This is a genomic window from Pseudomonas sp. NFR09 (assembly GCF_900111535.1).
In the GTDB taxonomy this organism is placed as follows: domain Bacteria; phylum Pseudomonadota; class Gammaproteobacteria; order Pseudomonadales; family Pseudomonadaceae; genus Aquipseudomonas; species Aquipseudomonas extremorientalis.
On the sequence record NZ_FOIH01000005.1, the window covers coordinates 1 to 401,531 of the forward strand.

At 61.3% G+C, this 401,531-nt stretch carries 330 protein-coding genes, 1 tRNA gene, 1 other RNA gene, 6 pseudogenes and 1 riboswitch; of the genes and pseudogenes, 205 read left to right on the forward strand and 133 right to left on the reverse strand.

What is annotated here, in order from left to right; translation table 11 throughout:
• Positions 1 to 354, forward strand: a pseudogene (locus BMX59_RS12810) (IS4 family transposase); the annotation flags it as partial.
• A 46-nt stretch (positions 355 to 400) separates the two neighbouring features.
• On the opposite strand, the gene cobA reads toward BMX59_RS12810, so the two are convergent.
• The 5 genes from cobA to BMX59_RS12835 all read right to left on the reverse strand — a co-directional run bounded on the left by cobA (position 401) and on the right by BMX59_RS12835 (position 6,025).
• Entirely contained in the window at positions 401 to 1,144 is a 744-nt protein-coding gene (cobA, locus tag BMX59_RS12815; protein WP_092242721.1) for a uroporphyrinogen-III C-methyltransferase, read from the reverse strand.
• Positions 1,145 to 1,170: 26 nt separating this feature from the next.
• Positions 1,171 to 2,841: a bifunctional protein-serine/threonine kinase/phosphatase gene (locus BMX59_RS12820; protein ID WP_093121982.1), complete on the reverse strand. Its 1,671-nt coding sequence runs from the start codon at positions 2,839 to 2,841 to the stop codon at positions 1,171 to 1,173.
• The gene (locus BMX59_RS12825) at positions 2,841 to 4,052 is read right to left on the reverse strand and encodes a nitrate/nitrite transporter (protein WP_071491402.1); all 1,212 of its coding nucleotides are present in this window, start codon (positions 4,050 to 4,052) and stop codon (positions 2,841 to 2,843) included. The genes BMX59_RS12820 and BMX59_RS12825 overlap by 1 nt, the downstream gene beginning before the upstream one ends.
• 157 nt (positions 4,053 to 4,209) lie before the next feature.
• Positions 4,210 to 4,785, reverse strand: a complete 576-nt coding sequence (locus BMX59_RS12830; RefSeq protein ID WP_071491401.1) for an ANTAR domain-containing response regulator — start codon at positions 4,783 to 4,785, stop codon at positions 4,210 to 4,212.
• 13 nt (positions 4,786 to 4,798) lie between these two features.
• Positions 4,799 to 6,025, reverse strand: a complete 1,227-nt coding sequence (locus tag BMX59_RS12835) for a CmpA/NrtA family ABC transporter substrate-binding protein (protein WP_092242727.1) — start codon at positions 6,023 to 6,025, stop codon at positions 4,799 to 4,801.
• 273 nt (positions 6,026 to 6,298) lie between these two features.
• Here BMX59_RS12835 and sctC point away from each other — a divergent pair, with 273 nt between their 5' ends.
• The 5 genes from sctC to BMX59_RS12860 all read left to right on the forward strand — a co-directional run bounded on the left by sctC (position 6,299) and on the right by BMX59_RS12860 (position 10,094).
• Positions 6,299 to 7,726 (forward strand): type III secretion system outer membrane ring subunit SctC, encoded by a 1,428-nt coding sequence (gene sctC, locus BMX59_RS12840; RefSeq protein ID WP_093121988.1) that lies wholly within the window; start codon positions 6,299 to 6,301, stop codon positions 7,724 to 7,726.
• A gap of 16 nt (positions 7,727 to 7,742) precedes the next feature.
• A complete protein-coding gene (locus BMX59_RS12845; RefSeq protein WP_092242733.1) occupies positions 7,743 to 7,967 on the forward strand; it encodes a FliM/FliN family flagellar motor switch protein in 225 nt (74 codons plus the stop codon).
• A 156-nt stretch (positions 7,968 to 8,123) separates the two neighbouring features.
• On the forward strand, positions 8,124 to 8,528 hold the full coding sequence (locus BMX59_RS12850) for a winged helix-turn-helix domain-containing protein (protein WP_092242736.1): 405 nt from the start codon (positions 8,124 to 8,126) through the stop codon (positions 8,526 to 8,528).
• On the forward strand, positions 8,521 to 8,982 hold the full coding sequence (locus BMX59_RS12855) for a transglycosylase SLT domain-containing protein (RefSeq protein WP_092243316.1): 462 nt from the start codon (positions 8,521 to 8,523) through the stop codon (positions 8,980 to 8,982). Before BMX59_RS12850 ends, BMX59_RS12855 begins: the two co-directional genes overlap by 8 nt.
• Positions 8,983 to 9,068: 86 nt before the next feature.
• On the forward strand, positions 9,069 to 10,094 hold the full coding sequence (locus tag BMX59_RS12860) for a quinone-dependent dihydroorotate dehydrogenase (protein ID WP_071491396.1): 1,026 nt from the start codon (positions 9,069 to 9,071) through the stop codon (positions 10,092 to 10,094).
• A 123-nt stretch (positions 10,095 to 10,217) separates the two neighbouring features.
• On the opposite strand, the gene rmf is transcribed toward BMX59_RS12860, so the two are convergent.
• A complete protein-coding gene (rmf, locus tag BMX59_RS12865) occupies positions 10,218 to 10,433 on the reverse strand; it encodes a ribosome modulation factor (RefSeq protein WP_002553055.1) in 216 nt (71 codons plus the stop codon).
• A gap of 532 nt (positions 10,434 to 10,965) precedes the next feature.
• Here rmf and rlmKL point away from each other — a divergent pair.
• Together rlmKL and BMX59_RS12875 are read left to right on the forward strand one after the other, a co-directional pair.
• Positions 10,966 to 13,230, forward strand: coding sequence for a bifunctional 23S rRNA (guanine(2069)-N(7))-methyltransferase RlmK/23S rRNA (guanine(2445)-N(2))-methyltransferase RlmL (gene rlmKL, locus BMX59_RS12870; protein ID WP_093121995.1), 2,265 nt, complete (start codon positions 10,966 to 10,968; stop codon positions 13,228 to 13,230).
• A gap of 142 nt (positions 13,231 to 13,372) precedes the next feature.
• Complete coding sequence (locus BMX59_RS12875) at positions 13,373 to 15,769, forward strand: sensor domain-containing diguanylate cyclase (protein WP_093122000.1); 2,397 nt, start codon at positions 13,373 to 13,375, stop codon at positions 15,767 to 15,769.
• Positions 15,770 to 15,833: 64 nt separating this feature from the next.
• Here the strand turns inward: BMX59_RS12875 and dacB are convergent, their stop codons facing one another.
• A complete protein-coding gene (gene dacB, locus BMX59_RS12880) occupies positions 15,834 to 17,294 on the reverse strand; it encodes a D-alanyl-D-alanine carboxypeptidase/D-alanyl-D-alanine endopeptidase (RefSeq protein WP_093122003.1) in 1,461 nt (486 codons plus the stop codon).
• Positions 17,295 to 17,532: 238 nt separating this feature from the next.
• Here dacB and BMX59_RS12885 point away from each other — a divergent pair, with 238 nt between their 5' ends.
• A complete protein-coding gene (locus tag BMX59_RS12885) occupies positions 17,533 to 17,877 on the forward strand; it encodes a YggL family protein (protein WP_010208515.1) in 345 nt (114 codons plus the stop codon).
• Positions 17,878 to 17,913: 36 nt separating this feature from the next.
• On the opposite strand, the gene BMX59_RS12890 is transcribed toward BMX59_RS12885, so the two are convergent.
• Entirely contained in the window at positions 17,914 to 19,104 is a 1,191-nt protein-coding gene (locus tag BMX59_RS12890) for a benzoate/H(+) symporter BenE family transporter (RefSeq protein ID WP_058427362.1), read from the reverse strand.
• A gap of 214 nt (positions 19,105 to 19,318) precedes the next feature.
• Between BMX59_RS12890 and BMX59_RS12895 the strand changes: the two genes are divergently transcribed.
• Positions 19,319 to 20,083 (forward strand): GntR family transcriptional regulator, encoded by a 765-nt coding sequence (locus BMX59_RS12895; RefSeq protein WP_015885332.1) that lies wholly within the window; start codon positions 19,319 to 19,321, stop codon positions 20,081 to 20,083.
• Positions 20,084 to 20,147: 64 nt separating this feature from the next.
• Here the strand turns inward: BMX59_RS12895 and guaD are convergent, their stop codons facing one another.
• The 4 genes from guaD to xdhA all read right to left on the reverse strand — a co-directional run bounded on the left by guaD (position 20,148) and on the right by xdhA (position 26,254).
• Positions 20,148 to 21,452, reverse strand: a complete 1,305-nt coding sequence (gene guaD / locus BMX59_RS12900; RefSeq protein ID WP_093122008.1) for a guanine deaminase — start codon at positions 21,450 to 21,452, stop codon at positions 20,148 to 20,150.
• A 12-nt stretch (positions 21,453 to 21,464) separates the two neighbouring features.
• The gene (gene xdhC / locus BMX59_RS12905) at positions 21,465 to 22,304 is read right to left on the reverse strand and encodes a xanthine dehydrogenase accessory protein XdhC (RefSeq protein ID WP_093122011.1); all 840 of its coding nucleotides are present in this window, start codon (positions 22,302 to 22,304) and stop codon (positions 21,465 to 21,467) included.
• Between the two features lie 109 nt (positions 22,305 to 22,413).
• Positions 22,414 to 24,813 (reverse strand): xanthine dehydrogenase molybdopterin binding subunit, encoded by a 2,400-nt coding sequence (gene xdhB / locus BMX59_RS12910; RefSeq protein ID WP_093122016.1) that lies wholly within the window; start codon positions 24,811 to 24,813, stop codon positions 22,414 to 22,416.
• A complete protein-coding gene (gene xdhA, locus BMX59_RS12915; protein WP_093122020.1) occupies positions 24,806 to 26,254 on the reverse strand; it encodes a xanthine dehydrogenase small subunit in 1,449 nt (482 codons plus the stop codon). Before xdhA ends, xdhB begins: the two co-directional genes overlap by 8 nt.
• A gap of 280 nt (positions 26,255 to 26,534) precedes the next feature.
• Here xdhA and BMX59_RS12920 point away from each other — a divergent pair, with 280 nt between their 5' ends.
• The 8 genes from BMX59_RS12920 to BMX59_RS12955 all read left to right on the forward strand — a co-directional run bounded on the left by BMX59_RS12920 (position 26,535) and on the right by BMX59_RS12955 (position 38,426).
• On the forward strand, positions 26,535 to 27,194 hold the full coding sequence (locus tag BMX59_RS12920; protein WP_093122023.1) for a GntR family transcriptional regulator: 660 nt from the start codon (positions 26,535 to 26,537) through the stop codon (positions 27,192 to 27,194).
• A 2-nt stretch (positions 27,195 to 27,196) separates the two neighbouring features.
• A complete protein-coding gene (smc, locus tag BMX59_RS12925; RefSeq protein WP_093122028.1) occupies positions 27,197 to 30,685 on the forward strand; it encodes a chromosome segregation protein SMC in 3,489 nt (1,162 codons plus the stop codon).
• 259 nt (positions 30,686 to 30,944) lie between these two features.
• Positions 30,945 to 31,808 carry a cell division protein ZipA gene (gene zipA / locus BMX59_RS12930; RefSeq protein ID WP_071491386.1) on the forward strand — a complete coding sequence of 288 codons (864 nt, stop codon included), beginning with the start codon at positions 30,945 to 30,947 and terminating at the stop codon, positions 31,806 to 31,808.
• Between the two features lie 87 nt (positions 31,809 to 31,895).
• A complete protein-coding gene (gene ligA / locus BMX59_RS12935) occupies positions 31,896 to 34,253 on the forward strand; it encodes an NAD-dependent DNA ligase LigA (protein ID WP_092242776.1) in 2,358 nt (785 codons plus the stop codon).
• 164 nt (positions 34,254 to 34,417) lie between these two features.
• Positions 34,418 to 35,584, forward strand: coding sequence for a zinc-binding metallopeptidase family protein (locus tag BMX59_RS12940; protein WP_092242782.1), 1,167 nt, complete (start codon positions 34,418 to 34,420; stop codon positions 35,582 to 35,584).
• A gap of 224 nt (positions 35,585 to 35,808) precedes the next feature.
• Positions 35,809 to 35,905, forward strand: an RNA gene (gene ffs, locus BMX59_RS12945) — signal recognition particle sRNA small type.
• 125 nt (positions 35,906 to 36,030) lie between these two features.
• Entirely contained in the window at positions 36,031 to 36,444 is a 414-nt protein-coding gene (locus BMX59_RS12950; RefSeq protein ID WP_093122035.1) for a hypothetical protein, read from the forward strand.
• 20 nt (positions 36,445 to 36,464) lie between these two features.
• Positions 36,465 to 38,426 carry a hypothetical protein gene (locus BMX59_RS12955; RefSeq protein WP_093122039.1) on the forward strand — a complete coding sequence of 654 codons (1,962 nt, stop codon included), beginning with the start codon at positions 36,465 to 36,467 and terminating at the stop codon, positions 38,424 to 38,426.
• Positions 38,427 to 38,444: 18 nt separating this feature from the next.
• Here BMX59_RS12955 and BMX59_RS12960 read toward each other — a convergent pair whose 3' ends face one another.
• Positions 38,445 to 39,170 carry a retron system putative HNH endonuclease gene (locus tag BMX59_RS12960; RefSeq protein ID WP_093122043.1) on the reverse strand — a complete coding sequence of 242 codons (726 nt, stop codon included), beginning with the start codon at positions 39,168 to 39,170 and terminating at the stop codon, positions 38,445 to 38,447.
• A complete protein-coding gene (locus BMX59_RS12965; protein WP_305883230.1) occupies positions 39,167 to 40,543 on the reverse strand; it encodes an AAA family ATPase in 1,377 nt (458 codons plus the stop codon). The genes BMX59_RS12960 and BMX59_RS12965 overlap by 4 nt, the downstream gene beginning before the upstream one ends.
• A 339-nt stretch (positions 40,544 to 40,882) precedes the next feature.
• Between BMX59_RS12965 and BMX59_RS12970 the strand changes: the two genes are divergently transcribed.
• Positions 40,883 to 41,929, forward strand: a complete 1,047-nt coding sequence (locus tag BMX59_RS12970) for an N-acetylmuramidase family protein (protein ID WP_058427350.1) — start codon at positions 40,883 to 40,885, stop codon at positions 41,927 to 41,929.
• Position 41,930: 1 nt separating this feature from the next.
• Positions 41,931 to 42,521 carry a hypothetical protein gene (locus tag BMX59_RS12975; RefSeq protein ID WP_093122047.1) on the forward strand — a complete coding sequence of 197 codons (591 nt, stop codon included), beginning with the start codon at positions 41,931 to 41,933 and terminating at the stop codon, positions 42,519 to 42,521.
• Here BMX59_RS12975 and BMX59_RS12980 read toward each other — a convergent pair whose 3' ends face one another.
• On the reverse strand, positions 42,522 to 43,385 hold the full coding sequence (locus tag BMX59_RS12980) for a LysR family transcriptional regulator (protein ID WP_071491380.1): 864 nt from the start codon (positions 43,383 to 43,385) through the stop codon (positions 42,522 to 42,524).
• A 102-nt stretch (positions 43,386 to 43,487) separates the two neighbouring features.
• Between BMX59_RS12980 and BMX59_RS12985 the strand changes: the two genes are divergently transcribed.
• Entirely contained in the window at positions 43,488 to 44,447 is a 960-nt protein-coding gene (locus tag BMX59_RS12985) for a DMT family transporter (RefSeq protein ID WP_093122050.1), read from the forward strand.
• On the opposite strand, the gene BMX59_RS12990 is transcribed toward BMX59_RS12985, so the two are convergent.
• Both BMX59_RS12990 and BMX59_RS12995 read right to left on the reverse strand, forming a co-directional pair.
• Complete coding sequence (locus BMX59_RS12990) at positions 44,361 to 44,732, reverse strand: VOC family protein (RefSeq protein ID WP_092242803.1); 372 nt, start codon at positions 44,730 to 44,732, stop codon at positions 44,361 to 44,363. The two genes, BMX59_RS12985 and BMX59_RS12990, sit on opposite strands and share 87 nt — an antisense overlap.
• Before the next feature lie 59 nt (positions 44,733 to 44,791).
• Positions 44,792 to 45,541 (reverse strand): substrate-binding periplasmic protein, encoded by a 750-nt coding sequence (locus BMX59_RS12995; RefSeq protein WP_093122057.1) that lies wholly within the window; start codon positions 45,539 to 45,541, stop codon positions 44,792 to 44,794.
• 133 nt (positions 45,542 to 45,674) lie between these two features.
• Here BMX59_RS12995 and dnaX point away from each other — a divergent pair, with 133 nt between their 5' ends.
• The 5 genes from dnaX to BMX59_RS13020 all read left to right on the forward strand — a co-directional run bounded on the left by dnaX (position 45,675) and on the right by BMX59_RS13020 (position 51,158).
• Positions 45,675 to 47,726, forward strand: a complete 2,052-nt coding sequence (gene dnaX, locus BMX59_RS13000; RefSeq protein ID WP_093122062.1) for a DNA polymerase III subunit gamma/tau — start codon at positions 45,675 to 45,677, stop codon at positions 47,724 to 47,726.
• 43 nt (positions 47,727 to 47,769) lie between these two features.
• Positions 47,770 to 48,108 carry a YbaB/EbfC family nucleoid-associated protein gene (locus BMX59_RS13005; RefSeq protein ID WP_017527493.1) on the forward strand — a complete coding sequence of 113 codons (339 nt, stop codon included), beginning with the start codon at positions 47,770 to 47,772 and terminating at the stop codon, positions 48,106 to 48,108.
• A gap of 133 nt (positions 48,109 to 48,241) precedes the next feature.
• Positions 48,242 to 49,276 (forward strand): NADP-dependent oxidoreductase, encoded by a 1,035-nt coding sequence (locus BMX59_RS13010; protein ID WP_093122066.1) that lies wholly within the window; start codon positions 48,242 to 48,244, stop codon positions 49,274 to 49,276.
• Between the two features lie 65 nt (positions 49,277 to 49,341).
• Entirely contained in the window at positions 49,342 to 49,944 is a 603-nt protein-coding gene (recR, locus tag BMX59_RS13015) for a recombination mediator RecR (protein ID WP_015885312.1), read from the forward strand.
• Positions 49,945 to 50,009: 65 nt separating this feature from the next.
• A complete protein-coding gene (locus tag BMX59_RS13020) occupies positions 50,010 to 51,158 on the forward strand; it encodes an acyl-CoA dehydrogenase family protein (RefSeq protein WP_093122070.1) in 1,149 nt (382 codons plus the stop codon).
• A gap of 114 nt (positions 51,159 to 51,272) precedes the next feature.
• On the opposite strand, the gene BMX59_RS13025 is transcribed toward BMX59_RS13020, so the two are convergent.
• Positions 51,273 to 51,821: an adenine phosphoribosyltransferase gene (locus BMX59_RS13025; protein WP_071491373.1), complete on the reverse strand. Its 549-nt coding sequence runs from the start codon at positions 51,819 to 51,821 to the stop codon at positions 51,273 to 51,275.
• Between the two features lie 80 nt (positions 51,822 to 51,901).
• Positions 51,902 to 52,636, reverse strand: a complete 735-nt coding sequence (gene fnr, locus BMX59_RS13030) for a fumarate/nitrate reduction transcriptional regulator Fnr (RefSeq protein ID WP_071491372.1) — start codon at positions 52,634 to 52,636, stop codon at positions 51,902 to 51,904.
• A 156-nt stretch (positions 52,637 to 52,792) separates the two neighbouring features.
• On the opposite strand from fnr, the gene BMX59_RS13035 reads away from it, so the two are divergent.
• Complete coding sequence (locus tag BMX59_RS13035) at positions 52,793 to 53,290, forward strand: hypothetical protein (protein WP_092242817.1); 498 nt, start codon at positions 52,793 to 52,795, stop codon at positions 53,288 to 53,290.
• Positions 53,291 to 53,296: 6 nt separating this feature from the next.
• On the opposite strand, the gene hemN is transcribed toward BMX59_RS13035, so the two are convergent.
• From hemN to ccoN (BMX59_RS13105), 14 genes are all read right to left on the reverse strand, one after another.
• Positions 53,297 to 54,679 (reverse strand): oxygen-independent coproporphyrinogen III oxidase, encoded by a 1,383-nt coding sequence (gene hemN, locus BMX59_RS13040; protein WP_093122076.1) that lies wholly within the window; start codon positions 54,677 to 54,679, stop codon positions 53,297 to 53,299.
• Between the two features lie 103 nt (positions 54,680 to 54,782).
• Positions 54,783 to 55,466 (reverse strand): sulfite exporter TauE/SafE family protein, encoded by a 684-nt coding sequence (locus tag BMX59_RS13045; protein ID WP_093122081.1) that lies wholly within the window; start codon positions 55,464 to 55,466, stop codon positions 54,783 to 54,785.
• Positions 55,459 to 55,671, reverse strand: coding sequence for a cbb3-type cytochrome oxidase assembly protein CcoS (gene ccoS, locus BMX59_RS13050; RefSeq protein ID WP_092242829.1), 213 nt, complete (start codon positions 55,669 to 55,671; stop codon positions 55,459 to 55,461). The genes BMX59_RS13045 and ccoS overlap by 8 nt, the downstream gene beginning before the upstream one ends.
• A 22-nt stretch (positions 55,672 to 55,693) precedes the next feature.
• Positions 55,694 to 58,138, reverse strand: coding sequence for a heavy metal translocating P-type ATPase (locus tag BMX59_RS13055; protein ID WP_093122086.1), 2,445 nt, complete (start codon positions 58,136 to 58,138; stop codon positions 55,694 to 55,696).
• 141 nt (positions 58,139 to 58,279) lie between these two features.
• Positions 58,280 to 58,819: a FixH family protein gene (locus BMX59_RS13060; RefSeq protein ID WP_071491367.1), complete on the reverse strand. Its 540-nt coding sequence runs from the start codon at positions 58,817 to 58,819 to the stop codon at positions 58,280 to 58,282.
• 14 nt (positions 58,820 to 58,833) lie between these two features.
• A complete protein-coding gene (gene ccoG / locus BMX59_RS13065) occupies positions 58,834 to 60,237 on the reverse strand; it encodes a cytochrome c oxidase accessory protein CcoG (protein ID WP_071491543.1) in 1,404 nt (467 codons plus the stop codon).
• Between the two features lie 301 nt (positions 60,238 to 60,538).
• Entirely contained in the window at positions 60,539 to 61,516 is a 978-nt protein-coding gene (gene ccoP / locus BMX59_RS13070; RefSeq protein ID WP_071491366.1) for a cytochrome-c oxidase, cbb3-type subunit III, read from the reverse strand.
• Entirely contained in the window at positions 61,513 to 61,698 is a 186-nt protein-coding gene (locus BMX59_RS13075; protein ID WP_003175465.1) for a CcoQ/FixQ family Cbb3-type cytochrome c oxidase assembly chaperone, read from the reverse strand. The genes ccoP (BMX59_RS13070) and BMX59_RS13075 overlap by 4 nt, the downstream gene beginning before the upstream one ends.
• A 3-nt stretch (positions 61,699 to 61,701) precedes the next feature.
• A complete protein-coding gene (gene ccoO / locus BMX59_RS13080) occupies positions 61,702 to 62,310 on the reverse strand; it encodes a cytochrome-c oxidase, cbb3-type subunit II (protein ID WP_003193167.1) in 609 nt (202 codons plus the stop codon).
• Positions 62,310 to 63,752, reverse strand: coding sequence for a cytochrome-c oxidase, cbb3-type subunit I (gene ccoN / locus BMX59_RS13085; protein ID WP_071491365.1), 1,443 nt, complete (start codon positions 63,750 to 63,752; stop codon positions 62,310 to 62,312). The genes ccoO (BMX59_RS13080) and ccoN (BMX59_RS13085) overlap by 1 nt, the downstream gene beginning before the upstream one ends.
• Positions 63,753 to 64,102: 350 nt before the next feature.
• The gene (ccoP, locus tag BMX59_RS13090; RefSeq protein WP_058427331.1) at positions 64,103 to 65,050 is read right to left on the reverse strand and encodes a cytochrome-c oxidase, cbb3-type subunit III; all 948 of its coding nucleotides are present in this window, start codon (positions 65,048 to 65,050) and stop codon (positions 64,103 to 64,105) included.
• Positions 65,047 to 65,247, reverse strand: coding sequence for a cbb3-type cytochrome oxidase subunit 3 (locus BMX59_RS13095; protein ID WP_010208563.1), 201 nt, complete (start codon positions 65,245 to 65,247; stop codon positions 65,047 to 65,049). The genes ccoP (BMX59_RS13090) and BMX59_RS13095 overlap by 4 nt, the downstream gene beginning before the upstream one ends.
• Positions 65,248 to 65,250: 3 nt before the next feature.
• The gene (gene ccoO / locus BMX59_RS13100) at positions 65,251 to 65,859 is read right to left on the reverse strand and encodes a cytochrome-c oxidase, cbb3-type subunit II (RefSeq protein ID WP_017735321.1); all 609 of its coding nucleotides are present in this window, start codon (positions 65,857 to 65,859) and stop codon (positions 65,251 to 65,253) included.
• 10 nt (positions 65,860 to 65,869) lie between these two features.
• Positions 65,870 to 67,294, reverse strand: coding sequence for a cytochrome-c oxidase, cbb3-type subunit I (gene ccoN, locus BMX59_RS13105; RefSeq protein ID WP_058427329.1), 1,425 nt, complete (start codon positions 67,292 to 67,294; stop codon positions 65,870 to 65,872).
• A 79-nt stretch (positions 67,295 to 67,373) separates the two neighbouring features.
• On the opposite strand from ccoN (BMX59_RS13105), the gene BMX59_RS13110 reads away from it, so the two are divergent.
• The gene (locus BMX59_RS13110; protein ID WP_092242834.1) at positions 67,374 to 68,066 is read left to right on the forward strand and encodes an alpha/beta family hydrolase; all 693 of its coding nucleotides are present in this window, start codon (positions 67,374 to 67,376) and stop codon (positions 68,064 to 68,066) included.
• Positions 68,067 to 68,181: 115 nt separating this feature from the next.
• Here BMX59_RS13110 and BMX59_RS13115 read toward each other — a convergent pair whose 3' ends face one another.
• On the reverse strand, positions 68,182 to 69,747 hold the full coding sequence (locus BMX59_RS13115) for a methyl-accepting chemotaxis protein (protein ID WP_058427327.1): 1,566 nt from the start codon (positions 69,745 to 69,747) through the stop codon (positions 68,182 to 68,184).
• A 103-nt stretch (positions 69,748 to 69,850) separates the two neighbouring features.
• Positions 69,851 to 70,642 (reverse strand): CPBP family intramembrane glutamic endopeptidase, encoded by a 792-nt coding sequence (locus tag BMX59_RS13120; protein ID WP_093122092.1) that lies wholly within the window; start codon positions 70,640 to 70,642, stop codon positions 69,851 to 69,853.
• A gap of 409 nt (positions 70,643 to 71,051) precedes the next feature.
• Between BMX59_RS13120 and BMX59_RS13125 the strand changes: the two genes are divergently transcribed.
• Complete coding sequence (locus BMX59_RS13125; protein WP_093122095.1) at positions 71,052 to 71,912, forward strand: DMT family transporter; 861 nt, start codon at positions 71,052 to 71,054, stop codon at positions 71,910 to 71,912.
• A gap of 33 nt (positions 71,913 to 71,945) precedes the next feature.
• On the opposite strand, the gene BMX59_RS13130 is transcribed toward BMX59_RS13125, so the two are convergent.
• Both BMX59_RS13130 and BMX59_RS13135 read right to left on the reverse strand, forming a co-directional pair.
• Positions 71,946 to 72,830: a DMT family transporter gene (locus tag BMX59_RS13130; RefSeq protein WP_092242843.1), complete on the reverse strand. Its 885-nt coding sequence runs from the start codon at positions 72,828 to 72,830 to the stop codon at positions 71,946 to 71,948.
• Between the two features lie 52 nt (positions 72,831 to 72,882).
• Positions 72,883 to 74,508, reverse strand: a complete 1,626-nt coding sequence (locus BMX59_RS13135) for a methyl-accepting chemotaxis protein (protein WP_093122100.1) — start codon at positions 74,506 to 74,508, stop codon at positions 72,883 to 72,885.
• Between the two features lie 391 nt (positions 74,509 to 74,899).
• On the opposite strand from BMX59_RS13135, the gene aceK reads away from it, so the two are divergent.
• A complete protein-coding gene (gene aceK, locus BMX59_RS13140; protein ID WP_093122104.1) occupies positions 74,900 to 76,615 on the forward strand; it encodes a bifunctional isocitrate dehydrogenase kinase/phosphatase in 1,716 nt (571 codons plus the stop codon).
• A gap of 491 nt (positions 76,616 to 77,106) precedes the next feature.
• On the opposite strand, the gene BMX59_RS13145 is transcribed toward aceK, so the two are convergent.
• The gene (locus tag BMX59_RS13145; protein ID WP_093122108.1) at positions 77,107 to 77,673 is read right to left on the reverse strand and encodes a hypothetical protein; all 567 of its coding nucleotides are present in this window, start codon (positions 77,671 to 77,673) and stop codon (positions 77,107 to 77,109) included.
• A gap of 606 nt (positions 77,674 to 78,279) precedes the next feature.
• On the opposite strand from BMX59_RS13145, the gene hrpA reads away from it, so the two are divergent.
• The 4 genes from hrpA (at position 78,280) to BMX59_RS13165 (ending at position 84,491) form a co-directional block, all read left to right on the forward strand.
• Positions 78,280 to 82,191: an ATP-dependent RNA helicase HrpA gene (hrpA, locus tag BMX59_RS13150; RefSeq protein WP_093122113.1), complete on the forward strand. Its 3,912-nt coding sequence runs from the start codon at positions 78,280 to 78,282 to the stop codon at positions 82,189 to 82,191.
• A 307-nt stretch (positions 82,192 to 82,498) separates the two neighbouring features.
• The gene (locus BMX59_RS13155) at positions 82,499 to 83,620 is read left to right on the forward strand and encodes a beta-ketoacyl-ACP synthase III (RefSeq protein WP_071491358.1); all 1,122 of its coding nucleotides are present in this window, start codon (positions 82,499 to 82,501) and stop codon (positions 83,618 to 83,620) included.
• A 17-nt stretch (positions 83,621 to 83,637) separates the two neighbouring features.
• Complete coding sequence (locus BMX59_RS13160) at positions 83,638 to 84,252, forward strand: RNA polymerase sigma factor (RefSeq protein ID WP_092242857.1); 615 nt, start codon at positions 83,638 to 83,640, stop codon at positions 84,250 to 84,252.
• Positions 84,246 to 84,491 carry an anti-sigma factor family protein gene (locus tag BMX59_RS13165; RefSeq protein ID WP_071491356.1) on the forward strand — a complete coding sequence of 82 codons (246 nt, stop codon included), beginning with the start codon at positions 84,246 to 84,248 and terminating at the stop codon, positions 84,489 to 84,491. Before BMX59_RS13160 ends, BMX59_RS13165 begins: the two co-directional genes overlap by 7 nt.
• A gap of 107 nt (positions 84,492 to 84,598) precedes the next feature.
• Here BMX59_RS13165 and BMX59_RS13170 read toward each other — a convergent pair whose 3' ends face one another.
• Positions 84,599 to 85,921 carry a putative porin gene (locus BMX59_RS13170; RefSeq protein ID WP_028617432.1) on the reverse strand — a complete coding sequence of 441 codons (1,323 nt, stop codon included), beginning with the start codon at positions 85,919 to 85,921 and terminating at the stop codon, positions 84,599 to 84,601.
• Positions 85,922 to 86,203: 282 nt separating this feature from the next.
• Between BMX59_RS13170 and BMX59_RS13175 the strand changes: the two genes are divergently transcribed.
• Positions 86,204 to 87,328: a GNAT family N-acetyltransferase gene (locus BMX59_RS13175; protein ID WP_092242859.1), complete on the forward strand. Its 1,125-nt coding sequence runs from the start codon at positions 86,204 to 86,206 to the stop codon at positions 87,326 to 87,328.
• Positions 87,329 to 87,339: 11 nt separating this feature from the next.
• Here BMX59_RS13175 and aqpZ read toward each other — a convergent pair whose 3' ends face one another.
• The 5 genes from aqpZ to BMX59_RS13200 all read right to left on the reverse strand — a co-directional run bounded on the left by aqpZ (position 87,340) and on the right by BMX59_RS13200 (position 92,449).
• A complete protein-coding gene (gene aqpZ, locus BMX59_RS13180; RefSeq protein WP_093122121.1) occupies positions 87,340 to 88,041 on the reverse strand; it encodes an aquaporin Z in 702 nt (233 codons plus the stop codon).
• 184 nt (positions 88,042 to 88,225) lie between these two features.
• A complete protein-coding gene (locus tag BMX59_RS13185) occupies positions 88,226 to 90,058 on the reverse strand; it encodes an ABC transporter ATP-binding protein (protein WP_092242864.1) in 1,833 nt (610 codons plus the stop codon).
• Positions 90,059 to 90,140: 82 nt separating this feature from the next.
• Positions 90,141 to 90,704, reverse strand: a complete 564-nt coding sequence (locus tag BMX59_RS13190) for a peptidylprolyl isomerase (RefSeq protein ID WP_071491351.1) — start codon at positions 90,702 to 90,704, stop codon at positions 90,141 to 90,143.
• A gap of 3 nt (positions 90,705 to 90,707) precedes the next feature.
• Positions 90,708 to 91,511 (reverse strand): alpha/beta fold hydrolase, encoded by an 804-nt coding sequence (locus BMX59_RS13195; protein ID WP_093122127.1) that lies wholly within the window; start codon positions 91,509 to 91,511, stop codon positions 90,708 to 90,710.
• Positions 91,512 to 91,525: 14 nt separating this feature from the next.
• Positions 91,526 to 92,449, reverse strand: coding sequence for a PA3225 family LysR-type transcriptional regulator (locus tag BMX59_RS13200; RefSeq protein WP_071491349.1), 924 nt, complete (start codon positions 92,447 to 92,449; stop codon positions 91,526 to 91,528).
• A 49-nt stretch (positions 92,450 to 92,498) separates the two neighbouring features.
• Between BMX59_RS13200 and BMX59_RS13205 the strand changes: the two genes are divergently transcribed.
• The 3 genes from BMX59_RS13205 to BMX59_RS13215 all read left to right on the forward strand — a co-directional run bounded on the left by BMX59_RS13205 (position 92,499) and on the right by BMX59_RS13215 (position 94,624).
• On the forward strand, positions 92,499 to 92,813 hold the full coding sequence (locus tag BMX59_RS13205) for a hypothetical protein (protein ID WP_058425359.1): 315 nt from the start codon (positions 92,499 to 92,501) through the stop codon (positions 92,811 to 92,813).
• A gap of 139 nt (positions 92,814 to 92,952) precedes the next feature.
• Positions 92,953 to 93,552 (forward strand): FMN-dependent NADH-azoreductase, encoded by a 600-nt coding sequence (locus BMX59_RS13210; RefSeq protein WP_071491348.1) that lies wholly within the window; start codon positions 92,953 to 92,955, stop codon positions 93,550 to 93,552.
• A gap of 202 nt (positions 93,553 to 93,754) precedes the next feature.
• Positions 93,755 to 94,624 carry a carboxylate/amino acid/amine transporter gene (locus BMX59_RS13215; protein WP_093122131.1) on the forward strand — a complete coding sequence of 290 codons (870 nt, stop codon included), beginning with the start codon at positions 93,755 to 93,757 and terminating at the stop codon, positions 94,622 to 94,624.
• On the opposite strand, the gene BMX59_RS13220 is transcribed toward BMX59_RS13215, so the two are convergent.
• On the reverse strand, positions 94,621 to 95,919 hold the full coding sequence (locus BMX59_RS13220; protein WP_092242872.1) for a mechanosensitive ion channel family protein: 1,299 nt from the start codon (positions 95,917 to 95,919) through the stop codon (positions 94,621 to 94,623). The genes BMX59_RS13215 and BMX59_RS13220 overlap by 4 nt on opposite strands.
• Before the next feature lie 193 nt (positions 95,920 to 96,112).
• On the opposite strand from BMX59_RS13220, the gene BMX59_RS13225 reads away from it, so the two are divergent.
• A complete protein-coding gene (locus BMX59_RS13225; RefSeq protein WP_093122552.1) occupies positions 96,113 to 97,459 on the forward strand; it encodes a DEAD/DEAH box helicase in 1,347 nt (448 codons plus the stop codon).
• Positions 97,460 to 97,509: 50 nt separating this feature from the next.
• Here BMX59_RS13225 and BMX59_RS13230 read toward each other — a convergent pair whose 3' ends face one another.
• The gene (locus BMX59_RS13230) at positions 97,510 to 97,785 is read right to left on the reverse strand and encodes a hypothetical protein (protein ID WP_092242875.1); all 276 of its coding nucleotides are present in this window, start codon (positions 97,783 to 97,785) and stop codon (positions 97,510 to 97,512) included.
• Positions 97,786 to 97,939: 154 nt separating this feature from the next.
• Here BMX59_RS13230 and BMX59_RS13235 point away from each other — a divergent pair, with 154 nt between their 5' ends.
• From BMX59_RS13235 to copD, 5 genes are all read left to right on the forward strand, one after another.
• The gene (locus BMX59_RS13235; RefSeq protein ID WP_093122138.1) at positions 97,940 to 98,329 is read left to right on the forward strand and encodes a transcriptional regulator; all 390 of its coding nucleotides are present in this window, start codon (positions 97,940 to 97,942) and stop codon (positions 98,327 to 98,329) included.
• Between the two features lie 125 nt (positions 98,330 to 98,454).
• On the forward strand, positions 98,455 to 100,161 hold the full coding sequence (locus BMX59_RS13240; RefSeq protein ID WP_093122142.1) for a copper resistance system multicopper oxidase: 1,707 nt from the start codon (positions 98,455 to 98,457) through the stop codon (positions 100,159 to 100,161).
• A 10-nt stretch (positions 100,162 to 100,171) separates the two neighbouring features.
• Positions 100,172 to 100,987, forward strand: coding sequence for a copper resistance protein B (locus BMX59_RS13245; protein ID WP_093122147.1), 816 nt, complete (start codon positions 100,172 to 100,174; stop codon positions 100,985 to 100,987).
• Positions 100,988 to 101,041: 54 nt separating this feature from the next.
• The gene (gene copC / locus BMX59_RS13250) at positions 101,042 to 101,416 is read left to right on the forward strand and encodes a copper homeostasis periplasmic binding protein CopC (protein WP_093122152.1); all 375 of its coding nucleotides are present in this window, start codon (positions 101,042 to 101,044) and stop codon (positions 101,414 to 101,416) included.
• Positions 101,413 to 102,267 carry a copper homeostasis membrane protein CopD gene (gene copD, locus BMX59_RS13255; RefSeq protein ID WP_092242889.1) on the forward strand — a complete coding sequence of 285 codons (855 nt, stop codon included), beginning with the start codon at positions 101,413 to 101,415 and terminating at the stop codon, positions 102,265 to 102,267. The genes copC and copD overlap by 4 nt, the downstream gene beginning before the upstream one ends.
• On the opposite strand, the gene BMX59_RS13260 is transcribed toward copD, so the two are convergent.
• The 3 genes from BMX59_RS13260 to BMX59_RS13270 all read right to left on the reverse strand — a co-directional run bounded on the left by BMX59_RS13260 (position 102,264) and on the right by BMX59_RS13270 (position 104,295).
• Positions 102,264 to 103,130, reverse strand: coding sequence for a DUF6279 family lipoprotein (locus BMX59_RS13260; protein WP_092242891.1), 867 nt, complete (start codon positions 103,128 to 103,130; stop codon positions 102,264 to 102,266). The genes copD and BMX59_RS13260 overlap by 4 nt on opposite strands.
• A gap of 65 nt (positions 103,131 to 103,195) precedes the next feature.
• Positions 103,196 to 103,918 carry a TorF family putative porin gene (locus BMX59_RS13265; protein WP_092242894.1) on the reverse strand — a complete coding sequence of 241 codons (723 nt, stop codon included), beginning with the start codon at positions 103,916 to 103,918 and terminating at the stop codon, positions 103,196 to 103,198.
• Positions 103,919 to 104,115: 197 nt separating this feature from the next.
• Positions 104,116 to 104,295: a hypothetical protein gene (locus tag BMX59_RS13270; RefSeq protein WP_003193095.1), complete on the reverse strand. Its 180-nt coding sequence runs from the start codon at positions 104,293 to 104,295 to the stop codon at positions 104,116 to 104,118.
• A 323-nt stretch (positions 104,296 to 104,618) separates the two neighbouring features.
• Here BMX59_RS13270 and BMX59_RS13275 point away from each other — a divergent pair, with 323 nt between their 5' ends.
• From BMX59_RS13275 to BMX59_RS13285, 3 genes are all read left to right on the forward strand, one after another.
• A complete protein-coding gene (locus BMX59_RS13275) occupies positions 104,619 to 105,455 on the forward strand; it encodes a CvfB family protein (RefSeq protein ID WP_017134857.1) in 837 nt (278 codons plus the stop codon).
• Positions 105,456 to 105,507: 52 nt separating this feature from the next.
• The gene (locus tag BMX59_RS13280) at positions 105,508 to 105,906 is read left to right on the forward strand and encodes a DUF2177 family protein (protein ID WP_093122162.1); all 399 of its coding nucleotides are present in this window, start codon (positions 105,508 to 105,510) and stop codon (positions 105,904 to 105,906) included.
• Positions 105,907 to 106,104: 198 nt separating this feature from the next.
• A complete protein-coding gene (locus BMX59_RS13285; protein WP_092242900.1) occupies positions 106,105 to 107,547 on the forward strand; it encodes an NCS1 family nucleobase:cation symporter-1 in 1,443 nt (480 codons plus the stop codon).
• Here the strand turns inward: BMX59_RS13285 and BMX59_RS13290 are convergent.
• On the reverse strand, positions 107,459 to 108,664 hold the full coding sequence (locus BMX59_RS13290) for an MFS transporter (RefSeq protein WP_093122169.1): 1,206 nt from the start codon (positions 108,662 to 108,664) through the stop codon (positions 107,459 to 107,461). The genes BMX59_RS13285 and BMX59_RS13290 overlap by 89 nt on opposite strands.
• Positions 108,665 to 108,767: 103 nt before the next feature.
• Between BMX59_RS13290 and BMX59_RS13295 the strand changes: the two genes are divergently transcribed.
• From BMX59_RS13295 to BMX59_RS13300, 3 genes are all read left to right on the forward strand, one after another.
• Positions 108,768 to 109,661 carry a putrescine utilization regulator PtrR gene (locus BMX59_RS13295; RefSeq protein WP_092242904.1) on the forward strand — a complete coding sequence of 298 codons (894 nt, stop codon included), beginning with the start codon at positions 108,768 to 108,770 and terminating at the stop codon, positions 109,659 to 109,661.
• 142 nt (positions 109,662 to 109,803) lie between these two features.
• Positions 109,804 to 109,926 (forward strand): PA1414 family protein, encoded by a 123-nt coding sequence (locus BMX59_RS30745; protein WP_003193089.1) that lies wholly within the window; start codon positions 109,804 to 109,806, stop codon positions 109,924 to 109,926.
• 366 nt (positions 109,927 to 110,292) lie between these two features.
• Positions 110,293 to 111,834, forward strand: coding sequence for a Rossmann-fold NAD(P)-binding domain-containing protein (locus BMX59_RS13300; protein WP_093122174.1), 1,542 nt, complete (start codon positions 110,293 to 110,295; stop codon positions 111,832 to 111,834).
• 64 nt (positions 111,835 to 111,898) lie between these two features.
• Here the strand turns inward: BMX59_RS13300 and BMX59_RS13305 are convergent, their stop codons facing one another.
• Genes BMX59_RS13305 through speB form a run of 4 tightly spaced genes read right to left on the reverse strand, consistent with a single transcriptional unit; the run spans position 111,899 to position 116,222 of the window.
• A complete protein-coding gene (locus BMX59_RS13305; RefSeq protein ID WP_092242910.1) occupies positions 111,899 to 113,281 on the reverse strand; it encodes a sodium:solute symporter family protein in 1,383 nt (460 codons plus the stop codon).
• Between the two features lie 35 nt (positions 113,282 to 113,316).
• A complete protein-coding gene (locus BMX59_RS13310) occupies positions 113,317 to 114,828 on the reverse strand; it encodes a purine-cytosine permease family protein (protein WP_093122178.1) in 1,512 nt (503 codons plus the stop codon).
• 21 nt (positions 114,829 to 114,849) lie between these two features.
• Positions 114,850 to 115,272 (reverse strand): YybH family protein, encoded by a 423-nt coding sequence (locus BMX59_RS13315; protein ID WP_092242915.1) that lies wholly within the window; start codon positions 115,270 to 115,272, stop codon positions 114,850 to 114,852.
• Entirely contained in the window at positions 115,272 to 116,222 is a 951-nt protein-coding gene (gene speB / locus BMX59_RS13320; protein WP_033900672.1) for an agmatinase, read from the reverse strand. Before speB ends, BMX59_RS13315 begins: the two co-directional genes overlap by 1 nt.
• Positions 116,223 to 116,410: 188 nt before the next feature.
• Here speB and BMX59_RS13325 point away from each other — a divergent pair, with 188 nt between their 5' ends.
• From BMX59_RS13325 to BMX59_RS13360, 8 genes are all read left to right on the forward strand, one after another.
• Positions 116,411 to 117,304 carry a LysR family transcriptional regulator gene (locus tag BMX59_RS13325; RefSeq protein ID WP_017134867.1) on the forward strand — a complete coding sequence of 298 codons (894 nt, stop codon included), beginning with the start codon at positions 116,411 to 116,413 and terminating at the stop codon, positions 117,302 to 117,304.
• 5 nt (positions 117,305 to 117,309) lie between these two features.
• Complete coding sequence (locus BMX59_RS13330; protein WP_092242918.1) at positions 117,310 to 117,900, forward strand: tRNA-uridine aminocarboxypropyltransferase; 591 nt, start codon at positions 117,310 to 117,312, stop codon at positions 117,898 to 117,900.
• A gap of 71 nt (positions 117,901 to 117,971) precedes the next feature.
• Positions 117,972 to 123,857 carry an NEL-type E3 ubiquitin ligase domain-containing protein gene (locus BMX59_RS13335; RefSeq protein WP_093122188.1) on the forward strand — a complete coding sequence of 1,962 codons (5,886 nt, stop codon included), beginning with the start codon at positions 117,972 to 117,974 and terminating at the stop codon, positions 123,855 to 123,857.
• Positions 123,858 to 123,965: 108 nt separating this feature from the next.
• Positions 123,966 to 124,868: a cysteine synthase CysM gene (gene cysM, locus BMX59_RS13340; RefSeq protein WP_058425337.1), complete on the forward strand. Its 903-nt coding sequence runs from the start codon at positions 123,966 to 123,968 to the stop codon at positions 124,866 to 124,868.
• Positions 124,868 to 126,220: a 23S rRNA (uracil(1939)-C(5))-methyltransferase RlmD gene (gene rlmD / locus BMX59_RS13345; RefSeq protein ID WP_071491327.1), complete on the forward strand. Its 1,353-nt coding sequence runs from the start codon at positions 124,868 to 124,870 to the stop codon at positions 126,218 to 126,220. The genes cysM and rlmD overlap by 1 nt, the downstream gene beginning before the upstream one ends.
• Positions 126,221 to 126,341: 121 nt before the next feature.
• On the forward strand, positions 126,342 to 128,585 hold the full coding sequence (gene relA / locus BMX59_RS13350; RefSeq protein ID WP_071491326.1) for a GTP diphosphokinase: 2,244 nt from the start codon (positions 126,342 to 126,344) through the stop codon (positions 128,583 to 128,585).
• Positions 128,585 to 129,418 carry a nucleoside triphosphate pyrophosphohydrolase gene (mazG, locus tag BMX59_RS13355; RefSeq protein WP_093122193.1) on the forward strand — a complete coding sequence of 278 codons (834 nt, stop codon included), beginning with the start codon at positions 128,585 to 128,587 and terminating at the stop codon, positions 129,416 to 129,418. The genes relA and mazG overlap by 1 nt, the downstream gene beginning before the upstream one ends.
• 25 nt (positions 129,419 to 129,443) lie before the next feature.
• Positions 129,444 to 129,989, forward strand: a complete 546-nt coding sequence (locus BMX59_RS13360) for a DUF2058 domain-containing protein (protein ID WP_028617375.1) — start codon at positions 129,444 to 129,446, stop codon at positions 129,987 to 129,989.
• Between the two features lie 121 nt (positions 129,990 to 130,110).
• Here BMX59_RS13360 and BMX59_RS13365 read toward each other — a convergent pair whose 3' ends face one another.
• The 7 genes from BMX59_RS13365 to purM form a co-directional block, all read right to left on the reverse strand.
• Positions 130,111 to 132,222 carry a TonB-dependent receptor gene (locus tag BMX59_RS13365; protein WP_093122197.1) on the reverse strand — a complete coding sequence of 704 codons (2,112 nt, stop codon included), beginning with the start codon at positions 132,220 to 132,222 and terminating at the stop codon, positions 130,111 to 130,113.
• A gap of 11 nt (positions 132,223 to 132,233) precedes the next feature.
• The gene (locus BMX59_RS13370) at positions 132,234 to 133,445 is read right to left on the reverse strand and encodes an MFS transporter (protein WP_093122202.1); all 1,212 of its coding nucleotides are present in this window, start codon (positions 133,443 to 133,445) and stop codon (positions 132,234 to 132,236) included.
• Positions 133,435 to 135,363, reverse strand: a complete 1,929-nt coding sequence (locus BMX59_RS13375) for an IucA/IucC family protein (RefSeq protein ID WP_093122557.1) — start codon at positions 135,361 to 135,363, stop codon at positions 133,435 to 133,437. Before BMX59_RS13375 ends, BMX59_RS13370 begins: the two co-directional genes overlap by 11 nt.
• 205 nt (positions 135,364 to 135,568) lie before the next feature.
• A complete protein-coding gene (locus BMX59_RS13380; protein WP_071491322.1) occupies positions 135,569 to 135,757 on the reverse strand; it encodes a hypothetical protein in 189 nt (62 codons plus the stop codon).
• A gap of 381 nt (positions 135,758 to 136,138) precedes the next feature.
• A complete protein-coding gene (locus tag BMX59_RS13385; protein ID WP_058424959.1) occupies positions 136,139 to 136,852 on the reverse strand; it encodes a DUF3108 domain-containing protein in 714 nt (237 codons plus the stop codon).
• An 8-nt stretch (positions 136,853 to 136,860) separates the two neighbouring features.
• Positions 136,861 to 137,511: a phosphoribosylglycinamide formyltransferase gene (gene purN / locus BMX59_RS13390; RefSeq protein WP_093122205.1), complete on the reverse strand. Its 651-nt coding sequence runs from the start codon at positions 137,509 to 137,511 to the stop codon at positions 136,861 to 136,863.
• A complete protein-coding gene (gene purM / locus BMX59_RS13395; protein ID WP_016976515.1) occupies positions 137,511 to 138,569 on the reverse strand; it encodes a phosphoribosylformylglycinamidine cyclo-ligase in 1,059 nt (352 codons plus the stop codon). The genes purN and purM overlap by 1 nt, the downstream gene beginning before the upstream one ends.
• A gap of 342 nt (positions 138,570 to 138,911) precedes the next feature.
• Here purM and BMX59_RS13400 point away from each other — a divergent pair, with 342 nt between their 5' ends.
• The 18 genes from BMX59_RS13400 to BMX59_RS13485 all read left to right on the forward strand — a co-directional run bounded on the left by BMX59_RS13400 (position 138,912) and on the right by BMX59_RS13485 (position 155,353).
• Positions 138,912 to 139,952 (forward strand): DUF2066 domain-containing protein, encoded by a 1,041-nt coding sequence (locus tag BMX59_RS13400; RefSeq protein WP_093122209.1) that lies wholly within the window; start codon positions 138,912 to 138,914, stop codon positions 139,950 to 139,952.
• 32 nt (positions 139,953 to 139,984) lie between these two features.
• Positions 139,985 to 141,058, forward strand: a complete 1,074-nt coding sequence (locus BMX59_RS13405) for an AI-2E family transporter (protein WP_058424955.1) — start codon at positions 139,985 to 139,987, stop codon at positions 141,056 to 141,058.
• Between the two features lie 203 nt (positions 141,059 to 141,261).
• Positions 141,262 to 141,966 (forward strand): DnaA regulatory inactivator Hda, encoded by a 705-nt coding sequence (gene hda / locus BMX59_RS13410; protein ID WP_058424954.1) that lies wholly within the window; start codon positions 141,262 to 141,264, stop codon positions 141,964 to 141,966.
• Between the two features lie 209 nt (positions 141,967 to 142,175).
• Positions 142,176 to 142,805 carry a C40 family peptidase gene (locus BMX59_RS13415; protein ID WP_092242943.1) on the forward strand — a complete coding sequence of 210 codons (630 nt, stop codon included), beginning with the start codon at positions 142,176 to 142,178 and terminating at the stop codon, positions 142,803 to 142,805.
• 144 nt (positions 142,806 to 142,949) lie between these two features.
• Positions 142,950 to 143,489 (forward strand): C40 family peptidase, encoded by a 540-nt coding sequence (locus tag BMX59_RS13420; RefSeq protein WP_071491318.1) that lies wholly within the window; start codon positions 142,950 to 142,952, stop codon positions 143,487 to 143,489.
• Positions 143,490 to 143,653: 164 nt separating this feature from the next.
• Positions 143,654 to 143,901: riboswitch (cobalamin riboswitch) on the forward strand.
• A gap of 78 nt (positions 143,902 to 143,979) precedes the next feature.
• The gene (gene cobO, locus BMX59_RS13425) at positions 143,980 to 144,591 is read left to right on the forward strand and encodes a cob(I)yrinic acid a,c-diamide adenosyltransferase (RefSeq protein WP_010208674.1); all 612 of its coding nucleotides are present in this window, start codon (positions 143,980 to 143,982) and stop codon (positions 144,589 to 144,591) included.
• Entirely contained in the window at positions 144,588 to 145,895 is a 1,308-nt protein-coding gene (locus BMX59_RS13430) for a cobyrinic acid a,c-diamide synthase CobB (protein WP_093122215.1), read from the forward strand. Before cobO ends, BMX59_RS13430 begins: the two co-directional genes overlap by 4 nt.
• Positions 145,892 to 146,542 carry a 5,6-dimethylbenzimidazole synthase gene (bluB, locus tag BMX59_RS13435; protein ID WP_071491316.1) on the forward strand — a complete coding sequence of 217 codons (651 nt, stop codon included), beginning with the start codon at positions 145,892 to 145,894 and terminating at the stop codon, positions 146,540 to 146,542. Before BMX59_RS13430 ends, bluB begins: the two co-directional genes overlap by 4 nt.
• Positions 146,539 to 147,447, forward strand: coding sequence for an adenosylcobinamide-phosphate synthase CbiB (gene cbiB, locus BMX59_RS13440; RefSeq protein ID WP_093122220.1), 909 nt, complete (start codon positions 146,539 to 146,541; stop codon positions 147,445 to 147,447). The genes bluB and cbiB overlap by 4 nt, the downstream gene beginning before the upstream one ends.
• Positions 147,440 to 148,429: a threonine-phosphate decarboxylase CobD gene (gene cobD / locus BMX59_RS13445; RefSeq protein ID WP_092242956.1), complete on the forward strand. Its 990-nt coding sequence runs from the start codon at positions 147,440 to 147,442 to the stop codon at positions 148,427 to 148,429. Before cbiB ends, cobD begins: the two co-directional genes overlap by 8 nt.
• A complete protein-coding gene (locus tag BMX59_RS13450; RefSeq protein WP_093122226.1) occupies positions 148,426 to 149,877 on the forward strand; it encodes a cobyric acid synthase in 1,452 nt (483 codons plus the stop codon). Before cobD ends, BMX59_RS13450 begins: the two co-directional genes overlap by 4 nt.
• A gap of 187 nt (positions 149,878 to 150,064) precedes the next feature.
• Positions 150,065 to 150,586 (forward strand): bifunctional adenosylcobinamide kinase/adenosylcobinamide-phosphate guanylyltransferase, encoded by a 522-nt coding sequence (cobU, locus tag BMX59_RS13455; RefSeq protein ID WP_093122231.1) that lies wholly within the window; start codon positions 150,065 to 150,067, stop codon positions 150,584 to 150,586.
• Positions 150,583 to 151,638, forward strand: a complete 1,056-nt coding sequence (gene cobT / locus BMX59_RS13460; RefSeq protein WP_093122235.1) for a nicotinate-nucleotide--dimethylbenzimidazole phosphoribosyltransferase — start codon at positions 150,583 to 150,585, stop codon at positions 151,636 to 151,638. The genes cobU and cobT overlap by 4 nt, the downstream gene beginning before the upstream one ends.
• Positions 151,635 to 152,210, forward strand: a complete 576-nt coding sequence (gene cobC / locus BMX59_RS13465) for an alpha-ribazole phosphatase family protein (protein ID WP_093122239.1) — start codon at positions 151,635 to 151,637, stop codon at positions 152,208 to 152,210. Before cobT ends, cobC begins: the two co-directional genes overlap by 4 nt.
• Before the next feature lie 2 nt (positions 152,211 to 152,212).
• A complete protein-coding gene (locus BMX59_RS13470; RefSeq protein WP_093122244.1) occupies positions 152,213 to 152,941 on the forward strand; it encodes an adenosylcobinamide-GDP ribazoletransferase in 729 nt (242 codons plus the stop codon).
• Positions 152,942 to 152,983: 42 nt separating this feature from the next.
• Positions 152,984 to 153,388 carry a MarR family winged helix-turn-helix transcriptional regulator gene (locus BMX59_RS13475; protein ID WP_058424943.1) on the forward strand — a complete coding sequence of 135 codons (405 nt, stop codon included), beginning with the start codon at positions 152,984 to 152,986 and terminating at the stop codon, positions 153,386 to 153,388.
• Positions 153,389 to 153,451: 63 nt separating this feature from the next.
• Entirely contained in the window at positions 153,452 to 154,651 is a 1,200-nt protein-coding gene (locus tag BMX59_RS13480; RefSeq protein WP_170856058.1) for an MFS transporter, read from the forward strand.
• Positions 154,652 to 154,801: 150 nt separating this feature from the next.
• Positions 154,802 to 155,353 carry a glutathione peroxidase gene (locus BMX59_RS13485; RefSeq protein WP_093122251.1) on the forward strand — a complete coding sequence of 184 codons (552 nt, stop codon included), beginning with the start codon at positions 154,802 to 154,804 and terminating at the stop codon, positions 155,351 to 155,353.
• A 65-nt stretch (positions 155,354 to 155,418) separates the two neighbouring features.
• Here BMX59_RS13485 and BMX59_RS13490 read toward each other — a convergent pair whose 3' ends face one another.
• From BMX59_RS13490 to BMX59_RS13510, 4 genes are all read right to left on the reverse strand, one after another.
• A complete protein-coding gene (locus BMX59_RS13490) occupies positions 155,419 to 156,708 on the reverse strand; it encodes an OmpP1/FadL family transporter (RefSeq protein WP_093122255.1) in 1,290 nt (429 codons plus the stop codon).
• Between the two features lie 146 nt (positions 156,709 to 156,854).
• Positions 156,855 to 157,337 carry a hypothetical protein gene (locus tag BMX59_RS13495; protein WP_092242982.1) on the reverse strand — a complete coding sequence of 161 codons (483 nt, stop codon included), beginning with the start codon at positions 157,335 to 157,337 and terminating at the stop codon, positions 156,855 to 156,857.
• 280 nt (positions 157,338 to 157,617) lie between these two features.
• The gene (locus BMX59_RS13500; protein WP_005790139.1) at positions 157,618 to 157,842 is read right to left on the reverse strand and encodes a hypothetical protein; all 225 of its coding nucleotides are present in this window, start codon (positions 157,840 to 157,842) and stop codon (positions 157,618 to 157,620) included.
• A gap of 444 nt (positions 157,843 to 158,286) precedes the next feature.
• Positions 158,287 to 158,592, reverse strand: a complete 306-nt coding sequence (locus BMX59_RS13510) for a hypothetical protein (protein ID WP_093122261.1) — start codon at positions 158,590 to 158,592, stop codon at positions 158,287 to 158,289.
• Positions 158,593 to 159,049: 457 nt separating this feature from the next.
• Between BMX59_RS13510 and BMX59_RS13515 the strand changes: the two genes are divergently transcribed.
• The gene (locus BMX59_RS13515) at positions 159,050 to 159,373 is read left to right on the forward strand and encodes an SEL1-like repeat protein (protein WP_025855837.1); all 324 of its coding nucleotides are present in this window, start codon (positions 159,050 to 159,052) and stop codon (positions 159,371 to 159,373) included.
• A 175-nt stretch (positions 159,374 to 159,548) separates the two neighbouring features.
• Entirely contained in the window at positions 159,549 to 160,913 is a 1,365-nt protein-coding gene (gene rmuC, locus BMX59_RS13520; protein ID WP_170856059.1) for a DNA recombination protein RmuC, read from the forward strand.
• A 24-nt stretch (positions 160,914 to 160,937) separates the two neighbouring features.
• Here the strand turns inward: rmuC and BMX59_RS13525 are convergent, their stop codons facing one another.
• From BMX59_RS13525 to BMX59_RS13535, 3 genes are all read right to left on the reverse strand, one after another.
• The gene (locus tag BMX59_RS13525; RefSeq protein ID WP_093122266.1) at positions 160,938 to 164,408 is read right to left on the reverse strand and encodes a hybrid sensor histidine kinase/response regulator; all 3,471 of its coding nucleotides are present in this window, start codon (positions 164,406 to 164,408) and stop codon (positions 160,938 to 160,940) included.
• Between the two features lie 117 nt (positions 164,409 to 164,525).
• A complete protein-coding gene (locus BMX59_RS13530; protein ID WP_071491302.1) occupies positions 164,526 to 164,909 on the reverse strand; it encodes a YbaN family protein in 384 nt (127 codons plus the stop codon).
• Positions 164,910 to 164,929: 20 nt separating this feature from the next.
• Positions 164,930 to 165,517 (reverse strand): UPF0149 family protein, encoded by a 588-nt coding sequence (locus tag BMX59_RS13535; protein ID WP_058424934.1) that lies wholly within the window; start codon positions 165,515 to 165,517, stop codon positions 164,930 to 164,932.
• 265 nt (positions 165,518 to 165,782) lie between these two features.
• On the opposite strand from BMX59_RS13535, the gene recQ reads away from it, so the two are divergent.
• Both recQ and BMX59_RS13545 read left to right on the forward strand, forming a co-directional pair.
• Complete coding sequence (gene recQ, locus BMX59_RS13540; RefSeq protein ID WP_092242990.1) at positions 165,783 to 167,909, forward strand: DNA helicase RecQ; 2,127 nt, start codon at positions 165,783 to 165,785, stop codon at positions 167,907 to 167,909.
• A gap of 121 nt (positions 167,910 to 168,030) precedes the next feature.
• Positions 168,031 to 168,465, forward strand: coding sequence for a MarR family transcriptional regulator (locus tag BMX59_RS13545; protein WP_058424932.1), 435 nt, complete (start codon positions 168,031 to 168,033; stop codon positions 168,463 to 168,465).
• 228 nt (positions 168,466 to 168,693) lie between these two features.
• On the opposite strand, the gene BMX59_RS13550 is transcribed toward BMX59_RS13545, so the two are convergent.
• Entirely contained in the window at positions 168,694 to 170,883 is a 2,190-nt protein-coding gene (locus BMX59_RS13550) for a patatin-like phospholipase family protein (RefSeq protein WP_093122273.1), read from the reverse strand.
• Between the two features lie 84 nt (positions 170,884 to 170,967).
• Here BMX59_RS13550 and BMX59_RS13555 point away from each other — a divergent pair, with 84 nt between their 5' ends.
• A complete protein-coding gene (locus BMX59_RS13555; RefSeq protein WP_093122276.1) occupies positions 170,968 to 171,255 on the forward strand; it encodes an Rdx family protein in 288 nt (95 codons plus the stop codon).
• A gap of 42 nt (positions 171,256 to 171,297) precedes the next feature.
• Here BMX59_RS13555 and BMX59_RS13560 read toward each other — a convergent pair whose 3' ends face one another.
• The 3 genes from BMX59_RS13560 to BMX59_RS13570 form a co-directional block, all read right to left on the reverse strand.
• On the reverse strand, positions 171,298 to 171,579 hold the full coding sequence (locus BMX59_RS13560; protein WP_093122281.1) for a hypothetical protein: 282 nt from the start codon (positions 171,577 to 171,579) through the stop codon (positions 171,298 to 171,300).
• Between the two features lie 132 nt (positions 171,580 to 171,711).
• A complete protein-coding gene (locus tag BMX59_RS13565; RefSeq protein WP_092242999.1) occupies positions 171,712 to 172,596 on the reverse strand; it encodes a DMT family transporter in 885 nt (294 codons plus the stop codon).
• A gap of 99 nt (positions 172,597 to 172,695) precedes the next feature.
• Positions 172,696 to 173,445, reverse strand: coding sequence for a helix-turn-helix transcriptional regulator (locus tag BMX59_RS13570; protein ID WP_093122287.1), 750 nt, complete (start codon positions 173,443 to 173,445; stop codon positions 172,696 to 172,698).
• A gap of 137 nt (positions 173,446 to 173,582) precedes the next feature.
• Between BMX59_RS13570 and BMX59_RS13575 the strand changes: the two genes are divergently transcribed.
• Positions 173,583 to 174,392: a UDP-2,3-diacylglucosamine diphosphatase gene (locus tag BMX59_RS13575; RefSeq protein WP_071491296.1), complete on the forward strand. Its 810-nt coding sequence runs from the start codon at positions 173,583 to 173,585 to the stop codon at positions 174,390 to 174,392.
• A 61-nt stretch (positions 174,393 to 174,453) separates the two neighbouring features.
• Here the strand turns inward: BMX59_RS13575 and BMX59_RS13580 are convergent, their stop codons facing one another.
• From BMX59_RS13580 to phhA, 3 genes are all read right to left on the reverse strand, one after another.
• A complete protein-coding gene (locus BMX59_RS13580; RefSeq protein ID WP_093122292.1) occupies positions 174,454 to 175,647 on the reverse strand; it encodes an amino acid aminotransferase in 1,194 nt (397 codons plus the stop codon).
• Complete coding sequence (locus tag BMX59_RS13585; RefSeq protein ID WP_010208721.1) at positions 175,647 to 176,003, reverse strand: 4a-hydroxytetrahydrobiopterin dehydratase; 357 nt, start codon at positions 176,001 to 176,003, stop codon at positions 175,647 to 175,649. Before BMX59_RS13585 ends, BMX59_RS13580 begins: the two co-directional genes overlap by 1 nt.
• A 97-nt stretch (positions 176,004 to 176,100) precedes the next feature.
• Positions 176,101 to 176,892, reverse strand: a complete 792-nt coding sequence (phhA, locus tag BMX59_RS13590; RefSeq protein WP_092243009.1) for a phenylalanine 4-monooxygenase — start codon at positions 176,890 to 176,892, stop codon at positions 176,101 to 176,103.
• Positions 176,893 to 177,149: 257 nt separating this feature from the next.
• Between phhA and BMX59_RS13595 the strand changes: the two genes are divergently transcribed.
• From BMX59_RS13595 to BMX59_RS13775, 36 genes are all read left to right on the forward strand, one after another.
• On the forward strand, positions 177,150 to 178,712 hold the full coding sequence (locus BMX59_RS13595; protein WP_093122298.1) for a sigma-54-dependent transcriptional regulator: 1,563 nt from the start codon (positions 177,150 to 177,152) through the stop codon (positions 178,710 to 178,712).
• A gap of 247 nt (positions 178,713 to 178,959) precedes the next feature.
• Positions 178,960 to 179,700, forward strand: coding sequence for a flagellar basal body rod protein FlgF (locus tag BMX59_RS13600; RefSeq protein ID WP_058424922.1), 741 nt, complete (start codon positions 178,960 to 178,962; stop codon positions 179,698 to 179,700).
• Positions 179,701 to 179,758: 58 nt separating this feature from the next.
• Complete coding sequence (gene flgG, locus BMX59_RS13605; RefSeq protein ID WP_025855853.1) at positions 179,759 to 180,544, forward strand: flagellar basal-body rod protein FlgG; 786 nt, start codon at positions 179,759 to 179,761, stop codon at positions 180,542 to 180,544.
• Between the two features lie 53 nt (positions 180,545 to 180,597).
• Positions 180,598 to 181,293 (forward strand): flagellar basal body L-ring protein FlgH, encoded by a 696-nt coding sequence (flgH, locus tag BMX59_RS13610; protein ID WP_015885208.1) that lies wholly within the window; start codon positions 180,598 to 180,600, stop codon positions 181,291 to 181,293.
• Between the two features lie 27 nt (positions 181,294 to 181,320).
• Positions 181,321 to 182,409, forward strand: coding sequence for a flagellar basal body P-ring protein FlgI (locus BMX59_RS13615; RefSeq protein WP_033901075.1), 1,089 nt, complete (start codon positions 181,321 to 181,323; stop codon positions 182,407 to 182,409).
• A gap of 4 nt (positions 182,410 to 182,413) precedes the next feature.
• Positions 182,414 to 183,685 carry a flagellar assembly peptidoglycan hydrolase FlgJ gene (gene flgJ, locus BMX59_RS13620; RefSeq protein WP_093122301.1) on the forward strand — a complete coding sequence of 424 codons (1,272 nt, stop codon included), beginning with the start codon at positions 182,414 to 182,416 and terminating at the stop codon, positions 183,683 to 183,685.
• Between the two features lie 10 nt (positions 183,686 to 183,695).
• Positions 183,696 to 185,750: a flagellar hook-associated protein FlgK gene (gene flgK, locus BMX59_RS13625; protein WP_092243015.1), complete on the forward strand. Its 2,055-nt coding sequence runs from the start codon at positions 183,696 to 183,698 to the stop codon at positions 185,748 to 185,750.
• A gap of 14 nt (positions 185,751 to 185,764) precedes the next feature.
• On the forward strand, positions 185,765 to 187,366 hold the full coding sequence (locus BMX59_RS13630) for a flagellar hook-associated protein 3 (protein ID WP_092243017.1): 1,602 nt from the start codon (positions 185,765 to 185,767) through the stop codon (positions 187,364 to 187,366).
• Positions 187,367 to 187,642: 276 nt separating this feature from the next.
• On the forward strand, positions 187,643 to 188,572 hold the full coding sequence (locus BMX59_RS13635) for a ketoacyl-ACP synthase III (RefSeq protein ID WP_058424918.1): 930 nt from the start codon (positions 187,643 to 187,645) through the stop codon (positions 188,570 to 188,572).
• Positions 188,573 to 188,839: 267 nt separating this feature from the next.
• Complete coding sequence (locus tag BMX59_RS13640; RefSeq protein WP_092243322.1) at positions 188,840 to 190,255, forward strand: flagellin N-terminal helical domain-containing protein; 1,416 nt, start codon at positions 188,840 to 188,842, stop codon at positions 190,253 to 190,255.
• A 74-nt stretch (positions 190,256 to 190,329) separates the two neighbouring features.
• Complete coding sequence (locus BMX59_RS13645; RefSeq protein WP_092243020.1) at positions 190,330 to 190,680, forward strand: flagellar protein FlaG; 351 nt, start codon at positions 190,330 to 190,332, stop codon at positions 190,678 to 190,680.
• A gap of 81 nt (positions 190,681 to 190,761) precedes the next feature.
• On the forward strand, positions 190,762 to 192,165 hold the full coding sequence (gene fliD, locus BMX59_RS13650) for a flagellar filament capping protein FliD (RefSeq protein WP_093122305.1): 1,404 nt from the start codon (positions 190,762 to 190,764) through the stop codon (positions 192,163 to 192,165).
• A 141-nt stretch (positions 192,166 to 192,306) separates the two neighbouring features.
• Positions 192,307 to 192,711 (forward strand): flagellar export chaperone FliS, encoded by a 405-nt coding sequence (fliS, locus tag BMX59_RS13655; RefSeq protein ID WP_058424915.1) that lies wholly within the window; start codon positions 192,307 to 192,309, stop codon positions 192,709 to 192,711.
• A gap of 26 nt (positions 192,712 to 192,737) precedes the next feature.
• A complete protein-coding gene (locus BMX59_RS13660) occupies positions 192,738 to 193,034 on the forward strand; it encodes a flagellar protein FliT (protein ID WP_071491286.1) in 297 nt (98 codons plus the stop codon).
• 170 nt (positions 193,035 to 193,204) lie between these two features.
• Entirely contained in the window at positions 193,205 to 194,680 is a 1,476-nt protein-coding gene (locus BMX59_RS13665) for a sigma-54 dependent transcriptional regulator (protein ID WP_093122308.1), read from the forward strand.
• Between the two features lie 110 nt (positions 194,681 to 194,790).
• On the forward strand, positions 194,791 to 196,002 hold the full coding sequence (locus tag BMX59_RS13670) for a sensor histidine kinase (protein ID WP_093122564.1): 1,212 nt from the start codon (positions 194,791 to 194,793) through the stop codon (positions 196,000 to 196,002).
• A gap of 6 nt (positions 196,003 to 196,008) precedes the next feature.
• Positions 196,009 to 197,385, forward strand: a complete 1,377-nt coding sequence (locus BMX59_RS13675; protein WP_092243024.1) for a sigma-54-dependent transcriptional regulator — start codon at positions 196,009 to 196,011, stop codon at positions 197,383 to 197,385.
• Positions 197,386 to 197,517: 132 nt separating this feature from the next.
• Complete coding sequence (gene fliE, locus BMX59_RS13680) at positions 197,518 to 197,847, forward strand: flagellar hook-basal body complex protein FliE (protein WP_015885194.1); 330 nt, start codon at positions 197,518 to 197,520, stop codon at positions 197,845 to 197,847.
• Between the two features lie 16 nt (positions 197,848 to 197,863).
• Complete coding sequence (fliF, locus tag BMX59_RS13685; RefSeq protein ID WP_092243027.1) at positions 197,864 to 199,645, forward strand: flagellar basal-body MS-ring/collar protein FliF; 1,782 nt, start codon at positions 197,864 to 197,866, stop codon at positions 199,643 to 199,645.
• Positions 199,638 to 200,657, forward strand: a complete 1,020-nt coding sequence (fliG, locus tag BMX59_RS13690) for a flagellar motor switch protein FliG (RefSeq protein ID WP_010208743.1) — start codon at positions 199,638 to 199,640, stop codon at positions 200,655 to 200,657. The genes fliF and fliG overlap by 8 nt, the downstream gene beginning before the upstream one ends.
• Positions 200,658 to 200,667: 10 nt before the next feature.
• On the forward strand, positions 200,668 to 201,432 hold the full coding sequence (gene fliH, locus BMX59_RS13695) for a flagellar assembly protein FliH (protein ID WP_071491282.1): 765 nt from the start codon (positions 200,668 to 200,670) through the stop codon (positions 201,430 to 201,432).
• Positions 201,422 to 202,780, forward strand: a complete 1,359-nt coding sequence (fliI, locus tag BMX59_RS13700) for a flagellar protein export ATPase FliI (RefSeq protein WP_071493758.1) — start codon at positions 201,422 to 201,424, stop codon at positions 202,778 to 202,780. The genes fliH and fliI overlap by 11 nt, the downstream gene beginning before the upstream one ends.
• A gap of 3 nt (positions 202,781 to 202,783) precedes the next feature.
• Positions 202,784 to 203,233, forward strand: a complete 450-nt coding sequence (gene fliJ / locus BMX59_RS13705) for a flagellar export protein FliJ (protein ID WP_071491280.1) — start codon at positions 202,784 to 202,786, stop codon at positions 203,231 to 203,233.
• Positions 203,234 to 203,298: 65 nt separating this feature from the next.
• Positions 203,299 to 203,601, forward strand: coding sequence for an STAS domain-containing protein (locus BMX59_RS13710; protein ID WP_058424909.1), 303 nt, complete (start codon positions 203,299 to 203,301; stop codon positions 203,599 to 203,601).
• The gene (locus BMX59_RS13715; RefSeq protein ID WP_093122317.1) at positions 203,598 to 205,316 is read left to right on the forward strand and encodes an ATP-binding SpoIIE family protein phosphatase; all 1,719 of its coding nucleotides are present in this window, start codon (positions 203,598 to 203,600) and stop codon (positions 205,314 to 205,316) included. The genes BMX59_RS13710 and BMX59_RS13715 overlap by 4 nt, the downstream gene beginning before the upstream one ends.
• A 30-nt stretch (positions 205,317 to 205,346) precedes the next feature.
• A complete protein-coding gene (locus BMX59_RS13720) occupies positions 205,347 to 205,694 on the forward strand; it encodes an Hpt domain-containing protein (RefSeq protein WP_092243033.1) in 348 nt (115 codons plus the stop codon).
• A gap of 913 nt (positions 205,695 to 206,607) precedes the next feature.
• Entirely contained in the window at positions 206,608 to 207,948 is a 1,341-nt protein-coding gene (locus tag BMX59_RS13725; protein ID WP_092243036.1) for a flagellar hook-length control protein FliK, read from the forward strand.
• 210 nt (positions 207,949 to 208,158) lie between these two features.
• The gene (gene fliL, locus BMX59_RS13730) at positions 208,159 to 208,659 is read left to right on the forward strand and encodes a flagellar basal body-associated protein FliL (protein ID WP_092243038.1); all 501 of its coding nucleotides are present in this window, start codon (positions 208,159 to 208,161) and stop codon (positions 208,657 to 208,659) included.
• Between the two features lie 9 nt (positions 208,660 to 208,668).
• Positions 208,669 to 209,637: a flagellar motor switch protein FliM gene (fliM, locus tag BMX59_RS13735; RefSeq protein ID WP_071489822.1), complete on the forward strand. Its 969-nt coding sequence runs from the start codon at positions 208,669 to 208,671 to the stop codon at positions 209,635 to 209,637.
• A gap of 42 nt (positions 209,638 to 209,679) precedes the next feature.
• On the forward strand, positions 209,680 to 210,147 hold the full coding sequence (gene fliN, locus BMX59_RS13740; protein WP_058427232.1) for a flagellar motor switch protein FliN: 468 nt from the start codon (positions 209,680 to 209,682) through the stop codon (positions 210,145 to 210,147).
• 1 nt (position 210,148) lies between these two features.
• Positions 210,149 to 210,592, forward strand: coding sequence for a flagellar biosynthetic protein FliO (fliO, locus tag BMX59_RS13745; RefSeq protein WP_071489821.1), 444 nt, complete (start codon positions 210,149 to 210,151; stop codon positions 210,590 to 210,592).
• Positions 210,592 to 211,335 (forward strand): flagellar type III secretion system pore protein FliP, encoded by a 744-nt coding sequence (fliP, locus tag BMX59_RS13750; protein ID WP_016976565.1) that lies wholly within the window; start codon positions 210,592 to 210,594, stop codon positions 211,333 to 211,335. Before fliO ends, fliP begins: the two co-directional genes overlap by 1 nt.
• A 4-nt stretch (positions 211,336 to 211,339) precedes the next feature.
• Complete coding sequence (fliQ, locus tag BMX59_RS13755; RefSeq protein ID WP_010208761.1) at positions 211,340 to 211,609, forward strand: flagellar biosynthesis protein FliQ; 270 nt, start codon at positions 211,340 to 211,342, stop codon at positions 211,607 to 211,609.
• Between the two features lie 4 nt (positions 211,610 to 211,613).
• A complete protein-coding gene (gene fliR, locus BMX59_RS13760) occupies positions 211,614 to 212,399 on the forward strand; it encodes a flagellar biosynthetic protein FliR (protein ID WP_071489820.1) in 786 nt (261 codons plus the stop codon).
• A gap of 3 nt (positions 212,400 to 212,402) precedes the next feature.
• A complete protein-coding gene (gene flhB / locus BMX59_RS13765) occupies positions 212,403 to 213,539 on the forward strand; it encodes a flagellar biosynthesis protein FlhB (RefSeq protein WP_071489819.1) in 1,137 nt (378 codons plus the stop codon).
• A gap of 370 nt (positions 213,540 to 213,909) precedes the next feature.
• On the forward strand, positions 213,910 to 214,113 hold the full coding sequence (locus BMX59_RS13775) for a cold-shock protein (RefSeq protein WP_093122328.1): 204 nt from the start codon (positions 213,910 to 213,912) through the stop codon (positions 214,111 to 214,113).
• A gap of 44 nt (positions 214,114 to 214,157) precedes the next feature.
• On the opposite strand, the gene BMX59_RS30750 is transcribed toward BMX59_RS13775, so the two are convergent.
• Positions 214,158 to 214,343, reverse strand: coding sequence for a DUF6124 family protein (locus BMX59_RS30750; RefSeq protein ID WP_371914373.1), 186 nt, complete (start codon positions 214,341 to 214,343; stop codon positions 214,158 to 214,160).
• A gap of 498 nt (positions 214,344 to 214,841) precedes the next feature.
• Here BMX59_RS30750 and flhA point away from each other — a divergent pair, with 498 nt between their 5' ends.
• From flhA to yegS, 21 genes are all read left to right on the forward strand, one after another.
• The gene (gene flhA / locus BMX59_RS13780) at positions 214,842 to 216,956 is read left to right on the forward strand and encodes a flagellar biosynthesis protein FlhA (protein WP_219731804.1); all 2,115 of its coding nucleotides are present in this window, start codon (positions 214,842 to 214,844) and stop codon (positions 216,954 to 216,956) included.
• A gap of 12 nt (positions 216,957 to 216,968) precedes the next feature.
• Positions 216,969 to 218,285 (forward strand): flagellar biosynthesis GTPase FlhF, encoded by a 1,317-nt coding sequence (gene flhF / locus BMX59_RS13785; RefSeq protein ID WP_071489815.1) that lies wholly within the window; start codon positions 216,969 to 216,971, stop codon positions 218,283 to 218,285.
• 106 nt (positions 218,286 to 218,391) lie between these two features.
• Positions 218,392 to 219,225, forward strand: coding sequence for a flagellar synthesis regulator FleN (gene fleN, locus BMX59_RS13790; RefSeq protein WP_003192912.1), 834 nt, complete (start codon positions 218,392 to 218,394; stop codon positions 219,223 to 219,225).
• Positions 219,222 to 219,962, forward strand: a complete 741-nt coding sequence (gene fliA, locus BMX59_RS13795; RefSeq protein ID WP_016976604.1) for an RNA polymerase sigma factor FliA — start codon at positions 219,222 to 219,224, stop codon at positions 219,960 to 219,962. Before fleN ends, fliA begins: the two co-directional genes overlap by 4 nt.
• A 169-nt stretch (positions 219,963 to 220,131) precedes the next feature.
• Entirely contained in the window at positions 220,132 to 220,506 is a 375-nt protein-coding gene (locus BMX59_RS13800) for a chemotaxis response regulator CheY (protein WP_015885173.1), read from the forward strand.
• 18 nt (positions 220,507 to 220,524) lie between these two features.
• Positions 220,525 to 221,313, forward strand: a complete 789-nt coding sequence (locus tag BMX59_RS13805; RefSeq protein ID WP_058427225.1) for a protein phosphatase CheZ — start codon at positions 220,525 to 220,527, stop codon at positions 221,311 to 221,313.
• Between the two features lie 11 nt (positions 221,314 to 221,324).
• Positions 221,325 to 223,526, forward strand: a complete 2,202-nt coding sequence (locus BMX59_RS13810) for a chemotaxis protein CheA (protein WP_071489814.1) — start codon at positions 221,325 to 221,327, stop codon at positions 223,524 to 223,526.
• Between the two features lie 48 nt (positions 223,527 to 223,574).
• Positions 223,575 to 224,705, forward strand: coding sequence for a protein-glutamate methylesterase/protein-glutamine glutaminase (locus tag BMX59_RS13815; protein ID WP_071489813.1), 1,131 nt, complete (start codon positions 223,575 to 223,577; stop codon positions 224,703 to 224,705).
• A complete protein-coding gene (locus BMX59_RS13820; protein ID WP_033900785.1) occupies positions 224,705 to 225,445 on the forward strand; it encodes a flagellar motor protein in 741 nt (246 codons plus the stop codon). The genes BMX59_RS13815 and BMX59_RS13820 overlap by 1 nt, the downstream gene beginning before the upstream one ends.
• A gap of 196 nt (positions 225,446 to 225,641) precedes the next feature.
• Complete coding sequence (gene motD / locus BMX59_RS13830; protein ID WP_092243055.1) at positions 225,642 to 226,529, forward strand: flagellar motor protein MotD; 888 nt, start codon at positions 225,642 to 225,644, stop codon at positions 226,527 to 226,529.
• Between the two features lie 51 nt (positions 226,530 to 226,580).
• Positions 226,581 to 227,369: a ParA family protein gene (locus BMX59_RS13835; protein ID WP_016976611.1), complete on the forward strand. Its 789-nt coding sequence runs from the start codon at positions 226,581 to 226,583 to the stop codon at positions 227,367 to 227,369.
• Complete coding sequence (locus tag BMX59_RS13840) at positions 227,369 to 228,145, forward strand: CheW domain-containing protein (protein WP_093122334.1); 777 nt, start codon at positions 227,369 to 227,371, stop codon at positions 228,143 to 228,145. The genes BMX59_RS13835 and BMX59_RS13840 overlap by 1 nt, the downstream gene beginning before the upstream one ends.
• A gap of 53 nt (positions 228,146 to 228,198) precedes the next feature.
• Complete coding sequence (locus BMX59_RS13845) at positions 228,199 to 228,681, forward strand: chemotaxis protein CheW (RefSeq protein WP_010564003.1); 483 nt, start codon at positions 228,199 to 228,201, stop codon at positions 228,679 to 228,681.
• Complete coding sequence (locus tag BMX59_RS13850) at positions 228,682 to 229,074, forward strand: DUF2802 domain-containing protein (protein ID WP_071489809.1); 393 nt, start codon at positions 228,682 to 228,684, stop codon at positions 229,072 to 229,074.
• 293 nt (positions 229,075 to 229,367) lie between these two features.
• Positions 229,368 to 231,074 (forward strand): ShlB/FhaC/HecB family hemolysin secretion/activation protein, encoded by a 1,707-nt coding sequence (locus BMX59_RS13855; RefSeq protein ID WP_071489808.1) that lies wholly within the window; start codon positions 229,368 to 229,370, stop codon positions 231,072 to 231,074.
• 11 nt (positions 231,075 to 231,085) lie between these two features.
• On the forward strand, positions 231,086 to 231,607 hold the full coding sequence (locus tag BMX59_RS13860; protein ID WP_092243060.1) for a toxin-activating lysine-acyltransferase: 522 nt from the start codon (positions 231,086 to 231,088) through the stop codon (positions 231,605 to 231,607).
• 24 nt (positions 231,608 to 231,631) lie between these two features.
• On the forward strand, positions 231,632 to 239,407 hold the full coding sequence (locus BMX59_RS13865; RefSeq protein ID WP_093122338.1) for a hemagglutinin repeat-containing protein: 7,776 nt from the start codon (positions 231,632 to 231,634) through the stop codon (positions 239,405 to 239,407).
• Positions 239,408 to 239,418: 11 nt separating this feature from the next.
• On the forward strand, positions 239,419 to 239,730 hold the full coding sequence (locus BMX59_RS13870) for a hypothetical protein (protein WP_092243070.1): 312 nt from the start codon (positions 239,419 to 239,421) through the stop codon (positions 239,728 to 239,730).
• Between the two features lie 24 nt (positions 239,731 to 239,754).
• Positions 239,755 to 240,081, forward strand: coding sequence for a hypothetical protein (locus BMX59_RS13875; RefSeq protein WP_092243073.1), 327 nt, complete (start codon positions 239,755 to 239,757; stop codon positions 240,079 to 240,081).
• 26 nt (positions 240,082 to 240,107) lie between these two features.
• The gene (locus tag BMX59_RS13880; RefSeq protein ID WP_092243076.1) at positions 240,108 to 240,650 is read left to right on the forward strand and encodes a hypothetical protein; all 543 of its coding nucleotides are present in this window, start codon (positions 240,108 to 240,110) and stop codon (positions 240,648 to 240,650) included.
• Positions 240,651 to 240,743: 93 nt separating this feature from the next.
• On the forward strand, positions 240,744 to 241,664 hold the full coding sequence (yegS, locus tag BMX59_RS13885; RefSeq protein ID WP_071489802.1) for a lipid kinase YegS: 921 nt from the start codon (positions 240,744 to 240,746) through the stop codon (positions 241,662 to 241,664).
• Here yegS and BMX59_RS13890 read toward each other — a convergent pair.
• The 3 genes from BMX59_RS13890 to BMX59_RS13900 all read right to left on the reverse strand — a co-directional run bounded on the left by BMX59_RS13890 (position 241,623) and on the right by BMX59_RS13900 (position 243,990).
• Complete coding sequence (locus BMX59_RS13890) at positions 241,623 to 242,282, reverse strand: response regulator transcription factor (RefSeq protein WP_071489801.1); 660 nt, start codon at positions 242,280 to 242,282, stop codon at positions 241,623 to 241,625. The genes yegS and BMX59_RS13890 overlap by 42 nt on opposite strands.
• Positions 242,279 to 243,172, reverse strand: coding sequence for a sensor histidine kinase (locus BMX59_RS13895; RefSeq protein WP_092243079.1), 894 nt, complete (start codon positions 243,170 to 243,172; stop codon positions 242,279 to 242,281). The genes BMX59_RS13890 and BMX59_RS13895 overlap by 4 nt, the downstream gene beginning before the upstream one ends.
• Before the next feature lie 368 nt (positions 243,173 to 243,540).
• Positions 243,541 to 243,990 (reverse strand): hypothetical protein, encoded by a 450-nt coding sequence (locus BMX59_RS13900; RefSeq protein WP_173668591.1) that lies wholly within the window; start codon positions 243,988 to 243,990, stop codon positions 243,541 to 243,543.
• A 541-nt stretch (positions 243,991 to 244,531) separates the two neighbouring features.
• On the opposite strand from BMX59_RS13900, the gene BMX59_RS13905 reads away from it, so the two are divergent.
• Both BMX59_RS13905 and BMX59_RS13910 read left to right on the forward strand, forming a co-directional pair.
• Entirely contained in the window at positions 244,532 to 245,467 is a 936-nt protein-coding gene (locus BMX59_RS13905; RefSeq protein WP_092243082.1) for a chemotaxis protein CheV, read from the forward strand.
• A gap of 39 nt (positions 245,468 to 245,506) precedes the next feature.
• Positions 245,507 to 246,313, forward strand: coding sequence for an MOSC domain-containing protein (locus BMX59_RS13910; protein WP_092243085.1), 807 nt, complete (start codon positions 245,507 to 245,509; stop codon positions 246,311 to 246,313).
• 64 nt (positions 246,314 to 246,377) lie between these two features.
• Here the strand turns inward: BMX59_RS13910 and BMX59_RS13915 are convergent, their stop codons facing one another.
• From BMX59_RS13915 to BMX59_RS13950, 8 genes are all read right to left on the reverse strand, one after another.
• Positions 246,378 to 246,662: a pyrimidine/purine nucleoside phosphorylase gene (locus BMX59_RS13915; RefSeq protein WP_058424671.1), complete on the reverse strand. Its 285-nt coding sequence runs from the start codon at positions 246,660 to 246,662 to the stop codon at positions 246,378 to 246,380.
• A gap of 63 nt (positions 246,663 to 246,725) precedes the next feature.
• The gene (locus BMX59_RS13920; protein ID WP_071492722.1) at positions 246,726 to 247,268 is read right to left on the reverse strand and encodes a 3'-5' exonuclease; all 543 of its coding nucleotides are present in this window, start codon (positions 247,266 to 247,268) and stop codon (positions 246,726 to 246,728) included.
• Positions 247,269 to 247,341: 73 nt separating this feature from the next.
• Complete coding sequence (locus tag BMX59_RS13925) at positions 247,342 to 249,225, reverse strand: acetyl-CoA carboxylase biotin carboxylase subunit (RefSeq protein WP_093122349.1); 1,884 nt, start codon at positions 249,223 to 249,225, stop codon at positions 247,342 to 247,344.
• A gap of 93 nt (positions 249,226 to 249,318) precedes the next feature.
• Complete coding sequence (locus BMX59_RS13930; protein WP_093122352.1) at positions 249,319 to 250,080, reverse strand: enoyl-CoA hydratase/isomerase family protein; 762 nt, start codon at positions 250,078 to 250,080, stop codon at positions 249,319 to 249,321.
• Entirely contained in the window at positions 250,077 to 251,234 is a 1,158-nt protein-coding gene (atuD, locus tag BMX59_RS13935; protein ID WP_092243094.1) for a citronellyl-CoA dehydrogenase, read from the reverse strand. The genes BMX59_RS13930 and atuD overlap by 4 nt, the downstream gene beginning before the upstream one ends.
• A gap of 17 nt (positions 251,235 to 251,251) precedes the next feature.
• Complete coding sequence (gene atuC / locus BMX59_RS13940) at positions 251,252 to 252,868, reverse strand: geranyl-CoA carboxylase subunit beta (protein WP_093122356.1); 1,617 nt, start codon at positions 252,866 to 252,868, stop codon at positions 251,252 to 251,254.
• A 3-nt stretch (positions 252,869 to 252,871) separates the two neighbouring features.
• A complete protein-coding gene (locus BMX59_RS13945; RefSeq protein WP_071489792.1) occupies positions 252,872 to 253,744 on the reverse strand; it encodes an SDR family oxidoreductase in 873 nt (290 codons plus the stop codon).
• 13 nt (positions 253,745 to 253,757) lie between these two features.
• Positions 253,758 to 255,536 carry an acyclic terpene utilization AtuA family protein gene (locus BMX59_RS13950; protein ID WP_093122360.1) on the reverse strand — a complete coding sequence of 593 codons (1,779 nt, stop codon included), beginning with the start codon at positions 255,534 to 255,536 and terminating at the stop codon, positions 253,758 to 253,760.
• Positions 255,537 to 255,689: 153 nt separating this feature from the next.
• Here BMX59_RS13950 and BMX59_RS13955 point away from each other — a divergent pair, with 153 nt between their 5' ends.
• Both BMX59_RS13955 and BMX59_RS13960 read left to right on the forward strand, forming a co-directional pair.
• The gene (locus tag BMX59_RS13955; RefSeq protein WP_071489790.1) at positions 255,690 to 256,313 is read left to right on the forward strand and encodes a TetR/AcrR family transcriptional regulator; all 624 of its coding nucleotides are present in this window, start codon (positions 255,690 to 255,692) and stop codon (positions 256,311 to 256,313) included.
• Between the two features lie 94 nt (positions 256,314 to 256,407).
• A complete protein-coding gene (locus BMX59_RS13960; RefSeq protein WP_071489789.1) occupies positions 256,408 to 257,196 on the forward strand; it encodes a substrate-binding periplasmic protein in 789 nt (262 codons plus the stop codon).
• Positions 257,197 to 257,214: 18 nt separating this feature from the next.
• Here BMX59_RS13960 and BMX59_RS13965 read toward each other — a convergent pair whose 3' ends face one another.
• Positions 257,215 to 257,766, reverse strand: coding sequence for an RNA polymerase factor sigma-70 (locus BMX59_RS13965; RefSeq protein ID WP_005789991.1), 552 nt, complete (start codon positions 257,764 to 257,766; stop codon positions 257,215 to 257,217).
• 289 nt (positions 257,767 to 258,055) lie between these two features.
• On the opposite strand from BMX59_RS13965, the gene BMX59_RS13970 reads away from it, so the two are divergent.
• The gene (locus BMX59_RS13970; RefSeq protein ID WP_092243108.1) at positions 258,056 to 258,808 is read left to right on the forward strand and encodes a thioesterase II family protein; all 753 of its coding nucleotides are present in this window, start codon (positions 258,056 to 258,058) and stop codon (positions 258,806 to 258,808) included.
• Positions 258,809 to 258,861: 53 nt separating this feature from the next.
• Positions 258,862 to 271,740 (forward strand): non-ribosomal peptide synthetase, encoded by a 12,879-nt coding sequence (locus BMX59_RS13975; RefSeq protein WP_093122365.1) that lies wholly within the window; start codon positions 258,862 to 258,864, stop codon positions 271,738 to 271,740.
• 109 nt (positions 271,741 to 271,849) lie between these two features.
• On the opposite strand, the gene dsbG is transcribed toward BMX59_RS13975, so the two are convergent.
• Genes dsbG through dsbD form a run of 3 tightly spaced genes read right to left on the reverse strand, consistent with a single transcriptional unit; the run spans position 271,850 to position 275,159 of the window.
• The gene (gene dsbG / locus BMX59_RS13980) at positions 271,850 to 272,611 is read right to left on the reverse strand and encodes a thiol:disulfide interchange protein DsbG (RefSeq protein ID WP_093122368.1); all 762 of its coding nucleotides are present in this window, start codon (positions 272,609 to 272,611) and stop codon (positions 271,850 to 271,852) included.
• Positions 272,587 to 273,432 carry a TlpA disulfide reductase family protein gene (locus tag BMX59_RS13985; protein WP_093122371.1) on the reverse strand — a complete coding sequence of 282 codons (846 nt, stop codon included), beginning with the start codon at positions 273,430 to 273,432 and terminating at the stop codon, positions 272,587 to 272,589. Before BMX59_RS13985 ends, dsbG begins: the two co-directional genes overlap by 25 nt.
• Positions 273,432 to 275,159 carry a protein-disulfide reductase DsbD gene (dsbD, locus tag BMX59_RS13990; protein ID WP_093122374.1) on the reverse strand — a complete coding sequence of 576 codons (1,728 nt, stop codon included), beginning with the start codon at positions 275,157 to 275,159 and terminating at the stop codon, positions 273,432 to 273,434. The genes BMX59_RS13985 and dsbD overlap by 1 nt, the downstream gene beginning before the upstream one ends.
• Positions 275,160 to 275,320: 161 nt before the next feature.
• On the opposite strand from dsbD, the gene BMX59_RS13995 reads away from it, so the two are divergent.
• From BMX59_RS13995 to BMX59_RS14015, 5 genes are all read left to right on the forward strand, one after another.
• Entirely contained in the window at positions 275,321 to 276,001 is a 681-nt protein-coding gene (locus BMX59_RS13995) for a response regulator (RefSeq protein WP_028617287.1), read from the forward strand.
• Positions 275,998 to 277,320 (forward strand): ATP-binding protein, encoded by a 1,323-nt coding sequence (locus BMX59_RS14000; RefSeq protein WP_093122377.1) that lies wholly within the window; start codon positions 275,998 to 276,000, stop codon positions 277,318 to 277,320. The genes BMX59_RS13995 and BMX59_RS14000 overlap by 4 nt, the downstream gene beginning before the upstream one ends.
• Positions 277,321 to 277,444: 124 nt before the next feature.
• The gene (locus BMX59_RS14005; RefSeq protein WP_093122380.1) at positions 277,445 to 278,212 is read left to right on the forward strand and encodes an N-acetylmuramoyl-L-alanine amidase; all 768 of its coding nucleotides are present in this window, start codon (positions 277,445 to 277,447) and stop codon (positions 278,210 to 278,212) included.
• A 264-nt stretch (positions 278,213 to 278,476) separates the two neighbouring features.
• Complete coding sequence (locus BMX59_RS14010; RefSeq protein WP_093122383.1) at positions 278,477 to 279,871, forward strand: aspartate aminotransferase family protein; 1,395 nt, start codon at positions 278,477 to 278,479, stop codon at positions 279,869 to 279,871.
• 82 nt (positions 279,872 to 279,953) lie between these two features.
• On the forward strand, positions 279,954 to 280,175 hold the full coding sequence (locus tag BMX59_RS14015) for an MbtH family protein (protein ID WP_058424653.1): 222 nt from the start codon (positions 279,954 to 279,956) through the stop codon (positions 280,173 to 280,175).
• A gap of 124 nt (positions 280,176 to 280,299) precedes the next feature.
• Here the strand turns inward: BMX59_RS14015 and BMX59_RS14020 are convergent, their stop codons facing one another.
• From BMX59_RS14020 to minC, 7 genes are all read right to left on the reverse strand, one after another.
• Positions 280,300 to 282,468, reverse strand: coding sequence for a mechanosensitive ion channel family protein (locus BMX59_RS14020; RefSeq protein ID WP_093122389.1), 2,169 nt, complete (start codon positions 282,466 to 282,468; stop codon positions 280,300 to 280,302).
• A gap of 52 nt (positions 282,469 to 282,520) precedes the next feature.
• On the reverse strand, positions 282,521 to 282,697 hold the full coding sequence (locus BMX59_RS30460; RefSeq protein ID WP_163034621.1) for a hypothetical protein: 177 nt from the start codon (positions 282,695 to 282,697) through the stop codon (positions 282,521 to 282,523).
• A gap of 126 nt (positions 282,698 to 282,823) precedes the next feature.
• Positions 282,824 to 284,113 carry a M18 family aminopeptidase gene (locus BMX59_RS14025; protein ID WP_092243143.1) on the reverse strand — a complete coding sequence of 430 codons (1,290 nt, stop codon included), beginning with the start codon at positions 284,111 to 284,113 and terminating at the stop codon, positions 282,824 to 282,826.
• Positions 284,114 to 284,274: 161 nt separating this feature from the next.
• A complete protein-coding gene (locus BMX59_RS14030; protein ID WP_015885133.1) occupies positions 284,275 to 284,910 on the reverse strand; it encodes an RluA family pseudouridine synthase in 636 nt (211 codons plus the stop codon).
• Between the two features lie 96 nt (positions 284,911 to 285,006).
• Complete coding sequence (minE, locus tag BMX59_RS14035; protein WP_010208824.1) at positions 285,007 to 285,261, reverse strand: cell division topological specificity factor MinE; 255 nt, start codon at positions 285,259 to 285,261, stop codon at positions 285,007 to 285,009.
• 3 nt (positions 285,262 to 285,264) lie between these two features.
• Positions 285,265 to 286,077 carry a septum site-determining protein MinD gene (gene minD, locus BMX59_RS14040; protein WP_071490790.1) on the reverse strand — a complete coding sequence of 271 codons (813 nt, stop codon included), beginning with the start codon at positions 286,075 to 286,077 and terminating at the stop codon, positions 285,265 to 285,267.
• Positions 286,078 to 286,243: 166 nt separating this feature from the next.
• Complete coding sequence (gene minC, locus BMX59_RS14045) at positions 286,244 to 286,981, reverse strand: septum site-determining protein MinC (protein WP_071490789.1); 738 nt, start codon at positions 286,979 to 286,981, stop codon at positions 286,244 to 286,246.
• 119 nt (positions 286,982 to 287,100) lie between these two features.
• On the opposite strand from minC, the gene BMX59_RS14050 reads away from it, so the two are divergent.
• Together BMX59_RS14050 and BMX59_RS14055 are read left to right on the forward strand one after the other, a co-directional pair.
• Positions 287,101 to 288,036, forward strand: a complete 936-nt coding sequence (locus BMX59_RS14050) for a lipid A biosynthesis lauroyl acyltransferase (RefSeq protein WP_071490788.1) — start codon at positions 287,101 to 287,103, stop codon at positions 288,034 to 288,036.
• Between the two features lie 30 nt (positions 288,037 to 288,066).
• The gene (locus BMX59_RS14055; protein WP_092243148.1) at positions 288,067 to 289,191 is read left to right on the forward strand and encodes a patatin-like phospholipase family protein; all 1,125 of its coding nucleotides are present in this window, start codon (positions 288,067 to 288,069) and stop codon (positions 289,189 to 289,191) included.
• A 3-nt stretch (positions 289,192 to 289,194) separates the two neighbouring features.
• Here BMX59_RS14055 and BMX59_RS14060 read toward each other — a convergent pair whose 3' ends face one another.
• The 7 genes from BMX59_RS14060 to puuE form a co-directional block, all read right to left on the reverse strand.
• Positions 289,195 to 289,980 carry an outer membrane protein OmpK gene (locus BMX59_RS14060; protein ID WP_093122394.1) on the reverse strand — a complete coding sequence of 262 codons (786 nt, stop codon included), beginning with the start codon at positions 289,978 to 289,980 and terminating at the stop codon, positions 289,195 to 289,197.
• Positions 289,981 to 290,417: 437 nt separating this feature from the next.
• Complete coding sequence (locus BMX59_RS14065) at positions 290,418 to 291,764, reverse strand: nucleobase:cation symporter-2 family protein (RefSeq protein ID WP_071490786.1); 1,347 nt, start codon at positions 291,762 to 291,764, stop codon at positions 290,418 to 290,420.
• A gap of 132 nt (positions 291,765 to 291,896) precedes the next feature.
• Positions 291,897 to 293,180, reverse strand: a complete 1,284-nt coding sequence (locus BMX59_RS14070) for a urate hydroxylase PuuD (protein WP_093122397.1) — start codon at positions 293,178 to 293,180, stop codon at positions 291,897 to 291,899.
• Positions 293,181 to 293,231: 51 nt separating this feature from the next.
• Positions 293,232 to 293,735: an ureidoglycolate lyase gene (locus BMX59_RS14075; RefSeq protein ID WP_028617272.1), complete on the reverse strand. Its 504-nt coding sequence runs from the start codon at positions 293,733 to 293,735 to the stop codon at positions 293,232 to 293,234.
• Positions 293,736 to 293,854: 119 nt separating this feature from the next.
• Positions 293,855 to 294,850 carry an allantoicase gene (gene alc, locus BMX59_RS14080; protein ID WP_071490783.1) on the reverse strand — a complete coding sequence of 332 codons (996 nt, stop codon included), beginning with the start codon at positions 294,848 to 294,850 and terminating at the stop codon, positions 293,855 to 293,857.
• Positions 294,851 to 294,891: 41 nt separating this feature from the next.
• Positions 294,892 to 295,407: a 2-oxo-4-hydroxy-4-carboxy-5-ureidoimidazoline decarboxylase gene (uraD, locus tag BMX59_RS14085; protein WP_092243154.1), complete on the reverse strand. Its 516-nt coding sequence runs from the start codon at positions 295,405 to 295,407 to the stop codon at positions 294,892 to 294,894.
• Positions 295,404 to 296,330 carry an allantoinase PuuE gene (gene puuE / locus BMX59_RS14090; RefSeq protein ID WP_092243157.1) on the reverse strand — a complete coding sequence of 309 codons (927 nt, stop codon included), beginning with the start codon at positions 296,328 to 296,330 and terminating at the stop codon, positions 295,404 to 295,406. Before puuE ends, uraD begins: the two co-directional genes overlap by 4 nt.
• Positions 296,331 to 296,675: 345 nt before the next feature.
• Here puuE and uraH point away from each other — a divergent pair, with 345 nt between their 5' ends.
• Positions 296,676 to 297,029 (forward strand): hydroxyisourate hydrolase, encoded by a 354-nt coding sequence (gene uraH / locus BMX59_RS14095; RefSeq protein WP_071490780.1) that lies wholly within the window; start codon positions 296,676 to 296,678, stop codon positions 297,027 to 297,029.
• Positions 297,030 to 297,194: 165 nt separating this feature from the next.
• Positions 297,195 to 302,402 (forward strand): dermonecrotic toxin domain-containing protein, encoded by a 5,208-nt coding sequence (locus tag BMX59_RS14100; RefSeq protein WP_139212875.1) that lies wholly within the window; start codon positions 297,195 to 297,197, stop codon positions 302,400 to 302,402.
• On the opposite strand, the gene BMX59_RS14105 is transcribed toward BMX59_RS14100, so the two are convergent.
• The 3 genes from BMX59_RS14105 to BMX59_RS14115 form a co-directional block, all read right to left on the reverse strand.
• Positions 302,392 to 303,018 carry a LysE family translocator gene (locus BMX59_RS14105; protein WP_092243163.1) on the reverse strand — a complete coding sequence of 209 codons (627 nt, stop codon included), beginning with the start codon at positions 303,016 to 303,018 and terminating at the stop codon, positions 302,392 to 302,394. The two genes, BMX59_RS14100 and BMX59_RS14105, sit on opposite strands and share 11 nt — an antisense overlap.
• Before the next feature lie 13 nt (positions 303,019 to 303,031).
• Positions 303,032 to 304,378 (reverse strand): NCS2 family permease, encoded by a 1,347-nt coding sequence (locus tag BMX59_RS14110; RefSeq protein WP_071490777.1) that lies wholly within the window; start codon positions 304,376 to 304,378, stop codon positions 303,032 to 303,034.
• Positions 304,379 to 304,557: 179 nt separating this feature from the next.
• On the reverse strand, positions 304,558 to 304,992 hold the full coding sequence (locus tag BMX59_RS14115; RefSeq protein ID WP_071492751.1) for a MarR family winged helix-turn-helix transcriptional regulator: 435 nt from the start codon (positions 304,990 to 304,992) through the stop codon (positions 304,558 to 304,560).
• A gap of 81 nt (positions 304,993 to 305,073) precedes the next feature.
• Between BMX59_RS14115 and BMX59_RS14120 the strand changes: the two genes are divergently transcribed.
• On the forward strand, positions 305,074 to 306,240 hold the full coding sequence (locus BMX59_RS14120) for an aminotransferase-like domain-containing protein (protein WP_093122410.1): 1,167 nt from the start codon (positions 305,074 to 305,076) through the stop codon (positions 306,238 to 306,240).
• Between the two features lie 10 nt (positions 306,241 to 306,250).
• A complete protein-coding gene (locus BMX59_RS14125) occupies positions 306,251 to 306,853 on the forward strand; it encodes a glutathione S-transferase family protein (protein ID WP_092243169.1) in 603 nt (200 codons plus the stop codon).
• Here the strand turns inward: BMX59_RS14125 and BMX59_RS14130 are convergent.
• Positions 306,850 to 307,761, reverse strand: a complete 912-nt coding sequence (locus BMX59_RS14130; protein ID WP_093122417.1) for a LysR family transcriptional regulator — start codon at positions 307,759 to 307,761, stop codon at positions 306,850 to 306,852. The two genes, BMX59_RS14125 and BMX59_RS14130, sit on opposite strands and share 4 nt — an antisense overlap.
• Positions 307,762 to 307,872: 111 nt before the next feature.
• Here BMX59_RS14130 and BMX59_RS14135 point away from each other — a divergent pair, with 111 nt between their 5' ends.
• Genes BMX59_RS14135 through BMX59_RS14145 form a run of 3 tightly spaced genes read left to right on the forward strand, consistent with a single transcriptional unit; the run spans position 307,873 to position 310,809 of the window.
• Positions 307,873 to 309,165, forward strand: coding sequence for a CitMHS family transporter (locus tag BMX59_RS14135; RefSeq protein WP_093122421.1), 1,293 nt, complete (start codon positions 307,873 to 307,875; stop codon positions 309,163 to 309,165).
• A 1-nt stretch (position 309,166) separates the two neighbouring features.
• The gene (locus BMX59_RS14140; RefSeq protein ID WP_093122424.1) at positions 309,167 to 310,492 is read left to right on the forward strand and encodes an acyclic terpene utilization AtuA family protein; all 1,326 of its coding nucleotides are present in this window, start codon (positions 309,167 to 309,169) and stop codon (positions 310,490 to 310,492) included.
• Positions 310,489 to 310,809: an AtuA-related protein gene (locus BMX59_RS14145; RefSeq protein ID WP_071490770.1), complete on the forward strand. Its 321-nt coding sequence runs from the start codon at positions 310,489 to 310,491 to the stop codon at positions 310,807 to 310,809. Before BMX59_RS14140 ends, BMX59_RS14145 begins: the two co-directional genes overlap by 4 nt.
• A gap of 109 nt (positions 310,810 to 310,918) precedes the next feature.
• Here the strand turns inward: BMX59_RS14145 and BMX59_RS14150 are convergent, their stop codons facing one another.
• The 5 genes from BMX59_RS14150 to BMX59_RS14170 form a co-directional block, all read right to left on the reverse strand.
• Positions 310,919 to 311,290, reverse strand: coding sequence for a glutathione S-transferase N-terminal domain-containing protein (locus BMX59_RS14150; RefSeq protein WP_093122427.1), 372 nt, complete (start codon positions 311,288 to 311,290; stop codon positions 310,919 to 310,921).
• Positions 311,291 to 311,391: 101 nt separating this feature from the next.
• A complete protein-coding gene (gene folE, locus BMX59_RS14155) occupies positions 311,392 to 311,937 on the reverse strand; it encodes a GTP cyclohydrolase I FolE (protein WP_003236739.1) in 546 nt (181 codons plus the stop codon).
• 78 nt (positions 311,938 to 312,015) lie between these two features.
• A complete protein-coding gene (locus BMX59_RS14160; RefSeq protein WP_058424628.1) occupies positions 312,016 to 312,573 on the reverse strand; it encodes a Smr/MutS family protein in 558 nt (185 codons plus the stop codon).
• Positions 312,574 to 312,648: 75 nt separating this feature from the next.
• Positions 312,649 to 312,969 carry a hypothetical protein gene (locus tag BMX59_RS14165; protein ID WP_058424627.1) on the reverse strand — a complete coding sequence of 107 codons (321 nt, stop codon included), beginning with the start codon at positions 312,967 to 312,969 and terminating at the stop codon, positions 312,649 to 312,651.
• Between the two features lie 142 nt (positions 312,970 to 313,111).
• Positions 313,112 to 313,702: a cysteine hydrolase family protein gene (locus BMX59_RS14170; RefSeq protein WP_092243189.1), complete on the reverse strand. Its 591-nt coding sequence runs from the start codon at positions 313,700 to 313,702 to the stop codon at positions 313,112 to 313,114.
• Positions 313,703 to 313,941: 239 nt separating this feature from the next.
• Between BMX59_RS14170 and prmB the strand changes: the two genes are divergently transcribed.
• Positions 313,942 to 314,850 (forward strand): 50S ribosomal protein L3 N(5)-glutamine methyltransferase, encoded by a 909-nt coding sequence (prmB, locus tag BMX59_RS14175; RefSeq protein WP_071490767.1) that lies wholly within the window; start codon positions 313,942 to 313,944, stop codon positions 314,848 to 314,850.
• A gap of 148 nt (positions 314,851 to 314,998) precedes the next feature.
• On the opposite strand, the gene BMX59_RS14180 is transcribed toward prmB, so the two are convergent.
• Both BMX59_RS14180 and BMX59_RS14185 read right to left on the reverse strand, forming a co-directional pair.
• A complete protein-coding gene (locus BMX59_RS14180; RefSeq protein ID WP_058424625.1) occupies positions 314,999 to 315,805 on the reverse strand; it encodes a hypothetical protein in 807 nt (268 codons plus the stop codon).
• A 99-nt stretch (positions 315,806 to 315,904) separates the two neighbouring features.
• The gene (locus BMX59_RS14185) at positions 315,905 to 316,867 is read right to left on the reverse strand and encodes an alpha/beta hydrolase (RefSeq protein WP_093122432.1); all 963 of its coding nucleotides are present in this window, start codon (positions 316,865 to 316,867) and stop codon (positions 315,905 to 315,907) included.
• A 143-nt stretch (positions 316,868 to 317,010) separates the two neighbouring features.
• Between BMX59_RS14185 and aroC the strand changes: the two genes are divergently transcribed.
• From aroC to BMX59_RS14205, 4 genes are all read left to right on the forward strand, one after another.
• A complete protein-coding gene (gene aroC / locus BMX59_RS14190) occupies positions 317,011 to 318,102 on the forward strand; it encodes a chorismate synthase (RefSeq protein WP_071490765.1) in 1,092 nt (363 codons plus the stop codon).
• Between the two features lie 10 nt (positions 318,103 to 318,112).
• Complete coding sequence (locus tag BMX59_RS14195; protein ID WP_092243196.1) at positions 318,113 to 319,273, forward strand: MFS transporter; 1,161 nt, start codon at positions 318,113 to 318,115, stop codon at positions 319,271 to 319,273.
• Positions 319,270 to 319,800 (forward strand): acireductone dioxygenase, encoded by a 531-nt coding sequence (locus BMX59_RS14200; RefSeq protein WP_093122438.1) that lies wholly within the window; start codon positions 319,270 to 319,272, stop codon positions 319,798 to 319,800. The genes BMX59_RS14195 and BMX59_RS14200 overlap by 4 nt, the downstream gene beginning before the upstream one ends.
• Positions 319,801 to 320,009: 209 nt before the next feature.
• Complete coding sequence (locus BMX59_RS14205) at positions 320,010 to 320,279, forward strand: response regulator transcription factor (RefSeq protein WP_092243202.1); 270 nt, start codon at positions 320,010 to 320,012, stop codon at positions 320,277 to 320,279.
• Between the two features lie 58 nt (positions 320,280 to 320,337).
• Here BMX59_RS14205 and BMX59_RS14210 read toward each other — a convergent pair whose 3' ends face one another.
• Positions 320,338 to 320,616 (reverse strand): DUF3509 domain-containing protein, encoded by a 279-nt coding sequence (locus BMX59_RS14210; protein ID WP_003172952.1) that lies wholly within the window; start codon positions 320,614 to 320,616, stop codon positions 320,338 to 320,340.
• A gap of 352 nt (positions 320,617 to 320,968) precedes the next feature.
• On the opposite strand from BMX59_RS14210, the gene BMX59_RS14215 reads away from it, so the two are divergent.
• The 5 genes from BMX59_RS14215 to BMX59_RS14235 all read left to right on the forward strand — a co-directional run bounded on the left by BMX59_RS14215 (position 320,969) and on the right by BMX59_RS14235 (position 326,630).
• The gene (locus BMX59_RS14215; protein WP_093122444.1) at positions 320,969 to 322,795 is read left to right on the forward strand and encodes a long-chain-acyl-CoA synthetase; all 1,827 of its coding nucleotides are present in this window, start codon (positions 320,969 to 320,971) and stop codon (positions 322,793 to 322,795) included.
• 110 nt (positions 322,796 to 322,905) lie between these two features.
• Positions 322,906 to 323,421, forward strand: a complete 516-nt coding sequence (locus tag BMX59_RS14220) for an ankyrin repeat domain-containing protein (protein ID WP_092243208.1) — start codon at positions 322,906 to 322,908, stop codon at positions 323,419 to 323,421.
• A 42-nt stretch (positions 323,422 to 323,463) separates the two neighbouring features.
• Positions 323,464 to 323,994 (forward strand): hypothetical protein, encoded by a 531-nt coding sequence (locus BMX59_RS14225; RefSeq protein ID WP_071492765.1) that lies wholly within the window; start codon positions 323,464 to 323,466, stop codon positions 323,992 to 323,994.
• Positions 323,995 to 324,061: 67 nt separating this feature from the next.
• Positions 324,062 to 324,253 (forward strand): PLDc N-terminal domain-containing protein, encoded by a 192-nt coding sequence (locus BMX59_RS14230; RefSeq protein WP_003192770.1) that lies wholly within the window; start codon positions 324,062 to 324,064, stop codon positions 324,251 to 324,253.
• A 289-nt stretch (positions 324,254 to 324,542) separates the two neighbouring features.
• Complete coding sequence (locus tag BMX59_RS14235; protein WP_071490758.1) at positions 324,543 to 326,630, forward strand: LTA synthase family protein; 2,088 nt, start codon at positions 324,543 to 324,545, stop codon at positions 326,628 to 326,630.
• A 54-nt stretch (positions 326,631 to 326,684) separates the two neighbouring features.
• Here the strand turns inward: BMX59_RS14235 and BMX59_RS14240 are convergent, their stop codons facing one another.
• A complete protein-coding gene (locus BMX59_RS14240; RefSeq protein ID WP_015885095.1) occupies positions 326,685 to 326,837 on the reverse strand; it encodes a DUF3309 family protein in 153 nt (50 codons plus the stop codon).
• A 327-nt stretch (positions 326,838 to 327,164) separates the two neighbouring features.
• On the opposite strand from BMX59_RS14240, the gene BMX59_RS14245 reads away from it, so the two are divergent.
• Positions 327,165 to 327,980, forward strand: a complete 816-nt coding sequence (locus tag BMX59_RS14245) for an SDR family oxidoreductase (protein ID WP_092243211.1) — start codon at positions 327,165 to 327,167, stop codon at positions 327,978 to 327,980.
• Positions 327,981 to 328,109: 129 nt separating this feature from the next.
• The gene (gene csrA / locus BMX59_RS14250) at positions 328,110 to 328,313 is read left to right on the forward strand and encodes a carbon storage regulator CsrA (RefSeq protein WP_092243214.1); all 204 of its coding nucleotides are present in this window, start codon (positions 328,110 to 328,112) and stop codon (positions 328,311 to 328,313) included.
• Between the two features lie 2 nt (positions 328,314 to 328,315).
• Here the strand turns inward: csrA and BMX59_RS14255 are convergent, their stop codons facing one another.
• The 4 genes from BMX59_RS14255 to BMX59_RS14270 all read right to left on the reverse strand — a co-directional run bounded on the left by BMX59_RS14255 (position 328,316) and on the right by BMX59_RS14270 (position 333,390).
• Positions 328,316 to 328,543 carry a YheU family protein gene (locus tag BMX59_RS14255; protein WP_003192759.1) on the reverse strand — a complete coding sequence of 76 codons (228 nt, stop codon included), beginning with the start codon at positions 328,541 to 328,543 and terminating at the stop codon, positions 328,316 to 328,318.
• 59 nt (positions 328,544 to 328,602) lie between these two features.
• The gene (locus BMX59_RS14260) at positions 328,603 to 329,787 is read right to left on the reverse strand and encodes an osmoprotectant NAGGN system M42 family peptidase (RefSeq protein ID WP_033900901.1); all 1,185 of its coding nucleotides are present in this window, start codon (positions 329,785 to 329,787) and stop codon (positions 328,603 to 328,605) included.
• Between the two features lie 78 nt (positions 329,788 to 329,865).
• Positions 329,866 to 331,614: an N-acetylglutaminylglutamine synthetase gene (gene ngg, locus BMX59_RS14265; RefSeq protein ID WP_092243217.1), complete on the reverse strand. Its 1,749-nt coding sequence runs from the start codon at positions 331,612 to 331,614 to the stop codon at positions 329,866 to 329,868.
• 3 nt (positions 331,615 to 331,617) lie between these two features.
• Entirely contained in the window at positions 331,618 to 333,390 is a 1,773-nt protein-coding gene (locus tag BMX59_RS14270; RefSeq protein ID WP_093122455.1) for an N-acetylglutaminylglutamine amidotransferase, read from the reverse strand.
• Positions 333,391 to 333,605: 215 nt separating this feature from the next.
• Here BMX59_RS14270 and BMX59_RS14275 point away from each other — a divergent pair, with 215 nt between their 5' ends.
• On the forward strand, positions 333,606 to 338,444 hold the full coding sequence (locus tag BMX59_RS14275) for an NEL-type E3 ubiquitin ligase domain-containing protein (protein WP_093122460.1): 4,839 nt from the start codon (positions 333,606 to 333,608) through the stop codon (positions 338,442 to 338,444).
• On the opposite strand, the gene mnmC is transcribed toward BMX59_RS14275, so the two are convergent.
• Complete coding sequence (mnmC, locus tag BMX59_RS14280) at positions 338,445 to 340,427, reverse strand: bifunctional tRNA (5-methylaminomethyl-2-thiouridine)(34)-methyltransferase MnmC2/FAD-dependent 5-carboxymethylaminomethyl-2-thiouridine(34) oxidoreductase MnmC1 (RefSeq protein WP_093122465.1); 1,983 nt, start codon at positions 340,425 to 340,427, stop codon at positions 338,445 to 338,447.
• A 141-nt stretch (positions 340,428 to 340,568) separates the two neighbouring features.
• Here mnmC and pap point away from each other — a divergent pair, with 141 nt between their 5' ends.
• The 3 genes from pap to BMX59_RS14295 all read left to right on the forward strand — a co-directional run bounded on the left by pap (position 340,569) and on the right by BMX59_RS14295 (position 344,420).
• Complete coding sequence (gene pap / locus BMX59_RS14285) at positions 340,569 to 342,086, forward strand: polyphosphate:AMP phosphotransferase (protein ID WP_092243228.1); 1,518 nt, start codon at positions 340,569 to 340,571, stop codon at positions 342,084 to 342,086.
• 109 nt (positions 342,087 to 342,195) lie between these two features.
• Positions 342,196 to 343,380: a thiolase family protein gene (locus tag BMX59_RS14290; protein WP_092243231.1), complete on the forward strand. Its 1,185-nt coding sequence runs from the start codon at positions 342,196 to 342,198 to the stop codon at positions 343,378 to 343,380.
• A gap of 83 nt (positions 343,381 to 343,463) precedes the next feature.
• Positions 343,464 to 344,420: a DMT family transporter gene (locus BMX59_RS14295; protein WP_092243234.1), complete on the forward strand. Its 957-nt coding sequence runs from the start codon at positions 343,464 to 343,466 to the stop codon at positions 344,418 to 344,420.
• Between the two features lies 1 nt (position 344,421).
• Here BMX59_RS14295 and BMX59_RS14300 read toward each other — a convergent pair whose 3' ends face one another.
• Complete coding sequence (locus BMX59_RS14300; protein ID WP_092243240.1) at positions 344,422 to 345,804, reverse strand: class II fumarate hydratase; 1,383 nt, start codon at positions 345,802 to 345,804, stop codon at positions 344,422 to 344,424.
• A 182-nt stretch (positions 345,805 to 345,986) separates the two neighbouring features.
• Here BMX59_RS14300 and BMX59_RS14305 point away from each other — a divergent pair, with 182 nt between their 5' ends.
• The 7 genes from BMX59_RS14305 (at position 345,987) to BMX59_RS14335 (ending at position 353,682) form a co-directional block, all read left to right on the forward strand.
• Positions 345,987 to 346,505 carry a DUF2059 domain-containing protein gene (locus tag BMX59_RS14305; RefSeq protein WP_058424992.1) on the forward strand — a complete coding sequence of 173 codons (519 nt, stop codon included), beginning with the start codon at positions 345,987 to 345,989 and terminating at the stop codon, positions 346,503 to 346,505.
• A gap of 6 nt (positions 346,506 to 346,511) precedes the next feature.
• On the forward strand, positions 346,512 to 346,808 hold the full coding sequence (locus BMX59_RS14310; protein WP_038847405.1) for a BolA family protein: 297 nt from the start codon (positions 346,512 to 346,514) through the stop codon (positions 346,806 to 346,808).
• A 118-nt stretch (positions 346,809 to 346,926) separates the two neighbouring features.
• Positions 346,927 to 347,868 carry an oxygen-dependent tRNA uridine(34) hydroxylase TrhO gene (locus tag BMX59_RS14315; protein ID WP_071490747.1) on the forward strand — a complete coding sequence of 314 codons (942 nt, stop codon included), beginning with the start codon at positions 346,927 to 346,929 and terminating at the stop codon, positions 347,866 to 347,868.
• Between the two features lie 36 nt (positions 347,869 to 347,904).
• Positions 347,905 to 348,507 (forward strand): DsbA family protein, encoded by a 603-nt coding sequence (locus BMX59_RS14320; RefSeq protein ID WP_172832155.1) that lies wholly within the window; start codon positions 347,905 to 347,907, stop codon positions 348,505 to 348,507.
• Positions 348,500 to 350,302: an ABC transporter ATP-binding protein gene (locus tag BMX59_RS14325; RefSeq protein ID WP_093122477.1), complete on the forward strand. Its 1,803-nt coding sequence runs from the start codon at positions 348,500 to 348,502 to the stop codon at positions 350,300 to 350,302. Before BMX59_RS14320 ends, BMX59_RS14325 begins: the two co-directional genes overlap by 8 nt.
• Positions 350,303 to 350,373: 71 nt before the next feature.
• Positions 350,374 to 352,836, forward strand: a complete 2,463-nt coding sequence (locus tag BMX59_RS14330; protein WP_092243250.1) for an EAL domain-containing protein — start codon at positions 350,374 to 350,376, stop codon at positions 352,834 to 352,836.
• A 78-nt stretch (positions 352,837 to 352,914) separates the two neighbouring features.
• Positions 352,915 to 353,682 (forward strand): iron-containing redox enzyme family protein, encoded by a 768-nt coding sequence (locus tag BMX59_RS14335; protein WP_371914374.1) that lies wholly within the window; start codon positions 352,915 to 352,917, stop codon positions 353,680 to 353,682.
• A 182-nt stretch (positions 353,683 to 353,864) separates the two neighbouring features.
• Here BMX59_RS14335 and BMX59_RS14340 read toward each other — a convergent pair whose 3' ends face one another.
• The 4 genes from BMX59_RS14340 to BMX59_RS14355 all read right to left on the reverse strand — a co-directional run bounded on the left by BMX59_RS14340 (position 353,865) and on the right by BMX59_RS14355 (position 358,513).
• Positions 353,865 to 354,791 carry a GGDEF domain-containing protein gene (locus BMX59_RS14340; RefSeq protein ID WP_093122483.1) on the reverse strand — a complete coding sequence of 309 codons (927 nt, stop codon included), beginning with the start codon at positions 354,789 to 354,791 and terminating at the stop codon, positions 353,865 to 353,867.
• Between the two features lie 307 nt (positions 354,792 to 355,098).
• Positions 355,099 to 356,373, reverse strand: coding sequence for an MFS transporter (locus BMX59_RS14345; protein ID WP_093122489.1), 1,275 nt, complete (start codon positions 356,371 to 356,373; stop codon positions 355,099 to 355,101).
• Positions 356,374 to 356,419: 46 nt separating this feature from the next.
• Positions 356,420 to 357,574, reverse strand: coding sequence for an acyl-CoA dehydrogenase family protein (locus tag BMX59_RS14350; RefSeq protein WP_071490741.1), 1,155 nt, complete (start codon positions 357,572 to 357,574; stop codon positions 356,420 to 356,422).
• A gap of 69 nt (positions 357,575 to 357,643) precedes the next feature.
• A complete protein-coding gene (locus BMX59_RS14355; RefSeq protein ID WP_093122493.1) occupies positions 357,644 to 358,513 on the reverse strand; it encodes an IclR family transcriptional regulator in 870 nt (289 codons plus the stop codon).
• Between the two features lie 207 nt (positions 358,514 to 358,720).
• Between BMX59_RS14355 and BMX59_RS14360 the strand changes: the two genes are divergently transcribed.
• The 3 genes from BMX59_RS14360 to BMX59_RS14370 are packed head-to-tail and all read left to right on the forward strand — an operon-like array spanning position 358,721 to position 362,339.
• Positions 358,721 to 359,548 (forward strand): enoyl-CoA hydratase, encoded by an 828-nt coding sequence (locus BMX59_RS14360; RefSeq protein ID WP_371914372.1) that lies wholly within the window; start codon positions 358,721 to 358,723, stop codon positions 359,546 to 359,548.
• Positions 359,549 to 359,550: 2 nt separating this feature from the next.
• Positions 359,551 to 361,080, forward strand: coding sequence for a 3-hydroxyacyl-CoA dehydrogenase (locus BMX59_RS14365; protein WP_093122501.1), 1,530 nt, complete (start codon positions 359,551 to 359,553; stop codon positions 361,078 to 361,080).
• A gap of 26 nt (positions 361,081 to 361,106) precedes the next feature.
• Positions 361,107 to 362,339, forward strand: a complete 1,233-nt coding sequence (locus BMX59_RS14370) for a CaiB/BaiF CoA transferase family protein (protein ID WP_092243269.1) — start codon at positions 361,107 to 361,109, stop codon at positions 362,337 to 362,339.
• On the opposite strand, the gene lldD is transcribed toward BMX59_RS14370, so the two are convergent.
• Positions 362,336 to 363,466 (reverse strand): FMN-dependent L-lactate dehydrogenase LldD, encoded by a 1,131-nt coding sequence (gene lldD, locus BMX59_RS14375; RefSeq protein ID WP_058424979.1) that lies wholly within the window; start codon positions 363,464 to 363,466, stop codon positions 362,336 to 362,338. The two genes, BMX59_RS14370 and lldD, sit on opposite strands and share 4 nt — an antisense overlap.
• Positions 363,467 to 363,566: 100 nt before the next feature.
• Here lldD and BMX59_RS14380 point away from each other — a divergent pair.
• Positions 363,567 to 364,464: pseudogene (locus tag BMX59_RS14380) on the forward strand (LysR family transcriptional regulator).
• A 60-nt stretch (positions 364,465 to 364,524) separates the two neighbouring features.
• Positions 364,525 to 364,600 (forward strand) — tRNA-Asn (locus tag BMX59_RS14385).
• A 186-nt stretch (positions 364,601 to 364,786) separates the two neighbouring features.
• Here the strand turns inward: BMX59_RS14385 and BMX59_RS14390 are convergent.
• Entirely contained in the window at positions 364,787 to 365,734 is a 948-nt protein-coding gene (locus BMX59_RS14390) for a helix-turn-helix transcriptional regulator (protein ID WP_092243278.1), read from the reverse strand.
• Positions 365,735 to 365,907: 173 nt separating this feature from the next.
• On the opposite strand from BMX59_RS14390, the gene BMX59_RS14395 reads away from it, so the two are divergent.
• The 3 genes from BMX59_RS14395 to BMX59_RS14405 are packed head-to-tail and all read left to right on the forward strand — an operon-like array spanning position 365,908 to position 368,373.
• A complete protein-coding gene (locus tag BMX59_RS14395; protein WP_071492789.1) occupies positions 365,908 to 366,336 on the forward strand; it encodes a hypothetical protein in 429 nt (142 codons plus the stop codon).
• A 3-nt stretch (positions 366,337 to 366,339) separates the two neighbouring features.
• Positions 366,340 to 367,701, forward strand: coding sequence for a M48 family metallopeptidase (locus BMX59_RS14400; RefSeq protein WP_256572960.1), 1,362 nt, complete (start codon positions 366,340 to 366,342; stop codon positions 367,699 to 367,701).
• A 3-nt stretch (positions 367,702 to 367,704) separates the two neighbouring features.
• Positions 367,705 to 368,373, forward strand: a complete 669-nt coding sequence (locus tag BMX59_RS14405) for a hypothetical protein (RefSeq protein WP_256572961.1) — start codon at positions 367,705 to 367,707, stop codon at positions 368,371 to 368,373.
• Between the two features lie 86 nt (positions 368,374 to 368,459).
• Here BMX59_RS14405 and BMX59_RS14410 read toward each other — a convergent pair whose 3' ends face one another.
• Both BMX59_RS14410 and BMX59_RS14415 read right to left on the reverse strand, forming a co-directional pair.
• Complete coding sequence (locus tag BMX59_RS14410) at positions 368,460 to 369,746, reverse strand: CitMHS family transporter (protein WP_093122509.1); 1,287 nt, start codon at positions 369,744 to 369,746, stop codon at positions 368,460 to 368,462.
• Positions 369,747 to 369,854: 108 nt separating this feature from the next.
• Positions 369,855 to 370,781 carry an SMP-30/gluconolactonase/LRE family protein gene (locus tag BMX59_RS14415; RefSeq protein ID WP_093122513.1) on the reverse strand — a complete coding sequence of 309 codons (927 nt, stop codon included), beginning with the start codon at positions 370,779 to 370,781 and terminating at the stop codon, positions 369,855 to 369,857.
• 328 nt (positions 370,782 to 371,109) lie between these two features.
• On the opposite strand from BMX59_RS14415, the gene BMX59_RS14420 reads away from it, so the two are divergent.
• The 15 genes and pseudogenes from BMX59_RS14420 to BMX59_RS14490 all read left to right on the forward strand — a co-directional run bounded on the left by BMX59_RS14420 (position 371,110) and on the right by BMX59_RS14490 (position 400,083).
• Positions 371,110 to 372,051, forward strand: a complete 942-nt coding sequence (locus BMX59_RS14420; protein ID WP_071492792.1) for a hydroxymethylglutaryl-CoA lyase — start codon at positions 371,110 to 371,112, stop codon at positions 372,049 to 372,051.
• A complete protein-coding gene (locus tag BMX59_RS14425) occupies positions 372,048 to 373,247 on the forward strand; it encodes a CaiB/BaiF CoA transferase family protein (RefSeq protein WP_071492793.1) in 1,200 nt (399 codons plus the stop codon). Before BMX59_RS14420 ends, BMX59_RS14425 begins: the two co-directional genes overlap by 4 nt.
• 86 nt (positions 373,248 to 373,333) lie before the next feature.
• A complete protein-coding gene (locus BMX59_RS14430; RefSeq protein WP_058424970.1) occupies positions 373,334 to 374,650 on the forward strand; it encodes an MFS transporter in 1,317 nt (438 codons plus the stop codon).
• A gap of 120 nt (positions 374,651 to 374,770) precedes the next feature.
• Positions 374,771 to 375,550 (forward strand): IclR family transcriptional regulator, encoded by a 780-nt coding sequence (locus BMX59_RS14435; RefSeq protein ID WP_058424969.1) that lies wholly within the window; start codon positions 374,771 to 374,773, stop codon positions 375,548 to 375,550.
• Positions 375,551 to 375,733: 183 nt separating this feature from the next.
• Positions 375,734 to 377,455 (forward strand): ShlB/FhaC/HecB family hemolysin secretion/activation protein, encoded by a 1,722-nt coding sequence (locus BMX59_RS14440; protein ID WP_093122518.1) that lies wholly within the window; start codon positions 375,734 to 375,736, stop codon positions 377,453 to 377,455.
• Between the two features lie 33 nt (positions 377,456 to 377,488).
• Positions 377,489 to 392,284 (forward strand): hemagglutinin repeat-containing protein, encoded by a 14,796-nt coding sequence (locus tag BMX59_RS14445; RefSeq protein ID WP_093122523.1) that lies wholly within the window; start codon positions 377,489 to 377,491, stop codon positions 392,282 to 392,284.
• The gene (locus BMX59_RS14450) at positions 392,284 to 392,769 is read left to right on the forward strand and encodes a hypothetical protein (RefSeq protein WP_092243291.1); all 486 of its coding nucleotides are present in this window, start codon (positions 392,284 to 392,286) and stop codon (positions 392,767 to 392,769) included. Before BMX59_RS14445 ends, BMX59_RS14450 begins: the two co-directional genes overlap by 1 nt.
• A 496-nt stretch (positions 392,770 to 393,265) precedes the next feature.
• Positions 393,266 to 393,802: a ParA family protein gene (locus BMX59_RS30755; RefSeq protein WP_139212877.1), complete on the forward strand. Its 537-nt coding sequence runs from the start codon at positions 393,266 to 393,268 to the stop codon at positions 393,800 to 393,802.
• A 1,195-nt stretch (positions 393,803 to 394,997) separates the two neighbouring features.
• Positions 394,998 to 395,120, forward strand: a pseudogene (locus tag BMX59_RS31080) (HAMP domain-containing protein); the annotation flags it as partial.
• A 327-nt stretch (positions 395,121 to 395,447) separates the two neighbouring features.
• Positions 395,448 to 395,984: pseudogene (locus tag BMX59_RS31085) on the forward strand (methyl-accepting chemotaxis protein); the annotation flags it as partial.
• Between the two features lie 206 nt (positions 395,985 to 396,190).
• Positions 396,191 to 397,576, forward strand: a pseudogene (locus BMX59_RS14470) (IS4 family transposase).
• A 186-nt stretch (positions 397,577 to 397,762) separates the two neighbouring features.
• Positions 397,763 to 398,065: a hypothetical protein gene (locus BMX59_RS14475; protein WP_092243295.1), complete on the forward strand. Its 303-nt coding sequence runs from the start codon at positions 397,763 to 397,765 to the stop codon at positions 398,063 to 398,065.
• Positions 398,066 to 398,529: 464 nt separating this feature from the next.
• On the forward strand, positions 398,530 to 398,757 hold the full coding sequence (locus BMX59_RS31090; RefSeq protein WP_092243298.1) for a deaminase domain-containing protein: 228 nt from the start codon (positions 398,530 to 398,532) through the stop codon (positions 398,755 to 398,757).
• Positions 398,757 to 399,110, forward strand: a complete 354-nt coding sequence (gene imm2, locus BMX59_RS14485) for an Imm2 family immunity protein (RefSeq protein ID WP_093122535.1) — start codon at positions 398,757 to 398,759, stop codon at positions 399,108 to 399,110. The genes BMX59_RS31090 and imm2 overlap by 1 nt, the downstream gene beginning before the upstream one ends.
• A 595-nt stretch (positions 399,111 to 399,705) precedes the next feature.
• A complete protein-coding gene (locus tag BMX59_RS14490; RefSeq protein WP_102630118.1) occupies positions 399,706 to 400,083 on the forward strand; it encodes a hypothetical protein in 378 nt (125 codons plus the stop codon).
• Between the two features lie 644 nt (positions 400,084 to 400,727).
• On the opposite strand, the pseudogene BMX59_RS30465 reads toward BMX59_RS14490, so the two are convergent.
• Positions 400,728 to 401,531, reverse strand: a pseudogene (locus tag BMX59_RS30465) (insecticidal toxin complex protein); the annotation flags it as partial.

A 401,531-nucleotide genomic window follows, 5' to 3' on the forward strand; every position in this document is an offset into this window, starting at 1 on the left:
CAACAGAACGCGGTAACGCTGCGCAGTAAGAAGGTCGAGCTGATTTATCAGGAGGTCTGGGGGCTTTTGCTGGCTTACAACATTATTCGTCGGGAGGCCAGCCAGGCCGCTGTAGCATTCGGCCGCGCACCTTCAGATATACGGTTCAAGCCAGCCTGCCAGTACATAGCGGTACAGTTGATCGTGATGGCAGCAGCGAACCCGGTATCAGCAACAGGAAGGAGGCTAAGCGAGCTGAGGGGAGGAGTAGGAGGAATGTTTCTGGATCACCGCCCAAGGCCAGGAAGGCCAAGGACGGTGAAGATTTCCAAAACCCGGTACCCAGTGGACCGTAAGGCTGCTCCGCTTAAGTGAACAGCATTACGGCTCAGGCCGGGCTTTTTTTCGCCTGGAATTTGCTTCAGGCGCTGGCGGCTTGTGTAAGGCAAGCGACTTGCCCAGGGGCTGCCACATGGCCAATCACCAGGATGGCCGGGCTCTTCAAGGCAAATGCCTGCGCATCTGCATACATCCGTGACAACTCGCTGCGGCATTCCCGTTGTTGTGGTAGTGATGCGTTTTCGATCATCGCCACCGGCATATCCGCTGCCATCCCGCCGTCCAGCAATTGCTGGCGAATCTCCTCAAGCTTCGCCACGCCCATGTACACCACCAAGGTCGTGCCACCCTCTGCCAGGGCTCGCCAATTCAAGCTGCTGTCGTCCTGGGTGTGTGCCGTCACCAGGGTCACGCCACGGCTCACCCCGCGCAGCGTCAGCGGAACCGCGCAATTTGTCGCGCCTGCCAGGCCCGCCGTGATCCCGTTGACCAACTCCACCTCGACGCCCCGTTCACGCAGCCACATGGCTTCCTCACCGCCACGCCCGAAAATGCACGGGTCGCCGCCCTTGAGCCGCACCACGCATTTGCCCTGGCGCGCATAGCGCAGCATCAGGCGATGGATAAAGTCCTGCGGTGTCGAGCGACAGCCACCGCGTTTACCCACGGTGATCACCCGTGCTTCAACGCAGTGTTCCAGTACCGCCGGGTTGACCAGGTCATCGATCAGCACCACATGCGCCTCACGCAGGGCGCGTACGGCCTTGAGGGTCAACAGTTCCGGGTCACCGGGACCCGCGCCCACCAACCAGACTCTTGCGTTCATGGATTTTTCCTCGTCCAGGGATGACGTCAGCGGTGAAAGAGTGAATACAACAGCACTAGATTGATCAACATCGACAGCAGTCCCAGAGTGCGCCAGACCTTCAAGGGTTCACGCTCCAGCAAGGGCTTGGGGCGAATGCTCAGTTCCTGCCGGTCCGCCTGTTCCAGCACACGCAACCATTCTTCGGCGGTTTCGTAACGATGCGCAGGTTGAGCCGCCACTGCCCGGTCCAGGCTGAGGGGTAGCCAATCCGGCAGATCGGGGCGGTAGCGGCTGGCGCTGAAGGGCTGGTTGAACCGGGGCCGTTGGAAGGCTTCGATTTCACCGTAGGGGTAGTGCCCGGTCAGCAGGTAATACAGGCTGACACCGGCACTGTATAAATCCTGTTGGGCCGTAGGCCGGTCGCCATTGAACGCCTCGGGCGCGATAAAGCTTGGTGTGCCGGGCAATGCATGGACGCGGTCTTCCGACAGGCCCGGGCAGTACGCCAGGCCGAAATCCAACACACGCAGTTCGCCGTCATCCCCCAGTAGCAGGTTTTCCGGCTTGATATCGCGGTGCAGGATCTGCCGCCGGTGCAACATGCCCACCGCCCGCAGCAAGCGCTCGGCGATCGACTGCCATTGCGCCAGGGGCAATGGGCCGTGCTGCTGGAACAGTTCGGCCAGGGTCTGGCCGGGGTAGTCCCGCATCACGTAGTACAGATGCTGGCGTCCGCTGGCGGCATGGACTTCAGGAAACGCCCGGCCGGCGACGCGTCGTAGAAACCATTCTTCCGCGAGCAAGGCCTGGCCGGCATCGCTGTCATCATCGCGGCCCAGCGGCAGGGTTTTCAGCAGCCAGGGTTGCTGCTGGGCATCCCGCACCCGGTACAGTAACGACTGTCGGCTTTGCGCCAATACGCCTTGCACCTGCCAGCCTTCAAAGTGTTGCCCGGCTTTCAACGGCGGTGGCAGCGGCCATTGCTGCAATTGCACCAGGGCGTCGCCGAGGGTCGCCGCGCCGAGGGTGTCGATACGCACGAGCAGGGCGCTGGCATTGTCCTGGCTACCCGCCAGGTGCGCGGCGTTCACCAGGGTGTTGACCGCCAGATCCAGGTCGGTTTGCTCGCGCAGAATCGAACGGATGCTGTGATCACCCAGGGTTGCCCACACGCCATCACTGAGCAGCAGGAAACATTCGCCTTCGCGCAACTGGCCGTCGAGAAAATCCACTACCAGGTGTTGATCCAGGCCGAGGGCACGCTTGAGCACATGCTCCATGCCCGGCTGCTCCCATACGTGATCCTCACTGAGGCGCTGCAATTCGCCATCCAGCCAGCGATACGCCCGGCAATCGCCGACATGCGCGAGGGTGAAGCGCTGGCCGCGAAACACCAGGGCGCTCAGGGTGGTCAGCAACGGCTGGCCACCGCCATTGGCCTGCAACCAGCGATTCTGGGCCGACAGCAAGCGTTCCAGGGCCTGGGCCACGCTCCAGGTCTGCGGCGTGGCGTAGTAATCCAGGGCCAGCGCCTGCAAGGTCGAGCGCGCGGCCAGGCCGCCGTCGGCGCACTGACTCACTCCATCGGCGATGGCGCACAAGTAGCCTTTGCTCGCCGCCAGTTCGGCCACGGGTGTCACCACCCGCAGTGCGTCCTGGTTTTGTGCCCGAGGGCCGATGGCACTGGCCTGAGCGATGCTCAGTTGCAGGCTCATCAGACCCGTGCAGCCGTCACGGCGGCCGAGCCCCAGGTGGTTCTCCAGCGACGTTTAACGCCATGCAGGCCGAACCAGGCCAATACACCCAGGCTCGCGAACAGCCACAGCGCCATCTGATAGCTGCCGGTGCTTTGCTTGATCGCGCCCATGCCAGCTGCCAGGGCGAAACCGCCAATGCCGCCGGCCATGCCGATCAGGCCGGTCATCACGCCGATCTCACGGCGGAAACGCTGCGGCACCAGTTGGAACACCGCACCGTTACCGGCGCCCAGGCCAAGCATGGTGCAGACAAACAGCGCCAGCGCCGCATAAGAGCTTGGCAGGTTGAAACCCACCGCCGCGATGCAGATTGCTGCCACGCTGTACATGCCCAGCAACGTACGAATCCCGCCGAAGCGGTCCGCCAGCGCACCGCCCAGTGGGCGCATCAGGCTGCCGCCGAACACGCAGGCGGCGGTGTAGTACCCAGCGGTCACCGGGCTCAGGCCGTACTGGTCGTTGAAGTAACCGGGCAGGGCGCTCGCCAGGCCGATAAAGCCGCCGAAGGTCACGCTGTAGAAAAACATGAACCACCAACTGTCACGGTCGCCCAGGGCCTTTAAGTAGTCGGCCATGGATTTGGCTTTTGGCCGTTCAGGGGCATTGCGCGCCAACCAGGCAAACACGATCAGCGTCAGCACCAGCGGAATCAGAGCGAAGCCGAACACGTTGCTCCAGCCAAACGCGGCCGCCAACACAGGCGCCAGCAACGCGGCGAACACCGTGCCTGAATTGCCCGCACCGGCGATGCCCATGGCCTTGCCCTGGTGTTCGGCCGGGTACCATTGGGAGGCCAGCGGCAACGCGACAGCAAAGGATGCACCGGCCATACCGAGGAACAGTCCCAGCAGCAGCGCTTGTTCGTAGCTATGGATGCCCAGTTTCCAGGCGCCGAACAGGGCACAGATCACAATCACCTGGCCGATCAGCCCGGCGGTCTTGGGCGACAGCTTGTCCGCCAGCATGCCCATCAGGAAGCGCAGCACCGCGCCCGCCAGGATCGGTGTCGCCACCACCAGGCCGCGTTGTTGGGTGGTCAGGTGCAGGTCGGCGGCAATCTGTACCGCCAGTGGGCCTAGCAGGTACCAGACCATGAAGCTCAGGTCGAAATACAGGAACGCGGCAAACAGGGTCGGGGTGTGCCCGGATTTCCAGAAGCTTGATTTCATCACGCACCTCAACGGTTGGGAGTCTTGTAAGAAGGCCAAAACGAAAAAACGCCGCCACCGGGTTCGCGAGGGCAAACCGGGTGTGCGACGTCTTTGTCGTGGAGGGGCAACCGCCGTTGGCTACCTGTGCGGAATACTTAGCAAGAGCTGAGCCAAATCAGCCGAGCAGCTCGCTCATGGCGATAATCTGCTCCGCCACCTGGATCAGTTTCTGCTGGCGGCTCATGGCCTGGCGACGCATCAGGGTGTAGGCCTCTTCTTCGTTGCAGGCCTTCATTTTCATCAGCATGCCCTTGGCCAGCTCGATGCGCTTGCGCTCGGCCAATTGCTGGTCGCGCGCCTGGAGCTGGGCGCGCAAGGCCTGGTCGCTTTCGAAGCGCGCCATGGCCACATCGAGGATCGGCTGCAGGCGCTGGGCCTGGATGCCTTCGACGATGTAGGCGCTGACGCCGGACTTGATCGCCTGGCGCATTACGTTCGGGTCATGTTCGTCGGTAAACATCACGATGGGCCGGGGTTGGTCTCGGCTGACCAATACCACCTGCTCCATCACATCACGGCCCGGTGACTCGGTATCGATCAGGATCACGTCCGGGCGCACCGTTTCGACGCGTGCGGGCAGGTCGATGGTCAGGCCGGACTCATCGATGACATCAAAACCGGCCTCGATCAGCGCCGACCTGAGGCGGCCGACCTTGCGCGGGGTGTCATTGATCAACAGGATTCGCAGCATGGAGATTCTCCTGTCAGCGCCAGGCCTGGCGGTTGGAATCATTGGCCAGGGCATGCAGGCGGAAGCTGCGGGCGTATTCGGTTGGGTTGGAACCGTCCCAGATCTTGCCGTCGATCAGCTGGCTGCTGCGCATGTCCTGGGCCTTTACCGGGATCCCCAGCGCACCTGCCGCCTGACGATACAGCGCCAGTTGCTGCACCTGGCGGGCAACGCCGAGGTAGTCGGGGTCCTCGCGCAACAGGCCCCAACGCCGGAACTGGGTCATGAACCACATGCCATCGGAGAGGTAAGGCAGGTTCACCTCGCCACCGGCGAAAAAACGCAGGGCGTGGGGATCCTGCCACTGGTTGCCCAGGCCATCGTCATAGGCGCCCAGCAGGCGCGGTTCGATGCAGTCGAGCGGGGCGTCGAGGTACTCGCGACCACTGAGCAATTGCGCGGTGGAACGGCGGTTTTCGGTGCTTTCTTCGATAAACCGGCTGGCCTCCAGGATCGCCATCACCAGCACGCGCGCAGTATTGGGGTACTGGTCGACGAACGTCCGGGTGCATCCGAGGACCTTTTCCGGGTGATCCGGCCAGATCGCCTGGCTTGTCGCCAAGGTAAACCCCTGGTTTTGCTTGACTGCGCTGGCGCACCAGGGCTCGCCGACGCAAAACCCGTCAATGCGTCCGGCTTGCAGGTGCGCAACCATTTGCGGTGGCGGGACCACCACACTGTCCACATCCTGCAAGGGGTGAATACCTTGGCTCGCCAGCCAGTAATACAGCCACATGGCGTGAGTACCTGTGGGAAAGGTCTGCGCGAAGGTCAGTTTTGTTCGGCTTTGGTGCACGTGGCGGTCGAGCGCCTCAGGAGTGATCACCCCTTGTCGCTGCAAGCCGTGGGACAGGTTGATGCTCTGGCCGTTCTGGTTGAGCCCCATCAGCACGGCCATGTCGGTGGGCGCGACTCCGCCGATGCCCAGGTGCACGGCATAGATCAGCCCGTACAGGCTGTGGGCGGCGTCCAGTTCGCCGCTGACCAGTTTGTCGCGCAGGTTGGCCCAGGACGATTGGCGCTTGAGGTTCAGGGTCAGGCCGTAGGGTTGAGCGAAGCCCTGGGTGGCCGCTACGACCACCGAGGCGCAGTCGCTCAGGGCCATGAAACCCAGGTCAAGGCTGCTCTTTTCAGGGGCATCACTGCCGTTGACCCAGGCCCGCGGGTCGTTCATCGGGCTGTTGCCGACCGAATCGTTCATCAACACCTACCTTTTCTTTCAAAAAAAAGCGTCGTTCCCTCAGATGGCGATGTAAGCCAATGCGGGTAACGACGCCTTTGTCCGTAGCGCGCTCCGCCGTTGGCGCGTGCTCTCATGCAGAGTTCGTAGCAAGGCACATGCCACGGGTGGTGAGGCCCGGCTGGCCGTCAGCTTTCCATCAAGATTGAAACCGGGCGGGCTTTCAGTATGGCCGCTCTCTTACTGCCAGACTGCCCAGGAACCCTCACGGTGCACGCCGAATCCCTTGTAACGATGCTCCGTCTCCGGTTTCACCGTTGGTTGTGGTTTGCCGGCCTGTGGTTGGGAAGTGCGCTGGCTTGGGCCGAGCTTCACCAGGTTCGGGATGAAAGCCTGTATACCGTGTTCACTGCGCTGTCGGAGCCGCTGGGGGTGCCCATCGTTGTCAGCCAGGCGGTGGCGCGCAAACGTCTGAGCACCGCACTGGATTTCGATGCGCCGCAACAGGCGTTGGAGGCGCTTGCGCAAGAGCAGGGGTTGATCTGGTACAGCGACGGGCAAGCGCTGCATATCTACGATGCTGACGAGGCAAAGAGCTCTGCGGTGACCTTGCGGCATATTACGGTCGACAAGTTGCGTGGCCTTATGCGCCGCTCGGGTATCGATGAGTCACGCCATCCCCTGCGTGAAAGTGGGGCACGCACATTTTATGTGTCCGGCCCACCTAACTACGTCGATCAGGTGATGCGCCTGGCCCAATTGATGGACCGGCAAAGAGCCGATTTGCGTGTGGGCGCGCAGGCCTTTGGTGTGGTTCAGGTGCTTAACACCGATGTGGCGGACCGTCAGTACGGCGCGCGCGACAACCCGGTTACCGTGCCGGGGATGGCGTCGATGATCGAGACCCTGCTGGCCAGCGAGCACAAGGGGTTGCTGTCCGACAAGAGCCTCGGTGTGATCGCCTACCCGGACAGCAACAGCCTGCTGATCAAGGGCAAGCCGGCCCAGGTGACCTTCATCCAGAAACTGGTGGCTGAACTCGACATACCCAAGCGATCGATCGAAGTGTCGTTATGGCTGGTGGATGTTGAGCGTGACGAGCTGGAAAAACTGGGCCTGGGCAGGGATGAAGACGCCCGGATGTCGACCACGCGAATCCTTGCGCCTCAGGATGACAACCGCGTGATGGCCAGGATCGGTGCATTGGAGCGTCGTCGACGGGCGAAGGTGGTGGCACTGCCCGTGATTCTCACTCAGGAGAACGTCCCGGCGGTGTTTCAGGATAGCCATACCTTTTATCTACCGCCCCCCGGAAACGACCGGACTGACTGGAAACCTGTGCGCTATGGCACTCAGGTCAGCGTATTGCCGCGTTTTTCAGAAGCTAACCAGATCGAAATGCGCCTTGAGATTGAGGAGGGGCGCCAGATGAGTGAGAAGGGGCGGCGTGAAAAAAATACCGCGGTGGGGCAGGTGGGGGTCAACAGTGTGGTGCGTGTGCCCCAGGGCAGGCGTCTGTGGCTGGGCGCGTTTCAACGAGAGGCAGAACGGCGGGCGACTACTCGCCCGGATCAAGTGCGTCTGTTTGTGATTCAGGCCAGGGCCGTGGGCAGTGAGACGCTGGGGCCGGGTGGGGGGGCAGGGCCACCGCCTTTGACGGCAGCGCAATACGAGCGTGTTCAACGTGCGTTTGTACGGCCTGAGCGCGATGTCTCACCGTGAACAAGGTGTTAGCCCGATGCATCTGGAAATTCTTCTTCAGGAACAACTGATCAGCCGCCGGCGCCTGGCAAAGTTTGCGCCCGGGAAGGTGTTGCCTTTGATGCCAGAGATAATCCATTGCGTGGAGGTTCGGGTTAACGGGCAATTACTGGCCTTGGGTGAGTTGGTGCAGTTGGAAGACCGGTTGGGGGTTGAGTTGCACGAGGTTTACCACGCCTGGCTACCTGAAGTTGATGGGTAGCGAAACGTCTTACAGCGTGGTTCCAAAAAAACGCGCGATGTCTGCGCTTTTTCCTAACGTGAGCCTTGAGGCAGGTTTTTATAGTCGTGGCAGGGGCACTTGAACCCGTAATGCAAATGAGGACTTCAATGTCAGTAGTCGGATGCCGAGGTAATCATGGCTGTCATGGATGATGGAGGGACGACGACTTCCCTGGTTTTTGCGCGTTGGACCCTGCACGACGATGGTCGCCTGACCGGTGAGGACGCAGATGTTCAGCTGCCGCCCAAGGAAGGGCTGGTGTTGCGGTTGTTGCTGATGTCCGGTGGCGTGTTGATGACCAAGGATCGCTTGCTGGAGCTGGCCTGGCCGCAGGGGGAAGTTGCCGAAGAGTCGCTGACACGCTGCATTTATTCACTGCGCAAGTACCTTGGCACCGACAAGGGGTTTATCAAGACGATTTACGGTCGGGGGTACCGTTTCATTTGCCCGGTGACGATCGAGGGCCCCTCGTCTGGCCGTATGGACCATGTGTGCTCGGCATGCGGCCATACCCGCAATGGAGTGGCAGGCCGTGGCTAGGTTCTGGAGCAAGGGCTTGGTGTTGGGTGTGATGATGACCGGCAATCAGGCGCTGGCCTATTGCTGGGAGGAGGCGGCCAGCCGCTACAACATCGAGCCCGAATTGCTGCAGGCGATCGCTGCGGTGGAGTCGGGCTTTCGTGCGCACGCGATAAACGATACGAACCGTAATGGCACTCGGGACATCGGCCTGATGCAGATCAACAGCAGCCATTTGCCGCGCCTGCTCGAGCGAGGTATTACCGAGGAGCGGTTGCTCAATGAGCCTTGCCTGTCGGTGGAGGTAGGGGCTTCGATTCTCGCCGAGTTCATCCAGCGCTTTGGCTACAACTGGACGGCGGTAGGCTCCTACAACGCAGGCCCGGGTTCCGGGCCCGCGCGTGAGGCGTTGCGCATGCAATATGCCCAGAAAATCTGGGCGTATTACGAGCAGTTGGTAGCGCACCGCTACTGACGATTGAGGTTCGCGCCTCGCGCGCAACCCGTGACCCCGGCTATAATCGCCGCCACCTTTCGCCGCCATCCGAGTCTAGCCCGCCCATGTATACCCTGGCCCGCCAGCTGTTGTTCAAACTCTCCCCGGAAACCTCCCACGATCTGTCCCTGGACCTGATCGGTGCCGGTGGCCGCCTGGGGCTCAATGGCCTGGTATGCAAGGCACCGGCAAAAATGCCGGTCTCGGTGATGGGGCTCGACTTCCCCAACCCGGTCGGCCTGGCGGCTGGCCTGGATAAGAACGGTGCGGCCATCGATGGTTTTGCACAGCTGGGTTTCGGTTTCGTTGAAATCGGCACCGTGACGCCACGCCCACAGCCGGGTAACCCCAAGCCACGTATCTTCCGCCTGCCGGAAGCCGAGGCGATCATCAATCGCATGGGTTTCAACAACCTGGGCGTTGATCACCTGCTGTCGCGGGTTCAGGCGGCGAAGTACAAGGGCATCCTGGGCATCAATATCGGCAAGAACTTCGATACGCCGGTCGAGCGTGCGGTGGATGATTACCTGATCTGCCTGGACAAGGTCTACGCCCACGCCAGCTATGTCACGGTCAACGTCAGCTCGCCCAATACCCCGGGACTGCGCAGCCTGCAGTTCGGCGACTCCCTCAAGCAACTGCTCGAAGCCTTGCGCCAGCGCCAGGAAGACCTGGCCGTGCGTCATGGCAAGCGCGTGCCGCTGGCGATCAAGATCGCGCCGGACATGAGCGACGAAGAAACCGTGCTGGTGGCCCAGGCCCTGGTGGACTCGGGGATGGACGCAGTCATCGCGACCAACACCACCCTCAGCCGCGTAGGCGTCGAAGGCCTGGCCCATGGCGACGAAGCGGGCGGCCTGTCGGGGGCGCCGGTGCGTGACAAGAGCACCCATATCGTCAAGGTGCTGGCTGCGGAGCTGGCCGGGCGCTTGCCGATCATCGCCGTCGGCGGTATTACCGAAGGCAAGCATGCGGCCGAGAAGATTGCCGCGGGTGCAAGCCTGGTGCAGTTGTATTCCGGCTTCATCTACAAAGGCCCGGCGCTGATTCGCCAGTCGGTAGATGCCATCGCGGCATTGCCAAAAGCCTGAAAACCATCCATTAAAAAGGGCTCCTGAAAAGGAGCCCCCTGGGCCGAAGCCCGCCGCCCGGATGGGGCGTGCATGGTAAGTCGTTATAAATCCAGAGGTGGTGTCGGAATTAATTGCCCTTGATTAGCCGACGGCGTGAAGTTCGTTGAGTCTGTGGATTCCCGCAGTGCCAGTCATACCGTCCCAGTTGTCGCCGCGTCCTTCTCGCCAGCCGTTGATCCAGGCTTGGCGTACCGACGGTAGAGTAAATGGGCAAAGCTCACGGGATTTGCCATGAACGCCGTATTGATATCCGCGTAAAAATGCTCTTTCCAACGGATCACGCTTAAGTCTTCTCATAGGGTGTTTCCCTCACTTGTTGACTGTCTTGATATCCTTCGGCCTCGTCCGAGACCGGGCAGAGTTTTTCTGCCGTTGGTGGGCTCGCTGCCGGCGTGGCGAGCCGATGTGTCGGCGTCGTTACGGCGCCAACCTGTATTGAGTTCTAACCAATAGGTCACATGGATTCAATGATCGTTTTGTCATAAGCACGTAACGATAACGATGCTATAGCGATAAGCTGGGATGGTTTTTCGCCCCTTTTATTGGGCAAAGCCAGCTATGATGCACCCTGCATAGAGGATGGGTTTAATCCTTTAGTGAGAATGTCCGCCCGTTGCAGTCAGTTATTATTCGACGAAGGGTCGGAATATTTCTTTTTGTTACAGCCAATTGTTTCTCTGCCCCGTCATTACAGGCCCAAAGGCCCGGCAGCCGGGGTGGGACGGCACATTCGTGCCACGCGAGCACTCTTCAAGAAAAGTGCTTGATTGAAAACCGAACCGGCGATGCGTCGCCCGTTCATTTATTGCTGAAAAGCCTGGAATGCCCCATGTCGGACCGTTTTGAACTCTTCCTCACCTGCCCCAAGGGCCTCGAAGGCCTGCTGATCGAGGAAGCCGTCGGGCTTGGCCTTGAGGACGCCCGCGAGCACACCTCGGCCGTGCGCGGCATGGCCGACATGGAAACCGCCTACCGCCTGTGCCTCTGGTCGCGCCTGGCCAACCGCGTGCTGCTGGTGCTCAAGCGCTTCCCGATGAAGGACGCCGAAGACCTCTACCACGGCGTGCTGGACATCGAGTGGGCCGACCACATGGTGCCGGATGGCAGCCTGGCGGTTGAATTCAGCGGCCACGGTTCGGGCATCGACAACACCCACTTCGGCGCGCTGAAGGTCAAGGATGCGATTGTCGACAAGCTGCGCACCCCGACTGGCGAGCGCCCGTCCATCGACAAGATCAATCCGGACCTGCGCATCCATCTGCGCCTGGACCGTGGCGAAGCGATCCTGTCCCTCGACCTGTCCGGCCACAGCCTGCACCAGCGCGGTTATCGCTTGCAGCAGGGGGCGGCACCGTTGAAGGAAAACCTGGCGGCCGCGATCCTGATTCGTGCCGGCTGGCCGCGCATCGCCGCTGAAGGCGGCGCGCTGAGTGACCCGATGTGCGGCGTGGGCACCTTCCTGGTGGAAGGCGCCATGATCGCTGCCGACATGGCCCCCAACCTGAACCGCGAGCTGTGGGGTTTCACCACCTGGCTCGGTCATGTCCCGGCGCTGTGGAAGAAGCTGCACGCCGAAGCCGCTGAACGCGCCGCCATCGGCATGAACAAGCCGCCGCTGTGGATCCGTGGCTACGAAGCCGATCCGCGCTTGATCCAGCCTGCGCGCAATAACATCGAGCGGGCCGGCCTGAGCCACTGGATCAAGGTGTACCAGGGCGAAGTAGGCACCTTCGAACCGCGCCCGGACCAGAACCAGAAAGGCCTGGTCATCTGCAACCCGCCGTACGGCGAGCGCCTGGGTGACGAAGCCAGCCTGTTGTACCTCTACCAGAACCTCGGCGAGCGTCTGCGCCAGGCGTGCATGGGCTGGGAAGCCGCAGTGTTCACCGGCGCGCCGGACCTGGGCAAGCGCATGGGCATCCGTAGCCACAAGCAGTATTCGTTCTGGAACGGCGCGTTGCCGTGCAAGTTGCTGCTGATCAAGGTCAACCCGGACCAGTTCGTCACCGGCGAACGTCGTACCCCGGAACAGCGCCAGGCCGAGCGTGAGCAAGCTGCCTACGATCAGGCCCCGGCCGAGCCGCAAGAGCGCCAGTACAACAAGAACGGCAACCCGATCAAACCTGCTCCGGCCCCGGTGGTCGAGCAGGCGCGCCTGAGCGAAGGCGGGCAGATGTTTGCCAACCGCCTGCAAAAGAACCTCAAGCTGCTGGGCAAGTGGGCCAAACGCGAAGGCGTGGATTGCTACCGCGTGTACGATGCCGACATGCCGGAATACTCCATGGCCATCGACCTGTATCACGATTGGGTGCATGTACAGGAATACGCGGCGCCCAAGTCCATTGACCCGGAAAAAGCCTCCGCGCGTATGTTCGATGCGCTGGCGGCCATTCCCCAGGCGCTGAACATCGACAAGAGCCGCGTGGTGGTCAAGCGCCGTGAGCGTCAGAGCGGTACCAAGCAGTACGAGCGCCAGAGCGCCCAGGGCAAGTTCACCGAAGTCAGCGAAGGCGGCGTAAAGCTGCTGGTCAACCTCACCGACTACCTGGACACCGGCCTGTTCCTCGACCACCGCCCGATGCGCCTGCGCATCCAGAAAGAGGCAGCCGGCAAGCGTTTCCTCAATCTGTATTGCTACACCGCCACCGCCAGTGTGCATGCGGCCAAGGGCGGCGCGCGCAGCACCACCAGCGTCGACCTGTCCAAGACTTACCTGGACTGGGCACGCCGCAACTTGTCCCTCAACGGCTTCTCCGACAAGAACCGTCTGGAGCAGGGTGACGTGATGGCCTGGCTGGAGGCCTGCCGCGATGAGTTCGACCTGATCTTCATTGACCCGCCGACCTTCTCCAACTCCAAGCGCATGGAAGGTATCTTCGACGTGCAGCGCGACCACGTGCAGTTGCTCGACCTGGCCATGGCGCGCCTGGCGCCGGGCGGCGTGCTGTACTTCTCGAACAACTTCCGCAAGTTCGCACTGGAGGACAACCTGAGCGAACGCTACGCGGTCGAGGAAATCAGCGACAAGACCATCGACCCGGATTTCGCACGCAATGCGAAGATCCACCGGGCATGGAAAATCACCGCGCGCTGAACACGGCTGTCAATCAGGCCGCAAGCCTGGATTATTCCGGGTTTGCGGCTTTTTTACGCTGGTCAAATTCAAGGCCGGTGGCTATAACTTAAGGCCAAGCCAAAGTGACACCCCCCGCACGCTGGCGCTGTGAGTGTTGCCTATGCCGTTGCAAGCCGTACGCCCGAAAATCCTAGGCTTTATCAGTGAGCAGGCGTCGGCTTGGCTGGTGGCATTGGTGGTGTTGCTGGCAGGGTTTGCCTTGACGGCTGTTGTGGCCTGGGCGGCCGCCGACCTCTATCAGCAGCAGGTGCGCCAACGCTTTCAGTTGTTGGTCAACGAACGCTACACCCGCCTGCAGGAACGCTTTGACGACCAGGAACAACGCCTGAACAGCCTGCGGCGTTTCTTCGTCAACTCCGATGACGTGTCCCGCGAAGAGTTTGACGGTTTTGCCCAGCCCTTGTTGCTGCGCGCGCGCGCTTACTCCTGGGCGCCCCGGGTGTATCGCGAACAGCGCGGTCAGTTTGAGCAAGCCGTGTCCGCGCAGCGCGGCACACCTTTCGTGATCTGTGAGTTGAATTCCACGGGTGAGTTGGCCCCTGCGCCCGAGCGCGATGAATACGTACCGGTACTGTACAGCCAGACTCAAAGCCTGTTGGGGGCACCCCTCGGCTTTGACCTGCTGGCCCAGCCCCTGCGGCGTTCGGTGCTTGAGCGTGCGCAAAACACCGGCAAGCTGGCGGTGTCCCAGCCCATGCAACTGGTGGGTGTGGAACCGGACTATGCCACCGGGGTTTTATTGGTCGCGCCGGTCAGTCATTTGCCCAGCTCCGACCAATCCCAGAATGAGCCCTACGGCTATGTCATGGCGGTGATCAGCATGCGCCAACTGGTGGCCGACGGTTTGCCCAAGCCGGACCGCGACAACCTGGTGATGCAGATCGTCGACACCTCCGACGTGCAAAAGCGCGTGCTTTTCGAGTCCGGCAATGCCGTGGCCAGCGGTGATCTGGTCGGGGCGCGCCGCCTCACACTGGGTGACCATGTGTATGCCCTCACACTGCGTCCGAGCCAGGTGTTCGACCAGGCCAACCACTCCTCGTTGAGCACGATCCTGACCATGGGCGGCCTGCTCAGCCTGTTGCTCAGCGCCTTGCTCTATGTGCTGGTCAGCCAACGCCAGCGCGCGCTGAAACTGGTGGAGCAGCGCACGGCGCAGTTGCGCCTGCGCGAGCAGGAATTACGCGGCGCCCACGGCCAATTGCGCAGTGTGCTGAATGCCGCGACGCAGGTCGCGATCATTGCCACCGACCTGCGCGGTGTCATCAATACCTTCAATGCCGGTGCCGAGCAGATGCTGGGGTTCAAGGCCGAGCAGGTGGTGGGCACGCACACCCTGGAAAGCCTGCACCTGGCGTCGGAACTGGAAGCGCGTTCCGCCAGCCTCAGTGTAGCCTTGGGCAAACGCATCCCGGCAAGCCAGGCGATGCTGGTGGAAAGCCCCGACAACCTGCACCAAGCCCGCGAGTGGACCCTGGTTCGTGAGGATCGCAGCCAACTGACGGTGAACATGCTGGCCACCGTGTTGCTGGACGACCATGGTTTGTGGATCGGTCACCTGGCGATTTACCTGGACATTACCGAACAAAAGCGCGCCTACGAGGCATTGGCGGCCAGGGATCGGCTGCTCAAGAAACTCAGCGCCCATGTGCCCGGCGGCATCTTCCAGTTCACCCTGGAGCCTCAAGACAACTGGAAATTCATCTACGCCAGCGACGGCATGCGCGATATCTATGAAATCGAGCCCGGCGTGCTGCAGCAGGATGCGAAGAAGGTCTTCGAGCGCATCCACCCGCTGGATGCGGAGCGGGTACGCGCATCGATCCGCTTGTCTGCGTTGCAGTTGAGCCATTGGCGGGAGGAGTACCGGGTGCTCTTGCCGCAACGCGGACTGCGCTGGATTCGCGGCGAAGCGACGCCGGAAGAGTTACCCGGAGGAGGGACGCTGTGGCATGGCTACGTGTCGGATATTTCCGATCTGAAGCGGGTGGAGGAAGAGCTGCGTGCACTCTCCATCACCGACTCCCTGACCGGGATCCACAACCGCCGCTATTTCCAGGACCGCCTCAAGGCCGAGATGGTCAGGCTCAACCGCACCTCGGGGGCCTTGTCGGTGATCATGCTCGATATCGATCACTTCAAGCGCATCAACGACCAGCATGGGCATGCCGTCGGCGATGGGGTATTGCAGGAGTTGTGCAAACGCATCAGCCAGCGCCTGCGCCGCACCGATGTGTTCTGCCGCCTGGGTGGCGAGGAGTTCATGGTGCTGTGCCCGCACACCGATGGTGCTCAGGCCTACAGCCTGGCGATGGAGTTGTGGGCGTCGTTGCGCAGCGTGCCGATGGAGCCGGTCGGTATTGTCACCGCGAGCTTCGGCGTGGCCAGTTGGCGGGTGGACGAAGGTATCGATGGGCTGCTGCTGCGCGCTGACTCGGCCGTGTACGTGGCCAAGCAGGCGGGCAGGGATCGGGTGGAAGCGCAGTCGGTTTGCTGACTGGCCCTGTCGTGGTGAGCGGGCTTCTGGGGTGAGCGGACAAGCCCGTTCACCCCAGTATGTTTCAGAGGGCCGGTGCTGCCGCAGCCACCTTCGGCTGGCGGTACAGGTCGAGCAACACCTGATCCAACACCGACGAAGCACCCCATGGCTTCGGGTCGTTGAGGATAGCCACCACGGCCCAGGTATTGCCGTTGTTGTCGCGGCTGAACCCGGCGATGGCGCGCACGGTGTTCAGGGTGCCGGTCTTGATGTGGGCTTCGCCGCGCATGGCGGTGGTCTTCAGGCGTTTGCGCATGGTGCCGTCGGTGCCGGCAATCGGCATCGAACTGATGTACTCGGCAGCGTAGGGGCTTTTCCACGCGGCTTGCAGCATGGCCGCCATCTCGCGGGCGCTGACCCGTTCGGCGCGGGACAGGCCTGAGCCGTTCTCCATCACCAGGTGCGGCGCGGTGATGCCTTTCTTCGCCAGCCACTGGCGCACCACGCGTTGCGCAGCCTTGGCATCGTCGCCATCGGCGTCATTGCGGAACTGCGCGCCCAGGCTCAGGAACAACTGCTGGGCCATGGTGTTGTTACTGTATTTGTTGATGTCGCGGATAATTTCCGCCAGGTCCGGCGAAAAGGCCCGAGCCAATACCTTGGCATCCTTGGGCACCGGTGCCTGGATGTCACGGCCCTGGATGGTGCCGCCCAGTTCCTTCCAGATCGCCCGGACGGCGCCGGCGGTGTAGGTGGCGTGGTCCAGCAGCGACAGGTAGGTCTGCGAACTGCAGCCATCGGCCAATTGGCCGCTGACCGTTACCGTCACGCTGCCGTCGGCGGCGGTGACCGGGTTATAGCGTACGTCGCCGGTACACTGCTTGGCGTTGGACACCTTGACCTGGTTGTCGATACGGATGCTGGCAATCGGCGGCTCGACCGATACCAGTACCCGGCCCGAATCATTGCGGGTCACGAAGCGCAGGGCCTTGAGGTTGACCAGCAGCGCGTCCGGCTTGACCAGGAAGGGCTTGTTCTCGTCGTTGCCGTCGTCGTTGAATTCCGGCAACAGCGGCTGGTTGAAGAAGCTGCGGTCTAGCACCAGGTCACCAGTGACTTGCTGCACGCCGTTGGCGCGCAGGTCGCGCATCAGCAGCCAGAGTTTTTCCATGTTCAGCTTGGGGTCGCCGCCACCCTTGAGGTACAGGTTGCCGTGCAACACGCCACCGCTGAGGGTGCCGTCGGTGTAGAACTCGGTTTTCCACTGGTGGTTGGGGCCGAGCATTTCCAGCGCCGCATAGGTGGTGACCAGCTTCATGGTCGAGGCCGGGTTCACTGAGACATCGGCGTTGAAAACGGTCGGTGTACCGGGGCCGTTCAGGGGAATCATCACCAGGGACAGCGCGGTGTTTTGCAGCTTGGCTTTGGCGAGTGCCTGCTGAACATTCGGTGGCAGGGTATTGTTGACGGGGGCTGCGGAGGTGGAAAAGGCCAGCGGAAGGAGAAGACCGGCGAGCAAGAAGGAACGCAAAGATTTGATCATAAGAAGTAAAACCCTACTGCTGAGGAGGGTGAAAAAGGCGAGGGGTAAATAAGAAAAATCCCTCAATAGTCATGAAAGTGTCGGCATTATGCCCCAAGGTTGATCCACTTGTAGCTGAACGATAGCTGGTATTGCGCGTTTTTTTTAGCGCCATTGTGCCGCCTGTCCCAGAGAGTCGGGCAATCGCCGCCTTAAACTGCTAAAGTGCCGCCCGTTATTACTTATGAGGATTGTTCCAATGGCGACTAACCGTTCCCAGCGTCTGCGCAAAAAACTGTGCGTTGATGAATTTCAAGAGCTGGGTTTCGAACTGAACCTGGACTTCAAAGAAGGCCTGAGTGAAGAAGCTATCGACGCTTTCCTCGAAGCATTCATCAAAGAAGCCATGGAAGCCAATGGTCTGGGCTACGTCGGCGGCGACGACTACGGTCTGGTTTGCCTGCAGAAGCGTGGCTCGGTCTCCGAAGAGCAACGTGCTGCCGTTGAAGCCTGGCTGAAAACCCGTTCCGAGCTGACCAAGGCTGAAGTCAGCCCGCTGCTGGACGTGTGGTATCCGGAAAAGCCGATCAACGCGGCTAAGTGATACTGAAAAAACGGCGACCCCAGGGTCGCCGTTTTTTTATGCCTTGCGCCAATTCAGAATCAGCAGCGTCAACACCCCCGCCACAATCCCCCAGAACGCCGACCCGATGGAAAACAGCGTCAGGCCAGACGCCGTGACCATGAAGGTGATCAGCGCCGCTTCACGTTCCTTCGGCTCATTCATGGCGATGCTCAGGCCATTGATGATCGAGCCAAACAGCGCCAGCGCCGCGATCGACAGCACCAGTTCCTTGGGCAAGGCTGCGAACAGCGCCGCCAAGGTCGCGCCGAATACCCCGGCAATCCCGTAGAACACCCCGCACCACACGGCTGCGGTATAGCGCTTGTTGCGGTCTTCATGGGCATGGGGCCCGGTGCAGATCGCTGCGCTGATGGCGGCCAGGTTGATGCCGTGGGAGCCGAACGGCGACAACACCAGAGATGCCAGCCCGGTGGCGGTGATCAGCGGCGAGGCCGGCACGTTGTAGCCGTCGGCCCGCAGCACGGCGATGCCGGGCATGTTCTGCGAGGTCATCGCCACCACGAACAACGGGATGCCGATGCTGATGGTCGCCGCCAGCGAAAAGTGCGGCGTGGTCCATACCGGCGTCGCCACTTCCAGGTGGAAACCGCTGAAGTCCAGCAGCCCCATCAACCCCGACAGCGCGGTGCCGATCAGCAGCGCGGCCAGCACCGCATAACGCGGCGACAGGCGCTTGATCACCAGGTAGGTGAAGAACATTCCCAGCACCAGCCCGGTGCGATGCTGCGCGGCGACGAAGATCTCGCTGCCGATCTTGAACAGGATGCCCGCCAGCAGGGCCGCCGCCAATGACGCCGGGATACGCTTGACCAGTTTTTCAAAGCTGCCGGTCAAGCCGCAGATCGTCACCAACACCGCGCAGGTGATGTACGCGCCGATGGCTTCGCCGTAGCTCACACCGCCCAGGCTGGTGATCAGCAGCGCGGCACCTGGCGTCGACCAGGCAATGGTGATGGGGGTGCGATAGCGCAGGGACAGGCCGATGCTGCACACCGCCATGCCGATGGAGATCGCCCAGATCCATGAGGAAATCTGCGCCGTGGTCAAACCGGCGGCTTGCCCGGCCTGGAACATCAGGACCAGGGAGCTGGTGTAGCCGGTCATCATGGCGATGAAGCCGGCGACGACGGCCGAGGGTGAAGTGTCGGCCAGCGGGCGCAGAGGCGCTTGGGCGGCATCGGTCATGAACAGGTGTTCCTTTTACCAGGGAAGTTGCGGATTCAAGCCTAAACTCAAACGCAGCGACCCATTGCAATACAGCCGACGCCGCAAACAGCCGTACAGTGTGTTGGCGCATTGGGTTGTGTACAATGTGCCCTGTTTTTAGGTGATACTTGCCAGCGACACGCTGTTGCCGTATTACCGTTAATTCGCCGCCGTTCTCCAAACCCGAGTGCCCATGAACGAACAGTTGCAACCTCTCAAGAAACAACCGCGTGCCGGCAAGGCCGGTCGCAGCGGAACCCAGGACGATATCGTCTACGCGCATATCTTCGAGGCGATCCTCGAACAACGCCTGGCACCCGGTACCAAGTTGAGCGAAGAGGCACTGGGCGAAATCTTCGGCGTCAGCCGCACCATCATTCGCCGCGCGTTGTCGCGCCTGGCCCATGAAGGCGTGGTGCTGCTGCGGCCCAATCGCGGTGCGGTAGTGGCCAGCCCAAGCGTCGAGGAGGCACGCCAGGTGTTCCTCGCGCGGCGTCTGGTGGAGCGGGCGATCACTGAATTGGCGGTGCAACACGCGACAGCCGAGCAACTGGCCGAACTGCGCCAGATGGTCAATGACGAACGCGACAGCTTCTCCCGTGGCGATCGCGGTGCCGGTATCCGCCTCTCCGGCGAGTTCCACCTCAAGCTGGCCGAAGCGGCGAAGAACGCGCCGCTGATCAGCTTCCAGCGCAGCCTGGTGTCCCAGACTTCATTGATCATCGCCCAGTACGAAAGCGGCAACCGCTCGCACTGTTCCTACGATGAACACACCCAGCTGATCGACGCAATCGAGGCACGGGATGCGGCGTTGGCAGTGAACTTGATGATGCATCACATGGATCACATCGACAGCAAGCTCAACCTCGATGAAGAGAGCGCGTCGGATGATCTGCATGCGGTATTTTCGCATTTGTTGCAGACCAAGAAACCGGGGCGTTCGTCCATAAAGTTGTAAATACGACCAACAATGTGGGAGGGGGCTTGCCCCCTCCCACATTTGTTTTGGGGTGTTTATGGGATTAGCGCTGGTGCACCAATTGCCCCGCCGCATAAGTCTGCAACACCGTCCGATCATCCCCCAGTGTCATCAATACAAACAACGTCTCGGCAATGTTCTTCGCCTGCTTCAGGCGATAGCTCAGCAGTGGCGTGGCGTTGTAGTCCAGCACCAGGAAGTCCGCATCGGTGCCCGGTTGCAGCGTGCCGATCTTGTCTTCCAGCCGCAGCACCCGCGCACCGCCCAGGGTCGCCAGGTACAGCGACTTGAACGGGCTCAAGCGCGCGCCCTGCAACTGCATGACTTTGTAGGCTTCGTTCAGGGTTTGCAGCAGCGAGAAACTGGTGCCGCCCCCCACATCGGTGCCCAGGCCCACATTCAGCTTGTGCTTCTCGGCCATCGGCAGGTTGAACAAACCGCTGCCGAGGAAGAAGTTCGAGGTCGGGCAAAATGCGACCGCTGAACCGGCCTCTGCCAGACGCGCGCACTCGTCATCACACAGGTGCACGCCATGGGCAAACACCGAGCGCTCGCCCAGCAACTTGTAGTGGTCGTAGACATCCAGATAGCCACTGCGCTCCGGGAACAGCTCCTTCACCCACTCGACTTCCTGCTTGTTCTCGCTGATGTGGGTCTGCATGTACAGGTCCGGGTATTCCCCCAGCAGTTGCCCGGCCAGTGCCAGTTGCTCCGGCGTACTGGTCGGGGCAAAGCGTGGCGTCACCGCATAATGCAGGCGGCCCTTGCCGTGCCAGCGCTCGATCAGCGCCTTGCTTTCCTGGTAGCCGGATTCGGCGGTGTCGGTCAGGTAGTCCGGCGCGTTGCGGTCCATCATCACCTTGCCGGCGATCATGCGCAGGTCGAGTTTTTCTGCCGCTTCAAAGAATGCATTCACCGATTGCGGATGCACACTGCCGAACACCAGCGCGGTGGTGGTGCCGTTGCGCAGCAGTTCCTTGATGAAGATATCCGCGACTTCCTCGGCGTGAGCCTTATCGGCGAACTGGCTTTCACACGGGAAGGTGTAGGTGTTGAGCCAGTCGAGCAACTGCTCGCCATAGGCGCCGACCATGCCGGTCTGCGGCAGGTGGATGTGGGTGTCGATCAGGCCCGGGATGATCAACGCGTCCTGGTAATGGGTGATGTCGATGTCGGCGGGCAAGGTCGGCAGTAAATCGCTGGCATGGCCGATGGCGCTGATTTGACCGTTTTCGATCACCAGCAGGCCGTCTTCGAAGTACGCGTAGGAGGCTTCGATGCCCACTTCAGCGGGGTCGGCGAGGCTGTGCAGCAGGGCGGCACGGTAGGCTTTGCGAGTCAAAGGCATGGTGATCTCATTTCAAATGGCTTGGCTGCGACGCGAGGCCGGCAGCAGTTTGGCAATGGGTTCGGCGCTGGCGGTGCGCTGGCCGAAATTGGCGTTATAGGTGGCGATGATTTCGCCGGCGATGGAGATGGCGATCTCCACCGGCAACTTGCCCTTCACCTCGGTGAGGCCCATGGGGCAGCGCATGCGTTGCAGTTGCGCGGCGTCGAAGCCGCGATCCCGCAGGCGATGTTCGAACTTGACGCGCTTGGTCTTCGAGCCGATCAGGCCGAAGTAGGCAAAGTCATTGCGCTTGAGCAGGGCGGCGGTGAGTTCCAGGTCCAGCGCGTGGTTGTGGGTCATGACGATGCAATAACTGCCCACCGGCAGATCGGCAATTTCGTCGACCGGCTCTTCGCTGACGATTTTACGCACGCCCTGGGGGATATGTGCCGGAAACTCCTGCTCACGGGAATCGATCCAGCGCACCCGACACGGCAGGCTGGCCAGCAACGGCACCAGCGCCCGGCCGACATGGCCGGCGCCAAACACCGCAATCTGCGCCTGCACCTGGCCCATGGGCTCGAACAGCAGTACGGTCACACCACCGCAGCACTGGCCCAGGCTCGCGCCGAGGCTGAAGCGCTCCAGATGGGTGCTCTGCTGGCCGCGCACGAGCATGTCCCGGGCGATCTGCATCGCCTTGAATTCCAGGTGCCCGCCACCGATGGTGTCGAAAGTCTGGGCGGCGCTGATGACCATCTTCGAACCGGCATTGCGCGGCGTGGAGCCGAGCTCTTCGATGATGGTCACCAGCACGCAGGGTTCACCTTGGTTTTGCAGGTCGGCGAGGGCGCTGATCCAGTTGTTCATGGTCACCTCTTGTGGTGTCTGTCAGGCCGCTATCGGGGGCAAGCCCCCTCCCACACTGGAATGCATTCCAATGTGGGAGGGGGCTTGCCCCCGATGGCAGCGCCTCGGTCTAAAGCGAAGCCATCTCGGTATCCGCCTCAACCACCTTCGCCGCAGTCAACTGCCGCATCTGCTCACACCCCCACAACACTCGCTCTGGCGTGGCCGGCGCATCAATCCTGGGCTGATGACGGTAATCACCCAGGCTCGCCACGGCATCCTTGATCGCACACCACGAAGCAATCCCGAGCATAAAGGGCGGTTCGCCCACGGCCTTGGAATGGAACACCGTGTCTTCGGGGTTCTTGCGGTTTTCCACCAGCTTCACCCGCAGGTCCAGCGGCATGTCGGCCACGGCCGGGATCTTGTAGCTGGCCGGGCCATTGGTCATCAGCTTGCCCTTGTCGTTCCACACCAGCTCTTCCATGGTCAGCCAGCCCATGCCCTGGATGAAGCCGCCTTCGACCTGGCCGATGTCGATGGCCGGGTTCAGCGAGGCGCCTACGTCATGGAGGATGTCGGTGCGCAGCATCTTGTATTCGCCGGTCAGGGTGTCGACGATCACTTCGCAGCACGCGGCGCCGAATGCGTAGTAGTAGAACGGCCGACCCCTTGACTGGCTGCGGTCGTAGAATATTTTCGGGGTCTTGTAGAAGCCTGTGCTCGACAGCGACACCTGGGCGAAATACGCCTGCTGGATCAACGCCTCAAACGTCAGGATCTGCTCGCGCACGCGCACATGGCCGTTGTGGAACTCCACGTCCGCTTCGCTCACGTCGTACTTGCGTGCGGCGAATTCCACCAGGCGCTGCTTGATGGTTTCGGCGGCGTTCTGTGCGGCCTTGCCATTCAGGTCGGCACCACTGGAGGCGGCGGTCGGTGAGGTGTTGGGCACCTTGTCGGTGTTGGTGGCGGTGATCTGTACGCGGTCGATGTCCACCTGGAACACCTCGGCCACCACCTGCGCGACCTTGGTGTTCAAGCCCTGGCCCATTTCGGTGCCGCCGTGGTTCAGGTGGATGCTGCCGTCGGTGTAGATATGGATCAGCGCACCGGCCTGGTTGAGGAAACTCGCGGTAAACGAGATACCGAATTTCACCGGGGTCAGCGCCAGGCCTTTTTTCAGGATCGGGCTGTGGGCGTTGTACAGGCGAATCGCTTCGCGGCGCTCGGCGTATTGGCTGCTGGCTTCCAGTTCGGCGGTCATCTCGTCGAGCATGTTGTGCTCGACGGTCTGGTAGTAGTGGGTGACGTTGCGCTCGGTCTTGCCGTAGTAATTGGCTTTGCGCACCGCCAGCGGGTCCAGCGCCAGGTGGCGGGCGATGGCGTCCATCACTTCCTCGATGGCCACCATGCCTTGCGGGCCGCCGAAGCCGCGATACGCGGTGTTGGACGCGGTATTGGTCTTGCAGCGGTGCCCGTTGACGGTGGCGTCGCCCAGGTAATACGCGTTGTCGGCGTGGAACATGGCGCGGTCGACAATCGAGTTGGACAGGTCCGGCGAACAGCCGCAGTTGCCCGCCAGTTCCAGGTTGATCCCGTGCAGGCGACCGCTGTCGTCGAAGCCGACGTCGTATTCGATATAGAAGGGGTGGCGCTTGCCGGTCATCAGCATGTCTTCGACGCGCGGCAGGCGCATCTTGGTCGGCTGGCCGGTCAGGCGTGCGACCACCGCGCACAGGCACGCCGGGCTCGCCGCCTGGGTTTCCTTGCCGCCGAAACCACCGCCCATGCGGCGCATGTCCACCACGATCTTGTTCATCGACACGTCCAGCACTTCGGCCACCAGTTTCTGCACTTCGGTGGGGTTCTGCGTGGAGCAGTAGACGATCATGCCGCCGTCTTCGGTGGGCATCACCGAAGAGATCTGGGTTTCCAGGTAAAAGTGTTCCTGGCCGCCAATGTGCAGGGTGCCCTGGATGCGGTTTTTCGCAGTGGCCAGTGCGCCGGTCGAATCGCCGCGCTGGTGGGTGTGACTGTCGAGTACGAAATGTTTTTTACGGAACGCCTCGACCACATCCAGCACCGGTTCAAGGTCTTCGTACTCGATTACCGCCGCCATGGCGGCCTTGCGTGCGGTTTCCAGGTCACGGGCAGCAACGGCCAGCACCACTTGGCCGACGAACTGCACCGTATCAATCGCCAGCAAGGGGTCGCCGGGCATCAATGGGCCGATGTCTTTAAGGCCCGGCACGTCCTCATGGGTGATGACAATGCGCACGCCGTCAATGGCGTAGCAGGGCTCCGTGTCAATGCTGATGATGCGGGCGTGGGCGCGGTCGGACATGCGCGCATACAGGTGCAACTGGTTGGGGAATTCCAGGCGGTCATCGATGTACTGCGCTTCGCCGGATACGTGCTTGGCGGCGCTGTCATGCTTGACGCTGCGGCCGACCCCGGAAGTAAGGTCCTGGGCAAACAGTTCGGCGAGTTCGGCCTGGGTTTTAACGACGGCGTGATGGTTAGACATAAGCGATCACCCGAGTCTCGATGTGCGGTGTTTGCAACTCGATGAAGTACTTGCGCAGCAGGTTCTGTGCGCTGAGCAGGCGGTATTCCTTGCTGGCGCGGAAGTCCGACAGCGGGGTGAAGTCCTGGGCCAGGGCGGCGCAGGCTTTCTCCACGGTGGCGCTGTTCCAGGTGGCGCCGACCAATACGGCCTCGCAGCTTTTGGCGCGCTTAGGCGTGGCGGCCATGCCGCCGAACGCCACGCGGGCCTCGCGGATCACGCCGTTGTCGAGCTTGAGGTTGAACGCGGCGCAGACGGCGGAAATATCGTCGTCCAGGCGCTTGGAGACCTTGTAGGCGCGGAACAGCGTGTGGCCCTTGGGAACGATGATCTTCTCGATGAACTCGCTGTCCTGGCGGGCAGTGACGCGGTAATCGATGAAGTAGTCTTCGAGTGCCAGGATGCGGCGTGTGTCGCCCTTGCACAGCACAATCTGCGCGCCGAGGGCGATCAGCAGCGGCGGCGAATCACCGATCGGCGACGCATTGCCGATATTGCCGCCGAGGGTGCCCTGGTTGCGGATCTGCAGGGAGGCGAAGCGGTGCAGCAGGTCGCCGAAGTCCGGGTATTCGTGGTGCAGCGCGGTGTAGCAGTCGGAGAGGGCGGTGGCAGCGCCGATTTCCAGACGGTCGTCGAAGTCGTCGATGCGCTTCATTTCTTCAATGTTGCCGACGTAGATCATCACCGGCAAGGTGCGATGAAACTGGGTCACTTCCAGCGCCAGGTCGGTGCCACCGGCCAGCAGGCGGGCCTGCGGGTAGGCGTCGTAGAGGTCGGCCAGGTCGGCGACGGTGAGCGGCACCAGGCAGCGTTTGTCGCCGCTGTTGAGTTCACCGGTCTGGGTCGGCGCAATGGCTTTGAGGCGGGCGATGGTCTGCGCCTCACGGCTGTCGAACTGATCCTGGGGCTTGTTGCAGCAGGCCTGTTCGGCTGCGGCGAGGATCGGGCGGTAGCCGGTGCAGCGGCACAGGTTGCCGGCCAGGGCTTCATGGGCTTTCTGGCTGTCGGGGGCATCACTGTTCTTTTGCAGGGCGAACAGCGACATCACGAAACCGGGGGTGCAAAAGCCGCATTGCGAACCGTGGCACTCGACCATCGCCTGTTGCACGCTGTGCAGTTGGCCCTGGTGCTTGAGGTCTTCGACGCTGATCAGTTGCTTGCCGTGCAGCGACGAGACAAAGGTCAGGCAGGAGTTGAGGCTGCGATAACGGATCCGCTCGGCGCCTTGATCGTCGGTGTGCAACTCGCCGACCACCACCGTGCACGCGCCGCAATCGCCGCTGGCGCAGCCTTCCTTGGTACCGGATTTGCCCAAATGCTCGCGTAAATAGTTGAGCACGGTCAGGTTGGGGTCCAGGGCGTGCTCGCTACGGAGTTCCTGGTTAAGTAAAAACTGGATCACGGAAGGCCTCGCAGACTCATTATTGTTGTTAACCGCTTTGCGCCGAATCTAGTCATCTCTGACTTTTCGGTCAACGATTTTCTGACCAGAAGGTCAAGAAATTGCGATCGCAACACTTTCAATTATTGTTCAGTCTTCTGGAACCGGCGTTTTTGTGGGCTTGTGGCTATTCATCGTTGCTTATTCCGTGCCAAATTCGCCACGGTGGGCGTAGCGCCATCAGCCAGCCAATGCGCTACACTGCCGCGCTTGTACCGATAGAAGATTTTGAAGGGAAAACATGACGTTCAAGGCGCCGGACAGTCTCGCCGAGCAAATTGCTCACCACCTCGCCGAACGCATCATTCGCGGCGATCTCAAGCCTGGGGAGCGGATCCAGGAACAGAAGGTCACGCTGGCGCTCAATGTCAGCCGTGGTTCCGTGCGCGAAGCCTTGCTGATCCTCGAACGCCGCCACCTGATCGCGATCCTGGCGCGCCGTGGCGCCCATGTCACCGAGTTGACGGCGCACAAGGTGCAGAGCCTGTGCACCTTGATGGGCGAGCTGTACATCCTGCTCGGCAATGCGGTCGCCCAGGGCTGGCAGGTGCAGGCCGACATGGCGCCGTTCCTGCAGATCCAGCAGCGCCTGGTGACCAGTTACGAGCGCGAGGACATCCGCGCTTTCGTTGAAGAAAGCTTCAACGTGATGCGCGCCGCGTACCCCTTCGCCAATAACCCGTACTTGCAGGAAACCGTCGAGAACCTGCAGCCGGCGATGAATCGCGCCTATTACCTGGCCCTGGATCAGCGCAAGGCCTCCATGAGCGAATACCTGGCGTTGTTCGAGCAACTGCTCGCCGCCGTACTCGCCCGTGACTTGCCGCAGATCCGCCAAGTGCTCTCGGCCTACGGCGAGCGCAGTTGCTCGCTGGTCATTGCTGCGTTGGCGGACGCCTAAACGTGCGGCTCAAGTGCATCAAACTGGCGGGGTTCAAATCCTTCGTCGACCCGACCACGGTGAACTTCCCCAGTAACATGGCGGCGGTGGTCGGGCCCAATGGTTGCGGCAAGTCGAACATCATCGACGCCGTCCGCTGGGTGATGGGCGAGAGCTCGGCCAAGAATCTGCGCGGCGAGTCGATGACCGACGTCATCTTCAACGGCTCCACCAGCCGCAAGCCGGTGAGCCAGGCCAGCATCGAACTGGTGTTCGACAACTCCGACGGCACCCTGATCGGCGAGTACGCAGCCTACGCGGAGATCTCCATTCGCCGCAAAGTGACCCGCGACAGCCAGAACAGCTACTTCCTCAACGGTACCAAGTGTCGCCGTCGCGACATCACCGATATTTTCCTCGGCACCGGCCTGGGCCCACGCAGCTACTCGATCATCGAGCAGGGCATGATCTCCAAGCTGATCGAAGCCAAGCCCGAAGACCTGCGTAACTTCATCGAAGAAGCGGCTGGCATCTCCAAGTACAAGGAGCGCCGCCGCGAGACCGAAAACCGCATTCGCCGCACCCACGAGAACCTCGCCCGCCTGACCGACCTGCGCGAAGAGCTGGAGCGCCAGTTGGAGCGCCTGCACCGCCAGGCCCAGGCCGCCGAGAAGTATCAGGAATACAAGGGCGAGGAGCGCCAGCTCAAGGCACAACTGTCGGCCCTGCGCTGGCAGGCGCTGAACGACCAGGTGGGCCAGCGCGAAGCGATCATCGGCACCCAGGAAATCAGCTTTGAAGCCCTGGTGGCCGAGCAGCGCAATGCCGACGCCAGTATCGAACGCCTGCGTGACGGTCACCATGACCTGTCCGAGCGCTTCAATCTGGTGCAGGGCCGCTTCTATTCGGTGGGTGGCGATATCGCCCGCGTCGAGCAGAGCATCCAGCACGGCCAGCAGCGCCTGCGCCAGTTGCAGGATGACCTCAAGGAAGCCGAGCGCGCGCGCCTGGAGACCGAATCCCACCTGGGCCACGACCGCACCTTGCTGCTGACCCTGGGCGAAGAGCTGGATATGCTCACCCCCGAGCAGGAAGTCACCAGCGCCGCCGCCGAAGAAGCCGCCGCCGCCCTGGAAGAAGCCGAAGCCACCATGCACGGCTGGCAGGAGCAGTGGGACACCTTCAACCTGAAGTCTGCCGAACCCCGGCGTCAGGCCGAAGTGCAGCAGTCACGCATCCAGCAACTGGAAACCAGCATGGAGCGCCTGGCCGAGCGCCAACGCCGCATGCAGGAAGAGCGCGCGTTGCTGTCCGCCGACCCGGAAGACGCGGCGATCATGGAGCTGAGCGAGCAACTGGCCGAAAGCGAAATGACGCTGGAAGAGCTGGAAGCCAGCGAAGAACAACAAGTGGAGCGCCTGGAGCAATTGCGTCAGCAGTTGCAACAGGCGACCCAGGCACAGCAACAGGCCCAGGGTGATTTGCAGCGACTCAATGGCCGGCTCGCCTCCCTTGAAGCGTTGCAGCAGGCTGCATTGGACCCGGGCACCGGCACCGCCGAGTGGCTGCGTGATCAACATCTGGCCGAACGCCCGCGCTTGGCCGAAGGTTTGAAGGTAGAAGCCGGTTGGGAGCTGGCGGTGGAAACCGTCCTGGGTGCCGACCTGCAAGCGGTGTTGGTGGATGACTTTGGCGGCTTCGACCTGGCCGGTTTTGCCCAGGGCGACCTGCGTTTGCTCAGCCCTGCCGCCGATGGCACGCGGGTGCCGGGCAGTTTGCTGGATAAAGTTGAAGCGGCGATTGATCTGTCGCCGTGGCTGGGCCAGGTCAAGCCGGTGGATTCCCTGGAGCAGGCCCTGGCCCAGCGCGGTCAGTTGGGCGCCGGCGAAAGCCTGATCAGCCGTGACGGCTATTGGGTCGGCCGCTACTTCCTGCGCGTGCGCCGCGCCAGTGAAGCGGAAAGCGGCGTGTTGGCCCGTGGTCAGGAAATCGTCAACCTGATCGCCGAGCGCGAAGAGCGCGAAGCCACCCTGGAAAGCCTGGAAACCGAACTGCAAACCCTGCGTGCCACCCAGCGCCAGCAGGAGACCGGCCGCGAGCACCTGCGCCGCCTGTTGCAGGACGAAGCGCGCCAGCAAGGCGAACTCAAGGCCCAGCTCTCCGCGAGCAAAGCCAAGGTCGAGCAACTGACCCTGCGCCGCACCCGTCTCGACGAAGAAGTCGCGGAAATGGGCGAGCAGCGCGCCCTGGAACACGAACAGATCGGCGAAGCGCGCCTGCAGTTGCAGGAAGCCCTCGACAGCATGGCCCTCGACACCGAGCAGCGCGAACTGTTGCTGGCCCAGCGCGACAGCCTGCGCGAACGCCTCGACCGTGTGCGCCAGGAGGCGCGCCAGCACAAGGACCACGCCCACCAGTTGGCCGTGCGCCTGGGGTCGCTCAAGGCCCAGCACGCGTCCACCGCCCAGGCCCTTGAGCGCCTGGAGATGCAGTCCGAACGCCTGACGGAAAAGCGCGAGCAACTGAGCCTCAACCTGGAGGAGGGCGAAGCGCCACTGGAAGAGCTGCGCCTGAAGCTCGAAGAGTTGCTCGACAAGCGCATGACCGTCGACGAAGAGCTCAAGACCGCGCAGATCGCCCTCGAAGACGCCGACCGCGAACTGCGCGACGCCGAAAAACGCCGGACCCAGGCCGAGCAGCAATCCCAATTGATCCGTGGCCAGCTCGAACAGCAGCGCATGGAGTGGCAAGCCCTGACCGTGCGCCGCAAGACCCTGCAAGACCAATTGCTGGAGGACGGCTACGACCTGCACGGCGTACTCAACACCCTGACCGCCCAGGCCAACGAGAAAGAAGCCGAAGAAGAGCTGGAGCGCATTGCCGCACGTATCCAGCGCCTGGGCGCGATCAACCTGGCGGCCATCGACGAGTACCAGCAGCAATCCGAACGTAAACGTTATCTGGATGCCCAGGACGCCGATCTGGTGGAAGCCCTGGACACCCTGGAAAACGTGATTCGCAAGATCGACAAGGAAACCCGTAACCGTTTCAAGGATACCTTTGATCAGATTAATGGCGGTTTACAGGCGTTATTCCCAAAAGTTTTCGGCGGTGGCAGCGCTTACTTGGAACTGACGGGCGAAGATCTACTCGATACAGGGGTGACGATCATGGCGCGGCCTCCGGGCAAGAAGAACAGCACCATCCATTTGTTGTCCGGCGGCGAGAAAGCCCTGACCGCATTGGCCCTGGTATTTGCCATCTTCAAGTTGAACCCGGCGCCGTTCTGCATGCTCGACGAAGTTGACGCGCCGCTCGATGACGCTAACGTTGGACGCTACGCGCGGTTGGTGAAAGAGATGTCCCAGACCGTGCAGTTCATCTATATCACCCACAACAAGATCGCCATGGAAATGGCGGATCAGTTGATGGGGGTCACGATGCACGAACCGGGCTGTTCGCGTTTGGTGGCGGTGGATGTCGAAGAAGCGATGGCAATGGTGGAGTCTTGACCCATGCCGATAAAGAATTTTTGTAGCGTGCGGTAAGAGACTTTACCGGCCTGGCGAAAGTGGCAAATGGACATATTTGTTCAAGGCATTTTGACAGACGGTGTAAAGTTATCTTTGGTCGTGCTAGTTTAATGTCAAATTTTCGTATGCGTGGGCAAAACGTCAGTCAGAACATAGAGTTGGCGCCACGTTTTAAAGCGGTTTGCACGTTGCTAAACCCCTTATTTTTCAGCATTTTTTATTAGAGGCACGGGATTACATGGAAATCGGTCTGCGCGAGTGGCTGATCGTCATCGGCATTATTGTCATTGCCGGTATTCTTTTTGATGGCTGGCGCCGGATGCGCGGTGGCAAGGGCAAGCTCAAATTCCGTCTGGACCGCAACCTGTCCAACTTGCCTGACGACGACGGCAGCGCCGAGCTGCTGGGGCCGCCCCGTGTGCTGGACACCCATAAAGAACCGCAATTGGACGAGCACGACTTGCCGTCGATGAGCGCGCCGGTGCGTGAAGCCCGCGAGCCGTCGCCCAAGCGTGGCAAACGCACCGCTCCGGTGGTCGCGGAACCGCGCCAGGCCGACCTGGACCTGGACGTCAATGACGGCCCGAGCTTCAGCAGCCGCGATGATGATTTCCCGGACGAGAACGCCGGCAAGAACGCGCCGCGCCAATCCGTGAACGACCAGCCGGCCGCCGAAGAAGTGCTGGTGATCAGCGTGATCTGCCGCGACGCTGCTGGCTTCAAAGGCCCGGCCCTGTTGCAGAACATCCTCGAAAGCGGCCTGCGGTTTGGCGAGATGGATATCTTCCACCGTCACGAAAGCATGGCCGGCAACGGCGAAGTGCTGTTCTCCATGGCCAATGCGGTCAAGCCGGGCACCTTCGACCTGGACGATATCGATCTGTTCAGCACCCCGGCCGTGAGCTTCTTCCTCGGCCTGCCAGGCCCGCGTCACCCGAAACAGGCATTCGACGTGATGGTGGCCGCGGCCCGCAAGCTGTCCCAGGAACTCAATGGCGAGCTCAAGGACGACCAGCGCAGCGTGCTGACCGCCCAGACCATCGAGCACTACCGTCAGCGCATCGTCGAGTTCGAGCGTCGCGCCCTGACACAGAAGCGCTGAGGTCCGATCTTAAGCGTTGCCTGTAGAATCCGTGCACTAACATATTGAGCAGCTTCGGCTGCTCTTTTGCTTTATGAGAGAACACCCATGACCGCCGCCCACACCCGCATCCTCGAACTGCGCGCTGAACTGGATCAGCACAACTACCGCTACCATGTCCTCGACGAGCCGAGCATTCCGGACGCCGAGTACGACCGCTTGTTCCACGAGCTCAAGGCCCTGGAGGCCGAGCACCCGGAACTGGTCACGCGGGATTCACCGACGCAGCGAGTCGGCAGTGCGGCGCTGTCGGCGTTCACCCAGGTCAAGCATGAGATCCCGATGCTCAGCCTGGGCAACGCGTTCGATGAAACCACCATGCTCGAGTTTGATCGCCGGGTCACCGAAGGCCTCGACCTGCCGGTGGGCGACCTGTTCGGCGGTGGCGCAGCGGTGGAATACAGCTGCGAACCGAAGCTGGACGGCCTGGCGGTCAGCCTGCTGTACCAGGATGGCGAGCTGGTTCGCGGCGCCACCCGGGGCGACGGCACCACCGGCGAGGACATCAGCGTCAACGTGCGCACCGTGCGCAATATCCCGCTGAAACTGCACGGCAGCGGCTGGCCGGCAACCCTGGAAGTGCGCGGCGAAGTGTTCATGTCCAAGGCCGGTTTCGAGCGACTCAACGCCGCGCAACTGGAAGTCGGCGGCAAGACCTTCGCCAACCCGCGCAACGCCGCCGCCGGCAGCCTGCGTCAGTTGGACTCGAAGATCACCGCCAGCCGCCCGCTGGAGTTCTGCTGCTACGGCGTGACCACCGACATCAGTGATACCCACATCGGCAACCTGCAACAGTTGAAGAAGTGGGGCATGCCCATCAGTCATGAGCTGAAGCTGGCCAAAGGCATTCAGGATTGCCTGGAGTACTACCGCGACATCGGTGAGCGGCGTAACAGCCTGCCCTATGAAATCGACGGCGTGGTGTTCAAGGTCAATAGCATCGCCTCCCAGCGTGAACTGGGCTTCCGCGCCCGCGAACCGCGCTGGGCCATCGCGCATAAATTCCCGGCCATGGAAGAGTTGACCGAACTGCTCGACGTGGAATTCCAGGTTGGCCGCACCGGCGCCGTGACGCCTGTGGCGCGCTTGAAGCCGGTCAAGGTTGCGGGCGTGACCGTGTCCAACGCCACCCTGCACAACATGGATGAAGTCGCGCGCCTGGGCCTGATGATCGGCGATACCGTGATCATTCGCCGCGCCGGGGATGTGATCCCGCAAGTGGTTTCGGTGGTCACCGAGCGTCGCCCGGAAAATGCCCGCGCCGTGCAGATTCCCGAAAGCTGCCCGGTGTGCGGCTCCCATGTGGAGCGCACGCAACTGGTCAAGCGCAGCAAGGGCAAGGAAACCGTCAGCGAAGGCGCGGTGTACCGCTGCGTCGGGCGCCTGGCCTGTGGCGCGCAGCTCAAGCAGGCGATCATTCATTTCGTCTCGCGCCGCGCTATGGACATCGATGGCCTGGGTGACAAGACCATCGAGCAACTGGTGGATGAAAAACTGATTGGCTCACCGGCCGACCTCTACAAGCTCAAGTACGAGCAGATCATCGACCTGGAAGGCTTTGCCGATATTTCCAGCAAGAAGCTGATCACTGCTATCGAAAACAGCAAGACCCCGACCCTGGCGCGGTTTATCTATGCCCTGGGCATTCCCGACGTGGGCGAGGAGACCGCCAAGGTGTTGGCGCGTTCGCTGGCATCCCTGGAGCGCGTACAGAAGGCCTTGCCGGCAGTGCTGACGTACCTGCCGGACGTGGGCCTGGAAGTGGCGCACGAGATCCACAGCTTCTTTGAAGACAGCCATAACCAGGACGTGATCGGTGCGCTGCTGTCGCCAGACGAATGCGGCCTGCAATTGCAGGACCAGGGCGACCTGAGTGCCGAATTCGCCGCCAGTACCACGCTGGGCGGCTTGCTCGACAAGTTGCATGTGCCAAGCGTCGGCCCCGGCGCCGCGCAGAAACTTGCGGACAAATTCGGCACCTTGGAAGGCGTGATCAAGGCCGACTGGCTGGATATGCGCCAGGCGCTGCCCGAAAAGCAGGCCAAGGCTGTGCGTGAGTTCTTCGATAACGCGGACAACGCCAACCATGCCCTGGCCATCGAGCAGCAGCTCAAGGACTTCGGCATGCACTGGCTGAGCGAGAAGAAGGTCGTCGAAGGCTTGCCCGAAGCGGGGCACACCTGGGTGCTCACCGGTTCCCTGGAGCTGATGAGCCGCGACGTGGCCAAGGAAAAACTCGAAAGCCTCGGCGCCAAGGTAGCGGGTTCCGTCTCGGCGAAAACCCACTGCGTGGTGGCGGGGCCGGGCGCCGGCTCCAAGCTGGCGAAGGCGAGCGAGTTGGGCCTGAAGGTACTGGATGAAGAAGCCTTCGTCGCCTTCCTGGCCAAGCACAACATCACGGTCTGATCCGGGCTTTGTGGCGAGCGGGTTCGCTGTGGAGAGCGGGCTTGCTGTGGCGAGCGGGCTTGCCCCGCGTCGGGCTGCGCAGCAGCCCCCTCCCAACCATCACCAAAGTGGAACGATCCTGAACAGAAAGTGATCTAGTCTCAGTCACCCAGGGAGAGATCGCCATGTTCCGCTACTTCGAGCAACTCAGTTCTCGCATCGCTGCCCCCTTCGTAGCCGGCACATCCCGCGACAGCAAGGTGTGGCAGTGCCGCTGCGGCCAATCCCTGTTCTTTCGCAACAGCCAGTGCCTGGCCTGCCAGGCGCTGCTGGGCTACCAACCCCAGCAAGCCCGGCTGGACTCCCTGCAGCCCGGCCCGGTCGAAGGCACCTGGCTGCAGGACGGCAACCTCGACGCCGGCGCCTTCCGTCGCTGCGCCAACCTCGACACTCCGGCCGCCTGCAACTGGCTGATCCCGGCCCACAGCACCGCGCCGCTGTGCGTGGCCTGTAGCCTGAACCGCACCATTCCTGACCTGTCGATCCCGGAAAACCATGAACGCTGGCGAAAAGTCGAAACCGCCAAGCGCCGGTTGGTCGCGCAATTGATCAGCCTGGGGTTGCAAGTGGTGCCCAAAAGCGTCGACGAAGACACCGGCCTGGCCTTCGATTTTGTCGGTATCGACCTGGAAGGCAACGCGCCCATGACCGGCCACGCAAACGGCCTGATCACCCTCGACATCAAGGAGGCCGACGACGCCCACCGTGAAAAGGTCCGCGTCCAGATGCGCGAACCCTACCGCACGCTGCTCGGTCACTTTCGCCATGAGGTCGGCCATTACTACTGGGATCGCCTGATCGCCAATACCCACTGGCTAGAACCGTTTCGCAACCTGTTCGGCGACGAACGTGCCAGTTATGCCGAAGCCCTCGACCAGCACTACCAGCACGGCCCACGTGCCGACTGGCAGCAAACCTGCGTCAGCGCCTACGCCACCATGCACCCCTGGGAAGACTGGGCAGAAACCTGGGCGCACTACCTGCATATGATGGACGCCGTCGACACCGCCCTCGGCTTTGGCATGAGCGCCCGCGAGATGGACCTGGACTACCAGCCATTTCCCCTCAGCACGCTCTATGATCCCGAACACCCTGGCGGCGCGGCATTCCTGTCATTCGTCAACGCCTGGATCGAACTGGCCGGCATGCTCAACGAACTGTCGCGCAGCATGGGCCAGCCGGATTTCTACCCCTTCGTGCTGCCACCGGCGGTGATCGCCAAGCTGCATTTCATTCACCTGGTGATCCAGGAAGAGGGCGGCCGAGCGGATGAGGTGGTACTGGCACAATGATGAGCACTGTGGGAGGGGGCTTGCCCCCGATGGCGCTGGGTCAGTCACCTGTTTATTGGCTGATGTACCGTCATCGGGGGCAAGCCCCCTCCCACAGATGCTGTTGGCGGTGACAAGTACTTGAACCCCTTCATATTTTTAATCCGTCCCCAACGGTTGTAACTTCCGATGAGATCGGTACAATGGCCCCGCTTGCCGAGAGGCAGGCGTCGTTATGGTGACCCCATCGGTCCCCCCGCAACGATTACCCGTGAACCTGGTCAGAGCCGGAAGGCAGCAGCCACAGCGGGAACATTGTGTGCCGGGGTGTGGCTGGTGGGGTTGCCTCCATAACGCTCCTCCTTGCAGTACCTGTTCAAATTCAAATCAAAAATGCTTTCACGCCATCTGCCATCGGGCAGTCCATGGCGGCATACTCCAGTGCCTGGCATCCGGAGACAGCACACGTGGAAAAAGTCGACGACCTCACTCGCGAAAAACTGCGGGAATGGCAGATGCGCCGCCTGGAGATCAAGGACCGCATTCAATCCCACCCTGAGCAGACCCTGGAATTGTCGAGGGTGCTGGACCTCATGGACGACGAACATGCGGAAATCCTCAGCCAGGCGGAAATGATCCGCTCTGCGCAAGTGGCTGATGAGCCCGCGCAGCCACCGCTGGCGGGCGCTTGCACGCTGCAATTGAACGTGGCCGCGCAGAGTGCCGAAGACTTGCGTCGCTTGCTCGATATGGCTGTGTTCGAACTCCAGCAACAGATCAATGCGATGGCGGCTGCGGCTGACGCAGGCCCTCATTGCGGCGGGATGTCGGGCTCGCTGGGCGAGTATCGGTTTGAACTGGGCGGTCAGGGCAATGCCTGACTCCCTGGTGGCGAGGCACTATGCAACCTGAACACTTCGATTTATCCAGCCCGGTCTTCCTGCCTGTCACGGAGCAAACCTGCACGGCCCTGCTCGGCTCGGACGGCGCCCAGGCCCTGGTCGGCCTGACGAATCCGGAGCTGGCCGCCGTACTGGTCATCCAGAACCTGGCCCAGGCCGCGGAAAAAGACCTGACCTGCGCAGGCGCCGAGCGCATCCTGTCCAAATTGCTCGACTGGTCGGTGGACACGCAGGCAGGGGGCGCCGCGACGCTGCTGTCCGAAGCCCAGCGACTGTTCGACCCGCGCAAGCTCTACTTCGGTTTCAACGCGCTGAAAAGTGTCAACCTGCGCCTGTTGTCGGCTGAAGAGGTCGCCGCGCGGGATTACCTGCTGCCTACGGGAAAATGGGATATCGGCTACAAGGTCCGCCACCTGCGCAGCAATGACCCCTTCAGCCAGCAGATGATCACGCCCCGCCAGCGTGAGCGCTGGCTCAGCCCGGCCCAGGACAAACTGGTGCGTACCTTCCGCGCCAACCTCAACGAAGACCTGCACGTCCAAGGCTACGCCGGCATCGGCAAGAGCCACCTGCTCGGCGCCTTGATGGAGTGCCTGCGCCCCGCTCAGACCCTGGTGCTGGCCCGCACGGGGGCAAAACTGGCGACCCTGCGTGAGCGCATGGGGCTGGGGAGGGACAGCAAGGCGGGTTCGACCTTCGCTGCGTTCGCCAAGGCGCTGCTGCAGGGGCCACGCCCTTCCGTGCAGGGCACGCCGGCCAGGTTGCCCGGCAAACATGAGGTGTCTGAGGCCCTGAATATCCACGGCTGGCGGGGGCACGAGGGCGTGGCGACGCTGGATATCTGTCTGAAGGTGCTCGAAAGCTATTGCCACTCCAGCCATCACAGCCTGTCGGCCAGGCACCTGCCGCATTTCAAGCACCCGTTGTCCAGCGTGGATACCCAGGCGTTGCTGGAGTATTCCAGCCGGTTGTGGACGTACCTGGAGGCCAACCCACAGTGGGCCGGCCAGACTGCTTTCGCGGCGCTATGGCTGATCAAGCGTGCGAGTCTCGAAGGCTGTGTGGTGCCGCCTCGCTATACCCATGTGTTGATCGATGAAAGCCAGGACATCCCGCCTTCGTTGCTGCAGATCATCGAGCGTGGCCGCCAAGTCTTGATCACCCTCGGCGATGAATACCAATTGGCCAGCGGTGTGATGGTGCGAAGAAAGCGCGAAGTCCGACACACCGACATCAATTATTCGGTGCGCTCGGGTCGCAACGTCGAGCGCCTGGTCAACCCGTTGATCAGTGTGCACTCACAAAAGTGCAAGACCCCCTTCGAAGGCGCACGGGACGCGGACGTCGGCATCGAACATTACCCCCAGGGCTTCGTACCGCCGGAAGGCTGCGTGGTGTTGACCGCCTCCCATTGGGACACCATGAAATGGGCCATCCAGTTGCAGCAGGCCAACTGCCCGTTCGGGTTCTTCGACACTGCGGCGCAGCAGGATCTGCAGCGTTTCATGATCAGCGTCATTGCCTTGTTCAAGCCGGAGTTCTACAGCAACGAGCACAACGACAACGGCCCTCACGCCTATTTCAGTGACATGCATGACTGGCAGCAGGTGCGCGACGCCAGTCAGTTCGACGAGGCGTTTCTGTGGGTCGAGAGCGAGCTGGAAAAAGGCTTCAATGTCGCCGACATCACGCGCTTGAACCGGCTGGGCGGCGTGCCCGGCAAACGTTGCCTGCTGATGCTGGCGGCAGAGGCGGGCGGAATGGAGTTTGACCGGGTGCTGCTGACGCCCGAGTTGCTGACCAACGTGAAGTTCAAGGACGCCTACGCGTTCGACCAACGGCTGTGCGAGGTGTATATCGCCATTTCCCGCGCGCGGATGCAGCTTTACCTGCCTTACGACGTGGTCGAGTGGATTGATTTCCACACTTATCAGAAAACCCGGGAGTTTCACGGTTACTGATCAAGTCATAGGTCTCAACTACTTCAGATTAGGTGCATTTTGATCCAGCACTTCTTCAGCAATTTGGCCAAAAAAAATTCGGGTTATGCTGAAGAACGGACTTAGTCGCTTTTCTCGAGGAATGAGATCAATACCTGCAAGGCAATGAAGGCTCATATCCTGTTCGATGTGGTCATCGAAAAGCGCTTCCAGTTCGTCCCACCATTGTTGGCGCAAGTCTTGAAGAAATGGGCTATTCAGGTTGAGTAAGGCGATGGTGTATGACGCTCGGTCTTCATCTTCCAGGGATAACCCGTCAGCCGGCACAATGCGACCATCAGAAAGGTACGCAAAAAAGCGGCTGCAATCAGGCTGGTGGCAGGACACAAAACGATGGACATCTACCGCGTCCGACTTTCCCAGGGCGTGACCGCCGAACACTGCTGACGCGAGCCCATTGAAAGTGTGCAGATCGGTTTGGCTATCCAATGCTGAAGCAGCCAGATTGTTGTAATCAAAGGTACGCTGCGGATTCTGCCTTTTATTTTCGACGTGCTCTATGTGTAGGCCTAGACCGACCTGATCAGGTCTGATCTCACTGTAGCAGCACAGCCCATACTGCTCTTCCAACAAATAGGTCAAAACCTGTTGTTTGTAGCCAAACCCTGACCATCGACTGGTAGCTGCCTTGGCTGTAATGGGTGGATTTGCATGTGAGTTGTTCAATTGATGAGGACCAAGGCCGCGCTTCTGAATAGCCCTCATTTTCTAAGTGCTCTCTGCCGCTTGATGCTGCGCTGCAGGCGCAGAAGTTGAGGGTGCTGATCGCTTAATGCGCTTATAAGTCGCTCCATTAATTCAACGGCAGGTTGCTCGTCGTATCGGCCCTTGTCCACCCATTCGGTGAGCAGCAACAAATCTGGTTTTTCAAGTACCGGAGGCTGCGGATCTACTTGCATCACGCTGTGTAAAACGCTATTGCTCGGCTCGCCATAGGTCATTGCCAATGGGGGTGAGGCAACCAGGTTGCCGTGAATATCCTTGCCAATGACTCGGATGTTTTCGCGTCGTACGGTACTCAATACCTGTGGGCTATGTGTAGTGACAATGAATTGCATCGCTGGAAAAGCTGATCGCAAGGATCCGAGTATTACTTGTTGCCAGTGAGGGTGGAGAAACATATCCACCTCGTCGATCAGTGCGATACCGGGCGTTTGTAACGGAGCCTCTTCGCCTAAGTGTGGGTTGAGCTTGCAGGCACGAAACGCTAAATCAGCAACCATGGCAATGGTATTGCGCAGCCCGTCGCTGAGCATTTCTACAGGCAATATGCCCTGTTCGGGATGGTGCATGATCAGTTGCTGTTGATGGCTCTCACTGTACTCCAGGCTGTGCCAGCCTGTCGGAGCCTGTAACAATTGATCAATTGCCGCTTTGACAGACTTGATGATCTGCGCGAACCGAACACCAAGATCAGATAGCTGTGCATTGCGTTCCAGAGCAATCACCTGCGCTTCCCGATAGCTGCGATAGACCCAGCCGTACCATGCGCTAAACGTTTTGAAACTTGACGAGTAGGAGAGGCAGTTCAGATACCCCGATGTTCTGGAGTATTCAGACTTGTCGAGCGTGGTTTGGGCTGCAGCCGAAGTAAAGCGGCCTTCGTACCAAAGCCGGGACGTTCCGAGGTAGCTCACCAACGGTAAGACGACGGTCTCATCACTGCGTACTTTTTCCTGAAGAGACTTGCTGTATCCCGTCAGAGCTTTCGAACCCAAATCACCAAGGGTATTGGTCGATTTTTTCAAGCTCGTGCGCTGCTGTAACCAATGGCTTTCAACCTCGTCTGGCGCCCATACGCCCCTGGCTTCGATAACGCTGGCGATTTGAGGCTCCATGTTGCCACTGGAGAGATTGGCTAGACGTACATCGTCGATTTGTATTGTCGCGGATTTTCCGGTCTGGCTTCCGAGGTCGAAGCCTTTTACAAAAGGCCATAGGGCAACTCGTGCAGCGTCTAGAATGGTGGTTTTACCGCCCCCATTGGAGGCAATCAAGACGGTCAGATGAGGATCGAAGTCGATCTCAAACTCTCCAAAACAGCGGTAATTCTGCACACGCAGTTTGTCGAGCCTCACAGTCGTTTCTCCGATTCGATTATCTGGCCGGGCATTAGAGCGCATCCCTCTGCTTGGTAGGCGGGTATCGCATATTAAAGGGAAATCATGGAAACGCTAAGCAAACCTGACCGAGCAGGCGTCCCTCCACCACGTTTTGTTACGAGAGTCTGACGCGACTCACCAGAAATGCCAGGTGCTGGATGTTATCCGATAGCTATTTCACAACTTTAAAATTGCATGCTTTACAACCCAAAACCACCTTGCTAGTTTCCGCCAGCTACTTGTTTCAGAGTGTGACAAGTACGCGCGGTTGATATTGAAGTGCCATCACTTCTTTAACTAACAAGGATGTCTGTGATGAAAAGCCTGCAAGGGTTGCCCCGTCTTATCAGTGCTTCGGTAGGCGCGCCCGGCAAAGCCCGCAACTTGCCCGCCGATGTGCAGTGCGTCCAGTATTTATTCAATCTGATCATTCCGAAAATGGGTTTCCCGCTGGCCGAAAACGGCAAGTGCGATGGCCAATTGGTGCAATGCATCAGCCAGTATCAATTCCGTCATCTCAAATATGCCCACCCTGATGGCGTGATCGACCCGACTGGTAAAACCTTCAACAGCCTGATCGAAGAAGCGGTGAAAGTGCCGGTGAAGGCGTTCCCGAGCATGCGTATCCCGAGCTTTCTGAATGTGTTCGGCAACAATCAGGGCGACGCAGTGCAGGCCACGGTCAATGTGTACCTGGACCGCATGCGCGCGATGATCGAGGCCGAGAAGCGCAACCGCCAATTGATGCTGCAGGCCACGTGCGACGGGGGCATGACCCTCAGCGAGACGGATTTCCAGAATGCCGCTACGCAGTTGGGTGGCGGTATTTCGGTGAACATCATCAAGGCCTTCGCCACGGTGGAATCCGGCGGCCGTTCGGGTTTCGGCCCGGCCAAGTTGCCGGTAATCGCGTTCGAAGGGCACCTGTTTCGCAAGTACACCAAGCACATCTACGACCAGGCGCATCCGCTGCTGTCCTACCCCTACAAGAAAAAAGCCGGGCCGCAGTGGCAGACCAATAACAAGGACCAGACCAAGGCCTGGGAAACCATGGCCACCGCGTTTGCGCTGGATCAGGAAGCCGCGTTGATGTCGGCGTCCTGGGGCATGTTTCAGATCATGGGCTTCAACTACGCGTCCTGCGGCTACAAGACGGTGTTTGAATTCTCTGCGGCATTAAAAGTGAATGCCGGTAACCAACTAAAGGCCTTCCTCGGTTTTTGCAGCAAGAGCCCGGCGTTGATGAAAGCCATGAAAGCCAAGGATTTTACCGGCATGGCGCGTAACTATAATGGCGAGGACTATGGCAACTATGACGTCCTTATGCAGAAAGCCTACGAGAAACTTGAAGGGAAAAAATAAGATGATCCGTTTTCTAGCGATGGGCGTGTTGTCGTTGTGTGCTGTAGCCCCTGCGTTTGCCGGTTCGCCCGCGTTGCATTCGGGCAAGTACGAAGGGCTGATGCTGGCGGTGACGCCTGAGCATCAGGTGGAAGGTTACTACTCGGAGGAGATGGGCGAAGGCGTGACCCGCAGTTGCGCGTTCTACCTGCAAGGCAAACCCGCGGCGTTGACCACCTGGGCCGACGCCACCTACCCCGGCAGCGTGGCACCCTCGTCCGATGGCGTGACCCTGACCGTGGCAGAAGGCCGCCAGCATCCGGGTTGCTTCAATGTGCTGATGCCGGAGATCGCCACCGGCCTGGACCTGAGCCAGACCGCCAACACGAAATGGATCGGCCTGGTGAAGGTGTCCGTCGACAAGGCTTACCTGCTGAAAAACCCAAGCGCCAAGGCCGCCAAGCGTCCGTACATCGTCAAGAATGACGTAGTGGGGGTCCTGGCCTTCAAGGATGGCTGGGCCCAGGTCGAGTTCATCAATGCCGATGATCGTTCGTTTACCGGGTGGATCAGCCAGGATCAGTACAGCCGTCTGGCGGCACCCAAAAGCTGATCAGCCGAAGGTTTCGCGCAACAACCCGGCAAACGCATCCCGTGCCAGGTGCCGCTGGGTGTCCTTGTGCCAGAACAGCAGGTTGTCCACCGCCTGCAGTTCCTCGAATCGGTACGACGCCAATTGGTTGGCCTGTTCATAGCGGGCCAGGATGCCCTCCGGCGCCAGTGCCACGCCAATTCCCGCACTGACACAACCGATGATCGTGCCCCAGCTGGCATAGCTGGCAATGGCCGGCTTGAACGCGTGGGGCTTGACCCAGTTCTCCAGCGCTGCCCGATAAGGGCAGCCGGGCGGCCATACCAGCAGCGTGCGGCCGGCCAGGTCTTCGGCGCTGTGGATCGGTGCGCTGGAGGCGCTGGCGATCAGCACCAGGCGTTCACTGTAGACCACGCTGTGTTCGAGCTTTGCGCGTTTGTTGCCCGCGGCCACCAGCGCCACGTCCAGGCGGTGGTGTTGCAGGTCATCGAGCAGTTCGCCCCAGGCGCCGGTCACCAGCTCCAGGCTGACATCCGGGTAGCGCCGATGGTATTCGGCCAGCAACGGCGGCAGGCGTCCGCTGGCGCTGGACTCCACAGCACCGATACGCAGGGTGCCACGGGGGATGGCATTGGCATCGACGGCGCGTTTGGATTCGTCCACCAGGGCCAGGATCCGTTCGCAATATTCCAGGAAGATCTCACCGGCCGCACTGATCGCCAGCCCGCGTCCGGCACGGATAAACAGCGGTGTGCCCAACTCGCTTTCCAGCTGCTTGATGCGCGTGGTGATGTTGGACGGCACACAATGCAATTGCACGGCGGCCTGGGCCACGCTGCCGGTTTGTGCCACGGCGCGCACCATTTTCAGTTGGGCCAGTTCCATTGCTCAGTTCCAGTGATTTCAGAAGTCAGAAACGGTTAATTGTCCTGCGCGTTGCTCGGGCGAAGACTGACGGCATTCCTTCCCCGTTTTCGGATGCCGTCGATGAACACCCCGTCACCCCTGAAGCTTACGCTAATCATCGCCAGCGTCATCCTCTGTTGGGCCTATTCGCCGATTGGCGTGCACACGGGCCTGCACAGCTACAGCCCTGGCCAGCTTGCGCTGTTGCGGTTTCTGATCGCCTCGCTGTTCATGGCCGGCGTGGCGCTGGTGCTCGGCATCGGTCGGCCACGCCTGCGGGATCTGCCGTGGCTGTTGGTGTTGAGTTTTTTCGGCGTGTTCCTGCACCACACCAGCCTCAATTATGGGCAGCAATTCGTGACGGCGGCGGCGTCCAGTGTGCTGGCACAATCGGCGCCGCTGTTCAGCGTGTTGATCGCGTTCTTCTGCTTGAAGGAGCGGGTCAGCCTCTGGCGCTGGAGCTGCGTGCTGCTGGGGTTGCTCGGCGTGCTGGTGGTGATCTGGGGCGATCACGGCGTGGGTGATATTGACCCGCGCGGCTTGCTGATTCTGCTGGCGGCAGTCTCATGGAGCCTGTACTTCGCCATCCAGAAACACTACGCCCATCGCTACAGCCCGCTGACGATGGCGTGCTACATGGTCTGGGCCGGCACCTTGATGCTCTGCGTGAACCTGCCGGGCCTGCCGGCTGCGGTGGTACAGGCGCCGTTGCCCGAGAACCTCGCGGTGCTGGTGCTCGGGGTTTTCCCCAGCGCCCTGGCGTACCTGGCCTGGGGCTATGTGTTGAAACATGTCGAGGTCAGCCGCGCCTCGGTAGCGATGTACCTGATCCCCCCGGTGGCGATGACGATGGCGGCCACGCTGCTCGGTGAGCACATCGCCCTGCAACTGGTGCTGGGCGGCGTGATCGTGCTGGCCAGCGTGGCCGCCATCAGCCTGGAGGAGCGCTGGCGGTCAGCCGCTCAGGCAAAACGCGCGCAGCCGGTGGCCATCGAGGTCCTGGGCGACGAAGGTGTAGCCGAAATCCAGGGTGGTCGGTGACTGGATGATGGTTGCGCCGCGCTCTACCCATTGATCATGCAGCGCGTCCACCGCGGCCTGGTCAGCCAGGGACAGGCCCACTTCGCCGCCACCCCCGGTGAGCCGGGCCGCCGGTTCCACGGTATGACGCGACCACAGCCCCAGCTTTACGCCATTGTCGAGAATGAACAGCGCGAAGGTCGGGTTGAGTTCCACGGGCGGCTTGTCCAGCAGGCGGCTATAGAAGTTGGCGCTGGTGGCCGGGCTGTCGACGTACAGCAGGAAGTAATGGGCGAGGGTGTTCATGCAGGCTCCTTGGGAATGCGTGTTCGATTCGATGGAGCCAAGTCTATAAGGCGGCATTGTCAGTTTCTGTCAGGAGTCTCACCGGTGTAGAGCCGGATGATCTGCTCGATCTCGCCCGACTGCTGCATGCGCAGCAAGGTGCGCAGGATCAGCTGCACCGGCACATTCGGGTCGTTGCGCACGATGCAGCCCAGGCGCTGCTCATCAATCACCGCAACCTTGTGCAGCCGCTTGCCGACCGGCATGCGTTGGTTGAACCGCTCGAGTATCCATTCGTTGCTCACCGCAAACTTGAAGCGCCCGGCCACCAGTTTGTGCAGCACCTGTTCTTCGCTGCGGGCGTCGTCGCGGCTGAGCTGGCCTTTGGCGAACAGAGGGTCGAGGGACGCGTAGCGGTAATTGAGCACAGTGCCGATGGCCTGCGGTGCGAGTGTGTCCAGCTGTATCGGCTTCGGGGGGATGTGGATGCTCACCAACAGGTTGCGCTGCACCATCAGCGGCACGCTCCAGACGTAATCGCCGGACGCGTCGTCGACCCAGGCCTGGGTGACATAACAGCGTACATCGATATCGCCATGCTCCATGGCGCTTGAGATACGCGCCCGTGCCAACACATGGAATTCGGCCGGCCGTCCGACCTGGGTAGCCAGGCTCAACATCAGGTCATACAAAATGCCCTGGGTGGGCCGGCCGCTGTCCAGTTGCACCATGGGCATCGCCCAGCTGTCGGAAACCGAGAAACGCAACGGTGCGGGCGCTGCCAGGCAAGCCGTGGTGATCATCCATAAAGCGCCCAGGACTACGCGCATACACACTCCGGGTTCAGGCCTTTTTGGGGCCAGCCAGGCAAGCTTAGTCAGATTAGGCGAGCGTGCCGGATGCAATTTCCCCCTTGCTCCGCTAGCATTACGGGCTTCCGCTTCCCAGTTGCGACGGTTTTCGATGAGTTATCAGGTTCTTGCACGTAAATGGCGTCCGCGCTCGTTCCGCGAAATGGTCGGCCAGACCCATGTGCTCAAGGCTCTGATCAATGCCTTGGACAGCCAACGGCTGCACCACGCCTACCTGTTCACCGGTACCCGTGGGGTGGGCAAGACCACCATTGCGCGCATCATCGCCAAATGCCTGAACTGTGAAACCGGTATCACTTCGACGCCCTGCGGCACCTGCTCGGTGTGCAAGGAAATCGACGAAGGGCGTTTCGTCGACCTGATCGAGATCGACGCCGCGAGCCGCACCAAGGTCGAAGACACCCGCGAGTTGCTCGACAACGTGCAGTACGCGCCCAGCCGTGGCCGCTTCAAGGTCTACCTGATCGACGAAGTGCACATGCTGTCCAGCCATTCCTTCAACGCCCTGTTGAAAACCCTGGAAGAGCCGCCGCCCTACGTCAAATTCATCCTGGCCACCACCGATCCGCAGAAACTTCCTGCAACGATTCTGTCGCGGTGCCTGCAGTTCTCCCTGAAAAACATGACCCCCGAGCGGGTGGTCGAGCATTTGACCCATGTGCTGGGCGTCGAGAACGTACCGTTCGAAGACGACGCGCTGTGGTTGCTCGGTCGCGCCGCCGATGGTTCGATGCGCGATGCCATGAGCCTCACCGACCAGGCCATCGCCTTTGGTGAAGGCAAGGTCATGGCCGCCGACGTGCGCGCCATGCTCGGCACCCTCGATCACGGCCAGGTCTTTGACGTGCTGCACGCGCTGATCGAAGGCGACGCCAAAGCGCTGCTCGAAGCCGTGCGCCACCTGTCGGAGCAAGGCCCGGACTGGAACGGCGTGCTCTCGGAAATTCTCAATGTGCTGCACCGTGTCGCCATCGCCCAGGCGCTGCCTGAAGGCGTCGACAACGGCCATGGCGATCGCGACCGTGTGCTGGCCCTGGCCCAGGCGCTGCCGGCTGAAGATGTGCAGTTCTACTACCAGATGGGCCTGATCGGCCGCCGCGACTTGCCCCTGGCGCCCGACCCGCGCGGCGGCTTTGAAATGGTGTTGCTGCGAATGCTGGCGTTCCGGCCCGCTGATTCGGCAGACGCGCCGAGACAGCCGCTAAAGCCAGTGGGGATCAGCCAGGCCACAGTTGATTCCGCCAAACCAGTGGCTGGCGCGGCGCAGGTCGCACCAGTGGTTGCTGCACCTGCACCTGCACCTGCACCGGTGCCTGAACCTGTGGCTGCTGCGCCAGTGGTCGAGCCGGCACCCGTTGTCGAGCCCGAGCCGGTCGTCGACCTGCCCTGGAATGATCCGGTCGAAGCAGACGCCGAGCCCGAGCAAGCGCCCGCCGTGGAGCCCGTGCTGGAAACCAGCGGCGAGCAGCCCGAACTGACACCGATGCCCACGCCGACTCCGGATAGCGTGGTGCCGGACGCCCCCGAATGGGTGGCTGCCCCCGTCCCCGAGCCGACCGTGGCCCAGGTGGAAGCCGCCACGCCGGGCATCGACCTCGACGACGAACCGCCGCTGGACGAAGACTACATCGAGCCGGACATGGATTCGGCCTACAGCTACCTGGACGACCTGGCCAGCGAGCACACCGCCGAACCGGCCCCCGAGCCCGAAGCGGAACCCGCTGCGGCCCCCGCCACCGGCCTGGCCCTGCAATGGCTGGAGCTGTTCCCGAAACTGCCGATCTCCGGCATGACCGGCAGCATCGCCGCCAACTGCACATTGATCTCCATCGAAGGCGACCACTGGCTGTTGCATCTGGACCCGGCCCACAGCGCCCTGTTCAACGCGACCCAGCAGCGCCGTCTCAACGATGCGCTGAACCAGTACCATGGGCGCACGCTGACCATCGCCATAGAGCTGATCAAACCCGAGCAGGAAACCCCGGCCCAGGCCGCGACTCGTCGGCGCATCAACCGCCAGCGTGAGGCCGAGGATTCGATCCATGCCGATCCGCTCATCCAGCAAATGATGCAACAGTTCGGTGCGGTCGTCCGTCACGATACTATTGAACCTGTCGAAGCCCCGGTGCCCCAAGCGTCATAAAACCGGGCTACTTATTGATCCACGTACTTTTGAGGTGATTCCCATGATGAAAGGTGGCATGGCCGGCCTGATGAAGCAGGCGCAGCAGATGCAGGAAAAAATGGCCAAGATGCAGGAAGAACTGGCCAACGCCGAAGTCACCGGTAAAGCCGGTGGCGATATGGTCAGCGTGGTGATGACTGGTCGTCACGACATCAAGCGCGTGAGCATCGACCCGAGCCTGCTCGAAGGCGTCAGCGATGATGACCGCGAAGTGCTGGAAGACTTGTTCGCCGCGGCCGTCAACGACGCTGTGCGCAAGATCGAAGCCAACAGCCAGGACAAAATGTCCGGCGTGACCGCGGGCATGCAACTGCCTCCGGGCATGAAGCTGCCGTTCTGATCGGCGTGCTTTAGCTAGACTCCAATGCCAGGCCTTGTGCCTGGCATTTTTGTTTGTGCCAATTGGATCGAACCCGGGCACGCCACGCATGGTCTGCACCCTATACCGATGGATTCGATAAAGGAGCCCCTTCATGCCTCAAGAACCGACCCTGAACCAGCGCATCGTCCTGGTCTCGCGCCCCCAGGGCGCACCCACCCCGGAAAATTTCCGCCTGGAACGGGTGAACCTGCCGGAGCTGGCAGACGGCCAGGTCCTGCTGAAAACCCTGTACCTGTCCCTCGACCCCTACATGCGCGGCCGCATGAGCGATGCACCGTCCTACGCGGCGCCGGTAGAAATCGACGAAGTGATGACCGGTGGCGCTGTCAGTCGTATCGAGCAGTCGCGTAATCCGAAATTCGAAGTGGGCGACCTGGTGGTGGGTGCTACCGGTTGGCAGAGTCACAGCATTTCCGATGGTCGCAACCTGATGCCGGTGCCCAAGGGCCTGGCCAGCCCGTCGATGGCACTGGGCGTGCTGGGTATGCCGGGCATGACGGCCTACATGGGCCTGATGGACATCGGTCAGCCCAAGGCCGGGGAAACTCTGGTGGTGGCGGCCGCGTCCGGCGCGGTGGGCTCGGTGGTCGGGCAGGTAGCCAAGCTCAAGGGCTTGCGTGTGGTCGGGATCGCGGGGGGCGCAGAAAAGTGCCGCTATGTAGTGGACGAGCTGGGCTTTGATGCCTGCGTCGATCACAAGAGCGCGACCTTTGCCGATGACCTGGCGCAGACGTGCTTCAAGGGCGTCGACATCTATTTTGAAAACGTCGGCGGCAAGGTGTTCGATGCGGTGGTGCCGTTGTTGAATCCGAAGGCTCGCATCCCGCTGTGCGGGCTGATCGCCGGCTACAACGCCCATGAAGCCCCCAGCGGGCCTGATCGTTTGCCGGCACTGCAACGTACCTTGTTGACCAAGCGTGTGCGCATCCAGGGCTTTATCGTGTTCGATGACTACGGTGACCGCCAGCCTGAATTCCTCAGCGCCATGTCGCCGTGGGTGCGCGACGGCAAGATCAAGTTCCGCGAGGATGTGGTCGACGGTCTGGAGCAGGCGCCCGAAGCCTTTATCGGTTTGCTGGAAGGGCGAAATTTCGGCAAGTTGGTGGTACGCGTCGCGCAGGATTGAGTATTTGACGCTAATCCGGGGCGCGGGTATAAACCGCGTCTCGTTGTTTTGTCGGACCCATGCCCATGAGCTTCAGCCCCCTGATTCGCCAACTGATCGACGCCCTGCGCACATTGCCGGGTGTCGGCCAGAAAACCGCCCAGCGTATGGCGCTGCAACTGCTGGAGCGTGATCGCAGCGGCGGCACCCGATTGGCCCAGGCCTTGAGCCAGGCCATGACCGGCGTGGGTCACTGTCGCCAGTGTCGCACCCTCACCGAAGAAGAACTCTGCCCGCAATGCGCCGACCCGCGCCGCGACGACACGCTGCTGTGCGTGGTGGAAGGGCCGATGGATGTATACGCGGTGGAGCAGACCGGCTATCGCGGGCGCTACTTCGTGCTCAAGGGCCACCTGTCGCCCCTGGACGGCCTTGGCCCGGAAGCCATCGGCATTCCGCAACTGGTGGCGCGCATCGAAGAGCAGGGCACCTTTACCGAAGTGATCCTGGCCACCAACCCGACGGTGGAAGGCGAGGCAACCGCGCATTACATTGCCCAACTGCTCACCAACAAAGGTCTGATCACCTCGCGCATTGCCCATGGCGTGCCGCTGGGTGGCGAGTTGGAATTGGTCGATGGCGGCACGCTGGCGCATTCATTCGCCGGCCGCAAACCTATCGCGCTCTGACTCCATGACTTGATAACCAAGCAAGCGCTTGGTAATTTCGCTCCACCTCACCGTGGAGCTTGCCGATGTCTGCCTATCAGGACTACTTCGACCCCAGCCACCAATTGGTCCGCGACAGCGTGCGTCGCTTTGTCGAGCGCGAGATGCTGCCGGGTATCGAGCAATGGGAGGAGGCCGAAAGCTTTCCCCGGGAGTTGTACCTCAAGGCCGGAGCGGCGGGCATCCTCGGTATCGGTTATCCCGAAGCTTTCGGCGGCAGCCACGAAGGTGATCTGTTTGCCAAGGTCGCGGCCAGCGAGGAACTGATGCGCTGTGGCTCCGGTGGCGTGGTGGCAGGCTTGGGGTCGCTCGATATCGGTTTGCCGCCGGTGGTCAAATGGGCCAGGCCCGAGGTCCGCGAACGGGTGGTGCCCCAGGTGCTGGCCGGCGAAAAGATCATCGCCCTGGCAGTCACCGAACCGGGTGGCGGTTCTGATGTGGCCAGCCTGCAAACCCGGGCCATTCGTGACGGCGACCATTACCGCGTCAGCGGCAGCAAGACTTTCATTACCAGCGGCATCCGCGCCGATTTCTACACCGTCGCCGTCCGCACTGGCGGGCCGGGCTTTGCCGGGATCAGCCTGCTGCTGATCGAAAAAGACACTCCCGGTTTTACCGTCGGCCAGCCCCTGAAGAAAATGGGCTGGTGGGCGTCGGACACGGCTGAATTGTTCTTCGACGATTGTCGGGTGCCCGTAGGCAACCTGATCGGCGCCGAAAACATGGGCTTTGCCTGCATCATGGGCAACTTCCAGAGCGAGCGCCTGGCCCTGGCGCTCATGGCCAACATGACCGCGCAACTGGCCCTGGAGGAAAGCCTCAAATGGGCCGCCGAGCGCGAAGCCTTCGGCAAACCCATCGGCAAATTCCAGGTGATCAAGCATCGCCTGGCGGAAATGGCCACCGCCGTGGAGGTCTCTCGGGAGTTCACTTATCGGCAGGCAGCAAAGATGGCCGCCGGTATCAGCGTGATCAAGGAGATATCCATGGCCAAGAACCTTGCCACCGACACCGCCGACCGCGTCACCTACGACGCGGTGCAGATCCTCGGGGGCCAGGGTTATATGCGTGGCAGCCTGGTGGAGCGGTTGTATCGCGACAACCGTATCCTCTCCATCGGTGGCGGCACCCGTGAGGTAATGAATGAAATCATCAGCAAGCAGATGGGCTTCTGATCTTTAGTGCCTTTCAGTGCCTCATCGGGGGCAAGCCCCCTCCCACACTTGACCGGTTCACAGATCAAAATGTGGGAGGGGGCTTGCCCCCGATGGCGTCAGCCCAGGCAAGCGTTATTGTTCAGTCAGCGCAAACTGCGTCAGGCAGAATGTCGCAATCCCCATGTCCTCCAAACGTTGCGACCCCCCCAGCTCCGGCAAATCAATGATCGCCGCGGCCTCGAAGATCTTCGCGCCCATGCGGCGTACCAGGTTCGCCGCCGCGATCAGGGTGCCGCCGGTGGCGATCAGGTCATCGAACATCAACACCGAGTCGCCTTCGCACAGGCTGTCGGCGTGCACTTCGAGGAAGGCCTCGCCGTACTCGGTCTGGTAACCCTCGGCCAGCACGTCAGCGGGCAGCTTGCCCTGCTTGCGGAACAGGATCAGCGGCTTGTTCAGTTGGTAGGCGATGATCGAACCGATCAGGAAACCCCGCGCATCCATGGCGCCGATATGGGTGAAATCGGTCTCGACGTAGCGGTGGGCAAAGGTGTCGGCCACCAGGCGCAGGGCTCGGGGCGATTGGAACAGCGGCGTGATGTCACGAAAGATCACCCCGGGCTTGGGGAAGTCGATGACGGGACGGATCAGGGATTTGATGTCGAACGAATCGAAGGTCATCGTCGAAGAGTCCTGGGGCTGGAAACGGACTCGAAGTATACCTGCGGCCTCGCCGGTTGGCGCGGCCGCAAGTGTCTGCGTCAACCGTCTAACGAACCACCGGCCAGCGCGCACAACTGGATAGGGTCGAGGATATGCACTTCCTTGCCTTCGGCGGCGATCAGCTCGTTCTGCTGGAAACGGGTAAATACGCGGGACACGGTTTCCACCGCCAGGCCCAGGTAGTTGCCGATTTCGTTGCGTGACATGCTCAGGCGGAACTGGTTGGCCGAGAAACCCCGGGCACGGAACCGCGCCGACAGGTTGACCAGGAAAGTCGCGATGCGCTCGTCGGCGGTTTTCTTCGACAACAGCAGCATCATTTGCTGGTCGTCACGAATCTCGCGGCTCATTACGCGCATCAACTGGCGGCGCAGTTGCGGCAATTGCAGGGCCAGCTCGTCAAGGCGCTCGAAGGGGATTTCGCACACCGAGGTTGTCTCCAGCGCCTGGGCCGACACCGGGTGGATCTCGGTGTCCATGCCCGACAAGCCCACCAGTTCGCTGGGCAGGTGGAAACCGGTGAGCTGTTCTTCGCCGCTGTCGCTCAGGCTGAATGTCTTCAACGCACCCGAGCGTACTGCATAAACGGAATCGAACTTATCGCCCTGGCGAAACAGGAACTCGCCTTTTTTCAGCGGGCGACCGCGTTTAACGATCTCGTCCAGCGCATCCATGTCTTCCAGATTCAACGAAAGTGGCAAGCAGAGGGGCGCCAGGCTGCAATCCTTGCAATGAGCCTGGCTGTGAGCGCGCAGTTTAACTGGCTCGGACATTTCTTAAATCCTTGTGGGAAAACACACATAAGACGTAAGGGTAACGCACTGTGGGCTGGTGAGGCCAGCGTGTACAAAAAACCAGCAACGGTATAAAGAGTTTTGTGTCGCCGCCGATACAAAGTCACGAACCCTTGAGCTTGGAGGCTCGATATCATGATTTCCATCGGTGCAACGAACGCTGCACGCACTCAGGTGCAGTCCTTTGCGGAGCCGAAAGACTTGGTGGCAGAGGCCAGGCTCGCCAAGGCTGCCAAAGCGCTCAAGGACGCTACTGAGGCGCCGCTACGGGAAAAAAAGGACGAGGAGGGGGTGAAGGTGACCTTTTCCGGAGCTGCCTTGAAAGCCCTGACGGAGGCCAAGAAACCCAGCAACGACATCGAAGACAGCGGTCTGCCGGATAACGTCCAGCAGGTTCTCAAGATGATCCGCAAGCTCAAGGAGCAGATCGCCGAGAAGCAGGCCGAACTGCAAGCCGTGATGGCGGACAAGAGCCTCAGCCCCGACGAGGCACGGATCAAGGTCAGCAATCTGCAAGGGGCGCTTGCCCAGTTGCAAGCGAGCCTGATGACTGCACAAACCTCCCTGGCCAAGGCCATGAAAGGCCTCAGCGGGGAAGACGCGTTGAAGGCCGGCTCCCTCGCTATGGCGTAGGGTGTTTCAGATCACCCGCGAAAACCGCTGTCTGTTCTGGTGCTCCAGGTAGGCATCGAACACCATGCACACCGAACGCACCAGCAGGCGCCCGGCTGGCAAAACGCGAATGCCTTGGGCGTCGAGTTCGATCAGGCCATCCTCGGCCATCGCCGTCAGTTGCGGCCAGATGTCGTCGAAATACCCGCGAAAATCCATGTTGAAGGCTTGCTCGATCGTCTCGAATGCCAGGCTGAAATTGCAGATCAACTGCTGAATCACCTCCCGCCGCAAGCGATCGTCCGTGGTACAGACCAGGCCGCGACTGGTGGCCAGTTGCGCGCCGGCCAGGGTGTTCTGGTAGGCGTTGAGGTCACTGCTGTTCTGGCAGTACAGGTCGCCGATCTGGCTGATCGCTGACACCCCGAGCCCGATCAAGTCGCAATGACCGTGGGTGGTATAGCCCTGGAAATTGCGCTGCAGGGTGCCTTCTTCCTGGGCGATGGCCAACTCGTCGTCGGGCAGGGCGAAGTGGTCCATGCCGATGTAACGGTAGCCGGCCTGGGTCAGTTGCTCGATGGTGGTTTGCAGCATCAGCAGCTTTGACGCCGGGGACGGCAGTTCATCGGTGTTGATGCGCCGCTGGGGCATGAAACGTTCGGGCAGGTGAGCGTAGTTGAACACCGACAAGCGGTCGGGTTGCAGCCTGATCACCTCCTCCACGGTGCGCGCAAAATTGATCGGCGTTTGCTTGGGCAGGCCGTAGATCAGGTCGACATTGATCGAGCGAAATTGCAGGGTGCGTGCGGCATCGATCACCGCGCGGGTTTCTTCCAGGCTTTGCAGGCGGTTGACTGCCCGTTGTACCTCGGGGTCGAGGTCTTGCAGGCCGATACTCACACGGTTGAAACCCAGTTCGCGCAGCAGGCCCATGGTGGCCCAATCCGCTTCGCGTGGGTCGATCTCGATGCCGTAGTCGCCCGAATCGTCATCCAGCAAATTGAAGTGCTGGCGCAGGCAGCTCATCACCTGGCGCAATTCGTCGTGGCTGAGAAAGGTCGGGGTGCCGCCGCCGAAGTGCAGCTGTTCCACCGGCTGTCTGGGGTCGAGGTGGCACGCCACCAGCTGGATTTCCTGCTCCAGGCGTTGCAGGTAGGCCTGGGCGCGGCCACGGTCCTTGGTGATGACCTTGTTGCAGGCGCAGTAGTAGCAGATGTTCGCGCAGAACGGCACATGCACATACAACGACAGCGGCCGCACCGCCTTGCGGCTGTCGCGCAGGGCGTGGAGCAGGTCGAAGGTGCCGACCTGGCTGTCGAATTGTACGGCGGTAGGGTAGGACGTGTAGCGCGGTCCCGCCAGGTCGTAGCGGTGAATCAGATCGGTATCCCAACGAATGGCGTCGAGCATGCGGGCGTTCCCCCGGATAGGCTAGTGGGCCGAGTCTAGGGGCGTGGCGGGGATGGCATCTTGATTTGCATCAACGGGGAGCGGCGCTATGCCACATGGCGATTTAGTGGCCCATCAACCAGTGCTGGTGCGGGCCGGGCAACGTCCAGATACCGAAGAGTATGACCAGCACGCCACCGGTCATCCGCACGCTGCGTTTGCGCAATAATGCAGTGACCCGTTCTGCGGCCAGGCCGGTAGCCAACAGCACCGGCCAGGTCCCCAGCCCGAACGCCAGCATCAGCAACCCGCTGTCCAGCGCATTGCCCTGGCTCGCCGCCCATAGCAGCGTGCTGTAGACCAATCCGCACGGCAACCATCCCCACAACGCGCCCAGCAGCAATGCACGCGGTACGTTGGACACGGGCAGCAAACGGTTGGCGACCGGCTGTATATAGCGCCATAGGCCGCGTCCGAGGCTTTCGATACGGGTGAGACCGCTCCACCAGCCCGCCAGGTACAGGCCCATGCTGATCAACAGCAGGCCGGCGAGCACGCGCATGAACATCGCCGCCGGGCTGTTCGCCACCGCCCAGCCGGCGAGGCCGATCAACACGCCGGCCGCGGCATAGCTGAGGATGCGTCCCAGGTTGTAGGCCAGCAGCAGTTGAAACCGGCGGCCGCGTTGCTCCTTGGGGATCGCCAGGGTCAGCGCGCCCATCAACCCGCCGCACATGCCCAGGCAATGGCCTCCACCGAGCAGGCCGAGGATCAGTGCAGAGACCAGCAGCGGCGCCAGCTCAAGCATGAGGCGGGTCTTTTGGTGGTTGTTCGGAGTGGTTGGCCTCTTCGACGCCGGCCAGGTGGTTCGGGTCCTGGTCGTCGAACAGCACGCTATGGGCCGGGCCGTCGAGGTCGTCGTACTGGCCGCTGTCCACCGCCCAGAAGAAGATGTAGATGGCCACGCCCACTAACAGCAGCGCCGCCGGGATCATTACGTATAAAGCTGGCATCTGCACTCCATGTCCGCACGGCTCACACTGGCAGCGGGCGGGTTACTGAGGGGGCTCGGGCGGCCGGCGCGCTCGGCAGGCGAGTCAGGCGCAGGGCATTGAGCACCACGGTCAACGAACTGAGGGACATGCCGATCGCGGCCCAGATGGGAGTGATCCAGCCCAGGGCGGCAAACGGCAGCATAAGGCCATTGTACAACCCGGCCCACAGCAGGTTTTCAATGATTACCCGGCGAGTGCGCCGCGCCAGAGTAAAGGCTTGCACCAGGGCGTCCAGGCGGTTTGACAGCAACACCGCATCGGCGCTGGTCTTGGCCAGGTCGGTGGCCGTGCCCATCGCCACGCTGATGTCCGCGGCGGCGAGTACCGGCACATCGTTGACACCGTCGCCAAGCATCAGCACTTTGCGGCCTTGCTTGTGCAGTTGCTGAAGGACCTGCAGTTTGTCATCCGGACGCAGGCCGCCGTGGGCCTCGTCGATACCCAGCTCGGCGGCGACGCTGGCGACCATCGGCGAACTGTCCCCGGACAGCAATAGCGTGCGCCAACCCCGCGCCTTGCACGCGGCCAGCAATGCAGGCGCATCACCGCGCAGGCGGTCGTCGAGCACGAACCAGGCCAGGGCGCCGTCGCGGTCGCCGAGCAATAGCCATTGGCCGCAAACCTCCGGCGCTGCCGGGATCGGGCAACCACTGAGTTCGCAGACAAAGCCCGGCTGGCCAATGCGCAATACGCGCTCGCCGACGCGACCTTCAAGGCCCAGTCCTGGCGAACTGACGACCTCATCGGCGGCCACTGGCGCACGCCCAAAGGCGCGGGCAATCGGGTGTTCGGAGCGGTTTTCCAGGGCGGCGGCGAGGCTCAGGCACAGGTCGGTACTCAAGGTGCCCAGCGGGCGTATGGCTCTCAACGCCAGGCGCCCTTCGGTGAGGGTGCCGGTCTTGTCGAAGATCACCGTGTCGATCTGGTTGAGCCCTTCCAGCACATGGCCGCGCGTCAACAGCAGCCCGAGTTTGTGCAAGGTGCCGGTGGCGGCGGTGAGGGCGGTAGGTGTCGCAAGGGACAACGCGCAGGGGCAGGTCGCCACCAGCATCGCCAGCACAATCCAGAACGCCCGCGACGTATCCAGCTCCCACCACAGCAAGCCGATCAGCGCGGCGGCGATCAGCGAGCACAACAGGAACCACTGTGCGGCGCGGTCGGCGATCTGCGCAAGGCGTGGTTTATCGGCCTGGGCGCGCTCCAGCAGGCGCACGATGGCGGACAGGCGCGTGTCATGGCCCAGGGCACGTACTTCGACGGTCAATGCCCCCTCGACATTCAGCGTGCCCGCCGTGACCGCATCGCCGCTTTGGCGCGGTTGCGGCAGGTACTCACCGGTGAGCAGGGATTCATCGATGCTCGATTGCCCGTCGAGGATCACGCCATCCGCCGGCAGCACGGCGCCGGGGTGCACCAGCACGCGGTCGCCCAGGGTCAGTTCGGGGAGCAGGATGCGCTCGCTCTGGCCGTCGGCCTTGAGTCGCAGGCACGAGGCGGGCAGCAGGTTCACCAGTTGCGCCGTCGCGGCGGCCGTGCGCTCCCTGGCGCGGCGCTCCAGGTAACGGCCGGCCAGCAGGAACAACGCAAACATGCCCACCGCATCGAAGTACAACTCGCCCACGCCGGTGATTGCCGTCCAGATGCCCGCCAGGTAAGCCCCGCCGATGGCCAGGGACACTGAGACATCCATGGTCAGGTGGCGCGTGCGCAAGTCGCGCAAGGCGCCCTTGAAAAACGGTGCGCAGCTGTAGAACACGATGGGTGTTGTAAGAAACATCGCCACCCAGCGCAGGATCACGTGCAGCTCCGGGCTCAGGTCGATATTGAATTCCGGCCAGGTAGCCATGGTTGCCATCATTGCCTGGAACCACAGCAAGCCGGCCACGCCCAATTGGCGCAGGGCCAGGCGATTTTCGCCGGCCAGCTGCTCGGCAGCGCGATCGGCCTGATAGGGGTGAGCGGCGTAGCCGATATGGCGCAGTTCACTGAGCAGTTGGCTCAATGGCAGTTGCCCATCAACCCAACGAACGTGCAGGCGGTGGTTGGACAGGTTCAACCGCGCCTCGGCCACGGCGGGCAGGCTGCGCAGGTGTTTCTCGATCAGCCAGCCGCAGGCGGCGCAGCTGATGCCCTCCATCAGCAGGGTGGTTTCGGCCAGCTCGCCCTCGTGGCGCACGAAGGGTTTCTGCACGTCGGCGCGGTCATACAGCGCCAATTCGTCCACTAGTTGCACCGGCAACGCCTCAGGGTTGGCCGAGGCTTCGCTGCGGTGCTGGTAATAACTTTCCAGGCCACCGGCCACGATGGCTTCGGCCACGGCCTGGCAGCCGGGGCAGCAGAGTTCGCGGCGCTCACCGAGGATGACCGTGGTGAAACGGCTACCGGAGGGGACGGGGAGGGCGCAGTGGTAGCAGGGGGTGGTCATGGCTTGGGAATCTATGGTGGCTGGTAGGGCCTCATCGGGGGCAAGCCCCCTCCCACATTTGACTGATTTCACCAATAGATATGTGTAAACCCAATCCAGTGTGGGAGGGGGCTTGCCCCCGATGCGCGAAGCGCAGGCTTTTTACTTTTTCAGGTCTTCGGCACCCTGCAACGGTTCATCACCCAGCAGCAAGTCCTTGTCGTGGCTGACTTGTTCTTCCTCGAACATGCGCCAGGTCCGGTCGCCTTCCACGCCGAGCAACTCGACGAACCGCCGGCCTTCGACCTTGTCGGTGACCTGGCCGATGTAGCGGCCGGGCTCGCTGTCGCTGCGGGCCAGGTTGATCTTGCGGTCTTTCTCCGGCTGGGTCGGGGAAATCAGGTTCAATTCCAGGGTTTTCGGGTTGCTGTAGCCGGTGAGGTTGACCTCGACTTCACCGGTCAGCTCATCCAGGTGCACCTTGGCGCGCAGTTGCAAGGTCTGGGCCAGCAGCTCGCGGTCCAGGGAGCGGTTGATGCCTTTGCCGGCCTCGTAGTAGTTGTCGTTGACTAGGTTGTCCGGGTTGTTCACCGCGATGGTCACCATGGACAGGGTCAAGGTCACCGAACAGGCCAGGATGCCGATGATGATCCACGGCCAGAGGTGCTTGTACCAAGGGCTTGCGGCGGTTGCTACGGACATTGTTCGGTTCCCTGTTAGCGGACTTGAGGGCCGATGAATCGGCTCTTGGCTTCAATATGGACGCTGGCGTCATCGGCATCGGTGAGGATGAATTTCACCTCGTTGGTGCTCGACGGCAATTGTTCCGGCGCACTCGACAGCTCCACCGGCATGCTGACGATATCGCCGGCCGCCACCTTGATCTCCCGGCGGCCTTGCAGCTTGAGGTCGGGCAGGCCGGCGGCATCGAGCACGTAGGTGTGGTCGCGTTGGTCCTTGTTCATGATCTTCAGGCTGTAGACGTTTTCGATGCGGCCTTCAGCGTTCTCGCGGTAAAGCACGCGGTCCTTGCTCACGTCGAAACCCACCAGCGAGCGCATGAAGAACGCCGCCACCAGCAGGCTGATCATCGCCAGCAACACCAGGGCGTAGCCGATCAGGCGCGGGCGCAGCTTGTGGGTTTTCTGCCCGGACAGGTTGTGCTCGGTGGTGTAGCTGATCAGGCCGCGCGGGTACTCCATCTTGTCCATGATGTTGTCGCAGGCATCGATACAGGCGGCGCAGCCGATGCACTCGATCTGCAGGCCGTCGCGGATGTCGATACCGGTGGGGCACACCTGCACGCACATCGTGCAATCGATGCAATCGCCCAGGCCCTGTGCCTTGTAGTCGGTACCTTTTTTACGCGGGCCACGCAGTTCGCCGCGGCGTGGGTCGTAGGAAACGATCAGGGTGTCCTTGTCGAACATCACGCTCTGGAAGCGCGCGTACGGGCACATGTAGATGCACACCTGTTCGCGCAGCCAGCCGGCGTTGCCGTAGGTGGCAAGGGTGAAGAAACCCACCCAGAAATACGACCAGCCATCGGCCTGGCCGGTGAAAAAGTCGAACACCAGTTCGCGGATCGGCGAGAAGTAGCCGACAAAGGTCATGCCGGTGACAAAGCCGATCAACAGCCACAGGGTGTGCTTGCTGAATTTGCGCAGGAATTTGTTGGCGCCCATCGGTGCCTTGTCGAGCTTGATGCGCTGGTTGCGGTCGCCTTCGGTGACCTTCTCACACCACATGAAGATCCACGTCCACACGCTCTGCGGGCAGGTGTAGCCGCACCACACGCGACCGGCGTACACCGTGATGAAGAACAGGCCAAACGCGGCAACGATGAGAATGCCCGAGAGCAGGATGAAGTCCTGGGGCCAGAAAGTTGCCCCGAAAATGAAGAACTTGCGCTCGGGCAGGTTCCACCACACGGCCTGGTGGCCACCCCAGTTCAGCCACACCGTGCCGAAGTACAGCAGGAACAGACCGGCCCCGCCGAGCATGCGCAAGTTGCGGAACAGGCCGGTGAAGGCGCGCGTGTAGATTTTCTCTCGCGAGGCGTAGAGGTCGACGGTTTTGGCGGGCGGGGTAACGTCATGTACCGGTATCTGGTTACTCATCATTGCATCCCACGGCGGTGGAGATTTGCCTTGGCCAGTACGTGCCAGCCGGGGTCAAATTAGGGGTGTTGCAGTGGTGTAATGATACGCCCCCGGTGGTGCTGAAAGGGGGCGACCTAAGTGATCTGGATCAATTGATCTGGCAAGTATGGCCGGTTTTGGCTGGCCCGGTTCTCTGAAACACTGCGGATCCAATGTAGGGGGGGCTTGCCCCCGATTGCAGTGTGTCAATCAGTGCATCTGTCACTGATCCACCGCTATCGGGGGCAAGCCCCCTCCCACATTGGTATTGCAGCGGCTTTTATTGCTCTTCAGCCTTCTTATCCCCATGGGACAAGCTGTACACATACGCCGCCAGCAAGTGCACCTTGTCATTGCCTTGCAGCTGTTCCTGCGCCGGCATCTGGCCCTGGCGGCCCCAACGGATGGTCTGTTGCAGTTGGGCGAAGCTCGAGCCGTAGATGAAGGCGCCCGGGTGGGTCAGGTCGGGCGCGCCCATGGCAGGAGTGCCTTTACCGGCCGGGCCATGGCAGGCCACGCAGTTGGCGGCGAAGAGTTTCTCGCCGTTGGCCACATCGGCTTTCACGCCTTCGGGCAGTTTGCGCCCGTCGAGGTTGGTGAGCACGAACGCAGCCACATCGCTGACGCCTTGCTCCTTGAGGATATCCAACCAGGCCGGCATCACCGCATGACGGCCTTTCATGATGGTTTCCTTGATAGTGGCCGGCTCGCCGCCCCAGCGCCAGTCGGCGTCGGTCAGGTTGGGGAAGCCATAGGCGCCCTTGGCATCGGAACCGTGGCACACCGAGCAGTTGGAGGCGAACAGGCGACCCCCCATCTTCAACGCTTGCGGGTCCTTGGCCACTTCTTCAATCGGCATCGACGCGAATTTGGCGAAGATCGGCCCGAACTTGGCGTCCGACCTGGCCATTTCCTTTTCCCATTCGTGCACGCCGGTCCAGCCGGTCTGGCCATTGGCGAAGGGGGTTTGCTTGTCGGTGTCGAGGTAGTTGTAGCCCGGCAGCAGGCCTTTCCAGTTGCCCAGGCCGGGGTACAGCGCCAGGTAGCCGAGGGCGAAGACGATGGTGCCGACGAACAGCATGAACCACCACTTGGGCAGCGGGTTGTCGTATTCCTCGATGCCGTCGAACGAATGGCCGACGGTCTCGTCGGTTTGCTCGGCGCGCTGGCCCTTGCGGGTCGACAGCAGCAGCCAGGTCAGGGCGAAGATGGTACCCAGACTGAGGACTGTGACGTACAGACTCCAGAACGTAGTCATTCTTTGTTACTCCTAGAAGCTTGCTCGACGTGCTTGATGGCTTCGGGATCATCCGCAAAGGGCAGCAAGGTCGCGTCTTCAAACTCCGACTTGCGCTTGGGGCTGAACACCCACAACGCCAGGCCGATAAAGGCCACCATCACCACAACGGTGCCCAGGCCACGAATCATCCCGATATCCATAGATCACCGTTTGCTTTTGATGATGGTGCCCAGGCCCTGCAGGTAGGCCACCAGTGCGTCCATTTCGGTCTTGCCCTTCACGGCGGCCGCTGCACCGGCGATGTCTTCGTCGGTGTAGGGCACGCCCAGGGTGCGCAAGACCTCCATCTTCTTCGCGGTGTCCTTGCCGTCGAGCTTGTTTTCCACGAGGAACGGGTACGCCGGCATTTTCGACTCAGGCACCACATTGCGCGGGTTGTACAGGTGCGCACGCTGCCAGTCATCGGAGTAACGCCCGCCGACACGGGCCAGGTCCGGGCCGGTACGCTTGGAACCCCACAGGAACGGGTGGTCCCACACGCTTTCACCGGCGACCGAGTAGTGGCCGTAGCGTTCGGTTTCGGCACGGAACGGGCGGATCATCTGCGAGTGGCAGCCGACACAACCGTTGGCGATGTAGACGTCGCGGCCTTCCAGTTCAAGGGCGGTGCGCGGCTTCATGCCTTCCACCGGCTTGTTGGTCACGTCCTGGAAAAACAGCGGAACGATCTGGGTCAGGCCGCCGATACTCACGGCGATGACCATGAAGAAGGCCAGCAGGCCGATATTCTTCTCGACTACTTCATGCTTCATCAGTGAGCTCCCACAACGGCGATCTTGGCGGCGGCTTCGGCTTCTGCCGGGTCGGCGGCACGCACGGTGCGCCAGACGTTGTAGGCCATCAGGAACATGCCGGAGGCAAAGAATGCACCGCCCAGGGCGCGCACGATGTAACCCGGATGGCTGGCTTGCAGCGCTTCGACGAAGGAGTAGGTGAGGGTGCCGTCATCGTTGATGGCTCGCCACATCAGGCCCTGGGTGATGCCGTTGACCCACATCGAGGCGATGTAGAGCACGGTGCCGATGGTGGCCAGCCAGAAGTGCGCGTTGATCAGGCCAACGCTGTGCATCTGCGGACGGCCGAACAGTTTGGGGATCATGTGGTACAGCGCGCCGATGGAGATCATCGCCACCCAACCGAGGGCGCCGGCGTGTACGTGGCCGATGGTCCAGTCGGTGTAGTGGGACAGCGAGTTGACGGTCTTGATCGCCATCATCGGCCCTTCGAAGGTCGACATGCCGTAGAACGCCAGCGACACCACCAGGAAGCGCAGGATCGGGTCGGTGCGCAATTTATGCCAGGCGCCGGACAGGGTCATCATGCCGTTGATCATGCCGCCCCAGCTCGGGGCCAGCAGGATGATCGACATCGCCATGCCCAGGGACTGTGCCCAGTCCGGCAACGCGGTGTAGTGCAAGTGGTGCGGGCCGGCCCAGATGTACAGGGTGATCAGCGCCCAGAAATGCACGATGGACAGGCGGTACGAGTAAATGGGACGTTCGGCCTGTTTCGGCACGAAGTAGTACATCATCCCCAGGAAACCGGTGGTCAGGAAGAAACCCACGGCGTTGTGGCCGTACCACCACTGGATCATCGCGTCCGTGGCCCCGGCGTAGGCCGAGTAGGACTTGAACAGGCTTACCGGCAACGAGGCGTGGTTGACGATGTGCAGCATCGCCGTTACCAGGATGAACGCGCCGTAGAACCAGTTGCCCACGTAGATGTGCTTGGTCTTGCGCTTGACGATGGTGCCGAAGAACACCACGGCGTAGGTCACCCACACGATGGCGAGCAAAATGGCGATGGGCCATTCCAGCTCGGCGTATTCCTTGGTGGTGGTGTAGCCCAGTGGCAGGGTGACGATGGCGCCAACGATGACTGCTTGCCAACCCCAGAAGGTGAAGGCCGCAAGGCTGTCGGAGATCAGTCGCGTCTGGCAGGTTCGCTGCACGACATAGTAGGAGGTGGCAAACAATGCACATCCGCCGAAGGCGAAGATCACCAGGTTGGTGTGCAGCGGGCGCAGGCGGCCAAAGGTCGTCCATGGCAAACCGAAATTCAATTCCGGCCAGACCAGTTGCGAGGCGATGAACACCCCGAGCCCCATGCCAAGGATCCCCCAGACCACCGTCATGATGGCGAACTGGCGGACTACCTTATAGTTATAAGCAGTCGGACTGATTGCTGTGCTCATTCTAAGGTTCCACGGTTTAGGTTTTTTTATAGGTAAAATCGGCCGCAAGTATGTAGAAAGCGAGGGGTCATTGCAACGCAATGACTGACCTGTATCAATGCGTTCCACGCCAGATTCTGCGCCCTTTCCATGTTTGGTGTAAGGACAAAATCGGAAATCGAAAGCTGATCGAGTGGACAGGAAAATTCGAGGGTCGCAACGAATGTCGTTGCGTACGCCAGGATCGGTCCGCTTTGGTAACAAGCGTAGACCCGAAAGTGAGGAGGGGAAAGTTGTGCTTTGGAGGGGTGTGACACTTGGTCGCGTACAGCGCCAGGGTTGCCGCCCCAAAATGGGGCGGCGATCAGTGGTTATTGCGCCTGGCTTTCTGGCGTTGCGCCATCAGCGTTGTGGGACAGGCTGTAAACGTAGGCGGCCAGCAGATGCACCTTGTCATTGCCTTGCAGCACTTCCTGCGCCGGCATCTGGCCCTGGCGGCCGTGGCGGATGGTCTGCTGCAACTGCGCGAGGCTGGTGCCGTAGATGTAGCCGGCCGGTTTGGTCAGGTCGGGCGCGCCCATGGCTTCCATGCCGTGGCCTTCCGGCCCGTGGCAGGCGACACAGGTGGTGTTGAAGGCTGCCTGGCCGGCAGCCACATCGGCGCTGCTGTCGGCGGGCAGGGGCAACTTGGCCAGGTCGTGGCGAACAAAGGCTGCAACGTTTTTCACACCCTCATCGCCGAGCATGTCACCCCAGGCCGGCATCGCCGCGTGGCGACCGTTGAGGATGGTGGTCTTGATCGCCTCGGCCGAACCGCCCCAGCGCCAGATGTTGTCCGCCAGGTTCGGGAAGCCAAACGCGCCCTTGGCGTCCGAGCCGTGGCACACCGCGCAGTTGGAGGCGAACAGGCGACCGCCCATTTTCAGCGCTTGCGGGTCTTTGGCCACTTCTTCCACGGGCATGGCCGAGAATTTGGCGAAGATCGGCCCGAACTTGGCGTCGGCCTTGGCCATTTCCTTGTCCCATTCCTTGGCCTGGGTCCAGCCGTCTTCATAGCCCGGCAACACGCCTTTCCAGTTGCCCAGGCCCGGGTAGAGGATCAGGTAGCCGACCGCGAACACCAGGGTGCCGGCGAACAGCATGAACCACCACTGGGGCAGCGGGTTGTCGTATTCCTCGATACCGTCGAAGGCGTGGCCCATGGTCTGGTCGACGCTGCCCTTGGTCTCGCCCTTGCGGGTGCCGACCAGCAGCCAGGTCAAGCCGATCAGGCTGCCGAGGGTCAGTACGCAGATCCATGTACTCCAGAATAGGGTCATGGCCGGGTGCTCCTTATTGCAGGCTCTTCTTGAGCGTCGGATGGAGAGGGTTCATCGGCGAAGGGCAGCAGGCGCGCCTGCTCGAATTCCGCATTGCGCCGGTTGTTGAACACCCACAGCGACAGGCCGATAAAGGCGATGGCAACCACCAGCGTGCCGAGGCCGCGGATGGTGCCTGCATCGAATTCAAATCCCATGGCTCACCTCTTGCTCTTGATGGCGGTGCCGAGCACTTGCAGGTACGAGACCAGCGCGTCCATCTCGGTCTTGCCCTTGAGGCTGGCCACGGCGCCACTGATGTCGTCGTCGGTGTACGGCACGCCGAGGGTGCGCATCACTTTCAACTTGGTCTCGGTGTGGCTGCTGTCGACGGCGGCGGTGACCAGCCATGGATAGGCCGGCATTTTCGACTCGGGCACCACGTTGCGCGGGTTATACAGGTGCGCGCGGTGCCAGTCGTCCGAGTAGCGTGCGCCGACGCGCGCCAGGTCCGGACCGGTGCGCTTGGAGCCCCACAGGAACGGGTGGTCCCACACACTTTCACCGGCGACCGAGTAATGGCCGTAGCGTTCGGTTTCGGCGCGGAAGGGGCGGATCATCTGCGAGTGGCACTGTACGCAGCCTTCGCGGATGTAGATGTCGCGGCCTTCCAGTTGCAGCGCGGTGTAGGGTTTCATGCCCTCCACCGGCTTGTTGGTCACGTCCTGGAAGAACAGCGGGACGATCTGGGTCAGGCCACCGATGCTCACGGCAAGCACCATGAGCAGCATCAGCAGGCCGACGTTCTTTTCAATCGTTTCGTGTTTCATCACAGACTCCTCAGGCCAACTGCGCAGTGGTGGCGGCTTCGACAGGCTGCGCCGAACGCACGGTGCGCCAGGTGTTGTAAGCCATCAGGAACATGCCGCTGAGGAAGATCGCACCGCCCACCAGCCGCACGATGAAGCCAGGGTGGCTGGCCACCAGGGTTTCGACGAAGGAGTAGGTCAAGGTGCCGTCTTCGTTGACCGCCCGCCACATCAGGCCCTGGGCGATACCGTTGACCCACATCGAGGCGATGTAGAGCACGGTGCCGATGGTGGCCAGCCAGAAGTGCGCGTTGATCAGACCGAGGCTGTACATCTGCTCGCGGCCGAAGACTTTCGGGATCATGTGGTACAACGCGCCGATGGAGATCATCGCCACCCAACCGAGAGCGCCGGCGTGTACGTGGCCGATGGTCCAGTCGGTGTAGTGGGAGAGGGCGTTGACGGTCTTGATTGCCATCATCGGGCCTTCGAACGTCGACATGCCGTAGAACGCCAGGGAAACCACGAGGAAGCGCAGGATCGGGTCGCTGCGCAACTTATGCCAGGCGCCCGACAGGGTCATCATGCCGTTGATCATGCCGCCCCAGCTCGGTGCCAGCAGCACCAGGGACATCACCATGCCCAGGGACTGTGCCCAGTCCGGCAGCGCGGTGTAGTGCAAGTGGTGCGGGCCGGCCCAGATGTACAGGGTGATCAGCGCCCAGAAGTGCACGATGGACAAGCGATAGGAATACACCGGACGCTCGGCCTGCTTGGGCACGAAGTAATACATCATGCCGAGGAAACCGGCGGTGAGGAAAAAGCCTACCGCGTTATGCCCATACCACCACTGCACCATGGCATCCGTCGCACCGCCATAGAGGGAGTAGGACTTGGTCAGGCTGACCGGGATTTCCAGGTTGTTGACGATATGCAGGATGGCCACGGTGATGATGAACGCACCGAAGAACCAGTTGCCGACGTAGATGTGCTTGGTGTTGCGCTTGGCCACGGTGCCAAAGAACACGATGGCATAGGCCACCCAGACAATGGTGATCAGGATGTCGATCGGCCATTCCAGCTCGGCGTATTCCTTGGAGCTGGTGTAGCCCAGCGGCAGGGAGATCGCTGCCAGCAGGATGACCAGCTGCCAGCCCCAGAAGCAGAACGCGGCGATTTTCGGCGCGAACAGCTGCGTCTGGCAGGTACGCTGCACCGAGTAGAAGGAGCTGGCGAACAACGCGCAGCCACCGAAGGCGAAGATCACCGCGTTGGTGTGCAGCGGGCGCAGGCGGCCGAAGCTGGTCCAGGGCAAGTCGAAGTTGAGTGCAGGCCACACCAATTGGGCCGCGAGAAAAACCCCGAGCCCCATGCCGACGATGCCCCACACCACCGTCATAATGGCGAATTGGCGGACCACCTTGTAGTTATAGGCGGTACTTAAAGTAGTGTTCATGGTTCCCCATCCACGGTTCAACCCAAGCAGATGCGGCACTTGGGCTGGAGTTATAGGCAGACTAAAAAGCGAGGCAAGCATGGGCAAAGAGCACAAGGCCAGTATTGACGGGGATCAATGGGCGCAGTGTGTGCGGGAACATGGGTGGTTGTGGGATGTCGCGGCGGGGGCGGCTGAGGCTGCACCCGTGACGCTGATCCTGGCCCACGGCGCCGGTGCACCGATGGACTCATCCTTCATGAACGATATGGCTGCACGCCTTGCCGGGCATGGCGTCAACGTGTTGCGCTTCGAGTTTCCCTACATGGCCCAGCGCCGGGTTGACGGCGGTAAACGCCCGCCCAACCCGGCCCCGAAGCTACTCGAATGCTGGCGTGAGGTGTATGCCGAGGTGCGACGTCATGTCGCTGGGAAACTGGCCATTGGCGGCAAGTCCATGGGCGGGCGCATGGCCAGTTTGCTGGCTGATGAATTGGGTGCCAATGGGTTGGTGTGCCTGGGCTATCCGTTCTATGCGGTGGGCAAGCCGGAAAAGCCACGGGTCGAACATCTGGTCGGGCTGAAGACGCCAACGTTGATTGTGCAGGGCGAGCGCGATGCACTGGGCAATCGGGCGGCGGTGGAAGGGTATGAGCTGTCGCCGAGCATCGAGGTGATGTGGCTGGTGGCGGGGGATCATGACTTGAAGCCGTTGAAGGCGTCGGGATTCAGTCATGAGCAGCATCTGGAAGCCGCGGCAGTGGGGGTGGCTGGGTTTTTGGCTGGCCTATAGGGCCTCATCGGGGCGGTGCGACGCTTCGACAAGCCCCTCCCACACTTGACCGTGTTCTCACATTCCAAATTGTGAACACAGTCAAAGGTGGAGGGGGCTTGCCCCCGATAGCGACCTACCGGTTAAACCGCTCCACCAGCGAGTACTGAGTATTGGCGGTATGCGTCAGCTCTTCACTCAACTGCGCCGAGTTCAGCGCCTGCTCCGAGGTCTGGTCCGCCAACAGCGCAATGGTGCTGATGTTGCGGCTGATCTCTTCGGCCACCGAGCTTTGCTCTTCGGTGGCAGCCGCGATCTGGGTAGTCATATCGGTGATATGCGCCACCGCTTCACTGATGCCCACCAACGCCTGGTCCGCTTCCATCACCCGCGCTACACCTTCTTCGGCCTGGCGATGCCCGGCGTCCATGGTTTGCACGGCGGCAGCGGCGGTCTGCTGCAGCTTGGCGATCAATGCATGGATCTGCCCGGTTGACTCGGCGGTACGCTGGGCCAGTTGGCGGACTTCATCAGCCACCACCGCAAAACCACGGCCCATCTCCCCGGCACGCGCCGCTTCGATGGCGGCGTTGAGCGCCAGCAGGTTGGTCTGGTCGGCAATGCCCTTGATCACGTCGACCACACCGCCGATTTCATCGCTGTCCTTGGCCAACTGGGTCACGGTCACACCGGTCTCACCCACAGCCACGGACAGACGCTGGATCGCCTCTCGGGTTTCCCCGGCGATATCGCGGCCGCGACCGGTCAGGCGGTTGGCCTCTTGGGTCGCATCTGCCGTGCGCTGCACATGGCTGGCGACTTCCTGGGTAGTCGCCGCCATCTGGTTGACCGCCGTGGCCACCTGCTCGGTCTCGACGCGCTGGCGTTCCAGGCCGCTGGAGCTGTTATGGGCCAGGGTGTTGGACTGCGCGGCCTGGTCGTTGAGGTGCTCGGCAGTGTCCTGCAAACGCGTAAGGCAGGTCTTCAGACGCGCCTCCTGGCTGAGGATCGACATTTCCAGGCGCGCCTGGGCGCCACGGCTGTCGGTGTACATCTGCGCGATCAGCGGGTCGGAGGTAGTCTGCTCGGCCAGGCGCAGCAAACGCTTGAGGCCGCGCTGTTGCCAACTCAAGCCGAGCAGGCCCAACGGCACCGACAACCCCGCCGCCAGGGCAAAGCCCCAGTGGGAGTTGAGCGAAGCGCCAATCATGAAGCTCAACTGACTCACCAGGATAAACGGCAGCCAGTCCTGCAACACCGGCAACCACTTGTCCCGCTGAGGGATCGCCGACTTGCCCTGGTTGATGCGTTGGTAGAGCGCTTCGGCCCGGCGGATCTGCTCGGCGGTGGGCTTGATGCGCACCGATTCGTAGCCGACCACCTGGTTGCCTTCGAAAACCGGCGTCACATAGGCGTTAACCCAGTAGTGGTCACCGGTCTTGCAGCGATTCTTGACAATGCCCATCCATGGCAAGCCTTGTTTGAGCGTTGACCACATGTGCGCGAACACCGCCGCCGGAACGTCCGGGTGACGCACCAGGTTGTGCGGGGCACGCACCAGTTCGTCACGGGAGAACCCACTGATTTCGACGAAGGCGTCGTTGCAGTAGGTGATCACGCCTTTGGCATCTGTGGTGGAGATCAACCGTTGCTGAGCGGGGAAGGTACGTTCGCGCTGGGTAACGGGTTGGTTATTACGCATGATTGTTCAATCCGCAAGGCTTTCAGGGGGTATCGGCAAGAACGGCGGTTTATTTAACTTATTTTTGCAACAATCGACGGGATGCACGTTCCCCAGCAGGAGATCAACCGGCCAGCATCGGGTAGGTAAACAACCCGAAGTGAAGCAGATTCAAGCCAAAGTGCGTGGCCACCGCTGCGCCCAGGCCGCCAAACCGATAGGCCAGGCCGTAACCCACCCCGGCGATGCTCGCCAGCAATACCCAATGCCAGCCTGCGCCGATGTGCACCAGGCCGAACAGCAGCGAGGCCAGAAGCAGCGCCAGGTTCTCGCCGTAAGGGAGGTGTTTGAAACGTCGGCTCAAACCGCCCTGTACGTAACCCCGGAACAGGGCTTCTTCCACCAGCGTCACCAGCAGCAGGTTATTAAGTACCCAGAGCCAGGCCTGTTCCGGCCATTTCGGTGCCCAACTGATCACGCCCAGCAACGCCGCTCCGCCGAGGGCGGCGATGGCGGTGAGGGTCAACGCCAGGGCGGCCACGCAGATCGACAAACGCAACGAACGCCGCGCCACAATCCACGGGCAGGCCAGCAACAGCCAGAAGCCGATCAGCGGTTTGTCCTGGTTCAGGTACATCGAGAAGGGTACTGCATCTTCGGTGAAGCGCTGCGGGGCAATGCCACGCCCGTTATAGAAGCCGGGCAACCAGTGCATCGCCAGGCTCAGGGCCAGTACGATAAACAACCCGTGGCCCAGGTAGCGTGCCCACGGCGTGCGTTGCTGGCGTACGGCGTAGCCGGCAATCAGCAGCAGGGCGACGGACACGCCCGCCAGCACGCCCAATTGCCCGTAGATCAAGGCCAGTAGATAGCCAATGGAAAGAAGCGCCAGGTACAGCCAGGGCAATGCGATCATGGGAAATCCTTGGGAAAAACTGGGCGGCATTATAGCGATCTGTCCTACGGGGCTTACATGAAACTCCTCCATTCAGAGTGATTGCAAAACCTATCACCGGCTGGTTATAGTCCGAGCCTCTCCATCCCTTCACACAAGATCAGCCCATGCCTGCTTCCCAGCGCACAGCGGTAGTCGATTCAGCGGTCAACGCTGCGGTCCTGCCGTGCGGGGACAAGCAGCCTGCGCAGATCAGTCACTACCCTCCACCTGTCAGCAGCACGTCGGTGTACGCAGTCGTATCACCGCCGGGTGTTGGTATTGCGGGCTGATCAGCTGATCGCTGTTCCCGTCTGCCCGCCTGAAAAAAACCTAATGCATTTCAGCGTCTGCTGAGTCGGCTTTTTTTGCCTGATGACAGGTGGTAACCATGTCTGTTTTTTCCAAACAATCCGTGGCCGCGGCGGCCTCGACGAGCCTGTTTGTTCTGCTGTGGAGCAGTGGGGCGATCTTCTCCAAATGGGGCCTGGCCCACGCGTCACCCTTTGCGTTTCTGCTGATCCGCTTTGCCATTGCCCTCGGGGGCCTGGTGGTGCTGATACCGATCCTCAAGTTGAAACTGCCGCGCCCCGGCAAGCCACTGTTATACGCAGCGGCGACGGGGTTGGTGTTGTTGGGCGCCTATCAGATTTTCTATCTGTTGGCCCTGGACCTCAACGTCACCCCCGGCGTGATGGCAACCATCATGGGCGTACAGCCGATCCTCACCGTGGTGCTGATGGAGCGCCAGCGTTCTTTCAGCCGTGTGTTCGGCCTGGGCCTCGGGTTGGCGGGGCTGATCATGGTGGTGTATCAAGGCATCGGCCTCTCTGGCATGTCCCTGGCGGGCATGCTGTTCGGGTTGCTGGCCCTGGCCAGCATGACCTTTGGCTCGATCATGCAGAAACGCATCACCGACGAGCCCTTGGGCACGCTGCCGGTGCAGTACCTGGCGGGGTTGCTGCTGTGTTCGGTGTTTGTGCCGTTCCAGCCGTTCCATTTTGAACACAGCAGCAGCTTTTACCTGCCGGTGCTGTGGATGGGCTTGGTGGTGTCGTTGCTGGCCACGCTGTTGCTGTACCGCCTGATCGCCCGGGGCAACCTGGTGAATGTCACCAGTCTGTTCTATCTGGTGCCAGCGGTGACGGCGGTGATGGACTACCTGATCTTTGGCAATAGGCTTGGGATGTTGAGCCTGTTGGGGATGGGGTTGATCGTCATCGGTTTGGTGTTTGTCTTCCGTAAGCGTTGACACTGTACTGTAGGAGCCCGGCAAGCCGGGCTCCTACAATTTTCGCGGCCGCAACACCAACCACAACGCCCCCGCAATCAACACCCCGCCATACAGATGCGCCATGGACAATGGCTCATCCAGCAACAACGCGCCCCACAACACCCCAAACGGCGGAATCATGAAGGTAACGGTCATCGACTTAACCGGCCCGATGGACGTCAGCAACCGGAAGTAAAGAATGTAGGCAAACGCCGTACACACCAGCCCCAACCCCAGCAACGATCCCCACACCTGCCATCCACCCCAACTCGCCGGCGGTTGGCTGATGGCGCTGTAGGCAAAGAACGGCAACAGGAACAACGTCGCGCCGAGCATGCTCCCCAGGGCCGACAGGCGGCTGTCCAAGCCACCGCGCTGATCCAGCCAGCGCCTTGCCAGGAACCCGGCAAAGCCATAACAGGTGGTCGCCAGCAAACAGGCCAGCGCCCCCATCAGTAATTCCAGGTCAAACGCCACCGGCCCGGCGCGGGTCAGCACTCCCACGCCAAACAGGCCCAGGCACACCCCGGCGACTTTTGACGGGGTCAGGCGTTCGCTGAAGAACAGCCCGCCAATCAACACGCCCATCAACGGCGTGGTGGCGTTGAAGATCGCCGAGTAACCCGCCGGAAGCACCTGGGCGGCGACTGAATACATGGTCGCGGGAATGCCGGAGTTGATCACGCCGAGCAGCAATACAGTCTTGAACTTGCCCTGGAAATCCCAGCTCACCCGCATCATCGCCAAAATCACCAGCAACCCGGCGGCGGCGATCGACACGCGGAAAAACGCCGTCGGCAGCGTGCCGATCTCCGGCGCGATAATGCGCATGAACAGGAAGCTCGCGCCCCAGATGGCGGCGAGCCCCAGCAGGTACAAGGTGTCGACAGGTCTCACGGAACACTCCTACCTCAATAAGGCCGCGAGTGTTGCATGACATGTCTAATGATTACAGGACAAACCGCGTCACCAGCCCATTCAGGTCCACCGCCAGGCGTGACAGTTCCTGGCTGGCGGCCGAGGTCTGGGTGGCCCCGGCGGCGGTCTGGGTGGACAGGTCGCGGATGTTCACCAGGCTAAGGTCCACGTCACGTGCCACCAGCGCCTGCTGCTCGGCGGCGCTGGCGATCACCAGGTTGCGCTGGCTGATCTGCGAGATGGCCGCGGTGATTTTCTCCAGGGCGCTACCGGCGCTGTTGGCCCGTTGCAGCGTCTGGCCGGCGTGCTCGGCGCTGCTGTTCAGCGCTTCGACCGTATCCTGGGTGCCGCGCTGGATGCCGGTGATCATCTGCTCGATTTCTTCGGTGGAGTCCTGGGTGCGTTGCGCCAGGGAGCGCACTTCATCGGCTACCACCGCAAAACCACGCCCGGCCTCGCCTGCGCGGGCTGCTTCGATGGCGGCGTTGAGCGCCAGCAGGTTGGTTTGCCCGGCGATGCCGCGGATCACTTCCAGCACCTTGCTGATGTCCTGGGCTTGCACGGCCAGACCTTCGGCCTTGTTCGAGGCGCCGAGCACCTCGTCGACCAGGTTCTGGATCGAGCTGATGGTTTCGCTGATCTGGTAGTGGCCGTGCTTGCTGTCCTCGTCGGAGGCCTGGGACGCCTCGGCGCTGGACACCGCATTGCCTGCCACTTCGTCCACGGCCGCGCTCATTTCGGTGACGGCGGTGGCCGCCTGTTCGATCTCATCGTTCTGCGCCTGCAGGCCACGGGTGCTTTGTTCCATCACCGAGCTCATCTCCTCGGCGGCGGAGGCCAGCTGTTGCGCCGATTCGCTGATGCCCCGGATGGTGCCTCGCAATTGCGCCTGCATGGTCGCCAGGGCGTTGAGCAATTGGGCCGGTTCGTCCTTGCCGCTGACGGCGATGGGCTGGCTCAGGTCGCCGTCGGCAATGGTGCGGGCCACGCTCAGCGCCTGGCCGAGCGGGGCGGTGATGCTGCGGGTCAGCAGCCAGGCGAGCAACAAGGTGGCGATCAAGGCGAATACGATGATCAGGCCGACGATCCACTGTGCACTGGAATAGGTCTGCGCGGCGGAATCCACGGCGGTTTCCACGCCGTTCTGGTTGAAGACGATCAGGTCCTCCAGGCTCTTGCTGAGGATCACGCCCTGGGGAGCGAGGCGGGTGTTGAGCAGGTCAATGGCGTCTTGCTGCTGATCCTTGTCCACCAGGGTGACGATCTGTTCGACGAGGGCCAGGTAAGCGTTCACGTTACCTTCGAGCTGTTTGAGCATCTGGCGTTCTTCGTCGCTGCTGAGCAGGCTTTTGTGATGCTCGAGCAGGGTTTGCAGTTCGCTGCGCTGGCGGGTGATCAGGGCTTTGCTGTTGTCACGGATCCGCGATTCGTCGGTGGTCGCCAGACGCAAGGCTTCCAGGCGGATGCTGGCGACAAAGGCTGCGCTGTCGTGGATGTTCTCGATGCTCGGCATCCACGATTGCTCGATGACCAGCGCGCTTTGGCGCAGCTTGGCCATCTGGCCCAGGCCGAACATGCCCACAATCACCAGCAAGCTGGCCAAAACCCCAAAACTCAGACTGGCACGCAGACCGATCCTCATGTTCCTCAATGACATCTCTATGCTCCTTGGGCGATTAGAACCTTTTCCCGGATCGGTCTTCGGACCTTGTTAGGGTGGGAGAGGGCGCGCTATATATCAAAGTGCCATCAAGGTGGTAATCAGGGTTTCCCTTAGTTGGATCCAACGGTGTATTTGGAGCAGAGCTCCGAGGGAAGTACGCGGGATTCCGGCGCTAAGCGGCAAGGCCGCGTCGTTGTGGGCGTATGGGGAAAACAATGTGCGACTTTTCAGTGTGTTTATTGACCAATTGGTCGAATTAAATAAATTGAAAATAAATGTACAAAATGAACGGAGTTGTACAAGGCTGCACAAAAAATGACTCTTCTCCTGTGTTCGTACACTGGCTAAGCTCAGGGCTTCCCGATGCCCGCTCGAGGTTTCCCGCATGTCGCAATCCGCCCTCGCCATTGCCCAGATGATCCTCGATGGCTTCGACGATTACCGCGAACACTTCCGCCAGATCACCGACGGCGCCCGCGAGCGTTTCGAAAAGGCCCAGTGGCAACAGGGCCAGGCGGCGTCGGCGGCGCGCATCAACCTCTATGAGGAAAAGGTCTCCGAGGTGACCCAGCGGTTGCGTGAGCACTTCAATGACGCCGCGCTGCTCGACATCGATGTGTGGCCCGTGGTCAAAAGTGCCTACATCGGCCTGATCGACCTGCGCTTCGACGATGAACTCTCCGAGACCTGGTACAACTCGATCTTCTGCGGCCTGTTCAGCCACGACCTGATCAGCGACGGCTGCATGTTCATCCACACCACCCGGCCCAGCCTGCGCCGGGCACGGGCCGCGCAGACGCGCACCTACACGCCCGCCGGGCAAATCCCGCAAATGCTCGCGCAGATCTTTGCCGACTACCGCTTCAGCGAACCCTACGCCGACCTCGCAGCCGACCTTCATCGCCTCGAAACCCAACTGCGGGAAAACCTGCCGGACTGGGTGTGCAAGGACCCGGACCTCAAGGTCGAGCTGTTTTCCTCGGTGCTCTACCGTAATAAAGGCGCCTACCTCGTCGGGCGCATCTACACCCGCGACGAACAATGGCCGCTGGTGATCCCGCTGCTGCACCGTGAAGGGCAGGGCATCCAGATCGATGCGCTGATCACCGATGAAGCCGATGTGTCGATCATCTTCTCGTTCACCCGCTCTTACTTCATGGTCGATGTACCGGTGCCGGCGGAATTCATCGGCTTTCTCAAGCGCATCCTGCCGGGCAAGCACATCGCCGAGTTGTACACCTCCATCGGCTTCTACAAGCACGGCAAGTCGGAGTTCTACCGCGCCCTGATCAACCACCTGGCGACCACCGACGATCAGTTCATCATGGCCCCCGGCGTGCGCGGCATGGTCATGAGCGTGTTCACCCTGCCGGGCTTCAACACCGTGTTCAAGATCATCAAGGACCGTTTTTCACCGTCGAAAAACGTCAACCGCGCCACGGTGATCGAGAAGTACCGCCTGGTCAAAAGCGTCGATCGGGTCGGACGCATGGCTGACACCCAGGAGTTCGCCGATTTCCGTTTTCCCCTGAGCAAATTCGAACCCGAATGCCTCGTCGAATTGCTGGAAGTCGCCGCTGGCACCGTCGAAGTCGAAGGCGACACGGTGCTGATCCGTCACTGCTGGACCGAACGGCGCATGACCCCGCTCAACCTCTACCTCGACAACGCCAACCCCGCCCAGGTGCGCGAAGCTTTGGAAGACTACGGCCTGGCGATCAAACAGCTGGCGGCCGCCAATATCTTCCCTGGCGATATGCTGCTGAAGAACTTCGGCGTTACCCGCCACGGTCGCGTGGTGTTCTACGACTACGACGAAATCTGTTTTCTCACCGAAGCCAACTTCCGTCACATCCCCGCACCGCGCACCCCGGAAGATGAGATGGCCTCAGAACCCTGGTACTCCATCGGCCCGCTGGATGTGTTCCCCGAGGAATTCCCGCCGTTCCTGTTTGCGGATGCTGGTCAGCGCAAGTTGTTCGATGAGCTGCACGGGGAGCTGTACAACGCGGATTACTGGACGGGACTGCAGGAGGCGATTCGGGCCGGGAAGGTGATCGATGTATTTCCGTATCGGCGCAAGGAGCGCGATCAACTGTAGCAGCGACTGAGTTGGGCGGCGGAACAGCTGGAATCAATTGACATGGAAACGCCCGTATTGGGTCATACCGATACGGGCTGGGTAAGCACACGATTTGTTGAGTGGGCGCCGATCAGCGAGGCGTTCCGATCATTGCCAGGCTGTTTTCTTCGGGTTGGTATCCCAGTCTCAGCGCCGTAAGGTTGATTGTCGGCTGCCATGTGGCTTGGCTGTTTGAAGTGGACGCTGGTTTTTCTGTATAGGCTGGGGGCGGCTTCGTGGCTTCGTAATAGGTTGGCGGCTCGGTAGCCTCGGCATAGCTGGGCGGATTGAAGGGGGGGTTATGGGCACTCTTGAAGTTTATGGACATAGAACCTCCTGGTTTCAAAATGCAGTGTTCTGGGTTGCAGGAGCATTAAGCCCCCAGTCGATCTCAACCGGTATGCTCCAGCGTTGCGTCATAGCGGTCGTTGACTGAGGAGCGCACCGGTGATGGCGCTCCTCTCGGCGCATCAGCTGTTTCCTTTACGGTTTTCCTTGCGAACATCCTCCAGCCAGGGTTGGTTTAGGCCCATCGCAGTCAGTTCATCCGTAACGTTGGACGCTCGGGCCTTGTCGGTAGGGTTGGTGCCATGGGTTTGCACGTCGCGAGCTTGTTTGTATAGGGATACCATTTCTTTATTAAGCTCGTTATCGGTTTTCTTGACTTCACGGGTGTTATTGAGCTTTGTGATCGGGTTTCTGGTTTTTGGCGGATTAGAAAGTTGATCGATCCGTTTTTGAGTCAGATTGATAGCAGGTTGAAAACTTGACACAGGTAGCGCGGGTGTCGGGAACGTGACGGGAAGGTTTTCCAACTTGTCTTTATTTTTTTTGAGCGTTTCGAGTTCCTTTTGCTTGGTCGGGCTCAGCTTTGAATGAGGTTGTTGGTCCAGCAGTGGCGCGGATGATTGGCTCCCGGACGGTCTAAGCCACGAGCCTTGGGATGGAGTGCTTTCAGGCGCGATAGACTGATATTTGTCGGCATAACTGTGGTTACTGCCGCTGCTGTACGTGTGGTTGTTGGAGTTGATGGGCATATATACCTCGTGCGATGAGCGTGGAAGGAATTTGTCGCTTCTAGTAGCTCGAGTGGATCCAGGACCGTTGCGTCACAGGCCGCTCATGAAACGCATTCCTCGTACTGCCTGACTGGTCGTGTGAAAGCTCGAGATTCGATTTGCCGTCAAATTAGTGGGCGGTGTCGAGTAGGTCCGGGAGGACGCGTTGTGCGATGGCTTCTCGGTGTACGCGGGCGGGAACTCATAGGGGGGTGGTGGTCCCTGCGGTGCCGAGCGCGGTTGGGCTCGCATGGCTTGATCGTAGCTGGGTAGATGAGATTGGCTGTTTGTCGATTCGATAGGCATAAAAGCTCCGGTTTCATAAGCGATGCAGTGACCTGCCAGAGATTTCTGGCGGGTTGATTTGATCCTGCGTACTTCACTTAAACCATCGGATTTTTACTGTGAAAGGGTCGGATGAGCGACTTGCTCGTGTATGAAATATGTTCATTTGGAGGCGCTACGCGGCCAGTCACTGACTGAGCGTCTCCAGAAATGCCGAAATCTGCGACAATCGCCCCTCGTTTTTCCGTCCGTAGCTATGCAGGCGTGCCCTGCCTCACTCAGAAGACCTTTGCCGCCCTGATGACCGACCAAGCGCCCACCATCGACCAACTGCTCAAAACCCTTGATCACGCCATGCTCGCCGACCGCCACCGTTTGCGTCGGCAGTTGCTTGAGTTGCGCAAAAAGCCCGACGAGGACAAGTTGGTGCAGTGGGTCGCGCGCATGCAGGCGTCCTGCGCACAGGTCACGGCGCGGCGCGCCAGCCTGCCGGTGATTCGTTATGACGACAGCCTGCCGATTGCGGCCAAGCGCGATGAAATCAAAGAAGCGCTGAACAAGCACCAGGTGCTGATCATTGCCGGCGAAACCGGCTCGGGCAAGACCACCCAGTTGCCGAAGATCTGCCTGGAAATCGGTCGCGGCCAGTTCGGTCTCATTGGTCATACCCAGCCCCGCCGGATCGCCGCACGCAGCGTGGCCAGCCGGGTCGCCGAAGAGTTGGCCACGCCATTGGGCGCGCTGGTCGGCTATCAGGTGCGCTTTGAAGACCAGAGCGATTCCAACACCCTGATCAAGCTGATGACCGACGGCATCCTGCTGGCAGAAACCCAGAACGACCGCTACCTGGAACGCTACGACACCATCATCGTCGACGAAGCCCACGAACGCAGCCTGAACATCGACTTCCTGCTGGGCTACCTGAAAACCCTGTTGCCACGTCGCCCGGACCTGAAAGTCATCATCACCTCGGCGACCATCGACCTGGAGCGTTTCTCCAAGCATTTCGACGATGCGCCGATTGTCGAGGTGTCGGGCCGCACCTTCCCGGTGGACACCTGGTATCGCCCACTGACCCTGGAGCAGGACGAGGAGGGCAACCGCGTCGAGGACGACCTCACCGTCGACCAGGCGATCCTCGCCACCCTGGATGAAATAGCCGCCTATGAGCGCAGCGAGCGGCGCAGCCCGGGCGACGTGCTGGTGTTCCTGCCGGGCGAGCGCGAGATTCGTGACGCTGCCGACATGCTGCGCAAGGCCCAGCTCAAGCACACCGAGATCCTGCCGTTGTACGCGCGCCTGTCGCCAGCCGAGCAGCAGCGCATCTTCCAGTCCCATCCGGGCCGACGTGTGGTGTTGGCAACCAACGTCGCGGAAACCTCGCTGACTGTGCCGGGCATTCGTTATGTGATCGACAGCGGCACCGCGCGCATCAGCCGCTACAGCTACCGCGCCAAGGTGCAGCGCCTGCCGATCGAGGCGATTTCCCAGGCCAGCGCCAACCAGCGTAAAGGCCGTTGCGGCCGGGTCGAGCCGGGCATCTGCATTCGTTTGTACAGCGAAGAAGACTTTATCGGCCGCCCGGAATTTACCGACCCGGAAATTCTGCGCACCAACCTCGCCGCCGTGATCCTGCAGATGCTGCATTTGCGTCTCGGCGAAATCACCGACTTCCCGTTTATCGAACCGCCGGACGGCAAGGCGATCAGCGACGGTTTCAACCTGCTGCAAGAGCTGTCGGCGGTCGACCGCAACAGTCAGCTCACCCCGCTGGGCCGCCAGTTGGCGCGCCTGCCGGTGGACCCGCGCATGGGCCGCATGTTGCTGGAAGCCGCCAAGCTTGGCAGCTTGCAGGAAGTGCTGATCGTCGCCAGCGCCATGTCGATCCAGGACCCGCGTGAGCGCCCGCCGGAGCGTCAGCAGGCCGCCGACCAGGCCCACGCACAGTGGAAGGACCCGGATTCGGACTTCGCCGGCCTGGTCAATTTGTGGCGCGGTTTTGAAGAGCAGCGCCAGGAGCTCACTGCCAGCCCGCTGCGTAACTGGTGCCGCAAGAACTTCCTCAATTACCTGCGCCTGCGCGAGTGGCGTGATTCCCATCGCCAGTTGAGCCTGATCTGCCGCGACATGCAGTTGAGCGTCAATAAAGAGCCGGCGGATTTCCCGAAACTGCACAAGGCGGTGCTGTCCGGTTTGCTCAGCCAGATCGGCCAGAAAACCGAGGACGGCGATTACCTGGGCGCGCGTCAGCGGCGTTTCTGGATTCACCCCTCGTCGGGCATCGGCAAGAAGCGCCCGCAATGGCTGATGACCGCCGAACTGGTGGAAACCACCAAGCTGTATGCGCGCATGGTGGCCAAGATTGACGCCGACTGGATCGAACCGCTGGCCGGGCACCTGATCAAGAAAAACCACTTCGAGCCGCACTGGGAGAAAAAACGCGGCCAGGTCGTGGCCTTCGAGCAGATCACCCTGTTCGGGCTGATTGTGGTCGGGCGCCGTCCGGTGCATTACGGGCCGGTCGACCCGGTGGTGTCTCGCGAACTGTTTATCCGTGAAGGCCTGGTGCGTGGCGAGATCCAGTCGCGGGCCAAGTGCCTGGCGGCCAACCAGCAATTGCTGGAGCAGCTCGACGAGCTGGAGGCCAAGGCGCGCCGGCGCGACATCCTGGCCGACGAGGAAACGCTGTTCGCCTTCTACGATGCGCGCCTGCCGGCAGAGATCCACCAGACCGCGACCTTCGACAGTTGGTACAAGGTCAACAGCCAGAAAGACCCGCAACTGCTGATCATGCGCGAAGAAGACGTACTGGCCCGCGAGGCCAGCGAAGTCACCGCTGCGCATTACCCGGACACCCTGCAGTTGGGTGACCTGGAACTGGCCTTGAGTTACCACTTCGAACCCAACCACCCGCGTGACGGTGTGACCTTGCGCGTGCCGGCGCCGCTGTTGCCCGCCTTGCCGGCGGAGCGCCTGGAGTGGTTGGTGCCGGGGGTGATCGAGGCCAAGTGCATCGCCCTGGTGCGCAACTTGCCCAAGGCGCTGCGCAAGAACTTCGTGCCGGTGCCGGACTTCGTCAAGGCGGCCCTGCAACGCATCGAATTCGGCCAGGGCTCGTTGCCCCAGGCCCTTGGCCGCGAATTGTTGCGCATGACCGGGGTGCGGGTCAGCGATGAAGCCTGGGCCGAAGCCGCGCAGCAGGTGGAAAGCCACCTGAAGATGAACCTGGAAGTGGTCGACGGCCAGGGCAAGTTCCTCGGTGAAGGCCGGGATCTCGCCGAACTGACGGCGCGCTTTGCCGAGGCCAGCCAGGCCGCGCTGGCCGTACCGCAAACTGCAAAAAGCCAGCAGCCGGTGGAGGCCAAGGTGTTCACGGCGGTAGCCGAGAAGACGCAACAGAAGATCGCCGGGTTGTCGATGACGGTGTATCCGGCGCTGGTGGAGGAAAACGGCACGGTCAAGGAAGGGCGTTTCTCCACGGCGGCCGAGGCTGAGTTCCAGCATCGCCGTGCCTTGCAACGCCTGCTGATGCAACAACTGGCGGAACCGGCGAAATTCCTGCGCGGCAAACTGCCGGGCCTGACCGAACTGGGCCTGATGTACCGCGAATTGGGCCGGATCGATGCGCTGGTGGAAGACATCCTGCTGGCCAGCCTCGACACCTGCGTGCTCGAAGGCGAAGCCAGCCTGCCGCGGGATGGCGCAGGTTTGGCGGCCCTGGCCGAGCGCAAGCGCGGCAGTTGGACCGAACACGCCGAGCGCCTGGCGCGCCTGACCCTGGAGGTGCTGAAACTCTGGCACGGTCTGCAAAAGCGCTTCAAAGGCAAGATCGACCTGGCCCAGGCCGTGGCCTTGAACGACATCAAGCAGCAACTGAGCCACCTGGTGTACCCCGGTTTTGTAAGGGAAACCCCGGCGCAGTGGTTCAAGGAATTGCCGCGTTACCTCAAGGCCATCGAGTTGCGCCTGGAGAAATTGCCGAGCCAGGTGCAGAAGGATCGGGTGTGGAGCGGCGAGCCGGGCGGCCTGTGGACGCAGTACGAAACCCGCCTGAAAAAACATGCCCAGGAAGGCAAGCGCGATCCCCAGCTGGAGCTGTATCGCTGGTGGCTGGAGGAATACCGGGTGTCGTTGTTTGCCCAGCAACTGGGTACCAAAGTGCCGATTTCCGACAAGCGCCTGAGCAAGCAGTGGAGCCTGGTAGAAGCCTGATATTTGCACGGTTTCCAGGGCAATACAGGTCCAGTGTGGGAGGGGGCTTGCCCCCGATTGCGGTCTGTCATTAAAGGATGTGTTGACTGGCCCACCGCTATCGGGGCAAGCCCCCTCCCACAGATAGCGCCAAATTCCGAGGGTTGTGGCAAACTTCGCGGTTATAAATGCCGGGATCGTCGCGAAAGGCTGCGGCGCGATGGAATAAAGCGATGCCAGTTTGGTGTCCGCGGAGCGGAATCGGACTACTTACAGTTTGGTACGACGGTACCAATATCTTCTGCCTGACAGATTTAGAGGAACGACCGTGCATAACGTCGTCATCAGCGGCACTGGCCTGTATACCCCGGCCAACAGCATCTCCAACGAAGAGCTGGTGCAGTCTTTCAATGCTTACGTGCAACAGTTCAACAGCGACAACGCCGCCGCCATCGAGCGCGGTGACGTGCAGCCGCTGACCGAATCCAGCGCCGCCTTCATCGAAAAGGCCTCCGGCATCAAGAGCCGCTTCGTGATGGACAAGGACGGCATTCTCGATCCGCAGCGCATGGCCCCGCGCCTGCCCGAGCGCAGCAACGACGAATGGTCGGTGCTCTGCCAGATGGCCGTCGGCGCCGCTGAACAAGCTCTACAGCGCGCGGGCAAAACCGCTGCCGACATCGACGGCGTGATCGTCGCCTGTTCCAACCTGCAGCGTGCCTACCCGGCCATCGCCATCGAAGTCCAGGAAGCCTTGGGCATCGAAGGGTTTGGTTTTGACATGAACGTGGCCTGTTCCTCGGCCACCTTCGGCATCCAGAACGCCGCCAACAGCATCCAGCTGGGCCAGGCGCGGGCGATCCTGATGGTCAACCCGGAGGTCTGCACCGGCCACCTGAACTTCCGCGACCGCGACAGCCACTTCATCTTTGGCGATGCGGCCACCGCCGTGGTCCTGGAGCGTGCCGACCTGGCAACCTCCGAACACCAGTTCGACGTGGTGAGCACCAAGCTGCTGACCAAGTTCTCCAATAACATCCGCAACAACTTCGGCTTCCTCAACCGCACCGCGGAAGAGGGCATCGGCGCGCCGGACAAACTGTTCGTACAGGAAGGCCGCAAGGTGTTCCGCGACGTATGTCCGATGGTCGCCGAGCTGATCGGCGTGCACCTGGAAGAGAACCAGTTGAACGTGACCGACGTGAAGCGCTTCTGGTTGCACCAGGCCAACCTGAGCATGAACCACCTGATCGTCAAGAAACTGCTGGGCCGCGAAGCCACGGTGGAAGAAGCGCCGGTGATCCTCGATACCTACGCCAATACCAGTTCGGCGGGTTCGGTGATTGCGTTCCACAAGAATCAGGATGACCTGCCCAAGGGCTCCGTGGCGGTGCTCAGCTCGTTTGGCGCGGGCTATTCGATCGGCAGCGTGATCCTGCGCAAACGCTAAGACAGTCGAGGTCTTGAATGGCAGCAGCGGACGACGCGCACCTGCTTGAACGCCTGCTCAAGGGTGAGCAGCGGGCCTACAAGGAATTGGTCACCACCTACCAGAGCGCCATGCGGGCGGTGGCCTATGCCATCGTCGGCCAGCGTCACGCCGACGAAGTCGTGCAGGACGCCTGGCTGTCAGTGGTGCGCAACCTGGCCAGGTTCGAAGGCCGTTCCAGCCTCAAGACCTGGCTGCTGACCATTACCGCCAACGCTGCCAAGGGGCGCTACAAGCAGAACCGTCGCGAAGTGTTGCTCGACGATCTGCCCTCGCCCCACGGCACTATCGGTGACGATCGCTTCACCCCCGACGATGGTCACTGGGCCGTCGCCCCGTATGCCTGGCACCAGGACACCCCGGAAGCCTTGCTCACCGAGGATGAACTGCGCAAATGCCTGGAGCATACGATCCTGAGCCTGTCGGAGTTGCAGAGCAGTGTGCTGGTACTGCGTGAGCGCCAGGGCCTGGAGTTGGAAGAGATCTGTAATCTTCTGACGTTGTCGCTCTCCAATGTCCGTGTGCTGTTGCATCGGGCACGGCTTAAAGTCTTCGCCACGGTGGAGCATTTTGAGGAAACGGGCGAATGTTGACCTGTAAAGAACAAGTGGCACGTTCCAGTGACTATCTCGATGGGCAGTTGACCTTTCGCGAACGTCTGCTGGTGCGTCATCACTTGATGTTCTGCCCGAACTGCCGCCGGTTTATCCGCCAGATGCGCCTGATGCAGGCGACGCTGAGGATAATGCCGGACGAACCGGTAGACGGTGTGGAGGCCTTGGCGCAGCGTCTGGCTGACGAGCGGCTCAAGGATCATAAAGGCGGGGAATAAACAGGCTCGCGTGGGTGGAGCGAACGGATGATGGGGACCGATCCACCTACGCAAGACTGGTACAGCCACCTCGGGCCGTCCTGGCCCAAGGCTTTCAACACTTACTGTTAGAACTTGGCTTCTGCATCCAGCTGCAGGGTGTTGGTGTTGGCATCACGCTGGGTGCGGCTGGCGTAGTCGGCCTTGGTCAGGAAGTACGTGGCACCGAGGGCGAAGTTCTTGTCGATGTCGTAGCTGACCTTCATCTTGTGACCGCGCGAACCGGTGGTGCCGTTGGCGAAGTCCGAGTCGGTGAAGGCACCCACCACGGCATTACGCTGAATGTCGCGGTAGTTGTAGTCCAGGTTGAAGCCGAACACTTTCGACTTGGCGCCGATCAGCCAGGCGGTGTCCTGGTCGGTCACGGCGTCATTGTTTTTCACGTACTGGCCGTAGAACGCCAGCGGTACAGCCAGGCCGCCAATGTCGGCTTGGGCAAAGCCTTCATACAGGCGGAACTGGTTGTCGGCCGAGTTACCGTTGACCGCCAGTGCGCAAGGCGTGGTGGTGGTTGTGCAACGGCTGTCCTTGTCATTCTGGTAGGCGTAGACGCTGCCGCCCAGGGTCATTTTCAGGTTGTCGGTGACCGAGAAGCGTGTGCCCAATTGGCCAGAGGTCAGGCGCAGGTCGTGACGGAACTGCACGCCGTCGCCGTCGACGTTGTCCTTGAGGTTGTAGTTGCCGAGGCTGCCGAACAGTTCGGCGCTGCTGCCCAGTGGGTATTTGTAGGTCAGGGCCAGGCCTTCAGGGTTGATGTCGCTATCCCAGATGACGTCGCCCATGTTCACCCACGGTTGCAGCATCTTGCCGCCGATCACGTGCAGGTTCTTGATCTGGTCCGGGTGGTAGTCGATGTAGCCGAGGTCCAGCCAGATCGACTTCTTGTCGAAGTAGTTGTCCTGGTCCTGGTTGGTCGAGCGCGCATCGTCGCTGCTGCCGGTGGCAATACGGATACCGGTGTCGACCTGCGAGTTGATCTCGGTGTAGGCGCCCAGGCGGGCACGGATGCGCTGACGGTCCTTGTCACGGCCGCCGTTGTTGGATTCGCCCTGGATTTTCACGGTTTCCTGACGGAAACGTACGTCACCCTTGAACTGAGTCTTGGCAGCCCAGGCCAGCTTCTGGTCAAAGCTGCTCAGCTCATTGGTTTTCTTCGCGGTGGCCGCGATCTGTTCGTTGGTCTCTTGTTGAGCTTGCCGTGCGATCTGCTGTTCTTTCTGGTCTTTGGCCAATTCGCTTTGCAGTTCGGTGTACTGCGCTGCGGTGATCTGGCCGTTGGCCTTGAGCATGTCGAGCAATTTAGCGTCGACTGCAGCGCTGGCCGGAACGCTCAGGGCCAGTAACAGGCCGCCGCACAGGACCGCCGCAGTTTTAGTGGAAGCAAGACGCATATCAATCTCCGAAAGTGAGGAGGGATGGCAAACCATCCAGGACACAACCGACCGATGACGGACGGAAAATAGCCGCCGGGTAGAACCAGGCGCTCTAAAAACAGGCGTCAGTATCGCGACCGTTTATGACGGCGCAGTGGCGAAGTGATGTCATCTAGATGACAAATTATTTATGTTCGGAACTATTGGTTTAGAGCCTTGTCGTGCGAATCGGGGATGTGCCAGGGCAGGCAATCGGCGATACTCGCCAGGCTTTCACGCCCCGAACCAGTGAGGATGCCGATGCCGCTGCAACGCCTGGACAGCCTGTCCGAAATTGCCCCGCAAGCCTGGGATGCGCTGGTGCCGCAGGGGCAGCCGTTCGTGCGGCATGCGTTCCTGAGTGCCTTGGAAGACAGCGCCAGCCTGGGCCCGCAATCGGGCTGGCAGCCGGAGCATTTGCTGCACTGGGAGGGTGAGCGGCTGGTGGCGGCGTTGCCCAGCTATCGCAAATGGCATTCCTATGGCGAGTACGTGTTCGATCACGGCTGGGCTGATGCCTGCGAGCGCGCCGGTATCGACTATTACCCCAAGTTGCTCACGGCGGTGCCCTTCAGCCCGGTCAGCGGTCCGCGCTTATTGGCCGCGAGTGCCGATGACGGTTTTGAGCTGCTCAAGAGCCTGCCGGGTTACCTCGAGATCGAGGAGCTTTCCAGCGCCCATATCAACTTCACGGATGACCTGGCCGATGCTGCACTGGCCCGGCAAGCGGGCTGGTTGCAACGCCTGGGCTGTCAGTATCACTGGCAGAACCGGGGCTACCGCGACTTCCAGGACTTCCTCGACGCCTTGAGCTCGCGCAAGCGCAAACAGATGCGCAAGGAGCGCGAGCAAGTGGCGGGGCAGGGGATCGATTTCGAGTGGCTGCAAGGCCATGAACTGAGCGAGGCGCAGTGGGATTTTGTCTACGCCTGCTACGCCAACACCTATGCCGTGCGCCGCCAATCTCCCTACCTGACCCGCGCTTTCTTCAGCCTGCTGGCCGAGCGCATGCCCGAAGCGATCCGCGTGGTACTGGCCAAGCAAGGCTCGCGCCCGGTAGCCATGGCCTTCAGCCTGCTCGGCGGCGACAGTTTCTACGGCCGCTACTGGGGTTGCCTGGCAGAGTTTGATCGCCTGCACTTCGAAACCTGCTTCTACCAGGGCATGGACTACGCCATCGCCCACGGCCTGCAACGCTTCGATGCGGGGGCGCAGGGCGAGCACAAGTTGATCCGTGGGTTCGAGCCGGTGATCACGCGGTCGTGGCACTACCTGCGCCATCCGGGACTGAAGAATGCCGTGGAGGATTTTCTCGAGCGTGAACGGGTGGGGATCGTGGCGTATGCACAGGAGGCAAGGGCAGCCCTGCCTTATCGGCAGGGCTGAACCCGTTTGCCTCAGCCCGGCGCCTCCTTGCCCAGCCATCGATAAGTGAACCCACCGATCACCGCACCCAGGATCGGCGCGAGCCAGAACATCCACAATTGCTGGATCGCCCACCCGCCGACGATCAGTGCCGGGCCGGTACTGCGGGCCGGGTTGACCGAGGTATTGGTCACGGGAATGGAGATCAAGTGGATCAGGGTCAGGGCCAGGCCGATGGCGCAGGGTGCCACGCCCTTGGGGACGCGGCGGTCGGTGGCGCCCAGAATGATCACCACAAACATGGCCGTCATCACCAGCTCACACACAAACCCCGCCGCCAGTGAATACCCGCCTGGCGAATGTTCGCCATAGCCGTTGGACGCCAGGCCCGATGCCAGTTCGAACCCCGGCTTGCCGCTGGCAATGAAGTACAGCAACGCAGCGGCGACCGTGCCACCGACCACCTGCGCGACGATGTACGCCGGTACCTCCCTGGCCGGAAACCTTCCGCCCACTACCAGCCCCACCGATACTGCCGGGTTGAGGTGACAACCGCTGATATGCCCGATGGCCACCGCCATGGTCAGCACCGTGAGCCCGAAGGCCAGGGACACGCCCAACAACCCGATCCCGACTGCGGGAAACGCCGCGGCCAGCACCGCACTCCCGCACCCGCCCAACACCAGCCAAAACGTACCCAACCCCTCTGTGACTGAACGCTTGAACAAAGACATGCAACCCGTCCTTGATAGATCGCTCTACCCAATCAGTAAATCAGTGATGCTCCCTGCAGATTTACTTCAGCGCCCGTCTGGGCACTGCACTGAGTACAGCACGGCTATGGCACAAATCCAGGGCTCTAATGTGGGAGGGGGCAAGCCCCCTCCCACAGGTTGGATCGGAAAGGGGTTGTAAGGGTCAGTCGATGCCGACGAAGCCGCCGGTCTGGTGCTGCCACAACCGTGCATACAACCCACCATGGGCCAGCAGTTCGGCATGGCTGCCGCTTTCGGCAATCTGGCCTTTCTCCAGCACCACCAGGCGGTCCATCCGCGCAATGGTCGACAAGCGGTGGGCAATCGCGATCACGGTCTTGCCCTGCATCAGGGTTTCCAGGCTTTCCTGGATCGCGGCTTCCACTTCCGAGTCCAGCGCTGAGGTGGCTTCGTCCATGATCAGGATCGGTGCGTCCTTGAGCAGTACGCGGGCGATGGCGATACGTTGACGCTGCCCGCCGGAGAGTTTCACGCCGCGCTCACCGACATGCGCATCCAGCCCGGTGCGGCCTTCGGAGTCCGACAGCAATGGGATGAACTCATCCGCGCGCGCCTTGTGCACGGCGGCCCAGAGTTCTTCGTCGGTGGCATCGGGCTTGCCGTACAGCAGGTTGTCGCGGATCGAGCGGTGCAGCAGCGACGTGTCCTGGGTGATCATGCCGATCTGTTCGCGCAAGCTTTCCTGCGCGACGTCGGCGATGTTCTGGCCGTCGATCAGGATACGCCCGCCTTGCAGGTCGTACAGGCGCAGCAGCAGGTTGACCAGGGTCGACTTGCCCGCACCGGACGGGCCGATCAGGCCGATCTTTTCACCGGCCTTGATCTCAAGGTCGAGGCCGCCAATGATCCCGCTCTTCTTGCCATAGTGGAAATCCACCTGCTCGAAACGCACTTCGCCATGGGGCACGCTCAGGCGCGGGGCATTGTCGCGGTCGATCACCGCCAGCGGCTGGGCGATGGTCTTCAGGCCATCCTGCACCTGGCCGATGTTTTCGAAAATGCCGTTGACCACCCACATGATCCAGCCGGACATGTTGACGATTCGGATCACCAGGCCGGTGGCCAGGGCGATCGCGCCAACCGAAATCAGCGACTGCGTCCACAGCCACAGCGCCAGGCCAGTGGTGGTCACGATCAGCAGGCCGTTCATGGTGGTGATCACGATGTCCATGCTGGTGACCACGCGGCTGGCCAGCTGGGTTTTTTCGGTCTGCTCGATGATCGCTTCCTTGGCATACTCCTGCTCATAGCGGGTATGGGCGAACAGCTTCAAGGTGGTAATGTTGGTGTAGCCATCGACGATGCGGCCCATCAATTTGGAGCGCGCCTCGGAGGAAATCACCGAGCGCTCCTTCACCCTTGGCACAAAGTAGCGCAGCGCCAGGCTGTAGCAGAGGATCCAGGTCACCAGCGGGATCATCAGGCGCCAGTCGGCCTCGGCAAACAGCACCAGGGAGCTGATGGCGTAGATCGCCACGTGCCAGATCGCATCCACCGCCGCCACGGCGGAGTCGCGCAGGGAGTTGCCGGTTTGCATGATGCGCTGGGCAATACGCCCGGCGAAGTCGTTCTGGAAGAAATTCAGGCTCTGCTTGAGCACGTAGCTGTGGTTCTGCCAGCGGATCAGGCTGGTCATGCCGGGGCTGATGGTCTGGTGCACCAGCAGGTCATGCAGGGCGCCGAAGATCGGGCGCAGCAACAGGGCGACCACGGCCATCCAGATCAGCTCGGTGCTGTGCACCTGAAAGAAGTCGGCGGGCGGCGTGCCCTGGGCGAGGTCGATGATGCGGCTCAGGTAGCTGAACAGCGCCACTTCGATCAGCGCGCCGATCAGGCCCACCACCAGCAAGGCGGCGAAATGCGGCCACACCTGGCGCAGGTAGTAGAGGTAGAAGGGCAGGACTTTATCAGGCGGGGCGGCGCTGGGGGCGTCGCGGAAGATGTCGATCAGTTGTTCAAAGCGACGATAGAGCATTAGGTATGACGCCCGCCGTGCGGGCTCTCCTTTCAAATGCGCACGCAGCCTTGTGGGCTGCGCGCGGAACTGCCTGCCAGGCTCAGTCGAGGCGCTTGGCCGACTTGATCACGACAGGATCGATTGGCACGTTCTGCATGCCTTGCTTGGTGGTGGTCTGGGAGTTGACGATGATGTCGACCACGTCCATGCCCTTGACCACTTTGGCGAACACGGCGTAACCGGCATCGCGGCCTGGGTCGAGGAACGCATTGTCGGCGACGTTGATGAAGAATTGGCTGGTGGCCGAATTCGGGTCATTGGTGCGCGCCATCGACAAGGTGCCACGTACGTTATGCAGGCCGTTGCTGGCTTCGTTCTTGATTGGCGCGTCGGTCGGCTTCTGCGCCATCTGCGCGGTGAACCCGCCGCCCTGGACCATGAAACCCGGGATCACACGGTGGAAAATCGTGTTGGTGTAGAAGCCCTTGTCGACATAGGCCAGGAAGTTCTTGGTGCTGATTGGCGCCTTGACCGGGTCCAGTTCGATCTCGATATCGCCGTTGGTGGTGGTGATCAATACGTGGGGCGCCTTGGCGGGCTCGGCGGCCATCAGGTTGGCGGCGAACAGAACAGAACCGGCAAAGAAGGCGATTTTTTTCAGCATGGGTCAGTGATCCTGGGTAGTGGTTTCGACTGTCTTTAGAAATTCGAGCAAGGTTGCGTTAAAGACTTCGGGTTGATCCAAGGGCGTGGCATGGCGGGAATCTTCTATCACCACCAGTCGCGCATCGGGCAGCAGTTTTACATAGTTTTGTTTCTGCGCCACAGGGGTGTAGTCGTGGTCGGCGCTGATGACCAGCGTAGGACAGGTAATGCGCGAAAGATGTTCCTGCACCCCCCATCCCACAATCGCATCGAAGCTGGCGAGATAAGCACGTTTGTCGTTCTTTGCCCAGCGTTCGGCCATTTTGCGGCGCAGGTCGGCCTGGTGCGGTTTTGGGAAGAGCCGTTCGCCCAACGCCTTGCCGATTGTGGAGAGGCTCAGCAAGCGTGCCAGGCTCCAGCGCTTGGCCCACTGCCAGTAATCATCGGCACTGCGCACCTTGACCTCGGGGGCGCTGTTGACGATGCAGAGGCTCTTGACCCGCGCCGGTTCGTCCACGGCCAGTTGGAAAGCGATCATGCCACCCATGGACAAGCCCACCACGTGGGCCGGTGGCAGGTCCAGGTGTTCGAACAAGGCGATCAGGTCGTAGGTGAAACCCGGGATGCTGTAGCGTTCGCGCGGTTTGTCCGAGCGGCCGTGGCCGCGCACGTCCACCACGATCAGGCGGTAATGCCGGGCCAGCACTGGAATCTGCAGTTCCCAGTCCTGGCTGCTGGAGCCCAGGCCGTGGATCAGCACCAGCGGCGTGCCGTGGCCATATTCCTCGTAGTGCAGGCTGCATCCTTCATGGTCGAACCAGGCCATGGGCGAACTCCGTTTCAGGCTTGCCGGGGGGCGGCGAAGGGCGCGTCCAGCGGTGCAGTGTCAAAGGTGCGCAGCAGTTCCACGAGGATCTGCGTGGCAGGCCCCAGGGGTTTGTCCTTGTTTGAATACAGGTAGAACGTGGGGTGGCGGCTACCGCCCTGTTCCAGCGGCAGTTGCTTGAGAACGCCTTCGGCGAGTTCGCGCTCGATCATGTGCCGGGGCAACCAGGCGAAGCCCAGGCCGCTGCCGACAAAGGCGGCGGCGGTGGCCAGGCTGCCGACGGTCCAGCGCTGTTCGGCGCCGAGCCAACCCACATCGCGCGGTTGCTGGCGGCCGGAGTCGCGGATCACCACCTGCATCTGGCTTTCCAGGTCCTGGAAGCTCAGTTCGCGGTTCATGCGGTGCAGCGTGTGCTCGGGATGGGCCACTGCGACAAACTCCACGTCGCTCATTTCCGTGCCCAGGTAGCCGGGGATACTGAACCCGCAGATCGCCAGGTCGGCGACGCCTTCCATCAGCAACTCTTCAACGCCAGACAACACCTCTTCCCGCAGGCGCACGCGGCAGCCACGGCTCTGGGGCATGAAGGCGGAAAGAGCGCGCACCAGGCGCGCATTCGGATAGGCCGCGTCCACCACCAGGCGCACTTCGGCTTCCCAGCCCTGCTCCATATGGTGGGCAAGGTCCTCCAACTGGCTGGCGTTTTTCACCAGTTGCCTGGAGCGGCGCAACAGCACTTCACCAGCGTCGGTGAGTACCGCCTTGCGCCCGTCAATGCGCAACAGCGGTACGCCAAGCTGGTCCTGCATGCGGGCCACGGTATAGCTCACCGAGGACTGCGAGCGGTGCAGCGCTTCGGCCGCCTGGGCGAAGCCGCCATGGTCGACCACGGCTTGCAGCGTGCGCCATTGATCGAGGGTAACGCGGGGCGCTTTCAAGATGGGCTCCTCTTGTCCTAAGCTGGCTGTCCTTATTGGAGACTGCCGAATGAGAAAATTCTGTTGTGTGTTGCTGGCGCTGCTGCCGATGAGTGCGTTTGCCTACCCCATCGACGTGACCAAGAAGATCGACGGCGTGAGCATCGATTACACCGCCTCTGACGTGGACGGCGACATCAGTTCGATCCAACTCAATAACTACGGCACCCACGATGCCGTGTGCTCGGTAACCTTCACCAACGGCCCGGAATCGCCGCGTCGCCGCACGGTCACGGTGCCGGCGGGCAAAAGTACCAACACCACGGTCAAGTTCAACCGCGCCATTATCAAGATGCGTATCGCCCTGGCCTGCACGCCGAAATAAGCCGAGAGCGGAGCATGCTCCGCCTTTGAACAAATTTATAGATGGGTTATAGCAGTTTTTTGCGCTTTTTAATCGAATTGGCTCTGTTTAATCTTCACTCCATCGACTTACAGCAATTACAGATGGAGCCTACAACGCCATGTCCAACGTTCTGATCATCGAAAGCAGCGCTCGCCAGCAGGATTCGATTTCCCGCCAACTGACCCAGCAATTCATCAGCCAATGGCAGGCCGCTCACCCGACAGATCAGATCACCGTCCGTGACGTGGCGCTCAACCCGGTTCCACACCTGGATGCCAACCTGCTCGGCGGCTGGATGAAGCCGGCCGATCAGCGCAACGCCGACGAACAGGCGTCCCTGGATCGTTCCAACGCATTGACCGACGAATTGCTCGCCGCCGACGTCCTGGTGATGGCTGCGCCGATGTACAACTTCGCGATCCCCAGCACCCTCAAAGCCTGGCTGGACCACGTGTTGCGTGCGGGTGTGACCTTCAAGTACACCGCCACCGGCCCTCAGGGTCTGCTGACTGGCAAGCGCGCCATCGTGCTCACCGCTCGCGGCGGCATCCACACCGGCGCCAGCTCCGATCACCAGGAACCGTACCTGCGTCAGGTCATGGCCTTCATCGGGATTCATGACGTCACCTTCATTCATGCCGAAGGGGTGAACCTGAGCGGTGACTTCCAGGAAAAGGGCATCAACCACGCCAAGGCGCTGCTGGCCCAGGTGGCTTGATCCTTTAATCGTCACATAATCGCGCAGTGTTTATATCGCTCCACGCCAACCCTTCAAGTACGCGTAACGAACCTCCCTTTGCACTTTTGCTCCTGAGTGCTACCGCCCGACTGACGCTTTAGCGAGGTCGGGTTTTTTTTGCCTCGAGTTTCTTCAACCGTCGAAAACCGTTAATGTCCCGCCCATTCGAAACGAGGCGCGCATGGGCTACTTACTGGTTGTTACCCTGATTCAGGCATTTTCCTTCAGCTTGATCGGCGAATACCTTGCCGGTCACGTCGACAGCTACTTCGCCGTGCTGGTGCGTGTGCTGCTGGCCGGGCTGGTGTTCATCCCGCTGACCCGCTGGCGCTCGGTGGAACCGGCCTTCATGCGCGGCATGCTGGTGATCGGCGCGCTGCAGTTCGGCGTGACCTATGTGTGCCTGTACTTGAGCTTTCGTGTGCTCACCGTGCCGGAAGTGCTGCTGTTCACCATTCTCACGCCGTTGCACGTGACCCTCATCGAGGACGCCCTCAACCGTCGCTTCAACCCCTGGGCGCTGGTCGCCGCACTGGTGGCGGTAGCGGGCGCAGCGGTGATTCGCTTCGACCAGATCACCCCGCATTTCCTTGGCGGTTTCCTGCTGCTGCAATTGGCCAACTTCACCTACGCCGCCGGCCAGGTGATGTACAAGCACCTGGTGGCGCGCTACCCCAGTGACCTGCCGCACTACCGGCGCTTTGGTTACTTCTATGTGGGCGCGTTGTTGGTGGTGTTGCCGGCATTCCTGCTGTTCGGCAAGGCTGACTTCCTGCCGGAGGCGCCGCTGCAATGGGGCGTGCTGGTGTTCCTTGGCCTGGTCAGTACGGCGCTGGGCATGTACTGGTGGAACAAGGGTGCCTGCCTGGTGCAGGGCGGTACGCTGGCGGTGATGAATAACCTGCATGTGCCGGTGGGGTTGCTGCTGAATTTGCTGATCTGGAACCAGCATGAGCCGCTGGGGCAGTTGGCGTTGGGTGGGGTGGTGATTCTGGGGGCGGTGTGGATCAGTCGGTTGGGCGCGAAGGCGCCCAACCGCTCCCTGGTTTAGCCCGCGCGACTTTCAGGGGCCGGCAAATGACTGGCCCCCAACACCGCCGGCAACACCCCGGCGCGCAAGTCATTCCCACTCGGCTGCTGATACAGACTCAAGCCAAATTCCGGCAACACCGCCAGCAGATAATCAAAGATATCCCCCTGGATCCGCTCGTAATCGGCCCATGCCGTGGTGCGGGTGAAGCAGTAGATCTCCAGCGGCACGCCCTGGGCGGTGGTCTGCATCTGGCGCACCATGCAGGTCATGTTCGGCTGGATGTCCGGATGGCTTTTCAGGTAGGCCAGGGCATAGGCGCGGAAGGTGCCGAGGTTGGTCATGCGGCGGCGGTTGGCCGACAGTTGCGCGCTGTGGCCCTGGGCTTCGTTCCAGGCCTTGAGTTCGGCCTGTTTTCGCCCGATGTAGTCGGTGAGCAGGTGCACCTGGGTCATGCGCAGTTCTTCGTCGTCGCGCAGGAAGCGCACGCCGCTGGCGTCGATGAACAGGCTGCGCTTGATGCGGCGCCCGCCGGAGGCCTGCATGCCGCGCCAGTTCTTGAACGACTCGGACATCAGGCGCCAGGTGGGGATGGAGACGATGGTCTTGTCGAAGTTCTGCACCTTGACCGTGTGCAACGTGATGTCCACCACATCACCATCAGCGCCGACCTGGGGCATTTCGATCCAGTCGCCGACCCGCAGCATGTCGTTGCTGGTCAACTGCACGCTGGCGACGAACGACAGCAACGTGTCCTTGTACACCAACAGGATCACCGCCGACATCGCACCCAGCCCCGACAGCAGCAACAGCGGAGAGCGGTCGATCAGGGTGGCGACGATGATGATCGCGCCAAACACGAACAGCACCATCTTCGCCAACTGCACATAGCCCTTGATCGAGCGGGTGCGCGCGTGTTCGGTACGGGCGTAGATGTCCAGCAGGGCGTTGAGCAGGGCGCTGATGGCCAGCACCAGGAACAGGATGGTCAGCGCCAGGGCCACGTTGCCGATGAACAGGATGGCGGTCTTGCTCAGGTCCGGCACCAGGTACAGGCCGAACTGGATCACCAGTGACGGCGTCATCTGCGCCAGGCGATGGAAGACCTTGTTGTGCCGCAGGTCGTTGAGCCAGTGCAGGGACGGTTGCCGGCCAAGCAGTTTGACGGCGTGGAGGATGAGGTAGCGCGCCACTCGTCCGAGCACCAGGGCCACCACCAGCAACACCAGCAAGCCGAGGCTGGCGTGCAGCAGCGGGTGTTCATCGAGGGCGCCCCAGAGGTCCTGGGCGTTGAGCCAGAGCTGTTTGATATCCATGGGTGAAACCGATTCTTCTGTGGGACAAGACGGGGCGATTAGAGCATTTAAGTGCAACAAAGTTGACGCCATGGACAAATGTCCTGACAAAAAAGCGGCCGATTCACACCGTTCACGTAAAGAAACTCGGTTTGGGCGCCCGAAACCGGTAACCTATGCAGCTGATTTTTTGTATTTCTTCGAGGTAGCACCCGTGTTTTCCCAATTCGCCCTGCACGAACGCCTGCTCAAAGCCGTGGCCGAGCTTAAATTTGTCGAGCCTACGCCTGTGCAGGCAGCGGCCATCCCGCTCGCGCTCGAAGGGCGTGACCTGCGGGTGACAGCTCAAACCGGGAGTGGCAAGACCGCCGCTTTTGTCCTGCCTGTGCTGAACCGCCTGATCGGTCCGGCCAAAGTGCGCGTCAGCATCAAGACCCTGATCCTGCTGCCGACCCGCGAGCTGGCCCAGCAGACCTTGAAGGAAGTCGAGCGCTTCTCCCAGTTCACCTTCATCAAGTCCGGCATCATCACCGGCGGTGAAGACTTCAAGGTCCAGGCCGCCATGCTGCGCAAGGTGCCGGACATCCTGATCGGCACCCCGGGGCGCATGATCGAGCAGCTCAACGCCGGCAACCTCGACCTCAAGGAAGTCGAAGTGCTGGTGCTGGACGAAGCCGACCGCATGCTCGACATGGGCTTTGCCGACGATGTACAGCGCCTGGTGGGCGAGTGCATCAACCGCCAGCAGACCATGCTGTTCTCCGCCACCACCGGCGGTTCCACCCTGCGCGAGATGGTCGCCAAGGTGCTGAACAATCCTGAGCACCTGCAGGTCAACAACGTCAGCGACCTGAACGCGACCACGCGCCAGCAGATCGTCACCGCCGATCACAACGTGCATAAAGAGCAGATCCTCAATTGGCTGCTGGCCAACGAGACCTATCAGAAAGCCATTGTGTTCACCAACACCCGCGCCGCCGCCGACCGCATCTACGGCCGCCTGGTGGCCCAGGAATACAAGGCGTTCGTGCTGCACGGCGAGAAAGACCAGAAGGACCGCAAGCTGGCCATCGACCGCCTCAAGGCCGGCGGCGTGAAGATCCTGGTGGCCACCGACGTTGCCGCACGCGGCCTGGACGTGGACGGCCTGGACCTGGTGATCAACTTCGACATGCCCCGCAGCGGCGACGAATACGTGCACCGTATCGGCCGTACCGGGCGTGCCGGCAACGATGGCCTGGCCATCTCGCTGATCTGCCATGGCGACTGGAACCTGATGTCGAGCATCGAACGCTACCTCAAGCAGTCGTTCGAGCGCCGTACCATCAAGGAAGTCAAAGGCACCTACACCGGGCCGAAGAAGGTCAAGGCCTCGGGCAAGGCCGTTGGCGTGAAGAAGAAAAAGACCGACGCCAAGGGCGATAAGAAGAAAACCGGCGCCAAGTCGCCCACCAAGCGCAAGATCGCCAACCGGCCGAAGACCGACAACCTGTCGCTCGTCAGCAAGGACGGCATGGCACCGCTCAAGCGCCGCAAGCCGCAAGCCCCGGCTGCCGAATAAGGCGCGGGTGATGTGAAAAAACCGGACGATTGTCCGGTTTTTTTATGCCCTCAGTCTTTGGCTTTGGCGGCGGCTTCCTTGAGTTCCTTGAGCCGGGCGTCGATCAACTGGCATTTGTCGGGGAACTCCGCGCTTTGCGTATCCAGGTCCATCTTCTGCAGTTCGTCGTTGATCTCCTTGGCCTTGGTCGGATTCTGTTCGGTCAGCCTGGTCACTTCCTGAGCCAATTGCTCGCGCTTGCTCGTGGCTTCGTCGGGCGTACAGGCCCAGGCGGGCAGGGCGCTAAACAGCGCGGCCGCGACGGCAAGGTTCATCAGGGTTTTCATGGGTACACCTCCTTGGCGGATATGAGCTGTTGAGGCCGCGAACGTCTGGAAAGTTCAGAGAAATAACGTCCGTCTATTCGGCTGAACGGTGACCGACAGGGCGTGTCACACCTCTAGACAGGCTATTTTCCACCCGCCTGCAGGAGGAATCAGGATGACGACTTACAACTGGGATCTGATCGAACGTCTGCTGCATGAAGTGCAGAACGGCGAGGGCAGCTTCGCCCCACGCAAATACGCCGAGCAGGAAGCGGTCGAGAAGGCCACGGCGGGCGAGTCCACCGGTAACCTGGACGCGCTCAAGAAGACCGCGGCAGATTATGAAGCGCTGTTGTTCAAGCGCGGCTTCATCGAGTCGCGCCCTGAAGAGGAGGGCGGCAATGGTGAGAATTTCATCCTGACTCCGCTCGGCGCGCAGCTGTTGGCGCTGATCGACAGTTCGATCCCGGGCAATGATCACCCGCGCCAGGTGCTGGACGAACAGGCGGATGCACTGGACCCAACGACCTTTGCCGAAGTGGCCTCCAAGGCGCAGATCGCCTGACCCCCTACGCTCCGGCACCGAGTACGGTGCCGGGCGAACCTGTCAGATCGGTAATCTGCCGCTAAGCTGGCTGACAGCCGGCCCTGCCTAATCTGCTGCCATTCAACCCATGGAATTGAATCGGCATGCACTCCACCACTACCCGACGAACCTTCGTCAAAGGCCTGGCCGCCGGCGGCTTGCTCAGCGGACTAGGGCTCTGGCGCAGCCCGGTCTGGGCGCTCACCAGTCCCGGTCAGCCCACCGTGCTGGCGGGTACCGAATTCGATTTGTTCATCGACCAGATGCCAGTCAACCTCACCGGTCGCAACCGTACCGCGCTGACCATCAACGGCAGCCTGCCTGGCCCCTTGCTGCGCTGGCGCGAAGGCGACACGGTCACCGTGCGCGTGAAGAACCGCCTGGCCGAGCCGACGTCGATCCACTGGCACGGCATTCTCCTGCCGTCGTCCATGGACGGTGTGCCGGGCTTGAGCTTCAAGGGCATCGAGCCGGGTGGGGTGTTTGTCTACCAGTTCACGCTCAAGCAGCACGGCACCTACTGGTACCACAGCCACTCGGGGTTTCAGGAGCAGCAGGGTGTGTATGGCCCGTTGGTGATCGATCCCAGGGAGCCCGAGCCCTTCACTTACCAACGTGACTACGTGGTGATGCTGTCGGACTGGACCGATGAAGACCCGGTTGCGCTGATGAAAACCCTCAAGAAACAGTCCGACTACTACAACCTGCACAAACCCACCGTGGGCGATTTCGTGCGGGATGTGGGCAAGCAGGGCTGGTCGGCCACCGCCGCCGATCGCCTGATGTGGGCGCAGATGAAGATGAACCCCACCGACCTCGCCGACGTCAGCGGTGAGACCTACACCTACCTGCTCAATGGCCAGCCACCGGAACGCAATTGGACTGGCCTGTTCCGGGCGGGCGAGACCCTGCGCCTGCGCTTCATCAACGGCTCGGCGATGAGCTATTTCGATGTGCGCATCCCGGGGCTGAAAATGACGGTGATCGCCGCCGATGGCCAGCCGGTGCAGCCAGTGAGTGTCGATGAGTTCCGCATTGCCGTGGCGGAGACCTTTGATGTGCTGGTCGAACCTACCGCGGTCGCCTACACCCTGTTTGCGCAGTCGATGGACCGCAGTGGTTACGCCCGCGGCACGCTGGCCCTTCAAGCGGGAGCAATCGCGTCGGTGCCGGCGCTGGACCCGCGCCCCTGGATCACCATGGACGACATGGGCATGGGCGGCATGGACCACGGCGCCATGGCGGATATGCCGGACATGGCGGGCATGGATCACAGCGCCATGTCGATGCAGGCCCATCCGGCCAGCGAGCAAGGCAACCCGCTGGTGGACATGCAGGCCATGAACCCGGTGCCCAAGCTCGACGACCCCGGCATCGGCCTGCGCAACAACGGCCGGCGTGTCCTGACTTACGCCGACTTGCGCAGCACCTTTGAAGACCCTGACGGCCGCGACCCCAGCCGCACCCTTGAGCTGCACCTCACCGGGCACATGGAGAAGTTCGCCTGGTCGTTCAATGGCGTGAAGTTTTCCGATGCCGAACCCTTGCAGCTCACGTATGGCGAGCGGGTCCGGCTGGTGCTGGTCAACGACACCATGATGAGCCATCCCATTCATCTGCATGGCTTGTGGAGTGATCTGGAGGATGAAAACGGCCAGTTCCAAGTGCGCAAGCACACCATCGACATGCCGCCGGGCTCGCGGCGCAGCTACCGCGTAACCGCTGATGCGCTGGGGCGTTGGGCCTATCACTGCCACCTGCTGTACCACATGGAAATGGGCATGTTCCGAGAGGTGCGCGTGCATGAATAAGGACGCAAGCATGAGCCATCGTGTTTTATTCGCCGTTATCGGGCTGGCGTTCGCTCCGTTGGTGCAGGCCGACGAGTTCCAGGGCATGAGCCCGGCGACACCGGCGCTCACCGAGAGCCGCACACCGATCCCGGCGCTGACCGATGCTGATCGCGCGGCGGTGTACAACGCACCCGGTGGGCACAGGGTTCATGACAGTGGCGTCAATTCGCTGCTGCTGATCAACCAGTTGGAATGGCAGGGCGGTGACGGTGCAGGCGCGCTGAACTGGGATATCAAAGGCTGGGTTGGCGGCGATATCGACCGTCTGTGGCTGCGCAGTGAAGGCGAGCGCAGTGCCGGTCGCACTGAAAGTGCCGAGGTCCAGGCCCTGTGGGGGCACGCCATCAGCCCGTGGTGGGACCTGGTGGGCGGCGTGCGCCATGACTTCAAACCGGGCGACGGCCAGACCTGGGCGGCGTTCGGCGCCCAGGGCATGGCGCTGTACAACTTCGAAGCCGAAGCCACGTTGTTTGTCGGTGAGGCGGGTCGTACCGCTGCTCGCCTGGAGGGCGACTACGACATCCTGCTGACCAACCGGCTGATCCTGCAGCCCACCGCTGAACTCAACTTCTATGGACGCAACGACCCGCCGCGCGGCGTCGGTTCGGGCCTGTCGGACAGTGAGCTGGGTTTGAGGTTGCGTTACGAAGTACGCCGTGAGTTCGCGCCCTACGTGGGCGTCAGCTGGAACCGCAGCTACGGCCAGACCGCGCAATACGCTCGGGATGAAGGCGAAGACATCAGCCAATGGCGCTGGGTGGTCGGTGTGCGTCTGTGGTTCTGACGGTTTTACCCATCCTATAACTCACTCGCCGCCATGAGCGGCCTGGAGCCTTGCATGTCATTGTTGAAAACTACTGTGCTGTGCGCCGGACTGATCACCAGCCTGGCGGTATCAGCTCATCCAAAGCTGCTGTCGTCCGCACCATCGGATGGGGCCAAGGGCGCACCCCCCGCCGTGATTGAACTGCGTTTCTCGGAAAACCTGCTGACGCAGTTTTCTGGCGCCAAACTGACCATGACCGATATGCCCGGCATGTCTCACTCGCCGATGCCGGTGAAAGCCAGCGTCGCCGCCAGTACCGATCCCAAGGTGATGCTGATCAAGCCGGCGTCCGCGCTGACGGCGGGTACTTATCGGGTGGATTGGCGCGCGGTGTCGTCCGATACGCATCCGATCCTGGGGAATGTGATGTTCAGCGTCCAGCCATGAGTGAGGCGGTCTCGATATTCCTGCGTTTTGCGCTTTATCTGGATTTGATGCTGGTGTTCGGCCTGGGGTTGTTTGGCCTCTATGGCGACCGCCGCCTATTGAATCTGCAGCCGCTGTTGCGGCTGGCGGCGTGCCTGGGCGTACTGCTGTCGGTGGCGTCGCTGCTGGTCATGACCCAGGCCATGAGCGGCGCTGAAGATTGGCAAACGCTGTGGCCGCACCTGCAGATGATGCTCTGGCAGACCGAGCTGGGCTGGACCTGGAGCTTGCGAATGGTGGCGCTGGTGCTGGTTGCGCTCAATACCCGACTGGCGCCGCTGTTCGGCGCGATTGCGCTGGTGACGCTGGCGTGGGCTGGACACGGCGTGATGCATGAGGGTACGCAGGGGTTGTGGCACGTCCTCAGCGACAGTGCGCACCTGCTGGCGGCGGCGGGTTGGGTCGGCGCGCTGGCTGCATTCGGGTTGGCGCTGAGGAGTACCTCGTTACCGGCGCTCCACAGGCTGGCCCACGCGCTGGCGGCGTTCGAGCGGATGGGCATGCTGTTCGTAGCGGTGCTGATCGGCACGGGCGTGGCGAATTATCTGTTTGTGGTCGGGCCGAACCTCGATGGCATCACCGGGGGCACCTACGCGCTCCTGTTGTGCGTCAAGTTGGGCGTGTTCGGTGTGATGCTGGGGCTGGCGGCGCTCAATCGCTCGCAATTCACGCCGTTGCTGCAACGCGCCCTGGCGGCGGGCGACACTACCGTGGCAGTCAAAGCACTGCGTCGCAGCATTGCGCTGGAGTCTGCCGCAGTGGTGTTGATCCTGGCGCTGGTGGCCTGGCTGGGGACGTTGGTGCCCGGTTAGGACTGCGCGCTCTTCAAGCATTTAAGTGCCTGGAAATCACTGCGGACCTTGTCGATTTTCTGCGTGAGTTTCTGCCGTTGTGGCAGCGTACTTTCGGCCATCACATCGACAATCAGGCTGCGCGCCGCCGCTTCCGTCCGGGCATAGGCCGCTCTGTACTCCGGGGTCCACAGGCTTTCGCGGTCAACCAGCAACTGCTGGATCTTCTGCGGGAAATCGGCACTGCGGCGTTGTTGCACGGCGTCGATAAATTGCGCCTGCCAGCGGGCGCGATTGCCGATCCATTCCCGGTTCTGCTCGCCCAGGGCGATGGACCACGCGGTTACGCGGTTCTGCTGGCTGGCGCTGAGCGGGCCGATCCAGGCGTCCAGGCGTTTATTCATGCGTTCGGCGCGCTCCTTGATCTGCTGTGCCAGGGGCGGCTTGAGGTATTCGTCCTGGCGTTTGCGCAGGTCCTTGGCCAGCGCGTCGTTCATGTCCTTGACCTGCTGATCATCCAGGCCCTGTAGCAGTTGGATGGCGGAGGGGGTGATCTCGTGGGCGATTTCGTTGATGGCCTGCTTGGCCTCGACGGTACGGGCCTGCAAGGCAGCGTCGGTGACCTGATTGTCATCGGCCATCCGCTGCAGGCGGTCCAGCCAATCCAGGTAACCCGGCAATTGCGTGGTGCAGTGCCAGGCCAGGTGCTGCTTGAGGGTGTCGTTGAACCAGCTCTTCTGCCCGGCGTTCATGTCCAAGTAGTCGTTGAGGGTCCAGGGGATGATCACGTCCAGGTTGCGGTAGGCCAGGCCCACGCGATTGCAGCCGGCGAGCACCAGGCTCAGGCTCAGTAATAGCATCAGTAGTTTGAGCCGACGCAGCATGGGCGGGTCCTTCGCAGAGTGGGTTATCACATGTGAACCCGCAGCGGTTGCAACAGTTCAGCCCATCAATAAAACGACCGCGCAGCCTTCAGCGTCAACAGGCCATCGCATTGCGAATTGTGTCCGGAGTAGGCCGAGCAATCCCCGCCGCTGAGGCTGGAGTCGCTGTAGATCAGATTCAAATCAACGCCCATCCACTCCCGGGAGAATTGCACCGACCAGTCGCTGAAGCTGCGAATGGAGCCGCCGTCCACCGAAACCGGAGTGCCCAACTGATGGGTGGTGTATTTCATACTGACGCCGATGCCAAATGGCTGCGTGCCACCGAGGTCGGCGAACAGGGTGCTGTCCTGGCGGTCCGGGTCGTTGCTGAAGGACGCCCCGAAGCGGTTGCCCAACAGGTTCAGGCCGCCGTAGAACTCCTGGCTGTCGAGGGGGCTGAGCTTGGGGTAGCTGTAGTGGATCAGGCCTACTTCGTAACCCAGGGTCTGGTCGAAGGGGTGTTTGAAACCCATGTAGGAATCGATTTCGAGGTTGCTGGACGAAGACAAGCCCATGTTGGGTGAAAACTGACCGAAATACAGGCCACTGTCGTGGCTCAGGTCCAGCCCGCCATGGAACGAGTCGCTGCCGGGGGAGGTGGGCTTGACCAGGCCCTGGGCCATGCTTCGGCTGGGTGTGGTGCCCAATTTCAGGTCGAAATCGCCCAATTCACGCTGGAAGACCTGCGCTTCGGCGAGGGGGCTGGCAACCAGGGCAAAGACCAGGAAGATGCAGGATTTGAACATGCTTCACTCCATGAAAAGCGAGGAGCAGTGACGGATGAAATCGGGCAGATGCCCGTGCTAGACGTGTGCAAGCATACCGGCGAATGGCAGGCGGTGAGGCCCGTTCGTCGATTAGAGGTATAGCGGGGGGGACTTGAGGCTCTAGTCCTAGCGCCTTGAAAGTCAAGACGCTTAGGGACCAGGGGGATTGCGCGGTATTACTTTTTACCCAGGCTGATCTGCTTGGACGGGCCGAAAGTCTGGCCGCTTACGCCCTTGGCAATTTGCTGGATTTCGCCGCCGGACTTGAGGAACGCCGCAATCTGGCTGTTGATCGACTCGCTGGTTTCAACGGCGGGAGCTGGCTTTGCTTTGCTGTTGGATGCTTTTACGCGCATGGCGGCCACTAACCTGTAGAAAATTAACTTGGCCAGGCATCGTACAGGAATGACTTGACAATTGCTTGGTAAATATCCTCCTGGAATAAGTGTCGGGTGTGGAAATAGCCAAAGTTCATCTTTGAAATAAGCCTCTAACTTACTGTTTTAACTCGAAACCACGGGGATGGAGGGCGTTCGGCAGCGCTGGAAAATTCAGTCCAGTAATCGGACGAGCGGGGCTATGCCATTGGAAGGCCACGCCAGCCCGCGATTTTTCAGGCGCCCGCGCGTGGCGAGCGCAACTCGGGTAGAATGCCGCCGACGTAATGAGGGGTTTGGACATGGCTTTAGTCGGGCGCTACAACAGCTTGCAAGTGGTTAAACATACTAACTTCGGTTTGTACCTGGACGGTGCGCAAGATGGCGAAATCCTCTTGCCCAATCGGTATATCCCCAAAGATATTCCCAGTGAAGATGAAGACTGGCTCAACGTTTTCATTTATCTGGACAGCGATGACAAACTTATCGCCACGACTGAAAAACCCAAAGTTCAAGTCGGTGAATTCGCCAGTTTGAAAGTGGTGGAAGTCAACAGTATTGGCGTGTTCCTCGACTGGGGGTTGCCCAAGGATCTACTGCTGCCGTATTCGGAAGAAAAGCGCCAGTTGACGGCCGGTGAATACTGCGTGGTGCATGTCTATCTCGATAAGCACACCAAGCGCATCACCGCCACTGCACGCCTGGATCGCTACCTGGACAAGACACCGGCCAACTACCAGGTGGGCCAGGAAGTCGATCTGCTGGTGGCCGAAGCCACGGACATGGGTTTCAAGGCGATCATCAACAACAAGCACTGGGGCCTGATCCACAAGAACGAAGTGTTCAAGTTCCTGCGCCCGGGCAAGGAAGAAAAAGGCTTTATCAAAGAGATCCGTGCCGACGGTAACATCAGCCTGAGCCTGCAACCGGTTGGCCAGGAAGCGGCCTCCAGCCTGAACTCGAAGATCCTCGCCAAGTTGCGTGAAAACAACGGCACGTTGCCGGTCAGCGACAAGAGCGACCCGGCGGTGATCAGCAACTTGTTCGGCGTGAGCAAGGGCAACTTCAAGAAGGCCATCGGTGCGCTGTATAAGCAGGGCCAGATTGTGATTCATGCCGATCGCATTGAACTAAGCTGAGTGCGTTCTGCTCTTCTGTAGGCGCCCATTGGCGTCTACAGAGGCCGCCTCAATGAATAAGAAAACGCTGTTCGCCTACCTCGGCACGTTGCTCGCCTTCCTGATACTGGACGGCCTCTGGCTCGGCGTCATCATGGGCCCCACCTATAAGTCCCTGTTGGGTCCACTGATGCTGGATCAACCTCGGCTGTTGCCCGCAACGCTGTTCTATCTCCTTTATGTGCTCGGTTGCGTCGTGTTCGTGGTCTTGCCCAGCGCAAGCTGGCAACGCGTCGCCCGCCTGGGCGCCTTGCTCGGCCTGGTCGCCTACGGCACCTATGACCTGAGCAACTGGGCCACGCTGCAAGGTTGGTCCGCTCGATTGGCGATCATGGACATGGCCTGGGGGACGTTCCTGACCGCCGCATGCTGTACGGTGGGCTACCTGTGTGCACAACGAGTGCAACGCTGATTGTGTACAGGATATCTGTGCACCGTTGCTGAGCGTGGCGCCGCCCTATAGCCCGTTATCAGTCCCTTTGGAGCGCCGTGCCAAAGGGATTGCGTTCAATTGGCACGCATTCTGCTGACTATCTCGTATACAAACCATGCCGCCTCCCGTATGCACCCCGTGACGGAAGCGCAGGCCGGTATTTCGAGGAGCCCAGCGATGACCGAACAATTGCCCAAAGGCTACAGCCCACGCCTGTACAACCAGGACTTGGGCCCGCTGCCGCAAAAGTGGAACTGGTACAACATCTTCGCCTTCTGGATGAGCGACGTGCACAGCGTCGGCGGCTACGTGTTCGCCGCCAGCTTGTTCGCCCTGGGGCTGGCCAGTTGGCAGGTGTTGATCGCCTTGCTCGTGGGGATCTGCATTGTGCAGTTGATCGCCAACCTGGTGGCCAAGCCAAGCCAGCAGGCTGCGGTGCCTTATCCGGTGATCTGCCGGCTGGCGTTTGGTGTGTTTGGCGCGAATATTCCGGCGGTGATTCGCGGCCTGATCGCCGTGGCCTGGTACGGGATTCAGACGTACCTGGCCTCGAGTGCCTTGATCATCGTGGTGCTGCGCTTCTTCCCACAGATGGCGGTGTATGCAGAGCCGCATTTTGCAGGCCTGTCCTACCTTGGATGGTTTGGTTTCCTCAGCCTGTGGGTGTTGCAAGCAGCGGTGTTCTGGGCGGGCATGGAGTCGATCCGCCGTTTCATCGATTGGGCCGGGCCGGTGGTGTACGCGGTGATGTTTGCCTTGGCCGGTTGGATCGTGTGGAAGGCCGGTTGGTCGAACATCAGTTTTACCCTGGCGGAAAAATCCCTGTCGGGCTGGCAGGCGTTTGGCCAGGTCGTTGTGGCGACGGCGCTGGTGGTGTCGTATTTCTCCGGGCCAACATTGAACTTCGGTGACTTCAGCCGTTACTGCCGCAGCATGCAGGACGTACGACGCGGCAACTTCTGGGGGCTGCCGGTGAATTTCCTGGCGTTTTCCCTGGTGACCGTGGTGATTGTCTCGGGCACCTTGCCGGTGTTTGGTGAAATGCTGCATGACCCGATCGCCACCGTGTCGCGCATCGACAACAGCATGGCCGTATTGCTCGGGGCCTTTGCCTTCGTCACCGCGACCATCGGCATCAATATCGTCGCCAACTTCGTGTCCCCGGCGTTTGACTTCGCCAACGTCGCACCGAGCAAGATCAGCTGGCGCGCCGGCGGGATGATCGCTGCCGTGGCGTCGATCTTCATCACCCCGTGGAACCTGTTCAATAACCCGCTGATGATCCACTACACCCTGGACATCCTCGCGGCGTTTATCGGGCCGCTGTTCGGGATCCTGCTGGTGGATTTCTATTTGATCAAAAAACAGCAGATCGACGTGGATGCACTGTTCGATGACAGCCCCAGCGGGCGCTACTACTTCGACGGTGGCGTGAACTGGACGGCGATCAAGGCATTGGTGCCCGCGACGCTGGTGGGCGTCGCGATCACCTTCACCCCGGCCTTGCAGGGCATGGCCAACTTTGCCTGGTTTACCGGGTGCTTCCTGGGTGGGCTGTTTTTCCTGGTACTGGCGCGACGTGAACAGGTGCGTGTGCCTGCGCCGCTGGTTGTCGGCTGATCAACACCGAGCCCGCCACCAACAAGCCTGCCCCGGCGACCACCAACGCCGGTTGCAGGCCACCGCTCAGGTGGCTGCTGACCGACGCCAGCAACGGCCCGCTCAATTGGCCGATGGCAAAGCTGGCGGTCAACAGCCCGGTGCTGCGCTGGTAGCCATGGGGCGCGACGTCCCGCAGCCGGGCCATCACCAACTGCATGCAGGCCAGGAACGGCCCGCCACACAGCAAGACCCCCAGTGCCAGGCCCCAGCCATTGCCCAGCAAGCAGGCAAACACCCCGGCCGCTTGCAGCCATAGCGTGGTCATCAGCCAGCGGCGCGTGGTGTTCGGGTCCTTGCGGCGCAGGGTCGCCACCACCACACCGATCGCGGCGGCCAGGCCGAAGCACGGCCAGAACAGGTCGGCCTGCCAGGCCCCCTTGAACTGCGCGTTGGCCATCTGCGACAGGAACGTCGCCGGGATGATGTAGCCCAGGCCGAACAGTACGTAGATCCAGCACAAATGCGCGATGCTGCCATTAGTGCCCGCGTCGGAGTGGCCGCTAAGGGGGGCGGCGGCAGACGGCTTGGGCAGGAAAGGCAGAATCGCCAGCAACATCACCAGCGCCACTGCGCCATACACCAGCCACAACGTTGCGGAGCTTTGCCCCAGCAGATTGGAGCCCAGCGCCAGCAAGCCCGTCAGCAAAATCCCCAGTCCCGGACCGGCAAACACCAAGGCACCCAGGCGCGGACGTCCGGCGGCAATCGCCAGCGGCTGGCTCAGGCTGGTGATCATCACCAATGCCCAGGCACTGGCGACGCCGGTGCCAAAGCGCAGCAACAGGTGTGGCCAAAAGCCATGAGCCCAGTACGACGCCAGGGTCAGCAGCACGCACAGCCACAACCCGCCAAACAACCGGCCACGGACGTGGTGATGGCTGCGCGCGAAGATCGAATCCACCGCGCCGACGAAGTAGCCCAGGTAATTGGCGGCGGCGATCAGGCCCGCACCGGTCAAGTCGATCTGCCCCTCGCTGAGCAGGTGCGGCATTTGCGGGGTGAGGGCGAAGCGGCCAATCCCCATCGCCATCATCAAGGCGACAAAGCTGGCAGTTAAGCGAATCAAGGGAGACATGGTCAGATTTCCTGCGGCTAAGCGAATACCTTCAGGCTAAGGTGGATTGACTTTCTGTAAAATTGAATAATAGTGAGCAACTTGTTCAGTTTTGGAGAAACTCATGGAGTTCAGTCAATTGCGCATTTTCCAGGCCGTGGCGGAAGAGGGCTCCATTACCCGTGCGGCTGACCGCTTGCACCGGGTGCCGTCGAACCTGTCGACGCGCCTCAAGCAAATGGAGGAGCAGCTCGGTGTAGAGCTGTTCGTGCGTGAACGCCAGCGCTTGCAGCTTTCTCCTGCGGGCAAGGTGCTGCTGGACTACAGCACTCGTCTACTGGCCCTGCATGATGAAGCCCATGGCGCCGTGCAAGGTGGGCAACCGGCTGGCGATTTCGTATTGGGCAGCATGTACAGCACGGCCGCGGTGCATTTGCCGAAGCTGTTGGCGGGCTATCACAAGGCTTATCCGATGGTGAACCTTCAGGTGCAATCGGCGCCCAGCGGGGAGTTGCTCGAAGGGTTGATCACCGGTCGCCTGGATGCGGCCTTTGTGGACGGCCCCATCACCATCGCCTCCCTGGACGGCATCGCCCTGTGCGAAGAACGTCTGGTGCTGATTTGCGAAGCCGATCATCCCCCCGTGCGTGGGCCTCAGGATGTAGCGGGGCGCTCGGTGTTCACCTTCCGTCGCAGTTGCGCCTACCGCACCCGCCTGGAGACCTGGTTCTCCCATGAGCACGTGGCCATGGGCCGGGCGATTGAGATCGAGTCCTACCAAGGCATGCTCGCCTGTGTGATCGCCGGGTCGGGCGTGGCGCTAATGTCCGAATCGATGCTCGACAGCCTGCCTGGCAAGGACAGCGTGTCCGTTCATCCGCTGACAGGGCCTTTTGCCACTGCGACCACCTGGCTGATGTGGCGAAAGGGTATGCTCGGCGCTAACCTCAACGCATGGATCGACCTGCAGCAAGCCGGCAACGCTGCGGTGGTGCAAGACACCCGCGCCATCGCTTGAGCGATCCGTCAGGATTTTGATGAATTCAGTAATAGTTCGTTGTGTTTTCGTTCAAGCAATACGTAGGACTTAGGGCTACTATCACTGTAGGAAAGGGCGACAGAACTTGCGCCTACTCGCATTACCCTCAAAGGGGGCAACCATGAAAGAGAAAATTCAAAACTGGCTCCATGACCTGGGTGTTGCACTGGGCTTGATCGAGCCTCCGCTGCAGCCGGTGCCGATTCGCACAGATGACGAGCAGCGTCGTCCACGTCGGCGATAAAACGCGACCTGTAAATCGCCTCAGAATCCATGTGGGAGCGGGCTTGCTCGCGAAGCCGGTGTGTCAGTCAACATTTTATGTACTGACACACCGCCTTCGCGAGCAAGCCCGCTCCCACAGTCGTTTTGCACCAGGCCAAAGAAATGTGCGACAGCTAACGTCGCCCCGTTTTAGGGTGAGCATCCGCCTCTCTTCAAGCGTTTTGACTAATGGTCAGAATCGGACTACCTGTCAGTCGGAATCAGCTGGCTTATCTAATTCTAGAAATACCCATAGCTTGAAACTCAAGCGCCTATTCATAGCGCCCCAACGTTTTATTGAGTGCCTCTTTTCGAGGTGTCAGTCAGAGTTGTTGGAGACAAAGCTATGTTGCTCTCTTCGGTTCCTCCGGTCGCCGCGTCACTCATCACCACAACCGACTGTGTTTTACACGCTGCGCCTGTGTCGAAAGGCTGGAGGGCCGACGCGCCCAGAAACGTCGTGTTTCTTTCGCCGGCATTGACCAGGCAGGCGCTGCTGATACAGATCGCGCTCCTGCGTCCAACAACCATCATTGTTGGAGACCAACCCATCGATGCAGATGTCCTGGAGCAATGGCGTACCTCCCACCCCTTTGGAAACCTCTGTTTGATCCGCAGGGGCACGAGTTTGGACAAGATACGACTGGACCTGTGTGAATCCCACGCCATTCAAGTACTCAACACCCCAGGGGTGAATGCGCCGCATGTGGCCGCCTATATCCTGCGTTGGCTGAGACTGGCGGATGGTTCCATCCCCCGTGACGTGCGTGTACTGGGATACGGCAATGTGGGGAAAGAACTGGTCAACCTGTTGCTTGATCGAGATCCCAATGTTCGGATCAGAGTGCTGGTCCGGCCAGGTCGAGCGTCGGATACTCTCGGCAATCCCGCCTCCGACAGTCGAGTGTCATTTGTCGTGGACTGGTTCGAGGCCTTGGAGGGCGCCGCCGCTGTCGCAGTATGCGTATCCCTCAATGACGAGTCCGTTCATCGCCTCGATCGAGCCCTCATTCAGTGCCTGCACCGCCAAGCCCGCCTGATCTGTGTCGCCAAGCCGGACGTCTTCAGCGACGGTGCGTTGTACGCCCTGGCCGAGGCTGAACATATCCAGCTGGTATTGGACTATGGGCCTGCGACACTGGATGAGTTCCGACAACGCACACAGAGGCTCGGCTGTGAGGTCTCCACTTGGTACCGGCCTGCGACGCTGACTACCCAGGCGTCAACTACCGAGGCCTGCCACCGCGACCTTGACTATGCCGTTTCAATACAGCTGAGTTTGATGGCCTTGCGCGGTCTGGTGAGGCGTAAACTTGCACAGTCATTGACGCTCCCTTCTCTGCCCGCAGCGGCCAGTGCGCCGCGTGTTTCAATCATCGGCAGAGGCATTAATGGCCTGTTCCAGGCCGTGATGCTCCGGTTGGCGAATTATCAGGTCACGGTGTATGGGGGAGATCAGAAGAGCGATGGTGTCAGTTATGCCGATCCGTACTTGGCCGTTGAGTGCAATCGTGCAGGTATCGAGCTGTTTGACAAGTTTCTGGCTGACAACCCAACGCTGGCGAAATTCGCGCAGGCTCGGGATGTTGAGGTTTCGAGCTACGGCCTGGAACTTATCCATCTGAAGAAGGAGATCAAAGCGCTTTTGGGAAGCTCCGGGGTTCGGTTTCCATCACAGCCTTTAAGTCCGGTCCAGATCGCCGCGCAGAGCAGGGAGCACTTCATCGTTATAGCCTGTGAGGAGGAAGGCGTGTCGATAGTTTACTGTTGCGCCCACCACCACATCGCAGCCGGAGGAACCTACGCCGCCGGCACAACGCAAGGACTGTTATGGGCCTCCCTGGTCCAGGAGATCATCCAGGCAAACCAGAACCTGGCGGTTGAATGAAAAAAACGGGCGCGACATCCGACGTCGCGCCCGCTGAAGAAACCCCTCTAAACCCCGCTGTCTCTCAAACCGCGCTGGCCGCCACGCCCTCTGGCCGACGCGACAACACACTCACCACCACAAAGCTCACCAGCCCCACCGCCAGGCTGTAATAGATCGGCGTGTTCGCATCCAGCCCATCCTTGATCATGAATACCAGCGCGGTCACAAAGCCCAGCGTCATGGAAGTAATTGCCCCGGAGGTGGTGGCGCGCTTCCAGAAGATCGCGCCGATCAGCGGGATCAACATGCCGCCCACCAGCAGGTTATAGGCCAGGGTCAGGGCGCTGATCACATCGCTGACTACCAGTGCGATGCCCAGCACGGCAACACCTGTCAGCATCGTGAACAGGCGGTTGACGGCCAGGCTCGACTGTTTGCCGCCACGCAGGCGCGGCAGCAGGTCTTCGGTCAGTACGGTGGAGGCAGCGAGCAGGCCGGCGCTGGCGGTGGACATCATCGCCGCCAGTGCCGCGGCAATCACCAGGCCACGGATGCCATCTGGCAGCGAGGCTTTCACGATAGCGGCAAACGCATTGTTGACGTTGTCCAGGTCCGGGATCAGCACGTGCGCGGCCATACCGATCAGCGCACAGGCCAGGCCGTAGAGGATGCAGTAGAAACCGGCGAAGGTGCCGGCGTACTGGGCGACCTTTTCATCACGGGCGGTGAACACCCGCTGCCAGATGTCCTGGCCGATCAGGATGCCGAAGAAGTAGATCATGAAGTAGGTGATGATCGTGTCCCAGCCGATGGCGGTGAAGCTGAAGCTCGACGCCGGCAGCTTCGCGACCAACTCATCCCAGCCGCCGACGCGGTACAGGCAGATCGGCAGCAGGATAAACATCAGGCCGACGGTCTTGATCACGAACTGCACGATGTCGGTCAGGGTCAGCGACCACATGCCGCCGATGGTCGAGTACACCACCACCACGCCACCGCCGAGCAGCACCGAGATCCAGAACGGCAAGCCGAACAACACCTGCAACACAGTGCCGATGGCCAGGATCGACGTCACGCCGATCATCAGTGCATAAGCCAGCATAATCACAGCGCTGGCCTGGCGGGCCATGGGGTTGTAGCGTTTTTCCAGGACCTGGGTCACGGTGAAGATCTTCAGCTTCAACAGCGGCTTGGCCAGGAACAGGTTCAGCGCAATGATGCCCATGCCCAGCGCGGCACACAGCCAGAAGCCGGAAATGCCATGCACATAACCCAGGCGCACGGTGCCGACGGTGGACGCACCGCCCAATACCGTGGCGGCCATGGTGCCCATGTACAGCGACGGGCCCAGGTTGCGCCCGGCCACCAGGTAGTCTTCGTGGGTCTTGGCGCGGCGCATGCCGTAGTAGCCGAGCACGAGCATGCCGGCGGCGTAGATGAGTACGACGAATAAATCCAAAGCCATGACGGCGGTTCTCCGATTATCTTTTTTATGGGCGATCAGGCGGCGGGTTGCAGCGCCGGTTTAACGCGCGCATCCGTGCACTTGCTGCGAGGGTCGGCGGGCCCGTAGACGGCCGCCGGTTCCGGGAACACACGAAGCAAGGTCAGGTACACCACCGAGGCCAGTCCCAGCGTCACCGGCAGGCTGATATCGATGCCGTCGGCCAGGTTGCCCAGCGGCCCGACAAACTGCCCCGGCAGGTTGACGAAGCACAGGCCCACCAGCGCACTCGGAATCCACGCCCCCAGCCCGCGCCAGTTCCAGCCATGGCTGAACCAGTAGCGACCGCCGGTTTCTCCACGGGTGAACACCTGCAAGTCATCCGGGCAGTAAAAGCCGCGACGCACGATCAGGCCGATGATCATCATCACCATCCACGGCGTGGTGCAGGTGATGATCAGCACGGCGAAGGTCGACACGCTTTGCACCAGGTTGGCGGCGAAACGTCCGATAAAGATGAAGGCAATCGACATCACCCCAATCAGCAAGGTGGCCTTGACCCGTGACAGCAGGCGCGGGAACACACTGGACATGTCCAACCCGGTGCCATACAGCGAGGTGGTCCCGGTGGACATGCCGCCGATCACCGCGATCAGGCACACCGGCAGGAAGAACCAGGTCGGTGCCACTGCAAGCAAACCGCCGACGTAGTTATTCGCCGCGATGTAGTCCGGTGCCTTGATCGCCACGATGGTCGCGGTGGCCAGGCCGAACAGGAACGGGATCAACGTCGCGATTTGTGCCAGGACCACCGCCAGCATGATGTGCATTTTCGGCGTTTCACGCGGGATGTAGCGCGACCAGTCGCCGAGGAACGCGCCGAAGGAAATCGGGTTGCTCATGGCGACCAGCGCGGCGCCGATGAAGGCGGCCCAGAAGCCGGTCTGCCCCAGCGCGACGGAGCCTGCGAAGTGGCTGTCGAAAGCCGGCGCGAAGGCGAAGATACCCAGCAGGAACAACAGGCTCGCTGCCCACACCGCAATGCGGTTGACCCACAGCATGAAGCGAAAGCCGTAGATGCACACCGTCAGCACCAGAATGGCGAACACCCCGTAGGCCAGCCCCAGGGTCAGGTCGGTTTCCGGCAGGCCGATCAGACGTTTCGCACCGCCCACCAGCGCATCACCCGAACTCCACACCGACAGTGAGAAGAAGGCAATCGCCGTCAGCAGCGACAGAAACGAGCCGACGATCCGCCCGTGCACACCAAAATGCGCACCGGAAGACACGGCGTTGTTGGTGCCATTGATCGGCCCGAACAGGCCCATGGGCGCCAGGATCAGCGCACCCACCAGCACGCCCAGCACAATCGCCCAGACGCCGGCCTGGAATGACAGGCCAAACAGCACGGGAAAGGAGCCCAGCACGGCGGTGGCAAAGGTATTGGCACCGCCGAAGATCAGTCGGAACAGATCCTTGGGGCCGGCGGTACGTTCGTGGTCCGGGATCTGCTCGACCCCGTTGGTTTCTATTTTTCGAATACTTTTATCGTTGTTTTTATTATTCATGATCAGCTCCGATCACATTGGCTAAGGGGGCGGCAGCCCTTCCGGCATAGCGGACAAATGTTCGTGACAGGCCAGCCACAGGCCTTGTTTTTGTTGTGCGCCAGATCCTTGCCGTGTGAAGACAATGGTCTCGCGTTCCTGGCTTTTGAATTGCTCTCCGTTCATGCGCAGCTCGGTGGCCACGTCATGGATAAATATCGCCACGTCGCCCTGCAGGCTGACCACGGCGTTGCTCGAGGTGCACGACAGCACCTCGAACCCCTCGTCCCGACGCCAGCTGTCCCACAACGCCTGGTAGGCATCGCGGCTGAGCAGCGGCTGGGGGAGGGTGTAGAACACAAAGCTGGCATCGGCCGTGAACGCGCCGAAGTAGGCGGCGCGATCATTGCGGGCGAAGGCCGCCACCAGCTCGGCGGCGGCTTGCAGCACCTCGTGCGTGCTCATCAGCGGTGCGCCACGCCCGGCAATACGCAGAGCATTTCGTACAGCAGGTTGGCACCCAGCAACGAGGTGTTGCCGGTGGTGTCGTAGGGCGGCGAAACTTCTACCAGATCACAACCAATCAGGTCGAGGCCCTGGCAGCCACGGATGATCTCGATGGCCTGGATGGTGGTCAGCCCGCCGATTTCCGGGGTGCCGGTGCCCGGTGCCCAGGCCGGGTCGATGCCGTCGATGTCGAAGCTCAGGTACACCGGGCCGCCGCCGACCTTTTCACGCACTTCGGCCATCAGCGGTGCGAGGGAGTGGTGCCAGCATTCTTCGGCCTGGACCACGCGGAAACCCTGTTTGCGGCTCCAGTTGAAGTCTTCGGCGGTGTAGCCCTGGGCGCGCAGGCCGATCTGCACCACACGGTCGCAGTCCAGCAAGCCTTCTTCCACGGCGCGGCGGAAGGTGGTGCCGTGGGCGATTTTCTCGCCGAACATATGGTCGTTCACATCGGCGTGGGCATCGATATGCACCAGCCCGACCTTGCCGTGTTTCTTGTGGATCGCCCGCAGGATCGGCAGGGTGATGGTGTGGTCGCCACCCAGGGTCATCGGGATCACGTCGTGTTCGAGGATCTCGTCGTAGGCTTCTTCGATGATGCGCACGGCGTCGAGCAGGTTGAAGGTGTTGATCGCCACGTCGCCGATGTCCGCCACCGACAGCGAGTCGAACGGTGCGGCGCCGGTGGCCATGTTGTACGGTCGGATCATCACCGATTCGGCACGGATTTCACGCGGCCCGAAGCGGGTGCCGGCGCGCAGCGAGGTGCCGATGTCCAGGGGCACGCCGATGAAGGCAGCGTCCAGGCCCTTGGCGGTTTGCAGGTGGGGAAGTCGCATCATGGTGGCGATGCCGGCAAAGCGCGGCATTTCGTTGCCGCCCAGTGGTTGGTGGAAAATCTTGTCCACGGGAGTGCCTCATCGTTGTTTTGTTTATTAGGGGTCGATTCTGCGAAATACAGGGAAACGAAAGAATCGGCAGGGGCAAATACTTAGTTCAGATTTTTCTAAACTAATGCCTGGGGTAAACTGCGTTTAAATGTGGGAGGGGGCGAGCCCCCTCCCACAGGATTTTGTGTGTGCCTCTGGAGCCGCCCATGGCCAACGCCTTGCCCGACCTGAAACTCCTGCGCATCTTCGTCAGCGTCGTGCGTCACCAGGGGTTCGCCAATGCCCAGCACGAACTCAACCTGTCCACCTCGGCCATCAGCACCTACATGAGCCAGCTGGAATCGGCATTGGGCCTGGTGCTGTGCCATCGCGGCCGCGGCGGGTTCAGCCTCACCAGCAAGGGCGAGCTGTTCCATCAGGAAACCCTGCGCCTGCTCGGTGAGCTGGAAGGCTTCGAGCAATATGCTGCCGCGTTGAAGGGCGAGTTGCGCGGCACCCTCAAGCTCGGCGTGCTCGATTCCACCGTCAGCGACAAGGCGCTGCCGTTCGCCGAGGTGATAGGCGCCTACAGCCTGGAGCACCCGGCGGTGCATTTGCACTTATCGGTGATGAGCCCCTACGAGCTGCAACTGGGCGTGCAGGACAACCGCCTGGACCTGGCCATCGGTGCCTTCTCCAACCGCATGAGCGGGCTGATCTACATGCCGCTGTACCGCGAACAGCACTGGCTGTATTGCAGCACCCGGCATCCTTTATTCAATGAACGACGTATCCCGGAACAAGTGATTACCCAGCAACGCATGGTCGGACGCGGCTACTGGAGCCAGGCCGAACTGGCGCGCCATGGCTTCAAGCACAGCGCGGCGACAGTGGAAAGTATGGAGGCGCAACTGATCCTGGTGTTGTCCGGTGCCTATATCGGGTACTTGCCCGAACACTATGCCCAGGCCTGGGCCGACAAGGGTGATTTACGTGTGTTGCTGCCGGCGACCTTCGGCTACCAGGCGCCGTTTTCGATGATCATGCGCCGTGGTCGCAGCCGTGAACCGCTGATCCAGACCTTTCGCGACCTCCTCAAAGCCCAGCTCAACCAGGCCTGAAAATCATGTCCAGATCCCAATGCTCCCGTTGTCTCAGGCCTGCCACCCACTGCCTGTGCCCGTTGATCCCCAGCCTGGAAAGCCGCACCCGCGTGTTGCTGTTGCAGCACCCGAGTGAGGTCAACCACGCGCTGAATACCGCAAGGCTGGCCGCGCTGGGCTTGAACAATGCGCAATTGGTGGTGGGGGAGGTGTTCGACGATCTGGCGACATTGTTGAACCCACCCGGTTATCAGGCGCGGCTGTTGTTTCCGTCGGACGATGCGCAACCCTTGCAACGCTATGCGCCGGACGAACAGCCGATGTTGCTGGTGGTTCCCGACGGCACCTGGCGCAAGGCGCGCAAATTGCTGTACCTCAACCCTTTGCTGGCGGCGTTGCCGCGAGTGACCTTGATGGGCGATGCCGTATCACGCTATCGATTGCGCAAGGCGCCCGGGCCCGGTGCATTGTCCACCGTCGAAGCGATTGCGCAGGCCCTGCAAGTATTGGAAGCCCCCGCCTCCTTCGAGCCATTGCTGCGCCCGTTCGACGCACTGATCGAGCGGCAGATTGCAGCGATGGGCGCAGCGGTCTTCGAGAAGAACCATGGCTGAATCAACGCGCTACATAGCTACCGGAGCCGTCGACAATTAGTGGATAGGCTGATCATTTCAAGGAGTGTGAAATGATTGAGCCGTTAGCGACACACCAGCAGGCAGACCCGTTGGCCACGTTCATGACGCAGCAGCGAGCGAGGCTGCCCCTGGTCTCAGGCGACGAGTGGGCGACCCTGCAAACCGTGGACGCCTTGCAGGAGAAATTCGCCGCGTTCATGGCCGGGCTGGATGACGATGGCCAGCAAGAATATGTACGCCTGCAACGGGCCTTGATCGAGGCCCAGGCGCAGGTCGAACGAAACATTCGTCAATTCGTCACAAACTTTGAACACCAGAGTCTGGAGCGTTTGCGAACGGGCCTCAAAGACCTCACCGGCCATGTCGTTGATCCCAAGGCCCAGCACATCACCACCACCTATTCCTACGACCGCTTCAATGAGCCCAAGGTCGTCCGGCTTTCGCTGTGGGACGCCGCCTGCATGAACTATGACGGCCTGACGGGTTGGGATTACCCCGGCCATGACGGCGTGGCAACGTCCAGCGGGCTCAGTATCGACCTCAGCCCCGAGAGTTTCATCGCATTGGTGCGCGAACTCAATCTCGGTGGCCAACTCAGAACCCTGCTCGACGACAGCCTGGACAAGGCCAAGCCGTTGGGCCAGGCGATTGTGAGCCTGGGGCGGCTGGAGTTTGAGTTCGCCCTGATTGAAGCCCTGAGAGACTCGAACACCACCCGAATCGACCGGGAAAAATACCGGCATATCAAACAAGCACTGGATCAGGACGAGGAGTGGGGGCGCTGCGAGGAAATGCAGCTGTTCATCCCCGATGGCAAGGACAACATCGGTTGGGTGCCTCAATTCATCGGTAACACCGGGCAAATACTCAGCAGGCCGCCGGGGGACAGCCTGAACATCCCCCACCTGGTGTTTTCCGTTAACGGTTGCAAAGGCGCCTTCAGTTACTTTCCCCGTCGGCCGGGCGGGGGCGATCTGCGCCATTTCGACAACCACCGGGAAGCCTGCCAGGAGTTTTATGTGGCCTTCAGTGCTTTCTACCGGCAGGGCAGGGTGGCGTGGTTGTACGGGGTCATGTCACAGCCCGACAGCGAGCGCTTGACCAGACTCAGACGAGGCGCCACGCGCGAAACCGGACTCAGTCCTTTTGCCGAGGCATTACAGGATTTGTTTCTTAAGGTGTTCGAGTCTCGTCTGGAGGACCGGACCGGCTATACCCGCAAGGTCGTGACCAAAGCACCGCCGGTCAGTTTGGGTGATCTCCATCTGGCGCGCATTGGCGCCAACCTGAAGGGCCTGGCCAACGAAAAACCGGGATTTCTGACGACCCTTGCCGGTATCGCTCGCACCGTTATCAGTGAGGTGCTGGAGCTATTGCTGATGCCGGTACCCGGGCCGCTCAAGGGTTTGGCGCGTGTGCGGGCAGTCGCGTTGTTCGCGGCGCTCGGTGAGGGGGTGCTCAACGGTATTTCCAGCGTGCTCGAGGGGCATGCTGGCGAACTGGTCCTGGCTTTTTCCGACTTGGCCGACCTGTTGATCAGCGGGCGGCTGCATAGCCGCCTGGCGTTCAGTGTAAGGCGGCGCCATCAAGCCTTGTATCAACGCCTCTCGCAAATACCCGCCGCCAGCATCAAGGACAGTACGGGGCTGAGTAGCCCCCAGTTGCTTGAGCGCATGCTGCTGCCCTCCCAGGCGCCTGCGCATGAGCTGCAGGCCGTGCTGGAAACCAGCGGCACATCACGAGAGCAACTGGAGCGTGTCTGGGCAGGCGAGCGCCCATCAGCCTCTCTGGTGGAAGCGGCGCATCGGTTCAACGCCGATCGGATGATTGACTGGGTGGCCGGCTTGGTCGATTCCAACCGGCCAGTGCCCATGGGGGCGTTCGAAGTCCTGGGCCCTTTGCTGACCCAGCTGCCGGCGTGGCCGCTGGATACAGCGTTGAGAATCGTGAATGCGCAAGGCCAGGAGTTGCGACGCTACAGCAGGGATACGGCCCGGCCCACGACGGTCGTGATCACGGTCACCGCCCTGGAGAACCACCGGTTTGGCTATTCGACACCGCAGCGCATCACCGCGCACCTGTCCCACGCGGTGGTACAGCTTTTACCGTCAAGTTTTTCCGCCGGCGAACAGGCCGTTCGTCGGCAACTGGCAGCCCAGGCCCAGGCGTCGCGGTTCGATCTGTTCGAAGCCCTGACCCGGTTTGCCGATATCCATCGTTCGGCCGCTACACGCGCGTCGGTGTCCGTGCGCAAGTGGTTGCCCGACAGCGTTGGGCATGACTACCCGGTGCCCGAGGTGATCGAGGTGCTGCGCGCTTTGCATCCCGACGTCAGCTTGCCGAGATTGCTGGAGGTGCTGGATCAGCATCCGCTGTCGCCCGATCAGCAAGCCCGTCTGCTTGAGGTCCGACAACAACCCGAGGGACTGTACGATGGGCTCAAGGCCGCCGCGCAGATGGCGCGCGCCGAGGCACTCATTGACCGGATCTACCACCGCCGCCGGTTTGACCCGCAAACTCAGGCGTGGGTCCAGGCGTTCGCCCGCAGTGCCTTGGGCACTCTTGGCAAACGCCTGATTGTCGGCCCTCCAACCTATGTGCCCCTGGACCGTGACAGATATGCCGTGTTGGTCCTCGACCATGGCGAGGGAGAATTTTCGCCCTACGATCCGTGTAGACAGAGTGCCGGTGTGCAGCAGGGCGGCGCGGATGCGTTTTTCCGGGTAATGCTGAGCCAACTCTCCGATCATGATCGTGCCAGGTTCGGCGCCGATATGCCGGCAGCCATTACCGGGTTTCGTCATCAAGTGGCCCAGGCCATGCTGCGCAATCGTGCACCGCAAGGCACGTTTTACCCGGTGCTGCGCGAGATCACACAGTACGCGAGCGACGTCGACGCCACGCGTATGGCCTCCGAGCCTGATGCGATGGGTTTGTACCGTTTGGCGTCGGACCGCTATTTGTTCATCGACAGTCAATATTTCAAAGTGACCCAAGCGGATCAGACCCAACCCTGGCGTATCCGCCATCCTGCCCTGGACGACGCGTATGCGCCGGTATTGAGCCATAACGGCGCGGGCGCCTGGCGCCATGAATGGGAGAACCCGCTGACCTGGGACGGGCAACAACCTTTTTACCGCCTGGGGCCCAGGTTTCGCGCATTGGCCCCGGATGCCATCGACAAGGTTCAGCAGATCAGCGGCGTGACCCCGGACATACTGCGCAAGGTGCATGTGCGCAGCGAACCGCCGCCGGTGCTGCTGGTGGAGGCATTCGAGCGCTTGAATATCTTTGAACGGGTCAAGGACGGGCTGGAACAAGGTGCGGAGTTTATCGTCCAGGTGCTTGACGAAATAACCCCTGACGCGGCTGATGCGCTGGTCGGTCGGGCGGGTGTTGCGCGTGAAGATCAGGTCACGACCCTGGAGAGCAAGGTGCACATGGACAAACTGCAGATGCATGCGCAGTTTTTCGATGTGCTGCGCCGCAAGAACCAGCGGTCCGATGACCCTTCGGTACAGGTGATAGTGCGTCAGTTCCCTGGATTGACCGTGGGGATTGCGCAGGACTGGGTGCAACATGCTTCTGCGTCTGAGTTGGAGCGCCTCCGGGAGGGGCGCGTACCGCACACCTTGGCGCAAGAGGCGCGGTGGTGGTCCCGTTGGTTGCGGGTCTGTGGCGCCCTGGAAGGCGTGCACCTGTCGCCGTTGGCGAATGACGACAGTTCTCGGTTGATCCTCCATGAGCTGGCTGGTCTGAAGGGGTGGCCAGCATCGCTGCGGGTTGAACTCTGGGACGCCCGCCGCGTGATCGACAGCGTCGGTCCCGATGATGCTGACCTTCGGCGGGTCTTGAAACCGAGCGTCGGGCAGTACCTGGCCTACGTCCAACGGGCGGATGGCAGCTTGCAGGCAATGGGCGCGCGCGCGCCCTTCCTGGAGGCCTTGCTCAACGCACTGCCTCTGGCCGAGCGGCAGGCGTTGGGCTACACCCACCCCGGCGCGCTGGAGGAGTTGCGCGCAGAGATGGGCGCCCGCCTGGGGCAGGATTGGTCGGGAATCCAAGCGACACTCAACATGCGGCCAATGCCATCGAGGCTCGCGCCACCCCGCCTGATCAATGGTCGCAAAGGCTATCCACTCAGTGGTGGAACCGAATTCGGGCCGACAGAGCGTGAACAGATCTCACGTATGCGTGAGTTGTACCCTTCTAAAACGGACGCCGAGGTGTGGGCGATGCTAGCGGAGGCGGGTGACACGGTCGCTATGCGTGAAGAGATGATCACCAAGCAAGTCAAAGAGCGAGATCAGCTGTACAGGGATTTGCAAGCGTGGCGGGATCAGGCGTCGACAGCCCAGCCGGACAGCGCATCGGCCCGATCACGGGCGTTGGCGGTTGAGCGAATTCAGCGTTGCTGGGCCAAGGAAGCTGTCACGCCGGGAGTGGCCGAGAAGCTCAACCTGGACGATCTGGATTTGGCAAGCTTGCCGACCCTGCGCGCGCACTTTGGTCATGTGACTATGCTGAGTGTGAGAAACAACCGATTGACGGAGTTGCCGGAGCGCTTTCTTTTCAACTTTCCGGCGCTGCGTGTTCTTTATCTCAATGGTAACCAACTCACGCATCTTCCCAATCTGGACCTCCACGCACGCCTGGCAGTGCTCAATCTGTCGAACAACCACCTGCGGTTCAACTATGTGGACGAGGAACGACTGGCTGAGCTGACGGAACTCAGAAGCCTTGATTTGTCGGGAAACCCACTTGGGCAAGGACGACGCTTGAACGTGTATAGGTTGACGAACCTGCGGGAGCTGAACCTGCGCAATTGCGCGTTGAACCAATTGCCGCGCGGTGCCGTGAGTCTCTCCACGTTGGGCAGCTTTGACCTGCGTGACAATCAAATACAGGACCTGGCCGAGACGGACCTGTTCATTTATCCCGAAGTCCATCAGGGAATGAACTTGAGAGGTAATCCGCTTTCCGCCGAGGCGCGACAGTTGTTACGCCGAGTGGGCGAGCGTCGGGGACCTCCCGGTGTTGATTTCGGACTATGGGAGCCGACGGTTCCTTTTGATCGGCGTCCCGACCGCTGGTTGGCGCTGCTCCCTCCTGGAGAAGTACAAGCGCGCCAACTCGATTGGGCGTACTTGCAAAACCAGCCAATGGCGGATTATTTCTTTGAGTTGCTGGCAAGCATTGCCGAATACCCGCAGTTCATTGACCCTCACCACCGTGTGATGAGGGAGATCATTTCTCACCGAGTCTGGGGGGTGATTGACGATGCGATGTCCCATGAGGGCATGGAGCGAATTGCTTACTTACCGTGTTATCGCACCCTTCGCGGAGGGATTGATGGTTGCCTGTTGTGCTTGCATCAACTTGAGTTGCAAATAGCTCCCTTACGGATACTCGATGCCGGCGTCCAAACGGCCGGGCCAAATCTGTTGCATTACTACCGTGCACTGCGTCGCCTTGAATACATAGATCAGTATCTTTCCAGGCACTTTGAGCCCCAGGGCATGGCATTCGCTTGCACGCGGGTCCTGAGTTATCGCATCGCCCTGGCATCGAGCCTGAATTTGCCGCAAGTACTCCCCCAGCGTTTTGAGGCGGCTGTGCCGGATGCCCGTTCAGTCAATACCGTGCGCACGGCGGTACTGAATAATGAGACGGAAACGAACTGGCCTGAGTTGTTACAGAAAGAGCCTTTCTGGGTGCATTTTATTCAACATAAATATGCCGCAGATCTCGAATTCAAGCTCCGCCGTTTCCAGAAACTATTGGAGGTTGCTGATCAACAACTGGCGAGCGGCTTGATCAGTGAAGGGCAGTACGTGAATCGTCTCAATGGCGTGCGGGACGCGAGGGCATCAGCCGAAAACAAGCGGATTCGGGACTTTACCCACCAGGAATGGACAGCGTTCGTGATCGGATGATTCTTCATGCTTATACCCTAACGCAATAAGCACCGCACTTTGCGTGATATGGCCCGCCAGGCTTTCCCGGTATGATGTGCGCCCCGCAGTCTGGATTGCGAATACGCCATGACCTTGCAGTACCCTACAATCGCCGATTGCGTCGGCAACACGCCCCTGGTCCGCTTGCAACGCATGGCGGGTGAAACCAGCAATACCCTGCTGCTCAAGCTCGAAGGGAACAACCCGGCCGGTTCCGTGAAGGACCGGCCGGCGCTGTCGATGATCACCCGCGCCGAGTTGCGCGGGCAGATCAAGCCTGGCGACACCCTGATCGAAGCGACGTCGGGTAACACCGGGATTGCCCTGGCCATGGCCGCTGCGATCAAGGGCTACAAGATGATCCTGATCATGCCCGACAACGGCAGTGCCGAGCGCAAGGCGGCGATGACTGCCTATGGCGCGCAGTTGGTGCTGGTCACCCAGGAAGAAGGCATGGAGGGCGCGCGCGACCTCGCCGAGCGCATGGCCGCCGAAGGCCGTGGCCTGGTGCTTGACCAGTTCGCCAATGGCGACAACCCCGAGGCGCACTACACCAGCACCGGCCCGGAAATCTGGCGCCAGACCCAGGGCACCATCACCCATTTCGTCAGCTCCATGGGCACCACCGGCACCATCATGGGCAACTCGCGCTACCTCAAGGAGCAGAACCCGGCGATCCAGATCGTTGGCCTGCAACCGATGGAAGGCGCGGCCATCCCGGGTATCCGCCGCTGGCCCGAAGAGTATCTGCCGAAGATCTACAACGCCACGCGCGTGGACCGCATCATCGACATGGCCCAGCGCGAGGCCGAAGACACCACCCGCCGCCTGGCCCGTGAAGAAGGCATCTTCTGCGGCGTATCCTCCGGCGGCGCCGTGGCCGGTATGTTGCGCCTGTCCAAGGAGGTGGAAAACGCGGTGATCGTCGCGATCATCTGTGACCGAGGCGACCGCTACCTGTCGACCGGCATCTTCGACGAACCCAACTGATGGCCAGGCACGAGAGAGGCCTGCGCTTCCAACCGACGGGCGGCAGCCGGGCCCCGCAGATTCCGGTGGGCAAGAAACAACGCCTGACCATCGAGCGCCTGGCCAATGACGGCCGTGGCATCGTGTTCTTCGAAGGGCGCACCTGGTTTGTGAACGGCGCGCTGGCCGGCGAAGAAGTCGAAGCGCGGGTGCTGGGTGCCCACGGCAAAATCGTCGAGGCGCGCACCGAGCGCGTCTTCAAGGCCAGCGAGCTGCGCCGCCCGGCGCCTTGTGCGCACGTCGGTCGTTGCGGCGGTTGCAGCGTGCAGCATTTGCCCCATGCCGAACAGCTTGCCCTGAAACAGCGCATGCTCGCCGAGCAACTGTCCCGCGTGGCGGGCGTGGAACCGCAAGAGTGGGCCGCACCGTTGAGCGGGCCGGAATTCGGCTACCGTCGCCGCGCCCGCGTGGCCGTGCGTTGGGATGCCAAGGCGAAACACCTGGACGTCGGTTTTCGCGCCGTGGCCAGCCAGGACATCGTCGCCATCGATGACTGCCCGGTGCTGGTACAGGCCTTGCAACCGATCATGCAGCGCCTGCCGAACATGCTGCGCCGCCTGAGCAAACCGCAGGCCCTGGGGCATGTGGAATTGTTCAGCGGTACGTCCATTGCGGTGTTGCTGCGGCATATGGCGCCGCTGTCCGAAGCGGACCTGCAGGTATTGAACGAATTCTGCGCTTTCCATGAGGCGCAGTTGTGGCTGCAGGGCGAGGGCCAGCCGGCGCCGGTTGACACCGATGCTGTGTTGGGCTTTCCACTGGAACAGTGGAATCTGGAACTGGCTTACCGGCCAGGCGACTTTGTGCAGGTCAACGCCGGCGTCAATGCCGCGATGGTTGCCCAGGCCCTGGAATGGCTGGCGCCACAACCCGACGAACGGGTGTTGGACCTGTTTTGTGGCCTGGGCAATTTTGCCTTGCCACTGGCGCGCCAGGTACGCGAAGTGGTGGCGGTGGAAGGTGTGCAGACCATGGTGGACCGGGCGGCCGTGAATGCCGTCAGCAACGATTTGCACAATGCGCAGTTTTTTCAAGCCGATTTGTCCCAGCCTTTGATTGACGCAGAATGGGCCAAACAGGGCTTTTCTGCGGTACTCTTGGACCCACCCCGTGACGGTGCCCTGGAGGTTGTGCGCAAGCTTGCGACCTTGGGCGCCAAGCGTCTGGTGTATGTGTCCTGCAACCCGGCCACGCTGGCGCGGGACACGGTTGAGTTGGTCAGGCAAGGCTACCGGCTAAAACGTGCCGGGATCCTCGACATGTTTCCGCAAACCGCGCATGTCGAGGCCATGGCGTTATTTGAAGCGGGCTAGGATGCCTGTTTAATCCGACTGGCCTGCGTTCTCCAGGGCCTTTGATCTGCCAGGGAGTCCGCAGTAAACGTCGGCGATGATTTTGGCGCATCGAAGGTGCGTCGTAGGGAAGGTAAGCAAGATGGTACAGGTGAGAGCACACCAGCCGATCAACACCGACGGCAGTATCAATCTCGAGGCATGGCTGGACCATGCCATCAGTGTCGATCCGGCACTGGACCGTGAAGCCTTGAAAGCAGCCTGCGAGTTCGCTCGTGAGTCTGAGCAGCAAGACAATGCGGCCAAGAACCTATGGGCCGAAGGCACTTCCAGCTTTCGCACCGGGTTGGAAATCGCTGAGATCCTCGCCGATCTCAAGCTGGACCAGGATTCGTTGATCGCCGCCGTGCTCTATCGCGGCGTGCGTGAAGGGCATATCCCGTTGCCCACCGTCAGCCAGCGTTTCGGCACCGTGGTGGCCAAGCTGATCGACGGCGTGCTGCGCATGGCGGCGATCAGTGCCAGCCTGAGCCCGCGCCAGTCCATGGTGCTGGGCACCCAGGGCCAGGTCGAGAACCTGCGCAAGATGCTGGTGGCGATGGTCGATGACGTGCGCGTCGCCCTGATCAAGCTGGCCGAGCGTACCTGCGCGATCCGTGCGGTGAAGACCGCCGACGACGAAAAACGCAACCGTGTTGCCCGCGAAGTCTTCGACATCTATGCGCCGTTGGCGCATCGCCTGGGCATCGGCCATATCAAGTGGGAGCTGGAGGACTTGTCCTTCCGCTACCTCGAACCCGATCAATACAAACAGATTGCCACGTTGCTGCATGAGCGGCGGCTGGACCGTGAGCGCTTCATTACCGATGTGATGAACCAGCTGCGCTCCGAGTTGCAGGCCACTGGCGTCGAAGCCGACATCAGCGGCCGCGCCAAACACATCTATTCCATCTGGCGCAAAATGCAGCGCAAGGGCCTGGCCTTCAGCCAGATCTACGACGTGCGTGCGGTGCGCGTGCTGGTGCCGGAAATGCGCGACTGCTATACCGCGCTGGGGATCGTCCACACCCTGTGGCGGCACATTCCCAAGGAGTTCGACGACTACATCGCCAACCCCAAGGAAAACGGCTATCGCTCGTTGCACACGGCGGTGATCGGCCCCGAGGGCAAGGTGCTGGAAGTGCAGATCCGCACCCACGCCATGCACGAAGAGGCGGAACTTGGGGTATGCGCGCACTGGCGCTACAAGGGCACCGACGTCAAGGCCGGGTCCAACCAGTACGAAGAGAAAATCTCCTGGCTGCGCCAGGTGTTGGAATGGCACGAAGAACTCGGCGACATCGGCGGCCTGGCCGAACAGCTGCGCGTGGATATCGAGCCGGACCGGGTCTACATCTTCACCCCCGACGGCCACGCCATCGACCTGCCCAAGGGTGCCACGCCGCTGGACTTCGCCTACCGCGTGCACACCGAGATCGGCCACAACTGCCGGGGCGCCAAGATCAACGGGCGCATTGTGCCGCTCAACTACAGCCTGCAGACCGGTGAACAGGTCGAGATCATCACCAGCAAGCACGGTACGCCGAGCCGCGACTGGCTGAACCCGAACCTGGGCTACATCACCACGTCGCGGGCGCGCGCGAAGATCGTCCACTGGTTCAAACTGCAGGCGCGCGACCAGAACGTCGCTGCCGGTAAAACCTTGCTCGAGCGCGAACTGGCACGCCTGGGCCTGCCCCAGGTGGACTTCGACAAGCTGGCCGAAAAGGCCAACATGAAGATCGCCGAAGACATGTTCGCCGCCCTCGGTGCCGGCGATCTGCGCCTGGCCCAACTGGTCAACCTGGCCCAGCAACTGGTCGAGCCGGAACGCGGCAGCGAACAGCTGGAACTGATCCCGCGCAAGGCCACCGGCTACAAGCCCGGCAAGCGTGGCGATATCCAGATCCAGGGCGTGGGCAACCTGATGACTCAAATCGCCGGCTGCTGCCAGCCGCTGCCGGGGGATGCCATCGTCGGCTATATCACCCAGGGCCGCGGTGTAAGTATTCACCGCCAGGATTGCGCCTCGGTGCTGCAACTGGGCGGGCGTGAGCCGGAGCGGATCATCCAGGTCAGCTGGGGGCCGGTGCCGGTGCTCACTTACCCGGTGGACATCGTCATCCGTGCCTACGACCGTTCCGGGTTGCTGCGTGACGTGTCGCAGGTGTTGCTCAATGAGCGGATCAACGTACTGGCGGTCAACACCCGCTCGAACAAAGAGGACAACACCGCGCTGATGTCCCTGACCATCGAGATTCCGGGACTGGACGCACTGGGACGGTTGCTGGGGAGGATTTCCCAGTTGCCGAATATCATCGAGACGCGGCGTAACCGTACCCCATGATGTATACGCTCGAAGACCTGCTGCACCTGATGAATCGCCTGCGGGACCCGCAGTACGGGTGCCCGTGGGACATCAGGCAAACCTACGCCACCATCGTCCCGCACACGTTGGAGGAGGCCTACGAAGTCGCCGACGCCATCGAGCGCGGCGACTTCGATCATCTGCAAGGTGAGTTGGGCGACCTGTTGTTCCAGGTGGTGTACTACAGCCAGTTGGCGCGGGAAGAAGGGCGCTTCGAATTTGCCGGGGTGATCGACAGCATCACGCGCAAGCTGATCCGTCGCCATCCCCATGTGTTCCCCACCGGCGACCTGTATGCGCCGCTGGATATCCCGCAGTTGAGCGAAGAACAGGTCAAGGAACGCTGGGAGCAGATCAAGGCCGAGGAGCGCGCGCAGAAGTCCGACGCGCCGGAGCAGCTTTCCCTGCTGGACGATGTACCCACCGCGTTGCCGTCCCTTTCCCGTGCCGCCAAATTGCAGAAGCGCGCCAGCCAGGTCGGGTTCGACTGGCCCTGCGCCTTGCCGGTGGTGGATAACGTGCGCGAAGAGCTGGATGAAGTGCTCGAAGCCATGGCCGATAACGACCCGGCGGCGATTGCCGATGAGGTTGGCGACCTGCTGTTTGCGACGGTCAACCTGGCCCGTCACCTCAAGGTCGACCCGGAAACTGCGCTACGGGGCGCCAATGCCAAGTTCGAACGACGCTTCCGATTTATCGAACAGGCATTGCGCGATACCCGCCGTCCCATAGAAGATTGCACCCTCGAAGAGTTGGACGCCCTGTGGGGCGAAGCCAAACGTCAGGAAAAGAATGTGTCCAGCTGCGGTTGAGCAGTTGCCTAAGTGAGTAAGCACCATGAGCCTTTCCCTTCGCGACCAGTTGCTCAAAGCAGGTCTGGTCAATCAAAAGCAGGCCAAGCAGGTCGGCAAAGAGAAACAGAAACAGCAGCGCCTGGTCCATAAAGGCCAGATCGAGGCCGACGACACCCAGGCCCGTCTGGCGGCCGAGGCGCACGCCGAGAAGGTCAAGCGCGACCAGGAACTGAACCGCCAGCAGCAGGAAAAAGCCGAGGCCAAGGCCCGCACGGCCCAGGTCAAGCAACTGATCGAGACCTCGCGCCTGCCCAAGCTGACCACCGAGGACTACTACAACTTCGTGGACGACAAGAAGGTCAAGCGCCTGTCGGTCAACACGCTGATGCGCAACAAGCTGAGCAACGGCTCCCTGGCGATCGTGCACCACGGTGGCGGTTATGAGGTGATCCCGCGTGAAGCGGCGCTGAAGATCCAGGAGCGCGCACCGGAGCGTATCGTGCAGCTCAATATCCTTACCGAAAGCCAGGTGCCGGATGAAGATGATCCCTACGCCGCTTACCAGATCCCGGATGATCTGATGTGGTAAGTCTGTAAGCCTTGAGCGGGCTTGCCTGTGGTGAGCGGGCTTGCCCCGCGTTGGGCCGCGAAGCGGCCCCAAAACACAAACCCCGCTCAAAAGGCGGGGTTTGTGCTTTCAGCGCTGCGTGTTACCAGTCCACGGCATAACTCACGCTGAAGGTCCGACCTTCGGCATTCGGGTACGGTGCTCGCGCGTTGGCCTGGGCAAACATGTTCTGGTAATTGCGGTTGCTGAGGTTGTAGATCGCCCCCTCCAGGCGACCCACAGGCAAGCGTACCGAACCCAGCAGGTCGACCAGGGTGTAGCCCTGGATATCGCGGCCATTGTTATCCTTGAACGCGGCGTCATAGTCGGCCAGGCGCATGGCTTGCAGGCGCAGGCTGTAGTCGTCGTGGTCATAGCCGACAAAGGCGGTGGTCTTGGCGGGGGAGATGCGCGTGGCCGGCAAGTCGATCCATTTGCCGTTTTGGCGGGTCTCGCCTTTGGCATACGCGTAAGTACCGCCGACCGACCACTGGTCAGTGACGTTGTACGTCAGGCTGGTTTCAATGCCGCGCACGCGTTCTTTCTGGTTGACCAGGCGCAGCACGCGATCATTGGCGTCATAGAACTGGGTGACATCCGAAGTGTTTTCATACGCCGTGACGTTGGCCAGCCATTTGTCCCAGTTGCCACGCCAGCCCAGCTCATAGCTGTCGACCTTGAGGGCTTGGGCATTGAGCTTCTGAATGTCGTACTGGCTGTTGACGTCCCGCAGGAAACGTTGGATGTCCGGCAGGGAAAAGCCCTGGCTGTAGTTGACGAATACATCCTGGTTTTCGCTCAGGTGATACACCGCCCCGAGGTTATAGAGGGTGTCGTCATATTTGAGGGTGCCGCCCGGCAGGGTAGCGCGGTTACCGGTCTGAACGATTTCGCCATAGGCAATGCTGTCGTCGATCCGGCTCTCGATCCACTCGCGGCGCACACCGCCACGCAAGGTCCAGTCGTCGATGTCGTAGGACAGTTGGCCAAAAATCGCCTTGGTAGTAGTGGTGATGTCCGGCCCCATCTCGAACGTGGTGCCGGTCTTGGTGTAGGTCAGGCCATTGACCCGGTACTGGTCGCCGCGCTGGCGTGAGGTTTCGTGATCATAGTCAGCGCCCCAGACCAGATTGCCGGTCGCCGGGCCGATATCCGGCATTTGCGTGTCGATGGCTGCGCGCACGCCATAGACGTCCTGCACGCTGTTGTTGTCGGAAACCCCTGCGCGACCGCGGGAAAGGTCGGGGAAAAACAGCGCGTCGGCCCGGCGCCAGTAGCTTTCGACCTGCAAGCCCTGTCCGAAGAACGCTTTGTCGGAGTAATTGAGGTTGACCGCCTGGTTGTGTGTGAACGGTTGATCGTCCAGGTCCAGGCCTTTGACCGCAACGGCGGTGTTGGTGATGCGTGGGTTCTTGGTGTAACGGGTGTCCTGTTCGTCTTTGTAATCTTGCAGGGACAGGCTGATCTTCTTGTCGTCATCCAGCGTGTAGCCGAAGCGACCTTGCAGGTCGTAGGTCTGGGTATCCATGTTGCTGCCCTGGGACGTGTCCTGGGGAATGCGCTTGCCGTTGCCGTCGAACTGGTCGTTGCGCTGCACGCCGTTCGCCGATACGTACCAGTCCACCGGGCCCTTGCGCCCAGTAGCGCTTTGGAACGCCTCGTAGGCAAAGCCCTTGTGACTGAAGTTATTGCCGCTGGTCATGCCGATCTTGCTGCTAAAGGCGAGGTCTTCACCTTGGTTACGCTTGGTGATGATATTGATGATGCCGCCTGAGGCGCCCGCGCCATAAACGCTGCTCGCTCCGGAGATCACTTCGATGCGCTCGATGCTTTCCGGCGCAACGCTGTTGAGCTGGCGGAAGTTGTCGCGTGTTGCGTTCTGGGACACGCCGTCGATCAGGATCAGCGTATTGCGTCCGCGCAGGGTCTGGCCGAAGTTGCTCATGCCACCGCTGGAAGGGGCAATGCCTGGCACCAATTGCCCGAGAATATCCGCAACCCGGCGCCCCGCGGCTGTTTGCTGGCGGATCTGGGTTTCGTCGATGACCTGTACGGAGCCTGGAATCGCGGCAATGCTGGTTTCACTGCGCGTGGCCGAGACGACGGTGGCCTGCAATTGCAGGTTGGTGGGCTCGGCCTCGGACTGATCGGCCCAGGCCGGTGCGCTTATCGATCCCATCAGTGGCAGCAGCGCTGCCCATTGCGACTTTCTCATGATCTTGCCTTTCAATTATTAGACGTATTGACAGAAAAAACAGGCATAGCGGGTGTTCGGGTGAACGAGCGGATGATGCGGATACCCAGGGCGGCCAAGGCGTACGTGAGTGCAACCAGCCAGAAGCTGTGTGCCAGGCCTACCATCCCCATGCCGATACCACCCAGCAAGGCACCGCCTAGCGCTCCCGCCTTGGCGGCGCTGTTGCCGATGCCCAGGGCAAACCCCTGTTGGGCGGGCGCAACGGTATTGGCGATCAACGTATAGGCGACCGGCAGCAAGGCGCCTTGCCACATGCCCCACAACAGCCGGCTGGCGATGAAGCCCAGCCATTCGCTGGCCAGCGCCGTGCACGCCAGGGTCAAGGCGCAGGCCCAGGTGACCCATTCGATGATGCGCAGCGTGTGTGCGGGCGGGTGTCGGTCGAACAGGCGACCCCAGAGCGGTGCGGACAGGGCCAGGGTCAGTGCGCTGGCGGCATAGCTGGCACCGATCAACCAGCCTGGCGCATGCAGGACGTCCGCGACGTATAGGGCGTAAAACGGCTGAGGCATCATTTTGGCAGCCTGGATCAGTACGATGATCCCCAACATTGCGCCGAGCCAGCCTTTGGGCAGGGCGGTGGGCGTGGTGGCATTAGTCTTTCGCAGGCGCTGGTTGTCGCTGGGCAAGAACAGGCTGACCAGCGCGCATACCAGGCAGACGGCGGTAGCGCTGTAGCACAGCAGGGCGAATCCGGAGATATCCATCAGCCAGCCACCCAACACCGGACCGGCCAGCGAACCCACGGCGGTGGCGGATTGCAGGCGGGCCATTATGTGTCCGCGCCCACTGTCGCCGCAGCACGCCAGCGCATAGGCTTGGGCGGCCGCGATAAAACCCGCCAGTGCACCTTGTGCCACGCGGATCGCGACCAGCAGCCAGGGATCGAAGGTCAGGGCGGCCAGCGCCTGACAGGCCGCCAGCGCCAGCAGCGCCCGAATGATCATCGGCTTATGCCCGGTTCGGTCGCCCAGGCGACCCCACAGGGGCGTCAGGATCATCGCTGCCATCATCGGTCCGGCGTATACCAGCGACGACAGCAGGCCGGTGTAATGGGCGCCGGCATCGCCAAGCAGCCTCTGGATCTGCAAAGGCCAGAAGGGGCCGCTCATTTCCATGGCACCCATCGACACCAACTGGATGACCACCAACAAACGCAGTGCAGTGCTGTTAGCCGGCATGTGCGGCGCCGCTCAGCGGGTTCGGCAGGCGCCCGACGATATCGGCGTGACTGTCCAGCAGCCGCATCCGCATGAACGACTTGGCTGGCCACGGCTGCTCCAGCAGCGCTGCACGTTCGGTTTCCCAGCGTTGGGGAGCGACTTCGTTGCGCATGCGATCAAAGCACTGGCTGACTTGGGCCGCGAGTTCGTTCCACAGTTGTGCCTGGGGAATATCGAAGTAGCGGGCACTGAGCAGCACCAGCTCGCCCAGGTGGCACATGAATACCGTGTGCAGCAGCTTGTCACGGACAAAACCGGCATCGTCGTAAAGGGTCATCCCGGGGTCATGCAGTTCGATGTCCAGGCCGTGGGCATGCAAGGTCTGGCGGTCGATGCGAATATCGCCAAAATCACGCAACAGCAGGCGGCTCAACTGCCTGTCTGCGGCCATGACCATGAAGGCGTTCTGCTGATGGGCCTCGAACGCCACACCGTAGCGCAGGTACATCCCCAGCAGGGCCGGCACAGTGATCGCTGCATAGTCTCGAAAGAACGCGAGCATGGCCGGTGCATTGTCCTGGCCTTTGCTCAAACGTACCCACTGTCTCAGCAAGGGCTGCCCGTGTTGGTCGATGGCAAACAGGCTACCTACCGGAACGGCCATTTCCCCCGGTTGTAGCAGGCTCTGGGGGTTGTCGCGGTAGAGCACGGCCAGGTGGCGGGCGTGTTCGTCATTCACCGGTTGGGGGTTGAAATGCACGCCGATCCGCTCGGGGACGATGTTCAGGAGTTTCTGGATCGCGGGTTCGCGCGCGAGGATCGTTTGCAGCAAGTGACTGATCCGCGGCCCCATGCGCGCCGAGCGTGGCGATACCGTGCGCTGTACGCTGGTCAGGCGCAGTGAGACCGGGAGCTTGACCATGGGCGCGCCGCCCTGGCCATCAGGCAATACGGTCCGGAAGGACATGGTGGGGTGGGCGGTAAACGCGACGATGTCGGTCAGCACCAGCAGTCGGTCGCCGATTTCGTTGGCGAACAACCGGGGCAGTTCCTGTTGGGCTTGCCAAGGGTGCGCAGGCAGCGGCAAATACTCGCTGGCTTCCAGGCCCTGGGCCGTCAGCGCTGCGGTCAATTGCTGCGCAGCACGTGGAAAGTGGGCTTGCCACCATTGCCAGTAATCAGCGGTATCGGCCAGCGTTTCCACGTGGGCGTACTGGTGGTGCAGCGCGCACAGCAACACCGGGAAGCGCGCTTCGAACTCCGGTGAGAAGTCGATGACCTGGTGGGTGTCCAAACCCAGTTTGGTTTTGTAGTTGGGGTGCCAGGGGTGGCCCAGCGTGCCCCACTGCTCAAGCACGGAAGTCGGGTTGGTAACGCTTGGCTCATCCTTGAGATGACTCAGCAGGTTGTCCTGATGGGACGGGCCCATCGAGGCGTGCAGCCTCAGGCTCCATTGCTCGTGGAAGGCCAGGCAGAGCGTATCGTTGACAAAACTGTCGTCGATCTCGCTGATCAGGCGGCTCAAGACCTGCGGGGCGGCAGGTGTTTCGAGGGTGTCGTTGAGCAGCGTCAGCAATTGCGATGGGAATTGGATCTTCCGTGCGGTCTGTCCAGTTTGCACAAGCGTCACCGCGCCACGCAGGTCCCAGCTGGCCATGCGCCCGGCACGCAGGTGGTCGAAACGCAGGCAGGCGTGATCGGACAGCGGCAGGTGGTGGCGGCCTTGCTCGTCCTGGGTGAGTGTATCGGGGGCCAGCAGGCCTTCACGGAACAGGGCCTGGATCAGGCGTTGAAAGCTGCGTTCGGCGGCGGGTGCGAGGGTGTCGATCAGGGCGTCGAGGGTGACGTTGTGAGTCTGGAACTGGGGCGTAACCAGTGCTTCACCCCAGCGTTTGAGCAATTGTTGGTCCGGCGTATTGCTGCATCCGTTCGTCATGATGAATTCCGTTTTCATGGGCGTGCTGAAAGGTGGTGGATATTATCGAGAATCATTTCCAATTGTCTATTTGCTGATACAATTTTACTGAATCGTTTATGCCCGCCGTGCAGTTTGCCAAAACGAAAAACCCCGCTCGATGGCGGGGTCGTCGGGGGTAGGCCCTACAGCTGCGTGGGGCTGGGGCCTACGAGATTTCAGGTGTTCAGGAGCTTTGTGTCTGGCGTCTCATCTCAAGGGCTTCGAGCTCGTTTTTATAATTATGAGCGTCGCTCTCGTTGTGAAACATGCCGACCAACAGGTCTTGCTGGTGTACATCCCAGATGTGAATCCCATGGCCCAGTGCTTCGTGGGACATATGTTCGTCGTCGCGTTCAGTTACTTTTACAGTCATCTGCTTGCTCCAATCTCTGGTGGATCTGCGGCAAGTCGTCGCAGGCCTTTGTTATATGTTTTGTTAGCTTGCTAAGTAAACCGACTTTTCGCGCAACAAATCATTGCAGCAAACGCAACAGTGCTGCGGGCCGCGTAAACCGCGACATTGCGCCGCAGGGTGCTGAGTTTTATGACGAAAGTTTCATGTTCAAGTCAGGCATTGAACCCTTTGTTGGCCCGGCTATCGCCATCGGGGGCAAGCCCCCTCCCACATTTTTGATCGGTGAACACAACCCAGTGTGGGAGGGGGCTTGCCCCCGATAGCGGTAGAGGTTTGAACACCAAATCCATAGGCGAAAAAAAGCCCCGCATTCGCGAGGCTCGTTGTTCCAGCTACCGATCAGCTACCTTTGACAGCCTTGCCGTCAACAGTGCCGTCCTGCAGCATGATGTTGTATTCCTTGCCATCGGTTTCTACCTGGCGCAGGGCAACCAGAATGCCGCCCTGGTCCTTGGCAAACCACATCTGGGTGATGCGCTTGCTTTGCGTCGGGTCACGCACGCGCTCGACCTTGATCGCGTCGATGGAGCCAACCTTGGTCTGGACTTTTTCCGGGCCAATCACGCGGAAGTCGTAGGTGTCGACGTCGGTGCCTTCGACCACGTTGTAGCTCATGCTTTTCTTGCCGGCGGCCACATCGCGTTGCAAGGCCAACTGGTAGGTCGACTTGTCGAGCATGCCGCTTTGCAGGGGCACGTTGACCGGGTCTTTGTTTTCAAAGCCGGTGACTTTCTTGGCGGTCTGGTCGAAGTCCAGATTGATTTTCTTCGCCTTGCCCAGGCCGCCGCGTTCGAAGGTGTAGCTCTTCGGTTGCAGGGTGTCCTTGTCAAACAGGATCACGCTGGTTTCGGTGAGGCTGGCGATCATCATGGAAGCCTTGAAATTCAAGGTCCAGGAGCCGTCGCCGTTCTTGGCCAGGCTGCGTTCGGCCGAACCACTCATGGGCAACTGTTTCCAGTCGGCGGTGTAGCTGACGGAGAAGGGGTGAAGGTCTGCTGCTTGCACGGCTGGCAAGGCGAACAGCGCAAAAGCGAAGAGCAAGGCGCGACGCATAAAATCTCCTAGGTTCGAATCAAGTGGCCGCTGGCCGCGAGTAACTGACCGTCCAATAATGCACCCTGGTCACCAAGAATCAACCGCCCCTCGGCAAACCAGCGAACGGCCAGCGGGTAAATCCTGTGTTCCTGGGCGTGAACCCGTTGCGCAAGCGTCTGCGCCGAGTCGTCAGACTCTACCGGAACCACTGCCTGTACGACCAGAGGCCCGCCATCGAGTTCCTCGGTGACAAAGTGCACGCTGCAGCCATGCTCGCTGTCGCCGGCCTCGAGCGCACGCTGGTGCGTGTGCATGCCCTTGTACTTGGGCAGCAGGGAAGGGTGGATATTCAACAGGCGCCCGGCGTAATGCCGCACGAAGTCAGCGCTGAGGATGCGCATGAAGCCGGCGAGTACTACGAGCTTGGGGTTGAAGGCGTCGATCAGTTCGATCAAGGCGCGGTCGAAGGCCTCGCGACCGTCGAACGCCTTGTGATCCAACGAGCGGGTGTCGATACCCGCTTCCCTGGCGCGTTGCAGGCCGTAGGCGTCGCTGCGGTTGGAGATCACCGCAGCAATGCGCACCGGGTTGTCGCCGGTGCGCGTGCTGTCGATCAGGGCCTGCAAGTTACTGCCGGTGCCGGAGAGCAGCACCACGACATCACAGGTCTGAGACATTAATGAGCCTTGAGGTTCTTCAGCTCAACCTGAGCCGCGCCTTCGGCAGCGGTGGCGATCTGGCCGATGACCCAAGGCTGTTCGCCGGCTTCGCGCAGTACGTTCAGCGCGGTTTCAACGTGCTCCTGAGCCACGCAGATGACCATGCCGACGCCGCAGTTCAGCACGCGGTGCATCTCGGTTTCGTCGACGTTGCCTTTCTCTTGCAGCCAGTCGAATACTGCCGGACGCTGCCAGCTGGCCACGTCAACGATGGCCTGGGCGCCTTTTGGCAGCACGCGCGGGATGTTGTCCAGCAGGCCCCCGCCGGTGATGTGGGCCATGGCCTTGACGGCGCCGGTGTCCTTGATCAGCTTGAGCAACGGCTTGACGTAGATGCGGGTCGGGGCCATCAGCAGGTCCGTCAGCGGCTTGCCGTCGAGCTGGGTGTTCTCGATCTCGGCGCCGGACACTTCGATGATCTTGCGGATCAGCGAGTAACCGTTGGAGTGCGGGCCGGAGGATGGCAGGGCGAGCAGGGCATCGCCGGCCGCAACCTTGGAGCCGTCGATGATCTCGGCTTTTTCCACGACGCCGACGCAGAAGCCGGCCAGGTCGTAGTCTTCACCTTCATACATGCCTGGCATTTCAGCGGTTTCGCCGCCGACCAGGGAGCAACCCGACAGTTCGCAGCCGGCGCCGATGCCGGTGACCACTTGGGCCGCGGTGTCCACGTTCAGCTTGCCGGTGGCGTAGTAGTCGAGGAAGAACAACGGCTCGGCGCCGCACACAACCAGGTCATTGACGCACATGGCGACCAGGTCGATGCCAATGGTGTCGTGCTTGTTCAGGTTCAGCGCCAGGCGCAGCTTGGTGCCCACGCCGTCGGTGCCGGACACCAGTACAGGCTGCTTGTAGCCGGCCGGGATCTCGCAGAGGGCGCCAAAACCGCCCAGGCCGCCCATGACTTCGGGGCGCGCAGTGCGCTTGGCGACGCTCTTGATGCGTTCGACCAATGCTTCACCGGCGTCGATGTCTACACCGGCGTCCTTGTAGCTCAGGGAGGGTTGCTTGCTCATGATCCAGGCCTTTAGGGGGGATTTCTGGGTAACGACCGAGCGGGCGGGGGCTTTTATAAAGGCCACGCCGTTGACGGTCTGCGAAGGCGCGCGATTTTATCAGGCTTGAGGGGCAGCGGCCATCCTCGGGCCGACGGGCAGGGGCATATGGCGTTAAAAAAATGCTAATCGGGTCTGCTTTGGTGCGTATTAAGGTATAGCCTTTACTGCGCTAGCGTTATGACAGTACGAAAACTTACCAAGACCCTGTGAATGTTTTATCGGTCGCCGTGGTCACAGCCTTGGCAAACCGAGTTCACGCGGTCTGTTCCAGCCGCTAAATTTGTCGTTCGGGAATCTTCCATGCGTCTGTGTAAATTCTTCTTTGTAGGCTGCTTGTCGTTGGTCAGCCTGGCGAGTCATGCCGAAACCCTCAATGGCCTTTACCAAGTACTCGAACCCGTCAGCAGTCAGTCGCCGCAAGAGCGTGACCAGGCGACCCAGCGCGCCGTGCAGACCCTGGTGATCCGCCTGACCGGCGACGCCAAGGCCGCCGAGGGGCCGGGTCTGGCGGCCGTTCGCAAGGATCCGCAACAAATCATCAGCCAGTACGGCTACGACGCCGGCCCGCCGGAAAGCCTGCAAGTGGATTTCGACCCAGTGAGCACCGATCGCGTGCTGCGCGAAGCGGGCCTGTCGATCTGGGGCAGCAATCGGCCGTCGATCCTTGGCTGGTGGCTGAACGACTCCACCGAAGGCAGCAGCCTGGTGGGTGATGGCCAGACCGTCGCCCAGGCGCTGCGCCGTGCCGCGCAACACCGTGGCCTGCCGTTGCGCCTGCCGCTGGGCGACCTGGATGAGCAGGTGGTCGCCACCGCACCGAACCTGGAAAGTGCTGACGCCACACCGTTGCGCGCCGCTTCCGAACGTTACGGCGCCGACGCTTTGCTGGCCGTGCATGCGCGTCAGGAAGGCAACCAATGGCAAGCCAAATGGCGCCTGTGGCTGGGCGACAAGAGCGAGCAGGGCGCCGCGCAAGGGGCCGACACCGGCGCTGTAGCCGACGCGGTGATGCTGGCGATCAGCCAAAAGCTCGCGCCACGCTTTGCGGTCAAACCCGGCGTGAGCACCGAACAATTGCTGGAAGTGCAGGGCATGACCCTGGAGCGTTATGCCGCGCTGGGTCACCTGCTGGAGCCTTTCGGTGGTCAGCCGCAGTTAGTGGATGGCAATCGCATCGTGTACCGCGTCAATGGCAGTGCCGATCAATTGCGTACCCAGTTGAGCCTGGCCAAGTTGCAGGAGATTCCTGCGGGTGAAGCACCGGTCCCGCAACCGGCGGCGGAGGGTGCGCAGCCGGCTGCTGCACCAGAACCTCAGGCGCAACTGCGTTTTCGCTGGTAGCAGTTTTCTTCTTTATATAGATGGAGTGGTTTATGGCGGATACGCGTCGTTGGGTGTGGCTTGGCGGGTTTGTCCTGCTGTGCGTTTTTGTGTTCCTGCTGCATTCGATCCTGACACCATTCCTGGTCGCGTTGCTGCTGGCTTACCTGTTCGATCCGGTGGTGGATCGCCTGGAAAAAGCCGGGTTATCGCGGACCTGGGGCGTGGTGGCGGTGTTCGCCCTGTTTACCTTGATCATCACGGCGTTGGTGCTGGTGCTGGTGCCGATGCTGGCCAAGCAGTTGTTCCGCTTGTATGAGCTGGCGCCGCAGATGCTCGACTGGCTGCAGCACACGGCGATGCCGTGGGCCCAGGCCAAGTTGGGGCTGGCGGATGGTTTCTGGAAGTTCGACAAGGTCAAGGCGGCCATCAGCGAACATATGGGCCAGACCACTGATATTGTCGGGGTCATCCTCAGCCAGGCGACGGCGTCCAGCCTGGCGTTGATCGGCTGGCTGACCAACCTGGTGCTGATCCCGGTGGTGGCGTTCTACCTGCTGCGCGACTGGGACATCATGATGGCCAAGATCCGCAGCCTGCTGCCGCGCAACCGTGAGGAGCGCATTGTTTCGCTGGCTGAGGAATGCCATGAGGTGCTCGGCGCCTTCGTGCGCGGGCAGTTGCTGGTGATGCTCGCCCTGGGGATCATCTACGCGGCCGGCTTGATGGCTATCGGCCTGGAGCTGGGTCTGTTGATCGGCCTGATCGCCGGCCTGGCCGCGATCGTGCCTTATATGGGGTTTGTGATTGGGATCGGCGCGGCGCTGGTCGCGGGCTTGTTCCAGTTTGGCGGGGACTTGTACCCGATGCTGGGGATCGTGGCCGTATTCATGGTCGGCCAGGCGTTGGAAGGCATGGTGCTCACGCCGTTGTTGGTCGGGGATCGGATTGGTCTGCATCCGGTGGCGGTGATCTTTGCGATCCTGGCGGGTGGTGAGCTGTTTGGCTTCACGGGCATCCTGCTGGCGTTGCCGGTGGCGGCGGTGATCATGGTGCTGGTGCGCCATGTGCACGATCTGTACAAGGATTCGGATGCTTATACGGGGGTTGAAGATCCCGACCTGTAACTCTATCTTCACAAACCCGGCCAAGGCCGGGTTTGTCTTTTCTGGGGGCGGTCCGTCAAACAATCTGCATAAATCCAACAAGTTAACGCAAACCTTTGATTTTGCTTGGGGTCTGTTGCATTGTGCGCCCGGCGTCACGGGTATAAACTTTGCAAACTTTACACAGAGGCCACTAACGGTTCGTTCGGAGCCGTTCAGTCAGCATGAAACCGATTCAGCTGCCCTTGGGTGTGCGTCTGCGTGACGACGCCACCTTCATCAACTACTACCCAGGCGCCAATGCCGCTGCACTCGGCTATGTCGAGCGGCTCTGCGAAGCCGACGCCGGGTGGACTGAAAGCCTGATCTATCTGTGGGGCAAGCACGGCGTAGGGCGTACCCACCTGTTGCAGGCTGCGTGCCTGCGGTTCGAGCAGATGGGCGAACCGGCGGTGTACCTGCCGCTGGCCGAGTTGATGGATCGCGGTATCGGCATCTTCGATCACCTTGAGCAATACGAACTGGTGTGCCTGGATGACTTGCAGGCGATCGCCGGCAAGGCGGATTGGGAAGAAGCGCTGTTTCACCTGTTCAATCGCTTGCGTGACAGCGGTCGGCGCCTGCTGATTGCCGCGTCGACTTCGCCACGCGAGTTGCCGATCAAGCTGGCCGACCTCAAGTCGCGCATGACCCTGGCGCTGATCTTCCAGATGCGCCCGCTGTCCGACGAGGACAAATTGCGTGCCCTGCAACTGCGGGCCTCCCGTCGCGGCCTGCACCTCACCGACGAAGTCGGTCACTTTATCCTTACTCGAGGCACCCGCAGCATGAGTGCGCTGTTCGATTTGCTCGAGCAGCTCGATCAGGCGTCCTTGCAGGCTCAAAGAAAATTGACGATCCCTTTTCTCAAGGAAACGTTGGGCTGGTAACTCATTGAATTTACGCGGTTCGCCATTTTACGGGCGCCAGAAAACCTGCGTTTCTGCCGGCTGGGCTTCGCATTCGAACCGATAAATGGAATTACGGCTTAGATGTCATAGTCCAATCGCGAAGTCACATAGAGCACGATTGAATTTGCAAATCGATGTGATAGAAGGCATAGTCTCGACTTCTTTACATATCAGCCACGGTCGTGCCCATGCTAAATCGCTTCGCACCCCTCGTGCCCCTCGCACTCGTTACCCTGTTGTTTGGTTGCGCCTCCCACCCTCAGCAGGTGGTCGATCAGCAGAAACCACAGGTTCAAAATCAGGCAAAATTCGTTGCTGCACAATCTGCCTCTGTTTATGAGGAAGAAGTCGCAACGGAAAAGGAACTGGCCGATTTCGCCGGCAACAAGCCTTATCAGCTTCCAGTCCTGGCCGACAGCATTCTCGAACGCGGCATGTCCCTGATCGGTACCCGTTACCGTTTCGGTGGTACCTCTGAAGCCGGTTTCGACTGCAGTGGTTTCATCGGCTATCTGTTTCGTGAAGAGGCCGGCATGAATCTGCCGCGCTCCACCCGCGAAATGATCAACGTGAATGCACCGTTGGTCGCACGCAACAACCTCAAGCCTGGCGATCTGCTTTTCTTCAGTACGGCAGGCCGTGGTCGTGTGAGCCACGCCGGTATCTACCTGGGCGATAACCAGTTTATCCACTCCAGCAGCCGTCGCAGTGGCGGTGTCCGGGTAGATAACCTGGGTGACAGCTACTGGAGCAAAACCTTCATCGAAGCCAAGCGCGCACTCGCCATGGCCCCGACGACGGTTACCGCTAGCAAGTAAACTTAAAGTGATACTTGAAGTTTGACGTGTAAGCGCTAGAATCACTGGACATTGTTGTAATCCGTTCGCGCGAGCTTTGCTTGCGCGTTCTGGTTTTCAGCGTTCGGCAGCGAAAGCCGCATCCAGACCAGGATTGTTCTGCACATGTCGACCTCGGCCCGCCTGATTCTCATTGTTTGCGCCGCGCTCCTCAGCGCCTGCGCAAGCCGCACACCGCCGCCCGCTCCTGTAGCGGTGAAGCCCAAGCCGGTGTTCAACTATTCTACCCAGAATTTCTCGCCCGCAGCCGAAGACGTACTCTTCCGCGCGCTGGGCCTGGTCGGCACGCCTTACCGTTGGGGCGGCAACACGCCGGACTCCGGGTTTGATTGCAGCGGCCTGATCGGGTTTGTCTTCCGCGATGCCGCCGGGATTTCCCTGCCGCGTACCACCCGCGAGCTGATCGTAATGCGCGCGCAGGACGTCAGCGAGCAGAACCTGCAGACCGGCGACCTGCTGTTCTTCGCCACCGGTGGCGGTTCCCAGGTCAGCCACGCCGGGATCTACGTGGGTGAAGGGCGCTTTGTGCATGCGCCACAAACCGGCGGTACGGTGAAGCTGGACACATTGTCCAAAGCCTATTGGCAGAATGCCTATTTGAGCGCCAAGCGCGTGTTGCCGGGCAACCTGGCACGCAATCCTTAGCGCCAGACTCGAATCGAAATGTGGGAGGGGGCTTGCCCCCGATAGCGGTGTGTCAGCTAAAGATAACTGGGCTGATCCACCGCCATCGGGGCAAGCCCCCTCCCACAGTTGTTTTGTGTCGACTTCAAGTTGCTTTAATTGACGCTCCACCCCCAACCTACTACCCTTCGCCGCTTGTTCCAGGTGCTCTGTGACCCACGGGTCGACAGAGTGAAACAGGGAAGCCGGTGAGTGAGCGCACTTCTACACAGTGCCGCCGCGATTCCGGCGCTGCCCCCGCAACGGTAAATGAGTCAAGACGCTGCCTTTTGCCACTGTATCGCCTGCGATATGGGAAGGCGCAGCGTTGGCCTGCCTTCAGCCAGCACGCCACTCATGAGCCCGGAGACCGGCCTGCAACATCCAACAGCATCACGGTGGGCGATGCTTGGCTGTCTGCTTTTCTTTTTTCCTGCCCGCCGTTTTTGTCCAGCCCCAACGGAGAGCTGCCATGACCGATTCCCCCGACCGCGACGAACGCCACCTGGCGCGCATGCTGCGCAAAAAAGCCGTGATCGACGAGCGCATCGCCAACTCCCCCAACGAATGCGGTCTGCTGCTGGTGCTGACCGGCAACGGCAAAGGTAAAAGCAGCTCCGCGTTCGGCATGTTGGCCCGTGCCATGGGCCACGGCATGCAGTGCGGTGTGGTGCAGTTCATCAAGGGGCGCAACAGCACTGGAGAAGAATTGTTCTTCCGTCGCTTCCCCGAGCAAGTGCGCTTCCATGTAATGGGCGAAGGCTTCACCTGGGAAACCCAGGACCGCCAGCGCGACATCGCCGCCGCCGAGGCCGCCTGGGCAGTCTCCCGCGAATTGCTGCAGGACCCCTCCATCGGCCTGGTGGTGCTGGACGAACTGAACATCGCGCTCAAGCACGGCTACCTCGACCTGGACCAGGTCCTCAGCGACCTGCAAGCCCGTCCACCGATGCAACACGTGGTAGTCACCGGCCGCGGCGCCAAGCCCGAGTTGATCGAAATGGGCGACACCGTCACCGAAATGGGCATGCTCAAGCACGCGTTCCAGGCGGGTATCAAGGCACAGAAGGGCGTCGAACTTTGAATCAGCCCCGTCATTGCCCTGCCGTTTTGATCGCCGCTCCGGCGTCCGGCCAGGGCAAAACCACCGTCACCGCCGCGCTCGCCCGTTTGCACCGCAACCTGGGGCGCAAGGTGCGCGTATTCAAATGCGGCCCGGACTTTCTCGACCCGATGATCCACGAACGCGCCAGCGGTGCGCCGGTGTATCAGTTGGATATGTGGATGGTGGGCGAGCAGGAAAGTCGTCGTTTGCTGTGGGAAGCGGCGGGGGAGGCAGACCTGATCCTGATCGAAGGCGTGATGGGCCTGTTCGACGGCACACCCTCCAGCGCCGACCTGGCGCGACACTTCGGCGTGCCGGTGCTGGGGGTGATCGACGGCACGGCCATGGCGCAGACCTTCGGCGCGTTGGCATTGGGCCTGGCGCGCTATCAGCCGGATCTGCCATTCGCCGGCGTATTGGCCAACCGTGTCGGCACCCTGCGTCATGCGCAACTGCTCGAAGGCAGCCTCACCGAGGGCCTGCGCTGGTATGGCGCATTGTCACGCGAGACCGGTATCGAACTGCCCAGTCGCCACCTCGGCCTGGTGCAAGCGAGCGAACTGAATGACCTCGATGTACGCCTGGACGCCGCCGCCCAAGCGTTGGGCAGCAGTTGCGAAGTCGCCTTGCCGCCGCCGGTTACGTTCGCTGCGCCCCAAGTGATCGAGGCTGAGCCGTTGCTCAAGGGCGTGCGCATTGCCGTGGCCCGCGATGAGGCCTTCGCCTTTACCTACGGCGCGAGTCTCGACCTGCTGCGCGCAATGGGCGCTGAGCTGACGTTTTTCTCGCCGATTCACGATCGCCAATTGCCTGATGCCGACAGCCTCTACCTGCCCGGCGGTTACCCGGAATTGCACCACCAGGCGCTGTCGGAAAACATCCCGATGCTCGACGCCATTCGCGCTCACCACGCGGCCGGCAAACCCTTGCTTGCCGAATGCGGCGGCATGCTCTACCTGCTGGACTCGCTGACCGATGTCGACGGCATCCGCGCTGAACTGCTCGGCCTGTTGCAGGGCGACGCGGTGATGCAAAAGAAACTGGCGGCCCTGGCCCTGCAAAGCGTCGAATTGCCGGAAGGCACGCTGCGTGGCCATACCTATCACCACTCCCTGACCACCACTGAATGGCAACCGATTGCCCGTGGCCTGAGCCCCAATGGCGGGCGCGGTGCCGAGGCGGTGTATCGGCAGGGGCGGATGACGGCGTCCTACGTACACTTCTATTTCCCATCCAATCCCCAGGCGGTGGCCGCATTGTTCGCGCCCGATCCAGCACTATGAGCGACAACGCTTTTCCCCAGGCCGACCGCGACGCCGTCTACCGCGCCATCGCCGAACGCCGCGACATGCGCCACTTCAGCGGCGGCACTGTCGCCCCCGAGCTGCTCCACCGCTTGCTCCAGGCCGCACACCAGGCGCCCAGCGTCGGCCTGATGCAGCCCTGGCGCTTTATTCGCATCAGCGATCGCCAGTTGCGTGGGCAGATTCAACAGGTGGTGGAAGAAGAACGCGTACGCACCGCCGAAGCCCTGGGCGAGCGTTCCGATGAGTTCATGAAGCTCAAGGTCGAAGGCATTCACGACTGTGCCGAAGTGCTGGTAGCGGCGTTGATGGATGATCGTGAGCGGCACATCTTCGGGCGTCGCACCCTGCCGGAAATGGACATGGCGTCATTGTCCTGTGCTATCCAGAATTTGTGGCTGGCGGCGCGGGTCGAAGGCCTGGGCATGGGCTGGGTCTCGTTGTTCGAACCCCAGGCGCTGGCCGATCTGCTGGGTTTGCCGCCTGGTGCGAAACCCCTGGCCGTGTTGTGCCTGGGGCCGGTGGCCGAGTTCTACCCGGCACCGATGTTGCAGCTCGAAGGCTGGACCGAGCCTCGACCGTTGAGTGACATGTTGTATGAAAATGCGTGGGGAGTGAGTCAATGAGTGTGGCCTTGCTGTGTGTCGCTGCAGTCGCGCTGGATGCGCTGCTGGGCGAACCCAGGCGCTGGCATCCGCTGGTGGCGTTCGGCAATTTTGCCGGGCGCATCGAGCAACGTTTCAATACCGGTGGCCGTGGCTGGCGCAGCCATGGCGTGACCGCGTGGTTTATCGCCGTGGTGCCGCTGACGCTGCTGGCCACGGCCTTGTCGTGGGCGCCTTACATTGGCTGGGTACTGGAGATCCTGGCGTTGTACTGCGCCCTTGGCATGCGCAGCCTTGGCGAGCATGTGATCCCGGTGGCCCAGGCCCTGCGCAGTGATGACTTGGAGGCGGCGCGCAAACGCGTGAGCTACCTGGTCAGCCGTCAGACCAGCGAGCTGGACCGCACCGAAGTCGCCCGTGCCGCCACCGAATCGGTGCTGGAGAACGGCAGCGATGCGGTGTTCGCTGCGATTTTCTGGTTTGTGGTGGCCGGTGTGCCGGGCGTGGTGCTTTACCGCCTGAGCAACACCCTCGATGCCATGTGGGGTTATCGCAACGAGCGTTTTGAGCGCTTCGGTTGGGCAGCAGCAAAAATCGACGATGTGCTGAACTACATTCCCGCGCGCCTGGTGGCGTTGACCTACGTGTTGCTGGGCAAGACCCGGCTGGCGCTCAAATGCTGGCGCACCCAAGGCCCGACCTGGGACAGCCCCAACGCCGGCCCGGTCATGGCCGCTGGTGCGGGCGCCCTGGGCGTGGAGCTGGGCGGTGCCGCGATCTATCACGGCGAAGTGCACCATCGTCCACAACTGGGCGAAGGCCCGGCGGCGGATGCCGATTCCATCGATCGGGGCTGGCAACTGGTGCAGCGCGGCGTATGGTTGTGGCTGCTGATCCTATGCGCGGGGGCGCAATTCTATGCTTGAGCATGGTGGCCGGCTGCGCAAGGCAGCGATTCAGTACGGGATAGCTGAAGCCGACTGGCTCGACCTGTCCAGCGGGCTCGCGCCCTGGCCCTGGCCGATCCCCGAGATTCCCCTGCGCGCTTGGGCTCGCCTGCCGGAAACCGACGACGGCCTGGAGCAGGCCGCCAGCGAATACTACGGCGCTGCGCATCTATTGCCGGTGCCGGGTTCCCAGGCGGCGATCCAGTTGTTGCCGCGACTGCGTCGTGCCGGCAAGGTCGGCGTGCTGTCGCCGTGCTATGCCGAACACGCCGAAGCCTGGCGCCGTGCCGGTTACGTGGTGCGCGAAGTGCAGGAACAGGAAGTCGACTTCTTTCTTGATGGCCTCGACGTGCTCGTGGTGGTCAACCCCAATAACCCCACCGGCCTGAGCCTGAGCCCGCAACGCCTGCTGGATTGGCACTCGCGGCTGGCCCAGCGCGGCGGCTGGCTGGTGGTGGATGAGGCCTTCATGGACGTCACCCCGCAAGTGAGCCTGGCCGGCCAGGCGCATCAGGTCGGTTTGATCGTGCTGCGTTCGTTCGGCAAGTTCTTCGGCCTGGCCGGCGTGCGACTGGGCTTTGTGTTGGCCGAGCGCAAGTTGCTCAAGTTGCTCGCCGAGCAGGTCGGCCCCTGGGCGGTCAGCGGGCCGACGCGGGTGCTGGGCCAGGTGTGCCTGCGCGACACCGCCGGGCATGCGCGGCAACGCACGCGTTGCATCGAGGCGGGCCAGCGCTTGTTCGCGTTGCTGGAGCGCCACGGCTTTCCACCCCAGGGCGGCTGTGCCTTGTTCCAATGGCTGATCACGCCCCATGCCGAGCGTGTGCACGAATTCATGGCCCAGCGCGGCATTCTGCTGCGCCTGTTCGTCCACGACAGCAGCCTGCGTTTCGGCCTGCCCGACACTGAGGCCGACTGGCAGCGCCTCGACGACGCCCTGGCCGCCTATAAGGACGCAACATGAGTACGCTGATGGTGCAGGGCACCACCTCCGATGCCGGCAAAAGTACGTTAGTGACCGCGTTGTGCCGCTGGCTGGTGCGCCAGGGTGTGGCCGTGGCGCCTTTCAAGCCGCAGAACATGGCGCTCAACAGCGCCGTGACCGCCGAAGGTGGTGAAATCGGCCGCGCCCAGGCGGTGCAGGCCCAGGCCGCCAACCTGGCGCCTCATACCGACATGAACCCGGTGCTGCTCAAACCCAACAGCGACACCGGCTCCCAAGTGATCATCCACGGCCGTGCCGTGACCACCATGAACGCCGTGGCCTATCACGACTACAAAGCCATTGCGATGCAGGCGGTGCTGGCCTCCCACGCCCGGTTGAGCCAGGCCTATCCCGTGGTCATGGTGGAAGGCGCTGGCTCCCCGGCGGAAATCAACCTGCGCGCCAACGACATCGCCAACATGGGCTTCGCCGAGGCGGTGGATTGCCCGGTGTTGCTGATTGCCGATATCAATCGCGGCGGGGTATTCGCCCACCTGGTCGGCACCCTGGAGCTGCTGTCACCCACGGAACAGGCGCGGGTCAAAGGCTTCATCATCAACCGTTTTCGCGGTGACATCGCGCTGTTGCAACCCGGCCTGGACTGGCTGGAAGCACGCACCGGCAAACCGGTGGTGGGCGTTCTGCCTTACGTGATGGACCTGCACCTGGAAGCCGAGGACGGCATCGACCAACGCCAGATCGACAAGGCGGCCCAGGTGCTCAAGGTGGTGGTCCCGGTGTTGCCGCGCATCAGCAACCATACGGATTTCGACCCGCTGCGCCTGCACCCCCAGGTGGATTTGCAATTCATCGGGCCAGGCCAGCCGATCCCGGCCGCCGACCTGATCATCCTGCCCGGCTCGAAAAGTGTGCGCAGCGACCTGGCCTATCTGCGTGCCAACGGTTGGGACGCCGCCGTGGCGCGTCACTTGCGTTATGGCGGCAAGGTGCTCGGCATTTGCGGCGGCTTGCAGATGCTCGGCGAGCAAGTGCACGACCCGTTGGGCCTGGAAGGGCCTGCCGGTTCCAGCGATGGCCTGGGGCTGCTGGCGTTCAGTACCACGCTGGAAGAAGAGAAGCAGTTGCGCAACGTGCGTGGACGTTTGTTGTTGGAGAATGCCGAGGTCAGCGGTTATGAGATCCATGCGGGCGTGACGTCTGGCGACGCGTTGTCGAACGCTGCCGTGTTGCTCGATGACGGTCGCATGGACGGCGCACAAAGTGCCGATGGGCAAATCCTCGGCACCTACTTGCATGGCTTGTTCGAAAGCCCGGCCGCGTGCAGCGCCTTGTTGCGCTGGGCCGGTTTGCAGGACGTGCAGGAAGTGGATTACCACGCCCTGCGCGAGCGCGATATCGAGCGCCTGGCTGATCTGGTGGAAAACCATTTGGATACTGAGTTGTTACGCAAACTATGTGGGATTTGACAGTGAGCGAATGTGCTGAGTATTCAACTGCTGCACTGCAACCCAAAGGTGGGAGGGGGCTTGCCCCCGATGGCGGTGCGTCAGTAGCCAATGGGCTGACTGGCGCCACGCCATCGGGAGCAAGCTCCCTCCCACAGGGAGCCGTGCCAGCTTCGAGGGCCCCACTGGCGAAACGAGGTGTTATGTCATGCTCCAGCTGATCCTCGGTGGTGCCCGGTCCGGCAAAAGCCGCCTCGCCGAAAAGCTTGCCAGCGACAGTGGCTTGCCCGTCACGTACATCGCCACCAGCCAACCGCTGGATGGCGAGATGAGCGCGCGTGTCGCCCTGCATCGCCAGCGTCGCCCCGACCATTGGGGGCTGATCGAAGAACCCGTTGAACTGGCGCGGGTACTGCGCGACAACGCGGCAACCGAGCGCTGCCTGCTGGTGGATTGCCTGACCCTGTGGCTCACCAATCTGCTGATGCTTGAGGATTCGCATCGTCTGGCCGCCGAGCGCGATCAACTGCTGGAAACCCTGGTCGCGCTGCCGGGTGAAATCATTTTTGTCAGCAACGAGACCGGTCTGGGTGTCGTGCCGCTGGGCGAATTGACTCGCCGCTATGTGGATGAAGCCGGTTGGCTGCATCAAGCCTTGGCCGAGCGATGTCAGCGTGTTGTCCTGACCGTCGCCGGCCTGCCCCTGACTTTGAAAGGTACTGCGTTATGACTGACACCTGGTGGCTCAACCCGTGTAAGGCGATTGACACTCAAGCCTACGAACACGCCCTGGCACGCCAACAGCAACTGACCAAACCGGCCGGCTCCCTCGGCCAGTTGGAAGCGCTGGCGGTGCAATTGGCCGGCTTGCAGGGCCAGGTCAAACCGTCGGTGGAGGCGCTGTGGATCGCCATCTTCGCCGGTGACCATGGCGTGGTCGCGGAAGGTGTGTCGGCGTTTCCCCAGGAGGTCACCGGGCAGATGCTGCACAACTTCGTCAGCGGTGGTGCGGCTATCAGCGTCTTGGCGCGGCAGCTGGAAGCACAGTTGGAAGTGATCGACCTGGGCACGGTGACCCCGTCCCTGGACCTGCCCGGTGTGCGTCACCTGAACATCGGCGCGGGCACCGCCAATTTTGTCAACGGCCCGGCCATGACCGAGGCCCAGGGGCAACGTGCCCTGCAAGCCGGTCGCGACAGTGCGCGGCGTGCGTTGGCTAGCGGTGCACAGCTGTTTATCGGCGGCGAGATGGGCATCGGCAACACCACCGCCGCCAGTGCCCTGGCGTGTGCCTTGCTCGACTGCCAGGCCAGTGACCTGACGGGGCCGGGCACCGGCTTGAATGCCCAGGGCGTGAGCCACAAGGTGGCCGTGATCGAGCGCGCACTGGCGGTGCATGCCGCCCAACGCGGCGATGTCTTGCAGACCCTGTTCAATCTCGGCGGCTTCGAGATCGCCGCGCTGGTCGGTGCATACCTGGCGTGTGCCCAGGAAGGCATCGTGGTGTTGGTGGATGGGTTCATCTGCACCGTCGCGGCACTGGTCGCCACGCGCCTGAACCCGGCATGCCGCGAGTGGCTGGTGTTCGGCCATCGCGGCGCCGAGCCTGGCCATCGTCATGTGCTGCAACACCTCGACGCGCAGCCGTTGCTGGAACTGGGCCTGCGCCTGGGCGAAGGCAGTGGTGCGGCGCTGGCAGTGCCGTTGTTGCGCCTTGCCTGTGCATTGCACGGGCAGATGGCGACCTTCGCCGAAGCCGCCGTGGCGGACCGCCCGGCATGATCTTGCACCTCGACCTGCTGCGCCACGGCGAAACCGAGCTGGGTGGCGGCCTGCGCGGCAGCCTGGACGATGCACTCACCGCCAATGGCTGGGTGCAGATGCGCGAGGCCGTGGTGGCGCGGGGGCCGTGGGACCGCCTGATCAGTTCGCCGTTGCAACGCTGTGCGCGATTTGCCGAAGAATTGGGCGCCCGGCTCAAGCTGCCGGTGACGCTGGAGAAGGACCTGCAAGAGCTGCACTTCGGTGCGTGGGAAGGGCAGAGTGCGGCGACCTTGATGGAGACCGACGCCGAAGGACTGGGGCTGTTCTGGGCCGATCCTTATAGCTTTACACCGCCGGACGGGGAACCGGTCAGCGCCTTTTCCGAACGGGTTCTGGGTGCTGTCTCACGTTTGCATCAGGCGCATGCCGGTGAACGGGTGTTGTTGATCAGTCACGGCGGTGTGATGCGCCTGTTACTGGCGCAGGCGCGTGGCTTGCCCCGGGAGCAGTTGTTGAACGTCGAGGTCGGTCATGGTGGGCTGTTCAGCCTGCAGGTTGCGGCTGACGGAACTCTGAAGGAAGGGGAGTAGACGTGCTGCCATTCTGGATCGCCCTGCAATTTCTCAGCAGCCTGCCGATTCGCCTGCCGGGCATGCCACAGCCTCAGGAACTGGGGCGTTCGCTGCTGTTTTATCCGGTGGTAGGCCTGTTGTTCGGCGTGCTGTTGTGGGCGCTGAACAGCGTATTGATGGGCGCGCCATTGCTGCTGCATGCCGCACTGTTACTGACTGCCTGGGTATTGCTCAGTGGCGGCTTGCACCTGGATGGCCTGGCGGACAGCGCCGATGCCTGGCTGGGCGGCTTCGGTGACCGCGAGCGCACGCTCACGATCATGAAGGACCCGCGCAGCGGGCCGATTGCCGTGGTGACGCTGGGGTTGGTGCTGTTGCTCAAATTCACCGCGTTGGTGGCCTTGATCGAGCAGCAGAACGGCGTGGCACTGATGCTGGCGCCGCTGATCGGCCGCGCCTCGATGCTGGCGCTGTTTCTCACCACGCGCTATGTGCGTGCAGGGGGACTGGGCCAGGCACTGTCGGATCATTTACCGAGGATTGTCGGTCAACAGGTACTGATCCTCAGTGGTCTTGCCTGCATCCTGATTGGCGGCTTCAGCGGCGGGGTTGCGGTATTGCTCGCGGCGGTCTGCTTTCTGGGGCTGCGCCAACTGATGGTCAATCGCCTGGGCGGCATCACCGGTGACACCGCTGGGGCCTTGCTGGAGCTGCTGGAAGTCGTGGTGTTGGTCGGCCTGGCGCTGTAACACTTTCTTGCATTTCCTTAATCGCGGGTATATACACGTTCCATGCTTGCCTCCCAATGTTTATGTACCAACCTGCGACGTGCCGCCCGTGGCGTCAGCAGGCATTACGACGGCGCTCTCGACGGCTTCGGGATCAACGTCGCCCAGTATTCTTTGCTGTGCAACCTGCAACGACTCGACCAGCCGAGCATTTCCAGCCTGGCGGAAGCCATGGGCCTGGATCGCAGCACCTTGGGCCGCAACCTGCGGGTGCTGGAAGGCGAGGGCCTGGTGCAACTGGTGGAAGGCGACGACCTGCGCAATCGCCTGGTGATGTTGACCCGGGAGGGTGAGGCGCGACTCGCCGCCGCATTACCCGCCTGGGAGGCGGCGCAGCAGAAATTGATCGATCAACTCGGCGCGGAAAAACGCGAAACCTTGTTGGCCTTGCTGGACGAACTCGCCTGAAAGGGAGTTTGTTCGAATACAAGCGGGTATATACCCGCGAGCGGAGAATAAGAAATGACCTCGATGTGGCGCACCAGTGGCTGGATTCTTGTGGGGAGTGCGCTGATCCTGGCGTTGTCGTTGGGCGTGCGCCACGGTTTCGGCCTGTTCCTGGCGCCGATGAGCAGCGAGTTTGGCTGGGGCCGCGAGACCTTCGCCTTCGCCATCGCCCTGCAGAACCTGATCTGGGGTCTGGCGCAGCCGTTCACCGGCGCCCTGGCCGACCGTTTTGGTGCCACCAAAGCGGTGTTTGTCGGCGGTGTTCTGTACGCCGTTGGCCTGGTGTTGATGGGCATGTCCGATTCGGCGTGGTCGTTGTCCCTCAGTGCGGGCTTGTTGATTGGTATCGGCCTGTCCGGCACCTCGTTCTCAGTGATTCTGGGTGTGGTCGGCCGCGCGGTGGCGCCGGAAAAACGCAGCATGGCGATGGGGATCGCCAGTGCTGCCGGTTCGTTCGGCCAGTTTGCGATGGTACCGGGCACGCTGGGTTTGATCAGTTGGCTGGGCTGGTCGGCGGCATTGCTCGCACTGGGCTTGATGGTGGCGCTGATCCTGCCGCTGGTCGCCATGCTCAAGGACCGGCCGCTACCGGCGCTGGCCGGCCAGCAGACCCTGCGTGAAGCCTTGAAGGAAGCCTGTTCCCATTCCGGCTTCTGGCTGCTGGCGTTCGGCTTTTTTGTCTGCGGTTTTCAAGTAGTGTTTATCGGCGTGCACCTGCCGGCTTACCTCGTAGACCAGCACTTGCCGGCCACGGTTGGCACCACGGTGCTGGCTCTGATTGGCCTGTTCAATATCTTCGGGACCTACACCGCCGGCTGGCTCGGCGGGCGCATGTCCAAACCACGCTTGCTGACGGGCTTGTACCTGCTGCGTGCGGTGGTGATCGTGCTGTTTCTGTGGGCGCCGGTCACCGAGATTACGGCCTACCTGTTTGGCATGGCAATGGGCTTCCTGTGGCTATCCACGGTACCGTTGACCAACGGCACCGTGGCGACGCTGTTTGGTGTGCGAAACCTCTCCATGCTGGGTGGGATCGTGTTCCTGTTCCACCAGTTGGGTTCGTTCCTGGGTGGCTGGTTGGGCGGGGTGGTCTATGATCGAACCGGCAACTACGATTTGATCTGGCAGGTGGCGATTCTGTTGAGCCTGCTCGCCGCCGCCCTGAACTGGCCGGTGCGTGAGCGGCCGGTGGCGCGCTTGCAGGCGCAGATGGAGGCGGCATGAGTGTAGCGTTACGCGGTCTGATCCTCGTCGCGGGGCTGCTCCTGGTGCTGCTGGCCTGGTGGGGCTGGCAGCATGGCGGGCTGGCGTTGATGCAACTGGGTATGGCGATCTGTTAAGTTCGTGGTCTGAATACTTTTAAGGACACACGATATGCAGATGCGTTGGCTCGCTGTACCCGTCCTGATGGCCATTGGCAGTGTCGCCCTGGCCGCCAGTTGCCCGCCGCTGCTGGAGGGCCAGTTGCCCAAGCTGCGCGCCAAGGAATCCATCGACCTGTGCCAGCGTTTTGCCGGCAAGCCGCTGGTTATCGTCAACACTGCCAGCTTCTGCGGGTTCGCCCCGCAGTTCAAAGGCCTTGAGGCGTTGTACCAACGCTACAAGGGCCAAGGGCTGGAAGTGATCGGCGTGCCGTCCGATGACTTCAAGCAGGAAGCCAAGACTGGCGAAGAGACTGCCAAGGTCTGCTACGTGAATTACGGCGTGACCTTCACCATGACCGAGCCACAGAAGGTCAAGGGACCGGATGCGGTGCATCTATTCAAGGTGTTGGCGCAGCAGACCGACGCGCCGCCGAAGTGGAATTTCTACAAGTACGTGGTGGATCGGCAGGGCAAGGTGATTGCCAATTTTTCCAGTTTGACCAAGCCGGACAATCCGGATCTGATCAAGGCGGTGGAACAGGCGATCGCCTCCAAACCTTGAGGGCCAGCCATTAAAAAGCCCCGCTTCCTTTGCAGGAGAGCGGGGCTTTTTCATGCGGTGTCAGATCAGAACTTGTACGTTACGCCCAGGCCAAAACCGTTGGCGCTGTTCTCGTACTTAGCATTGTAGGACTGGCCCAATGCGTTGGCGCGAGCGACCTTGACTGGTTCTTCCTTGAGGTAGGAGTAAGCCAGATCAACGGTCATATTCGGCATTACATCGTAACCAAGGCCGAGACTGAAGATAGTCCGGTCACCGGTTGGGATGCGCGGCGAACGGTCTTTGTTGTTGGTCGGCGACTGGTCGAAGGTCAGGCCGGTACGCAGCACCACTTGCTTGGTGACGCGATACGAGGTACCCAAGGCATAGGCCCAAGTGTCGTGCCAGTTCTGGTCTTCTTTGATGGTACCGACAATTTGCGGAGCCAAAGCACCGCTACCGGCTGCGGCCGATACACCTTCGTTATTGACGGTAATGTCTTTCAAACGGCTCCAACGGGTCCAAGTAGCGCCTGCGTAGAGTTTCCACGCGTCGCTCATATCTTGAGTAACCGAGAAGTCCCAGGATTCAGGCGTGTCGATCTTCAGTGACGCGTCGTAGCGGCCATTGTTCAGCAGCGTAGCCGGAACGTTGGTGCCTTTGGTCACTTCAGTATGGCCTTCGAGCTTGTACTTCACTTTCGAGTGGTAGGTCAGGCCCACGCGAGTTGTATCAGTGGCTTGAACCAGCAGGCCGGCATTGAAGCCGACGGCGGTGTCATCTCCCTTGATCTTGATGTTGTTGGAGCCGGTACCATTGATTGGCAGGTTGATATCGGACTCGAGCGTACCAGCGATACGGTTGATGGTCGGGCCAAAACCAATGGAAACCCGATCGTTGAAGGCGTAGCTCACCGTAGGCTGGAAGGTGATGACAGTCACTTCGCTTTTGCTGCCAAAAGCTTTGCCTTGGAAGCCATTTTCGTAGTCTGTCACGAGGCCAAACGGAGCATAGACGCCGAAACCGACAGCCCATTGTTCATTGAGTTTATTGGTGTAGAAACCGAAAGGAACGGCAGTGAAAGGCACCATATCGCCTTTGTTCGTGCCTGAAGAGCGGCCGCTGACATCCTTGATGTTGCTTGAGGCATCAATCGCTGCAACACCGCCAGTGACTTGCTGGCCTTCAAGGCGAGCCATACCGGCAGGGTTACCATAAACGGTACTTGCATTTTCGGCAGAAGAAGAGCGGCCTGCGAAACCCGTTCCCATTCCCGCGACGTCTTGTTCGTTAAGGGCGAAGCCACTTGCGAACACGTGGGAAGAGGCCATTGCAACGGCGAGGCTAAGTGTGGTCTTGAGCATTACTTTTTTCATTATTAGAACTCCGTGGTGATCACCGCTGCGGAAAGTAACAATAAATTTAACATCGCGCTATAGGCTGTAATGCAGGAGATAGAGCGGTTTTGTAGGACAATCCGACCAAAATTCTGATTTTTTGGCGAATCTTGCAAATTGCCCGGTCAGCAAACCACCTGATTCATGGGTGAAACACAGGTTTGCCAGGCTTGAGTGAAATCGCGCAGCCTTCCTTGTGGATGAAAAATTTCTTTCCAGATACGTGCCATGCCCAGCACATCACCGGGCGGGGGCAGTGCAGGGGTGTGTTGTTCCACCAAAAGCCAGGCGATGGCCGTGGCATAACGCAGGTTGACCGTCAGCTCAAGTTGCGGTGCGCTGAGGAACGCGTGCTGGCTGGCGAGGCCGCGTACCAGGCTGGCGCGCTCGGGGTCCAGCGCCAGGTAGTCGTCCCACAACGCGCGGTGGCGCGGTTCGGTGATGCTGTACAGGCCGTGTCCACGCCGGTCGTGCAAGGCGGAACCGAGTTCCGACTGGCTGGCGGCAATGCCCAGCAGCAGTGACTCGGCCGTCGGGTTATGTCGGCCAAGGTACATCAACGTCGGCCTGATCACATAACGACACAATTCGCTGGCAGCGATACCCATACAAGCCTCAATCCGTGAAAGTGGTCGACGAGGCCTGAGAAGGTGGGGGCTTGGCAGCAGTGGATCGGATCTCAGGCTCGCCGGAAGCGGATCATGCCGCTTGAGTTGAAGTGTAGTGTCATATTTGCGATGTAAAGGACTGTTTTTAAAACATCTTCTTCATTTAGTTATAACGTTTATATCTATTTGAACTTAGTGCAAGAGCTCGGTGGGCAAATTCCGGGCAATAAAAAACCCTGCTTTTTAAACAGGGTTTTTGTGTTTCAGCGACTCGGGTCGATCAGGCAGTCAGTGCCTGACGGGTACGCTCGATCACGGCCTGCAGCGGTTCTGCGCTGGAGTATTGATCGGGGTACAGGCGTTCGCTGTGACGAGCGATGCCGTGTTCGTTGACCAGGGTGAAGCTGAAGCAGCCTTTGCGAGCGGCCATGATCAGGCAGTTCATTGGAGCAAAAGCGTTGGTGAGGGTGCGAATGGCATCCTGAGTGTGGATTTGAGCGTTCATAATTATTGGTGTTCCTACAAATGACACAGATAAGAACCGTGCCGTATTAAAACGTTCCAGTGACGTTGATCACCATTGATCGAACGAAGAACCCGACTGGAACAAAGCAGCCAGTTTGAAGCGCTATTAAGTTAGGCGCGCTTGGGCTGGCAGGTAGGTACTTAGGAGGGCAGGCGACACAACAGGGGCAAAGGTTCTGGGCCCAGGGTGAAGATCCTGATCAATTTGCAGGTTGGTTCGGTCAGAGTATGGAAACTTCGCGGCACCCTTTGCTTGTTCAAAGGCAGTGTCGTCGCAAGTGATACCTTGAAACCATCGAGGTGGTCGATCCCGTGTTGTACAAGGGAGTTGTTCGACCAGAATTGACTTTCAGCTTGGTACTAACGCCGCGGATAGTAACGGATTGAAACGGGTAAGGGAAGTGTGTTAGCCAAAAAACTTCAATCAGCCGCCCAGCAGGCCCCGATAAGCCAGTACCGTGGCTGCTGCTGCCAGCGAGCAACCCAGGCCGTAAGCGGCAAGGGTCAAGCGCAGGGATTGGCCGGTCTCGACCACTTTCATAACATCCCTCATATCGTTGATCCGGCCTTCGCCGAGCTCAATGCACAAGCTCACGGCCGTGAACGCCGCCGACAGCAGAATGGCGATGGCGAACAGTGCCCCGTCCGGAGAGGGCAGCGCCGCATTGATTCCCAAGGAAATGGCACAGATGGCCAGGAGCAGCACCGCGAACAACAGAATTCCCTTCATCGACCCCTCCACCGTTGCGCTGTAGGTCGGGGAGTGTGGCGAGCCCGGCAAGATTTGAAAAGTCCCTGGTTGGCCTTGGCGGTAACATCTTTGCAGCAAGTTGCTTCAAAAAACGCCCGTGATATAACCGTCGGATGGGTAGTTGTGCACATTAGTTGCGGGGTGTGTAACCACGCTGTCAACTGCTCTGAGGGGCTGCCATTTGCCTGCAATGGAAATTTAAGTCAATGAAAAATCTGGCTTTTTTTTATTGGTGAAAAAATCGTCAGTTTGACTGCGGCCCCCATTCCATGGGGCTTTGCGCGAGTTAAAGGGGGGTTGTCCACTGAGTTATCCACAGCTTCTGTGGATTGTCCAAAGCGCTTGCTCTAGAACGGGCGTGCAGAGTTTTTTCAGCTTTACCTGTACGAAAAAAAGAGTAGAGTGGCGCGCCTTCCGATCTGTCCCACAGTGCTTTATGAAGTTTCGCTCAGTATCACCTTCTGTTACCGATACCCCTCAAACTGTTACCGCCCCCAAGCGCTTCTCCTTGAAAGTTGCCTTGTGGCTGCTCGACAGTCCGCGCCTGGGTCATAACACCAACGTCAAACACTTCGCCGGGCGCTTGCTCAAGCAGCCCGCCCGTGAAGGCGTGGTCGCTGCCCAAAGTCGCCTGGGCCAACTGATGTGCCGTGAATGTGGGAATGCCCGCGACCGCCGCATCGGCCACGACCTGTTGCGCCTGGCGGCCCGTGCCGGCGACCGTCGCGCCCAGCGTGAACTGGGCCAGGTCGAAGACTGAGCTGTCCTCAGGCCCTGGGCTCCGCTAACCTTGCTTTTTTTCGGTGATGGCAGACATGTCTATGGTTTTTGACTGGACCAGTATCGCCCTGGGCCTCGCCGGCGCTGCCGTGCCTTTATTGGCGGTGTGCTGGCAGCTTCAGCGGCGTCTGACCGCCCGCATGACCGGCTGGGAACTGCTCGAAGAGCGCCTGGCCACCGCACAACTGGCCCAGGAGGGCCTCGCCGCGCAGTTGGATGCCAGCCGCGACGAGATCAGCGATCTGAGCCAGGCCAACGCCGCCAAGCAGGCCGACCTGGCTGCCTTACGCCGCGAAGTCGAGCTGCTGCAGATCGACCGCGACAATGCCCGCGACGCCGCCCACGCCTGGAACCTCGACCGCAGCGCCAAGGAGACTGAGCTGCGCCGCCTCGACGCTCTTTCAGCTGCCTTGCGCGCCGAACTGCGCGAACAACAGGACAGCCATCAACAACGCCTAACCGACCTGCAAGGCTCGCGGGATGAGCTGCGCGCGCAGTTCGCCGAGCTGGCCGGCAAGATCTTCGATGAGCGCGAACAGCGCTTTGCCGAAACCAGCCAGGAGCGCCTGGGCCAATTGCTCGACCCGCTGAAGGAGCGCATTCAGTCTTTCGAAAAGCGCGTGGAAGAAAGCTATCAGAACGAGGCGCGCGAGCGTTTTTCCCTGGCTAAAGAGCTGGAGCGCCTACAGCAACTGAACCTGCGTCTGTCGGATGAAGCCACCAACCTGACTCGTGCGTTGAAGGGCCAGAAAACCCAAGGCAACTGGGGGGAGCTGATCCTTGAACGGGTATTGGAGCACGCGGGCCTGGAAAAAGGCCGTGAGTACCAGACCCAGGTCAGCCTCAAGGGCCCGGATGGCGAGCGCTTCCAGCCGGACGTGCTGATCATGTTGCCTGGTGACAAGCAGGTGGTGGTGGATTCCAAGGTCAGCCTCACCGCGTATCAACAATACGTGGCGGCGGATGATGAGGTCATCGGCCAGGCGGCCCTGAAACAGCACGTACTGTCGCTGCGTAATCACGTCAAGGGGCTGGCGAGCAAGGATTACAAGCGCCTGGAGGGCCTGCACAGCCTGGATTTCGTGTTGCTGTTCGTACCTATTGAAGCAGCGTTTTCCGCTGCGTTGCAGGCCGAGCCGAACCTGTTCCAGGAAGCCTTCGACCGCCATATCGTGATCGTCAGCCCGACCACGTTGCTGGCCACCCTGCGCGTGATCGACAGCCTGTGGAAGCAGGAACGCCAGAGCCAGAATGCCCGGGAGATCGCCGAGCGCGCCGGTTGGCTGTACGACAAGTTCGTGTTGTTTATCCAGGACCTGGATGAAGTGGGTAACCGTTTGCAGCAGTTGGATAAGGCTTACAGCGCAGCACGTAACAAGCTGACGGATGGGCGCGGAAATCTGGTCAGCCGGACTGAGCAATTGAGGTTGCTCGGTGCGCGGGCCAGCAAGAGTCTTCCTGCTGATTTGCTGGAACGGGCGATGACCGATTCAGATGGCGTGGCCCATCTGCCCGAGTAACGGTAGGCGTCGGCCTGCCGTCTCCTACAAAGGCAGGTGCCGACTCAACAATGCCCGCAACGCTGCCGGTTTCACCGGCTTGGCCAGGTAATCCAACCCCGCCGCATGCACCTCGGCCAGCATCTCCGGACGGCCGTCGGCGCTGATCACCACACCGGGAATCGGCTCCGCCAATTGCGCGCGCAGCCAACCCATCAGTTCAGTCCCGGTTTCGCCATGGTCCAGATGGTAGTCCACCAGCGCCAGTTGCGGACGCACGCCATCGGCCAGCAATGCCGCGCATTGCGCCTGGTCGGTGGCGGTCCAGACTTCGCAGCCCCAGCGCGTCAGCAGGCTGCGCATGCCGATCAGGATGCTTTCTTCGTTATCCACGCACAGCACCTGCGCACCGCTCAGCGGCAGGCCGGTTTCCTGCGGCGTCCTGACCTGCGGGCTGGTCTGGTTGCGGGCCAGCGGCACGCGCACGCTGAATACGCTGCCCTTGCCGGGCCATGAACGCACACTCAGGCGGTGGCCCAGCACGCGGCACAGGCCGTCGGCGATCGCCAGGCCCAACCCCAGGCCTTTCTCGGCGCGGGTCTGGTGGCTGTCCAGGCGCTTGAATTCCTCGAAGATCACCTTTTGTTTATCCGGTGGGATTCCCGGGCCACGGTCCCACACTTCCAGGCACAGCGCGTCTTTACGTCGGCGTACGCCGAGTAGCACCGGGCCGTCGGCATAACGGAATGCGTTGGTAAGAAAGTTCTGCAGAATCCGGCGGAGCAACTTGATGTCGCTGTCCACGCGCAAACGACTGCCGCGCAGGCGGAAGCGCAGACCTTGCTCCTGGGCCAGCGCCTTGAACTCGGCGCCCAAGGTGTCGAACAGTTCGTTAAGCACAAAAGGCTGGCGCTGCGGATTGATCTTGCCGTTTTCCAGGCGCGAAATATCCAGCAGGTCGCTGATCAGGTCTTCGGCGGAACGCAGTGAGCTGTCCAGATGCTGCACCAATTGCCGGGCTTCGCTGGAGAGGCCGTCCTGCTGGTGGGAGAGGGCGGCGGAGAACAGGCGCGCGGCATTCAGGGGTTGCATCAGATCATGGCTGACCGCCGCCAGGAAACGCGTCTTCGACTGGCTGGCGGACTCGGCCACGCCCTTGGCGTCGGTGAGCGCCACGTTCAACTGCGACAGTTCGTGGGTGCGCTCGGTGACCCGTTGTTCCAGGCCTTCGTTGGCCTCTGTAAGGGCTTGCTCGGCTTCACGGAACGCAGTGATGTCGGTGAAACTCATCACGAAGCCACCGCCGGGCATCGGGTTGCCGATCAGCTCGATCACGCGACCATTGGGAAACAAGCGTTCAGACGTGTGCGCACGGCCCTGGCGCATCCAGTGCAGGCGGCGCGCCACATGCACTTCGGCCTCACCTGGCCCGCACAAGCCACGTTCGGCGTTGTAGCGGATGATGTCGGCAATCGGCCGGCCGACGCTGATCAGTCCGTCCGGGTAGTTGAACAGCTCCAGATAACGCCGGTTCCAGGCCACCAACTTGAGGGACTGGTCGACCACGCTGATACCCTGGGTGATGTTCTCGATAGCGCCTTGCAGCAAGGCGCGGTTGAACTGCAGCACTTCCGAGGCTTCGTCAGCGATGCGTACTACGTCCTCCAACTGCATTTCCCGCCCTTCAATGGCGGCTTTCACCACGGCACGGGTCGAGGAGGCACCGAGTACACCGGCCAGCAACCGCTCTGTGTGGGCGATCCAGTCGTTGTCGGCATTCTGGTTGGGGTTGAAGCCTTTGCCCTGACGATAGGCGAAGCGGATAAAACTCTGCTGGGCGCGTTCTTCACCCACAAAGCGCGCGGCCAGGCTGAGCAAATCACTGATCTGCACCGACAGCATCGAGCGGGCGCTGGCGCGTTGGCTGATTTCCTGGCCAATAAAACGCCCGGCTTGCCAGTGTTCGGAAACCCGCGTGCGCGACAGCATCGACACCCACACGAACAGCGTGAAGTTGCCCGCCAGCGAGAACACGGTGCCCAGGGTCAACGACGTCACGGACAGACCCAGTGGGTGGGAATGCATCCACGTCAGTCCTGGGAAAAGGCTGAGGGACCAGCCCAGGCTTTTCGCCGTTACCGGTAGGACCAAGGTGTAGAACCATAGGAAAGTGCCCGCTGCCAGCCCGGCAAACACGCCGCGTCGGTTGGCCTGTTTCCAATACAGCGCACCGAGCATCGCCGGTGCCAGTTGAGTCACGGCGGCAAAGGCGATCTGGCCGATGGTCGCCAGGCTCGCGGTGGACCCCAGCAGGCGGTAGCTGACGTAGGCCAGCAACAGGATGATGACGATGCTGACTCGGCGTACCGACAGCATCCAGTGGCGGAACACTTCGAACGGGCGCTCGGCACTGGAGCGGCGCAGCAGCCACGGCAGTAGCATGTCGTTGGAGACCATGGTCGACAAGGCGATGCTCGCCACAATCACCATGCCGGTGGCCGCCGAGGCGCCGCCGATAAAGGCCAGCACCGCCAGCGCTGGGTGGGCTTCGGCCATGGGCAGGCTGATCACGTAGGAGTCCGGCAGCACCGAGCCCGGCAGCATCATCTTGCCGCCCAGGGCGATCGGTACTACAAACAGAGCGGCCAGGATCAGGTAGGCGGGGAACACCCATTTGGCCAGACGCAGGTCCTGAGGGTCGATATTTTCCACCACCGTGACATGAAACTGCCGCGGCAGGCAGATGATCGCCATCATCGCCACGCCGGTCTGCACCACCATCGACGGCCAGTTGACGGTCTCTTTCCAGTATTCCTCCAGCCGTGGCGCCAACATGGCCTGGCTGAACAGGTCGCCGAAACCGTCGTACAGGCCGTAGGTCACAAACGCGCCGACCGCCAGGAAGGCGAACAGCTTGACCAGGGATTCAAACGCGATCGCCAGCACCATGCCCCGGTGGTGCTCCGTCGCGTCGAGGTTGCGCGTACCAAACACGATGGTGAACAGCGCCAGCACCAGCGACACAATCAACGCGGTGTCCTGGGCGCGGGTGCCGGTGGTGTCCGCGCCCGCGCCGATCAACAGGTTCACGCCCAGCACGATGCCTTTGAGTTGCAGGGCGATGTAAGGCAATACGCCGACCAGGCAGATGAGTGCGACCACCACCGCCAGCGATTGGGATTTGCCGTAGCGCGCGGCAATAAAGTCGGCAATGGAGGTGATGTTTTCCTGCTTGCTGATCAGAATCATCTTCTGCAGCACCCAGGGTGCCAGCACCAGCAGCAGCACCGGCCCCAGGTAAATCGGTAAAAACGCCCACAGCTGTTCGGCGGCCTGGCCTACGGCGCCAAAGAAGGTCCAACTGGTGCAATAAACTGCCAGCGACAGGCTGTACACCCAGGCACGCATGCGCGGCGGCAGTGGCGCACGGCGACGGTCACCGTAGAAGGCGATGGCAAACATAATGGCCATATAGGCCAGGGCAACGGCGGCGATCAGCCCGCTGGACAGCGTCATGGTAACTCCGAGCATAGGAACGCCCGGGCATTCCAGGCCCGGTTGGACAGTCTCGCATGATGCCTGGGGTTAGTCAGTGTCGACCAAGGTCGTGTGGGATCGAATGTCGCAGGTCATTCAGCGCGGTGGCAGGGTTTTCTGGCGCAGGATGTAGATTGTCACCAGCACGGCGCTGGTCAGCATGAAGCCGCGCGCCCACGGTAGGGGCACTAAATAGCAGGACACGCCGATGCTCAGCCACATCAAGCCGATGGCGTAGACCTTGCCCTTGAGCGGGATGCCGTTGCCGTCCAGGTAATCACGGATCCACGGGCCAAGGCGCGGGTGTTGCACCAGCCAGTGGTAGAAACGCGGGGAGCTTCGGGCGAAGCAGGCGGCGGCGAGCAGCAGGAAGGGCGTGGTCGGCAATACCGGTAGGAAAATGCCGATGACCCCCAGCGCTACGCTCAGCCAACCAATGGCCAGCAGCAGGTAGCGCAGGAGCAGCGGACGGTTGCCCATGGGTGTCACGGGCAAACGACTCAGTGGTGACGTGGCTTGAGGATCGCCGGTTTTTCGTCAGGGGCGTTGCACAGCAGGTACAGCGCGGTGAGGGCTTCCGGGATCTGCACGATCATGTCGTCCATCAGGTTGGCGTCGGCGGCGATGTCGGAGAACTCCGGCTGGTCGTCGAACAGACCCGAACCGACCATGATCGGCAGCAGCATTTCGCTGACTTCTTCCTCGGCGGTTTCAAACCAGGCGGCTTCGCGCAGGAACACGCCTTCCATGAAGCCGATGCACCAGCCGCGCAGGTCGGAGTCATCCGGCTCTTCGCCCAGGTCCAGTTCGCACGGCAGCTCGAACTCTTCGTCCGAGGCCAGCTGGCGACCGATGTGGGCCTTGAGGGCCAGCAGGGTGGCTTCGATTTCTTCGCGTTGGGCGGCGTCGGTGTAGTGCGGCTCTTCGGCGAACAGCGCGTCGATCCATTCACGGTCAGGCACGACCTCGGAGCAGATCGACAAGGCGGTCAGGTAGCCGTGGGCGGCCACGTAGTCCAGCGCCTCGTCATGCAGCTCATCGGCGTCGAGGAAGGCTTGCAGGCGGGTTAGTTGCTCAGCGAAGGACATTGAAGAGTTACCTTGGGAATAAACGATGCTGAATTCTAGGCTTTCTTGAGCGCCCAGGCCAGCCGCACGGCATTTTAGATCGTGGCGGCTATTCGTCAGTGATGCCCTTTGCCGCAGATCGCTCGGGTATACTGCCGCGTTTTGTGATGCCCTTGCAGGCCAAGCGCCAGCCCGCGAAAACTTCGCTTACGGATTATTTCCCGTGAAAGCGTGTTTTTTCGGCCAGCCTGTACAGAGGGATTTCGGCACCATTTTGGAGTTTTACATGCTCGAGCAGGCTCAACGCGTCCTCAAGGACATCTTCGGCTACGACAGTTTTCGTGGCCGCCAGGGTGCGATCATTGAGCGCGTGGCCAGTGGCGGTGACGCACTGGTCCTGATGCCTACCGGTGGCGGCAAGTCTTTGTGCTTCCAGGTGCCGGCGCTGTTGCGCAATGGCTTGGCGGTGGTGGTATCGCCTTTGATTGCATTGATGGACGACCAGGTGGCAACCCTGGAAGAGCTGGGTGTCGCCGCCGCATCGTTGAATTCCACCCTCAGTGCCGAACAGCAGCGTGACCTGGCCGCTCGCATCAAGCGCGGTGAAGTGAAGATGCTCTATCTGGCGCCCGAGCGTCTGGTGCAGCCGCGCATGCTGGCGTTTTTGCAGAGCCTGGAAATCGCCCTGTTCGCCATCGATGAAGCCCACTGCGTATCGCAATGGGGTCATGACTTCCGCCGCGAGTATTTGCAGCTCGGCCAATTGGCGGAGCTGTTTCCCGATGTGCCGCGCATTGCGCTGACCGCGACCGCCGACAAGCGCACCCGGGAAGAAATCGTCGAGCGCCTGCATCTGCAGAACGCCGAACGCTTCCTCTCAAGCTTCGACCGACCGAATATTTTCTATCGCATCGTGCCCAAGGAGCAGCCGCGCAAGCAGTTGCTGGCGTTCCTCTCCGAGCGGCGCAGCGATGCGGGCATCGTCTATTGCCTGTCGCGCAAGAAGGTCGATGAAGTGGCTGCGTTTCTCTGCGAGCAGGGCTACCCGGCGCTGCCGTACCACGCCGGCCTGCCCAACGAAACGCGTTCGGCGCACCAGAAGCGCTTCCTCAACGAGGAAGGCCTGATCATGGTGGCTACCATTGCGTTCGGCATGGGCATCGACAAATCCAACGTGCGCTTCGTGGCGCACATGGATTTGCCCAAATCCCTCGAGGCGTACTACCAGGAAACCGGGCGTGCCGGCCGTGACGGTTTGCCGGCGGATGCGTGGATGGTCTACGGCCTGCAAGACGTGGTGATGCTCAAGCAGATGTTGCAGAACTCCGAAGGCGACGAGCGACACAAGCGCCTGGAGCAGCACAAGCTCGACGCGATGCTCTCGCTGTGTGAGGAAACCCGCTGCCGGCGCCAGACCCTGCTGGCATATTTCGATGAAGACATGCCTGAACCCTGCGGTCACTGCGATAACTGCGTCGATGGCGTGCAGACCTGGGATGCCACCGAGCCGGCACGCCAGGGTTTGTCCGCTATCTACCGCACCGGCCAGCGTTATGGCGTGGGCCACTTGGTGGATGTCTTGCTGGGCAAGGACAACGAGAAAGTCCGCAGCTTTGGTCACGAAAAGCTCTCGGTCTACGGTGTCGGCAAGGCCCGCGCCGAAGGCGAATGGCGTTCTCTGTTCCGGCAGATGGTCGCGCGTGGATTGGTAGACATCGACATCGAAGGATTCGGCGGCTTGCGTCTGAATGACAGTTGCCGGCCCTTGCTGAAAGGCGAGGTCAGCCTGGAATTACGCCGCGACCTCAAGCCGCAGACCACCGCGAGGACCAGCACCAGTCAGGCCAGCCAACTGGTGCGTGGCGAGGAGCGCGAGCAGTGGGAAGCCTTGCGCACCCTTCGGCGCAAACTGGCACAGGAACACAGCGTGCCGCCGTACGTCATTTTCCCCGACTCGACGCTGTTGGAAATGTTGCGCGAACAGCCCACCACCATGGCCGAGATGGCGCGCGTCAGCGGCGTGGGGGCGCGAAAGCTGGAGCGTTACGGCCAGGCGTTCCTCGAAGTGCTCGGCGGCCAGGCCGAAGCGCCGAAGGAGGTCGCCGATATCCGCCACGAACTGATCAGCCTGGCACGCGCCGGCATGACCCCGATCCAGATCGCCGGTCAGTTGCAATGTTCGGAAAAAAACGTCTACACCTTGCTTGCCGAATCCATCGGCAAGCAGCAGTTGTCGTTGGAGCAGGCCCTTGACTTGCCAGAGGATCTGCTCGGTGAGATCCAGGATGCGTTCCTCGACGGCGAGGGCGAATTGCCACCTGTTGCGGAGATTGCGCCGCTGTTTACCGGGCGTGTTCCAGAGGGGGTTTTGTACTGCGTGCGCGCGGCTTTGCAGTCTGAGTTCGAAATTTAGTGTGGCAATTACGACAATGTAACGAATCAGTACATAGCAACTCTTGCCTATGGGCAAAGCTCATGCTTAGCTGACTAATAATTAGCCACACTTTATTTTCAGTCTAAACAATGAGTTTTTTATGTCTTTAACCGATCAACATCGTTTTGGCATGCAGCTGGCGCAAATGTCCCGTGGGTGGCGCGCCGAGCTGGACCGCCGTCTGGCGGGGCTTGGTTTATCCCAGGCGCGCTGGCTGGTTCTGCTGCACTTGGCTCGTTTTGAAGAAGCACCCACCCAGCGTGAGCTGGCGCAAAGCGTCGGCGTCGAAGGGCCTACACTGGCTCGCCTGCTGGACAGCCTTGAAGGCCAAGGCCTGGTGCAACGCCAGGCGGTGGTGGAAGACCGTCGTGCGAAGCGCATCGTGCTGTGTGATACCGCACGCCCCCTGATCGAACAAATCGAAACCATTGCCACCGCCCTGCGCCACGAGCTGTTTGTGGGGGTGGACGAAGCCGACCTGAGCGTGTGCATGCGCGTGCATGGGCACATCCTGGCGAATCTGGAAAAGTCCTGAAGAAACCACCGGGCGGGCTTGCTGTGGCCAGCGGTGCTGTGGTGGTGAGCAGATTTTTTGTGGCGAGCGGGCTTGTCCCGCGTTGGGCTGCGAAGCGGCCCCACTAAAGTCACCGCGTTTTTCAGCTAGAAATCAGTCGTCTGTTTTTGGGGCCGCTTCGCAGCCCAACGCGGGACAAGCCCGCTCGCCACAATAGCGCCGCTCTCCACACGGGTTCTGAGCAAGACGCTAAAACGTCTGCCCCAGGTTCAGATACACCGCCTTCTGGTTGTCATCGTTGAACCCATAGCTGAAATTCAGCGGCCCCAACGGCGTATCGAACCCCAGGAAAATACTCGCCGCGTTGATATAGCCGCTGTCGAATTCGTTGTCGTTGTTCCACGCCCGGCCGCGTTCAAGTGAAGCGCCCAGGTACAACGGGAAATCCAGTGGCAGGTACGAACGGGGCGTAAGCCTGCGGTAGTACACCGCCCGCATCAGGCTGACGTTCTGCCCCGAGATCGCATCCTGGCGGAAGCCCGATAGCTGTCGCGCCCCGCCCAGCAGGAAGCTGGAAATCACCACATCCGAATCATCCAGGGTGCGCCCGTAGCGTCCACCCAGCACCAGGGTGTCCGGACCGTGGCTCATGGCTTTGTCGAGCTTGAACTCCCACTGGCGGTAGCGCTGGTCCGAGCCCAGGCCGGGTTCGAACTCGCGGTAGGCCAGGCCGATGTCTTCGCCGGTGTGGGGGAAGTACACGTTGTCCAGGGAATCGAAGGAGTACTTCAGTTCATAGAAGCCTTCGCTGAAACTCACGCTGGGCAGGTCGCGGTCGCCGATGCGCACGTCCGCCTTGCCCCAGGCTTCGCCGACGCCGAAGCGGATCTCGCCGCTGTTGCCGATCTGGCGGCCGACGTTCAAGCCAAAACCGTAGCGTTCCAAGCGGTATTCGGAGATGGGGTCGTTGTCCAGGATCAGCTCGACGTTCTGCGCCTGGGCCCTGATGTACGGTGCGACAAAGTAGCGCGAGCCGGTGTCCATCGGCTGGTAGAACTCGCTGTACAGCTCCTGGCGGTCCCCGATCTGCACCCGCGTGAGCCATTCCGCACCGAGCCGGTTGATGCCATTCATGCGGTAGCTGGCGCCGAGGTTGAAGGCGCTGTCGCCGCGCATGTCATCCGACAGGTTCAGGCCCAGGCGCAGGTAGTCGGTGCCGCTGCGCTTGCCCCGCGCGCTGATCACCAGCGTGTTGTCCTGGCCCTTCTTGACCACGCGGTATTGCACTTGCTCGAAATAATCCAGGCCGTACAGGGTGCCCATGTCCGTTTGCAGGCGTCCCAGGTTGAGCGGCTCGCCCAGGGGTTGGCGAATGTAGTAGCGGATCACGTCGTCGCTGACTTTCGAATCGTTCTCCACGCTGATCGCGGTGATCACCGGGGTGCGTTCGCCCGGCGTGCGCGCGGCCACCAATTGCGGGTCGACCGGCTCGGCGGGGCGCAGGTGGGCCAGGCGCATGTCAAGGGCACGGGTGGCGCGGTAGCCGGCGTCGATCATGTCCTTGGCGCGGCCGAAGTCGGTCACGCCATAGGCGGCGAGAGGCGGCTGGATCAGCACGTCCTTGGGGTGCAGGTCCTTGAGTTGTTCCTCGGAATTGCGCCGAGTCATCAAGGTGATGGACTGGTTGAGCACGTCCACCACCGTGGCCAGTTGCTTGCGTGAACGCAGCGGGGTGCCGATGTCCACGACTATGGCGATGTCTACGCCCATCTCTCGCGCCACATCCAGCGGGATATTGTCGGTCATGCCGCCATCCACCAGTAGCCGACCGTCCAGTTCCACCGGTGCGAACACCGCCGGGATCGACATGCTGGCGCGGATCACCTGGGGCAGGTGGCCCTTGCGGAACACCACCTTCTCGCCGGTGGTGATGTCGGTCGCCACCGCCCGGAAGGGGATGGGCAACTTGTCGAAGTTACGCGTGTTGCTGGTGTGGGCGAACATGCTTTCCAGCAGCAGCGCCAGGTTCTGGCCCTGAATCACACCCAGTGGCAGGCCCAGGCTGCCGTCGTCGCGAAAGCTGAGTTTCTGCTTGACCAGGAAGTCCCGGTCATCCTGTTTGCGCCGGAACGGCACGTCTTCCCGCGGCGGTGCGTCGGACAGGGCCTGTTGCCAGTCGATACTCAGCGCCAGCTTTTCCAGTTCATCGATCTTGTAGCCAGAGGCATACAGCCCACCGATCACCGCGCCCATGCTGGTGCCGGCAATCGCGTCGATCTGGATGCCTTGTTCTTCCAGCGCCTTGAGCACGCCGATATGGGCCAGGCCTCGGGCGGCGCCGCCAGACAGCACCAGGCCGATTTTCGGACGGGGCGGTTCAACGGCGTCGACAAGCAGAGGGAGCAGGCACAGCAACAGGCAGGACAGCAGGCGGCGCATCAGGAATCTCGGGGCTGGGCGATAAAGGCCGGTATTATAGCCACTCGATCCGTCGAGCCCGTCATGCCAGGAGCCTTTCAAATTATGTCCACAAGCAAACCCGAGGTCGTCATCACCTATTGCACCCAGTGCCAGTGGCTGCTGCGTGCCGCGTGGCTGGCGCAGGAACTGTTGAGTACGTTTGCCGATGACCTGGGCAAGGTCTCACTGGAGCCGGCCACCGGCGGCGCGTTTCGCATCACCTGTGATGGCGTACAGATCTGGGAGCGCAAGGCGGACGGGGGCTTTCCCGAAGCCAAGGTGCTCAAGCAGCGCGTACGCGACCGGATCGACCCGCAGCGTGACCTGGGGCACAACGACCGTACGCAGTGAACGTCACCGCCCTATCAAGGGCGGTGACCCTCTGGTGCGGCCCTATTTGGCGGCCATCTTTTGTTTGATGAAGCCAATCAGCCACGTCAGTATGAGGCCGCCTATACCACCCCCCACAATGTTGCTGCCAACTGCCGCCACATCCAGCGCTTCACCGCCCGAGGTGCCCGTGAATGCCGCGACGACCTGGCCCAACACCAGTCCGCCGACACCCCCGATCAGTGTATTGAGCCCGGTCCCGAGGCTCTGTTTGGTCATGCCGGCGACGTTGCCGCCGACTGCCCCGCTGATGATCTGTACCAATAAGCTGATGAGCATTTCCATGGTAAAGCTCCCGCATCGCGTTGAGGTTGTGACCACTCGCTTGCAGCAACTTCAGAACACACCCTGGCTGTCATCGAGCTGTCGGATATCCGTTGAACGACTGCTGACTGTTGCGGATGTTTAAAGTATAGATCAGGCCGTTGCAGTGGGCTGTTTGGCCTGGCTGGCGCTGCCCATCAACCCCGACAGCACAATGGCGACGATGATCAGTGCGCCGCCCAGGAGCATGCGCAGCGTCGGCGTTTCGGCAAACAGCAACCAGGCGGCGGTGATGCCGTAGACCGGCTCCATGGCAAATACCACCGAAGCCGTGCGCGCCTTGATCACCGCCAGGCTGGCGACAAACAGGCTGTGGGCCAGGCCCGTGCAGAACACGCCGAGCAAACCGATCCATAGCCAGTCGATTGCCCGTACCTCGGTCAACCCCGGTGCCGCCACCGGCAACAGGCAAACCGCGACCACCACGTTCTGGCACAGCGCCGCCTGCACTGCGGGGATGCGGCCGGAGCTGGCGCGGTTGTTCAGCGATAATAGTGAAAACAACAGCCCCGAGGCGATCCCCCAGAGCAAGCCGCCCGTGGCTTCACTGGCAAGGTTGAAGTCCGGGGTGACCAGCACCAGCCCGACGCTGACCAGCGCCACCAGTACAATTTCGTTGGTGCGGATCCGCTCGCGGAAAATCAGCCCTTCGAGGATTACGGTAAACGCCGGGAACGCGGTGAAGCCCAAGGTTGCGACGGCCACACCGGCTACCTTGACGGCAATAAAGAAGGTCACCCAGTGCGCCGCCAGCAACACACCGCTCACCAGCAGCCGGCGCCAGTCGCGCAGCTCCAGTATCTTCCACGCCGTGTTGCTGGCGAACCGGGCAAACACCGCCAGGGCCACCACGGCAAACGCCGCGCGACCAAACACGATGATGGCTGGCGAAGCGGCCGCGAGTTTGCCGAATACGCCGGTAAGGCCAAACATCAATGCGCCGATATGCAGGGCGCCGAGGGCTGAGCGGGGAGTCATTGCGATCCTTGAGACAAGCGGGTGGCAAGTGCGCAGTCTAGTGGGTCGCCGGTGCGGATGTCTGTCGTGCGGCTCGCGTTTTTTATCGCAGGACTCTTCCTACGCGTTGCGTCGCAAAGCCCCCGGCGACGCGCCAAACTCACGCAGCATCGCGGCAGCAAAGGCGCTTTGCGAGGTGTAGCCGACGCGATCGGCGATGTCGCCGATGGGCAACGGCGTTTGGCGCAGCAGGTCCAAGGCCATGTGCAGGCGCCGACTGCGGACGTAGTCCATCGGCGTTTGTCCGCATTCGGCGATGAAGCGGGCATGCAAGCGTGCCACCGACAGGTCGGCGATGCGCGCCAGGTCCGCCACCTGCAGCGGGTGCGCAAGGTGGCGCTCGATGTGCGCATTGAACGCCGCGTACGGCAGACGCCGTGCCGAAAGGGGTTGGGCCTGGGGATGATTGAGACTGGCCAATAACAGCACGGCGCCTTGCTGGACGATCAGCGGGTCATCCACCGGGCTGTGCGCCAGCCATTGCACCAACTGGCTCTGCCGCGTATCCAGGGCCAGCCGCGCCGGTTGGTCGAGCAAGCGGCGGCTGGCGTCGGCATGTTCGCCCAGCGATTGCAGCAACCAATGCTCGGTGGGCACATCCAGCACCAGGCAGCGGCTGCCATCGCGGCTGCCGCACGCATGGTGGGCGGAGAAGGGCAGCACCATCACGCTGCTTTCGCGGACCTGGCTGCCACGCCCATCGACTTCCAGGTCCAGGTGACCGGACAGGCCGAACACCAACTGCGCATGATCATGGCTGTGGGCGAGGGGCGCTTCGAGGTAATGGCGCAGGGTGAGGGCGGGTCCCATAGTGGTCTCCATGCTGGCAAGCCGGCAGTCTACAACGCTTTGCGGCCGGCAGGCGCTGTCATCAGACTGACGCACAGTTGTCATGGGCTATTAATCGCCAGGGCGCAAGCTCGCGAAAACACCGTCGAGGGATGCCCATGACCAGTGCCGAGTTCACCAAGCCCAGCCGCAAGCAACGGGTGCGTACCCTGTGGATTTCCGATGTGCACCTGGGCACGCGGGATTGCCAGGCTGAGCATCTGTCGCAGTTCCTCAAGGGCTATCACGCCGACAAGGTCTACCTGGTGGGCGATATCATCGACGGTTGGAAACTGCGTGGCGGCATGTATTGGCCCCAGGCTCACACCAACGTGATCCGTCGCCTGCTGACCATGGCCAAGCGCGGCACCGAGGTGATCTACGTCACCGGTAACCACGACGAATTCCTGCGCCGTTATTCCAAGCTGATCCTGGGCAATATCCAACTGGTGGACGAAGCCATTCATGTGACTGCCGATGGCCGCCATCTGTTGGTGATCCACGGCGACCAGTTCGACGTGATCACCCGCTATCACCGCTGGCTGGCATTCCTCGGCGATTCGGCCTACGAATTCACCCTCACGCTCAACCGCTGGCTGAACCATTGGCGGGCGCGCTATGGCTACGGCTATTGGTCGCTGTCGGCGTACCTCAAGCACAAGGTCAAGACGGCGGTGAATTTCATCAGTGATTTCGAAGAAGCCATCGCCCACGAAGTGACCAAGCGCGAGCTGCACGGGGTGGTCTGCGGGCATATTCATCATGCGGAGATCCGCAAGGTGGGCGAGGTGGACTACCTCAACTGCGGGGATTGGGTGGAGTCGTGCACGGCATTGATCGAGCACTGGGATGGGAGTATCGAGTTGTATCGGTTGGCGGATGCGCAGGCCAGGGAAGCGCAGCTCAAGGCCGAAATGGTCGCGGGCTGAAGTTGCACACAAGTCAGATGTGGGAGGGGCAAGCCCTCTCCCACATTCATTCCGGGTTTCGTCAGCGGGAAACGTCGGCGATGGCTTCGGCCAGCAGCGTCAACCGCGTCGCATCAATCCCGGCCACATTCGCCCGGCCAGAACTCACCATATACACGCTGTGTTTCTCCCGCAGTTGTGTAACCTGCCCGGCACTCAGGCCGGTATAGGAAAACATCCCACGCTGTGCGCCAATGTGCGCAAACCGCTCCGACAGACCATGGGGTGCCAACGCCTCCACCAGCCCGGAACGCAGGTGCGCGATCCTCGAGCGCATGGCCTCGACCTCGTCGCTCCACTGCTTTTTCAGCTCGGCATCACCCAGGATCGTCGCCACCACCGCCGCACCATGGTCTGGCGGCGTCGACCACAGGTTGCGCGCCGTGTTCGCCAGTTGGCTGCGCACATCCGTCAGCTTCTCGGCATCCGCTGCGCACACGATCAGCGCGCCGACACGGTCGCTGTACAGGCCGAAGTTTTTCGAGCAGGAGCTGGTGACCAGCACTTCCGGCAACTCGGCCGCGAACAGTCGCACCGCCCAGGCATCCTGCTCCAGGCCATCGCCAAAGCCCTGGTAGGCGAAGTCGATCAGCGGCAGCAGTTGGCGCTCGCGCACGATCTGCAGCACCTGGCGCCAGTCATCCTGGGACAGGTCAAAACCGGTCGGGTTGTGGCAGCAGGCGTGCAGCAGCACGACATCGCCCTGGGGCACGCTGGACAAAGTGGCGAGCATCGCCGCCACGTCCAGGCGATTGTCGGCACCCACGTAGGGGTAATGACTGACCTGGAGGCCGGCCTTGGCGAAGATGGTTTCGTGGATCGGCCAGGTCGGGTTGCTCAGCCACACGCCACGGCCCGGTAGGTTGTGCGCAATAAAGTCGGCGCTCAAACGCAGGGCACCGGTGCCGCCTGGGGTCTGGGTGGCGCCGGCACGACGGTCGCGCAGCAGCGGGGAGTCGGCGCCGAGCACCAGTTCGCTGATCAGCTTGCCAAATGCGGCATTGCCGTGGCCGCCGATGTAGGTCTTGGTGGTTTGCGTGTCAACCAGGCGCTGCTCGGCCAGTTTCACCGAGTGCGGAATCGGCGTCAGGCCCTGGTCGTCCTTGTAGACGCCCACGCCCAGGTCGAACTTGTTCGGGTTGGCGTCCTGGGCGTACAGGTCCATCAGCCCGAGGATCGGGTCGCCGGGTACGCGGCCAATGGCATCGAAGTGCATTACTTGCGGCCCTCGGCGTCCTTGGCCACTTCGTCGGTGCGGGCGGCCATGATGAAATCGTTGCGGTGCAGGCCCTTGATGGAGTGGCTCCACCAGGTCACGGTGACCTTGCCCCACTCGGTGAGCAGGCCAGGGTGATGGCCTTCGGCTTCGGAGATTTCACCCATGGCGTTGGTGAACGCCAGGGCGAACTTGAAGTTCTTGAACAGGAAAACCTTTTCCAGTTGCATCACGCCGTCGCGGACTTCGATGTTCCAGTCAGGGATCTGCTTGAGCAGTACCGGCAGTTCTTCATCGCTGACTTGCGGGGCATCGGCGCGGCAGGCTTCGCAATGGGCTTGGTTCAAGGTGGTCATGATGGTGTCCTGAATTCGAGTGTTTGAAGATCAGTAGCGTCACCCTAAAGCAACGCGCGGCCAGGGAACAGACTCACCTGGCCTGAAGATGTAAGGTTCAAGCCGCTTTGGGTTTCGGTGGAAACTTCGGCGCGTGCAGACCCAACTGCATACCGCGTTCGACCATGCCCATGATGTCTTCCTGCGCCACTTCGAACAGGCGCTTCAGATTGGGCAACACGAAATACAACGGTTGCAGGATGTCGATGCGGTACGGCGTGCGCATGGCTTCCAGCGGGTCGAACACCTGGTGTTCGGGCTCGGACGACAGGCTGTACACGGTCTCCTTGGGCGATGACAGAATGCCGCCGCCGTAGATGCGCCGACCTGCGGGCGTGTCCACCAGGCCGAATTCGATGGTCATCCAGTACAGGCGCGCCAGATACACCCGTTGCTCCTTGGTGGCCGCCAGGCCGAGCTTGCCGTAGGTGTGGGTGAATTCGGCGAACCAGGGGTTGGTCAGCAGCGGGCAGTGGCCGAAAATCTCGTGGAAAATATCCGGCTCTTGCAGGTAGTCCAGTTCTTCGCGGGTACGAATAAAGGTCGCCACTGGAAACTGTTTGCTGGCGAGCAATTCGAAGAAGGTCTGGAAGGGTATCAGCGCCGGCACACGGGCGACCTGCCAGCCGGTAGTCTCGGCCAGCACCTTGTTGATTTCACCCAGTTGCGGGATGCGATCGTGTGGCAGGCCGAGCTTGTCAATGCCGTCCAGGTATTCCTGGCAGGCGCGACCCTCGATCACCTTCAACTGGCGAGTGATCAGGGTGTTCCACACCGCGTGTTCTTCCGGCGGGTAGTGGATAAAACCTTGCGCGTCGGGCTCGCGGGCCACGTACTGCGTCTGCTTCATACGGCTCTCCTGCTAGGCATTCGTTCTTGTTATGTCCTGCGATGAGCCTATTGATAACCCGGGCGAGGCCGGATTCCATCTGTTTAAAACGCCTTGGCGTAGGAAAACTTACCATTTTCCGTAAAGTATTCGTTACGCTTGTGGGGCTGGCCGTTGCATTGGGCTGGGAAAGTCACTCCGCCTGTCACATAATCTTGACGACTATCTGCGCCCAGCGACAAAAAGACGCGGCGCTTCCCCACTTTTCGGGCCTCTTCATGCGTATCAAAGTGCACTGCCAGAACCGCATTGGCATCCTGCGGGACATCCTCAACCTGCTGGTGGAATACGGCGTCAACGTCGCCAAGGGCGAGGTCGGTGGGGAACATGGCAACGCCATTTACCTGTACTGCCCGAACCTGGTGAACATGCAGTTTCAGGCCTTGTGCCCGCAATTCGAGGCGATTGCCGGGGTGTTTGGCGTCAAAAGAGTCGGGCTGATGCCCAGCGAGCGCCGGCATATGGAACTCAATGCACTGCTGGGCGCCCTGGAGTTTCCGGTGTTGTCCATCGACATGGGCGGCTCCATCGTCGCCGCCAACCGCGCGGCGGCGCAGTTGCTCGGGGTACGGGTGGATGAAGTGCCGGGCATTCCGTTGTCGCGCTATGCCGAGGACTTCGACTTGCCGGAGCTGGTGCGCGCGAGCAAGTCGCGGATCAACGGCCTGCGGGTCAAGGTCAAGGGCGACGTGTTCCTGGCGGACATCGCGCCGCTGCAATCCTCCGAGCATGACGACAGCGAGGCCATGGCCGGTGCTGTATTGACCCTGCACCGCGCCGACCGCGTCGGTGAGCGCATCTACAACGTGCGCAAGCAGGAACTGCGCGGCTTCGACAGCATCTTCCAGAGTTCCAAAGTCATGGCCGCGGTGGTGCGCGAAGCCCGGCGCATGGCGCCACTGGACGCGCCGCTATTAATAGAAGGCGAAACCGGCACCGGCAAGGAACTGCTGGCGCGGGCCTGTCACCTGGCCAGCCCGCGTGGGCAATCGCCGTTGATGGCGCTCAACTGCGCCGGCCTGCCTGAGTCGATGGCCGAAACCGAGTTGTTCGGCTACGGCCCTGGCGCGTTTGAGGGCGCGCGGGCCGAAGGCAAGCTCGGCCTGCTGGAGCTGACGGCGGGCGGTACGTTGTTTCTCGACGGTGTAGGGGAAATGAGCGCGCGCTTGCAGGTGAAACTGCTGCGCTTTTTGCAGGACGGTTGCTTTCGTCGCGTCGGCAGCGATGAAGAGGTGTACCTCGATGTGCGGGTGATCTGCGCCACCCAAGTGGATTTGTCCGAGCTGTGCGCCCGTGGCGAATTTCGCCAGGACCTCTATCACCGCCTCAATGTGCTGTCCCTGCATATCCCGCCGTTGCGCGAATGCCTGGACGGCCTGGCGCCGCTGGTCGAGCACTTTCTCGACCAGGCCAGCCGACAGATCGGTTGCCCGCTGCCCAGGTTGGCGCCCGCCGCAATGGAGCGCCTCAGTCATTACCACTGGCCAGGCAATGTGCGGCAGTTGGAAAACGTGCTGTTCCAGGCGGTGTCGTTGTGCGACGGCGGGACGGTCAAGGTCGAGCACATCCGGTTGCCGGACTATGGCGTGCGTCAGCCGCTTGGCGATTTTTCGCTGGAGGGTGGCCTGGAAGAAATTGTCGGGCGGTTCGAGAAGGCGGTGCTGGAAGCCTTGTACGCCGAGCATCCCAGCAGTCGGCAGATGGGCAAGCGCCTGGGGGTGTCGCACACCACCATCGCCAATAAGCTGCGCGACTACGAAATCCTCAAGACCGACAAATAACCCAATGTGGGAGGGAAGTTGCCCCCTCCCACATTTGATCTTTGTCCTTTTCAAGGACGGGGCTTGCCGCAGGCGGCAGTAGTCCGCCGTTTTTTCGACTCGCGCTCAATGCGGAATTCACCCCACCTCACGGCAAACCCCCGCCCCGCCTGCACTTCTCGCTATTTTCAAAAGTTGGTTCGCAAATTGCTTAAGCCTCATCAGTACAGCGGTGGGCGGCAAGCGTCCGTCAGAAAGAGGAAGAAGCGTGGACAAGTACCTTTATGTGGCAATGACCGGCGCCAGCCAGAATGCTCTGGCGCAGAAGGCCCATGCCAACAACCTGGCGAACATTTCCACCAATGGTTTCCAACGTGACCTGGAGCAGGCGCGTTCGATGCCGGTGTTCGGTGACAGCTTTCCGGCGCGGGCGTTTGCCATGACCGAGCGTCCGGCCACCGACTTCACCCCTGGCGCCATGATCGAGACCGGCCGTGACCTGGACGTGGCCGTCAACGGTGACGGCTGGATGGCCGTGCAGACGCCTGATGGCAGCGAAGCCTACGTGCGCAGCGCCAGCATGAACGTCGATGCGTTGGGCGTGCTGCGCGCTGGCAACGGCATGCCGATCATGGGCAACGGTGGCCCGATTGCCGTGCCGCCCCAGCAGAAAATCGAAGTGGGTGCCGACGGCACCATCAGCATCCGCGCCATGGGCGAAGGCCCGCGGGTGATGGCCGAAGTGGACCGCATCAAGCTGGTCCAGCCGGACCTGAAGAACATGAATAAAGGCCTCGACGGCACCATCCACACCAAGGATGGCCAGCCGGCCCAGGCCGACGCGAACGTCAAGCTGACCTCGGGCTTCCTGCAGGCGAGCAACGTCAATGCCGTGGAAGAGATGACTGCGGTGCTGGCGCTTTCCAAGCAGTTCGAGCTGCACATCAAGATGATGAACAGCGCTAAAGAAGACGATCAGGCCATGACACGCGTCATGCAGATGAGCTGATCCAACACACTAATTTTGCGGCGCAGCGCCAACAAACAGGCGCACGAAGGAGAACAGCATGCTTCCGGCTCTATGGGTTGCCAAAACAGGTCTGTCCGCCCAGGACACCAACCTGACCACCATTTCCAACAACCTGGCCAACGTGTCGACCACGGGTTTCAAACGTGACCGTGCCGAGTTCCAGGACTTGCTCTATCAGATCAAGAAGCAGCCAGGCGCCCAGTCGACCCAGGACAGCGAACTGCCGTCCGGCCTGCAATTGGGTACCGGTGTGCAGATCGTCGGCACCCAGAAGAACTTCAGCGCCGGTAACCTGCAGCAGACCGGCCAGCCGCTGGACATGGCCATCAACGGCCGTGGTTTCTTCCAGATCCTGCAACCGGACGGCACTACTTCCTACACCCGTGACGGTACTTTCCACCTGGACTCCAACGGCCAGATCGTGACCGCCAACGGTTTCGCCCTGGAGCCGGCCGTGATCGTTCCAGCCGACGCCAAGACCTTCACCGTCGGTAACGACGGTACCGTGTCGATCACCGTGGCCGGCAACCCCGCGTCGCAAGTGATCGGCAACCTGCAGACCGCCGACTTCATCAACCCGGCCGGCCTGCAGGCCATGGGCAACAACCTGTTCCTGGAAACCGCCTCCAGCGGCGCGCCGCAAATCGGCACCCCTGGCCTGAACGGTTTCGGCACCACGCTGCAAAGCACCCTGGAAACCTCCAACGTGAGCACCGTTGAGGAGATGGTCAACATGATCACCACCCAACGCGCCTACGAGATGAACTCCAAGGTGATCTCCACCGCCGACCAGATGCTTTCGTTCGTAACGCAGAATCTGTAATCAAGTCTATGGGGCGCTCTTGAGGGCGCCTGCAACACCGTGAGGTAAGGGTCATGAATCGCTATGTTTCTGTTCTGGCATTGAGTGGGATTGCCGTGCTCGCGGGCTGTGTCGCCCCGACGCCAAAACCCAATGACCCGTACTACGCGCCGGTGTTGCCACGCACACCGTTGCCGGCGGCGGCCAACAATGGCTCGATCTACCAGGCCGGTTTCGAACAGAACCTGTACAGCGACCGCAAGGCGTTCCGGGTCGGTGACATCATCACCATTACCCTGAACGAGAAGACCCAGGCCAGCAAGAACGCCAACTCCCAGGTGGGCAAGACCAGCAAGACCGGTATCGGCCTGACCTCGTTGTTCGGTGCCGTGCCGAACACCAACAACCCGCTGGGCGATGGCGACCTGAGCCTGAGCGCCGGCTACAGCGGTGATCGTGCCACCAACGGCAAGAGTTCGGCGGGGCAGGGCAACAGCCTGACCGGTTCGATCACCGTTACCGTGGCCGATGTGCTGCCCAACGGCATCATCGCCGTGCGCGGTGAAAAGTGGATGACCCTCAACACCGGTGACGAGCTGGTGCGCATTGCCGGCATGGTCCGTGCCGATGACATCTCCACCGACAACACTGTGCCGTCCACACGGATTGCCGATGCACGCATTACCTACTCGGGTACGGGTTCGTTTGCTGATGCAAGCCAGCCGGGCTGGTTCGACCGTTTCTTCCTTAGCCCGCTGTTCCCTTTCTAGGTGGCCACTTTGAACTTCAAACAGCTGATGGCGGCCGCACTCCTGCTTTCCTTGAGCGCTGTCGCCCAGGCCGAGCGCCTGAAGGACATCGCCAGCATCTCCGGCGTGCGTTCCAACCAGTTGATCGGCTACGGCCTGGTGGTGGGGCTCAACGGTACGGGTGACCAGACCACCCAGACCCCGTTCACCCTGCAGACCTTCAACAACATGCTCTCGCAGTTCGGCATCAAGGTGCCGGCGGGGTCGGGCAACGTGCAGCTGAAAAACGTCGCGGCAGTGTCGATCAGCGCCGACCTGCCGGCGTTCTCCAAACCGGGCCAGGTGGTGGACATCACCGTGTCGTCCATTGGTAACTCGAAAAGCCTGCGCGGCGGCACCTTGCTGATGACGCCGCTCAAGGGTATCGACGGCAACGTCTACGCCATCGCCCAGGGCAACCTGGTGGTAGGCGGGTTTGACGCCGAAGGTCGCGACGGTTCGAAGATCACCGTCAACGTGCCGTCGGCCGGGCGTATCCCGGGCGGCGCCACGGTTGAACGTACCGTGCCAAGTGGTTTCAACCAGGGCAACAGCCTGACCCTGAACCTCAACCGTTCCGACTTCACCACCGCCAAGCGCGTGGTCGACAAGATCAACGACATGCTCGGCCCGGGCGTGGCCCAGGCCATCGACGGCGGCTCGATCCGTGTGACGGCGCCGCTGGACCCGAGCCAGCGCGTCGACTACCTGTCGATCCTGGAAAACCTTGAAGTCGACCCTGGCCAGGCCGTGGCCAAAGTCATCATCAACTCGCGCACCGGCACCATCGTGATCGGCCAGAACGTCAAGGTCTCGCCTGCGGCCGTGACCCACGGCAGCCTGACCGTGACCATCACCGAAGACCCGATCGTCAGCCAGCCTGGGCCGTTGTCCAACGGCCAGACGGCGGTGGTGCCGCGTTCGCGGGTGAATGCCCAGCAAGAAGCCAAGCCGATGTTCAAGTTCGGTCCTGGCACCACCCTGGACGAGATTGTCCGCGCGGTGAACCAGGTGGGCGCAGCGCCCGGCGACTTGATGGCGATCCTCGAAGCATTGAAACAGGCCGGCGCCTTGCAAGCCGACCTGATCGTGATCTGAGGCCATGGTCATGGATATGCGCAAGAGCGGGATCAGCAGCACGGCGGATTCGGGGTCTTACTCCGACCTGAACCGGCTTAACCAGCTCAAGGTCGGTGCCGACAAGAACAGCGAAGGCAACATGCGCAAGGTCGCGCAGGAGTTCGAATCGCTGTTCTTGAGCGAGATGCTCAAGTCCATGCGTTCGGCTACCGAGGCGCTGGGTAAAGACAACCCGATGAACACGCCGGCCGCCAAGCAGTACCAGGAAATGTACGACCAGCAGTTGGCCGTCTCGATGTCCCGCGAGGGCGGTGGTATCGGCCTGGCCGACGTGCTGATGCGCCAGATGCAGAAGAACAAGCCGGTGGAGGCCCAGGCCGCCACCTTGCAAGGTCCGGCGGCTGCCGAGCCTGCGAAGAAGGTCGACGTGCCGACGGAAATCGCGGCAGGCACCCAGGCCGAAGGGCCGCTGGGCCGCTCCAATGGCCAGCGTCCGTTGTGGGCGTACCGCGTGGCTGAGCCGCAGGCCGGCGCTGCGGCGTCCCACAGCAATGACATGGAGCTGATGAACCAGCGTCGCATCGCCTTGCCGAGCAAGCTGACCGATCGCCTGCTGGCCGGCATCGTGCCCAACGCGCCCGTTGCTATCGATGCCAAAAGCGCGCCGCTGCGTAACAGCGTGGCCGACGACAACGTGATCAACAGCAGCGCGCGCACCTTCGCCGTGCCGAGCGGGCGCATGCAGGTGTACGGTCGCGCCGTGGCCCAGCCACCCTTGGCGCCGGCGAAGAAGGCCTTCAGTTCGCAGGATGAATTTGTCGCCACCATGTTGCCGATGGCCAAGGCCGCCGCGGCGCGCATCGGTGTCGATCCGAAATACCTGGTGGCCCAGGCTGCCCTGGAAACCGGTTGGGGTAAATCGGTGATGCGCGCCGAAGACGGTAGCAGCAGCCACAACCTGTTCGGCATCAAGGCCGGCCAGAGTTGGCAGGGCGGCCAGGCACGTGCGATCACCAGCGAGTTCCGGGATGGGGCGATGGTCAAGGAAACGGCGCAGTTCCGTTCCTACGCCTCATACCAGGACAGCTTCCACGACCTGGTGACCTTGCTGCAAAGCAATGATCGCTATAAAGAAGTCATCAAATCGGCCGACAACCCGGAACAGTTTGTCCGCGAGTTGCAAAAAGCCGGTTACGCCACCGACCCGGCCTATGCCAGCAAGATTTCGCAGATCGCCAAAACGATGGACAGTTACCAGAATTACGCTGCCGCTGGCGCAACCACACATTTATAAGGTCTGAACCATGAGTTTGCTCAGTATCGGGATGTCAGGGCTCAATGCCTCTCAAGGATCGCTGTCGGTCTTGAGTAATAACATTGCCAACGCCAATACTCCGGGTTATTCGCGTCAGCAGACCACCCAGAACGCCAGTGCGGCCAACCAGTACGGTGGTGTGTACATCGGCAGCGGTACCACCCTGGCCGATGTGCGCCGGGTGTATAACGAGTTCCTCGACGCGGCCTACCAGAACAGCACCTCGCTCAACAGCGATGCCAAGGCTTACCTCGACCAGGTCAGCGCTGTCGACAAGACCCTGTCGGACAAGACCACCGGTATGTCGGCTGTGCTCAGTGAGTTCTTCTCGGCCGTGCAGACTGCCTCGGGCAACCCGAGCGATGTCTCGGCCCGCCAGGTGTTGATCACCAAGGCGCAGACGCTGAGCAATCGCTTCAACTCGATCTCTACACAGTTGGGCCAGCAGAAAGAAACCATCAACAGCCAGCTGTCGTCGATGAGCGACCAGGTCAACAAGCTGACGTCGTCCATTGCCTCGCTCAACAAGCAGATCGCCCAGGTGCAGGGTTCGTCGAACACGGCCCCGGCCAACCTGTTGGACGCGCGTGCCGAAGCCGTGCGTTCGCTGAACGAATTGGTCGGCGTGACCGCCACCGAGAAGAATGGCATCTTCAGCGTCAGCACCGGTTCCGGCCAGTCGCTGGTATTGGGTGACCAGTTCAACACCATCTCCGCCGTACCGAGCAAGAACGACACCAGCCAGTTCACCATCCAGCTCAACGTGGGCGGCGGTGAGTCGCTCGATCTGGGCAACGTGCTCAGCGGCGGTAGCATCGGCGGTCTGTTGCGTTATCGCAGCGATGTCCTGATGCCTGCCATCAATGACCTGGGGCGCATCGCCATCGCCACCGCAGACACCATCAACAACCAGTTGGGCCAGGGCCTGGACCTCAACGGCCAGTTCGGCAGCTCGCTGTTCAAGGACATCAACAGCGCCGCGGCCATTGCCCAGCGCAGCCAGGCTTCGGGTGGCAACAGCGCGGGTTCCGGCAACCTGAACGTGTCGATCAAGGACAGCAGCAAGCTGACCAATTTCGATTACAAGGTCACCTTCAACGACAGCGCCAACCCGAACAACGTCACCGTGGTGCGTTCCGATGGCAAGGCCATGGGGACCTTTGACGTCACCGCCACGCCACCGGCCGTGATCGATGGTTTCACGTTGGCGCTCGACGGCAAGGGGCCGATGGCTACCGGGGACAGCTTCAAGGTCAGCCCGACCGCCAATGGTGCCAAGGACATTGGCACCGTGATGACGGATCCGAACAAGATCGCTTTTGCCGCGCCACTATCCGGGCAGGCCAGTAAGACCAACGAAGGTACCGGCACGTTTACCCCGCCGACCCTGACGGTGCCTTTGGATATCCAGGGCGGCGCCGCCACTGCCCAGTTGCGCACGGGGATTGAACATTCGATGCCGGTGAAGATGGTATTCGGCAAGCCGGCAGCCGACGGCACCCAGCCGTATACACTCAATGATGCCCAGGGCAACCCGATCGGCACCGGCAGCATTGTTCCGGGGCAGGGCAACAAGGTCACGATCAACGTGCCGATGCGCGATGCCAACGGTGCCCTGGTGGTGCCGGCCAAGAGCTTCAGTTTCGACACCACGGTGGGCGGTTCGCCGGCCAACGGCGACAGCACGACGTTCTCGTTCAATGCCTCCGGCAAGTCCGACAACCGCAACGCCCTTGAGCTGCTCGGCCTGCAAACCAAGGCGACCATCGGCACGGCCGCCGATGGCACCGGTGGCACCAGCCTCGTAGGGGCCAATAGCAAGTTGGTATCTACCGTCGGCGCGAAAGCGGCGGCTGCCGGTACGGACAGCACGGCGACGAACGCATTGCTGACCGCCAACAAGAATGCGCGCAACTCGGTGTCCCAGGTCAACCTGGACGAAGAGGCGGGCGACATGATCAAGTTCCAGCAGTACTACACGGCATCGTCGCAGATCATCAAGGCTGCGCAAGAAACCTTCAGCACATTGATCAATAGTCTTTAAGGGAGCCTGGGACGATGCGTATTTCTACACAGCAGTATTTCGAGACCAGTTCCGCCAAGTATTCGGATAACTATTCGGGTGTGGTGAAGGCCCAGGACCAGGCCAGCTCCGGCGTGCGTGTACAGACCGCCGCGGATGATCCTGTGGCGGCGGCGCGGTTGTTGATGCTGCAGCAGCAGAAAGACATGGTGGCCCAGTCCACTGGCAACATCACCAGCTTGAAAAACTCGCTGACTAACGAAGAGAGTGTTTTAGGTGCGATCAGTGAAGCCATGCAGCGGGCCACGGAGCTGGCACTCAAGGCCGGTGGTGTCGGCAGTGATGCCGATCGTCGCTCGATTGCCAGTGAGGTCGGTGCGATTGAAGATCAGGTCCTGGGCCTGCTCAACAGCAAGGACTCGGCCGGCAACTACTTGTTTTCCGGCTCCAAGACCCAGACGCCGCCGTATGCGCGCAACAACGATGGCACCTACAGCTACCAGGGGGATGAAACCCCGCTGAGCCTGCAGATTTCCAATACGCTGAATGTCAGCGCGGGTGATACCGGCAAGACCATCCTTGAAGGCGCGGCCAACGCCGGTCGCACCCAGGCCCCCTGGGTTGCGCCGAACCCGCAGACCGTGCCGCCTACGGTCAATGACCACAAGGTGGCGCTTTCGGCCGGGCTGGTGACATCGAGCGGCGACTACGCCAACAAATTCGCCGACGGCCAGCCTTACAAGCTGACCTTTACCAGCAGCACGCAATACAAGGTGTCTGACAAGAACGGCAATGACGTGACTTCCGAGATACCGGGCAATGGTACGTTCGACGCCACCAAGGAAGGCAGCACCAGCGTTGCACTGCGGGGGGTGAAGTTCGATATCACCATGAACCTCGGGGACGTGGCGCCGGGCGCCAACTCCGATGCGTTGGTCAAGGACCGTACCTTCAGCCTGGAGGCCAAGCCGGACACGTTCAGCGTCTCGCGTACGCCGAGCAATCTATCGAGCGCACAGCTGACCGGCGCCCAGGTTACCAATCAGGCGGACTATGCCAGCACGTTCCCGTCCAACAGCGGGGCGATCATCAAGTTCACCAGCGCGACGGCCTATGAGGTGTATGCCCAGCCCTATTCGAGCGCCAGCAAGGCGATCGCCACCGGCGATACCGGCGGCGGTACCACGGTGACGGCGGCCGGCGTGACGTTTGACGTGAGCAGCGGCCCGCCACAGCCAGGCGATCAGTTCTCTGTGGGTGCCAATACCCAGAAGACCCAGAATGCGCTGGATACCCTGGGCCAGTTGCGCAAGGCGCTGGAGGCGCCGGCCGACGGCAACCCGGCAGCGACGGTCAAGCTCAAGGATGCCATGAACTCGGCCATCGCCAACCTGGCCAATTCGATGTCCCAGATCGTCAATGTGCGGGGTTCCGTCGGGGCGCGGCAGAATGCCTTGGAGATCCAGGCCAGTGAGAACTCAAGCATCAGCATTGCCACGACCAGCACGATGAGTGATCTGGCCAACATCGACATGGGTGAAGCGGCCATCAACCTGGCGCTGCAGCAAACCATGCTGCAAGCCTCCCAGCTGGCCTTCGTGAAAATCTCGCAGTTGAGCCTGTTCAACAAGATGTAAGTGGCTTCACGTCAAGCGGCCCGCCCTGGAAACACGGCGGGCCGTTGTCGTTTCTGGGGTTTAATTGTTTGAAGGTTTTGCATAAAGCACACACAATTGAGTGACCTGTGAGTCATAAAGCGCATCTTCACTGTATCGTGTGAAAAGGATAAGTCGTCACAGGGTCCTTACGTGGCGGCTTTCAGCGAGATTTTTATGGGGTTATCCCCTTTATTGTCAGCACTCCGGGCGTAGTCCCAGGGGTGTTCTCCAGCTATTTAGTATTGGGAAGCCACAATGATTGGCATAAAAAGCATCGCCAGTTACGTGCCGGCAGACGGGATCGATAACTACGCCCAGGGTGCCAAATTCGCCAAGGATGAAGAATTCATCATTGGCAAGATCGGGTCGGCGTTCCTGCCGCGCAAGGAAGCCGCGCAGGAAACTTCCGATCTGTGTGTCGAGGCGGTCAACGCTTTGTTTGCCAACAACCCGGATTTGAAGCGCGAGTCGATCGACGCGCTGATCGTCGTCACCCAGAACGGTGATGAAGAGGGCTTGCCCCACACGGCGGCCATCGTCCAGGACAAGCTCGGCCTGCCGACCCACGTCGCGGCCTTTGATATCTCCCTGGGTTGTTCCGGTTACGTCTACGGCATCTATGCGATGAAGGGCTTCATGGAAGCCGCCGGCTTGAAAAACGGCCTGCTGGTCACCGCTGACCCGTATTCCAAGATCGTCGACCCGGAAGACCGCAACACCACCATGCTGTTCGGCGATGCCGCTACGGCTACCTGGATGGGCGAAGACGCGCCGTGGTTGCTCGGCAAGTCCAAGTTCGGCACCGACGGTTCCGGCGCCCCGCACCTGAAGGTCAGCGATGGCGTGTTCTTCATGAACGGCCGCCAAGTGTTCAACTTCGCCTTGCTCAAGGTACCGGCGCATTTGCATGAGCTGCTCGATGAGTCGGACCTCAAGGCCGACGACATCGATGCGTTCTGCATTCACCAGGGCAGTGCGGCGATTGTCGACGCCGTGGCGCGTCGTTTTGAAGATGCGCCGGTGGACAAGTTCATCAAGGACATGGTCGAGACCGGCAACACGGTGTCGTCGAGCATTCCGCTGCTGCTGGAAAAGCATGTGATGGACGCCACCTGGAAGCGCGTGGCCATCAGCGGTTTTGGTGTGGGCCTGTCGTGGGGCTCGGCGATTCTCTATCGCCCGTGACACCTTGAACCGGTAGCACAAAAAAAACGCCGATACTCGAAAGAGCATCGGCGTTTTTTATTTGGCGCCAGAAAACCCAATGAAATCGGGCTTTTTTGCCTGCGTAAGCCCTTGAATTGCAAGGAGTGGCACGACGCCAGCAAAAAAATCGAAAAAAATCCTCAAGCAACCGGCTACCACGACGATAACTATTACGTAGGTTCTCAGGCCACACCCGGCGGTTGCCAGGGCCGGAAGCCGCAGTATCCATCCAACGAGGATTTCGTCATGGCTTTAACAGTAAACACCAACATTGCTTCGATCACTACTCAGGGCAACCTGAACAAAGCTGGCGGCGCCCTGGCCACTTCCATGCAGCGCCTGTCTTCCGGCCTGCGTATCAACAGCGCTAAAGACGACGCCGCCGGCCTGGGTATCGCCAGCCGTATGACCAGCCAGATCAACGGCCTGGGTCAAGCTGTAAAGAACGCCAACGATGGTATCTCCATCGCGCAGACCGCTGAAGGCGCAATGCAGGCTTCGACCGACATTCTGCAAAAAATGCGTACCCTGGCTCTGTCCTCGGCTACCGGCTCCCTGAGCTCCGACGACCGTAAGTCGAACAACGACGAATACCAGGCTCTGACTTCGGAACTGACCCGTATCGCCCAAACCACTACTTTCGGTGGCCAGAAGCTGCTGGACGGTTCGTACGGTACCAAGTCGATCCAGGTTGGCGCCAACGCTAACGAAACCATCAACCTGTCCCTGGATAACGTTGCTGCCAACAATATCGGTTCGCAGCAGGTGAAGAGCATCGGCATCACTCCAGGTGCTGGTGTAGCTGGCGGCGCAATCGCAGTGACCGGTAACGGCCAGACTAGCAGCGTCACTGTTGCTGCTGCTGCTTCCGCTAAAACCATCGCTGCCCAGCTGAACGGCGCCGTCGGTGGCCTGAGCGCTACCGCCAGCACTGAAGCTCAGTTCGTAGTCGGCGCCGGTGCTGCTACCGCTCCAGCTTCGTTCACCATGACCGTTGGCGGCCAAGCCACCACGTTCGTTGGCGTAAAAGACACTGCCAGCCTGGCTGACCAACTGAAGTCGAACTCCGCCAAACTGGGTATCAGCGTTAACTACGACGAGTCCAAAGGCACTCTGTCGGTTAAATCCGACACCGGTGAAAACCTGGCCTTCAGCGCTTCGACCGCTGCCGGCACCATCACTGTTGCCACCAAAGACGGTTCGGGCGCTTACGGTACTGCTACCGCCCTGGCTGACGGCATCATCGCTACCGGTGCAGTGAACCTGGACTCCGCCAAGGGTTACTCCCTGGAAGGCGCTGGTGTGACCGGTGTCTTCGGTGCCGCTACTTCGGCTGCTTCGACCAAGACCTCCGTATCGCAAACTGACGTGACTGACGCCACCAAGGCCCAGAACGCTGTGTCCGTGATCGACCAGGCTATCGCTACCATCTCCAGCTCCCGTTCGGGCCTGGGTGCGGTACAGAACCGTCTGACCAGCACTGTGGACAACCTGTCCAACATCCAGAAAAACAGCACCGCTGCTCGTTCCACCATCCAGGACGTCGACTTCGCTTCCGAAGCCGCTGAACTGACCAAGCAGCAAACCCTGCAGTCGGCTTCCACTGCGATCCTGTCGCAGGCTAACCAACTGCCATCCGCTGTACTGAAGCTGCTTCAGTAATAGCGACGCGTGGTGAATGACGGAAGGGCGCGTTTACGTGCCCTTTCGTCTTTTCCAATCAGAGGAGATTGGGCATGGACATGAGTGTAAAACTGAACTTGTCTTATCCGCCGCTGGCCCCTCAAGGCACTCCGGCACCTGTGGTTGCGGATAAAGACAAGACTAAGGTTGAAGCGGCCGCGCCAACCGCAGGCAAGTCCCAAAAGGACAGCCTGGAAAAAGCGGTCACCGATATTAAAGAATTCGTACAAGCGGCCCAGCGCAACCTGGACTTTTCCATTGACGATTCTACCCATAGGGTCGTAGTCAAGGTCATTGCCACCGACACCGGTGAAGTGATCCGACAGATTCCTTCGGAAACGGCCTTGAAACTGGCACAGAGTCTGGCCAGCGCCAGTCATGTGTTGTTTGACGACAAGGCGTGAACTGGCATGAAACTTGTTGCTGTCACCGCTTGAAGCGCTAGTCGTCAAGATAACGGCAGCCACCGGAACAGGAGAAAGATGATGGCGGGTACAACGATTACCGGCGTGGGGTCGGGTTTCGACACTCAGGCGATTGTGAAATCCCTGGTGGATGCCGAGCGAGCGCCTAAGCAGGCTCAGATCAACATCCAGTCGCAAAAGGCAACCACCCAGCTGTCGTCGATCGGCAAGATCCAGGCAGCCCTGGATGCCTTCCGGGGTGCGCTGGCCAACATGGGCACCGATAACAGCTTCAGTGGCTTGACCGGTACGTCTTCGGACGAAAAGGTCGCCACCATGACGGCCAACCAGGGTGCGGCGAGCGGTAGCTTCTCGCTGGTCGTCAACCAGTTGGCGACGCCGTCGAAGCTGTCGACCAAGAGCTTCGCCAGCGGCCAGTCGACGGTCGTGAACAGTGGCACCACCCCAACGACGCTGACGATCAGCCAGTCTGGCAAGAACTTCGACCTGAAGGTGCCGGCCGGCGCGACCCTGCAACAGGTGCGTGACTCGATCAACTCGCAGTTCGGCACCGCAGGCCTGAGTGCCAACATCCTCACCGACTCCAATGGTTCGCGTCTTATCCTGACCTCCACCAACTCCGGTGTTGGTTCCGATCTGACGATGTCGGGCAACTCGGGGATTGATACCGGTTACACAGTGGTCAGCGAGCCGAAGAACGCCAAGTACACCATTGACGGTATTGCTGCAGAGTCCAAGACCAACAGCATCACGGATGCAGTGAGTGGTGTGAGCATCAAGTTGCTCTCTGTGTCGCCCTTGACCACGCCTTCGGATACCGCGTCTACGGCTCGCAATGCTTTGACCATTTCCGTCAGCACCAGCACCACCGCCCTCAAGTCCGGGGTCAAAGGCTTCGTCGACACCTACAACGCCCTGCTCAAGGCAATGAACGCCGAGACCAAGGTGACCAAGGATGCCGCCGGTAACTCCGTCGCCGCCACTTTGACCGGTGACTCGACCATGCGCACCTTGCAGGCGGCGATCCGCAACGAGTTCAACGCATTGTCCGGCAACGGCACCTTGAAATCCCTGGCCCAGTTCGGTGTTACCACCGACCAGGACACCGGCGCGCTGAGCATTGATGCCAAACAGTGGGACAAAGCCGTACTGACAAACGCCGCCGACATCAACAGTATCTTCAGCGGCAAGACCGGCCTGCTCGCGCGCCTGACGGCGGCGACCGATGGCTATGCCAAGGCCACCACCGGGATCCTGGCCACGCGTTCAACGTCGTTGTCCGACAGCCTTAAAGACCTCAACAAGCAGCAAGTTGCGTTGGATGAACGCCTCACCACCATGCAAGACTCCTTGACCCGCAAGTACACCGCCATGGATACGCTGGTGGCGCAACTGCGCCAGCAGAGCAACAGTATCCTCGGTACGCTAAATGCCATCAGCAAATCACAAAGCAGTGATAGCTGATTGAATGCGGATTGAAAAAGCCCGGGTCCATTGACCTGGGCTTTGTTCTTCATAAGGCCGACGGGTTAAAGTTTTTTGCGATCCAGTCGACATAATGGTTACTGCAACCCATCTCGCTGTTGCCTGTCACGAGGTAGAAAAATGAATCCCATGAGAGCCCTTCGCCAATACCAGAAGGTCAATTCCCATGCCCAGATCTCCGAAGCCAGCCCGCACCGCCTGGTGCAAATGCTGATGGAGGGTGGGCTCGACCGTATGGCGCAGGCCAAAGGTGCGTTGGCACGTGGTGATATCGCCGCGAAGGGCCTGATGCTGGGCAAGGCCGCCGACATCCTCATCGGGCTTCGTGATGGCCTGAGCGCGGAAAAAAGCGACAACAAGGAATACGTTCAGCAACTGGAAGGTCTGTACGTGTACATGACCAACCGTTTGATGGAGGCCAATCTGCACAACGACGCCGACATGATTGACGAAGTCGCCCGTTTGCTGATTACCGTGAAAGAAGGCTGGGATGCCATCGGCGCGCCACAAGGCGCTGCACAATAAGGCCAAGCGGCCTTGAGGAACACGTCATGAGCCAAGCATTGCAACGCATTGATGAAACCCGTGAGGCGCTGATGGGCGCGCTGGCGGACCGCAACTGGGACGCCATCGGCGAGCTGGACCTGGGCTGTCGTCATGTCATCGACGAGGTGCTCAGCGAAGCGCCGGTAGACGAGGATGCGTTGCGCGAAAAGCTTGAGGGGCTGCTGGCGGTTTACCAGCAATTGCTCGAGGTGACGACGGGCGAGCGGCAGGCGATTTTCGAGGAGATGTCGCAGATCAACCAAGCGAAAAATGCGTCAAAGGTTTACCATCTGTTCGGCTGAAGAGCCGCAGTTGGTCCGATGGGCGCGTCATATATTTGACTGTGCCAGCATTTTTGACTTAACTAGTGCTGTTTTCAGATTTCAGACGTCTAGTAAGGTACAAAGTCTTACAGGCGTCTCGATTGCCCTCACTTCGGGGCAGGAAGTTTTACTAGGGAAGTTGCTATTGCATGTGGCGTGAAACCAAAATTCTGCTGATTGATGACGATAGCGTCCGCCGCCGCGATTTAGCGGTGATTTTGAATTTTCTTGGCGAAGAAAATTTGCCCTGCGGCAGCCATGACTGGCAGCAGGCGGTCAGCTCATTGTCATCGAGCCGTGAAGTCATTTGTGTGCTGATCGGGACGGTAAATGCTCCTGGCGCTGTTTTGGGCTTGTTAAAGACACTGTCAACCTGGGATGAGTTCCTTCCCGTGTTGCTGATGGGCGATATTTCTTCTGTCGAACTGCCAGAAGACCAGCGCCGCCGGGTGCTTTCCACCCTTGAAATGCCGCCCAGCTACAGCAAATTGCTCGACTCCCTGCACCGTGCCCAGGTCTATCGCGAGATGTACGACCAGGCCCGCGAGCGCGGTCGCCATCGCGAACCCAACCTGTTCCGCAGCCTGGTCGGCACCAGCCGCGCCATCCAGCACGTGCGCCAGATGATGCAGCAAGTGGCCGATACCGACGCCAGCGTGTTGATCCTCGGCGAGTCGGGCACCGGCAAGGAAGTGGTTGCGCGCAACCTGCACTATCACTCCAAGCGCCGCGACGGGCCCTTTGTGCCGGTCAACTGCGGGGCGATTCCGGCAGAGCTGCTTGAAAGCGAATTGTTCGGCCACGAGAAGGGCGCCTTTACCGGGGCGATCACCAGCCGTGCCGGGCGTTTCGAGCTGGCCAACGGCGGCACCCTGTTCCTCGACGAGATCGGCGACATGCCGCTGCCGATGCAGGTCAAGCTGCTGCGCGTGTTGCAGGAGCGTACCTTCGAGCGCGTGGGCAGCAACAAGACCCAGAGCGTTGACGTGCGCATCATCGCGGCCACCCACAAGAACCTCGAAAGCATGATCGAGGTCGGCAGCTTCCGCGAAGACCTGTACTACCGCCTCAACGTATTCCCGATCGAGATGGCCCCGCTGCGCGAGCGCGTGGAGGACATCCCGTTGCTGATGAACGAACTGATCTCGCGCATGGAGCACGAAAAGCGCGGTTCGATCCGTTTCAATTCCGCCGCAATCATGTCCCTGTGCCGCCACGGCTGGCCGGGCAACGTGCGCGAGCTGGCCAACCTGGTGGAGCGCATGGCGATCATGCACCCCTACGGTGTGATCGGCGTGGTCGAGCTGCCGAAGAAATTCCGCTACGTCGACGACGAAGACGAGCAACTGGTCGACAGCCTGCGCAGCGACCTGGAGGAGCGGGTGGCCATCAACGGTCATGCCCCGGACTTCGGCTCTACCGCCATGCTGCCGCCCGAAGGCCTGGACTTGAAGGACTACCTCGGCAACCTGGAGCAAGGCCTGATCCAGCAGGCTCTGGACGACGCCAACGGCATCGTCGCCCGTGCCGCCGAGCGCCTGCGCATTCGTCGAACCACCCTGGTGGAGAAGATGCGCAAGTACGGCATGAGCCGCAAAGAAGGTGACGAACAGGCGGATGATTGACGCCTGTTTTTTAAATCACTGAAACTTCAGTGGTTTTTTTTCGGCACGGGTATTGCTACAGCCCTCGCAACGTTCCGTTTAACTGACGGTCAGCCAAGCGAGAGAGCATGATGCCCCACGCCGCCCAACATTCTTCCAGTCCTGCCCTTGCAGGCCTGGTTCCCTCTGTAGAACAGCAAAGCCGCCAGGGCCTGGAGCAGGCGTTTTCGCTGTTCAACCAGATGTCCAGCCAATTGACCGATTCCTACAGTCTGCTCGAAGCCCGTGTTTCGGAGCTCAAGGGCGAGTTGGCGGTGGTCAGTGCCCAGCGCATGGAAGAGTTGGCCGAGAAGGAGCGCCTGGCCAACCGCCTGCAAAACCTGCTGTCGCTGTTGCCCGGTGGCGTGATCGTCATCGACGAAGAAGGTCGCGTGCGTGAAGCCAACCCGGCGGCCTGTGACATGCTTGGCCTGCCTCTGGAAGGCGAGCTGTGGCGTCACGTAATCACCCGCTGCTTTGCGCCGCGTGAAGACGATGGCCATGAAATTTCGCTCAAGGACGGTCGCCGCTTGTCCATCGCCACGCGCGCCCTGGACGCGGAGCCGGGCCAGTTGGTGCTGCTCAACGACCTGACTGAAACCCGTCACCTGCAAGATCAATTGGCGCGCCACGAACGTTTGTCCTCGCTGGGGCGCATGGTCGCTTCTCTGGCACATCAGATCCGCACGCCGTTGTCGGCGGCGTTGATCTACGCCAGTCATTTGACTGATGAACAACTGCCTGCGGCCACCCATCAGCGTTTTGCCGGGCGCCTCAAGGAGCGCCTGCATGAGTTGGAGCACCAGGTGCGCGACATGCTGGTGTTTGCCCGTGGTGAATTGCCGCTGACCGACCGCATCACACCTACCGAGTTGATGCAGGCGCTGCAAGCGGCGGCCGCCACCCACATTCAAGACGTGCAAGTGCGTTGGCAGTGCGACAGCCATCTCGGCGAGCTGCTGTGCAACCGCGACACCCTTGTCGGTTCGCTGCTCAACCTGATCGAAAACGCTACCCAGGCCAGCGGCCCTGGTGCGCGGCTCAAGGTGCACCTGTACAGCCGCGAACAAACCCTGCGCCTGTGCATCAGCGACAGCGGCAGCGGTATTGAGCCTGCCGTATTGCAGCGCCTGGGCGAACCTTTTTTCACCACCAAGACCAACGGTACGGGCCTGGGCCTGACCGTGGTCAAGGCAGTGGCGCGTGCCCATCAGGGAGAATTGCAGCTGCATTCCCGTGTCGGGCGTGGCACCTGTGCATTGATGACCTTGCCGCTGTTTTCATGCGCGGCAAGCACGGAGTAAACGGTTATGGCTATCAAGGTTCTGTTGGTGGAAGACGATCGCGCGCTGCGTGAAGCATTGGCCGACACGCTGCTGTTGGCGGGCCATGACTACCGGGCGGTCGGTTCTGCCGAGGACGCCTTGGAGGCAGTGGAGCAAGAGTCCTTCAGCCTGGTGGTGAGCGACGTGAACATGCCGGGCATGGACGGCCACCAGTTGCTCGGTGTGCTGCGCGCGCGTCAGCCACAGTTGCCGGTGTTGCTGATGACCGCCCACGGCGCTGTGGAACGTGCAGTCGACGCGATGCGCCAGGGTGCGGCGGATTACCTGGTCAAACCGTTCGAACCCAAAGCCTTGATCGAACTGGTCGCACGGCATGCCCTGGGCGTGATCCCGGCCAGCGACGGCGAAGGTCCGATTGCCTTCGAACCGGCCAGCGCACAATTGCTGGAGCTGGCTGCCCGCGTGGCGCGCAGTGATTCCACCGTGCTGATTTCCGGCGAGTCCGGCACCGGCAAGGAGGTGCTGGCCCGCTACATCCACCAGCAATCGACCCGCGCCAAGCAGCCGTTTATCGCAATCAACTGCGCGGCGATCCCCGACAACATGCTCGAAGCCACGCTGTTCGGCCACGAAAAAGGCTCGTTCACCGGCGCTATTGCGGCTCAGGCGGGCAAGTTCGAGCAGGCGGATGGCGGCACGATTTTGCTCGATGAAATTTCGGAAATGCCCCTGGGCCTGCAAGCCAAGTTGCTGCGGGTGCTGCAAGAGCGTGAAGTAGAGCGCGTTGGCGCACGCAAGCCGATCCAGCTGGATATCCGCGTGGTCGCCACCACCAACCGTGACCTGGCGGGCGAAGTGGCGGCGGGGCGCTTCCGTGAAGACTTGTTCTACCGTCTCTCGGTCTTTCCCCTGGCCTGGCGCCCGTTGCGCGAGCGCCCGGCGGACATCATTCCACTGGCCGAGCGCCTGCTGGGCAACCACGTCAAAAAAATGAAGCATGCCCAGGCACGCCTGTCGGCCGAGGCCCAGGCTTGCCTGGTCGCCTATCCGTGGCCGGGAAACGTCCGGGAACTGGACAACGCCATCCAGCGTGCGTTGATCCTGCAGCAGGGCGGCCTGATCCAGCCCCAGGATTTCTGCCTGGCCATGGGCAGCGGGGTTGCGCCGCTGCCGACCCTGGCGCCTGCGCCCGTGGTGGTCGAAACCGAAACCGCCGGTGCGTTGGGCGACGACCTGCGTCGCCGCGAATTCCAGATGATCATCGACACCCTGCGCGCCGAGCGCGGCCGCCGCAAAGAGGCCGCCGAGCGCCTGGGGATCAGCCCGCGGACCTTGCGCTACAAGCTGGCGCAGATGCGTGACGCCGGCATGGACGTCGAGGCATATCTGTTCGCCACATAATCGGTAACAAGGCGGACAAGGTTTGTCGCCTTTTCTTACGAGTTGAACCAGAGCTGGCACCCTTGTTGCTACTTCACCTAGTAATTGCGGCGTAGCGTCAAAAAACATGCGGGTTGTCGGAGAGAGAAGTTCATGAGCCAGGGTATTGAGTTCAATCGGTTGATGTTGGATATGCGCTCCATGCAAATGGATGCCATGGCTCAACCGAAATCCGTCGCGCCTGCGCCGGAATTGGGCCAAAGCAGCTTCGCCGACATGCTCGGCCAGGCCATCAACAAAGTCAGTGATACCCAGCAAGCCTCCAGCCAATTGGCCAACGCGTTCGAGATCGGCAAAAGCGGCGTGGACCTCACCGATGTGATGGTCGCCTCGCAGAAGGCCAGCGTGTCGTTCCAGGCGTTGACCCAGGTGCGTAACAAGCTGGTTCAGGCTTACCAAGACATCATGCAGATGCCGGTTTAAGGACGAGATTTAAGTCATGGCAGAAGCAGTCGTGGACAACGCACCCGCCAAGGCAGACGGCAAGCCGCCGCTGTTTGGCCTGTCGTTCCTGGAAAACCTCTCCGAAATGACCATGTTGCGTCAGGTGGGCCTGATGGTCGGCCTGGCAGCGAGCGTGGCGATTGGTTTTGCCGTGGTGCTGTGGTCGCAGCAACCGGATTACCGGCCGCTGTACGGCAGCCTGGCGGGCATGGATTCCAAGCAGATCATGGAAACCCTGGCCGCCGCCGACATCGCCTACACCGTGGAGCCCAACTCCGGGGCGCTGCTGGTCAAGGCCGACGATGTGGCCCGTGCACGCATGAAACTCGCGGCGGCCGGCGTCACCCCGTCCGACGCCAATATCGGTTTCGAAATCCTCGACAAGGACCAGGGCCTGGGCACCAGCCAGTTCATGGAAGCCACCCGCTACCGTCGTGGCCTGGAAGGTGAACTGGCGCGCACCATCTCCAGCCTGAACAACGTCAAGGGTGCCCGCGTGCACCTGGCCATTCCGAAAAGCTCGGTGTTTGTGCGCGATGAGCGCAAGCCCAGTGCCTCGGTATTGGTGGAACTGTTTGCCGGCCGCTCCCTGGAGCCAGGCCAGGTGCTGGCGATCGTCAACCTGGTCGCCACCAGCGTGCCTGAGCTGAGCAAGTCGCAAATCACCGTGGTCGACCAGAAGGGCAACCTGCTGTCCGACCAGGCGGAAAACTCCGCGCTGACCCAGGCCGGCAAGCAGTTCGACTACAGCCGTCGTGTGGAAAGCATGCTCACCCAGCGTGTGCACAACATCCTGCAGCCGGTGCTGGGCAACGACCGCTACAAGGCGGAAGTGTCCGCCGATGTGGACTTCAGCGCCGTCGAATCGACCTCCGAGCAGTTCAACCCGGACCAGCCGGCGTTGCGCAGCGAGCAGTCCACCAGCGAACAACGCACCGCTGCCAACGGCCCGCCACAAGGCGTACCGGGCGCCCTGAGCAACCAGCCGCCGGCCCCGGCCTCGGCTCCGCAAACCACCGGTGGCGCTACGGCCAGCGCTGGCGCCATCCAGCCAGGCCAGCCGCTGCTGGACGCCAATGGCCAACAGATCATGGACCCGGCCACTGGGCAGCCGATGCTCGCGCCGTACCCGGCGGACAAGCGTAACCAGTCGACCAAGAACTTCGAACTCGACCGTTCCATCAGCCATACCAAGCAGCAACAAGGCCGCGTCAATCGCCTGTCGGTATCGGTGGTGGTGGATGACCAGGTCAAGGTCAATGCCGCCGATGGCGCCGTTACCCGTGCCCCATGGAGCGCCGACGAATTGGCGCGCTTCACGCGCCTGGTGCAGGACGCCGTCGGTTTTGACGCCAGCCGGGGTGACAGCGTCAGCGTGATCAACATGCCGTTCTCTGCCGAGCGTGGCGAAGTGATCGCCGAGCCGGCGTTCTACTCGCAGCCGTGGTTCTGGGACATCGTCAAGCAGGTGCTGGGTGTGTTGTTCATCCTGGTGCTGGTGTTCGGCGTGCTGCGCCCGGTGCTCAACAACATCACCGGCAACGGCAAGAAACAACTGGCGGCCTATGGTGGCAGCGACGTCGAGTTGGGTGGCATGGGCGGCCTGGACGGCGAACTGGCCAACGACCGCGTCAGCCTCGGCGGCCCGCAAAGCATCCTGTTGCCAAGCCCGAGCGAGGGTTACGACGCTCAGCTGAACGCAATCAAGAGTCTGGTGGCAGAAGACCCGGGCCGTGTGGCCCAGGTCGTGAAAGAGTGGATCAACGCAGATGAGTGATAATCGAGCCGCTGTTGCCAAGCTCACCAAGGTCGACAAAGCCGCAGTCCTGCTGCTGTCCCTGGGTGAAACCGACGCCGCCCAAGTGCTGCGCCACATGGGGCCCAAAGAGGTTCAACGGGTGGGCGTGGCCATGGCGCAGATGCGCAATGTGCACCGCGAGCAGGTCGAGCAGGTGATGAGCGAGTTCGTCGAGATCGTCGGCGACCAGACCAGCCTGGGCGTCGGCTCCGACAGCTACATCCGCAAGATGCTCACCTCGGCCCTGGGCGAAGACAAGGCCAACGGCCTGATCGACCGCATCCTGCTCGGTGGCAACACCAGCGGCCTCGACAGCCTGAAATGGATGGAGCCGCGTGCCGTCGCCGACGTGATCCGCTACGAACACCCGCAGATCCAGGCGATCGTGGTGGCGTATCTCGACCCCGACCAGGCCGGTGAAGTGCTCGGCCACTTCGACCATAAAGTGCGCCTGGACATCATCCTGCGCGTGTCGTCGCTGAACACCGTGCAGCCGGCGGCGCTGAAAGAACTCAACACGATTCTGGAGAAGCAGTTCTCCGGCAACTCGAACGCCTCGCGCACCACCCTGGGTGGTATCAAGCGTGCGGCAGACATCATGAACTTCCTCGACAGCTCGGTCGAAGGCCAGTTGATGGACTCGATCCGCGAGATCGACGACACCCTGTCCGGTCAGATCGAAGACCTCATGTTCGTGTTCAACAACCTCTCCGATGTCGACGACCGCGGCATCCAGGCGTTGCTGCGCGAAGTGTCCTCGGACGTGCTGGTGCTGGCCCTCAAGGGTTCGGACGAGAACGTCAAAGAGAAGATCTTCAAGAACATGTCCAAGCGTGCCTCGGAACTGTTGCGCGACGACCTGGAAGCCAAGGGCCCGGTACGCGTCAGCGACGTGGAAACCGCGCAGAAAGAAATCCTCACCATTGCCCGCCGTATGGCCGAAGCCGGAGAAATCGTTCTCGGCGGGAAGGGCGGCGAAGAAATGATCTAAGGCGCTTCCCATGTCGAACAAAGATGAGGCGCCCAGCGATCTGATTCGCGCACGGGACGTCGGTGGGTTCGACATCTGGTCGTTGCCCAGCTTCGACCCGCATGTGCCCGAACCCGAGCCGGAACCGGTGGAAGAACCTCCGGTGGAAATGGAAGAAGTGCCGCTGGATGAAGTCCAGCCACTGACCCTGGAAGAATTGGAAGCCATCCGCCAGGAGGCCTACAACGAAGGCTTCGCGGCGGGTGAAAAAGACGGTTTTCGCAGCACCACCCTCAAGGTGCGCCAGGAGGCCGAGGAAGCCCTGAGCGTCAAGCTGGCCAGCCTGGAACGCTTGATGGGCACGCTGTTCGACCCCATCGCCGAGCAGGATTCGCAGATCGAAAAGGCCATGGTCGACCTGGTGCAGCACATCGCCCGCCAGGTGATCCAGCGCGAATTGGCGCTGGATTCCAGTCATATCGAAAGCGTGATGCGCGAAGCCCTCAAGCTGCTGCCCCTGGGCGTCGGCAACGTGCGGCTGTACATCAACCCGCAGGATTTCGAACAGGTCAAGGCCCTGCGCGAGCGTCATGAAGAAACCTGGCGCATCGTCGAGGACGCGTCGTTGCAGCCCGGTGGTTGCCGCGTCGAAACCGAACACAGTCGCATCGATGCCACGGTGGAGACCCGCATCAGCCAGATCATGGCCAAGCTGTTTGATCAGCTCCACGAACAGGCCCTGCACCCGGCCGAGCCTGATCTGAGCGTGGACCTGGACGCCGTCGATGCGCCTTGACCGCACCAGCTTCGCCAAGCGCCTGGGCGGTTACGCCGAGGCCACGGAGTTGCCCGGCCAGCCGATCCTCGAAGGACGCCTGCTGCGCATGGTCGGCCTGACCCTTGAGGCCGAAGGCCTGCGCGCCGCCATGGGCAGCCGCTGCATGGTGATCAACGACGACAGCTACCACCCGGTGCAGGTCGAAGCCGAAGTGATGGGCTTTTCCGGCAGCAAGATTTTCCTGATGCCCGTGGGCAGCCTGGCGGGCATTGCCCCAGGTGCCCGTGTGGTGCCGTTGGCCGACACCGGCCGCCTGCCGATGGGCATGAGCATGCTCGGTCGCGTACTCGACGGCGCCGGTCGTGCGCTGGACGGCAAGGGCGGCATGAAGGCCGAAGACTGGGTGCCGATGGACGGTCCCACCATCAACCCGCTCAACCGCAACCCCATCAGTGTGCCGCTGGACGTTGGCATTCGCAGCATCAACGGATTATTGACGGTCGGCCGTGGCCAGCGTCTGGGCCTGTTCGCCGGTACCGGCGTGGGTAAATCGGTGTTGCTGGGCATGATGACGCGCTTTACCGAGGCCGACATCATCGTGGTCGGGCTGATCGGCGAACGGGGCCGCGAGGTGAAGGAATTCATCGAGCACAGTCTCGGCGAAGAAGGCCTCAAGCGCTCGGTGGTGGTTGCATCCCCAGCGGACGATGCGCCGCTGATGCGGTTGCGCGCCGCCATGTACTGCACGCGCATCGCCGAATATTTCCGCGACAAGGGCAAGAACGTCCTGTTGCTGATGGATTCGCTCACGCGTTTCGCCCAGGCCCAGCGGGAAATCGCCCTGGCCATCGGCGAACCGCCGGCGACCAAGGGTTACCCGCCGTCGGTGTTCGCCAAACTGCCCAAGCTGGTGGAGCGCGCCGGTAACGCCGAGGCCGGTGGTGGCTCGATCACCGCGTTCTACACCGTATTGTCCGAAGGCGATGACCAGCAGGACCCGATTGCCGACTCGGCGCGGGGCGTGCTCGACGGCCACATTGTGCTGTCACGGCGCCTGGCGGAAGAAGGGCACTACCCGGCCATCGACATCGAAGCGTCCATCAGCCGGGTGATGCCAGCGGTGGTTACGCCGGAACACATGGCCCGGGCGCAACAGTTCAAGCAGCTGTGGTCGCGCTACCAGCAGAGCCGCGACTTGATCAGCGTCGGCGCCTACGTGGCGGGCGGTGATCGCGACACCGACCTGGCCATCGCCCTGCAACCGCAGTTGGTGACGTACCTGCGCCAGGGCCTCAACGACAAGATCAGCATGGGCGAAAGCGAAGCGCACCTGCAGTCGATCTTCGCCCCGGCGCCGGGCGGCTAAGCCATGGCCAACAGCCGCGCCGCGCGCCTGGCTCCGGTGGTGGACATGGCCGAAAAGGCCGAGAAAACCGCCGTGCAGCGCCTGGGTTACTTCCAGGGGCAAGTCCGCCTGGCGGAAAGCAAGCTGGGCGACCTGGAGCGTTTTCGCGGCGAGTACCAGCAGCAATGGATCGAGCGCGGCAGCAAGGGCGTGTCTGGCCAATGGCTGATGGGTTACCAGGGCTTTCTCAACCAGTTGGAAACCGCCGTCGGCCAGCAGCGCCAAAGCCTGGCCTGGCACCAGAACAACCTCGACAAGGCGCGTGAGAGCTGGCAGGCCGCGTTTGCCCGGGTCGAAGGTCTGCGCAAGCTGGTGCAGCGCTATATCGACGAAGCGCGGGCGCTTGAAGATAAGCGCGAGCAGAAGCTGCTCGACGAGCTGTCCCAGCGCTTGCCGCGCAAAGACGTCTATTGAAGGTTGCCCACATCCCCTGCACCTGCTAAACCTTGTGTCATTGCCAATGACAAGGAAGCAGTCACATGTCAGTCGAGTCAGAAGTATCCCTGGATGGGAATAAGTTGACGATCGCGGTCAAGGGCCGGTTTGATTTCGGCAGCCATCAAGCGTTTCGTGACGCCTACGAGCGTTTCTACAAGGTGCCCACTACCTACGTCGTGGACTTGAAAGAGACGACCTACCTCGACAGCTCCGCCCTCGGCATGCTGTTGCTGCTGCGCGATCATGCCGGGGATGACGCCGATATCCGGGTGATCAACAGCAATTCGGATGTGCGCAAGATCCTCGGTATCTCCAACTTCGACAAACTGTTCGACATCAGTTGAGCGTCCTGGCCCCGGTCCTTGAATCGCTGACGATCCTGATCGCCGAAGACAGCGCCGCCGACCTGCTGTTGCTGTCGACCATCATCCGACGCCAGGGCCACCAGGTGCTCACGGCCACCAACGGTGCTGAAGCGGTCGCGGTGTTTACCCGTGAGAGACCGCAGTTGGTGTTGATGGATGCGCTGATGCCGGTGATGGACGGTTTTGAGGCGGCGCGGCGGATCAAGCAATTGGCGGGTGAAGAGCTGGTGCCGCTGATTTTCCTCACCTCCCTGCGCGAGAGCGAAGCGCTGGCCCAGTGCCTGGATGCCGGCGGTGATGACTTCCTGCCCAAGCCCTACAACCAGCTGATTCTCGCGGCGAAGATCAATGCCATGGACCGCCTGCGTCGGTTGCAGGCCACGGTCTTGCAGCAACGCGACCTGATCGCCAAACACCATGATTACCTCCTGCATGAGCAGCGGGTGGCCAAGGCGGTGTTCGACAAGGTTGCCCATTCCGGTTGTATCAACGCCGCGCCGAATATTCGCTACCTGCAATCGCCCTACGCGTTGTTCAACGGTGATTTGCTGTTGGCTGCCTACACCCCGTCCGGCGACATGCACGTGCTGCTCGGTGACTTCACCGGGCATGGCCTGCCGGCGGCGGTGGGGGCCATGCCCCTGGCAGAAGTGTTCTACGGCATGACCGCCAAGGGCTACGGCCTGGCACAGACCCTGCGCGAGATGAACGCCAAGCTCAAGCGCATCCTGCCGGTGGACATGTTCTGCTGCGCCACCCTGTTGTGCCTGAGCACGCAGCGGCGGGTGGTGGAGGTGTGGAACGGCGGCATGCCCGAAGGCTATGTGCATGAAATCGCCACGGGTAAACGCACGCCACTGGAATCGCGGCATTTGCCGTTGGGTGTGCTGTCGGCGCAAGCCTTTGATGATCGCACCGAGGTCTGGCCCATGGCCCTGGGTGACCGGGTGTTCCTGTTGTCCGATGGCGTGCTGGATACCGCTGACGCCAATGAGCAGCTGTTCGGCGCTGAACGTTTGCAGCAGGTGTTCGCCGCCAACCGCGAGCCTGATCGGCTGTTTGAAGATATCGAACAGGCGCTGGCGGCCTTCCGAGGCAAAGCGCGGGATGACGTGAGCATGGTGGAGATCACCCTGCAAGTCGACCAGCAACTGCGTGCGAGCGGGCCGTTGTATGCCGACAGTGGGCAGTCTTGTCCGCTGGATTGGTCGGTGAGTTTCGAATTCCGTGCAGAGACCTTGAAGCGTTACAACCCATTGCCGTACCTGTTGCAACTGCTGCTGGAGATCCACGGCCTGCGCGAGCAGAGCGGGGCGCTGTACAGCGTGATGGCGGAGCTGTATTCCAATGCGCTGGAGCACGGCGTGCTGGGCCTGGATTCACGGCTCAAGCGTGACGCCCAGGGGTTTGCCGAGTATTACCGTCTGCGTAATGACCGCCTGGCACAACTCAACAGCGGCTATATACGGGTGCATGTGCAGGTGGTACCGACGGAGGCGGGTGGCAGGATGACCCTGCGCGTCGAGGACAGCGGCCCCGGTTTCGATGTGGAACAGGTGCTGGCGCGGCCGTTGGATATCGACCGTCTGTCCGGCCGGGGCTTGAGCCTGGTGCGCCAATTGAGCAGCGATGTACGCTGGTCGGATGGCGGGCGCAGTGTCTGCGTGGAGTTTTCCTGGGAGGCTCTGGCATAATCCGCCGATTCTTGATCAAGGAGCGAGCAAGTGGTTGATCTACATCTGGACCCGGAGGTGCTGTCGGGTTTGCAGGAAGTCATGGAAGGCGAGTATCCCAAGTTGCTTGATACCTTTCTCGATGATTCCCAGAAGCGCGTCGAAGCGCTGCGCAAGGCCAGGGATGATGCGAAGGCGTTGGGGCGGATTGCGCATAGCTTCAAGGGCAGCAGTGGGAACCTTGGGGCGGTGAGGTTGGCGCAGTTGTGTCAGCGGTTGGAGGTTGAGTCCGTTGGGCCTGTGGTTGGGGATCTGGGGGAGTTGGTGGATCAGATTGATCGGGAGTTTGCGTTGGTGAAGCCGTTGTATGAGTCGGAGCGGCAGCGGTTTCAGATTTGATTGAGTACATATCCGTTGCTGCGGTAACGGCGGCTTATGGTTCCGCTCTTACAGCGGGTCACTTTTTGAAGAGCGCAAAAAGTAACCAAAAACGCTTCGCCCCAACACTCGGCACCTCGCCTAGGCTCGGTGTTCCCTCACTCCGGCTTGAATCCGTGGGCCGCCGTCATGGGCCATCCATGGCCCAGGACGGCTAACCCGGCGTCCTGCCGGGTTACCCACGGATTCAAGCCTGCGTTCGGCCAGCGTGTTTGACGGGGCGCCGAAGATCAAAAGCAAGAGCGACTCGCTGCGCATCGTAGATACGTTTTTGTTCTGTGTAACCGACTTACTGTGTTGCCGACTTACTGTGGCGAGCGGGCTTGCCCCGCGTTGGGCTGCGAAGCAGCCCTAAAACCATTCAGCGCGCCGCGTTTATCCTGGCTTCCCGCGTTATGGTTAACGACCTTCGCGGGCAAGCCCTGCTCCTACAGGGGAGCGCGTACGCTTCAACGATTCGGTCGGCTATTCGGCCGCCGCGCTTTGCTTTTGATTTTGATCTTAGGCGCCCCGTCAAACACGCTGGCCGGAATTCGGCAGGGATTTGGGGGGTAAACCGGCAGGGATGCCGGTTTAGCCGCCCCGCGCCATGGATGGCGCGTGGCGGCGGCCCCCCAAATCACTGTCGGATTACGGGCACACCGAGCCTAGGCGAGGTGCCGAGTGTTGGGGCAAGAGCCCTTTGCTTACTTTGGGCTGGGCCGGCATTCCGGCTTTTCCAAAGTGAGCCGCCGTAAGGGCGGAACCCTAAGTGGCCGTTACCTAAAAAACGGATATGTACTCAATAAAACCAACCGCCCCCAAACCTGGCCCAACTCTTGCTCTACCTCTCAATACTGCATCCCCGACCCCCATGCAGTGGAGACCTTTACCTATGCCAGTCGCCCCGAATTCGCTCCTTCAGGCTGCCCCCGCGGCCAAGCCTCAAGCGCCCTCTGCCAACCCATCGGCAGTGGCTGCGGACCCACGGGACAAGGGCCCTGGCTTCGCTCAAGTGTTTGCCAGCCAGGCGTCCAAGCCCACGGTCAAGACCGACGACAGCTCGGCCAAACCCACCGCAGGCAAGTCGTCCGATGCCAGCGCCAAGCCTGCAGCGGGCAATGACAAGCCTGCCGCCAGTACGCCAGCCGTTGCCGATAGCGGCAATACCTTGCCTGCCACGCCGCCGGCCAAAACCGACGACAGCGCGAGCAAGGATGACGACGCGCCAGCCGACCCTGCCTTGGTGCAGCAACCTCCGGCTGACCCGGTGGTCGACCCGGCGCTGATTGCCACCGTCACCCCGGTAGCCGTGCCGGTGCCGGTTGAAACACCTGCGCCCGCGACCACGACCAAGGATGACAAGGCTCAGCCGGTGGTTGCTGCGCCGGTCGCAGCGACCGAGGAAGCCAAGCCGGCCTTCGATCCTGAAGCAGATCCCCTGGATGCCATGCCCGCCGTGCGCCTGGCGATGGAGCAGGGCGGTCACGTATCGGCCAGCAGCCAGGCGCAGGCAAAAACCGCTCCGGCACCGACTCAGGATCAACCCACTGCCGCACAGAATTTCGCCGCCGGCCTGGCCAATATGGTCGACCAGCAAGCCACCAAGGACAGCACCGACCAGGGCGGCGACAAGGCCTTCAGCGGGTTGATCGAAGACGGTCTCAAGGACCTGAAGAACGCCAGCAGCGACACCCGTGTCGATGACTTCGCCAACCGCCTCGCCGCGTTGACCCAGGCGGCCACGCCGAAAACCGCCAACGCCTTGCCACCTGTGACCAATGCGCCCTTGGCCATGCACCAGAGCGGCTGGACCGATGAAATCGTCAACCGGGTGATGTACCTGTCCAGTGCCAACCTCAAGTCGGCGGAGATCCAGTTGCAACCCGCTGAGCTTGGTCGCCTGGATATCAAGGTCAACATGACCGCCGACCAACAGGCCCAGGTCAACTTCATGAGCGCCCACCCGGTGGTACGTGAAGCGCTGGAAAGCCAGTCCGGGCGCTTGCGGGAGATGTTTGCCCAGCAGGGCATGGGCCAGGTGGACGTGAACGTGTCGGACCAGTCCCGTGGGCAGGAGCAACAACAGCAGCAGGCCCAGACCCGTGGTGTGAGCGGTGGCGGCGGGCGGGGCGGTGACAATGGCGACAGCGGCAACCACCTTGATGTGGCTGAAGCCGTGACGCCGGTCACCTCAACCGTAATCGGCTCCAGTGCGGTCGACTACTACGCCTGATCCGGACGAAATGTGGGAGGGGGCTTGCCCCCGATGAGGGTGTGTCAGCTGAAACATGGGTGACTGATACACCGCTATCGGGGGCAAGCCCCCTCCCACAATTTGATTTGCTGCGCCCGTACCTCCTCGACTTCCAGACAACTCTGGCATAACACTTGCTCTTGCCTCTCCGTAGATCTATGAATCCCCGAATAGTGACGGATTATTGGCATGGCGAAGAGCGAAGACGCAGCAAAAGCACCCGCAGGCAAAGGCAAGCTCAAGCTTATCCTGTTGATAGTCCTGGGCCTGCTCCTGGCTATCGGCGCCTCGGTGGGTGGCACCTGGTACATCATGCACAGCAGTGCCAGCAAGCCGGCACCCGCCGCCGAAACCGCCACTAACGTCAAGCAACCGGCAATCTTCGAACCGATGCTTCCGGCCTTTGTCGCCAACTTCAATCAGAACGGTCGTCAACGCTACCTGCAGGTGAGCATCACCTTGCTGGCGCGTAACGCTTCGGACCTGGACGCCCTCAAGGTGCACATGCCCGTGATCCGCAACAACCTCGTCATGCTGTTCTCCAGCCAGAGCTTCGACACACTCGCCACGCCGGTGGGCCAGGAAATGCTGCGCCAGAAAGTCACGGCCAGCGTGCAGGAAGTGGCCCAGAAGGAGCTCGGCAAAGTCGTGGTCGAGCAGGCGCTCTTCACTAACTTCGTATTGCAGTAGGATCACGACATGGCCGTGCAAGACCTGCTGTCCCAGGATGAAATCGACGCGCTGCTGCATGGCGTCGACGATGGTCTGGTACAGACCGAAATGGCTGCCGAGCCCGGCAGCGTCAAAAGTTATGACCTCACCAGCCAGGATCGCATCGTCCGTGGACGCATGCCGACCCTGGAGATGATCAACGAACGTTTCGCCCGCTATACCCGCATCAGCATGTTCAACATGCTGCGTCGTTCGGCGGACGTGGCGGTGGGCGGCGTGCAGGTGATGAAGTTCGGCGAGTACGTGCACTCGCTGTACGTGCCCACCAGCCTCAACCTGGTCAAGATCAAGCCACTGCGCGGCACCGCGCTGTTCATCCTCGACGCCAAGCTGGTGTTCAAGCTGGTGGACAACTTCTTCGGCGGCGACGGTCGCCACGCCAAGATCGAAGGCCGTGAGTTCACCCCCACCGAGTTGCGGGTGGTGCGCATGGTGCTGGAGCAGGCCTTCATCGATTTGAAGGAAGCCTGGCAGGCGATCATGGAAGTCAACTTCGAGTACATCAACTCCGAAGTGAACCCGGCCATGGCCAACATCGTCGGCCCCAGCGAAGCCATTGTGGTGTCGACCTTCCACATCGAACTCGATGGTGGTGGCGGCGACCTGCACGTGACCATGCCGTACTCGATGATCGAACCGGTGCGCGAAATGCTCGACGCCGGTTTCCAGTCCGACCTGGACGACCAGGACGAACGTTGGGTCAAGGCCTTGCGCGAAGACCTGCTGGACGTCGACGTACCGTTGAGCGCCACCGTGGCCCGTCGGCAACTGCGCCTGCGCGATATTTTGCACATGCAGCCGGGGGATATCATCCCCGTCGAACTGCCGGAAGAAATGATCATGCGCGCCAACGGCGTGCCGTCATTCAAGGTCAAGCTCGGTTCCCACAAGGGCAACCTGGCGCTGCAGGTGGTCGAGCCGATCACCCGTCGTTGATGCACCCCTATTTATGAATGTTTGCTCCGCCGAGGACATGTAATGGCTACCGAACACGAAAACACTTCCGCCGAAGACCAGGCCCTGGCTGACGAATGGGCGGCTGCCCTGGAAGAAACCGGCGATGTTGGCCAGGACGATATCGACGCGCTGCTGGCCGCTGACGCCGCCACCGCTCCGGCCGGCAACCGCCTGCCCATGGAAGAATTCGGCAGCGTGCCGAAAAACAACGAGCCGGTGTCCCTCGATGGCCCGAACCTGGATGTGATCCTCGACATTCCGGTGTCGATTTCCATGGAAGTCGGCAGCACCGAAATCAACATCCGCAACCTGCTGCAACTCAACCAGGGTTCGGTGATCGAGCTTGACCGCCTGGCCGGCGAGCCGCTGGACGTGCTGGTCAACGGCACCCTGATCGCCCACGGCGAAGTGGTGGTGGTCAACGAAAAGTTCGGCATCCGCCTGACCGACGTGATCAGCCCGAGCGAACGCATCAAGAAGTTGCGCTGATATGAAGTATTCGATGGCGGGACTGTTTCTGGCGCTGCCATTGAGCGCCCTCGCGGCTGAGCCGGCCGCGCAAGCGACGGCGGCGGCCGCACCAGTGGTGAGCAGCGGTATCGGCGGACAATTGACCCAGCTGGTGCTGGGCCTGTTGCTGGTGGTCGGGCTGATTTTCGTGCTGGCCTGGCTGATGCGCCGCGTGCAGCGCGTAGGGCCGGGCAACGGCCAGGTGATCGAGATGATCGGTTCGCGCGCCCTCGGCCCGCGTGATCGGCTGGTGCTGGTGCAGGTGGGCGAGGAACAGATCCTGTTGGGTATCACCCCCGGCCGCATCACCCCGTTGCACGTGCTCAAGACCCCGGTGAGCGTGGATCAGGGCCAGTCCGCCACGCCAGAATTCGCCCAGCGCCTGATGGAGTTGCTGGGCAAGGATCAGAAGGATAAGAAGTAATGCGCGTTTTATTGACGCTCATGCTGTTGCTGGCCGCGCCATTGGCGTTCGGCGCCGATCCGTTGTCGATCCCGGCCATTACGCTGGGGACCAATGCGGCGGGCGCGCAGGAGTATTCGGTCAGCCTGCAGATCCTGCTGATCATGACCGCACTGAGCTTTATCCCGGCGTTTGTCATGCTGATGACCAGCTTCACGCGGATCATCATCGTGTTCTCGATCCTGCGCCAGGCACTGGGCCTGCAGCAGACGCCGTCGAACCAGATCCTCACCGGCATGGCCCTGTTCCTGACGCTGTTCATCATGGCGCCGGTGTTTGACAAGGTGAACCAGCAAGCCTTGCAACCCTACCTGGCGGAGAAAATGACCGCCCAGGATGCGATCGACAAGGCCCAGGGGCCGATCAAGGATTTCATGCTGTCGCAGACCCGCTCCAGCGACCTTGAGCTGTTCATGCGCCTGTCCAAGCGCACCGACATCGCCACCCCGGACCAGGCGCCGCTGACCATCCTGGTGCCAGCGTTCGTCACGTCGGAGTTGAAGACCGCGTTCCAGATCGGCTTCATGATCTTTATCCCGTTCCTGATCATCGACCTGGTGGTGGCGAGCGTACTGATGGCCATGGGTATGATGATGCTGTCGCCACTGATCATCTCGCTGCCGTTCAAGATCATGCTCTTTGTGCTGGTGGACGGCTGGGCGCTGATTATCGGCACCCTGGCCGGCAGTTTCGGCGGGGTATAGCGCAATGACGCCAGAAGTCGCCGTCGACCTGTTCCGTGAAGCATTGTGGCTGACCACCGTGATGGTCGCCGTGCTGGTGGTGCCGAGCCTGTTGGTCGGCCTGCTGGTGGCGATGTTCCAGGCGGCGACCCAGATCAACGAACAGACCTTGAGCTTCCTGCCGCGCCTGCTGGTGATGCTGGTCACTCTGATCGTGGCCGGCCCGTGGCTGGTGCAGACCTTCATGGAATATATCCTGCAGTTGTACGGCAGTATTCCGCAGTTGATCGGCTGACCCGATGCAGTCCTTGCTGGCGTTGACCGACACCCAGATCAGCACCTGGGTGGCGTCTTTCATTCTGCCGCTGTTCCGGGTCACGGCCATGCTCATGGCCATGCCGGTGTTCGGCACCACACTGGTCCCGCGGCGCGTGCGCCTGTACTTTGCGGTGGCGATTACCGTGGTGATCGTGCCTGGGCTGCCGCCGATGCCGCCGGTCAATGCCATTGATCTGAGTGCGTTGCTGCTGATTGCCGAGCAGATCCTGATCGGCGCGCTGATGGGCTTTTCCCTGACGCTGTTCTTCCAGGCCTTTGTGATCGCCGGGCAAATCATCTCGATCCAGATGGGCATGGGCTTCGCCTCTATGGTCGACCCTACCAACGGTGTGTCGGCGGCGGTGATCGGGCAATTCCTGACCATGCTGGTGACCTTGCTGTTCCTGGCCATGAACGGCCACCTGGTGGCCTTTGAGGTGATGACCGAAAGCTTTATCACCTTGCCGGTAGGCTCGGGGCTGGTGGTCAATCACTTCTGGGAGGTGGTCGGGCGGCTCGGCTGGGTATTGGGTGCTTCGCTGTTGCTGGTGTTGCCGGCGATCACCGCATTGCTGGTGGTCAACATCGCCTTTGGGGTGATGACTCGTGCGGCGCCGCAATTGAACATCTTCTCGATTGGTTTCCCGCTGACCCTGGTATTGGGCATGGGGATTTTCTGGATCGGCCTGGCCGACATTCTCAATCAGTATCAACCGCTGGCGACCGACGCCCTGCAGTTCTTACGTGATCTGGCACGGGCGCGCTGAGCCATGGCCGAGAGCGAGAGTGGTCAGGACAAAACAGAAGACCCCACGGAGAAACGTAAAAAGGACTCCCGGGAAAAGGGCGAGATTGCCCGCTCAAAAGAGCTCAATACCGTCGCCACCATGATGGCCGGTGCCGGCGCGTTGCTCATCTACGGCGGCGGCCTGGCGCTGGACTTGATGGAGTTGATGAAACACAACTTCGCCTTGCCCCGCGAGGTGCTGCTCAACCCTGACGCCATGGGCCGGTACCTGTTGCATTCGGGCAAGATCGCGATCCTGGCGGTGCAGCCGATTCTGATCACCTTGCTGCTCGCCGCACTGATCGGCCCGGTCGCCCTGGGCGGCTGGCTGTTCGCTGCCGGCAGCATGGCGCCCAAGTTCAGCCGCATGAACCCTGGCGCCGGGCTCAAGCGCATGTTCTCCACCAAGGCCCTGGTGGAGCTGCTCAAGGCGCTGGCCAAGTTCATCCTGATCCTGTTCGTGGCGCTGATGGTGCTGTCGTCCGACATTGATGACCTGCTGCTCATTGCCCATGAACCGCTGGAGTCGGCGATCATCCACAGCGTGCAGGTGGTGGGCTGGAGTGCGCTGTGGATGGCGGCCGGGCTGATCATCATCGCGGCGGTGGATGCGCCGATCCAACTGTGGGAAAGCCACAAGAAACTGTTGATGACCAAACAGGAAGTGCGCGACGAGCACAAGGACCAGGAAGGGCGCCCCGAGGTCAAGCAACGCATCCGCCAACTGCAGCGCGAGATGTCCCAGCGCAAGATGATGGCCTCGGTGCCCGACGCCGATGTGGTCATCACCAACCCGACCCACTATGCCGTCGCCCTCAAATACGACCCGGAGAAGGGCGGCGCGCCGATGCTGCTGGCCAAGGGCAGTGACTTTACCGCGTTGAAGATCCGCGAGATCGCGGTGGCCAACGACATCCTGTTGCTGGAGTCGCCGGAGCTGGCGCGGTCGATTTTCTACTCCACCGACCTGGACCAGGAGATTCCCGCCGGGTTGTACCTGGCGGTGGCTCAGGTGCTGGCGTATGTCTATCAGATTCGCCAATACCGCGCCGGCAAAGGCAAGCGCCCGGATCCGCTCAAGGATTTGCCGATTCCGCCGGATTTGCGCCGCGATTCCTGACGTACTCCCGCCCTGCCTACCACTCATCGATAACTGTCGTCTACCTGTCAGACTTCACAGTAGCCAAAGCGCGCTGCTCGCGGTTCTATTGCCCTATGCACTGCGCGCAGGCTGTAAACGAGATGCAGGGAGAGTGGTTTTGAATCGGTTTACCAGAGGCATCGTCAAATCCTATAACCGGAAAACTGGAAAGGGTTTGATTGTCGTGGATGGCGAGACTGTTCCGGTGGACCTCATTGGTTCGCGGGACGTCCGGCTTGCGGTGGGGGTGCAGGTGGTGTTTCAGCGGATCCATCGACCTGACGGTATCTTTGCGTGCGATGTCAGGGTCATCCAACAAGTCCTTGAGTGAGATGTCAGGAGAACCGTAATGGCAACAGGCACGGTGAAGTGGTTTAACGCGCAGAAGGGGTTTGGGTTTATCAAGCCGGACGACAATAGCTCGGATGTTTTTGTCCATTATTCGGCTATCAAGAGCCACGGTTTCAAGACGCTTGAAGAACATCAAAAAGTTGAATTCGATTTAGCCCAAGGACCCAAAGGCGGTCAGGCTGAAAACGTCCGCATCCTATGAGCGTCATAATCGTTCCCGCAGGGTAGTGCAGGAACGATCCGCCATCAGGCCCTCAAGTGCTCGCTGTCCTCCAACACTCTGTCAGCCAGCAGCTTCGCCAGCCCGATCAACTGCGCTACGCCCAGCGCACCTTCGCGTTTTGTCCGGTCCAACTCGAAGGCAAAGTCACTCATGTAAGTGGAGCCGCCACTGATCGCCGCGACGCGATGGAGAGTGGCAGCTGTGCGCAGGTTCGCGGACCGGTTACCAATGGACCCGGCATACCCGAGGGTATCCCGCGCACAGTCACCATAAGGCCGCACAGTAGACGATAAAAAGGCGTCAACTGAAAGCGGACAATGGCGCTTCTGCGCATTGGTAAGCCGGGCCGCGACGCCCGCCCACTGCGTTTGCAGCGGTGTACGGAGACTAGAGAGCGAGTTTCCTAGGGGCAACCGCAAAACCTTATCGGAAATTTCCCCAGTAGTACCGGCTGCGCGCACATCCAAGTGTGGGAGGGGGCTTGCCCCCGATGGCGTTGTGTCAGTCACCGACTCTGGCAAGCTGCAATCGGGGGCAAGCCCCCTCCCACATTTAATATGTTCTTTCCGAAAAAACGTGGGCGTTCATAGCGATCGACGTTCCAAAACAAAAGTTGGAAGGCTTCTTGCAATACCGCCTTCAGGACGCCCAACTGCGTCAAAACTTTGCTTCAAAGGACACGAGGAATACTGGTGGATCGCTCTCAAATGCTCGGCACGGCGCGCAGCACCCTGACTGACCTCTCGCGGGGCAATCTGGGTGTGCCGTTGTTGTTGCTGGTGATGCTGGCAATGATGATGTTGCCGATGCCGCCGTTCCTGCTCGACGTGTTCTTTACCTTCAACATTGCCCTGTCCGTCGTGGTGCTGCTGGTCTGCGTGTACGCCCTGCGGCCGCTGGATTTTGCGGTATTCCCGACCATCCTGCTGGTGGCGACCCTGCTGCGCCTGGCGCTCAACGTGGCGTCGACCCGTGTGGTGATGCTCCACGGTCAGGACGGCCATGCCGCCGCCGGCAAGGTGATCCAGGCCTTCGGCGAGGTGGTGATCGGCGGTAACTACGTGGTCGGTATCGTGGTGTTCGCGATCCTGATGATCATCAACTTCGTAGTGGTGACCAAGGGTGCCGGGCGGATTTCCGAGGTGAGCGCGCGGTTTACCCTCGACGCCATGCCCGGCAAACAAATGGCGATCGACGCCGACCTCAACGCCGGCCTGATCGACCAGAACCAGGCCAAGACACGCCGCCTGGAAGTGGCCCAGGAAGCCGAGTTCTACGGCTCCATGGACGGTGCCAGCAAATTCGTGCGCGGTGACGCCATCGCCGGCCTGCTGATTCTGTTCATCAACCTCATCGGCGGTATGGCCGTCGGTATCTTCCAACACGGCATGACCTTCGGCGATGCGGGCAAGGTCTACGCCTTGCTGACCATCGGTGACGGTTTAGTGGCGCAATTGCCATCACTGTTGTTATCCACAGCAGCGGCGATCATGGTGACCCGTGCTTCGGGCTCCGAAGACATGGGCAAGCAGATCAGCCGGCAGATGTTCGCCTCGCCCAAGGCCCTGGCCGTGGCGGCGGGCATCATGGCGATCATGGGCATCGTGCCGGGCATGCCCCACGTATCGTTCCTGACCATGGCGGCCCTGGCCGGCGGTGCGGCCTACCTGTTCTGGAAAAAGCAGAATGCGGTCAAGGTCCAGGCCCAGCAGGAGATTGCGCGCCAGCAGGAACTGCTGCCATCCCCTGCCCGCGCCCAGGAAACCAAGGAGCTGGGCTGGGATGACGTGACCCCGATCGACATGATCGGCCTGGAAGTCGGCTACCGCCTCATTCCGCTGGTGGACCGCAACCAGGGTGGTCAATTGCTCGCGCGGATCAAGGGCGTGCGCAAGAAGCTGTCCCAGGACCTGGGCTTCCTGATGCCCACCGTGCATATCCGCGACAACCTTGACCTGGCGCCCAGCGCCTACCGCCTGACCCTGATGGGCGTGATCCTGGCGGAAGCCGAGATCTACCCGGACCGCGAGCTGGCAATCAACCCGGGGCAGGTGTTCGGCAGCCTCAACGGCATTACCGCCAAAGATCCGGCTTTTGGCCTGGACGCGGTATGGATCGAAATCAGTCAGCGCAGCCAGGCGCAGTCCCTGGGTTACACCGTGGTGGACGCCAGCACCGTGGTCGCCACCCACCTCAACCAGATCCTGTACAAGCACTCCCACGAGCTGATCGGCCACGAAGAAGTCCAGCAATTGATGGGTTTGCTCGGCAAAGCCTCGCCAAAACTCGCCGAAGAGCTGGTGCCGGGCATTCTGTCGCTGTCCCAGTTGCTCAAGGTATTGCAGGCGTTGCTGGCCGAACAGGTGCCGGTGCGCGACATTCGCAGCATTGCCGAGGCTATCGCCAACAATGCCGCCAAGAGTCAAGATACTGCCGCGCTGGTGGCCGCGGTGCGCGTCGGATTGTCGCGTGCAATCGTGCAAAGCATTGTAGGGCTTGACTCCGAGCTGCCTGTGATCACCTTGGAACCCAGGTTGGAACAAATATTGCTCAATAGTATTCAGAAGGCAGGACAAGGCCAGGAAGAGGGCGTTCTGCTGGAGCCAAGCATGGCCGAGAAGCTGCAGCGTTCGTTGATCGACGCCGCGCAACGCCAGGAAATGCAAGGCCAACCGGTGATCCTGCTGGTGGCAGGCCCGGTCCGGGCGATGTTGTCGCGGTTTGGGCGCCTGGCAGTACCGAATTTGCACGTTTTGGCTTATCAGGAAATTCCTGACAACAAGCAAGTGACTATCGTCGCGACAGTAGGGCCCAACGGCTGAGGGTAGTGGGTTATGCAAGTGAAGCGTTTTTTCGCCGCCGATATGCGTCAGGCCATGAAACTGGTTCGTGATGAGCTGGGCGCCGACGCCGCGATTATCGGCAACCGTCGTATTGCCGGCGGTGTCGAGCTGACGGCTGCCCTGGATTACACCCCTTCGGCCCTGGCGCCGCGCGTGCCGAACATGGAGCTCGAAGACGAGCTGCGCAAGACCGCTTCGCGCATCGTCTCGGCCCAGGCTGAACTGAGCATGCGTGGCGACAGCGATGCCACCACCAATCGTCAGTTGTTCGCCGGCCTGCCGCTGACCGCCGCCGAGCCATTGGTTGAGCCGACCTTCAAAGAGCCGCCGCGTCCCGCTGCGCCAGCCCCGGCAGCGGCGGTTGACCAGCGCGTGTTCGATTCGATGCGCTTTGAACTCAACGGTTTGCGTGAACTGCTCGAAGTGCAGTTGGGCTCGCTGGCCTGGAACCAGTTGCAAGGCAGCAAACCGCAACAGGCCAACCTGTGGCGCCGCCTGCAACGCATCGGCCTGTCCGGCCCGTTGTCCCGCGACCTGCTGGCCCTGACCACCGAGATCGAAGAGCCTCGCCAGGCCTGGCGCATGTTGCTGGCCCATCTGGCGCGGATGATCGCCACCCCGGAAATCGAACCCCTGGAAGAGGGCGGTGTGATCGCCATGGTCGGCCCTGCCGGCATGGGCAAGACCACCACCCTGGCCAAGCTGGCCGCCCGTTACGTGCTCAAGTACGGCGCTCAGAATATCGCGCTGGTGAGCATGGACAGCTACCGTATTGGTGCCCAGGAGCAGCTCAAGACCCTGGGCCGCATTCTCAATGTGCCGGTGACCCATGTCGACCCGGGCCAGTCCCTGGCCAACGCCCTCGACCCGCTGCTGCGCAAGCGCGTGGTGCTGATCGATACCGCCGGCCTGCAAGCCAGCGACCCTGCCTTGCGCATGCAGTTGGAAAGCCTGGCCGGGCGTGGCATCAAGTCGAAAAATTACCTGGTGCTTGCAACCACCAGCCAGAAACAGGTTCTTACCGCTGCGTATCATAGTTACAAGCGCTGCGGCCTGGCCGGTTGCATCCTCACCAAGCTCGACGAAACCGCGAGCCTGGGCGAGGTGCTGAGCCTGGCCATCAGTCATGAATTGCCGGTCGCCTACCTGACCGACGGGCCGCGGATTCCGGATGATCTGCATCTGCCGCGCCGTCATCAGTTGGTCAGCCGTGCAGTCAGCGTGCAAATGCAAGACGAGCCTAGCGAGGAAGCGATGGCCGATATGTTCGCCGACCTCTACCACAACCCGGCGAAGCGGGTAGGTTGAGGACGGTATGAACACCGTGAAAAGTATCTACATCGATGGTCTGCAAGCGATTCACGCGGCCAAGCCATGTAGCCTGCGTCTAAGCAAGACAAGGTAAAGAAATAAAATGGGCAGCATGCATCCCGTACAGGTGATCGCGGTGACCGGCGGCAAAGGTGGCGTCGGAAAAACTAACGTGTCAGTGAATTTGTCCCTGGCCCTGGCAGAGCTTGGCCGTCGCGTCATGCTGCTGGATGCTGACCTGGGGTTGGCGAACGTCGACGTTCTGCTGGGGCTGACGCCCAAGCACACCCTTGCCGATGTGATCGAGGGCCGTTGTGAGCTGCGCGATGTGCTGCTGCAAGGGCCCGGTGGCATCCGCATCGTCCCGGCCGCCTCCGGCACCCAGAGCATGGTGCACCTGAGCCCGGCGCAGCATGCCGGCCTGATCCAGGCCTTCAGTGACATCGGCGACAACCTCGACGTGCTGGTGATCGACACCGCCGCCGGGATCGGCGAATCCGTGGTCAGCTTCGTGCGCGCCGCGCAGGAAGTGTTGCTGGTGGTCTGCGATGAACCCACCTCGATCACCGACGCCTACGCCCTGATCAAACTGCTTAACCGTGATTACGGCATGAACCGCTTCCGCGTCCTGGCCAACATGGCCCAGAGTCCGCAGGAAGGGCGCAACCTGTTCGCCAAGTTGACCAAGGTCACGGATCGTTTCCTCGATGTCGCCTTACAATACGTCGGCGCAGTTCCCTACGACGAGTGTGTGCGCAAGGCTGTGCAAAAGCAGCGTGCAGTCTACGAAGCATTCCCTCGTTCCAAGTGTGCACTGGCGTTCAAGGCTATTGCCCAGAAGGTCGATACCTGGCCGTTGCCCGCCAACCCCCGGGGGCATCTGGAGTTTTTCGTCGAGCGATTGGTGCATCAGACGAGCGCAGGACCCGTGCTATGACAGCGACCGGCTACAACGCTTACAAGAAGTCTGCCCGTGACAGCCAGGGCGAGTTGATCGAGCGCTACGCGCCCCTGGTCAAGCGCATTGCCTATCACCTACTGGCACGCCTGCCCGCCAGCGTGCAGGTCGAAGACCTGATCCAGGCGGGCATGATCGGCCTGCTCGAAGTGTCGACCAAATACGACGCGAGCAAGGGGGCGAGTTTCGAGACGTATGCGGGCATCCGCATCCGTGGCGCGATGCTCGATGAAGTGCGCAAAGGTGACTGGGCGCCGCGTTCGGTACACCGCAACACACGCATGGTCAGTGACGCAATTCGCGCAATTGAAGCAAAAACCGGTCGCGACGCTAAAGATCACGAAGTTGCGGCCGAACTCCAATTGAGTCTCGACGATTACTACGGGATTTTGAACGATACCTTGGGCAGCCGCCTGTTCAGTTTCGACGACCTGTTGCAGGACGGCGAACATGAAGGGCTGCACGAGGACGGCGCGAGTGCTCATATGGAGCCATCGCGTGACCTGGAAGATGAGCGTTTCCAGGGAGCGTTGGCGGACGCGATTGCCAATTTGCCGGAGCGTGAGCGGCTGGTGTTGGCGCTGTACTACGACGAAGAGCTGAACCTCAAGGAAATCGGTGAGGTCCTGGGTGTCAGCGAATCGCGGGTCAGCCAGTTGCACAGCCAGTGCGCAGCCCGCTTGCGGGGGCGTTTGGGAGAGTGGCGAGCGCGCTGAACAGGCAGTGTGGGGACACTGCAGACGATACCGCGAGGGCAACCGGCCTTCGCGGGTTCGACCCGTGGTGCCCCCGGCAGTCCTTTTTGTGTAATGCCTGTTGATTGAAATGGCGCGTCCAGGTGCTGGGCGCGTTTAAGACTGCTTGGAGGTCGAATTGGACAAGAACATGAAAATCCTCATCGTTGATGACTTCTCAACGATGCGGCGGATCATAAAAAACCTGTTGCGTGACCTTGGGTTCACAAACACGGTCGAGGCGGATGACGGCATTACGGCCATTCCGATCCTCAACAGCGGGAGCATCGACTTTCTGGTAACAGACTGGAACATGCCGGGCATGACCGGTATCGACTTGCTGCGCCACGTGCGCGCTGACGAAAAGCTGCGCAGCCTGCCTGTGCTGATGGTCACCGCCGAAGCCAAGCGTGAGCAGATCATCGAAGCCGCCCAGGCCGGGGTCAACGGTTACGTGGTCAAGCCATTCACGGCATTGGCCTTGAAAGAGAAGATCGAAAAAATCTTCGAACGCATCCACGGCTAATGCCATCGCGGGGGAGCTATGGAGCATAAAGAAACGTCACAGGGAGACTTCGAGTCGACCCTGAAAAAGCATGCTCACCAGTTGGTCGACAGCCTTGAAAGAGGCCAGTTCGGCGACGCGGTGCAGTTAATCCATGAGCTCAACCAGACCCGTGACCGCGGCCTGTACCAGGAAGTGGGCAAGCTCACACGCGAGCTGCACAGTGCGATCGTCAATTTCCAGATTGACCCGCACATGCCCCAGGCCGAAGAAATCTCGCAAATCACCGATGCCACCGAACGCCTGTCCTATGTGGTCAGGCTGACTGAGGCGGCGGCCAACCGCACCATGGACCTGGTGGAAAACGCCACGCCCCTGGTCAACGGCATGGCCACTGAAGCCCAGGCCCTGAGCCACGACTGGGGCCGCTTCATGCGCCGGGAAGTGGGGGCCGAGGAGTTTCGCGAGTTGGCGCGTCGGGTCGACGGTTTCCTGTCACGCAGCGAGCAGGAAAACCGTACGGTTTCCAGCAACCTCAACGACATTCTGCTGGCCCAGGATTACCAGGACCTCACCGGTCAGGTGATCAAGCGTGTGACCCAGTTGGTCACCGAAGTGGAAAGCAACTTGCTCAAATTGGTGCTTATGGCAGGCCAGGTTGACCGTTTCGCCGGCATCGAACATGACCGCGAAGCGATCCTCTCGGAAAAAGATCCACAAAAACATCTCGCCAAGGGTGAAGGTCCGCAGATTCATGCCGATAAACGTGAAGACGTTGTATCGGGTCAAGATGATGTCGATGACCTGTTATCCAGTTTAGGCTTCTAAGGAGCACCCACATGAGCTTCGGCGCCGATGAAGAAATCCTTCAGGATTTCCTTGTAGAGGCCGGCGAAATTTTAGAGCAGTTGTCCGAGCAACTGGTCGAGCTGGAAAGCCGACCGGATGATGCGAACCTGCTCAATGCAATTTTTCGCGGTTTTCACACTGTAAAAGGGGGCGCCGGCTTCCTCCAGCTCCATGAGCTGGTGGAGTGCTGCCACATCGCCGAGAACGTGTTCGACATCCTGCGCAAGGGTGAGCGTCACGTTGATTCGGAGTTGATGGACGTGATTCTCGAAGCACTGGATGCGGTCAACGGCATGTTCAGCGAGGTGCGTGAGCGTGCCCCGATCACGGCGGCGACCCCGGAACTGCTGGCCGCCCTGGCGCGCTATGCGGAGCCTGCCGACACGTCGGCCGCACCGGTGGTTGAAGCCGCGCCGGAGCCTGTGGTTGAGGCCGAACCGGATGTGACCGACAGCGAGTTCGAGCAGTTGCTCAACTCCCTCAGTGCCGTCAAGGCCGAGGCGCAAGCACCGGCCGCGCCGGTCGCCGCACCGACCAGCGAAGACATCACTGACGCTGAGTTCGAATCGCTGCTCGACCAGTTGCATGGCAAAGGCCAGTTCGCGGCCGACGCCGTGGCACCCGCCGCTGCGGCTGCGGATGCACCGGCGGCCAGCGCCAGCACCGATATTACCGACGATGAATTCGAGGCATTGCTCGACCAACTGCATGGCAAGGGCACCTTCGCGGCCGACGCCTTGCCGGAAGTCGCCGCCACGGCTGCGGCACCGGCTGCTGCCAGTGCCGCTCCTGCGGGCGATGGGCTGATCTCCGATCACGAGTTCGAATCCCTGCTGGACGAATTGCACGGCAAGGGCAAGTTCAGTGAAGTGGCCCCGGCCGCTGCGGTTGCGACAGCTGCACCGGCCGCCGCCAAGGCCGCTGCGCCTGCTCCAGCCGCCAAGCCAGCACCGGCTCCGGCCGCTGCACCTGCTCCGGCGCGCGCCGCCCCGGCACCGGCAGCCGAGAAGCCTGCCAGTGAAGCCGAGACCACCGTGCGGGTGGATACCGCGCGCCTGGACGACATTATGAACATGGTCGGCGAACTGGTACTGGTGCGTAACCGTCTGGTGCGCCTGGGCCTGAGCAGCGGCGATGAAGCCATGCAAAAGGCCGTGTCGAACCTCGACGTGGTGACCGCCGACCTGCAGACCGCCGTGATGAAAACGCGGATGCAGCCGATCAAGAAAGTCTTCGGGCGCTTCCCGCGCCTGGTTCGCGACCTCGCGCGTCAGCTGAAGAAAGAAATCAACCTGGAACTGGTGGGCGAAGAAACCGACCTCGACAAGAACCTGGTCGAGGCCCTGGCCGACCCGCTGGTCCACTTGGTGCGCAACGCCGTGGACCACGGCGTGGAAACCCCGGAAGAGCGCGAAGCCTCGGGCAAGTCGCGCAACGGCAAGGTGATCCTGGCTGCCGAGCAAGAGGGCGACCACATCCTGCTGTCGATCACTGACGACGGCAAAGGCATGGACCCGACCATATTGCGCAACATCGCGGTCAAGCGCGGCGTGATGGACAAGGACGCCGCCGACCGCCTGACCGACACCGAGTGCTACAACCTGATCTTCGCCCCGGGCTTCTCGACCAAGACCGAGATTTCCGACGTGTCCGGCCGTGGCGTCGGCATGGACGTGGTGAAGACCAAGATCAGCCAGCTCAACGGCTCGATCAACATCTACTCGACCAAGGGCCAGGGCTCCAAGATCGTCATCAAGGTGCCGTTGACCCTGGCGATCATGCCGACCCTGATGGTGATGCTGGGCAACCAGGCGTTCGCCTTCCCGCTGGTCAACGTCAACGAAATCTTCCACCTCGACCTGTCGCGCACCAACGTGGTGGACGGCCAGGAAGTGGTGATCGTGCGCGACAAGGCATTGCCCCTGTTCTACCTCAAGCGCTGGCTGGTGGCATCGGCCAAGCATGAAGAGCAGCGCGAAGGCCATGTGGTGATTCTCTCCGTGGGCACCCAGCGCATCGGCTTTGTCGTCGATCAACTGGTTGGCCAGGAAGAAGTGGTCATCAAGCCTTTGGGCAAAATGCTGCAGGGAACCCCGGGCATGTCGGGTGCGACCATCACCGGTGACGGTCGGATCGCGCTGATTCTCGATGTTCCGAGCATGCTCAAGCGTTACGCCGCTCGGCGTATTTGATTCTGGTGGGGCAGGGCGGTAGTGCCCGCCCCGCCTAACGGAGTGTTTATGGCAGTCAAGGTCCTGGTGGTGGACGATTCGGGTTTCTTCCGCCGCCGCGTCTCGGAAATTCTTTCCGCCGATCCAACGATCCAGGTGGTCGGCACGGCCACCAACGGCAAAGAGGCGATTGATCAAGCCATTGCGTTGAAACCGGACGTGATCACCATGGACTACGAGATGCCGATGATGGATGGCATCACGGCAGTCCGGCACATCATGCAACGCTGCCCGACCCCGGTCCTGATGTTTTCCTCGCTGACGCACGAAGGCGCCCGGGTCACCCTGGATGCGCTGGACGCCGGCGCGGTGGACTTCCTGCCGAAGAATTTCGAAGACATCTCGCGCAACCCCGAGAAGGTCAAGCAGATGCTCTGCGAGAAAGTGCACAGCATTTCGCGCAGTAACCGTCGCAGCCTGTTCAGCGCGCCTGCGCCAACCGCTGCGCCAGCACCGGCTCCAGCGGCACCGACATCGTCGTTTGCGCGCCCTGCGCCTGCGCCGGTGGCACGGCCTGCGGTGGCACCCGCTCGCACGGCGGCGCCTGCGTCTTCGCATTCGCCCGCACCCAAGCGCAAGGCCTACAAGCTGGTCGCCATCGGCACCTCCACCGGCGGCCCGGTTGCGCTGCAACGCGTGTTGACCCAATTGCCGGCCAACTTCCCGGCGCCGATCGTATTGATCCAGCACATGCCGGCGGCGTTCACCAAGGCGTTCGCCGAGCGCCTGGACAAGCTGTGCCGCATCAGCGTCAAGGAAGCCGAGGATGGCGACATCCTGCGCCCTGGCCTGGCGCTGCTGGCCCCCGGTGGCAAGCAGATGATGGTCGACGGCCGTGGCGCGATCAAAATCCTGCCGGGCGACGAACGTCTGAATTACAAGCCGTGCGTGGACATCACCTTCGGTTCGGCAGCCAAGTCCTACGGTGACAAAGTTCTGGCGGTGGTGCTCACCGGCATGGGCGCCGACGGCCGTGAAGGTGCGCGCCTGCTCAAGCAGGGCGGCAGTGCCATCTGGGCCCAGGACGAAGCCAGCTGCGTGATCTATGGCATGCCCATGGCCATCGTCAAGGCGGACCTGGCCGACGCCGTCTACAGCCTGGACGACATCGGCAAGCATCTGGTGGAGGCCTGCCTCTGATGGATGTACTGAGCCTGATCGGCATCATCATGGCGTTTGTCGCGATCATCGGCGGCAACTACCTCGAGGGCGGGCACCTCGGCGCCCTGGCCAACGGCCCGGCGGCGCTGATCGTGATCGGCGGCACCGTGGGCGCGGCGTTGTTGCAATCGCCCATGAGCTCGTTCAAGCGCGCCATGCAGATTCTGATATGGATCATTTTCCCGCCACGCGTGGACCTGCCCGGTGGCATCGACCGCGTGGTCAACTGGAGCCTCACCGCGCGCAAGGAAGGTCTGCTGGGCCTGGAAGGCGTGGCCGATGCCGAGCCCGACAGCTACGCGCGCAAAGGCCTGCAACTGCTGGTGGACGGTGCCGAGCCGGAAGCGATCCGCAGCATTCTTGAAGTGGATTTCTACACCCAGGAAAGCCGCGACATCAACGCCGCCAAAGTCTACGAAAGCATGGGCGGCTACGCGCCGACCATCGGCATCATCGGTGCGGTGATGGGCCTGATCCACGTGATGGGCAACCTGGCCGACCCCTCGCAACTGGGCAGCGGCATTGCCGTGGCGTTTGTCGCCACCATCTACGGTGTAGCCAGTGCCAACCTGGTGCTGTTGCCGGTGGCCAGCAAACTCAAGTCGATTGCCATGCGCCAGTCGCGTTATCGCGAGATGCTGCTCGAAGGCATCCTGTCGATCGCCGAGGGCGAGAACCCGCGTTCCATCGAATTGAAGCTCCAGGGCTTCATGGATTGATGACCATGAGTATCTACTTGTGGCGAGCGAGCTTGCTCGCGTTGGGGCGCGAAGCGGCCCTGATCCAGGCACCGTGTTTTTTCAGAAAGATTGCGGTGCCTGGTTTTGGGGCTGCTCCGCAGCCCAACGCGAGCAAGCTCGCTCGCCACAATGAACCGGTTGGCAGTGAGTACTGTGTGCAGGGAGGTAATTGCCTGTGAGCCGTCGCCGTCGCGAGCCTGAAGAACACGTCAACCACGAGCGGTGGCTGGTGTCCTATGCGGACTTCATCACCCTGCTGTTCGCGTTTTTCGTGGTGATGTACTCCATCTCGTCGATCAACGAAGGCAAGTACAAAGTCATTTCCCAGGCGCTGATCGGCGTGTTCAACGATGCCGACCGTGCGCTCAAGCCGATCCCTATTGGTGAAGAACGGCCCAAGACCGTGACCCCGGCCAAGCCGCTGGTCAACGACAGCGATGAAACCGCCGCCGGCGTGGGCGGCACCAGCGACCCGCTGAAAAGCATCGCCGACGACATCAGTGCCGCGTTTGGCGACTTGATCAGCTCCAACCAGATGACCGTGCGCGGCAACGAGTTGTGGGTGGAGATCGAGTTGAACTCCAGCCTGCTGTTCGCCAGCGCCGATGCGATGCCCAGCGACCAGGCATTCACCATCATCGACAAAGTGGCGGCGATCCTCAAACCGTTCGAGAACCCGATCCACGTCGAAGGCTTCACTGACAACGTTCCGATCAGCACCGCGCAGTACCCGACCAACTGGGAGCTGTCGTCGGCACGAGCGGCGAGCATCGTCAGGATGCTGGCGATGCAGGGCGTCAACCCTGGACGCCTGGCGTCGGTGGGCTACGGTGAGTTCCAGCCGGTGGCCAACAACGCCACGGCGCAAGGCCGCGCGCGTAACCGTCGGGTGGTGCTGGTGGTGTCGCGCAACCTGGATGTGCGCCGCAGCCTGACCGGCACCGGCACCGCCAATGCAACACCGGATGCGGCCTTGAAGCGGGCTGGCACACAAACTGCACCGGCCCCGGTAAAACCGCCGGTTCGACAGAGTGCCGTCAATTCTCCGTCGCCGGCTCAATAACCCCATGCAATGTCTCGGTCGCGCCTGTGCCTGCCGGGAGGAACCAACCGAATGAGAGTCTGGGCAGTTGCCAATCAAAAAGGTGGAGTCGGCAAGACCACCACCTCCATCGCCTTAGCCGGCTTGCTGGCCGAGGCGGGCAAGCGTGTGGTCGTGGTGGACCTGGACCCTCACGGCTCCATGACCAGCTATTTCGGCTACGACCCGGATGCGCTGGAACACAGCAACTACGACCTGTTCCTGCACAAGGGCAGTGTGCCGGCCGATCTGCCCGGGCAACTGCTGTTGCCCACCAGTAACGAAAGCATTTCGCTGCTGCCGTCCAGCACCGCGCTGGCCACCCTGGAGCGCCAGTCGCCGGGGCAGAGCGGCTTGGGCCTGGTGATCGCCAAGACCCTGGCGCAACTGTGGCAGGACTTCGACTACGCGATCATCGACAGCCCGCCGTTGCTCGGCGTGCTGATGGTCAACGCCCTGGCGGCCAGCCAGCAACTGGTGATCCCGGTGCAGACCGAGCATTTGGCCGTCAAAGGCCTGGAGCGCATGGTCAGCACCCTGGCGATGATCAACCGTTCGCGCAAACAGGCGCTGCCGTTCAGTATCGTGCCGACCCTGTTCGACCGCCGCACCCAGGCGTCCCTCGGCACCCTGCGCGTATTGCGCGATGCCTACCCTGACACCATCTGGAACGGCTATATCCCGGTGGACACGCGCCTGCGTGACGCCAGCCGCGCCGGCCTGGCGCCGTCGCAGTTCGACCCGAAAAGCCGTGGCGTACTGGCCTACCGCGCGTTGCTCAAACACCTGCTGTCCCAGCAGCTTGTGGCGCAGGTGGCGTGATGAACCGTCCCGTCGAACTCAAGACCCGGCCGCAACTGGCACTGGAATCCTACCTGGATGCCCTGCTGCAGGACGCGACCGAGGAAGCCCTGCCGGAACCGATCCTGGTACTGGAGCCTGCTGTCGAGCCAGAAGCCGTGCTGGATGAATTCCAGTTGGCGGTGTTGGAAGAACAAGCCCGGGATGCGCAGGTCGTGGTGCCGATTATGCCAGCCGTGGCGATCCCGGCAGTGGTCGAGCCGGTGGTGGAAGTGCACCTGCCGCCGAGCATCACACCGCCGCCGGTCACCGGTGATGATCGCCCGAGCTGGGCCGCCGAGCCGTTCGAATGCCTGTTGTTCGACGTCGCCGGTTTGACGCTGGCGGTGCCGCTGGTGTGCCTGGGCTCGATCTATTCCCTGGAAGGTCAGGAACTGACGCCGCTGTTCGGGCAGCCGGAGTGGTTCCTCGGCATCCTGCCGAGCCAGGCCGGCAACCTGAAGGTGCTGGATACCGCGCGCTGGGTCATGCCCGACCGCTACCGCGACGACTTCCGCCAGGGCTTGCAATACGTGATCTCGGTGCAGGGCTATGAGTGGGGGCTGGCGGTGCATCAAGTCAGCCGCTCGTTGCGCCTGGACCCGAACGAAATCAAATGGCGCAGCCACCGGGGCCAACGGCCTTGGCTGGCGGGCACCGTGATCGAACACATGTGCGCGTTGCTCGACGTCGCCGAACTGGCCGAGTTGATCGCCAGTGGTGCCGTCAAAACGATGCCGGTTACTAAACGCAGTTGATTGAACAATAAGGTCCACGCTGGTGCGTGGCCAATCTTGAAGGGGTCAGGGGTATGAACAAGTCAGCGTCCGCACAAGGTTTGGATGATCCGATCCTGCAATGGGTAACCTTCAAACTGGACAACGAGTCCTACGGCATTAACGTGATGCGCGTGCAGGAAGTGCTGCGCTACACCGAAATCGCCCCGGTACCGGGTGCGCCGAGCTACGTGCTGGGCATCATCAACCTGCGCGGCAACGTGGTGACGGTGATCGACACCCGCCAGCGTTTCGGCCTGGTACCGACCGAGGTCAACGACAACACGCGTATCGTCATCATCGAGGCCGACAAGCAAGTGGTCGGGATCATGGTCGACAGCGTGGCCGAAGTGGTCTACCTGCGCCAATCGGAAGTGGAAACCGCGCCGAACGTGGGTAACGAAGAGTCCGCCAAGTTCATCCAGGGCGTGTGCAACAAGAACGGCGAACTGCTGATTCTGGTTGAGCTGGACAAGATGATGAGCGAAGAAGAGTGGTCGGAACTGGAGAGTATCTGATTGTTCCTTGAGGCTGCGGTGATTGTCCTGGCCCTGTTGTGGGCCGGGACGTTGGCATTTCTGCTGCGCCATGTGAGCCAGCAGCGCGAACTGTTGTTGCAACAGGCCGAGCGTGATGCGGTGCGTGACCGGCGCATCCTGGAGTTGGTCAAGCGGGTCGATCATTACCAGCAGAGTGCGGTGAGGGTGGGGGATGAGGTGCACGAATTGCGCGCCATTCTTGCGCCGTTGCCGGACAAGCTGGCGCAGATCGAGCAACGCGACCCTTCGAGCCTTTCGTTTGCCCAGGCGGCGAAGCTGGTGGGCATGGGGGCTACGGTGGATGAATTGACGCAGTCTTGCGGCTTGACCCAGGCTGAGGCGCAGTTGATGAGCAAGCTGCACAAGAGCTGATGTCTGTTAGTACCGCCATCAACTTGCAGGGGGCTGAGCCCTTCTACAACAAAACAGTACAAAAACGAATTGTTGGCAAATTCGCTGAGATACCCTAAAAGCCTTGAAGTAGAGCCTTCAAGAAAAAAATGGAGGTGTCCAAGGCGGCCTTTTTTTGCGAAATGTGTCACAGGGCCATACACCCTGATGGCACTTTTATGTCTTTGTGGTGACCAACCTGCGCATGTAGGAAGTTTCACTCACAAGGATGCGAAATGTCTTTCGACGCTTCACCTAGAACAAAACCCTCTGTTTTGCTGCAGTCTTGCGTCGCCACCTGCTCCCTTGTCGGTTTGCTTGCCAGTGCAGCGACACTGGCCGCTGAGCCTCAAGCGCCCGCCCAGCAACTGCTCCTGCAACAACAACGTGAACGTGCCCAGCGCGAGCAGTTGGAACCGTCCCCCGACGTCCGTCTCGAAACTCCGCAAGACAGCTCCGGCACTCTGCGTCTGCCGCGCAATGAAACGCCGTGTTTCAAGATCGACCGTGTGGTCCTTGGCGGCGACCAGTCCGAAGATTTCCAGTGGGCCTTGCGTGCCGCCAACCCGAGCGACGATCCGGTGCAGGGGCAATGCGTCGGCTCCGCCGGGATCAACCTGACGATGAAGCGCATCCAGAACGCGATCATCGCCAAGGGCTTCATCACCACTCGCGTCCTCGCCCAGCCCCAGGACTTGAACCAGGGCACGCTGGCGCTGGTGCTGGTGCCCGGACGCATCAAGCACATCCGTTTTGCACCGGGCACCTCCACGCGCGCCAACTATTGGAACGCCATGCCCGCGTCGCCTGGCGATGTGCTCAACCTGCGCGACATCGAACAGGCGCTGGAAAACTTCAAACGCGTGCCCACCGCCGAAGCCGATGTGCAGATCACGCCAGCCGAGGGCGCGGATGCACAGCCGGGGGAGAGTGATGTCGTGATTGCCTGGAAGCAGGCGATTCCAGTACGCGTAAGCCTGTCGGTGGATGACTCCGGCAGCAAGCAGACCGGCAAGTATCAGGGCAACGTCGCTCTGTCGCTGGATAACCTGGCGACCCTCAATGACCTGTTCTACATCAGTTTCAACCACGACCTGGGCGGCGGTCAGAGCGGTGACCGTGGTTCGAAAGGCCACACCGTGCACTACTCGGTGCCCTACGACTATTGGCAACTGAGCCTGACGTCCAGCGAGTATGACTACCACCAGACGATTGCCGGGGTGAACCAGGCCTATTCCTACAGTGGCCGCAGCCGGACCAACGAGGTGCAGCTGTCACGGGTGATCTACCGCGACGCGGTGCGCAAGACCACTGTGTCGGTCGGTGGCTGGAGTCGTACGTCCAGCAACTACATCGAAGACACCGAAATCGAACTGCAACGTCGCCGCATGGCCGGTTGGCAGGCCGGGATCAATCACCGTGAATTCATCGGCGCCAACACCCTCGACCTCGGTGTCGGTTATCGCCGTGGCACCGGTGCCCGTGATGCGCTGCGTGCGCCTGAAGAGGAAAACGGCGAAGGCACCTCGCGTTCGCAGATCATCACCGCCAACGCGCAATTGCAGGTGCCGTTCACCCTGTCGGATCAACGTCTGCGTTACGTCGCTGGCTGGCGCGGGCAGTGGAACCGTACACCGTTGATCCCCCAGGACCGCTTTTCAATTGGCGGGCGCTACACCGTGCGCGGCTTCGACGGCGAGCAGATCCTGTCGGCCGAACGCGGCTGGACGTTCAGCAACGACCTGGGCCTGAGCCTGGCCAACACCGGCCAGGAACTGTACCTGGGCGTGGATTACGGCGAAGTCGGCGGGCATTCCACCCAGTACCTTTCGGGCCGGCGCCTGGCTGGTGCGGTGGTGGGCCTGCGCGGGGGCTACAAGCAATTTTCCTATGACATTTACACCGGCAAACCCCTGGAAAAACCCAAGGGCTTCCAGACCGCCGACGTGACCAGTGGCTTCAGCGCCAACTGGTCGTTTTGAAGGAGCCCAGCATGCATCACGACACCTTGGAGGTGCTTGCTCCCGAGCGCGCCGACAGCGCCATCGACGAAGCCCAGGTGCTGGGCTCGGCGGTGTGGCTGTGGATGCACTCGGCGGCCCATCGCGATGCGCCGTTGCACAGCCTGTCGACCTTGTTGCTGCCGGCGATCAAGCGGCGCCAGTTCATCTTGATCAGTGAAGCCGGGCAGCCGGTGTTTTTCATGTCGTGGTTGAACCTCAGTGCCGAGGCCGAGGCGCGCTATCTGCGCGAACCTGCGGTGTGCCTGCCGGCGGCGGACTGGGACAGTGGCGACCGCCTGTGGATCAACGACTGGGTCGCGCCGTTTGGTCACACCCGGCGCATCAGCAGTTTGCTGCGCCGTCGCCTGTGGCCTGGAAGGATCTTCCGTGCGCTGTACCACAAGGGCGAAGAACGCGGTTTGCGCGTCATCGATTTCCAGGGCATCGCCGTGCTCGACCTGGAGGCGCAAGCCTGGTTTGCCAGCCACCCGTTACCTCTTCACGCGCTCTGACCAGCCACCGCGCAAGGGATTTGCATGAATAAGCAGCTATATCGAATTGTGTTTAACAAGGCTCGCGGCCTGTTGATGGTCGTGGCGGAAAACGTCAAGAGTGCCAGCAAGGCACCCGGCACCACGGGTAGCGTTGGCCGGGCCGGCGGTGCCGTGGCCACACTCACGCCCTTGCGTTTTGCGCTGATGGTGGGCATGGGCTGGGTTGCGCTGGTCATGCCGGCCCAGGCCCAGGTTGTGGCTGACGGTTCGGCTCCCGCAGGCCAGCGCCCGAGCATCGGCGCGGCGGGCAACGGGGCGCCTGTGGTCAACATCACCACGCCAAGCGGGGCAGGCGTATCGCGCAACACTTACCAGCAGTTCGACGTCGACAAGCGCGGCGTGATCCTCAATAACGCCGTCACCAACAGCCAGACCCAACTGGGCGGCTGGGTCGAAGGCAACCGCGCGCTGGCCAACGGCAGCGCACGGGTGATTCTCAACGAGGTCAATTCGAGCAACCCCAGCCAGTTGCGCGGTTTTGTCGAAGTGGCGGGTTCCAAGGCCCAGGTAGTGATTGCCAACCCCTCCGGAATCGCCTGCGATGGCTGCGGTTTTATCAACGCTGACCGCGCGACGCTGACTACCGGGCGGGCGCAGTTCGAGAACGGTTTGATTACCGGCTATCAAGTCTCTGGGGGCAAGGTCAGCATCGGCGGCGCGGGCCTTGACGCCACTCGCGCCGACTACACCGAGATCATCGCGCGCACGGTCGAAGTGAACGCGGGCATCTGGTCCAAAGACTTGACTATCAAGACCGTCGCAGCAGGCCAGAACCCGGCCGACGCCCCCGCCGTGGCCATCGACGTGGCACAGTTGGGAGGCATGTACGCCGGCAAGATCACCCTGGTAGGCACCGGCGCTGGTGTCGGTGTACGCAATGCCGGACAGATCGGTTCCAGTGCCGGTGAAGTGGTCATCGGCAGCGATGGGCGTATCGAGAACCAGGGCCAGATCAGCAGCGCCACGCACCTGACCGCTCAGGCCGACAAAGGCATCGATAACAACGGCACGCTGTTCGCCCAGGGTAACCTGGCCTTGGAGACGGCGGGCAATATCGACAACAAGGGCATCGTGTCTGCCCAGGGCGATACCCGCCTGAGCGCCAAAGGCGCGAATTCGGCGATTCGCAGCGATGCCGGCTCTGCACTCGCCGCAGGTGTAGACAGCACGGGTAAATTGGGCAGCAGCGGTTCGCTGACCCTGACGTCGGCCGGCACCCTCACGGCCAAGGGCCAGAACCTGGCGGCGCAAACCATGAAGGCCACTGCCGCCCAGGTCGACCTGAGTGACAGCCAGACATCGGCTGGCACGGTCGAACTGAACAGCACCGCTGGCCATCTGGACCTGCGCCGCAGCCACGTCACCGCCGCTCAATCGCTGACGGCCAATGCCAGTCAAACCTTGTTCAGCGATGCTGCACAGGTGGGCGCGGCGCATATCGGCATCGTCGCCATGGATATGTCCAACGTCGCCGGTAAGTGGGTGCAGACCGGCAAGGCGGGCATGCGGGTGACCCTCGCGCGCAATCTGGACAACCATGGCGGCATCCTGTCCAGCGGTGGTCGCCTTGATGTGAGCGCCAAGACCCTGGGCAACGCGGATGGCCTGGTGCAGTCCGGTGATGGCGGTGACCTGTACATAACGGCACAGGATGCGCTGGATAACAGCAACGGCAAGCTGGTGACCGCCGCGAATCTATCCCTCAACGGCGGCAACCTCGATAACCAGCGCGGGCAGGTCACGGCGGGCGGTGTGCTGGATATCAACGCCGCACAATTGAACAACGCCAAGGGCACCGTCGCCGCCGTCCAAACCCTGACAGTCAGGGCCAACAGCCTGTTGAACCAGGGCGGCACCCTGGGCTCGGTGGCGGGCGACCTGATCCTCGACAGCGATGCTGCCGTGCTCGATAACCGTGGCGGCCGCCTTGAGGCCGCCAAAGCCTTGACCCTCAACGCACAAGGTTTGAACAACACAGGCGGCGTCATCACGGGGGCCCAACTGCTGCTGGATACGCAAGGCCAGCGACTGGACAACGCCCAGGGCACCCTCGACGCCAGCGATACGCTGACACTCGATAGTGGTGTACTGAACAACGACGGCGGCATCGTGCAAGCCAAGTCGAACCTGTGGGTGGATACCCATGGCCAGCAACTCAGCAACCGCAATTCCGGCAGCACCGGCGGCATTCTTGGGCAGCGTGACGTCACGGTGCGTACCGGCCAGTTGATCAATGATCAAGGGTTTATCGGCAGCGCCGGCAGTCTGGCTGTTGACGCCGGACAGGTGAGCAACCAGTCGGGTCTGTTGCGTGCCGATGGTCATCTGTTGCTGACTGCCGCCAGTGCGGATAACCGTTCGACCCAGGGCGCCAACCAGGGCATCAAGGGCCTGGGCGTCGAGATGAACGTCGATACCCTCGATAACCGTGGCGGCTCGCTGGTTGCCGATGCGGCGTTGAGCATCACGGGCAGCGGTGCGCTGGATAACGACCAGGGCATTATCTCGGCCGGCAGCGTGCTGAGCGTGACTGACCGCGACCTTGCGCAGAAGCGCCAGGCCTTGAATAACGGCACGGGCACGCTGATTGCGGGCCAGTCGCTGCAGGTCGACAGCGCCAGCTACAGTGGCAGCGGTAAAGCCCTGAGCCTGAGAGACCTGGCGTTCAAGCTGAGCCATGATTTCGTCAACACCGGCCTTTTCCAGGCCAATGGCAACCTGTCTGTAGAAACGGCTGGGCTTTTGACCAACCAGGGTAGTTTCCAGGCGGGCGATGGGTTGCAGCTCAACGCCAGCGCACTCGACAACACCGCCAGCGGTTCGATCAGTGCCCGCCGGGTCCGGGTCAATGCGCTCAATCAACTCGACAACCGCGGCCTGATCGACGGCGAGGCCACGCGCCTGAGCGCCGCGACCCTGAACAACCTCGGCACGGGGCGTATATACGGTGATCACTTGTCGATTGCCGCCACCAACGTCACGAACAGCGTGGAAGGTTCGACGGCAGCCACCATCGCCGCGCGCAACCGCCTGGATATCGCCAGCCAGACTCTCGATAACCGTGAGCACGGCTTGATCTTCAGTGCCGGCGACCTGGTGATCGGTAGCACACTGGATGTCGATGACCACGCCACCGGCCAGGCCCAGGCGCTGAGCAATGCCAGCGCCACGATTGAAGCGCTGGGCAGCCTGAGTGCCAATGCCCGGCTCATCCGCAACACCAATGAACATTTCGCCACCGAGCGGGTACTCGTCTCCAATGAGGCACTGCAGGAATACCAACTGTCGGGCTCGACCAACCGCTACACGCCTTCGCAGATCTCGACCTACAAGGATGAGGTGCGGTACCTGGTGACCCCGGAAGGGCGCAAGGATCGTTGGAACCTCTATAACTACGACCGCACGGTGACCGAGACCCGGATCGTCAGTTCCGACCCTGGGCAAATGCTCGCAGGTGGCGCCATCAACCTGACTGCCGACCACCTGCTCAACGACAAAAGCCGGATCATCGCCGGCCAGGCCCTGACGGCCAGTGTGGGCCGTGTGGACAACACCGAAGTGACCGGCGAACGGATTACCACCGACAGTGGTACCCTGACCAACTTCTATCGCATCCAACGCAAGGGGCGTGATCGCCAGGGGACCAGCGTCACGGCTTATAAGCCTGCGCCCTTGATCGAGCAGATCGCCCTCAAACCGACGGTATTTACCGAATACGCGACCATCAATGGCAGCGGCACACAGTTGGGTGCGCGGGTAATGGCCAACGTCGGCGATACCACCCGCGGTACCGGTGAGCTTGCCGGTGCGGGCAGAACCCACACCGTCAGCCCGATCAGCCAGGTGCAGGCATTGACCCAACAGAACGGTGCAGGCGCGGTGGAGCAGATCCGTACCGGCGGGTTCAACCCCGACCTGCCGGACAGCAGCCTGTTCCGCACCAACCCCAACAGTACGGCTGGCTATCTGGTGGAGACGGATCCGCGTTTTACCAATTACGGACGGTGGTTGTCGTCGGACTATATGCTCGACCGCCTGAACCTTGATCCGGCCGCCACCCAGCAACGGTTGGGCGACGGCTTCTACGAGCAGAAGCTGATCCGCGAACAAGTTGCGCAACTCACCGGGCGCCGGTTTGTCGATGGTTACGCCAGCGACGAAGCGCAATATCGCGGCATGATCGACAGCGCCGTCACCCTGGCCGAGCAGTGGAAACTGATCCCGGGCGTGGCGCTGACCGCCGGGCAAATGGCGCAGTTGACCAGCGACATCGTGTGGCTGGTGTCCAGGGACGTCACCCTGGCCAGCGGCGAAGTGCGCCAGGTGCTGGTGCCGCAAGTGTATGTGCGGGTTCGCGAAGGCGATGTGGACGGCTCGGGCGCGTTGATGGCCGGGCGCACCTTGAATCTGGATGTGCGCGGTGACCTGGTCAACTCGGGCAGCCTGGCCGGGCGCGACGGTGTGACCATCAGCGTGCAGAATCTCAACAATCTCGGCGGCCGCATCCAGGGCAACGATGTGTCGCTCAATGCCAGCCAGGACCTGAACAACATCGGCGGCCTGATCAGCGCCAACAGTCGCCTGGCGTTGAGCGCCGGCAATGACATCAACGTGCGCTCGATCACCACCGACAGCGCCAGCGAGCAGGGCACCCGCACCGCGTTGTCGCGGGTGGCCGGGCTGTACGTGTCGGCCCCGGCGGCAAACCTGATTGCCACGGCGGGCAATGACATCAACCTGCAAGCGGCTCAGGTCAGCAACACCGGTGTGGGCGGTAAGACCGCGCTGGTGGCGGGCAACGACGTCACCTTGAGCACCGTCAAAGAGTCCTACACCCAGGCCAACCAATGGGACGGCGACAACTGGCGCAAGGAGGCCGGGCGCAATGAGGTCGGCAGTTCGGTGCAGGCCAACGGCGATATCCGCCTGGGCGCCGGGCGTGACGTGCAGGCACGCGGTGCGCTGGTCAACAGTGACGCGGGCGCGGTGTCGGTCAGCGCGGTGCGCGACATCAACGTCGAGGCCGGCGAGCGCTTCAACAGTGCGGACGAGGCGCACAAGGTCAAGGGCAGCAACGGCCTGTTCTCCAGCAAGACCACCACCACCCGCGATACGGTCGCCCAGACCACCGCGCAAGGCTCGACCTTCAGCGGCGAGCAAGCGGTGGTGCAGGCGGGCAACAACATCACCCTCACCGGCAGCAACGTGGTCTCGACCTCGGGCACGGCGCTGGTGGCGGGCAATGACATCAAGGTATTGGCGGGTACCGAGACGCTCGACGAGAAACACACCAAGGACGTGAAGACCAGCGGCATGTTCAGCGGCGGCGCGATTGCCGTCACCATCGGCTCGCAGCAGCAGACCAACAAGGACAGCAGCCAGCAGACCACGGCCGCCGCCAGCAGCGTCGGGTCCACCGACGGCAATGTGCTGATCAGCGCGGGCGGCGAATACCGCCAGGTTGGCAGCAATGTGAGTGCGCCCAAGGGCGATGTGTCGATTGACGCATCCGAGGTCAATATCCTCGAAGCGCGCAATCTCGCTGCGCAGCAACAGGAGCAGCGCTTCAAGCAGACCGGCGTGAGCCTGACCCTGACCAACCCGATCGTGAACGCGGTGCAAACCGGCCAGCGCATGAACAAGGCCGCCGAACGTACCGACGACAAGCGCATGAAAGCCCTCGCTGCACTGAACACCGCGTGGGCCGCCAGCGAAGCCCATACCCAGGTGATGGCCGACCCGGCAGCGGCGGGCGGGATCAACTTGAGCATCGCCCTGGGCATGAACAAGAGCGAGAACAAAAGCGAGCAGACTTCCAACACAGCGGCCGGCTCGACGGTGGCGGCGGGGCACGATGTGTCGATTGTGGCTACCGGCGGCAAGCGCAACAACGACCTGACCGTGCAGGGCAGCCAGATCACTGCCGGCAACGATGCGTTGCTCAAGGCCGACGGCAATATCCTGTTGGCGGGTGCGCAGAACACCATCGAGCAGCACAGCACCAATAAGAGCGTGAACGGCAGCCTGGGGATTGGTATCTCTTTCGGCAGCGAGAAAAACGGCCTGAGTTTCAACGCTTCAGCCTCCCAGAGCCGCGGCAATGCCGATGGCAACGACCTGGTGTGGAGCAACACCCACGTGACAGCAGGCAACCAGGCCAGCCTGATCTCCGGCAAGGACACCACCCTGCGCGGTGCGGTGGTCTCGGCCGACAAGGTCAAGGCCGATGTCGGCGGCGACCTGAACATCGAGAGCCTGCAAGACACCAGCACATTTGCCTCCAAACAGAAGAGCATGAGTGCCGGCATCAGCATCTGCATCCCGCCGGTGTGCGCGGGTGCGGCGACGGCCAGCTTCAGCTCCAGCAATACCCAGCAGAAGTCCAACTTCGCCAGCGTCATCGAGCAATCGGGCATCCGCGCCGGCGACGGTGGATTCGACCTCAACGTGCGTGGCAACACCGACCTCAAGGGCGGCGTGATCGCCAGTTCCGACAAGGCCATTACCGACGGCAAGAACAACCTGACCACCGGCACATTGACCGTGGCCGACATCCATAACGTGTCCGAAGCCAGCGTCAAGACTTCCGGGGTGGAACTCAATTCGGACATGCTCGACGGCAAGCTCGGCACGGCCAAGGCGCTGCTCGCCAACAGCCTCGCCAACGGCTCGGACTCCGATTCCGACTCCAGCGACACCCGCAGCGCGATCAGCGCCGGCACCCTGGTCATCACCAATGCCGAGCGCCAGCGCGTGGTCGCCGGCATGAGCGTCGACCAGACGATTGCCAACCTCAACCGCAATACCGAGGCTGCCCATGTTGCCGTGGAGCGTCTGGACGTGGCGGAGATGGGGCGCAAGGTCGAGGCTGAGCAAGAGATCAAGCGTGAGTTCTACAACCAGGTGTCGCTGCTGGCGGATGAGGCGTATCGCAAGATCTTCCTTGAGAAGGCGCGGGTGTATGAGGTGTTGAAGGATGAGAATGGCAAGGCGCTGCTGGACGACAAAGGCAATGTTCAGCGCCGCGAGTTGAGCGACGAAGAAAAGCGCAATCTCAAGCCCGGGCCGGATGGTAAGGTACACATTGCCAACAACGGTATCTTCAACGACATCGATGGCGCGGCCAAATATGCCGATCAACACAGCTCTGCCGATACCGGGCCGCAGTATTTGATCCATTTCGAGAAAGCCAACAACTTCACGTCCGAGTTGATGATCGCGGCGTATCAGAAGAATCTCGAAAATGATTTCTGGGGCTTGTCCAACGCTGCTGTGCAGACCAAGGAATATATGGTCCAGTTCGGCCAAAGCGGATTGCACATCGACGGCCACAGCCGCGGCACATTGACAACGGGCAGTGCCATGGAATCGTTGGCTCGTGACCCGGCAAACGCAGGCATGCTGGGCCAAACCTCGATGAACTTCTTCGGTGCGGCCTACTCGGTGCAAAAGGCCGATTCGCTGTTGGGGGTATTGCAGAACCGTTCCGTATTCAGTTCCGTGGAGCAGCGTGATGCGATGGCGCTGCAGTACCAGAATCATAATTTCGACCCCGTCGCCCGAGCACCGCTGGTAGGGTTTAACGCCGGTACCGGCGGTACGATCCCGGAAGGCAGCAATCGGTTATGGGAGTGGTTGAAAGTGTTCGGTGGCGATAAGACCGCGCACAACTGCTATGGCAAGGGCGGGGAACTCTGCAAGCCGTTCTGGAGCGATACAAAAGACGGCGCGGCCGTGTTTAAGAGAGTCAAACAATGAGGACGACCGCCATGTTCACGAGAAGCCTGTTGTTGAGTGTTTGCGCTGTTTCACTGATCGGCTGTACGGGCAGGGGCTTTCAACCACCGCCACCGGCTTTTACCCAATGGCAGAAAAGCGGGGTATCCGTCGAAGGCGTCAAGAGCGCCATGCGCGCCTGCGGTTATACCAACCTGGTGGGGACGGGCGACGACTCGCCGATTGATGAGGTGTTGACGCGCTTCTACTGCATGAAGGACTCGGGATTTACCCACAAGGGCAACCTGGACCTGTGTAAGGAAGGCCGCATCGGCGAATCGCCGGTGTGCGAAGGCCGCCGCTAATCCATCACTAAAAGGAACCAAGGAATGATCGATCTACGCAAAGGACTGTACGGCGCCGCATGGGTGCTGGCGGCAACCACCCTGGGCGGTTGCGCCTCGTCGGCCGCCGTCACTGGCGAGCCGGGGGTGAATATGGGCGACAGCTACCAGCAGGTGCTCGCCGTGGTCAGCCGCAACAACACTGTGACCAAGCAGGTCGATGGCCAGGGCTTTCGCGCCGAGGGTTATTCGGCGATGTTCAAGGACTGCCGCGTCAAGTACTTCCTGTTCCAGGACGCTGACGGCTTGCAGCGCGTGAGCTACGAGCCGGCGCCGCACCTGTCGGTCAAGCAGAATTGCCGCCAGCCGTAAACACCCCCGATGCGAAAGGATGGCTGATGAAAAGGTTAATGGTGATACCTGTTGTGTTGCTGGCCCTGGGCGGTTGCGGCCAGGTGGCGAACATCCGTTCGCTGTCCACCGGCTACGTGCCGCCGCAAAGCGGTGAGACCGCCCGGGTGCGTGTCGTCACCGACGGCCTGGTACGTGCGGTGCCGGGGCGTGACTGCCTGGACTGGAACGTGCCGGGCGCCGGGGTGATGGCCTCGGTGAAAGCCGGTTTCCCCGATCACAACGGCGAAAATCTCGGCATCCCCGGGCCGATCTACTCGTGGGCCGGCGCGGTCACGTCCGAATTGGTGGTGCCGGCGGGTAAACCGATCGCGTTCCATTACCTGGGGCGGTTGCAATACTCCCGCCAGTGCGCCAAGACCATGACTTTTGTGCCCAAGCCCGGGCGCGACTACATGGTGCAGGCGTCGATGTCGGCGGATTGTTCGTTCCTGCTCGACGAGTTGCCGGCGGACGGCAGGCAATGGGTGCGGATCGAGCCGACGCCGGTGGGCAAAGTCTCGATGTGCAACGCGATGGACAATTTCTAGGGCGGCCAATTAATTTACGTTACCCATGGCTTTTTTTCGGCTGCCAAAGGTCCACATCCTTCATGCACCTTTGAATCCAGGAGTAAGCCCGCTATGACCAGCCCCAAGGCACTGTTGATCCTCCACGGCAAGCAAGCCCTCAACGAGGACGTGCGCGCTGCCGTGAAGGCCCGGCGCGAGCAGGGTGGGGAGTTGGCAGTACGGGTCACCTGGGAAGGCGGCGACGCCCAGCGCCTGGTCAACGAAGCCCTGGCTGACGGCTACACCCACATCATCGCCGGTGGCGGCGATGGCACCCTGCGCGATGTAGCCGAAGCCATGGCCCAGGCCAAGACCGACGCCAGTCTGGTGCTGATGCCCCTGGGCACCGCCAACGATTTCGCCAAGGCTGCCGGCGTGCCGTTGGAGCCTGACCAGGCCCTGGCGCTGCTGGACGTGCCACCCAGGGCCATCGACCTGGGCCAGGTCGGTGGGCAGATCTTCCTCAATATGGCCACCGGCGGTTTCGGCAGCCAGGTCACCGCCAACACCTCCGAAGATTTGAAAAAAGTCCTGGGCGGCGCCGCCTACCTGTTCACCGGTTTGACGCGGTTCAGCGAGTTGAAGGCTGCCTACGCCGAGCTGGATGGCCCTGATTTTCATTGGAAAGGCGAGTTGCTCGCGCTGGGCATTGGCAACGGTCGCCAGGCAGGCGGTGGGCATGAGCTATGCCCAGGCGCCATGGCCGACGATGGCCTGCTGGACGTCAGCATCCTGCCGGCGCCCCAGGAAGTGGTTGGCACCTTGCGAGAGTTGATGAATAACGGATGGGGCCTGGACACCATGTTCGTCCGGGCGCGCCTGCCGTGGGTGAACATCAAGGTTGCACAGGGCCTGTATATCAACCTGGATGGCGAGCCGCTGCAGGGCGATGACCTGCACTTCCAGGCCTTGCCCAAGGCCTTGCGCGTGCACTTGCCGGTGGGGTCGCCGCTAGTCGTCCAGGCTGATGATCTGCTCGCGCACCGCGAATAGCACCAGGCCGGCCACGTCGAAAATCTGCAGGCGCTTCATGATTTGCGAGCGGTGGGCTTCCACGGTCTTGATGCTCAGGCCCAGGCCGTGGGCGATTTCCCGGGTGGACTTGCCGCGCACGATCAGGCGCAGGATCTCCAACTGCCGCGCCGTGAGGTTGTGGCTGTGGCCGGCGGGAGTAGTGGGCCCCTGGCTGCGCACCAGCGCCTGGTTGATCACGGTGTGGGCGATCGCCGGGCTCAGGTAGCGCTCGTTGTTGCGCAAGGCCAGCAGCGCGTGTTCCAACTCGTTGGCGGTGGTGTCCTTGAGCAGGTAGCCATGGGCGCCGGACTCCAGCGCGCACATGATCAGTTCCGGGTCGGTGTGCATCGACAGGATCAGCACTTTGCTCTTGGGGTAGGCGCGCTTGAGCTGCTGCAAGGCGTCCAGGCCGCCGGTGTGCTTCATCGACAGGTCCAGCAGCACGATATCCGGCAACAGGGCGCTGAACTGCTCCAGCAACTGCTCGCCATCGCTGGCTTCGCCGATCACCGTGTAGCCGGGAATGTCCTGGACCAGCGCGCGTACGCCGGCCCGGATCAGTGCATGGTCATCCACCAGGAGTAATTTGCAGCTCACTCGAGAACCTTAGGGGAACTGGCCCGTTCGAGGGCGCGGGGCGCCCAGGGGAAAAGCGCTTCGATCCGTGTCCCTTTGCCTGGCTGGCTGCTGACGGACAACGTACCGCCAAGCTGATCTATCCGCTCGGACATGCCGGCCATGCCCCGTTGGCCTTCCAGGCCGGGATTGACGGCCGGTGAAAAACCCTGGCCGTCATCGCGGATAGTCAGCGACAGGCCTTCGGGCAAACGTTGCAGGCGTACCAGCAGGTTGTGCGCCTGGGCGTGGCGCAGCATGTTGGTCACCGCTTCCTGGGTGATGCGGAAGGCCGCCACCGCCATTTCTTCCGGGATTCCGGTCAGCCGTTGCTGGCATTCCAGGCTCCAGTGAATCGGCGTGTTTTCCAGGGTCTTGAGCAGGTGCGCGCGCAGGCTGGCTTCCAGCCCCAGGCTGGCCAGCTGACGAGGGTTGAGGATGGCGGAAACGTCACGCACCTTGGCCAGGGTTTCATTCAGGGTGTTGCACAGCACCGTGCATTGGCTTTGCAGGTCGTCGGGCAGGCGACGCTTGAGCCATTCGCTTTGCAGCTTGGCCGCGGTGAGCAGTTGGCCGATATCGTCGTGCAGTTCACGGCTGAGACGATGGCGTTCGTTTTCCTGTACCTGCAACAGGCGATCGGCCAGTTCCTGGGGCTGGAACTTGATGGACTTGCGTGAACGCCATTGTTGCAGGCCGACCACTACGAGAGTGGCCAGGTTAAGCACAATCACCAGCAACGGCAGCGGTTCTGAACTGGCATAGGTCCACAGGCTCAGCAGCAGCGAGCCAAGGCACAGGGCGAGGATCAAGCGGCGTGCATTGCTGCGGGACGCGGACCTTGCGATGAGTGTCTTGAGGCTGGCGTACATAGCGGATGGAGCCAATGAGGGTGCGCTGCGGGAAGCCCGGTCACTGGGGCTGACGGGGCTCTGTTTGGGATGCGTTATCGAATCGTTTTTATGCATGATGAAGTTGAGTCACTTCGAGCGGGGCATAGTACCACCACTATTACCGTTGGTCGCCTGGTGCCGTGCCTCACCGGATTATTGACCGCGCAAATACTCCGGGCGGTATTCCCAGAGTTCATGAAGTGAGGAGTTATATTATTTCTGCTTGGTTGTATCGTTATTACCGTTAATGGCTAATTGATATCTTTGTGTGCGCGGTTCAGTTCCAGCAAATTAATAGCCGTGTCGTTTTTGGATAACTTCAGGTTCGAATACGACTTGGTATCCATTCAAGAGGCGTGGTGTACACGCTGCTGCGGTTTATAAGTGAAATCCTTCTGCGGGATCTGAAGCGTGACGGTTGCAATCAATGTCGCCTGCTCACTCTCGTCCATACTCAGTTCGCCGGTGCGCACATCGATCAGTTCCAGTTGCCAAGCGAGTAGCGTCAAGCACGCGTGCAGTGCATCCAACGCCTGGTCATGCAGTTGCATCGGGCTTGCCGCATTGGCGATCACGTACTGGATATGCCGGGAGAATTCGCTGATCACCTGCAGGGCCAGGCTGTCGGCCTTTTCGGCGAGTGTGGCCAGGCTGGCCTTCATGCAGTCGATGGCATCGCTGTCGTCACGAATCAGATGCAGATGGTTTAGGCACTCTTGCGACTTGGCCAGCAGCGTTTCTGCTTCAAGCAGGAACTCGGGAAGTGTGGTCTGCCATTCATTTGCGCTGTTCATCATACAAGTCTCCACAACATGAGGTCGGGTGATGAGATGTCGCACCGGGTGAATGGCTTAAAAATAGCGCCGAAATATGACTGGGACCTGTAGGTGGCTTCTGAGTTTTTAGTAGGACGTTTATTAGAGTGACGGCAACGGCTGTGCGCTGCCCTCATGAGCGGGGTCAATTGCGTACCTTCGATTGCCGACATCTGTATGTCTGGAAGGCCCGTGGGCCGAGGGCTTGGGATGGCAAACAAAAGCCTGACTCCATTCATGCATTGAGAATGGCGTCACATTAATGGCTATTAGATATTGCGAATATCAGGTTGCGCCTGATTGTGTGTAGGGGAATCCCTTACATAGCGGAACCTCGCGTCGAATTGAATGTCGCGCAACGTCGCTTTATTGCCATACGGAGAGGCCAGCGCAGTAAAGCATGATGTCAGTGTGACATCAATGGATTTACGTGGCATTTTACAAGGGTCAAGGTCTGGCACTCGCCGCCGATAACCCACGTTATGTGAACCGCACAAATTCCTTAGCGCATCAGGAGCTTTTAATGGCCGGCATTCTCGACACGGTAGATCAACGCACGCAACTGGTGGGTGAGAATCGCCTGGAGATCCTCATGTTTCGCCTGGCGGGGCGCCAACTGTTCGCGATCAACGTGTTCAAGGTGCAGGAAGTGCTGCAACTGCCCAAGTTGACCCTGATGCCCCAGCGCCACCCGTTTGTATGCGGCGTGGTCAACCTGCGTGGCCAGACCCTGCCGGTGATCGACCTGTCCCAGGCCATCGGCATGCGCCCGCTGGTGCCGGGCCCCAACAGCACCATCATCGTCACTGAGTACAACCGCTCGGTGCAGGCCTTCCTGGTGGGCGGTGTGGACCGCATCGTCAATATGAACTGGGAGGCCATCCTGCCGCCACCGACCAGTGCCGGGCGCCAGCATTACCTCACCGCCATCAGCAAGGTCGACGACCAGTTGGTGGAAATCATCGATGTGGAAAAAGTCCTGGCCGAGATCGTGCCGTACAACGCCAAGGTTTCCCGCGAGAAACTCGAAGACCCGGTGCTGGAGCGCGCCCGTGGCCGCGAAGTGCTGCTGGTGGATGACTCCAACGTAGCCCTGTCTCAACTGCGCGACACCCTCGGCCAGCTGGGTGTGAAGATGCACATCGCCAGTGACGGCCTCAAGGCCTTGAACATGCTCAAGGCCTGGGCCGACGCCGGCCATGTGATGACCGACAAGTTGCTGATGATCTTTACCGACGCCGAAATGCCCGAGATGGACGGTTATCGTCTCACCACCGAGATCCGCAATGACCCGCGCCTGCGCAGTCTTTACGTGGTATTGCACACCTCGCTGTCGGGCAGCTTCAACGAGTCGATGGTGAAGAAGGTCGGCTGCGACAATTTCCTGTCCAAGTTCCAGCCCGACAAGCTGGTGGACGTGGTCCGTCAGCGTCTGATGCTGGACGAAGTGCCTGCTTGACCTTAGGGTTATGGCTTTGCCCCTCAGGAATGCAGGCCCATGCTTCGTCTCAGCGCGTTGTACCGTTACCCTTTGAAGTCCGGCAAGGCCGAGATATTGCAGCAGGTCGGCCTGGATAAGCTCGGGGTGGACGGGGATCGGCGCTGGATGCTGGTGGATGAAGCCAGTGGACGCTTCCTCACGCAACGCGCCGTGGCCAGGATGAGCCAATTGTCGGCCTTGTGGAACAGCAAAGGCGGGCTCACCTTGAGTTCGCCCGGTTACCCGCCGCTGGATGTCGCACTGCCGGGCGGTAATGCCGAGTTGCGCGGTGTGACCATCTGGCGCGACACCCTGCGGGTGCCGGACGCGGGCGACGCGGCAGCGGCCTGGGTCAGTGACTTTATCGGCAAGCCGACGCGGCTGGTGCAGATCCCCCTCGAACGCGCCCGCACCACCGAAGCCGGTTATGGCAGGGACGATGACCAGGTCGCATTTGCCGATGGCTACCCGCTGCTGGTGATCGGCCAGGCTTCGCTGGACGACCTTTCGCAACGCATCGGCCGGCCTATGGAGATGCTGCGGTTTCGCCCCAATCTGGTGATCGAAGGCAGTGCCGCCTTCGCCGAGGATGGCTGGAAGCGCCTGCGCATCGGCGATGTGGAGTTCCGCGCGGTCAAGCCCTGCTCGCGCTGCATCCTCACCACTATCGACCCGCAGACCGGCGAGCGCAGTGCCGACCGTGAACCCTTCGCGACGCTGGAGACCTATCGCAAGACTGAAAATGGCGCGATTTTCGGCCAGAACCTGGTCAACGATGGCATTGGCCGCCTGGAAGTCGGGATGCCGGTGACCATTCTCGAATAGTATTCGACGCGAATGAAAATGCCCGTCTCTCAGGAAACGGGCATTTTTTGTTTCCGGGAAACCCTTAGCCGCGGTATTCGCACAGGTAAGCGGTGTCCACGGCGACCTTGAGTTGGAACTTGCTGTTGGCCGGCACGTTGAACTGGCTGCCGGCGGCGAAGGTTTCCCAGTCGCTGGCGTCAGGCAGCTTGACGGTCAGGGCGCCGGATACCACGTGCATGATTTCACGCTGGGCGGTGCCGAATTCGTATTCGCCCGGGGCCATGACGCCGATGGTCGCCGGACCTTCTGCGGTGCCGAAGGCGATCGACTTGACGGTGCCGTCGAAGTACTCGTTGACTTTGAACATGGGCGATTCCTCGGAAAAGGGTCTGGAAAGGTCGGCCAGTATGCCCAAGGGCAGGGAAGCTGCCTAGACCGGCAGAATCAGTGGCAGCAGGCGCGCGGTGTTGCGTGCATCTTCCAGCGCCCGATGCTGCTGGCCATGGAACTGCATCCCCGCCAATTGCAGGGCACCGTTGAGCCCCAGGGGCTTGTCCAGGCGCCGTGCCTTGGCGAAGCGCTGCTTGAGGTTCACATGGGGCGTGGTGGCGAGTGCGCTGGCCAGGCCATGGCGCTGCCATTCCAGCTCCAGCTGCCTGCGATCGTAATCGCCCCAACTGGCCCAGCCTTCCAGGCGCGCCTGGTGTTGGCCCAGCCAGCGCTCGAACAGCGGCCACACCTCGGTGATCGGCACCGCGCCGTCGATGTTGGCCTGGGTGATGTGGGTCAACTGACGACAAAAAGGCGTCAGCAAGGGACGGCGCAGCGGCCGCACAAAACGCTGGAAGTGATCCAGCTCGCGGCCCTGGCGGTTGACCAGGCTTGCGCCGATCTCGATGACTTCCATCTCCGTCACGGGCCAGCCGCCTTCATCCGTTGTGGCTTCAAGGTCAATAATCAGCCAATGGGGCATCGCGCAGGTTCCCGTACTCTTCCCTTTCTGTTGGGGATAGAGCGTAGCCCGGCCCTGTAGTTCCGCCTAGGGGCTAGACGATCTCGAGTAACACCTGACGATTGTGCACCTGGTCACCGGCGCTCACCTGCACGCCTTTGATCACACCGTCGATGCCGGCGGTCAGCGGATGCTCCATTTTCATGGCTTCGAGCACCAGCAGCAGTTGGCCCTTGGTGACGCTGTCACCGGTGCTGACCCGCACATCGACGATGGCACCGTCCATCGGCGCCTTCACCGTGCCGCTGCTGGCATCGGCCTGGCGGCTGGCCACTTGCTGCGTGCGGTTGGTCACGCACAGGCCGGGCATCCATAGTTGGTCGCCGTCGAGGTGATAGGCCATGCGCCGGCGGATGCCGTTGAGCACCAGGGTGGCGTGGCGGCCGTCGGCGCTGAGCAGCAGGGGGGCGGTGCTGACGGTGTGGATTTCGCCATTGACCTCAAGCCGATAGGTGCAAGGGCTACTCGCGGTGTTGCGCCAGCCCGACAAACCGTGGGGATGTTGCTCGGCACTGTGGGTGTAGAACAGCGCAGCGGCCAGGGCTAGCTGTTCGCTCGATACAGGCTGGCGTGGGATCTCGCTGAAGTGCTCGGCGATAAACCCGGTGCTGAAATCGCCGTTGATAAACGCCGGATGCTTGAGCAAATCAGCCAACAGTGGCTGATTGGTCGCGACGCCCAGCAACAGCGTGTCTTCCACCGCCCGCAACAGTTTGCGCCGCGCCTCTTCGCGGGTGGCGCCGTGGGCGATGAGCTTGCCCAGCATTGGGTCGTAGAACGGGCTGATACGTTGACCTTGTATCACGCCATGGTCGATGCGCACGCCGGTCGCCGGTTCCCAGCGCAGCACCTCGCCGGTTTGCGGCAGGAAACCCTGGGCCGGGTCTTCGGCGTACAGGCGCACTTCCATGGCATGGCCGCTCAGGGTCACGTCCGCCTGGGTCAGCGGCAGCGCTTGCCCGGCGGCGATCTGCAGTTGCCAATCCACCAGGTCGAGGCCGGTGATCAGCTCGGTGACCGGGTGTTCCACCTGCAGGCGGGTGTTCATTTCCAGGAAGTAGAACCGGCCATTGCGGTCGAGCAGGAACTCCACGGTACCGGCGCCCACGTAATTCACCGCACGCCCGGCCTTCAATGCGGCTTCGCCCATGGCCTGGCGCAACTCGGGCGTCATGATGGGGCAGGGGGCTTCCTCGATGACTTTCTGGTGGCGGCGCTGGACCGAGCAGTCGCGTTCGCCGAGGTAGATCAAGTGGCCGTGGCTGTCGCCGAACAACTGGATCTCGACGTGGCGCGGCTCGATCAGCGCTTGCTCAAGAATCAGTTCATCGCTGCCAAAGGCATTTTTGGCTTCCGAGCGGGCGGTGTGCAGGTTGTCCAGCAGGGCTTCGGGTTGGTGCACCAGGCGCATGCCGCGACCGCCGCCGCCGGCGCTGGCCTTGATCATCAATGGGTAGCCGATGCGTTCAGCTTCCTGTTGCAGCGTGTTGTCGTCCTGGGCACTGCCCTGATAGCCGGCAATGCACGGCACGCCGGCGTCGAGCATGGCGAGTTTGGACAGGCGTTTGCTGCCCATCAGTTCGATGGACTCGACGCTGGGCCCGATGAAGGTCAGGCCGGCGTGTTGGCAGGCGCGGGCGAAGTCGGGGTTTTCCGAGAGGAAGCCGTAGCCGGGGTGAATCGCATCGGCGCCGGTGAGTCTGGCGGCGGCGAGGATCGCCTCGATATTGAGGTACGACTGTTGTACCGGGGCGGGGCCGATATTGACGGCTTCGTCGGCCATCTGCACATGCAGGGCCTGGGCGTCGGCATCGCTGTAGACGGCGACGGTGCGGTAGCCCAGGGCTTGGGCGGTGCGCTGGATGCGGCAGGCAATTTCGCCGCGGTTGGCGATCAGGATTTTGTTGAAGGCGGGCATGGGTTTATCCCTTGGCTGATGGGGTGTTTGATCGGGCCTCATCGGGGGCAAGCCCCCTCCCACACTGTGGGAGAGGGCACGCCCCCGATGGCGTCATTTGCACCACCGAGGCTTTCTTTTCTGCACAAACGCCTGCGTCCCTTCAATCCCTTCCTCACTGCGCACCGCTTCGGCAAACCACTGCGCGCCCCGATCCAGCACCGCCTCCAGCGGCTCATCCACACTGGCCAGCAACAGCGCTTTAGTCCGTCCATTCGCCATCGGCGCGCACGTGAGCACCTGCCCCAGCACCTCATCCAACCGCTGCGCCAACGCCTGCGGGTCGCGCTCGGTAAAGTGCACCACCCCCAGCCGCTCAGCCTCAAGCCCGTCAAACCGTGCCGCTGTCAGCGCCAGCCGCCGCGCCTGGGTCAGCCCGATGCGCTTGACCACGAACGGCGCAATCTGCGCGGGCAGCAAGCCCAGGCTGGTCTCCGGCAAGCCGAATTGCGCCTGATGATCGGCGATGGCGATATCGCTCACGCACGCCAACCCAAATCCACCGCCCAGCACCGCGCCTTGCAGCACCACGATCACCACTTGCGACAGCGCTTGCACTTCCTGCAGCAAGGTGCCAAACGCGCGGTTCAGCGCCTGCAGTTGATGGCCTGCGGTGACCAGGTCCTTCACATCCGCCCCGGCGCAGAAATGTCCGCCCGCGCCGCTGATCACTACCGCGCGCGTCTGGATGTCCAACTGCGATAGCACCGTGCGCAATTCATTGACCATTTCCAGGCTCATCGCATTGCGGCAGTCGGGCCGGTTGAGGGTGATGTGCAGCACACCGTTGTGGGGTTCGAGCAACAAGGTGTTCATGGTTTTTTCCCCGGTAAGGTGCCCATCAACTTGCAGATGATGCCCAGCATGATTTCGTCGGCGCCGCCGCCGATCGACACCAGCCGCACATCGCGATAGGCGCGGGCCACGGGGTTGTCCCACATGAAGCCCATGCCGCCCCAGTATTGCAGGCAACTGTCGCTGACTTCGCGGCCCAGGCGCCCGGCCTTGAGCTTGGCCATGGACGCCAGGCGGGTCACGTCCTGGCCTTTGATGTATTGCTCGGTGGCCTGGTAGACCAGCGCGCGCAGGCATTCGATTTCGGTGGAGAGCTCAGCGAGACGAAAGTGGATGACCTGGTTGTCGATCAGCGCCTTACCGAAGGTCTGGCGCTGCTTGCAGTACTCGATGGTGCTGTCGATGCAATGCTCCAGGCCCTTGATCATATTGGCCGCGCCAAACAGGCGTTCTTCCTGGAATTGCAGCATCTGCATCATGAACCCCGCACCTTCGTGGCCGATGCGGTTGCGTTGCGGCACGCGCACGCCGTCGAAGAACACCTGGGCGGTCTCGGAGCTGTGCATGCCGAGCTTTTCCAGGGGCGGGCTGACGCTGATGCCGGGAGTATTCATCGGCACCATGATCAGCGACTTGTTGATGTGCGGCTTGTCGTCGGAGGTGTTGGCCAGCAGGCAGATGAAGTCGGCGCTGGGTGAGTTGGTGATCCACATCTTGCTGCCGTTGATCACATAGTCGTCGCCGTCCTTGCGCGCATGGGTCTTCAACCCGGCCACATCGGAGCCGGCGCCGGTTTCCGAGACGCCGATGCAGCCGACCTGCTCGCCGCTGATGGCCGGGCGCAGGAATTCGTCGCGCAGTTCATCGCTGCCGAAGCGGGCAAGGGCGGGGGTGCACATATCGGTCTGCACGCCGATAGACATGGGGATACCGCCGCAACGGATGGTGCCGAACTCCTCGGCGGCGACAATGGAATAGCTATAGTCCAGGCCCATGCCGCCGAATTTCTCCGGCTTGGAAATGCCCAGCAGGCCGAGGTCGCCGGCCTTGCGGAAAATGTCGTGGATGGGAAAGCGCCCGGCCTTTTCCCATTCGTCCACATGGGGGTTGATCTCGCGGTCGACGAAGGCGCGGACGGTGCGGCGCAGTTCCTGGTGTTCCTGGGTGAAGATCATTTTTATTGTTCTCCTGATTAGAAACGCGCCACACCAAAGGTGTTGGGCTGCAATGGCCGCACCTCAGCCTCATGACAGATATCCAGCAGAAAACCGAGCAAGGTCCGTGTATCCCGAGGGTCAATCAGCCCGTCATCCCACAGGTTCGCGCTGCCGTAGAGCGCGGTGGACTGGCTGTCGAGCTTCTGTGCGGTGACCTGTTCCAGCATGTCCAGCACCTTGGGATCCGGCACCAGGCCATCCTTCAATTGCTTGGCCTCAGTGACAATCCGCAGGACTTTGCCCGCCTGGGCACCGCCCATCACTGCCGTGCGGCTGTTGGGCCAGGCGAAGATAAAGCGCGGGTCCAGGCCACGGCCGCACATCGCGTAGTTGCCCGCGCCATAGGAGCCGCCGACCACAATGGTCAGTTTAGGCACCCGCGCGTTGGCCACGGCCTGGATCATCTTCGCGCCGTGCTTGATCACGCCTTGTTGTTCCGACTCGGTGCCCACCATGAAACCGGTGGTGTTGTGCAGGAACAGCAGCGGTGTGCGGCTCTGGTCGCACAGTTGGATAAATTGCGCGGCCTTGCTCGCGCCCTTCGGCGTAATAGGACCGTTGTTGCCGATCACGCCCACGGCGCGGCCGTGGATGTGCACGTGGCCGCAGACGGTGTGGGCGTCGAATTCGCTCTTGAAGTCGAGAAAGCGCGAGCCGTCGGCCAGTCGCGCGAGGATTTCACGGACGTCGTAGGGCTTTTTCGGGTCGTCCGGGATCAGGCCCAGCAGCTCTTCGATGGGGTACAGCGGTTCTGCGTAGGCACGTTTCGGCGCCTGTGGAAGGCGATCATTCCACGGCAACAGGCTGACGATTTCGCGGGCGATGCGCACGCCGTCCGCATCGTTTTCCGCCAGGTATTCGGCGGTGCCGGCGGTTTGTGCGTGCATCTGGGCACCGCCCAGTTCTTCATCGGTCGCCACTTCGCCGGTCGCGGCTTTAAGCAGCGGCGGGCCGGCGAGGAACAGTTTGGCCCGACCGCGCACCACCACCACGTAATCCGACAGCCCCGGCTGATAGGCGCCGCCGGCCGTGGCCGAGCCATGCACCACGGTGATCTGCGGCAGGCCCATGGCCGACATGCGCGCCTGGTTGGCGAAGCTGCGCGCACCTTCGACGAATATCTCGGCGGCATAGTTGAGGTTGGCTCCGCCGCTTTCGGCGAGGGTCACCACCGGCAGTTTGTTCTCCAGGGCGATCTGTTGCAGGCGCAGGGATTTCTTCAGGCCGGTGGGGGAAATGGTGCCGCCCTTGATCGCGCTGTTATTGGCCACCACCAGCACGCGCACGCCGCTGACGTAGCCGATGCCGGCGATCAACCCGCCTCCGGCGGCGCTGCCGTCCTTGTCGTCGTGCAGCTTGTAGCCGGCCAGGCTGGCCAGTTCCAGGAACGGCGCGCCGGGGTCCAGCAGTAGGTTGAGGCGCTCGCGGGGCAGCAGTTGGCCGCGCTTGTCGAACTTGGGCTTGGCGTCCTGTGCCTTGCTCAACAGGGTGTCTTCCAACTGCCGCAGCTGGGCGATGGCGGCCAACATGGCCTCGCGGTTTTGCGCGAATGGGGCGCTGTGGGCGTCGATCAGGGATTCAATCACCGGCATGGTCTATTGCCCCGCCTTGAGCACATCGGGCAGGTAGGCGCGGTGGAAGCCATTGAAGGGTTCGCTCGGCGCCTGCGCCTTGTGCAACGGCCACGCGCGACTGCCCAGGCTGGCGGCACCGTCGATACGCAGTGTGCTGCCGCTGATAAAGGCAGCGGCCGGGCTGAGCAGGAACACGATGGCCGCGCTGACTTCCGATTCGGTGCCGATACGCTTGAGCGGCACATGTTCGCGCAGCGTGGGAATCACCGCCTTGAACGCGCCTTCGTAGGTGTCCATGCCGCTGGAGGCGATCCAGCCCGGCGCCACGGCGTTGACCCGGACGCCGGCGTAGCCCCACTCGAAGGCGGCGGTCTTGGTGAAGTTGTCCATGCCCGAACGTGCTGCCCCCGAGTGACCCATGCCGGGCATGCCGCCCCACATGTCGGCGAGCATGTTGACGATGGCGCCGCCGTGCTTGCTCATGGATTGGTTGAACACTTCCCGCGCCATCAGGAAACCGCCGACCAAGTTGGTGCGCAGTACGGTTTCGAAACCTTTCTGGTTGATTGCGGCCAGTGGTGAGGGGTACTGGCCGCCTGCATTGTTGACCAGGCCATGGATAGCGCCGTGGTCATTCAGGACCTGGCCGACCAGTGCCTTCACCGCCTCTTCATCGCGAATATCGCAGGCCTGCCAATGGGCGAGGCCACCGTCTTCAGCGATTTCCGCCGCGACGTTCTGCAGCTTGTCCGGCTTACGTCCCACCAGGATCACCTGGGCACCCAGCGCCGCCAATTCATGGGCGGTGCAGCGGCCAATGCCACTGCCGCCGCCGGTGACCATCACGGTTTGCCCCTGGAACAGGTCGGCTTTGAAGATCGAGTCGAAGGCCACGGCAATGCTCCTGTTAGGCGAGTTGATCGGCAATGTGTTGCGGCACGGCAATCGGGATCTCCAGCAGTTGCTGGGCGAAGGCTTTGCCCTGCGGGTCGATGCGCAGGCTGGCGATGCCACCGCCGCTCAGGGCGTTTTCCAGCAGGAAGTTGAGGCTGTGGCTGCCGGGCAGATACCAGCGCTCGACACGGCCGTGCACGGGGTCGAGCAGATGGCCCATCCAGTCGACGATCACCTGCGGGGTGAGTGCTTCGGCAATCCATGGCAGGTAATCGGGGTGGCGGGCGATCACGCCAATATTGCTGTGGTTGCCCTTGTCTCCGGAGCGCGCCACGGCCAGTTTCACCAACGGCACGCTGGCGTCGGCGCGGCCTTGTGGCTTGGGCGGATCGATGGACGCATCGGGCAGGCGCGGGGCGTCGGCAGGTGGCAGTGCGCAGGGGTGGCGTGCGCCCTGGAAGTCGATCACCCCGTCACAGGCCGTTTTATCGATCAGGAACGAAAACAGTCGGATCAACGGGTACACCGTCGGCCGTCCGCCGACGATGCCGGTCAGGCCCGGTGCCATGCCGGTCGCGGCCTGGGCAATCTCGCGGGCGAACAGCACCAGTGCTTGTTTGTTGGGGTGGCGCACCGCCAGTTTCACCACCACTTCGCGACAGTCCTGGCGCCTGGCGTGGGCGCCGTAGGTGGCTTCGCTGCCGAGCAGTTCGATATTCACTTCGGTGTAAGGCGCCCAGCCGCGCTGGCTGAACAGCTCCGAGGTCTTGTTGATGATCGCCTGGCTGACCCGCTCGGCCTTGGCGACCGCATCGATGCCGGCGATCAGGCAACTGGCGGTGCAGCGAAAACCGTCCGGGTAAGTGGCGCTGACCTTGTATTGATCGGTGGGCGGCAAGCCCTTCGCGCCGTGCAGGCGTACCTGGTGTTTGCCTTGCTGCTGCAATTTGACCTGGCTGAAGTCGCAGATCACATCGGGCAACAGGTAGGCATGCGGGTCGCCGATTTCATACAGCAGTTGCTCGGCGACGCTGAGTTCGCTGATCAGCCCGCCTGTACCGTCGACCTTGTTGACGGTGAATTGGCCGTCGGCGCTGACGTCGACGATGGGAAAGCCGATGTGCTCGTAGTCCGGCACGTCGCGCCAATCGGTGAAGTTACCGCCGGTGCACTGCGCGCCGCATTCGATGATATGCCCGGCCAGTGCGGCCTGGGCGAGGCGGTCGTAATCCTGCCAGGACCAGTCGAATTCATGCACCAGCGCCGCGCTGACTACTGCGCTGTCCACCACGCGGCCGGTGATGACGATATCCGCGCCCAGCTTCAGCGCCTGGGTGATGCCCGGCGCGCCCAGGTAGGCGTTGGCGGACACGCACAGCGGCGGCAACGGCGCACCGTTGAACATGTCGGTGATGCCGTGCAGGTGTTTGAGCTGGGGTTGCAGGTCGTCGCCCAGCAGCACGGCGATTTTAAGGGGGATACCGGCCTTGTCGCAGGCGGCTTGCAGGGCGGCGGCGCAGGCCTGGGGGTTGATGCCACCGGCGTTGCTGATCACGCGAATGCCCTGGTGCTGGATATCCGCCAGCAGCGGCGTGAGCACGTCGACGAAATCCGTGGCGTAGCCGGCCTGGGGATCTTTCATCCGCGCACCGGCCAGGATCGACATCGTGACTTCCGCCAGGTAGTCGAACACCAGGTAATCCAGCTTGCCGCCTTGCACCAGTTGGGCGGCGGCGGTGCAGGTGTCGCCCCAGAAGGCGCTGGCACAGCCGATACGAACCGTCTTGCTCATGAGAAATCCTTCCTCGAATGGCTGGGGTCGAGACTACCAAGCAAGCGCTTGGTTTGTAAACTGCGGATACAAGTTTCAGCCAAGCGCTTGCTTGGGTGGCCGCCACGGCCTAAATTGCGGGCCAAGACGTCCGTGGAAGTAGAGGAGAGAGGCATGGATGAGCACAAAGCCCTGCGGGTCATGCGCACCATGGTCGATGGCGGCCAATTGACCGACCCCGACAGCGCCCGGGGCAAGCTGCTGCAAACCGCGGCCCATCTGTTTCGCAACAAGGGCTTCGAACGTACCACCGTGCGCGACCTGGCCAGCGCCGTGGGCATCCAGTCCGGCAGCATCTTTCACCACTTCAAGAGCAAGGACGAGATCCTGCGGGCAGTGATGGAAGAAACCATCCACTACAACACGGCGATGATGCGCGCTTCGCTGGAAGAGGCGAGCAACGTGCGCGAACGCGTGCTGGCGCTGATCCGTTGCGAATTGCAGTCGATCATGGGCGGCAGCGGCGAGGCCATGGCGGTGCTGGTGTACGAGTGGCGTTCGTTGTCAGCCGAAGGCCAGGCCCAGGTGCTGGCCCTGCGCGACGTGTACGAGGCGCTCTGGCTGCAAGTGCTGGGGGAGGCCAAGGACGCGGGCTACATTCGTGGTGATGTATTCATCACCCGGCGTTTCCTCACCGGCGCGCTGTCCTGGACCACCACCTGGTTTCGCGCCGAGGGCAGCCTGACACTTGAGCAGTTGGCCGAAGAGGCCCTGCTGATGGTTTTGAAGGCCGATTGAGGCGCAAGCTATTAATTTACCGCTGGAAAGTTGTCTCTCCAGACAAAAACGCCTAGCTTATCGCCATGAGCGTTTTTGAACGGTGTGTGCCTTGATGTTTTCGCCATGGCGGCTGGCTGCAGGACTTACCTTTTGGGCACTGGGCACCGCGTGGTGGATGCCAGCTTCGGCTGCGCAGTTGGTACGCATCGGCGCGGCGCATTTCCCACCCTACACCGTACGGCCGGAGCAGGGCGCCGACACCGGTTTGCTGCCGCAACTGGTCGAAGCCCTGAACGCCGCGCAAACCGATTACCAGTTTGTGTTGGTGCCCACCTCCATCCCCCGACGCTTTCGTGATTTCGAGCAGGGCCGTGTGGATATGGCGATCTTCGAAAATCCCGATTGGGGCTGGCAGAACATTCCCCACACCAGCGTCGACATGGGCCTGGAAGATGCGGAAATCTTCGTCGCCCAGCGTGAGCCCGGTCGTGACCAAAGTTATTTCGCCGACCTCAACGGCAAACGCCTGGCCGTGTTCAGCGGTTATCACTACGCCTTCGCCAACTTCAACCCCGACCCCAAGTACATGGCCGAGCACTTCAACGCCACGTTGACTTACTCCCATGACAGCAACCTGCTGATGGTCGCGCGCGGGCGTGCCGATATTGCCTTGGTGACGCGCTCGTACCTGAGTGATTTCATGGTGCGCAATGCGCAAATGGCGGGGCAGTTCCTGGTCTCGGAGCGCATTGACCAGGTCTATCACCACTTCGCATTGCTGCGCCCGAAGGCGCCGATCACGGGGGACGCGTTTGCCGCGTTGCTCAAGCGCTTGCGCGACGATGGCGAGATGCTGAAGATTTTCGAGCCGTATCGCATTGATGTGATGGCGGTGCCCTGAGGCACCACCGGTGCGGCATCACACCCTGCGCGCAAACGTATCGCTATGGCTGCCCGACACCTTGCGGCAGTGCACCAGCGCATCACGGATCATGAAGTTCACCAGGGTCGGCGACACGCCCAGCTCCTTGGCGATGTCCTTTTGCGGCACGCCGTGCAGGCGGTACATCTCGAACGCATAGCGGGTGCGCTGGGGCAACTCGGTCAGGGCGTCGGCGATGTTTTCCAGGGTGTTGAAATTGATGTGCGAGGTTTCCGGTGAAGCGCCGTGAATAACCACATTCAAGCCTTCCTCTTCCGTCCCGGAGTATTTGAGCTCCAGGGCCTGCTTGCGGTAGTGATCGATCGCCAGGTTGCGCACGATCTGGAACAGATAACTCAATTGAGCCTTGAACGAAGACGTGATTGTCGGCGCCGATTGCAGCCGGAAGTAGGCGTCCTGCACCACGTCCTCGGCGCGGGAGCGGCAGCCGGTAATGCGTGCCGCGATCTTCACCAGAATCAGCCGATTATCGACGAATGCCTGGAGAAGCGGTGAGTCGCACCTGCCTGTGGATACTTGTTCCGTCATGGAAATCACCTTACTGCCAATAGGTTAGGGGAGGGCGTCCGTGCCGGGGCCTCCTACACATCGGGCAACAAATTATGCTGAATGATAATGATTGTCAAATGAGAAGGCGAACTAATCTTATGCTTTCTCGTTTGGTGTGAACCACGTCTCGCGCGTCCCTGGCGACTAATTATTTGCCGGTGCCGTCCGTTCTTCTGGGTGACAGGTCCGTTAGTAAAACGACCAAGGAGGAGGACGACATGGGTTTCTATCGTGCAAGCGGCGTGTATCGGTCTGGAGTCGTCGCCTGATGAGTACGCCGACTCGACTGCGCCTGTTCTGCCTGCCCTATTCGGGCGCCAGTGCCATGGTTTATGCGCGTTGGCGCCGGGCCCTGCCAGAGTGGTTGCAGGTCTGCCCGCTGGAATTGCCCGGCCGTGGCATGCGCATGGACGAGCCGTTGCAACGCGATATCAAGGCCTTGGCTGCGCAGCTCGCCGATGAAATCAGCCGCGACTTGAATGGCCCCTATGCCCTGTTCGGCCACAGCCTTGGCGGTCTGCTCGCCTTTGAGCTGGCGCACGCCTTGAACGCTCGCGGTGTGCCCGCGCCGCTCGCCTTGTTCGCCTCCGGCACGGCCGGGCCAGCCCGTCGTGATGTCAGCGAGTACGCCATCGAAAAGACCGACGAACAACTGATCGCCCGCCTGCGCGAACTGCAAGGCACCACCGAAGAAGCTCTGGCCAACCCCGAATTGATGCAGTTGATGCTGCCGATCCTGCGCGCCGATTTCCTGCTGTGCGGCAGTTTCACCTACGGCGAACGTGCACCGCTGGGCATGCCGATCCATGTGTTCGGCGGCAAGCAGGACAGTGTGCGCGCCGACCAGTTGCTCGACTGGCAACTCGACGCCGCCAGCGGCTTTTCCCTGGACATGTTCGACGGTCACCACTTCTTCCTCGTGCAACACGAAAGCGCGGTGCTGCGTTGCGTGCGGCGCTACGCCGACGAACACCTGGCCCGCTGGCGCAATGGCGCGGCGCGGCCACTCGCCGTCGGCTGAACAAACCCCCGAATTCTTGAATTTCCCGTAAGCCGATTTCAGGCAGGAACCCCATGATGGACGCCTTCGAACTTCCCCGCACCCTGGTCCAGTCCCTTCAACGTCGCGCCGCGCAGACCCCGGACCAGGTCGCCTTGCGCTTCCTCGCCGAATCCGCCGAGCACAGCGTTGTGCTCAGTTATCGCGACCTCGACCAGCGCGCCCGCACCATCGCCGCTGCCTTGCAGGCCAATGCCGAGCTGGGCGATCGTGCGGTGCTGTTGTTCCCCAGCGGCCCGGACTACGTCGCGGCGTTCTTTGGTTGCCTGTACGCGGGGGTGATCGCGGTGCCGGCTTATCCGCCGGAGTCCACCCGGCGCCATCATCAAGAGCGTCTGCTGTCGATCATCGGCGATGCCGAGCCGCGCCTGTTGCTGACCATCGCCAGTCTCGCCGATGGCCTGGCGCAGATCGAAAATGCGCCGCCGGTATTAAGCGTCGATAGCCTGGAAGGTGTCGGCAATTGGGTCGGCCCTGACCTGCACCCGGACGATATCGCCTTCCTGCAATACACCTCCGGCTCCACCGCCTTGCCCAAGGGCGTGCAAGTCAGCCACGGCAACCTGGTGGCCAACGAAGTGCTGATCCGGCGCGGTTTCGGCATCGACCTCAACCCCGACGACGTGATCGTCAGCTGGCTGCCGCTGTACCACGACATGGGCCTGATCGGCGGCCTGTTGCAACCGATCTTCAGTGGCGTACCGTGCGTGCTGATGTCGCCGGCCTACTTTCTCGGCCGGCCGTTACGCTGGCTGGAAGCGATCAGCGAATACGGCGGAACCATCAGTGGCGGGCCGGATTTCGCCTATCGCCTGTGCAGTGAGCGGGTCAGTGAATCGGCCCTGGACCGCCTGGACCTGAGCAAATGGCGCGTGGCCTATTCCGGGTCCGAACCGATCCGCCTCGACACGCTGGAACGCTTCGCCGAAAAGTTCGCCACCTGTGGTTTCACCCCGAACAATTTCTTCGCCTCCTACGGCCTGGCCGAGGCGACCCTGTTCGTCGCCGGCGGTAGCCGTGGCCATGGCATTCCCGCGCTGCGCGTCGACGAACAGGCCCTGGCCGCCAACCGTGCCGAGCCAGGGCAGGGCAGTGCGATCATGAGTTGCGGCACCAGCCAACCCGAACACGCGGTACTGATCGCCGATCCGCACAGCCTCACAGAACTGCCCGATAACCACGTCGGCGAACTCTGGGCCAGCGGGCCGAGTATCGCCCACGGCTACTGGCGCAACCCCGAGGCCACCGCCAAGACCTTCGTGCAACATGCCGGCCGTACCTGGCTGCGCACCGGCGACCTGGGTTTTATCCGTGACGGCGAGGTGTACATCACCGGCCGCCTCAAGGACCTGCTGATCGTGCGCGGCCACAACCTGTACCCGCAGGACATCGAGCAGACCGTCGAGCGCGAAGTGGAAGTGGTACGCAAAGGCCGGGTCGCCGCGTTCGCGGTGAATGATCAGGGCCTGGAAGGCATCGGCATTGCCGCCGAAATCAGCCGCAGCGTGCAGAAGATCCTGCCGCCCGATGCGCTGATCAAGGCGATCCGCCAGGCCGTCGCCGAGGCCTATCAAGAGGCGCCGAGCGTGGTGGTGTTACTCAATCCCGGTGCCTTGCCGAAGACTTCCAGCGGCAAGGTGCAACGCGCGGCGTGTGCGCTTCGTCACAGGGACGGCAGCCTCGACAGCTATGCGCAGTTCCCCGATCTGCAAGCGCAGGTGAGCACCGGAGCGCTGGAGTCCGACCTGCAAAACCAGATCGCCGCGATCTGGTGCGAACAGTTGCAGGTCGCGACCGTTGCGGCCGATGACCACTTCTTCCTGCTCGGCGGCAACTCCATCACTGCCACCCAAGTGGTCGCGCGCCTGCGTGAAACCCTCGGCCTGGAGTTGAGCCTGCGCCTGCTGTTCGAAGCGCCGACCCTGCAAGGCTTTGCCGCGACTGTCGCGCAATTGCAGCAGGATGGCGGCGTCGCCCAAGGTGTAATCCACAAGCTGTCCCGTCAGGAGGAACTGCCCCAATCCCTGGCACAGAACCGCCTGTGGATCACTTGGCAACTGGACCCGCACAGCAGCGCCTACACCATCCCCGGTGCCCTGCGCCTGCGCGGCGAGTTGGACGAAGACGCGGTGCGCGCCAGCTTCCAGCAATTGATCCAGCGCCACGAAGCCCTGCGTACGCGCTTCTATGAGCGCGACGGCCAGGCTTTCCAGCGTGTCGACGCCAAAGCGGATTTCGAACTGCAAGTCATCGACCTCAGCGACCGGCCCGTTGCCGAGCGCGAAGCCCGTGCGCAACAGATCCGCGAAGACGAAGCGCGCACCCAGTTCGACCTGGAAAAAGGCCCGCTGCTGTGGGTGACCCTGGTGCGCCTCGACGATGAAGATCACCAACTGCTGGTGACGCTGCACCACATCATCGCCGACGGCTGGTCGCTCAACATTTTGATCGACGAATTCTCGCGCCTCTACGCCGCCGCAGCCCAAGGCCAGACCCTGGAACTGCCGCCCCTGGTCCTGCAATACGCCGACTACGGCAGTTGGCAGCGCCAATGGCTGGCCGAAGGTGAAGGCCAGCGCCAACTGGCGTACTGGAAAGCGCAGTTGGGTGAAGAGCATCCCACCCTCAGCCTGGCGACCGACCACCCGCGCTCGGTACACCACTGTCACAGTGCCTCACGCCACACCGTGCGGCTTGGCGCCAGCCTCAGCAAAGCGATTCGCCACGCCGCCCAGGCCAACGAGTCCACCCCATTCATGCTGCTGTTGGCGGCATTCCAAAGCCTGCTGCATCGCTACAGCGGCCAGCGCGATATCCGCATCGGCGTGCCCAACGCCAACCGCCCGCGCCAGGAAACCCAAGGCCTGGTCGGCTTCTTCATCAACACCCTCGTGTTGCGTGCCGAGCTAGATGGGCGCCTGCCGTTCAACGAGCTATTGGCCGCGACACGCCAAACGGCATTGGGCGCCCAAGCCCATCAGGACCTGCCCTTCGAGCAACTGTTGGAAGCTTTCCCGCAAGCCCGCGAACAGGGCCTGTTCCAAGTCATGTTCAACCACCAGCAACGCGACCTCAGCGCCTTGCGTCGCCTGCCGGGCATACTCGCCGACGAGCTGCCGTGGCATAGCCGCGAAGCCAAGTTCGACCTGCAATTGCACACCGAAGAAGACCGCAACGGGCGCCTGAGCCTGTCGTTCGACTACGCCGATGAACTGTTCGAAAACGCGACCATCCAGCGCCTGGCCGAGCACTACATCAACCTGCTGCATGCCGTCTGCGAACAGCCCCGGCAAGCCATCGGCGACCTCATGCTGATGCAGCACGACGAACAGGCGCCATACAGCCAAGCCCCTTGCGCGCCCGCCCAACAGTGGCTGCCCGATCTGCTCAACCAGCAGACCTCGGACAGCACCGCGCTGGTCTGGGACGGCGGCAGCCTGACCTTCGCTCAACTGCACACCCAGGCCAACCGCCTGGCCCACTACCTGCGCGATAAAGGCGTGGGTCCGGACGTGTGCGTGGCCATCGCCGCCGAGCGTTCGCCGCAACTGCTGATCGGCCTGCTGGCGATCATCAAGGCCGGTGGCGCCTACGTCCCCCTGGACCCGGACTACCCCGCCGAACGCCTGGCCTACATGCTCAAGGACAGCGGCGTCCACCTGCTGCTGACCCAGACTGCATTGCTGGAGCGGGTGCCGAGCGCTGACGGCGTGTGCGTGATTGCGATGGACAGCCTGCACCTCGACAGCTGGCCCACCCAGCCGCCCGGCCTGCACCTGCACGGCGATAACCTCGCCTACGTGATCTACACCTCCGGTTCCACCGGTCAGCCCAAGGGTGTGGGCAATACCCATGCGGCGCTGGCCGAGCGCTTGCAGTGGATGCAGGCCACTTATCAACTCGACGCCAGCGATGTGCTGATGCAAAAGGCGCCGATCAGTTTCGACGTGTCAGTGTGGGAATGCTTCTGGCCGCTGATCAGCGGTTGCCGCCTGGTGCTGGCCGGCCCCGGTGAGCATCGCGATCCGCATCGCATCGCGCAGTTGGTGCAGGAGCATGGCGTGACCACGCTGCACTTTGTGCCGCCGCTGTTGCAGCTGTTTATCGATGAGCCGCAGGTGGCCGAATGCACCAGCCTGCGCCGCCTGTTCTCCGGTGGCGAAGCCTTGCCCGCCGAGCTGCGCAACCGCGTGCTGGCACAGTTGCCAGCGGTGCAATTGCACAACCGTTATGGCCCCACCGAAACCGCGATCAACGTGACCCACTGGCACTGCCACGCCGAAGACGGCGAGCGCTCGCCGATTGGCCGTCCGCTGGGCAATGTGATCTGCCGCGTGCTGGACGAGCAGCTCAACCCGGTGCCGCTGGGCGTGCCGGGTGAGTTGTGCATCGGCGGGATTGGCCTGGCGCGGGGTTACCTCGGTCGCCCTGGGTTGACCGCTGAACGCTTTGTTGCCGACCACCAAGGCACGCGCCTGTATCGCACCGGCGACCGTGCCCGGTGGAACGCCGACGGTGTGCTCGAGTACTTTGGCCGTCTCGATCAGCAGGTCAAGCTGCGCGGTTTCCGCGTGGAACCGGAGGAAATCGAAGCGCGCCTGCTCGCCCTGGACGGCATCGCCCAGGCCGTGGTGCTGGTGCGTGACGCCCAGTTGCTCGGTTACTACACCGCCCATGCCGAACTGGACGAACAGCAGGTCAGGACCGCCCTGGCCGCCGAACTGCCGGAGTACATGGTGCCCGCGCTGTTGATGCGCCTGGACGCCATGCCGTTGAGCCCCAGTGGCAAGTTGGACCGCCGCGCATTGCCGGAGCCGGTGTGGCAAACCCGTGAGCACGTCGAACCCGAAACGCCGTTGCAACAGCAGATCGCTGCAATCTGGCGCGAGGTCCTCGGGCTGCCGACAATCGGCCTGCATGATGACTTCTTCGCCCTGGGCGGTCACTCCCTGCTGGCTACGCAAATCATCTCCCGCACCCGCCAGGCCTGTGATGTCGAGCTGCCGTTGCGCACCTTGTTCGAAGCCAGCGAGTTGGGCGCTTTCGCCGAACAGATCGGGCTGATCCAGGCCTCGGGCCAACGCAACCAACAAACCGCCATCGCCAAGGTCGACCGTAGCCGGCCGGTGCCGTTGTCCTATTCCCAGCAGCGCATGTGGTTCCTCTGGCAGATGGAACCGGACAGCCCGGCCTACAACGTCGGTGGCATGGCGCGCCTGCGTGGCGTGCTGGATGTGGGGCGTTTCGAGGCGGCGTTGCAAGCGCTGATCATGCGTCACGAAACCCTGCGCACCACCTTCCCGAGCGTCGACGGTGTGGCCTGTCAGAAGGTCTCGGCACAGACCGGCTTGCGCATGGACTGGCAGGACTTCTCCGCGCTGGCCGAACCCGAACGCCAGCAACGCTTGCAGCAACTGGCCGATCACGAGGCGCATACGCCGTTCAACCTGGAAACCGGGCCGTTGCTGCGCGCCTGCCTGGTCAAGGCCGCCGAGCGTGAGCATTACCTGGTGCTGACCTTGCACCATATCGCCACCGAAGGCTGGGCCATGGACATCTTTGCCCGTGAACTCAGCGCGTTGTACGAAGCCTTTATCGACGAACGCCTGTCGCCGCTGGCGCCGTTGCCGGTGCAATACCTGGACTACAGCGTGTGGCAGCGCCAGTGGATGGAAGCGGGTGAACGTCAGCGCCAGTTGGATTACTGGACTCGGCAACTGGGCACCGAACATCCGCTGCTCGAACTGCCTGGCGACCGCCCACGCCCACCGGTGCAAAGCCATCGGGGCGAGTTGTACCGCTTCGATTTGAGCGATGACCTCGCCGCCCGCGTGCGTGCCTTCAACGCCGAACACGGCCTGACCCTGTTCATGACCATGACCGCCACCCTGGCCGTGTTGCTCTACCGCTACAGCGGCCAGACCGACCTGCGCATCGGTGCGCCCGTGGCCAACCGTATTCGCCCGGAAAGCGAAGGGCTGATCGGCGCGTTCCTCAATACCCAGGTGCTGCGTTGCCAGCTCAACGGGCAGATGAACGTGGCTGAGCTGTTCGAACAGGTGCGCCACACCGTGATCGAAGGCCAGTCCCATCAGGACTTGCCCTTCGACCACTTGGTGGAAGCCCTGCAACCGCCGCGCAGCGCGGCCTACAACCCGCTGTTCCAGGTGATGTGCAACGTGCAGCGCTGGGAATTCCAGCAGAGCCGCCAACTGGCTGGCATGACCGTCGAGTACCTGGCCAACGATGCCCGCGCGACCAAGTTCGACCTCAACCTGGAAGTCACCGACCTCGACCATCGCCTGGGTTGCTGCCTGACCTACAGCACCGATTTGTTTGATGAGCCACGCATCGCCCGCATGGCCGAGCATTGGCGCAACCTGTTGGAAGCGTTGATCGCCAATCCCGAGCAGCGTCTGAGCGAATTGCCGTTGCTCAGTGCTACGGAACAGCGCGCGCTACAGGACAGCCTGGGCGTCGAAGCCGGTGAACATCGCCTTGATCAGTGCATTCACACGCTGTTCAGCCAGCAGGCGAAAGCCCGTGGCGATGCGCCCGCGCTGACCTTCGCCGGCGTTACCCTCAGCTACCGCGAACTGGACGCCCGCGCCAATCGCCTGGCCTGGATGCTGCGCGAGCGTGGCGTCGGCCCGCAGGTGCGGGTCGGCCTGGCGTTGCCGCGTTCGCTGGAAATGGTCATCGGCCTGCTGGCGATCCTCAAGGCCGGCGGCGCCTACGTGCCGCTGGACCCGGAATACCCGCTGGACCGCCTGCACTACATGATCGAAGACAGCGGCATCGGCCTGCTGCTCAGCGATGCGGCGATGTTCGAAGCCCTTGGCGAATTGCCGGCGAGCGTGGCGTGCTGGTGCCTGGAAGATGATTTGCCGGTACTCGCCAACTACCCAGCCGATGAGCTGCCGTTTATCAGCCTGCCGCAACACCAGGCGTACTTGATCTACACCTCCGGCTCCACCGGCAAGCCCAAGGGCGTGGTGGTGGCCCACGGTGAAATTGCCATGCATTGCGCGGCGGTGATCGAGCGGTTTGGCATGCGCCCGGACGATTGCGAGCTGCACTTCTATTCGATCAACTTTGACGCCGCCACTGAGCGCCTGCTGGTGCCGTTGCTCAGCGGTGCGCAGGTGGTGTTGCGTGCCCAGGGCCAGTGGGATGCCGAGGCAATCTGCGGATTGATCCGCACCCATGGCATCAATATCCTGGGCTTCACCCCGAGCTACGGCAGCCAGTTGGCGCAGTGGTTGGCGACTCAGCAGCAGACCTTGCCGGTGCGCATGTGCATCACCGGCGGCGAAGCCCTGACCGGCGAACACTTGCAGCGCATTCGCGCGGCGTTCCAGCCGCAGGTGTTCTTCAACGCCTATGGCCCGACTGAAACCGTGGTGATGCCGCTGGCCAGCCTTGCACCGAAGCAGTTGGAGGAGGGCGCCGCCAGCGTGCCGATCGGCAGCATCATCGGCGACCGTGTGGCGTACATTCTCGATGCCGACCTGGCCCTGGTGCCGCAAGGGGCGACCGGCGAGTTGTATGTCGGTGGTGCGGGCCTGGCGCAGGGTTATCACGAGCGTCCGGGCATGACCGCCGAACGGTTCGTGGCCGATCCCTTTGCGCGTAACGGCGGGCGCCTTTACCGCACCGGCGACCTGGTGCGCCAACGCGCCGATGGCCTGGTGGAGTACCTGGGACGGATCGACCATCAGGTGAAGGTTCGCGGTTTCCGTATTGAATTGGGCGAAATCGAAACCCGCCTGCTGGAGCACGAGTCCGTGCGTGAAGCAGTGGTGCTGGCGCTGGATTCGCCGAGTGGCAAACAGCTGGTGGCTTACCTGGTCAGCGATGTCGAGCACCACGCATTGCGCGATGCGCTCAAGGCGCACCTCAAGGCGCAACTGCCGGACTACATGGTGCCCGCGCACCTGATCGTGCTTGACAGCATGCCGTTGACCGCCAACGGCAAACTCGACCGTCGTGCGTTACCGCAGCCGGATCCCGAGGCGAATCGCCAGACCTATGTTGCGCCACGCAACGAGCTTGAACAGACGTTGGCAGCGATCTGGTGCGCCGTGCTGAATGTGCAGCAAGTCGGCCTGGACGATAACTTCTTTGAACTGGGCGGTGATTCGATCCTGTCGATCCAGGTGGTCAGCCGTGCGCGGCAGGCCGGGATTCATTTCAGCCCTCGCGACCTGTTCCAGCACCAGACCGTGCAAACCCTGGCCGCCGTGGCCACGCGCTCCGAGCTCATCTGCGCCGAGCAAGGCGTGCTCACCGGCCGCTCGGGCCTTACCCCGATCCAGCACTGGTTCTTCGACACCGAGATCCCGAACCGTCAACACTGGAACCAGGCGCTGGTCCTCAAACCCTTGCAACTGCTGGACCCTCATCGCCTGGAGCAAGCGCTGCTGGCGGTGCTGGAACACCACGATGCGCTGCGCCTGAGCTTTTCCCAGCGCGATGCACAGTGGCACGCCGAGCATCTGGCCGTGCCGGAAGGTGGCGTGCTGATGCAGGCGCAAGTGCGTGATATGGCGCAGTGCACCGCGCTGTTCACCGACACCCAGCGCAGCCTCGACCTGCAACACGGCCCGCTGCTGCGCGCCTTGCTGGTGGACGGCCCCCAAGGGCAACAACGCCTGCTGATCGCGATCCATCACCTGGTGGTGGATGGCGTGTCCTGGCGCATCCTGCTCGAAGACCTGCAAACGGTCTACCGCCAACTGAGCGACGGCCGCTCCGTCAGCCTGCCGGCCAAGACCAGCGCGCTGCGTGACTGGTCTGCGCGTTTGCAGGCGTATGCCGGCAACGAATCCCTGCGCGAAGAATTGAGCCTCTGGCAGGCCCGATTGGCCGGACCGGAAGTGGGGTTGCCGGTGTCTCGCCCGCACGGTTCACGGCGCAATCGCGATGCCGACACCGTCAGCGTGCGCCTGGATGCCGAACACACCCGTCAGTTGCTGCAACAGGCGCCAAGTGCCTACCGCACCCAGGTCAACGACCTTTTGCTGACCGCCCTGGCCCGTGTGCTGTGTCGTTGGACTGGTCATGCTTCGGCACTGATCCAACTGGAAGGCCACGGCCGTGAAACCCTGTTCGATGATATCGACCTGACCCGCAGCGTCGGCTGGTTCACCAGTGCCTACCCGCTGCGCCTGACCCCGCACGCCGGGCAGGGCGATTCGATCAAGGCGATCAAGGAACAACTGCGCGGCGTGCCGCATAAGGGCCTGGGTTATGGCGTGTTGCGCTACCTGGCCGATGATCTGTGCAAACACAGCATGGCTGCCTTGCCCAGCGCGCAGATCACCTTCAACTACCTGGGCCAGTTCGACCAGAGCTTCGGCGCCGATGCGCTGTTCCATCCGCTGGATGAGTCCGCAGGCCTGGCCCATGACCCGGACGCGCCGCTGCCCAACGAGTTGAGCATCGACAGCCAGGTGTACGGCGGTGAACTGGTGCTGCGCTGGACCTTCAGCCGCCAACGCCATGATCGACAGAGCATCCGTGAACTGGCAGATGCCTATCTCGCTGAGCTGCAAAGCCTGGTCGCGCATTGCCTGCAGGACGACGCCGGTGGCCTCACGCCGTCCGACTTCCCGCTGGCGCACCTGACCCAGGCGCAACTCGACAGCTTGCCGGTGCCCGCCAGCGTCATCGAAGACGTCTACCCGCTGACGCCGATGCAGGAAGGCCTGTTGCTGCATACCCTGCTGGAGCCGGGCACCGGCCTCTACTACATGCAGGACCGCTACCGTATCAACAGCGCCCTCGACCCCGAGCGTTTCGCCCAGGCCTGGCAGGCGGTGATCGCCCGCCACGAAGCCCTGCGTGCGTCGTTCTGCTGGAACATCGGCGAAGACATGCTGCAAGTGATCCACACACCGGGCAGCACGCCGATTGAGTACCTGGACTGGAGCAACGACCCGGAAAGCGAACAGGAACCGCGCCTGCAAGCGCTGCTCAAGCAGGAGCGCGAGGCCGGTTTCGATCTGCTCAACCAGGCGCCCTTCCACCTGCGGCTGATCCGCGTCGGCGCCGAGCGCTACTGGTTCATGATGAGCAACCACCACATCCTCATCGATGCGTGGTGCCGTTCGTTGCTGATGAATGATTTCTTCGAAATCTACATGGCCCTGGGCGAAGGCCGCGCCCCGCAACTGGCCACGCCGCCGCGTTATCGCGATTACATCGCCTGGCTGCAACGCCAGAACCTGAGCGAAGCACGCCAGTGGTGGCAGCGGAACCTGCAAGGCTTCGAGCGCACCACGCCGATCCCGAGCGACCGTCCGTTCCTGCGCGACCACGCCGGCCACGGTGGCATGCTGGTCGGCGACTGCTACACCCGCCTCGACGCCCGCGACGGTGCGCAGTTGCGCGAACTGGCCCAGGCTCATCAACTGACCGTCAACACCTTCGCCCAGGCGGCATGGGCGCTGGTGCTGCGCCGGCTGAGCGGTGATCGTGATGTGTTGTTCGGCGTCACCGTAGCCGGGCGCCCGGTAGAGATGCCCGAGATGCAACGCACCGTCGGCCTGTTCATCAACAGCATCGCGCTGCGGGTAAAACTGCCCGAGGACGACCAGCGTTGCAGCGTGCGCCAGTGGTTGAGCGGCTTGCTCGACAGCAATATGCAACTGCGCGAGTACGAATACCTCCCGCTGGTGACGATCCAGGAACTCAGCGAACTGCCCAAGGGCCAGCCGCTGTTCGACAGCCTGTTCGTGTTCGAAAACGCTCCGGTGGAAGTCTCGGTGCTGGACCGTGCGCAAAGCCTGAATGCCACCTCGGACTCCGGCCGCACCCACACCAACTTCCCGCTGACCGCCGTGTGCTATCCGGGGGATGACCTGGGGCTGCACCTGTCCTATGACCAGCGCTACTTCGACGAAACCACCGTGCAAGGCATGCTCGGTGAGTTCAAGCGCCTGCTGCTGGCGCTGGTGCAGGGCTTCCATGGCGACATGGCCGACCTGCCGCTGATTGGCGAGCAGGAGCGTGAGTTCCTGGTAGACGGTTGTAACCAGAGCGAGCACGCCTACCCGCTTGAGCGCAGCTATATCGAGTTATTCGAAGAACAGGTGGCCGCGCATCCGCAGCGCATCGCCGCCAGTTGCCTTGATCAACAATGGACCTACGACGAACTGAACCGCCGCAGTAACGGCCTGGGTCATGCGCTGATTGCAGCCGGCGTGGGCCTCGATCAACCGGTGGCGTTGCTGGCCGAACGTAACCTTGACCTGCTGGGCATGATCATCGGCAGCTTCAAGGCCGGTGCTGGCTACCTGCCGCTGGACCCCGGCCTGCCGAGCCAGCGTCTGCGCAGCATCATCGACCTGAGCCGCACGCCGCTGCTGGTGTGCACCGAGGTGTGCCGCGAGCAGGCCATCGAGTTGCTGGACGGCTTCGACTGCCAACTGTTGGTGTGGGAAGAGATACCGGCACGTGGCGAAAACCCGGGGATCTACAGTGGCCCGGACAACCTCGCCTACGTCATCTACACCTCGGGCTCCACCGGCCTGCCCAAGGGCGTGATGGTGGAGCAGCGCGGCATGCTCAATAACCAGTTGAGCAAGGTACCGTACCTGGCCTTGAGTGACGGGGATGTGATTGCGCAGACCGCGTCGCAGAGCTTCGATATTTCCGTGTGGCAGTTCCTTGCCGCGCCGCTGTTTGGCGCGCGGGTGGATATCGTGCCGAACACTATCGCGCATGATCCCCAAGGTCTGCTGGAACACGTTCAGACCCAAGGAATCACCGTGCTGGAAAGCGTGCCATCACTGATCCAGGGCATGCTGGCTCAGGACCGTATAGGGTTGGACGGCCTACGCTGGATGCTGCCAACCGGCGAAGCGATGCCACCGGAGCTGGCGCACCAGTGGTTGCTGCGTTATCCAGAGATTGGTTTGGTGAACGCCTATGGCCCGGCGGAATGTTCGGACGATGTGGCCTTCTACCGTGTCGACCTGGCGTCGACCCGTGGCACTTACCTGCCGATTGGTACACCGACCGACAACAACCGTTTGTACCTGTTGGATGGTGCGCTGGAGCTGGTGCCCCAGGGTGCTGTGGGTGAGTTGTGCGTCGCCGGCACCGGCGTAGGTCGCGGTTACGTCAGTGACTCGCTGCGCACCGCCCCGGTGTTTGTGCCGAACCCGTTCGGTGCGCCGGGCGAGCGCCTGTACCGCACGGGCGACCTGGCGCGCCGTCGCAGTGACGGCGTGCTGGAGTATGTCGGGCGTGTCGATCATCAAGTGAAGATTCGCGGCTACCGCATCGAACTGGGTGAAATCGAAGCGCGCCTGCACGAACAACCGGAAGTGCGCGACGCGGCGGTGGGTGTGCAGGAAGGTGTCAACGGCAAGCACCTGGTTGGCTACCTGGTGGCGGCGGATGCAGTGCTTAACCCAGGCGAACGCCTGGACCGCATCAAGCAACGCCTGCGCGCCGAACTGCCGGAATACATGGTGCCGCTGCACTGGCTGTGGCTTGACCGCCTGCCGCTCAACGCCAACGGCAAACTCGATCGCAAGGCCCTGCCGGCCCTGGAGATCGGCCAGTTGCACAGCCAGGACTACCTGGCGCCGCGCAACGAACTGGAAACCACCTTGGCTGATATCTGGGCCGAAGTACTGAACGTCGAGCGGGTAGGGGTAGAGGACAACTTCTTCGAACTGGGCGGGCATTCGTTGCTGGCCACGCAGATTGCCTCGCGGGTGCAGAAGACCTTGCAGCGGGATGTGCCGCTGCGGGCGATGTTCGAGTGCAGCACGGTGGCGGAGTTGGCTGAGTATATCGAGGGGCTCGCGGCCAATGAGATCAGTGCCGAGAAGGTGGATCGGTTGAGTGATTTGATGGCGGAGTTGGAAGGGCTTTAATCTTCTTTGTCTGTCAGGGCCTCACCGGGGGCAAGCCTCTCTCCACACTTGGAATGCATTTCAAATGTGGGAGGGGGCTTGCCCCCGATGGCGTCAGTCAAGGCGCCGCCTATTTCGGCCCAAGAATCTTCACCAGCTTCTCCGGCGACGGCGCCCCTTGTTGCTGCTGCAACCCCCCTTTGTCATCCAGATAGAAAATCGCCGGCGTCGCCGACAGCTCCAGCTCATCCATCAACTTCATATTCCCATCAAGCTTGGCCTCGATATCCGCCGGAATCTTGGCCAGCGCCTGCAACTTGCTGCCTTTACCGGCGGCCTCATGTTCTTCCAACGCTTTCTGCGGGTCTTTGGCGGCAAACAGCGCGGCCGATTTGCCTGGGCTGTCTTCGCGGATAATACCGACCATGATGTGGCGCAACTGCACCTTGCCGGCCTTCACCCAGGGGCGGGCCTGTTCCCAGAACATGTTGCAGTAGGGGCAGTTGGGGTCGCTGAACAGGTAGACGATGCGTGGCGCCTTGACGTCGCCGTCCTGGATCCAGCTGCTTTTTTCCATCTTGGCCCAGACTTCCTTGGCCATCGGTGCGTACACCAGTTTTTCCAGGGGCGCGCTGCTCAGGTCGTTGCCTTGGGCGTCGTACAGGTTGCCGGCGATCACGCTTTTGCCGTCGGCGGTCAGGTACAGGGCCATGCCACGGTTCTGGTATTGCGCGGCGTAGCCGGTGAGGCCGCTGGGGGCGTCGAATTTGCCGAGGATTTTGGCGCCCTTGGCTTCAATCTGTTTGATCGGTGCCGGCCAGTCTTCGGCCTGGGCCAGGGTGGCCGCGAGCGTCAGCGGCAGCAGGGTCAGCAGGTGGCGGAGGCTTGGCATGTCGGTTTCCTTTGAGGGGCGGTGTCGAAGGGTTCCATGGCGCGGGCCAGGCTGGCCTGGGACAATTCGCCGAGGTGGCTGTTGAGCAGGCGGCCATCGGCGCTATAGAACAATGTGGTGGGCAGGGCCATGGAACCCACGGCCTGGCCGAGGCGGCCACTGGCGTCGAACAGCACGTTGTCGAGGGTCAGGCCTTGGGTCGCAAGAAAGGTACTGACGCTCTGCATGCTTTCGGCCTGGTTGACGAACAGGAAGGTCACGTCAGGCCGTTGGTGTTGGGCGCGTTCCAGCACTGGCATTTCTCGGCGGCACGGTGGGCACCAGGTGGCCCACAGGTTGATCACCAGCGGGCCGCCCTTGTAGTCGGCCAGTTGCACCACCTCGCCACTGGCATTACGCAGAGTGATCTGCGGCAGTTGCGAGCCCTTGTCGTACAGGCTCAGGGACAAGCTGGTCATGCCCCAGAACACCAGGCCGGTGATCACCCCGGCGCCCAGCGGCTTGCGCAGGGCCGGGCGGCGCCAGCCATAGGCCAGTGCGCCAAGGACCAGGGCGATCACGCCCGGCCAGGCAAGGAAGCCGCCATCGCGCAGGTCGACCATCTGCACCCAGTCGTTGCGGTAGTCGCCCCAGTACATCAGCACAAAGCTGACGCGGGCAGCGAGCATGCCCAGCAGGAACAGGCTGAACAGCACTGATTCCGGGTTTTCACCACCACGCTTGGCCACGCGCCAGCCCACCAGGGTGGCGAGAATCAGCGCACTGATCAGCAGGATGTGATTCAGGGCGATGGCGAAGGTGCCGATGGTCAGGGTCAGCATCAGAGTGCATCTCGGGTTTGCGTCCAGCGTTGCAGGAAAGCGGCGGCATCCACTTCGCCGGTGATGCGTTGGGCGCGGCGCTCTTCACCGTCCGGGCCGATCCACACGAAGCTCGGTGGGCCAGGCACTTTGTAGCGACCGAGCAGCGCGCGGCTGGCGGCGTTGTCGGCGGTGACGTCCAGGCGCAGCAGGCGTACGTCTTTGAGCGCCTGCATGACTTCGGGTTTGCCGAACACCTGTTTTTCCATGATCTTGCACGACACGCACCAGTCGGCGTAATAGTCGACCAACACCCATTGGCCTTGGGCCTTGGCGCTGTCGAGCTGGCTTTGCAGCACGGCCGGGTCGCTGATGGTCATGAAGGCGTCGTGGGCGGATGCCGCGCCGGCGCCTCGTGAGCCACTGTAGACCTTCAACGGTTGCCACAGGTCGTCGCTGCCGCCCGCTGCGCCCACCACCAGCACCGCGCCCCACAAGCCCAGTACCAGGGAGCCCGCGCCAAATACCTTGGCGGCCAGGCCGTATTCGCGGGCCAGGGTCCAGCCGCAGTAGGCCATGATCAGCGCGAGTACGCCCCACAGGCCGATCCACAGGTTTTCGCCGACCACCGGGCGGATCATCAGCACGGCGGTGCCGAGGAACAGGAAGCCGAAGACGCCCTTGAGCACGTTCATCCAGGTGCCCGGCTTGGGCAGGAAGCGGTTGCCCACGGTCACCAGCAGCAACAGCGGAATGCCGATGCCGATGCCCATGGCGAACAGGATCAGGCCGCCGTGCAGCGCATTGCCGCTCTGGGCGATGTACAGCAGGGCACCGGCCAGGGGCGCGGTCATGCACGGACCCACCAGCAGGCCGGACAGCGCACCGAGAATCCCTGCGCCCACCAGGCTGCCGCCGCTTTGCTGGCGGCTGACGTTGTCCAGGCGGTCGCGCAGGAACGCCGGCAATTGCAGTTCAAAGAAGCCGAACATCGGCAAGGCGAGGATCACGAACAGCGCAGCGAAGCTGCCGAGGATCCATGGGGTTTGCAGGAGCGCGGCGAGGTTGGCGCCAAGCAAGGCAGCCAATACGCCGAGCGCGGCATACACCAGCGCCATGCACACCACATAGCTGCTGGCCAGGGCAAACCCGCGACGCGGGCTGGCACCACTGCCCACCACCAGGCCGGCGAGAATCGGCAGCATCGGCAATGAACACGGTGCAAAGGCCAACAGCAGTCCCAAGCCAAAGAATATCAACAGGCTCCAACCCAGGCTTCGTTGTTGCAAACCGCTGGCCAGGCTCTGGTCCTGGGCTTGTGCGGTGGCGGCGACGGCCGGTTTGCCACCCAGATCCACGGTGATCGACTGCGGCGGATAACACAGACCCGCATCGGCACAGCCCTGCCAGCCCAGCTTGACCTGGCCGGTGGCGCCGGCGGGAATCTTCACTTCCAGGCCTTGGCGATAGACCTCCTGGTCGCCGAAGAACTCATCGCTGTGATCCTCGCCTTTGGGCAGCACGGGTTTTTCGGCCAGGCCGTCGAACTTCATGCGCTGCTTGTACAGGTAGTAACCGTCGGCAATCTGCCAATACAGCTGCATCTCGCCACTTTCAAGACGTTCGGAGGTAAAGGTGAAGGCCTTGCCCACCGGGAGGAAATCGGGTTTGGTCTCAAACGGGTTGCCCGGCGCGGCCTGGGCCAGCCCCGCGAACAACACCAGCAGAAAGGTAAACAGATGCCGCATGGTCAAGCCTTAGTTCGATGCAAGTAGGCACACAATGTGTGGCGTTGATTAACCGATGATTAACCACGGCTATTCTAGATTGAGTGAGGGGTGTTTAGCGGCATAATCTGCGCTTAATCCGCTGCCCCTTTAATCTCCCCATCTTTCATGAAGGGTTCACCATGCACGTACTGGTCTGTGAAGACGACAAACTGATCGCCAGCGGCATTGTGGCCGGCCTCACCGCCCAGGGTTTCACCGTTGAACACGTGGCCACGGCGGGCGCCGCACGCGCGATGCTCAAGGCGGCGACGTTCGACATCATGGTGCTCGACCTGGGCCTGCCGGATGAAGACGGCCTGAAGTTGTTGCAGCAACAGCGCAGCCAGGGTCTGGAGATTCCGGTGCTGATCCTCACCGCGCGGGACTCGGTGACCAATCGCGTCGACGGCCTGCAAGCCGGCGCCGATGACTACCTGCTCAAACCCTTCGACCTGCGCGAACTCGCCGCGCGCCTGCAAACCCTGCTGCGACGGGTGGCAGGGCGCAGTGTCAACCTGATCGAGCATGGCCGCCTGGCCTACGACCCCAGCAGCCGCGAAACCTTCCTGGGCGGCGAGCCGGTTGACCTGTCGCGTCGCGAGCAGGCGCTGTTGCAAGCCCTGCTGCACAACAAAGGCCGGGTGCTGTCCAGCGAACAGCTCAAGGACAGCGTCTACGGCTTCAACGACGAACTGGAAAGCAACGCGCTCAACGTGCATATCCACCACCTGCGGCGCAAGTTGGGCAACGGCATTGTCGAGACCGTGCGCGGCCTCGGCTACCGCCTGGGCCCAGCCGATGGGGGCGAGGACGCATCGTGAAAAGCCTGCGCCTGCGCCTGACGTTCAAGCTCGGCGCCGCTTTTGTGTTGATCTGGGCCCTGGCGGCGGCCTGGATGCTCAATGACCTGCGCAACCAGATGATGTTCTCCCTCGACCAGCGCCTGGTTGCGTCGGCGCGCATGGTGGCGGGGCTGACCGAACAGATGCCGGGCCTGGCCAGCGTCAGCGGCGGCGCGCATTTCAGCGCTGAACAATTGAATGTGCCTGGCGGCATGGCCTGCCAGGTCAGTTCCCTGCGCGGGGAAATCCTGGCGCGCAGCCACACCACGCCGGATGAGGGGCTGGAGTCGCGCAAGAGCGGGTTTCGCGACCAGGTCGTCGATGGCGTGGGCTGGCGCAGTTTCACCCTGTCCCGTGGCGACCTGCTGATCACCACGGCCGACCGGCAAGTGGAGCGCGAGGCGCTGAACCTGTCGATCCTGCTGGCGGCGTCGGTGCCGGTGGGCGTGGCGATGCTCGGCTGCCTGTGCCTGTTGTGGCTGGGCATCGGCCAGAGCCTGCTGCCGCTCAACCGTATGCGTGACGCCTTGATGCGCCGCAGTGCCGATTCCCTTGAACCGTTGCAGATCCACCCGTTGCCCAGCGAACTCGAGCCACTGCTGGACACCCAGAACCAGCTGTTGCAACGCATTGCCAAGACCATCGAGCGCGAGCGCCGCCTCACCGGTGACGCGGCCCACGAACTGCGCAGCCCGCTCACCGCGATCAAGACCCACCTGCAAGTGGCGCGCATGACCGAAGGTGCGGCCCGCGACCAGTCCCTGGCCCATGCCGAGGAGGGCGCCGACCGCCTGCATCGGACCCTGGAGCAATTGCTGTTGCTGGCGCGGGTGGAGGGTAACCTGTCGTTTGACGATGGCATGCACTCCAGCGCCGAAGAAGTAGCGCGCCTGGCGATCCAGGATGCCAATGCCGGTGACAATTCGCGCATCGACCTGATCCTGCCGGACGACCTTTCGGCCACCCCGGTGGAGATGCCGGTGGGCCTGGCGGTCGCCGCCTTGCGTAACCTGCTGGACAACGCGTTGCGCCACACGCCGACCGATACCCGGGTGGAGCTCAGCGTATTCACCGCCGCCGATAGTGTGGTGTTCCGCGTGCGTGACCACGGCAAGCAGATTGCCCCCGAAGACCTGCAGTACCTGACCCAACGCTTCTGGCGCAACGGTAACAGCGAAGGCTGTGGCCTGGGCCTGGCGATCGTGCAAGCGATCGTGCAGCGCTGTTCCTGCTCGTTGAAGTTCGACAGCGGGCCGGACGGCCTGCGCGTTGACCTGGGTATGCCACTGCGCTGCTGATCACTTTTCTTTCAAGTGCCAAATAGCTACCGCCCTCCTGAAGTTGAAGCCTTCAGGATGGCGGTAATTTTTTGCGCTTGAACGGGCTGAATGACTCGGCCTGTATTGAAAAAGGACGGTTCTCATGTTGGTCATCGATACCAGTTTCCCTGCCAGAGGCTTCAACGAACGCAACGGCGAGCCCGTGCGGCAGGTGATCCTGCATTACACCGCAGCGCCTTTTGGTGCCTCCCTGCGCACCCTGACTCAGGATGGGGTGAGTGCACACTACTTGCTGCCCGACCCTGATGAGCCCGACTATCGCGCGGCGGGCTATGAAGAGCTGCGTGTCTTCCGTTTGGTGGAGGAAGACCAGCGCGCCTGGCACGCCGGGGTGAGCCATTGGGCGGGGCGCGACAACCTCAACAGCCGCTCGATTGGCATCGAGATCGTCAACCAGGCGCGGGATGACGGCGGTGTGTTCAGCTTTCCGGCCTATGCGCCGGAACAGACCGACGTGTTGATTGCACTGGTTCGCGACATTCTTGAGCGATACCCGCAGATCGGGCCCACCGACATCCTCGGGCATGCGGACGTGGCGTTCGGGCGCAAGAGCGATCCGGGGCCGCGCCTGCCGTGGCGGTGTCTGCATGAAGCAGGGGTGGGGGCCTGGTTTGATGAGGCGGCACGGGCGATGTATCAGCGCCGGTTTTGCCTGGGCCTGCCGCCGGAGGTCGAGGTAGAGCGGGCGTTTCAACGCTATGGCTATGCGCCAGCGAAGAACCGGCAAGGGTTTGAACAGAGGACGCGGGCGTTTCAGATGCACTTTCGGGCGCGGGATTACTGCGGGTTCCTGGATGCGGAGACCTGCGCGATTTTGTATGCACTGAACGAAAAATACCGCGGTCTTTGACGCCGAACGCAATTCCAATGTGGGAGGGGGCTTGCCCCCGATTGCGCTCTGTCAGTCCCGACACCAGTGACTGATCCACTGCTATCGGGAGCAAGCCCCCTCCCACATTTGGTTTTGTATTCACTGGCGAGTGATCAAAGGCCCTAAATCCCCTCGACGCTGGTGCGTTTCCAGAACAGGAAATCCGTGCGCATGCCCCTTGGGGCCAGACGCCAGCGGATCGGCAGTTTGGTCACCATCATCAGCGTATTGAGGGATCGAGAAATGTCAGTCGCTACCAGCCGTATCGAAGACGCCCAGGTGCATGAAACGCTTTACCAGTTCGACGAAACTCCGCTGCTGGCCCGTCAACGCCAACAGGAATCCAATGCCCGCAGCTACCCGCGGCGCATTCCCCTGGCACTCAAGCGTGCCAAGGGGATTTACGTGGAAGACGTCGAAGGGCGCAGCTTCATCGACTGCCTGGCCGGCGCCGGCACCCTCGCGCTGGGGCATAACCACCCGGTCGTGATCGAGGCTATTCAACAGGTGCTGGCTGATGAATTGCCCCTGCACACGCTGGACCTGACCACCCCGGTCAAGGACCAGTTCGTGCAGGACCTGTTCGGTTTGTTGCCGCCGGCGCTGGCGCGGGAAGCGAAAATCCAGTTCTGCGGCCCCACCGGCACCGATGCGGTGGAAGCCGCATTGAAATTGGTGCGCACTGCCACCGGGCGCAGCACCGTATTGTCATTCCAGGGCGGTTATCACGGCATGAGCCAGGGCGCCTTGAGCCTGATGGGAAGCCTGGGGCCGAAGAAACCCCTGGGTGCCTTGCTCGGCAGTGGCGTGCAATTTCTGCCATACCCCTACGACTATCGCTGCCCGTTCGGCTTGGGCGGCGCGGAAGGCGTACGGGTCAACCTGCACTACCTGGAAAACCTGCTGAACGATCCGGAGGCCGGTGTATTACTGCCGGCGGCGGTGATTGTCGAAGTGGTGCAGGGCGAGGGCGGTGTGATTCCGGCTGACCTGGACTGGCTGCGCGGCCTGCGCCGTATCACCGAGCAGGCGGGCGTGGCGTTGATCGTCGATGAGATCCAGAGTGGTTTCGGCCGTACCGGCAAGATGTTTGCCTTTGAGCACGCCGGGATCATCCCGGATGTGGTGGTGATGTCCAAGGCCATCGGCGGCAGCCTGCCGCTGGCGGTGGTGGTGTACCGCGACTGGCTCGACACCTGGCTGCCGGGCGCCCATGCCGGGACCTTCCGTGGTAACCAGATGGCCATGGCGGCGGGGTCGGCGGTGATGCGCTACCTCAAGGACCATGACCTGGCCGGCCATGCGGCGGCCATGGGCGAGCGCCTCGGTGAACACCTGCGCATCCTGCAGCGCGACTTCCCGCACCTGGGGGATATTCGTGGTCGCGGGCTGATGCTCGGCGTGGAGCTGGTCGACCCGACTGGCACGCCGGACATTCAAGGCCATCCGCCCGTGCATCGCCAATTGGCGCCGCTGGTGCAGCGTGAATGCCTCAAGCGCGGGCTGATCCTCGAACTGGGCGGTCGGCATGGCAGCGTGGTGCGTTTCCTGCCGCCGCTGGTGATCACCGCCAGCGAAGTGGACCGGGTGGCGAACATCTTCGGACGCGCGTTGGCGGCGGCGGTCGCCAGCCTCTAATTTTTTGCCAGCCTGGTACGTTTCTACAGATATCGGTACTGCGCACGGTGCGCAGCCAGCCTTATAGCGATGGAGAACAGCAATGACCTCAGTATTTGACCGCGACGACATCCTGTTTCAGGTAGTGGTCAACCATGAAGAACAGTATTCCATCTGGCCCGACTACAAGGCCGTGCCGGAAGGCTGGCGCACCGTGGGCAAGAGCGGCCTGAAGAAAGAGTGCCTGGCCTATATCGAGGAGGTCTGGACCGACATGCGCCCGTTGAGCCTGCGTCAGAAGATGGACAGCGCTGCGATCGCGTAAACGCCACAGATCAAAAATGTGGGAGGGGGCTTGCCCCCGATGAGGGAGTGTCAGTCGACTAATGAGTGACTGATACACCGCCATCGGGGGCAAGCCCCCTCCCACATTTTGAGCTGTGTTGCTTTCAGGTGTTTTTTTCTTTGTCTAATCCGCCCGAAGCCGCCGTCACCACCTGCACGCTCAAACGCGGCGTAGCCAGATCCAGCCCTGCCTCATCCAGATGCCGTTTCAGCGACAGGTTGAACGCCCGCGACACTTCCCACTGTTTGATCGGCGCCGTCTTGAACCGCGCCCGCAGGATCGCGCTGCCCGACTCGAAACTCTCCACCCCCTGAATCTCCAGGGGCGACCAGATATTGCGGCGTTGCAGCGGGTCGTTGCGCATTTTATGGCCGACGTCGCGCATCAGCTTGATAGCGTCGTCGATTTCCATGTTGTACGGGATCGCCACCCGGAAGATCGCGTAGCCGAACTCCCGCGAGTAGTTTTTGATGCTCTTGATCTCGCTGAACGGGATGGTGTGCACAATGCCGTCGATATCCCGCAGGCGCACGGTACGGATGGTCAGGCCTTCCACGGTGCCCAGGTGGCCGCCCACATCCACGTAGTCGTCGATGGCCAGGGAGTCTTCGATGATGATGAACAGGCCGGTGATCAAGTCCGCCACCAGCGACTGCGCGCCAAAACCGATGGCCAGGCCGATCACACCGGCACCGGCCAGCAGCGGCGTGACGTTCATGCCCATGTTCGCCAGGGCGACAATGGCAGCAATGATAAAGATGGTCACGAACAGCACGTTGCGGATCAACGGCATCATGGTCTGCGCACGGGCATTGGCCAGGCCCTTGCGCGAGCGGGTGAGGGCATGATGGATCGCCGTGTCGCTGAGGATCCAGATCAGCCAGGCGAACAACAAGGTCCCGGCCAGGCCGAACAGCTTGACGCTGACTTCATGGCCATCGCCTTCGGTAAAGCGGATCAGCGACAGGCCCCACACCCGCAGGCCCAACTCGATAAACACCAGCCACACGATCAGGTGGGCCAGGGTGTAGACGAAGCTTTTCAGGCGTTCGGAATACAGCGCGTGGCGCTTGTGACCGCGTTGCGGCTTGAGCGCGTGGCGTCTCACCAATCCGTTGATCACCATGCACAGCACCAGCAGCACCGTACACAGCAGGGACTGGCGCAAGGCGGTGCTGGTATCGCCGGCCGAGACGAAGGTGGCGAACAGCGAGATACCCACCAGCAGCAAGGCCGGGATGTACCAGAAGGACCCGATGATTTCGATGGTGTCGCTGAGGGCGCGGCGCGTCAGGCGGCGCGACAGCGGCTGGTTGCGGATCAGGTGGGCGATGGGCCGGCGGAAACGCAGGATGAATACACCGGTCGACAGCGCCGCCATCACATTGGCGACTGTCGCGGCGGTGTGGGACAGGTGCTGGCCCAGGGCCTGGACCAGTCGAGGGTCGCTCAAGGCCTCGCCAAAGGCGGCAAAACTGCCGATCCACCACAGCGGGCGGAACGCCTGGTGGCGCAGGATATACAGCGCGCGATGACGGTGCGGGCCGTCGAGTACCGAAAACGCGATCACGCAGATCGCCGAGAAACAGGTGCCCACCACCAGTGCGTAGGCCAGCACCATCGCCAGGGACTTGCCCAGGGACGAGGGCAGGGCGTAGCTCAGGTACACCGTGATCACCAGGGCGATCATCCACGGGCCGAGCTTGCGCAGGGCGAAGCGCACCATGTCCCAGGTGCGTGGATGTTGCGGCAATTCTTCAGGCAGGCCGAAACGTTCGCGCACCCGATGGCTGAGCCAGATCAGCGCGTAGGCCAGCAGGCTCCACACCGCGAGGATCAGGGCAAAACCGAAAATGATCGGTAGCCATTCGTTGGCCGGCAGCATCAGCGCGCCGAGTTCTTCCTTGGCCAGGTCGACCTCGTTGGACCAGCGCCCCAGCGGGCTGTCGGCGCCCGAAAACTGTGCCTCGAGATTGGCCAGGGTGCCGCCGATCAAGCCCAGCACGCCTTCCTCGGCGGCCGGCTGGGCCTTTTGCGTGGCGGCACGCAGCTTTTTCAGGTCGCTCAGCAACTGAGTGCGCTGCTGGTCGTTTTCCAGGGTCTTGATCACCTCGTCCAGCGACTGCCCCAGCGGCACTTCGGCCTGGGGTTGGGTCTTGTTGGTGGTGCCGAGCAGGCCGGGCAAACCCACGGCATGGGCAGGCGTGAGCGGCAGCAAGGTGAGCAGGGCGATCAAGCAATAGCAGGGCAGGGCAAACAGACGGGAAAGCACGAGGCGGTCAACCTTGGAAACGACGGGTTGAGCGAGTGTACGAGTGCAAGCGTCATTCGGCCAGTTTGGCGAGGATCTTGTACACCACGGTGCCCAGGATCAGCAGCATGCCGAGCCACATGCCGAACACGCCAAGGGGCTTGTCGCGAAAGTTGAAACCCACGGCCAACATGATCATGCCGATCAGGATAGGGATAAGCATGGCGTGGAAGGAAGACATGGAGATCATGGTGCGACGGCCTTGTCGGAGTGGGAATACTGACAAGTCTAGGTCGGATTATGAGAAGTGCAGGTGATATAGATCAGGGGTACACAACACCAATGTGGAGAGGGCAAGCCCCCTCCCACATTCAGATCAGGGCAGATCGTGGCTCGCGTAGAACGCCCCCAACACCTTGACCAGGTGCGCCAGGTCATGGCTGCCGCACAGTTCGCGGATCGAGTGCATGGCGAACGTCGGCAGGCCGATGTCCACGGTGCGCACGCCCAGGTGGCTGGCGGTGATCGGGCCGATGGTTGAGCCGCAGCCCATGTCGCTGCGCACCACGAAGCTCTGCACCGGTACTTCCTGGGCCATGCACAGGTGGCGGAAGAACCCGGCGGTTTCGCTGTTGGTGGCGTAGCGCTGGTTGCTGTTGACCTTGATCACCGGGCCGGCGTTGAGCTTGGGGCCGTGGTTGGCGTCGTGCTTGTCGGCGTAGTTCGGGTGCACGCCATGGGCGTTATCGGCTGAGACCAACAGGGATTTCTGAATGGTGCGTACGAATTCATCACCTTCCGGCAGCAGGCGACGCAGGGTCTGCTCCAGCATCGGGCCATCGGCGCCGCACGCCGAGCAGGAGCCGACTTCTTCGTGGTCGTTGCACACCAGCACGCAGGTTTCTTCGCTGTCGCTGGTGAGCAGGGCTTGCAGGCCGGCGTAGCACGACAGCAGGTTGTCCAGGCGTGCGCCGGCGATGAAGTCACCGTTCAGGCCGATGACCGCAGCGCCTTGGGTGTCGTAGAAGCTCAACTCGTAGTCGAGCACCACGTCGGCGTTGAGTCCATGTTCGCGTGCCAGTTGATCGGTGAGCACGGCGCGGAAGTCCACGCGCTCGTCACCGGCAAATTGCGCGAGGATGGGCGGCAGCTCGGTCTGGGCATTGATCGCCCAACCCTGGTTGGCTTCACGGTTCAGGTGAATGGCCAGGTTGGGGATGATGGCAATCGGCAGCTTGAAGTCGATCAACTGGCTTTCGACCTTGCCGTCGCGGCGGAAGGTCACACGGCCGGCCAGGGACAGGTCGCGGTCGAACCACGGCGCCAGCAGCGCGCCGCCATAGACTTCCACGCCCAGTTGCCAGAAACCCTGGCGTTGCAGCTCGGGCTGGGGCTTGACCCGCAGGCACGGGCTGTCGGTGTGGGCGCCGACCAGGCGGATACCGCCCTGCAGCGGCGAATGACGGCCGAGCTTGAAGGCGATGATCGAGGAATCGTTACGGGTGACGTAGTAGCGCCCGTTGGGCTCGGTGGCCCAGGTTTCGCGTTCGTCGAGACGCTGGTAGCCGGCCGCTTCCAGGCGCTGGGCCAGGGCGGCAGTGGCATGAAAAGGAGTAGGGGAGGCCTTGAGGAAGTCGATCAGGCCTTGATTCAACGCTTCGCGCATAAATAGCTCCAGACAGCAATGCGCGGAGTTTACCGTTCGATGGCAAGAAGTGCACAGCACAAATGTGGGAGGGGGCTTGCCCCCGATGGCAGTGGTTCAGCCAACCCATACAGTGATTGACACTCCGCCATCGCAGGCCAGTGGAATCTGCGTTGACAGCTTTAAAACGGTGCGGGGCACTCGAAGCGCAACCGTTCGCCACTTTGCGGGTGAGTGAAGCTCAACATGCTCGCATGCAGGCACAGGCGTGGCCAGGCGGCCAGGGCTTGCTCATGGGCATACAGGCCGTCACCCAGCAGCGGGTGGCCGATGGAGAGCATGTGCACACGCAGCTGGTGCGAGCGCCCGGTGATCGGTGTCAGCTCGACGCGGCACCAGTCCCCGCAGCGCTCCAGCACCTTCCAGAACGTCAGCGCGTGCTTGCCGAACTCGTGGTCGACCACATGCCGCGGCTTGGTCGGTGGGTCGTAGCGCAGCGGCAAATCGATGCTGCCACTGTCCAGTTCCGGCTGGCCCCAGGCCAGGGCGGTGTAGGCCTTTTCGGTTTCTCGGTCATGAAACTGGCGGGACAGCTCACGGTGCGTGTCGGCATCCCGCGCCAGCAGGATGATGCCCGAGGTTTCCCAGTCCAGGCGATGGACGATACGGGCTTCGGGGTAGCCGTTTTCCTGCAGGCGGGTGATCAGGCAGTCCTTGTTGTCGTCGGCGCGGCCAGGCACCGAGAGCAGCAGGGTGGGCTTGTTCACCACCAGGACGGCGGCGTCCTGATACAGGATGTGGATATTGGACAGCGGCATCAAACAGCCTCGTAACAAACGCCAACGGCGGCTCGCCCACCCGGTTCCCGAAAAGGGATCAAGGTGACCGAGCCGCCGTGGCGGCCGCCTGTTCGATCAACGATCAGGCAGGGTGATATTGAGTTCCAGAATCGAGCAGCTGCCGTCATTTTCCAGGGCGACATGCACGTCATCGTTGCCGATATTGACGTACTTGCGGATCACCTCGACCAGTTCCTTCTGCAAGGCTGGCAGGTAGTCCGGGGTGCTGCGTTGGCCGCGTTCGTGCGCCACGATGATCTGTAGACGCTCTTTCGCGACCGACGCGGTCGTAGGCTTTTTGTTGGCGCGAAAGAAGTCGAGAAATTTCATTGTTTAGTTGCCTCCAAAGATACGCTCGAAGAATCCCTTCTTCTTGACATCGAGGAAGCGGTGTTCCACGGTCTTGCCCAGCAAGCGATCGACGGCATCGCTGTACGCCTGGCCGGCGTCGCTCTGGTCATCAAGAATCACTGGCACACCCTGGTTGGAGGCTTTCAGCACCGCCTGGGATTCTGGAATCACGCCCAGCAGGGTCACTGCGAGGATTTCCTTCACGTCTTCAACACCGAGCATCTCGCCGTTGCTGACACGCTCAGGGTTGTAACGGGTGAGCAGCAGGTGCTCCTTGATCGGATCGCGGCCTTCTTCGGCGCGCTTGGACTTGCTGGCCAGCAGGCCGAGCATGCGGTCCGAGTCACGTACCGAGGAGACTTCCGGGTTGGTCACCACGATGGCTTCATCGGCGAAGTACATCGCCAGGTGAGCACCGGTCTCGATGCCGGCGGGGGAGTCGCACACCACGTATTCAAAGGTTTCTGCCAGTTCGGCGATGACTTTGCCGACGCCTTCTTTGGTCAGCGCATCTTTGTCACGGGTCTGGCTGGCGGCCAGCACGTACAGGTTTTCAAGGCGCTTGTCCTTGATCAGGGCCTGTTGCAGGTTGGCTTCACCGTTGACCACGTTGACGAAGTCATACACCACGCGGCGTTCGCAGCCCATGATCAGGTCGAGGTTACGCAAACCGACGTCGAAGTCGACGATAACTGTCTTGTGGCCGCGCAGAGCGAGGCCGGTACCGATAGCGGCGCTGGTGGTGGTCTTACCCACACCACCCTTGCCGGATGTAACCACGAGAATCTTGGCCAAGGTGTTTCACCCCTAAGGAAAAAGGACTTTTCAGTCCCTGAAAAACATCTCTTGGAACTCGCTGCAGGCGGACAGCCTTGTAGGAATAAAAAATTCCTACATAAGTAATGCCGGTTTCGCTGTGCTATCAGAGTCTAGAGATGCTTGGAAAATGCGGCAGTATCCGTTAAAGACGGATGATGTTCAACACATCGCCCGACAGGTTGACCTGCACCGAAGCCCCCCACAGCGGATCACGGCGCAAATCTTCTGAAACCTTGTACTGGCCTGCGATGGACACTAGCTCAGCGGTCAACTGCTGGCAAAAAATACGGGCCTTGGTATCACCCTTGATGCCGGCGAGGGCACGTCCGCGCATCGGGCCGTATACATGGATATTGCCATCGGCGAGAAGTTCCGCACCCGGGCTGACCGAGGAGACCACCACCAGGTCGCCCCCCTGGGCATAAATCTGCTGCCCGCCGCGTACGGGCGAGGTGATGATCTTTGTAGGCTTGATCGCAGGCTCGGGTGGTTTTTCCGGTTTTTTCTTCTCTTCGCCGACCAATGGTTCCAGTGGACGCTCGCGCGCGCCGGACGGTGGCAGTACTGGCAGTTCAATGGCGATGGCCGCCGCGATGTCCTCGATACGGCTGGCGCGAATCGCCAGCGTGCGCAGGCCATGGGAGCGGCACACGCGCATCAGGCCGGGCAGATCGATGCTGCCCTGGTCGGCGGGCAACTTGTCCAGGGCCAGCACCAGCGGGGCGTTGTTGAAGAAGTTCGGCGCCAGGGCGACCTTGGCCGCAAGTTGGCGGTCCAGGGCGTCGAGGTCGTTACGGGCGAGTTCCAGCACGGTGATGGCGAGCATGCTGCCTTTCAGCTGGAACACGGGATCTTGGTCTAGCGGTTCGGTTTGGCTCATGGTCGGCAAAAGCGGCTTGTCACGAAAAGTGTCGAGACTTATAACGAGAACACTCACTGGCCGCAAGCCGGGTCGAACCGTTGTAGAATGCGCGGCCCTTGTCTTTACCGGAATCTGTAATGGATCGCCCGCGTTTTCGAGCTGTATTTTTTCACCCGCGTTTCTGGCTGTTATGGCTGGGACTCGGCCTGTTGTGGCTGGTCACCCAACTGCCGTACCGCGCGCTGCTGACCATCGGTCGCCTGCTGGGTGCCGGCATGTACCGCGTGGCCGGCGAACGCCGCCGCATCGCCGCACGCAACCTGGAACTGTGCTTCCCGGAAAAATCCGCCAAAGAGCGTAAACAGTTGCTCAAGGAAAACTTTGCCTCCACCGGCATCGCGTTCTTTGAAATGGCCATGAGCTGGTGGTGGTCGCGCCAGCGCCTGGCGCGCCTGGCCCACGTCGAAGGCCTGGAACACCTCAAGCAGGCGCAGTTGGATGGCAAGGGTGTGATCCTCATGGCCCTGCACTTCACCACCCTGGAAATTGGCGCAGCGTTGCTGGGGCAGAAGCACACCATCGATGGTATGTACCGCGAGCACGGCAACCCGCTGTTCGACTATATCCAGCGCCGTGGCCGCGAACGTCACAACCTCGATTCCCTGGCCGTGGAGCGTGAAGACGTGCGCGGCATGCTCAAGCTGCTGCGCGCCGGCCGTGCCATCTGGTACGCACCGGACCAGGACTATGGCGCCAAGCAAAGTATCTTCGTGCCGTTGTTCGGCATCCAGGCCGCTACCGTGCCGGCCACCAGCAAGTTCGCCAAGCTGGGCAAGGCACTGGTGGTGCCGTTCACTCAACAGCGCCTGGCCGATGGCAGCGGTTACCGCCTGGTGATCCACCCGCCGCTCACCGACTTCCCCGGCGAAAGCGATGAAGTCGACTGCCTGCGCATCAACCAATGGGTTGAAGCCTCCGTGCGTGAATGCCCCGAGCAATACCTGTGGACCCACCGCCGCTTCAAGAGCCGGCCACCGGGTGAACCCAAGCTGTACGAAAAACGCCGTCGATAAGACAGACATTTCCCCACATGGAGTGACGCAATGCGCCCAGCTGAACCGGTTACAGGCTTGATTCTTTCCGGCGGCGGGGCGCGAGCGGCGTATCAGGTGGGGGTATTGGCGGCGATTGCCGAGTTGCTGCCCTCGGGTGCACCCAATCCTTTTCCGGTGATCGTCGGCACCTCGGCCGGTGCGATCAATGCGGTGAGCCTGGCCAGTGGCGCCATGGACTTCACCGCCGCGATCCAACGCCTTACCGCTTTCTGGCAGGGCTTCAGCAGCCATCTGGTGCTGCGCAGTGACTGGCCGGGGGTGATCCGCCAGGCAAGCCGTTTCCTGATCCACAGCCTGCTGGGCTTGGGCGCACAAGTACCGGTGGCACTGCTCGACAGCACGCCGCTGAAGGCGCTGCTCAAAGACAAGCTGCATCTGGACGGCATCGACGAAGCCATCCGCAACAAACACCTGCATGCGGTGGCGGTTACGGCTTTTGGTTATGAGTCCGGGCAGGCAGTGACCTTCTATCAGGGCGGCGGCACCATCGACGCCTGGTTGCGCCACCGCCGTATCGGCCTGCCGACTCAACTGACGGTCGAACACCTGCTGGCCAGTTCGGCGATCCCCTTGTTGTTCGCCCCGGTCAAACTCGACCAGGAGTACTTCGGCGACGGCGCCGTTCGGCAGTCGGCGCCGATCAGCCCGGCGTTGCACCTGGGCGCCAGCCGCGTGCTGGTGGTCGGTGTCAGCGGCAACCCGCGGGGCAATGAGCCGGCGGTACAGCGCAGCTACACCGGCCAGGAGCCGACCCTGGCGCAGATCGGTGGGCATATGCTCAACAGCACGTTCATTGACAGCCTGGAAAGCGATATCGAATTGCTCGAACGCTTGAACCAGTTCAGCCATGTCGCACCCGGGGTGGCGGCGGTGGAGGTGCTGGTGATCGCACCCAGCCAGCCGATCGATGAGATCGCGGCGCGGCATCGCCAGGAACTGCCGGCGGCGTTGCGCTTGTTTCTGCGCGGGCCGGGGGCGACCAAGACGAGCGGGGCGGGGGTGTTGAGTTACCTGTTGTTCGAGGCGGGGTATTGCAGTGAATTGATCGAGCTGGGGCGACGGGATGCGTTGGCCAAGCGCGAGGAATTGTCGAAATTCCTCGGCCTGGCCTGACGGTCAGAAGTGATACTTGACCAGGAAGCTCGCCGTGTCCTGGTTGGTCTTGAACGCGCCGGAATCTTCGATCCCGTACTTGTTCTTCCAGTAGTCGTATTCAAAGCCCACGTACAACTGCTTGTCGCCCCAATGCAGCGCCTTGCCCAGGTCATATTTGACCTGCGGGTTGAAGTGCAGATTGGCGTGGTAGGTGCCACGGGCGTTCTTGTCGTTGTCCGTCACCCAGTCCATGAAGCCGTCGATCAGCACGTCCGAATTGCCCACTGGGATGGTGTAGGACCAGACCGGCGTGATCTGCCAGACGCCGTCACCCGGGCGATTGCCTTCGGTCTGGCGTTGGTAGAAGTTCAGCTGGAAGTAATCGAAACCGGGGATGTTCAAGTCAAAGCCAGGCCCGAGCAGGTACGACTCGTTGTCGCCTTCGCCGAACTCGTAAGTGAGCGCCAGCAATACATCCTTGATGGGGCCGAAGGACAGGTCTTTATCGAAGATCTTGCCGAATGACAGCCGTGGGCTTATTTCGCCGTAATACGTACTGGGGCCGACGTTGCCGTCTTCCTTGCCGTTGTAAAAGATGCGGTCGACGAAGATAAAGTTATCACCGTACTTCCACGCATCGGCATGTTCGAACGTGACGGTTTGCTGAATCTGCGGGTTGACGGTAAAGCTCTTGCCCCACAAGTAAGTCAGGCTGTTGTTCTGCCACTGCAACAGGTCACCGGCCACGGCTTGGCCACCGGCCAGCAGGGATCCCGCCAGCATCAGGCCTTTGAACATAGGTTTCATTCGGTTGCTCCCGAGTTAAAGTTTTATGGTTTTTCTTCTACGCAGGCGCTCTGGTGTGGCGCCTTTTGGTTCGCTGCAAAAATCGTCTGTTCGGTCAGCTTTAGTGCTTTTAGCAAGAGCTGCGCCAAGGTGTTTAAAAAGCCAAAAAATCCCCGTCGGCTGCATGAGATGCAGTCGAATTCAGAGGACATTTGCGCACTTTGGCCGCAGACATTAGGCCGGGATAAGTTGGCCTTGCAGTCAGCTTTTACATTCGCTGTTTTTTTTTGAGTCGATTCGAGCGGGCGCGGAGAATACTGGCTCCCAGGCCTGGGCTCAAGTGCGCCGTTACAGCGCGCGCGGGGCGAGAATGGGGCACGGCTTGTGACCGGCCCCGGGTGAACGGTGTGCATGTTGATGTTCCCAGTTTCGTTATTGTTTTTGTGCGAACGAAGGAATCAATGCGTAGGAGCAACGGCTGGTCGTTCAGAACCGCCGAGAATGTTGAACAGGATATTCAGCGACAACGCGCTGAGGGTGGCCATGGCGATACCGCTGTGGGTAATCGGGCTCATCCATAGCGGCAGCTGCGCGAAGAACTCCGGGCGCACCACCGGGATCAGGCCCATGCCGATGCTCACCGCCACCAGCAATTGGTTGCGCCGGTCGGCGATATCGGCTTCCTGCAGGATCTTGATCCCGGTCGCCGCCACCATGCCGAACATGGCAATCGCCGCGCCCCCCAGCACCGCCGGCGGGATCGACGCGACCAGGTACGCCGCCTTTGGCAGCAGGCTGAGCACGATCAGAAATGCGCCGGCCATCATCGTCACCGAACGGCAGCGCACGCCGGTCATCTGCACCAGGCCGATGTTCTGCGCGAACGAAGAGTGGGTGAAGGTGTTGAAGAACCCGGCAAAGAACGACGCACCGGCATCACACAGCAGGCCGCGCCGCAGCATTTTCGGCGTGACGTCCTGGCCGGTGATCTTGCCCAGCGCGAGGAACATCCCGGTGGACTCGACAAAGATGATCACCACCACCAGGCACATCGACAGGATCGGCGCCAACTCGAATTTGGGCATGCCGAAGTGCAACGGCGTCACCACCTGCACCCACGGCGCCTGGGCCAGGCCACTGAGGTCGACCATGCCGATGGCGCCGCACAAGGCGTAGCCCAGGCCCATGCCGATCAGCACCGAGATGTTCACCCAGAAGCCACGCATGAAGCGGTTGATCAGCAGGATGGTGGCCAATACAAGCGCGGCAACCGCCAGGTAGACCGGTGAGCCGAAAGTCGCGGCGGCACTGCCACCGCCGGCCCAGTTCACCGCCACGGGAAACAGCGACAGGCCAATCGCGGTGATCACCGTGCCGGTCACTAACGGCGGGAAAAAACGCACGACCTTGGACATGAACGGTGCGATCAGCATGCCAAAGAACCCGGCAGCGATGGTCGCGCCGAAGATGCCCTGCAAGCCGATACCGGGCATGCCGGCCATGGCGACCATGCTGCCGACGGCGGCAAAACTGGCGCCCATCATCACCGGCATGCGAATGCCCACCGGGCCGATGCCGAACGACTGCACCAGGGTGGCGATGCCGGCGACCAGCAGATCAGCGTTGATCAGAAAGGCGATTTCTTCACGGCCGAGGCCTGCGGCCTGGCCAATGATCAAGGGCACGGCGACGGCGCCGCCGTACATCAGCAAGACGTGTTGCAGGCCTACCAGAATCAGTTGCAAGAGGGGCAGCCGCACCAGGGCGGGTGCGGCGGGAATCTGCGGTTCGGCTAACTCGGTCATGCAACACCTCGGATCTTTTTATTGTTGTGTTGTTCGGCATTCAATTGCCGGGTGGAACTCGATCTTCAAAACACTGGAGACCCTTGTGGGAGGGGGGCTGCCCCCTCCCACCTTTGGATCTGCGCCAGCCTGTCAGTTGGTACGCGCCCCCTGGTTGATCCAGGTGCCAATCAAATCCCGCTCCTGCTGGGTCATCTGGGTGATGTTGCCCAGCGGCATGATCTGGCTCGCCACGGCCTGCGCCTGGATACGTGCGGCCTGCTGCTGGATCTGCGCCGGGGTGTCGAACATCACACCCGCTGGAGCCGTACTGAACAACGGACTGGTGGGCTTGGCCGAGTGACACACGGCGCAGCGCTCCTGGATCACCCCGTGGACCTTGTCGAAATCAATCGTCGCCTGGGCCGGCGCAGGTTCAGCGGCGGGGGCGGCAGGCGCTGCCGGTTTCAAGCCACCGCCCAGTGCGGTTTCCGGCAACGGCTGGTACTCGATGGCCGCCGGGGCCTTGGCCACTTCGGCCAGCGGCTTGGGGCCGGTCACGTAGGCGAGGCAGATCATTGCCAGTGCACCCACCGGCAACGTCCACGCGTACTTCTGGCTGTTATGCCGGGTGTTGAAGTAGTGGCGCACCAACACCGCCGCCACCGCGATGCCCGCCAGGATCAGCCAGTTGTATTGGCTGCCGTAGGTGCTCGGAAAGTGGTTGCTGATCATGATGAACAGCACCGGCAAGGTGAAGTAGTTGTTGTGACGCGAACGCAGCAGACCTTTGGCGGGCAGCGCCGGGTCCGGCGTGCGGTTTTCCGCGATCGCCGCCACCAGCGCGCGTTGTGCCGGCATGATGATGCGGAACACGTTGCCCACCATGATGGTGCCGATCACCGCACCCACGTGCAGGTACGCACCCCGCCCACTGAACACTTTGCTGAAGCCGTACGCGGCGGCAATCAACAGCACGAACAGGATGAAACCGAGCAGGGCAGGGCGCTTGCCCAGGGCCGAGTCGCAGAGGAAGGAGTAGATGAACCAGCCGGCGAACAGTGAGCCAATGCCCAGCAACACGCCTTCCGGGCCACTGAGGCTGCTGCCCGGGGCCAGCAGGTACAGGGTCGGGTTCCAGTAGAACACCACGCACAGCAGCGCAATGCCCGACATCCAGGTGAAGTAGGCCTCCCATTTGAACCAGTGCAGGTTGTCCGGCATGGTCGGCGGGGCCAGTTTGTATTTTTCCAGGTGGTAGATACCGCCACCGTGGATCGCCCACAAGTCACCGGCCAGGCCGCTCTTGGGGTTGACGCGATTGAGGTTGTTTTCCAGCCAGACGAAGTAGAAAGAAGCGCCGATCCACGCGACGCCCGTGATCATGTGAACCCAGCGCACGCTCAGGTTCAGCCATTCCATCAAATGTGCTTCCACAGTCTTTACCTCTCGCCTGTCACCCTTGTTGTCGGGTGATCAGACCTTCTCTTATTGGTGGGGGGCGAGGATCAACCGCTCATCCTCTTTGAAAAAATGCTCATCGCAGTTATTGCCTGTGCCACTGCGATCAACCACCAGGAAGTCATCCCGCTTTTCGATCGTCAGCACCGGGTGGTGCCAGACGCCGCGATGGTAATTAATGCCCTGCCTGCCGTTGGTGACGAAGGCGCGGACCAAGCCCGATACAGGTTCATCGCCAAGTGGCGCGACCACGATCAGAAAGGGGTTGCCGAGCAGCGGAATGAAAGCCTGGCTGCCCAGCGGGTGTCGTTCCAGCATGCACACGGTCAGCGGCATGTCCTGCGCATCGGCGCGGAAGATGCTGATGATGGCGTTGTCCTCTGGCTTGGCGGTTTCCACCGTGGCCAGTTTGTGGAAGCGCATGGTCGACCCATTGTTGATCATGAAGTGATCGCTGCCATCGGTTTCGATAACGTCTCCGAAAGGGGCGAAGGCTTCTTTGGTCAGGGGTTCGATCATCAGTGTGCGCATGGCTGTCTTCTTATCCGAATACTGTGTTGTTTGATCTATTGTCATCGCGGGCAAGCCCGCTCCCACACTTGGAATGCATTCCCCTGTGGGAGCTGGCTTGCCTGCGATGGGTTCACCGCTTACTTGGCGACCTTGCCCAGGACCCGCAGGCGGCTCACGCCACCATCCGGGAACACGTTCAGCCGGATGTGGGTAATCGGCCCCAGCGCCTTGATCTGCTCGGCAAAGGTGTGTTCGGCGTGCATTTCCAGCTTCTGCGCCGGCAGCAGTTCGCGCCAGAACAGCGACTGGGTTTCGATCTGGCTGTCGGTGCCGCCCTTCACGAACGCGCCCTGGATCGAGCAGGTGTCCGGGTAGTTGCCCTTGAAGTGCAGGGTGTCGACGATGATCTTCTCGATCTCGCCCGGGTGACCCAGCGCCACGATCACCCAGTCATTGCCCGGTGTGCGACGGCGCGCGGTTTCCCAGCCGTCGCCCATGTTGATGCCACGGCCTGGATTGAGGATGTTGCTCATGCGGCCGAAGTGTTCATCGGAGCAGGCCAGGGCACGGCCACCGTTGAGTGCTGCCGCCAGGTCGACCTGTTCGTTGTCGCCCACCGAGGACCAGTCGCGAAACGGCACGCCGTATACGCGCAGGCGCGCCACGCCGCCGTCCGGGTAGATGTTGAAACGCAGGTGGCTGAAGGCCTGGTCGTTGTGGATCTCGTGATAGTGGTGGCTGTTGCCTTGCAACTCGACGGCGGACAGCACTTCGACCCACTGGGTGTTGTCATCCGGCTCGCCCGAAGTCAGGAAGCAGGCTTCCAGGGAGGCCGATGGCGGGAAGTTGCCGGTGAAGAATGAAGTGTCGATGTCCACGCCTTTGATCGAGCCCGGCACACCCAGGCGGATCACCGCGCTGTCGTAGCCTTCGAAGCGCTTGCGGCGCGACTCCCAGCCGTCCATCCACTTGCCGTTGTCATCGAAAACGCCCTCCTTCCATACGGCCGGGGTCGGCTGGAACAGGCGATTGGCGTCGGCGAACCAGTCATCGGTGACGGAGATGATCTTGGTGCCCAGGCGGGCGTCGGCCAGGTTGACGAATTTCTCGAAAGGTACGGCGTAAGCTTTCATTCTTCTTGTCTGCCTTAGATAAAGTGGCTGGGGATGGTCGTTTAGAGGGTCAGTAAACGGAACAACGCGATCTTGTTGATCTCGTCCAGCGCGCATTTGAACTCGGTGTCCACCGAATTGTGGATGCGCGTTTCGAACGCGGCGAGGATCTGATGCCGGTTGCTGCCTTTTACCGCCATGATGAAGGGAAACTTGAACTTGGCCTTGTAGGCGTCGTTCAGCTCGGTGAAGCGCGAGAACTCTTCGGCCGTGCATTGGTGAATCCCCGCGCCAGCTTGCTCATCGGTGCTGGCTTGGGTCAGTTGGCCCTGGACGGCGGCTTTGCCGGCCAGGTCCGGGTGAGCGTTGATCAGCGCCAGCTGGCTGGCATGATCAGCGCTCAACAGGATGTCGCTCATGCGCTGGTGCAGGGTTTCGATCTGGTCGATCGAAGCATCCTGGCCCAGGTCGAAGGCCTTTTCGGCCACCCATGGCGAGTGTTCGTAGATATCGGCGAAGGCAGCGACAAACTCATCGCGGCTCAAGATCGAGGGTTTCAGGCCGTGGAACGCAGTCATTTCGCCGCTCCCGTGTAGGGGTGGGTTTGCTGCCAGTGGCGGGCAATGTCGACGCGGCGGGTGAACCACACCTGCTCGTGACCTTTGACGTACTCGATAAAGCGCTTCAACGACGCCAGGCGCGCCGGGCGGCCGATCAGGCGGCAGTGCAGGCCGATGGAAAGCATCTTCGGTGCCTCGGCCCCTTCGGCGTAGAGCACGTCGAACGCGTCCTTGAGGTACTCGAAAAAATCATCGCCCTTGTTGAAACCCTGCACCTGGGTGAAGCGCATGTCGTTGGTGTCCAGGGTGTAGGGGATCACCAGGTGCGGCTTGCCGGTCGGGGTGTTGGGTTCCCAGTAGGGCAGGTCGTCGTCGTAGGTGTCGCAATCGTAGAGAAAGCCGCCTTCCTCCATGACTAGCCGCCGGGTATTGGGGCCGGTGCGCCCGGTGTACCAGCCCAGTGGGCGTTCGCCGGTGAGTTCGGTGAGGATGCGGATGGCTTCGAGCATGTGCTCGCGCTCCTGGGCCTCGTCCATGTATTGGTAGTCGATCCAGCGGTAGCCGTGGCTGCAGATCTCATGGCCGGCGTCGACCATGGCGCGGATCACATCCGGATGGCGCTGCGCGGCCATGGCCACGGCGAAGATGGTCAGCGGGATATCGAATTCTTTAAACAGCTTGAGGATGCGCCATACGCCGGCACGGCTGCCGTATTCGTACAGCGACTCCATGCTCATGTTGCGCTCGCCTTGCAGGGGCTGGGCCGAGACCATTTCGGAGAGAAAGGCTTCGGATTCTTTGTCGCCGTGCAAGATATTGCGCTCGCCGCCTTCTTCGTAATTGAGTACGAAAGACAGCGCAATGCGCGCCTTGCCCGGCCAGTGGGGGTGAGGAGGGTTACTGCCGTAACCGATCAGGTCGCGTGGGTAGTCAGCGCTCACTGCAGTCTTCCTTCTTGTTCGTCGTAGTAGCGATGAGTGATTGTATACAACTTATCGCGCACTTTGTAAGCCTACATTTCTGCATTTTTTCGGCGGAGCCCTGAACTATTGGTGTAGCAAGAAACTTGCCTGGTTGGTCAGCTAATGGACAAAAGGTCGTTTAAAAGCAAGGATAACGCGCAGATTGCGCTGTTGAGCAATGGCAGCAGGCTGATCTAAGAGTTTGTGATTTTTATTGTGTACAATTTTTTTAAAAAGTGTCTTAATCGATCATCGCCGGCTTTTTCGATGCCCTGAAAAAGTGCGGATCACTCTTCTATTGACCACAGGAGGCGCGTAGACGCCATGGGACGCTTGACCACACACGTATTGGACGCCGCGCACGGCTGCCCCGGCAGCGCAATCAAGGTTGAGCTGTACCGCGTCGAAGGCGCGCAGCTGGCACTGGTCGCCACCGCGCAGACCAACAGCGACGGCCGCTGCGACGCACCGTTGCTGCAAGGCGATGACTACCGCAGCGGCGTGTACCAATTGCAATTCAGCGCCGGCGACTACTACCGCGCCCGTGGCGTGCAACTGCCGGAGCCGGCCTTCCTCGATGTGGTAGTGCTGCGTTTCGGCATCAGCGCCGAGCAGGATCACTACCATGTCCCGCTACTGATTTCGCCCTACAGCTACTCCACCTATCGCGGTAGCTGAGCGTCACCTCGCTTCACACCCCCAAAGCTCTTCGTTGGTTTCGCCCGCGCACACTGCGGGCTTTTTTTCGCCGGGCGTTGGTCCATGCGCCCGTTCAATTATGTGACGCACACCTTAGAGGGATGAGGCCTAGGCTCGGCTTCTTTCGTACAAGAAGACGCCGTCATGAGCTCTGATCCCCTTAACCCCGCAGTTTCGGCACCGGACACAATCCCCGCCGAATCCCATGATCTCGACAGTCCCGTTCAAGCCCGCGAGGACCGTGATCAAGCCGTCCGCCGCTTGCTGACGCGCCGTCTCAACGCATCCGCCCAACCCAGTCGAGTGATCAACCAATGGCACGGCGTGAACGCGCGCTGCATCGAATCCTCAAAGGCGCTCAAGCGTCTGATCGGCAGGGCGCCACGGGTGTTGCGGGTGATTCGGTTCGCGTTGCAGGAAGCCTTCGGTCTCGACCCGGACAACCTGCTGTTCACCGAGCCGCTGCCGCCACGTCCCGCGCAGAAAGTCGACAGCCTGACCGAGCGCGCGTTGGCGTTGTTCAGTGATCCTTCCTTGCCGATCAACCTCAACCAATACACCGCGCTGAGCCTCAAGGACGACCCTGCGCGCAAACTGCCTTTTACCGCCCTGCAGGCGCTGGAGCAGGTCAAGGGCCTGGCGTTGATGGCTCGGCTCGACAACCAGGTGCGTGATTACTGGCGGCATCTGGCGTACGGCTCGTGGTTGACGCGCCAGGCGCGTTGGGTGCAATTGCGCAAGCGCTTGTTCATCGACGCCGGTTTCCTGGCTCACCAACTGGATGAACTGTCGGACGCGGGTTGGGCGATGGTGCAGCAGGTGGCGGACGCGCCTTCCGACGAGGCACGCCAGCGCGCGGGTGGCGATTGGGCTGGTGTGCGCGTCAGCACAGTGCTGTGGCCCGGTACGTTTCAGACAGCGCTGACCATTCCCGGCGCCCTGCACCTGTACCGTGAGGGCGCGGCGCAGCAGGCGCCCCACGTGATCTATCTGCCAGGGATGGCCCGCGCATTCTATGAGTTCAACACCTGGGAACAGATGCAATGCGGCTTGACGAGCCTGTTGAACGGCGAGTTGTTCAGCTTCCTGTGGCAGTGCCTGCCGCTACGCCGTCGCCACGAAGCCTGCCGCAGCGAGACGCGGTTGGCGTGTGGTGCTGCCCTGGCCGGCGATGCCTTGCAGCACAGTGCAATCGCCGTGCTTGAGGCGCAATGGGATAACGAACTGGCGTGTGCGTTGTCGATCAATCACGCGGCAGTAGCCGCACCGGCTTCGCTGGGGCGTGACACGGCGCGCTTGCTGCGGTTTATCGAAAAAGGCCGGGACCGACTGGCGATCGTGGAGCGCCTGGGCGCTTCCCTGGGGACCTTGTTGGGCTGGGACGCAACGCGGCGTGCGGATGAAATCATCCTTGGCCAACTACCTTTCGGGATGGCCCTGCGCTGCCGCGAGCAGCAGGTGGAGCGCTATGAAAAGCACCTCATGAGGTTGCTCGACCTACAGGACCCGAGTCGGGAGAGTACGGCTTATGAAGCGCTGGTCACGCTCAATGGGCAATGGCAAACACAGGCTGATGCGGTGCAGGCCTTGTTGAAAGGGCCGGATGAGCGCCTGCTGAGCCCGGCATTCTGGTTGGAGCACCCTGGCGGCACGCGCAATCGCACCACCTTGCTGTTGATCGCCCAGCGTGAGGCGCTGTTGCATGAGGCGCAACGGCTACAACGTTTGAAACTGGTAGGCGAGGCGCCCTTGCAGCGCCTGGTTGAAGTGTTGAACAAACCCCAGGCCAGCGACCGCAAGGGCAGCGATACTTGCGTACTGCGGGTGCTGTTGGGTGGCCAGGGGGCGTTGGGGGCGTTCGTGGTGACGACAAAACAGGCTCACGCCACCCCGGGTCGGACGCAGCCCGTGCTGCTGTGTGTGGCCGGGCGTTTTGGCGGGCTGGCTGAGTTCGACAGCCTGGAGACGCTATCCGCACGCCTGCGGGCGAGCCTCGGCAGCCGTGACGGATCGCCCCTGTGGCACTGCGTGGGGCGCGATCGGCGTCAGGCGTTGAAAGCCACATCGACCGTTACGGTGACGTATGAAGTGCTTGAGGAACATGTGCTGCATCATGGGTTCACTGAACTGATCCACCACTATGCCCGGCTCGACCAGGAGGCGGATCAGGGCTCGCGGCCGTTCAGTGAAGTCCACGACCCGGCGCTGATTCGGATGCTGTTGGCTGCCGAGTTGCGTGAGCACCTACAGGTGTCGGCCCATGATGCATTGACCCACGCCATGGCCAACCTTGATCTGCTGCGCTTCGCCGCCACCCAGGCGAAAAAACTGCCGGCGTGGCTGGGCCAGGCGCAGGCTGATCAGCGCAATGCATACCGACGTTTGCAACTGCACTATCTGAGCAGTGCCCAGGCATTCGAAGCCAAGCTCTGGCGTGAATTGCCGGAGCTGGAAGTGTTTGCGCGCACGCGGTTGATCGCTCAGTTGACGCTGGATGGGTTGTACCCGGAGGTGGACATCGATCAGCCTTTGCTGGATATGCCCGATGATGTCAGTGCCTATTTTTGCGGGTGGACCAGCCAGTGCGGGGTGGGCGAGCGGGACGTGAAGAAAGTCGTCAGCCCGCAACGCACCACGTTCAGTCTGTTGCAATTGGCCCTGCACAACCTGGATGCCCAGGCGCCCTGGACCGAGTGGCGCTTGAACCGCGCGCGCTACCTGGCGCCACAGTGGCAGCAACGCTTGAATCCGGGCTACTTGATCAAGACCCTGTCAGCCCTGGATATTGGCGGGCGCTATGACACGCTGATCCAAAAGGTGTTCTATCCGTCTGCTTCCGCGTCCCCACCGTTGCCCGATGCCCTGATTCACCGAATGCTGCGCCAAGAGGCGCGAATGCATGTGTTTTCGGCGGCGCGGCAAGGCTTGAGCAGTGCCGCCCAGGGCGTGCTGAACGCCGCGATGGCGGCTGACCTGAACCTCGGCGGCCAACGCTTGCGACTGCACTTCGTGCGTCTTCGCGGCCATACCCTGGAACACGACCGTCACATCGCCGGGATACTGGTGATCCACGACGAGTCCTCAGGGTTGTGGCTGGTCTACTGGCCTGCCGCAGTGGACGGACCGGCCATGACCGAGTACGCCAGCCGAGCGCAGGCTGTCGCCGGATTGAACAAGGCCTGGGCGACGCCGGCCAATGTGAAGGCGCTGGCCCGTCAAGTCGCGCCGGGGTGGGAGGCAGAGGCCATTGCCAGCTATCCCGCCGTCGGCGGCGCAGGCGCCATGCTTGCTCTCGGCAGTCCCAAGCTGGTGTATGCGCCGGTACGTGGGTTTTATGTGCTGGAAACGATCGAGGCAATCACCCGATTCATTCGCACGTTCAAGGTCAAGCACCGCGTGCCGGCGGTGGCCGTGGAGGATATCCACGCGCAGATCAACGAGCAGATCGGCGCCGCCCCGAACGACTGGCTCGACTTCAGCGCGACCACCGCCAGCCATGCGCTGTCCCTGCTGGCCCATGCCAGACTCCTCGAAATCCAGCACCGTGCACAAGGGCGAGCGGTGTCGGCCAAGACGTTGGCGGCCTACCGGCAAGAGCGCTTGGGTGAGCAGCACGCCGCCACATTGCGTGGGTTACTGTCGTTCGTGCCGGTGATTGGCCTGGGTGTCAGTCTTTACGAAATTCTGTTGGCGGCCCGGCGCTTTCATCACAGCCGCCAGGCCGGGGACGCCGTGGACCTGGCGTTTGTCACTCTACTGGGTTTTGTGGATCTGCTGAGCGCGTTCATGCCCGGGCCCAAGGGCGCGCGGGTAACGGGGAGTGCAGCCGTACGCACATCGATGCTGGGTGCACTGGGCCGGCTGCATCGTCGTCAAGGGATGGCCGGGGGCGGGCTGTCTACGCTCAAACCGTCGGCGGCCTTCCCGACCAAGGTGTTGGAACGTTTTCGCAAAGACCTGCCGCCCAATGCCGCCGTCGAGTTGCAGGGGCCGGGCAATCGGGGCACCTACGTCAAGGGGGGCGAGCAGTTTGTGGTCGACGATACCCATCAATACCCGGTCTATCGACGCCAGGATGAACAGGTGCTGCGTCTCAGACATCCACAGGATGATGTGCAAAACGAGTTGATTCTGTACATCGAGGAACCCGGGCAATGGCTGCTCGGCGCCGATGCTCCGCCGGCCCAGCCGCAGCCAGGGCCCAGCACCGGTATGTGGCGGCCATGGGCGACGCCTCCCCGCGTCCAGGAGTGGTCGCCGCCCTCTCATGTGCTCCTGCAGGAGCACGTGGCGCGCGCGGCCCCTCTGCCCGGGGCGGGGCAGGGCTGGGGGTTCGATTCACGTTGGGCGCTGACAGACCTGCTGCCCGAGCAGGGGATATTCCGTGTGGTGGGCGGGGAGGGGGAGCGCGCCTTTGAGGTGCTTCGGCAAGAGGGGCGCTTGTTCAGGCTGCTGCCCGAAGGAACCCGCTCGTCGTTCCAGGACATTATCTTCCTCACCCGCAACCGCGCGCTGGCCCCTCAAGCGGTCACCGACATCCACTACTGGCTCGGTGCCGGTTTCATTGAACAGCCGATCCCCGCGGTGCGGGGAGCCGATGGTCTCTGGAAAGCGCGGCCGGTGCTGTTCCTGGAACCTCTGGAGAACACGGTGGGCAGGGTTTTCCCCCGGATGAGGGAACTCAGCAGGCGCTACGTCAGCGAGCGCTTGATCGAACTGGCCGACGCCGGCCGTGAGGTCACGGCCAGCCACCTGTTGACCCTCCGCGCCACACTGGACCAGTGGCTTGCCCCCGGCGCCGTGGGGCGCACCGACGACCTGCTGAAACTGCTGAGTGCCACCTACAGCCGGCGGCGTTTGAGTTTCTATATCGGCTATGAAGGCCGCTCACCGGGGTTTACACGCTTGGATTACAACCTGCCTGTGCCCCTGGACCCCTCCTTGCGCATGACCACCCGGGAAAACGCCAGTCTCAGGGCTCAGTTGGTACAGACGGCGGTCGCGCAGGTGCTGGAGCAGCAAGGGTTTGTCACCCACGCGATTGAAAAGCGCATGGGCGGTCAGTATTCGGTGGATTACTTTTGCACTCACCCCAGATCCACCGCCAAATACTACGTGCTCACCCGCTGGGTGAAGGACAGCACCGTCAACCTGCGTTCCGCCAGCAGCGTTCAACTGACCGACGATTGGTTCAGGCGGCGCAGTGTGGCGCGCACGTATTCAGAGCATATTCCCGAGATCAACCTGGCCCTCAATCAGCACCGCCTGGTCAAGATCATTGCCGGTATCCAGTGGGCGCCGCGATCCGACCCGACGGTGTTTTTCGTCAAGTTCGGCGGGGTCAGCCCTTGAGCAACGACAGTGCACCCGCGCCGCCGAACAGCCCGGCGCTGATCCGGTTGAACCAGCTCTGGCCCTTGCCGCTGCGCAGGTAGCGCGCAGCGCCGTGGGCACTCAAGCCGTAGGCCAGCTTGCACAAAAGGTCAAGCACGGTCCAGGTGGCGATCATGATCAGCAACTGCGCCAGGAACGGCTGCTGGCTGTTGAGAAACTGCGGCAGGAACGCGGCAAAGAACAGGATGTCCTTGGGGTTGCTGGCGCCCAGCACAAACGCACGCCCGAACAGGGCGCGAAAGCGTGGCGTCGGCGCGGCCTGCGGGACCTCGGCTCCCTGGCTGGGTTGACGCGACTGCTGCCAGCTCTGCCAGGCGAGATAAAACAGGTACAGCGCGCCGACGATCTTCAGCGCGCTGAACAGTTGTTCCGAGGCCAGCAGCAGGGCACCCAGGCCCAGCGCCGAAGCACTGAGCAGACAGATCGAGGCCGTCACGCCGCCGAGGAATGCAGGGTAGGAGCGGCGCAAGCCATAGTTGAGGCTGTTGCTGATCATCAACAACGACAGCGGCCCGGGGATCAGGATCACCACCAATGCCGCGCCACTGAACAACAACCAGGTTTCCAGACTCATGCCTTGCTCCTCTTTATAGAAATATGAATTTCGCGATGAAAATCGCGCACAGCACCCACAGGCTCACGGAGATCTCGCGGTACTTGCCGGTACCGGCCTTGAGGGCCACGTAGGTGATAAACCCCAGGGCAATCCCATCGGCGACCGAGAACGTCAGCGGCATCATGATCGCGGTGACAATCGCCGGAATGCTGTCGGTGGCTTCATCCCAGTTGATATGGGCCATGCTCGCCATCATCAGCATTGCCACGTAAATCAGCGCACCTGCGGTGGCATAGGCCGGAATCATCCCGGCCAGCGGTGCGAAAAACATCGCGGCTACAAACAGCACGCCGACGGTGACGGCGGTCAACCCGGTACGGCCACCTGCGGCCACGCCCGCAGCACTTTCCACGTAGCTGGTCACCGGCGGCACACCGACCATGGCACCGAACACGCTGGAGGCACTGTCGGCCTTCAATGCACGGGACAGGTTGTCGATCTTGCCGTCGGCATTGACCAATCCGGCCCGTTGCGCGACGCCCATCAGTGTACCTGCGGTGTCGAACATGTGTACAAAAAGAAAGGCAAATACCACGCTGATCATGCTGACATTGAACACACCCGCTACGTCCATCGCCATCCAGGTCGGCGCCAGGCTCGGTGGGGTGGAGATGAAACCGTTGTAATGCACCAGGCCCAGGCCCCAGCCGGCGAGCGTCACGGCGATGATGCTGATCAGGATCGCGCCGAAAACCCGGTGGTAGCTGAGAATCGCGATCAGTAAAAAGCACACCGCCGCCAACAGCGGCGCAGGCTCATGCAAGGAGCCGAGCTTGATGAGGGTCGCCGGGCTGTCGACGATGATGCCGGCGGTCTTCAGGCCGATCACTCCGAGGAACAACCCCACGCCGGCACCCATGGCGTGGCGCAGGCTGACGGGGATGCTGTTGAGCAGCCATTCACGCACCCGGGACAGGGTCAGGAACATGAACAACACACCGGAGATAAACACGGCGCCGAGGGCGGTCTGCCAGGTGTAGCCCATGGTACCAACCACGGTGTAGGTAAAAAACGCATTCAAACCCATGCCCGGCGCCAGGCCCACGGGCCAGTTGGCATACAGCCCCATCAACAGGCAACCGAGTGCGGCGGCGATGCAGGTGGCGACGAACGCCGCACCGTGATCGATGCCTGCGTCGGCCATGATGTTAGGGTTGACGAAGATGATGTAGGCCATGGTGATGAAGGTGGTGAGGCCGGCGATCAGCTCGGTCTTCACTGTGGTGCCATGCAAGCGCAGTTTGAACAGGCGTTCCAGCCAGCCGTTTGGTGAGGGGGCAAGGTCCAGCGTCGGGGCTTCGGATTTGCGGCTATCCACAGCGAGTACTCCTCAAGCATTTTATTGTTATGGCCAGCGCGCAAGCGCTGAGAGGTACTGGCGGGTTTGTTGACCAATAGGTCAGGAACTCGCACGAAGCGAATTATGCTTTTGTATACAAATAAAGCAAATAATGTTTTCTATCCGCTGCACCAAATAGATGAAAGGCAACCACAGGGTCAGGGCTGGTTGGCGAGCGCCTGATTCACCGCCAGCCACCCAACCACCGCGTCTTCACCGGCGTCACTGAAGGCACGTTGCAGCAACTTCACCTGTTCGCGGCGCAGTGACTGTTCGAAGCGCAGGCCTTCCTCGGTCAATTCCAGCAGGCGTTTGCGCTTGTCTGTCTCGGACGCGACGCTGTTGACCAGGTGCATCTCCTGCAATTGGCGCAGAGGGATGTTCAGTGCCTGCTTGCTCACACCGAGCAGTTCCAGCAGTTCCTTCACGCTCAGCGCCGGGTAGCGCGCGATGAAAAACACGATGCGCTGATGCACCCGGCTCAGCCCGCGGCGCTCGAGCATTTCGTCGGCCTTGGCGGTAAACGCCTGGTAGCCGAAGAAAAACGCTTCCATCGCGGCCTGCTGGGCGGTTGGGTTTTTAAGGTCAAGCATATTGACGTATCCGTGCGAGTCGTCGTAATTTCGGTCAACCAGTTTGACGTATTTCCCACAGTCTTCGCTACCGGTGACCCCATGGCCTTCTCTGAACGTGTTACGCGCCTCAAAAGCTCCCTGATCCGTGAAATCCTCGCGGCAGCCCAGCGCCCGGAAGTGATGTCGTTCGCCGGAGGCCTGCCAGCCGAAGCCATGCTGCCTGCCTTGAACTGGGACGACATGCCGCTGAACATCGGCCAGTACGGCATGAGCGAAGGCGAACCGCAGTTGCGCGAATTGCTCGCTGCCGAGGCGCGTGCCCTGGGCGTGCCGTGCCAGGCCAGCCAGGTGCTGGTGGTCAGCGGCTCCCAGCAGACCCTCGACCTGGCGGCCAAGCTGTACATCGACAAGGGCACCCGGATCCTGCTGGAAGGCCCGACCTACCTGGCCGCGTTGCAGATCTTCCAACTGTTCGGCGCCGATTGCCTCACCGTGCCACTGGACGCCGACGGCCCGGACCTGAATGCGTTGCGTGCCAACCTTGAACGCCATCGCCCGGCGTTCATCTACCTGATCCCGACCTTCCAGAACCCCTCGGCCGTGCGCTACAGCGAGGCCAAGCGCGAAGCCGTCGCCGCCTTGCTCGACGAATTCAGCGTGACCCTGATCGAAGACGAACCCTACCGCGAACTGACTTTCGACGGCGGCAGCGCCAGACCCATCGTCGGGCGCCTGAAAAAAGCCAGCTGGATCTACACCGGCACCGTGTCCAAGACCCTGTTGCCGGGCCTGCGCGTGGGCTATCTGATCGCCAGCCCGGACCTGTTCCCGCACCTGCTCAAGCTCAAGCAATCGGCGGACCTGCACACCAACCGCGTCGGCCAATGGCAGGCCATGCAGTGGATCGGCACGGAGCAATACCAGCAGCACCTGACTCAACTGCGCGGCTTTTATCGCGAGCGCCGCGATGCTTTCCAGTCGGCGTTGGAGCGTCACTTCGTCGAGCTGGCCGACTGGCAGGTGCCCCAGGGCGGTTTATTCTTCTGGCTGACCTTGAAACAGCCGCTCGACACCCGCACCTTGTTGGCTCAAGCGCTCGACCAGAACGTCGCGTTCATGCCCGGTGAACCGTTCTTTTCCGAGCCCGACCGACACCTGGGTTCGTTGCGGCTCAATTTCAGCCATATCGACCCGGCCCGTTTGGACGAAGGTCTCAAGCGCCTGGCCGCGGTGGTCCGTCAAGCACAGCACGCGCAAGCGGCATAAGGGGAGCCCCATGTACAAGGTTTATGGCGATTACAAGTCGGGCAACTGCTACAAGGTCAAATTGATGCTCAGCCTGCTGGGCATCCCGTACCAATGGATCGATGTGGACATCCTCAAGGGTGACACCCAGACCGCCGAGTTCCTGGCGAAGAACCCCAACGGCAAGATCCCCGTGCTGGAACTGGAAGACGGCACCTGCCTGTGGGAGTCCAACGCGATCCTCAACTTCCTTGCCGATGGCAGCGAGTTCCTGCCCACCGAACCGCGCCTGCGCACCCAAGTGTTGCAGTGGCAGTTCTTCGAGCAGTACAGCCATGAGCCGTACATTGCGGTGGCGCGGTTTATCCAGTTTTACCTGGGCCTGCCCGAGGACCGCCTGGAGGAATACAAGAAACTGCACAAAGGCGGTTACAAGGCACTCAAGGTCATGGAGCGCCAACTGCAACTGACGCCGTACCTGGTGGGCGAGCAGTTCTCCATCGCCGATGTGGCCTTGTATGCCTATACCCATGTAGCCAATGAGGGTGGTTTTGAGCTGGAGGCTTATCCGGCTGTGCAGGCGTGGTTGAAGAGGGTTGCCAGCCATCCCAAGCATGTGGCCATGCTCGGTTAAACCTGTGGGAGGGAGCTTGCTCCTCCCACATTCAGTTCTTCGTTCAGCAAGTCAAAGCAGCGTTGCGCCGCCGGGCTCAGGCCCATCCCGCTGCGACTGATCAACCCGATCTCCCGGTTTACGCCGGGATGCTCGATGTGGATGCGCTTCAACCCCGCCAGGCTGTCCGCCGCCGATTCCGGCAGCACACTGATCCCCAACCCCTGGCGCACCAATGCCAGCACCGTCGACATGTAGTTGGCCTCCATGCCCGCGTTCATCGTCAGGCGTGTCTCATCGAACAGCGCATCCACTTGCTCGCGCACGCTGCTGTCGCGGCCAGTGAGGATGATCGGCTGGTCCGCCAGTTGTGCCAGGGTCAGTTTGCGATGGCGGGTCAGCGGATGACCGACCGGTACAAACGCGCACAGGCGATCGTTCAGCACTGGCACGAATTCCAGGCCATGGCTGAGCCGTGCACGCACGCCAATGCCGAAATCCACCTCGCCCGACCGCACCTGGGCGTGTATGCGATGGGCCACCAGGTCATGCAGGCGCACTTCGATTCCGGCAAAGCGCTCGCGAAACAGGCGCAGCACCGGCGGAAGGCTGCCGGCACAGACCGAGGGCAGGGCGGCGATGGTCACCACGCCTCGGCGCAACGCCGCCAGGTCGCGGGACCCGCTGACGATGTTGTCCAGGTCCAGCAGCAGTTTTTCCATTGGCCCGCGGGCCTCCTGGCCGGCGGCGGTAATACTGACGTGGCGCGGGCTGCGGTCGAGCAGGGCGACGCCGAGCCAGTCTTCCAGTTGTTGCACCTGCACCGTCAGCGCAGAAGGCGACAGATGCAGCTCATTGGCCGCCTTGGTGAAACTGCCAGTACGGGCCACGGCAAGAAACGCCTGAATGTGTTGGATACTGTTCTTCATTTTGTTTTTCCGAACACTAGCGGGTGAATATTCCAATTTACAAAGACTAACCTGCTTCCAATACTCCAGGGAAAACAATAACCGGCCAAAAAGGTCGCTCTGGAGTAACCCATGCTCGCTACCCTGGGTGTCATCACCATCCTGTGCCTGCTCGCTGCCGTCATGAGCAAACGCCTCTCGCCGCTGGTGGCCCTGATCGCCTTGCCGATCATCGCCGCACTGCTCGGCGGGTTCGGCCTGCAAACCAGCGCCTTCATCATCACCGGTATCAAGAACGTCGCCCCCGTGGTCGGCATGTTCGTCTTTGCGATCCTGTTTTTCGGGATCATGACCGATGCTGGCATGCTCGACCCCATCATTGATCGCATCCTGCGCACGGTAGGGACGCGTCCTACACGCATTGTTGTAGGCACCGCGACCCTGGCGCTGCTGGTACACCTGGACGGCTCCGGCGCGGTGACGTTCCTGGTGACGGTGCCGGCGATGTTGCCGCTGTATACGCGGCTGGGTATCGATAAGCGCATCCTGGCCTGTGTCTGCGCGATGGCGGCCGGGGTCAACTTCCTGCCGTGGACGGGCCCGGTGCTGCGCTCGTCAGCGGCCCTGCACGTGCCGGTGGCGGACCTGTTCCAGCCGTTGATCCCGGTGCAGATCGTCGGCCTGATCTTTGTGTTTGCCTGTGCCTGGTGGCTGGGCCGTCGCGAAGAAAAACGCCTGGGCCTCGGCGCCGGCTCCACGGTGGATGCGGTGCCGCAAAGGGTGCTCAGTGAAGACGATATCAAGCTGCGTCGCCCGCGCCTGTTCTGGGTCAACCTGCTCCTGACCGTGCTGGTGATGGTGGTGATGATCGCCGGCTGGGTCGACCCGGTGGTGATGTTCATGCTCGGCACCGTAGTGGCGTTGTGCATCAACTACCCGAACGTAGATGCCCAGCGTGCCCGCATCGATGCCCATGCCAAGACCGCCCTGACCATGGCCAGTATCCTGCTGGCCGCCGGGGTGTTCACCGGGATCATGCAGGGCACCGGCATGCTCAAGGCTATCGCCGAAGTAGCGGTGGCGCAGATTCCGGCGGGTCACGGCAAGTTGATCCCGGCGGTGGTGGGGTTCATTTCCATGCCGTTGAGCATGCTGTTCGACCCCGATTCCTACTATTTCGGCGTGATGCCGGTGATCGCCGAAGTCGGCAAGGCCCTGGGCGTCGACCCGCTGCAAGTGGCCCAGGCCTCGTTGCTGGGGGTGCACACCACCGGCTTCCCGGTCAGCCCGCTGACCCCTGCGACTTTCCTGTTGGTGGGCCTGTGCAAGATCGAGTTGGCCGATCACCAGCGCTTCACCATTCCGTTTCTGTTTGCCGCGTCGGTGTTGATGACCCTGACTGCGTTGCTCCTGGGAGTGATTTGAGATGAAAACCTTGCGCATCGGTTCTGGTGCCGGCTATTCCGGCGACCGTATCGAACCTGCGGTCGAGTTGGCCGAACACGGCGGCCTGGATTACCTGGTATTCGAATGCCTGGCTGAACGCACCATCGCCTTGGCGCAACAGGCGCGGATCAGCGATCCGCAGGGCGGTTACGATCCGCTGTTGAGTGAGCGCATGCGCCGGGTGCTGCCGTTTGTGGGGGTGCAGACCGGGCGCCGTCGCCTGCGGGTGATCACCAATATGGGCGCGGCCAATCCAGTGTCGGCGGCGGCCGAAGTGCGGCGAATTGCTGTTGAGTTGGGCCTGGATCTCAAGGTGCTCGCTGTGGTGGGCGACGACGTGTTGACGATGTTGCAGCCCGAGTTTCTGCTGGATAACGGCCAGAGCGTCGGCTCTTTGGGCGAACGGTTGATCTCTGCGAATGCCTACCTGGGCGTCGACGGCATTCTGCAGGCATTGCACGCCGATGCGGACGTGGTGATCACCGGGCGCGTGGCCGATCCCTCGCTGTTCCTGGCGCCGCAGATGTTTGAGTTCGGCTGGATGGCGGACGATTGGCCGCGGCTGGGGCGCGGCACCTTGGTGGGGCATTTGCTCGAATGTGCCGGGCAAGTCAGCGGTGGGTATTTTGCCGACCCGGGTTTCAAGGATGTGGATGACCTGGCGCGCCTGGGTTTCCCGCTGGCCGAGATTGATGCTGACGGCCAGGCCGTGATCACCAAGGTCACCGGCTCCGGTGGGCGGGTCAGCCGTGCCACCTGCACCGAGCAACTTATCTACGAAGTGCATGATCCGGCGGCGTACCTGACGCCGGATGTGACCGCCGATTTTTCACGGGTGTGCTTTGTCGAGGAGGGCGCTGATCGCGTTCGTGCCCAAGGTGCTGGTGGTCGTTCGCGTCCCGAACAATTGAAGGTGAGCGTTGGATATCTGGACGGCTGGATCGGCGAAGGGCAGATGTCCTACGGCGGCCCCGGTGCTGTCGCACGGGCGCAGCTGGCGCGGGATGTCGTGCTCAAGCGCCTTGAATTGATAGGCGTGAAGATGCAGGACGTGCGTGCCGAACTGATCGGCATGGACTCGCTGCACGGCCCGCGCAGCACGGTGGAGCCCTGGGAAGTGCGCCTGCGCGTGGCGGCTCGCTGTGAAGAGCGCAGCGAAGCGGTGCGCGTCGGCAACGAAGTGGAAACCCTTTACACCAATGGCCCGTCCGGTGGCGGCGGCGCGAGCAAGAGCGTGCGGCAGGTGGTGGCGGTGGCGTCGTTGCTGCTGCCGCGTGATGCGGTCAACCCGAGGATCGAAGCATGAAGCTGCACACACTGGCCCATTCCCGCACGGGGGATAAGGGCGATACGTCGAACATTTCGATCATTGCCTATCGTGCCGAGGATTACCCCTGGCTCTGCGAACAGCTGACCGTCGAGCGTGTGGCTGGTTTTTTTGCGGATCTACTGGAGCCAGGCGCCGCACCGGTGCGGCGCTATGAGCTGGCGAATGTACAGGCACTGAACTTCGTGCTGCCGGGCATCCTGCGCGGCGGTGTGACCCGCTCGCTGGCGCTGGATGCCCATGGCAAGTGCCTGGGCTCTGCACTGCTGGACATTGATTTGCCAATAATGAACTAAGTGTGGGAGGGGGCTTGCCCCCGATAGCAGAGTGTCAGTCACACAGTAAGTTGACTGATACACCGCCATCGGGAGCAAGCTCCCTCCCACATGGGTCATCCAGTGTCTGTCAGAGCGCAGCGAAACGCTTGTCGAGGTAATCGATGATCACCTTGGAGTCATACATCCAGGTGGTCTGGCCATTCTCTTCAATGCGCAGGCAGGGCACCTTGATCTTGCCGCCTTGCTCCAGCAGGGTCTGGCGGTCCTGCTCGTTGTTCTTCGCGTCCTTCAACGCCACCGGCACATTCAGGCGGTGCAGGGTGCGACGGGTCTTCACGCAGAACGGGCAGGCGTGGAACTGATACAGGGTCAGTTCCTTGGCCGCTGCATTCACCTGCGCCTGCTGTTCGGCGGGGCGCTGTTTTTTACGGGGACGGGTCAGGAAGTCGCCCGCGATGATGATCTGGCCGAGGCCGACTCGAAGTGCTTTGACCAACATGGTTTAAACCTCTTGCCCATAACTGAGGGGCGGCAGCTTACCTGAATTCTGCGGGCGAAAAAAAACCGGCGATGAACGCCGGTCTTTTCCTAAGCAGCCCGTTACTTGATCAGGCTGAGGAATTCGCTGCGGGTCGCCGCGTTTTCGCGGAACTCACCCAGCATCACCGAAGTGATCATCGACGAATTCTGCTTCTCCACACCGCGCATCATCATGCACATGTGCTTGGCCTCGATCACCACGGCCACGCCCAGGGCGCCGGTGACTTGCAACACCGCGTCGGCGATCTGGCGGCTGAGGTTTTCCTGGATCTGCAGGCGGCGGGCATACATGTCGACAATCCGCGCGACCTTGGACAGGCCCAGCACTTTGCCGCTCGGGATGTAGGCAACGTGGGCCTTGCCGATAAACGGCAGCAGGTGGTGTTCGCACAGCGAGTACAACTCGATGTCCTTGACCAGCACCATTTCGCTGTTGTCGGAGCTGAACAAGGCACCGTTGGTGACTTCTTCCAGTGTCTGCTCATAGCCGCGGCAGAGGTACTGCATCGCCTTGGCGGCACGTTTTGGCGTGTCGAGCAGGCCCTCGCGGGAAACGTCCTCGCCGAGTTGGCCGAGGATCGCGGTGTAATTCTGTTCCAGGGACATGAAACTACCTGTGGGATTTTCGCAAAGCGCAAGGTTACGGTGGCGGGCACATCGCTGCAAGCCTGACGATGGCACTTGTTACTCGTCGCGCCCTTCCATCATGGTCCGCTTGAGCATCACATACACCGCCCCCGCGCCGCCGTGGCGGGCCTGGCACGAGGTAAAGCCGAGTACCTGGGCGTGCTGGCGCAGCCAGGTGTTGACGTGGCTCTTGATCATCGGCCGCTTGCCGTCCAGCCGCACGGCCTTGCCATGGGTGACGCGCACGCAGCGGATTTCGAATTTGGTGGCTTCGGCGAGGAAGGCCCACAGGGTTTCGCGGGCTTTTTCCACGGTCATGCCGTGCAGGTCGAGGCTGCCTTCGAACGGGATCTGGCCGATCTTGAGCTTGCGCATCTGGCTTTCCTGCACACCGTCGCGGGCCCACATCAGCTCGTCTTCGGGGCCGACGTCGATCACGAACTGGTCCGACAGGCCGTCCACGGTGGTGGCATCGGTGCGCACGGTCGCGGCCTGGCGCAGCTTGGCGATCTGCGCGCGGTCGGCCTTGGGTTTGCCGGTGTCGGCGCGGTCGTGCTTGATCGGCTTGACGCCGCGCAGCTCGTTTTTGAACAGGGAAAAATCGTCGTCTTGCATGTCAGCCTCCGCGAAGGGCGGGCAGTTTACCTAAATCGCGGCGGCCGGGGCGCAGGAAACGCTATCCAAGCGCCATCAGTCGTGTTTTTTCATCAGGTGCGAAGCGATATTAAGCGACAACGGCTGGCGCATTTTTCGGCGGCTGCGCCGCCACAACCATACGCCCAACCACAGTACCAGCAGCCCGATCCCCAACAGGATAGCCGAGCCGCCAGGGCTGGCATTCAGCTCGCCAAGGGCCGGCGAGTGACCAGACAGACCGGCGCCACCAGCGCCGGCCAACAGCAGACCTACGATCGCCAGCAGCGCGGCGATGCCGGCAACCAGGCGCAGACGCCAGTTGCTCGGGCCCTTGGGGCGCAAGCGACGAGCATCAAAACCATCGGATATCTTCATTCCGACCTTTCCTCCAGGGTATCGGCCCTTCGACCGGACAATACACAGGTTGTTCCGGGGCGAGGGGTAAATGCGCCAAATGAAAAGGCTTTGCGGATGAGCGGGGCAATAAACATTGCCGCACCGCTCATCAGAAGGTCGATCAGATCAGGTCTTTGGTCAACGCCAGGGTGGCGAAGTTGTCGGCCATGATGGCCATTTCGGTCTGCTGTACGTGCGCGGCGCTCAGGATGCCGCCTTTGTAAGGCAGGTCGCGGGTAGCGCAGGCGTCTTCCACCAGGGTGCAGCGAAAGCCCAGGTTCTTGGCGGCACGCACGGTGGTGCTGACGCTGGAGTGGCTCATGAAGCCGCAGACGATCAGGTCCAGGGAACCGAGGTCCTGCAGGTGTTTTTCCAGGCCGGTGCCGTGAAATGCGCTGGGCAGCAGTTTGCCGATGATGGTTTCGTCGCCTGCAGGCTCGAGGCCCGGGATGAACTCACCTCGTTCGCCTTGCGGGTCGAACAAGCCGCCAACGGTGCCCAGGTGACGCACATGCACGATCGGGCGCCCGGCGTTGCGCGCTGCGGCGACCAGTTGCTTGATGTTACCAACGGCCGCGTCCATGCCGGAGAGGGCGAGCGGGCCGCTGAGGTATTCCTTCTGGGCGTCGATGATCACGAGGGTCGCATGGCTGAGGTTCGCAGCTGCGTAACCACGACCGCTGAGTTGAAACATCGTCTTTGGAACGGACATTCTGGGGCTCCTGTGAGGGGGGCTTTTGCGACATTGTCCACTGGCTGAGCGGTTCTGTGAATCGCTACCATCGTAAGGTACGCCGTTGTTGACGTGTAGCCATGTCAAGAGGTGGGCCTGTTTGACACAATGATGGCAATTCGGATGAAATCCGACGGATGGGCGCGGGGTTTCGTACATCGTCGGTACAGGTGAAGGCTGTTAGAATCACCAGTCGTTTTTTCCAGGAGCTTGCCCCCGTGATCACATCCCGCCTGCGCACGTTGCGCGACCACATCCGTTGGGCTGTCAGCCGTTTCCATGGGGAAGACCTGTTTTTCGGGCATGGCACTGACAATGCCTGGGACGAAGCCCGTCAATTGGTGCTCGGCGCTTTGAACTTGCCGTGGGAGATTGCCGACAGTTATCTGGACTGCAACCTGGAGGAAGAGGAAGTTTCCCATGTGCAACGTTTGCTGCACAGGCGCATCCATGAGCGCGTGCCCACCGCGTACTTGTTGAACGAAGCGTGGTTCTGCGGCATGTCGTTCATCGTCGACGAACGCGTGCTCATCCCCCGTTCACCGATCGGCGAACTGATCGAAAACCGCTTCGAACCCTGGCTGGCGCAACCGCCGGCACGCATTCTCGACCTGTGCACCGGCTCCGGCTGTATCGGCATTGCCTGTGCCTACGAGTTCCAGGACGCCGAAGTGGTGCTGGGCGACCTGTCGTTCGAAGCCCTGGAAGTGGCCAACCAGAACATCGAGCGCCATGGCGTCGATGAGCGCGTGTACACCGTGCAGGGTGACGGTTTCGACGGTCTGCCGGGCCAGCGTTTTGACCTGATCGTGTCGAACCCGCCGTATGTGGATGCCGAAGATTTCGCCGACATGCCCGACGAATACCAGCATGAACCGGAACTGGGCCTGGCCTGTGGCGATGATGGCTTGAACCTGGTGCGGCGCATGCTGGCCGAAGCGGCGGACCACCTGACCGAGAAAGGTTTGCTGATCGTGGAGGTGGGCAACAGCCAGGTGCACGTCGAGGCGTTGTACCCGGAAGTGGACTTCGCCTGGCTGGACTTCCAGCGTGGTGGGCATGGGGTGTTCATGTTGACGGCGGAGCAGTGCCGCCAACATCAGGCGGTGTTTGCCGCCCGCGTTTAACCCACCTTACTGAACGAATAGGGCCAATGTGGGAGGGGGCTTGCCCCCGATGGCGGTGGATCAGTCAGCTACTCCAAATACTGACACTCAGCTATCGGGGGCAAGCCCCCTCCCACATTCAGACCTTATTTCAAGGCATAGACTCATTTCAGCGGTGGGTGGCAATCCAGATCAACAACCCCGCCTGAAACACCGTAAACGCCACCAGGCAGGTGATGGTAAAGCGCAACCCGCTGTCCTCACGCTTGAACTTGGTGACCTTTTCCTCTTCCTTGCGCAGCTTCACTTCCTGCTCCGCCAGGTTCTGCTCAGCCTGTTGCAGCATCTGCGCGGCTTCGAGAATCTCCACGAACTGCACCTTCTCGGTGTTCCAACTGTCCAGCACATCACCGACCTTGCCCGGCTGCACATTACCTTTGAGGTGTTGCACATCGGCGTAGGCCACATCAAAGCCCTGGATGCGCAGGAAGTGATCGCGGCGCAGGCGGGTGGCCTCGTTCAAGGCATCTTTGTTGGCCAGGTCGACGCCGTCGACGCGGTAGTGTGACCACTTCTTCTTCGCCCACGCGGCGCCCTGGGCCACCAGGAAGCGACCGATACCCCGGTTGGCTGGTTCGATTTCCAGGCTGTTGCCAGGGCCGAAGTGCACACGGTGCTTGTCGTGGTCGACCCAGATATCCAGGTGGTTCTGCTCACGGCGCACGCGCTGCCCTGGCAGCTGGATGACCATGCGCAGCAGGCTGTGGTGCTTGTCATTGCGCTCGGCGTAGCCGAACTGCACGAACCGCAACGGCCGCACGCCAGTGGCACGGTCGGTGGCCAGGGGGGCCAGGCGCAGCATCTTGAAATGCTCGGCCTGGACATCCGCCCACGGCAGGGGCGCCGCGTCGACGGCCTCGGTTTTTTCAGCCGGGGTGTCGGCGGTGGATTCCGGTGTTGCTTCAGTGGTTGTCATGCGGCGCGATCCTGTCCAAGCCCAGCGAGCCGACAGTCTTTTTACTGTCGACCCAGGGCTTATCGGCCGGTTTTCCCAGGACTGGAGGCAAATAGTCGCTTAATGGGGTTGAAGTCCTTCGATAAAACGCACGACGCGGCTGCCCAGTTCGGCGGCGAGGGGTAGTTGCGGATCGTTGTAGGAGGCCAATTGTTGCTTCACATCGTTGGGCACGATGCGCATCACGTGGTTCATGCCTTCGATCACCGCCAACTGCGCGTCGGGCTTGGCCTTTTTCAATTGCTGGGCGTCGCTCACACCCACCTGGATATCGTGGGTGCCCTGGATGATCAGCGCGGGCATGCGCAACTGGGCGAAAGCGGCCGATGGGTCGGCACGGAACAGGCTGATCAGGTACGGCTGCACACTGGGGCGGAAAATACCTTCCAGCGGGCCAGGCACGTCGTTATCCACCTGGCCGGCCTTGAGGTGATCGAGGATCTCGTTGCTGCGCAGCAGCAGGGCGGGGGGCAGGTGATCGGCCAACTGCTGGCGGATCACCTGGTCTACCGGGCGTGCGCTGCCGGACAACGAAATGACGCCGGCCGGGTCCAGTTGCGGCGCGGCAAGGGCCGCCACCAAGGCCCCTTCGCTATGACCCAGCACAATCAACGGCCCCAGGCGTCTGTCGGCCTTGAGCAGCTTGCCCCAGGCCACGGCATCGGCCACGTAGGCATCCAGGGTCAGGTTGCGCTCATCCGGCGTGGCCGCCAGGCTGGCTGCGACGCCGCGCTTGTCGTAGCGCACGCTGGCGATATTGTGCCGCGCCAGCACCCAGGCCAGGCGCTTGAGGCTGTCGTTGCGCGCGCCGTCGGCACTGTTGCCGTTGCGGTCGGTGGGACCGGAGCCGGCGATGATCAGTACAACCGGGACTGGCCTGTCGGATTTGGGCAACAAGAGTGAGCCAGACAGCTCGCCACTGCCGGTGTCGAGGCTGATGGGCCTTTGCAGCACGACCGGGGAGGCGGCGAAGCCAACGCTGGAAAACAGGGTGAGGGTCAAAAGCAGAGCTCGCAGCATCATCGCGCCATCATGAGGAAGGTGCCGGTTGGACCAAGGTCTACCCGGAAGGTTTCGAGGATGAACTACTCGGTTAGCCTGCGTATACTGGCCGCCTTAAGTTATTACGGTTGACTTGATTCAACTGATTTCACGGAGCGCCCTGCATGTCCGGCAATACCTTCGGCAAGCTGTTCACTGTCACCACCGCGGGCGAAAGCCATGGCCCGGCGTTGGTCGCCATTGTCGACGGCTGCCCGCCAGGCCTCGAACTGTCCCTGGAAGACCTGCAGCGTGACCTCGACCGCCGTAAGCCCGGCACCAGCCGCCACACCACCCAGCGCCAGGAGCCGGACGAAGTCGAGATCCTCTCCGGCGTGTTCGAAGGCCGCACCACCGGTTGCGCCATCGGCCTGCTGATCCGCAACACCGACCAGAAGTCCAAGGACTACTCGGCGATCAAGGACCTGTTCCGCCCGGCCCACGCCGACTACACCTACCACCACAAATACGGCGAGCGCGACTACCGTGGCGGCGGCCGCAGTTCGGCCCGCGAAACCGCCATGCGCGTGGCCGCCGGTGCCATTGCCAAGAAATACCTGGCCACCCAGGGCATCGTGATCCGGGGCTACATGAGCCAACTGGGTCCGATTGAAATCCCGTTCAAGACTTGGGACAGCGTCGAGGACAACGCCTTCTTCAGCCCGGACCCGGACAAGGTGCCGGAACTGGAAGCCTACATGGACCAGTTGCGCCGCGACCAGGATTCCGTCGGCGCGAGGATCACCGTGGTGGCCGAAGGCGTGAAGCCGGGACTGGGCGAGCCGATCTTCGACCGCCTCGATGCGGAACTGGCCCATGCGCTGATGAGCATCAACGCCGTCAAAGGCGTTGAAATCGGTGCCGGCTTTGCCTGTGTGTCCCAGCGTGGCACCGAGCACCGTGACGAGTTGACCCCGCAAGGCTTCCTCAGCAACAACGCGGGCGGCATCCTCGGCGGTATTTCCTCCGGCCAGCCGATCGTGGCGCACCTGGCGCTCAAGGCCACGTCGAGCATCACCACGCCAGGGCGTTCGATCGACGTGCATGGCAACCCGGTGGACGTGATCACCAAAGGCCGCCACGACCCATGCGTCGGCATCCGGGCCACCCCGATCGCCGAAGCGATGATGGCCATCGTGTTGATGGACCACCTGTTACGCAATCGCGGGCAAAATGCCGATGTGCGCGTGAGTACGCCGGTGCTGGCCCAGTTGTGACGGCGCTGCTGTGACAGCCCTCCCATACTGGCGCCTCTCCAGCTTCTACCTGTTCTACTTCGCCCTCCTGGGGGCGACCGCGCCGTTCCTGGCGCTGTACTTCGATCACCTCGGGTTCTCCAGCGCGCGCATCGGCGAGCTGGTGGCCATCCCCATGCTGATGCGTTGCGTGGCGCCCAACCTGTGGGGCTGGCTGGGCGACTACACCGGCCGGCGCCTGGCCATCGTGCGTTTTGGTGCGGTGTGCACCCTGGCGAGTTTTTCGCTGATCTTCGTCAGCCATACCTACGCCTGGCTGGCCCTGGTCATGGCGCTGCATGCATTCTTCTGGCACGCGGTACTGCCGCAGTTTGAAGTGATCACCCTCGCGCACCTGCAAAAGCAGACGGCGCGCTACAGCCAGATCCGCCTGTGGGGCTCCATCGGGTTTATCCTCACCGTGGTGATCATGGGCCGCTTGTTCGACTGGCTGAGCCTGGACATCTACCCGGTGGTGGTCGTAGTCATCATGGCCGGCATCATCGGCGCCAGCCTGTGGGTGCCGAATGCGCAGCCCGCGACCCACGGCAATCGTCTGGCGGGCGACGGCTTCCTCAAGCAATTGCGCAGCCCCGGCGTGCTGGCGTTTTATGCTTGCGTGGCATTGATGCAACTGAGCCACGGCCCGTATTACACCTTCCTGACGCTGCACCTTGAACACCTGGGTTACGGCCGGGGCGTGATCGGCATGCTCTGGGCGCTGGGGGTCGTAGCGGAAGTATTGATGTTCCTGGGCATGAGCCGCATCCTCACGCGCGTTTCGGTGCGTCGTGTACTGCTGGCGAGCTTCCTGTTGGCGGCATTGCGCTGGTTGCTGTTGGGGTCGTTTGCCGAGTATTTCTGGGTGCTGTTGCTGGCGCAGGTAATGCACGCCGCCACGTTCGGCAGCTTTCATGCAGCCTCGATTGCCTTTGTGCAACGCAGTTTTGGTGCCCGGCAACAAGGCCAGGGCCAGGCGCTCTACGCCGCCCTGGCCGGCACCGGCGGTGCGCTGGGTGCGCTGTATGCCGGCTACAGCTGGAACCTGTTGGGGCCGACCCTGACCTTCAGTATCGCGAGCGTCGCGGCCCTGGCCGCCGCCCTTATCATCGGTCTTCGATTGCACGAGCAGAACCAAGGAACCCTTCAATGAGTTATGTCGCCGTCTACTGCGCTGCTTCACCGGACACCCCGAACAAGGTCCTCACCCACCCCGAGGATATTGCTGCGACCCTGGCCGAGCACGGCGTGCGTTTTGAGCGTTGGCCACCCGTTTCTATCGAGAAGGGGGCTACAGATGCGCAACTGATTGCGGCGTACAAGGCACAGATTCAAGCCTTGGGCTACGCGGATGCGCAGGTGCTCAGGGTGACGGAGGATCATCTCCAGAAGGCCGAGGTGCGTGCGGGCTTTCTTGCCGAGCGCCGCTGCAGCGAAGTTGCCGCACGTTTCATCATCGCAGGGCAGGGGCTGTTTTCCCTGCACATAGGCGATTATGTATACGCCGTGCGTTGCGAGAGAAACGACCTGCTTGTGATCCCGGCCGGTATGCCGCACTGGATTGACATGGGGGAGAACCCGCACTTTGTCACACTGCGCCTGTTCAATACGCTTGAAGAATGTATACCGGAGTTCACCGAGGACGATATTGCCAGTCGTTTCCCCGGCCTGGACGACTAATCCCCGCCGATCAAAAACTACAACCCCTTAAGGTTGGAAGTTGCTGTGGGAAGAAACTCAAACTTCTGTAAGGCTTGGATGTTTATGCGCGGGCCTGCGCCTTAATACCATTCGTTATGTAACCCTCTGCGACATCAATGTTTATGTCACCTGTCAATAGGAGGAATCCGAAGAGGGGGCGGCATGAGCCAGAGAAAGGAGAGGAACTAATGAGTGGCCCCAAGGAATCGTTTCTACCGCCATATTCGGTACCCAATGCAGTCAGGCGACGTTTGAACCTGGCTGGCAAGGCCCTGACTCCGGCGGAGTTGGAAATCCTACGCTGGGCTTCGGAAGGCAAGACCGTCTGGGAGATCAGCCAGATACGCGCCACGTCCGAAGCAACCGTGAAATTCCACCTGCGTAATATCTATTGCAAGCTGCAAGTAACCAATCGGGTACAAGCCGTCAATGAAGCCAGCCGCCAGGGGCTGTGTTGAACCCATGAAAAAGGGCCGCGACGCTCAATGCGTCGCGGCCCTTTTGGGTATTTCAGGCTTAAGCCGAGTGGTAGGTCGGCAAGGCAAAGCGGTTCTGGCTCTGCAGCATCGAAATCTGCGGCAACTCGCTGGCCTGTTCAGCCAGGTCGCGGCGAATGGCGCTGATGACCCAGGTCAGCTGATCGGCAGTGTGCAACTGCTGATAGGAGATCGAACGCTTGACCTGTTTACCTTCGCTGTTGCGCAGGGTCAGCAGGATGCCGCCGTCTGGACGAGGCTGGGTGGTGACATCGTAGTTGGAGAATACTGAAGCGAATTTATCTTGGATCAGGCTCATGTCTATCAGCTCCGTTGGCTCAAGTGGGCAAGCATGGAGAGATAGGTGCAGTGATTGTGCCAGCTAGTGATTTAGATAAATATCGTTATAAATCAATAGCTTATAAAAATACAAAATTTCCGGATTCGTGCAATTTGCATGAATGGCCATCATGCATCCTGCATTTTGCGTTGCCGGGCGCGCTCGGGCAGGTGCCTCACTACTCATAATGACTCTCTCTGCCTGGCTTAATTCCTTTTTTCAGCGTTCGCTTATCGGGATACAAAACTTTTCAAATCCTGCGTGTACAGCCGAAGAGGGCCTGACGTACTTTTCTGCAAGGTTTACGAACAATAAGAAAAAGGACGTTCCCATGCGCCACCCGCAAAACGACATGATCACCTGGGGCTTGATGCTGCGTAAGGTGCCGGCCATTGTTCGTGCTCTGCCTCGGGTGGTGCGCGGCATGCGGGCCGCCAATGTCACCGACCCCGCTCAGCCCTGTGGCCTGGGCTGGCAGTTTGAACAAGCCACCCTGCGCAACCCGGATGGCACAGCCTTGTTGTACGGCGACCGCGTGCTCAGCTACAGCGAAGCCAACCAGCAGGCCAACCGTATTGCCCACCATCTGCAAGCCCAGGGCATCGGCAAGGGCGATGTGGTGGCGATCTTTATCGAAAACCGTCCCGAGTTGCTGCTGAGCGTGCTGGCCGTGGCCAAGCTGGGCGGCGTCTGTGCGATGCTCAATACCGCGCAGACCCAGGCGGCGCTGCTGCACAGCCTCAACCTGGTGAACCCGGTGGCGATTGTGGCCGGTGCGGAATTGGTGGCTTCCTATGACGCGGTACGTGAGCAGGTGGGCATTTCCGCTGAACGCACTTGGTTTGTCGCGGACCAGCAAGCCAATGCGCTGCCCGATGGTTATTGTGACCTGATGGCTGTCAGCGCCGGTGGCCCGGTAGATAACCTGCCGAGTACCGCGCAGATTTTCTTCAACGACCCCTGCTTCTATATCTATACCTCCGGCACCACCGGGCTGCCCAAGGCCGGCATCATGAAACATGGCCGCTGGACCAAGACCGCGATCAGCTTCGGCAGCATTGCGCTGGACATGGGGCCGGAGGATGTTCTTTATTGCACCCTGCCGCTGTACCACGCCACCGGCCTCTGTGTGTGCTGGGGCGCGGCGATTGTCGGGGCGTCCGGGTTCGCTATCCGGCGCAAGTTCAGCGCCAGTCAGTTCTGGGAAGATGCGCGCAGATTCAAGGCGACCACCCTCGGCTACGTCGGCGAACTATGCCGCTACCTGCTCGACCAGCCAGCGGCCGAAAACGACCGTGATCACCGCGTGACCAAGATGGTCGGCAATGGCCTGCGCCCTGGCGTGTGGGCGCAGTTCAAGGCGCGCTACGGCGTGGCGCATGTCTGCGAGTTGTACGCCGCCAGCGACGGCAATATCGGTTTTACCAACATATTGAATTTCGACAACACCGTCGGCTTTTGCCTGCAACACTGGGCGTTGGTGGACTACGCCCACGACACGGGTGAACCGATCCGTGGCGGCGATGGTTTCATGCACAAAGTGAAGACCGGCGGGCAGGGCTTGTTGCTGGCCAGGATCGATGAAAAGTCGCCCTATGACGGTTACACCGACCCGGAAAAAAACCGCAAGGTGATCCTCACGGATGTGTTCGAGAAGGGCGACCGCTACTTCAATACCGGCGACCTAGTGCGCAGCATCGGCTTCGGCCATGCACAGTTCGTCGACCGCCTGGGCGACACCTATCGCTGGAAGGGAGAAAACGTCTCCACCACCGAAGTGGAGAACATCTTGTTGCAACACCCGCAGATCGCTGAAGTCGTGGCCTATGGCGTGGAAATCGAAAACACCAACGGCCGTGCCGGCATGGTCGCCATCACCCCGAGCGAATCGCTGGCTGCCCTGGACATGCGTGAGTTGCTGCAGTTCGCCCACGGCCAGTTGCCGCACTATGCCGTGCCATTGTTCCTGCGGATCAAGGTGAAGATGGAAACCACCGGCACCTTCAAATATCAGAAGGTGCGGCTCAAGGAGGAAGCCTTCGACCCGGACAAGGCGGGCAATGACCCGGTCTACGCCTGGCTGCCGGGGTCGGACAGTTATGTGCCGGTCACCGGGCAATTGCTGGCGCAGATCCAGGCTGGGCATTTTCGTTATTAAAGTAGCGCCATTGATTCTGCCTATGGCCGCTTTTGACAAAAAAGCCATGACAGGGGGGAACTCCCTCGCGACACTGGGCGCCATATAGAGGACCAGACAAGGAGCCCCACATGTCAGACCAAGCCAAACAAATGACTGAAGACGAAGCCGCCGAATTTGCCGAGCAGGTCTTCGACGTTGCCCGCAAAGGCGACGCCGCCATGCTCGCTGCGCTGCTGGCCAAAGGCTTGCCGGCCAACTTGCGCAACCACAACGGCGACACCTTGCTGATGCTCGCGGCTTATCACGGCCATGCCGAGGCAGTAAAAGTGCTGTTGGAGTTCAAGGCCGATCCGCAGATCGCCAACGACAAGAACCAGCTGCCGATGGCCGGTGCAGCGTTCAAGGGCAACCTGGACGTGGTCAAGGCGCTGATCGACGGAGGCGCGCCGGTGGACGCCGCGTCTTCCGACGGCCGTACGGCGTTGATGATGGCGGCGATGTTCAACCGCGTGGAAATGGTCGATTACCTGCTGGGGCAGGGCGCCAACCCCAAGGCCACCGACGCCAATGGCGCCACCGCACTGGCCGCGGCGCAGACCATGGGCGCGGTGGATACGGCGGCGCAGTTGCAGAAACTGGTGTAGGCTACGCGCCCTCAAAAGCCAGCCCGCTACAGGACCATTCTCATGAAAACCGCCCTCGTCGAACTCATCAGCAAAATCAGCGCCGGCGTCATGGGTGAGGACGAGGTGGCGCGCATTGCCGATGAGGCGGCCCAGGCCTACGCCGACCCGGCCGCGTTTCTGGCGGCCAACCCGGATATCAACTACGACGACACCTTCCCCATCCCACTGGGTGAGTGGGTGGTGGTCGGCAGCCTGCCGGACACCGTGCTGTTCCAGGCCGACACCTATGGTGACCTGTTCGCGCAGATCGTCGCGTCGTTCGGCCCGGGCGTTGCGTTCAACCTCAAGCCCAAGCAACTGGCCAAGACCGAAGACCTGACCGCACTCAACCGCATCCAGATCCAGATGAGCGCCCTCAGTCCGGAGGATGGCGGCTATGTGCTGCTCAACTTCAGCCAGCTGCTGGATGACGAGATCCAGGCGGTACTGGTCTACGGCAACGACCTGCCGCGCGTGCTGGAGCTGTGCGCCGAAGTCGGCATCAAGGGCGAACCGTCCCTGGAAGCGCTGAAAGTCGCGGTTCACGTCTGAAATAAAACGGAACCCCCGTCAGGGCTGACTATCCTACAAGGGCATGCCCTCACTTAGGAGCGACACCATGGGTTCCACGTTTAATAGCTTGATCGGGCTGATCATCCTCGCGCTGGATATCTGGGCGATCATCAACGTATTCAAAAGCGGCGCAAGCACGGGCGCCAAGGTGTTGTGGATCTTGTTGATCCTGCTGCTGCCGGTGCTGGGCCTGATCATCTGGGCGATTGCCGGACCACGGGGTAATGTGCGGATCTGATCTCGCACACCACCTGGCAGCTGTCGAACCCTGGTTCGGCAGCTGTCGGGCCACGGCTTTTCCCTTCAATTCATTTTGTGTTTCGAAATATTCGCTGCACAAAATTTTCACATCCCTTCCAAGACAATTCGCCGGCTTTATCTTCCTGCCAAGGCCCTGTCCCAAGAGCCACTAAAGGCGGAGCGCCGGTGCACGTTCAGTAATTAATAGCCTTGCCGCTGTTGATCGGGCACCATTCGCGCCACTGCACTACTTCGTCACTTAAACTTCCAATGGGTCCTGAAACGACATGGCAAACCCGGACGCCCTGAGTCAGCAGCGAGCTTCTAATCGCCTGCTGCAACCGACCGTCAAATCCCATCTGGCGTACACGCTGCTCTGCGCACTGGTCATGATGGTGATGTTCTCCCTGCTGCGCCTGGCGCTGCTGGTGTACAACCGCGAAATGATCCTCGACACGCCGGCCTCGACCTTCCTCGAAGCGTTCGGCAATGGCCTGCGCCTGGATATTCGCCTGGTGATGTACCTGCTGGTCCCGCTGCTGCTGGCCTTGTTCAGCGTCCGCGCCATGGCTGCGCGCGGGTTCTTCCGTTTGTGGCTGACCGTCGCGTCCAGCATCGCCCTGTTCCTGGGCCTGATGGAAATGGACTTCTACCGCGAGTTCCACCAGCGCCTCAACGGCCTGGTCTTCCAATATGTGAAGGAAGACCCGAAGACCGTGATGAGCATGCTCTGGTACGGTTTCCCGGTGGTGCGCTACCTGCTGGCCTGGGCCGTGGGTACGTTGATCCTGAGCATGGCGTTCAAAGGCGCCGACCGCGCCACACGCCCGCGTGGCCCGTTCAGCGGTGGCAGCATCGGTACCCGCCAGGTCGCGCCGTGGTACACGCGCATCGCGGTGTTCGTGGTCTGCCTGCTGATCGCCGTGGTCGCCATCCGTGGCACCCTGCGCCAGGGGCCGCCGCTGCGTTGGGGGGATGTCTACACTACGGATTCGAACTTCGCCAACCAGTTGGGCCTCAACGGCACCTTGTCGCTGATCGCCGCGGCCAAGTCGCGGTTCTCCGAAGATCGCTCCAATATCTGGAAGGCCACCCTCGACCAGCCGCTGGCCACCCAGACCGTGCGTGACATGCTGGTGCTGCCGCAAGAGAAACTGGTGGATACCGACATCGCCGCCGTGCGCCGCGACTACATGCCGCCGGCCGAGAAGACCCTGCCGATCAAGAACGTGGTCGTGATCCTCATGGAAAGCTTCGCCGGTCACTCGGTCGGCGCCTTGGGTCGTCCGGGCAACATCACGCCGTACTTCGACAAACTGTCCAAGGAAGGCCTGCTGTTCGACCGTTTCTTCTCCAACGGCACCCATACCCACCAGGGTATGTTCGCCACCATGGCGTGCTTCCCGAACCTGCCGGGCTTCGAATACCTGATGCAGACCCCGGAAGGCAGCCACAAGCTGTCGGGCCTGCCGCAGTTGCTCAGCGCGCGCAAGTTTGACGACGTGTATGTGTACAACGGCGATTTCGCCTGGGACAACCAGTCGGGCTTTTTCAGCAACCAGGGCATGACCAACTTCATCGGTCGCAATGACTTCGTCGATCCGGTGTTCTCCGACCCGACGTGGGGTGTGTCTGACCAGGATATGTTCAACCGTGGCCTGGAAGAGCTCAAGGCGCGTGAAGGTGGCAAGCCCTTCTATGCGTTGCTGCAAACCCTGTCCAACCACACGCCGTACGCGTTGCCGACGCCATTGCCAGTTGAGAAAGTCACCGACCGTGGCAGCCTCAACGAGCATTTGACCGCCATGCGCTACTCCGACTGGGCCCTGGGCCAGTTCTTTGAGAAGGCCCGCAAGGAGCCTTACTTCAAGGAAACCCTGTTCGTCATCGTGGGTGACCATGGCTTCGGCAACGAGCAGCAGATCACCGAAATGGACCTGGGCCGTTTCAACGTGCCGATGCTGATGATCGCGCCAGGCATGCAGGAAAAGTTCGGCGAGCGTGACCACACCGTGGGCACCCAGATCGACATCGTGCCAACCATCATGGGGCGCCTGGGTGGCGATACCCTGCACCAGTGCTGGGGCCGTGACCTGTTGAACCTGCCGGAAGGCGATAAGGGTTTTGGTGTGATCAAGCCATCGGGCAGCGATCAAACCGTGGCATTGGTGACGGCAGATCGCATTCTGGTGCTGCCGAAGGAAATGCCACCGAAGTTGTGGGAATACGAACTGGGCGCCAACCCAACCGGTAAAGTGATCCCCGAGTCGCCGGACGAGGCGGCACTGAAGCAGAAACTCGAGTCGTTCCTGCAGACCGCTACCAAGAGCCTGTTGGATAACACCGCAGGTGTGGTCAACGGCAAGCCGGACTAATTAACCGGCCATAAAAAAGAGGCCCTTTAAAGGGCCTCTTTTTTTGCCTGGCGTTTATATACGCCCAAGCAACAACAGCACCAGCAGCACCACCAGGACAACGCCCAGGATACCCGACGGGCCATAACCCCAATTACGTGAGTGAGGGAACACTGGCAGACCGCCGACCAGCAGGAGGATCAAGATAATGATCAGAATGAGGCTCATGGTTTTTTTCCTTATTGGCCTTCTGCAAAGACCGGTTGTTTAACGATAGGCCCGCATATTAAAGACAGACGCCTTAACAACTCCGACTATGCTTCTTCGCAGAAAATTCAGTATTTTTTTAAAGCATTTCGCACACAGGCTTATTTCTTTTAATGCGCTCGCAACTAAACCTGTTAGTTGAAAAATATTGAACTTAGGCTATACGCAAACATCCGACCCGGCCCACGGTTTGCCAGGGGCATTCATCACTCTGATGGTGGGTGGGTGTAGGAAAAACCTTCGCTACACTGCCGGTCACTTCTTCCGTGAACCACAAGGCAACTTTCTATGCAAAATCGCATGATGATCACTGGCGCCGGGTCCGGCCTGGGTCGTGAAATCGCTCTGCGCTGGGCCCGTGAGGGCTGGCAGTTGGCCTTGTCGGACGTGAGCGAGCCCGGCCTGCAGGAAACCCTCAGGCTGGTGCGCGAGGCCGGTGGCGAAGGTTTTATCCAGCGCTGCGACGTGCGCGACTACAGCCAGCTCACCGCGTTTGCCCAGGCCTGTGAGGTCAAGCTGGGCGGTATCGATGTGATCGTCAACAACGCAGGCGTGGCGTCAGGCGGTTTCTTTGCCGAGTTGTCCCTGGAGGACTGGGACTGGCAGATCGCAATCAACCTGATGGGCGTGGTCAAGGGCTGCAAGGCGTTCCTGCCGCTGTTGGAAAAGAGCAAGGGCCGCATCATCAACATCGCCTCCATGGCCGCGCTGATGCAGGGGCCGGCCATGAGCAACTACAACGTAGCCAAGGCGGGTGTGGTGGCGTTGTCGGAGAGTCTGCTGGTGGAGCTCAAGCAGCAGGAAATCGGTGTGCATGTGGTGTGCCCATCGTTCTTCCAGACCAATCTGCTGGATTCCTTCCGTGGGCCGACCCCGGCCATGAAGGCCCAGGTGGGCAAGTTGCTGGAAAGTTCGCCGATTTCGGCGGCGGATATCGCCGATTACATCTACCAGCGGGTCGCGGAAGGTGAGTTCATGATCCTGCCCCACGAACAGGGGCGCGTGGCATGGGCGTTGAAGCAAAAGAACCCGCAGTTGTTGTATGACGAAATGACCAGCATGGCCGACAAAATGCGCGCCAAGGCACAGGCCGTCAAAGGCTGACCGGGAAGTGGTCTGTCAGGCATTTTACCTACACATGTAAGTAGTGCCTGATTTCACGGCAAGCCATTGATGCACACCACAGCCTGCGCGCATGGTCGAGGTCCTTTCACTGTTAAAAGGACAACCGCCATGCTGGTTCTAAGCCGCGCCATAGGCGAAGTCATCTCCATTGGCGATGACATCGCCGTGCATATCCTCGAGTTGAACGGTACCCAGGTGAAGTTTGGCGTTGAAGCGCCGGCCGGGGTGCATGTACATCGCGCGGAGGTGCATCAGAAAATCCGCGAGCGCCAGGCCGCCAGCACCCATCCGGTGCCGGTGCCCAATCTCTGACGTCAGTCGAACAGATGCTTGGGCACGTCGTGCTTGAGCATCAACTGGCACTGCTCGCTTTCCGGGTCGAACACGATCAGCGCCTGGCCCTTGGTCAGTGCCTGGCGCACGCGCAGTACGCGGGTTTCCAGCGGCGTGTCATCGCCATTGTCGGTGCCGTCGCGGGTCACGAAGTCTTCGATCAGGCGTGTGAGCGTGTCGACTTCAAGTGCATCGTAGGGAATCAGCATACAAGCCTCGGGTGATGGATCCCGGCGATCCTACTGCGCCGGGACCGTAGTTGCCAGTCTCAGGACTTGTTGCCCACCAGGCTATCCACCGACGGCACTCGCGTGTCGCTTTCCATCTGCGTCTCGTGCTCGATCTGGTGACTGAACCGGTCCAGGGAACCCTGTGCCGGTTGCGCGTCGCTGGCGAACACGGGCGGGCTGAGAATGTAGGCGCCCAATAGACGACTCAGCGCCGCCAGACTGTCGATATGCGTGCGCTCGTAACCGTGGGTCGCATCGCAGCCGAACGCCAGCAACGCGGTGCGGATGTCGTGGCCGGCGGTGACGGCCGAGTGCGCGTCGCTGAAGTAGTAGCGGAACAAATCGCGGCGCACTGGTAACTCATTGTCCGACGCCAGGCGCAGCAAATGCCGCGACAGGTGATAGTCGTATGGCCCGCCGGAATCCTGCATCGCCACGCTCACCGCATGCTCGCTGGAGTGCTGGCCGGGGGCGACCGGGGCGATGTCGATGCCGACGAACTCACTGACGTCCCAGGGCAGCGCGGCCGCTGCGCCACTGCCGGTTTCCTCGGTGATGGTGAACAGCGGATGGCAGTCGATCAGCAACGGCTCGCCACTGTCGACGATGGCCTTGAGCGCGGCCAGCAGCGCGGCAACGCCGGCTTTGTCGTCCAGGTGCCGGGCACTGATGTGCCCGCTCTCGGTGAACTCCGGCAGCGGGTCGAAGGCGACATAGTCACCGATGCCAATGCCCAGGGAATCGCAGTCGGCACGGGTGGCGCAGTAGGCATCCAGGCGCAATTCCACATGGTCCCAGCTCACCGGCATTTCATCCACGGCGGTATTGAACGCATGCCCGGAGGCCATCAACGGCAACACACTGCCACGGATCACGCCGTTATCGGTAAACAGGCTGACGCGGCTGCCTTCGGCAAAGCGGCTCGACCAGCAACCCACCGGCGCCAGGCTCAAGCGGCCATTGTCTTTGATGGCGCGCACGGCGGCGCCAATGGTGTCCAAGTGTGCTGATACCGCACGATCGGGGCTGTTTTTCTGGCCCTTGAGGGTGGCGCGGATGGTGCCGCGCCGGGTCATTTCAAAGGGGATGCCCAGCTCTTCCAGGCGCTCGGCGACGTAGCGCACGATGGTGTCGGTAAATCCGGTGGGGCTGGGAATGGCGAGCATTTCCAGCAGCACTTTTTGCAGGTAGTTCAGATCCGGTTCGGGGATGTTTCGGCTCATAAAGACTCCTGATGAGGTGTGGCGAGCAGCCGTGTTGTGGCTAGCTGGCTCACCACAAGAGGTCCCCTGGTCACAGGGTTATTGAGTAGCAGGCTGGCTGTGGGGAAACAACAAATCCACAAACTTCTCCGCGGTCGGTTGCGGCTCATGATTGGCCAGGCCGGCCCGTTCGTTGGCTTCGATAAACACGTACTCGGGTTGATCGGCGGCGGGCACCATCAGGTCCAGGCCCACCATGGGAATATCCAAGGCGCGGGCGGCGCGCACGGCGGCGTCCACCAGCGTGGGGTGGAGGATGGCGGTGACGTCTTCCAGGCAACCACCGGTATGCAGGTTGGCGGTGCGGCGCACGGCCAGGGTCTGGCCACGGGGCAGGATGCTGCTGTAGTCATAGCCAGCGGCTTTCAGTGTGCGTTCGGTCTCACCATCCAGAGGAATTTTACTTTCACCATCGGTAGCGGCCTGGCGACGGCGGCTCTGGGCTTCGATCAATGCGCCAATGGAGTGATGACCGTCACCGGTGACTTCCGCAGGACGGCGGATCGCGGCGGCCACCACCTCGAAACCGATGACCAGGATGCGCAGGTCCAGGCCTTCGTGAAAGCTTTCCAGCAACACACGGCTGTCGAACTGCCGCGCCGCTTCAATGGCTTGCTGCACCTCTTCGATACTTTGCAGATCCACGGCGACGCCCTGACCCTGCTCGCCATCCAGCGGCTTGACCACGATGCGCTGGTGCTCATCGAGGAACTCCAGGTTGTCATCCGCGCTGCCCGCCAGTTGCTGCGAGGGTACTTTCAAACCGGCGGCCTTCAGCACTTTGTGCGTCAGGCTTTTGTCCTGGCACAAGGTCATGCTGATCGAGCTGGTCAGGTCGCTCAAGGACTCACGGCAACGCACACGGCGCCCGCCATGGCTCAGGGTGAACAGCCCGGCATCGGCGTCATCCACCTGTACATCGATACCGCGCCGATGGGCTTCCTCGACGATGATCCGCGCATAGGGGTTGAACCCCGCCTGCGGGCCAGGGCCGAGGAACAACGGTTGGTTGATCCCATTCTTGCGCTTGATCGCAAAGGTGGTCAGCGCGCGAAAACCGAGCTTGGCGTAGAGGTTCTTGGCCTGGCGGTTATTGTGCAGCACCGACAGGTCCAGGTAGCTCAGGCCACGGCTCATGAAGTGCTCCACCAAGTGACGCACCAGCACTTCGCCCACGCCGGGGCGCGTGCACAGCGGGTCGACTGCCAGGCACCACAGGCTGCAACCGTTTTCCGGGTCATGAAACGCCTTCTGGTGATTCAGCCCCATCACGCTGCCGATCACCGCGCCGCTGTCTTCATCTTCCGCCAGCCAGTACACCGGGCCGCCCTGATGGCGCGGCGTGAGGCGCTCGGCGTCGACCGGCAACATGCCGCGCCCCTGGTACAGCTGGTTCACCGCCAGCCAATCGGCCTCCGTCTGCACCCGCCGGATGCGGAAGCCGCGAAACACCCGGGTAGCCGGGCGGTAGTCGCTGAACCACAGGCGCAGCGTGTCGGAGGGGTCGAGAAACAGCTGCTGGGGATCGATGCCCAGGATCTGCTGGGGCGCCGCCACGTACAGGGCAATGTCACGCTCACCCGGCTGCTCATGGAGCAGTTCCTGGGCCAGGCTGGCCGGGTCGGGAAAGGTATGCCCGATCAGCAACCGGCCCCAGCCGCAATGCACCGCAATCGGCTCGGCGGCCAATGGGCTGCCGTCTTCCGCCAGGCGCGCCTGCAGGCGCTCGTAGGTCGGCGCCTGGCCCTTGATCAAGCGTTGGCTATAGGCCGCTGCGAGAGGTTTCATCAATCAGATTCCTTGTTCGCTGAGCCACAGGTTCAGCGCTGCCAGTTGCCACAGCTTGGAGCCACGCAACGGCGTCAATTGGCCCTGCGGGTCGGTCAACAAGCGGTCCAGCGCGGCGGGGTTGAACAGGCCGCGATCCTGGCTCGGGTCGAGCAGCAGTTCGCGTACCCAGTTCAAGGTATCGCCCTGCAAGTGCTTGAGGCCTGGCACCGGGAAGTAACCCTTCTTGCGGTCGATGACTTCGCTCGGAATGACCCGGCGCGCCGCTTCTTTCAGCACTTGCTTGCCGCCATCGGGCAACTTGAATTTACCTGGCACGCGGGCCGACAGCTCCACCAGGCGGTAGTCCAGGAACGGCGTGCGCGCTTCCAGGCCCCAGGCCATGGTCATGTTGTCGACGCGTTTGACCGGGTCGTCCACCAGCATCACCGTGCTGTCCAGGCGCAGGGCCTTGTCCACCGCCGCATCGGCGCCGGGCATGGCGAAATGTTCGCGCACGAAATCGCCAGCCGCGTCGTTGGCGGTCAGCCATTTGGGCGCGACAGTGGCGGCATAGTCGTCGTAGCTGCGGTCAAAAAATGCATCGCGATAAGCCATATAGGGATCGGCGGCACCGTCGACCTGCGGGTACCAGTGGTAACCGGCGAACAACTCATCGGCGCCCTGGCCGCTTTGCACTACCTTGCAGTGCTTGGCCACTTCCCGCGACAGCAGGTAGAAGGCGATGCAGTCATGGCTGACCATCGGCTCGCTCATGGCGCGAAACGCCGCTGGCAGTTGTTCGATGATCTCGCTTTCGGCGATGCGCAATTGGTGGTGGCGCGTACCGTAGTGTCTGGCGATCAGGTCCGAGTACTGGAACTCGTTGCCGGCCTCGCCACCGGCGTCTTCAAAGCCGATGGAAAAGGTCGACAAATCCTGTACGCCGACTTCACGCAGCAGGCCGACGAGCATGCTCGAATCGACCCCACCGGAGAGCAGCACACCCACATCCACCGCGGCACGTTGACGGATGGCCACGGCTTCGCGAGTGCTGTCGAGCACGCGGTCGGTCCAGTCTTCCAGGCTCAGGTGTTTTTCATCTTCGCGCGGGCCGTAGGGCAGGGTCCACCAGGTTTGCTGTTTAGTCTTGCCGCTGGCATCGATACGCATCCAGCTGGCCGGCGGCAGTTTTTCGATGCCCGCCAGCAAGGTGCGTGGTGCCGGCACCACCGCATGGAAATTCAGGTAGTGATTCAGGGCTACCGGATCGAGGATCGGGTTGATATCGCCGCCCTTGAGCAGCGCCGGAAGGGCCGAGGCAAAGCGCAGGCGCTGGCCGGTGCGCGACAGGTACAACGGCTTCACGCCGAGGCGGTCGCGGGCGATGAACAGGCGCTGGGCATCACGTTCCCAGATGGCGAAGGCAAACATGCCGTTGAGCTTGGGCAACAGTGCCTCACCCCAGGCGTGGTAACCCTTGAGCAACACTTCGGTGTCGCCGCCGGAATAGAAGGCGTAACCCAGGGCTTCCAGCTCTTCGCGCAATTCCGGGAAGTTATAGATCGCACCGTTGAAGGCCAGGCTCAGGCCCAGGTGCGAATCGACCATCGGTTGGGCCGAGCCGTCCGACAGGTCCATGATTTTCAGGCGCCGATGGCCCAGGGCAATCGGCCCCTGGGCATGAAAGCCCCAGGCGTCGGGGCCTCGCGGGGCCAGGTGATGGGTGATGCGTTCAATCGCCGCCAGGTCGGCAGGTTGGGCATCGAAACGTAATTCTCCAGCTAATCCGCACATAAATTCCTTACCGGTTTTTCCGTTGGGGAGCATAAAACTCAATACGCCCAAAAGGGCGCGTACCCAGAAACTGACACGGGGCTATTCGTGGAGTTTTAGATCAATCGGTTATAAGCGGAATGGGTCTTTCGTAAGGCGGTATACAAATACCCGGTTGTGACCCAGGCCAGGCTTATCGTTTGGCGTCATGTTCAGCTGGCTGAGGAAGCATGCCGATGACGCAAAACCGCGATTTGAGTGAGGTCGCCGCAGGGGCGACCCAGGATGAAATGGACAGGGCATTGCTCGACATGACCGGCGATCTGGACAAGGCGCAGGTTTTGCGCAAAACCGTCCCGCGCTGGTTGATTGGGGCCGACGCTTCGACCCTCACGGCCCTTGAACAGGCGCATATCGACAGCAAGGCGATCCGTGAGAACGTCCGTTACCTGTTACAGCGCCTGGAACCGCTGGATCAATACTGCGCAGAGCGCTTGACCAATTTTCTGCGGGCCAAAGGGGTTGATTCGCCGGATGTCAGGCAAGACCTGCTGGAGTTGCCCAAACGTAAGCTCACCGGCGTCAGCCCTGACCTGGGGGGCGGCTTGCTCCAGACCGTTACCTATACAAAGCAAAGCCTGCTGCATGCAGCGATGCAGAACTTCTCTGACGCGCGCGCCGAGCCCGGGGGCATGTCCGTCGCCGCTGTGGTGCGCTCTGCGGCCACCAAGCAGCCGATCGTCGGCATGACGGTGCCCGAATTTGTCGGTTATTGCCGGGAGCTGGACCTGGGGGCGCTCTATCAAAAGCACATCGAAGAGGTCTTCGACCTGCCCGACCCGAAAAGCAAAGAGGAAGTCAGTTCCTACAACCAGGCTGCTGTCAGTATTGGCCTGGGCAAACTCATGGACATGCGCATGGATCTGCATATTGCCTTGTGCAAGGGGCATATCGAAGCCGGGACCTACGCGCGGTTGCTCAAGCTGATCGGTTTCGACCGTCCGGCCAGTGAGCTCAAGAGCAAGGTGCCGGGCAACGGTCTGACTACGTGGCAAGGCGTGAACATCGATGACACCTGTGTGTGGAGTGTATTGGTGTTTTCCGGCAGCGTACCGGGCAGCCTGGATACCGGCCCCTTTATTGTCTACATGCCTAACGAACCCTCCAGGCCCTGGTACGAGTACCCGACGCTGGAAGACTTCAAGGTGTACTTGTCCTTGAAGCTGCAAATCAAGAGCTACCGGACGTTTTTCGAAGGGTACCTGGATGAGTCCAACCGCCTGGATTTTTTCGAATCGTTCGACATGACGCGCAAGGTTGGCCAGCTGCGCGCCTTACCCGTCACGACCAGCCTGACAGGGTTCTTCTTCCACGCATTCGTCGGCAAGATTCAATTGGATGCGTTAGTGCTGGCGGTGCCCAAGGCCCAGGTCGACCAGCAAGCCAGTGAAGAGCGCATGCAGCGCTATCTGGACCTGGGGCTGGACCTGCTGAATGTGGCGGCGTTGGTGGTGCCGGTGTTGGGTCAGTTGATGCTCGGGGTAGCCATCGGACAGCTGTTGGGGGAAGTGTTCGAGGCCGTCGAGGACTGGCAGCACGATGAACATACCGAGGCCCTCAGGCATCTGGTGAATGTGGCCGAAAACGTTGCGGCCATGGCTTTGTTTGTGGCGGGGGGGCGGGTAGTGGGGACGTTGAAGCGCACCCTGACAACCTCTACGGAGTTCTTCGAGAAGTTCGAAACCGTCACCACTGCCGACCAGGGCCAGAAACTCTGGCGGCCAAGGCTCAATACCTATCGACAGCCTGAGCCGGTCGCACACCAGGCCGTGGTCAATTCTCGAGGCGTCTACCAAGTCAACGGCCGCTCTTACATCCGGATGGGGGGAAACCACTATTCGGTTGCCTTCGATACCAAACTGCAGAAGTGGCGGGTTATTCATCCACAGCGCCCGCAGGCTTACCGCCCGCCGCTGGAGCACAACTTCCGTGGTGGCTGGCAGCACGTCTACGAGCGCCCCTTGCAATGGGAAGACCTCGTCTACAGCCTCAGGCGACTGGATCCAAGCCTTGAGGAGTTGCCCGCTGAGCCGTTGTCGAACCTGGCAACCCTCACCGGAATGACCCTGCCACACTTGCGGGCATTGGGCAGTGCCTACGAGCCGTTACCCGAGCGTTTTCATGACAGCGTGCTGCGCTACAAGCAAAACGACAGGGTCCGTGAACTGATGGAGTACCTGGCGCGTGGTGAACGTCCGGATGCGAGTACCGCACGCGCCCAATTGTTCGCATTGCCGCTGGTGCCAGGCTGGCCCCAGGGGCGTTTTTTCGAGGTGCTGGACGAGGAGGGCGAACTGCTGGAAAGGCATCCGGAAACAGCACCTTTCGATTATGAGGATCTGAGCATCCATATTACCCGCAAGGAGTTGAGGGACGGGCGGGTCATGGACACCTTGCTGGAGCATCTGAGCGACGAGGAGCGTGTCGACCTGTTGGGCAAGGGCGTGGCGGAAGACGACATGCGCAGCACACTGGAGCGGCGTCTGCTGGACACGCTGCGTAGCCGGCATCAAACCGTACTCGACCGTTTGTACACCTATTACGCCGGTGTTGCCCTGAACGAATTGGTGCCGTTGTGCGACCGCTTCAAACAACTGCCACCCCGTGTGGCGTGGGAGCTGTACTCACAGGCCACATTGTGGGAGCGCCGGTATTTGCGCACCACTGGCCGAGTACCACTGGTGCTTGCCCAGCGAGCACGCGAGGCGGTGGACCAGTTGGAGCAGGACCGTGCGCTGATGGGCCTGTACTGGCCGGAGTTGGCGGGGGACGGCACCCGACGCGTGGCCGTCGGTATGCTGGAGCGAATGCCCGGCTGGCCCCGAGACCTGGCATTGCAGGTACGCAGGCACACCCTGAGCGGGGAGGTGCTGGCCGAGGCGGGCGCTTCAACAGCTGCGACGCAGAGGACCCTGGTCAGTACGCCCCAGGGGTATCAGGCCTTCGATCAAAAAGGCAAGGCCCTGGGGCCGGTCGCGACAGGCGCGGACGGCTTGTATACGGCGCTTTTCGATAGCCTGCTGCCACGCCAGCGCATTGCATTGAAGCTCCAGGCTGAGAATGAGGCGGCCGACCTGCGGGGCCGCCTGCGTGCCACCACGGTGCATGAGCGTGACAGAGTCGCCCGTCACCTGTGGCCGGAACGCGGGCTGCTGGACGAAGAACCGCTGATCTGTACCCAGTCGGCGCGGGGCGAGGCAGGGCATTTCCCGGCGGCGTTGGTGCGTAAGGTCAACAAGCTTTATCCCTTGTTCAGTCCGTCGCAGGTCAACGATTTCTTGCGCGATGCGGGCCATGATCACCTGTCTCGTGCCAAGGCGGTCCAGGCACGTGAGCAGGAGTTTGAAGCGCTGCACACGGCACTCAAACGCTGGCGTGCCGAGAGGTCTGTCAATATCGTGCAGGCCGACCCCCTGTGGGACTATCGATTGAGTCGCCACCAGGCGGCGAAAAGCATCGAAAAGTGCTGGCGACGGATGTCGACCCTGCCCGACGAGCGCGCCAGCCAGGTTCCAGGGCTGTTGCTCGATGATATGGTCATCGGCCCTCTGCCGACATTACCCGCACAGGTGCGCTTCGATCACGTCGAGCATTTGTCATTGCGCCGTTTGAACCTGACCGACGATGTGGCGTATTTCCTCAGCCACTTCAAGGGGCTGCGCACCCTTGAACTGGGCGAAAACCAGATTACCCGGCTACCTGAAGCCCTGTCGCACATGCCGGGCCTGGAGCGGTTGTACCTGAGCAACAACAAACTCCAACTCACCGAATACACCCGTGCCAAGCTGGCCGATCTGACGCGCCTGAAGGTGTTGAGCCTGGCGGATAACCCGCTGCTGGACCCGCCGGATATCAGCCGTATGTTCGCGCTGCGCAACCTGGTGTTACGCAACTGCCGGCTCAAGGAACTGCCCAAGGACCTGTGGCGCCTGCCTTATCTTGAACAGATCGATTTGCGCGCCAATGACATCAGCGAGCTGCCGGAGTGGCTGTTGCGCGTGCCGCGAAACTTTGCCCTGGGTGTCAACTTGCGGCACAACCCGTTATCGGCTCAAAGCCAACTGGCCCTGAAACATTACCGGCAGGCGTACGGTCCGGGCATGGGGTTCCTGGAAGATGATATTGCGCGTTTGAACGAGCAGAGCGCACGCGAACTGTGGCTGGCGGACGAACGGATGGCGGGCTATGCGGCGAAGAAACTCACGTGGACGGGCCTCAAGGACGATTACCGGTCGGACGCCCTGTTCAAGTTGCTCGCGGAACTGGGCGGCACCAAAGACGCCGAGTTCGTGCGTGAGGACCTGCAGCGCCGCGTATGGCGGGTGCTGGAGGCTGCCGCAATGAACAGCGAACTGCGTGAGGAAGTATTCGAACGGGCCGCCACGCCGATCAATTGTGACGATGCCGCCGCCGTCAACTTCAGCAGCCTGGAAGTCCTGGTGGAAATCAGCGATGCCAAGGCCCTCATGCAGGGGCGTGCGCTGACGCCCAGGCCGCTGTTGAAACTGGGTCGTGGCCTGTTTCGCCTGGAGCAGTTGGAGGCGATTGCGCGCCGTCACAGTGGCCTGCATCCTGCCGCCGATCCATTGGAGGTCAGCCTGGCTTTCCGCACAGGCCTGGTCGGCGAATTCTATTTGCCCGGCCAGCCTCGGCACATGCGTTATTCGCGGCTGGGTGAGGTCACTCAGTTGGCGCTGGATGAAGCCAAGGCTGAAGTCACGCTGGCCGAGCTGTCCCCCGAGCTGATGACGTATCTCAAGAAGCTGCCGTTCTGGACCGACTACCTCAAGCGTGCCCATGCGGCTCGCTTCGAGGCCTTGAGTTCGCCCTATGACGAGCGCCTCAATGACATCTTCGAGCAAAGCCTGGTACTGAGCGATGCCGATTACCGTAGTCGCATGCACACCGTCCTCAGTGAACGGGAGCAGGCTGAAAGCGTGCTGATCGAGCGCTTGACCGAGGATGCCATCAGGGCCGAAGGGCTGGGCTCCGTGTGTGAGGCCCCAGCCGGTTGATCACTCGACCTTGCCGGTGGTGGTACGGATCAGCGCCCGCACGGCAAACCGATTGGGGTGGCAGGCGTCAGCCACGGCGCGCGGCACCGGCAACGGCTCGCTGTCCAGCCAGGCGGCGAGCAACTCCGCACTCAGCGGGGCGGTGATCAGCCCCCTTGAGCCATGGCCGCTGTTGACGTAAAGCCCGTCCAGCCAGGGGCAAGCGGTGCCTGGCACTTGCCGGGCGTCCTTGCGCAGGGCGGCGTAGGCCTGGTCGAACGCCTGGCGGTCAGCCAGTGGTCCCACAATCGGCAAGTAATCCGGGCTGGTGCAGCGGAACGCGGCGCGACCTTCCAGGGTCGCCGGCTCCAGGGTGTCGGCGCCCAGGCGCTGGGCCAGGTCCTCGGAGATGCCCATGAGCAGCTCCAGGTTTTCGGCATGTTCAGCGGCGGTGGGCGTAAGGTCATCGCTTTTGAAGTCGAAACTGGCGCCCAGGGTGTGTTCGCCCAGGCGTGGCGGGGCGACGTAGCCTTCGGCGCACACCACCGTGGCCAGGGCCTGGCTGTCGGCGGTCTGCGGCAAACGGGTGATCTGCCCGCGAATGCGCTTGAGGGGCAGGTCGGCGAACCGCTGGACTTCGGCGGCGCCGGCCAGCACCGCCACGCTGGCGCTGGCCAGCAGGTGTTCACCGTCCCAGGCTTGCCACTGACCGTCGACATGACGCAGGTCGAGCACATCGTGGTGGGTTAGCACGGTCACGCCCGGTTGATGGGCTTGCCACTCGCACAATGCCGGTGGGTGCACCCAGCCGCCTTCGGGGAAAAACAGCCCACCGTGTGCCAGTGCGATACCGGCGCGGGCCTGGGCCTGGTCGCGGTCGAGCAGGTGCAGCAAGTCCGGCGCGAAGGCAGCGGCCAGTTGCGCCTGGCGCTGGGCCTCCTTGGCATCGAAGGCCAGTTGCAGCACGCCGCAACCGTCCCAGTCGACGCCGCGATGCAAGTGCTCCAGCACTCGACGGGTATGGCCGAACCCGGCCACGATCAACTGCGACAAGGCAGTGCCGTGGGCCGACAGTTTCAGGTACAGCACGCCCTGGGGATTGCCGGAGGCTTCCCGCGCCACGCCGTCATGGCGCTCCAGCAGGCTGACTTGCCAACCCCTGGCCGCCAGGCTGGCCGCCGTCGCACAGCCCGCCAGGCCGGCGCCGATCACCAGTGCGTGGCGGTCACCCGTAATGGCGGGCGGCCTGGCGAACCACGGCTTGGCCGCGACCGGTACCGGCGTGTCGGTCGGCCAACCGAGAAACTCCCCGCGCAGGATCTCCCACTTGTGGCCAATGCCCGGCGTACGTTTCATCTTGAACCCGGCGGCGTTGATCAACCGACGCACCCAGCCGGTGCTGGTAAACGTGCTGATAGTCGAGCCTGGCGCCGCCAGGCGTGCCAGTTCGGCAAACAGCTCGGCGGTCCACATATCCGGGTTTTTCGCCGGGGCGAAGCCGTCCAGGAACCAGGCGTCTATCTGCGCGTCCAGTTGGGGCAGTTGCTCCAGGGCGTCGCCGATCAGCAGGGTCAGGGTCACGCGACCGTTATCCAGCACCAGGCGCTGGAAGCCCTGATGGATGGCAATGTATTGCGCCAGCAGTTGTTCGGCGAAGGGTTGCAGTTCCGGCCAGAGCAGCAGGGCGCGTTGCAGGTCGGCATGGCTGAGCGGGTACTTTTCCACGCTGACGAAATGCAGGCGCGCACCGGCCACGGCGTGTTGTTCGAACAGTTGCCAGGCGCAGAGGAAATTCAACCCCGTGCCGAACCCGGTCTCGCCAATCACCAGCCGCCCACCGGCGGGCAGCGCGGCAAAGCGCTCCTGCAAACGGTTCTGTTCGAGGAACACGTAGCGGGTTTCTTCAAGGCCTGACTTATCGGAAAAGTACACATCGTCGAAGATCCGCGAGTGCGGGCGACCTTGGTCATCCCAGTCGAGTTGGGCGTGGGTGATGGGGTTCATGGGCGGCTCGGTAAAGGCAAGGCCGCCATTCTAGCCGATCAACCGGCATTGAATTGACCCATGGCAAGCGCCGGTGGAATTTCCTCCCGCGTATTGCTGCCTAATCCGCTAGTCTTGAGCCATCTTGAAACGGAGCTGCCCATGTTCGAATCCGCCGAAATCGGTCACGCCATCGACAAAGACACCTTTGAGGCCGAGGTGCCGGCCCTGCGCGAGGCCCTGCTGGAAGTGCAGTACGAGCTGCAGCAGCAGAAGCGCTTCCCGGTGATTATCCTGATCAACGGTATCGAAGGCGCCGGCAAGGGCGAGACGGTCAAGCTGCTCAATGAATGGATGGACCCGCGCCTGATCGAAGTGCGCACCTTCGACCAGCAGACCGACGAAGAACTGGCGCGCCCGCCGGCCTGGCGCTATTGGCGCCAACTTCCTGCCAAGGGTCGCATGGGCATCTTCTTTGGCAACTGGTACAGCCAGATGCTGCAAAGCCGCGTACATGGGCAGATCAAGGACGCCCGCCTCGACCAGGCCATCGCCGGCGCCGAACGCCTGGAGAAAATGCTCTGCGATGAAGGCGCGCTGATCTTCAAGTTCTGGTTCCACCTCTCCAAGAAACAGATGAAGGCGCGGCTCAAGGCCCTGGCCGATGACCCCCTGCACAGTTGGCGCATCAGCCCGCTGGACTGGCAGCAATCCGAGACCTACGACAAATTCGTGCACTTCGGTGAGCGCGTGTTGCGCCGCACCAGTCGCGACTATGCGCCGTGGCATGTGATCGAAGGCGTGGACAGCAACTACCGCAGCCTCACCGTGGGCAAACTGCTGCTCGAAGGCCTGCAGAATGCGCTCAAGCTGTCCAAGGGCAAGGCCAGCGGCATGAACCCGGCGCCGTTGATCGCGTCGGTGGACAAGAAGAGCCTGCTCGACAGCCTCGACCTGTCCCAGCGCCTGGACAAGGACGATTACGAAGAACAACTGATCACCGAACAGGCGCGTTTCTCCGGATTGATGCGCGACAAGCGCATGCGCAAGCACGCCCTGGTCACGGTGTTCGAGGGCAACGATGCGGCGGGCAAGGGCGGGGCGATCCGTCGGGTGGCGGCGGCGCTGGACCCGCGTCAGTACCACATCGTGCCGATTGCCGCGCCCAGTGAAGACGAACGCGCCCAGCCTTACTTGTGGCGGTTCTGGCAGAAGATCCCGGCGCGCGGCATGTTCACCGTGTTCGACCGTTCCTGGTATGGCCGCGTGCTGGTGGAGCGCATTGAAGGCTTCTGCACCCCGGCGGACTGGATGCGCGCCTATGGCGAGATCAATGACTTCGAAGAGCAACTGCGCGATGCGGGTGTGATCGTGGTCAAGTTCTGGCTGGCCATCGACAAGGACACGCAACTGGAGCGCTTCCAGGCCCGCGAGGAAATCCCCTTCAAGCGCTTCAAGATCACCGAAGACGACTGGCGCAACCGTGACAAATGGGATGACTACCGCGCGGCCGTGGGCGATATGGTCGACCGTACCAGCACCGAGGTGTCGCCCTGGACATTGGTGGAGGCCAACGACAAGCGCTGGGCCCGGGTCAAGGTGTTGCGCACCATCAACCTGGCGCTGGAAGAGGCGTTCGCCAAATCCGATAAGCACGACAAAAAGAAAAAGAAAAAATGACGCAGTGAGCCGCGTCGCCATGGTTTTGTATCTATGGGGTGAATGATCGTCGCGGTGGCGCGGGGCGCGATCTATGCTCGATCCGACAACCACAAGATCGAGGTAGCCCATGCGTGAAGTAGTGATCGTCGACAGTGTGCGAACCGGCCTGGCCAAGTCCTTTCGCGGCAAGTTCAACCAGACCCGCCCCGATGACATGGCGGCCCATTGCGTCAACGCGCTGCTCGCCCGCAACGGCATCGACCCGGCGACGGTGGAGGATTGCATCGTCGGCGCCGGCTCCAACGAGGGCGCCCAGGGCTACAACATCGGGCGCAATGTGGCGGTGCTCTCGCAACTGGGCACCGGCGTGGCCGGCATGACCCTCAACCGGTTCTGCTCCTCGGGCTTGCAGGCGATTGCCATTGCGGCCAACCAGATTGCGTCGGGTTGCAGCGATATCATCGTCGCCGGCGGTGTCGAGTCCATCAGCCTGACGATGAAAAGCGTCAATACCGACAACCTGATCAACCCGCTGCTCAAAGAGCAGGTGCCGGGTATCTATTTCCCCATGGGCCAGACCGCCGAGATCGTCGCGCGTCGCTACCACGTCAGCCGCGAAGAACAGGACCTGTACGCCCTGCAAAGCCAGCAGCGCACCGCCCAGGCCCAGGCCGATGGGCTTTTCAGCGATGAAATCGTGCCGATGGCGGTCAAGTACAAAGTCGAAGACAAGAACACCGGTGAGGTGCAGATCCTGGAAGGTGTGGTCGATCGTGACGACTGCAACCGCCCGGACACTACCCTGGCCAGTCTGCAAGGTTTGAAGCCGGTGTTCGCCGAGGATGGTTCGGTGACGGCGGGCAACTCGTCGCAGCTCTCCGACGGTGCCTCGATGACGCTGGTGATGAGCCTGGAGAAAGCCCTGGCACTGGGGCTCCAGCCCAAGGCGTTTTTCCGTGGCTTCACCGTGGCCGGTTGCGAGCCAGACGAGATGGGCATCGGCCCGGTGTTCTCGGTGCCCAAGTTGCTCAAGGCCAAGGGGTTGCAGGTGGCGGACATCGACCTGTGGGAGCTTAACGAAGCGTTTGCCTCGCAATGCCTGTATGCGCGCAATCGCCTGGAAATCGACAATGCCAGGTACAACGTCAATGGCGGTTCGATCTCCATCGGGCATCCATTCGGCATGACCGGCTCGCGGCAGGTGGGGCACCTGGTGCGTGAGTTGCAGCGACGCAACCTGCGTTACGGCATCGTCACCATGTGCGTGGGCGGCGGCATGGGGGCCACCGGGTTGTTCGAAGCAGTGCGCTGATCGGCAAATTAAGTGTTCGCTACACAAAGTGCATCGGGTGCCCCTAGAATGCGGCTCCACTTCCTCCGGCTTCTGGGGTACTCATGCACATCTCTTCCGGCCGCTGGGTCTATGGTTTGCTCCTGACCCTGCTGACCGCGTTTCTGTGGGGCATTCTGCCGATCAAACTCAAGCAGGTGCTGCAGGTGATGGACCCGATCACCGTCACCTGGTTTCGCCTGATCGTGGCCGGCAGTTGCCTGTTCGTCTACCTGGCGCTGACCAAACGCTTGCCCAGCCGCAAGGTGCTTGGCCCCCGGGGTGGTTGGCTGGTGGCGATGGCGGTGTGCGGACTGGTGGGCAACTACGTGCTGTACCTGGTGGGCCTGAAATTGCTCAGCCCCGGCACCGCGCAGTTGGTGGTGCAGATGGGGCCGATCTTTTTGATGGTCGCCAGTGTGTTCGTCTTCAAGGAGCGCTTCAGCCTGGGACAGGGGGTGGGGCTGGTGGTGTTGATCATTGGTTTCGGCCTGTTTTTCAACCAGCGCCTGGAAGAACTGCTGACCTCGCTCGGCGCCTACACCGCCGGCGTGCTGACCGTCCTGCTTGCCACCACGATCTGGGTGTTCTACGCCCTCGGCCAGAAACAACTGCTGACGGTGTGGAACTCGCTGCAGGTGATGATGGTGATCTACCTGTCCTGCGCCGTGTTGCTCACGCCTTGGGCACATCCCCTGGAGGCGTTGGACCTGAGCCCGCTGCAAGGCTGGCTATTGCTGGCGTGCTGCATGAATACCCTGGTGGCCTACGGCGCCTTTGCCGAAGCGCTGGCCCACTGGGAAGCCTCGCGGGTCAGTGCGACCCTGGCGCTCACGCCTTTGGTGACCTTTGTGGCGGTGGCCGTGGCGGCCTGGCTGTGGCCCGACTATGTGCAGGCCGAAGAGATCAACGCCCTGGGCTATGCCGGGGCGTTGGTGGTGGTGCTGGGTTCGGCAACCGTGGCGCTGGCGCCGTCGTTGCTCGCCGGGCTCAGGGCCCGGCGGTTGCGCCTGGCGTCCTAGGCTAGGTGCCCAGCATGTCTTCGGGGCGAACCCACTGGTCGAACTCCGCATCGGTGAGGTAGCCCAGTTCCAGCGCGGCTTCCCGCAGCGTCAGCCCTTCGGCATAGGCCTTCTTGGCGATCTCGGCGGACTTGTCGTAGCCAATGTGCGGGTTGAGCGCGGTGACCAGCATCAAGCCACGCTCCAAGTGTTCCGCCATTTGCACAGGGTCAGGCTCCAGCCCGGCCACGCAGTGTTCCTGGAAGTTGTTGCAGCCGTCGGCCAGCAGGCGGATCGACTCCAGCAGGTTGTGGATGATCACCGGCTTGTACACATTCAACTGCAAGTGACCCTGGCTGGCGGCAATGCCGATGGTCACGTCATTGCCCAACACCTGGCAGGCCAGCATCGACAGCGCTTCACACTGGGTCGGGTTGACCTTGCCCGGCATGATCGAGCTGCCCGGTTCATTGGCCGGCAATTTCACTTCGGCCAGCCCGGTGCGCGGCCCGGAGCCCAGCAGGCGCAGGTCATTGGCGATTTTCATCAGGGCCACGGCCAGGGTTTTCAGCGCGCCGTGCAGCGTCACGAGAGGCTCATGGCCGGAGAGGGCGGCGAATTTGTTCGGCGCGGTGACGAACGGCAAGCCCGATAGCGCCGCCAGCTCCGAGGCGATCGCCTCGCCGAAGCCATGGGGCGCATTGAGCCCGGTGCCCACGGCGGTGCCGCCCTGGGCCAGCTCGCACACGGCGGGCAGGGCGGCACGGATCGCACGTTCGGCGTAGTCGAGTTGAGCGATGAATGCCGACAGCTCCTGGCCGAAGGTAATCGGGGTGGCATCCATCATGTGGGTGCGCCCGGTCTTCACCAGCTTCATATGTTTGGCGGCTTGCTCTGCCAGGCCGCCGGACAGGGTGGCAATCGCCGGCAGCAAGCGTTGATGCACCGCCTGCACGGCAGCGATGCTCATGGCGGTAGGGAAGCAGTCATTGGAACTCTGGGAACGGTTGACGTGATCGTTGGGGTGCACCGGGCTCTTGCCGCCGCGCTTATTGCCCGCCAGTTCGTTGGCGCGACCGGCGATCACTTCGTTGGCGTTCATGTTGCTCTGGGTGCCGCTGCCGGTCTGCCACACCACCAGAGGGAACTGGTCGTCATGTTGGCCGGCCAGCACTTCGTCGGCGGCCTGTTCGATCAGGCGGGCGATGTCGGCGGGCAGATCGCCGTTGCGGTCGTTGACCCGTGCCGCCGCCTTCTTGACCAGGGCCAGGGCATGCAACACCGCCAGGGGCATGCGCTGCTCGCCGATGGCGAAGTTCACCAGCGAACGTTGGGTCTGGGCGCCCCAGTAAGCGTCATCCGGGACTTCGACTTCTCCCAGGCTGTCGGTTTCGATACGGCTCATCGGGCACACTCCTTCAGGTTCGTTTGCGCAGTTTAGGCTGTGAAGAGCCTCGGGGGTTCCCCTGAAAGACTTTTCATCGGGCAATCCCTGTCCGACAAGGCCCGGGGTTGAGCCCTGAGGTTTTTTAGGCGCAGAATGGGCGCCCTTGGGGTCTTACCTCGCCTGCTAGAAAAGGAAACTCGATGACTCGTCTTCGTGCCATCTGTACCGCGGTTGCTCTGGTTTGCGCCAGCGGCCAGGTTCTTGCCGATACCGCCAGCCACAACGCCAGTGCCGAAGCCTTCCTTACCCTGGCCCACGCCGACAAGCTGGGTACCCCGGTGTACATGCAAGTGCAACAAATGTTCGCCCAGCGTTTCGAACAGACCAAGGCGCCTGCCGCCAAGCAGTCCGTACTGGACAGCTACCAGGCCAAGGCCAACGCCGCCCTCGACCAGGCCATCGGCTGGCCGAAGCTCAAACCAGACATGGTCAAGCTCTACACCACCAACTTCAGCGAATCCGAGCTCAAGGACCTGGTTGCCTTCTACCAGTCGCCCCTGGGCAAGAAAGTCCTGGAAAAAATGCCGCAACTGACCCAGCAATCGGCCCAGATGACCCAGGCGAAGCTGGAAAGCGCCGTGCCGGTGGTGAACAAGCTGTTGGAAGACATGACCAACGAGCTGACGCCTAAAGCCGCCGCCCCGGCCAAGAAGAAGTAAGCAGGAATGACCATGCAACAGCGTATCGAAACGGCGCTTGCCGCCTTGGGCACCGACCACCTGAGTGTGCTGGACGAAAGCCACATGCACAGCCGTGGGTTGCAGACCCACTTCAAGGCCGTGCTGGTCAGCCCGCAGTTCGAGGGGCTTAACCGCGTCAAGCGCCACCAGAAGGTCTACGCCACCCTGGGTGACCTGATGAGCGAGTTTCATGCGCTGGCGCTGCATACCTACACGCCTGAAGAGTGGGCGAAAATCGACGCAGCCCCGGCCTCGCCGACCTGCGCCGGCGGGCATGATTGATGATCGGGTGTCTCTGACACCGGGCATTTGTTAGAATCCGCGACGCGCCGCCTAGACGGCGCGTTTTTTTTGCATCCGGTTCACCCCTTACGAGGGTAGCCACCTGGAGAGAACACCCATGACTCAACCGATTGTCGTGGCGGCACTGTATAAGTTCGTCACCCTCGAAGATTACGTCGCCCTGCGCGAGCCACTGTTGCAGGCGATGCTCGACAACGGCATCAAAGGCACCTTGCTGATCGCCGAGGAAGGCATCAACGGCACCGTTTCCGGCAGCCGCGAAGGCATTGATGGCTTGATGGCCTGGCTGAAGAACGACCCGCGCATGGTCGACATCGACCACAAAGAATCCTACTGCGACGACCAGCCGTTCTACCGCACCAAGGTCAAGCTCAAGAAAGAGATCGTGACCCTGGGCGTCGAAGGCGTCGACCCGAACAAGAAGGTCGGCACCTACGTCGACCCGCAGGACTGGAACGCGCTGATCAGCGACCCGGAAGTGCTGTTGATCGACACCCGTAACGACTACGAAGTGTCCATCGGCACCTTTGAAGGCGCGATCGACCCGAAAACCACCAGTTTTCGCGAATTTCCCGACTATATCAAAGCCAACTTCGACCCGGCCAAGCACAAGAAAGTCGCCATGTTCTGCACCGGCGGCATTCGTTGCGAGAAGGCCTCGAGCTACATGCTCAGTGAGGGTTTCGATGAGGTCTACCACCTCAAGGGCGGCATCCTGAAGTACCTCGAAGAGGTGCCGCAGGCAGAAACCAAATGGCAGGGCGACTGCTTTGTTTTCGATAATCGCGTCACCGTGCGCCACGACTTGAGCGAAGGCGACTACGATCAATGTCATGCCTGCCGCACACCCGTGAGTGTTGAGGACCGCGCCTCCGAGCACTATGTGGCGGGCATCAGCTGCCCGCATTGCTGGGATAAGCTGCCGGAGAAGACCCGCCGCAGTGCGATCGACCGGCAGAAGCAGATCGAGCTGGCCAAGGCCCGTAACATGCCGCACCCGATTGGTTTCAACTACAAGCAAACTCCTTCCGAGGCCTGAGCCATGTCCGCGCGCCTGCTCTATGTGATGGACCCGATGTGTTCCTGGTGCTGGGGCTTTGCCCCGGTGGCCGAGGCGTTGGTGGAGCAGGCCCAGGCGGCCGGCGTGGAGCTGCACCTGGTGGTGGGCGGCTTGCGTACCGGCAGTGGCGCGGCGCTGGAGCCGACCACGCGGCGCTATATCCTGGAGCACTGGCAGGCGGTGACCGACGCCACCGGCCAGCCGTTCAAGCGTGACGGCGCACTGCCTGACGGTTTCGTGTATGACACGGAGCCGGCGTGCCGCGCCATCGTCACGGCGCGCAGCCTGGCGCCGGATTGTGCATGGAAGCTGCTGGGGCTGATCCAGCGCGCGTTTTATGTCGAGGGCCGCGACGTGACTCTCGCCAGTGTGCTGGTGGAACTGGCCGAACAGGCGGGCATCCCGCGCATCGAGTTTGCCGGCGAATTCGACCGCGCCGAGCAGCACGCCGCCACCGCTGCCGATTTTACCTGGGTACAGGACCTGGGCATCGCCGGTTTCCCGACGCTGCTGGCCGAGCGCAATGGCCAGTTGGCGTTGCTGACCAACGGTTACCAGCCGCTATCCGAGCTTTCGCCTTTGCTGGGCCGATGGCTGGAGCGAGCCACCTGTGCATGAGCAACCTCAAGGCACCGACCGCCTGACCTGGGCGGAAATCCGCCGCCTGGCCCTGCGCCACAAGAAGTCACTGTGGATTGCCAATGGCGTCGCCGTGCTGGCGACCCTGTGCAGCGTGCCCATCCCTTTGTTGTTGCCGTTGCTGGTGGATGAAGTGTTGCTGGGCCGTGGCGATGCCGCGCTCAAGGTGATGAACCACGCCTTGCCCCTGGGCTGGCAGAAAGCCGCCGGCTATATCGGCCTGATGTTGCTGGTGACGCTGTTCCTGCGCTGCGGCGCGCTGGTGTTCAATGTGGTACAGGCGCGGCTGTTTGCGCGGTTGGCCAAGGACATCGTGTACCGCATCCGCGTGCGCCTGATCGAGCGGCTCAAGCGTATTTCCCTCGGCGAATACGAAAGCCTGGGCAGTGGCACGGTCACCACCCACCTGGTCACCGACCTGGACACCCTGGACAAATTCGTCGGCGAAACCCTCAGCCGGTTCCTGGTGGCGATGCTTACGTTGGTGGGCACGTCGGCAATCCTGGTGTGGATGCATTGGCAACTGGCGCTGCTGATCCTGCTGTTCAACCCGTTGGTGATCTACGCCACGGTGCAGTTGGGCAAACGCGTCAAACACCTGAAGAAACTGGAGAACGACAGCACCTCGCGGTTTACCCAGGCCCTGACCGAAACCCTGGATGCCATCCAGGAAGTGCGCGCCGGCAACCGCCAGGGCTTCTTCCTCGGGCGCCTCGGCCAGCGGGCCCAGGAAGTGCGCGACTACGCGATCCATTCCCAGTGGAAAACCGACGCATCGAGCCGCGCCAGCGGGTTGTTGTTCCAGTTCGGCATCGACATCTTCCGTGCGGCGGCCATGCTCACGGTGCTGTTCTCCGACCTGTCCATCGGCCAGATGCTCGCGGTGTTCAGCTACCTGTGGTTCATGATCGGCCCGGTGGAGCAGTTGCTGAACCTGCAGTACGCCTATTACGCGGCGGGCGGAGCGCTGACGCGGATCAACGAATTGCTGGCGCGGTCCGATGAACCGCAATACGCGGGCGGCGAAGACCCGTTTACCGGGCGCGAAACCGTCGGCATCGAAGTACGTGGCCTGAATTTCGGTTATGGCGAAGACCTGGTCCTCGACCAGTTGAACCTGGCCATCGCGCCCGGCGAGAAGGTCGCAATCGTCGGCGCCAGCGGCGGTGGCAAAAGCACCCTGGTGCAATTGCTGCTGGGCCTGTACACGCCCCAGGCCGGGACGATCCGCTTTGGCGGTGCCACCCAGCAGGAAATCGGCCTGGAGACCATCCGCGAGCACGTCGCCGTGGTGCTGCAACACCCGGCGCTGTTCAACGACACCGTGCGCGCCAACCTGACCATGGGCCGCGAGCGCAGTGACCAGGCCTGCTGGCAGGCATTGGAAATCGCCCAGCTGGATGCGACCGTCAAGGCGTTGCCCATGGGCCTGGACAGTGTGGTGGGGCGTTCCGGGGTGCGGTTTTCCGGCGGCCAGCGTCAGCGCCTGGCGATTGCGCGCATGGTGTTGGCCGAACCGAAAGTGGTGATCCTCGACGAAGCGACTTCCGCCCTGGACGCCGCCACCGAGTACAACCTGCACCAGGCACTGGCGCGCTTCCTCAGCGGCCGTACTACACTGATCATCGCCCACCGCCTGTCGGCGGTTAAGCAGGCAGATCGAGTGTTAGTGTTCGACGGCGGTCACATTGCAGAGGATGGCGACCATCAGCAATTGATTGCTGACGGTGGTTTGTACGCCAAACTCTATGGGCACTTGCAACAAGTACGTTGATTTAGCCTAGGCTGAGCTATCGGAAGCGGTGTTTCGCGTGCGTATCCAGCAGTGCATGTGCAAGGGGCTTCATGAAGCAAAAGCGGACTCTCGGAACGCCACGGTTGTTGGGCATTGTCTGGCCCTTTATCGCCGTGGTGCTGTTCCAGGCATTGTTGGGTTGTGTCAGCCTCTACGTGCTCTCGGCGGTGCGCGGTTATGTGGCTGGCGAAAGCCTGTGGTCCAAGGGCCAGAAAGACGCGATCTACTACCTGACGCTGTATGCCGACAACCGCGACGAAACCACCTACCTCAAATACCAGCAGGCGATCGCCGTGCCCCAGGGCGGGCATGAACTGCGTGTCGCCCTGGACCGCTCCACCCCTGATCTTGCGGCCGCTCGGTCGGGTATCCTCAAGGGCGGCAACCACCCGGATGACGTCGCCAGTCTGATCTGGCTGTACCTCAACTTCCGCCATTTCAGCTACCTGGAAAAAGCCATCGAACTTTGGACCGTGGGCGATGGCTACCTGGTGCAACTGGATGACCTGGCGCGCGAGATGCACGGTGCAATCACCCGTGACCAGGTCAGCGCCAACGATGTGCGCCAATGGAAGGCGCATATCACCGCCATCAACGAAGGTGTGACGCCCGCTGCCAAGGCGTTCAGCGATGCCCTGGGCGAAGGTTCGCGGATGATCCTGCGGCTGCTGGTGATCACCAACCTGGCCACGGCACTGGGCCTGATTGTGCTGGCGCTGTTGCGCACGCATAAACTGCTGGCCCAGCGCCATGCCTTTGCCGACGCTCTGCAGCAAGAGAAGGAGCGGGCGCAGATCACCCTGGAGTCGATTGGCGACGGGGTGATTACCACTGATGTCGATGGCGCCATCACCTACATGAACCCGGCGGCCGAGGCGCTGACCCACTGGAATTCTGCCCAGGCCCAGGGGCTGCCCCTGGCGGCGCTGTTCAATCTGCTGGATGACAATGCCCAGCCCGATGGCTTTACCCTGATCGAACATATCGTCAAGGGCCAGCTCGGCGGCGGCAGCGAGCATTCGAAAACCATCCAGCGCCTGGATGGCAGCACGGTCTCGGTGACCCTGGTGGGCGCGCCGATCCGCAGCGCCGGCAAGGTGACCGGGGCAGTGCTGGTGCTGCACGACATGACCCAGGAGCGTCAATACATCGCCAACCTGTCCTGGCAGGCGACCCATGACGCCCTGACCGGCCTGGCCAACCGCCGTGAGTTCGAGTACCGCCTGGAGCAGGTGCTCCACCCCATGGGGACGCAGCAGGGCGGGCGGCATGCGCTGATGTTCCTCGACCTGGACCAGTTCAAGTTGGTCAACGACACCTGTGGCCATGCGGCAGGCGACGAGTTGTTGCGGCATATCTGCGCGCTGTTGCAATCGGACCTGCGTGAAGGTGACACCCTGGCGCGCCTGGGCGGCGATGAATTCGGCATTCTGCTGGAGAACTGCCCGGCGGCCGCGGCTGAAAAAATCGCCGAGAGTCTGCGTCATACGGTGCAAAGCCTGCACTTCGTATGGAAGGGCCGGCCGTTCATGACCACCGTCAGCATCGGCCTGGTGCACCTTGGGCATACCCCGACGACCCTGGAAACCTCACTGCGCGCCGCCGACATGGCGTGCTACATGGCCAAGGAAAAGGGCCGCAACCGCGTGCAGGTCTACCACGCCGACGACTCGGAATTGTCCGTGCGCTTCGGCGAAATGGCCTGGGTGCAGCGCCTGCACATGGCCCTGGAAGAAAACCGGTTCTGCCTCTACGCCCAGGAAATCTCACCCTTGGGGCACACTGACGGTGGCGATGGGCACATCGAGATCCTGCTGCGCCTGCATGACGAGGCTGGCCGCATCATCCTTCCGGACAGCTTTATCCCAGCCGCCGAACGCTATGGCTTGATGACGTCCCTGGACCGCTGGGTAGTAGAAAATGTGTTCAAGATCATCAGCCGATGCCTGCAGGAGCGCCCGGGGCGTCCCATGGCGATGTGTGCGATCAACCTGTCAGGCATCACCATTGGCGATGATGACTTCCTCGGGTTTTTGCGTGAGAAGTTTCATACATACAATATTCCACCGGGCATGATCTGTTTTGAAATTACTGAAACCAGCGCAATTGCAAATTTGGGCAGTGCGATCCGATTTATCAATGAACTCAAAGCCTTGGGTTGTCATTTTTCGCTGGATGACTTTTGTGCCGGAATGTCCTCGTTCGCATATCTCAAACATTTACCTGTAGACTTCCTGAAGATCGATGGAAGTTTCGTAAAGGATATGCTGGACGACCCGATTAACCGCGCGATGGTCGAAGTGATCAACCACATCGGCCATGTCATGGGTAAGCGCACAATTGCAGAGTTTGTCGAGACACCGCACATCGAACAGGCGTTACTCGAAATTGGTGTGGATTACGCTCAGGGCTACCTGATTGAACGACCGCAATTGTTTACCTTTGATAGCTTGCAGTGTCGACCTGTGCGGCCGCAGCCTCTGTTATTCAAGGCGCCCGGCACATTCCGCTGAAAACTTTGCTGGTCTGTACAATCACACTTAAAAAGGAGCCTTACAGTGATCGACACATTCAACAGAACCGGCCCGCTTATGGAAGCCTCGAGTTACCCCGCCTGGGCTCAGAAACTGATCCTGGACTGTAGCGAGAGCAAGCGCCGAGTTGTCGAACACGAACTGTACCAGCGCATGCGCGACAACACGCTCAGCGCCAAGACCATGCGCCACTACCTGATCGGTGGCTGGCCGGTGGTGGAGCAGTTTGCCTTGTACATGGCACAGAACCTCACCAAGACCAAATTCGCCCGCCATCCTGGGGAGGACATGGCGCGGCGTTGGCTGATGCGCAATATTCGCGTGGAACTCAACCACGCCGATTACTGGGTCAATTGGGCCCGTGCCCACGGCGTGAGCCTGGACGAATTGCAAGCCCAGGACGTACCGCCGGAGTTGCATGCCCTCAGCCATTGGTGCTGGCACACCAGCTCGGCCGATTCGTTGATCGTGGCCATTGCCGCGACCAACTACGCGATTGAAGGCGCAACCGGCGAGTGGTCCGCCGTGGTGTGTTCCACCGGTGTCTACGCGGCGGCCTTCCCCGAGGAAGAACGCAAGCGTGCGATGAAGTGGTTGAAGATGCATGCCCAGTACGATGACGCCCACCCGTGGGAAGCGCTGGAAATCATCTGCACCCTGGCCGGGATGAACCCCACCAAGGCATTGCAGGCGGAACTGCGCCAAGCCGTGTGCAAAAGCTACGACTACATGTATTTGTTCCTGGAAAGCTGCATGCGTCTGGAGAAAGAAAAAGCCCCAGCGGTGATGCGTGAGCGCCAGGCGCGGGTTGCCAGCGAGGCTTGATGTAACCATTGTGGCGAGCGGGCTTGCCCCGCGTTGGGCCGCGAAGCGGCCCGCTTTTTATTCAAAAAGCATGGGACTGCTGCGCAGTCCAACGCGGGGCAAGCCCGCTCGCCACAACATGCCCGATTACCCCAACAAGCCTTATTGCCACAGTAAGCCAGTTCGCTACAGCTGAAGGGGGTTTACCCCGCCATCGCCAGGCGGTTGCGGCCTTCGCGCTTGGCCACGTACAACGCGCTGTCGGCCCGGCGCAGCAGGCTTTCGGCAGATTCGGCGGGCAGCAAGGTCGAGCAACCCAGGCTCACCGTCAATTCGATCCGCGTTCCGTCCGCCCAATAATCCTGGGCTTGTGTCGCCTGGCGCAGGCGTTCGCCAACCATCTTCGCCGCATCGCGGCCGGTGTTGGACAGCAGGATCAGAAACTCTTCCCCGCCATAACGAAACACCATGTCCACGTTACGCAGCTGGCTCTTGATCGATGCCGCCACAGTGCGCAGCACGTTGTCGCCGGCGGCATGGCCGTGGGTGTCGTTGATGGTCTTGAAGTGGTCGATGTCCAGCATCAGCAAGGACAGCGGGTTCAGGTGGCGGCGCGCCATGTCGATTTCCCGCTGCAGGGTCTGGTCCATGGCGATGCGGTTGCCGGTCTCGGTCAGTGGGTCACGCAGCGCGCTGCGGGTGGCGGCACGGTAGAGCAGGGCGTTGCGCATCGGGTAGAGCAGGGTCGCCAGCAGCGATTCAAGTTGGCCGAGTTCTTCTTCCGCCAGGCGCTGGTTGCGCCGGAAGATCAGCTCGCCCAAGTGCTCGCCTTCATGGCTCAGGCTGTAGCTCATCGAGTGATGGCCGCGATGGCCGAACTCCAGGCGCAGGTCGCTGGCCTGGTGACGGTAGTGCAGGGCGTCCAGGGGCACCAGGCGTTGGATCTCACGGAAGAACACCGCGAGAATGCGCTCCGGTTCCAGGCTGGTTTGCAGTTGCTGGCCCAGTTGCTGGCGAAGTTCGATAACGGTGGTGGGGCGGCGCGGCAGGAGGGCGGGTTGACCAAAGCCCAGGCGTTGCAATTTGGCACTGTCAAAGTCAATTGCATGGGTCTGGGTAGGTGTTTTCATAACCGTTCGGCCTCTAAGCACTCAGCTGTCTTACAGGCTCGATGAGAGTGGCGAATGCCAGGCGTCTTACTGTTCCTTCAGTTCCGTAAAACATGAATTACAGTCTAGACCGCTTTACCGTGGGTTATAACCCCTGGGCACTGCCGCACGTCTTGTCATCGCTTAACCTGCTTGGAGAGGGTTAGAGCGAGTTTCATGCCACATTCGTTCAATTAAATAAAAAGCCTTACAAATCAAGCGACTGTTTTTATCGTTAAAAACAGTCTCCGAAGGATGACGCCAGTTATTTGGCAAGCGGGCACCGCGCTTACTGTTTTTGCGGATCGAACTGTTTATCGCGAATAAACAACGCCGGGATGACGCCGCAGATGAAGTACGCGCCGCCCATTACCAGGAACCCCATGCCGATGGAGCCGTGGGACGCCAGGAAACCAATGGCTGCCGGTGCCACTGCCGCACCAATGCGCCCGATGTTGTAGGCCCCGCCCACTGCCGAACCACGAAACTTCGCCTCGAAGCTTTCGGTCATGTAGGTGGCATTCACGCCATAGGGAATCCCGTACAGGAAACCGAACACCACCAGCATCCACAAGATGTTCTCCGGGCTCTGGAACAACACGATGACCGGCAGGAAGACCGCCGTGCCCAGGGCGCCAAACGCAAACACGGCGCGACGTCCCAGGCGGTCCGCCGCCAACCCCGCAAGGATCTTGCCGAAGATCATCGCGGCGTAGGTGCCGACCATATAGCTGGTCATCGACTTGAAGTTCATCCCCAGTTCGCTTTCCAGGTAGGACGGCATCCAGTTGTTCACACCGTAGTAGCCGAACTGCAGGAAGCCTGCGGTCAAGGCCCAGAGCAGGAACATGCGGCTGGCCTTGGGGTCGCTGAAGATCAGCTTGAACATGCCGTCGGGCTTTTTCTGCTGGGCTTGCAGGGTGCCATTGGCTTTCTCCTGCGCGCGCTCGGCGCGTGCGGTCAGCCAGGCTTGAGGCTCTGGCACCAGGCGTTGCATCAGCACGGCGAGGATCACCGGGATGATCGCCACGTAGAACAACCAGCGCCAGCCGTGTTCGGGCAGGATCCAGCCTGCCAGCAGCGTGGCGACGATGTACCCCACCGACCAGCCAGCCTGCAGGGTGCCGAGCACGGTGGTGCGGTAGCGGGTCGGCACGTATTCGGCCATCAACGTGTTGCACGCCACATACAGCGCGCCCAGGCCGAGGGAGGCGAAAAACCGCGTGCTCGCGAACTGCCAATAGCTGTGGGTCATGCCCAGGATCGCCGTGCCCACGGAGAACAGCACGATGCTCCACACCACGGTTTTGACCCGGCCGAAGCGGTCACAGGCCCAGCCCCCGTAGATGCCACCAATAGCCATGCCTGCCAGGGTGAAACTGCCCAGGCTGCCGGCCTCGACGCTGGTCAGGCCGAACTCGGCCTTGAGGCTGCTGAGGCTGTAGGACAGCAACATCAGGTCTGCGCCATCGATCAACAGGCCGAGGAAGCAGAAGATAAAGACAATGATCCACAGTTTGCTTTTTGCAGGCGACAACGCGCCCGCCGATGCGGCGACTTCCATAGCGATACCTTGTTGTAGTTGTTAGGGCATTGGGTATGGGTGGTGCTCAGCGTTGCGCCGCACGAATCATGTTGCGGGCAATCACCAATTGCTGGATCTGCGTGGTGCCTTCGTAGAGGCGGAACAGGCGCACATCTCGGTAGAAACGTTCAATGGCGTACTCGCTGATATAGCCGGCGCCGCCGTGGATCTGCACACAGCGGTCAGCGACGCGACCGCACATCTCGGTGGCGAACATCTTCGAGCAAGAAGCTTCGGTGCCGATGTCCCGGCCTTCGTCACGCTTGCGGGCGGCGTCGAGCACCATGCAGCGCGCCGCATAGATTTCGGCCTTGCTGTCGGCGAGCATGGCCTGGATCAGCTGGAACTCGGCAATCGGCTGGCCGAATTGCTTGCGTTCGATCGCGTAGTTCAGCGCGTCACCCAGCATGCGCTCGGCGGCGCCCACGCTGACGGCGGCGATGTGCAGGCGGCCTTTGTCGAGGACCTTCATGGCGGTCTTGAAACCCACGCCTTCCACGCCACCGATCAACTGGCTGGCTGGCACGCGGACGTTGTCGAAGATCACGTCGCTGGTGTGCGCGCCGTGCTGGCCCATCTTGTGATCGCGCTTGCCCAGGGACAGGCCTGGCGTGTCACGTTCGATGATGAACGCGCTGATACCGCCCGAGCCGCGGATCGCCGGGTCGGTTCGCGCCATCACCGTGAAAATCCCGGCGTGGGGTGCGTTGGTGATAAAGCGCTTGGTGCCGTTGATCACGTAGTGGTCGCCATCGCGTACGGCGGTGGTTTTCAGCGAGGCGGCGTCGGAGCCGGAGTCGGGTTCGGTGAGGCAGAACGAGCTGAGCAGCGCGCCGCTGGCCAGCAGCGGCAGGTAATGTTCCTTCTGCGCGTCGGTGCCGTCGAGCAGGATGCCGATGGAGCCGATGCCATTGTTGGTGCCGAAGTACGAACGGAAGGCCGGGGAGGTGCGCCCCAGTTCAAAGGCGATGGTCACCTCTTCTTCCATGGTCAGGCCCAGGCCGCCGTAGGCTTCGGGAATGGTCAGGCCGAACAGGCCCATGTCCTGGAATTGGCTGATGATGTCCGCCGGGATTTCATCGGTTTCGGCGACTTCGTTTTCCCGTGGGATCAGCGCTTCATCGACGAACTGCGCAATGGCGTCCACCAGGATATGCAGGGTTTGTGCGTCTCGGATCATGTGCAGCCCTCAGCGGCCCGTTCGGCGGGCCTGTTATCGTCAATCTGCCGAGGCCATGCACCTGTCCAGCTAGCGCGTGGCGGCCTCGATATTGTTCACCATGTGCTTGAGGCGGGGGCCGATGTCGTCTTCGAGTTTCTCCCGGGAGAGGTGGAAACTCGGTCCGCCACAGTTGAACGCCAGCAAGCCGTGTTGTGCGTGTCGCAGCGGTACGGCGATGGCGTTGACATCGCGGTGCCACTCACCGATCGACATGCAATAGCCGAAATCGGTGTAGTCCCGGAAGGCGCGTTCCAGCCCCTTGCGGATGTTCGGCCAGTCCTCCAGATGGCGCTGGCGGATGTGGTCGAGAATGAACTCCCGCTCGTTTTCCGGCATCGCTGCCAGGCAGGCGCGGCCTGCTGAACTCAGGTGCAACGGTAACCGTGTACCGACCTGGCGGCGCATGGTCATGTTGGCTTCGCCCTGGACCACATCCAGGTACACCGCGTCGAGGCGGTCGCGGGTGGCCATCGCGACGGCCGCCTGGGCGTACTTGGCCATGGTCTCCATCAACGGGTGGGCCACGGCGCGGATCGACAGGTTCGACAACATGGCGTAACCGAAGGCCATCACGCCCACCTCCAACTGGTACCGGCCCGACTGCGGCAGGTGCCTGAGGTAACCCAAGCGGGTCAGGGTGTGGGTCATGCGGGTGATCGTCGGTTTCGGCAGCCCGGTCTTGCGCGCCAGTTCCTGGTTGCCCAGCACACTCTCGCTCGGCGTGAAACAGCGCAGCAGTTCCAGGCCACGGGCCAGGGCGGTGACGAACTGGCGGTCCTTGTCTTCCTCCTCATCGCTGTGCATCGGGTCAATCAACAAATGCTCGAAGGCGTTGTTGCCTGCTGGGACTTGGTTGTTGTCCGAGTCCGGGTTTCGACGGCGCATGTTAAGCCTCATTTTTTTATAAAATCAACAAAACAAAATAGTATTCCGCACAGCGAAACTAAGCAACTTTTTGCTTGGCGATTATTTGATGCGATAAACCCCGATAAAACAGCAGGTTAAAGACTGTATGTGCATGAGTTCGGGTTTTTACGTTTACACCTGTGGGGACGATACTTATGATTATCGATAAATACGGAATGTTATTTCGCATAGCGAAACATGCGCAATCCAACTAACAAGAACAGTGCAGCAGGAGTCAATGTGACCAACGCTAACCCACCCGTGGTGACCCTCGATGTCCAGGACAATGGCGTGGCCGTGGTCCGTATCCATCGACCCGAAGTCAAGAACGCCCTGAATGCCCAGGTACGTGAGGCGCTCGCCGAGCACTTCCGCGCTTTGGCTCGCCGTCAGGATGTGCGCGCTATTGTGCTGACGGGGGGCGAACAGTTCTTCGTCGCTGGCGCGGATATCAAGGAGTTCGCCGCCGCCGGGGCGATCGATATGTACCGCCGCCACACCGAATATCTGTGGGAAGCCATCAGTCGCTGCCCCAAGCCGGTGATCGCGGCCGTCAATGGTTTTGCCCTGGGCGGTGGCTGTGAGCTGGCGATGCATTGCGACCTGATCGTGGCGGGTGAATCGGCGCGGTTTGCCCAGCCGGAGGTCAAGCTGGGCTTGATGCCGGGGGCGGGCGGCACCCAGCGGCTGGTGCGGGCGGTGGGTAAATTCCAGGCGATGCGCATTGCGCTCACCGGCTGCATGGTCAGCGCGAAGGAAGCCTTGGCCATGGGCATGCTCAGCGAGATGGTCAGCGACGATCAGACACTGCCCCGCGCCCTGGAACTGGCCGCGCTGATCGCCGCGCTGCCGCCGTTGGCGGTGGAGCAGATCAAGGAGGTGATGCTGGCCGGTGCCGACCTGCCGCTGGAAAGCGCCCTGGTGCTGGAGCGCAAGGCGTTCCAATTGTTGTTCGACTCCAAGGACCAGAAGGAGGGCGCTGCGGCGTTCTTCGAAAAACGCACGCCGCAGTACCGGGGGGAATAAGCATGAGCGACGCTATCAACACGATGGGCCTGGTGGGCACCGGTGTCATGGGCGCGGGCATTGCGCAAATCGCTGCTCAGGCCGGTGTTCGGGTATGCCTGTTCGATGCTCGCGACGGCGCTGCGCAAGCGGCTCGTGACAGCCTCGGTGGTACATTTGCGAAGTTGGTGGGCAAGGGCAAGATCAGCCAGGCGGCGGTGGACGCAGCGTTGGCCAACTTGCAGGTGATCGACCGCCTTGAGGATCTGCGCGATTGCGACCTGGTGGTCGAAGCCATCGTGGAAAACCTCGACGCCAAACGCGGCCTGTTGCAACAGCTTGAAGGTATTGTCAGCCCCACGTGCATCCTGGCGACCAACACGTCTTCACTCTCCGTCACGGCCATCGCCACTGGTTGCCGGCACCCCGAGCGTGTGGCGGGCCTGCACTTCTTCAACCCGGTGCCGTTGATGCGCGTGGTGGAGGTGATCGATGGCCTGGCCACCGCGCCCAAGGTCGGTGAGGCATTGCTGGCCCTGGTTGCACGCACCGGCCATCGCGGCGTGCGCGCCAAGGACACGCCTGGTTTCATCGTCAACCACGCCGGCCGGGCCTACGGCACCGAAGCCCTGAAGATGCTGGAAGAAGGCATCGCCGAGCGCGGCGATATCGACCGTATCCTGCGCGACGGCGCCGGGTTTCGCATGGGGCCGCTGGAGCTGCTGGACCTCACCGGCCTGGACGTGTCGCACCCGGTGATGGAGTCGATCTACAACCAGTTCTACCAGGAGCCCCGCTACAAACCGTCGCTCCTGACCCGGCAGATGCTGGTGGGCGGCCGCCTGGGGCGCAAGACCGGGCACGGCTTCTATCAGTATGAACACGGCCAGCTCATCAACGGCCCGCAACCCCAGCCGGTGCCCACGGTGCAACCGCTGCCACCGGTGTGGATCGCCACGGAAAACAGTGAAGACTACGAGCGCTTGAGTGCCCTGGTGATCGACCTGGGCGCCCATCTGGAACACGCTGCGCAACCGTCGCCACAGGCGTTATGCCTATTGGCGCCTTACGGCCGCGATGCCACCAGCACGTGCGTGCACTTCGATACCGACCCGGCGCGCACGCTGTGCATCGATGTGCTGACGGACCTGTCGCGCCACCGCACGCTGATGCAAAACCCGCTGACGGCCCCGGCGATGCGCGATGCCGCTCACGCCTTGCTCGCAGCGGATGGTGTGGGCGTCACGGTGATCGGCGACAGCGTTGGTTTTGTGGCCCAACGCACCTTGGCGATGGTGGTCAACCTCGCCTGCGACATTGCCCAGCAGCGCATCGCCAGTGTCGAGGATATCGACCAGGCCGTGCAGCTCGGCCTGGGCTACCCCAGCGGCCCGCTGGCCTGGGGCGATGCCCTCGGGCCACGACGCCTGCTCACGATTTTGCAGCGCATGAGCGAGCTCACCCACGACCCGCGCTACCGCCCCAGCCCGTGGTTGCGGCGGCGGGCGCTGCTGGGGATTTCCCTGCGCCATGAAGCGCCGAAAGCCGGCTGATTTCCCAACCTCACAGGATAAGAACAATGGGTGCATTGACAGGTTTGCGGGTGCTGGATCTGAGCCGTGTGTTGGCCGGCCCCTGGTGTGGGCAAGTGTTGGCTGACCTTGGCGCGGAAGTGGTCAAGATCGAACGCCCGAAAAGCGGCGACGACACCCGTGCTTGGGGCCCGCCGTGGATGAAGACCGACACCGGTGAGTCGTCCGGCGAGGCGTCGTACTATCAGTCGACCAATCGCGGCAAGTTATCCGTGGCCATCGACATTGCCACTCCCGAAGGCCAGGAGTTGGTACGGGCATTGGCGGCGAGTTCCGATGTGTTGATCGAGAACTATAAAGCAGGCTCCCTGGCCCGCTACGGCCTGGACTACGCAACCCTGGCCGAGCTCAACCCGCGCCTGGTGTATTGCTCCATCACCGGTTTCGGCCAGACCGGCCCGCGTGCCGAGGAGCCGGGCTACGACTTCATCATCCAGGGCATCGGCGGCCTGATGAGCATCACCGGCGAGCGCGATGACCTGCCCGGCGGCGGCCCACAAAAAGTCGGCGTGGCGTTCTCCGACCTGATGACCGGCCTGTATTCCACCGTGGCGATCCAGGCCGCGCTGCTCAGCCGTGAGCGCACCGGCGTGGGCCAATACATTGATATGGCGTTGCTGGATGTGCAGGTCGCGACCTTGGCCAACCAAAGCATGAACTACCTGGCCTCGGGCAAGGTGCCGCAGCGTTATGGCAATGCCCACGCCAATATCGTGCCTTACCAGGTGTTCCGTGCCGCCGACCGCGACTTCATCATCGCCTGTGGCAACGACAGCCAGTTTGTCGCGCTGTGCCAGAGCATCGGCCTGGCGCATCTGCCGGACGACCCACGCTTTCGCCGCAACGCCGACCGCGTGGCCCATCGCGAAGAGATAGTCGCGCTGCTTTCGGCGCACTTTCTGGGGCGCAGTGCCGATGAGTGGGTGGCGTGTATCCATGCCTCGAAGGTGCCGGTGGGGGCGATCAACTCCATCGCGCAATCCCTGGAAGAACCCCAGGTGATCGCGCGCAACCTGATGGTGAAGATCCCCCATCCGCAAAACCCGGAGTTCGCCATGGTCGGCAGCCCGATCAAAATGTCCGGCACCCCCGTGGAGTACCAGCGGCCGGCGCCGAGGCTGGGGCAGCACACCGACGACATCCTCGGCGAGCGGTTGGGCTTGTCACCGGAGCAACTGGCCCGACTCAAGGCCCGCGGGATCGTTGAACAGCAGGGTTAGACCAGGGTGGTGCGGTCGATCTGCGCGATGGACGTGACGCCAGTCAGGGTCATGGCCACGCGCATTTCCTTGGCAAAGATGTCCAGCAGGTTTTCCACGCCGTGCTGGCCATCGGCGGCCAGCGCGTAGGCGGTGGCGCGTCCCAGCAGGCACGCCTTGGCACCCAGGGCGAGCATGCGCACCACATCCAGCCCGGAACGGATGCCGGAATCCACCAATACGGTGAGGTCATCGCCCACTGCATCGGCAATCGGCGGCAAGGCTTTGGCGGTGGACAACACGCCGTCCAATTGGCGGCCGCCGTGATTGGAGACCACGATGCCATCGGCGCCGAAACTCACCGCATCCTTGGCGTCCTGGGGGTCGAGGATGCCTTTGATGATCATCGGGCCTTTCCAGAACTCGCGGATCCACTCCAGGTCTTTCCAGCTGATCGACGCGTCGAAATTGTTCGCCAGCCAGCCGATGTAGTCTTCCAGGTGGGTGGGTTTGCCCAGGTATTTGGAGATATTACCCAGGTCATGGGGGCGCCCCATCAACCCCACATCGAAGGCCCATTGCGGCTTGGCGACGGCTTGCAGCATGCGTCGCTGTGCGGCGAACGGGCCGGACATACCCGAATGGGCATCGCGATACCGTGCGCCGGGCGTGGGCATGTCCACGGTAAATACCAGCGTCGTCACACCGGCCGCTTGCGCGCGCTCCAGCGCGTTGCGCATGAAGCCGCGGTCCTTGAGCACATACAACTGGAACCAGATCGCTTGCGCACTTTGCGACGCCACTTCTTCAATCGGGCACACCGACACCGTCGACAGGCAGAACGGGATGCCCTTGTTCGCCGCCGCCTTGGCCGCCTGCACTTCACCGCGCCGCGCATACATGCCGGTCAGGCCGACCGGGCTGAGGATCACCGGCATGTCGAGTTCCTGGCCGAACACCGTGGTCTTCAGGCTCAGGTTGTCCACATTGCGCAGGATGCGCTGGCGCAGGCTGATCTCGGCCAGGTCCGAACTGTTCGCACGCATCGTGTGCTCGGCGTAGGCGCCGCCGTCGATGTAGTCGAACAGGAAGCGCGGCAGCTTGCGCTTGGCGGCTGCGCGGTAGTCGGAGGCGGACGAGATGATCATTTTTAGAGGCTCCACGGGCAAGGTGGCTTCAGGATAGGCAATTCTCTGGCATGATAAAAACAACTTTTATCGCTGGCAGCCAGTCGCCAAAGGAATACTGATGAACCTGAGAACATTGCGTGCCTTTGTTGAAGTGGTGCGCCAGGGCGGATTTTCCCAGGCTGCCGAGGTGGTGTCCTTGACTCAATCCAGCGTGAGCAAGGCGGTCAAGACCCTGGAAGACGAACTGGGCACGCCGCTGCTCAATCGCCTGGGCCATCGCAACGAACTCACGGCGGCCGGCGAAATTGCCTACCGTCGCGCCCTGGTGCTGCTCGCCGAGCGCAATGACCTGGTGGCCGAGATCAACGACCTGTGTGGCCTCAAGCGCGGCGTACTGCGCATCGGCCTGCCGCCGGTGGGGTTGCGGCGTGCTGTTCGCGACGATGTTCGCCACCTACCGCAGCCGTTACCCGGACATCGACATCGAACTGACCGAATACGGCAGCAAAAAACTGCGCGAATGCCTGGAAGCAGGGGAGGTCGACCTGGCTGCGCTGCTGCTGCCGGTGGACGAAGACTTCGACTTCCAGCCCGTGCGCAACGAACCGTTGATGGCGGTGCTGCCCATCAGCCACCCGCTGGCCCGCCTTGAACGTATCGACTTCACCGACCTGGCCGATTCGCCGTTCATCCTGTTTGAAGCCGGCTTCGCCCTCAACGCCAAGATTCTCGCCGCCTGCGAGCGCAAAGGCGTCACCCCCAAGGTGACCGCCCGCAGCGGGCAGATCGACTTCATCATCGACCTGGTCGCCGCCGGCCTGGGCGTAGCCTTCGTGCCACGCATGCTGGCGCACAAACACCAACACCCCGGCATCGCCCTGATCCCCCTGGACGAACCCCACACCGACTGGCACATCGCCCTGGCCTGGCGCGCCAGCGCCCACCTGCCACCCGCCGCCCTGGCCTGGCTGGAACTGGCCAGGGAGCACGCCGTTTCAACCGGCCATCCGGTTTAATCACGCCGAGTGCCAGAGAAAGCTTGACTTCTCCTTTTCAATCAGTAACATACGGCGCATTCCGCGATAGCTCAGTTGGTAGAGCAAATGACTGTTAATCATTGGGTCCCTGGTTCGAGTCCAGGTCGTGGAGCCAGATAGCGACATAAAGAGAAGCCTGCAGCGATGCAGGCTTTTTTTTGCCTTGGATTTCTCTGAGGGTGATCAAAGCGCACAGCGTGACCCGCATGAAGCCGTCTCTGATCCTACGATTCAGAGGGAAGCCCCATGAAAGTCGCTGCAGTGGTTTCAACCAAAGACGGCAGGGTTGGCGTAGCGAACGTCATGATTCAGCCCCTGGCGGATGACCGAAATACGCCTTGTAGGCGTGGTTGAAGTTGGCAGGGTTGGCGTACCCCAGGCGGTGGGCAATCTGCGCCACGTGCCATTTGCGCTGGCGCAGCAGGGTGCGCGCCAGTTCCAGGCGCTGCTGGCGCACGTAATCGAGCATCGATTGGCCGTACACCCGGCTGAAGGCACGTCTGAGGGTGGTCTCACCCACGCCCAGTTCCCGTGCCAGCGCCAGCGTGCCGGGTGGTTTCATCAGGTTTGCGTCGAGCTTGAAGCGTGCTTCATGTGCCAGGTCCGAATGGCTGCGCAACGGGGCCGTGGGCTTGGCCGGTTGTGGCGCCAGGTGCGTGGCCAGCTCGACCAGCACGGCCAGGCTCAGGCTTTCCTGGTTCAGCCGTTCCAACGCCCCCTGGTAGGGCGAGTGATAAAGGCGCTCGAACAAACGCCCGACGGCGCGACAGCCGTGCAGTTCTGAAAAGTGCATGCCATCGTCGAGCAGCCTGGCCAGCGATTGCAGTGACGGGTCTTCTTCGGCCAATTGGCGCAGATAGTCGCCGCCGATGCGCAGCCCGGCCATGCGCGCACGGCTGCCGGCAGGCATCTGGTCCATGGCTTCCATGCTTTCGCTCAAGCCCAGCACATGGGGCGCGCCGGGGGTGTATTCATTTAGCCGACCGTCTACCCGATGCTGCCATTGCCCACCCAGTACCTGCACGATGCACACGCTGTCGGGCAGCACCTTGTGGATGCGTAACGGTTCGGGGAACTGCAGATCGCAGTCGAAATACTGCAGGTGCGGCCGCACCGTCTGCGCACGGTAATGGCCGATCGCGCTGCCCATGACCTGCTGCGCGCTGTCATCGAATACACCGGCCTGGTCCAGGGCCTCTGGGTGATCGAAGCAGAAGTGGGTGTCCAGATAGGGGTTGCGGCGGTCCATTGGCAAAAACGTCCGTCAGAGCGGGTGGGCAGCGTTGCATGATATCGACATCGGGCAGGCCGATCAGTTGTTGTGAGCCACGGCCTTATTATTGTGCGCCACGGCCGCACCGCTTGGCAGGCGTCGGCGCGTTGATTTCAATGGTCGGCTTTGAACTGTCGAGGAAGCCGTAAATGTTGATATATCGCAAGTGGGCAGCGCTGCTGGGCCTGGTTCTGGCCGTGATCGCGGGGATCGCCCAGGCTGACAACCGCCCGGAAGTCGCGGAAAAAGTGCTGGCCTATGCCGGCGAAGGCGGCGTGAAAGTCTGGACCCTGCGCATCGGCGCGCGCAGTGACAATCAGGCGCTGGTGCAGGTAGAGGGCGTGGACCACGACTGGAACATGAAGATCCAGAAAATGGCCGTGGAAAAGACCGGCAAGGACACCCGCTATTCCACCACCGTGGACGGCCAGAAGTTCGTCGTGCTGGTGCTGCGTCAAGGCTGGGGCGAGCTGTACTTGCCCGGAGACGCTCAAGCGTTGAACGTTGGCTATGACGAGTTCCTGTCCAGCCAAGGCAATGCGCAGGCATTCCTGACCGATTATTTGCAGGCCAACTGAGCAGTGGGTCGATTCGCACGGTGGTCGTGGGCGCTGACGATACTGGTACTGCCGCTGGCCCTGATGGGGTGGGCCAGTCTGCAGAGCTGGCGCGCCGATGAAGTGCTGCGGGAGGCGCAAAGTGTCAACGGCGACTACGCCTGGCTGCGTGTGCGTCAGGCCCTGGCGGGGTTGGCGTACTGGCTGGCCATCGCCGCGTTGGTGGCCGGGCTCTCAACATGGCTCAAGATGCGGCTGGACGCATGGCGCGCGCGGCAATCCAAGGATTTTCTTTACGGCCGTCTGTTCCTCTGCTGGCGTGCTCTGGGCCACTGGTTGGTGGCCTACACCGGGCTGCTGGTCTGCGCGCTGGCGCTGTGCCTGCTGTATGAACTGAGCTGGGGCTGGAGCCACTTCAAGGCCGGCGGCTGGTTCATGCTGTTGGTGGCGGTGCCAGTGATTACCGTGCTCTGGACAGGCTGCCGGTTGATTGAGCGGCTGCGCCGGCAATGGCACGCCTTGGACCGGCCTTCCTCGGCGTTTCTGGGCCAAACCCTGGGGCGCGCCAAGGCACCGGCCTTATGGGCATGGGTTGAGCAACTGGCCAATACGGCCGGCGCGCCGGTGCCCGACCATATCGTGGTGGGCATCGACCAGGCGTTTTTCGTCACCAGCGTCGATGTCGCGCTGCGACCCGCCGGTGACGTGCTCAGCGGGCGCACCCTTTACTTGCCGCTGACCTACCTCTCGAGCCTGAGCCAGGCCGAAGCGGCGTCGATCATCGGCCATGAGCTGGGCCATTTCAGCAGTCGCGACACCGAACGGGGCAGCGAGATCGGGGCGCATTTCAGCCTGATGTGCCTGCACTTTTCGTATATCAGCGCTGGGGATGCCGACCCGGCGTGGGTCGAGCGCCCGGCAATCTGGATGACGCAGCGTTTCCTGCACCACTTTCAACTGGCGGTGCACCACTGGGGCCGCGCCCAGGAATTGGTCGCAGATAGGGTGGGCGGCAACATCGGCGGCGAGCGCTTATTCTGCCAGGCACTGTTACGCGTTATCGCGCTCGACGGTGAGATCCACACGCTGCTCACCGAGCGCCACCCGAACCTGATCCAGGCACTTGCCGACCACCTGCTTCATACACCGCTGCGCTTGGACAAGGCAGCGCTGGACCATGCCATCGCGCACCCGTTCGATACGCACCCACCGACAGCACTGCGCATGCAGCAACTGGGCGTGCGACTGGATGACGACCTGCTGGCCCAGGCCACTCGCGTGCCTACCGAGCACGACCGCCACTGGTTCAGCCAACTCACCCATGCATCGTCCTCCGATGTCGGGCTGCCTGTATCACCGCCTATATCAATCGCTCAAGGAGAATGACCCATGACCCAACCCTCCGATCCGCTGTCGGATCTCGCCAGCACACTCAGTCAGGAATATGCCGACTCCCGCGAAGCTCAGCGCGAGCGTGCGATTGCCGAACTCGAGCAGGTCATCCATCGCGTGCCCGAGCAGACCGAATTCACCAATTCGCGCCGTTACAAGGTGCGCGGTCCGCTGTTTTTGCTGATTGCCCTGGGCTTGCTGGGCTTCGGGCTGCACCGAGGTTACAACGGCTTGGCCGTGTGTGCCGCGGTGATGGCCGTGGTGTTCGTACTGCTCACTTGGCAGCACCGCAACGCCGGGCAACATGCCTTTATGCGCCTGACCCGCCGCCAGTTGTTTGTGGACACCTTGAGTGCGCCGGTCGATCTCGTCGAAATTGCCGACGTCAGCGTCAGTGAGGAAGGCTGGCTGACCGTGCAGAAACTGATTTTGCGACCCGGTGCGCCCCTGCCTGTGCATCGCGCCACGCGACAGCTGTTCGGCAACCAGGCGCTGGCCCTGAACAAACCCCAGCCGCAGATCCTGATTCAATCCGCCGGCCTGATGCATGAGGGCCATACCCTGGATGACGACCAGATCGCAGGCATCCTCAACGCCTATTGCCAAGCCGCCCAGGCCCAACAACATCTTGATGCGCTGCGCCAGGGCACTCAGCGCGATTCCTGAGCGGTTGTACGGTAGAGCCGGTTCAGGGTTGTTGAAATTGCCTCACTGCATTGACATCCAGATCCGCAAATCAACCTGTTGAGCATTCAGTTTATGACGGTGATCGCGCCAGTTGCGATGGCCGCGATCAACATCACCAGCACGGTGCCGAAGGTCCACTTCAGCGAGACCCGCTGGTTATCGCCATAGTCAATGTCCAGCAGCCCGCACAGTAGGTAAGTGGAGGCCACCAGCGGGCTGAGCAGGTGCACTGGCTGGCCGATCAACGATGCGATGGCCATTTCGTGGGGGCCGATGCCGTAGTGGGCAGCGGTTTCGGCGAGGATGGGCAGCACTCCAAAATAGAACGCGTCGTTGGTCAGGACGTAGGTGAACGGCATGCTGAGCAGCGCGGTGATGACTGACATGCCGTGGCCAGCCTGCTCTGGCAGGATGGCGATCAGGTTATCGGAGATAGCCTTGATCATCCCGGTGCCGCCCATGATGCCGACGAAGATGCCCGCCGCAAAAATCAGCAGGGTCACGGCCAGCACGTTGTCGGCGTGCCGACCGATGACTTCCTTCTGCTGTTTGAGCGTCGGGTAGTTGATCAGGCAACCCAGGCCGAAGGCGACCATGAACAGGATCGGCAGCGGCATCAGGCTGAGCATCATCGAGCTGATGAGGGCGACCGTCAGGACCCCATTGAACAGAAATTTCGGGTCGCTCAGGCGAACGTGTGCGTAGCCTTCGAGCACCTTGTCTTCGCTGACGCTGACAATACCCAAACGGCGGTATTCCATTCGACCTAGCCACCAGGCGGCAAAAATCACCCATACACCGCCAGCAATCATGATGGGAACCATCTGTAAAAACAGCTCGGTGATGTCGACGTGCATGGCACTGGCCGCTCGCGAAAACGGCCCGGCCCACGGCAGGATGTTCATCACCCCGATGGCCAGCAGTAACACGGTGGCCATGACCTGCAAACGAATGCCGGTCAGACGATACAGCGGCAAAAAAGCTGCTGTGGCGATGATGTACGTGGTTGCGCCGTCGCCGTCCAGGCCGACGCACAACCCCAGCACGGCGGTGCCGACAACGATCTTGCGCGGATCGCCCTTGACCAGCCGCAACAGCACCTTGATCAGCGGGTTGAACAGACCGGCGTCGGTCATCATGCAGAAATACAGGATCGCGAAGGTCAACATGATGCCAGTGGGAGCGAGCATCTTCACGCCGTCGTACATCATGCCGCCCAGTTGCGTGGCGAAACCGCCGAGGCAACCGAAGAGGATCGGCACCAGCAGCAGCGCCACCAGCGGTGAAAGGCGCTTGCTCATGATCAGGTACATGAAGCAGACGATCATGGCGTAGCTCAGAAAGATCAACATGGGCATCCCTTTTATTGGTTTTGTAGGGGGCGAGCGCGGGACGGCTCGCGTTCTTCGGGCCGAACGAAGCCGGTGCGGCAGGCACACAGGATTCAGCGTGTTGCGGGTTTAGTGGTGCGAGAACATCGGCTGGCCGCTATGGGGCAGGTCGGCGACCAGGATGGAACCGGTAGAAGAGTCGGTGATGAACATTTGCCGATTGCCCTCGCCACCGAACGCCAGGTTGGTCAGGGTGCGGCCTTGGGTGCACGAGCGAATGCGGTACAGCGGCACGGCGTGAGGGTCGAACACCCAGACGCAGCCGTTACCGGCATCGCACACATACAGATTGCCTTCGCTGTCCAGCGCCATGCCGTCGGCGCCACTGACGCCCCCGGCCATGGCGGTGAAAATGCCCGCCTTGCTGGTGCCGCCGTCGCGTTGGATCGGCAGGCGCCAGACAGCGTTGCCCCGAGTCATCGCCACGAAGAGCGCGTTCTGCGCGAGGTCCATGACAAGGCCGTTGGGGCTCGGGCCGTTGTCGATCAGACGCGTGAGGGTCTGCTTTTCCAGATCATAGGCGTAGACGCGACCGGTCGGGTCCTGCTGCCCGGTCTGGCCCTGATCGGTGAAGTACAGCTTGCCGCCGGCATCGAAGAATAGGTCGTTGACACCCTTGAAGCCTTCGCTGCGACTGTGAGTGAGGAACGGCGTCACCGCGCCGGTGTGCGGAGCGAGCGTCAGGATCCCTTGCTTGTAATCGGCGATGAAAATCCGCCCGTCGCGGTGGATTTTCAAACCGTTGGGCCAGCCATCGTACTCGGCGATCAACGTCCAGTGGCCTTGAGGGTCGATGCGCAGGATGCGGCCGTAGGGAATGTCGGTGACGTACAGGTTGCCGTCCCGGTCGAAGGACGGCCCTTCGAGAAAGCTTTTGACCTTCTGCCCTGGTTTGTTGGCGCGTACCCAGTCGGAGTCGCCGTCTTTCCAGAATTCTTCGGGCAGCGTGGTGAACACGCGGGTCGACAAATCGCGAGGCGGGGCATACAGGCTCACAGGATCAGCTCCTACGGGGGCGAACGGAAAGCACCGATCTTGCTGGTGACGAGACCTTTTCGCCTTATTGTTTTTGTTCTATCTGACAGAACGTTGTGTTTGCAGATAGAACAAGGTTCGACTTTATTTTTTCAGCTGTCAACCCACCGGGATTGTCTGTTTTTCATTTCGCCATTCATCACCAGGCACTCCCAACGCTCTCGGGAGCGCCCTGGCGCATCGCTCGGGATGAGAGGCGTTGACAGTGAGATTTTGTCGGCTCATGATTATTTCAGAACAGTGTTCTGTCAGATAGAACTATTGCATTCCACCACCCGGAGACCCGGCGATGAACTCTAATAACAACCTGGACATCCTGATCAGCGAGGTCGGCCCCCGTGATGGCCTGCAAAGCATTAGCGCGACCATGCCCACTGCGCTCAAGCTTCAATGGCTGACGGCCCTGGCCGACGCAGGCTTGAAGGAGATCGAGGTCGGCTCGTTCGTGTCCCCCAGACTGCTGCCGCAAATGGCCGATGCCGCCGAGTTGGTGGCACACATGCGTCAGCGTTCGGACGTATTCGTTACCGCGCTGGTGCCGAACCTCAAGGGCGCCGAGGCAGCGTTCAACGCGGGCGTACAAAAGATCACCCTGCCCATTTCCGTCAGCGAGCCCCATTCACTGGCCAACATCCGCAAGACCCATCAACAGGTCTACGACGAAGTGCGCACGGTGATGGCCCTGCGCAACGAGCGCTTCCCGCACGTCGAGGTCGAGGCCGGGCTGTCGACGGTGTTCGGTTGCACGATTCAGGGCGAGGTGCCCGAGGACGATGTGCTGCGCATGGCCCTTACGATGGTCGAGCTGGGCGTCGATGAAGTCGGGCTCGCCGACACTGTGGGGTACGCCAATCCGGCGCAGGTGCGTCGCGTGTTCACCCGTCTGCGCAACGAGATCGGCAGCAAGGCCGGCAGCGCGCATTTTCACAATACCCGTGGGCAGGGCCTGGCCAATGTGGTCGCGGCGCTGGACGTTGGCGTCACCACCATCGATGCCTCTCAGGGCGGTATCGGCGGTTGCCCGTATGCGCCGGGGGCGTCGGGCAATATCGTGACCGAGGATCTGGTCTACCTGCTCGAGTCCATGGGCCTGCGCACCGGCGTGGACATCGACAAGCTGGTGGCCGCTCGCGCCTGGCTGAAACAGGGCCTGCCAGGAGAGCCGCTGTATGGCTTCATCCCTGACGCAGGCGTCGGCAAGAATTTCCATTACGCCGGAGGTGCGCGATGAGCCTGCTCAATCGGAACCTTCAGGCGCTGCCGCTGGCAGGCGTGCGTGTGGTCGAGTTCGTGCACATGGTCATGGGCCCGACCTGTGGGCTGGTGCTGGCGGACCTCGGCGCTGAAGTGATCAAGGTCGAGCCGACGCCCGAGGGTGACAACACGCGTCGCCTGACCGGCTCCGGCGCTGGCTACTGGATGACCTACAACCGCAACAAGAAAAGCTTCGCGGTCGACATCAAGACCGAGGAAGGCATGGCCGCGGTGCGCAAGCTGATCGAAAGCGCCGATGTGGTCACCGAGAACTTTCGTCCCGGCGCCATGGACAAGCTCGGCCTGGGCTACGAGCAGGTCAAGGCGATCAAGCCGGACATCATCTACAGCTCGATGAAAGGCTTTCTGCCGGGGCCGTATGAACATCGCACTGCGCTGGACGAGGTGGTGCAGATGATGACGGGCCTGGCCTACATGACGGGTCCCGAAGGCCGCCCGCTACGCGCCGGTGCCTCGGTCAATGACGTAATGGGCGGCATGTTCAGCGCCATCTCGATTCTGGCGGCGCTGTGGCAACGCAAAAACACCGGGGAAGGGCAGTTCGTGCAGACCGGGCTGTTCGAGAACTCAGCGTTTCTGGTGGGGCAACACATGATGCAGATGGCAACCACTGGCAAGCCTGCCGCGCCGATGCCCAGTCGTTTGTCAGCCTGGGCGATCTACGACGTGTTCAATACCCTGGGCGATGAGCAGGTGTTCATGGGCGTGGTGAGCGACAGCCAGTGGGTCAATTTCTGCCAGGGTTTTGGCTTTACAGAGCTGGGGCGCGACCCTGGACTGGCGAAAAACACCCAGCGCGTGCAGGCCCGGGCGAGGATTCTGCCGCAGGTCCGCGAGCGTCTGGCGCAAATGAGCAAGCAGGAGGTCATGGACCTGTGCGAGCAGACGGGCCTGCCGTTTTCGCCGATCCAGCGGCCGCAGGACCTGTTCGACGACCGGCACCTGAACGAGTCGGGTGGGCTGGCCCATCTGACGCTGGAGAATGGCGACGCGGTCAAGGTGCCAATGCTGCCGTTCGAGATGAATGGTCGTCGCTTCAATACCCGCCTCAATGTGCCGCAAATGGGCAGTCACTCTGCCGAGCTGCTCGAAGAAATGGGCTACGCGTCGGGTGACATCGAAGCGTTGCGCGGGCGTGGCATCGTTCGCTGATACCGCTGGAAGGGATTCCTGATTCCTGTAGCTGACGGACATTCCCGCCGTCAGCCTTATAAAAATAAATGCTGAGGAAACCCGTCATGGCCATCGTCACGACACCCCCGCACAGCAGCGATATCAGCAGCGTGCGCTCCCTGGATGCCGAGCAGACCCGCGTCCTGCACAAGGCCGCCTGGCGCTTGATCCCCTTGCTCGCGCTGGCGTATTTCTTCAATTACCTGGACCGCACCAGCGTCGGCTACGCCGCGTTGCAGATGACCGAGCAGTTGGGCCTGACCGCCACGCAGTTCGGCCTTGGCGCGGGCATCATGTTCTTCGGCTACTGCCTGTGCGAAGTGCCGAGCAATCTGGCGATGTACCGTTTCGGCGCCCGCCTGTGGATGGCGCGGATCATGATCACTTGGGGCCTGGCCGCTGCCGCCACCGCGATGATCGTCGGGCCGTACAGCTTCTATATTGTGCGCTTGATCCTCGGCATCGCTGAAGCCGGCTTCTTTCCCGGCGTGATTTTCTTCCTTACCCTGTGGTTCCCCGCGCAATACCGCACGCGGGTGTTGGCCTGGTTTACCGTGGCCACGCCGATCTCGTTTCTGGTGGGTGGGCCGCTGTCGATCTGGCTGTTGCAGATGCACGGTTTGCTCGGGCTTGCGGGTTGGCAATGGATGTTTCTCATCGAAGGGGTGCCAGCGTGCATCCTCGGTTTGATTACCTTGAAGGTGCTGACTAACCACCCGGCCGAGGCCAAATGGCTGACCGCCGAAGAACGCCATGTGCTGACCGGCATGCTCGCCGAAGAGCAGAGCAAAGGTCAGCACAGCCATGGCTTCAAGGCCGCACTCAAAGACCCACGCGTGTGGATTCTCAGCTCGATCACCTTCAGCTTCACCCTGGGCTCTTACGGCATCGGTATCTGGTTGCCGCAGATGCTCAAGGCCCATGGTGTCGAAGTCAGCATGATCGGCTGGGTTGCGGCCATTCCGTACTTCTTTGCCACTGTAGCGCTACTGATCTGGGCCAAACATGTGGACCGTACCGGCAAAGGCATTTTCAACCTGACCGTGGCCATGCTGCTGGCAGGCTTTGCGTTAATCCTGGCGCTGCGAATGGACGCGCTGGTTCCGGCACTGGCAGGGATTACTTTAGCGCTGATCGGCACGATCGCCGGCAAGACGATTTTCTACACTTTGCCGGGCAAGTTCCTGCGCGGGCAAGCCGCAGCGGGTGGAATCGCACTGATCAATTCCATTGGCGCGTTTGGCGGGTTTGTCGGGCCTTACCTGATGGGCTTTTTGAAGGACTACACCGGGTCGTTCACCGCAGGTCTTATGGTCATGGGCTGCATCATGTTCGTTGCCGCAGCAATGGTCGTCTCGCTTCGCTTCTTCCTGCGCGAGTAGTGAGCAGCGGCTGCACTTTTTTCAGAAGGGATCGGGCGGCTCTGATATTGTCTTGCGGGTTGGCGGGGTGGTTTGCGAATCATCCGCCGCCTACGAGCGACGAATCGACAATGAGTGTCTATGACTACCGAATCTGAAAAAAACCTTTCCGACCAGGCCGCCAATGCTGAAGGCGGCGTGGCTGCCGTCGACCGCGCATTTGCCATTTTGTCGGCCTTCAGCATCGAGCAGGACTGTCTGGCCCTGGCCGAAATCGCGCGGCGGACGGGGTTGTACAAAAGCACCATCCTGCGCCTGATCGCCTCGCTGGAAAAAGCCGGGTTCGTCCGTCGCCTCACCGATGGTCGTTACTCGGTCGGCCCTGAGCCTCTGCGGTTGTCGCAGCTGTACCAGAGCTCGTTCCGACTGCGCGACGTGATTCACCCCTTGCTGGAATCGATCACTGAGGAAAGCGGTGAAACCTCTTCGTTCTACGTGCTGGAAAACGGCAGCCGCGTCGTGTTGTTTCGGGTCGAGCCCAAGCGTGCGGTGCGGGTTTCGGTGCTGGAAGGCGCGCGCTTTCCGTTGCAGGCCGGAGCGTCAGGTAAGATCCTTCGGGCCTTTTCCCGCGATGCGGAGCCTGCATTGACCGAGGTCCGCGAACGCTTCTGGGCCTGTTCCTTCGGCGAGCGGGACCCGGAAACTACCGCCGTATCAGTGCCGGTGTTTGCCATGGGCCATGAGTTGAAAGGGGCGCTGACCTTGTCCGGTCCGTCCGACCGTCTGCTCAAGGAACACATCGAACATGCGGCGTCGATCCTGTTAAGAAACGCAGCCATCGCCAGCAATGCGCTCGGAGGTAATGACCGAGAACTACGTGCAGCTCTGACACGTCTGGGCGAATCGATGGTCCGTCGTTAACCGGCGAGCGACCGCTTAGGGCCGATGTTGTGAGAGGCAGCAGTCGGCCCACCCAAGGCCGGCAATACCCATTCTCTTGGAGTCGGTAGTGGTACAAAGTTGTACATTTAATTGACGCCACTATATCGCCATCTTAAGATCGCCGCTCATTGATGGCACTACGCCATATAGAGGGATCTAGAAATGTGGCGTTTGGTACGCCGGACCAGGCTCGGCCTGCTGTCCGCTTGTTTTTGCCTGGGCTTCGCCGGGACGGCCCAAGGCGCGACCCCGCAGAGCACCCCGGGCGTCACTGATCTGATCCGTGATCGCCAGGATCGTCTGCTTCAAGAGCAACAACGCCGCCTCGACGAACTCAAGGACCTGCCCGGCAAAGCCGTCGCTCCTGCCAAACCGACAGCGCCTGCTGACACCCGCTGCTTCGCCATCAAGGCCATCGAACTCACCGGTGCCGACGCGCTGTCTGAACGCGAACGCAACGCGCTGATCCAGCCCTACATCGGGCAATGCCTGGGGGTACCGCAACTCAATGAGGTGCTCAAGGTCATCACCGACCACTACCTGGCCAAAGGACTGGTCACCAGCCGTGCCTACCTGCCGCAACAAGACCTCTCCAGCGGCGTGCTCAAGATCCAGGTAGTCGAAGGCAGGCTCGAAGGATTGAAGGGCGAGCAGGGCAGCGGCATCACCGACCGGCAACTCGCGATGAGTTTTCCAGGCAAAAAGGGTGAATTGCTCAACCTGCGTGAAATCGAGCAGATGGTGGATCAACTGAATCGTCTGCCCTCGAACCAGGCCCAGATGGAGTTGGCTCCTGGCAAAGAAGTAGGCGGCAGCGAAGTGCTGGTCAAAAACACCCCGCAGAAACCCTGGCGCGTCGGCCTGTCGCGTCACAACGGCGGCCAGCGCGCCACTGGCGAGCAGCAGTGGGGCGCCAGCCTGGATTGGGATAACCCTCTCGGCCTTGCCGACCAACTGTCCCTGCGCGGCGGCCACGATGCCGTCAGCGACCACCAGAAGACCTCGCGCAACTCGATGCTCAACTACAACCTGCCGTTTGGCTGGTGGAACCTCAATTACAGCTACAGCGAGACTGAATACCGCTCCCTGGCCCAGGCCAGCGGCTTCAACTTCAAGCAGTCCGGTGACAGCCAGAGCCACCAGTTGCGCTTGGAGCGGGTCGTCCACCGCGACGCCCTGAGCAAGACTTCTTTGAGCACCGGCGTGGCCTACCTGCGCACCAACAACTTCATCGAGGACAGCAAGCTCGCCCTGAGCAGCAACCGCCTCAGCGAAGCGCAATTTGGCATTAACCATGGCCGGCGCATTGGCGGCTCGTTCCTCAACATCGACCTGGGCATGCAGGACGGCATCGGCGCCTTCGACGCCCAGGCAAACCACAACCCACGGCCCGGCCAGGCGGATGCGCGCTACCGCAAATACACCGCGACAGTGAGCTACCTGTACCCGTTCAAGTTGTGGGGCGAGTCATTCAGCTTCAGCAGCCTGATGACCGGCCAACGCAGCGAAGACGTGCTGTTCAGCCCGCAACGCATGAGCCTGGGTGGGCAGTCCTCGATTCGCGGCTACAAGGATCAAAGCCTGTCCGGCGACAGCGGCGGCTACTGGCGCAACGATTTGCGCTGGAGCCGCCCGGTGACCTGGGCCTGGATGCAGCCGGTGTTCAGCGAATACGGCACCAGCCTCGGCTACGACCAGGGCGTGATCCGCCACGGTCGCTACAACGCCGAACAGCATGGGCGCATGACCAGCAATTCCCTGGAACTGTTTGCACGCGGCAAGAACGTCGCGGCCACAGTGACCTTTGCACACTCTTTGGAACGACCGGGGCCGATCACTGAACGTGAAGCGCCGATCTACTTCCGTATGGATTTCTTCCTTTAATTTTTTACCGCCCTTTGGGCATCGGGACATGACATGGACGTTTGCCAGTTCGCCTTTCTTGCGCGCCAACCTTCTGCTGCCTTGAAAAGCCGTTCTACCTTCCTGGGCTTGCCCAAGCGCGGGTTGGCGTTGGTACTGGCGAACGCCATGTTCTGGCAGCCCCTGCTGGCTCAGGCGGACGGCATTGCCGTGAGCGGACCGGGTACGAGCCTTGGGCAGGCGGGTAACGGCGTTCCGATCGTCAACATCGCTGCGCCCAACGCTAACGGGCTATCGCACAACCAATTCCACGACTACAACGTCGGCGCCAACGGGGTCATTCTCAATAACGCGACCAGCCGGACCCAGTCCACCCAACTGGGTGGCATCATCGTGGGTAACCCAAACTTCAATGGCAGCGCCGCCAGTGTCATCCTCAACGAGGTGAATGGCGGCAGCCCCAGCCAATTGCGTGGCTACACCGAAGTGGCGGGGCAGTCGGCCCATGTGATTGTGGCCAACCCCTATGGCATCAGCTGCAACGGTTGCGGCTTTATCAACACCCCTCAAGCCACCCTCACCACGGGCAAGGCGGTCATCGAAAACGGCCAGATCAGCCGCTACCAAGTGGATCAGGGCAACGTCGCCATCGAAGGCACCGGCCTGAACGCCAGTAACGTCGATCAGTTCGAAATCATCACCCGCGCCACCACCATCAATGCGCAGATCCAGGCTAAAAAGCTCACCATCGTGGCGGGGCGCAACGATGTGGACGCGCGCACGTTGAATGCGACGGCGCGTGCGGCGGACGGCAGCAAGGCACCGGATCTGGCGATTGACTCGTCGGCGCTGGGCGGCATGTATGTGGGGGCGGTCAGGTTGGTGGGGACCGAGGCCGGCGTAGGGGTGAAACTGTCCGGGGACATGGTCGCCGGTGGTGATATCCAGATTGATGCAGCGGGCAATGTGGTCATGGGCCAGACCTCGGCCGGTACGGCAGTGGCGGTCAAAGCAACCAGCGTAGAGGCCAAGGGCGCCGTGTATGCCGGTACTGCCTTGTCGGTGACCACCCAAGGCGCACTGACCAATCAGCAAACCCTGGCGGCCAAGGACAGCATCACACTGGACGCTGCTGGGCGGTTGACCAACAACGGGATCATCGAAGCGGGCGTCAATGCGGATAACAGCCGCAATGCCCAAGGCGATGTGCGCTTAAAAGCAAATAGCATCGACAACAGCGGCAAAACGGTGATCGCCAGCCGTGACCTGATCATCAACGCGGGTGAGCTGGCCAACCAAGGCGGCACGTTGAGCGCTCAGCGCGATGCGCAACTGAACGCGACAAACCTGGACAACCAGAACCAGGGCCGGATCCTTAGCGCAGGAAGTCTAGGGGTCACCGCCGACCAACTGCTAAATCAAAAGGGTCAACTGCTGGCGACTGACGTCACGTTGGCCGTGGGCTCTCTTGCTAACGATGACGGTCAGATTCAGGGTGATAACGCTCTGTCGATCAAGGGCAGCGCTATCAGCAACCTTCGCGGAAACATCGCTGCGGGTAAGCGCCTTGATGTTGTCAGCAACACGCTCGACAACACCGCTGGCAAGCTAATCAGTGACGACGCACTGACCACAGTGATCGCTGGTCAACTGCTCAACCAGACCGGTTTGTTCGCCGCCAAAGGTGACGCGCGCGTGAAACTGGCCAGCCTCGATAACCGTCATGGCACGATCGTCGCCAACCATCTCAATCTGCAGTTGACTGGGCCGGTGAACAATCAGCACGGCGCTATGCGCGGTAACGTCAGCCTGGATTTTAAAGCCGGTGAGGTCGACAACAGTCAAGGCGGCCGTATCACCAGCGGCCAGACGCTTAATGCCAGCGTCAGCGGACTGGACCAGCACGACGACGGTCGGATTTTCGCAGGCGGTGATGTCAGCCTCGACCTGAATGGCGGCCACCTGAACAACCAGGGCGGTTTGATCCATGCACCAGGTGCATTGCTACTCAATAACCTGACCAGTGTGGATAACCGAGGCGGCGAAATCTCCAGTGCCCAGGCGCTGGTTTTCAAGGCTGACCGCCTAGATAACCGCAACGGCAAACTGCTCAGTGAGCAAGGGTTGCTGGTACGTATTGCTCAAGCGCTGGACAACACCAAGGGCCTGGTCGCCGCGACCGGGTTGGACCTGCAAGCCAATAGCCTGAACAACACCGAAGGCAAACTCAGTGCGCGCGATGACCTGACTGCACGTGTCACCACAAGCCTGGTCAACCGCCAGGGCGAGATCCTCGGCGCTAACACCTTACTGACCGGTGCCTCACTCGATAACGGTAACGGTTTGATCCAGGGCGACAAGCGCCTGACCCTTGATCACACAGGCCTGATCAGCAACCGCAACGGGCGTATGGTCGCCGGGCAGGCATCGGACCTGAGTGCTGCCAGCCTCGACAACACCGGTGGCATGTTCACCAGTGACGGCACCCTGAAGGCGTTGATCTCCGGTCAGTTGGTCAACCAGGCCGGGCTGTTTGCTTCCGCCGGCCTGTTGCAGTTGAGGGCCGCCAGTCTCGATAACCAGAACAAAGGCCGCATCACCGCCAAGAGTGAGCTGGCGCTTTCCCTCGGCCAACTCGACAACCGCAGCGGTTTGATCAACTCCGGCAAAACCATGACTTTGGGGGGCGACAGCCTCGACAACCGCGCCGGTGAATTGTCCAGCGTCACGGACATTGTGCTCAACGGCAGTCAGCTGGATAACAGTGCCGGTGGCAAGGTACTCGCCAACGGCGATGTGCAACTGAACCTCGACCGTCTGAACAACCAGCTCAAGGGCAGCGTCTACGCCAAGCGCAACCTGAACATAGTACTCAATGGTCCACTGTTGAATCAGCACGGCGCGCTGCGCAGTGAGGCGAGCCTGACCCTGGACATGAACCATGGCGCACTCCACAACGCCGCTGGCCTGATCAACACCCCCGGTGCGTTGGTACTCAAAAACCTTTCCACGGTTGCCAACCAGCAAGGCGAAATCTCCAGCGAACACGCGTTCTCCCTGGCTGCACAAAGCCTGGACAACAGCGAAGGCAAACTGCTCAGCGATCAAGCCCTGACCCTCACCATTGACCAGGCTCTGGTCAATATCAAGGGCGTGATTGCTGCAGCCGGGCTGAGTGCTCAGGCAGCGCGCTTGGACAATACGCAAGGCGTGCTCAACAGTTCAAAAGACCTGACCCTGGCCGTGGCCGGTGAATGGCTGAATGCCGACGGCGAAGTGTCGAGTGCTGGCACCAGCGTGATTGACGCCATGACGTTGAATAACCGCAGTGGGCATGTCTTGAGTGACGTCAGTCTTTCCCTGACCACCCGAGCCGCGTTGGTTAACCAAGGCGGTACGCTCGGCGCCGGTCAACGTCTGCTGGTGACTGCGTCCAGTCTCGACAACAGTCAGTCCGGCAGCCTGGTCAGCGATGGCAGCGTCACGGTGCAGGTGGAGGGGCTTGTGGACAATCAGGCCAAGGGCCGCGTGTTGTCCAAGGGCGATATGACCCTTCAGGCGGGCAGCTTCGACAACCGCGGTGGTGTGCTGAGCAGCAAGCAGGCACAAACCCTTAACGGGCAATCCCTGAATAACAACGGCGGTCTGGTCAATGCCGTTGGGCCGTTACGTCTGACACTGGACGTCGCGGACAACACCAAGGGCCGTATCGCCAGCCAGGCTGATCTCGAGGCCTCGATCGGCGTGCTGAAGCAGCAGGGTGGCGAATTCGTCGCCCAGGGCAACCTGAGCCTCAGCGGCAATGACTTGGATAACCGTAACGGCGGGCTGGTAGGCGCGACAAAAGCGCTGAAACTCACTGTCGACCGTGTGGATAACCGCATCGGGGAAATCTCCGGTCAACTCAAGACGCAGATCAGCGGCCAGCACCTGGACAATAGCGGCGGCAAGGTATTGGCCGGCACCGCCCTGGAGCTGACGATGGCCGAGGTGATCAACCGGGCCAAAGGCTTGGTGTTTGCCCAGGATGTAAACCTCAAGGCTTCGAGCCTGGACAATACCGAAGGTACGCTGGCCGGTCAGCGCTCGCTGGCGGTGCAACTGTCGGCTGGGCTGGACAACACACGCGGCAAGATCAGCAGCGAAGGCGGCCTGCAACTGCACGCACATCGCGTGGATAACAGCGCTGGCAGCCTTTCCAGTGCCGGCGATCTGACCCTTGCCAGCGACGGTGAGCTGCTCAACGTGGGCGGCATGGTGGAGTCTGCACAGGCGCTCAATCTTTCCAGCACTGGCTTGAATAACAGTGAGCAAGGCCTGGTGAAAAGCCAGGGTGCTGCCACCCTGGCGACCGGGCAATTCAACAACAGCCTTGGCGGTCGTGTGATCAGTGCCAACAGCCTCGATATTCAAGCTACTGACCTTAACAACGGCGGCCGCATCGCCAGTACTGGCGTGCTGAATGCAAACCTTGCAAGCCTGACCCAGGCAAGCGGCGGCGAACTGTTTAGCAGCAGCCAGATGAACCTGGACATGAATCACGGAGAGCTGACCAACGCTGGGGTGATCAACGCACCGCTCCTGGTGTTGAAAAACCTCGGCAACGTGAACAACCGCAACGGTGAAATCTCCAGCCAGAACGCCTTCACCCTCGCGGCACGCAGCGTTGATAACAGCGACGGCAAGTTGATCAGCAACCAGGCCCTGAACCTGCGCATCGAACAAGCCTTGGCCAACGCCAAAGGCAGCATCAGTGCGGTCGGCCTCGATGTGCATAGCGCCAGCCTGGACAACACCGACGGCCTGGTCAGCAGCCGTGGTGGCCTGGAGATCAGCGCTGACGGCCTGATCGACAACCAGCGCGGCAGCCTGATTGGCGACGGTGCCGTTCTGCTGACCGCCGCAAAACTGGACAACCGCGCGGGCGAAATGGCGGGTAAGGCCAAGGTCACTGTCAACGCCAATCGCATCGACAACCAGAAAGGTCAGTTGATCAGCACTGACACCCTGACGATTACGGGTGTCAATCTCGACAACCGCAATGGCCTGGTAGGCGCGACAAAAGCGCTGAAGCTGGACGTGGGCGACGTCGATAACCGTACCGGTGAGCTGACCAGCAACGCCGACCTGAGCATCACTGGCCAACGTCTGGACAACAGCGACGGCGGACAGGTGTTCGCAGCCGCAGGCTTGAGCGTGGCGGTGGATAACGTACTCAACCGTGCGCGCGGTCAATTGAATGGCCAGCGCCTGACACTGACGGGAACAACGCTGGACAACAGCGGTGGCAAGTTGCTCAGCCAGCAACCTTTGGTGGTGGACCTGGCAGGTGACCTCACCAACAACCAGGGCCTGCTGAGCAGTGAAGGCACACTGGACGTCAAGGCACGCAGCCTCGATAACACCAAGGGCAGTCTCTCCAGCGCGCAAGGCCTGAAGGTGGTTGTCAGCGATAACCTGAACAACCAGGGCGGCGAACTGGTCACTGACGCTAACTTGGTGTTGCGCAGCGCCAACCTGGGCAATCAACAGGGCACCCTCAGCGGCAAAGGTCCGGTCTCGGTTACCACCGGCGCCCTGAACAACCAGGCCGGTCGCCTTAACAGCGGTGATACCTTGACCCTGGTCGCTGGCCAGGTAAACAACGGTGGCAGCATTGGTAGTGCCAAGGCACTGAACGCTACGGTGACTGGCCTCGACCAGCAGGCCGGCAAGCTCTTCAGCCAGGCCGGGTTGAGCCTGGACCTGGGCAACGGTCAACTGAACAACCGTGGCGGGTTGATAAACACCAGTGGTCCGCTACTGCTGAAAAACCTCACCACCGTCGATAACCAGGGCGGTGAAATCTCCAGTGACCAAGCCTTCACCCTGGCTGCACAAAGCCTGGATAACAGCAATGGCAAGCTGCTGAGCAACCAGGACCTGACACTGCGAATCAACCAGGCCATGGCCAACATCAAGGGCCTGGTCGGCGCCACCAATCTCAAGGTGCACGCAGGTTCCATTGATAACCAAGGCGGTACATTGACCGGTCGAAGCGAGCTGCAACTGACCAGCGACGGTCTGCTGAATAACCAAGGCGGCAATCTGTTGGGCGGTAGCCGCGTAATCCTCAACGCGATGGCGCTGGATAACACCGCCATGGGTTTGGTCAACAGCCAAGGCTCCCTCGATATCGCGACAGGCAACCTCAGCACTGGCAGCGGCGGTGAGGTGTCCGCCAAGGGCTCGATGGACTTGAAGCTCAGCGGCTTGACGCTGGGCAGCGGTCAAATCGTCGGTGCGCAGGGCGTGACCCTCGATTTGAACGGCGCTGAACTGGATAACCGCAACGGGCTGATCTCCGCCAAGGGCGCACTGGCACTGAACCGTGTGCACGCCATCAATAACCAGAATGGCGAACTCTCCACCCAGCAAAACCTGACGCTTGACCTCAATAGCCTGGATAACAGCGGTGGTAAGTTGATCAGCAGCCAAGTGCTCTCTGTCAACGCAAGCACGCTGCTCAACCAGAATGGACTGTTGTCCGGCTGGCAGGGATTGAGTGTTAGTGGCGACAGTCTCGACAACCGCCACAACGGCACGCTTTCCAGCCGCAACGGCGCGGTGGACGTGCGTCTTACCGGCGCTCTGCTCAATACCGCTGCCGGAGCGGTGGCCAGTCAGGGACGGCTGGACCTCAGTGCCGCCAGTCTCGACAACAGCGGCGGTATCCTCTCAAGTGGCGCGGGGCAAAGCCTGACCGTCACCGGCCAGTTGAGCAACGGCAACGCCGGCCTGATCGACAGCGGCGCCGAACTCGAGCTGCAGGCGGTCACGCTGGACAACCAGGGCGGTACAGTCAGCGCGCAAAAGGCCCTGGCCATCACCGCCACAGACCTCAACAACATCGGCGGCACCGTCGCCGGCAACGACCGCTTGACCCTCAACCTGCTCGGTTCCCTGACCAACACCAACGGCAAACTGGCCAGCGCAGGCCCGCTGTTGCTACAGCGCGCGATACAGATCAACAACCAGGGCGGCCAGATCGCCAGCCAAGGGTTGCTGACCTTACTGGCTGGCGGCCTGGACAACAGCCAGCTCGGCACTGTCGCCGGTAAAGGTCGTGTGGCGATCACCACCACCGGCATCCTGCTAAACGACGCCAACGGCCTGATCTACAGCCAGGAAGCCGACCTGCAAATCAAGTCCGCAGGGCTCTCAAACGTTAGCGGCGTCGTGCAGGGCCAGAGCGGTTTAAGCCTCGACGTCAGCGGCGATATCGATAACCAGGGCGGCAAGCTCCTCGCGCAAACTGGCGACACCGTGATCAAGGCCAGCACCCTTAACAACCAGGGCGGTAGTGTGGCCAGCGTGGCCGGGGGAGTGGATGCCACATTGAGCGACAGTCTGCTCAATGGCGTTGGGCAAAGCAAAGGCGGGGTAGTGCAAGGCCAGCGCGTGAACCTGACAGCGCTTACCGTCGATAACCAGCAAGGTCGCATCGCCGCCCAGGACGGCGATGCCGTTATCACTGCCAATCAATTGCTTAACGCCTATGGCGGGGTGTATGCCAAGGGCGCGTTGCAAACCCGCGGCATCTCGTTGGATAACAGCTTCGGGCAAATCTCCGCCAAGCGCATCGACCTCGGCCTCAGTGGGCAACTGAGCAACCATTCGGGGATTATCGAAAGCGATGAGACGCTGACTCTGCAGGCTAATGACCTGGTCAACCAGGGCGGCAAGCTGCGTGCCTTGGCGAGCGTGGGCAAGACGCAGTTCCAGATCGGTAACCTGTTCGATAACCGCAACGGCGTGGTCGAAACCGCCAACACCAACCTGGGCCTGGCAGCCACGACCTTCCAGAACACCGGCGGCCAACTCCTGCATACCGGCGAGGGCGATTTTGATATCTCCCTGCCCAATGTTACGGGGGCCGGTGGCAGCATCGTTACCCGTGGCGGCCTGACCCTGAATGCCGACACCTGGACCAACAGCAGCGTCATCCAGGCAGGACGCCTCAATGTGAATGTCGGCACTTTCACTCAGACTGAAACCGGGCAGTTGCTGGCGTCTTCACGCCTGGAAGGCAAGGGCGGTCAGTGGATCAACAATGGCCTGATCGCCAGTGATGGCAGCCTGGCGCTGCAACTGACGGGGGGTTATGAGGGCGGCGGTAGAGTCAGCAGTGTAGGGGCGCTGGACCTCACGGCTGAACAAATGACTGTGGGGCAACTCGCGAGCATCGCCGGTGGCGGCAATAGCCGCATCGCTGTGGGCGGGACGCTGGCGAATGAAGGGCGGATCACCTCGGCTACGGACCTGAATGTATCCGCAGGCGCGATCAATAACAGCGGCACGCTGGGCAGCAACGCAAACCTGCGCCTGACCACACCTGCTTTGTTGAACCAGAACGGCCTGATTTTTAGCGGCGGCGACATGGCGCTGCGCACCGATACGTTCACCAATCGATTTGCCGATGTTTACGGCCTGGGGAATGTGAGCATTGCCAAGGATGACAACAACGGGCAGAGCACGTCGATCAACAATATTTCGGCGACGATCGAGAGTGGCGCAGACCTGAACCTGGCGGCGGCGTTCATTGAGAACCGTAAGGATGTGTTCAAGACCACGGGTGGGCTGGTCTCCAGTTACATCGGGTTGCAGTGCAGTAGTTGTTCGTACATAGACACCAATCGCTCTGTCGACAGCTATCTGGTGTGGGCCCAGAATTTCAAATCGCAGATCGAAGAAGACTCGGCAGCAGCGAGCATGACGGCTGGGCGAAACTTTACGGTCACAGGCGGGGATCTGAGCAACAAGAACTCAACGCTCACGGCAGGTGGCAACATCAACTTTGCCCTGCAGAACTTTACCAGCGAAGGCACGTCCGTTGGTGAGTACAGCCTACGTCGCTCCTACAGTTTTGGGGATGTAAACCCTTACGATCTCTCGCGTTTCATGCAGACGGTGATGAACTACAACCGTGGCCATGACCCATCCTACAATCCGCGCGCACCCAATATTCACGTGTGGACCAGCAATGGTACCGAGTCTGTTGTCCGAGTGATCAATCGACGTAATGGCCGCGAGGACCCAGGCAACACACAGTACGGTCCACTGAACGTCAAAGCCTCCCTATATGTTGACCCGAGCATAGGTGCGGCAGATGGGCCTTGGGAAATGGTCAGTGCCCGTCCGTTCAACAGCACCACCATCGGTTCCACAACTGCGGCGGGTGCGGTGGTTCAAGCCGGCGGTACCGTCAGTATCAACGCAACACAAAACCTGACCAACAGCGTGGTACGTCCAAACGTAGCGGTCACCGGTAATGCATCCCGTGTGGGCGCTACCCAGGTCACCGGGAACACGGCGGTGATGGTTACGATCAACCGCGAACTGCCACCCGGTCTCGCCCTGCAGCAAGTCAACCCGGTGGCCCTGCCAGGTTTCACCTTGCCTACCGGCAAAAACGGCTTGTTTCGCTTGAATGAACAAGCTGCGAACACTGGGCAGGTGAGCAGTGGCGACACTGGCTCGCAGAGCTGGACACTGGGCGGCGCCAACGTAGGCTTGGTGCAGCGCCAGCAACCATCGCCCGGCGTCTCCGGCCGGACCCTCCAGGTCAGTAATGCCGCGCAAGCAGCAGGTGTCCATCAAGTCGCGCTGACTGCCCGCGAAGCCGTGGCCGTCAGTGGCAGTGCCAGTACGATTAGCGTCGCCGGCAATACCGATAGCGGTGCATTGCCGCCCGGCCGTACCACTGGTATTGAAATCAGCCACGGTGATGCGACACACACGCAGGTTTCGCGTCCGGACCTCGAATTGCCTGTATTGACACCGGCAGCACGTGATACGAACGGAGCGCGTGATAACTCCATCGCGTCCAATGCCGGCGCCACTATCAACATTCCAGTACTTACCCCACTGGCACCAGGCATCACTCAACCTGGCGCAGCGAAACCCATTAATCGCGTCCAAGGTTTGCCCAACAGCAGCGTCGCCTCCCAACCACATAAATACCTGATCGAAACCAACCCCGCACTGACCGACCTGAAGCAATTCATGAGTTCGGACTACCTGCTTGCCGGCCTCGGCTACAACCCTGACGAGAGCGCCAAGCGCCTCGGAGACGGCCTGTATGAACAGCGCCTGATTCAGCAAGCTGTGGTCGCCCGTACCGGTCAGCGCTTCCTCGACGGCCAGACCTCGGACGATGCACTGTTCCGACACCTGATGGATAACGCCATCCGCAGCAAACAAAGCCTGGATCTATCAGTGGGTGTGTCGTTGACCGGCGCGCAGGTTGCAGCACTGACGCATGACATCGTTTGGCTGGAAGAGCATGAGGTGGCTGGCGAGAAAGTCCTGGTACCGGTGCTTTATTTAGCCAATGCCGATCAGCGCCTGACGTCGAACGGTGCATTGATTGCTGGCCAGGACGTCAGCTTGATCGCCGGTAAGGACCTCATCAACGCAGGCACCTTGCGTGCCAGTAACAATCTTTCGGCGACCGCGGGCAATGACATGGTCAACAGTGGCCGGATTGAGGCAGGCAACCGCTTGGACCTGTTGGCAGGCAACAATATCGTCAACCAGTCCGGCGGTGTGATCGCTGGGCGCGACGTAACACTGACTGCGACGAAAGGTGATGTCGTCAATGAACGTAGCCTCACCGGCTTTGGCACGGGCAATCGTAATTACTACGGTGATTCGGCACGTATTGAAGCCGCAAACTCACTCACCATTAACGCCGGGCGCGATGTTACCAACAGCGGTAGCTTACTTAAGAGCGGTGGCGATACAACGATCAACGCTGGGCGTGATATCAACATTGTTTCGACCGAGACGCGTGATTCTGGGAATAGCGGGATGGGGGCGCGCTCCTCATCTGTTACTCAGAGCGGTTCTACTGTTGATATCGGCAAAGACCTACGCCTGACGTCCGGGCGTGATGTAAGCGTCGTTGCCAGCAGAATCGAAGTTAAACGCGACCTTGCCATTGCTGCAACTGGAGACCTGAGTATTTCGTCTGCAGCGGATGAGGAACATTCCTCGAGTAAAACCAAAAAAGTAACTCGCTCGGAGGACCACATCAGCCAGGTTTCCAGTGTGCTTAATGCCGGTGGTGACGTGTCATTGAGCGCCGGCAAAGACCTTGAGCTGACCGCCAGTCGAGTCGCTGGCGGCGGCAACGTGGCGCTTGAGGCGCAGCGTGATCTGAGCATCCTGTCAGCGCTGGATGAAGACGCTTCGTTCTATTCGAAGAAGAGCAAAGGCTCGTTCGGTCGCAGTAAAAGCGAGCAACGCGAAAGTTACGACAGCACCAACGTTGCGTCTGTTGTCGAGGCGGGCAAAGACCTGACGGTCAACGCCAGCAAGAAAGCCGACGGGGGTATGAATATCGAAGGTGGGCGTGATGTCACCGTGATCGGCAGCCAGCTGAAGGCCGGTGGCGACATGCTGCTGGGCGCCACGGGCGACATCGCAGTGCTGTCAGGTGTTGAAGAGCATGGCTCCTACAGCAAGAAGACCAAGTCCGGATTCCTGGGGCTTTCCAAGAGTAGCAAGAGTCAGCTGAAAACCACGGCCAGTCAGGTTGGTAGTGAGCTTGAGGCGGGTAATGACGTGGTCGTGGCTGCGGGTAATGACATTCGCTTGCGGGCGAGTGAGGTAAATGCCGAGAACGATGCTGAGTTGCGCGCCGGTCTGGTGAAGGCCACCGGTGACATCAACCTGATATCTGCGAATGACACGGCCTATAGCCGCAGTGAGAAGTACGAGAAGAAAACCGGTTCGATCTCCGGCGGGTTTATCGCGCTTACCTCGGCGAAGAAAGCCGGGCAAGAAGCCCAAAGCAGCACCAGCGTCGGTAGCCAGGTCGTGGCAGACCGGGATGCGACGTTGCAGGCTGAGCGAGATATCAACTTGGTGGGCAGTGGCATCAGCGCGGGACGTGATGTCAGCCTCAATGCAGGGCGTGACGTCAATGTTGTAGCTGCGCAAAACTTTAAGAGCGAACGCGATTGGGCCAAGTCGAAACAGACGGGTATCGGGGTGTCCAGTGATGCCAACGGTGTTACGTTCTTTGCCGGTACCGATCGCAGCGCCGAGAAAAATCGCGTTGAGCAGCAGACTGCGTCTGCAAGCCAAATCAGTGCGGGTGAGAATATTGCGATCACCGCGAAGCGCGATATCAATCAGCGCGGCTCTGATCTTGCGGCTGACAACGACATCGACCTGAAGGCCGGGCGCAATATCAATATTGATGCAGCTCGTGAGCGGTTGTTGGTAGAGCAGCAAATTGAGAAAGAGCGCAATGGGATTAGTGCATCGCTAAATCATAACTATGGCAGTACTAAGGATGCTGTAAGTGGTGCAGGCAAGGGTGAAGACAATGTCAGCAAAGGGTCGAGTGCCCTTCAAGGCGTTGATGCTGTGGGTCATTTTTTGGCAGGCCCGACCGGCGACCTCAAAATTGGCAATAGCAGCCAAAGCACCAGCACGCAATCTATCGAAGAGACCAATCGCTCATCGACGCTCAAGGCTGGCAAAGACCTCAACTTGACCGCCAATAACGATGTGACTGTTGCGGGTAGTCAATTGAATGCCGGACGGGACATCAACGTCACCGGTCGTGATATCAACCTTGATGTAGCCAAAGGTGCCATCAAGCAAGATGACACCCAAAGCCAGAGTTGGGCAGGTATCCATGGTGGTACCAGTGGCGGCCTCAAGCTCGGCGTTGGCGGCAGTCATGGCGTTGCGAATGAAGAGGCGAACCACGCGACCTCGACTACGACCGTGGTAGACGCCGGCAGAGATGTCAATCTGAAGGCCAGTAATGACCTGAACCTTATTGGTACTCAAGTTCGATCGGGTCGAGATATCGATCTCCAGGCCGGTAATGACCTCAACGTTCGTGCGGCTCAAAATGATAGTGACAGCGAAAGCAGCAGGAGCAGCGGTGGCGGTGAGGCCGGGTTGACGTTTGGTAGTCAAGGGGCTGGGATCTATGTCAGCGTTAGCATGGGTAGGGGGGACCTTGAAAGAGAGAAACAAGGCCAACAAAACGCTTATCTATATGCTGGGGATCGTCTCGATTTCAAAAGTGGGCGAGACACCAATATTGCAGGTGCCGAACTAAGAGGGGATGAAGTCATTGGCCGAGTGGGCCGTGACCTGAATGTTTCTTCTGTTCCTGACACTGGCAAGGTTAAAGGCAAAGAGTTCGATATCAGTGCAACAGTAACGATTGGTCCAGGTGCTGGCGTCAGTGGCTCAGTTGGTTACGGTCAGACCGCAGGAAAAACCAATTGGGTAGAAGATCAGACTCGAGTGACCGCGCGCGACAAGGTCGATATACGCACTGAAAAACACACCCAGTTGGATGGGGCGCTGATTGCTTCAGACACTGGCAATCTTAAGCTGGATACAGGAACACTTGGATTCAAAGATATTGCAGGCAAAGACAACGAGCATGGCTATTACCTGAATGTAGGTGGTACATACAAAACCGGTGACAGCACTACTCAGGATCCAAGCCAAGAGGGCAAAGGAAAGGCCGGTGATAAGGGGTGGAGTGTTTCAGGCTGGAAGTACGACAAGGAACGGGAACAATCGGTCCGCGCAACGGTGGGTTCGGGAGAGATCATTGTTCGTGATGCTGCAGATTCGGCTTCGGCCGTCGCAGGTCTCAACCGTGATGTGAACAAGGCCTCTGAGATAACAAAGGATAAAGAAAAGCGTACCAATCTCTACATCACCGATTCGTCATTAACGGCGGTTACCAACCCGACTGCAACGATCAATCAATGGAAAAAAGATGCCAAGAAATATGGAGACCATACCGAGGAAACTATAAATCAACTGATTGATCTTTTCAGTGCGGGTACAACGCTTGCGCAGGGAGGGAATCCCGATGATGTATCTCGCGCTATGATGACGAAGGCGTTCGTCAGGCAAGTGGGAAGCCGGAATGCAGAGGATCGTGCGGCGGCGATCGGAAGAGTGATTGGGGGTATTACTAGCAGAGAGCAGGCGCCGGATAACCAAGCACTCGTTGATCGCCTTACGAAGATTGCTGGTGATGACCCAAGTAAAGCCTTGGTGATTCTTGGCCTCCTAACAGCTCTGAAAAAGCCTGAATCTGGGGCAAGTAATTGGGTGATGTTGCCAGCAATGGCGGGAGCAGCAGTGGCTGCTGTAAGTGCCGCGCTGTTAGCGACAGGAGCGGCTACGCAGGAAAAAATGCGCATCGCCGCCAATACGCTTGTTGAAGCGGGTGCTAAGGCAGGTAACAGTGCTGTAGAAAATTTCAGGATCAATGCGGCACTTTGGGATTTTTTGTTCGATACACGTTTCCCTATTCACTCGCTAGATCCTAAGCTATTGATATATATCACTCCCATTCTAACAGTTGATGGGGAGCATCCGAGCAGCGGTGGTCTCGCTGGTGGCAGCGTTGTTAACCCCGCTACCAATACCGGTGGAACCCAGCTTGATGCGGAGCGGGATGATGGGAAATACGTAACGCCTGAGCATCAGCTTGATCCGGGAAATATGTATAGTGAGGAGAGTTCTAGCTCAAAGGGAATAATCAAGGCAAGCGAGACCATTGGGCAGCCGATCGAAGCTGTTATAGGTGGGCGTAAGCGCCTGTTGCGGGTTGATATTGAACCCAATGGTAAGCTTCAAATACAGTCTGGAGGCGGCAAAGACTCGATAGTAGATTTTAGACCCGATCTATCGAAACCATTGGCGCCGCAGATCAACCAGGCATTCAAGCGATTACCTCAATCAGCAAGAGATCAACTGATCAGGAACGCTGAGAAAGGATTGAAACGCCTCCAAGACACAGGAAATATGTAATGAGCGATAAATATGTCGTGGTTTTGGATGCAGGTTCGGACTTGCCCGAAAGAGACTACTTGATCAGCAATGCTTGGGGCGACGCCCCCGTCTCTTATGTTCAGGATGAGGTTGCTTTCAATGATTGCAACTTTCTAGATTTGAAAGTGAACAAATGGGAGGTCAATAATGAATGGAGTAAACAGCAGGTTAGTGAGCCTTGGATAAGGATTGAAAAAATGGAGGGTGAAGTGCTTAACGACTTCTTCCTAAGCGAAGGCTCATCTTGGCCTAAAGAAAATGTACCAAAAAAAATAATAACTATTGAACTAGATGAAGGTGGTCGTGAGGTTGATGAGATACTGCTGCAGCGACTGATAGCAGTTTTCTTTGGTCGATTCAAGGTCTATAGGTGCTCTGATAGAATTGAAGAAGTTAGCCAAGGTACTATCGACACCATACCCACGTTAGACGCCATCCATGAACGAATACGCAGGTGTGAGTAGCGTTTTTGTAGAGTATGATAACTATAGGTGGTGATTATTAGTGTCGCCTCGCGATATTTATTGAAAGTTTTCGAGTTGTAGTGGGGTTGTTGGTCCGAGTATTGTCATATGTATGTGGGGCGGGGAGTGCTCGGGGAACGGTTTTTTAATAGCCCCTCCGTACGTTGATATACGGAGTATTTGCTCAGTCGCTGCGCGTATTGGGGGGGGGTAATGCTCGGAATAGTAGCAATAATTTCCCAGAGGTTTGACGGTTCAATAATTCGATTTATTCGAAGTTGAGAGTAGAAGTGTGCCGAGGTTTTCTTGTGCTTGATTGATCTCTAGGGCTTCTTTGTGTGAGTTCCGTTTGGTTTCTGATAGGGAAATGGATGAAGTTGGTGCATGGCTTTTGGCTGGCAGGCTTTCAGGAGAAAAAGGGGACGGATTTAAATTCTCTGAATAAATAAATCTGACCCCATCTCTCGCTAAATCAATCGATTCAGAGTTAAGCCCCATGACAGTCGCTGCAGTCGTTTCAACCAAAGGCGGGCCGGGTAAGACCACGGTTGGCGCCAATTTAGGTGCGTTCTGCGCCGATGCAGGGATCCGCATCCTGCCCATCGATCTGGATAATCAGCCGTCGCTGTCGTCGTTTTATGCGCTATCGCATGAGGCGCTTGAAAGGATCGACTACCACTTCAATGAGGACGAGAGCATTACTGGCATTCCCAGTGGTTTGGAGGCGATGCGCCAGATCACAGGCGGCTTTCAAGATGCTGATTTGATCGTCATTGCGGCGCGTCCTTCTATGGGGAAAACCAGTCTGACATTTAGTGTCGTGGATGCAGCGCCTCAACAGAAGCCAACCAACACGGTCCAGATCTATAGACATGTCGATGGGAGACAAACGGCCTCCAGCACAGACAATCCGGTAGCGACCGCAGCGCTTACCCTACAAGACTCCCTTGAAGCAGTGATGGCTCGGAGACATCATTGCTATCAAAGCGTTCATAAGTTGTACAAAAATAAATATCTGTACAACTTTTCATAAAGTTCTCAATCTCAATGCCGACAGGATGTCTGAAACGTTTAATTACATAAAACGTGATTAGCCGAATGAGCCAGACAGAGCCAGGCATTCGAGAAAATGGAATGTTCTCAACTACACATCAACTACAAACCGTCCCATTCCGGGCTGTGAGAACTCCATGAACATCCTTGCTCCTGCTGTTCACCTGGCTGACCGATTACGCTTCTCCACGAAATTCGGTGTGCTTGCAATCATCGTCCTAATCCCTTTGGTTCTGCTCGGTACGCGCGTGATCCATCAGATCAACGGAAGCCTTGAGGTCATTCGCTCGGAACAAGTAGGCCAGCGCTATCTATTGGACGTAACGCCTGTACTGCGTTTTTCGATGTTGCAACGTGCGCTCACCAACCGCTTGCTCAGCGGGGATAGAACCGCTCAAGCCGATCTGTCGGCCAACCAGTTGAAGTTGGAGGACGCGTTTTCGAAACTGGCTGCAACCGACCGACAACTCAACACACAGCTGGAAACCGGTGATCGAGTGCAGCGTCTGCACTCTGGGGCGCAGCGTTTGATTGAGCTGGCGAAAGCAGATGCCAATCAGAGTGCCATCTTCGACGACTGGAACGATCAGCTCACCGAGACGTTGAACTTCGTGTACTACGTATCGGCCACGTCGGGCATGGTGCTGGATGAAGATTACGCATCGTTGTTCATGATCGATCAGAGTACCTTGAGGCTGCCACGACAAATCAATATGGTCGGGCAATTGCGCGGGCTGGCCAGCGGGCTACATGACGGGCAAACGTTGAGTGCGGGTGCGCGCAGCGTTATCAAATCGATGCTCAAAAATGAGTTACTCATCCATAAAGAACTTCAGCAAAGCCTGGCACTTTTGCGCCGCAGAGAACCCGCCCTCACCGATAGTATTCAGGCGCCGATCACCAGTGCTTTTGCGAGCCTCGACAGCTTCCGCGCCGACCTCGAAGTATTGATTGGCGCGCCAGGCGACATCATCAGCGGCGTGCAGAACTTGCCGGCCAAGGGCAATGCGGTGGTGGCTGAGTTGTACAAAGCTCAAGACACGCTGCAAGACGCACTGTTGAATGCGCTTGAACGCCGAGTTCAGGAAAAAACGTCGGAACGGCTATTCATTCTAGGTATGTTTGTCGTTCTTGGCCTGTTGCTGGTGTATGTGTTCAGCGGCATCTACAGCGCCATGCGTCGCACGATCAACGATGTTTTGATTGCCACCCAACTCATTGCTCAGGGCGACCTGAGCGTGCGAGTTCAAGTGCGCGGCAAAGATGAAATGGCCGACGTGGGCAACGGCCTTAACCATATGGTGCAAGCCTTTGGCTCCTCGCTTGCCCAGGTCGAGCGCAGTTCACAATCGGTCTCCGATGCGGCGGAGCGCATTGGGGTGTCGATTGACCGGGCTAAACGCGCGATGAGCGCCCAGCAAAGCGAAACCGAACAAGTCGCTACGGCTATCAACGAGATGACCACCAGCGTTGCTGACGTGGCGCAAAACACCGAGGGTGCCGCCCACGCCGCTGGGCACGCCAGCCAGTCCTCCAACACCGGCCTGGCGAAGATGCAGGAAACCCGCGTGACTATTGAAGCCTTGGCCGATGAGGTAGAGCGCAGTGCGCAAAAGGTTTCGGCACTCGCGCAACACAGCCAGCAGATCGGCGGCGTGATTGAGGTGATCCGCAACATTGCTGATCAAACCAACCTACTGGCGTTGAACGCGGCCATTGAGGCGGCCCGCGCCGGTGAGCAGGGTCGAGGATTCGCGGTGGTCGCCGACGAGGTCAGAACTCTGGCCTCGCGCACACAAAACTCAACTGAAGAGATCCGCCGGATTATCCAAGAGCTGCAACTGGCGACAGGCGACGCCGTCGAGCAAATGAAAGCGGGCAAACTGCGCGCGCAGGAATGCATCGAATCCGCTGATCAGGCCTCGACTAGCCTGGATGCAATCAATGACGGCGTTGAGCAAATCGTAGGAATGAACACCCAGATAGCCAGCGCGGCGGTTCAGCAGCACGCCGTCTCGGAGGATATCAATCGCAATGTGACCGAGATTCGTAACGGTAGCGTTGCGCTGATGGAGGGCATAGAGGACAACGCTGTGACTGCGGAGGAGCTCACGCTGCTGGCAGGGGAACTGCGTACTGTCGTTTCGCGTTTCAAGCTGTAACGCGGCAAAGGGGGGCCGAATTTGTTGGCAATAAAAGATTTGTGGCACAGTCCGTTTCGGGTAAATGGCGGGTAAATGGGGTCTGACCCGAATGGCACTTACTTAACGGCTAACCAGCTGATATAACTACAAAAAAATTGAAAAAGGCCGCCCTTGGTCTACGGTGATAGTTGCGAACACACACCACTAGAACAAGGACAGCCCGCGTGAATCGTAGACGTCAAATCGTCAGGCATCAACAGCAGCGCATTCAGCAGCACGCCAAAAACAGCAATGCCCATGCGTTCTTTAAGCTGCTAGCCGATCCGGCGCTGCTACAGGGTGCCGAGTCAGTGATGCCCAAGCATCGTCAACGGTTGTTCCCGCCGACTTAAACACTGTCGATGTTTCTGGCTCAAGCCATGAATGCCGACCGTTCCTGTCAGAAGGCCGTGAATGATTTTTCGATCAAACGTTGCTGCGATGGGCTAAGCCCCAGCAGCGTGTACACCGGCGCTTATTGCAAAGCACGGGCGCGGTTACCGGTAGAGATGGTTTCAACGTTGTTGCGCTCCACGGGATCAACGATGAGTAACAACGCGTCACCATCCTGGCGCTGGATGGGGCGTCCGGTACGCCTCGTAGATGGCACCACGGTGGCCCTGCCAGACACTGCGGCCAACCAAGCTGCCTATCCGCAATCGCGTGGTCAGAAAGCAGGGTTGGGTTTCCCCATCTGCCGTTTGGTAGGAATCATTTGCCTGGCCAGCGGTGCTGTTTTAGATGCATCGCTGGGACGCTTTCGAGGCAAAGGTGGCGATGAACAGACGCTGCTCAGGACGATGCTCGATACCCTGAACCAAGGCGACATTGTGTTGGGCGATGCCTACTACGCAACGTACTTTTTGCTGTGCGAACTGCAACGTCGTGGAATCGACGGCGTGTTCGAACAATATGGCGCCAGGCGGCGCAGCACCGACTTCCGGCTCGGGCAATCGCTGGGGCCGGAAGATCACTTGGTTGAGCTGACAAAACCCAGGAATCGACCTTCCTGGATGAGCCAAACTTATTACGACGATGCGCCTGAAACACTGACAGTACGCGAACTGAAAACTGGCGGAAAAATCCTGGTAACCACCTTGAACTGCCCACAGCAAGTACCTAAGGCTGGGCTCAAATCACTGTACAAAGACCGATGGCATGTTGAGCTGGATCTGCGCAATATCAAGACAACGCTGGGGCTTGAAACGTTGAGCTGCAAGACGCCTGGCATGGCTGTAAAAGAGTTATGGGTGTATCTGCTGGCGCATAATTTGATTCGGATGATCATGGCCAAATCAGCGCTATTAGCTGATTGCTTGCCACGCGAGCTTAGCTTTAAACATAGCCTTCAATTATTCCTTGCGATGCGGCAATACAGCTGCGACGAACCAGACGATAGGGTGCAGGATTTACTCAAGTTGATCGCCAGGAAACGTGTCGGAAACCGGCCGGGACGGATTGAGCCTCGCGCCATAAAACGAAGGCCCAAGCCTTACCCGATGCTGATGCAGACGCGCTCGGCGGCAAGGGCCGAGGTCAGGAAAAATGGACACCCGAAGAAGGTTAAGTAAGTGCCATTCGGGTCTGACCCCAATTAGTTTCCAATTAGTTTTCTAACAAAGTGGGTGTGACTAAGCCTATATCTGATGTCAAAGTTGATCCGGCTGATTGGGGTAAGGGCAAATGGGGTCTGACCCCAATTAGTTCCGAAATGCGTTCTTTGAATGTTAGGCCAATAAACTTCCGGAGGTTGTATAGTGGTTACTCAAGACCTACAGTTAGTAAAGCAAATTTTTGAATTGCTAGATGCTGGAATCGTAGATGGCTACGATTCTTTTTGTTATGAGGTAGCAGTAAGCGTTGGGTATATAGAAACGGTTCTTACTGTTGAGAAGGAAGGGGTTCGGGTGACGGACGCAGAAACGGATTACAATGGAGCAATTCTCTATCGTTTGGTGAAGGAGTTGAAAGAGTGCGCCACCAGACGTGGTGAAAATTGGAATTCGTTTGCGATGACTTATGCGCGTGGAGAAGAAGTTAAAACAAAATTTGACGTTTGATTAATAAGAAATCTTATATCAAAAAAGATCGGTGAAAGTGGACGAGAAAGGGCGAGGCTATCTGTATGCGGCGAGATCATGGGGCCGAGCTGGGTCAGGATCCAGGCTCATCGCTCCGGATAAGCGAGGTTGTTTCTGCTAAAGCATTTGCAGTGAAGGAGGCACTAATGCCGACTTACCTTTCCCTTTTATTTATTTGCTGAACAGATCACTATATATTGGAAGTGCGCGTTATCAGGCACCTTTCCAGACAAGGCATTCCAGTTTGAAATTGCTGACGATCTTCTCGATGAATATGGGGTTTGTCTGATATTCTGGCAACTGTAGTTTAAAGATAGCGCAGAAATGGTCCAAACTAGGTGGTGCCTAATCCAGGTAACGGTAAATGCGGTCTGACCCCAATTATTTTTGGCTCTGGCAGTGGAAATTTTGTGGCTGATTCGGTGCCTAACAAGGCAGGTTAATTGGTTCGTCGAGACATTGATACGGAATACAAAATTCTAGACAATATAGCTGATCAATTAGGGAGAAACACCTCAGCCAGCGGAACCGTAAATATCCTGACAGAGAAAGCGGCCTGTGCAAGCTGTCTAAATGTAGCGGAGCAGTTCAGGGCGAAGTATCCTAATATCACTGTGAATATTTTCGATAATCAGGGCGTCATGTTGCGTCCACCGAGGAAGGCTCCGTGATGGAAGAAAGAGTGACTTACGCTGAAATTAGGGCTTGGTTTTTGGGCAGTTACTACAGCTACTGCAGAGTAAAGCTTAGGCATCGAAGCGCTTGGGTCGAAGGTGAAAGCGAGGTAGGCTTTGCTTATAGCGAACTCGAAAATTCCTTCGACCTGCCAATTGAGAAATTGATGCTTGAAATTTTAGTCCTTATTCTTTCTGCGGGTCGATCTTCCGAGAGTGTCAAGAAATATCATATGGATGCTGCCTTAAAGCTGATCGAGCAGATTGACCTTTCCTCTATGCTGAAAGAGCTGCCTCCGGAAGAGGCAGCAGACCTTGTTGAGGATCTTCGATTATTAGGGATTTGTTAGGCTTTGTACGAACAGTAATGTCGATGATACTGCATAGCGCAGGCCGGCGATCTAGGTGTTTGGACTCAATACCCATTATCATGCTCGGTTCGATAGTTTTTCCGGTATCAATGATGTATTTTGAAAAGGACAAAAAGGGGACGGATTTAAATTTTCTGAATAAATTAATCTGACCCCTTTTCTCATAATGGAATTGAGCAAAATACCGCTGTCGGAGTCAGCTCTAATGGCTTTGTAGTGCGCGCGAATCCGATAAGTACATGGATGTTTTTAGAATGATTAACTTAAGACTGGCAAATGAACATCTGGCTGGGCCGATATTTTGCCCTGATTTAGATCAAATGGGGCACGTTGACATCGGAGAATTGCCTATTTAGAGAAGCCTGAGCGATAGAATTAAGGTATGGGATGATGAGTATCAAAGCACTTTCAATGACGAATATCCTCCTGATTCCGGATTTTTCTCTCCGCAGGAGAAGGTTCGCCATGTAAATGTTTCCGGGGATATTTGGACTGGAATAACGCCTAGCGGTGTAAAGGTCAAAGGGTATTTGAGCCCTAAAACTACCGTATACCCATTAATGTAAGGGCTAAAATGAAAATTAACTTTTATTTGGAAGAGTCAATGGGTGATCCAACTCCGTGGTGTAGCACGGATGTGGGGGGGGCAAATGACGTTGATCTTCTTGCGTGCCTTTTGCTTGACGATGGAGGGCTACCTTTGGGGTGCACTATTTCTTGGCTGGATGAGGGGTTGAGTAGAATAATCTCAGTGAGAAACGCCGAGAAAGTCTTCACTGAATGGGTGCGTGAAACTTGGGTAGCTGATATTTCGATAAGTGAGGTTAAAGTCTACTCACTTCATGATGAGGAGTTTGCAGTTACAATTAGTTTAGATGACTTCGAAAAGGCTTTGCTAGGTTGGAGAAATTTTGTTGTGTCATTTCAGCAGGGAGAGAAGTTTTTAGGGTGAGGTACCCATAAAGGCGTTGAGACAGTCTGCTTGCCCGAGCGTACGAATTCGATGCTTAAGAGACTATTCAGGCGGCATTATTGTTTATAAGGTCTCGCGCGATCGGGCTTTCTAGATTTTTTGATGCGACAGTGGATGACGCTGAAAAGATACTTCTGGCCGGAGACTGGCCGAAAATTTCTGACATTTACAGCATTCCAAAAGAGTATGGCTATGCCGATGCCAAGTAATAACGGCCTGGGTCAAACTAGTAGGAAAAGGCTCCTGGCTGCAAAAACGTGCATACAGATAAGGTCGAGAAAGTAGATCGCTGAGACGCCTCGTCTCCGGGTGCTGACAACGACCGTCTCCTTTTCTTACAGATCATTAATTTGCCCAGCTTTGACAAGCCATCCCAACCCGACTAACTTTCCTGGCGTGACGCATTCATGCGACCCACGCTATGCAGCAATTCCATCTCTCCACCACTTTTTTGTGGCCCCGGTGCGTCTAACAGCTAGCAAGTGACTGTTAATCATTGGCTTCCTGGTTCGAGTCCAGGTCGTGGAGCCAGATAGCGACATAAAGAGAAGCCTGCAGAGATGCAGGCTTTTTTGCCTTGGTTTCTCCCTGGCGATCAACGCGTCCAGTCTTGCAAGCCGGTACTAGGGCTGTGAAACTGTGGCGGTGCGAGGCACGGCTGCTTGGCGAATCGTGTAGCGAATATGCAGGATAACGTCCGTCAGGCTTATCAGTAGCTCGCGTTGACGCGTCGTGGCGTTCGGAAATGACAGCACGAAGACGCCCTCATTGATCGGTATACCTTCGAACGGGAAATACTTGCCGTCATTGAAATCAAGTTGGAACTGGCCATTGTCATCAAGCCCGTGGGACAACGCTATCGCCTTGCAGCCGTCAGCGAGCGAATGGGTGGAGGCATACCGAAGCACTGCATGGACCTCCTGGTAAGGGCCGAGCACCACCGGTAACGACACGCTCAGCGTCTTGATCTGGCGCAACGTGCCCAAATTCAGTGCGCTGGGGTAATCATCGTTTATCTGCATGGTATTCAAGTTGAATTTGATCGCCAGCAGGTCGCTCGCCAGGCTTACCTCGATCACCTCGGGTTTGCTGGGCGAGGTAACGTTGTTGAGCAGGTCGCGTACTACGTGACTCAAGGTCTGCTTCGACAATTGCTGCAGGGAAACAGTGCGTTGTACCTCTAACGTGCGGCGGTCCCAGTCCAGGTATCTGTTTTCAATGTGCTGAAGGTTCTGCAGCAGGCCTTCACCCGCCAAAAGGCCCTGATAGGTGTCGCTCCAATTGCCCGGGCGCAGATACGCCGTAGTATCGCCTGTTTCCCATTGATAACTGCGCTGTGCGCGGGCGCAGACACCGACGGCCAAATCATAGAGTTGGTAATACAGCGCCGCGAGGCGGCCGGCCTGCCAGTTGAAGAGCGTCTGGCT

Coding starts and splice junctions, on each gene's coding strand:
- cobA (WP_092242721.1), bottom strand. CDS start 1,144: ATGAACGCAAGAGTCTGGTTGGTGGGCGCGGGTCCCGGTGACCCGGAA.
- BMX59_RS12820 (WP_093121982.1), bottom strand. CDS start 2,841: ATGAGCCTGCAACTGAGCATCGCTCAGGCCAGTGCCATCGGCCCTCGG.
- BMX59_RS12825 (WP_071491402.1), bottom strand. CDS start 4,052: ATGAAATCAAGCTTCTGGAAATCCGGGCACACCCCGACCCTGTTTGCC.
- BMX59_RS12830 (WP_071491401.1), bottom strand. CDS start 4,785: ATGCTGCGAATCCTGTTGATCAATGACACCCCGCGCAAGGTCGGCCGC.
- BMX59_RS12835 (WP_092242727.1), bottom strand. CDS start 6,025: ATGAACGATTCGGTCGGCAACAGCCCGATGAACGACCCGCGGGCCTGG.
- sctC (WP_093121988.1), top strand. CDS start 6,299: ATGCTCCGTCTCCGGTTTCACCGTTGGTTGTGGTTTGCCGGCCTGTGG.
- BMX59_RS12845 (WP_092242733.1), top strand. CDS start 7,743: ATGCATCTGGAAATTCTTCTTCAGGAACAACTGATCAGCCGCCGGCGC.
- BMX59_RS12850 (WP_092242736.1), top strand. CDS start 8,124: ATGGCTGTCATGGATGATGGAGGGACGACGACTTCCCTGGTTTTTGCG.
- BMX59_RS12860 (WP_071491396.1), top strand. CDS start 9,069: ATGTATACCCTGGCCCGCCAGCTGTTGTTCAAACTCTCCCCGGAAACC.
- rmf (WP_002553055.1), bottom strand. CDS start 10,433: ATGAGAAGACTTAAGCGTGATCCGTTGGAAAGAGCATTTTTACGCGGA.
- rlmKL (WP_093121995.1), top strand. CDS start 10,966: ATGTCGGACCGTTTTGAACTCTTCCTCACCTGCCCCAAGGGCCTCGAA.
- BMX59_RS12875 (WP_093122000.1), top strand. CDS start 13,373: ATGCCGTTGCAAGCCGTACGCCCGAAAATCCTAGGCTTTATCAGTGAG.
- dacB (WP_093122003.1), bottom strand. CDS start 17,294: ATGATCAAATCTTTGCGTTCCTTCTTGCTCGCCGGTCTTCTCCTTCCG.
- BMX59_RS12885 (WP_010208515.1), top strand. CDS start 17,533: ATGGCGACTAACCGTTCCCAGCGTCTGCGCAAAAAACTGTGCGTTGAT.
- BMX59_RS12890 (WP_058427362.1), bottom strand. CDS start 19,104: ATGACCGATGCCGCCCAAGCGCCTCTGCGCCCGCTGGCCGACACTTCA.
- BMX59_RS12895 (WP_015885332.1), top strand. CDS start 19,319: ATGAACGAACAGTTGCAACCTCTCAAGAAACAACCGCGTGCCGGCAAG.
- guaD (WP_093122008.1), bottom strand. CDS start 21,452: ATGCCTTTGACTCGCAAAGCCTACCGTGCCGCCCTGCTGCACAGCCTC.
- xdhC (WP_093122011.1), bottom strand. CDS start 22,304: ATGAACAACTGGATCAGCGCCCTCGCCGACCTGCAAAACCAAGGTGAA.
- xdhB (WP_093122016.1), bottom strand. CDS start 24,813: ATGTCTAACCATCACGCCGTCGTTAAAACCCAGGCCGAACTCGCCGAA.
- BMX59_RS12920 (WP_093122023.1), top strand. CDS start 26,535: ATGACGTTCAAGGCGCCGGACAGTCTCGCCGAGCAAATTGCTCACCAC.
- zipA (WP_071491386.1), top strand. CDS start 30,945: ATGGAAATCGGTCTGCGCGAGTGGCTGATCGTCATCGGCATTATTGTC.
- ligA (WP_092242776.1), top strand. CDS start 31,896: ATGACCGCCGCCCACACCCGCATCCTCGAACTGCGCGCTGAACTGGAT.
- BMX59_RS12940 (WP_092242782.1), top strand. CDS start 34,418: ATGTTCCGCTACTTCGAGCAACTCAGTTCTCGCATCGCTGCCCCCTTC.
- BMX59_RS12955 (WP_093122039.1), top strand. CDS start 36,465: ATGCAACCTGAACACTTCGATTTATCCAGCCCGGTCTTCCTGCCTGTC.
- BMX59_RS12960 (WP_093122043.1), bottom strand. CDS start 39,170: ATGAGGGCTATTCAGAAGCGCGGCCTTGGTCCTCATCAATTGAACAAC.
- BMX59_RS12970 (WP_058427350.1), top strand. CDS start 40,883: ATGAAAAGCCTGCAAGGGTTGCCCCGTCTTATCAGTGCTTCGGTAGGC.
- BMX59_RS12975 (WP_093122047.1), top strand. CDS start 41,931: ATGATCCGTTTTCTAGCGATGGGCGTGTTGTCGTTGTGTGCTGTAGCC.
- BMX59_RS12980 (WP_071491380.1), bottom strand. CDS start 43,385: ATGGAACTGGCCCAACTGAAAATGGTGCGCGCCGTGGCACAAACCGGC.
- BMX59_RS12985 (WP_093122050.1), top strand. CDS start 43,488: ATGAACACCCCGTCACCCCTGAAGCTTACGCTAATCATCGCCAGCGTC.
- BMX59_RS12990 (WP_092242803.1), bottom strand. CDS start 44,732: ATGAACACCCTCGCCCATTACTTCCTGCTGTACGTCGACAGCCCGGCC.
- BMX59_RS12995 (WP_093122057.1), bottom strand. CDS start 45,541: ATGCGCGTAGTCCTGGGCGCTTTATGGATGATCACCACGGCTTGCCTG.
- dnaX (WP_093122062.1), top strand. CDS start 45,675: ATGAGTTATCAGGTTCTTGCACGTAAATGGCGTCCGCGCTCGTTCCGC.
- BMX59_RS13005 (WP_017527493.1), top strand. CDS start 47,770: ATGATGAAAGGTGGCATGGCCGGCCTGATGAAGCAGGCGCAGCAGATG.
- BMX59_RS13010 (WP_093122066.1), top strand. CDS start 48,242: ATGCCTCAAGAACCGACCCTGAACCAGCGCATCGTCCTGGTCTCGCGC.
- recR (WP_015885312.1), top strand. CDS start 49,342: ATGAGCTTCAGCCCCCTGATTCGCCAACTGATCGACGCCCTGCGCACA.
- BMX59_RS13020 (WP_093122070.1), top strand. CDS start 50,010: ATGTCTGCCTATCAGGACTACTTCGACCCCAGCCACCAATTGGTCCGC.
- BMX59_RS13025 (WP_071491373.1), bottom strand. CDS start 51,821: ATGACCTTCGATTCGTTCGACATCAAATCCCTGATCCGTCCCGTCATC.
- fnr (WP_071491372.1), bottom strand. CDS start 52,636: ATGTCCGAGCCAGTTAAACTGCGCGCTCACAGCCAGGCTCATTGCAAG.
- BMX59_RS13035 (WP_092242817.1), top strand. CDS start 52,793: ATGATTTCCATCGGTGCAACGAACGCTGCACGCACTCAGGTGCAGTCC.
- hemN (WP_093122076.1), bottom strand. CDS start 54,679: ATGCTCGACGCCATTCGTTGGGATACCGATCTGATTCACCGCTACGAC.
- BMX59_RS13045 (WP_093122081.1), bottom strand. CDS start 55,466: ATGCTTGAGCTGGCGCCGCTGCTGGTCTCTGCACTGATCCTCGGCCTG.
- ccoS (WP_092242829.1), bottom strand. CDS start 55,671: ATGCCAGCTTTATACGTAATGATCCCGGCGGCGCTGCTGTTAGTGGGC.
- BMX59_RS13055 (WP_093122086.1), bottom strand. CDS start 58,138: ATGACCACCCCCTGCTACCACTGCGCCCTCCCCGTCCCCTCCGGTAGC.
- BMX59_RS13060 (WP_071491367.1), bottom strand. CDS start 58,819: ATGTCCGTAGCAACCGCCGCAAGCCCTTGGTACAAGCACCTCTGGCCG.
- ccoG (WP_071491543.1), bottom strand. CDS start 60,237: ATGAGTAACCAGATACCGGTACATGACGTTACCCCGCCCGCCAAAACC.
- ccoP (WP_071491366.1), bottom strand. CDS start 61,516: ATGACTACGTTCTGGAGTCTGTACGTCACAGTCCTCAGTCTGGGTACC.
- BMX59_RS13075 (WP_003175465.1), bottom strand. CDS start 61,698: ATGGATATCGGGATGATTCGTGGCCTGGGCACCGTTGTGGTGATGGTG.
- ccoO (WP_003193167.1), bottom strand. CDS start 62,310: ATGAAGCATGAAGTAGTCGAGAAGAATATCGGCCTGCTGGCCTTCTTC.
- ccoN (WP_071491365.1), bottom strand. CDS start 63,752: ATGAGCACAGCAATCAGTCCGACTGCTTATAACTATAAGGTAGTCCGC.
- ccoP (WP_058427331.1), bottom strand. CDS start 65,050: ATGACCCTATTCTGGAGTACATGGATCTGCGTACTGACCCTCGGCAGC.
- BMX59_RS13095 (WP_010208563.1), bottom strand. CDS start 65,247: ATGGGATTTGAATTCGATGCAGGCACCATCCGCGGCCTCGGCACGCTG.
- ccoO (WP_017735321.1), bottom strand. CDS start 65,859: ATGAAACACGAAACGATTGAAAAGAACGTCGGCCTGCTGATGCTGCTC.
- ccoN (WP_058427329.1), bottom strand. CDS start 67,294: ATGAACACTACTTTAAGTACCGCCTATAACTACAAGGTGGTCCGCCAA.
- BMX59_RS13110 (WP_092242834.1), top strand. CDS start 67,374: ATGGGCAAAGAGCACAAGGCCAGTATTGACGGGGATCAATGGGCGCAG.
- BMX59_RS13115 (WP_058427327.1), bottom strand. CDS start 69,747: ATGCGTAATAACCAACCCGTTACCCAGCGCGAACGTACCTTCCCCGCT.
- BMX59_RS13120 (WP_093122092.1), bottom strand. CDS start 70,642: ATGATCGCATTGCCCTGGCTGTACCTGGCGCTTCTTTCCATTGGCTAT.
- BMX59_RS13125 (WP_093122095.1), top strand. CDS start 71,052: ATGTCTGTTTTTTCCAAACAATCCGTGGCCGCGGCGGCCTCGACGAGC.
- BMX59_RS13135 (WP_093122100.1), bottom strand. CDS start 74,508: ATGTCATTGAGGAACATGAGGATCGGTCTGCGTGCCAGTCTGAGTTTT.
- aceK (WP_093122104.1), top strand. CDS start 74,900: ATGTCGCAATCCGCCCTCGCCATTGCCCAGATGATCCTCGATGGCTTC.
- BMX59_RS13145 (WP_093122108.1), bottom strand. CDS start 77,673: ATGCCCATCAACTCCAACAACCACACGTACAGCAGCGGCAGTAACCAC.
- hrpA (WP_093122113.1), top strand. CDS start 78,280: ATGACCGACCAAGCGCCCACCATCGACCAACTGCTCAAAACCCTTGAT.
- BMX59_RS13160 (WP_092242857.1), top strand. CDS start 83,638: ATGGCAGCAGCGGACGACGCGCACCTGCTTGAACGCCTGCTCAAGGGT.
- BMX59_RS13165 (WP_071491356.1), top strand. CDS start 84,246: ATGTTGACCTGTAAAGAACAAGTGGCACGTTCCAGTGACTATCTCGAT.
- BMX59_RS13170 (WP_028617432.1), bottom strand. CDS start 85,921: ATGCGTCTTGCTTCCACTAAAACTGCGGCGGTCCTGTGCGGCGGCCTG.
- BMX59_RS13175 (WP_092242859.1), top strand. CDS start 86,204: ATGCCGCTGCAACGCCTGGACAGCCTGTCCGAAATTGCCCCGCAAGCC.
- aqpZ (WP_093122121.1), bottom strand. CDS start 88,041: ATGTCTTTGTTCAAGCGTTCAGTCACAGAGGGGTTGGGTACGTTTTGG.
- BMX59_RS13185 (WP_092242864.1), bottom strand. CDS start 90,058: ATGCTCTATCGTCGCTTTGAACAACTGATCGACATCTTCCGCGACGCC.
- BMX59_RS13190 (WP_071491351.1), bottom strand. CDS start 90,704: ATGCTGAAAAAAATCGCCTTCTTTGCCGGTTCTGTTCTGTTCGCCGCC.
- BMX59_RS13195 (WP_093122127.1), bottom strand. CDS start 91,511: ATGGCCTGGTTCGACCATGAAGGATGCAGCCTGCACTACGAGGAATAT.
- BMX59_RS13205 (WP_058425359.1), top strand. CDS start 92,499: ATGAGAAAATTCTGTTGTGTGTTGCTGGCGCTGCTGCCGATGAGTGCG.
- BMX59_RS13210 (WP_071491348.1), top strand. CDS start 92,953: ATGTCCAACGTTCTGATCATCGAAAGCAGCGCTCGCCAGCAGGATTCG.
- BMX59_RS13215 (WP_093122131.1), top strand. CDS start 93,755: ATGGGCTACTTACTGGTTGTTACCCTGATTCAGGCATTTTCCTTCAGC.
- BMX59_RS13220 (WP_092242872.1), bottom strand. CDS start 95,919: ATGGATATCAAACAGCTCTGGCTCAACGCCCAGGACCTCTGGGGCGCC.
- BMX59_RS13230 (WP_092242875.1), bottom strand. CDS start 97,785: ATGAAAACCCTGATGAACCTTGCCGTCGCGGCCGCGCTGTTTAGCGCC.
- BMX59_RS13235 (WP_093122138.1), top strand. CDS start 97,940: ATGACGACTTACAACTGGGATCTGATCGAACGTCTGCTGCATGAAGTG.
- BMX59_RS13240 (WP_093122142.1), top strand. CDS start 98,455: ATGCACTCCACCACTACCCGACGAACCTTCGTCAAAGGCCTGGCCGCC.
- BMX59_RS13245 (WP_093122147.1), top strand. CDS start 100,172: ATGAGCCATCGTGTTTTATTCGCCGTTATCGGGCTGGCGTTCGCTCCG.
- copC (WP_093122152.1), top strand. CDS start 101,042: ATGTCATTGTTGAAAACTACTGTGCTGTGCGCCGGACTGATCACCAGC.
- copD (WP_092242889.1), top strand. CDS start 101,413: ATGAGTGAGGCGGTCTCGATATTCCTGCGTTTTGCGCTTTATCTGGAT.
- BMX59_RS13260 (WP_092242891.1), bottom strand. CDS start 103,130: ATGCTGCGTCGGCTCAAACTACTGATGCTATTACTGAGCCTGAGCCTG.
- BMX59_RS13265 (WP_092242894.1), bottom strand. CDS start 103,918: ATGTTCAAATCCTGCATCTTCCTGGTCTTTGCCCTGGTTGCCAGCCCC.
- BMX59_RS13270 (WP_003193095.1), bottom strand. CDS start 104,295: ATGCGCGTAAAAGCATCCAACAGCAAAGCAAAGCCAGCTCCCGCCGTT.
- BMX59_RS13275 (WP_017134857.1), top strand. CDS start 104,619: ATGGCTTTAGTCGGGCGCTACAACAGCTTGCAAGTGGTTAAACATACT.
- BMX59_RS13280 (WP_093122162.1), top strand. CDS start 105,508: ATGAATAAGAAAACGCTGTTCGCCTACCTCGGCACGTTGCTCGCCTTC.
- BMX59_RS13285 (WP_092242900.1), top strand. CDS start 106,105: ATGACCGAACAATTGCCCAAAGGCTACAGCCCACGCCTGTACAACCAG.
- BMX59_RS13290 (WP_093122169.1), bottom strand. CDS start 108,664: ATGTCTCCCTTGATTCGCTTAACTGCCAGCTTTGTCGCCTTGATGATG.
- BMX59_RS13295 (WP_092242904.1), top strand. CDS start 108,768: ATGGAGTTCAGTCAATTGCGCATTTTCCAGGCCGTGGCGGAAGAGGGC.
- BMX59_RS30745 (WP_003193089.1), top strand. CDS start 109,804: ATGAAAGAGAAAATTCAAAACTGGCTCCATGACCTGGGTGTTGCACTG.
- BMX59_RS13300 (WP_093122174.1), top strand. CDS start 110,293: ATGTTGCTCTCTTCGGTTCCTCCGGTCGCCGCGTCACTCATCACCACA.
- BMX59_RS13305 (WP_092242910.1), bottom strand. CDS start 113,281: ATGGCTTTGGATTTATTCGTCGTACTCATCTACGCCGCCGGCATGCTC.
- BMX59_RS13310 (WP_093122178.1), bottom strand. CDS start 114,828: ATGAATAATAAAAACAACGATAAAAGTATTCGAAAAATAGAAACCAAC.
- BMX59_RS13315 (WP_092242915.1), bottom strand. CDS start 115,272: ATGAGCACGCACGAGGTGCTGCAAGCCGCCGCCGAGCTGGTGGCGGCC.
- BMX59_RS13325 (WP_017134867.1), top strand. CDS start 116,411: ATGGCCAACGCCTTGCCCGACCTGAAACTCCTGCGCATCTTCGTCAGC.
- BMX59_RS13330 (WP_092242918.1), top strand. CDS start 117,310: ATGTCCAGATCCCAATGCTCCCGTTGTCTCAGGCCTGCCACCCACTGC.
- BMX59_RS13335 (WP_093122188.1), top strand. CDS start 117,972: ATGATTGAGCCGTTAGCGACACACCAGCAGGCAGACCCGTTGGCCACG.
- cysM (WP_058425337.1), top strand. CDS start 123,966: ATGACCTTGCAGTACCCTACAATCGCCGATTGCGTCGGCAACACGCCC.
- rlmD (WP_071491327.1), top strand. CDS start 124,868: ATGGCCAGGCACGAGAGAGGCCTGCGCTTCCAACCGACGGGCGGCAGC.
- relA (WP_071491326.1), top strand. CDS start 126,342: ATGGTACAGGTGAGAGCACACCAGCCGATCAACACCGACGGCAGTATC.
- mazG (WP_093122193.1), top strand. CDS start 128,585: ATGTATACGCTCGAAGACCTGCTGCACCTGATGAATCGCCTGCGGGAC.
- BMX59_RS13360 (WP_028617375.1), top strand. CDS start 129,444: ATGAGCCTTTCCCTTCGCGACCAGTTGCTCAAAGCAGGTCTGGTCAAT.
- BMX59_RS13365 (WP_093122197.1), bottom strand. CDS start 132,222: ATGAGAAAGTCGCAATGGGCAGCGCTGCTGCCACTGATGGGATCGATA.
- BMX59_RS13370 (WP_093122202.1), bottom strand. CDS start 133,445: ATGCCGGCTAACAGCACTGCACTGCGTTTGTTGGTGGTCATCCAGTTG.
- BMX59_RS13375 (WP_093122557.1), bottom strand. CDS start 135,363: ATGACGAACGGATGCAGCAATACGCCGGACCAACAATTGCTCAAACGC.
- BMX59_RS13380 (WP_071491322.1), bottom strand. CDS start 135,757: ATGACTGTAAAAGTAACTGAACGCGACGACGAACATATGTCCCACGAA.
- BMX59_RS13385 (WP_058424959.1), bottom strand. CDS start 136,852: ATGCGTCGCGCCTTGCTCTTCGCTTTTGCGCTGTTCGCCTTGCCAGCC.
- purN (WP_093122205.1), bottom strand. CDS start 137,511: ATGTCTCAGACCTGTGATGTCGTGGTGCTGCTCTCCGGCACCGGCAGT.
- purM (WP_016976515.1), bottom strand. CDS start 138,569: ATGAGCAAGCAACCCTCCCTGAGCTACAAGGACGCCGGTGTAGACATC.
- BMX59_RS13400 (WP_093122209.1), top strand. CDS start 138,912: ATGCGTCTGTGTAAATTCTTCTTTGTAGGCTGCTTGTCGTTGGTCAGC.
- BMX59_RS13405 (WP_058424955.1), top strand. CDS start 139,985: ATGGCGGATACGCGTCGTTGGGTGTGGCTTGGCGGGTTTGTCCTGCTG.
- hda (WP_058424954.1), top strand. CDS start 141,262: ATGAAACCGATTCAGCTGCCCTTGGGTGTGCGTCTGCGTGACGACGCC.
- BMX59_RS13415 (WP_092242943.1), top strand. CDS start 142,176: ATGCTAAATCGCTTCGCACCCCTCGTGCCCCTCGCACTCGTTACCCTG.
- BMX59_RS13420 (WP_071491318.1), top strand. CDS start 142,950: ATGTCGACCTCGGCCCGCCTGATTCTCATTGTTTGCGCCGCGCTCCTC.
- cobO (WP_010208674.1), top strand. CDS start 143,980: ATGACCGATTCCCCCGACCGCGACGAACGCCACCTGGCGCGCATGCTG.
- bluB (WP_071491316.1), top strand. CDS start 145,892: ATGAGCGACAACGCTTTTCCCCAGGCCGACCGCGACGCCGTCTACCGC.
- cbiB (WP_093122220.1), top strand. CDS start 146,539: ATGAGTGTGGCCTTGCTGTGTGTCGCTGCAGTCGCGCTGGATGCGCTG.
- cobD (WP_092242956.1), top strand. CDS start 147,440: ATGCTTGAGCATGGTGGCCGGCTGCGCAAGGCAGCGATTCAGTACGGG.
- BMX59_RS13450 (WP_093122226.1), top strand. CDS start 148,426: ATGAGTACGCTGATGGTGCAGGGCACCACCTCCGATGCCGGCAAAAGT.
- cobU (WP_093122231.1), top strand. CDS start 150,065: ATGCTCCAGCTGATCCTCGGTGGTGCCCGGTCCGGCAAAAGCCGCCTC.
- cobT (WP_093122235.1), top strand. CDS start 150,583: ATGACTGACACCTGGTGGCTCAACCCGTGTAAGGCGATTGACACTCAA.
- cobC (WP_093122239.1), top strand. CDS start 151,635: ATGATCTTGCACCTCGACCTGCTGCGCCACGGCGAAACCGAGCTGGGT.
- BMX59_RS13475 (WP_058424943.1), top strand. CDS start 152,984: ATGCTTGCCTCCCAATGTTTATGTACCAACCTGCGACGTGCCGCCCGT.
- BMX59_RS13480 (WP_170856058.1), top strand. CDS start 153,452: ATGTGGCGCACCAGTGGCTGGATTCTTGTGGGGAGTGCGCTGATCCTG.
- BMX59_RS13485 (WP_093122251.1), top strand. CDS start 154,802: ATGCAGATGCGTTGGCTCGCTGTACCCGTCCTGATGGCCATTGGCAGT.
- BMX59_RS13490 (WP_093122255.1), bottom strand. CDS start 156,708: ATGAAAAAAGTAATGCTCAAGACCACACTTAGCCTCGCCGTTGCAATG.
- BMX59_RS13495 (WP_092242982.1), bottom strand. CDS start 157,337: ATGGGTATCGCTGCCAGCGAATTGTGTCGTTATGTGATCAGGCCGACG.
- BMX59_RS13500 (WP_005790139.1), bottom strand. CDS start 157,842: ATGAACGCTCAAATCCACACTCAGGATGCCATTCGCACCCTCACCAAC.
- BMX59_RS13510 (WP_093122261.1), bottom strand. CDS start 158,592: ATGAAGGGAATTCTGTTGTTCGCGGTGCTGCTCCTGGCCATCTGTGCC.
- BMX59_RS13515 (WP_025855837.1), top strand. CDS start 159,050: ATGAAGTTTCGCTCAGTATCACCTTCTGTTACCGATACCCCTCAAACT.
- BMX59_RS13525 (WP_093122266.1), bottom strand. CDS start 164,408: ATGACGCTGTCCAGCGGGCTGATCGCCGCCGTTGCCCTGGCCTATATG.
- BMX59_RS13530 (WP_071491302.1), bottom strand. CDS start 164,909: ATGGGCAACCGTCCGCTGCTCCTGCGCTACCTGCTGCTGGCCATTGGT.
- BMX59_RS13535 (WP_058424934.1), bottom strand. CDS start 165,517: ATGTCCTTCGCTGAGCAACTAACCCGCCTGCAAGCCTTCCTCGACGCC.
- recQ (WP_092242990.1), top strand. CDS start 165,783: ATGCTCGAGCAGGCTCAACGCGTCCTCAAGGACATCTTCGGCTACGAC.
- BMX59_RS13545 (WP_058424932.1), top strand. CDS start 168,031: ATGTCTTTAACCGATCAACATCGTTTTGGCATGCAGCTGGCGCAAATG.
- BMX59_RS13550 (WP_093122273.1), bottom strand. CDS start 170,883: ATGCGCCGCCTGCTGTCCTGCCTGTTGCTGTGCCTGCTCCCTCTGCTT.
- BMX59_RS13555 (WP_093122276.1), top strand. CDS start 170,968: ATGTCCACAAGCAAACCCGAGGTCGTCATCACCTATTGCACCCAGTGC.
- BMX59_RS13560 (WP_093122281.1), bottom strand. CDS start 171,579: ATGGAAATGCTCATCAGCTTATTGGTACAGATCATCAGCGGGGCAGTC.
- BMX59_RS13565 (WP_092242999.1), bottom strand. CDS start 172,596: ATGACTCCCCGCTCAGCCCTCGGCGCCCTGCATATCGGCGCATTGATG.
- BMX59_RS13570 (WP_093122287.1), bottom strand. CDS start 173,445: ATGGGACCCGCCCTCACCCTGCGCCATTACCTCGAAGCGCCCCTCGCC.
- BMX59_RS13575 (WP_071491296.1), top strand. CDS start 173,583: ATGACCAGTGCCGAGTTCACCAAGCCCAGCCGCAAGCAACGGGTGCGT.
- BMX59_RS13580 (WP_093122292.1), bottom strand. CDS start 175,647: ATGCACTTCGATGCCATTGGCCGCGTACCCGGCGACCCGATCCTCGGG.
- BMX59_RS13585 (WP_010208721.1), bottom strand. CDS start 176,003: ATGACCACCTTGAACCAAGCCCATTGCGAAGCCTGCCGCGCCGATGCC.
- phhA (WP_092243009.1), bottom strand. CDS start 176,892: ATGAAGCAGACGCAGTACGTGGCCCGCGAGCCCGACGCGCAAGGTTTT.
- BMX59_RS13595 (WP_093122298.1), top strand. CDS start 177,150: ATGCGTATCAAAGTGCACTGCCAGAACCGCATTGGCATCCTGCGGGAC.
- flgG (WP_025855853.1), top strand. CDS start 179,759: ATGCTTCCGGCTCTATGGGTTGCCAAAACAGGTCTGTCCGCCCAGGAC.
- flgH (WP_015885208.1), top strand. CDS start 180,598: ATGAATCGCTATGTTTCTGTTCTGGCATTGAGTGGGATTGCCGTGCTC.
- BMX59_RS13615 (WP_033901075.1), top strand. CDS start 181,321: ATGGCGGCCGCACTCCTGCTTTCCTTGAGCGCTGTCGCCCAGGCCGAG.
- flgJ (WP_093122301.1), top strand. CDS start 182,414: ATGGTCATGGATATGCGCAAGAGCGGGATCAGCAGCACGGCGGATTCG.
- flgK (WP_092243015.1), top strand. CDS start 183,696: ATGAGTTTGCTCAGTATCGGGATGTCAGGGCTCAATGCCTCTCAAGGA.
- BMX59_RS13630 (WP_092243017.1), top strand. CDS start 185,765: ATGCGTATTTCTACACAGCAGTATTTCGAGACCAGTTCCGCCAAGTAT.
- BMX59_RS13635 (WP_058424918.1), top strand. CDS start 187,643: ATGATTGGCATAAAAAGCATCGCCAGTTACGTGCCGGCAGACGGGATC.
- BMX59_RS13640 (WP_092243322.1), top strand. CDS start 188,840: ATGGCTTTAACAGTAAACACCAACATTGCTTCGATCACTACTCAGGGC.
- BMX59_RS13645 (WP_092243020.1), top strand. CDS start 190,330: ATGGACATGAGTGTAAAACTGAACTTGTCTTATCCGCCGCTGGCCCCT.
- fliD (WP_093122305.1), top strand. CDS start 190,762: ATGGCGGGTACAACGATTACCGGCGTGGGGTCGGGTTTCGACACTCAG.
- fliS (WP_058424915.1), top strand. CDS start 192,307: ATGAATCCCATGAGAGCCCTTCGCCAATACCAGAAGGTCAATTCCCAT.
- BMX59_RS13660 (WP_071491286.1), top strand. CDS start 192,738: ATGAGCCAAGCATTGCAACGCATTGATGAAACCCGTGAGGCGCTGATG.
- BMX59_RS13665 (WP_093122308.1), top strand. CDS start 193,205: ATGTGGCGTGAAACCAAAATTCTGCTGATTGATGACGATAGCGTCCGC.
- BMX59_RS13670 (WP_093122564.1), top strand. CDS start 194,791: ATGCCCCACGCCGCCCAACATTCTTCCAGTCCTGCCCTTGCAGGCCTG.
- BMX59_RS13675 (WP_092243024.1), top strand. CDS start 196,009: ATGGCTATCAAGGTTCTGTTGGTGGAAGACGATCGCGCGCTGCGTGAA.
- fliE (WP_015885194.1), top strand. CDS start 197,518: ATGAGCCAGGGTATTGAGTTCAATCGGTTGATGTTGGATATGCGCTCC.
- fliF (WP_092243027.1), top strand. CDS start 197,864: ATGGCAGAAGCAGTCGTGGACAACGCACCCGCCAAGGCAGACGGCAAG.
- fliG (WP_010208743.1), top strand. CDS start 199,638: ATGAGTGATAATCGAGCCGCTGTTGCCAAGCTCACCAAGGTCGACAAA.
- fliH (WP_071491282.1), top strand. CDS start 200,668: ATGTCGAACAAAGATGAGGCGCCCAGCGATCTGATTCGCGCACGGGAC.
- fliI (WP_071493758.1), top strand. CDS start 201,422: ATGCGCCTTGACCGCACCAGCTTCGCCAAGCGCCTGGGCGGTTACGCC.
- fliJ (WP_071491280.1), top strand. CDS start 202,784: ATGGCCAACAGCCGCGCCGCGCGCCTGGCTCCGGTGGTGGACATGGCC.
- BMX59_RS13710 (WP_058424909.1), top strand. CDS start 203,299: ATGTCAGTCGAGTCAGAAGTATCCCTGGATGGGAATAAGTTGACGATC.
- BMX59_RS13725 (WP_092243036.1), top strand. CDS start 206,608: ATGCCAGTCGCCCCGAATTCGCTCCTTCAGGCTGCCCCCGCGGCCAAG.
- fliL (WP_092243038.1), top strand. CDS start 208,159: ATGGCGAAGAGCGAAGACGCAGCAAAAGCACCCGCAGGCAAAGGCAAG.
- fliM (WP_071489822.1), top strand. CDS start 208,669: ATGGCCGTGCAAGACCTGCTGTCCCAGGATGAAATCGACGCGCTGCTG.
- fliN (WP_058427232.1), top strand. CDS start 209,680: ATGGCTACCGAACACGAAAACACTTCCGCCGAAGACCAGGCCCTGGCT.
- fliO (WP_071489821.1), top strand. CDS start 210,149: ATGAAGTATTCGATGGCGGGACTGTTTCTGGCGCTGCCATTGAGCGCC.
- fliP (WP_016976565.1), top strand. CDS start 210,592: ATGCGCGTTTTATTGACGCTCATGCTGTTGCTGGCCGCGCCATTGGCG.
- fliQ (WP_010208761.1), top strand. CDS start 211,340: ATGACGCCAGAAGTCGCCGTCGACCTGTTCCGTGAAGCATTGTGGCTG.
- fliR (WP_071489820.1), top strand. CDS start 211,614: ATGCAGTCCTTGCTGGCGTTGACCGACACCCAGATCAGCACCTGGGTG.
- flhB (WP_071489819.1), top strand. CDS start 212,403: ATGGCCGAGAGCGAGAGTGGTCAGGACAAAACAGAAGACCCCACGGAG.
- BMX59_RS13775 (WP_093122328.1), top strand. CDS start 213,910: ATGGCAACAGGCACGGTGAAGTGGTTTAACGCGCAGAAGGGGTTTGGG.
- flhA (WP_219731804.1), top strand. CDS start 214,842: ATGCTCGGCACGGCGCGCAGCACCCTGACTGACCTCTCGCGGGGCAAT.
- flhF (WP_071489815.1), top strand. CDS start 216,969: ATGCAAGTGAAGCGTTTTTTCGCCGCCGATATGCGTCAGGCCATGAAA.
- fleN (WP_003192912.1), top strand. CDS start 218,392: ATGGGCAGCATGCATCCCGTACAGGTGATCGCGGTGACCGGCGGCAAA.
- fliA (WP_016976604.1), top strand. CDS start 219,222: ATGACAGCGACCGGCTACAACGCTTACAAGAAGTCTGCCCGTGACAGC.
- BMX59_RS13800 (WP_015885173.1), top strand. CDS start 220,132: ATGAAAATCCTCATCGTTGATGACTTCTCAACGATGCGGCGGATCATA.
- BMX59_RS13805 (WP_058427225.1), top strand. CDS start 220,525: ATGGAGCATAAAGAAACGTCACAGGGAGACTTCGAGTCGACCCTGAAA.
- BMX59_RS13810 (WP_071489814.1), top strand. CDS start 221,325: ATGAGCTTCGGCGCCGATGAAGAAATCCTTCAGGATTTCCTTGTAGAG.
- BMX59_RS13815 (WP_071489813.1), top strand. CDS start 223,575: ATGGCAGTCAAGGTCCTGGTGGTGGACGATTCGGGTTTCTTCCGCCGC.
- BMX59_RS13820 (WP_033900785.1), top strand. CDS start 224,705: ATGGATGTACTGAGCCTGATCGGCATCATCATGGCGTTTGTCGCGATC.
- BMX59_RS13835 (WP_016976611.1), top strand. CDS start 226,581: ATGAGAGTCTGGGCAGTTGCCAATCAAAAAGGTGGAGTCGGCAAGACC.
- BMX59_RS13840 (WP_093122334.1), top strand. CDS start 227,369: ATGAACCGTCCCGTCGAACTCAAGACCCGGCCGCAACTGGCACTGGAA.
- BMX59_RS13845 (WP_010564003.1), top strand. CDS start 228,199: ATGAACAAGTCAGCGTCCGCACAAGGTTTGGATGATCCGATCCTGCAA.
- BMX59_RS13860 (WP_092243060.1), top strand. CDS start 231,086: ATGCATCACGACACCTTGGAGGTGCTTGCTCCCGAGCGCGCCGACAGC.
- BMX59_RS13865 (WP_093122338.1), top strand. CDS start 231,632: ATGAATAAGCAGCTATATCGAATTGTGTTTAACAAGGCTCGCGGCCTG.
- BMX59_RS13870 (WP_092243070.1), top strand. CDS start 239,419: ATGTTCACGAGAAGCCTGTTGTTGAGTGTTTGCGCTGTTTCACTGATC.
- BMX59_RS13875 (WP_092243073.1), top strand. CDS start 239,755: ATGATCGATCTACGCAAAGGACTGTACGGCGCCGCATGGGTGCTGGCG.
- BMX59_RS13880 (WP_092243076.1), top strand. CDS start 240,108: ATGAAAAGGTTAATGGTGATACCTGTTGTGTTGCTGGCCCTGGGCGGT.
- yegS (WP_071489802.1), top strand. CDS start 240,744: ATGACCAGCCCCAAGGCACTGTTGATCCTCCACGGCAAGCAAGCCCTC.
- BMX59_RS13895 (WP_092243079.1), bottom strand. CDS start 243,172: ATGTACGCCAGCCTCAAGACACTCATCGCAAGGTCCGCGTCCCGCAGC.
- BMX59_RS13900 (WP_173668591.1), bottom strand. CDS start 243,990: ATGATGAACAGCGCAAATGAATGGCAGACCACACTTCCCGAGTTCCTG.
- BMX59_RS13905 (WP_092243082.1), top strand. CDS start 244,532: ATGGCCGGCATTCTCGACACGGTAGATCAACGCACGCAACTGGTGGGT.
- BMX59_RS13910 (WP_092243085.1), top strand. CDS start 245,507: ATGCTTCGTCTCAGCGCGTTGTACCGTTACCCTTTGAAGTCCGGCAAG.
- BMX59_RS13915 (WP_058424671.1), bottom strand. CDS start 246,662: ATGTTCAAAGTCAACGAGTACTTCGACGGCACCGTCAAGTCGATCGCC.
- BMX59_RS13920 (WP_071492722.1), bottom strand. CDS start 247,268: ATGCCCCATTGGCTGATTATTGACCTTGAAGCCACAACGGATGAAGGC.
- BMX59_RS13925 (WP_093122349.1), bottom strand. CDS start 249,225: ATGCCCGCCTTCAACAAAATCCTGATCGCCAACCGCGGCGAAATTGCC.
- BMX59_RS13930 (WP_093122352.1), bottom strand. CDS start 250,080: ATGAACACCTTGTTGCTCGAACCCCACAACGGTGTGCTGCACATCACC.
- atuD (WP_092243094.1), bottom strand. CDS start 251,234: ATGATCTTCACCCAGGAACACCAGGAACTGCGCCGCACCGTCCGCGCC.
- atuC (WP_093122356.1), bottom strand. CDS start 252,868: ATGCCGGTGATTGAATCCCTGATCGACGCCCACAGCGCCCCATTCGCG.
- BMX59_RS13950 (WP_093122360.1), bottom strand. CDS start 255,536: ATGAGCAAGACGGTTCGTATCGGCTGTGCCAGCGCCTTCTGGGGCGAC.
- BMX59_RS13955 (WP_071489790.1), top strand. CDS start 255,690: ATGGATGAGCACAAAGCCCTGCGGGTCATGCGCACCATGGTCGATGGC.
- BMX59_RS13960 (WP_071489789.1), top strand. CDS start 256,408: ATGTTTTCGCCATGGCGGCTGGCTGCAGGACTTACCTTTTGGGCACTG.
- BMX59_RS13965 (WP_005789991.1), bottom strand. CDS start 257,766: ATGACGGAACAAGTATCCACAGGCAGGTGCGACTCACCGCTTCTCCAG.
- BMX59_RS13970 (WP_092243108.1), top strand. CDS start 258,056: ATGAGTACGCCGACTCGACTGCGCCTGTTCTGCCTGCCCTATTCGGGC.
- BMX59_RS13975 (WP_093122365.1), top strand. CDS start 258,862: ATGATGGACGCCTTCGAACTTCCCCGCACCCTGGTCCAGTCCCTTCAA.
- dsbG (WP_093122368.1), bottom strand. CDS start 272,611: ATGCCAAGCCTCCGCCACCTGCTGACCCTGCTGCCGCTGACGCTCGCG.
- BMX59_RS13985 (WP_093122371.1), bottom strand. CDS start 273,432: ATGCTGACCCTGACCATCGGCACCTTCGCCATCGCCCTGAATCACATC.
- dsbD (WP_093122374.1), bottom strand. CDS start 275,159: ATGCGGCATCTGTTTACCTTTCTGCTGGTGTTGTTCGCGGGGCTGGCC.
- BMX59_RS13995 (WP_028617287.1), top strand. CDS start 275,321: ATGCACGTACTGGTCTGTGAAGACGACAAACTGATCGCCAGCGGCATT.
- BMX59_RS14005 (WP_093122380.1), top strand. CDS start 277,445: ATGTTGGTCATCGATACCAGTTTCCCTGCCAGAGGCTTCAACGAACGC.
- BMX59_RS14010 (WP_093122383.1), top strand. CDS start 278,477: ATGTCAGTCGCTACCAGCCGTATCGAAGACGCCCAGGTGCATGAAACG.
- BMX59_RS14015 (WP_058424653.1), top strand. CDS start 279,954: ATGACCTCAGTATTTGACCGCGACGACATCCTGTTTCAGGTAGTGGTC.
- BMX59_RS30460 (WP_163034621.1), bottom strand. CDS start 282,697: ATGATCTCCATGTCTTCCTTCCACGCCATGCTTATCCCTATCCTGATC.
- BMX59_RS14025 (WP_092243143.1), bottom strand. CDS start 284,113: ATGCGCGAAGCGTTGAATCAAGGCCTGATCGACTTCCTCAAGGCCTCC.
- BMX59_RS14030 (WP_015885133.1), bottom strand. CDS start 284,910: ATGCCGCTGTCCAATATCCACATCCTGTATCAGGACGCCGCCGTCCTG.
- minE (WP_010208824.1), bottom strand. CDS start 285,261: ATGAAATTTCTCGACTTCTTTCGCGCCAACAAAAAGCCTACGACCGCG.
- minC (WP_071490789.1), bottom strand. CDS start 286,981: ATGAGCCAAACCGAACCGCTAGACCAAGATCCCGTGTTCCAGCTGAAA.
- BMX59_RS14050 (WP_071490788.1), top strand. CDS start 287,101: ATGGATCGCCCGCGTTTTCGAGCTGTATTTTTTCACCCGCGTTTCTGG.
- BMX59_RS14055 (WP_092243148.1), top strand. CDS start 288,067: ATGCGCCCAGCTGAACCGGTTACAGGCTTGATTCTTTCCGGCGGCGGG.
- BMX59_RS14060 (WP_093122394.1), bottom strand. CDS start 289,980: ATGAAACCTATGTTCAAAGGCCTGATGCTGGCGGGATCCCTGCTGGCC.
- BMX59_RS14065 (WP_071490786.1), bottom strand. CDS start 291,764: ATGACCGAGTTAGCCGAACCGCAGATTCCCGCCGCACCCGCCCTGGTG.
- BMX59_RS14075 (WP_028617272.1), bottom strand. CDS start 293,735: ATGCGCACACTGATGATCGAACCCCTGACCAAAGAAGCCTTCGCCCCT.
- alc (WP_071490783.1), bottom strand. CDS start 294,850: ATGAAAGCTTACGCCGTACCTTTCGAGAAATTCGTCAACCTGGCCGAC.
- uraD (WP_092243154.1), bottom strand. CDS start 295,407: ATGACTGCGTTCCACGGCCTGAAACCCTCGATCTTGAGCCGCGATGAG.
- uraH (WP_071490780.1), top strand. CDS start 296,676: ATGGGACGCTTGACCACACACGTATTGGACGCCGCGCACGGCTGCCCC.
- BMX59_RS14100 (WP_139212875.1), top strand. CDS start 297,195: ATGAGCTCTGATCCCCTTAACCCCGCAGTTTCGGCACCGGACACAATC.
- BMX59_RS14105 (WP_092243163.1), bottom strand. CDS start 303,018: ATGAGTCTGGAAACCTGGTTGTTGTTCAGTGGCGCGGCATTGGTGGTG.
- BMX59_RS14115 (WP_071492751.1), bottom strand. CDS start 304,992: ATGCTTGACCTTAAAAACCCAACCGCCCAGCAGGCCGCGATGGAAGCG.
- BMX59_RS14120 (WP_093122410.1), top strand. CDS start 305,074: ATGGCCTTCTCTGAACGTGTTACGCGCCTCAAAAGCTCCCTGATCCGT.
- BMX59_RS14125 (WP_092243169.1), top strand. CDS start 306,251: ATGTACAAGGTTTATGGCGATTACAAGTCGGGCAACTGCTACAAGGTC.
- BMX59_RS14130 (WP_093122417.1), bottom strand. CDS start 307,761: ATGAAGAACAGTATCCAACACATTCAGGCGTTTCTTGCCGTGGCCCGT.
- BMX59_RS14135 (WP_093122421.1), top strand. CDS start 307,873: ATGCTCGCTACCCTGGGTGTCATCACCATCCTGTGCCTGCTCGCTGCC.
- BMX59_RS14140 (WP_093122424.1), top strand. CDS start 309,167: ATGAAAACCTTGCGCATCGGTTCTGGTGCCGGCTATTCCGGCGACCGT.
- BMX59_RS14145 (WP_071490770.1), top strand. CDS start 310,489: ATGAAGCTGCACACACTGGCCCATTCCCGCACGGGGGATAAGGGCGAT.
- BMX59_RS14150 (WP_093122427.1), bottom strand. CDS start 311,290: ATGTTGGTCAAAGCACTTCGAGTCGGCCTCGGCCAGATCATCATCGCG.
- folE (WP_003236739.1), bottom strand. CDS start 311,937: ATGTCCCTGGAACAGAATTACACCGCGATCCTCGGCCAACTCGGCGAG.
- BMX59_RS14160 (WP_058424628.1), bottom strand. CDS start 312,573: ATGCAAGACGACGATTTTTCCCTGTTCAAAAACGAGCTGCGCGGCGTC.
- BMX59_RS14165 (WP_058424627.1), bottom strand. CDS start 312,969: ATGAAGATATCCGATGGTTTTGATGCTCGTCGCTTGCGCCCCAAGGGC.
- BMX59_RS14170 (WP_092243189.1), bottom strand. CDS start 313,702: ATGTCCGTTCCAAAGACGATGTTTCAACTCAGCGGTCGTGGTTACGCA.
- BMX59_RS14180 (WP_058424625.1), bottom strand. CDS start 315,805: ATGACAACCACTGAAGCAACACCGGAATCCACCGCCGACACCCCGGCT.
- BMX59_RS14185 (WP_093122432.1), bottom strand. CDS start 316,867: ATGATGCTGCGAGCTCTGCTTTTGACCCTCACCCTGTTTTCCAGCGTT.
- aroC (WP_071490765.1), top strand. CDS start 317,011: ATGTCCGGCAATACCTTCGGCAAGCTGTTCACTGTCACCACCGCGGGC.
- BMX59_RS14200 (WP_093122438.1), top strand. CDS start 319,270: ATGAGTTATGTCGCCGTCTACTGCGCTGCTTCACCGGACACCCCGAAC.
- BMX59_RS14205 (WP_092243202.1), top strand. CDS start 320,010: ATGAGTGGCCCCAAGGAATCGTTTCTACCGCCATATTCGGTACCCAAT.
- BMX59_RS14210 (WP_003172952.1), bottom strand. CDS start 320,616: ATGAGCCTGATCCAAGATAAATTCGCTTCAGTATTCTCCAACTACGAT.
- BMX59_RS14215 (WP_093122444.1), top strand. CDS start 320,969: ATGCGCCACCCGCAAAACGACATGATCACCTGGGGCTTGATGCTGCGT.
- BMX59_RS14220 (WP_092243208.1), top strand. CDS start 322,906: ATGTCAGACCAAGCCAAACAAATGACTGAAGACGAAGCCGCCGAATTT.
- BMX59_RS14225 (WP_071492765.1), top strand. CDS start 323,464: ATGAAAACCGCCCTCGTCGAACTCATCAGCAAAATCAGCGCCGGCGTC.
- BMX59_RS14230 (WP_003192770.1), top strand. CDS start 324,062: ATGGGTTCCACGTTTAATAGCTTGATCGGGCTGATCATCCTCGCGCTG.
- BMX59_RS14235 (WP_071490758.1), top strand. CDS start 324,543: ATGGCAAACCCGGACGCCCTGAGTCAGCAGCGAGCTTCTAATCGCCTG.
- BMX59_RS14240 (WP_015885095.1), bottom strand. CDS start 326,837: ATGAGCCTCATTCTGATCATTATCTTGATCCTCCTGCTGGTCGGCGGT.
- BMX59_RS14245 (WP_092243211.1), top strand. CDS start 327,165: ATGCAAAATCGCATGATGATCACTGGCGCCGGGTCCGGCCTGGGTCGT.
- csrA (WP_092243214.1), top strand. CDS start 328,110: ATGCTGGTTCTAAGCCGCGCCATAGGCGAAGTCATCTCCATTGGCGAT.
- BMX59_RS14255 (WP_003192759.1), bottom strand. CDS start 328,543: ATGCTGATTCCCTACGATGCACTTGAAGTCGACACGCTCACACGCCTG.
- BMX59_RS14260 (WP_033900901.1), bottom strand. CDS start 329,787: ATGAGCCGAAACATCCCCGAACCGGATCTGAACTACCTGCAAAAAGTG.
- ngg (WP_092243217.1), bottom strand. CDS start 331,614: ATGAAACCTCTCGCAGCGGCCTATAGCCAACGCTTGATCAAGGGCCAG.
- BMX59_RS14270 (WP_093122455.1), bottom strand. CDS start 333,390: ATGTGCGGATTAGCTGGAGAATTACGTTTCGATGCCCAACCTGCCGAC.
- BMX59_RS14275 (WP_093122460.1), top strand. CDS start 333,606: ATGACGCAAAACCGCGATTTGAGTGAGGTCGCCGCAGGGGCGACCCAG.
- mnmC (WP_093122465.1), bottom strand. CDS start 340,427: ATGAACCCCATCACCCACGCCCAACTCGACTGGGATGACCAAGGTCGC.
- pap (WP_092243228.1), top strand. CDS start 340,569: ATGTTCGAATCCGCCGAAATCGGTCACGCCATCGACAAAGACACCTTT.
- BMX59_RS14290 (WP_092243231.1), top strand. CDS start 342,196: ATGCGTGAAGTAGTGATCGTCGACAGTGTGCGAACCGGCCTGGCCAAG.
- BMX59_RS14295 (WP_092243234.1), top strand. CDS start 343,464: ATGCACATCTCTTCCGGCCGCTGGGTCTATGGTTTGCTCCTGACCCTG.
- BMX59_RS14300 (WP_092243240.1), bottom strand. CDS start 345,804: ATGAGCCGTATCGAAACCGACAGCCTGGGAGAAGTCGAAGTCCCGGAT.
- BMX59_RS14305 (WP_058424992.1), top strand. CDS start 345,987: ATGACTCGTCTTCGTGCCATCTGTACCGCGGTTGCTCTGGTTTGCGCC.
- BMX59_RS14310 (WP_038847405.1), top strand. CDS start 346,512: ATGACCATGCAACAGCGTATCGAAACGGCGCTTGCCGCCTTGGGCACC.
- BMX59_RS14315 (WP_071490747.1), top strand. CDS start 346,927: ATGACTCAACCGATTGTCGTGGCGGCACTGTATAAGTTCGTCACCCTC.
- BMX59_RS14320 (WP_172832155.1), top strand. CDS start 347,905: ATGTGTTCCTGGTGCTGGGGCTTTGCCCCGGTGGCCGAGGCGTTGGTG.
- BMX59_RS14330 (WP_092243250.1), top strand. CDS start 350,374: ATGAAGCAAAAGCGGACTCTCGGAACGCCACGGTTGTTGGGCATTGTC.
- BMX59_RS14335 (WP_371914374.1), top strand. CDS start 352,915: ATGGAAGCCTCGAGTTACCCCGCCTGGGCTCAGAAACTGATCCTGGAC.
- BMX59_RS14340 (WP_093122483.1), bottom strand. CDS start 354,791: ATGAAAACACCTACCCAGACCCATGCAATTGACTTTGACAGTGCCAAA.
- BMX59_RS14345 (WP_093122489.1), bottom strand. CDS start 356,373: ATGGAAGTCGCCGCATCGGCGGGCGCGTTGTCGCCTGCAAAAAGCAAA.
- BMX59_RS14350 (WP_071490741.1), bottom strand. CDS start 357,574: ATGATCCGAGACGCACAAACCCTGCATATCCTGGTGGACGCCATTGCG.
- BMX59_RS14355 (WP_093122493.1), bottom strand. CDS start 358,513: ATGAGGCTTAACATGCGCCGTCGAAACCCGGACTCGGACAACAACCAA.
- BMX59_RS14360 (WP_371914372.1), top strand. CDS start 358,721: ATGCGCAATCCAACTAACAAGAACAGTGCAGCAGGAGTCAATGTGACC.
- BMX59_RS14365 (WP_093122501.1), top strand. CDS start 359,551: ATGAGCGACGCTATCAACACGATGGGCCTGGTGGGCACCGGTGTCATG.
- BMX59_RS14370 (WP_092243269.1), top strand. CDS start 361,107: ATGGGTGCATTGACAGGTTTGCGGGTGCTGGATCTGAGCCGTGTGTTG.
- lldD (WP_058424979.1), bottom strand. CDS start 363,466: ATGATCATCTCGTCCGCCTCCGACTACCGCGCAGCCGCCAAGCGCAAG.
- BMX59_RS14390 (WP_092243278.1), bottom strand. CDS start 365,734: ATGGACCGCCGCAACCCCTATCTGGACACCCACTTCTGCTTCGATCAC.
- BMX59_RS14395 (WP_071492789.1), top strand. CDS start 365,908: ATGTTGATATATCGCAAGTGGGCAGCGCTGCTGGGCCTGGTTCTGGCC.
- BMX59_RS14405 (WP_256572961.1), top strand. CDS start 367,705: ATGACCCAACCCTCCGATCCGCTGTCGGATCTCGCCAGCACACTCAGT.
- BMX59_RS14410 (WP_093122509.1), bottom strand. CDS start 369,746: ATGTTGATCTTTCTGAGCTACGCCATGATCGTCTGCTTCATGTACCTG.
- BMX59_RS14420 (WP_071492792.1), top strand. CDS start 371,110: ATGAACTCTAATAACAACCTGGACATCCTGATCAGCGAGGTCGGCCCC.
- BMX59_RS14425 (WP_071492793.1), top strand. CDS start 372,048: ATGAGCCTGCTCAATCGGAACCTTCAGGCGCTGCCGCTGGCAGGCGTG.
- BMX59_RS14430 (WP_058424970.1), top strand. CDS start 373,334: ATGGCCATCGTCACGACACCCCCGCACAGCAGCGATATCAGCAGCGTG.
- BMX59_RS14435 (WP_058424969.1), top strand. CDS start 374,771: ATGACTACCGAATCTGAAAAAAACCTTTCCGACCAGGCCGCCAATGCT.
- BMX59_RS14440 (WP_093122518.1), top strand. CDS start 375,734: ATGTGGCGTTTGGTACGCCGGACCAGGCTCGGCCTGCTGTCCGCTTGT.
- BMX59_RS14445 (WP_093122523.1), top strand. CDS start 377,489: ATGGACGTTTGCCAGTTCGCCTTTCTTGCGCGCCAACCTTCTGCTGCC.
- BMX59_RS14450 (WP_092243291.1), top strand. CDS start 392,284: ATGAGCGATAAATATGTCGTGGTTTTGGATGCAGGTTCGGACTTGCCC.
- BMX59_RS30755 (WP_139212877.1), top strand. CDS start 393,266: ATGACAGTCGCTGCAGTCGTTTCAACCAAAGGCGGGCCGGGTAAGACC.
- imm2 (WP_093122535.1), top strand. CDS start 398,757: ATGGAAGAAAGAGTGACTTACGCTGAAATTAGGGCTTGGTTTTTGGGC.
- BMX59_RS14490 (WP_102630118.1), top strand. CDS start 399,706: ATGAAAATTAACTTTTATTTGGAAGAGTCAATGGGTGATCCAACTCCG.